The organism is Duganella sp. BJB1802 (assembly GCF_013369445.1).
Lineage (GTDB): Bacteria > Pseudomonadota > Gammaproteobacteria > Burkholderiales > Burkholderiaceae_D > Rugamonas > Rugamonas vulcania_A.
Genome location: NZ_JABWEF010000003.1, coordinates 1 through 450,811 on the forward strand (window position 1 = coordinate 1; position 450,811 = coordinate 450,811).

A 450,811-nucleotide genomic window follows, 5' to 3' on the forward strand; every position below is an offset into this window, starting at 1 on the left:
GGCGGAGAGGGCGGCCAGGTGGTGGCCGTCGACCGCGCGGATCACGTTCCAGCCGTAGGCTTCGAAACGGGCCGGGGTGTCGTCGGTGAACCAGCCTTCGACCTTGCCGTCGATCGAGATGCCGTTGTCGTCATACAGCGCGATCAGCTTGTTCAGGCCCAGCGTGCCGGCCAGCGCGCACACCTCGTGCGAGATGCCTTCCATCAGGCAGCCGTCGCCGACGAAGGCGTAGGTGTAGTGGTCGACGATGTCCAGGCCCGGCTTGTTGAACTCGGCCGCCAGCAGGTACTCGGACAGCGCCATGCCGACCGCGTTGGCGATGCCCTGGCCCAGCGGGCCGGTGGTCGTTTCCACGCCCGGCGTGACATCGACTTCCGGATGGCCCGGGGTTTTCGAGTGCATCTGGCGGAAGGACTTGATGTCGTCCATGGTCACCGCGTAGCCCGACAGGTGCAGCAGCGCGTAGTGCAGCATCGAGCCGTGGCCGTTGGACAGCAGGAAGCGGTCGCGGTTCACCCATTTCGGGTTGGCCGGGTTGTGGCTGTAATGGCCACTCCACAGCGCCACGGCGATCTCGGCCATGCCCATCGGCATGCCTGGGTGGCCGGAATTGGCCTTCTGGACGGCGTCCATTGCCAGCGCGCGGATCGCGTTAGCCATTGGGGTATGCGGGAGCGTAGAAGTCATGGTGGTGTGTCAATCACGGAGTTTGAATTCGTTTGCAGTAGGCGCGCTACTTTCTGAGCTGCGTATTTTACCAGAGCAGCGCCCGGCAAACCAAAAAGGGTGGCGCCCCTTGACGGAACGCCACCCCTTGGTCAGCAGCCGGCCGGGGCCGGCGTGTGACGCGCTTAGAACTTCTTGTTGAACTCCGCGCTGAACTTCATCGAACGTGGCGCGCTCATGTTCAGTACCGATTCGTACAGAGCGTAGCGGGCCAGGTTGGTGTTGTAACGCTCGACAACTTTCTGGACCGACTGATCGTTGAAGACGTTGAAGACGTCAACTTTCAGCGTCAGGCCAGGCAGCGCGGTCGGCTTGTACGACGCGTTCAGGTCCAGGGTTTTTTCCCATGGCAGACGACCCAGGGTGCCGCGTGGCGATGGCGTATTCAGGTCGCCGGTGGCGCCGAAGCAGTAGTGCGAAGCCGACTGGTAGTTGTAGCCGACGTCGTTCAGCGTGGTCGGGTTGGTACCCGAGCACGAGCGTGGACGACCCGAGGCGATGGTCACGAAACCGCCGACGGTCAGCTGTGGCGTCACCTCGTAGAAGCCGTAGCCCTTGATCTGGTGTTTGCGATCGTTAGGCAGCAGGCCGTCCGCGTACTTCATCAGCTGGGCGTAATCCCAGGTCTGGGTCGCCGCGACGTCGCCCTGGCCGGTCGTGGTGTCCGACAAGGTCTGGCCTTCCGTGTTGCCGGTGCTGCGGCTCAGGGTGTAGTTCAGCTTGCCGTACCAGCCGTTGCGGTATGGGTGCTCGGCAAAGAAGTCCAGCGCGGCGTACTTACGCTTGGCCTTGTCGAAGCCCAGGTCGGACTGGGTCAGGTGAACGCGGGTGTAGTTGCTCTTGGTGCCGGCATAGTCGACCAGGAAGTCGTTGGCTTCGCCCGGATTGAACGAGGCGCAGCTGAAACCTTCATAGTTCGACGTGTCGATGTTGTGGTCCTTGGCGTACTTGGTGAACACGCGGCCATCGCAGAAGTCGTCGATGGTCGATTTCAGGGTGCGGTAGGTACCTTTGACACCGAAGTTCAGGTCAGGGCTGTAAGCTTTTTCGAAGCCCAGCGTGATCTCGTCCTGGAACGACGGTTTCATGTCCAGCGCTGCAACGGTCTTCGGATCCTTGGCCTGGCCGAATTCATTGTTAGCCGACAGCACGCCGGTCACGGCGGTCAGACCGGTCGGCGCGCCGTGCGCGTCGGTGCCGGTGTAGGTGTAGTACTCGCTGGTGTTGAGCGAACCGTTGGCGCCACGCAGCGCGATCAGGGTCGGCATCTGCAGCGTGTAGCGGCCGGCGCTACCGAAGACCTTGAACGAAGAGTCGCCGTTGGCGTCCCAGACGGCCGACAGACGCGGCGCGATCTGGTTCTTCATTTCGATGTACTTGGTGCCGTCCTGGTTGGCGTTGTAGAAGCCCTCGCGACGGATGCCGCCGGTGATCAGGAGCTTCTTGGTCACTTGCCACTGGTCTTCCACGTACTGCGCGTCCTGGCCGGCGTAGGCGTTGGAGATGGTCGACGACAAGGTCTTCGACACATAGAAGCCCTGCGACGCCAGCGGGCCGCGGCCAGCCAGCACAGGAACCGTACCGCCGGCGACGGTGGTCGGCTTGTTCGGATCGGTCTTCAGGTAGGTCCACAGCGCGCCGCCCGCCAGCGCGTCACCGGCGTTGAGCGAGGACATCGAGTTGTTGTCCAGACCGGCGCGCAGCTTGTGGTCGCCCAGCTTGTATTCGAGGTCCAGGCGTTTCGAGATGACGTTGTCCTTGGAGCCGTTGAATGGCTGGTTGGTGCTGAACGGCTGGCCGCCGCTGTAGTTCAGGCCCGGGGCCTGGTTCTCAGGCGAGGCGGTGACCTGCGCCAGCGTTGGATCGTAGCCGGTCGGCGTATAGACGTGGCTGGCGCGCGATTTGCCGTACAGCGCGTTGATGGTCAGGTCGTCGGTGATGTTGCCGATGTAGCGCAGGATGTTGGCCTGGCCGCCGTTCGCGTTGAACGGACCGTATTCTTCGTGGGTCGAGGTATTGACGGTGCTGCCGATGGCACGGGTCGCGTAGTCGTACGAACGGTACTGGGTGTTGGTCTGCGGCAGATCGCCGAGGCCGGTGTACTCGAGACGGTGATTCTCGTTGATGTTCCAGTCCAACTTCATGTAGTAGCGCTTGGTGTTGGTCTGGTAGTCGCGCCAGCCGTTGGAGGCGTTGGTCAGCGCCGTGCGGCCGTTGTAGACGCCCGACACCTTGTCTTCGGTCTGCTCCAGGGCGACGAAGGCGAACAACGTGTCCTTGATCAGCGGGCCGCCGACATAGGCGGAATACTGGTTCTGTTCGCGGTCGTTGTCTTCGCGGCGGATGCGCAGCGAACCGTCGGTGCCCTTGGCAGGGGTGGTCGCGGTGGCCGGCGTGTACGGGAACTTGCCGGTATTGGCGTAGTACATGTCCTTGTAGCGGGCGCGGGTGTCTTTCGGCGAGGTCGAGACCATGCCGCCGACTTCCCAGGTGTTGGTGCCGGATTTGGTGGTGATGTTGACCACACCGCCGACCGAACGGCCGAATTCGGCGCCGTAGCCGCCGGTCAGCACCTGCGCCTGGGCGATCGCGCCGAACGGCAGTTCAAAGCCGCCCAGCTGGGTCAGCGGATTGGTGACAGGGAAACCGTTGATGTAGTACGCGTTTTCCGACGCGCCGCCGCCGCCCAGGCTGGAGCCTGCGGCATAGGTCGGGTCACCGTGGGTGGTGTTGGGCGCCAGTTGCACGATGGCGTCGACGTTGCGGGCGATCGGCAGCTTGTCCAGTTCGCGCGCGGTGAAGGTGGCGCCGTTGTTGGCGCTGGAGATGTCGATGCGGCTGCGGCGGCCGGTCACTTGCACCGACTGCACGCCGGTGCTGAACACGGCCTCGACACCCTGGCCCGCCAGCACTTCGAGGCTGGTGGTCGAACCCGCCGCACCGCCGCTCATCAGCGTAACGCTGTAGCGGCCGATCGGCATGGAGGAGACGCTGAACCCGCCGCTGGCGTCGACCGCGGTGGTACGCGTCTGGTTGGTGTCCAGATTTTTCAGCACGACAGTGGTCGCGGTGCCTGGAGCAACGCGGCCGTAGACGGTACCGCTGGCGTTCGACTGCGCCATTGCCGGCTGCATCACGGCAACGGTCATGGCCGCTGTTCCGAACGCGATCGACAGGGCGTTGACTAAAACTGTTTTCCTGAGCATGGTTTTTCCCAATTTAAATAAAAAGATTTGCCTTTGTAGGCAATGAAGCCCGTCTCTCGTGGAGACTTATTTACCAAAATCAAGGCTGTATAACTCAGCCTTCTTCTTATAAAAACATGCATATGGCAAAGCTGTCAACAACGCAACTTTCCCTTACACAAGAAAACAACGTGATCGCAAAAAATCTGTATCAAACGGTATAAATCAATATCCATTGTTCCAACAATACTTTATGATGACGACGCACATTCCCTTTTCGGATTGCAGCTCTTGAAAATTTTATATTGATAGTTGGCCTTTTTTCGATACAAAATTATCAAAATCCGCGAATGACGAAATTTTCGTCAACCGGGCAAACCGGCGGTTTTCCCGCGGTGCCAGTGTGGCGCGGTAGCGACAGCACGGCGCCGCGATCGATCCTTCCCGCGCCGCAAACCCCATCCAGAAGACTTTCAGTCGCCAACACAGCGGTAATTCCCCGTCCAGCCCGGGCAGCGATTAAAATTGCCGACGACAATCTGACCGGATCCCCGCATGCCCCGTTTCTACGCCCCCCTCCCGCTGGCCGTCGGCCAAATCCTCACCCTGCCCGACGCCGTGGCCCACCATATCCAGGTGCTGCGCCTGGCCCAGGGCGAACTCATCACGCTGTTTGACGGCGCCGGCGGCGAATACAGCGCCACCCTGAGCCAGATCGAGCGGCGCAGTGTCACGGCCGAGGTCAAGGCCCACCACGCGCGCGAGGTCGAGCTGCCGTTTGCCGTCACCCTGGCGCAGGCGCTGCCCGAGGCCAGCAAAATGGACTGGATCATCGAAAAAGCCATCGAGCTCGGCGTGTCGGGCATCCAGCCGCTGGCGACGCAGCGCTGCGTGGTGCGCCTGTCGGCCGAACGCGCGGAGAAAAAAATGGGGCACTGGCAAAGCATCGTGGTGTCGGCGTCCGAGCAGAGCGGACGCAACCGGCTGGGCCGGCTGGCGCCGCTGCAGGACTACAAACAATGGATCGGCCAGCAGGACCTGCACAAGCGCATCATCCTGACGCCGCGCGCCGAGCAGTCGCTGGCCCACTGGGCGCGCCACCAGCCGGCGCAGCCGGTGACGCTGGTGGTCGGCCCCGAGGGCGGCTTGAGCGAGGCGGAGGAACAGCTGGCGATCGCCCGCGGCGCGCTGCCGTTGGCGATGGGGCCGCGCATCCTGCGCACCGAAACCGCCGGCCTGGCCGCGCTCGCGATACTGAGCGCAAGCTGGGGCGGCATGGATTAGGCGCGGCCGCAAGCCGACACCGGCGGCTTTTTTATGCCTGGACGCATACGGTAAAATAGCGGCTCGCGGGCCTCGCCCGCCTTCCTCCCCGCTAACTACGGGGCCCGTTATTTTTCGGAACGATCTGCCATGTTGCGACTCAATGAAGTAAAACTTCCCCTCAACCACGCCGAGGCCGAACTGCCGGCCGCCATCCTGGCCCGCCTGGGCATCGCCGCCGACGCCCTGCTCGGCTTCACCGTCTTCAAGCGCAGCTACGACGCCCGCAAGAAAACCGCGATCGTGCTGATCTACTCGCTCGACGTCGACGTCAAGGACGAGGCCGAAGTGCTCAAGCGCCTGCACCACGACACCCACCTGATGCCGTCGCCGGACACCTCGTACAAGTTCGTCGCCCACGGCGAGCAGCTCGCCGGCCACGACCAGAATCCGCGCCCGGTGGTGATCGGCACCGGCCCGTGCGGCCTGTTCGCGGCGCTGATCCTGGCCCAGATGGGCCTGCGCCCCATCATCCTCGAACGCGGCAAGCAGGTGCGCGAACGCACCGTCGACACCTTCGGCTTCTGGCGCAAGCGCGAACTCAATCCCGAGTCGAACGTGCAGTTCGGCGAAGGCGGCGCCGGCACCTTCTCGGACGGCAAGCTGTACAGTCAGATCAAGGACCCCAAGCACTACGGCCGCAAGGTGCTCACCGAGTTCGTCAAGGCCGGCGCGCCGGAGGAAATCATCTACGTCAGCAAGCCGCACATCGGCACCTTCCGCCTGGTGAAGATGGTCGAGCAGATGCGCGCCAACATCGAGCAGATGGGCGGCGAATACCGCTTCGAGAGCAAGGTGGTCGACATCGACATCGAGCAGGGCCCGGACGGCGGCCAGGTGCGCGGCCTGACGCTGGAGAGCGGCGAGAAACTCGTCACCAACCACGTGGTGCTGGCGATCGGCCACAGCGCGCGCGACACCTTCGAGATGCTGCACCGGCGCGGCGTCTACATCGAGGCCAAGCCGTTCTCGATCGGCTTCCGCGTCGAGCACCCGCAGTCGCTGATCGACGCCTGCCGCTTCGGCCCCAACGCCGGCCACCCCATCCTCGGCGCGGCCGACTACAAGCTGGTGCACCACGCCTCCAACGGCCGCGCCGTGTACAGCTTCTGCATGTGCCCCGGCGGCACCGTGGTGGCGGCCGCGTCCGAGCCGGGCCGCGTGGTGACCAACGGCATGAGCCAGTACTCGCGCAACGAGCGCAACGCCAACAGCGCCATCGTGGTCAGCATTTCGCCGGAAGTCGACTACCCCGGCCACCCGCTGGCCGGCATCGAGTTCCAGCGCCGCCTGGAGGAAAAGGCCTTCGAGCTGGGCGGCGGCACCTACAACGCGCCGGGCCAGCTGATGGGCGATTTCGTCGCCGGCCGCGCCTCGACCGCGTTCGGCAGCGTGGTGCCGTCGTACAAGCCGGGCGTGCACCTGACCGACCTGGCCACCATCCTGCCGGAGTTCGCCGTGACGGCGCTGCGCGAAGCCTTCCCGGCGTTCGACAAGCAGGTCAAGGGCTACTTCAAGCACGACGCCGTCCTGACCGGGCTGGAGACGCGCACCTCGTCGCCGATCCGCATCAAGCGCCGCGACGACACGCTGCAAAGCCTGAACACGCGCGGCCTGTTCCCGGCCGGCGAAGGCGCCGGCTACGCGGGCGGCATCCTGTCGGCCGGCGTCGACGGCATCAAGGTGGCCGAGGCGGTCGCCTTGTCCATGGCCGCCGACCAGCAGCCCTGATCCCCCCCCCCTGACCGGCCGCGGCAAGGCATCGCGGCGGCCGGCCCCTCCCCAGGCCCATTATCAGGCCGACAATCAGTCATCACATACCGCAACTTTGGCCCCATGAACATGGTTGCATGTTTGACGATCTCCTAGCACCAATCGGCCATAAACGACCAAATACTTTGTATTTTTGTGTAAAAAAATCGCTTTTTTTTGATATTCCTGTGAAATGTGTTGTTTATTTCACTGTTGTTACAGAAGGTGAATTGACCGTGGTGGGCTCCGGTGGTCTCATGCACGCCTTGGATAATTTATAGATGGATTATCCATTGTGGAATCTTTAATGACAAAGTATTAAGCCGCAACCTCGCTAGGAGTTCAAAAGCAATGATGATGGAAACTGTAATTTCGCGTTCACTGCGCCTGATGTTTTCGGGCAGCGCTGCACTGATCGGTGCAGGCCTGCTGGCCCAGCCAGTATTTGCCCAGGAGACCCCTGGCATGCAACGCGTGGAAATCACCGGCTCGTCGATTAAGCGTGTAGACGCTGAAACGTCGCTGCCGGTTCAAATCGTGACCAAGGCGGACATCGCCCGCACCGGCGCGACCAGCACCGAAGAACTGCTGCAGTCGATCTCGGCGTTCTCGTCGGCCGGCGGCACCAGCAACGCCACCGGCGCCGGCACCTCGACCGGCGGCCTGTCGTCGATCTCGCTGCGCGGCCTGGGCTCGACCCGCACCCTGGTGCTGGTCAACGGCCGCCGCCTGGCCGCGTTCGCCGGCAGCGACGGCGCCTCCGTCAACGTCAACGTCATCCCGCTGGCCGCCATCGAGCGCGTCGAAGTGCTGAAGGATGGCGCGTCCGGCGTGTACGGCAGCGATGCGGTGGCCGGCGTGGTCAACTTCATCCTGTCCAAGCAGACCGACGGCGTGGAAATCACCGGCGGCTACGGCTCCCCATCGCAAAGCGGCGGCGGCCAGAACTCCAAGGCCTCGATCACCGGCGGCTACAACACCGACAAGCTGAACCTGGTTGTTTCGGGCTCCTACGAAAAAGAGAAGGCCCTGTTCGGCCGCGACCGCGACTACGCGGCCACGTCGACCAAGCTGCCTTACTACAACGGCACCGCGACCGGCCTGGGCAACATCCAGGGCTCGTTCACGCAGGGCAAAGGCAAGGACGCCGGCTTCAGCGCGGGCGGCTCCGGCTACGGCAACCCGCTGGCCATCGGCGACCAGTGCGGCACCATCAAGATGGGCACGCTGCAGAACGGCGCCAAGGGTTCGCCTTACTGCTACTACGACAGCGGCCCGGACGTCGGCCTGACGCCTGATCGCGAACTGTTCAACCTCACCGGCAACCTGACCTATCAGCTGAACGACAAGCACCAGCTGTTCGCCGACATGCTGTACTCGCAAAGCAAGGTCACCCAGACCTACCAGGCTTCGCCGGCGCGCGCCAGCTTCTTTGAAACCGACGGCGAGTTCGCCAAGCAGAAAGTGGACGCGGCACTGCTGCTCTTCCCAAGCAACCCGGCCTACCAGTCGATCGCCGCGCCCTACCTGCAAAGCCAGGGCTACACCTCGCTGATCGGCAAGCCGCTGGCGATCACCTCGCGCGTGTTCGACTTCGGTCCGCGCCAGAACGTCGACACCGCCAAGCAGGCGCGCGTGGTCGTCGGCGCCAAGGGCACCATCGGATCGGTCGACTACGAAGTGGCGCTGACCCACAACGAGTCCAAGCTCAACAGCGCTGTGACCACCGGCTACTTCTCGCAAGTGGGCTACGCCAAGATCATCAACAGCAGCAACTGGAACCCATGGGCCGCGGGCGGCGTGCAGACCGGCGCCCTGGCCGACCAGCTGAAAGGCGCGGCGTTCAGCGGCGACTTCCTGGCCGCCAAATCGAGCAGCAACTCGTTCGACGCCAAGATCAGCGGCGACTTCTGGACCATCGCCGGCATCACCCCGCAATACGCGGTCGGTGTCCAGTCGCGCAAGGAGAACTACACCACCAATCCGAGCGATGCCTACCAGTCGGGCGACATCTCCGGCCTGGGCGGTTCCGTCCGTCCGGTCGACCGCGACCGCACCGTGAACTCGGCGTTCGGCGAATTGAACATTCCTCTGACGAAGGCGCTGGAAATCAACCTCGGCGCGCGCGACGACCACTACGACGACGTCGGCAATTCGGCCAACTGGAAAGGCAGCGTGCGCTGGCAGCCAGTGAAGACCGTGGTGCTGCGCGGCTCCTACGGCACCGGCTTCCGCGCACCGTCGCTGATCGACCTGTGGCAGCCGCAGACGCTGGGCACCTCCGAACAGTTCACCGACCCGGCGACCAAGCAAACCGGCCAGCAAGTGAATTCGTGGACGGGTGGCGATCCGAAGCTGAAGCCTGAGAAGTCGAAGCAATATTCGTTCGGCGTCGTCTGGCAGCCGGTGTCGACCACCAGCATCGGTGTCGACTTCTTCAACATCAACATCCGCGACATCCTGGCCACGCCATCGGCGCAGGAAGTGGTATCGCGCTTCCGCGCAGGCGACCCGGCCTACGCCAACCTGGTGACGCTGAAGGACAACGAGGTCGAGAGCATCCACCAGATCCTGGCCAACACCGGCAACGCCAACGTGCAGGGCCTGGACCTGTCGGCCAACTGGAAGGACAACTTCAGCTTCGGTAAGCTGGAAGCCAACCTGAACGGTACCTACATGGATATCTTCGACCAGACCAGCCCGGGCGGCGTAGTGTCGCACAAGGTCGGCACCATCGTTGACAACGACGAGAACGGCACGCCGGTGATCGGCGCGCAAAACGGCGGCGTGATCCTGCGTTGGAAGCACCAGCTGGCCGGCACCTGGACCAAGGGCCCATGGTCGACCACCCTGGTGCAGAACTATCGCAGCGGCTACCAGGTTGGCCACGACCTGAACAACAACAAAGTGTTCATCTCGTCGGAAGCCATCTACGATGCCAACGTGACCTACCGCGGCATCAAGAACCTGACCCTGGCGGTGGGCGTGAAGAACCTGTTCGACAAGCAGCCTGACACGATCGGCACCGCGGTGACCAATCAGTTCCAGTCCGGCTACGACATCAACCAGTACGATCCACGCGGCCGCTTCGTCTACGTGACCGCCGGCTACAAGTTCAAGTAATCGTCAGCACGTAAAACAAAAAGCCCGCGCGATCCAGTTCGCGCGGGCTTTTTTTCGTCTGTTTTCCATCTACAACCAGCCGGCCTTCTTGAAGCGCCGGTGCAGGTACAGGCACACGCCCACCATCACCGACAGCGCGAACGGATAGCCGTACTTCCATTCCAGCTCCGGCATGACCTTGAAGTTCATCCCCCACACGCCGGCAAACGCGGTGCAGATCGCGAAGATCGCCGCCCACGCCGCCAGCCGCTTGTTCACTTCGCTCTCCTCGATCGCCACCATCGACAGGTTGACCTGGATCGCCGTGGCGATGGTGTCGCGTATCGTGTCGAGAGATGAGCTGATGCGGTGCAAATGGTCGTGCACGTCGCGGAAATATTCCTGCGTGTCCTGGCACATGGCCGGCACGCGGCCGCCGTGCAGCCGCCCGACCGCCTCCATCAGCGGCGACACCACATGGCGCACAATGGTCACCTTGCGCTTGAGCTCATACAGGCGCTGGATGTTGTCGCGCTGCTTGCCCTGGCTGAAGATCAGCTCCTCGATTTTTTCCAGCTCCGTCTCCAGCATGTCCAGCACCGGGAAGTAGCGGTCCACCACCGCGTCCATCAGCGCATACAGCACGAAGGCCGGGCCGAGGCGCAGCATGTGCGGCTCCTTTTCCGCGCGCGCGCGCACGCCGAGGAAGCCCTGCTGGCTGTGGCCGTCGCGCGAGGACAGCACGTAGCTGTCGCCGACGAACATGTCCACCTCGCCGATGGCGACGTCGCCGTCGCGGCACTCGATGGTCTTGACCACCACGAACAGCGAATCGCCGTACTCCTCGATCTTGGGCCGCTGGTGGCCGCGCCGCGCATCCTCCACGGCCAGCTCGTGCAGGCCGAACTCCTGCTGCATGATCGCCAGCTCGTCCGGCTGGGCGTCGCGCAACGCCACCCAGACAAAGGTCTCCGGTTTCTCGATGTACTCGCTGATCTCCTCGACGGGAATGTCCGCCAGCTTCTGGCCGTCCTGATAGGCCACGCAATTAATCAGCATACTGTTTCCATTAAAAAAAAGCTCCTGGCTTCGTCAGCCAAGAGCTTACCTCAAACCGGCGCGGCAGCCTGGATCAATCGTCCTTGGCGCCGTCGATGCCGAGTTCGGCGATCTTGCGGGTGATGGTGTTGCGGCCTATGCCCAGCCGCACCGCCGCGTCGTTCTTGCGGCCGTGCGTGTGCTTGAGCGCGGTGCGGATCAGCGCCGACTCGAACTGCCGGCCCAGCACCGCCATCACTTCCTGCTGCCCACCGCTGAGCATGCTGGCGGCCTGCGCCTCCAGCAATCCCAGCCAGGCGTCCGGCGCGCCGGCCGCCGGCTGCGTGCTGGCGGACTCGGCCACCGGAACCGACATCACCGTGCCGTGGTGCTGGATCGGCGCGTAGCTTTCGGACGGCGCCGCCGCATGACCCTGGCCCTGCTCCTGGGTCAGCTCCAGCGGCAGGTCCTTCACCTCCACCGTCTGGCCCGGCGCCATCACCGTGATCCAGTTGCACAGGTTTTCCAGCTGGCGCACATTGCCCGGCAAGTCCAGGCCGCTGAGGAACTGCAGCGTGGCGTCGCTCATGCGCTTGGCTTCCACGCCCAGCTGCTTGGCGCTCTGCACCAGGAAGTGGCGCACCAAAATAGGGATGTCCTCGCGCCGCTCCCTCAAACTGGGCAGGCGCAGGCGGATCACGTTCAGGCGGTGGTACAAGTCCTCGCGGAACAAGCCTTCGCGCACGCGCTGTTCAAGGTTCTGGTGCGTGGCGGTGATCACGCGCACGTTGGCCTTCAGCGGCTGGTGGCCGCCGACGCGGTAGAAGTGGCCGTCCGACAGCACGCGCAGCAGGCGCGTCTGCAAATCGAAGGGCATGTCGCCGATCTCGTCGAGGAACAGCGTGCCGTTCTCGGCCTGCTCGAAGCGGCCGCGCCGCGTGGTCTGCGCGCCGGTGAAGGCGCCGCGCTCGTGGCCGAACAGTTCGGATTCCAGCAAGTCCTTCGGGATCGCCGCCGTGTTCAACGCGATGAAGGGCTGCGATGCGCGCGGGCTGTGCTTGTGCAGCGCGCGCGCCACCAGCTCCTTGCCCGAGCCCGATTCGCCGGTGATCAGCACCGTCACGTTCGACTGCGACAGGCGGCCGATGGCGCGGAACACTTCCTGCATGGCCGGCGCCTGGCCGAGGATCTCGGGCGTTTCCGACGGACCGGATTCGACGCTGGTCTCGCGCAGGCTCTCGTCCAGCGCGCGGCGGATCAGCTCGACGGCCTTGTCGATGTCGAACGGCTTGGCCAGGTATTCGAAGGCGCCGCCCTGGAAGGCCGCGACGGCCGAGTCCAGGTCGGAGAAGGCGGTGATGATGATGACCGGCAGGCCGGGGAAGCGCGACTTCACCAGTTGCAGCAGGTCGAGGCCGGAGTCGCCCGGCATGCGGATGTCGGACACCAGCACCTGCGGCGTCTCGAACTCCAGCGCGGCGATGGCGTCGCGCGCGTTGGCAAAACTCTTGGTGGCGAGGTTTTCCCGCGCCAGCGCTTTTTCCAGTACCCAGCGGATCGATTCGTCGTCGTCTACTATCCAGATTGGCTTCATGTGTTGTATGTATCCCGCAATATGGATCGTCAATCAAGGGACTCGGCATCCGCCCCTGCTTGCCCTGGCTTATGGCAACGGCAGCAGGATACGGAAGTCCGTGTATCCAGGCCGGCTCTCGCACTCGATCACGCCCATGTGCTGCTGCACGAAGGTTTGCGCGAGGGTCAAGCCCAAGCCGCTGCCCCCTTCCCTGCCCGATACCAACGGGTAGAAAATCCGGTCGCGGATCTGGGGTGCGATACCCGGTCCATTGTCGATGATATGCAAGTCTAATGCCAGCCCGTAGCGGACCTTGGCCAGCGTGACCTGGCGGGCCACGCGCGTCTTGAAAACGATCTCCGCATCGCCCGCCTCGATGCGCGCCGCCAGCGCCTGGGCGGCGTTGTGCGCGATGTTGAGCACGGTCTGGATCAGCTGTTCCTTGTCGCCCCGGAACTCGGGGATGGAGGCGTCGTAGTCGCGCAGGATGGTCAGGCCGGACGGGAACTCGGCCAGCATCAGGCTGCGCACGCGCTCGAGCACTTCGTGGATGTTGACGTCGCCGACGATGTGCGGCCGGCGGTGCGGCGCCAGCAGGCGGTCGACCAAGGTCTGCAGCCGGTCCGCCTCCTTGATGATGACCTGGGTGTACTCGCGCAGCTGGCCCGCGTGCAGCGCCGGCAGCTCCATCTCCAGCAGCTGCGCCGCGCCGCGGATGCCGCCCAGCGGGTTCTTGATCTCGTGCGCCAGGTTGCGGATCAGCTCCTTGTTGACCTGGCTCTGGTCGAGGATGCGCTCCTCGCGGTCCAGCTTGAGGTGCTGCAGGTGCTCGCGCAGTTCGATCAGCACGTGGCCGGCCGGGTCGTCCAGCGCCGAGACGATGCTGTGCACATGCAGCGGATCGCGGCCGGCGCGCTCCAGGGTCAGGTCCTGGCGCAGGTCGGAGAACTTGTGCTCGCGCGCCTGCGTGCAGATGTTGTCGAGCTCGGTGGGATTGAGGAACTGCGCGCTCAGCGTCTGGCGCGACAGGGCCTTGAGCGAGCTCTCCAGCAGATTCTCGGCGGCCGCGTTGGCGTAGACGAAGCGGCCCTCGGGATCCAGCAGCACCACGGCCGAAGCCAGCAGCTCCAGGCCCGCCAGGGCCGCCGGCCGGTACTTGCCGGCGTTATGTAGACTCGTCATCGGATGTTCGCGATCTCACGTTTCAATGCTTCGATATTTTTTTCCGAGCGGCTGATGCTGTCGCGCATGCCGGCCACCCGGTCCAGGTATTTGGCGTAGTTGCGCTCATCGCCGCGCCGTTCCGGCTCGCCGTTGTTGAACTCCTTGCGCAGCTCGGCCAGCTTTTGCGTCTCGCTCTTCAGCTCGTCCTCCAGGATGCCGCGGCGGTCGGCGTCGCGCGCGCGCTGCTCGGCGCTGTCGACGCGGGGAAAATCGCCCGGCGTGCCGACCGGCGCCGGCACGTTGCCGCGCGCGGGCGCGGCCTGGCGGCGCGGCGGCGCCGGGATCACGGCGCCCGGCAAATCCATGGACTTGCAATGGCTGCCGCGGTTGACGTCGGTGTACTCGATGCTGCCGCTGGGCGAGACGCATTTGTAGATCTGCGCCTGGGCCGCGCCGCAGCCCAGCAGCGCCAGCGACGCCATCGACACACATCGTTTGAAGCTAGTTGTCATTCGAAATCCGTGGGTGAAACTATCCATCCCGAATATACAACATCCAAAGAAAAACGCGGGGAAAGCTCGGCTCGCCCCGCGTTTTTTGCTGCGCTACAGGCACCGGCGTGGCCGATGCGTTGCTATTACAGCGAGTAGTACATGTCGAACTCGGCAGGGTGGGTCGTCATGCGCATGCGCTGGACGTCCTGCATTTTCAGTTCGATGTAGGCGTCGATCATGGAATCGCTGAACACGCCGCCACGGGTCAGGAACTCGCGGTCTTTGTTCAGTGCGTCCAGTGCCTCTTCCAGCGACGAGCACACGGTTGGGATCAGCGCGTCTTCTTCCGGCGGCAGGTGGTACAGATCTTTCGATGCTGCCTCGCCCGGATGGATCTTGTTGGCGATACCGTCCAGGCCGGCCATCAGCAGCGCGGCGAAGCACAGGTACACGTTGGCCAGTGGATCCGGGAAGCGGGTTTCGATACGGCGGCCTTTTGGATTGGCCACGTGTGGAATACGGATCGAGGCCGAACGGTTACGGGCCGAGTACGCCAGCTTGACCGGTGCTTCGAAGCCTGGAACCAGACGCTTGTACGAGTTGGTGCCTGGGTTGGTGATCGCGTTCAGCGCCTTGGCGTGCTTGATGATGCCGCCGATGTAGAACAGCGCGGTTTCCGACAGGCCTGCATAGCCGTCGCCGGCGAACAGGTTGACGCCGTCTTTCCAGATCGACTGGTGCACGTGCATGCCGGAACCGTTGTCGCCAACGATAGGCTTAGGCATGAAGGTGGCGGTCTTGCCGTAGCTGTGGGCCACGTTCCAGACCACGTATTTCAGGTTCTGGGTCCAGTCGGCGCGCTCGACCAGGGTCGAGAACTTGGTGCCGATTTCGTTCTGGCCGGCGCCGGCCACTTCGTGGTGGTGCACTTCGACCGGGATGCCCAGCGATTCGAGGATCAGGCACATTTCCGAACGCATGTCCTGGAAGCTGTCGACCGGTGGCACTGGGAAGTAGCCGCCCTTGACGGTCGGACGATGGCCGCTGTTGCCGCCTTCGATTTCCTTGTCGGTCGACCACGAGGCTTCGTCGGAATCGATCTTGACGAAGCAGCCGGACATGTCGATCTTCCAGCGCACGCTGTCGAAGATGAAGAACTCTGGTTCTGGGCCGAAGTAGGCGGTGTCGCCCATGCCGGACGATTTCAGGTAGGCTTCAGCGCGCTTGGCGATGGAGCGTGGATCGCGGTCGTAACCCTTGCCGTCCGACGGTTCGATCACGTCGCACTGCATGAACAGGGTGGTCTCTTCCATGAACGGGTCGATGTTCGCGGTGTTTGGATCTGGCAGCAGAATCATGTCCGAAGCTTCGATGCCTTTCCAGCCGGCGATCGAGGAACCGTCGAAGGCGTGGCCCGATTCGAACTTGTCGATGTCGAAGTGCGACACAGGCACGGTGACGTGCTGTTCTTTACCACGGGTGTCGGCGAAACGGAAATCAACGAATTTGACTTCGTTTTCCTGGACCATTTTCAGAACTTCTGCGGCTGTCATTGCCATGCGTATCTCCTAAAGGAATGTGGGGCTCGTGCGCCATTGGTAAGCAGTATCCGTGCCAGCCCAAAGTTCCGGGGCTTGTGTCGATAGCGTCTTTGAACTCGCCGCCAAATGAATCTAAAATTCACGGGGGAGCCCAAGTGATGCTATTTGAGGCAGCTCAATACCGCACCAACCCGGTGCATATTCGAGATTTTGCACCGCATTTGTGCATTTCGAGGAATTTTCCAAAAATTGCACGGCTTTGGTGCGCCTGCGTGTGGTGCGTGCGCAGGAGGCCTATAATAAACTCAAACTTATTCCTGGAACATGACATGAGCAAAATAGACGAGATTCTTGCGCTGGCGCGCAGCCGCAGCAAAGACTGGCCCTATGCCGGCGCCGTGACGCCGCAGGAAGCGTATGAGCTGGTCAGCGCGGACAACGCGGTCAAGCTGGTCGATGTACGCACCCATGCGGAGCGCGACTGGGTCGGCCGGGTGGCGATACCGGAGGCCCAACATGGTGCGGTGCAGTGGAACCTGTATCCGGGCGGGATCGCCAACCATGAATTCATCGAGCAGTTGAATTCGGTGGCGCGCAAGGACCAGGTGATCCTGTTCCTGTGCCGTTCAGGCGTGCGCTCGCGCAGCGCCGCCAAGCTGGCAACCGAGCACGGCTACCAGCACTGCTACGACATCCTCGAAGGCTTCGAGGGCGAGAAGGACGAGCGCGGCCACCGCAAGAACATCAACGGCTGGTGCAAGGCCGACCTGCCCTGGATCGGCGCCTAGGTTCTACACCGCCGCGGCCTCGTCCGGTGCGGGCGCCGACTCGCCCATCAGGAACTGGATGCGCTTGCGCACGAACTGGATGTGGCTGCGCAAGCCGTACAAGCCGTCCGCGAACGATAGCGGGATCGACACCTGGTTGACCAGGTCCTCGATCTCGTTCAGGCGCACCAGCTGGCGCTCATAGACCTGCATGCGGATATCCTCCGGCGCCTCCTCCACCGCCTGCTCCACCGCGCGCAGCTGGCCGTACCAGCGGTACACGCGCGAACGGATGCGCCACACATACAGCGGCGGCACCACCTTGGACAGCGGCAGTATCAGCGCGCCCAGCGCCACCACCACCACCCACATGCGGTCGAGGAAATTGGCCAGCCAGAACGTCATGTAGCGCTGCAGCAGCGGCGGGCCGCTCTTGTAGTACTTGGCCGCCTCGGCGTCGACCGGGATCTCGGTGTACTTGGCCGACGGGAACTGGCCCTGCTGCGAGAACCATCCCGCGCCGCCGTGGATGCTGGCGGCCGCCTGCACGAACAGGTCCACCAGCGCCGGATGCAGGTCGTCGCGCGCCACCAGCGTGGCGGTCGGGGCGATCAGGTTGTAGTCCTCGGCCGGGATGTCGCGGCCCAGGTCGACGATCCCCTGCGGCAGCACCACATGCGTCAGGAACGGCAGCTTGCGCGCGTAAGCTTCCGCCTGGTTGAAATTGAACAGCTTGATGCCGGGGGTTTGCAGCAGCATCTGGATCAGCGGCGCTTCCGGCGCCGAGGTGAACACCAGGCCGTCGATGCGGCCCTCCAGCAGCTCCACGGTGGCCGGCGTGTTGGCCAGCGAGAAGCGCTCCACCTCGCCCTTCTCGACACCGTTCAGTTCCAGCACCTGACGGAACAGGCGCGGCGCGCCGGCGCCCTTGGGACCGTAGTTGATCTTCATGCCCCGCAGCTGGGTCAGCTGGGTGATGGGCGGCTTGCCCTTGGTCTCGCGCAGGAACAGCCACAGCGGCTCGACAAACAGGCTGCCCAGCGAAGTCAGTCCCTCGCGCTCGGCCGCCTCCTCGTTGGTGGAGCCGCTCTGCACGAAGGCGATATCGACCTCGCCGGCCTTGAGGCGCTTGAGGTTTTCGCCCGAGCCGGCGGACGGCACCAGCGTCACCTTGACGCCATGCTTGGCCAGCGCGGCCGCGTACTTCTTGCCGAATTCCGAGTAGGCGCTGTTTTCCTGGCCGGTGGCCAGGCGCACCGTGCGCGGCGGCTGCGGATCTACCAGCCAGTAGGCCAGCGCACAGACGGCGGCGATCAGGGCGATGGAAGGAGCGGCGGCGACGAACAAGTCCCGCAACGAAAACTGCGTGAACTTGAGGATTTTGGACATGTGGTGGCGTATCGGCTTCATGGGCTGATACATTGCCCACAAATCAACGTGGGGTCAAGTCTGACATTCGGACACGAGCTCAGCCGTAACGTCCGTTAGGGCTGAGCTCGTGTCCGAATGTCAGACTTGACCCCAATGTTTTGCCACCAATATTTAGCCGCCGCAGGCTTGCAGGGGCGGCGTTGTGGAGGCGGTGGCGTTGCCGCCGGTTTTAACGATCGCCGGCGGCACAGCCCCCGGCTTGGCGATTGGATGCGGTTCGATCAGCGGCATCAGGCTGGGCGCCAGCACCACCAGCAGCTGCACCGGCAGCGCGCTGGTGAAGTCGTAGTGCTTCGAGTCCGGCCCGTGCACGTAGGCCGTCATCGAGCCGAAGAAGCGCTCGCCGATGTTGAACACGAACGTCGCCGAGCGGTTCACGTAGCGCGATTCGATCAACCGTCCGCCGCCGCCGTACACGTCGAAGCGCTGGTCGCCGGTGCCGGTCTTGCCGCCGACCGGTATCACCTTGCCGTCCGAGCCGACGAAGGCCATGCGCGCCCGCTTGGCGGTGCCGTCCGACACCACGCCGCGTATCGCATCGGCCACCACGCGCGCCACTTCCGGCGAGATGACCTGTTCGTTGGTGGTGGCAGTGGCCTTGCTCACGATGGTCTCGTATGGCGTGCCTGCGGCGAAATGCAGCGAGCTGATGCGTTGGCTGCTCTTGCGCACGCCGCCGTTGACGATGATCCCCATCAGCTCCGCCAGCGCGGCCGGACGGTCGGCCGACGCGCCCAGCGTGGTCGCATACGACGGCACCAGCGATTCGAACGGATAGCCCATCTTCTTCCACTGCTTGTGGATCTCCATGAAGCCTTCCACCTCGATCAGCCCGGCGATGCGCTTGTCCTGCGCGTGCTTGTGATGGGTCTTGAACAGCCACTGGTAGACCTCCTGCCGCTCCTTCTCGCTGGCGGCCGTCATCTGCGACAGCGTCGCGCCAGGATGCAGGCGCATGTACGCCGCCATCCACAGCTCCAGCGGGTGCACGCTGGCCAGGTAGCCACGGTCGGCCAGCGACCATTTGTCGATCGCGTACTGGTCGTACAGCTTGGCCACGCGGTCTTCCGGCACTTCGTTCTGCGACGGCAGGTTGTCCTTCAGGAAGGCGGCGAACTGCTGCTGGCTGGCCAGCGGATACACGGTGCGGTGGATCACCGCCAGCCGCACCGGCGTGCTGCGGATGTTCGCCAGCAGGATCTTGTCCAGCTCGGACTCCGGCTTGCCCTTGTACTTCAGGTAGAAGCGCGCCAGGAATTCCTTGCCTTCCTTGTCGGCGAAACGCGCCAGGTATTGCGCGCGGCGCGGGTCGTCCGAATCGGCCAGCAGCGACGCCGACGAACCCGGCGTCTGGAACATGTAGTACTTGGCCACGTCGCGCATCAGGCGCACGAACACCAGGTTGGTGGAGTGGCGCAGCGCCTCGGTCACCGTCAGGATCTTGCCGTTGTCTTCCTTCGAGAAGTTGCCGAAGTGGTGCAGGCCGCCGCCGGTGAAGAAGCCCTCGCCCGGATTGCCGGAATACTTGCGCTCCATGGCCGCGTTCAGCATCGGCGTCAACTCGCGCCCGCCTTTATCCAGCGGCAGTGCCTTGAAATACTCCAGCGCCCATTGCGACAATTTATCCTGCGGATCGACCGTCACCTTGCCCAGCGCGGCCGCGTCCATGCCGCCGAACTTCTTGTGCAGCTGGTCGACGATGTCGAGGTAGGTCACCAGCGTGCGCAGCTTGGCGGTCGAGCCCAGGTCCAGCTTGGCGCCTTCGTTGATGTCCAGCGGCTGGTCGAAGTTGTCGGTCTGCAGGCGCAGCAGGTTGTTCTGCTCGCCCTTCTCCAGCAAGGTGAAGCTGTACACCACGTTGGCCGGATCGCCGTTGCCCAGCATGCCCTTGCCGGTCAGGCCGGCGGCCTTGGCCTTCTCGGGATCGCGCAGGTCGCGCAGCACCTGCGTGACGGCGGTCTGCGCCTGCGCGTCCAGCGTGCTGACCACGCTCAGGTCGAGGCGGTCCAGGTTGTACATGCGGTTGTCGCCCAGCAGGTTGGCCAGGTGGTTGCGGATCGCGTTCGACGCCTTGCGCGACACGAAGGTCATGGCCGGCGCCGACTCCACGCCACTGCCGGTGGCCGGATGCAGCTTCTGCTGCAAGGCCAGGTCGCGCATGGCCGGCGTGATGATGCCGTCCTGCGCCAGGATGCGCAGGTGGCTGTTGGCCAGCACCTCCAGGTCGGCAGCGCCGTTGCCCAGGTAGTAGCTGGGGCGGCGCTGCGCGATCATCAGGCTCAACGCTTCCTTGTAGGTCAGCGCGGTTTCCGCGTCGGGATTGTCGAGCTTGCCGCCGAGCAGACGGTTGAAGTCGGCGAAGCTGCGGCCGTACCATACCCACATGCCGTCGCCGATGCCGTTCACCTCGCCGTAGCCGGGCTTGGCCGACAGCGGCACCGTGTTCAGGTAGTCGATCACGATGCGGCGCCGCGCCTTGGTGGTGTCCGGCCCGTCTTGGTAGGAGCGCAGGCTGGCCGAGACCATCTGCTGCAGCTTGTCCTTCATCGAACCGGTGCGGCCCTCCGGCGAGTGGCGGTACTTTTCGATCTGCGTGGCCAGCGTGCTGCCGCCCGCCGCGCGATGGCCGCCGGCGACCGAGCTGACGCTCTTCTCGATCACGGCCTTGCCCAGCCGGTCCCATTCGACGGCAGGATTACGGGTCGGATATTTGGTGTCGAGCAGCTCGCGGTTTTCGATGAACAGCAGGCTGTTGACCAGCGCCGACGGCGCCTGCTCGAACTTGTTGTAGACCCGCTCGGGATAGCTGGCCGCGAACAGCTGCTGCGCGCGGCAGTCGTAGATCGTCAGGCCGGTCTTGGTCTTCTCGCGGTAGGTGGCGAACACGCCCATGTCGGCCAGCTCGGCCATCTTGGGCGAGATGCGCGCCTGCGCGCTGACCTGGTAGTCGCGCGCGCGCAGCTTGCCCAGGTAGTCCGGCAGGCCGGCGTAGCCGAGCCGCTCGTCGTACGGGCTGTCTTTCGGGAAGCGGATCGATTTGCTCGCGCCCGGTTCCATCTTGTACGTCATCTTGCCGACCAGGTCGGTGAAGATGCGCGCCTGCATGCTGGAGGTGCGGGTTTCCTGGATGCCCCAGTACACCGCGAACGACAAGCCGACCAGCAGCACCAGCAGGAAGGCGTTGCGCGAGCGCTTGCTCTTCGGCGGTGCGGTGGGCGGCGGCGCGTCCATCTGGGCCTGGGCCAGATGCGCTTCGGTCTGCTCGGGAGTGGGGGCTGGCACGACACGCAAGTGCCGTGGACGGCGATAGCCAAACGCTGCGGCGCCTGCGCGCAATTTGCGCACTGCGCGGACAACAAGACGGGGCCGGCGGAAACGACGATTGCTTAACATATGATTCAAACCGGTCAGCTGTTTCAGTAAAACTTACTCGGACTTGCTAGCTTCCATTGCACCACATCGGCGGCGCATCCACCGGCGCGGAGGCAGAATAATTTCACTGCGCCGTTTGTTTTTCGCAAAAAAACAACGGCGCTCTCTCCGAGGAAAGAGCGCCGTCCGGACCCATCCGATAGCAGTGTGATACTAAGTGTTGCTGAACTCTACATTAAGCTTCTTCAGCTCCGCGCACAAATGCAGAAACGCTGTGGCCGTCTGGGCCGCTTCGCCTTTGACACCCAGCTCGATATGCCGGCGCGTGTTGGCGTCGCCCACGCTCGGCAGGCTGAACACCTTCACGCGCGGGAACTGCGCCTCGATCGCCACCATCAGCGGCGTCAGCGCCGATTCGGCCGCCTCGTACACCAGCACCGACTGCTCCAGGCGCGGCTCGCGGTTGAACAGGTCGGCGTAGTGGTTGTCCAGCACCCACTCGATCATCGGCCAGGCCATCACCGGGAAGCCCGGCACGAAGTAATGCTTGTGCAGCGCGAAGCCGGCAATGTTGTTGTATGGATTAGGGATCAGCGCCGCGCCCTGCGCGAACTCGGCCATCTTCAGGCGGTGCAGGTTTTCTTCCGAGTTCAGGTCGACCTGCTGGCCGGCGTCCTTGCCCATTTGCAGGATGCGCTGCTGGATGTTGATCTTGCCCTGCTCGTGCATCACCAGCGGCAGGCCCAGCGCGTTGGCCGCGGCCAGGCGCGTGTGGTCGTCCGGCGTGGCGCCGATGCCGCCGCAGCAGAACACGATGTCGTCGCTGGCGAAGGTGCGCTTGAGCGTGGCCGTGATGCGCTCGGGATCGTCGGCCAGGATCTCGGCCCAGTTCAGCTGCAGGCCGCGCGCCGCCAGCATCTGCACGACCTTGGGGAAATGCTGGTCGACGCGCCTGCCGGACAGGATTTCGTCGCCGATGATGATGAGACCGATCGCCATGCTTGCCTGCTTTCTTTAAGGGGTGGACACCAGCGCCTCGGCGCGCAAGCGCGCCAGCGCATCGAGACAATAATACGCAAACCACAAGCCGGTGAAAATAAACACCAGCACATACAGCCAGATCGACGCCGCCGCCAGGAAGGGGAAGAACGCCACCGACAGCACCGTGCCGCCCAGCCAGATCGCGCCGGGCAAGGCGCCGGCCAGGCCGGAGATCACGCCGATCGCCAGCAGGCGCCAGCGGTGCGCGGCCAGGATATGGCGGCGTTCGTCGGCCGAGGCGTAGTCGGCCAGCGCATCGTAGACCATCACGCGGCAGGTCAGCCAGCCCCACAGCAGCGCCTGCACCACCATCGCCAGCGGCGGGAAGAAGTACAGCGGCAGCGTGACGATCCACAGGCCGATGAAGATCGCCATGCCGCCCAGCGCGGTGACGGCGCTGCCGACCAGACTGCCGCCCTTGCGCTGCTCCAGCTGCGGATAGTGGCGCAGGCCGACGTGGCGGCCGATCAGCGGCATGGCGATCACGCCGATGAAGATCAGCGCGGTCAGGATCATCAGCGGCAGGAACAGCAGCATGGCGATCAGCGGCGGCATCACGGTCTTCAGGAAGGCCAGGCCCAGCGAGGTGAGCAGGTTGCCGGCCGGCGCGAACAGGTTGTGCTCGGCGAACTGCGCGTGCACATAATCGATCAGCGGCTGCAGCCAGAAGTACAAGGCCACGGCCCACACGCCGACCGCCAGCAGGAAGGGCGCCAGGCTCATCGCCAGCATCTTGCCGTGCCATTGCGACAGGAAGGCGCGGCCCCAGGAACGGATCACATTGGTCATCAGACGACATCCTTGCGTGCGTATTCAACCATGCGCTTCAGGCCCAGCCATTGCTGCGACCAGAAGCCCTTGCCGTACTCGCGTCCCGGCGTGACCACGCCCTGGGCGTCGGTCTGCGGCAGCTGGTCGCGGATGCCGGTGGCGACAAAGGCCGGCGTGAAATTGGCGGTGCGGAAGATGATGTCCCAGATCGGCAGCAGCACGGCGAAATTGCAGCCGCCCAGCGTGCCCTTGCCGTGCGATTCGTGGCCGACGCCGATGGCGTGGTGCATGCGGTGGTAGCGCGGCGACACCAGCAGCCATTCGCCGACACGGCCGAAGTGGATACGCACGTTGGCATGCTGCAGGCTCTGCAGGATGCGCGAGACCGACACCAGCATCACGTACTGCGATGGCTCGACGCCGATGCACAGCGCGATCACGCCCATGTAGACGTCGCGCAGCAGGTCGTCGAGCAGGTGGTTGCGGTTGTCGCTCCACAGGTTCATGTTCTGCTGGCTGTGGTGCAGGCCGTGCAAGCCCCACCACCAGTTGAACTGGTGCGAGGCGCGGTGGTACCAGTAGTCGAAGAAATCCAGCACGACGAAGTACACCAGGAAGGCGCCCAGCGGACCGATGCCCGGCCACAGCGATTCCAGGTTGAACGGATGGAAGCTCTCGAAGCGCAGCATGGCGGCCAGGCTGTCCATCAGCGGATCGAGCGTGAAGAAGATCAGCACCGAGAACAGGCCGACGCGGTGCAGCACGGTGTAGATGAAGTCGTTCCAGCGCGCGCGCGGATCGGTGATCTTGTGGACCGGGATCATCGCCTCCAGCGGGCGCAGCACCAGGAACAGCAGGATCAGCTCCAGCACGCCGATCAGCAGCCATTCGGTGCCTTCGAACGCCTCCTCGACGAACTCGCCGAAGCCGAGCTGGAACACCAGCGGCTGGATCACCGTCTCGAACAACCAGCCTTGGGCGGCGCCCAGCCAGTCGGAAAATAATTGCATCATGGGTGTTTCGAACTCGGCTTGAACTGTGAAAGATAGTCGGGATGCTCGCGCAGCGTGGCGAAGCAATAACCTTTTTGCTCCAGGCCGCTGATCAGCGGCTCCAGGTTGGCCGGCGCCCACGCATCCTTGCGCGACCAGATGCCCATGTGGGCGACGAAGATGTCGCCATCCCGCAGATCGCGCAGGGACTTCTGCAACAATACCGCATTCGGGTAGGCCGTGCTGGAGAGCTCGTCGCCGGAGAAGCCGGCCGGCGCCCAGCCCACGTGGGCGTAGCCGCAGGCCTGCGCCGCCGCCAGCGAGCGCGGCGAGGTGCGGCCGGCCGGCGCGCGCCAGATCGGGTCGAGGTGCTTGCCGGTCAGTTCGACGAAGCGCTGGTCGACGCGTTTGATTTCCTCGCAATACTGCGCCGGCGTCAACGTCTGCACCTTGCCGGCGTGCGCGCCGAAGCCGGGCTTGACCTGCAGGGTGCCATCGGCGCCGTCCTTGACCAGCACGTCGTGGTCGAAGGTGTGGGAGCCGATCGCATGGCCCTCGGCCACGCGGGCCTTCCAGTAGGCCGACCAGGCCGGGTCCAGCGAGTAATCGCCGTTGATGGTTTTTTCGTTGGCCAGGAAGAAGGTGGCCTTGATCTGGTGGCGCTTGAGCGTGTCGGCGATCAGTTCGGCCTGCGACTGGCTGCCGGTGTCGAAGGTCAGGTAGATGGTGCCTTTGCAGGCGCTGTGACGCAGCAGCGCCGCCTGCGGCTTGGCGCCGGCGGCCGGTGCGGCCGTCACAGCCGCGGGCGCCGCCGCGGTGGCCTGCGCCGCGTGCATCGCGGATGCTGCCCGGGTGGCCGCTGTTGCAGGCTCTGTTGCTGCCGCGCCCATCGCGGCGGCAATGCCGGCGGCCTTGGCCTCGGCCGCGCGCCGCGCCGGGCCGTTGAGGCTGCGCGCATGGGCGTTGGCCGCGCGGGCGGCGTCGTTGAGGTCGCGCGCGTCGCTGTTGGCCGCGCTGGCCGTTTTGGCGTTATCTGCGGCCTGCGACGCCGGCGCGGCCGCCAGCGCCAGCATGGTCAGGGCGGCGGCGGCCTTCATTACATGCGCTGGGCGGAGTTGAAGAAGAACACGCCGTGCGGCGAGCGTCCCACCGGTATCAGCTTGGTGACCTTGCGGGTAGCCAGGTCGATCACGGCCACTTTCTTGATCCAGCGCAGCGTGACCCACATGGTCTTGCCGTCGGCGGTCACTTCCATGCAGTCCGGGCCGCCGGGCACATTGATCTGGCCGACGTTTTCCAGCGTCTTCTGGTCGATGATGTTGATCGAGTTCGACACCCGGTTCGACACGTACACATTGCGGCCATCGCCGGCCGAGCGGAAGTTGTGCGCGCCCTGCCCGGTCTTGATGCGCTTGACGGTCTTCTGGGTTTTCCAGTCGATCACCTCGACGTAGTCGCTGCCCATGATGCCGACCAGCAGATACTTGTCGTCCGGCGTCATGGCGATACCGGCCGGCAGCTTACCGACCGACATGGTCCACTTCAGCGTCTGCGTGGTCAGGTCGATGGCGCTGACCTGGTCGCTGCCCTGCTGGGTGATGAACACCATGTTGCTGGCGGCGTTGAAGGCCATGTGGCTGGGCAGCTTGGCCAGCGGGATGCGCTTGGCCAGCGTAAGGTTGGCGCCGTCGTACTTGTACAGGTCGACGCGGTCCAGGCGCAGCGAGTTCGACACGAACCACTTCTGGTCCGGCGAGAAGCCGATCTGGTACGGGTCGAGGATGTCCTTGATGGTGCGCTGGATCTGCCCGCTCTTCGGATCGAGGAAGATCAGTTCATTGCCCACCGAGCTGGCGACGATCAGGGACTTGTTGTCCGGGGTCGCCATCAGGTGGTGGGGTTCCTTGCCGACCGGGAAGGTGGACAGGTCTTTGTAGGTTTCCTGGTCCAGCAGCTGCACGGTGGCGTCGCGCGAGTTGAGCACAACCACCACGTTCGCCTGCGCGCTGCCGATGGCAGAGGCGGCGCAGACACAGGAAAGCACGATACGGCGGAAACTACGGAACATGTAAAAATCGCTTGAAAGACCAAAACGTTTATTTTACGTGCAAACTGCGCCGGGACGAGACAAATGCCGCAATTATTCCTTGCTGCGGACGCCCTGCTACAATTCGCGATTGTCATTAACGTCCACATAGAAGGAAAATCATGTCCACCATCACCACCGACTCCGGCCTGCAATACATCGAACTGACCGTGGGCGAAGGCGACGTCGCCAAAGCCGGCCAGAACGTCACCGTGCACTACACCGGCTGGCTGCGCAACGACGACGGCACCAAGGGCCCGAAATTCGACTCCAGCAAGGACCGCAACGATCCATTCGAATTCGCGCTGGGCGCGGGCATGGTCATCCGCGGCTGGGACGAAGGCGTGCAAGGCATGAAGATCGGCGGCGTGCGCCAGCTGATCATCCCGGCCGACCTGGGCTACGGCTCGCGCGGCGCCGGCGGCGTGATCCCGCCGAACGCCACCTTGATTTTTGATGTGGAACTGCTCGGCGTTTAATGACGCTCCGCTAACGCTGCCAGTTGCGGCGTAAAGCCTCCAACTCCGCTCGCGTGTCGAGCATGCCGCCGACGATGCGCTGGTCGATCGCCTCCAGCAGCGCCGTCGGCATCTCGCTACCGGCCATCCGGTAGCTGGCTGGCGCCGGCAGCGGCCGCGCGTTCTGCACCAGCACCGGTATCCGCCACTCATCGCTGCCACGGCAGGCGATCCCCACCAGATCCTGATTCAGTCCCACCAGCGTGAAGCTGCGGCAGTAGCCGCCCTCGTTCGACAGAAAACTCAGCCCGACCCGCACATCGCCCTCGGACGGCGCGGCGCCGCCCATCTGCTGGGTCAAGGCGCGGTCCAGCCGGCCCTGCGCGATCAGCATGCCGTTGCGGCTGAACACGGTGGTGGGCGCGGCGGCCGGTTCGCCGAACCAGCCCGGCTGCCAGCGCGCCAATCCGAACCGGCCTGCAGCCAACCCCAGCACCATGACCAGCCCCAGCGCGCCCCACTCCAGCCAGCCCCACTGGCGCTTGGCGGCCTTGCGCGCGGCCAGCTGCTGCGCCGCGCGTTGCGCGCGCACGGCGGCCAGCTGCACCACATTGGCGTGGCGCGGATGCGGCGCCTGGTCCGCGTAGCGCTCGTCGCGCGCGGCGCGCCGGCGCGCCACGCGGCGGCCGATGCTGCCGTCGCGGCGCATGGCGGATTCGACGGCGCGGCGGGTGGCGTCGTCCAGATCGCCGTCGGCATAAGCAATCAGTGTCTCGTCTGAAAAGGTCATGATTCCCGTCCTGGATCGCCCCATCATAAACCTTTTTGCAGCGCGATGCGGCGCCGCGCGCATCGCGTAGAGCCAGTAAACACGGGGGTTTTATTGCACTGCAGCGTGGCACGGCAGCTACTGCAAGGGTTACTTCGTACAGAAACCATTACATTTGACAATATTTATGCTAATCTGCGCGCTCTAATAACCAAGGAGGTAGTAATGAAAAAAGGCGAATTGATTGCAGAATTTGCGAAACGCACTGAAGTGTCCGCTGCTGCCGCCAACGGTGCAGTGAATACTCTGATCGCCATCATCACCGAGCGTCTGAAAAAAGGCGACACGGTAGGCATCACCGGCTTCGGCACCTTCTCCGTAGCGAAGCGCGCAGCCCGCAAAGGCCGCAATCCTGCAACCGGCGAAGCGATCAAGATCGCCGCGTCGAAAACCCCAAAATTCTCGGCTGGCGCGACCCTGAAGTCGGCAGTCAACCCGACGAAGAAGAAGTAAGCGCAGGCCGGCACGCGGCGTTCGCGCCGCGGTGCCAGTGCCCGCGAGGGCATCGGAAACGGCGGTACAAGCCAGGTCTTCGGACCGGCTTGTCCGCCGTTCTGTTTTTGAGGAGACCCTCTAGCGGTTTTCGCGGCGGCTGCGGGTATGATGGCGCGTACCCCACCCTACCGAGGAGAAGTGATGAGTTTAGAAGAGCAATTCGCGCAAGCCCAGCTGGATTCCAAGAACCTGCCCGAGCGCCCGGACAACATGACGCTGCTGAAGATCTACGCGCTGTTCAAGCAGGGTTCGGCGGGCGACGCCACCGGCGAGCGTCCCGGCATGACCGACTTCGTCGGCCGCGCCAAGTTCGACGCCTGGGCCGCCCTGAAAGGCACCTCGCTGGACGAGGCCAAGCAGCAGTACATCGACCTGATCGAAGGTCTGAAATAAGCAAAACCCGGCCGGAGCCGGGTTTTTTCATGCGGCGGAAAACACCCGGCGCATCTTGTCGGCCACCTTGGCCTCGATCTGCGACGAGAACGCGCTGAACAGGAAGCCCAGCGCGATATGCAGCCTGGCCTGGTCCGGCAGCAGGCTCAGCGAACCGCTGACGCCGCTGCGCTCGAAGCGCAACACATCGCCGTCCCAGGCGCATTCCAGTTCGAATTGTTCGGCCAGCTTGTCGGCCACTTGTTGGGCGGCCGCGCGGGCCTGCTCAGGCGCCAGGTGGTGCGCCTGGACGATGTTGATGTCAGCCATCCGGCATCCTCGGTCAATTAAGAAGGCGACATGATGCCAGTTGCGCCGCAGCCGCGCCAGCACCGGCCGAAACTTGTTCGACATCAAATTGCCATCCATCTCCGCCCGCCCATGCTCCCCGAACGCATTTGCTTATAGGTATTGTATATAAGCGCAGTTTGTGAGAAATAGCGAATTACCTTAAAATACAGTGCTTTGCCGAGGTTAGCCGGGCCATCCCACCGCCGCCGACGCCGCTGCACACCAACATTGATAGGACTGTTATGACCCACGTTGTCACCGAATCTTGCATCAGCTGCCGTTACACGGACTGCGTCGATGTTTGCCCGGTAGATTGTTTCCGCCAAGGCCCGAACTTCCTCGCCATCGATCCCGACGAGTGCATCGACTGCGCCGTGTGCGTGGCCGAATGCCCGGTCAACGCGATTTTCGCCGAGGAAGACGTGCCGGGCGACCAGCAGCAATTCATCAAGATCAACGTCGACCTGGCCCGCAACTGGCCGTCGATCACCAAGACCATCCCGCCCCTGCCGGAAGCGGAGCAGTTCAAGGACGTCAAGGAAAAGCTGCACCTGCTGGTACGCTAAGACCCCGCGTCTGGCCAGGCAGCCCAGGGCAGCGCCTTCCGCGGACGCTGGCGACAGCCGCCGCGCAGCCCAGTGTTGCCTAACCATTATTGAAATAACAGGAAACCACGTATGAATAGCACTGTCACTCCTCCTGGCGTCATCGAAGCCGATGCCGTCATCATCGGCGCCGGCCCGGTCGGCCTGTTCCAGGTCTTCGAACTCGGCCTGCTGGAAATCAAAGCCCACGTGATCGATTCGCTGGGCGCGGTGGGCGGACAGTGCGTGGAACTGTATCCCGACAAGCCGATCTACGACATCCCCGCCGTGCCCTCGTGCACCGGCCAGGAACTGACCGACAACCTGCTCAAGCAGATCGAGCCGTTCGAGCCGACCTTCCACCTGGGCCAGGAAGTGACCAAGGTCGCGCGCCGCGACGACGGCCGTTTCGACGTCGAGACCAGCACCGGCACCCAGTTCATCACCAAAACCATCTTCATCGCGGCCGGCGTCGGCTCGTTCCAGGCGCGCACGCTGAAGGTGGACGGCATCGAGGTGTTCGAAGGCACGCAGCTGCACTACAAGGTCAAGGACCCGGCCATCTTCGAAGGCAAGAACCTGGTCATCTGCGGCGGCGGCGACTCCGCGCTGGACTGGGCGCTGAACTTCGTCGGCAAGGCCGAATCGGTCGTCTTGCTGCACCGCCGCGAAGACTTCCGCGCCGCGCCGGCCTCGGTCGCCAAGATGAAAGCCTTGTGCGATGAATACGAGATGCAGCTGATCATCGGCCAAGCCACCGGCTACGAAGCCGGCGACGACGGCAAGCTGTCGCAGCTGAAAGTGACCGGCGCCGACGGCGTCACCCGCCGCGTGCCGTTGGACATGCTGCTGGTGTTCTTCGGCCTGTCGCCGAAGCTGGGCCCGATCGCCGAATGGGGCCTGGACATCGAGCGCCGCCAGCTGAAGGTGCAAAACACCGAGAAATTCGAGACCAACGTGCCGGGCATCTTCGCCGTGGGCGACATCAACACCTATCCGGGCAAGAAAAAGCTGATCCTGTCGGGCTTCCACGAAGCCGCGCTGGCCGCCTTCGGCGCCGCGCCGTACATCTTCCCGGACAAGAAGATCCACATGCAATACACCACCACTTCGCCGAAGCTGCACAAGGTGCTGGGCGTGGAAACGCCGGTCTTCGACTAAGCACTACTAGCGGTTGTCCTACACGAAAGCAGCGGAAACGCTGCTTTTTTTTTGATCCTGCTCTATTATTATTTGACCACGCCATCATTGTGGATACTACGTAGGCTTGCCCGGCAGTATTTTGGAATGCTTTACGTCACGAACAAAAATTCTATAATTTGGCTTATGATGTATGGTATTGGTGCATCGCACCAAGCTCTTGATCCCAGGAATACATATGCTCTACCACCTGCACGAAATGCAACGCTCGTTCCTGACGCCTCTGATGCAATGGGCCGACGCGTCCTCCAAGATGTTCACCAATCCCGTCTCGCCGCTGGCGCACACGCCGTTTTCGCAACGCATCGCCGCCGGTTACGAGTTGATGTACCGGCTGGGCAAGGATTACGAGAAGCCGGCGTTTGAAATCGACAACACCGAAGTCAAGGGCGAAACCATCGGCATCATCGAGCAGGTGGTGCTGCACAAGGCTTTCTGCCGCCTGATCCACTTCAAGAAGGACCTGGACGACAAGAAAACCAAGGCCCTGAAACAGCCGACCGTGCTGCTGGTGGCGCCGCTGTCGGGCCACCATTCGACGCTGCTGCGCGACACCGTGCGCGGCCTGTTGCACGATCACGACGTCTACATCACCGATTGGACTGACGCCCGGATGGTACCGCTATCTGAAGGCGCGTTCCACCTGGACGACTACATCTACTACGTGCAGGACTTCATCCGCATGCTGGGCCCGGACGTGCACGTGATCTCCGTCTGCCAGCCGACCGTGCCGGTGCTGGCCGCGATTTCGCTGATGGCCACCGCCAAGGATCCGAAGCTGCCGAAGACCATGACCATGATGGGCGGCCCGATCGACCCGCGCCGCTCGCCGACGCAGGTCAACAACCTGGCCACCGAAAAGAAATTCTCGTGGTTTGAAAACACCGTGATCTACTCGGTGCCGCCCAACTATCCGGGCTTCGGCCGCAAGGTGTACCCTGGCTTCCTGCAGCACGCCGGCTTCATCGCCATGAACCCGGGCCGCCACGCGCAGAGCCACCGCGAGTTCTACATGCACCTGGTCGAGGGCGACGACGAGCCGGCCGACAGCCACCGCAAGTTCTACGACGAGTACAACGCCGTGCTGGACATGCCGGCCGAATACTACCTGGACACCATCAAGACCGTGTTCCAGGACTTCGCGCTGCCCAAGGGCACGTGGATGGTGGGCGGCAAGCCGGTGCGTCCGCAGGACATCACCACGGTGGCGCTGTTCACCGTCGAGGGCGAGCTGGACGACATCTCCGGCGCCGGCCAGACCCAGGCCGCGCACGACCTGTGCAGCGGCATCCCGGCCGACATGCAGCAGGACTTCGTGGCGCCGCAGGCCGGCCACTACGGCATCTTCTCCGGCCGCCGCTGGCGCGAAGTGGTGTGCCCGAAGATCACCGAGTTCATCAAAAAACACGGCTAAGTCCGGCTCGCGGCCAAGTCCCCGCCCGCGCGGGGATTTTTTTTGTCCAGACAATTTATATCATGGCGTGATATATTTGGCGTTTTCCAATTCCGTGCCACCGTCATGCCCTCACGCCCGCCCCCGCTCGACAAGGCCGACTTCGCCGCCCTGTCCGAATTCCGCTACCAGATGCGCCGCTTCGAGCGCTTTTCCGAAGACGTGGTGCAGGCCAAGGGCATCACGCCGCTGCAGTACCTGCTGCTGCTGCACCTGAAGGGCTATCCCGGCCGCGACTGGGCCACCGTCGGCGAGCTGGCCGAGCGGCTGCAGGCCAAGCCGCACGGCGTGGTGGCGCTGGTGTCGCGCTGCGAGGCCGGCGGGCTGGTCGAACGGCGCGTCAGCGACAGCGACCGCCGCCGGGTCGAAGTCCACCTGCTCAAGGACGGCGAGGCCATGCTCGGCCAGCTGGCCGAGCTGCACCGCGCCGAACTGCTGTCGCTCGACGGCGTCTTCACCATCCCCAAACTCGACCGGGACGACCATGCCGAATAACTACGACAACCGCCGCGACTTCGACGGCAACGCCCGGCTGGTGCTGATCGCCGCCATCGCCGCCGTGGTCGGCGCGCTCAGCACGCTGACCGCCGACCTGCTGCTGCACGCCATCAGCTTCTTCACCAACCTGTTCTTCTTCCAGCGGCTCTCGACCGAGGCGGCCTCGCCGGCCGCGCACACGCTGGGCGCCTGGGTCATCGCCGTGCCGGTGCTCGGCGGCCTGGTGATCGGCCTGATCGCGCGCTACGGCTCCGAGCAGATCCGCGGCCACGGCATCCCGGAAGCGATCGAGGCGATCCTGTTCAAGAAGAGCAGCATGTCGCCCAAGGTGGCGGTGCTCAAGCCGCTCGCCTCCGGCATCGCCATCGGCAGCGGCGGCCCGTTCGGCGCCGAGGGCCCGATCATCATGACCGGCGGCGCGGTCGGCTCGCTGATCGCCCAGCACTTCCACCTCAGCGGCGCCGAGCGCAAGGCGCTGCTGGTGGCCGGCGCCGTGGCCGGCATGACCGCCATCTTCGGCACGCCCATCGCCGCGCTGCTGCTGGCGCTGGAACTGCTGCTGTTCGAACTGCGCCCGCGCAGCCTGGCGCCGGTGGCCGTGGCCTGCGCCGTGGCCGGCTTCCTGCGCCCGCTGCTGCTCGACAGCGGCCCGCTGTTCCCGCTGCGGACCGAGGCGCTGCCGCCGTCGGCCCTGCTGTCCTGCCTGGTCGCCGGCGTGCTGTGCGGCGCGCTGGCCTGGCTGCTGTCGACCGCGCTGTACCGCGTCGAGGACGGCTTCCACAAGCTGCCGCTGCACTGGATGTGGTGGCCCGCGCTGGGCGGGCTGGCGGTCGGCATCGGCGGCTATTTGCAGCCGCGCGCGCTGGGCGTGGGCTACGACGTCATCGGCGACCTGCTCAACAACCACCTGGCCGCCGGCGCCATCGCCGCGCTGTTGCTGGTCAAGGCCGTGATCTGGCTGCTGGCGCTGGGCTCGGGCACCTCCGGCGGCGTGCTGGCGCCGCTGCTGATGCTGGGCGCCGGCCTGGGCGCGCTGCTCGGCCCCTGGCTGCCCGGCCACGCCACGGCCGTGTGGCCGCTGGTGTTCATGGCCGCCACCCTGGGCGGCATGATGCGCGCGCCGGTGATGGCGGTGGTGTTCGCGTTCGAGCTCACGCACGACGTCAACGCCGTGCTGCCGGTGCTGGCCGCGTCCACCGTGGCCTACGCCTTCACCGTGATTACCATGCACCGCTCCATCCTGACCGAGAAGATCGCCCGCCGCGGCCACCACATCTACCGCGAATACGGCATCGATCCGATGGAGCGCCACAGCGTGGCCGAGGTGATGACCGCCACGCCCGACAGCATCGACGCGCAGCGGCCCATCGCCGAGGTGCTGGCCAGCCACTTCGGCACGGCGCAGCGCCACCGTGCCTTCCCGGTCACGCGCGACGGTGCGCTGCTGGGCATGCTGGACCGGGCCGCGCTCGACGGCGAGCGCGCCGCCGGCGCCGTCACCGTGGGCGAGCTGTTCGGCGTGAACGTGCCGATCTTCGCGCTGGCCAACGAAACCTGCCGCGCGCTGGCCACGCGGCTGGCGGTGCACCAGCTGGAGCGGCTGCCGGTGGTCGGCGACGCCCACACGCGCCGGCTGATCGGCATCGTCAGCCGCAGCGACTTGATCAAGCCGGCGCTGAGCCTGCACGCGGAGGAACTGGAACGGATGACCGTGCGCCGCGTGTGGCCGGCGAAAACACGCGCCGAATAGAAGGTTTTTTGGCGCCGGGCGGCGCAGATATCGGATAATGGCGTTTTAACGCAACGAGTTTCGCCGTGCAGCCCACCGCCCCCCTCACCCTCGCCGACCGCATCGAAGACGTACTGCCGCAGACGCAGTGCACCAAGTGCGGCTACGACGGCTGCCGCCCCTACGCCGAGGCGATCGCCGCCGGCGCGGCCGCCATCAACCAGTGCCCGCCCGGCGGCGCGGAAGGCATCGCCAGGCTGTCGGCGGTCACCGGCTACCCGGTCATCCCGCTCAATCCCGTCAACGGCCTGGAGCGGCCGCGCGCGGTGGCCTACATCGACGAGTCGCTGTGCATCGGCTGCACGCTGTGCATCCAGGCGTGTCCGGTGGACGCCATCGTCGGCGCGGCCAAGCTGATGCACACGGTAGTGCCGGACCTGTGCACCGGCTGCGACCTGTGCGTCAATCCCTGCCCGGTCGACTGCATCGTCATGTACCCGGTCACCGAGACCACCGGCTGGGACGCCTGGCGCCAGGCCGACGCCGACGCCGCGCGCGAACGCCACGACTTCCGCGCCATGCGGCTGCGGCGCGAGCGCGACGAGAACGACGCCCGCCTGGCCGCCAAGGCCGTCGCCAAAATGGCGGCGGTGCACGCGCTCGATCCGGCCGACGCCGCCGGCGAAGTGGAAAAGGAACGCAAGCGCGCCATCATCGCCGCCGCGATGGAACGGGCGCGCCTGAAAAAGGAACAAGACCAACAACAATGAATCAAGCCAAACGCTACGAAATGTTCGTGCGCTTCCGCGCAGCCAATCCCAAGCCGGAAACCGAACTGGAATACACAACCCCGTTCGAACTGCTGATCGCCGTGCTGCTGTCGGCGCAGGCCACCGACGTCGGCGTCAACAAGGCCACGCGCAAGTTGTACCCGGTGGCCAATACGCCGCAGGCCATCCTGGACCTGGGCGAAGAGGAACTGAAGACCTACATCCAGACCATCGGCCTGTACAAGACCAAGGCCAAGAACGTCATCGCGACGTGCAAGATGCTGGTGGAGCTGCACGACGGCGAAGTGCCGCGCGACCGCGAATCGCTGGAAGCCCTGCCGGGCGTGGGCCGCAAGACCGCCAACGTGGTGATGAACACGGCGTTCGGCGAACCGACGATGGCGGTGGACACGCACATCTTCCGCGTCTCCAACCGCACCGGCCTGGCGCCGGGCAAGAACGTCGACATCGTCGAACAAAAGCTGCTGAAGTTCGTGCCGAAGGAATTCCTGCAGGACGCCCACCACTGGCTGATCCTGCACGGCCGCTACACCTGCAAGGCGCGCAAGCCCGAATGCTGGAACTGCATGCAGCTGGACCTGTGCGACTACCGCAGCAAGACCCCGATGCCGGACAACGTCGGCGCTTAGAACTGGAAGTAGATGAAGGGATTGAAACCGCCCTCCACCACCGACAGGCAGGACAGCACGTACAACACCAGGCTGTAGGCGCCGACCAGCTTGGGGCGGCGGAAGCTCATGTTGCGCAGCCGCAGGAACCAGCGGTCCCCCACCAGGCAGATCACCGTCGACAACAGCAGCAGGAAAATCACCTTGGGATCGGCCAGCATGATGTGGGCCGGGTTCCACAGCGGCGCCGACGGTTCGCCGCCGAACATCACCCGCAACAGCGTGCCGCTCTGCTCCATGCTGTCGGCGCGGAACGGCACCCACAGCACGGTCGCCAGCAGGAACACCGGCAAGCCGCCGAGACGCCACCTGGCCGTGTTCAGCACGCCCGCGCGCTCCAGCGCGATCAACACGCCGTGGCCCAGCCCCCACACCAGGAAGGTGTAGGCCGCCCCGTGCCACAACGCGCACAAGCCGAACACCACGAACAGGTTGCGGTAGGTCTTGAAGGTGGAGCTGCGGTTGCCGCCCAGCGGAATGTAGACGTAGTCGCGGAAGAAGCGCGACAGCGTCATGTGCCAGCGCTGCCAGAATTCGGTGACGCTGGTGGCCGCGTACGGCCGGTTGAAGTTGCGCGGGAAACGGAAGCCCATCATGCGCGCCATGCCGATCGCCATGTCGGTGTAGCCGGAAAAATCGAAGTAGATCTGGAACGAATAGCACACGGCGCCCAGCCAGGCGGCATAAGTGCTCAGGACGAAATCGGACCGGTGCATGAGATCCACCACGGAGCCCAGAGGATCGGCGATCAGCAGCTTTTTCGACAGGCCGATGATGAACAGGTTCAGGCCCCAGAACACGTCGCTGCCGACCAGCGCGCGGCGCTTGATGTCGAGCTGTTCCCGGACTTCGGCAAAGCGCACCACCGGTCCGGCGATCAGGTGCGGGAACAGGAAGATGTAGATGGCAAACTTATGCAGGCTGCGTTCCGGCTGGACGCGGCGCGCGTAGACGTCGGCCTGGTAAGACAGGAAGTGGAACACGTAGAACGAAATCCCCAGCGGCAGCACCAGCCCCAGCCTGGCGACGTTCTCCAGCAGCTGCACGCCGCTCACATCGGCCAGCAGCTGCGCCAGGAAGCCCAGGTATTTGTAGGCGATCAGCGGCGCCAGGTTGAGCACCAGCGCCAAGCCCAACGCCAGCTTGGCCTGCGGCCCGCGCCGGTCGTCGCGGCGCAGCGCGCCGGTCAGGATGGCCAGGCGCCAGTTGGCCGCCAGCAGCACCAGCGCGACAACCGTCAGCGCCCCCGCACCCAGCAGATAGAACACCACGCTGGCCAACAGGATGAAGCCGTTGCGCCAGATCCTGGGCAGCATGCAGTACAAGGCGAAGAAACAGGGGAAGAACAGAAACAAAAATCCCGGCGAGGAAAATACCATGAAGAATCCAGAGTTAAGCGATTATTTGGCCAGCTCGATCCAGATGCCGGCCGAGCTGTCGAGCATCTGCACAATCAGGTATTTGCAGCGGCCACGTGTCGCCTGCGGCGTGTCGAGGATGAACATTTCGCGGTCAAGCCGCAAGAACTGCTCAAAATGATCCTGCAAACCGGCGCGCGTCATGCCGTCGCCGAAGCTGTTGCCGTACAAGCAGGTGGGCGGCAGCAGGCCGCGCCCCTTCACGCTGTCGGTGATGAATTCGAACCCGGTCTGGTGGGCGTCCATCGGCGTGGTCTGGTGGACATCCTGCCAGGTCTTGGTCAGCATCGGCTCCTGCAGCGGCTTGCTGCTGAGCAGTCCGGCAAAGCGGGATTCCGAACCCTCGAAGGCCTCATCGTGGTAGGCCAGCTCGTGGCGCCATGCGGGCGGCAAGCCTTCCAGGCCGGCGATGGTGTTGGTCGCCGCCTCGGCCACCTTCAGCGCCGACAGATCGGTCCAGTGGAAGTCCTGGCGGAAGAAGAGCGGAAACTTCCCCTGCGAGGCCGCCATGATGCCCTCGACATCGACGAAATGGAACTCGGGGGTCTGCTGGAAGCGCCGGTATAGCTGCATGAAATGCGACTGCTGCGGGAGGCGCGGCATGAAGCGCGGAATGCGGTCCTGCGTGAAGTACTGCTTGCTGATCGGCGTGAGCAGCACCAGCGTGGTTCCCTGCGCCTCCAGCCGCGCCGCCAATTGCCGCATCGCGCGGTAGACCGCTTCGGCCTTGGCCGGCGCGTCCAGCGCGTGCTCGGTGGCCGGCAGCTCGATGTCGGAGATCTTGTGTCCATAGATCTCGTCCTGTTTGCCGAAGTACACGCGGCGCGAGGAGTTGAACAGCCTGAAATCGAGCTCGTTCTTGGTGCGTACCATCAGGCTGCGCAGGCCCAGGTGGTCGGAATAACCTTTTTCGAAATTGCGGTAGTTCTTGTCGAAGTCGAACCAGCGGCCTTCCCAGTGGGTCGGCAGCGGCGCCAGCGGGCGCATCTCCAGCAGGTCGCTGGCGCTCGACGCGCCGGTCCAGATGGTGGCGATGGCGGGCACCAGGCTGATGGCGAAGATCAACAACACGAAAGCGGTACGCAGCGGACGCCGCGTCCGTGCCGGCCACGCGGCCGTCGCGGATGCGGCGGCAGCCGGCGGGATAGACGATGAAATCATGAGACCTGAAACTTTTTTATACCAGCACCAGGTTGTCGCGGTGGATCAGCTCCTGTCCCTCGACGAAGCCGAGCACGGCCTCGATCTCGCTCGATGGCTTGCGCATGATGCGGCGCGTTTCGGCGCTGGTGTAGTTCGACAGGCCGCGCGCCACCGGTGCGCCGTCCGCGCCGACGCAGGTGATCACCGCGCCGCGCCCGAACTCGCCCTTCACCTCCACCACGCCGATCGGCAGCAGCGACTTGCCTTCCTTGCTCAGCTTCTGCACCGCGCCCGCGTCCAGCACCACCTGGCCCGCAGTGTGCAGGTGATCGGCCATCCACTGCTTGCGCGCCGTCAGGTGGCCGGTCTGCGCCGCCAGCTCGGTGCCGATGGCCTCGCCGCCCGCCAGCCGCTCCAGCACGTCGTGCTCGCGGCCGTAGGCGATCACCGTGTGCGCGCCCGACTTGGCGGCGCGCTTGGCCGCCAGGATCTTGGTCAGCATGCCGCCGCGCCCCAGGCTGCTGCCGGCGCCGCCGGCCATCGCCTCCAGCGCCAGGTCGCCGGCGCGTCCCTGCTGGATCAGCACGGCCGACGGATCCTTGCGCGGATCGGCGCTGTACAGGCCCTGCTGGTCGGTCAGGATGATCAGCGCGTCGGCCTCGATCAGGTTGGCCACCAGCGCGCCCAGCGTGTCGTTGTCGCCGAACTTGATCTCGTCGGTGACGACGGTGTCGTTCTCGTTGATGATCGGCACCACGCCCAGCCGCAGCAGGGTGGTCAGCGTCGAGCGCGCGTTGAGGTAGCGTTCGCGGTCGGCCAGGTCGGCGTGGGTCAACAGCACTTGCGCCGTGCCCAGCTGGTGGGCGCGGAAGCTGGTCTCGTAGATCTGCGCCAGGCCCATCTGGCCGACGGCCGCGCAGGCCTGCAATTCGTGGATGTCGGTGGGGCGCTGCTCAAAGCCCAGCCGCAGCATGCCCTCGGCGATGGCGCCGGACGACACCAGCACCACTTCCTTGCCCAGGGTGCGCAAAGCGGCGATCTGCGCGGCCCAGCGCGCGATGGCGGCGTGGTCCAGCCCGCGTCCGTCGTTGGTGACCAGCGACGAGCCGACCTTGATGATGATGCGGGTAGCTTTTTGGATGACAGAATTCATGGCGCGACAATTCTCAAAACAAGCGGATGAAAGAGGGTTCAATGCTGTGATTTGGCGGGCGGTTCGCCCGGCTCTGCCGATAACGGTCGCGCCCCGCGATGGCGGGACGGGCGCCGAGATGGAAAGGCATAATCAGCTGATCAGTGATTATGCCGTTAATACATAGGAAACGTCGAGGATTAGTCGAGGATCTTGAAGCGCGGATCGTCCGGATCGATGGACGAGATGCCGCGCGCCTCTTCCGTCATCTGGGTTTCTTCCGCGCGCTGCTCGCTGTGGCGCTTGGCTTCCAGGTGTTTCTGGATGGCGTTGACCAGCTCCTGCGTGCCGTCGTGGCTCAGCGCGGAGATCTCGAACACCGGGCCCTTGAAGCCGAACTTCTTGACGAAGTCCTTGACGCGCTTGGCGCGCTCCTCTTCCGGCACCATGTCCAGCTTGTTGAGCACCAGCCAGCGCGGCTTGTCGACCAGCGCCTCGTCGTACTTCTTCAGCTCGTTGACCAGGGCCTTGGCTTCCTTGACCGGATCGACGTTGGTCTCGAACGGCGCCAGGTCGACGATGTGCAGCAGCAGGCCGGTGCGCTGCAGGTGGCGCAGGAACTGGTGGCCCAGGCCGGCGCCTTCGGAAGCGCCTTCGATCAAGCCGGGAATGTCGGCGATCACAAAGCTCTTCTCGTGCGACACGCGGACCACGCCCAGGTTCGGGTGCAAGGTGGTGAACGGGTAATCGGCAATTTTTGGACGCGCGTTCGACACGGCCGAAATAAAGGTCGACTTGCCGGCGTTCGGCATGCCCAGCAGGCCGACGTCGGCCAGCACCTTCAGTTCCAGGCGGATTTCGCGGCGTTCGCCTTCCTTGCCTTCGGTCTTTTGACGCGGGGCGCGGTTGGTCGAGGTCTTGAAGTGGATGTTGCCCCAGCCGCCCTCGCCGCCCTTGGCCAGCAGTTCCATCTGGCCGTGCTCGGTCAGATCGGCCAGGATTTCGCCGGAGGCGTCGTCGATGATCAGCGTGCCGACCGGCATGCGCAGGTGGATGTCGTCCGCGCCCTTGCCGTAGCAATCGGCGCCACGGCCAGGCTCGCCGTCTTTACCGCGGTGCATCTTGGAGAAGCGGAAATCGACCAAGGTGTTGATGTTACGGTCCGCTACGGCCCAGATCGAGCCACCCTTGCCGCCGTCGCCGCCGTCAGGGCCGCCGAACGGGCGGAATTTTTCACGGCAAAAGGAGGCGCAACCATTGCCGCCGTCACCACCGATTACTTCAATTTTTGCTTCGTCGATAAACTTCATGATGTACCGCCATAAAACTAAAAAGGCTCTACCGTGGGCAGAGCCTTTCGATTGAAGGCTTGCGCCTTACAAAACAGCCTGTGCGGCTAGCGCACCAGGCCGGTAGCGTTATTTACGCTGGAACGACGGTAACGAATTGCTTCGAACCTTCGCCCTTGACTACGAACTTGACCTTGCCGTCCACCAGAGCGAACAGGGTGTGGTCTTTGCCCATGCCAACACCTTCGCCGGCGCGCACTGGCGTGCCGCGTTGACGAATGATGATGCCACCAGCATTGATCGATTGACCGCCATAAACCTTAACGCCCAGGCGTTTTGATTCTGAGTCACGACCGTTTCGCGTTGTGCCGCCGCCTTTTTTGTGTGCCATTTAAGACTCCTTGGATACTAATTCTCGGGCAAACGGCGATTAGCCGTTGATCGATACGATTTGGATTTCGGTGTAATTTTGGCGATGGCCTTGATGCTTCTGGTAGTGCTTACGACGACGCATCTTGAAAATCTTCACTTTATCGTGACGACCGTGTGCCACAACAGTAACCAGTACCTTTGCACCCTCAACCAGAGGAGCACCAAATTTGATGCTCTCGCCTTCGCCAACGGCGAGGACCTGATCGATGGTGAGTTCGGAACCAATGTCTGCCGGTATCTGTTCTACTTTAAGTTTTTCGCCAGCGACAACTTTGTATTGTTTGCCACCGGTTTTTATGACCGCGTACATGATTTGAAACCTCATCAAATGTTAAGAAAATTCCGTCCGGCGCCGGCACAACCGCATGCATGGAAACCGGGGAACCGCTGATTATACATGGGATGGGATTTCGCGTCAAAAACTATTCACAAATGCCGGCGGGCGTGGTATGTCGACAATTTTGCCGCCATCCCCGCGTTACATAATTGGCAAACATGTTGCCTCGAAAGGGGGTCTATGCCCCTCTTGGCGGGGGCATGACGTATAATCTCGGCACCAATAGTCTACCGCACAGGTTCGCCTTGTCTGCCGCTACCCAAAACGCCACCCAAAACAATATCGCCCACACGATCGCCGCCGACATGGACGCGGTCAACACGGTGATCCGCCAGAAACTGCATTCCGAGGTCAGTCTCGTCAATCAGATTGCTGAATATATCATCAGCGCCGGCGGCAAACGCATCCGGCCGGTGCTGGTCCTGCTGGTGGCCAACGCCTACGCATACAAGGGCACGGCGCACCACGAGCTGGCCGCAGTGGTGGAGTTCATCCACACCGCCACCCTGCTGCACGACGACGTGGTCGACGAATCGTCGCTGCGCCGCGGCCGCGCCACCGCCAACGCCCTGTTCGGCAACGCCGCCTCGGTGCTGGTGGGCGACTTCCTGTACTCGCGCGCCTTCCAGATGATGGTTGGCCTGAACAATATGCGCGTGATGCAGATCCTGTCGGACGCCACCAACGTCATCGCCGAGGGCGAGGTGCTGCAACTGCTGAACATGCACGACCCGGACGTGAACCAGGAACGCTATCTGCAGGTGATCCGCTCCAAGACCGCCAAGTTGTTCGAGGCGGCGGCCGAGCTGGGCGCGCTGATCTCCGGCTGCAACGATACGCAGATCGAAGCGGCCGGCGAATACGGCCGCTCGCTGGGCACGGCCTTCCAGCTGATCGACGACGTGCTCGACTACGCCGGCGACGCCAACGAGATCGGCAAGAACGTCGGCGACGACCTGCGCGAAGGCAAGCCGACCTTGCCGCTGATCTACCTGATGGAGAACGGCACGCCGGAACAGCGCGAGCTGGTGCGCAGCTGCATCGAGCAGGGCGACGAGCAGCACTTCGACACCATCCTGGCCGCGATCACCACCAGCGGCGCGCTGGACTACACGCGCCAGCAGGCCGTGACGGCGGCCGAACGCGCCGCCGCCGCGATCGCCGACCTGCCCGACAGCGTCTACAAGGAATCGCTGCTGCAGCTGGCCCACTTCTCGGTCAACCGCACGCACTGAACGACAACGGCGCCTTAGGCGCCGTTTTTGTTTGTGGCCGCGCCTACTTGCCGGCCGCGATGTGGCTCACGCCGCCGGCCTGCCGGAGGATTTGCTGGACGTCCTCGCGCTTCTCGGAAATCGCCTCGTCGAGCGGCGTACGGAAATCGATCTCCTGCTCCTGGTTCACCGGAAAACCGCGCCGCAGCGCCAGCTCGATCACCGCCGGCGAGCTGCGCCGGACCAGTATGTGCAGCATCGGATGGCCGGTCTTGTAGGTGCAGCCGGGGTCGAGCCGTCCCAGCAGCGCCAGCGTGGCGGCGGTGATCTCGGCATCGTCGCCATCCCTGTAGTCGCGTCCCTGCCCCTTGTGCGTAGGCGACGGCAGGTCCAGCAACTGGTTGAGCTGGTAGCACATGGCTTCCGGCGTGCCGCCGTCGCGCAGCACGGCCGCCGCGTCCCGCAGCACCGGCGCCCGCGACGTCAGGCCGGTAAGCGGGTCGCCCGGCGACACGCCGGTCACAGGGCCGGTGGCCGGCAAATTCTTGATATCGCGTTCCAGCGTCGTCGCCCAACGGTCGATCACCTTGCTGGCGTAGCAGTGGCCGGCGCACATCATCTCCTTGAGCGGCGCCAGCAGGTCGGTCTTGAAATAACAGTAGTCCGCGCCGGACAGCCAGTATTGCCGGGTCTTGCCGTCGACGAGCAGGTTCACCACCGACCTGGCGACGTTGGAGCTGCACGCGAGAGCTTCGCGCGACGGCTCGCCCAGCGTCGGGCCGTCATGGGCGGCGTAGCGGCCGATCAGGCGGCGCGCCTCGTCGGCGTCGACCGGGCGCACGTCGAACGACGCCATATTCCGGTCCTGCATCAGATAGGCGCGCTCCGCCTGCACGAACAGGCCGTGCCGGTGCCTGTCGGCCTGCACGAACACGACCGCATCCGGGTGATCGAGCGGCACCTGCTGCAGCATCAGGCGCATCTGCCAGGCGCGCTTGTCGATCTCCCGGTAGAGCTTCCAGCCCTCGTGTATCGCCGGCTCCTCCGCCCGCTGCGCCTGGAACGTCAGGTCCCAGCCGGCCGGCACCGGCCACGCGTGCGCGAACCGCGCCGCGGCCAACGTGACGGCCAACACCAGCCATGGCAGCCAGCGCGGCGGGCGCTTCACTACAGCAGTTCCAGCACCAGCTCGGACGGACGGCACAGGCGCACGCCCTTGTCGCTCACCACGAACGGGCGGTTGATCAGGATGGGATGGGCCATCATGGCGTCGAGCAGCGCGTCGTCCGACAGCGAGGCGTCGGCCAGGCCGAGTTCTTCATACAAGTCGCCCTTGCCGCGCATCGCGGCGCGCGCGCTCAGGCCGGCCTTGGCGATCATCGCCTTCAGCGCCTCGCGCGACGGCGGGTTCTTGACGTAGTCGACGATCTCCGGCTCGACGCCGGTGGCGCGTATCGCCTCCAGCGTCTTGCGCGAGGTGCCGCAGGCGTTGTTGTGATAAATCGTGATGCTCATGATGCTGCCTTTGCGTGTCAATTCAAAGGCAGCATTATCGCTTAAAACTTCGCCGCCACGCTCACGCCTATGCTGCGCGGCGCCAGCCGGTATCCCTGCACGATGGACGCCACCTGCGGATGCTGGATCACCGTGTCGGTATCGAAGGCGTTCTTGATGAACACGCTCACGTTGTAGCGGTCGATGGACATGCCGGCGCTGAAGTCGGTGCTGTGGTAGGACGGCCGGTTGTAGTCGGTCTGGTCGGGATTGAGCGAGCCCTTGCTGGCGCCCACCCACTGCATGCCGCCCATCACGTAGGCGCTCTTGTCGCCAAAGGCCGCGAAGTTGTAGGTCGCGTTGATGGCCGCGTTATATTTCGGCACGCCCTGCACCTGCGCGCCGGCCACCGCCCCCACCACGCCGTTGCGCGAGCCCTCGTCGTTCGACAGCTCGGCCTTCACGTAGCCGGCCGAGGCGGTCAGGGTCAGGCCGGAAATCGGCTTGGCCTTGATGTCGAACTCGAAGCCCTTGCTGGTGGCGTCGCCGGCGTTGGCGTTGTAGGTGTAGGCGCAGGTCGGCAGGTACACGCCCTGCTGGATGTTCTTCCACTTCACGTAGAACACGTCGGCGTTGACCGACACGCGGTTGTTGAGGAAGCGCGACTTGCTGCCCACCTCGTAGCTCCACAGGCTGTCGGCCGAATACGAATCCGGCCCCTTGCTCAGGCCGTTCGCCTCCAGATCCTGGGCGCAGGTGGTCGGCGGCACGTAGATGTTGTTGCCGCCGAGGCGGAAGCCCTTGGCCACGCTGGTGTAGACGGTGTTGGTCGGATTGACTTCCCACGTCAGCGCGTACTTCGGCGTGAACGCCTTCGACGACGAGGCCGCGCTGCTGTTGTTGCCGGCGCCGGCCAGGTAGTTGCCGTTGCGCTGGTCGAGCGTCGAATCGGCCTTCAGGTAGCGCGCGCCCACGGTCGCGTGCACGGTCGGCGTGAAGTAGTAGTTGACCTCGCCGAAGACCGAGCTCTGCTTCTCGCGGAAGTGGAAGGCGCCGGCGAACGAGTTATCGTTCGGGAACTGGCCGGGGCGCGCGCCGGGCAGCAGGTCCGGGTCGGCGATGTCGAAGCCGAAGCTCTTGAAGGTGTCGGTCACGCCGAAGATCGGATCGTTCTCGATGATGTTGGTGTGCTGGTTCGAGAAATAGGTGCCGGCCAGCCAGGTCCACGGCGACACCGCCGCGTCGTATGGCCGCGAGGCGAGCCGGAACTCCTGCGACACCTGGCGCACCTGGTTGTTCAGGTAGACCGCCGACGGCAGGCCGGCGATGGCCGCGATCAGCTCCGGCGGCGCCTTGCCGCCGTCGTCGGTCGAGGTCAGGAAGGTCGACAGCGAATAGCTGTTGTAGGCCGAGCCGTTCTGCGTGCGGTCGAACTTGCGCTCGAAGTAGCTGGTGGCCGAGGTCAGGTCCATCGTGCCCATGTCCCAGTTGACGGTCACGCTGGGCGTGAGCAGCGTGTCCTTGGACGGCTCGCGCACCTGCTTCTGCGCCTGGTAGTAAGGGCGGTCCAGGTTGAAGGCCGCGATGTCCTTGGCGTCCACCTTCTGGTAGTAGACCGACGGCGTGACGGTCACCGAGCGGATCGGCTTCCACTTCAGCGCCACGCGCAGCTCCTGGTCGCTGAGCTTGTTGATGTCGTGGGCCAGCACATTGCCGTCGCCGTCGACTTGGTTGATGTAGCCGCCCGTGTGCTGGGCCTGCACGCCGATGCGCAGCGCCAGCTCGTCCTGGATCAGCGGGAAGTTGGCCACCATGTTGGCCGCGTAGTTGCCGCTGCCGCCCTTGGTGTTGGACAGCTCGCCGTAGGTGGTGAATTCGCGCTCCTTCAAGTCCGGCTCGTTCGGCACGAACTTGATGGTGCCGCCCATGGAGCTGGCGCCGTACAGCGTGGCCTGCGGGCCGCGCAGCACCTCGACGCGGTCGATGTCGAAGAACTTGGGCTCCACCGTGCCCATGGTGTAGACGTTGCCGACGGTGATGGAGACATCGCCCAGATAGATGCCGACGGTGGCCGCGCCGGCCGTCGAGCTGATGCCGCGGATCTCGATGTTCTCGGTGCCGGGCCCGGCGCCGCCGTTGCCGCTGGCGGCGGTGAAGGAGATGTTGGGCACCACGCGGGTCAGGTCGGTGAAGTCGTTGACGTGCTCGGCCTGGAGCTGGGTGCCGGTGACGGCGGTGATGCTCATCGCCACCTTGGCCGGATCTTCCTTGCGCTTCTGCGCCGTCACCTTGACCACTTCGATCTCGTCGGACTGCTTGGTTTGCGCCCAGGCGGAACCCGCCATCGCCGCCGCCACCGCGCCGCACATCAGTTTTTGCCGTGTTTTCATTGCCAGACCTTCCCTTGTCAGTGAGGGCGCCGCCCCAAATTAATGCGTATTGGTATATTTAACCATATTAATCATCTTGATCTTTTTGCAAAGCAAGAAACCTGCCATTCCCGGGGCAGGCGTTGGCATTTAGTCACACATTGGGAGTTCAGGCGGGGGAGCGGCAGTTGAAAAAACCGCAAAATTCTGATGTAATTAAGACGTAGTCGGGGTGTGGCTCAGCCTGGTAGAGCGCTGCGTTCGGGACGCAGAGGCCGGAGGTTCGAATCCTCTCACCCCGACCAGGCCCTTACGATTGTTCAGCGCAAAGCCAGCTGGAGACTTCCACCATGGCCAGGGCGGCCTGAGGTGCGGAAGGCGCTGACGGCCTTGCTCAGGCGAGTGGCCTCGTCCTGCATGCTCATCGCGGCGGCGGACGCCTCCTCGACCATGGCCGCGTTCATGCGGGTCGAGTTGTCCATCTCGGCAATGACCTGGTTGATGCTGCTAAGACCGGTATTCTGCTCGCGCGTGGCGGCCGTGATTTCGGTCATGATCTGCGCCACTTCCTTGATCGACTTGACGATGTCGGTCATGGTTGCGCCGGCGTCGTCGACCAGCTTGCTGCCGGTGTTGACCTTCTCGACCGAATCACTGATCAGCACGCTGATTTCCTTGGCCGCCGCCGCCGAGCGCTGGGCCAGGTTGCGTACCTCGGAAGCGACGACGGCGAAGCCCCGGCCCTGCTCGCCGGCGCGCGCCGCCTCCACCGCCGCGTTCAGCGCCAGGATGTTGGTCTGGAACGCGATGCCGTCGATGATGGCCGTGATTTCCGAAATGCGTTGCGAACCCTGCTTGATCTCGGCCATCGTCGCGACCGCTTGATTGACGACGACGCCGCCCTTGGTCGCCAACGAGGTGGCGCCCAGCGCCAGCTTGTTGGCCTGGCCGGCGTTGTCGGCGTTGTGGGCCACGGTGGCGGTCAGCTCTTCCATCGAACTGGCCGTTTCCTCGATGCTGGCGGCCTGCGATTCGGTGCGGGTGGACAGGTCGGCGTTGCCCTGGGCGATCTCGCCGGAGGCGCTGTTGATCGTGTCGGCGCTTTGTATGACTTCGGTGATGAGGCCGCGCAGCGAGGCGTTCATTTCGCTCAAGGCCTGCAGCAACTGGCCGGCCTCGTCGCGTGAATCGACGGTGACGTCGGCCGTCAGGTCCCCCTTGGCCACGCGGCGCGCCACGCTGATCGCATAGTGCAACGGACCGACGATGCTGCTCTTGAGCGCAGCGCCGCATATCACCACCAGCAGCGCCAGGAACACGGTCAGCGCCAGTTGCAGGCTGAAGCTCATGGTGGCGGCGGCGTCGATTTCTTTCGCGCTCTCATCGATCTGTTCGCGTTCGAAGGCCACCAGGTCGCGCAGGCGCCGCTGGTAGACATCCGCGGCGGGCATGAACTTGGATGTCAGCACGCCGCTGGCCGTGTCATTGTCGTTGGCGGCCTTGGCCTTGGTGACGCTGGCCTTGTACACATTGTAGGTATCGCGCGCGTCGCTGATGCCCTTGAGCAGTGCTGTCTCCTTCTCCGAGGTCAGCAACACGCCGACCTTCTTCAGCGTTTCACCCGCGTCCTTGGTGCCTTGGGCCGAATCGGCGGCGAAGAAGTCCACCAGCGCGTTGTCGCTGCTCTTGGCGATGGCCAGCGTACGGCGCGCGCCGGCAAAGATGATGCGGTACCAGTCGCTGACAAGGCGCTCCTTGGCCAGCGACATCTCCAGCAGTTCCTTGGTCGACGCGCGCATCTTGCTCAACTGCCACAGGCCGACGCCCGTCGTCAGACTGGAAACGACCAGCACGATGCCGAAGACGATGGTAATTTTCTTACCGATATTGGCGTTTTTCATGAAAACCATGTGGGTACGTCCTGAAGAAGAAGGTGGGCAATGGCCAGCCGTGCATAGCGGCAAAGCGGGAGAATACGCTCAATATTTCCTTATGGCAATACACTTTTGGTAGATATATTGTTTCAATGCTGAAACAATTTAGGTGAAAAATATGGTGTCCTCGCAGAAACTTATCCCGTAGGATATGAGTCTTTCCGAATTTCACGAATGGACGCCATACATGAGCGACACCAGCGACCAGCAACCTCGTCGTGACTTTTTGTTACGATCCCTGGCCGGCGCAGTCGGCGCCGCCGCCCTGCCTCTGCCCGCCGCTGCGGCCGATCCGGCGTCGGCCGGGGCGGCGATCGAGACGCCTCCCGGCTACCTGTGGCTGCGTCCGGACGAGCAAGCCTTTGTCGAAGCGCTGGTCAATCACATGTGCCCGGCCGATCCCCTGACGCCGAACGGCGTAGACATGGGCCTGAACATCTTTTACGACCGCGCGCTGGGCGGCAACTGGGGCCAGGGCGACCGCCTCTACCTGCAGGGACCGTTCAAGAACGGCACCGCCAACCAGGGCTATCAGCTGGGCATGACGCCTGCGCAGCTGTTCCGCGCCGGCTCCGAGGGCCTGGCCGGCTACTGCGCCGCGACCTATGGCAAACCGTTCGACCGGCTGCCTGCCGATACCAAGGAGGCCGTGCTCAAGGGTCTGCAAGGCGGCAAGATCGAGCTGCCCAACGGCGTGCCGGCGGCCACCTATTTCGCGCAACTGCTGCAAATGTTTTACGAAGCGATGTTTGCCGATCCTATTTACGGCGGCAACAAGAACAAGCTGGGCTGGAAGATGGTCGGCTATCCGGGCGTCAACACGGCGAACAAGGTCAACATCGTCAAGTTCTCCAACAAACCGTACCGGCCCGAGCCGGCCGGCATCGCCGACTTGAGCTGATAGGAACACCGATGAAGAGATACAAGGAAGTGGATGTGGTGCTGGTCGGCGGCGGCTGGACGGGCGGCATCCTGGGCAAGGAATTTTCCGAAGCCGGCATGACCGTGGTCTGCCTGGAACGCGGCGGCCCGCACACGCCGGACGATTTCAGCGTGCCGCGCATGCGCGACGAACTGGCCGTCGGCCAGCGCATGTCGATGATGGTCAACACGACCGACAATACGGAGACCGTGCGCAACAAGCGCTCGGAAACCGCGCTCCCCTATCGCCGTCTCGGCTCCTACTTGATGGGCACCGGCGTCGGCGGCGCCAGCACACACTGGAACGGCCATACCTGGCGCTGGAACGACAACGATTTCAAGATCCGCAGCAACTACGAAACCAGGTACGGCAAGAAGTACATCCCGGAAGACATGACGATCCAGGACTGGGGCGTGACCTACCAGGAGCTGGAAAAGTACTACGACAAGTTCGAGAAGGTGGCCGGGATCTCGGCCAAGGCCGGCAACATCAAGGGCCGCAAGATCGCCGGCGGCAATGTGTTCGAAGCGCCGCGCGGCAACGAGTATCCGATGCCGCCGCTGATCTACGGCCACGCGGGCGAGCTGTTCGCGGAATCGGCCACCAGGATGGGCTACCATCCGTTTCCGCGCCCCACCGCCAACGCGTCGGTGCCGTACACCAATCCGGACGGTGTCAAGTTCGGCGAATGCCAATACTGCGGTCACTGCGAACGCTTCGGCTGCGAGGCCAACGCCAAGGGCGGCGCGCAAATGACGGTGATCCCGGCGGCGCTGCGGCAAAACACCTTCGAGCTGCGCACCTATTCGTGGGTGACCAAAGTCGAGCGCGACGCATCGGGCAAGAAGGCCACCGGTGTCACCTACACCAACACCGTCACCGGCGAGGAATGCTTCCAGCCGGCCAAGCTGGTGGTGCTCTGCGCGTTCGGCTTGAACAACGTCCACCTGATGATGTTGTCGGGCATAGGCAAGATCTACGATCCCGTGTCCGGCAAGGGCCTGCTGGGCAAGAACTACTGCTACCAGACCGGCAGCGCCGCGATGCTGTTCTTCGAGGACCGCTATTTTCATCCGTACATGGCGACCGCCGGCATCGGCGCCATCATGGACGACTTCCACGGCAACTGGGACTTCGACCGTACGCCGTTCGGTTTTGTCGGCGGCTCGACCGTAGGCACGGCCATGTATGGCGGCCGTCCCATCCAGTGGCATCCGACGCCGGGCGGCGTGCCGGCCTGGGGCAGCGCATGGAAGCAGGAAACGGCCAAGTGGTACGACCGCAGCATGAACATCACCGCCACCGGCACCGTGATGCCGAACCGCGGCAATTTCCTCGACCTCGATCCGACCTACCGCAACCGCTTCGGCGCGCCGCTGATGCGCATGACCTTCGATTACCAGGACAACGAGCGCAGGATATCGGCGCACTCGGCCGACATCATCAACCGCATCGCCGCCTCGCTCAATCCGACGCACCTGACCAAGGCCACCGAACGCAAGTCGTGGAGCAGCGTGCCCTACCAGAGCACGCACAACACCGGCGGGACCATCATGGGCACCCATCCGGGCAATTCGGTGACCAATAAATACGGGCAGGTGTGGGAGGTCGACAACCTGTTCATCATGGGCGCGTCGCTGTTCCCGCACAACTCGGCCTACAACCCGACCGGTCCGGTGGCGGCCATCGCCTACATGGCGGCCGACATCATCAAGAACGTCTATGTCAAGAGCCCTGGGAAACTGATCCATGCATAAATCACTGGCCGCCGGACTGCTGTGCCTGACCGCCCTCGGCAGCGTCCATGCCGATGACCTGGGCAAGAAAGCCTTCGAACAATGCATCGCTTGTCATTCGCTGAAGGCCGGCGAGAACGGCGTCGGCCCGACCCTGCACGGCCTGCTGGGCAGCACGGCCGGCATGGTCGAGGGCTTCCGCTTCTCCGGGCCGATGAAGCGCAGCGGCATCGTCTGGGACGAGAAGAACCTGGCCGAGTTCCTGCGCAATCCGCAGGCCGTGGTGCCCAACACCCGCATGCCGTTTTCCGGCATGAGCGACGAGGCGGCACTAAAGGCGCTGGTGGGCTACCTGGCCGCGGCGACCAAATAACCCGGTCATCGCGCGCCCGCGCTCCAGGCGCTCAGCTCACCAAATGGTCGATCAACGCGCGCACCTTCTTCGGCAGGTGGCGCGTCGGCGGATAGACCGCATAGACCATCCGCTCGGCGTAGGCGCCGGTCAGCGTCCAGTCGGCGAACAGGCGCACCAGCGCGCCCGACGCCACGCCCGGCGCGGCGATAAAGTCCGGCACGATGCCGATGCCCACCCCGCCCTCCACCACGGCGAGCCGCGCCATGCTGCTGTTGACCTTGAGCGGACCGTCGATCTCCACCACCAGCTCCTCGCCACCGCGTCGCATGCCCAGCTGACTGCGCAGCGCGCCGAATCCCAGGTGGATGCAGCGGTGGGCCGCCAGCTGCTGCGGCCGGTCCGGCGTGCCGTGCTGGCGCAGATAGGCCGGCGTGGCGACGATCACGTACGCCATGGCGCACAACGGCCGCGCCACCATGCCCGGCGCCAGCGTCCCCGGCACGGCCACGCGGATCGCCAGGTCCATCCCCTCCTCCACCAGATCCACCAGCCGGTCGCTCAATTCGATTTCGATCTTCACGTCAGGCCACTGGATCAAGAACGACGACAATTGGCGCGCCAGCCAGATGTCGCCGTACACCATCGGCGCGGTGATGCGCAGGGTGCCGGTGGGATGGCTGGCGTAGCGCCCGGCCTGGGCTTCGATGTCGCGCGCCGCGTTGACGATGCGGGCGCAATCGGCATACACCTCGGCGCCCGGCTCGGTCAGCGACAGCGAGCGCGTGGTGCGGTTGAGCAGACGCACGCCCAGATGCGCCTCCAGCCGGCCGACGCAACGGCTGACCGCCGACGCGGTCATGCCCAGCTGCCGCCCGGCCGCCGCGAAGCCGCTGTGGTCGACGACTTTGGCAAACACCACCATTTCAGGAAGCAGTTTCACGGTCGATTGATGAATATTAGGAAGTAGTGCATGTCCATGGACGCCGATTGTTACCCGGCGCGAATGATTCTAACATTAACTTACTGACATCTCACAAGGATCACAACATGGTCACGATCTACCTCCGCTACGTCATCGATCCCTACAAGCTGGCCGAGTTCGAGCACTACGGCAAATTGTGGATTCCCCTGGTCAATCGCCTGGGCGGCCGGCACCACGGCTACTTCATGCCCTCCGAAGGCGCGAACAATATCGCGTTGGCCCTGTTCAGCTTCCCGACGCTGGCCGCGTATGAACAGTACCGCAGCACCAGCCAGACCGATGCCGAATGCCAGGCGGCCTTCCGCTACGCCGACGACACACGCTGCATCGTCAGCTACGAGCGCAGTTCTTTCAGGCCGGTATTCGAGGGACCGTCACAGGAGAACGCGCCGTGAAATGGATAGCCCTGATCCGCAAGATGCTCAGGCTGACGCAGGCAACGCCGGCCAGCCCGCACAAGCCCGGCACCCGCCCCAGGCTGGTCAACTTGCGCTAACGCGCTGCGACCTTCCAATACCGCCAGCTCCCGCACCTTGCCCCTCCTCCGCGCCGCAAGAACAAAGTCGTGCCAACTCCGCAATTGTGGGAAGTATCCAATTCACATAAAACTAGTTACACTAAGTTTCCATATGGAATTCTTTAAGAAAGGGAGCGGAATGTACGGAAAGAAAGCAGCATTTTCAACACTGGCCATTTTATTGTTGGCTCTTGAAGGATGCGGCGGTGGTGGCGGGGGCGGCAGCAGCGCTTCCGCGCCACCGCCGGCCAGCGCGGAAGGCGCATACTTCGGCACCATGTCGGATGGCCGGCAGCACTATAGCCTGGTGTTGGAAAACGGCCAAATTTACACGCTGTACGGGAACACCGGTAGCAACAATGTTTTTGCGGTCAGCGGCTTTTTGCAGGGTAATGGCAGCTCAAACAACGGCAGCTTCTCGGCAACGGATGTGAAAGACGCATCGGCCAGCGGCTCGGTGACCGCAGGGGCGCTCAGCGCCAGCTATGTGGCCGGCAGCAGCTTCAACGGTTCGCTGACTGAAGGCACCAGCGTGGTCTCCTTTACCGGCGCGCCGATTGGTGGCGCCATCTACAACTACAACACAGCGGCCAACCTGGCGGGAGTCACCGGCAACTGGAGCCTGAGTTCGTTGCGCGGATTCCCCACCACGCTCAACATCGCGGCCGCCGGCACATTCAGCGGGATATCGAGCGGCTGCCTGTTCAGCGGAACCATCAAGCCGCGCAGCTCCGGCAAGAACATCCTGGATGTGAGCCTTACCTACGGGGCCTCGCCGTGCATATTGGCGGGCGCGTCATTGAACGGCATCGCCATCAGCTACGCCTTGCCGAACGGCCAGCAGGAGTTGGCCATCGCGCTGATCGATCAGACGCGCACAGGCACCTCGGCGTTTGTCGGCGTTCGTTAATGCGCAGTCCACAGGAAAGGAAAATCCCTATGCAACGCCACATCAACAGCGCCGTGCTGGCCCTGGGCCTGCTCTGTTCCGGTCTGGCCGCGGCGGACGAGCACGCCCCGGTCGCGGCCCCGAAGATCTCGGTGGGCGATAGCTGGACCTACCAGCTCACCGATCTCTGGAAGAATGAGCCTGGCGATCTGAACCGGACGGAGGTCACCGCTGTCAACGACAGCGATATCCTGGCCGACATCAAGCACGCGGCCACCGGAGCGCTGGTTGCTCAAACGCGCTTCACCCGGGAAATGAATCCGTTCGACCTCGGCAAGACGCACCTCGATCAAGCCTTCGTCCGCTACGCTTTTCCACTCGAAGTGGGGAAGGAATGGAAAAGCACCGCCAGCGGGGACAACGCAGCGGCCGGCAAGCGCTGGCGTTACCAGTTCGAGGGCAAGGTCGTGGGCTGGGAAAAGGTCAAAGTACCCGCCGGCGAATTCGATGCGTTAAAAATCGCTGTGGTGGGCTATTTCCAGGGAGAGCAAGTAAGCCGTCGTGGCGGTAGCGGGCAGTTGAACGAAACCGTGTGGTATGCGCCGGCCGTCAACAACTACGTCAAGCTGGAGTACAACGACACGAACTTGCAAGGCCATCCCCACAACCGGCACCTTTGGGAACTGACGGACTACGCCAGAAAATAAGGTCCAACCGCCACTGAAATGAAATGGAGCGCCCTCCCCGTTATGGCGCGGGCGCCTTCCAATACCGGTCGATCCACTCCCCGTGCGTCGGCATCGACGCGACCGCATGCGCCAGCGTCTGGCGCATGTCCTCGACGTAGCCGGCCAGCTTATCCTCCGGCATATCGTCGACGATCGGGTGGTAGCCTCGCGGCATGATGCGCTGGCCCAGCATCACCTGCACCCAGCTCGGCAGCGCGAAGAAGTCCTCACCGTTGCGGAAGTAACGCCCGTCGCTGCGGAACAGTTCCATCGCCTCCCGCAAACTATCCGGGATGGACATGGTGCGGCAGTAGTCCCAGAACGGCGTGTCGTTGCGCTCGGTCGCGTGGTAGTGCAGGATCAGGAAATCCCGCACCCGCTCGTATTCGAACGCGGACTCGCGGTTGAACCGCTCCGCCAACAGGGGATTGAAATCCGCGCCGGGGAACAGCGCCAGCAAGCGGCTGATGCCGGACTGGACCAGGTAGATGCTGGTCGATTCCAGCGGTTCCAAAAAGCCGCTGGCCAATCCCAGCGCCACCACGTTCTTGTTCCAGAATTTCTTGCGCATGCCGGGCGTGAAGCGCAACTGGCGCGGATCGGCCAGCGGCTTGCCGTCGAGGTTGGCCAGCAGCGTGGCGGCGGCCTCGTCGTCGCCGATGTAACGGCTCGAATACACGTAGCCGTTGCCGGTGCGGTGCTGCAGCGGAATGCGCCACTGCCAGCCCGCCGCGCGCGCGGTGGCGCGCGTGTACGGCGTGAGCGGATCGACGCGCTCGCACGGCACGGCCAGCGCGCGGTCGCACGGCAGCCAATGGGTCCAGTCCTCGTAGCCGGTCTTGAGCGCCTGCTCGATCAGCAGCCCCCGGAAACCCGAGCAATCGATGAACAACTCGCCTTCGATCACTTCGCCGCTTTCCATCGTCACCGATTCGACATGGCCGTCGCCGGCGCGCAGGTTGACGCCGGCGATCTTGCCCTCGGTGCGCCGCACGCCGCGCTGCTCCGACAGCTCGCGCAGGAAGCGCGCGTACAGGCTGGCGTCGAAGTGATAGGCGTAGGCGATGTCGGCCAGCGGCGAGCCGGCCGGCGCATTGCCGTCGCCGCGCGCGAACCTGCCTTGCGGCGCCATCACGGTCTGCGGCGAGTACTCGCCGATCGGCGCGGCCCGTCCGGACTGGAACAGCTTCAACCAGAACTGATGGAACGGCAGCGGGCCCAGCGAACGGCCGATGACGCCGAAGCCGTGGATGTAGCTGTCGCCGATGCGCGACCAATCCTGGAACTGGATGCCGAGCTTGACCGTGCCTTGCGTGCGCTTGACGAACTCGGCCTCGTCGATGCCCAGCATCTGCGCGTTGAACATGCGGATGTGCGGCACGCTGGCCTCGCCCACGCCGACGATGCCGATTTCCTCCGACTCGATCAGGCGCACCGAGGCCTGCTTGCCGAGATAGGTGGCCAGCGCCGCGGCCGCCATCCAGCCGGCGCTGCCGCCGCCGACCACGACCACGCGCTTGATACGGTTGTTTGGGTTGGAATTCATAGATCGCTTCCTCAAGCAAAAAAAGTCGGCAGTCGCCAGGACTGGCAACGGCCGACATGAGGCTCTCCCTCGCACCGGCGGGCGCGAGGGAGCGGGGAGAACATCAGAACTTGTAGTTCGCGCCGAAGTACGCGATGCGACCGGTGTAACCGTTGGAGTAGAAGCGGTCCTTGGTGTCGCTGCCCAGGTGCGAGCTGGCCTCCTGCCTGGTCAGGTTCAACACCGAAGCGGTCAGGCTCAGCTGCTTGGTCACGTTGTACGCCACGTTGACGTCGACCTGGCTGTACGGATCCTGGTAGACGTTCAAGCCGTTGACCAGCCCGCCCACCACTTCGCCGCGACGGTTGTACGAGGCGCGCAGCAGGTACTGGTCGGTCTCGTAGAACACGGTGACGTTGGCCTGGTTCTTCGCGCTGCCCACCAGCTGCGACTTGCCGATCTCTGTGCCGTCGCCGAGCGTGATGGCCGCCTGGTTGGTCTTGTTGTACGTGTAGTTGACCTGGAAGCCGAGGCCGGAAGCGAGCGTGTGCTGGGCGTACATCTCGATGCCCTGCGACACGCCGTTGCGGCCGCCGGCGGAGGTCGAGTAGTTCTGCACGGTCACGCTCTTGCCGCCGATGTCCATGGTCACGTCGCGCACCACCGGCACCGCGAAGTTGCTGACGTTCTTGCGGAACAGGTCGGCGCCGAGCACCGAGCCGCGCTGGAAGTACCACTCCAGGCCGACGTCGAACTGGTTGGCCTTGTACGGTTCCAGTTGCTTGTTGCTGCCCTCGCCGAACCAGCCCTGCTTGTCGCCGCCGCCGATCAGCCGGCGGTCGTTGACGTATTCCTGGCTGTAGTACTGCAGGCCGCCCGGCGACGCGATGTCGCTGTAGCTCGGCCGCGACACCACCTTCGATGCCGCCACGCGCAGCAGCAGGTCGGGACGCAGATCGTAGGCCAGGTTCAGGCTCGGCAGCACGTCGGTGTAGCTGCGGTCGAGCGAGCTGACCACGAACGACGAGGTGCGCGCGGTGCTGTCCGGCAGCCGGGTGAAGCCGCTGGTGCAGCCGGAGCCGGCAGGCGCGCCGACCGCCGGCAGGCCGCCCGCCTGGCAAGGCGCCGGAGCGCCGTTGGGGCCGTTGAAGAAGTAGTCGTTGTAGTTGTCGACGCGGTCGGTCGAGTCGGCGTGCTGGCGGGTGCGCACCACGCGCAGGCCGACGTTGCCGCGCAGGCGGTCGGTCTTGATGTTGGCCTGCAGGTAGCTCGACGCGATCTTCTCGTTGACGTTGTAGACGAAGTTGTCCTCGTTGCGGGTCTGCATCGCGCCGTAGGTCTGATTCAGGTAGGCGATGTAGGCCGGGTAGTTAATCGCCGGGAAGGCGCTGGCGTTGATGCCCCCCGCCAGGTTGCCCAGCGATTCGCTGTACAGGAACTGCGGCTGGAACTTGTTGGCGGTGGCGTCGCAGCCGGCCTGGTAGCGCTTGTCGTAGTCGGCCGGATTGGCGCCCTTGCACACCCAGTAGTTGTTGCCGGTGCTGCGGCTGGTGCCGCCGTCGCGGTACTTGCCGCCGAACTGCAGCGAGTCCAGCCACTTGCTGTCGCTGTGCCAGGTGAAGTCGGCCTGGGCGTATTTCTGCTGGGTGCTGTTGCGGGTCCACGAGGACGAGGTCGAGCCGAGGTCGATCTCGCCGATGCCCTTCTGCAGGTTGTCCATCAGTTGCGGCGAGAACGTCATGGTGGGCTTGCCGGCCGTGCTCCAGGCGCTGGCGTAGTTGCCCAGGGTCCAGCTGCCGTCGGCGTTCTGCAGGCGCGGCTTGATCGGCATGCCGAACTGCAGCTCGGGGCCGCCGCCGGCCCAGGTGCGGCCGGCCTTGAAGGTCGCGTCCAGCGACTCGCCGTGCCATTCGGCTTCGATGTCGGCGGTCTGCGACAGCGCCTTCTCGCGGTTGTAGCTGCCGGTGATCTGCGGCGTCGGGATGGTGCAGTCGTCCGGGCCGAAGCCGCCGGTGTTGCTCAGGCCGCCGGCCTTGGCCTGGTCGCCGCTGCAATAGTAGGCCTTGCCGGCGTGCGCGCTGTACTGCGCGCCGGTGACGATGGTGCCGCTGCGGTCGAAGGTCAGGCCGTCGAGCAGGCGGCCGCCCGGCCAGTTGCCGTCGCCGTCGTAGCGCGCCAGGTTCCATTCCGGGATCTTCAGCGTGTTGGTCTGCGAGTTCTGCGACAGGTCGAAGCGGAAGTAGTTGCCGGTCAGCGTCAGGTTGCGCATCGGCTTCGCTTGCAGGGTCAGCTGGCCACCCTTGCGCTCGCGGTCCTCGCTCTTGACGTCGAAGTCGACCGAGGTCGGCATCATGAAGTTGGTGTAGTGCTTGCCGTTCTGGTCGTTGAAGCCGGACTGGCCCCACCAGTAGCTGTTCATGTCCGACGGCTTGCCGTTGACGTCGGTCGCCGGATGGGTCTTGTAGTTGTCGCCGTACCACTGCCAGTTCTCGGTGCTGGCGCCCATGGTGCGCGTGGTGCGCTTCTGCTGGGTGTAGCCGACCAGCACGCCGAAACGGTTGGCCTCGTCATGCCAGGCGTACTGGCCGGAGAACTGGCCGTCGGTCTTCTTGGTCGTGTCGGCCCAGGTGCCCTCGGCGGAAACGAAGCCGGAGCCGGACTTGACCTCCAGCGGACGGCGCGTGTGCAGGATCACGGTGCCGCCGATGCCGCCCTCGTCGATGCGCGCCTCCGGCGTCTTGAACAGCTCGGCGCTGGACAGCATGTTCGCCGGCATCAGCATGTAGTTGAACGAGCGGGTCGGGTCGCCGTTGGACTCGGCCGTGGCGATGTAGTTGCCGTTCAGCTGGGTCAGGGTCAGTTCCGACGACAGGCCGCGGACGCTGACGTTCTTGCCCTCGCCGCCGCTGCGGTCGATGATCACGCCCGGCACGCGCTGCAGCGCGTCGGCCACGTTCTTGTCGGGGAACTTGCCGATGTCCTCGGCGGTGACCACGTCGACGATGGCGTTGGCGTTGCGCTTCTGGTCGAGGCTTTTCTCGATCGCATAGCGGTAGCCGGTGACGACCACCGATTCGACCGGCTTGGCGTCGGCGTTCTTGTCGGCCGCCTTCTCGGCCGGTTTATCGGTGGATGCGGTTTGCGCATGGGCGCTGGCCAGCGCCAGCAGTCCTAGGCTCAGCGCGGTGGCGATGGGCGTCTTGCGCCAGCGGCGCTGTCGTGATGCGTGGGGGTTTTGTCGTGTCATGTGCTATCTCCAGGTCGTGCCCGATGTTGGGCTTTATTATGTGTTGGTCGCAGGGCGCCATCGCCGGTGGAACTGGAATTTCCTAAACGGCTGAATTACTGGTTGTATATCGATGGGTACCGCATTCCAACCAGAAAGATTTATACAGAAGAAGCCACGGCGGCTCTACAAACTTTCAAAGTTGGCATGATGTTTAGCGTTGTTTACGAAACGCTGGTGAGGCGGGCCGGCGGCACGCCGCCCGGTGTGTATATTCCACAACTGTTGTATTTAAGTCATTTTTCCATCGCCACGGTACGGAACCCCAGACCAAATCTTGATTTCAATATAGTATCTTGCGTTGCTGAACAAAATTACAAGTTCCAGCCGTTTGGGGGCGCCAGAAACCATGACAAAATTCCACAGCCATTACGAAAGTCTCAACGTCACGCGCGACGCTCCCCCCGAGGTGATCCGCGCGGCCTATCGTTCGCTGTCGCAGAAGCACCATCCGGACAAGAACAGCGGCAACGCTGAGGCCGCGCGGATGATGGCGCGGCTGAATGCCGCCTACAGCGTGTTGTCCGATGCGGACCAGCGCGAACTGTACGATCTGCAAATGCTGAGCGAACAGCGCTTCCGGTCGCCGGAATTCGCTTTTCAGGCGTCCGTCGACGATGACAGCGCCCCCGTCCCCTATGAGTCCTCTGCTCCGGAACAATCGGGACGGGGCACGCGCACGGCACCGGAAACGCCGGCCGGTAAAGCCCGGGAGGAAACAGGCACGCTGCGCCAGCAACTTGGCCACTTCGTCAGGGGCCGGGCGGCGCGGGTGGCCGCCCTGGTGTTCGCACTGGCGATGGTCGTGATGTTGCCGCTCCTGTGGCTGCTGTGGAAAGACAATCAGTCGATGTTGCGCATTGAGCAGGCGGCGATGTACGCCCCCGGGACGGCCGCCGGCGTGCCGGAAGAAACCACCAAAGCCAAGCCTGCCGATGACAACCTGGCCCAGAAGCCGGCAGGCAAGGATGGCGTGGCTGCGGAGGTGTCCAAGCCCGCCGCCGTCCAGAAAGCGCCGGCCGCGCCCAGCGCCCCCATCAAGGCGTCGGAGTTCGAGCGCCTGACGGCCATGTTGAAAAACATGGGCTTGGGCCTGCACAAGCTGGATCTGCCGGCCGCGCCCTCCAGCGCCAAGCAGGCGCCGCCACCGGCCAAGCCGGCCGAGACGGCAAAGGCGGGCGCCGCGCCCGCGCCGGTCGCACAGGCCGCCAAACCCGCCCCGGCGGCCGAAAACATTCGTCCAAAAGACGAGGCCGAGCGCACGGCCGCCCCCGAGCCCGCGCGCAGCGAGACCAGGGCCGTGGCCGAAGCGAGCCGGGCGAGCGCGCCGGTCGCCGCCAGCGCGGCCAGCGCCAGCCAGGCGGCGCGTCCCGCCGTGGTGATGGATACGCGCGCCTGCGCCACACCGGAATACCCGCCCAACGCCTATCGACGCGGCGAAAACGGCTCCGTGCAGCTGGCGCTGTTGGTAGGAACCGATGGCCGGGTGATCGAATCGAAGTTGCAGAAGTCGAGCGGCTCGAGCGAGCTGGACAAGGCTGCGCGCAAGTCTCTGTCGCAGTGCAAGTTCAAGACGACCAACGGCGAAGCCATCACCGAAGCCACTTGGACCAGCCTGACCTATGTCTGGACGCTGGACTGACCAGCCCGCTCCGCGCGCCGCGCCGCGATTCAGGGCGCGGCGGAAAACTCCTCGTAGGCGGCCAGCGCATTGGCCGCGTACATGGCGGACGGGCCGCCGCCCATGTAGATCGCCATGCCCAGTGTTTCCTCCAGCTCGGCCTTGGTGACGCCCAGCTTGACCAGGGCCAGCACATGAAAGCCGATGCAGGCGTCGCAGCGGGCGGCGATCCCCAGCGCCAGCGCGATGAGCTCCTTGGTTTTCTTGTCCAGCGCGCCGTCGCGGGTCGCCGCGCGGGCCAGGTCGCCGAAGCCTTTCATCACGTCCGGTATGTCCGCGCGCAAGGTCGCCAGCTGCTGCGAGATGGAATTGGTCAGCGCGCGATAGCCGTTGGTATCGATGGTCATGCGAAGTTCCCCTCTATTTCTTCAGCGAACAGGTGTTGAAGCCGAACGGCAGATACGCCGGGCAAAACCCGAACAGGCCGGTCGCCAGCGGGACCAGGCCCAGCCAGCCCCAGGCGCCGATGATGCCCGACAGTGTTGCTCCCACCAAGCCCAGGCCGCAGACGATGCGGATGGCGCGGTCGATGTTTCCTACGTTGGCACTCATGTTGTCACTCCTCGTTCGATTAACCCGTCACTCCTCCTTACGCACGTTCTGTGCCAAATGAAAGTGACAACGGGAATTGATTCAAAACAAGGACTTATGCGGAGGCGGCGGCCTGTCAGTCAGGCGTTTGACAGTGCCAGACTGCCAGTTTGGCAGTCGAAGTGGCGACGCGCGCTGGCTAGGACTGCCCTTCCTCCTTGAGCCGCCGGTACAGCGTACGTTCGCTGACGCCCAGGCGCGCGGCCAGTTCCCTGCGCGTGCCGCTGAAGCCGGGCATCACCTCGGACAATGTCGCGCCGCTGGCGTGCCGGTCGCACATGGCATCCACAGCCGGCGGCGCGGCGGGCAGATGCTCGGCGCGTATCACGCCGTCGTCGGCGAACAGGGATGCCCGCTCCAGCACATTGCGCAATTCGCGGACGTTGCCGGGCCAGGGGCGCCGCTGCAGCTGGGCCAGGGCGTCGTCGTCCACCGTCAGCCGGCGCCTGCCCGCGCCGGCGCGCCGCAAGAAGGAATGCACCAGCAGCGCGATGTCCTCCGGCCGTCCGCGCAGCGGCGGCAGGACGATGGGGAACGCACTGATGCGGTAATACAGGTCCTGACGGAATTCGCCGCGCGCCATCATCTGCTCCAGCGGCTTGTGGGTGGCGGCCACCAGCCGGAACGCCGCATGGTGGGTGTCGACGCTGCCGACCCGCCGGTAGGTGCCGGATTCGATCAGCCGCAACAATTTGACCTGCATGGCCAGCGGCACGTCGCCTATCTCGTCGAGGAACAAGGTGCCGCCCTGCGCCGTCTCCACCAGCCCCGGCTTGCGCGACGTGGCGCCGGTGAACGCTCCTTTTTCATGACCGAACAGTTCGCTTTCGAACAGCGTCTCCGTCAATCCCGAGCAGTCGACCACGACAAACGGACCGGCCGCGCGGCCGCTGGCCTCGTGCACGGCGCGCGCGAACAGTTCCTTGCCGGTGCCGGACTCGCCCAGCAGCAGCACCGGCAGCATGGACGGCGCCACCCGCCGCAGCGCCTCCAGCGCCTGCGAGAACGCGGGCGAGCAGCCGACCAGGCCCTCGTCGCTGGGCCGGGCCGCGGCGCTGCGCACCACCTCCAGCCGCTCGACGTAGGCGGTGATGACGCCGTCCTCGTCGAAGATGGGGCGCAACTCCACGGCCACGTGTTCGGGACCGCGCGGCGTGTGGTGGATGTGCAGCACGCGGTCCGGCCCGCGCAGTTCCCGCGCCCGCTTCATCGGGCAGTGCTCGCCCGCCTGGTCGCAGGGCACATCGTAGTGATGTGAAATCCGATAGCATTTTTCGCCGATGAAGGAGCGCTCGGCGCTGCCGAACTGGCGCTGGTAGGCGAGATTGGCGGCGACGATGTTGTACGCCGGATCGAGCACGATCATCGGCTGCGGCTCGTGCTCCAGGAAGGAAATCAGCGATTGCACCATCGGATGGCGCGCGGACGGCTGGCGGCTTGGGTCGGGGTGGATAGGCATCGGGGCTCCTGGGCAGGACACCATACTGTCGCAGGACCGCCATAGCGTCAAGGCGCCGGCGCCGCTTCCGTTGCGCGCCTATTCCCAGCGCTTCTCGCGCAGCGCCAGGGCCAGCGCCGCCAGATCCGGCGGCACCGGACCGCCCAGCACCTTTTTCAGGTCGAAGTAGCGATGCCCCATGATCCCGCCGCTCGACGTCTTCTCGAAATGGGTCGTTGCCATCTGCTCGAACAAATAGAACTTGTTGCCGGTTGAAAGATCCCAGCCATTCCGCTGGGACGCCGCCCGTGCCGCCCTCACTATCCTGGCCTTTTCATCGCCGGTGAGCGGAGCGCCGTCCAGGTTGAGAATCTCGACCGCATCGTGTTCCAGATCCACATTGCATTCGACGATCTTGCCGACGGTGCCGATCGCACGCACCGCCTTGTTGGCGTAGATGCCCAGATAGCGGGCCTTGCGCCGCCCCCAGGTGGCCGGGCAATAGTAAAGCTGGCACGAGATGTTCTCCTCGTACGAACGGCTGCACGGCGGCGCGAACAAGGTGAACTGGTCGGTCGAGAGCAATTTCTCGCCGCTGCAAAACGCCTCGAAGTCGGCGACCAGGGCCAGCATCTCCTCGTCATAGTCCGACAGGCATTGCTTGCCGAAGCGGATCAGGGCTTCAAAGGACGTGCACAGCAAGGTCACGTCCCTGGGAATGGCCTTCACCAGATCCGCGCGCTGCTTGTCGGACAGAGGGTTCTCCGTCGTCCCCAGCAAGAGCAGGAACTGCTGTTCCCGCCCCTCCCGGAAAATGGTCGCATGCCGCTTGAGCTGGCCCATGCTGAAGTGTTCGTGGAGCTTGGTTTCGACGGCCAGGTACAGGCCGCGCTGCGTGACGTAGCCATCCACCACGCTGGCCGACGTTCCGACCTGCTGGCTGAATTGCAGGCTGACGTCGGGCGGATCCACGTCGTTGGCCGCGCAAAGCAGGCCCAGCAACCGTTCGAACTTGAAGCGGCTGAACTCGTATAATCGACTGAGGAGCAGCAGCGAATTGTTGGTGACGAAATTTTCCGGCTGCGAGTAGCGGGGGAAGTAGTGAACGGATGTCATGTCGGGCGCGCATCTCCATGCTTGGGGGTAGATGCCACTATCGCATAGTCCGTCCGCGCCGGCCAGGGACGGCCGCCTGCGCACGCCAGCGGCCGCCGCCGAGCGACCGCAGGAAGCAACTGGCATAATGCGCCGACCAATCAACCTGTGGACGATTCATGAGATTCGGCATTTTTACGGTGACATGCGCCATTGCCGCGGCTTGGGGCAATGGCGCGGCAGCCTGCGAGCCGATACGGATAGGCTACCTGGACCAGGAGAGGCCGCCCTACTGGCTGGGCGCCGGCGTGGACGTGCCGGCCAAGCCGGGCGCCTCGGCCGAGCTGGTGCAACGCTTCGCCGCCAGCGCCGGCTGCGAGGCCAACCTGAAACGCATGCCGGTCATGCGCATCCGGCCGGCCCTGGCGGCCGGCGAACTGGACTTCGCGCCCATGGACGCCAACGCCAGCAACACAGCCGGCATCGCCTTCCCGCTCGATAAAAACCACCAGCTCGACATCGCGCGCGCCCTGCCGCTCAACATCGTCGTGTTCGTTCGAAGCGCCGATCAGATACCGCCCACGACCGCGCCGGCCAAGTACTTCCGGGACCGCCTGCTGGGCATCACGCTCGGCGCCAGCTACAAGCTGCGCATGCAGAACCTGGGTCTGAACGTCGACAGCGGCGCGGTCGACATCGCCCGCAACCTGGAAAAACTGCGGCTCCACCGCATCGACGGCTTCGCGGTCTCGGTCACCTTCCCCGGCGACATGGACGCCTACGTCGCCCGCAACTACAAGGGCGCCGTGGTCCGGCTGCCGCAGCCGATTTTCGTCGACCACGTGTGGCTGGCCGCCAGCGAGGGCTACTATGCCGCCCATCCCGCCCAGGTGGAAAAGATGTGGACCTGGCTGGCCTCGACCGGCATGCGGGAATACGCCGCGTTGCTGAAGGAATACTCGGACCTGCGCCCGCAGCCGCCCCTACCCTAGCTTGAGCCGGTTGACGAACCAGCGCCCCGCCGGGCCGGGCGGATGGTCGCGCATGTGGATGGCGTGCATCGAGAAGCCGGGCCCCAGCGGTGCGTGCGCCTCCAGCTCGATGCGCGCCAGCTTGCCGGTGCGCAGATCGTCCTCCACCATGTGCAGCGGCATGTAACCCCAGCCCAGCCCGGCGCGCAGGAAGGCGTGCTTGGCGCCGAGATCGGCCAGCCGCCAGGTCTGCGCCGCCACCACGCCGAAGTTGCGGCCGGCCGTCAGCGTCGAGCGGTCGGTCAGCACCAGTTGCACATGCTGCGCGGCCTGCGCCTGCGGCACCTGGCCTTGCGCCGCCGCCAGCGGATGGCACGGCGCCACCACGCACACTGCCGTCACGCTGAGCAAAAACTCGGACGCGCAACCGGGCGGTATCTCCGGCAGCGAGCCGATGATCGCCACCCGGCAGTTGCCCTCCACCAGCGGCTGCACCACCGCGCCCAGCGCCTCCACGTACAGCCGCAGCGGCGTGGTCGGGAAGGCCGACTTGAACGCCTGCACCGCCGTGGTCAGCGTGGCGATCGGGAACATCACATCGACCGCGACCGCCAGTTCCGGCTCCAGCCCCTCGGCCAGCGTGCGCGCCCTGGCCTTGAACGCATCCATGCCGTCAACCGCCGAGCGCGCCTGTTCCAGCAAGGCCCTGCCCGCCTCCGTCAATTGCGGATAGCGGCCGGTGCGCTCGAACAGCGCGAAGCCCACCTGCTGCTCCAGGTTGGCCAGCGTGGTGCTGACCACCGACTGCGCGCGCCGCAGCTTGCGGCCGGCGGCGGAAAAACTGCCCTCGTCCGCTGCGGCGATAAAGGTGCGCAGCTGGTCCATCGACATGGCGTCAAGCATGTATCTACTCCTTGGATACTAACCATCCAATTATATAGGCTATTCAGATGGATTAGCCCAACCTAAGATGCTCTCCATGCACCGCAATCAACAAGGAGCCAGCAAATGAAACGCAACATCGCATTCCGCAGCAAAGGCAGCACCCGCGGTCCCATCACCCGCCTGGTCAGCCCCGGCGACGTCGGCCAGCTGATCAAGCCGTTCGTGTTCCTCGACCGCTTCCGCATGGAAGCCGGCCGTGGCGGCAAGATGGGCATGCATCCGCACTCCGGCATCGCCACCACCACCGTGATTATGGACGGCGCGATGGCCTACCGCGAAACCACCGGCAGCGAAGGCGTGCTGCGGGCCGGCGGCGTCGAGTGGATGAGCGCCGGCAATGGCGTCTGGCACGACGGCGGCCCCGCCGAAGGCCAGCCGGCGCACGGCTTCCAGCTGTGGCTGGCGCTGCCGCCGGAGGATGAAAACGGACCGGCCCACAGCCAGTACCTGGCGGCGGACCAGGTGGCCAGCGCCGGCCCGGCGCGGGTGATCATCGGCCGCTACGGCGACGCCGACAGCCGCATCCAGCCGCGCGCATCGATCAATTACCTGCACGTGAAGCTGCGCGACGGCGAACGCTGGCACTACCAGCCGCCGGCCGGCCATGACGTGGCCTGGGTCGCGGTGGCAAGCGGCACGCTGCACGCCGGCGAGGCGGCGATAGGCCTCGAGGTGGCGGTGTTCGAGGAAGGCGACGGCGCCATCGACTTCGTCGCCGAGGGCGAGACGGAATTCGTGCTGGGCTCGGCGGTGAAGCATCCGCACGACCTGGTCACAGGCTACTACTCGGTACACACCAGCGATGCCGCACTGGCGCAGGGCGAAACAGAAATCGAACGCATCGGCACCCAACTGCGTTCGGCAAACTTGATGTAATCCACTTCATTGAAAGGAAAGACCATGAACACCACCAACACTTCCGTTATCCCTGCAATCGGCCGCGTGCTGATGGCCACCATCTTCGTCATGAGCGGCATCGGCAAGCTGTTCGCGCCGGCCGCGACGATGGGCTACATCGCATCGTCCGGCCTGCCGTTGGCCCCACTGGCCCTGGCGGTCGCCATCGCCGTCGAACTGGGCGGCGGCCTGCTGCTGGCGCTCGGCATCCGCACCCGCCTGGTGGCGGCGGCGCTGGCGGCGTTCTCCATCGTCACCGGCCTGGCCTTCCACCACGCGGTGGGCGACCAGAACCAGATGATCCACCTGCTGAAAAACATCGCGATGGCGGGCGGCCTGCTGCAAGTGGTGGCCTTCGGCGCCGGCGCCTACAGCTTCGACAACCGCCGCGCCGTCACCGGCGGCCGTCAGCCGGCATAACTTCCGGCGACGCGGACAAGGGCATCGTCTCGGCGAGGCCCTTGTCCGCTTTTTCGCGGTGCGCGGCAAGCGCGGCCTGGTAGACGCGGAAGGCGCGCAGCGCGGGATCTTCCGCTTCCGCCATCGCCGCAGGATTCTTGCTATCGTCAGACACCGCTTTCTCCCATCGATATAAACCGATATAAATTTTAGAGCAGTTTAACCAGTAAAATTTGAACTTGCAATAAGTCCGGGATCAGATTTGCGCGGCTTTCAGCATGCACTTGGAGAGCTTATCGAAATGCAGCAGCGCGGCCTGGGTCAATTCGATTTGCTTGCGGCGGGCGTCCTCGGTATCGGACAACATGATCCAGCCCTTTTCGCGCATCGACGTCAGGCGGGTATGCAAGGTGGCCGGCGCGCCCAGCTCCTTCTTGGCCATCATGTCGCGCACCGACAGCCGTTGCCGGTCTTGCCCGGCCTTGGCGATGATGGTCAGGATGCGCTCCTCCAGCGGATCGAGCGCCGGCAGCGACGGCAAGCCCCGCAACGCCTCGGCCAGTTGCAGAAAGCGCAGGTAGATATCGGCGGGTCTGGTGGGAGCGGTCATACGCGTTATAATCGGAAGCGGTTTTGTTCTAAATTCTAACACACACTTTATTTTGATACGCCCATGGAGAAACACCGCCTGACCGCGTTGGCTATCATCGGCTCGGCGCTGTTTTACTACCTGCTGGCGCGGGCGCAGGATCTGCTGTTCCCCAACACGGAGTTCATGCGCGGCATCGGCTGGATCTACCTGCCGGCCGGCGCCCGCCTGCTGTGCCCTCTGCTGCTTGGCTTGCCCGGTACGCTGGGCGTGGTGCTCGGCTCGTGGATCATCTGCCTGTTCTACCTCTATCCCGACGACCTGGTTCGCTCCATCGCCGGCGGCCTCAGTTCCGGCGTCGCGCCCTACCTGGTGTACGTGCTGGCGATACGCGTGTTCGGCATGCAGCCGTCGCTGGGCAACCTGACGTCGCGACGGCTGCTGCTGATGATTCCCGTGTTCGGCGTGGCCAGCCCGCTGATGCATCACCTGTGGTTCTGGCTGCACGGCGACACCGTCAACCTGGCGCAAGGCCTGCTGGTGATGGCGGTCGGCGACATGGCGGGCGCGCTGGTGGTGATCTACGCGCTGAAGTTCGCGCTCGCCATCTTCATGCCGGCTACTGGCGCGCGCCGATAAACAGCTTTTGCAGCTCGCCGTACGGCATGGCCTTTTCGATCAGCGGACCGGAGCTGCCGGTGGCCAGGAAGTCCCTGCCCATGTCGGCGGCGACCGCCCACAAGGCCTGTGGAATGCCGGAGCCCGCGCTCAGGCGGCGCACGCCCAGCTTGTGCAGGTCATCGGCGGACGGCACGCCCGGCCAGTCCATCACGTTGACAGGCAAGCCGGCGCCGGCCACCACCGCCTTGATCTCATCGACCTTGCAGATGCCCGGCACGAACAGGCTGTCCGCGCCGGCTTCCTTGTAGAGCGCCGCGCGCTTCAGCACTTCGGCCACGCGCTCGCCCTCCGCCGCCAGGCCCCTCAGGTACACGTCGGTGCGGGTGTTGATGAAGATGTCCTTGCCCGACTGCGCCGCCAGCTTCTTGATGGCGGCGATCTTCTCGGCCAGCAGCTGCGGCGTGCCGCCGCCGTCCTCCAGGTTGATGCCGGCCACGCCGACACCGATCAGGCGCAGCACGTTCTGCGCGACCGTGCTGGCATCGTCCGAATAGCCGTTTTCAAAATCCACCGACAGCGGCACCGTCAGCACGCGTGCGATGCTGGCGGCGATATTGATCGCCACATCGACCGGCATGTTGTCGCCATCGGCATAGCCGGCGGCCCAGGCCACGCCGGCGCTGGTGGTGGCGATGGCCGGCGCGCCCAGGCTTTCGAACAGCCTGGCGCTGCCGGCGTCCCAGGCGTTGGGCAGGTGTAGCAGCTTGCTTCCATCGTGTAGCTTCTTGAAATCGCTCATGCTGTCTCCTTGTTAGAAAAGGCTGGCTTGCGCCGTGGTCAAGCTGGTGAAACTGTCGTGCATCGGCAGCAGGATCGAATCGGCGATCGGCTGCAGCTGCTTGGTCAGGTAGTGTTCGTAGTCGATATTCGAGCGCGTCGCTTCAGTCGGTTCGGGGCCGCTGGTGGTCATCACGTAGCTGATCCAGCCGCCGTTCTGGTAGCGCAGCGGGCGGCGGTGCGCCTGATTGTACTCGTCCGCCAAACGCGCGGCGCGCACTTGCGGCGGCACGTTGACCTTGTATTCGTCCAGCCGGTGGCGCAGGCGCTTGCGGTACACCAGCAGCTCGTCGTAGTCGCCGGACACGGTCTTGCGCGCATAGTCGCGCACGAATTCCTGATATGGCTCGTCCTTGAAGATGCGCTTGAACAGGCCTTGCTGGAACTGCTGCGCCAGCGGCGTCCAGTCGCTGCGCGCCACCTCCAGGCCACGATAGATGACCTCTTCCTCGCCCCTGGCGTTGATGGTCAGGCCGGCGTAACGCTTCTTGCTGCCCAGTTCCGTGCCGCGTATGGTGGGCATGAAGAACTTCTGATAGTGCGTGTCGAATTCGATTTCGAGGTGGCATTCCAGGCCGTGCTTTTCCATCAGCATGGTGCGCCACCATTGATTGATCCTGGCGGCCAGGCCTTCGCCGATGGCCAGCGCCTCGCCGTTCTCGTATTCTCTTTTCAGCCAGATGAAAATGGAATCGGTATCGCCGTAGATCACGTCGTAGCCTTCCGCTTCCACCAGCTCGCGGGTCTGCTTCATCATCTGGTGGCCGCGCAGCGTGACCGAGGAGACCAGGCGTGGATTGAAGAAACGGCATTCGGTCGCACCGAGCACGCCACAGAAGGAATTCATCAACAGCTTCAGCGCCTGCGACAGCGGCTCGTTCTTCGCGCGCTTGGCGGCGTCGCGCTGCTTCCAGATTTGCGTGGTGATCTCCGGCAGGCAGTGCCGCGTGCGCGAGAACACGGTGCCGTTGACGCCCTCCACCACCGTCGTCTGGTCATCGGCGATTTCGCCTTCGACCAGGCCGACCGGATCGACCAGGAAGGTGCGGATGATCGACGGGTACAGGCTTTTATAATCGAGCACCACAACCGAGTCGTACAGACCTGGCTTGGACTCCATGACGAAGCCGCCCGGCGAGGCGCCGCCGGAAATGTCGCCGACGCTGGGCGCGACGTAGCCTTCGCGGTGCATGCGCGGAAGGTAGTGGTGGCCGAAGGCGGCGATCGATCCGCCCAGGTGGTCGGCCTGCAGGCCCGTCACGGTGGCGCGTTCGATCATGAAGGCCAGCAGGTTGGCCTTGTCGAAGATGCGCGTGACCAGCTCGCAGTCCTTCAGGTTGTAGTGGGCCAGCGCCGGCTTGTCGTGCTGGAAGCGGCGTTCGATTTCCGCCATCTTGTCGTAGACGTCGCCGATGTCCTTGCCCTCGCCCAGCATGGCCTGCGCTACGTTCTCCAGGCTGAAGGACGGGAAGGTCCACGACGCCGCCTTGAGCGCGTCGATGCCGTCGAGGACGATGCGGCCGACGACAGGCGCGAACATGTAGCCCTGCTTGCCAGGATGCTCGCGCCACTCGATGGTCTTGCCCTCGCGGCCCAGCGCCAACGGGATCTTGTGCTTGTCCGCGTTCTTCTGCAGCACGCGCAGGTCGAACTGCACCACATTCCAGCCGACCAGCACATCGGGATCGTGGCGCGCGATCCAGGCGTTGAGCTTTTCGATCAGCTGGCGCGGCGTGGCGCAGTATTCCAGGTCGAAGTCGATCTGCTGTTGCGAATCCTGCGGCTCGCCCAGCATGTAGACCTGGCGCTGGCCGCAGCCCTCCAGCGCGATCGAATACAGGTCCTCGAATGCGCTGGTCTCGATATCGAGCGACACCATCTTCAGCTTGGGGCGGTACTCGGGCGCGGGCTTGAGCTTGCAGTTGTGGATGACGGCCGCGCCTTCCGCCGCGCCACCTTCAAACTGCACGGCGGCGGTGATGAAGCGCTCCATCAGGTAGCGCTCGGGCGGGCGGATGTCGGCCTCGAACATCTTGATGCCGTGTTCGCGCAGGGTGCGCTCCAGCGCCGTCAGCTGCTTGTAGCGCGAGGCGTAGACGCCGACGACCGGCTCCTGCTGGAAGGTCTTCAGTTCCAGCTCGCGCAGCTCGATGCCGCCCTTGGCGTCCAGCAGCGCCTCGATGGCCGGGCGCTGCTTCGCCTCGGCGAAAGCCACCGAAGTCTGCGCGGTCAGGCGGATCTTCTTCGGGCCGTCGTCGGTCGCCAGCCAGAACTCGATCTCCGTCCCATTGGCCGCGTCCCGCCAGTGGCGGGTCAGGATAAAGCCATGTTGGGCGGTATGCGTCATGCCAGAATTATACTGTACGTGCATACAGCCCGCTAGCCGGGCGCGGATCGCCCTATTTGGCCGCGCGCGGCGCCTTGTAGCGCGCCAGTTCCATCTTGCCGATCTGGCTGCGATGGACCTCGTCCGGACCGTCGGCCAGCCGCAGCGAGCGCGCACCGGCATAGGCCGAGGCCAGGAAAGGATCGGCCATGCCGCCGCCACCCTGCACCTGGATCGCCCAGTCGATCACCTTGCAGGCCATCGTTGGCGCGGCCACCTTGATCATGGCGATCTCCTTGGCCGCCACCTTGTTGCCGACCGTGTCCATCATGTGGGCCGCGTTGAGCACCAGCAGGCGCGCCTGGTCGATCATGATGCGCGACTCGGCGATACGCTCCAGCGTCACGCCCTGCTCGGCCACCGGCTTGCCGAAAGCGACGCGGCTCAAACTGCGCTTGCACATCTGCTCCAGCGCGCGCTCGGCCAGGCCGATCAAACGCATGCAGTGGTGGATGCGGCCCGGCCCGAGGCGGCCCTGGGCGATCTCGAAGCCACGGCCCTCGCCCAGCAGCAGGTTGGAGGCCGGCACGCGTACGTTCTCGAACAGGATCTCGGCGTGGCCGTGCGGCGCGTCGTCGAAGCCGAACACCGGCAGGTGGCGCAGCACCGTCACGCCGGGCGTATCGCGCGGCACCAGTATCATCGACTGCTGGATGTGGCGGTTGGGATTATCGGGATCGCTCTTGCCCATGAAGATGAAGACCTTGCAGCGCGGGTCGTTGCCGCCGGAGGACCACCACTTGCGGCCATTGATCACATACTCGTCGCCGTCGCGCACGATGGAACTGGCGATGTTGGTGGCGTCCGACGAGGCCACCGCCGGCTCGGTCATCGCGAAGCAGGAGCGGATGCGGCCATCGAGCAGCGGTTCGAGCCACTCGCGCTGCTGGGCTTCGGTGCCGTAGCGGGTCAGCACCTCCATGTTGCCGGTGTCCGGCGCCGAGCAATTGAACACTTCCGGCGCCCACACGGTGCGGCCCATGATCTCGCACAGCGGTGCGTATTCAAGGTTGGTCAGGCCGGCGCCGTGCTGCGAATCGGGCAGGAACAGGTTCCACAGCCCCGCCTCGCGCGCTTTCAGCTTGAGCTCCTCCATCACTTTGGTCGGTATCCAGGCATCGCCGGCGGCGCGGTTGGCGTCCACCTCGGCGTGGAAGCGCGCTTCGTTCGGATAGATATGCTCTTCCATGAAGGCCGTCAGGCGGGCCTGGAGCTGCTTTACTTTCGGGCTGTAGTCGAAATCCATGATGCGGTCCTTATCGGTAGGTGACGGCGCCGGGTTGCCCCAGCCATTCCAGGTGCGAGTAGTTGTTGAGGTAACTGAGCGTGAACTGGCCGGGACGCTGCAGCAGCTTGGTCACCGCGCAATTGGCCAGCGTCCAGCTCAACTCCATCACCTGGTAGTCCTGTAGCCCAAGCAGGTGCTGCATCAGCGTGGCGATCACGCCGCCGGAGGTGAACACGATGGTGGCCTGCTTGCTGCTGTCGGTGTCGAGCCGCTCCAGCGCGGCCACGCAGCGGCGGCGGAATTCCGGCCAGGTCTCGGTGTACTCGTCATCGTGCCAGCCGCTCATCCAGCGCTGCATGGCGGCGCGGAACAGATGTTCCAGCGCGCGCTGCGGCTCCTCGTGCTGCGCCAGCAGCTGCTGGAAGGCGGCAGCGTCGCTGGCCTCCGGGCAGTGGCGCCGCAGCACCTCGTGGTGGTCGAATTCGGCGAAGCCGGCATCAGTGACCCATTCGGTATCGGCCAGCTGCGCCTTGGGCAGCTCGGCCAGGCAGCTGTCGGCGGTCTGGCGATGGCGCGCCATGCCGCCGACCACCACGCGCTGGAAGGACTGGCGGCTGTTGGCATACCACTGCCCCAGCAAGCGCGCCTGCTCGTAACCCAGCGTCGACAGCTGATCGTAATTGGTGCTGCCGAACGAGGCCTGCCCGTGGCGCACCAGATAAATTTGTCCCATTTGCTCGCAGCTCCAGATCAAAACAGGCACCAGCTTAACGTCCGGCCTATAATTCATCAAATGAATAGTTTTAATTTGGCCGAATAAACCTCATGCATATATCCAAGGTCGATCTCAACCTGTTCATCGTCTTCGAGGCGATTTACGCGGAAGGCAGCATCACGCGCGCCAGCCTGAAGATGAACCTGACGCAGCCGGCCATCAGCCATGCGCTGAATCGCTTGCGCGTGCTGTTTGAAGATCCGCTGTTCGAACGCCAGGGCCACGTGATGGTGCCGACGCCACTGTCGCGCTCCATCATCGACAGCGTACGGCAATCGCTGCGCGGGTTTGAAGTGACGCTGAATGGCGCCGGGCATTTCGACGCCGCCACCAGCGAGCGCACCTTCTCGCTGGCGCTGCGCGATGTGCTGGAGGCCAGCGTGCTGCCACCACTGATGGCGCGCGTGGCGCAGGACGCGCCGACGGTGGGCCTGAACACTTTACAGGTGGGCCGTCGCGAGCTGGAAAGCGAACTGGCGGCCGGCTCGCTGGACGCGGCGATCGACATCCTGCTACCGCTGTCGAACGACATCCGCCGCACACTGCTGGCCACCGACAGCACGGTGGTGCTGGTGCGGCGCGACCACCCGCTGGTGAGCGGCGCGCTGGACCTGGACGGGTATCTGAAACTTGAGCACATCCAAACCAGCTCGCGCCGGCGCGGGCCGGGGCTGGAGGATTTTGAACTGAGCCGGATGGGATTGCAGCGGCGCGTGCGTCTGCGCTGCCAGCACTACTTCGCCGCCTGCCGCGCGGTGAGCCAGACCGACCTGGCGCTGACGATGCCCGAGCGGCTGGCGCGCGTGGTCAACCAGCAGTTCGGCAACCAGATCCTGCCCTTCCCTTTGCAGATGCCGTCGCTGGACATCTACCTGTACTGGCACGCCAACATCGACCACGACCCCGCCGGCGTGTGGCTGCGCGAGCAAATCAAGCAAGCCATGCTGGCGGCGGACTAGCTCATTTGCTCCAGTCTTCGAGGATCAAACCAGAGGGCTGAAAACTGAAGGCGGCGTCGCTGGTGACAAGCGTAGCGCCGACAGCCTTGGCGTGGGCCGCGATCAGCATATCCATCGGCGCCAGAGTGACGCCGGCCGCTTCGCGCAGCACACGTAAATCCGCATATGACGACACAACATCGCTAGTCCACGGCAATACCCTTACAAGCCGTAGAAACTTATCAACGCGCGTCTTTAGGCCGGGGGCACCTCCGCGCTTGGCCACGCCATACCGCAGCTCGGCCTCGGTCATTACTGAAACGGCCACACTGCCGCGTGGAACGTTCCGCAATCGCTGAGTTACCAGAGGATGGTCATCCCGGATTGCATAGCTAGCGATATTGGTATCCAGCATATAGATACTCATACATCCACGCCCGCAAACGGATCGCGCTCCTGCACTCCTTGCTGACGGTCTGCTGCATTCATAAAGTCTGCGGGCACGACTTTCGACGCGTCTTCTGCAAAGAACTCAGCCCAGGACAACGGTGGCTTGCTCGATAAGATGACGTCGCCGGATGCGGGGTCGCGATGGACATAAACCTCGCTTCCCTCAAACTGGCAATCACGAGGCAGGCGAACCATTTGAAGGTCACCAGCCATCGACAATTGAACTTTTTCACACATATTGCCCTCCCCGCTCTCAATACGGCATCCCCTCAATATATGCCGTGGCTGAAAGAGATCAAGCAATCAAAGCCAAGCTCCTTGATCCGGGTTAAAACAAGTTCAGCAACCGGCGCTTGCGCCGGATGCCAGGGTGCGGACGGCTTTGGAGATGTCGGCGGCGATGCGGGTGACGGCGCGGCGATGGCCGGCCACTAGCGCGTCGTAGCCGCCGCCGACCGGTTCGTTGGCGACGCTGCGGCAGGTCAGCACCTTGGCGCTGCCGACCAAACGCACGCTCCACACCGCGTCGATCAGCGCGTACTGTCCAGGCGCGGATTCGAAGCGCTGCACGTTGGTGCTGATGCGGTAGACCGGCGCGCCGTCCGCAGTCGGCGTGCGGAACACGTCCACCGTCCCCAGCTCGCCGGTGATCGCCAGAGACAGAGCCTGGCCGATCTCCGACGCCGGCATCGCCGACCAGCGCTCATGCTCCAGCAGGTCCACGCGCCCCGCTTCGCTGCTGACCACCAGCTGGTAGCGCGCGACCTGCTGCGGCACGGTCACCGCCGGCAGTTCGATGTAGTAGCCGGGCGACGCGGCCGCCGGCGACGGCACGCCCATGGCGTTACTCAGGCTGTAGAAATGCTCGGGCGGCGCGGCGGCGCAGCCGGCCAGCAGCAGCCCGGCCGCCATGGCCAGCGCGGTTTGATAGCGCATCATTTCGGTTCTCCCTTGGTATCCTGCTTGCTCGTCTTCCCGCGCAACAGCGATTCGGGATGACGCTCCAGATAATCCGACAGCGCGTTCAGCGATTGCAGCGTTTGCGTCAGCTGCTGCAAGGCTTCGCGCAGGTCGGACTGCACCGGCGAATCCTTCTGCAGCAGCTGGTTGGCTTCGCCGAAGGTCTTGCGGGCCGCGCCCAGCGTGTCCTTCATCTCCGGCACCACCTGCGCATCGAGCTGCTTGAACAGCACATTGGCGCTCTTCAGCGTGTCGCGCAGGTTGTTGCCGATCTCGCCGAACGGCACCTGATCCAGCTTGCGCGCGATGCTGGCGATCTGCGTCTGCAGCTCGTCCAGGCTGTTCGGCACCGTCGGCACCTCCAGCGGATACTGCGCCACATCCAGCTTAGCCTGCGGCGCGTTCGGGAAGAAGTCCAGCGCCACGTACAGCTGGCCGGTCAACAGGTTCCCGGTCCGCAGTTGGCCGCGCAGGCCACGCGACACCAGGCGCTCCAGCACTATCGGCCCGGCGTTGCGATCCTGGTCGCTGGCGACGGACTGCTGGAAGCTGCGGCCCAGCCGCGCCGGGTACATGTCCACCGTCACCGGCATGCGGAAGCTCTTCTTCACCGGATCGAACTCCACGCCGACCGAGCGCACCTCACCCAGCACGATGCCACGGAAGTCCACCGGCGCGCCGGGCGACAGGCCGCGCAGCGACTGGTCGAAGTACAGCACCGTGGTAATCGGCACGCCGTCCGGCTCGCGCAGCGCGTTGGACTGATCGGAGGCCAGCGGGAAATCGGTGCCGGGGGCCGCCTGCTGGTCCGGTTTCTGGCCGCTCATGGTCTCGAAGGCGATGCCGCCCACCAGCAAGGCCGCCAGCGACTGCGTGTTGACCTTGAAGCCGTTCGAATCGAGCCGCACATCGACGCCGCTGGCATGCCACCAGCGCGTGTTCTTGCCGACGTACTGGTCGTACGGAGCGCTGACGAACACCGTCATCTTCACGCCGCGCCCCTTCTCGTCCAGATCGAAGCCGACCACCTGACCGACCTGGATGCGGCGGTAGAAGATCGGCGAACCGACGTCGATGGAACCGAGGCTCTCGCCATGCAGCGTGAACTTGGTGCCCTTGTCATCGCCGGCCACCTGCGGCGGCTTTTCCAGTCCGGTGAACTCTTCCTTCGTCGCCTCCGACTTGCCGGCATCGACGCCGATGTAGGCGCCCGACAGCAAGGTGCTCAGGCCGGAGACGCCGCTCGCGCCCACGCGCGGCCGCACCACCCAGAAGCGCGTGTCGGCGGCGGTGAAGCGCTTGGCCTCCTTGCTCATGTCGATCAGGACCAGCACCTTGGACAGGTCGCGCGACAACGTGATCGTTCGCACCAGGCCTATGTCCACGTCCTTGTATTTGACCTTGGTCTTGCCCGGCTCCAGTCCGTCCGCGCTGCGGAAGCTCACCGTCACCGTCGGTCCCTGGTCCATCACCGACTTGGCCACCAGCGCCAGGCCGATCAGCGCCGCCAGCAAGGGGATCAGCCACACCAGCGAAGGCAGCCAGCGATTGGCCTTCTCCACTTTCGGCTCGGGCAGCGGCGGCGCGCCGCTTTCGTTTTCAGGCATGGTTCTCTCCATTTGAATCGATCGGATCCCAGATCAGGCGCGGGTCGAACTGCATCGACGCCAGCATCGTCAGCACCACCACCGCGCAAAACGCCAGCGCGCCGGGACCGGCGGTGATGGTGGCCAGCGACTGGAAACGCACCAACGCCACCGTCAGGGTAATCACAAAGATATCGAGCATCGACCAGCGGCCGACGAATTCGACGATCCGGTACAGCATCGTGCGCTGCAAGGGGCGCCAGCGTGAGCGCCGTTGCGCCGTCAACGCCAGCAACGACAGCGCCGCCAGCTTCAGCACCGGCACCACGATGCTTGCGATGAAAATGATCGCCGCCAGCGCCGGCGAGCCGCTGGTCCAGAAGTAGACCACGCCGCTGATGATGGTGTCGTCCTCCTTGCCGAACAGCGAGTGCGTGTACATCACCGGCAGCAGGTTGGCGGGAATATAGAGGATGGTGGCCGCCAGCAGGAAGGCCCAGGTGCGGCCGACGCTGTCGGGACGCCGGCGGTGCAGCGCCGCGCCGCAGCGCGCGCAATGCTGGTGCGTGGCCGCCTGGTGCTGCGCCACCAGGCCGCAGCTGTGGCAGGCGGCAAGGCGGGCGTGCGGCGTGTAGCGGAACTCCGCCTGCGCGGGACGGCGCGGCCCCGGCAGGTGCTCGCCTATGTTCCACAACATCTGCGGATCGAAGGAGGTGACGATGGCCAGCATCAGCGTCAGCGCGCCGAAGGCGAACAGGCCAGGTTGCACCACCACCTGCGCCAGGCTGGTCATCTTGACGATGGTGATCAGGATGCCGATCATCAGCACCTCGGTCATGCCCCAGCGCCGCGCCCCCGCGACCGCGCGCAGCAGATGATCGAAGCCGTGCGGCCGCACGCCGCTGCGCAACGCCAGCGTTACGTACAGCAGCGCGCCCAGTTCCACCGCCGGCAGCACCACCGTGAACAGGCTCACGATCACCGCCACCACCTGCATCCGCTCCGTCCACAGCACGCGTATCGCGCCGGACAAGGTGGCGCTGGAAGTGTAGCCGCCCACGGCCAGTTCGACGATGGGACAGAATTGGGCGATCAGGAAGGTGAAGATGGCGCCCAGGGTGATGGCCGCCATGCGGTTGACGTCCGAATGAATGCCGCGATAGAGGATGGATCGGCAGCGCACGCAGCGCGCCTTCTCGCGCGGCAGCACCGGACGGCGGCGATGCAGCACGCCGCAGTCATGACAGCTGATCAAATCGTATCGGTGCACAGGATGGCCGTTTGGTCAATAATGGCCATATCATACGACAATCCGCCAGCGCGGCGTGGCCGTATGCGAGGCGATACGAGGCCGGGCAGCCTACTTGATGCTGGTGTTGAGTTCCTGGAAGTCCGCCGTCTTGCCCAGCGACTGCCAGGTGGCCAGCAGATTGGCCGGTGGCGCGATCAGCTTGCGGGCCGCCAGATCGAGCCAGCCGCCGGTGCTGGTCACGCGCGCGGCCAGCTTGCCGTCGGCGCGGATGATGTCGGTGCTGAGCGACCAGCGGCTGCCGTCCGCCGACAGGCCGGCCACGCCCAGCGTGACGGTGATCTCTTCGAGCAGCATCACTTCCTTGAAGTAGGCGATTTCGTCCTTCATCACCACCGGGCCGATATTCAGGCGCATGAACTCACTCATGGGGAAGCCGTTCTCCGACAGGAACAGCATACGCACGTCGCCCGCCTTGTCCAGGAAGGCCGTGTTGCGCATATGGCTGTTGAAGTCCATATCGCCCCAGCCGGCCATCATCTTCTTCTCAAACATCTCACTCTCCAAGGAAATCCAAAAGCGTGCATGCTACCACCTTGGTCGCCTTGCGCAGGTCTTCGAGCAGCAGGCGCTCGTCGGCCTTCTTGGCGTTCGACTCGGGGACGGTGCGCGGACCGGCGCCGTACAGCACCGCCGGAATGCCATGTTCACCGTACAGGCGCGCGTCCGCGTACAGCGGCGTGCCTTGCGCCGGGATCGTCTCGCCGATGAAGGTTTGCGCGTTCTGCTGAAGGCTCGCCACCAGCTTCTCCGTACCCGGCTGCTCGCGCAGCGCGTGCGACAGCAGCAGGCGTTTGATCTCGATGCGAATGCCCGGCTGGCCTTCCACCGCCTTTTCGATCAGCGCACGGACCTGGGCTTCCACCACCGCAGGATCTTCCTCCGGGATCATGCGGCGGTCCATCTTCAGCACCACTTTGCCCGGCACCACGTTGGTGTTGGTGCCTCCGTCGATGCGGCCCACCAGCATGGTCGGCGAATCGATGCCGGGGATTTTCGACTTGACCTTCTTCAGCTCCGGCAGCTGGTCGTAGATCGCGTTCAGGATGCGTGTGGCCGCCTGCAGCGCATCGTGGCCGGTCTCCGGCATCGCGCCATGGCCGGACTTGCCGTGTACCGTGATCTCCAGCTGCAGGCAGGCGTTGTGCGCGGTGACGATGTTGTAGCTGAAGCCCGCCGCGATGACGAAGTCCGGCTTGGTCAGCTTCTGCTCCAGCAGCCAGCCGGGACCCAGCAGGCCGCCGAATTCCTCGTCGTAGGTGAAGTGCAGTTCCAGCCCGCCCTTGAGCGGCACGCCCAGCGCCTCCAGCGCGCGCGTGGCGAAAATGTAGGTGGCGAAGTCGCACTTGGAGACAGCCGCCGCGCGGCCGTAGATGTAGCCATTTTCCACCACGCCGCCGTATGGCGGATAGGTCCAGTTGTCGCCCGGAGGCACCACGTCGCCGTGGGCGTTGAGCGCCACCGTCGGGCCGCCGGCTTGATAAGGGCGGCGCACGATCAGGTTGGTGATGCTCTCCATGCCGTAGTCGTGAACCACCTGCGCCGGCACGGCGTGCTTCTCGGCGGTCCAGCCGTAGGCCTTGACCAAGTCCGCCACCAGGTCCGCATGCGGCGCGTTGTTGCCGGGCGGCGTATCGGTCGGCACTCGCAGCAGCTGCTGCAGCACGCCGACTTCCTCATCGAAGTGCGCGTCGATCCATTGCGCCAGTTGTTCCTTGTTCGTCGTCATGGCTGTTCTCTCACTTTGCACCGGACTCGAACCAGGCCGCGATCTGCGCCCGTTCGGCATCCGTCATATTGGTCAGGTTCGCAAGCGGCATGGCTTTGAGCTGCACCGATTGCTTGTAGATTTTTTCCGCGTTCTGATGCACCTGCTCCGCGCTGTCGAGCATCACGCCGGCGGGCGCCGTCGCAAAGCCGGCCTGCGAAGGATGCGCGGAGTGGCAGGCCACACAGCGCTGGTCGATGACGGTCTTCACCTTGGCGAATTGCGCCGCCGGATCGGCCGCAGCCGCCACCGCCACGGGACGCGCCGGCGCGATCGCCACCGCAACGCCGATCAACAGCGCCACACCGATGGCCGGATAGCGCCATTCCACGCGGCCCTTGTGGCGCAGGTTGAAGAAGTGGCGAATGAACACGCCGGCCGCCATGATGAAGGCCAGCACCAGCCAGGCGTGGTCGTTCCGGTAGGTCATCGCGTAGTGGTTGCTGATCATGATGAACAGCACCGGCAGCGTGAAGTAGTTATTGTGGACGCTGCGCTGCTTGGCCTTCTGGCCGTGCACAGGATCCGGCAGGCGGCCGGCCGACATGGCCTCCACCATCTTGCGCTGGCCGGGAATAATCAGCATCAGCACATTGCCGACCATGATGGTGCCGATCAGCGCGCCGACGTGGATGTAGGCGGCGCGGCCGCTCAACACATGGGTGAGGCCATACGCGGCGCCGACGATCAGCGCGAACACCACCACGCCGAACCACATGTCGCGCTTGCCCAGCGGGGAGCGGCACAGCAGGTCGTACACAGTCCAGCCGACGACCAGCGTGCCGACGCCGATGCCGACCGCCTGCCAGCTGCCGATATCGGCCACCGACTTATCGATCATCATCGCCTGCGCATTGAAGTAGTAGGCGATGGTCAGCAGCGCGATGCCGGACAGCCAGGTGGTATAAGCCTCCCATTTAAACCAGTGCAGCTCCTTCGGCAGTTCGGCCGGCGCCACCAGGTATTTTTGCGGGTTGTAGAAACCGCCGCCGTGCACCGCCCACAGTTCGCCGGACACGCCCTTCTTCGCCAGGTCCGAACCTGGAGCCGGCGGGCGGATCGAGTTATCCAGCCAGACGAAGTAGAACGAGGCGCCAATCCAGGCGATGCCGGTGATGACGTGCAGCCAGCGCACGATCAGGTTCAGCCACTCAAGGCCGTACGGGATCAGATAGGCGAATAATTCCATGGGTGCTTTCAGGGTAAAGAGTGTGGCTAATTTACAGAAGATAAACGGATTTGACGCCGACCACATGAACATTAGAGTATATTAAACATATCCGATTCCGTATAACAGAAATACTCACATGGCCGCCCTGCCGCAACACCTGGATCTGCATTTGATCCGCATCCTCTACCTGCTGCTGGTTGAGAAGAACGTCTCACGCGTCGCCCTCAAACTGAATCAGCCGCAGCCCTCGATCTCCGCGTCGCTGCGCAAGCTGCGCGAGCTGACCGGCGATCCATTGCTGGTGCGCGGCGCGCGCGGCATGGTGCCGACCCAGCACGGAGAAAGCCTGCTGGTGCCGGCCAAGCGCATCCTCGACGAGACCGAGAACCTGTTCCTGAAGAAGACGCCCTTCGTGCCACAGAACGAGGCGCGCACCTTCCACATCGCCGCGCCGGACTACCTGGACAGCCAGTTCCTGCCCAACCTGGTGGCGATGCTGCGGCGCGGATCGCCCAACAGCCGCGTGAAGATCCACAGCCTGGGGCCGGGCGTGGACTACGTGCGGCTGCTGTCGGACGGCGACATGGACCTGGTCATCGCCAACTGGGACGAACCGCCCGAGCACCTGCACATGTCCAAGCTGTTCGAGGACCCGATCATCTGCGTGATGCGTTCCGACTGCCCGTACGCGCTGCGCACCGGCAGCGAGGACATGACGCTCAACGACTACCTGTCCCTGCCCCACGTGGCGCCGACGCAGATCCTGCCCGGCTACCACGGCGTCATCGACGACTTCCTGGAGCGCCAAGGCCTGCAGCGCAACGTCGCCGTGGAATCGGCCTACTTCGGCCTGATCCCCTACATGCTGACGCAGACGGACTTGGTGCTGACCACCGGCCGCCAGTTCGTGCGCTACTACGAGCGCAATATGCCGCTGAAGACGTACACGGTGCCGGTCAAGTTCCCGGCGATGCGCTTCTACCAGCTGTGGCACGAGCGCGTGCACCAGGCGCCGGAGCACAAATGGCTGCGCGAGCAGGTCTCGACGGCGGCCAAGGCACTCGGCAAATAATAAACCTTAATGGATACCGCATATAACTGCAGGGCGCAGTCGCGGTTACACTAAGCGCCATGACTACACTTTCCGAATTAAACAGCTGCGACGCCGCCACCTTCACCGACCGCCTGCGCGGCATCTACGAGCACTCGCCGTGGATACCGGAACGGGCGGCGGCGCAGCGGCCCTTCGCCAACGCCACCGCGCTCAAGCTGGCCTTGCAGGCGGTCGTCAGCGCCGCGTCGCTGGACGAGCAACTGGGCCTGATCCGCGCCCACCCGGAACTGGCCGGCAAGGCCGCTGTCGCGGGACAGCTGACGGCCGAATCGACCAACGAGCAAGCCAAGTCGGGCCTGCACCTGTGCAGCGCCGAGGAATTCGCCGTGCTGCACCAGCTGAACGCGGACTACAACGCCAAGTTCGGTTTTCCCTTCATCCTCGCCGTCAAAGGCCCGGACGGACAGGGGCTGACGCGACGCGCCATCATCGCCACCTTCACGCGCCGGCTGAAGAACCAGCGCGCCGACGAAGTCGCCGAGTGCCTGCGCCAGATTAAGCGCATCGCCGAACTGCGCCTGAACGACCTGCTGGGCGTGACGCTGGACTTCGGCCCCACCATCATGCAGTGGTGCGAGACCATAGCCGCTTGGAGCGACACCGACAACAGCGCCGACGCGGACTTCGACCTGACCTGCGCCTACATGACGCCAGCGCACCGCAGGACCGCCGCGCAGCTGCTGGACTGGATGCGCGAAGCCGGCATGGACGCGCACATCGACGCCGTCGGCAACGTCGTCGGCGTCTACCGCTCGGACGCGCCGGGCGCGAAAACGCTGATGACCGGGTCGCACTACGACACGGTGCGCAACGGCGGCAAGTACGACGGCCGCCTCGGCATCCTGCTGCCGATCGCCATCGTGCGCCACCTGCACCAGCGCGGCGAAAAGCTGCCCTTCCATTTCGAGATCGTCGGTTTTGCGGAAGAGGAAGGCGTGCGCTTCAAGAGCACCTTCCTGGGCAGTAATGCGGTCACGGGCCGTTTTGATTTGTCGCTGCTGGACCAGACCGACGCCGACGGCATCACCATGCGCGACGCGCTGCTGGCAGCCGGCCATGACGTGGCGCGCATTCCCGCCATCGCGCGCGATCCGGCGCAGTTGCTGGGCTTCGTGGAAGTCCATATCGAACAAGGCCCGGTGCTGCTGGAGCGCGACCTGCCGCTGGGCGTGGTGACGGCAATCGCCGGCAGCTCGCGCTACCTGGTCGAACTGACCGGCCTGGCCAGCCACGCCGGCACCACGCCGATGACGATGCGCAGGGATGCGGCGGCGGCGGCGGCGGAAATCGTGCTGCTGGTCGAGCGCCGCTGCGCGCAGGGCGAGTCGCTGGTCGGCACGGTCGGCCAGTTGCAGGTTCCCGGTGGTTCGGTCAACGTGATCCCCGGCGCGTGCAAGCTGTCGCTCGATATCCGTGCCGCCGACGACGCGGTGCGGCTGGCGGCGGTGAAGGATGTATTGGACGGCATCGCGGCGATCTGCGCGCGGCGCCAGGTGGAGGTGAGCTGGCAGCAGATCGTTGACGCCACCGCCGCGCCATGTGCGCCACGTTTGATGCAGCAGTTCGGCGCCGCCATCGAGCGCACTGGCTTGCCGCGCTTCGACCTGCTGTCCGGCGCCGGCCACGATGCGATGGCGATGGCCGCGATCACCGATGTGGCCATGCTGTTCACGCGCTGCGGCAACGGCGGCATCAGCCACAATCCGCTTGAGACGATGACGGCGGACGACGCCGACATCGCCGCCCAGGTGCTGCTGGACTTCGTGCGCAGCTACGCCTGATCGCTGGCCGCCGGCGTGCGCTGGCAAAGCTCGGCCAGCGCGGCGGCCACTTCGGCGATCACCGGCGCCCAGCCACCGCCCTCGGGCTGGCGGAACAGGCGCATGGACGGATACCATGGTGTGTCGCTGCGCTCCGTCATCCAGCGCCAGTCGCAGCGATAGTCGGGCAGCAGCAGCCAGCATGGCTTGCCCATGGCGCCGGCCAGATGCGCCACCGCCGTGTCCACGCTGATGACCAGGTCAAGATTGGCGATGACGGCCGCCGTGTCGGCGAAGTCGCGCAACTGCGGGCCGATGGCCTGCAGCGTCATGCCGGCGGGTGGAGCCAGCGCCTCGTCCTCGCCCGGCCCTTTTTGCAAGCTGATGAAATGCGCTCCCGGCGCGGCAGCCAGTGGCGCCAGAACCTGCAACGACGGCAGCGAACGATCCGCGTCGTTCTCAAAATCCGGATTGCCCTTCCACGCCAGGCCAACGCGCAAGCCATGCGCCGGCAGCTGCGCGGCCCAATGCCGCATCAGCTCCGGCTCCGCCGCGAGATAAGGGATTGCCGCAGCGTTGCATTGCGCGGGCAGCCGCATCGGATGCGTCCAGTAGTCCCAGCCATCGGCCGGCACCGCATCTTCCAGCGCATATACCTCGTCGACGCCGACCAGCGTGGCGAACAAACGCTTCAACCCTGCGTGGCATATCACGGCGACGCGCGCAGCGCCACGCTCCTTCAGCGATGAGGCGTAACGGCAGAACTGAATCATGTCGCCCTGCCCCGCCTCCAGCACGATCACGATGGACTTGCCCTGCAGCGGCTCCCCCTCCCAGCGTGGACAGGCGAAGGTATGCGCGAAGGAGTCGAACTGCCAGCGCGCCTCCAGCAGCGGCCAGCCTTCTTCAAACCGGCCTTGACGCAGCAGCACGTAGGCCAGGTTGAAGCGCGTCCGCGCATGATCGGGGTCCAACGCCAGCGCACGGCGGTAGCACTGCTCGGCCTCCTGCTCGCGCTTGACGCAGGCCAGCAGCACGCCCAGCTGGCTCCATGCCGCCGGCGAGTCCGGAGCCAATTCCACCGCCGCGCGTGCGGCCGCCTCGGCTTCATCGAAGCGCTTCGCCTGCAACAGTAGCACACCGAGATTCTGGTGGAGCTGCGCATGATCGGGCATCAACGCCAGCGCCAGTCGATAATGGAACTCCGCCTCCGCGAGCGCACCCTGGCGCTCCTTCAGGTATCCGAGGTTGGCGCGCGCCGCGCCGTGCATGGGCTCCAGCACCAACGCCTGCAGGTAGCAGTCCTCCGCAACGGCGAAATCGCCGGCGGCCATGTGGTGGTTTCCATCGAGGTAGGCTTGCTGCGGATCTGAATGCATCGATTTACAAGTTTGCGATCAACGCCAGCAGCTCGGGTTCGGGCAGCGGCTTGCTGAACAAATAGCCTTGATAATACTGGCATCCCTCCGCAATCACAAAGTCCAGTTGCTGCTGCGTCTCCACGCCCTCGGCCAGCACCGACATGTTCAGCGCCTTGCCCAGCGAGACGATGATGCGGACGATGGCGGCGCCGCTGTCCTCTTTTGCGGCACCCCAGATGAATGAGCGGTCTATCTTCAGCTGATCGAGCGGCAGCCGGTGCAGATACGACAGCGACGAATACCCGGTACCGAAATCGTCCAGCGCGAAGCTGACGCCGGCGGCGCGCAGGCGCTGCATCTTCTCGACCGTGCCGCCGACATCCTTGAGCAGCAGGCTTTCCGTCAATTCGAGCCGCAGCCTGTCGGCGCGGGCGCCGGTTTGCGCCAGCGTCTCCAGCACATGCTCGACGAAATCCGGCCGGTGGAACTGCGAGGCGCTGACATTGACCGCCATCTCCAGCCCGGCCGTGCGCGCATCGCCGGCCCAAGCCGCCAGCCGCTGGCAAGCCTCGCGCATCACCCAGCGCCCCAGTGGCAGGATCAGGTTCGACTCCTCCGCCACCGGTATGAACTCGGCGGGCGGCACCAGCCCTCGCTGCGGATGGGCCCAGCGCACCAGCGCCTCCACGCCGGCCATGGCGCCGTCCACGCACATCAACGGCTGGTAGTGCAGCACGAATTCGCCGTTGCCCAGCGCACGCCGCATGTCCGCCTCCAGCGCCGCCCGAGCGCTGACCCTTGCCTGCATCGCCGGATCGAAGAATGAGATGGTATTGCGTCCTGCGGCCTTGGCCTGGTACATGGCCAGGTCGGCGCGCTTGAGCACCTCGTCCACGCTGCCGCCGCTGAACACCGTGATGCCGATGCTGGGCGTGCTGTATTGGTCCATGCCGTCGATCGCAAACGGCTCGCCGAACGCATGAACGATCTTGAGCGCGATCTCCTGCGCAGCGGCGGCGGCATCGTTCTCCGTGGTGCCCAGTTCCTCCAACAGCACGATGAACTCGTCGCCGCCGAAGCGCGCCACCGTATCGCAGCCGCGCACCTCCGTGCGCAGACGGGCGGCGACCATCCGCAGCAGCATATCGCCTTTGTCGTGGCCCCGGGTGTCGTTGATGGTCTTGAAGTTATCCAGGTCGATGAACAGCAGCGCGCCCAAGTGGCCCAGCGAGAGCGCGTGACCGGCGCGGTCCAGTAGCAATTGGCGGTTCGGCAGGCCGGTGAGCTGGTCGTAGAAAGCCATGCTGTGGATCTGGGCCTCGGCGGCCTTGCGCTCGCTGATGTCGCGGAAGTAGATCGTCAGGCCGTCGTCCGACGGATAGGCGCGGATCTCGGTCCACAGGTCGAGCGGCACATAATGCTCCTCGAACGCCACTGGGCTGTTGGTCTCCACCGCCTGCAGGTAGGCGCGGTGGTACGGGCCGTCCACCGCTTCCGGGAAGACCTCCCACACGTTCCGGCCCATCACCTCCGCGCGTCGCACTTGCAGCAGGCGCTCCGCGTTGCCGTTCATGTAGCGTATGTTCCAGCTGCGGTCCAGCACCAGGACCGCATCGGAGATGCTTTCCAGTGTGACCGCAGGGCAGCCTGTCTCCAGCGCCGCCGCCTGGGATTGGGGTGGTTCTAGCATGTTGGAAGCCGGGAGAACATGACGCGTTCCGGCAGACTGGCTAGCCTGCCTGTAGTCAGTATGCTCCCCGGCCCGGCGACGGTCAAACTATACGGGCGCGCTCCAGCATCGCATGCAACAGAACGTTGCAGCCCGCCTCCAGGTGTTCGGACTTGGCATCCTCGATTTCATTGTGGCTGATGCCATCCTTGCAAGGTACGAAGATCATGCCGGCGGGCGCCAGGCGCGCCGCGTAGATCGCATCGTGGCCGGCGCCGGAAACCACGTCCATGGTCGAGTATCCCAGCTTGGCGGTGGCGTTGCGCACCGCGTCCACGCACTCAGGATGGAACGGGCATGGCGGGTAGTACGACACGCGTTCGATCGAAATCTTCAAGCCGGTTTCGCTGCGGGTCTTGTCGATAAAGGCCAGCATCTCCTCGTGCATGGTGTTGAGCAGCTCATCGTTCACGTTGCGCAGGTCGATGCTGAATTTGACCTCGCCCGGTATCACGTTGCGGCTGTTCGGGAACACCTGCACCATGCCCACCGTGCCGCGTCCATACGGCGGATAGCGGTTGGCGATGGCCACCACCTCCTGCATGATTTTGGTCGACACCTGCAGCGCATCCTTGCGCAGGCCCATGGGCGTCGGGCCGGCGTGGGCTTCCATGCCGCTCACCACGCAGTCGTACCAGGACAGGCCCATCACCGCAGGCACCACGCCAATCACCTTGTCGGCGTCTTCCAGCACCGGGCCTTGTTCGATATGGGTTTCGAAGTAGGCGCCGATCGGATGGTCGCCCGGCACCTGCGTGCCCTTGTAGCCGATGCGTTCCAGTTCCTCGCCGACGGTCTTGCCCTCGGTGTCCTTGGCGGCGTATGCCGTCTCCAGGCTGAAGGCGCCGCAGAACACGCCGGAGCCCATCATCACCGGCACGAAGCGCGAGCCTTCCTCGTTGGTCCAGAAGGCGACTTCGATCGGCGCCTCGGTCTTGATCTTCAAGTCGTTCAGCGTGCGCACGACTTCGAGGCCGGCCAGAACGCCGTAGTTGCCGTCGAATTTGCCGCCGGTCGGCTGGGTGTCGATATGGCTGCCGGTCATCACCGGCGGCAGCGCGTTGTTGGTGCCGTCGCGGCGCATGAAGACATTGCCGATCTGGTCGACCGTCACCGACATGCCGGCGGCCTTGCCCCAGCCGACCACCAGGTCGCGGCCCTGCTTGTCCAGGTCCGTCAGCGCCAGGCGCTTGACGCCACCCTTGGCGGTGGCGCCTATCTGTGCCAGTTCCATCAGCGCCGCCCACAGGCGGTCGCCATTGATGCGCATTTCGCTCATTACACTGCTCCTCTTTGTTTAGCGCGCCGACGCCGGCTTGAACGCCGGCCGGTCGATATGACGGCCCGCACCCTCCACCGCCATCAGCACGCCGCGATGGAACACCACGTTGCCAGCGGCCAGCGTGGTGCTCGGGATGCCGCGCACGGTGCGGCCTTCGAATACGTTAAAACCGCCCTTGGCAAACTGCGTCAGCGACGATATGGTGCGGCTGCCTTCAGGGTCCCAGACCACGATGTCGGCATCGGCGCCAACGGCGATCACGCCCTTGCGTGGATACATATTGAAAATCTGCGCCGCGTTGGTCGATGTCACCTTGACGAATTCCGACGGCGTCAGCAAGCCGGCGTTGACGCCCGCGTCCCACACCACGGACATGCGGTCCTCGACGCCGCCGCAGCCGTTGGGGATCTTGGTGAAATCGTCCCTGCCCGCCGCCTTCTGCTCGGCGCAGAAGGTACAGTGGTCGGTCGCGGTGGTGTGCAGGTTACCGCCCTGCAGACCATGCCACAACGCGGCCTGGTGGTGCTTGCTGCGGAACGGAGGGCTCATCACATGGCCCGCCGCGTAATCCAGGTCCTCGCTCTGGTACACGCTGTCGTCGATGACCAGGTGGCCGGCCAGCGCCTCGCCATACACGCGCTGCCCGTTGGCGCGCGCGCGGGTGATGGCGTCCAGCGATTCGGCGCAGGAGACGTGGACGATGTACACCGGCGTGTTGAGCACATTGGCGATCGCGATGGCGCGGTTGGCCGCTTCCGCCTCCACCGCCGGTGGGCGCGACAGCGGATGCGAACTCGGTCCGGTCAGGCCCTTCTTCAGCAAGTCCTGCTGCAGCTGATAAACCAGCTCGCCGTTCTCCGCATGCACGGTGGGAATCGCGCCCAGTTCCAGCGAGCGGCGGAAGCTCTTCACCAGCGTCTCGTCGTCGGCCATGATAGCGTTCTTGTACGCCATGAAGTGCTTGAAGCTGTTGACGCCATGGTCGCGCACCAGGATGCCCATGTCGCGATGCACCGTCTCATCCCACCAGGTGATCGCCACGTGGAAGGTGTAGTCGCCGGCCGCCTTCTGCGCCCAGCCGCGCCACTGGTGATAGGCCTCGATCAGGTTCTGCTTCGGCGCCGGTATCACGAAGTCCATGATGGTGGTGGTGCCGCGGGCCTGGCGGGGGGCGGTGCCGGTGTAGAAGTCGTCCTGCGTCACGGTGCCCATGAAGGGCAGGTTCATGTGGGTGTGCGTGTCTATCCCGCCCGGTATCACGTACTGGCCGCTGGCGTCGATCACCTTGGCCGAATGCGGCGCCTCCAGGTTTTCGCCGACGGCGACGATCTTATCGCCAAAGCACAGCACATCGGCACGAAAAGCGCGGTCGGCGTTGACGACGGTGCCGCCGCGGATGATAGTTGTCATAGACGTCTCCTGAATCTCTTTTAGGGATGGGCCGCCCGCACCGCGGGCACCGCTTTGCCCTTCATCATAACCCCATACACCAGCGCGGAAACAGCGATTCCCACAAACCATGCGTAGGTGTAGATGGTTTTAAAACCGGACGCCACATCCTGGAAGGACGCGGGGAACGCGGCGTTGAGGAAGCCCGGGATATTCGGCAGCACGCCGGCCACGAAGGCCACCAATGCGGCCATGTTCCAGCCGTTGCCATATGAGTACTGGCCGTCCTCGCGATACAGTTCGCCGACATTCAGCTCGGTCTTGCGCACCAGGTAGTAGTCGACGATCAGGATGCCCGCGATGGGGCCGAGCAGCGCCGAGTAGCCAATCAGCCAGGTGAAGATGTAACCCTGCGTGGATTCGAGTATCTTCCACGGCATCATCAGGATCGCGATGGCGGCGGTGATATAGCCGCCCACCTTGTACGAAATCTGCTTCGGCGCCAGCGACGAAAAATCGTAGGCCGGGCCGACCAGGTTCGCGGCCAGGTTGACGGAGACGGTGTCGATCAATAGGATCAACAGCGCGACCAGCACGGCGGCGCCGGTCATGCGGCTGGACAGGTCGACCGGATCCCAGATCGCCTTGCCGTACAAGACCACCGTGGCCGAGGTGACGATCACCGCCATCATCGCCAGCAGGCCCATAGGCACCGGCAGGCCGACCGACTGGCCCAGCACCTGGTCTCGCTGCGATTTGGCGAAGCGGGTAAAGTCGGGAATGTTCAATGCAAGCGTGGCCCAGAAACCGACCATCGCCGTCAGCGAGGGCCAGAAGGTGGACCAGAACTGGCCGGCCTTCTTGCCGCCTTCGACAAACTGCGAAGGCGCCGACAGCAGGTCGCCGAAGCCGCCGGCCTTGTTGTAGACCCATCCCAGCAGCACGAAGCAGATCAGGATCTTCAGCGGCGCGGTGTAGGTTTCCAGTTTGCGGATCGCGTCCATGCCGTGCACGATGTACCAGAACTGCACGCCCCAGAAAGCCAGGAAGCAAAGCAGCTGCGCGCCGTTGATGCCCAAGCCCGCGATCTTGGCGCCGCCGATTTCGCCGCCCATCATCACGCCGAGCAGCGTGTAGATCATCTGCCCGCCGAACCAGGTCTGGATGCCGTACCAGCCGCAGGCGACGATGGCGCGCATCAGCGCCGGCAGGCGCGCGCCGGCGGTGCCGAACGACGAACGGGCCAGCACCGCATACGGAATGCCGTACTTGGTGCCGGCATGGCCGATCAACAGCATCGGCAGCAAAACGATAGCGTTCGCAAGGAACACCGTGAGCACGGCCTGGTAGCCGGACATGCCCCCTTCAATCAAACTGGCGGACAGCGTGTAGGCCGGTATGCACATCACCATGCCGACCCACAGCGCGGCGAAGTGATACCAGCGCCAGGTACGTTGCGCCGCCGTTGTCGGGGCCAGGTCTTCGTTCCAGAGTTGCGTGCTGCCAGAGAGTTCTTTGCTCACGGGGCTTTCTCCAAAGGGTTATGTATCCTTCTATCGCTGCAAGTTCCGTACCTTATACCGTTTATACCGTTTCCGCCGCCTTGACGTTCTCCGCGCGCGGGTTGCGCGGGTCCTGCGTCCAGTTCATGTATGGCTTGCCTGTCTCCTGCGGCACCATCGTGATGCAGCCCTGCACCGGGCAGGTGATTTCGCACAGGTTGCAGCCCACGCATTCCTCCTTGATCACCTCATACGTGCGCGTGCCGGTGGCCGCGTCGATCAACTGCGCGATCGACTGGTGCGACGTATCCTCGCACGCCACGTAACAGCGGCCGCACTTGATGCAGTCGTCCTGGTTAATCTGCGCGATCACCTGATAGTTCATGTTCAGGTACTTCCAGTCCGTCGTATTCGGCACCGCCTTGCCGACGAATTCGCTGATGCTCTTGTAGCCCTTCTCGTCCATCCAGCGCGACAGGCCGTCCTTCATCTCTTCGACGATGCGGAAGCCGTGCAGCATGGCCGCGGTGCAGACCTGCACGCAGCCCGATCCCAGCGCCATGAACTCCGCCGCGTCGCGCCAGTTGCCGATGCCGCCGATGCCGGAAATCGGCAGGCCCTTGGTCTGGGGATCGCGCGCTATCTCGGCCACCATGTTCAGCGCGATGGGCTTGACCGCCGAACCGCAGTAGCCGCCGTGGGTGCTGGCGCCGCCGACGATGGGGAAGGCCACCATCTGGTCCAGGTCCAGGTGCGTGATCGAGTTGATGGTGTTGATCAGCGAGACCGCGTCCGCGCCGCCCGCCTTGGCCGCGCGCGCCGGTGCGCGCACGTCGGTGATGTTAGGCGTGAGCTTGACGATGACCGGCAGCTTGGAGTGCGTCTTGCACCAGCGCGTGACCATCTCCACGTATTCGGGAACCTGGCCCACGGCCGCGCCCATGCCGCGTTCCGGCATGCCGTGCGGGCAGCCGAAATTGAGCTCGATGCCGTCGGCGCCGGTGGCTTCCACCAACGGCAGGATGTCGGCCCACAGCTTCTCTTCGCACGGCAGCATCAGCGAAACGATGATGACGCGGTCCGGCCAGTCCTTCTTCACCTGCGTGATCTCTTGCAGGTTGATTTCCAGCGAGCGGTCGGTAATCAGCTCGATGTTGTTGAAGCCGATGACTTCGCGGTTCTTGCCATAGTGCGCGGAGTAGCGCGACGACACGTTGACTGCGGCCGGATCCTCGCCCAGCGTTTTCCACACCACGCCGCCCCAACCCGCCTCGAATGCGCGCACCACGTTGTAGGCCTTGTCGGTCGGCGGCGCGGAGGCCAGCCAGAACGGGTTGATGGACTTGATGCCGCAGAATTCTATGCTCAGGTCAGCCATTATGCAGCCTCCTTCATACCGTTGATGTCTTGGTGAATGGCGTGTGCCGCCAGTTTTCCGTGCTGTACCGCCTGCACGGTCAGGTCCTGTCCGGGCGCCACACAATCGCCGCCGGCGTAGATACGCGGCAGGACTGTGCGGAACTGATCATCGACGTGGATTTTGTCGCCGTCGCGTTTCAGCGTTTTCGCCAGTGGATCACTGATGCTCTTTTCGTCCATGCCCTGGCCGATGGCTTTGAAGATCGCGTCTGCCGCGATCTCGAAAGTCTCGCCGGTGCCGGCCAGACGGCCGTTGACGATTGCGGTTTTCTCGAAGCGCATGCCGCGCACGCGGCCCGCTTCATCCAGCAGCACTTGCTGCGGCTGGGCCCAGGTACGCATGCGGACCTGATTTTCCTTCGCAATGTGTTGTTCGTGTTCGGTGGCGCTCATCGCGTCGAAACCGCGCCGGTACACCAGCGTGACCTCTTCCGCGCCCAGGCGCTGGATCTGCACCGCCATGTCGATGGCGGTATTGCCGGCGCCGATGACGATGGCGCGCGCGGGCAGCGGCAGCTTGCTCAGGTCATCGGCCTGGCGCAGCGCGGCGATGTAGTCGACGGCGGCCAGCAGGCCGGGGGCGTCCTCGCCGGTCAGGCCGAGCTGCTTGCTGGCGCCCAGGCCCAGGCCCAGGAACACGGCGTCGTACTGCGCGTGCAGGTCCTTCAACTGCACATTGCCGCCCAGCGTCTGGCCATGCTTAATTTCGATGCCGCCGATTTGCAGCAGGAAGTCCACTTCCTTCTGCGCGAAGTTGTCGGTCAGCTTGTACTTGGCGATGCCGTATTCATTCAGGCCGCCGGATTTTTCCTTGGCTTCGTAGATCACCACGTCGTTGCCCAGCATCGCCAGGCGGTGCGCGCACGACAGGCCGGCGGGGCCCGCGCCGACCACGGCGATCTTCTTGCCGGTGGAGGCGGCGCGCTTGAACGGATGCTCGGTGATGGTCATGTTGTCGATGGCGTAGCGCTGCAGCAGGCCGATCTTCACCGGCTGGCCTTCTGCGTCGTGATTGCGCACGCAGGCGTCCTCGCACAGGATCTCGGTCGGGCAGACGCGCGAGCAGCTGCCGCCCAGGATGTTCTGCTTCAGGATGCCGACGGCCGCGCCGTCGACATTGCCCTCGTGGATATTGCGGATAAAACTGGCGACGTCGATATCGGACGGGCAGATGCGCGTGCACGGCGCATCGTAGCAATACAGGCAGCGCGAGCTTTCGATCGCGGCCTGGCGCGCATTCAGCGCGGGGGCCAGGTCGGTGAAGTGTTCCGCCAGTGCGGCATTGGCTTCCTTCGGCTGGGGCATGTATTTGAGAGATTCGATCATCATACGATTTCCTGGCTATGCATGGTGGCTGTGGTGGCGATTACTTCATCTGAGGGAATGCAAATTCTGCGCCAGCGCTTGCGGTGTTCGGCCAGCGCTGCATCACCGCCTTGTGGCGTGTGTAGAAACGCACGCCTTCAGGGCCGTAGGCGTGATGGTCGCCGAACAGGCTGCGCTTCCATCCGCCGAAACTGTTGAAGGCCATCGGCACCGGCAGCGGCACATTCACGCCCACCATGCCGACCTGGATCTGCCGCACGAACTCGCGCGCCACGCCGCCGTCGCGCGTATAGATCGCCACGCCGTTGCCGTACTCGTTACGGTTGATAAGCTCCACCGCGCTGCCCACGTCCGGCGAGCGAAGCATGCACAGCACGGGGCCGAAAATCTCTTCCTTGTAGATCGACATATCCGGCGTGACGTGGTCGAACAAAGTACCGCCGATGAAGAAGCCGTTCTCGCGTCCCGCCACGACATGGTTGCGGCCATCGACCACCAATTTGGCGCCCTGCTCCACGCCTTCGCCAATCAAGCGCTCTATGCGCTGCTTGGCCGCGCTGGAAACGACCGGTCCCATTTCCGCATCCGACGCCATACCATCGCGCACTTTCAGTGCGGCGGTGCGCTTTGCCAGTGCATCGACGATCTTGTCGCCCGCATCGCCGACCGCGACCACGACGGAGATCGCCATGCAGCGTTCACCCGCCGAGCCATACGCCGCGCCCATCAGCGCATCGACGGTCATTTCCATGTCCGCATCCGGCATGACGACCATGTGGTTCTTCGCGCCGCCCAAAGCCTGCACGCGCTTGCCCGCAGCGCAGCCGCGCGCGTAGATGTATTCGGCGATCGGCGTCGAGCCGACAAAGCTCACCGCCTGCACCACTGGATGGTCGAGCAGCGCGTCGACGGTGACCTTGTCGCCCTGGATGACGTTGAACACGCCGTCCGGCAGACCGGCTTCCTTCAGCAGCCGCGCATGCAGCAGCGACGGCGACGGATCGCGCTCGGAAGGCTTGAGGATAAAGGTGTTCCCGCATGCCAGCGCGACGGGGAACATCCACATCGGCACCATCACCGGGAAGTTGAACGGCGTGATGCCGGCCACCACGCCCAGCGCCTGGCGCATCGACCACGCGTCGATACCGCGCGAGATCTGGTCGGTGAATTCGCCCTTCAGCAGCTGCGGAATGCCGACCGCGAATTCCACCATCTCGATGCCGCGCGCCACCTCGCCCTGCGCGTCGGCGAAGGTCTTGCCGTGTTCGCGCGTCAGCATCGCCGCGAATTCGTCGGTGTGCTGCTGGCACAGCTGCAGGTATTTGAAAAGAACACGGGCACGCGTCAGCGGCGGCGTGGCGGACCACGACGGGAATGCTTTTTCCGCCGCGCGCACGGCGGCATCGACTTCCTCCGTCGTACCCAGGGCGACCCTGGCCACCGGCTCCCCCAGCGCGGGATTGAACACGTCCGCATAGCGGCCGCTTTGCGTATCGACTTTACTGCCGTTGATGTAGTGGGTGATGGTGTCCAGGTCGCTCATGATCTTCTTTCAAATTTCGGGATCAGCCCAGCAGGCTGTCCGCGTCAACATAGGTATAGCCAAGGCCGTGCGCCACCGCTTCGTAGGTGACGTGGCCGAGACAGACATTCAAACCGTTCTTCAAGTGCGGATTGGCTTTCAGCGCTTTCTGCCAGCCCTTGTCGGCCAGCGCCAGCGCGTGGCCGATGGTTGCGTTGTTCAACGCGAAGGTCGACGTGCGGGCCACCGCGCCCGGCATGTTGGCCACGCAGTAGTGGATCACGCCATCGACCACGTAGGTCGGCTTTTCGTGCGTGGTGGCGTGCGAGGTTTCGAAGCATCCGCCCTGGTCGATGGCCACGTCCACCACCACCGCGCCCGGCTTCATGCGCGCGATCATTTCCTTGGTCACCAGCTTGGGCGCCGCCGCGCCGGGCACCAGCACGCCGCCGATCACCAGGTCCGCGTCCAGCACCGCCTCTTCGATCGAATGCGCGTTCGAATACATGGTCGAGATGCGGTTGCCGTAGATGAGGTCCAGCTGGCGCAGGCGGTCGATGTTCTTGTCCAAAATCGTCACGCGCGCGCCGATGCCGACCGCCATCTGCAAGGCATTGGTGCCGACCACGCCGGCGCCGATGATGGCGATGTGGCCGGGCGCCACGCCAGGCACGCCGCCCAGCAGCAGGCCCATGCCGCCCTTGGATTTCTCCAGGTGCGCGGCGCCGGCCTGGATCGACATGCGCCCCGCCACCTCGCTCATCGGCGCCAGCAGCGGCAAGCCGCCGTTGGCGCCGGTGATGGTTTCGTAGGCGATGCACACCGCGCCCGATTCCACCAGCGCCTTGGTCTGTTCCGGGTCCGGCGCCAGGTGCAGGTAGGTGTACAGGATCTGGCCCTTGCGCAGCATCGCGCATTCTTCCGGCTGCGGCTCCTTCACTTTGACGATCATCTCGGCGCGGGCGAAGATTTCCGACGCCGCTTCGATGATGGTGGCGCCGGCGCCTTCATACATCGCATCGCTCAAGCCGATGGCGACACCGGCGTTTTTTTGTACAAGTACTTGATGGCCACGCAATACGAGTTCCTTCACGCTGGCCGGGGTAAGGCCAACGCGGGACTCCTGGTTCTTGATCTCTTTTGGGACGCCTACCAGCATGGTGTTCTCCTCGTTAGTTTAAGTTTTTAAGTACCGTCGTCAGCTTTCCAAAAAGTTCGTCGATGTGTTTTTTCTCCAGCACCAGCGGTGGCGACAGAGCGATGATGTCGCCGGTGGTGCGTATCAGGATGCCGTCGGCGAAGGCCTGCTTGAACGCGGCGAACGCGCGCGCGCCAGGCTTGCCGGCGATGGGCGCCAGCTCGATGCCGGCGATCAGGCCGATGGTGCGGATGTCGATCACGTGCGGCAGGCCCTTGAGCGAGTGCACCGCGTCGGCCCAGTATTCGGCCATGCCGGCGGCGTGTTCGAGGATCTTCTGTTCCTTGAACACTTCCAGCGTCGCCAGCGAGGCGGCACAGGCCACCGGGTGACCCGAGTAAGTGTAGCCGTGGAACAGCTCAATGCCGGCCGGCGCTTCCATGAAGGCGTCGTAGATGAACTTCTTGCTGAACACCGCGCCCATCGGAATCACGCCGTTGGTCAGACCCTTCGCGGTGGTCATCATGTCCGGTTCGACGTCGAAGTAGTCGGCGGCGAACGGCGTGGTCAAACGGCCGAAGCCCGTGATCACCTCGTCGAAGATCAGCAGGATGCCGTGCTTGGTGCACAGGTCGCGCAGGCGCTTCAGGTATCCCTTCGGCGGTATCAGCACGCCGGTGGAACCGGCCACCGGCTCGACGATCACCGCGGCGATGGTCGACGCGTCATGCAGCGCGACGATGCGTTCCAGTTCGTCGGCCAGCTCGGTGCCGTATTCCGGCTCGCCGCGCGTGTAGGCGTTCTTCTCCAGGTTGTGGGTGTGCGGCAGATGGTCGACGCCAGGCAGCATCACGCCGTACGGCTTGCGGTTGCCGGCGATGCCGCCCACCGAGATGCCGCCGAAGCCGACGCCGTGGTAGCCGCGCTCGCGGCCGATCAAACGCGTGCGGCTCGCCTCCCCGCGCGCCTTGTGGTACGCCAGCGCGATCTTCAGCGCGGTGTCCACCGCCTCGGAACCGGAGTTGGTGTAGAACACCTGGCCGAATTTGTGGTTGGTGTACTCCATCAGCTTTTCGGCCAGGTCGAAAGCGGCCGGGTGGCCCATCTGGAAGGTCGGCGCGAAATCGAGCTGGCCCACCATCTCGCGCACGGCGGCGACGATCTTCGGCTGCGCGTGGCCGCACGGCACGCACCACAGGCCGGCGGTGCCGTCCAGGATGGTGTTGCCGTCCACGTCCTTGTAGTACATGCCTTCCGCCGACACCAGCAGGCGCGGATGGGCTTTGAAATCGCGGTTGTTCGTAAAGGGCATCCAGAAGGACGCCATCGATTCAGGTCGGGACTCGTTCATGCACATCTCCTAGGAACTGACTTGCGGATTTTTTTGACGAACCGTAAAAAAATTTACCAGTTGGCAAAATGATGATGCAATAATAGACAGCGCAACAACTATGGCACAGATACACAAATATCAAAACTGTCCAACCGTACTGGCAACAAAAACACTACAGTTTTGCTTTCCGCAGCAGATGGAGTCAAGGATGGAACCAGCGATTTCTGTGATCGATCAAACCGGCTGCGCGCCCGAAGCGGCGGGCTGGCCGGCGCTCGCCATAGAGCGCAGCAAGAAAGGCAGCCTGGTCGAACAAATCGTCGCCGCCATCAGCGCGATGGTGGGCCGCAGGGAGTTGCGCATAGGAACGAAAATGCCGTCGGTGCGGCAATTTGCCAAGTGTAATGGCATCAGCACCTTTACAGTTGTCGAGTCCTACGACCGGCTGGTGACGCTGGGACTGTTGTCATCGCGCCGCGGTTCCGGCTATTTCGTGGCCCGCCAGGACGTGCCGGCCACGCTGCTGCCGTCCACGCTGCAGGCCACGCCGACCGCCATCGACGCCCTCACCCCCGACCTGTATTCCGGCACCTCCGAGGCGCTGGCCGTGGGCGCCGGCTGGCTGCCGCCCGAATGGTACGGCGAGGACACCATCCTCGACGCCGTGCGCCAGGCGATGCGCATCCCGGCCACGCGCCTGCGCGGCTACGGCCATCCGCTGGGCTTTCCGTCGCTGCGGCAGCAGCTGTCGTCCACGCTGAGCGACGAGCTGTTCCCGGTCGAGCCGGAACAGGTGCTGCTGACCCACGGCGCCACCCACGCCTTCGACCTGGTCCTGCGCACGCTGACCAAGCCGGGCGACACCGTGTTTGTCGAGGATCCCGGCTACAGCAACCTGCTGTCGCTGATACGCCACCACGGCTGCGTGCCGGTCGGCATACCGCGCGGCGAGCATGGCCTCGATTTCGACACGCTGGCCAGGCAGGCCGCGCAAACCCAGCCCAAGCTCATGTTCGTCAACACGGTGCTGCAAAACCCGCTGGGCACCTCGCTCAGCGCGGCGCAGGCGCATCGCCTGCTGGGTCTCGCCGAGCAGTTCGATTTCTGGCTGGTGGAGGACGACATCTACCGCGAGCTGGCGCCGCGCGGCGAGGCCTCGCTGGCGGCCATGGACGGCCTGCGGCGCGTGATCCGCGTCGGCAGCTTCTCCAAGACGCTGTCGCCGGTGCTGCGCGTCGGATCGATCTGCGCCTCGGCCTCGCTGATCCCCGAGCTGCTGCGGGTGAAGATGCTGGCCGGCCTGACCACCTCCGAGATCAACGAGCGCGCCGTCTACCACGCCATCACCGCGCGGCCCTACAAGCGCATGGTGGACAAGCTGGCCGCGCAGCTGGCGGCCGGCCGCGAACGCGCCATCGACAGCCTGCGCAGCGTCGGCATGGAGCCGCTGGCGCGCCCGCGCGGCGGCATGTTCGTCAGCGCCGGCTGGGACCAGGCGCCAACCGCCGAATGGAACGGCAAGATCATCGCCGACCTGGCGCTCAAGTCCGGCATCCTGCTGTCGCCGTGCGATTTCTTCATGCTGCGTGCGCCGGAATCGATCTGGTTCCGCTTCAACGTCGCCTACACCGACCACCCACAACTCCTGACCTTCCTGAGACTCACATGCCGACAGCAAAACTGAATGCCGAGCCAGCGCCGAAGATCAAACGGCGCGTTCTCAATCGCGACAAACTGGAAGCCGACATCGCCGCCGAGGCGGTGCGGGTGTTCGCCGAGTGCGGCTACGAGGGCACGTCGATCGCCACCGTGGCGGAGAACGCCGGGCTGTCGAAACAGAACCTGATGTACTACTTTCCCACCAAGCAGGCGCTGTACCAGCGCGTGCTGGACGAGGTGCTGGACGAGTGGCTGGAACGGATGGAGAACCTGGCCGCCGGCGACCAGGATCCGCGCGACGTGCTGCGCACCTACGTGCAGGCCAAGCTGAAGTTCTCGCGCGAACAGCCGTGGGCGTCGCGCGTGTATGCGATGGAGGTGATCAGCGGCGCGCAGCTATACGGCGCGCAGATCCAGAACCGCGTGGTGCCGCTGGTGCGCAAGGATATCGAGGTGTTCGAGAAGTGGATCAGCGAAGGGAAGATCGCGCCGATCAACGCGACCCACCTGCTGTTCGCCATCTGGGCGATGACGCAGTCCTACGCGGACTTTTCGGCGCAGATGGCGCTGGTGTTGAACCGCAAGCAGCTGACCAAGAAAGACTTCGACGATGCCGAGAAGGTCATCGTCGACATGGTGCTGTCGGCGATCAGCGTGCCGCCGCCTGCTTGCGACGGCGCGCCATGAAGCCCACCAGGCCCAGGCCGGCCAGCATCATCGCATAGGTTTCCGGTTCCGGCACGGCGGTGGTGTAGCCGTTCACGCTGACCGGCTTGAAGAAGTGATCGGCGTTGATCTGCACCGACGAGCTCCACGAATTGACGATCACGTTGCCATCGATCACACCGCTGCCGCCATCCACGCGGGCCAGCGGCGCCAGGATGTTGGCGGTCAGGCCGGTGTGGATGCCCAGGTCGGTCGCCTGGTAGAAATTGAACAGCACGTTGTAGTTCTCGAAGCCCTGGTAGCCGCCGTTGAAGCTGGCCTTGTCGCCGCTGACGTTGAGGATCAGCGTGGAGCCGGCGTTCAGGCCGCTGAAGTTGAAGTAGCTGACGTTCGACAGTGTCTTGGCGTCGATGTCGATCACTTCCACGCTCTTCTTGCTGCCGGCGATATTCAGGCCGCCCCACTGCTCGGTGGCGGTGCCGGTGGTCGACAGCTTGGACAGCGAGCCGGAAGTGGCCGTCAACTGGCCGGCCAGCGCGTTCATGTTGACGGGCGCGGCGCCAGTCTTGATCTTCGAATACACGTCGACACTCTGGGTCAGGCTGGCCTTGCCGCCCACGTAGGTGTCGCCGTTCTTGATCGAGCCGCTGGTGAATTTCAGGTCGCGGCCGGCGATCAGCGAATAGCCGCCGAAAGCGTCGACGTTGTTGGCATTGACGGAGTAATTGGCCAGCTGGACGTCGCGGCCGGCCAAGATGGCGCCCTGGACGTCGGAGCTGGGCGCCTTGAAGTCGGTGAACGCGAACACATTGGCGCCGTGCAGACTCAAATCCAGCACGGCAGCCTGCGCGCTTCCCAGGGAGGCGATTGCAATAACGACAGCGGAAACAGCGGATTTCGTAACGGCGACCATGAATAATTCCTTGATAGCAATTTAAATTACTTCAAGGATATCACATCTATTGCCGCACGGCACTCCTCCGCGATTATTTTTTGCGCCGCAGCATCGCCCCGACCAGACCCAGGCCAGCCAGCAGCATGGCGTAGGTTTCCGGCTCGGGCACCGGTGCGGTCGGCACCGTGCCGGTGAAGCTCTGCAGGTGGATCTCGCCGAACTGGTTCAGCGTCTTGGCGAACACGCCGCCTTCGACGTTGGCGCCGCCGACGTTGCTGAAGGTGCCGTCCGCCACCAGCACCTGGCCGCCGAAGGTGCGGCCGACGGTGACGCTGTTGTCATGGCCGGCGAAGTTCCAGATCAGCTTGCTGCCCAGGGCCTGCGCCTGGTTGAAGTTGGCGGACAGGCTCAGGTTGCTGTCGTCGGTGTTGAAGATCACCGTGCTGGCGCCGTTCAGGTTGAACGAAATGTCGGTCACCTTGCTCGAGAAGATCTTGCTGTCGTCCTTGGTCAGGTCGAACACCAGCACGCCGTTGACGGCGGTGCCGCTCAGCAGCACGTTGCTGTCGTTGTTGCTGTAGGTGACCTTGGTGCCGTCCGTCGCGTGCATCGCCGACAGCTGGCTCGACAGGCCGGTCATCACCGCGCCGAAGTTGGTCGAGGTCGACGCCGCCAGCGTGCTGTTCATCGCACCGGTCGGCGCGGCCAGCACCCTGCCCGGGTTGACGTTGATGTTGGTGTAGCTGGCCGCGTGGATGCCGCCGTTGAAGTTGCCGCCGTTGGCGGCGCCGACGATCCAGGCGTCGCCGTTGAAGCTGGAGCCGCTCGCGGAGCCGCCCACGTACGCGGAACCGTTGTTGACGTTGATGCCGTTGGCGTCGCCGCCGGTCACCAGGCCCAGGCCGTTCACGTGCACGTTGCCGCTCAGGGTGCCGCCCACGGTCAGGCCGGCGTAGGCCGAGGCTGGCGTGTCGTTCACGTGCTGCACATAGTCGCCGCCGTTGGCGTTCTGGCCCACGTAGGTCCGGCCGTCGACGTGCGAGGTCGAGGTCAGGTTGCCGCTGACGACGACGTTAAATTGTTGCAGCATCTGGTTGGCGGTCAGCGGGGCGGCGTAGGCGGTTCCCGACAGCAGGGTTGCGGCGGCAAGGGCGATGCAAGTGCGAGCGATCATGGAAAGGTCCCTGGGTAAAATATTAGAAAATTAACGACTATTGCCCGAATAATATCATTATTTCCCAAAGTTAGCATTACGAAAATCACCAACCGCCCACCGAAATCCGCTAAGCTGGAAGGCCACCAGCCCTCACAAGACGACCAGCATGCCCAGTTTCGAGCCCATCCAGCTGCACACCGACCGCCTGACGCTGCGCTTCGTCGACAGCGGCGACGCCGACGCCCTGTTCCGCCTGTTCTCCGATCCGCCCGCGCTGCGCTACTGGAGCAGCGGCCCCTGGCTGCATGCCGCCCAGGCCGTCGACAACATCGAGCAAACCCTCAAGGGCTACCAGGACGGCAGCGCGCTGCGCCTGGCGATGGTGCTGCCGGACGGCGAATTGATCGGCACCGTCACGCTGTACGCCTTCGACCGCCGCAACCACCGCTGCGACATCGGCTACATGCTGGCGCGGCCGCACTGGGGCAAACGCTACATGCAGGAAGCGCTGGCCGCGCTGATCGCCTACGGCTTCGGCCCGCTGGAGCTGCACCGCATCGAGGCCGATATCCATCCCGACAACATTGCCTCCGGCCGCATCCTGGAAGGCCTGCATTTCCAGCGCGAGGGGCTGCTGCGCGAGCGCTGGTTCGTCGGCGGCGAAATCTCGGACAGCGTCATCTACGGCCTGCTGCGCAGCGACTGGAACGCTGCAACAAGCGTTACGCGGCAGCACTGAATTACCCGCCGCTTATCCTGCGGAATAGCCGGCCATCCCGCTCAAACCGCAGTTGATCGGAATCCGCAACAGCACGCCGCCGCGCTTTGCTACAGTGATTCCATCGCAACGATTTTGATGGAGCCTCAAATGAGCAAATTCAACAGCCAGGCCGTGATGGATCTGATGGAAGAAATCTTCCGCGCCTTCGCGCAGACCGTGCGCTACGGGCTGCGGCTGGTGCGGCGCATGTCGCCGCCGGCGCTGCTGGGCGCCGCGCTGATCCTGGCCTTCATCCTCAGCATCCTGCCGCTGGCGCTGGTGCTGTTCGCCTTCTTCATGCTGCTGAAGATCGCGGTCGGCGTGTGCGTGATCGGCGGCCGCCGCCAGCGTCGCCGGGAGCACCAGCAATGAAAAAACGCGGGCTGGCCAAGGCCGGCTACGACAACGCCAAAAGCCTGCTCGACATCGTCCGCGAGATCGGCGAGACCGCCACCAGCATGTGGTGGCGCTTCTTCGACTGGCTGGCGCAGGTGGAATGGCGCAAGCTGATGATGGTGTGGCTGCTGTTGCTGCTGTTCGGCCTGACGCCGTTCGGCTTGCCCAAGCAGACCGCCGCCTTCATCGCGCTGTCGCTGGGCCTGAAGGTGCTGGCCGGCGGCAAGCGCAAGGCCGAGATCGAGGCACGCGACGCCACCAGCCACGCCGACGAGGAAGGCATGGAGCGGCGCGTGGTCGAGGCGCGCATGGCGGCGCTGCAGGCGCAGGTCGAGCCGCACTTCCTGTTCAACACGCTCGCGCTGATCGGCCAGCTGATCGAGACCGATCCGCCGCAGGCCGCGCGCATCCACCAGAACCTGATCGACTACCTGCGCGCCACGCTGCCGCAGATGCGCGCCAAGGGCGCCGGCACGCTGGGCCGGCAGATCGAGATGTCGCGCGCCTACCTGGCCATCATGCAGGCGCGCATGGGCGCGCGGCTGGCGGTGTCGATCGACGTGCAGCCGGAAATGCTGAGCGCCACCTTCCCGGTGATGATGCTGCAGATCCTGATCGAGAACGCCATCAAGCACGGGCTGGAGCCGAAGATCGAGGGCGGCCGCATCGACATCCGCGCCAGCGTCGACGGCGCCATGCTGCAGGTGGACGTGCTGGACGACGGCATCGGCTTCAACCTCCACGCCGGCGACGGCATCGGACTGGCCAATGTGCGGGAGCGCCTGCGCATCCTGTACGGCAACCGCGCGCAGCTGGTGATCGAAGCGCCGCTGACCGGCGGCACGCGCGCCAGCATCCGCATCCCGTATGCGCCGGATATTTTCGCCGGGAGCTCAACATGATGAACACCATACCGGGCGGCCAGCGCCGCGCCACCGCGCTGATCGCCGACGACGAGGAACCGATGCGCCGCCAGCTGCGCGCGCGCCTGCTGGAGGCGTGGCCGGGACTGGAGATTGTCGCCGAGGCGGCCAACGGCATCGAGGCCGTGGCGCTGGCCGGGCAGTACCAGCCCGACATCGTGTTCCTCGACATCCGCATGCCCGGCCTGTCCGGCATCGAGGCGGCGCGCATGCTGTTCAACCGCTGCCACCTGGTGTTCGTGACGGCCTACGACCAGTATGCGATCGAGGCCTTCGAACAGGGCGCGCTCGATTACCTGCTCAAGCCGGCCGGCGGCGAACGCCTGAAGACCACCTGCGCGCGGCTGCAGACACTGATCGGCCAGCAGCCGTCCAACATCGAGCGGCAACTGAGCCAGCTGTTGTCGAGCCAGAGCAAGCCGGCCGCCAGGCCGGACTACCTGCGCTGGATCCAGGCGGTGGTGGGCAGCAACCTGCGCATGATCAGCACGCGCGAGGTGCTGTTCTTCCGCGCCGACGAAAAGTACACGCGGGTGCAGACCGCGCAGGCGGAGGTGTTGATACGTAAAACGCTGAAGGAGCTGGTGGACGAACTGGACCCGGACGAATTCTGGCGCATCCATCGCTCGACGCTGGTGCGGGTCGACGCCATCGAGGAAGTCACGCGCGACTTGCGCGGACGGCAGATGGTCAAGATCCGCAACTTCAGCGAGCAGCTGGAAGTCAGCCGGGGCAACACCCATTTGTTCCAGCAAATGTAATCGCCCCCTGAGCGTTATCAATATATACTTTATCGCACCGCCGGGCCGCTCGGGCGCGGCGAACGAATGGTGTAATTGGTGATCGAATCTTTTCCAGACCACGACAGGGAGAGAACAATGTCCAGCATACCCAAGCAAACACGCTGCAACGTCATTCCATGCATGCGCTACCGCGACGCGCCGGCCGCCATCGACTGGCTGTGCACGACTTTCGGGTTCGAAGCGACGCTGGTGGTGCCGAACGAAGACGGCAGCATCGCGCACGCACAACTCGGCTTCGGCAACAGCATGATCATGCTCGGTTCGGTGTTCGACACCGAGTTCGGGCGGCTGATGAAACAGCCTTCCGAGATCGGCCAGTTCAACACGCAAAGCTCCTACCTGGTCGTCAACGACGCCGACCATGTCTACGACCGCGTGAAGCAGGCCGGCGGCGATATCCTGCTCGACATCAAAGACGAGGACTACGGCGGCCGCGGCTTCACCTGCCGCGACCCGGAGGGCCACATCTGGAGCATCGGCACTTACGATCCGGAGGATTGAGACCTGGGTTAGTAACACAAGGAAAACGAGGCTGCTGTACCGTTGTAAATGCATGTCCACCGGTTCAATAAGTCTCTTCCAATGAGGCCATCTATACCCTGACCAGCCAGGCTCACCTCGATCAAGGCGAGCGTTGAAACTCGGTAACCAGCCGAACGCTTTCCTGGAATGAAAAGCATTGCATCGCAGAGCTTGCATGCCTGAGAGATGCCCTTGGTCGATGGTGTCTGAACTTCGATCGAGCCGATAGATGGAAGCCCAAGGTGTCCAACTAAATTCGAATCAATGCACGTCCGGCTGGCGCCAGTATCAATCAGGAACTTTCCACGAACAGGGGGAGGCGCAGAAAGTCCAGCTGCAATAAGCGCCCCCTTGTACAACGCGCTGATGCCGATGATGACGGTGATGATTGGGCCATCGCGACTGATCGAAAAATTTATACTGGGCATTGGGGAAGAATATCGCGATTTATAAAAACGACCTCGTCTATTGGCAGAATCTGTTTGACCAAAAACGGCGTCAAACCGCAACGGCCATAGCCTGCCTTGGTGGCATCCTCAAAGCTGTCATAAACGCCAAGTATGGCATCGCCAGAAATAACAACATACTTGCCTTCGTCCGCCAGCAGTGTCTCCAGGTTTCGTGCAAAAACTTGAAGCTCCATTTGCAATGTGGTCATGTTCAGCTCCTCCAACGGCCGTCGATGGGATGGGATTTAGCCTAGCACTATCTCCGCACAAGGCCAAGCGCGCGCGTCAAGCTTCGATTGCCCGACGGTGTCATCGAGATCGAGCTTAAAGCGGCGGCATGAAGCCGTCGCGGCCTACCAACACGGCGTTGGCGTGGACCTTGCCGTCCGCGCCTTCCGCGCCGATCACCATGACCTTGGCGCCGACCATCAGCAGTTTGCGCTCGCCCGGCACGAACTGCCCGTAGACGGTGGCTTTGTCCAGCATCACTTGCTGGGTCCTGCCGCCAAAGCGCATTTCCAATTCGGTGCTGCTGGATTTCTTGACCACCTTGGCGACGGTGGCGTTGGTCATGGTGCCTTGTTCGATATTGTCCCAAGGGTAGTGCCCCTCGTTCATGCCGCGCGCCGCTTCCGGGAAGATCATCACACCCGTTGCCCGGATCTTGCCATCGGATGCGGGAGCTGCGGCGATGCCGAGGAAGCTGTTTTCCTGGATCGCAGCCTGGCTGCTGCGCGATACGTCCAGTACCTGCGCCTGCTCCGGCAGCTGCACCGTGGTCTTGACGCCCTTGCGGTCAATGATGGTCAACTCGCCGGCGCCGGCCGCCGTCACTTCGCCGCGCAGATGCAGTTGGCGGTCGGCGGCGAAACTGGCGCCAGCGGTGGCCAGCGTGGCGACCGCGATCAGGGTGGAGATAAATTTCATGCTGAGTCCTCGGATGTATGAAGTGGAGGCCGCACTATGCCGCGCCCGGCGCCGCGCCGTAATCGGTCGAATGTCCGATGCCGGCCGCGAGGCAAAGATGGCTATAATCGGCCGATGCATCCCGAAACCCCGGTCTCCATTACAGACACCATGCGCGCGCTGGCCTACGTCGGCGACTTGAGCATGGGCCAGCCCACCGACCATTCGCTGCGCACCGCTTGGCTGGCCGCACGCCTGGCCCACGCCTCCGGCTGCGACGCCCGCGATTGCGAAGCGGTGCAGCAGGTCGCGCTGCTGCGCTGGTCGGGCTGCACCGCCAACGCGCCGGATTTCAGCGCGCTGATTGGCGACGATGTCGGCGGCCGCGCGCTGTTGATGTCGCAGAAAACCAGCGACCCGGCCTTTGCCGCGATAGGCAGGCAAGTGATGGACGCCCGCCAGCAGCTGTCGGAGATCCACTGCGAGGTGTCCGGCGACATCGCCCGCATGCTCGGCGTTCCGGCCGATGTCGAGCTGGCGCTGCGCTCGATCTTCGCGACTGCGGACGGCACCGGGTCCAACGTACCGGCGAGCGTCTACATCGTGGCCCTGGCCAGCGACATCGAAGTCCTCAGCCGCGCGCAAGGCCTGGAGCGCATGCTGGACATCATCGGGCACAAAAGCGGCAAGGCGTATCCGGCTCCGCTGGCGGCGATCGCGCTGCGGCAGGCCGCATCCTGGCTGGAGGTGCTGGACCACGACGAGAGCTGGCAGGCATCGCTGTCATTCGGCGCGCTGGCCGATCAGGGCACCGTGTCGCTGGAACTGCTGGCCGACGTGATCGACCTGAAGCTGCCGTGGATGACAGGCTATTCGCGCCGCGTGGCGGAGGCGGCGCGTTGCGGCGCGGTCGCGATGGGGCTGGGCATGGAGACGGCGGAACGCTGCCATCGTGCGGCGCTGGTGCATGGCATCGGCCGCGCTGCGGTGCCAAATTCGGTATGGAACATCACCGGCCGGCTGTCGGCGGCGGCACGCGAGCAATTGCGGCTGGCGCCTTACTGGACCAGCCGCGCCACCACGCGCATCGGCACCCTGGCCGGCGCTGCGGACGCCGGATCCTATGCCGCCGAACGGCTGGACGGCAGCGGTGCCTTCCGCGCCTGCGCGGGAGCATCGATTCCAATCGAGGGACGGATAGTGGCCGCCGCATCGGCATGGATCGCGCTGCAGTCGCTGCGGCCCTGGCGCGCGGCGATGACGCCGGATGCGGCACGCGCGCTGCTGGAAGCGGAAGCCTACGCCGGCCGCTTCGACAGCGCCGCCGTGCGGGCGATCTGCAGCGGTTCGGCGCCCGCCGAAGACGGCGCGCAGGACAAAGTCATGTTGACGGAGCGGGAGACCGAAGTTTTCCGAGGCATCAGCCTGGGCCTGACCAACAAGGAAGTGGCGCGCTCGCTGGCGATCAGCCCGAGCACGGTGCGTACGCATGTGGAGAACGTGTTTCGCAAACTGGAATGCACGACGCGCGCCGCCGCAACCCTCAAGGCGGTAACACTGCGCCTGATCTGATACGGCGCACGTCCGCCAGCCTCGTTCGCACTTCCGTAACCTGGTTCGCATCGAGCTTGATTTTGAAGTCGGTCAGCGACCCACCGAAACTGCTGACGTGGCTCCATACCCGCTTCACATGGAGTACCGAATCACTAAGCTTCGCATCAAGAAGGCTGATCTCCAACGACCCGTCATCACGGAACGCATACCGTCCGCCAAGGTCCCGTGAGACAAAATTTTCCCAACTTTGTTTTTGCGAGGGTGAACTTGGAAACAGCTTTATCCGGAAAAAGGAATTGAGCTCTTCAACCTCCCGCCGGATATCCTCCGACAGGCTGTGGACTTGCTCCTCATAAGTGTCCCGAAGTTCCTTCGAATTCGCGGCATAGCCAAGTGCCAGCGCAGCATTGTAAAACTCGTCAACGTTCGCAGCATCCCTGAGCATATTAAAAAAACGGTTGGGTGAAATCCCGTGTAGCGCTGTGAGCAACGCCATGAGGCGGGAGAACGTATCCGTAATCATGCCAGCGCGGAAATCAGATCCTGGTCGGCCACCTGGGTGGGGCGGATGCGGATGATGTTGCGGTACAGCGGAGGCATGGCGCCGCACAGGGCGGCCAGTTCGTCCTCCGGCATGCCCGGCAGGACATACTGGAACTGCGTCGGATTTTTCAGCGGCAGCGGGCCTTCCATCGTCGAGCCGTAGGCGCCCAGGTTCATGAAGCTGATCGCACTGCTGTCCGGCCCCTTGGCGAAGACGAAAGTGCCGTCCTTCGGATGGCCGAGATACTGGCGTACCTCCTCCTGCTGCGCCGACGTGGCGCCGGCCATCAGCTTGAAGCGCAACTGCGCGTAGGCGCGCGTGGTTTCCATGAAGGCGCTGCGGATGCCCGACTGCGACATCCGGCCCGGCATGCAAAGCAGCAGATTGCCGAACGAATCCAGCAAGGCCACAGCATCCCCTGCCCCGCCGTGTTCTCGGTCGCGCGCCATCGCTTGCAGCAGGAAGGGCGCGAGGCCGGCATCTGGCTGCTGCGGCGTGCAGCGGTAGGCCAAGGCGTCCGGGTAAAGCTGGCGCAGCGCGCGCACGATGGCGTGATCGGGCGCCAACGTCAGCGGACATTTCAATTGTTGTTGCGGCAGGTCGGTATTGAACAACTCCATCACCTCGCCCGACGTGGCCTCGAACACCAATGAGCATAAGGCCTGCGTCGGTTCGGAGATGGTTTTACCGATGAAGAAGGACTTCGGCGCGGCACCCGACGCGGCGCGCGCGTAAAGCGACGACCCGAGAATGGCCGGGTAGCTGAACGTCGCCTCGGCTTGCGGCCGCAGCGCTTCCGGCAGCGCGTCGAAGGTGGCACTGGCGTCGTGGTTGACGCCCGCGCTTTTATCCGGCGCGGCCACCACCACGTTGAAGCCGCCCGCCAGGATCGCGCCGCCGCACATGCAGCACGGATCGAGCGAGGTGACGATGGTGATGTCCTGCGGCTCCGGCAAATCGCGGCCCTTGGCGCGTTCGGCGTAGTACCAGTCAATCAACTGGCGCTCGCCGTGCGCGGTCGGGTCGAAGATCAGCCCTTGCTTGATGACGTTGTTGTGCAGCGACTGCAGCACGTTGCCATGCTGGTCGAGCATCAAACCGCCGACGCCGAAGGTGCCCTGCGTTTTGGCGGCGATAGCCTCCGCCGCCGCGATCGCGACGGCTGCCTGCACATCGATTGTCTTCTTGAAGGCCAAGCTTATTTCTTCTTCAAGTCGGCGCCGCCGAAGGCGTTCGGTAGCTGTTCGGCGGCCGTGGTTTCGTAGATGTCGCCTTTGAGGTTGGTCAGCAGCACCGGCAGCTCGTTGCCGCCCAACTCCAGGATCACCTGGCGGCACGCGCCGCACGGTGCGATGGGACCATCGGTTTCGCCGATGACGACCAGCTGGTCGAAATCGCCCTGCTTGTAGCCGTGGGCGAAAGCGCTGAAGAAGGCGGTGCGTTCGGCGCAGTTACACAGGCCATAGGAAGCGTTTTCCACGTTACAGCCGTGGAAGACCTTGCCGTCGTTGGTCAACAGCGCGGCGCCGACCTTGAAGTTGGAGTACGGCGTGTAAGCCTTCAGGCGCGCGGCTGCGGCTTCGGCGATCAGTTCTTGTTTGTTCATTGCGTGCTCCGGTATCAAGGACGGATGGTGCGGTAGATGACCGGATTCGCGGCCGGTGCTGCGGCTGCGATCTGGTAGGCCGCCTGGATTTCGCGGATCGCCTGCTCGGCGGCTTCCTGCGTGCGTGCATGCACCATCGCCAGCGGCTGGCCGGCTTCGATCTTGTCGCCCAGGCCAACCAGCTCGGTCAAGCCGACAGCGAAGTCGATCGGATCGGCGGCGCGGCGGCGGCCGCCACCCAGGCTCACCACGGCCAGGCCGATGTCGCGGCAGTTGGCGGTGGCGGCGTAGCCGGAAACCAGCGCAGGCGCCGGCACGACGATGGGCGAACGCTCCAGGTACTTGTCCGGATTTGCCATCAAGTCGGCAGGACCGCCCAGCGCCACCACCATGCGCGAGAAGCGCTCGGCGGCTTCGCCGCTGTCCAGCGATGCCTGCAGCTTGGCGCGCGCTTCGGTTTCGTCGGCGGCCAGTTTGCCCAGCACCAGCATCTCGGCGCACAGCGCCATCGTCACTTCGTGCAGGCGCGCCGGACGCGATTTTCCGGTCAGGTAGTCCATCGCGCCGCGTACTTCCAGCGCATTGCCGGCGTATGGCGCCAGCGATTCGTTCATGTCGGTCAGGATGGCCGACGTCGTCATGCCGGCGCCGTTGCCGACCTTGACGATGCTGTCCGCCAGTTCAACCGATTTGTCGTAGGTCGGCATGAAGGCGCCGCTGCCCACCTTGACGTCCATCACCAGCGCGTCCAGGCCCGCCGACAGCTTCTTCGACAGGATGGAGCCGGTGATCATGGCGACCGATTCAACGGTGGCGGTCACGTCGCGCACGCCGTAGAAGATCTTGTCCGACGGCGCCAGCGACGAAGTCTGGCCGATGATGGCGACGCCGACTTCCTTGACCACTTTGCGGAACAGTTCATTGGTCGGCACGGTGCTGTAGCCGGGGATGGAATCGAACTTGTCCAGCGTGCCGCCGGTGTGGCCCAGGCCACGGCCGGAGATCATCGGCACGAAGCCGCCGCAAGCCGCGACCATGGGGCCGAGCAGCAGCGAGACCACGTCGCCCACGCCGCCGGTCGAGTGCTTGTCGACCACCGGGCCTGGCAGGTCCAACGAGCGCCAGTCCAGCACTTCGCCGGAATCGCGCATCGCCAGCGTGAAGGCGACGCGTTCGTCCATGGTCATGTCGTTGAAGTAGACCGCCATCGCCAGCGCGGCGATCTGGCCTTCGGTGACGCGGTTCGAGGTGATGCCGCCGACGAAGAACTGGATCTCTTCAGCGGTCAGGACGCCGCCGTCACGCTTCTTGCGTATGATCTCTTGAGGTAAGAACATGGAATTCTCCGCTTTGAATTATTGGGTGTTGAAAGCACAAGGGCGGGTCCGCAGACCCGCCCGTAGTACCTGATATCTAATTAAACGCCGTATGGAATCCAGACGTTCTTGACTTGCGAGGCGTGCGCCAATACCGCGCGGCCGCCGCTTTGAGCGGTACTGTACCAGTCGCGCCCTTTCGCGCCGCCGACCCAGGTGCGCTTGAGCGAAGCGGCCGACAGGCGCTCCACTTCCGCGCAGCCTTCGGCCGAACCGTCATGACGCCATACCGCGTCGATGTCCGAGTGGGTCGCCAGCGTGCGCGCCAGTTCGTCGGCGGAACCGGTGATGATGTTGACCACGCCATCCGGCAGATCCGACGTATCGAACACCTGATACAGATCGGTGGCCGACAGCGGATGCGCTTCCGAAGGCACCACCACCACGCGGTTGCCCAGCGCGATAGCCGGCGCCACCAGCGAGATGAAGCCCAGCAGCGGTGCTTCGTTCGGGCAGACGATGCCGATCACGCCGACCGGCTCATTCAGCGCCACGGTGATGCCGTGCATCGGCGGCTGGTGCGCCAGGCCGTCGTACTTGTCGGCCCATGCCGCGTAGTAGAACAGGCGCTCGATCGAAGCCTGCACTTCCTTCTCCGCGTTCTTGGAGCCGGTCATGGCGGCGATGCGGGCGGCGAATTCCTCGCCGCGCGCGGCCAGGTTTTCGGCGATGTAGTACAGCACCTGCGCGCGGTTGTGCGACGTGGCTTTCGCCCAGCCGCCGGCCTTGTGCGCCGCTTCCACCGCGTTGCGGATGTCCTTGCGATTGCCTTCGCCGACTTCGGCGATGAAGGAACCATCGGCGCCATGGATCGCGCGGCTGTAGGCGCCGTCGGGGCGGGCCTGCTTGCCGCCGATGTACAACTTGGCGGTGCGGTCGATGGCGAACGCGCCACCTGCCGCCGGCACGGCCGCCTTGGCTTTGGCCTTGGCTTCAACAACCGGCGTCGCAGGACGCGCATCTTCCGATTTGGCGGTCAGGTATTCGTACATGCCTTCGCGTCCGCCCTCGCGGCCAAAACCGGATTCGCGGTAGCCGCCGAAGCCGCAAGCGGCGTCGAACTGGTTGGCGGTGTTAATCCACACAACGCCGGCCTTGATCTGCGGCGCGACGTCCAGCGCCAGCGAGATGTTCTCGGTCCAGACGCAGGCGGCCAGGCCGTAGACGGTGTTGTTCGCCAGTTGCACGGCTTCCGGCGGAGTGCGGAAGCTCATCGCCACCAGCACCGGCCCGAAGATCTCGGCCTGCGCCACGGCGGCGGAAGTCGACGCGCCGGTGATCAGCGTAGGCGGGAACCACGAGCCGTTGGCAGGGATTTCGCACTTCGGCTGATAGACCTCGCAACCTTCCGCGCGGGCCGACTCCACCAGGCCGGCAATGCGCTGGCGCTGCACCGGATCGACCAGCGCGCCGATGTCCATCGACTTGTCCAGCGGCGAGCCGAGGGTCAGCTTGTCCATGCGGGCGCGCAGCTTGGACAGGAATTTGTCCTGCACCGATTCCTGCACCAGCAGGCGCGAACCCGCGCAGCATACCTGGCCCTGATTGAACCAGATCGAATCGACCAGGCCTTCAACGGCGGCGTCCAGGTCCGCATCATCGAAGACGATGAACGGCGATTTGCCGCCCAGTTCCAGCGACAGCTTCTTGCCGCTGCCGGCGGTGGCGATGCGGATCAGGCGGCCCACTTCGGTCGAACCGGTGAAGGCCAGCTTGTCGATGCCAGGATGGTTGACGATGGCTTCGCCCACGCGGCCATCGCCGGTGACGATGTTCACCACGCCGGCAGGCACGCCGGCCTGCACGCAGATCTCGGCGAACAGCATCGCGGTCAGCGACGTGAACTCGGCCGGTTTGAAGACGATGGTGTTACCGGCGGCCATGGCCGGTGCGATTTTCCACGACAGCATCAGCAGCGGGAAATTCCACGGCACGATCTGGCCGACCACGCCGACGGCGCGGTAGTCCGCGAATTCCTCGGCCTGCAGTTGCGCCCAGCCGGCGTGGTAGTAGAAGTGACGCGCCACCAGCGGCAGGTCGACATCGCGGGTTTCGCGGATGGTCTTGCCGTTGTCCAGCGTCTCCAGCACGGCGAACAGGCGCGCGTGCTTCTGCATCAGGCGTGCCAGCGAGTACATGATCTTTGCGCGGCCATGGCCGCCCAGTGCCTGCCAGCCCGGCTGCGCCGCGCGCGCGGCCGCCACGGCGCGATCGACGTCGCTGCCGGTGGCTTGGGTCAGGTCGGCCAGTTTGGCCGCATCGGCTGGATTGGTCGAGGCGAACAACTCGCCCGGCTCGCTCCACTGGTTGTCGATGAACAGGCCGAAGGTGCGGCCATGCTGCTCCAGCCACGCTTGCGCTTCTTTCGTGCTTTCCGGTGCTGGGCCGTATTCCATGGTATTCAGGATCTCTTTAATTGATGGCATGACGTGTCCGTATTCTTATGGTTGCGCGTGGCGGTGTGCGGCGGAGTAGTTGCCGGTCACATAGTGCTCAAGCTGGCGTTCGATGTCGGTCAGCAGGCTGGATGCGCCGATGCGGAACAGGTGCGGCTCCAGCCACTCGTTGCCCAGTTCTTCCTTCATCAGCGACAGGTACTGCAGCGCGGCCTTGGCCGTGCCCACGCCGCCCGCAGGCTTGTAGCCGATCTTGAAGCCGGTCTGCTCGTGGTAGTCGCGGATCGCGCGCACCATCGTCAGCGATACCGGGATCGTCGCATTGACCGGCTCCTTGCCGGTCGAGGTCTTGATGAAGTCCGCGCCGGCCATCATGCAGACCCACGAAGCCTTGGCCACGTTTTCCAGCGTGACCAGTTCACCGGTCGCCAGGATCGCCTTGACGTGCGCTTCGCCGCAAGCCTTGCGGTAGGCCAGCATCTCGTCGTACAGCGCTTGCCAGTTGCCCGTCAAAACGTGCTGGCGGGTGATGACGATATCGATCTCGGTCGCGCCGGCGGCCACCGACAGTTCGATCTCGCGCACCTTGGTTTCCATGCTGGTCAGGCCGGCCGGGAAGCCGGTCGACACGGCGGCGATAGGCAGGCGGCCTTGCAGCACCTGCACCGCCGGCTTGATCATCTCGTGGTACACGCAGACGGCGCCGGTGGTCAGCTTGTAGTCCTGCAGACCCATGGCCTCGACCAGGTCCGAACGCAGCGGACGCATGGCCTTCATGCACAGGCGCTCGACGCGGCCGGGCGTATCGTCGCCGGACAGCGTGGTCAGGTCGATCAGGCCGATGGCCTTGACCAGCCAGGCGGCCTGGTATTCCTTCTTCACCGTGCGGCGGTTCGCCAGGCTGGCGGCGCGGCGGTCGGCGGCGCTCTTGTTGATGTGGATGTGGTTAATCCAGCCCAGGTCCAGCGGGACCGCTTCGTTGCGCTTGAAATCCGTGACGATGCTCATAACAGGTTGCTTCCGTGGGAAAGTGGTTTGACGCCGAGATGATGGGCCAGCGTCTGGCCGATGTCGGAGAAGGTTTCGGAGATCGGCAGCTGCTGCGCCTTCACGCCCGGGCCGAAGAAGATCATCGGAATGTGCTCGCGGGTGTGGTCGGAGCCGGGCCAGGTCGGATCGCAGCCATGGTCGGCGGTGATCACCACCAGGTCGCCCTCTTTCAGCTTGGCGATGAACTCGGGCAGGCGCGCATCCATCTCGTGCAGCGCGTTCGAGTAGCCGGTGACGTCGCGGCGGTGGCCGAAGGCCTGGTCGAAGTCGACGAAGTTCACGAACGTCAGCGACTTGTCGCCGGCTTCCTCTTCCACCTTCAGCAGCGCGTCGAACAGCGCCATGTTGTCCTTGCCCTTGACCAGGCGCGATACGCCCTGGGTCGCGAAGATGTCGCTGATCTTGCCGAGGGCGATGACTTCGCCGCCATCGTTCTTCACGTGGTCCAGCAGCGTGGGCGCCGGCGGTGCGACCGCGTAGTCATGACGGTTGGTGGTACGGGTGTAGTTGCCGTTGGCGCCCACGAACGGACGCGCGATCACGCGGCCGATGTTGTATGGCTCGACCAGCTTGAAGGCGATCTCGCAGATCTCGTACAGGCGCTCCAGGCCGAACGATTCCTCGTGCGCGGCGATCTGCAGCACCGAGTCGGCGGAGGTGTAGATGATAGGCTTGCCGCTGGCGACATGCTCGTCGCCGTGCTTGTTGATGATCTCCGTGCCCGACGCGTGGCAGTCGCCCAGGAAGCCCGGCACGCCGGCCAGTTCCTGCAGCTTGGCGGTCAGCTCGGCCGGGAACGACGGCACGGTTTTCGGGAAGTAGCCCCAGTCGAATTCCACCGGCACGCCGGCGATTTCCCAGTGGCCGGACTGCGTGTCCTTGCCGGTCGAACGTTCGCGCGCGGCGCCGTAGGCGGCGGTGAAGCCTTCGCGCTGTCCGAAGCCGGCGGCCCACTGGCCGCTGGCGGTATGGGCGGCTGCGGCCAGGCCCAGTTTTTCCATGGTCGGCAGCGACATCGGCTTGCCGCTTTTGGCGGCCCACTCGGCGATGTGGCCGAAGGTGTTGGCGCCGACGTCGTTGTACTTCGCGGCATCGGGCGTGGCGCCCAAACCAAACGAATCGAGCAAGAGGATAAATGCGCGTTTCATAATTTCGAACTCCTATAAAGCAGAAGGGGCGGACATTTGCCGCCCCCTCGGGAATCTTACGCCTGCGGCGTTTTGGCCACGTTGGCCAGGAAGCCCAGGATCACTTCAATCAGCGAGGTCGCCGCCACGGCCGCGTACTTCAGCGTCTGCTCGTGCGACAGCGGGAACGGCGACAGGCCTTCGGCCAGGTTGGTGATGGCCGACACGCCGACCACTTTCAAACCGCAGTGACGGGCCGACACCACTTCCGGCACCACCGACATGCCGACCATGTCCGCACCCAGCGTCTTGAAGGCACGGATTTCGGCTGGGGTCTCGAAGTTGGGACCGGCGTAGGCGATGTACACGCCGTCGTGCAGGGTGACGTTCTTTTCCTTGGCCGAGGTGTGCAGCAGCGCGCGCAGGTCGGCGTCGTAGGCGTTGGCCATGCTGAAGAAACGCGGGCCGAAACGTTCGTCGTTCGGACCCATCATCGGGGTGCCCGGCAGGTAGTTGATATGGTCGGTCAGCGCCACCAGCGAGCCGGCGTCGACTTCGGTGCGCAGCGAACCCGCGGCGTTGGTCACGAACAGCATCTCGCAGCCCAGCAGCTTCATGGTACGCACGGCGCTGGTCATCACGCCCAGGCCGTAGCCTTCGTAGACGTGGCCGCGGCCCTTCATGCACACCACCGACACGCCCGACAGGGTGCCGATCACCAGTTCACCGGCGTGGCCGTGCACGGTGCTGATCGGGAAGCCTGGCAGTTCGTTGAAACTGATGGTGACCGCGTCGGTCATTTGTTCCGCCAGCACGCCCAGGCCGGAACCCAGAATCATGGCGATGCGTGGCTTGAAGCCCGCAGGGACACGGGCGCGAATGATGTCGGCTGCCTGGAATGGGGAATTATTAGACATGGTTATCCTCTGTTTTTCTGTTGTGGCTGGGGAAGCTGACACTATGCATCATCGTCCATATGTATGGCAAATACCATTTTTCTTCAGCATTTATACTAAAGCGATATAAATCAGCGGTATTATAAAACAAGGCAAACTTAGCCGTAGTGCGCGATTGACTTGATTTGAACAAATGTTTAACATGATGAACAAATGTTTTAGCGAGTAGCCCGTGACCGATTCCTCCAAAAAGGACCAGCTCTATGCGCTGATCCGTGCCAATCCCTTCATCTCCCAGCAGGACCTGGCGGTGGAACTGCGCCTGTCGCGCTCCGCCGTGGCCGGCCACATCGCCGGCCTGATCCGCGAACGGCGCCTGCTGGGCCGCGCCTACGTGCTGCCGGACAAGCGCCCGGTCATGTGCATCGGCGCCGCCAACCTGGACCGCAAGCTGCGCACCATCGCCAGCATGCAGCTGGGCACCTCCAATCCCGCCACCGCCGAGGAAGTGTTCGGCGGCGTGGCCCGCAACATCGCCGAGAACCTGTCGCGCCTGAACCTGCCGACCGCGCTGCTGACCGCCCTGGGCGACGACGTCGCCGGCCGCAGCCTGCAGGACCACGCCGAAAGCGCCGGCATCGACACGCGCGGCACGCTCAAGCTGCCGGACACGCAGACCGGCACCTACACCGCCATCCTCGACGACGCCGGAGAACTGGTGGTGGCGCTGGCCGACATGGCGCTGTATGACCGCATCTCGCCGGACTACCTGGCCAGCCGCCAGCCGCAGCGCTCCGCCGCCGCGATGACGGTGGTCGACCTGAACCTGCCGGCCGACAGCATCGCCCTGCTGCTCGCCAGCGCTCGCGCCGACAACGTGCCGCTGGTGATCGTGGCGGTGTCGCAGCCGAAGATGGCGCGCCTGCCGGCCGACCTGCGCGGCCTGCGCCTGCTGATACTCAATCGCGGCGAACTGGAAACCCGCGCCGGCCGCGCGCTGCCGACCGAAGCCGACGTGCGCGCCGCCTGCCGCGAAGTACAGGCCCAGGGCGCGCAGGACGTCATCGTCACCTGCGGCAGCCAGGGCGTGTTCCACACCCGCGACGGCGAGCTGGTTTGGCTGGCCGCGCACCAGGTGGAGGTGGTCGACGTGACCGGCGCCGGCGACGCCTTCTCGGCCGCCGTCTGCTGGTCGCTGTACCAGGGCAGCCAGGACCTGACGCTGGCCTGCCGCCGCGGCCTGAAGGTGGCCGCGATGACGCTCGAATCGCAGGAGACGGTGTCGCCGATGCTGGCCGCCGACGTTCTCGACGAGATCCACGACTTCGACCTGTCGGCGGAATACAACCCGCCGCTGTTCCCCAACAAGGCTTAAGGAATCACATCATGCACCAATACCTGCAGTTTTCACCCGAAGTGGCGGCCGCCCGCGCCGCCGGCAAACCTATCGTCGCGCTGGAGTCGACCATCATCTCGCACGGCATGCCGTATCCGCAGAACGTGCAGATGGCGCGTGAAGTGGAACAGATCATCCGCGACGGCGGCGCCGTGCCGGCCACCATCGCCATCATCGGCGGCAAGATCTGCATCGGCTTGTCGGAAGAGCAGCTCGAACTGCTGGGCACCTCGCCCGACGCCATGAAGGTCAGCCGCCGCGACCTGCCCTACGTGCTGGCGCAATCGAAGCTGGGCGCCACCACCGTGGCCGCGACCATGATCTGCGCCGAGCTGGCGGGCATCTCCGTGTTCGTCACCGGCGGCATCGGCGGCGTGCATCGCGGCGCCGAGACCAGCTTCGACATCTCGGCCGACCTGCAGGAGCTGGCGCGGACCTCGGTGGCGGTGGTGTGCGCCGGCGTCAAGTCCATCCTCGACATCGGCCTGACGCTGGAATACCTAGAGACGCACGGCGTGCCGGTGCTCAGCGTGGGCCAGCGCGGCTTCCCCGCGTTCTTCACGCGCGAGAGCGGCTTCAACGCCGACTTCCAGCTCGACACGGCGGCCGAGCAGGCGGCCTTCATCCACACCAAGTGGCAGCTGGGCCTCAAGGGCGGCGTGGTGGTCAGCAATCCGGTGCCGACCGATGAAGCGATGCCGAAGGCGGAGATCGACGCCATCACCACGCAAGCCTTGCAGGAAGCCGATGCGCAAGGCGTCACCGGCAAGAACGTCACGCCCTTCCTGCTCAGCCGCATCAAGCAGCTGACCGAGGGCCGCAGCCTGGCCACCAACATCGCGCTGGTGAAGAACAACGCCCGCTGCGGCGCGGCGCTGGCCGTGGCCATGCACGCTCACTGACATCGAACCACATCGCCCAAAGAACGCCATGTCCATCGATCTGAAACAACTAAGGTACTTCCTCGCCGTCGCAGAAGAAAAGAGTTTCAGCCGCGCCGCCGAGCGGCTGCATATTTCGCAGCCGCCTTTGAGCCAGCAGATCATGAAGCTGGAAAATGAACTGGGCGTGAAGCTGTTCGCCCGCACCACCCGTACTTTCGAGCTGACGGTGGCGGGCAAGGCGCTGATGAGCGAAGCATCCGACCTGCTGGGCAAGATGCGCATGACCATCGACACCATCCGCCAGATCGACCGCGGCGAAGTGGGACGGCTGCGGGTGGGCATCGTCGGCTCGGCGATGTGGGGACCGATACCGAGTTTGCTGGAAGAGTTCCAGACCAAGTTCCCGCGCGTGAGCTGGACCCTGCACGAACTGGGTCCGACGCTGCAATACGAGGCGCTGCGCGCCAAGCAGATCGACGTGGGCTTCTGGCGCGAGCCGAAGCTGGACGAGGACGATCTGAGAAACGACAACCTGCGCCAGGAGCTGTGCTTCCGCGAGGACGTGTGCGTGGCCATCAACGAGCATCACCCGCTGGCCAAGCAGGAAGCGATCGAGCTGACCGACATCGCCGAGGAGCCCATGCTGACGCTGGCGCTGGACAAGTCGTCCTTCCCGCGCTACTTGATTCAATGCTGTGTGAAGGCCGGCTTCCAGCCGACGATATTCCAGGAAGCGTCCGAGCCGCAGACGCTGCTGGCGATGGTCGGTGCGGGCCTGGGAGTGGCGCTGCTGCCCGAGACCACCAGCCGCATCGGCTGGCCGGGCGTGGTGTTCCTGCCGATCCGCACCAATCCGCCGTCGGCGAATTTGTACATCACCTACACCACGCTGGACGACGCGCCGGTGGTGCGGGCTTTCCTCAACATCCTCAACCCCGTCAAGCCAGGGGCTTAGTGCGTCACGCCGCCCGCCTCGCGCATGTCCACATCGTGGGCCAGCGTGGTGCGGATGGCGATGCGCAGGCCTTCGATCATGTCCTCCAGCTTCATGCTGGCCGAACCCGGATGCGCGGCCGCCTGCTGCGGCAGATACGGAATGTGGATAAAGCCGGCGCGCATCGTCGTGCCCCATTCGTGCGCCTGGTGCATCAAACTATAGAACACATGGTTGCACACATACGTGCCCGCCGACTGCGACACCGACGATGGCAACCCCGCCTCGCGCAGCGCATGCACGATGGCCTTGATCGGCAGCGTGGCAAAGTAGGCCGCCGGGCCGTTGGTGACGATCGGCTGGTCGACGAGCTGCCGTTTCTGGTTGTCGGCGATGGGCGCGTCGTCGATGTTGATGGCGATGCGCTCCACCGACAGATCGACCCGGCCACCGGCCTGCCCGACCGCGATCACGATGCTGGGCTGAAGCTCTTCCACCGCCTGGTGCAGCACCTTGCTGGCCTGCCCGAACACGCAGGGCAGCTGGCGCGCGTGGACCACGAAGTCGCCCTCGTGCCACTCCGCGAGAGCGCGCACCGCTTCCCACGAGGGATTGATGGTCTCCTTGTTAAACGGCTCGAACCCGGTCAACAATATTATCTTTTTCATCTACATACACTCCGATTGCCGCACTTGTTTGTGCGCTACTCTACTCCAAGTCACTTGCGTGTCACATGTTCATCAGAAAATAAAGAAGTGCTATATTAGCAAGCAATAGCGGCAATGCGGTGCCCACTTGGATCTTCACGACGGCGTTCTTGTCGGGCAGTTCCAACAGCGCGGCGGGCACGATGTTGAAGTTGGCCGCCATCGGCGTCATCAAGGTGCCGCAGTAGGCGCTGAACATGCCGATCGCCGCCATCACCGCCGGATTGGCGTGATACACGCCGACCAGCACCGGGATGCCGACACCACCCGCGATCACCGGAAACGCCGCGAAGCCATTGCCCATGATGACGGTGAACAGCGCCATGCCAATGCAGTACACCGCCACCGCCACCAGCCGCACGTCGAGATTGATGTAGGACGTGACCACGTGCGCCACCGCCTTGCCCATGCCTGCCTCGGTGAACAGCAGGCCAAGCACCGCCAGCATGTGCGGCAGCACCACCGCCCAGCCCAGATGGTCGATCAGGCGGCGCGATTCGCGCATCGCCTGCATCGGCGTGGAGCGCGTCAGCCAGCAGGCCGTGACCACGGCGAACAGCGAACCGCAACCCAGGCTGGCCAAGGTGGCGTTCTTCGGATCGAGCAGCAGCAGGCTCCCCAGGTGCACATCCTTGAGCAGGGTCGAGCCGATCACCGTGGTGGCGGGGATGATCAGCGCCGGTATCAGCAGGCGGTGGCCGAGGCGCTGCGCGCTGCTCTTGCGTTCTTCCTGCGTGCGCTCGCCGTAGCGGCCAAGCGCCACGCCGCCGAAGCCGGCGATCAGCGCCATTACCACCATCAGCACGCCCGCCGCCACCGGCGGCAGCAGGTCGCCGGCCAGATAGATCACGGCGTACAAGAACCAGAACAAAGCGCTCGACCAGCGCTTGGGATTATGCTTGTCGGTCAGCGACATCCAGGCGACCAGCAGCAGCATGGCGCCCAGCACATAAAAGAAGTATTCGAGCTTGAGTATCATGCCGGCTCCTTCACCGCCAGCATGGCGCGGGCGATCTGCGCGTCGAGCCGGTGCAGGCGCCAGGAGTGGATGATGAAGGCCGTCACCGCGGTCGGTATGCCCCACAGCGCCATGTGCAGCGGATCGACTTCCAAGCCTTCGCCGCGCAGGATGGTCTGCATCAGCAGGATGGCGCCGAAGGCCACAAACACGTCCTCGCCAAAGAACAAGCCGACGTTGTCGGTGGCGGCGGACATGGCGCGGATGCGGTGGCGCAGCTCCTCCGTCAGGGCCGGGTAGCGCACTTCGGCGGCGCCCTCCGCCATCGGCGCGATCAGCGGGCGCACCATGTTCGGGTGGCCGCCGATGCTGGTCAGGCCGAAGGCGGCGCTGATCTCGCGGATCGCCAGGTAGACGATCAGCAGCCGGCCGGTGGTGGCGGACTTGATGCGCGCGATCGAGGCCTGCGCGTGCTCCTTCAACCCGAAGCGCTCCAACAGGCCGATGGCGGCCAAGGGCAGCAGCAGGATCAATGGCAGGTTGCGGGTCTTGATGAAGGCCGTGCCCAGGGTCGCGAGCAGATGCTCGACCGGCATGGCGGCGGCGAAGCCGGTGACGGCGCAGGCCACGATCACCACCAGCACAGGATGGGCGCGCAGCGCGAAGCCCAGTATGATGACGGCCACGCCGAGCAGCGGCCACAGATTGACGACGGTATGATCCACGAATCAGGCTCCATCCATAAAAAAAATCCCCGCACATCTTACGATGCGCGGGGATTTTCAGATAGCGGTCAATTCCTTAGAAGTTGACCTTGAAGGTGCCGCCCCAGGTGCGTGGCTCGTTCAACATGCCGGTCAGGTTGTCGAAGTCGATGGCGCCGATGATCACGCGCTTGTCGGTGATGTTACGGCCGAACAGGGCCGCTTCGTATTTGCCGTTACCCCACTTGTAGCCAGCGCGCACGCCACCTTCGACCAGCGACTTGGCCTTGTATTCAGGCGCTTCGTACAGGAAGAAGTTGTAGCTGCTGCGATAGGTCCAGTCGGTGTAGGCATAGAACTCGCCATCGCCGATGTCCTTGCTGTACTTCAGGGTGAAGTTCAGCTGAGTCTTCGGCGCGCGCGGCAGTGGGTTGCCGTCGATCTTGGACGTGCCGGCAAACGGACCGGCCGCATTGGTCGGCGTGCAGCCGTAAGGATGAGGCGCGGTGTTCCCCAGGTTGCCGCAGTACTGCACGAACAGGTTCTGGTCCTTGATCTCGGTATCGTTGTAGCTGCCGCCCAGGGTCATGCTGAACTCGTCGCTCAGATTGGCCTGGAAGTCCACTTCAACGCCTTGGCCGGTCACTTTTTCAGCGTTGATCAGCTGGTTCATGTTGATCCCGCCGCTGCCTGCGGTCAGCTGCTTGTCCTTGACGCGGTACTGGAACACCGAAGCGCTCAGACGGGCGCGCTTGTCGAACAAGTCCTGCTTGATACCGGCTTCATACGACAACGCTTTTTCGGCGCCGGCGAACGATGGCTTGTCGCCCAGGCCGTTCAGGCGACCCTGCATCGATGGCGCGCGGTAGCCGGTGGCCACGCGGGCGAACAGGTTGGTGGTCTTGTCCAGTTCATAGGTGCCGCTCACATCCCAGCTCAGGTTGTGCGAGGTGTTGTCGATCTCGAACGGGCCGGACATCTTAGGCGGTTCGTAGCGCACGGCCGAGAATTCCTTCTTGTCGGTTGTGTAGCGCAGGCCGCCGCGTACCTTCAGCTTGTCGCTGACGGTGTAGTTCAGCGAGCCGAAGGCCGCCCACGACTTGGCGTGCTGGAACTGCTGCGCGTACGCGGCGTTCTGCGGATTGCCAGGGGTGAACGAGTCAAAGCTGATCGAGTCGATCTGGATGTCTTCGTTGAAGAAGAACAGGCCGCCGATCCACTGCAGCGGACCCTTGTAGTTCGACTCGGCACGGAGCTCTTGCGAGAACTGCTTGTGGTTGGGCAGCAGGTCGGCCGTTTCAACCGCGAACGGGATATAGCCAGGACCGTACGGTGGCGCGTACGACGCGCCAAAGCCGCCGTCCACGTCCGCGCGGCTGTTGAACTTCAGCGTTTCGTAGCCGGTGATCGAGTGCAGCGTGATGTCGTCCAGGTTGTACTTCAGGCGGATGTTGCCGCCCTTGGTGGTCAGCTTCTGGTAGTTGACGCCGTCGGTCGGATAAGAGCTGTAGTCGAAACCATCGACCAGGTCGTTGGTGCCCTTCTTGATGATGTTGGCGCGGAACAGCGTGGCGCTGCCGTGGTAGTCGCGCTCGTGGTAGTTGAACAGCGCGCTGAAGTCCTTGTTCGGCTTGACCAGCGCCTGCAGGCGGAAGGCGTTGTCGCCGTAGCCTTCGAAGTCCTGGGTGCCGGTGTTCTTGTTCGGGTTGGTGTTGTGCACGCGGTCGCCACGGTGCTGGCTGGTGCCGGAGAAGCGCAGCGCGACCACATCGTTGACCGGGATGTTGAACATGCCTTCAGCGGTCTTGGACGAGTAGTTGCCCACGCCCAGGGTCAGGTAGCCCTCTTGCTTGAAGACCGGCTTGGCCGAGTCGAACTTGATCACGCCGGCCGGCGAGTTACGGCCGAACAGCGTGCCCTGCGGGCCGCGCAGCACTTCGACCTGGTCCACGTCGAACACAGGGAAGCCTTTCAGCATGGCGTTTTCCTGGACGATGTCGTCCATCACCAGGCCGACCGGCTGGGAAGCGTTCAGGTCGAAGTCGGTGTTGCCCAGGCCGCGGATGTAGAAGCGCGGGAAGGTGCGGCCGTAGTCCGATTCCACGTTGACGGACGGCGAGCGGCCGGCCAGGAAACGGATGTCGGCGGCGCCCGAGGTCAGCACGTCGAGCTTGTCGCCCTTGAGCGTGGCGATCGACATCGGCACGTCCTTGATGTTCTCGGCGCGGCGTTGCGCGGTCACGATCACGGTTTCCAGTTGGCCTTTGGTGGCGGTCTCCGGGGCGTCGGCCGCCGGCTGGCCTGCTGCAACGGCGGCGGCCGCTTCGGCAGCCATCGCTGCGTGCAGCGGGAATGCGCTTGCAACTGCCAGCGCGATCAGTGTCCGCGCTGCGTAACCACTACTTTTTTTGCTCATGAGTCCTGCTCCCTATTGTGTAGGCAAGGTTGAAATATCAATCCAAAATCTCGCCTTCGCCGCGGATCGCGGCGGGCGATGTCCTTGTTTTTGTTGGTAAAAATGTATCGAAACTACGGTGTTTCGCATAAGAATATGCAAACTACCAACCATGCTAGCATGGAAAAAAATGGCAGAAACTCACTTTTTGAGCGTTTCGATTCATATCAATTTTATATAAATAGCTAAATAAAATCGAATTTGTCGTACATATCGACGCTGATGCATAGTAGTGGACGGCCTAAAAAACGGGCTGTTTAGTACGGAAAAACCACCCCGCTTGCAGCTAAACCAGCGATTTCCAAGCTCCCTCGGGATGCCCCGGCAGCCCCTGAACATGCGGAAATTGGCTTATCCAACAAGCAGGAAATTTTTCCAAACGGACAAAAAAGCAACAGCACAACAATATTAAATTCGGCCTCAACTGTTGCGGCAGTGCGACATGATTCCCGGCAATGGTCGCCGGGACACAATCTTGGACGGAAGATGTAGATGAATAACATGCTCGAACAAAGCCGGCTGCGCGCGGTCGGCGCGCTGGGACAACAAATCTGGCTCGACAACCTGAGCCGCGACCTGCTCGCCTCCGGCCGGCTGGCGCAGCTGATCGCCGCCGACGGCATCCAGGGCCTGACGTCCAATCCCGCCATCTTCCACCACGCCATCCGGCACGACGCCGCCTACCAGGCCGCGCTGCCGCAGTTGCGCACCTCGCTGGCGACGCCGGAGGCGCGCTTCGAGGCGCTGGTGCTGCCGGACGTGCAGCGCGCCTGCGACCTGTTCGCGCCGCTGTACCGCGAGTCCGACGGCAAGGCCGGCTTCGTCAGCTTCGAAGTGTCGCCGCGCCTGAGCCACGACATCGACGGCACCATCGCCGCCGCCCGGCGCCTGTGGGCCGCCATCGACCGGCCCAACGCCATGATCAAGATCCCGGCCACGCCGGCCGGCATCGCCGCGCTGGAGGAAGTGATCTACGCCGGCATCAACGTCAACATGACGCTGATCTTCACCGCCAGCCAGATCCAGGCGGTGCGCGCCGCCCACCGCCGCGGCCTGGCGCGCCGCCTGCAGGACACCTCCTCGGTGCAGCGCATCGCCAGCGTGGCCAGCGTCTTCATCAGCCGCATCGACGTCGCGGTCGACGCCCTGCTGGACAACTCGGCCGACGAGAGCGCGGTCGCGCTGCGCGGCCGCGCCGCCATGGCCGCCGCCCGCATCGCCTATCACGACTGGAGGAACGACGGCGGCTTCGCCGTGTTCGCCGCTTTCGGCGCCACGCCGCAATGGCTGCTGTGGGCCAGCACCGGCACCAAGGACCCGCAGCAGCGCGACGTGCGCTACGTCGAGGGCCTGATCGGCCCGCACACCATCAACACCGTGCCCGACGCCACGCTGGCCGCCTTCCGCGACCACGGCGAGGCGGCGGCCACGCTGCTCGACACCGACATCGACGCCGACCGCGCCGTGATGGCGCAACTGGCGCGCCACGGCATCGATCTGGAAACGGTGGGCCAGCAGTTGCTGTCGGCCGGCCTGCTGCAATTTGAACAAGCTTTTGACCAACTGCTGGCGCTGACGGCGTAAAACGGCGGCCATCCCCGAGGCAAACCTCTAAAAATCAGGGATTTGCCGCGATAAAGCGGCCTCGAATTACATGTTTCGTCCAATAAAAATATACAATATCGATCTTCCAGGAGCCTATTCATGAAACTTTCACAACTTAGTTTGACGGTTGCAGCACTGTTCATCGCTGCCAGCGCGTCCGCGGCTGACCCAAAGCTGGGCATCGTGTATGACGCAGGCGGCAAGTTCGACAAGTCGTTCAACCAGTCCGCTTTTGAAGGCGCCTCGCGCTTCAAGAAGGAAACCAACATCAATTTCATCGAGGTGCAAGCCTCCAGCGACACCCAGGCGGAGCAGGTGCTGCGCGGCCTGGCCCGCAAGAACCTGGACATGATCGCCTCGATCGGCTTCGCCCAGCAGGCCGCCGTGCAGAAGGTCGCCAAGGAATTCCCGAAAGTGCGCTTCGTGCTGATCGACGGCGTGGCGCAAGGCGCCAACATCAACTCGATCACCTTCAAGGAAGAAGAAGGCTCGTACTTGGCCGGCGTGGCTGCGGCCATGGCGTCGAAGTCGAAGAAGCTGGGCTTCATCGGCGGCGTCGACATTCCGCTGATCCGCACCTTCGCCTGCGGCTACGCCCAGGGCGCCAAGGCGGTCAACCCGAAGATCGAGATGAACTCCAACATGGTCGGCACCTCCTCCGATTCGTGGAACAACCCGGCCAAGGGCGGTGAACTGGCGCGCTCGCAGTTCGACCGCGGCGTGGACGTGGTGTTCGCCGTGGCCGGTGGTTCGGGCCTGGGCACGCTGCAGACCGCGAAGGAAAAAGGCAAGCTGGCGATCGGCGTCGATTCGAACCAGAACGGCCTCTATCCCGGCACCATCCTGACCTCGATGGTCAAGCACGTCGACGTGGCCGTGTACGACGCCTTCATGCAGATGAAGAACGGCACCTGGAAGGCCGGCGTCACCGCCAAGGGCCTGAAGGAAGGCGGCGTCGATTGGGCGCTGGACGAGAACAACCGCAAGCTGATCACGCCGGAAATCGAGAAGCGCGTCATCGGTGCCCGCAAGGACATCATCGACGGCAAGGTCAAAGTCATCGACATCCGTTCGGGCGCAGCCTGCCCGGCCTGACCCATGTTTGAACATTGAGCGCGCCGCCGGGGACACTCCCCGTGCGGCGCGTTTAACATTTCCACTTAATCCCGCACCGAAAACGATCCTATGCAGCCAGCAGTAGAATTTCGCGGCATCTCCAAGCATTTCGGAGCCGTCAAAGCGAACACGGACGTCAGCTTCACCATCGCCAAGGGTTCCATCCACGGCCTGGTGGGCGAGAACGGCGCCGGCAAATCGACCCTGATGAGCATCCTGTACGGATACTACCGCGCCGACGGCGGGGAGATCCTGCTCGATGGCCAGGCGCGCCGCATCCACAACAGCCAGGAAGCGATTGAGCTGGGCATCGGCATGGTGCACCAGCACTTCATGCTGGTCGAGAACATGACCGTGCTCGATAACGTGATGCTGGGCAGCGAGGGCGGTTTCAAGCTCCAGTCCAAGCGCGCCGCCGTCGAGGCGCAGCTGCGCGAGATCTGCACCCGCTACCGCCTCGATGTCGATCCGCTGGCCACCATCCACGATTTGTCGGTGGGCGCGCAGCAGCGCGTGGAGATCCTCAAGCAGATCTACCGCAGCGCCAACATCCTGATCCTGGACGAGCCGACCGCCGTTCTGACCGCGCAGGAGACCGAGTCGCTGTTCGAGATCCTGCGCCTGTTCAAGGAACAGGGCAAGACCATCATCCTGATCACGCACAAGCTGCAGGAGATCCTCGACATCACCGACACCGTCACCGTGATGCGCGGCGGCCGCGTGATCGGCGCCGTGCCGACCGCCGGCACCACCAAGGAAGACCTGGCCAACATGATGGTCGGCCGTCCGATTGAAAACAACCTGCCGCGCGCGCCCTACAATCCTGGCGCGCCGGTGCTGCAGGTGGAAAGCCTGCAGCTGCAGGACGAACAGCAGGTCAAGCTGCTGGCCGATATCGGCTTCACGCTGCGCGCCGGCGAGATCGTCGCGATTGCCGGCGTGTCCGGCAACGGCCAGAGCGAGTTGATGGAGATCCTGTCGGGCATGCGCCTGCCGACTTCCGGCAAGCTGGAATTCCTGGGCAAGGCGCTGCCGTTCGCCGGCCGCTCCGACGCCGACGGCTTGCCGCGCACCTTCCGCGACCTGGGCATCGCCCACATTCCGGAAGACCGTCTGCGCGACGGCGTGGTGAAGGCCTTCTCGGTCATGCACAACACCATCCTCGGCTACCAGGACAAGCTGAAAAACCGCTGGGGCCTGTTCGACTTCAAGGCCATCGCCGCGCGCTGCGCGGAGCTGATGAAGAACTTCGACGTCCGCCCCAACAACCATGACCTGCGTATCGGCCTGCTCTCCGGCGGCAACCAGCAAAAGGTGGTGATCGCCCGCGAAGTGCTGGCGCAGCCCAAGCTGATGCTGGTCGGCCAGCCGACGCGCGGCGTCGACATCGGCACCATCGAAAGCATCCACAAGCAGCTGCTCGCCCTGCGCGATTCCGGCGTGGCGATTTTGCTGGTGTCCGTGGAGCTGGAGGAAGTGCGCGCGCTGGCTGACCGTATCCTGGTCATGTGCGGCGGCCGCATCACCGGCGAACTGAAAATTGAAGAATTCGACACCACCCGTATCGGCTTGCTGATGGGGGGGATGCACAAATCATGAATAACCACGACCTGCCACGCTGGGCTACAGCGTTTGTAATGCCCGTCCTGAACCTGTTGTCGGCCCTGTTGGTGGCCGCGCTGGTGATCTACCTGCTGGGCGAAAGCCCGGTCGAATCGATGGGCATCCTGATCAACAGCGCCGTCGTCAATCCCGAGGGATTGAGCTACACGCTGTTCTACGCCTCCACCTTCATCTTCACCGGCCTGGCGGTTTCGATCGCCATGCAGGCCGGCTTGTTCAACATCGGCGCCGAAGGCCAGATGTACTTCTCAGGCCTTGGCTTGACTTGGGCCATGCTGGCCTTCGACAGCTCGCTGCCGATGTGGATACTGATCCCCGTAGGCATGTTGAGTGCGGCGCTGTTTGGCGCGCTGTGGGCCTTCCTGCCCGGCTATCTGCAAGCGAAGCGCGGCAGCCACGTGGTCGTTACTACCATCATGTTCAACTACATCGCCAGCCAGTTGATGAACACCGTGATCGTCAAGTACCTGGTGCCGGTGGGCGAACAGAATCCGGCCAGCCGCGCCTTCAGCGCCGCCGCCGAGATGCCGCGCCTGAACCAGTGGTTCCCGGTGCTGGGCGAGACGCCGCTCAACATCAGCTTCTTCCTGGCGATCATCGCGCTGGTGATCTACGGCGTGATGGTGTCGCGTTCCTCGTGGGGCTTCAAGCTGCGCGCCACGGGTTTGAACAAGCACGCCGCGCACTACGCGGGCGTCCGCATCAGCAAGATGATCATCACCGTGATGCTGATCTCCGGCGCGCTGGCCGGCCTGGGTTCGGTCAACTCCATCATGGGTTCGACCCACTACCTGTCGCTGAACTTCGTCGGCGGCGCGGGCTTCGTCGGCATCGCGATCGCGCTGATGGGGCGCCAGCATCCGGTGGGGATCTTCCTGTCGGCCGTGCTGTTCGGCGCGCTGATCCAGGGCGGTTTCGACCTGTCGCTGGAAAAGCAGAACATTCCGCCCGAGACCTTCATTTTCATCCAGGGCTTGATCATCCTGTTCTGCGGCGCGATGGAGAACTTCTACGCCCCCGCGATCGCCGCCCTGATCAAACGGAAAAAGTGAGACCGACATGACTTTTGAAGACCTCCAAATCGGCAGCATCCTAGTATCGACCGTGCGCAACGCGCCGGTGCTGATTTTCGCCGGCATGGCCGGCCTGTTCGCCGAGCGTTCGGGCGTCATCGACATCGGCCTGGAAGGCAAGATCCTGGCGTCGGCCTTCGTGTCGGCGGCCGTGGCCTTCGCCACGCAGAATCCTTGGTACGGCGTGGCCGCCGGCATGCTGGTGTCGGTGCTGCTGGCGACGCTGCAAGCCTACGTCGCGATCACGCAGAAGGGCAACCAGCTGGTGGCCGGCATCGCAATCAACATCGCCATGAGCGGCCTGACCTTCGTGGTGGCGCAGTTCTTCTTCCAGCAGGGCGGACGCACGCCGGACCTGGGACAGGCGCGCCTGTTCGACGTGGTGCTGCCCGGCAGCGCGGCGGTGGAAGGCATACCGTTCATCGGCTGGCTGTACGCGCACCTGATCGGCGGCCATTCGGTGCTGGTGTACCTGGCGTTCGGGCTGGTGCCGCTGGTGCACTGGGTGCTGTACCACACGCGCTTCGGTCTGCGCCTGCGCGCCTGCGGCGAGAACCCGCACGCGGCCGATGCGGCCGGCGTCAGCGTCGAGCGCCAGCGCTATGTGGCGATGCTGATCGCGGGCGTCCTGTGCTCGTTCTCGGGCGCCTACCTGGCGATCGTGCAGAGTGGCTTCTTCCTGCGCGACATGTCGGCCGGTGCTGGTTATCTGGCGCTGACGGCGATGGTGTTCGGTAACTGGCGTCCGGTGTACACCTTCCTCGGCTGCCTGATGTTCGGCTTCTTCGGCGCGGTACAGATCCAGATCGAAGGCGTGGACCTGCCGGTGGTGGGCCGCCTGCCAGGTTCGCTGATCCAGATGGTGCCGTACGTGGTCACCGTGATCGTGCTGGCCGGCCTGATGGCCAAGTCGGTGGCGCCGAAGGCGCTGGGTACGCCGTTCGTCAAATCACGCTAATGCAGTGAACGCAAATAGGACAGCAGGTCGGCGACCTGCTGTTCATCCTTGATCCCCCAAAAACGCATGCTGGTCCCCGGTACCACGTCGTGTGGCGCGCGCAGGAACGCGGCCAGCGTTTTCTCGTCCCACACCAGTCCCGACTTCTTCATCGCATCCGAGTACTTGTAGTCCTTGGTCGACGCCGCGCGCCGGCCGACGATGGCGTTCAGCTGCGGCCCGAAGCCGCCCTGCGCATAAGTCCCGACCTGATGGCAGGAAGCGCAGCGCTTGAACAGCGCCTCCCCCACCTTGGCATCGCCCGCCGCCGCAGCCTGACCGGCGGCCAGGAATAGCGCTAAAAAATATATTCTCATGCTGCGATGGTAGCGCTTTTCAGGAACAGCGTGGGAGGCACGCCGAACAAGCCTGCCAGTTTTTCCGCCAACGCCACATCGATCTTGCGCTGCCCGGCAAGCACCGCATCCAGCTCGCCCTGATCCAGTATCCCGCGAAAATCGTCCGCAGTCCGCTCGCCCTGTTCGATTAAAAAAGCCAGCATTTCATGAGGCTCACTTTCCGCTATCGGGTAGAGTTTTTTTCATATTCGCTAATCATTTCCGCGAGCAAGTCAAACAGACTTGACAAGGGATGGGACGGCTTTTCGTGAACAGTATTCCATATCGCATCCAGTAATTTAAGCGCATCCCGATGGTCTGCGTCAGTCCGCAGAGGCCGCAAGCTTGTAAGCCGCTCAAATGACTACCAAGCAGCCTGAAGTTCCGCAATATCAGGCCCAACAGAACCTGGATCGCTCGGATTGTTCATGATCTAATTTCTCCCTTTAGAAACCGCCGGGTCCACTGTATGACTGTAGTCCATTTGCCGATTGAGCGCACACAAAGAGTGTGGCCGGGGCCGCGGATTTTTGCGGCCCAGCTCGGCTCAGGACGCGGGTAGCAGGTGCAGCGCGGCGTATTGCAGCAGCATGATGGTCTTGCCGTCGGCGATGCGGCCGTCGGCCATCATCTGCATCGCCTGTTCCATCGTCAGCTCCAGCACTTCGATGTCCTCGCCCTCCTCCTCGATGCCGCCGCCGCTGCCGATGCGCGACGCCGGCTCGTATTCGGCCACGAAGAAGTACAGCCGCTCCGTCACCGAGCCGGGACTCATGAACGCTTCGAACACCTTGCGCACCTCGCCCACGCGGTAGCCGGTTTCCTCCTCCACCTCGGCCTTGATGCGCTCCTCCGGGCTGGCCCGGTCCAGCAGCCCGGCCGCCGCTTCGATCAGGAAGCCGTCATGGCCGTTGCCGTAGGTCGGAAAGCGGAACTGCCGCACCAGCACCACCGTGCGCCGCTCGCGGTTGTACAGCAGGATGGTGGCGCCGTGGCCACGGTCGTAGGTCTCGCGCGTCTGGCGCTGCCACGTGCCGTCGTTGCGGCGGTAGTCGAAGGTGGTCTTTTGCAGCAGGAACCAGTCGTCGGACAGGGTCTCCACTTTGTGGATGCGGATGCGGTCTTCGGGCATGTCGATCTCCTTGATCAAGATTGCGTTTTTTTACGATATCATGCAATATCGTGCAATATCAAGAAAATTCACGCATATGCTGACACGTCAACGCAAGGAACTGCTGATCGCCCGCCTGAAACAGGACGGCCAGATTGTCGCCAAATCCCTCAGCGAGGAGCTGGGACTATCGGAGGACACCATTCGCCGCGACCTGCGCGAGCTGGCGGCGGAAGGCCAGCTGCAACGGGTGCACGGCGGCGCGCTGCCGCTCGACCTGCCCGCGTCGCCGGCGATGGGCAATTTCGCCCAGCGCCAGCAGCTCTCCAGCGACGCCAAGCCCGCCATCGCGCGCGCGGCGGCGGCCATGATCGCGCCGGGACAAGTGGTGTTCATCGACGGCGGCACCACCGCCGTGCAGCTTGCGCGCGCGCTGCCGGCGGCGCTGCGCTGCACCGTCGTCACGCACAGCCCGAGCATCGCGGTGGAACTGGCCGGGCATCCGCTGATCGAGGTGATATTGATCGGCGGCCGCCTGTTCAAGCACTCCATCGTGGCGATGGGACCGTCCGCGCTGGAAGCCATCTCACAGATCCGCGCCGATATCTTCTTCATGGGCGTGTGCAGCCTGCATCCGCTGCAAGGCATCAGCACCGGCGACTACGACGAGGCGGGCATCAAGCGCGCCATCGCGGCGTCCTCGGTCAGGACGGTGGTGCTGGCGTCGCCCGAAAAACTCGACACCGCCTCGCCGTTCCAGATCGCGCCGCTGGAGCGCATCGGTGCCATCGTGGTCAATGCGGGCGTACCCGCAGCGTTGCTGAAGCCCTACCGCGAACTGGGCATCGAGGTCGTGCTGGCGTCTTGATGCCCCGATCGGCGCGCTGAAAAATTTGGTGCCATGCCGCAGGGCGTGGCACACTAGCCTTTTCATAGAGTACAAAGCAGTATGAACATGGCCTATAAATTGCGGGGAATTTGGCGCGCATTGCTGCTGGCGTCCTGCATGATTGCGGCCCCGTGCCAGGCAGCGACCCACCTCACCTACCCGCTCACCAGCGATGGCATCGACAGCCGCTACGACTACGATTGGGCGGTGCTGCGCGCCGCACTGGAAAAAACCACGCCACGCTACGGCGTGTTTGAACAGCACCAGTCCGACGTGGCGATGTCGCCGCCGCGCGTGGTGCAGGAGATGACGTCGCCTGCGGGCCGCATCAACATCTTCGTGCGCGCCACCTCGCCGGAACTGGAGCGCCAGTTCATGCCGGTGCGGCTGCCGGTCGATCGCGGCCTGCTGGGCTACCGGCTGCTGCTGATACGCGGCGCCGACCAGCAGCGCTTCTCGCGCGTCAAGACCGTCGCCGACTTGCGGCGTCTGCGCGCGGGCCTGGGCCAGGGTTGGGCCGATGTTCCCATCTTCGAGAAAGCCGGTGTGCCGGTGATTGAAGGCAGTAGCTACGACGGCCTGTTCGCGATGCTGGAAGCGGGCCGCTTCGATTTCTATTCGCGCTCGGCCGACGAGGCGCTGCGCGAGTTCCAGGAACGCCATGGCGCCCATCCTCAGATGGCGGTGGAACAGACGCTGCTGCTGCACTATCCGCTGCCACGCTACTTCTTCGTGCGGCGCGACGCCGAGGGCAAGCTGCTGGCCAAGCGCATCGAAACCGGCATGGAAATGATGATCAAGGACGGCACGCTGGATGCGCTGTTCCAGCGCTACAAGGGCGACTTGATCAAGACCACCGCCATGCACAAGCGCCGTGTCATCCAACTCGCCAATCCCAACCTGACGCCACAGACGCCGCTGGCACGCGGCGAACTGTGGTTCGATCCCCTCGCTGGCAAGTAAACGATAGTCATCCGATCACATTGCTTTTATACTAAATCCATCTTCAAGGAGAATTGGATATGAAAAGCACTTTGAAACTGGCTGCCGCCCTGTGCGCAGTGGCCGCCGCTTCCGCCTCGCATGCGGAAACCGTCATCGCCAATTCAGGAGGTCACGCCAAGGCCGCGACGCAGCAGGCCAGCATCTACCTGGCCTCCTGCCCTGGCATCGCCTACCAGCTTCGGATCGACAAGCCGGAAAAATCCGTTCGGTTCAGCGTCGACACCGGCAATGGCCCGACGGTCACCGATCTGTCGGCCACGCCGTTCGGCGTCGCCATGCGCGGCAAGGCGCTGTATGGGAATTTTGGTTTCAGCTGCGCGGCGGATGCCTTGAACATCGACTTCATCGGCTTCGAGTTGCGCCAGGGCGCGCAGCCCCAGCCCAGCGAGTACCGGCTGACGGTCGCCAAGAACGGCGCCATCGTCGCAGACAACGGCCTGGTCGAAGAGAAGCTGGCCTTCGTCAACCAGATGCTCGCCAAGCCTTGAGCCGCGCTTATTGCCAGATCGCCTTGAGCACGGCGGCCAGGTTGTAGCCGCCCTGGATCAGCTGCGTCCTGGCGGCTGCCGAACTGGGGACCGGATAATCGTCTGGCACCGTCAGCGACCAGACGTTGAACACTTCGCCGGTCTTGCTGGTCTGCTGGCCGATGGCGCCGGCCGTTACGCCGGTGTGCGCCAGCTTGGCCACGGCCAGCGACTGGTCGGCCCACGCGTATGGCCAGCTGATTGGATCGCCGGTGTTGGCCTCCACCGCCGGCTTTGACGCGATAACCAGTTGCGCAAACTCCTGCGGCGAGCGAGCGCCGACGCGGCGGAAAACGTAGTTCACCACCGTGGTGTCCCAGTACGAATGGAACGGGCGCGTGGTCTGCGGCGCGCGCGGCGGCGTGCCTGCAACTGCGGCCTGCGCGGCCGGCTTGGCCTCCACCGGTGCGGCAGGGATCAGTTGCGCGCTGATGGCGCTCATCTTGATATCATCCAGCAGCAGGTCGTTGCCGCCGCGCGCATCGTACACATGGACCGCGTCGATCTGCGCCTGCTTCTGCGGCACCACGAAGGCGCCGTTCTTGTCGACGTAGGCCGCGCCCACGTGCAGCGGCTGCACCACGTCGCCCGCCAGATGGGTGAGGATCAGCAGCGCCTGGCGCGGCGTGAAGTTGTGCGGGTTGCTGATCTTGTCGCCCTTGCCCTGCAAGGTGGCGATGCACTGCTTGAGCGTCTGCACGATATCGTCGTCGGCGGTGCCGGCATCGTGGTCGTGATAGTGCGCGTTCTGGAACGGCACATCGGTGTAGTGGTAGATGCTGTGCTGCGGATTGGCGGCGACGTAGGCCGTCATCTCTTCGCTCAGCGGGCCGCAATACGTGCCCTTGACGCAGTCGGCCCAGGTGGAGATTTTCTCCAGGCTCTCGCCCGGCAGCAGCAAGGCCTTCACGCGCTGCTCGGCATTGCTGCCCTGGATCAGTTGGTCGGCGATGGCGCCGACGGCGCGGTGGCCGTCATTGCCCCATGCGTGGGCGTTGATCGAAACGAAGGCGCCGCTCAGCGCCACAGTCAAAACAAGCTTGTTCATTCAGGGCTGCCTTTGGCGGGTTTGGCGTACTTCTTGTTGATGTCCAGCGGCTGCGCATACGGCGAGTTCCACGTCTGCTCCTGCAGCGCGGCCAGGCGCTGCGCCATCTTCTCGTTGCGCATCACCACTTCCAGGTTGCGCGACAGGTCCATGTAGCCGCCGCTCCAGTTGCTGGTGCCGACCCATGCCACCTGGTTGTCGATCACCATGGTCTTGCTGTGGATGACGCGCGCGAACGGAATGAAGCCGCTGCTGGCAACCGGCAGCGTGACCACGCGGATCTCCACGTTGGGCAGCACGGCCAGGCTTTTCAGATAGACCAGCGCCGGCTCCTCCAGGTTCCAGTTCGACACCATCAACTTGATCTTCACGCCACGGTTGGCGGCGGCGCGCACCGCGTTGTCGATCACGGCGTAGTATGGCCGCGTGCCTTTCGGGCCGTAGCTCAGCGGCGCGTAGTCCAGCAGCTGCACCCGCACCTCGCTCTTGGCTTCCGCCAGCAGCGCCGGCAGGCCCGCTTCGGAATCGCCGACGCCGGCCGGGTTGAACTGGTTGGGGCTGGACAGCAGGAAGGTCGACTGGTGGATGTCCGGCGTGACCGCCTTGATGTTCAGCGCCGGCGCCACCTGGCCCTGCGCGGTGATCGCCTGCGCGCGCCAGTCCTGGTTGAACACCGCCTGCACCTGGCCGACGATCTTCGCGTCGGTGATGCGCAGGCCGGTCTCGTGGATATGCTCGAACGAGCGCCAGTCGAAGTTCTGGCTGCCGATATAAGCGACGGCGCCGTCGACCACCATGTACTTGGCGTGCAGGATGCCGTTGCCGGTCAGCTTGTTGAAATCGATGATGCGCAGTTCCAGGTTCGATATCGCCTTCAAGCGCTCGATGGTGGCCTTGTCCGACAGGCCGACACCCTTCTGGTCCAGCAGGAAGCGGATCTTGACGCCGCGCTTGCCGGCCGCCTCCAGGTGCTCCACCACTTTGTTGAAGACGCTGCCCTCATGGCCGACCACATAGAACTGGCCTATCGCGATCTCGCTCTTGGCGCCGTCGAACAATTCGCTCCATACGGTGGCGGGGTCGCGCAGGTCGCCGCTGTGCAGAGGGGTTTCCACCGGCGCGGTCTGCACCAGTTCAAAACCGGGTATCGAAAACTCGGCGCGCGCAGGCAGGGCCGATGCCAGCAGCGCTGGCAGCAAAACGGAGAGTAAAACGCGACGCATGGTGACTCCTAAGGTTGTTGCAGGCGCTTGATGCGGCCCTGTGTTTCGCTACGGCCGGCCGGCTTGCCATATTGCTCGCGCCGGGTCAGGTAATCGGTCAGCGCGTCGATGTCGCGGATGTTGGTCATGGCGCGGTTGCTGCCCTGCGTGAAGGTGGGGAAGGCGTCGCCGCCCTCGGCCAGGAAGTTGTTGACCACCACGCGGTAGACAGTGCCGTTCTCGATCGGCACGCCGTTCAGCGTCAAGGTATCGGCCAGCACCTTGCTGCCCTCGCCGCGCCTCGGGTCCCAGGTGTATTTGAATCCGTCCGACACCTGCAGCAGGCCGCGCGTGATATCGCGGCCGCCGCTCCATTGCTGCTCCAGCAGCTCGCGGATCTGCGAGCCGCGCAGGTTCATCACCACCAGCGAATTCGTGTACGGCAGCGCCGCCAGCAGCTGGCCGACGTTGACGCGGTTGCCGGCGCTGGTGTCGAGGTCATGCCGCAACGAGCCGTTGTTGACGAAGGCGATCTGCGCGCCATACGGGCGACCGGCCGCCAGCGTGGCGTCGGTGACCAGGTCGCCCAGCGCGGATTCGCCGTCGTCCTGTTTTTCACGCGGCACGCTCGGCACGGCCAGCGCCGCCACCGGACGCGCCAGCGCGGCGGCGCTGCGGTCGCGGACTTTTTTCATGTAGGCGTCCAGCGCCGGATCGGCGGGCCACGCACCGGGGATCATCACCTCCTGCTTCGCGCTGACGTCGCGCAGCGTATTGCCGGCCGTGTCGACGGTGAGCGTGATGCGCGACAGGACGTGGCCGCCCATGTCCGACTGCGTCACCAGGCGCCCGTCCACGCGGCACAGGTAGCCGCGGTGCGAGTGGCCGCTGACGACCAGCCGGATCGCCGGATCGAGGCGCTTGACCACATCGACGATAGGGCCGCTCAAATGGCTGCAATCCTGCTGATCGAATTTGTCGGTGGTGCGGCCGCCCTGGTGGATCAGCACCACGAACACGCCCACGCCCTGCTTGCGCAGTTCCGGCAGCTGGCGGTTGATGGCGTCCGCCTCGTCGACGAAATCCAGGCCGGCGATGCCGGACGCCGGCGCCTTCTCGGTGGCCTCGCGCAGCACGGCGCCGATGAAGCCGATCTTGACGCCATGCGTCTGCTCGATCTTGTAGGCCGGCAGCAGCGGCTTCTTGGTCACCATGTCGATCACGTTGGCGGCCAGGTATTGGAACTTGGCGCCGCCGTAGGGGTTCTCGAATTTGCAGGCCTTGTCGGCGCGCGGCGAATTGCAGCCGCCCTTTTGCTGGCGCAGCAGTTCCAGGCGGCCGGCGTCGAATTCATGGTTGCCGAGCGAGCTGACGCGCAGGCCCAGCAGGTCCATCGCGCCGAGGGTCGGCTCGTCGGCCCACATCGAGGAGATCGCGGGGCTGGCGCCGATCAAGTCGCCCGCGCCAACCAGCAGCAGTTCGGGATCGGTCTTGCGCCAGGCCTGCAGCGCCGCGCCCAGCGTGTCGATGCCGCCGGCGACGATGGTGCGCTCGCCGGAGGCGTAGGCGCTGTCGAGCACGTATTTGCTCGCTTCGAGATTGCCGTGGAAATCGTTCAGCGTGACCAGTTCGACTTGGGCCGTGCCGGGTGGAAGCGCCGGCTTGTGCAAGGCGCAGGAAGACAGGAGCAGCGCCGCGCAGGCAGGCAGGGCCAACGCAGACCGCAGTGCGCGCGCCGGCAGGGAAAACTTGATCATCAAAGGTCACTCCGAATTCGGCGGCCGCCCTGGTGGCGGCGGCCATATGCGAACGTCGCGCGCGGCGCTCGCATATGGCCGGATCAACAACAACCCGGCCCGAAAACGACAACAGGCCCGAAGGCCTGCCTGTCAGATCAGGTCTGGCGCGAAGACCAGACCGGTATCTTAACTTAGAAGTCTACGCGCAACGTAGCCGACACGAAGCGTGGAGCGCCCAGGTAGTAGAACACGCCCTTCGCGGTAACGCCTGGGTAGGCGGTAGCGTTGGTCACGGACTGCGACGATGGGTTGCGGTATTCGCGGTCAAACAGATTCGACACGTTCAGGGTCAGCTTCGGATTCTTGAAGAACTGGCCGCTTGGGAATTGGTAGCCCGCGTCGAAGTCGACGGTGGTGTAGCCAGGAACCAGTTCGTCGTTGGCCAGGGTCGCCTGCTGGTTGCTGGTGACTTTGGCTTTCAGACGGGTGTACCAGTTGTTGGTCTCATACGAAGCCGACAGGCCGCCCTTCCATTTCGGGGTCAGTGGGAACTGGTTGCCCTTGGTCGGCAGGTAGATGCCTTTGCCGGCTTGCAGGTTTTCCTGGATCTCGCTGCTGCTGTAACCCAGCGAAGCGTAGAACGACCAGCCGTTGACCGGGGTATTGCCCGCTTCCAGTTCGAAGCCCTTGTTCTTCACCTTGCCGACGTTGGTCAGCGTGGAGGTCTGCGAGTTCGGATCGAAGGCGGTGGCCTGGCGGTCCTTGAAGTCGCTGAAGAAGATGGTGGCCTGGGTGGTGATGGCGCTCGTCTGGTGACGGTAGCCCATGTCCAGGTTCATCGAGGTTTCCTGGCGCACGTCGCCCAGCAGGGTCGGGATATTGTTGATCAGCGACAGGTTGCCGTTGGTGGTCGAGTACACGAAGTTAGGCGGCGCCTTCATGTTCTTGGCCAGGCTGGCGAACAGCTGGTCGTCGTTGGTGAGGCGATAACGCAGGCCCAACTGTGGCAGCACGGTCGAGTAGGTCTTGTTGTAGCTGTAGCTCACGCCCGAGTTAGGCGAGGTCTGGCTGTTGCCTTCGTTGGCGTAGTTGGTGAAGTCGCGCTTGACGTGCGGAGTACGCAGGCCCACGTTGACGGTCAACTTGTCGTCCATGAAGGTGGCGGTGTCCTGGATGAAGCCTTGGAAGGCGGTCGAGATGCTCTTCCAGTCGCGCGATTCGTACAGCGAACCGTCAGGACGGGTGACCAGGCCTTCGCGCAGCCAGATGTCGGTCGGCTCGCCGTTGGCGCCGATTTTTTCCATCGGGCCGGTTTGCTTGTGGGTGGCGCGCTCATACCAGAAGCCAGCCAGGATCTGGTGGTTGTCCCAGTTGTGGGTCACGGAAACCGACGCGCCCGGACGCTGGGTGCGGGTGATCGAACCACTGTACATCCAGACTTTGTCCAGGGTGTCGCCGTCGCCGTTCAGGTCCATGCCGACGAACTTGCCGGTGGCCGGGTTCAGGAAGGCATTTTCCTGTTGCAGTTTTTGCTGCACGCCGCCGGTGCCGTAGCCGTACCAGAAGTAAGGCAGGAACTTGATGTCGGTGTTTTCGCCGATGCGGAACTTGGCGGTGGCCGAGGCGATCACGTTCTCGAACGGGTTCAGCGCCAGTTTGTAGAAGGAGTCGGCGTTGGCCTGTGCCGGATCGCTGACTGCCTTGCCTGGACTCGCTGGTGCGTGGCCGATGAAGGTGGTGGTGTAGTCGTAGTGGTAGCCGTTCTTCGCCAGGTCAGCCAGGTTGAAGGTGCTCAGGTTGTTGTTGACGGCGCGGTTATACAGCACGGTACCGTGGATGTAGTTGAAGCGGTCCCAGTCGTAGTTGAAGCCGATGTCCATGTGCTTGCGATTGGCTTCGCCGGCGCCTTTCCACTTGTCCGCCTTGGCTTGCGAAACCGAGATGAAGACCTTGGCCTTGTCATCCCAGAAGCGGCCGGTGTCGTAGCGCAGATAGGTTTTGAACATGCTCAGCTGACCCAGGCTCTGGGCCACGCGGAAGCGCTGCTTGTCTTCCGGTTCGCAGGTGGTGATGCCGAAGTTACCGCCGGTGGCGCCAACTTGCGGGGAGTCGACGTCGGTCGAACCCTGGGTCACGAAGGTGGTGCAGGTGTTTTCCTGGTCGACGTATTCTTGTGGGAACACGGCGAAGTTACCCGAGTCGTTCACTGGAACGCCGTTAATGGTCGCACCGATCTGATCGCTGTTGAAGCCGCGCAGGGTCAGGCCGCCACCGAACAGGCCGGTAGCGTCGTAGCCGTAGGTGTTCACCGCTGGCAGCAGGGCCAGGGCGTCGTAGGCGTTGCCGGTAGGACGCTGCTTCGCCAGTTCCTCGGCGGTAACGGTCGAGCGTGCTTTTGGCACGTCTTCCTGCACCATCAGGCCCATACCGACTTTGCGGCCGGTGATGGTCACGGTTTCGGTGGCTGGCTTGGCGGCAGGGGCGGCGTCGGACTGCGCGTACGCGGCACCCATGCAGACCATCTGGCAGGCCAGAGCGACCAGGCTCAGACGCAGCGTCGGATTGTGTTTAACGGCGGATTGCATTAAGGGAACTCCCAGTTTATGTAAAAAAATTTATTGTGTTCTAAGATGCCTTGGACCAGGCGGGCTTATGGCCCGCGGTCACATTCTTGACACAAAGTGCCCATGACATCACAAAATTGTAACCAGTAAATATTTCATCAACATGACAAGCAGTCAGTTGATCAGACTGTCACTAACTTGCCTGACTGACATTTGCATGCAACACCCTCGAAACGCCAGCAAAGTTGGCAGTTTGGAAGCATCTCAAACAACTATGCATCAGCAAAAAATGCGTGACAAATACGATTTACTTTAGGGATTTATACGAAAGCGATATAAATGGGGCGCTGAACCGCGCAGGTTTCGCTCTGTAAGCGAGGCGCATCTTTAAGGGGAGCATTATAGTGGACCGGACGCCGTGTGAATAAATTTCATGCACAAAATGCACCGTTCCGGTGCGTGGCGACCTGCTTATGTCGCAATGTTGCCACACCTAAGCGGAAATATGACAAAGATGACAAGCCGCGCGGGAGGCGGCTTGCGGGAAATTAGATATCTAACACTAATCCGTCCGTCGCGGCAGCGCAACATTCGGGGCCGGCGCCGCCGTCCCCGAAGCGAACTCAGCGGCCCTTCTTGACCGGCGCGCCGGCGATGGCGGCCTCGAATTTGGCGAACTTGCCGTCCAATGCCTTCAATAACCGTTGTTTATCGGCATCAGCGAGGAAGGAGTAGCGGATGCTGTCGTAGGACAGTTTCTTGATCTCGGCATAGTCCGGCTTGTAGCGGGATGCGTACAGCACGTATTCGCCGGACAGGTTGTTGCGCGACACGCCGGCGTCGTCGGTCGACAGCACGAACGGCACGCCATACTTGCGGTACAGCGTGACCGGATGGGCCTCGCCCTTCACGCCCAGGATGAACTGGTTGCTGGTCAGGTTGACCTCCACCGGGATGTGCTGGTCGTGCATTTTTTTCATGATGGCCAGCGCATCCGTCTCGTGCGCGATGTCGATGCCGTGGCCGATGCGGCTGGCGCCGGCGACATCGATGGCGTCCTTGATGTGGAAGGTCAGGCCCTCCGGCGGCACCACGCCCAGCGCCAGTTCGCCCGCATGCAGCGCCAGTTTCACGTCCGGCTGCTTCGTTTTCAGGAATTTGAACATTCGCATCTGCAGCGCGTAGTCGCGCATCGAGACGTTGACGCTTTCCTGGCCGACGATGTTCACGCCGACGATTTTCGGGTTGGACGTGGCCAGCTTGAAGCTCGACACCATCTGCGAAAACACCTGCGACGGCGTCAGGAAGCGCAGCGCGAACGGCTGGTAGCGCAGCGTGAAGTTGGCGTCGTCGATGCCGGCGCCGGCGGTGTCCACGTTCTTCAGGTAGGCGGCGATCCAGCCCTGGAAGTCGCCGTTGGTTTCCAGCTTGGCGGCGTAGGCGGCCAGGTCGGCGTCGGTGATGGCGCCGGCGGCGGCCTTGCGGTCGAAATCCGCGTCCTGCGCCATCGGCGCGATCTCGTAGATCGTCTCGATGTAGCTCAGGTTTTCCTGGATGGCGCGCTGCTTCAGGCGCTGCAGGCCGTCGGCCGCGTTGGTCGATGCGACCGGGCCGAAGAAGCCGAAGGTGTCGAAGAACTGGCGGTCCGGCGGCGATTGCAGCGCGCCGTGGTTGTAGAAGTCCTTGTCCGCCCAGCGCTGCAGCAGGTTGGCCAGCACGGTGTTATTGTTCATCACGTCCTGACCGGACAGGCAGACGCGGTCGGCCAGCGGCTTGGCCTGTTCGGCGGTGGTGTCGGCCTTGTTGGTGTCGATCAGGTAGGTGTTCTTGTTGACGCAGTAGCCTTCCTTGTCCACCCACTCCAGATACTGCTCGGCGTAGATCGCGCCCGAATAGTGGTGGTGCAGGTCGCCGCCCTTGGGCATCATGGTCAGGAACATCGTCAGCTCGGCCGTCTTGGGCTCAGGGCCCGCGACCAGCGCCGCGAACTGGCGCTTGGTGATCTCCTCGTTGCTGGCCGCTTGCGCGCCGTGCGGCAAGGCGCAGAACAGGGCGGCGGCGATGGCTGCGGCCTTCAGGCTGGCGATATTTTTTTGCATGAGTCTTCCAATGTGGTTTAAGTCATTACGCGGGCGTGCACCTGGCGGCCGGCCGAATAGGTGGCCGCCACGGCACGGTCGTCGCCCAGCAGGGCCAGCGCGAACAGCAGTTCCTCCAGGCTCTCGCCGCGCGCGGTCCGGCGCTGCAGCAGCGGCGTCGCTTGCGGATCGAGCACGATGAAGTCCGCCTCGGCGCCGGCGGCGAAATTGCCGATCGTGCCTTCGAGCTGCATGCTGCGCGCCGCGCCCAGCGTGGCCAGGTAGAACATCCGCAGGGCCGGCAGGTAACTGCCCTTCAGTCGCGCTACTTTATAGGCTTCATTCATCGTTTGCAACATCGAGAAGGAAGTGCCGCCGCCCACATCGGTCGCCAGCGACAGCGGCACGCCCGCCTGGTCGGCGCGTTCGAAGTCGAACAGGCCGCTGCCGAGGAACAGGTTGGAGGTCGGGCAGATGGCGGCGGCCGACTGCGTTTGCGCCATGCGGATGCGGTCCTGTTCATTGAGCCAGATGCAGTGGCCGTACATGGCGCGCGGCCGCAGCATGCCGTAGCTGTCGTAGACGTCGATGTAGCTGCGCGAGTTGGGGAACAGCTCGCGCACCCACGCGCATTCGGCTTCGTTCTCGGAGACGTGGGTCTGGATGTAGGTATCGGGATAGGAGCGCGCCAGTTCGCCCGCCAGTTGCAGCTGCGCTTCGGTGGACGTGGGCGCGAAGCGCGGCGTGATCGCGTACAGGGCGCGGCCGCGCTTGTGCCAGCGCTGGATCAACGCCTCGGTGTCGCGGGCGCTGGATTCGGCGGTGTCGCGCAGGAAGTCGGGGCAGTTCCGGTCCATCATCACCTTCCCCGCCACCATGCGCAGGCCGCGCTGTTCGCTGGCGGCGAAGAACGCGTCCACCGATTGCGGATGCACGGTGCAGTAGACCATGGCGGTGGTGGTGCCGCAGCGTAGCAGCTCGTCGAGGAAGAAGTCGGCCACTCCGGCCGCGTGGGCAGGGTCTTCGAACTGGCGCTCGGTGGGGAAGGTGTAGGTCTCCAGCCAGGGCAGCAGCCCTTCCGACGGCGAGGCGATCATGTCGGTTTGCGGATAGTGGACGTGGGTGTCGATAAAGCCGGGCATCAACAGCTTGCCGCTGTAGTCGTGCAGCTCGGCGCCGGGCGGCAGTGTGGCGCGTAGCGCGGCGTAATCGCCGGCTGCCTGCACCTTGCCGTCGGCGACGATCAGCAGGCCGTCTTCATGCCATGCGTGCGACTGTGCGCTGAACGCCGGATCGGCGAGGAAGTGCAGCAAGCTGCCGCGGTAGGCTTGCAAGTTGTTAAGCATGGCGATGTCCTGAAGAGGATTGCTGATTCTAGCGCGATGCGGCCAGGCGCACCGGCGCGGCCTTGGTTTCGAGTGCGGCGGTCTGCTGCGCTTCCCACACCGTCAGCAATTGCGCGCAGACGGAGGCGGCGATCGCGGCCGGCAGTTTGTTGGTGATGCCGGCGATGCCGATCGGGCAGACCATGGCGGCGATGCGGTCTTCCGGCAGGCCGCGAGCGGCCATGCGGCGTTCGAACTGCACACGCTTGGTCTTGGAGCCGATCAGGCCGAACCAGCCGACATCGGGGCGGGCCAGGATCGCTTCGCTGAGGCGCTGGTCCAGCGCGTGGCTGTGGGTCATCACCAGATAGCTTGCGCCGGCGGGGGCACTGGCCACCAGGGCTTCCGGCGCGTCGGTGGCTTCGACGGTGACGTTGGCCGGTATCGTTGGCGGGAACATGTCTTCGCGCTCGTCGATCCAGGTGACGGTGCACGGAAGTTCGCCCAGCATGCGGACGATGGCCGCGCCGACATGGCCGGCGCCGAACAGCAGCAAGTGCGCGCGCGGAGCCAGGCAGGGATCGGCCAGCCAGCGGCGGCCGGCGGTGTCGCGCAGGATGTGGGTGCCGCGCTGGTGATCGATAGCGGGGAATGCGGGGCCGAACACCGCAGGATGGTTGGAGGGGAGCGCATCGCCGCCGCTCGCGCTTGCGCCGGCGACCACAGCGCCGTCGGCGTCGAGCAGCAGCGACACCGGCGTACCGTCGATGGCGCTGAGGCGCCAGCTGTCCTCGCGCCAGCGCTTGCGCAGGCTGGCCACCACCTCGGCCAACGATGCGTCGATCAATTCGAACGCAAGATGGACCACGCCGCCGCAGCACTGACCCAGCGTGGGACCAAGCGCGTAACGCTCCAGCCGCGCGTGCACGCCCTCGGGCAACTTGGCGGCGCTCCTCAACATGCTGCGGCCAACATCGACCGCGCACATCTCCAGATGGCCGCCGCCGATGGTATCGACCTGGCCGCCCGCCGTGACCAGCATGCGGGCGCCGGGTTCGCGCGGGCCGGAGCCCTCCACGATCGCCACCGTCACCAGCACCGCCGGTTCCGCCATCACAGTTGTCAGCCACTCGTTCATGCCGATATCCTCAAGCAGACATTTCCACGATGGACACCGCGCGCAGGATTTCCTCGCTGGTCGCCGGAGCATTCAGCGGCGGATTCACGCGATGCCCGCCGACGGCGGAAATCGCATCGCGGATCGCGAAGAACACCGAGAACGGCAGCAGCAGCGGCGGCTCGCCCACGGCCTTGGAGCGGTGGATGCTGTCCTCGACGTTGCCGTTGTCGAACAGCCGCACACGGAAGTCCTCCGGGCAGTCGGACACGCCCGGAATCTTGTACGTCGACGGCGCGTGCGTCATCAGCTTGCCGGCCGGGTTCCACCACAGCTGCTCGGTGGTGAGCCAGCCCATGCCCTGTATGAACGCGCCCTCCACCTGACCCAGGTCGATGGCCGGGTTGAGCGAACGGCCGGCGTCGTACAGCGCGTCCGCGCGCAGCAGCTTCCATTCGCCGGTCAACGTATCGACCACCACTTCGGAGACGGCGGCGCCGTAGGCGTAGTACGAGAACGGGTGGCCGTTCATCGTCTTTGGATCCCAGTGCAGGCCGGGCGTGGCGTAGAAACCGTCGGACCACAGCTGCACGCGGGCCAGGTAGGCGCGCTGCACCAGCTCCGCGAACGGCACCACATGGCCATTCACATGCACCGCGTTGTCGAAGAACTGCACCGCCACGCCGTCCTCGTCGCCATACAGCTTGACGGCGAAGGCGGCCAGGCGTTCGCGGATCTGGCGCGCGGCGTCCTGCGCGGCCTTGCCGTTCAAGTCCGCCCCGGTGGAGGCGGCCGTCGCCGAGGTGTTGGCGACCTTGCTGGTATCGGTGGCGGTGGCGCGCACGTGATCCAGGTCAAGGCCCAGTTCATGCGCCACCACCTGCATCACCTTGGTGTTGATGCCCTGCCCCATCTCCGTGCCGCCGTGGTTGACCAGCACCGAACCGTCCACGTACACATGCACCAGCGCGCCCGCCTGGTTCAGGTGCGTGACGTTGAAGGCGATGCCGAACTTCAGTGGCGTCATCGCCAGTCCCTTTTTCAGCACGGGACTGGTGGCGTTGTAGGCTTCGATGGCGGCGCGACGGGCGCGGTACTCGCTGGTTTGTTCCAACTCCGCCGTCAACGCTTCGATCACGTTGTCGACGATCTCCTGGCCGTACGGCGTGACGTTGCGCTCAGTCTTGCCGTAGAAGTTCAGGCGGCGGATGTCCAGCGCGTCGCGCCCCAGGTTGCGGGCGATTTCGTCGACAATGTACTCGATGGCGATCGCGCCCTGCGGACCACCGAAGCCGCGGAAGGCGGTATTCGACTGGGTGTTGGTCTTGCCGCAGCCGGCGCGGATGTCCACGTCCGACAGATAGTATGTGTTATCGAAGTGGCAGACCGCACGCGTGGCCACGGGGCCGGACAAATCCGCCGAGAAGCCGGCGCGCAAGGTCATGTCGACCTTGGCGGCGAGGATCTTGCCGCCGTCGTCGTAGCCGACTTCATATTCGTAGAAGAAGCAATGGCGCTTGCCGGTGACGAGCATGTCGTCGTCGCGGTCCGCACGCAGCTTGACCGGGCGGCGCAGCTTGGCCGCCGCGATGCTGGCCGAAGCCGCCCACAGCGCCGACTGCGACTCCTTGCCGCCGAAGCCTCCGCCCATGCGGCGGCATTCAACCTGCACCTTGTGCGAATGCACGCCCAGCGCATGCGCGACCACGTGCTGCATCTCGCTCGGATGCTGCGTCGAGCACTGCACCAGCATGCCGTGATCTTCCTTCGGAATCGCGTAGGCGATCTGGCCCTCCAGGTAGAACTGCTCCTGGCCGCCGACGAACAACTGGCCCTTGACCACATTGGGCGCCTGCTCGAACGCGGCCTGAAAATCGCCACGCTTAAGATGCATGGGCGGCAGCACATACGACTGCGCCGCCTTCGCTTCCTGCGGCGTGAAGATGGCCGGCAGCTCGTCGTAACCGATCACGGCGCGGCGCGCGGCGCGGCGGGCGTTGTCGTGCGTGTCGGCGATGACGATGAAGATAGGCTGGCCGACGTACATCACCTCACCGGCGCTCAGGATGGGATCGTCGTGGATGATCGGACCGCAGTCGTTGGTGCCGACGATATCCTCGGCGGTGTAGACCGCCACCACGCCGGGCGAACTGCGCACCGGCGACAGGTCCATCGCATTGATGCGCGCGTGCGCCTTGGACGACAGGCCCAGCGCCGCATGCAGCGTGCCTTGCAGCTCGGGGATATCGTCGGTGTAGGTGGCCTGGCCAAGCACGTGCAGCTCGGCCGATTCGTGCGGTCGGGCGACGCCGACCGCCTTCCACGCCTGCGCGGCAAGCAGCGAGGGAGCGACTGGTTGATTCATGATGGCTCCTTTCAAGCGCGGCAGGCGAAGGCGTTGACGGCATCGGCCGCCAGCGGCGCGTCGGCGCGGGTTTCGAACCAGAAGCGGCGCAGCAGGTTCTGCGCCGTCTGCATGCGGTAGATGCTGGAGGCGCGCATGTCCGACAGCGGCGCGAAGTCCTGCGCCAGCATGTCCATCGCCACGCGCAGATTGGCTTCGTTCCAACGCAAGCCGTTCAGCGAGGCCTCCGCGCGGGCGGCCCGGCGCGGCGTGGCGGCCATGCCGCCGAAGGCGATGCGGGCGTCGACGATCTGATCGCCATCAAGCTTGAATGCGAACGCGGCGCAGACGGCCGAGATATCCTGGTCGAAGCGCTTGGCCAGCTTGTAGGTGCGGAACTGCACGCCCTCGCGCGGCAGCGGCACGCGCACGGCGGCCACGAATTCGTCGGGCCGCATGTCCTTCTTCTGATAGTCGAGATAGAACGCTTCCAGCGGCATCACGCGCTCGCCGGCCGGGCCGCGCAGCACCACTTCGCTGCCGACGGCTATCATCCACGGCATCGAATCGCCGATCGGCGAGCCGTTGGCGACGTTGCCGCCCAGGGTGCCGGCGTTACGGATCGGCAGCGACGCGAAGCGCTGCCACATCTCGCCCAGCTGCGACGGATACAGGCGGCACAAGGCCTCGTACGCATCGTTGAGCGACACGCCGGCGCCGATCTGCAACATGCCATCCGCCTCGCCGACGGTTTGCAGCGCGGTGACATGGCCGAGATAAATGATGTCGCCAAGGTCGCGCATCTGTTTGGTGACCCACAGGCCGACGTCGGTGGACCCCGACAGCAGCGTGGCTTTCGGATGCGCGGCGCGCAGCGCCACCAGCTCGTCCAGGGTGCGCGGCGCGTGGAAGGTCTGGCCGTGCGCGCTGTAGCTGGCGCCGGCGTCGCGCTGCAGGGCGCGCAGCTGTTCGGCCAGCGCGGCGCGGTCGAAGCCGACCTTCGGCAGTTCGGTCATGCGGTGCGCGGCGTCGATGATGGGACGGTAGCCGGTGCAGCGGCACAGGTTACCGGACAGGCAGTCGTCGATTTCCTTGCGCTGGGCGGGCTGGCCGTCCTTGTCGAGGTACATGCCCCACAGGGACATGACGAAACCCGGCGTGCAGAAGCCGCACTGCGAGCCATGGCATTCCACCATCGCCTGCTGCACCGGATGCAGCGCGCCGTCCGGCTGCTGCAGGTCTTCGACGGTGAACAGCGCCTTGCCGTCCAGCGTCGGCGCGAACTGGATGCAGGAGTTCACGGCCTTCATCTCCAGTTGGCCGGCGGCGTTCAGGCTGCCCACCACCACGGTGCAGGCGCCGCAATCGCCTTCGGCGCAGCCTTCCTTGGTGCCGGTGCAATGCAGATCCTCGCGCAGGTGCTGGAGCACGGTGCGCGTGGGCGCGGCGCCGGAGATCTCCTGCACTGCGCCACGGTAGTAAAAACGAATCGGTTCGGACATCTTGGCCTCAACCTGCGAAGGGATGGGTTTTGCGCCAGTGCTCGGCGATATCGATACGGCGGGTGATCCACACGTTATCGTGCTTTTGCACGTAGTCGAGGAAGCGCGCCAGCGCCGCCGCGCGCGCCGGCCGGCCGACGATGCGGCAGTGCAGGCCGATCGACAGCATCTTCGGCTGGTTCAGGCCTGCCGGGTCGCCCTCGGCGTACAGCACATCGAAGGCATCCTTCAGGTAGTCGAAGAACTGCGTGCCGGAGTTGAAGCCCTGCGCGGCGGCGAAGCGCATGTCGTTGGTGTCGAGCGTGTACGGCACGATCAGCTGCGGCGCCACGGCGGCCTTGCCCTCCGCATCAGTGTAGTCCACCTTTTGCCAGAATGGCAGGTCGTCGCTGTAGTTGTCGGCGTCGTAGCGGAAGCCGCCGTGTTCCACCACCAGGCGCTTGGTCTGCGGCGAATCGCGGCCGGTGTACCAGCCCTGCGGCGCGCTGCCGGTCAGCTCGCGGATGATCTGCACCGCCTCCTGCATGTGGGCGCGCTCGGTGGCTTCGTCCATGTTCTGGTAGGTGATCCAGCGCAGGCCGTGGCAGGCGATTTCGTGGCCCAGCTGCTGGAACGCGGCCACCGCCTCGGGGTTGCGCTTGAGCGCCATCGAGACGCCGAAGATCGTCAGCGGCAGCTTGCGCTCCTCGAACATGCGCAGCAGGCGCCACAAGCCGGCGCGCGAGCCGTACTCGTAGATCGATTCCATGCTCATGTGGCGGTTGCCGAACGAGGCAGCGCCGATGATCTCGGACAGGAAGGTCTCGGAGCCGGCATCGCCGTGCAGCACGTTGTTCTCGCCGCCCTCTTCGTAATTGAGGACGAATTGCAGGGCCACGCGGGCCCGGTTGGGCCACTGGGCGTGCGGCGGCTTCGGGCCGTAGCCGATCAAGTCGCGCGGATAGTTGTCGTAGTTGGTCATGGCGCTGGCTAGTCTATGAGGAATATATCTGCAATCATATATGCGTAGAACGGCATCGGTATATGATTTGTCCAATAGATACTCATCACCTACCGATATAGGACTTACCATGGGCAAGCTTAGTACACACGTTCTCGATATTACCGTCGGCAAGCCGGGCGCCGGCGTCAAGGTGGCCTTGTACGCCGTCACGGCGCAGGGCCGCGAGTTGATCAAGACCGACGTCACCAACGCCGACGGCCGCTGCGCCGTGCCGCTGCTGGAGGGCCCGACCATGAAGCCGGGGAAGTATGAGCTGGTGTTCGGCGCCGGCGCCTATTTCGCCGCGCAGGGCGTGGACCTGCCCGAGCCGCGCTTCATCGACGAGGTGACGCTGGCTTTCGGCATCGCCAGCGCCGACCAGAATTACCACGTGCCGCTGGTCGTCTCGCCGTGGGCGTATTCGACCTATCGCGGCAGCTGATTACTTGGGTTTGCCGAGGTACTTGGCGAAGAAGGTCTCCATGCGCTGATAGACCTCGGTCCTGTTGGCGGTATCGTAGAAGCCGTGGCCTTCGTAGTCGACGTAGTCCCACTCGGGCGGATGTCCGGCTTTTTCCAGCGCGGCCTTCATGAGGAAGGCGTGCTCCTTCGGCGCGCGCTTGTCTTTCCCCCCGTGGATCAACAGCACCCCGGCCTTGATCGCCCCGGCCCGCTGGGTGGGCGAGAAGCGCGCCAGCTCGGCCGCATCCTCGCCGATATACCGTTTCGTCACGCTCTGGTAACGGACGTTGCCCTTGCCCGCGTCTTCCTTCAGCAGCAGCGGCAATTCATAGACGCCCGCATAGCCGACCGCGCATTTGAACAGGTCCGGTTCGCGCGCGGCCAGCATCAGCGCCGCGTAGCCGCCGAAGCTGGCGCCATACACGCACATGCGCGAGCCGTCCACCTTGCCCTGCCCCACCGCCCACTGCACGCCGTCGACCAGATCGTCCATGATCTTGCCGCCCCATTGGCGATAGCCGGCCCTTTCGAATTTGTTGCCGCGCCCTCCGGAGCCACGATAGTTCACCTGCAGCACGGCATAGCCGCGGCTGGCCAGGAACTGCGCATCGGTGTCGAAATACCAGGTGTCGAAAGGGCCGTGCGGGCCGCCATGCGGAATCAGGATCAGCGGCGGCTTTGCATCGCCCTTGGTTACCGGCATCGTCAGATAGCCGTCGATACGCAGTCCGTCGCGCGCCGTAAAGCTGATGGGCAGGCGCGGCGCCATGGCGTCCGGATCGATCGCGGCCTTATAGGTCAGCAGCAGATCGGCCTTGTTCGCCTTGCGGTCGTAGAGATAGACCATGCCGGGGTCGCGGTCGCTTTGCACCACCGCCAGCAAGGTGTTGCCGTCGTCGGTGGCGCCGGCCAGCGTGACCGTCGCGTCCGGGAACTGGGTGCTCAAGTCCCGGTGCAAGAGCGCATCCGGATGGGATGGATCGAGATACATCATGCGCGGCCGGCCGGAGCTGGTGAACACGCCTATCGGCAGCGTGCGGCTTGAACCATACATCGTCTCGCCAAGGTTGCCCTGCGCATCCTCCGCGATCACCGCACGCTGGCCGGTGGCCACGTTCTGGCGCACCAGCTTCTTCACTCCGCCGTTCTCCGAATACCGGCCCACGAATTCCTTGTCGTCGGCGCTGAACGCCTCGGGGAACAGCTGCACACCCTTGGGCTGCGTGTCGACACTCCATTTTTGCGCGACGTCGTCAAAGTGCCAGAGTTGGCTGTAGCCCTCCAGGTCCGCGGCGTGCGCGTAGGCCGGCTTTCCGTCATTTCGCACGACGAAATCCGCATTCGGGGACGGCAACTCGGCCACCAGCTTGCGGATCGCGTTGCGGCTGTCGAAATCGTACAGCGCGCTGTATTCGTGGTCCCATGGATAGCTGCCGATCAGCACATGACTATTGCGCACCGCCGGCAAATTGACAACCGTGGCATACGCCCGGTCGTTGCCGTAACGCGTGCCCTGCTTGGACAAGCTGATCATCTGGTAGCCGTGCATATAGATCTGATGCGCGCCGTCATAATCCATCGCCACGATTTCGCCGGTCCGCTCCGGGCGCTCGCGGGAACCCACTTCCTCGCCCTCCTCGACGACCAGGCGGGTATTGCTGGACCAGTAGTAGTCGACCGGCACGATGAACAACGGCATCCGCACCGTGCTTTCGAGCTGCATGGCTGGCAGGCTGTAAAACGATAGCATCGGCACCGTGCGCCCGCCGACCGGTACCTGCGTGGTCACAGCCAGATGCTTGCCGTCGGGCGAGATGCGCGGATTGTAGTACTGCTCTTCCTGCACGAAAGCCTGGATCGGTATCAGCGCGGGCGCTTCGGCCCTGGCCATCAACGGCAAGAGTGCGCAGATCGCGCCGGACAGCATTTTCTTCATTTTCACCCCCGGGTCTTTTGATTTATAAAAAATACTACCATGTCTGACAAGCTTATCAAAAAAATACAGGCGGAGAGATTTCAGCCGCGCCGGCCGCGCTTCGGCTAAGATGCGCACACCATGAACGGAACTCATTCGGCGCTGATCGCGTCCTTTCTGCAACAAGCCGTCGAACTGCACCAACAGGGACGGCTGGAACCGGCGCAGGCGCTGTACCGCCAGGTGCTGGAACTCGACCCGCGCCAGTTCGACGCGCTGCATCTGCTGGGCGTGATCGCGCGCCAGCAGGGCGATGCGCAGGCGGCCATCGCGTTGATCTCGCAAGCGATCGCGGTCGATGGCGCGCAGGCCAAGGCGCATTGCAATCTCGGCGTGGCGCTGCTCGACGCCGGCCGCGCCGACGAGGCGCTGGCCAGCCACGAGCGCGCCCTCGCCCTGCTGCCCGACTACGCCATGGCCTGGAGCAATCGCGGCAACGCATTGCGCCGGCTGGGGCGGCTCGACGAAGCGCTGCCCAGTTATCAGCGCGCGCTGGCGATCCAGCCGTCCTACGCCGAAGCGCACTGCAACCGCGCCATCGTGCTGCAGGACCAGGGCCGCTACCTCGACGCGCTGGGCGCGGCGGAAGACGCGCTCAACCTGCAAAGCCGCAACGCCGACGCCTGGTTCGCGCGCGGCAACGCGCTGCACTGCCTGCGCATGCTGCCGGAAGCGGTAGAAAGCTACGACCGCGCCATCCACCTGCGTCCGCGATGGGCCGAGGCCTACAACGGCCAGGGCGCGGCCATGCACCGGCTGGGCATCTTCGACGCGGCGCTGGACAGCTACGACCAGGCGCTGGCGCTCAAGCCGGACTACGCGCTGGCCCACTACGCGCGCGGCAACACGCTGCGTTCGATGGGGCGCAACGACGAGGCCATCGCCGCCTACCGCGCCGCGCTGGCGCACGGCGACAATCCCGAGACCATCGCCTTCGCGCTGGCGTCGGTGGGCGCGGGCGAGACGCCGGCCGCGCTGCCGGCCGACTACGTCCGCTCGCTATTCGACCAGTACGCCAACCACTTCGACCAGCACCTGGTGGAGGTGCTGGACTATCAAACGCCGTCGTATCTGGACGGGCTGATCCGCCGCACCGTCGGCCCCGGCACGTTCGACACGCTGGACCTGGGCTGCGGCACCGGCCTGTGCGGCCCCTACCTGAAAGCCTACGCGGGCAAGCTGGCGGGCGTGGACCTGTCGCGGCAGATGCTGGACAAGGCCGCCGAGCGCGGGCTGTACGACAGCCTCGCCTGCGACGACCTGAGCGCCTATCTCGACGGCCAGCGCGACGCCTGGGACCTGGCGGTGGCGGCCGATGTGTTCGTCTACATCGGCGACCTGGCGCCGGTCTTCGCGGGCGTGCACCGCGCGCTGCGCGATGGCGGCCACTTCTGCTTCACGGTGGAAGCGGGCGAAGGCGCCGACTACACGCTGCGCCCCTCGAACCGCTACGCCCACACACAAGCCTACCTGCAACGCCTGGCCGCCGAGACCGGTTTCCAGCTCAAGGCCGCCGAGCCGCTGACCGCCCGCCAGGAAAACGGCGCCCCCATCGCCGCCCTGGCTTTGATGCTGCAAAAAAATTGGGGTCAAGTCTGACATTCGGACACGAGCTCTGCCCTAGCGGCCGCTACGGCAGAGCTCGTGTCCGAATGTCAGACTTGACCCCAACTTGCATGGAAGCCAAGCTTGCCTTAGAATTCGACACTCTGTGGCCGCGTTTTGGGCCATGCCGTCTGGGCCGGTGCTGTGATCAGGCCGACCAGTTTCCCACGCAAGATTCTTTACGGTGACCCTTGGATACCGTGCCGTTTTGGGCGCAATTTCTGGCGCTCGCCCTCCTGATACTGTGCTCGGCCTTCTTCGCCATGGCCGAAACCGCCCTGATGGCGGCCAACCGCTATCGCCTGCGCCATATGGCCAAACGCGGCAGCCGCCGCGCCATCACCACGCTGTGGCTGCTCGACCGCACCGATAAGCTGCTGTCGCTGGTGCTGATCGCCAACACGCTGATCAACGCCATGGCCACCGCCCTGGTCACCGCCATCGCCATCCAGACCTTCGGCCACGACGACAACGTCATCACCATCTCCACCGGCGTGGTGGCCTTCCTGCTGATCGTGTTCGCGGAAATCTCGCCCAAGGTGATCGGCGCCACCTTCCCGGAACGCATCGCCCTGCCCACCAGCATGGTGCTCAAGCCGCTGATGGCGCTGGCCAAGCCGGTGATCTGGTTCGTCAACCTGTTCGTCTCGCTGGTGCTCAAGCTGTTCCGCATCAAGGCCGGCGCCCACGCCCACGAGGCCCGCCTGTCGCCGGAGGAGCTGCGCTCGATCGTGCTGGAGGGCGGCAATTTCATCCCGCAAAAGCACAAGAGCATCCTGCTCAACCTGTTCGACCTGGAGACCATCTCGGTCGAGGACATCATGACGCCCCGCTCGCAGATCGAGGCGCTGAACCTGGAGCTGACGGTCGACGAGATCAAGCGCGAGCTGACCACCTGCTACCACAACAAGCTGCCCGTCTACGAGGGCGAGATCAACCGCATCATCGGCATCCTGCACGTGCGCAAGGCGGTGGCGCTGCTGAACCAGGAGGACGAGCTGACCGTCGAGCATTTCCGCGCGCTGCTCAGCACGCCCTACTTCATCCCGCAGGACACCGGCGTCTTCACCCAGCTGCAGTACTTCCAGGAGAACAAGGAACGGCTGGGCATCATCGTCGACGAGTACGGCGAGGTGCAGGGCCTGGTCACCCTGGACGATATCATCGAGGAAATGATCGGTGAATTTACGACATCGATGCCGGGCGCGGCCCGCGCGGACAGCTTCGGCTGGACCGAGCAGGGCGAGTGCCTGCTGGAGGGCTCGACCGCGCTGCGCGACATCAACAAGCGCCTCGGCCTGGGCTTCCCGCTGGACGGCCCCAAGACCCTGAACGGCCTGCTGCTGGAACTGTTGCAAGAAATTCCAGACGCGCCCATCAGCATCAAGGTCGCCAACTGCATCATCGAGGTGGTGCAAGTCCACGACCAGGCGATCAAAGTCGTCAAATTGATACGCCCGGGTAGTCGCCGCACGCACTAATCCGGCTGGATATACAACATTGGGGAGTACAATCGTTTCCAAGAAACGACAAACGGCTTTACAAATATGATGCCCTAGAGCATCATTTTACGACGCCCCCCATCCAGCAGACGCATCTATGGCAGCAGTCCTACCGAACGCCGCGCCAGGCGCCCCGATGCCGGGGCTGGCACGGGCATTGATGCAAGCCGGGCGCCTGTCCGCGGCCCAGGCCGAGATGCTGCAAAAAAAATCCGTGGCCGACAAGCTGGCCTTCATCGACGTGCTGCTGGCCAGCGGCGCCATCGACGCCCGCGCGCTGGCCATGTTCTGCTCCGAGACCTTCGCCTATCCGCTGATGGATGTGCAGGCGCTCAACGTCGAGGCGCTGCCGGCCAAGATCATCGACAACAAGCTGATGCAGGCGCAGCGCGTGATCGCGCTGGCCAAGCGCGGCAACAAGATGTCGGTGGCCATTTCCGATCCCACCAACACCCAGGCGCTGGACCAGATCAAGTTCCAGACCGAGTCCACCGTCGAGCCCGTCATCGTGGCGCACGACGCGCTGCTGCAATTGCTGGCGCGCCTGAACAAGAGCAGCGAGCAGGCCATCAGCGACCTGGCCGGCGACGAGTCCGACATCCAGTTCGCCGAGGAGGAGGACGCCTCGGCCGCCGCCAACGCAGCCGCCGAGGCCGGCGCCAACGAGGTCGAGGACGCCCCGGTGGTGCGCTTCCTCAACAAGATGCTGATGGACGCGGTCAACATGGGCGCCTCGGACTTGCACTTCGAACCGTTCGAGAAGTTCTACCGCGTGCGCTTCCGCGTTGACGGCGTGCTGATGGAGCACGCCCAGCCGCCGATCTCGATCAAGGAAAAGCTGGTCTCGCGCATCAAGGTGCTGGCCAAGCTGGACATCTCGGAAAAGCGCATCCCGCAGGACGGCCGCATGCGCCTGATCGTCTCGCCCACCAAGACCATCGACCTGCGCATCTCCACCCTGCCGACGCTGTTCGGCGAGAAGACCGTGATGCGTATCCTCGACGCCACCCAGGCGCAGATGGGCATCGACGCGCTCGGCTACGACCCGGACCAGAAGGAGCTGCTGCTCGACGCCATCCAGCGTCCCTACGGCATGGTGCTGGTGACGGGGCCGACCGGCTCGGGCAAGACGGTCTCGCTGTACACCTGCCTGAACGTGATCAACAAGCCCGGCATCAACATCTCCACCGCCGAGGACCCGGCCGAGATCAACCTGCCGGGCGTGAACCAGGTCAACGTCAACGACAAGGCCGGCCTGACCTTCCCGGTGGCGCTCAAGTCCTTCCTGCGCCAGGATCCGGACATCATCATGGTCGGCGAGATCCGCGACCTGGAGACGGCCGACATCGCCATCAAGGCGGCGCAGACCGGCCACATGGTGTTCTCCACGCTGCACACCAACGACGCGCCGTCGACGCTGACGCGGCTGATGAACATGGGCGTGGCGCCGTTCAACATCGCCTCGTCGGTGATCCTGATCACGGCGCAGCGGCTGGCGCGCCGGCTGTGCACCTGCAAGCAGCCGGTGGAGATCTCGCACGAGCTGCTGCTCAAGGCCGGCTTCAAGGAGCATGAGCTGGACGGCAGCTGGAAGCCCTACGGCCCGGTCGGCTGCGAGCGCTGCAACGGCGGCGGCTACAAGGGCCGGGTCGGCATCTACCAGATCATGCCGATCTCGCCCGCCATCGAAAGCATCATCCTGGCGCACGGTAACTCCATGGAAATCGCCGCCAAGTCGGAAGAGGAAGGCGTGAAGTCGCTGCGCCAGTCCGGGCTGGTGAAGGTCAGGAACGGCTTGACCAGCCTTGAAGAAGTGCTCGGCTGTACCAACGAATAGGAAGCAACGCCATGGCGACTACCGGCAACGCGGGCAACCAGGTCAAGGAATCGATCTTCGCCTGGGAGGGCAAGGACAAGAGCGGCAAGACGGTGCGCGGCGAGCTGCGCGCCGGCGGCGAGGCCGTGGTCAACGTCACCCTGCGCCGCCAGGGCATCATGGTCACCAAGGTCAAGAAGAAGGCCTACCGCAGCGGCAAGAAGATCACCGACAAGGACATCTCGCTGTTCACGCGCCAGCTGGCCACCATGATGAAGGCCGGCGTGCCGCTGCTGCAATCGTTCGACATCGTCGGCAAGGGCCACGCCAATCCGTCGGTGTCCAAGCTGGTGATGGACCTGCGCGCCGACATCGAGACCGGCACCAGCCTCAACCAGGCGTTCCGCAAGTTCCCGCTGTACTTCGATCCGCTGTTCTGCAACCTGGTGGGCGCCGGCGAACAGGCCGGCATCCTGGAGGACCTGCTGACCCGGCTGGCGATCTACAAGGAAAAGACGCTGGCCATGAAGGCCAAGATCAAGTCGGCGCTGATGTATCCGGTGTCCATCCTGGCGGTGGCCTTCATCGTCACGGCGGTGATCATGATCTGGGTGGTGCCGGCGTTCAAGGAAGTGTTCAAGAGCTTCGGCGCCAACCTGCCGGCGCCCACGCTGTTCGTGATGGCGCTGTCGGAATTCTTCGTGGCCTGGTGGTACCTGATCTTCGGCGGCCTGTTCGCGGCGATCTACTTCTTCTTCCGCGCCTGGCAACGCTCGCTGCAGATGCAGCGCTTCATGGACCGCCTGCTGCTGCGCCTGCCCGTGTTCGGCGACGTGATCCGCAAGGCCACCATCGCCCGCTGGACCCGCACCCTGGCCACCATGTTCGCGGCCGGCGTGCCGCTGGTCGAGTCGCTCGATTCGGTGGGCGGCGCGGCCGGCAACGCGGTCTACCTGGACGCCACCCGCAAGATCCAGAACGAGGTCAGCACCGGCACCAGCCTGACGGTGGCGATGCAGAACGCCGAGGTGTTCCCCAACATGGTGACGCAGATGGTGGCCATCGGCGAGGAGTCCGGCTCGCTCGACGCCATGCTGGGCAAGGTGGCCGACTTCTACGAGGAGGAAGTGGACGAAGCCGTGGCCTCGCTGTCGAGCCTGATGGAACCGGCCATCATGGTCATCCTGGGCGTGCTGATCGGCGGCCTGGTGGTGGCCATGTACCTGCCGATCTTCAAGCTCGGTTCGGTGGTCTAGGGCCGTCGTCGGCGGGCGCGCCGCGCAGCGTCAGCATGCGGTCGCGCGCCTCGGCCAGCACCTCGTCCGCCTGGTCGAGGATGGCCTCGATGGTGGCGTGTTCGGCGCTGTCCTCCGGCAGGCGGTGGCTCACGCCCTGGAAGCGCAGGATCAGGCCCTGCAGGTTCTGCAACAGCGTATCCTGCAGGACCAGCGCGGCGCGTTCGCGCTCCGCCATCCGCGCCAGCTGCCGGCGATGGCGGCGCCTGGCGCGCCACACGCAGGCCAGCACCAGGCAGCCCAGCAGGAGCAGCAATAGGGTCTGGGCAAGGCAGGACAAGAACGGACTCCGCGGCACGGGTGGCAGGTTCTCTACCTTGCCTGAGTTCCAACTTGGTTACCATACCCCCAAGGAGGGACTCGATGCCTGAAAAACCGTCCGCAATGTTGCTGTAATGCTTTAATATGGGTCTCTGTGACCATCTACGCGGCCTGACCTCCCATGCTTGAACCGACCCTGTTGTTTGCGCCCGCCGGCCAACTCGCCGTGAGCCTGATCGCCGGCCTGTTCGGCCTGCTGTTCGGCAGCTTCCTGAACGTGGTGATCCACCGCCTGCCGAAGATGATGCAGCGCGAGTCGGACAACTATTGCGCCGTCGAGGCCGGCAAGGACGAACCGCACACCGACCGCTACAACCTGATGGTGCCGCGCTCAGCCTGCCCGCACTGCCAGCACCAGATCACCGCGCTGGAGAACATCCCGGTGCTCAGCTACCTGGTCCTGCGCGGCAAGTGCAGCAACTGCAAGGCGCCGATCTCGGCCCGCTACCCCGCCATCGAAATGTTGACGGCCGCGCTGTCGGCGGTGGTGGTGTGGCACTTCGGCAGCGGCTGGGCCGGCCTGTCCGGCCTGCTGTTCCTGTACCTGCTGATCGCCATGACCTTCATCGACTTCGACACCCAGATGCTGCCGGACGACTTGACCTATCCGCTGATCTGGGCCGGCCTGATCATGAATATCGACGGCACCTTCGTCCCGCTGCGCGACGCCGTCATCGGCGCGGCGGCCGGCTACATGGCGCTGTGGTCCGTCAATTTGCTGTATAAACTGGTGCGTCACCGCGATGGCATGGGCTATGGCGATTTCAAGCTGCTGGCCGCGCTGGGCGCGTGGATGGGCTGGGCGATGCTGCCGGCCATCGTGCTGATGTCCTCGCTGGTAGGCTCGGTGATCGGCATCGCGCTGATGGTCGCCAACCGCCGCGGCTTCGACTACCAGATCCCGTTCGGCCCCTACCTGGCGGCCGCCGGCCTGATCGTCTTCCTGTACCGCGACCCGATCATGGCCTTCACCCGCAACTTCTATCCCTACCTGTAAAGCACCGATGAGCACACTGCCCTTCTCCATCGGCCTGACCGGCGGCATCGGCAGCGGCAAGAGCACGGTGGCCGACTTGTTCGCCGCGCGCGGCGCCAGCATCGTCGACACCGACCAGATCGCCCACAGCCTGACCGCGCCCGGCGGCGCCGCGATGCCGGCCATCGTGGCCGAGTTCGGCCCCGAGTTCGCCGACGCCGCCGGCGCGCTCGACCGCGCCCGCATGCGCGCCCTGGTGTTCGCCGACGCCGGCGCCAAGGCCCGCCTGGAAGCCATCCTGCACCCGCGCATCCGCGACGCCGCGCTGGCCGCCGCCGCCGCCGCGACCGGCAGCTACGTCATCTTCGCCGTGCCGCTGCTGGTGGAATCGGGCACTTGGCGTGCGCGGGTCGCACGCGTACTCGCGGTAGACTGCCCGGAAGAAGTGCAAATCGCCCGCGTCATGGCGCGTAACAATTTGCCGGAAAGCCAGGTCCGCGCCATCATGGCGGCGCAGGCCAGCCGCCAGCAGCGACTGGACGCGGCGGACGACATTATCGAAAACGGCGACGGAATCGAGGCGCTGGCGCCCCAAATCGCCCGTCTGCACGATTTATATCTGGCATTTTCGAAAAGAACGGCAACAATACCTTCGCAACGTTTGTAATTTTGCTTGGCTTGCTTCAAAATCACGGGAATTAATCGCAAGTCCACCTACAGAGGGATGTTATTTTGATTGTCTACGAATATCCTTTCAACGAGCGCATACGCACGTTGTTGCGATTAGAGGATCTGTACGAGAAATTCAAGTTCTTTGTGCACCAAGAACATCCTATGCAGCACCACGTCGCGTTGGCGACCATCTTCGACATGCTGGAGGTGGCCGGCCGCGCCGACCTGAAATCCGATTTGCTGCAGGAACTGGAGCGCCAGCGCCAATCGCTGCTGGGCTACCGCATGAATCCCAACGTCCAGGCGGAAACGCTGGACGCCATCCTGGCCGAGCTCGACGGCGTGAGCAGCGCGCTGGTCGCGGCCCAGGGCAAGACCGGCCAGAACGTGCGCGACAACGAATGGCTGATGAGCATACGCGGCCGCACCATCATTCCCGGCGGCGCCTGCGAATTCGACCTGCCGTCCTACTACGCGTGGCAGAAGCGTCCGGCCGAGCAGCGCTTCAACGACATCGCCGCCTGGTTCGCGCCGCTGGCGCCGCTGTTCGACGCGCTGGGCCTGGTGCTGCGCCTGCTGCGCGATTCCGGCGGCCCGGTCAAGATGATCGCCGTGGCCGGCAGCTACCAGCAGATGTTGCAGGGGAAGGTCTACCAGATGCTGCGGCTGACGCTGGATGAATCGCTGGGCGCGATCCCGGAGATCTCGGCCAACAAGTACATGCTGTGGGTGCGCTTCACCTCGCAGGGCGGCGACCTGAAACCCAAGCCGCTGGAAGATGATGTACCATTCGAGCTCACCCTCTGTAACTTTTAAAGATTGATCATGGCCACCGTAGTTGACTGCCCTACCTGCTCCGCCAAAGTGGAGTGGAAGGAAGAGAATAAATATCGCCCGTTCTGCTCGGAACGCTGCAAGCAAATCGATCTCGGCGCCTGGGCCGAGGAAAAGTACGCCATCCCGGCCGCGCCGCCTAAAGACCCGCTGGAAGAAGAATAATGCCGCCGACGGCAGAACAGCGCCGAACTGCCGTGCTGCCGACGGTGTATAAGCAATTTAATCCCGGCGGCGGCGTGCAGCCACTCCCAACAGGCCAACACCAGCCAACAGCATGCCATATGTTGCGGGTTCCGGGACCGGAAGTGCGCTGACCTTGATACTGTCCACGACGAGCCCGTTATAGCCACCAATCAAGCTGGTGGGAATAGTGCCAGGGGCGGCATTGCGAATACGCAATTCATCAAAATCATTCCCTGAAAAGCCGAGCCAACTCCCGATCGGAACCAAAACACTGCCAGTTTGAACAACAGCCCCCTGATTCACCAGTTCAAAATAGATGGAGTCCGCCTGGTCGCCAAACCCGGATCCGACAATCATGGAGAGGTTTCCGAATTTCCGGCCGGACTCCATTCGCACGTCGGTATAACCCATATCGCCGCCATTTGGATACCACGACTTGCCGTTAGACATGCCGCACTCTATGCCGCATACGCTCGTGATATCAAAACCAGGATTGATCTGGGAGACCACAATCCCGTCTTCAATATGCGTAAAATTAGTGGTGAACCATGGCAAGTCCTCAAAGCCGCTGAAATGGGTCGGCGTCGAGATAAAGTCGCCCGACACGACTGTTGCTGCTTGGGTAGCACCTATCGAGCAGGCTAGCGCTAGTCCCAAAGAAAATTTCCATTTTGACATTTCCCCTCCAGTAATGATATTAAAATGAAATTTCATTATTGCACGATAATTTCATTTTAACCATTACTTGAATGGCGATGATGTTGAATTTGATCCAAGCATTGGCAGTTTCAGTTAGCGGTCCAGCTCCTGCTAACCGGGCGATACCGGCGCATTCCAGCCCGGTGCCACCAGCGCGTCATCGGTCGCCGTAGCGAACCATGTCCAGCCACTCCAGCAGCGGAATGGTGGCCGGCAGCAGCGGCTCGACGCCGACCGCGCCCTGCCATGCGAAGGCCTGGCCCTCCAGGCTTTGCGGCTCGCCGCTCCAGTCGCGGCTGATGAAGAAGTGCAGCCGCACATGCGCGTGCTCGTACACGTGCTCGACGCCGCACCACTCCTCGGCGCTGTTGATGACCAGGCCCAGCTCTTCGACGAACTCGCGCTTCAACGCTTGCAGCACGGTTTCGCCCGGATCGACTTTACCGCCTGGGAATTCCCAATAGCCTTCATACGGCTTGCCGGCCGGACGCTGGCCCAGCAGCACGTCGCCGTTGGGCTTCATCAGGATGCCGACCGCGACGTCCACAGGTCGGGCGCCGCTCATGCCTGCTTCCCGGCGAAGTCCTTGGCGAACTGCCAGGCCACGCGGCCCGAGCGCGAACCGCGCTGCAAGGCCCAGCGCAAGGCGTCGGCGCGCGAAGCCTCGATCTGCGCCTCGGTGCAGCCCAGCGACGACAGCCAGTGGCCGACGATGGCCAGGTAGTCATCCTGCTTGAACGGATAGAACGTCAGCCACAGGCCGAAGCGTTCGGACAGCGAGATCTTCTCCTCCACCGTCTCGCCCGGATGCAGGTCGCCATCCTCGTCGTGCTTGTAGCTCATGTTGTCGGACATACGCTCCGGCATCAGGTGGCGGCGGTTGGAGGTGGCGTAGATCAGCACATTGTCCGACTGCGCCGAGATGCTGCCGTCCAGCGCCACCTTCAGCGCCTTGTAGCCGCTCTCGCCCTCCTCGAACGACAGGTCGTCGCAAAAGATGATGAAGCGCTCCGGCCGCCCCGCCACGATGTCGACGATGTCGGGCAGCTCGGCCAGGTCGGCCTTGTCCACTTCGATCAGGCGCAGGCCGTCCTTGCCGAACTGGTTCAGGCAGGCCTTGATCAGCGATGACTTGCCGGTGCCGCGCGCGCCGGTCAGCAGCACGTTGTTGGCCGGCCTGCCCTGCACGAACTGGCGGGTGTTCTGCTCGATCTGTTCTTTCTGCGGGCCGATGTGCTGCAGGTCGTCCAGCGCGATCGGCGACACGTGCGCGACCGCCTGCAGGTAGCTGGCACCGCCGCCGTTGCGCTTGCGCCAGCGGAAAGCGAAGCCCAGCTTCCAGTCCGGCTCGCGCGGCGCTTGCGGCAGCACCGCCTCCACGCGCGCCAGCAAGGCTTCGGCGCGCACCAGGAATTGTTCGAGAGGGGTCGCCATCTTAGGAACGGTAGTCGGCGTTGATGCTCACATAGTCGTGCGACAGGTCGCAGGTGTAGACCGTGGCAGCAGCCGCGCCGCGCGCCAGCTTGACGCGCACCAGGATCTCGCTCTGCTTCATCACGCGCTGGCCGTCTTCTTCCTTGTAGTCCGGATTGCGGCCGCCGTTCTTGGCCACCCACACGTCGTCCAGGTACAGATTGAGCTGGCTGACATCGAGGTCGTCGACGCCCGCGTAGCCGATGGCGGCCAGGATGCGGCCCAGGTTGGGGTCGGACGCGAAGAACGCGGTCTTGACCAGCGGCGAGTGGCCGATCGAGTAGGCGATCTTGCGGCACTCTTCCACGCTGGCGCCGTCTTCCACGGTGATGGTGATGAACTTGGTCGCGCCCTCGCCGTCGCGCACGATGGCCTGCGCCAGGAACAGCGACAGCTCGGTCACGGCGGCCGCCAGTTCGGCGTATTCCGGCGAGTCCACCGAGTTGATTTCCAGCGTGCCGGCGCCGGTGGCGATCAGCATGAAGGAATCGTTGGTCGAGGTGTCGCCGTCGATGGTGATGCAGTTGAACGACTTGTCCGCCACCTGCTTGACCAGCACGTCCAGCACCGGCTGCGCGACCTTGGCGTCGAACGCCAGGTAGCCCAGCATGGTGGCCATGTTCGGCTTGATCATGCCGGCGCCCTTGCTGATGCCGCTCATGGAGACGGTGTGGCCGCCGATGGTCACGGTGCGCGAGCCGGCCTTCGGCTGCGTGTCGGTGGTCATGATGGCTTCGGCCGCGTTGTACCAGTTGTCGGCCTTCAGGCCGGCCACCGCTTGCGGCAGGCCGGCGATCACCTTGGCGGCCGGCAGCGGCTCCAGGATCACGCCGGTGGAAAACGGCAGGATCTGCGAGGCCTCGCAACCCAGCTGCGCGGCCAGCGCGGCGCAGGTCTCGTTGGCCAGCGACAGACCCAGCTCGCCGGTGCCGGCGTTGGCGTTGCCGGTGTTGATCAGCAGCGCGGCGATTGGCTTGCCGCTTTCCTTGGCGGCCGCCAGGTGGGCCTTGGCGATCTGCACCGGCGCGGCGCAGAAGCGGTTCAGCGTGAACACGCCCGACACGGTGGCGGTCGGCGCCACCTTCATCACCAGCACGTCCTTGCGGTTCGGCTTCTTGATGCCGGCTTCGGCAAAGCCGATTTCGATGCCGGCTACAGGCTTCAGTGCGGAGGCGACGGGCAGAGGGGAATTGACGGCCATATGAGTGTTCTCGTGAGTGGAAAGTGGGAGCCGCTATTGTAATACCTGACGGCCAAAATGGCGCATCGCATCATTGTGACTAACGGTCACCATTCCAACGAGCTTCTGCAAAGCATAATTTATCCTCAAATTTGCTCAAAAAGCACTAGAGAGATATCGTACAACCCCATGAATTTATTGATGAAAACGTTATCTTGATCTGAAAAACTACAACATTTTAGTACGTCCGTTCTAATTTTAAAAAAACCGTTTCATGCCGTACGGAAATTAGTTTAATGTCTAGCCCGAATGCCCCATCCCCGCATGTCTCGAGACAAACAAGGCGACATGATCGCCGAACGCAGTAAACAGCTGACAACAAATCAAAGGATACCGACCACATGAAAAAGAAACTTTTAGTAGCAGCCATTTTCGCCGCCACCGCCGCCATGCAGGCGCAGGCAGCCACCCTGGGCGACGAGAACCTGAGCATCAGCGGCTTCGGCACGCTCGGCGTCGCCAAGAGCAATACCGACCAGGCGCAATTTGCCCGCTACAACCAGGCCGAAGGCGTGGCCGACAAGGCCAAGATCGGCCTCGACACCAACCTGGGCCTGCAAGCGACCTACAAGATCAACGACTGGCTGTCCGGCACCGCGCAGATCCTGACCCGCAAGAACACCAGCCCGACCTTCACCACCGACCTGACCTGGGCCTTCCTGAAAGCCCGCGTCAACGACGAGGTGAGCGTGCGCGTCGGCCGCGTCGTGCTGCCGACCTTCCTGATCTCGGACTACCAGAACGTCGGCTACGCCAACACCATGATGCGTCCGCCGATTGAAATGTACGGCCAGGCGCCGATCGAGAACGTGGACGGCGCGGACATCAACTTCCAGCGCGCCTTCGGCGACTTCAACTTCACCACCCAGGCCTTCGTCGGCGTCAGCCGCGGCAAGCTGTTCGTGCCGACCGGTTCCGGCTCGGTGGCCACCTACCGCGCGCCGGCCGCCGGCATCAGCTTCACCGGCGAATACGGCCCGTTCCTGGTGCGCCTCGGCCACGCCCGCGCCGACCTGAAGATCAACGACCTGGCCCCGATCAACGGCCTGACCGCCCAGTTGTCGCAATTCGGCTTCAAGCAGCTGGCCAATGACATCGGCCTGACCGACGGCAAAAAGATCGCCTTCACCTCGATCGGCGCCACCATGGACTGGCACAACATCGTCGTCCAGACCGAATACGCACAGCGCCGCGCCAAGGAAGCGGTCTACATCCCCGACACCAACGCCTGGTACACCATGGTCGGCTACCGCGTCGGCAAGGTGCTGCCTTACTACGCGCACGCCTCCTACCGCGACGCCGGCAGCTCGGTGACCCCGCCCGCCTCCCTGCCGAAGAACAATCCGCTGGGCGCGGCCGTGTACGGCCTGCTGCCGTCGCCGGAACAATCGTCCGACCTGATCGGCGTGCGCTGGGACTTCGCCAAATCGGTGGCGCTGAAGGTGCAGGCCGACCGCGTCAAGCCCAAGACCAAGGCCGGTTCCCTGATCTTCGTCAAGCCTGGCTTCAGCGGCAACGTCACCGTTGTCGCCGCGGCGCTCGATTTCGTCTTCTAATCCGGAGTCCCACACATGAAAAAAATGATCATCGCCGCGCTGTTGTCGTCGCTGGCCGCGGCCGGCGCCTCGGCGGAAACCGTCGTCATCGTCAGCCAGAAGAATCCGGCGACCCGCATGTTCTCGGAACAGGCATCGCAGTTCTTCCTCGGTAAATCCAACCTGTTCACGCCGGTCGACCAGGCCGAAGGCTCGCACATCCGCGCCGACTTTTACCAGAAGGTGGCGGACAAGGACCCTGCCCAGGTCAAGGCCCTGTGGTCCAAGCTGGTCTTCACCGGCAAGGCCACGCCGCCGAAGGAGTATCCGAACAACGCCGAGGTGAAGAAAGCAGTTGCTGCCGATCCCAAGGCGATCGGTTATATTGACAAGTCGGCAGTGGACGACACCGTCAAAGTGATCCTGACCCTGCCTTAACCTCCAGGTAGCCCTGGCCCCCTGCCGTCCGCGCGACGGCAGGCGCGTGCGCTCCTGGCACCGCCACAAGGAGTGTACGTTTTGAGTCTATCGCTGCGCGCGAAATTTCTGCTGCTGAGCGCCGTCATCCAGGCGCTGGTGGTTGGCCTGCTGATCTGGAACAGCCTGCGCCTGATGAACCACGCCGTCAGCACCAACGCCGAACGCGTCGCCCAGGAATATGCGGTCACGCTCAACCTCTCCCTCAGCCCCTACGCCACGCGCGGCCGCCTGCCCGAACTGACCAACTACCTGGCCGAGATGCTGGCCGATCCCGACGACAGCTTCCTGCGCTACCTGGTCATCCTCGACGAACAGGAACGCACCATCCTCGAAGTGGGCAAGCGCAAGATGCCGCTGCCGGCGATCCTGCGGCAAGGCGAAGGCACCAGCTTCAAAGGCGTGCATACTTTGCTCGACGGCGCCATGCTGCACGCGCGCTCGCCGCTGCTGCTGCGCGACGGCCGCGTGGGCTCCATCAATTTCGGCCTCACCACCAAGGACCTGAAGCAGGCGCGCGACGAGGTGCTGCTGCAGGGCGGCGTGATCTCGCTGGCCGGATTCGCCACCGGCCTGCTGCTGTTCTACGCCTTCACCCATGGCATCGGGCGCCGCCTGAACGCGCTCACCGGCCAGTCGAAGCAGATGGCGCTGGGCGACTACAGCAAGGCGCTGCCGGTCGAGGGGCACGATGAAATCGCCGTCTTCACGCGCGCGCTCAACGCGATGAGCGCGGCGCTGCGCGAACGCATCGCACAGCTGGAGCAATCGCAGCAACGGCTGTCGGAATCGGAGGCGCGCTTCAAGACGCTGTTCGACATGGCGCCGCTGCCGCTCACCGTGTCGGACCGCGACGGCCGCATCGTCGCCGCCAACCGCGCGGTCACGCACACCTTCGGCGCCGGCGCGGCCAAGTTGATCGGCAAGCGCAGCGACGAGGTGCCGTTCTGGGCCAGCACGCTGGAGCGCGACCGCATCTGGAACATCTACAAGACCGACGGCGCGGTGCATGGCGCCATCGCCGGCGTGCTGCTGCCCGATGGCAGCGTGGGCAGCGTGGCGATCTGGTCGTCCTCGCTGACGCTGGACGGCAACGACTCCATCATCTGGGCGCTGCTGGACCTGACCGAGGAACTCAATGCCAAGCGCGAACTGAAAGACCTCAACGTCTCGCTGGAGACGCGCGTGCGCGACCGCTCGGCGGCGCTGGAACGCGCCAACGCGGACCTGAGCGCGGCGCTGGAGACCTTGCAGCACACGCAGCACGACCTGCTGGCGGCAGAGAAGATGGCGTCGCTCGGATCGCTGGTGGCGGGCATCGCGCACGAACTCAATACGCCGATCGGCAACAGCCTGCTGGCATCGACCGCGCTGCGCGACCGCGTGACGGAGTTCGACCGCCACGTGGCGGCCGGCGCGCTGCGGCGTTCGGAGCTGACAGCACATCTGGAGGAGGTGCGGCTGGCCAGCGAGCTCATTTCCGGTTCGCTGCACAAGGCGGCGGAACTGATCTCGTCGTTCAAGCAGATCGCCGTCGACCAGACCAACGACCAGCGCCGCCGCTTCGACCTGCTGTCGGCGGTGCACGACACCATGGCCACCTACATGCCGCGCCTGCGCCGCGCCGAGTGCGAGGTGGTGATGCAGATACCGGAGGGACTGACCTTCGACTCCTATCCCGGCGCCTTGTACCAGGTGCTGAACAACCTGGTCAACAACGCGCTCACGCACGCGTTCGAACAGCGCAAGGGCGGCACCATCACCGTGCGCGCGGAAGCGGTGGACGACGACATCGTGGAGCTGATGTTCAGCGACGACGGCGCCGGCATGCCGGAAGACGTGCTGCGGCGGGTGTTCGATCCCTTCTTCACCACCAAGATGGGCCAGGGCGGGACGGGGCTGGGGATGAACATCGTCTACAACATCGTGACCGGGGTGCTGGGCGGGCGCATCACCATCGATTCGGCGCCGGGCGTCGGCACGGCGGTACGCATGCTGCTGCCGTACTCCGCGCCGCAGCGCGAGGCTGCGCGCTAGGCGGCTTCCGCGTGGTGCCCGCTGACCGCGACCGTGTGACATAAAAAAACCGGAGACTGGCTCCGGTTTTTTTTTGCTTAGGCCAGCTTGCCGTGGCAAGCCTTGTACTTCTTGCCGCTGCCGCACGGGCATGGGTCGTTGCGTCCGACCTTCAGGCCCATCTCCATCAACTGCTCGCCGCTCAGGCCTTTCAGCTCCGGTGGCAGGCCGCCGAACGCCGCTGGCGCCAGCAGTTCTTCCGGTGCCGCGTTCGGATTGAAGTCGGCGTGCTGGTAGCTCACGTTCTCAACGTGCGACTGCTGCATCGCCGCTTCGGCCGCGTCGATCTCTTCGCGCGACTGGATGCGGACCGTCATGATCAGCTTGACCACTTCGTTCTTGATCATGTCCAGCATCTGGCCGAACAGCTCGAACGCTTCGCGCTTGTATTCCTGCTTCGGGTTCTTCTGCGCATAGCCGCGCAGGTGGATACCCTGGCGCAGGTGATCCAGCGCCGCCAGGTGTTCGCGCCAGTGGCTGTCCACGCTTTGCAGCATCACGTTGCGTTCGAAGCCGCCGAACGATTCCTTGCCGACGATGTCGATCTTCGACTGGTACAGTGCATCGGCTGCGGCCAGCACGCGTTCCAGGATGTCGTCGTCGTTCAGGTTCTGTTCTTTTTCCAGCATGGCGCGCAGCGGCAGGTCGATCTGCCATTCCGACGCCAGCGCCGCTTCCAGGCCCTTGATGTTCCACTGCTCTTCCACCGATTCCGCCGGCACGTATTCGCGCACCAGGTCGGTGAAGGCGCCGTGGCGCAGGGACTCGATCAGCTCCGAGATGTCGGTCGCTTCCAGCAGCTCGTTACGCTGCTGATAGATCACTTTACGCTGGTCGTTGGCGACGTCGTCGTATTCCAGCAGCTGCTTGCGGATGTCGAAGTTGCGTGCCTCGACCTTGCGCTGCGCCGACTCGATCGAGCGCGAGACGATGCCCGCTTCGATCGGTTCGCCTTCCGGCATCTTCAGGCGGTCCATGATGGCGCGCACGCGGTCGCCCGCGAAGATGCGCAGCAGCTGGTCGTCCAGCGACAGGAAGAAGCGCGACATGCCAGGGTCGCCCTGGCGTGCGGCGCGGCCGCGCAGCTGGTTGTCCACGCGGCGCGATTCATGACGCTCGGTGCCGACGATATGCAGGCCGCCGGCGGCTACCACCTGCTCGTGCAAGGCCTGCCAGCCGTCGCGCAGCGCCTTCGATTGCGCGGCCTTGTCGGCGTCGCTCAGGTCGGGGTTGGCTTCGACGAACTGGATCTGCTTCTCGACGTTGCCGCCCAGGACGATGTCGGTACCACGGCCGGCCATGTTGGTGGCGATGGTGATCGCTTTCGGGCTGCCCGCCTGGGCGATGATTTCCGCTTCACGGGCGTGCTGTTTCGCGTTCAGGACGTTGTGCGGCAGGCCGCCCTTGGTCAGGATGCCCGACAGCAGTTCCGAATTTTCGATCGAGGTGGTACCCACCAGCACCGGTTGGCCGCGGTCGTAGCATTCGCGGATTTCCAGCATCATGGCGTTGTACTTCTCGGCCGACGATTTGTAGACCTGGTCCTGGCGGTCCTTGCGCTGCGAAGGACGGTTGGGTGGGATCACCACGGTTTCAAGGCCGTAGATTTCCTGGAATTCGTAGGCTTCGGTATCGGCGGTACCGGTCATGCCGGCCAGCTTCGAATACATGCGGAAGTAGTTCTGGAAGGTGATCGAGGCCAGGGTCTGGTTCTCGTTCTGGATCTTCACGCCCTCTTTCGCTTCGACCGCCTGGTGCAGGCCGTCGGACCAGCGGCGGCCGGTCATCAGGCGGCCGGTGAATTCGTCGACGATCACCACTTCATTGTTCTGCACCACGTAGTGCTGATCCTTGAAGTACAACGCGTGCGCGCGCAGCGCCGCGTACAGGTGGTGCACCAGCGTGATGTTGGCCGAGTCGTACAGCGAGGCGCCTTCCGGCAGCAGACCCATCTTGGTCAGGATCGCCTCGGCCTTTTCGTGGCCGGCTTCGGTCAGCAGCACCTGGTGGGCTTTTTCGTCCTTGGTGTAATCGCCGGGAACCTCGACCTTGCCCTTGCCGTCCGGGGTTTCCTCGCCGATCTGCTGGGTCAGCAGGCGCGGCACTTCGTTGATCTTGTAGTACAGGTCGGTGTGGTTCTCGGCCTGGCCGGAGATGATCAGCGGGGTGCGGGCTTCGTCGATCAGGATCGAGTCGACTTCATCGACGATGCCGAAGTTCAGCACGCGCTGCACGCGGTCGCGGGCTTCGAACACCATGTTGTCGCGCAGGTAGTCGAAACCGAACTCGTTGTTGGTGCCGTAGGTGATGTCGGACGCGTAGGCCGCCTGCTTGGTGGCGTGTTCCATCTGCGACAGGTTGATGCCGGTCGACAGGCCCAGCCAGCCGTACAGCTTGGCCATGGTTTCCGCGTCGCGCTGCGCCAGGTAATCGTTGACGGTGACGATGTGCACGCCCTTGCCCGACAGCGCGTTCAGATAGGCCGGCAGGGTTGCGGTCAGGGTCTTGCCCTCGCCGGTGCCCATTTCGGCGATCTTGCCGTAGTGCAGAACCATGCCGCCGATCAGCTGCACGTCGAAGTGGCGCATCTTGAAGACGCGCTTGCTCGCTTCGCGGCAGACGGCAAACGCCTCGGGCAGGATCGCGTCCAGCGATTCGCCATTGGCGATGCGTTCCTTGAATGCAGGCGTCTTCGCTTGCAGCTCGGCGTCGGACAGTTTTTCCATCGCCGGCTCGAGCGCATTGATCTCGCGTACCGTTTTTTGGTATTGCTTGAGCAGCCGCTGGTTGCGGCTACCGAAAATCTGGGTCAGTAATGACATGCTTGAATTCTTGAAAAAACGCCGTTAAAAAAAGCTCTGTAGGTGAAAAACGCCTTACCGCACGGAGTTCGACTATGGCAAAAGACGGTGATTTTATCATGCGTCCGCGCCTACATTGGGTTATTGACCTGTTTAACAATAGCCCAAGCGTGAACAATGTCACAAAATTAAGCTATTTTAACCGGTGGTGACGTTTTTTTGCCGCTGTGATATGTTGCTGCGCATGCGATTCAACTCCTCCAACATTTCGATCAAGCGCCGCGCCCCGGTCGGGGCCACCGATTTCCTGCGCCGCGATGACAAGATGGCGGCCCTGCTGCCGGCCATCGAGCGCATGGCCGCGCTGCAAAAAGACTGCGCGGCGGCGCTGCCGTCCATGTTCAAGTACTGCGAGATCATCGCCTTCGAGGCGGGACAATTGACCTTGTCGCTGCCCAACGCCTCGCTGGCGGCCAAATTGAAGCAGCAACTGCCCAAGCTGCAGGAGACGCTGGCGCGGCGCGGCTGGAAGGTGGATGGCGTGAAACTGAAGGTGCAGATGACCAAGCCGGCCGAGATCAAGGAGCAGATGCGCTCGCTGTCGCTGACCGAGGCGGCCGTGACGGCCTTCGACGAGCTCGGTCACACGCTGGAGGATACGCCGCAAAATGCCACGCTGATCGCGGCCTTGAAGGCGATGGTGGCCAAGCGGCGCACCACCTAGCTTAAGTTAGCGCCCACTCGCGCGCCATCTGGCGCAGATACGACGGTGGCGCGACGTCATTGGTCTCGAACGAGACGATTTCATAGGCATCCGGATGCTTGAGCAGCTCCAGCAGCAGCTGGTTGTTCAACGCGTGGCCGGACTTGTGCGCCTCGTAGCTGGCCAGCAGCGGATGGCCGACCAGGTACAGGTCGCCGATGGCGTCCAGGATCTTGTGGCGCACGAACTCGTCGTCGTAGCGCAGGCCGTCCGAGTTGAGGATGCGGTACTCGTCCATCACGATGGCGTTCTCCAGCGAACCGCCGCGCGCCAGGCCTATGCCGCGCAACATCTCCACGTCCTGCATGAAGCCGAAGGTGCGGGCGCGGGCCACGTCGTGCACGTAGGAGACGTCGCCGAAATCCACGCGGGCGCGCTGCTGGGTGCCGTCCACGGCCGGATGGTTGAACTCGATGAAGAAGTCCAGCTTGAAGCCGTTGTGCGGGCTCAGGCGGGCCCATTTCTCCTTGTCGCCCGTGCCTTCGCGGATTTCCACCGGCTTGAGCACGCGGATGAACTTCTTCGCGGCCGGCTGCTCCAGCACGCCGGCCTGTTGCAATAAATACACGAACGACGAGGCCGAACCGTCCATGATGGGGATTTCCTCGGCGCTGACCTCGATGTACAGGTTGTCCAGCCCGAGGCCGGCGCAGGCCGACATCAGGTGCTCGACGGTCGACACGCGGGCGCCGTCCTTGACCAGCACCGAGGCCATGCGCGTGTCGCCCACCGCCATCGCGCTGGCGGGGAACTCCACCACCGGGTTCAGGTCGACACGGCGGAACACGATGCCGGTGTCGGGCGCGGCCGGGCGCAGGGTCAGCTCGACCTTGGTGCCGGAGTGCAGTCCGACACCTGTGGTGCGGACCAGTTCTTTGATGGTGCGTTGTTTTAACATCCGGCGATTATAGCGAAGTTGGGTCCGCCGCGCTGTCGGAGGACTTTCCAGACGTCAAGGATGTTCGGCCTCGGCGTGGACCGATTCGCGCCGCACCAGGTAGATGCCGCTGGCGATGATGATACCGGCGCCGAGCAGCGTGTAGCCGTCGGGCAGCGTGTGCCACAGCAGCCAGTCGATCGCCACGCCCCAGGCCAGGGCCGAGTATTCGAACGGCGCCACCACCGACGCCTTGCCGGAGCTGAACGCGCGCGTGATCGCCAGTTGGCCGAGGAAGCCGCTCAGCGCCAGCGCCAGCAGCACCCAGCCGTCCTCGGCGCGCACCGGCACCCAGTGGCTGACCGACATCGCCAGGCCGCCGGCCGCCATCATCAGCAGGTACCAGAACATCATGGACTCGTTGCTGTCGGTGCGGGCCAGCACGCGGCTGGCGATGGCGGCCATCGCGTAGCAGGCGGCCGAGCCGAGCAGCGCCAGCCCGCCCAGGGTCAGGAAGCCCGTGCCCTCGGGGCGCAGCACCACCAGCACGCCGAGCAGGCCCACCACGATGGCGACCCACTGGCCGGTGCCGACCTTTTCCTTGAGCACGAACACCGACAGCGCCGTGATCAGCGACGGCGCGATGAAGAAGATCGAATACGCCTCGGCCAGCGACAGCGCCTTGAGGCCGTAGGCGAACGAGGTCAGCATGGCGATGCCGAGCAGGCTGCGGAAGATGTGCATGCCCCAGCGCACGCGCAAGATGCCACGGAAGGCGCCGCGATACAGCATGTAGCCGCACAGCAGAGGCAGCGAGCTGAGCGCGCGCATGGCGGTCACTTGCGTGGCGGGATAGTGGGAGGACAGCACCTTCATGGTGGTGTCCATAAACGAGAACATGGCGACCGCGGCCAGCATCGCGTAGATGCTGCGCAGGTTTTCAGAGCGGGTGGCGGTGGACAGAAGAAGCTCCTTGCGTCAGGTCCGTGCGGACCACTGGGAACGTCATCATGGCGACGTCCGGAGCCAGGACCGGGCTGGGCGCGGTCGGGGCGATTATAGCAAAGCGGCTCAGCGTATGCCGGCGGTGGTGCCGTCCTTGAAGAGCCCGTAGGCTTCCGGCATGTAGATCGACTGCACCAGCCAGCCGGCCTTCTGGTCGTAGGTGAAGTTGTAGTCGTAGACGCGCACCGGCCACTTGAGGCGGCAAGCCTTGTCGTCGAAATCGATCCTGCCGAAGTATTCACCGCCACTGGCGTTCTTCAAGTTCTGGCGGAACTCCATGTTCGGGCCGAACAGCTCGGCGTAGTGCTCGTTGAAGGCTGCCCTGCTCACGCGCAGCGGCCGGTCGCCCTTAAAGGCGGACAGCATCTGCAAGGGAAATCGATACAGCCGCGCCGAGGCGCCCGGCTCGTCCAGCAGCGCCGCCGCGCGCACGGCGCCCCAGGCCGCGCGCAGGCTATCCGGTGTGGGTGCCTGGCAGGCCAACGTCGAAGTCGACCAAGCCGTCAGTAGTAAAGCGATAAGCGGTTTCATCATCATGAAATGTTAAGGCGCCACAGGCGCTGCGCGTTTCGGCTCCCAGAGTTCGATCTTGTTCCCTTCCGGATCGAGTATCCAGGCGAAACGGCCATTCGGGTCGTCATCGGTACGCTTCAGGATAGCGACGTCTTTCGCCTTCAGCCGCACGAGGAAGGCGTCCATGTCGTCGACCGCGTAGTTGATCATGAACTCGCTGGTCGATGGCGCGAAGTATTTGGTCGTGGCCGGGAAGGCGCTCCAGATCAGCGCAGGCGGATGCTGGGGCGCGTCGTAACGCAGCTTGGCGCCGCCCCACACTTCCAGCGGCATGCCCAGCACGTCGCGATACCAGGCCGCCAGCGCCTTCGGGTCCTTGGCCTTGAAGAACACGCCGCCGACGCCGGTGATATGTCCGGCCGGCTCGGCGGCGGCAGCGGCGCCCGGCCCGCCCATCATCAGCGCTCCCACGCACAACATCGCTATCGTTCGCATCCCTGCTCCTTGGTTGTTGGTTCCGGTGACTTTATCCGATCTGGCGGCGCTTGTCGCGCTACAGCAGCATCACCAGCTTCAGGTCGTGCCGCTTGGCCAAGTGCAGCGTCACCTGGTTGAGGTGCAGGTCGCCCTGCCGCGGGTGGCGGAAGCGGCGCAGCCCACCCTCGCGGCCGACCACGTCCTGCAAGGTCCACAGCTCGGCGAAGGTGGCACTGGCCCCGGACAGTTCGGCGATCAGGCCGGCCAGCGGCTGCTCGCCGGCGTGCCGGCCGATGTCGGCGCGGAACTCGGCCACCAGCCGCCGGGCGCGCTCCGGCCAGTCGACGATCAGTTCGCGCGCCGCCGCGTCGGCGAACATGTAGCGCAACAGGTTGGGCCGGGACTGCGGCTGCGGCGTCAGCCAGCCTGCGAACAGCCGCGCCGCCTGCGGATTCCACGCCACCGCGTCCCACTGCCGGTCGAGGATGTAGGCGGGCGCGACTATGGCCGCGACGATCGCGTCCAGCGCCTCGGCCGTGCCGCCGCCGTCGTCGTCGTGATGCGGATCGAGCCGGTCGGCCAGGCCGAACAGGTAGGCGCGCTCGGCGGCCGACAGCCGCAGCACCTCCGCCAGCCGCGCCAGCATCTTGCTGGACGCCTGCACCTCCCTGCCCTGCTCCAGCCAGGTCAGCCAGGTCGGGCTGACGTCGCACAATTGCGCCAGCTCCTCGCGCCGCAGGCCGGGCGTGCGGCGGCGCCCGCCACCGGGCAGGCCGACGCTGTCGGGCCTGGTGCGTTCGCGATGGGTGCGGATGAATTCGCCGAGTTTGGTGTGCATGGTAGTTCTTATACCAGGATAAGTACTTGTCTTGTTACAGGATAAAAACACGCCTATTCTGCCCTGACTCGTCCCTTCCTGGAGAAAAACATGAAACAGCAAGCCGTCGTCGCCCAGCAGTTCGGCAATACCGCCAGCGCCTACCTGACCAGCACCGTCCACGCGCAAGGCGCCGACCTGGCCGCGCTGCGCGAGATCGCCAGTGTGCTGGGGCCGCATCCGACCATCCTGGACCTGGGCTGCGGCGCCGGCCACGCCAGCTTCGCCGTGGCGCCGGTGGCCAAGTCGGTGACGGCGTTCGACCTGTCGGCGGAGATGCTGGCGGTGGTGGCCGGCGCCGCCCGCGAGCGCGGCCTGGACAACGTGCTCACGCGGCAGGGCAACGTGGCCAGCCTGCCGTTCGCCGACGCCTCGTTCTGCATGGTGGTCACGCGCTTCTCGGCGCACCACTGGCTGGACGTGCCGGCCGCGCTGCGCGAAGTGAAGCGGGTGTTGAAGAAGGGCGGCGTGCTGATCGTCATCGACATCACCGCGCCGGAAAGTCCGCTGCACGACACCACGCTGCAGGCGGTCGAACTGCTGCGCGACGGCTCGCACGTGCGCGACTATCGGCCGTCCGAATGGCGGACGATGCTGGAAGGCGCGGGCTTCAGTTGCGAGCGCGTCAGCGACTGGAAGCTGGAGATGAAGTTCGACGAATGGACCGCCCGCATGCGCACGCCGGCCGAGCGGGTGACGGCGATCCGCAGCCTGTTCGCCACGGCGCCGGAGGAGACGCTGCAGTACTTCGCGGTGCAGGCCGACTGCTCGTTCTCGATCGACACGACCCTGTTCAAGGCCAAGCACGATTTCGGCGACATCTACTAAGGCCGCGTCGCGGCGGAGCGGGCGCGAACCGGGATATACTTGAAGGACGTCCAGGGAGAATGCGATGCCGCGCGATGTGCCATCGGAACCGCGCAGCTGGCTGTTGGAGCGCCGCTGCACACTGACCGAACGCCAACTGGTGCTGGTGTTCGCGTCGCTGTGCGTGCCGTCGGCGCTGGTGGCGCTGGCCTTCCTGTGGCAGGGCTATTGGTATGTGCTGGCCTACGCCGCGCTGGAGCAGGCGGCGCTGGCGGCCTGCCTGCGCCACTGCGCGCGCCATCGCGGCGACTACGACCGCATCGACATTTCGCCCGCCGCCATCGTGGTGGAGCAACGCCGGGGCCGCCAATGCCGCGCGCGGCGTCTGCACCGGCTCACCACCCGCCTGCGGCCGCCACGGCGCGACAGCGATCCGATCCAGCTGGAGGATCGCGGCGAGCAGGTCGAGGTCGGCCGCTTCCTCGGCGCGGCCCAGCGGCGCCGGCTGGCCGCTGAACTGGCGCGCTGCCTGGGTTACTGATCCGCCTTCAAGGCCAGCAGGGCCGCCCGCAGCATGCCGCAGATCTGCGGATCGGCGCGCATCGCCTCCTCGCTCAGGTTGGCGCCCAGCAGCGGCAGGGTGATGGACGCGGCCTCCACCACGCGGGCGGACATCACGGTGACGGTTTCGCGCAGCGACGCGTAGGCGTGGGTGGCGCGCGGCGACGCGTTCAGCAAGGCCACCGGCTTGTCGATGAAGGATTCGTTGCCGACCATCCAATCGAGGCCGTTCTTGATCGCGCCGGTCACGCCGTGCGCGTATTCCGGGCTGGCGATCACCACCGCGTCGGCGGCCAGCAAGACGTCGCGCAGCGCGGCAACAACGGGTGGCGGCTCGGCGATGTCCGGGTTAAACAACGGCAGCTGGCCCAGGTCCTGGTACAGCCGCACCTCGATGCCCGGCGGCGCCACGTCGGCCATCACGCGCAGCAGCATCGAGTTGAGGGAGGCGGCGCGCAGGCTGCCGGAAATCGCTAGAACTCTCATCGTCCACCCGGCAATACAAAACGCGCTTCCAGTTTATAAAGCAAGTCGAACGTATTCATCCATGCGATGCCAAAGACGTCACGTACGTTTGGAATAAGGAATTTCTTAACCACGTCGGGATGATGACGTTCATGCGTAACAACTGTCGCGCCGGTCGCCATGGCTTTGGCGATCAGCCATGGATCTGCGCCAGCAAGGAAATCTTCGACTGCCCCCACCTTCATTCGATAGTCTTCAGAGACGACAAACTCCGCCACCTTGACGAAACATCCCTGCGTGCTTTCATCGTCAACCGCTTCGAATAAACCCGGGTAGTTTCGCACCCACATGGCGAGCTCATCATCGCCTTTTTTTAGTTCATCGCCTACCATTGAAATGCTTGCCACGTCATTGGAACCGTATTTCTGTAGTATCCATTCCCAGTACGCCGGGCAAACCGTCATGTTGTAATAACGATTTTTCGCTTCCACAAACGTATTGGCGTCGAGCAGATACCTCATTCGTCCGTCTTTTCAGCATAGGTACGGACTTTGGCCGGTTGGACTCCCAGCAATTTCCCCGCCTCGCGCAGCAGCAAGCGTCCACTCAACGCTTCCGATAAAACGGCGCGACTGAACCGCTTGCTATTCTTGCCCTCTGCACTTTGATAGAAATTTCCACCACCGCCCTTCTGGTCGCGATATGCCTTCAACTCAGCCAAATAAAAAGCAACGTAGGCATCGCGGGAAATGAATCCCAAATCAGATGCCCGGCGAGCTATGACAAGCTTGCTGACATGGAAGCTGGCGGCCAGTTCCGGCAACTGAACCATCCAGTCGACGGCGCTTGCCCACCGCTGTCGGAATATCTGCTCCGGAACCAGAAACTCACCCGCCACGGCGTTGCAGAAGGTCTCTATTTCCCGACTGTCCGATGGCGACGCACTGGAAATTCCACTGCTTCCTATCCAGATATGAGCGAGCTCGTGGATCAATGTAAACAACCTCGCCGCCGGAGCGTCCGCTATGTTGATGAAAACGACGGGAGCGAATTGATCGCCGATGGCAAAGCCTCGAAACTCGCCCACATCGAGCTTCCGACGGGTATTCGAGCCCACAATCCCGCTGCGCATGACGAGTATGCCGGCGGCATCCGCAGCGGCTAGCAGTTGGCGCATATATTCATCCGCGCCTTTTTTGAGCGGTACCTGAATCCCCAACACATGGCGTATGTCGGCAACGACCTGCTCGACCGCATCGGTCATCTTAAACCTGCCGACAAAAGGAAGCGGCGCACGCTCCTGCCCGGCGAGATAATCGAGATACCACTCTTGTTTGCGCAGTACATCACGAACCGTGTCGAGCAAATCGATGCTGGGCGAGCGAGGAGTATCGCCCCCAACCGTTCGCAAGTCGGGAAGAGGTAAATTTTCTTGCGGTGGAGCTTTCAAAAACAGGAAGCCAAAAGGAATGTGAGCGCGGTCGGCCCATTGTTGCGCTTGGCGGAATGTGGGCCTGCTCTCCCCCTTCTCCCAGGCCTGCACCTTTTCCTCTTTGACAGGAATGCTTTCAGCCAGTTCGGCTTGAGTTAACCCGGCCCTGCGGCGGGACCACGTCATCAAAGCTGGATTGATCAGGGCTTGAGTCATATTGTGAGATTAATACAAAAACGGCGCCGCAGCGCCGTTTTTTTTGCTGCATCCAGCCAGTCCGGCGCTTACGCCTGGGCCAGCAGGGTTTCGGCGTTCGACACTTCGAACTTGCCGCCTTGTTCGATGTTCAGCTGCGTCACGACGCCGTTCTCGACCAGCATCGAGTAGCGCTGCGAGCGGGTGCCCATGCCGAACTTGCTGAAGTCGGCGTCCAGGCCCAGGGCCTTGGAGTAGGCGGCGTTGCCGTCGGCCATCATGCGGACGGTGCCGGTGGCTTTCTGGTCGCGGCCCCACGCGCCCATGACGAAGGCGTCATTGACCGAGATGCACCAGATTTCGTCGACGCCCTTGGCTTTCAGGTCGGCGGCGTGCTTGACGTAGCCCGGCACGTGCTGCGCCGAGCAGGTCGGGGTGTAGGCGCCCGGCAGGCCGAAGATCGCGATCTTCTTGCCCTTGACCAGGTCTTGTACGTTGAACGTGTTCGGGCCCAGCGAGCAGCCTTCGGTTTCGGTTTCGATGAATTCGGACAGGGTGCCTTCCGGCAGGGTGTCGCCAATCTTGATGGTCATGGATGACTCCTTTTATAAAATGTTGAACGTAAAAAAGCCGCGCCCAGGCGCGGCTCTCACCGGCTTAGAGCCAGCAGTATGCCTTAATCCGCCTGCTTGCGCAGGAAGGCGGGAATGTCGTAGGTTTCCATGCCATTCTTTTCCATCGCGCGCACCTGCTCGGAAGCCGATTCGCGACGCCATACGGCCGGCGCCTTCATGCCGTCGAAGGCCGGCGACGCGCCGCCGCCCATGCCGCTGGTGGCGCCCATCGACACCGACGACGAAGCCGCGCCGCCCAGGGCAGCCGATGGCATCATCGGGCTGTTGTGGGTGCCGGTGCGCAGCATCTGCTGAGGAACCAGCTGCACGTGCTTCTTGGTTTTGCCCAGGCCGGTGGCGACCACGGTGACGCGGATGTCGTCGCCCATGTTGTCGTCGTAGGCGATGCCCTGGGCGATCGACGCGTCCGGCGCGGCGAAGGCGCGCACGGCGGCCATGACTTCCTTGATCTCCTTACCCTTCAGGCCACGCGACGCGGTCACGTTGACCAGCACGCCACGGGCGCCCGACAGGTCGACGCCGTCCAGCAGCGGCGAAGCCACCGCCTGCTCGGCGGCGATGCGCGCGCGGTCGATGCCGGACGCGGTCGCGGTGCCCATCATGGCCTTGCCCTGCTCGCCCATGATGGTCTTGACGTCGTTGAAGTCGACGTTGATGTGGCCCGGCACGTTGATGATCTCGGCGATACCGGCGACGGCGTTGTTGAGCACATCGTCGGCGTGCTGCAGCCATTCGATCAGCGATTCGTCTTCGTAGATCTCTTCGAGCTTCTCGTTGAGGATCACGATCAGCGAGTCGACGTTGGCCGACAGCTGTTCCAGGCCTTCGTCGGCGATGTCCATGCACTTCTGGCCTTCGTGCGAGAACGGCTTGGACACCACGGCCACGGTCAGCGCGCCCAGCGACTTGGCGACTTCCGCCACGATCGGTGCGGCGCCGGTGCCGGTGCCGCCGCCCATGCCGGCGGCGATGAACACCATGTGCGCGCCGCGCAGCGAGTCTTCAATACGCTGGCGCGATTCCTCGGCCAGCTTGCGGCCGACGTCCGGCTTCATGCCCGCGCCCAGGCCGGTCTCGCCGATCTGGATGACGTTGTGGGCCTTGGAGGTGGACAGCGCCTGCGCATCGGTATTCGCGGCGATGAACTCGACGCCGACCATACCTTTGTTGATCATGTGTTGAACTGCATTGCCACCTGCTCCGCCGACTCCGACGACCTTGATGACGGTGCCCAAAGCTGCGTTATCGACCATATCAAACTCCATGATGTGACTCCCTATCAGAATGCGGTTTTCAAGCGCCAGTCCTCATATCGTTAGAAGAACTGGGGATTGAAAACTGCGGTTTTAATATAAATAGTTTATAAAAATAAGCTTAGAAATTACCCAAGAACCATTCTTTCATGCGCTGCCATACCGCCTTCACCGAACCATCCTGCCGCGTGACGATGTGGCCACGCAGGTACTGCTTTTTCGCTTCCAACAACAGGCCAAGCACGGTCGCGTAGCGCGGGCTGCGCACCACGTCGGCCAGCTGGCCACGGTAGTCCGGCGTGCCAAGGCGCGCCGGCTTGAGGAATATGTCTTCCGCCATCTCGACCATGCCCGGCATGATCGCGGTGCCGCCGGTGAGCACGATGCCCGACGACAGCACGCCTTCGTAGCCCGATTCGCGCACCACCTGGTGCACCATGGCGAACAGCTCTTCAACGCGCGGCTCGATCACGGCGGCCAGCGCCTGGCGCGACAGGTTGCGCGGACCACGGTCGCCCAGGCCCGGCACTTCCAGCGTCTCGCCCGGATCGGCCAGCACCTGCTTGGCCACGCCGTAGCGGATCTTGATCTCTTCCGCTTCCGAGGTCGGCGTGCGCAGCGCCATCGCGATGTCGTTGGTGATCTGGTCGCCGGCGATCGGGATCACGGCGGTGTGGCGGATCGCGCCGTCCGAGAACACGGCGACGTCGGTGGTGCCGCCGCCGATGTCGATCAGCACCACGCCCAGTTCCTTCTCGTCCGGCGTGAGCACGGCATCGGCCGACGCCATCGGCTGCAAAATCAGGTCCGACACTTCCAAGCCGCAGCGGCGCACGCACTTGACGATGTTCTGCACCGCCGACACGGCGCCGGTGACGATGTGGACCTTCACTTCCAGCCGGATGCCGCTCATGCCGATCGGCTCGCGCACGTCCTCCTGGCTGTCGACGATGAACTCCTGCGGCACCGTGTGCAGCAGCTGCTGGTCTGTCGGGATGTTGACCGCCTTGGCCGTCTCGATCACGCGCGCCACGTCGGTGGCCGTCACTTCCTTGTCCTTGATGGCGACCATGCCGCTGGAATTGAAGCTGCGGATATGGCTGCCCGCGATGCCGGCGTAGACATTGCGGATTTTGCAGTCGGCCATCAGCTCCGCCTCTTCCAGCGCGCGCTGGATCGATTCGACGGTCGCTTCGATGTTCACCACCACGCCCTTCTTCAGGCCTTTCGATTCGTGCTGGCCCAACCCGATCACTTCGTGGCGTCCATCGCCCATCACCTCGGCCACCACGGCCACCACTTTCGAGGTGCCGATATCGAGGCCGACGATCAGGTTTTTCGCGTCTTTAGTCATGTCTTTTAGCCTACTCTCTCGCCTGCTGTTACTGCTTAGTGTTGTGGTTTAACGTTGTTCTTTTTAACTGCCGCTTTCGGCTTGGCTCCCTCGGCCGGAATCTTCAATCCCGCCGCGCTCAGGGCCAGCCCGTTCTGGTACCGCATATCGATGGTCTCGATGTTCTGCAAGTGCTCCACCAGCTGCGGATAAATTCCCATCAGGCGGTCCACCCTTTCCTTCAACGTGGTGCTGGTCTGCTCGCGACCCAGCGCCACGCTCATGCCGTTGTTCAGCTTCACCGTCCATGCGTAGCGTCCCGACAGCGACAGCGCCTCCGGCACCAGCTTGAGCGGCGCGAACCAGGTGCGCAGCTCGTCGTAACGCGACAGCACTTCCTTCTCGCTGCCGTCCGGTCCATCGAACTCCGGCAGCGTGTGATCCTCTTCCGCCTCGGCCAGGTTGGCGGTGAACACATCGCCCTTGGTCGACAGCAGCTTGCCGTCCTCGCCCCACGTGCCGAGCGCCTCATGCTCCTCCAGCGCCACGATCAGCTGGTCCGGCCACTCGCGGCGCACCGTTGCGCGGCGCACCCAGGGCACCGATTCAAACGCCTGGCGCACCGCATCCAGATTCGTCGTGAAGAAGTTGCCCTTGATGCGGCCCAACGCGTTGCTGCGCAGCGTCAGGTGATTCACATGCTTTAACTCGTCCCGCCCGATCGTCTCGATCCGTATCGTGCGCAGCGTGAACATCGGCCGCTGCGCCACCCACCACACGCCTGCCGCGATGCATGCCAACAGCGTCAGGACGAAAATGCCGCTGGCGGTCGCATTCAAGGCTTTAGCGTCTTGCCACATCTGTTACTCAGCCCTTCATTTTCAGGCGCGCCGTGCGCAGGATTTCCACGCACAGGTCTTCATAGCTGATGCCTTCCGCGCGCGCCGCCATCGGCACCAGCGAGTGGCCGGTCATGCCGGGCGAGGTGTTCACCTCCAGCAGGAAGGGCTTCTGATCGCTTTCGCGCAGCAGGAAGTCGACCCGTCCCCAGCCCTCGCAGCCGATGGCGCGGTAGGCCAGCACCGCCAGGCGCTGCATCTCCTGCGTCAGCGCTTCCGGCAGCACGGCCGGGCAGAAATACTTGGTGTCGTCGGTGAAGTACTTGTTCTGGTAATCGTAATTGCCTTGCGGGGCCACGATCTCCACCACCGGCAGCGGACGCGCGTTGGCGCCGGAGCCCAGCATGGCGACCGTGAACTCGCGGCCGGTGACGAATTCCTCGGCCAGCACGGAGTCGTCCAGCGCGGCGGCGATGTCGAAGGCGGCCTTGAATTCGTTGGCGGCGCTGACCTTGGTGATGCCGATGGTCGAACCTTCATGCGGCGGCTTGACGATCAGCGGCAGGCCCAGGTCGGCGCACACCGCGTCCAGGTCGGAGCTTGCATTGAGCACCGCGTAGCGCGGCGTCGGCAGGCCGGCGGCCAGCCAGACGATCTTGGTGGTGATCTTGTCCATGCCCACCGAGCTGGCCATCACGCCGCTGCCGGTGTACGGAATGCCCAGCAGTTCCAGCGCGCCCTGCAGGCTGCCGTCCTCGCCGAAGCGGCCGTGCAGCGCGATGAACACGCGGTCGAATTTTTCGGCGGCCAGTTCGGCCAGCGTACGCAAGCCGGTGTCGAACAGGTGGGCGTCGATGCCCTTGCTTTGCAATGCCGCCAGCACGCCGTTGCCGGACATGATGGACACTTCGCGCTCGGCGGAGCGGCCGCCATACAGCACGCCGACCTTGCCGAAAGCTTTTGCGTCAACAGGAGTAAGGTGATTCACTTTCAGACCTTTGGATAGTTAGTCAGTTTGGCAGGGACGCCGCTGATCGAGCCTGCGCCCATGGTCATGACGACGTCGCCGTCGCGCACCACGCCCATGATGGTTTCCGGCATATCGCCGATCGCCTCCACAAAAATCGGTTCTGTCTTGCCGCGCGCGCGCAATGCGTGCGCCAGCGAGCGGCCGTCGGCGGCCACGATGGGCGCTTCGCCGGCGGCGTAGACCTCGGCCAGCACCAGCACGTCCACGGTGCCCAGCACCTTGACGAAATCCTCGAACAGGTCGCGCGTGCGGCTGTAGCGGTGCGGCTGGAAGGCCAGCACCAGGCGGCGGCCGGGATAGGCGGCGCGCGCGGCGGCGGTGGTCACTTCCATCTCCAGCGGGTGGTGGCCGAAGTCGTCCACCAGCGTGAAGGTGCCACCGCCGGGGATGGCGACGTCGCCGTATTTGGTGAAGCGGCGGCCCACGCCCGCGAAGGCGGCCAGGCCGGCCTGGGTGTCCTTGTCCTCGATGCCGATCTCGCGTGCGATGGCGATGGCCGAGCAGGCGTTCTGCACGTTGTGCAGGCCGGGCTGGTTCAGCACCACGTCCAGGTCCGGGTAGCCTTCCTGGATCACGGTGAAGTGCATCTCGACGCCGACCGCGCGGGCGTTCACGGCGCGTACTTCGGCGTCCTCGTGGAAGCCGTAGGTGGTCACCGGCTTGGTCACCTGCGGCAGGATGGAGCGCACGTGCTGGTCGTCGATGCACAGCATGGCGCGGCCGTAGAACGGCAGGCGGTGCGTGAAGCTGACGAAGGCCTGCTTGAGCTTTTCGAAATCGTGCTCGTAGGTTTCCATGTGGTCGGCGTCGATGTTGGTGATCACTTCGATCATCGGCGTCAGGTTCAGGAACGATGCATCCGATTCGTCGGCTTCGGCCACCAGGTAGTCGCCGGTGCCCAGCTTGGCGTTGGCGCCGGCGGCGGTCAGGCGGCCGCCGATGACGAAGGTCGGATCGAGGCCGCCCTGCGCCAGCACCGACGCGACCAGGCTGGTGGTGGTGGTCTTGCCGTGCGTGCCGGCGATGGCGATGCCGCGCTTCAGGCGCATCAACTCGCCCAGCATCACGGCGCGCGGCACGATGGGGATCTTGCGGCTGCGCGCGGCCACCACTTCCGGGTTGTCCTGCTGGACGGCGGTCGAGGTGACGACGGCGTCGGCGTCGCCGATGTTGCCGGCGGCGTGGCCCTGGTAGACGGTGGCGCCCATGTCGGCCAGGCGCTGGGTGACGGCGTTGCTGCCCAGGTCCGAGCCGGACACGGTGTAGCCGAGCGTGAGCAGCACTTCGGCGATGCCGCTCATGCCGCTGCCGCCGATGCCGACGAAGTGAATATTCTGTACTTTATGTTTCATGCTAATTGTTCCAATACCTGTGCGATAGCGTCGTTCGCATCGCGTTTGCCCACATCGCGCGCCGCCATCGCCATGGTCTGGCAGGCGCCGCGAGTCAGCGTTTCCAACAGCGTCGCCACACTCTGCGCGCTCATTTCCGATTGCGGCATGTGGATCGCCGCGTTCTGCTTCGCCATCCACTGCGCGTTGTCGCGCTGGTGGCTGGTGGTCGATGCGACCAGCGGCACCAGCACGCTGGCCACGCCGGCGGCGGTCAGTTCCGACACGGTGATCGCGCCGGCGCGGCAGATCACCAAGTCGGCCTGGCTGTAGGCCGCCGCCATGTCGTCGATGAAGTCGACCACGTTCGCCTCCACACCCGCCTCGGCGTAGGCGGCGCGCAGCGCGTCGATGTTCTTCTTGCCCGATTGGTGCGTCACCTGCGGACGCTGCGCGGCCGGGATCAGCGCCAGCGCGGCCGGCAGGTTGTCGTTCAGCGCCTTGGCGCCCAAGCTGCCGCCCACCACCAGGATGCGCAGCGGGCCCTCGCGGCCGAAGAAACGCAGGTCCGGCGCGGGCAGGTCCAGGATCTCCTTGCGCACCGGGTTGCCGGTGACGACGGCCTTGCTGGCGGCCTTGCCGAAATTGGCCGGGAAGCCGAAGCACACGCGATCGGCGAACGGCACCAGCGTTTTATTCGACAGCAGCAGCGCGGCGTCGGCGTTGACCAGCACCAGCGGCACGCCGCGCAGGCGCGCCATCAGGCCGCCCGGCACGGTGACATAGCCGCCCATGCCCAGCACCACGTCCGGCTTGCGGCTGCCGATGTAGCCGAAGCAGGCGGCGAAGGCCTTGACCATCTTGAGCGCGCCGCCCAGCGTGTGCGCCAGGCCCTTGCCGCGCATGCCGGTGAAGTCGATGCTGTCCATCGCGATGCCGTGCTTGGGCACCAGGTCCTGTTCCATGCCGGCGGCGGTACCCAGCCAGGTCACTTCCCAGCCGCGCGCGCGCAGGGTCTGCGCGATCGCCAGGCCGGGGAATATGTGGCCGCCGGTGCCGGCCGCCATGATCATCAGTCGTTTCATAATCTGCCACCACGCATCAGGACCCGGTTCTCGTAGTCGATCCGGAGCAGGATCGCGAGTCCGATGCAGTTAATAACCACGCCCGTGCCGCCATAGCTCATCAGCGGCAGGGTCAAGCCCTTGGTCGGCAGCAGGCCAAGGTTGACGCCCATATTGATAAACGTCTGCACGCCGATCCAGATGCCGATGCCCTTGGCCGTGAGGCCGGCAAAGGTCTGGTCGATGGCGATGGCCTGGCGGCCGATGTCGAAGGCGCGCTTGATCAACCAGTAGAACATGGCGATCACCACCAGCACGCCGGCCAGGCCGAGTTCCTCGCCGATCACCGCCAGCAGGAAGTCGGTGTGCGCTTCCGGCAGGTAGTGCAGCTTCTCGACGCTGCCGCCCAGGCCAACGCCAAAAATCTCGCCGCGCCCGAAGGCGATCAGCGAGTGGGTCAGCTGGTAGGCCTTGTTCAAGGCGTTGTCCTCTTCCCAGGGATTGAGGTAGGCGAAGTAGCGCTCGCGGCGGAATTTCGACAACGCGATGATGGAGCCGAAGATCACCACCAGCACCGCGCCGATGCCGCCGAACCAGATGGCGTTGATCCCGCCCAGGAACAGGATGCCCATGGCGATGCAGACGATCACGCCGAAGGCGCCCAGGTCGGGTTCGAGCAGCAGCAACAGGCCGACGAAGCCGACCGCCGCCGCCATCGGCATGAAGCCCTTGGTCAGCTTGTGCATGTATTCCTGCTTGCGCACGGTGTAGTCGGCGGCGTACAGCACGGCCACCACTTTCATCAGTTCCGAGGGCTGCACGTTGAACACCTTGAGCGACAGCCAGCGGCGGCCACCGTTGACCACCACGCCCAGGCCGGGGATCAGCACCAGCACCAGCAGCACCAGGGTGCCAATGAACAGGTACGGCGCGGCCTTCTGCAGGTCGCAGATACGGATGCGGAACACGAACAGGCCGGCCAGCAGCGAGACGGCGATGAACATCGCCTGCCGTTGCAGGAAGTAGGTGTTCTGCCAGCGCACGTAGTTGGCGAACTTGGGCGAATCCGGCAGCGAGATCGAGGCCGAATACACCATCACCATCCCGAGCAGCATCAATAGCAGCGTGACCCAGACCAGCGGCTGGTCGTACTCCATCATCTTCGATTGCCGCGCGCGGCTGTCCATCGACGGTGGCGTCGATTTGTCAGCAAAGCGGAACGGCATCTGGAAGGCCATCAGAGCTCCTGTCCTGCGTCGAGGGCGATCTCGCGCACGGTGTCGATGAACACCTGGGCGCGATGCGCGTAGTTCTTGAACATGTCCATGCTGGCGCAGGCCGGCGACAGCAGCACGGCGTCGCCGGCTTGCGCCAGTTCGCCGGCGCGCTTGACGGCTTGCGGCAGGTCGGTGCCGCAGTCTTCGATTTCATAGCCCAGGTCCGCCGAGGCTTCCAGCGCAGCGCGGATCTGCGGCGCGTCGCGGCCGATCAGCAGCACGGCGCGCACGTAGCGCGACACCGGCTCGGCCAGCGGCGCGAAGTCCTGCCCTTTGCCGTCGCCGCCCATGATGACTACCAGGCGCTGGCTGGCGCCGGTGAAGGCCTTGCCCAAGCCGTTCAACGCGGCCACGGTGGCGCCGACGTTGGTGCCCTTGCTGTCGTCGTAGTATTCGACGCCGTTGATGGCGCTGACCAGTTCCACGCGGTGCGGCTGGCCGCGATACTCGCGCAGGCCGTGCAGCAGCGGCGCCAGTGGCAGGTCGATGGCGCGGCACAAGGCCAGCGCGGCCAGCGCGTTGGCGGCGTTGTGCACGCCGCGGATTTGCAGCGCGTCGGCCGGCATCAGGTTCTTGACCATGCATTCGACCGGTGGCGGCGGCGGATCGTTCTTCTTGCGCTTCTTCGGTTCGCCCTCTTCCTCGGCCGGTACGGCGGTGGCGAGCCACAGCACGCCGCGTTCGCTGTTCAGGCCAAAGTCGTCGCGCAGCGTGGGCGCGTCGATGCCGAAGGTGACGTTGTGGCCGGTGGCGCTGGCCATACGCATCACGGTCGCGTCGTCGCGGTTCAACACGCGCACGGTGTCGGCGGCGAAGATGCGGTGCTTGGCGGCGGCGTAGGACGGCATGTCGCCGTGCCAGTCCAGGTGGTCCTGGGTCACGTTCAATACGGTGGCGGCGTCGGCTTCCAGCGTGAAGGTGGTCTGCAGCTGGAAGGACGACAGTTCCAGCACCCACACCTCGGGCAGTTCGCCGGCGTCGATCACTTCGCGCAGTACGTCCAGCGCGGCGGGGCTGATGTTGCCGGCCACGCGCACGGTTTTGCCAGCGCGTTCGCACAGCTGGCCGACCAGGGTGGTGACGGTGGTCTTGCCGTTGGTGCCGGTGATGGCGATGACCTTGGGCGTGTAGCCGCGTTCCTGCTCCAGCGCTTCCAGCGCCTGCGCGAACAGTTCGATCTCGCCCCATACCGGCACGCCGGCGGCGGTGGCGGCGGGCGCGATCTCTTTCAGTTCGCGGTACGGCGCCAGGCCGGGGCTGACGGCGACGAAGTCCACGCCTTCGAGCAGCGATGCGCCGAACGGGCCGGCGACGAACTCCGCGTCCGGCACGGCCGCGCGCAGCGCGGGCAGGCGCTCGGGCGCTTCGCGGGTATCGGCCACGCGCACGCGCGCGCCGCTGCGGGCGAGCCACAGCGCCATCGCCAGACCGGATTCACCCAGTCCCAGTACCAGTGCGTTTTTGCCTTCGTAGATCATCAGCGCAGTTTCAAAGTAGAGAGTCCGACCAGCACCAGCATCATCGTGATAATCCAGAAGCGCACGACGACCTGGGTCTCTTTCCAGCCTTTTTGTTCGAAGTGGTGGTGCAAGGGCGCCATCAGGAACACGCGGCGGCCGACGCCGAAGCGCTTCTTGGTGATCTTGAACCAGCCCACCTGGATAATCACCGACACCGTCTCGGCGACGAAGATGCCGCCCATGATGAACAGGACGATTTCCTGGCGCACGATGACGGCGATGGTGCCCAGCGCGCCGCCCAGCGCCAATGCGCCGACGTCGCCCATGAACACCTGGGCCGGATGGGTGTTAAACCACAGGAAGGCCAGGCCGGCGCCGGCCAGCGCGCCGCAGAAGATAATCAGCTCGCCCGCGCCGGGAATGTGCGGGATGAACAGGTACTTCGAATACGTGGCGCTGCCGGTCAGGTAGGCGAACAGGCCAAGCGCGGAGCCGACCATAATCGTCGGCATGATCGCCAGGCCATCCAGGCCGTCGGTGAAGTTAACGGCGTTGCTGGTGCCGACGATGACACAGTAGGTCAGCGCGATGAAGCCCCACACGCCCAGCGGGTAGCTGATGGTCTTGAAGAACGGGACGATCAGGTCGGCCTTCGGCGGCAGGTCCATCGAGAAGCCGGACTGCACCCAGGCGAAGAACAGCTCGAACACCTTGCCGGCGTTGGGCGCGGACACCGAGAACGCCAGGTACAGCGCGGCGCCGATGCCGACCAGCGACTGCCAGAAGTATTTTTCCGCCGAGCGCATGCCCTCGGGATCCTGGCGCACCACCTTGCGGTAGTCGTCGACCCAGCCGACGGCGCCGAAGCCCAGCGTGACGATCAGCACCGGCCAGATCAGACGGTTGGACAGGTCGCACCACAGCAGCGTGGAGACGCCGATGGCGATCAACAGCAGCACGCCGCCCATGGTCGGGGTGCCGTGTTTTTTCAGGTGGGTCTGCGGACCGTCGGTGCGTACGGCCTGGCCGTACTTCATGGCGGTCAGCTTGCGGATCACGGCCGGACCGGCCGACAGGCCGATGAGCAGCGCCGTCGCGGTGGCGAACACCGCGCGGAAGGTGATGAAGTTGAAGACCCGGAGTGGTCCGAGGTCCTGCTGAAAATACTGAGCGAGCCAAAGCAGCATGATTAGTGACTTTCCTTGTTAGCTTGTTGCGATCCAATCAAATGCTGCACGACCCGTTCCATTTTCATGAAGCGGGAGCCCTTGATTAATACGGTTGCATCCGGCGTGACGGCTGCTTCGACAGCAGCCAGCAGATCGCCGAAGTTTTCAAAATGACGAATGGACGCGCCCTTCATGTGCGCGGCCAGTTCGCCGGTTACCAGCACCTGTTCGATGCCTTTGCTCTGCGCGTAAGCGCCGATTTCTTCGTGAAACTCGCGGCCCTGCGTGCCGACTTCGCCCATGTCGCCCAGCACCAGCACGCGCGGGGCGGCGGCCTTGGACAGCACGTCGATGGCGGCGCGCACCGAGTCCGGGTTGGCGTTGTAGCTGTCGTCGATGACGACGGCGCCGTTGGCAGCGGCCTTCTTCTGCAGGCGGCCGTTGACCGGTGCGAAGGTGTCGAGGCCCAGTTTGATCTTCTCCAGCGCGATGCCGGCGGCCCAGGTGCAGGCCACGGCGGCCAGCGCGTTGCGCACATTGTGGTCGCCCGCAGCCCGCAGGTTGACGAAGAACTGTTCCGGCTCGCCCTCGCCCTCGCGGATGGTGACGAACATCTCGTTGCCGAAATCGTTGGCGCGGAAGGTGCAGCTTACTTCCGCGTCCTTGGTCAGGCCGAAGCGCAGCACGCGGCGGCCGGCCGACAGTTCTTCCCAGATCGGTGTGAACTCGTCGCCATGCGGGAACACGGCCACGCCGTCGCCGGGCAGGCTGGCCAGCACGGCGCCGTTCTCGCGCGCCACCGCTTCCACGGTGTGCATGAATTCCTGATGCTCGCGCTGGGCGTTGTTGACCATGGCGATGGTCGGCGTGGCGATGGCGCTCAGGCGTCCGATCTCGCCGGGATGGTTCATGCCCAACTCCACCACGGCCGACTGCTGCTTCGCCTCCATGCGGAACAGCGTCAGTGGCACGCCGATTTCGTTATTCAGGTTGCCGCGCGTGGCCAGGCGGCCTTCTTCGCCGTGGGCGGCGGCCAGGATGGCGGCGATCATTTCCTTGACCGTGGTCTTACCGTTGCTGCCGGTGACGCCGATGACGGGCATGGAGAACTGGCGGCGCCAGTGGTTGGCGATCTGGCCCAGCGCCACCAGCGTGTTCGGGACAACGATGGCCGGCAGGGTCCAGCCTTCCGGCAGTTCTTCAACGACGACAGCGGCGGCGCCCTTCTCCGCGACCTGCGCGAGGAAGTCGTGGGCGTCGAAAACCTCGCCGCGCAAGGCGACGAACAGCGAACCTGCAAATACGTTGCGGCTGTCGGTGGAGACGCCGCTGAATACAACTTCACCGGAGCCGATCAATTCGGCGCCGGTCACAGAAGGCAGAATCTGTGCGAGTGCTGCACGCATCAATTCGTCCTCATCATGGTTAAGCGGGCCGACAGCGCCAGCTGCGCGTGGTCGGCGTCCGAGAATGGCAGTTTCTTGCCCTTGATTTCCTGGTACGGCTCGTGGCCTTTACCGGCCAGCAGGATCACGTCCGGCTTGCCGGCGTGCTTGATGGCCGACAGGATGGCGGCGGCGCGGTCGTCCAGCGTCTGCACGGTCGATGCCGGGTTGTTGCGGTCCATGCCGGCGACGATCTGCTCGATGATGGCGTGCGGGTCTTCGCTGCGCGGGTTGTCGCTGGTGACCAGCACATGGTCGGCCATCTGCGCGATCCTGCCCATCTGCGGGCGCTTGCCCGGATCGCGGTCGCCGCCGCAGCCGAACACGCACCACAGCTGGCCGCCGCGATCGGTGGCCACCGGGCGCAGCGCGGCCAGCGTCTTTTCCAATGCGTCCGGCGTGTGCGCGTAGTCGATGACGATCATCGGCGCGTCCTGGCCGCCGACTTGCTGCATGCGGCCAGGCGCCGGCTGCAGCGATTCGACCGCTTCGATGGCGGCGCGCAGGCCCAGGCCCTTGGCCAGCATCGCGCCCATCACGCCAAGCGCGTTGCTGATGTTGAAGTTGCCGACCAAATGCGTCTTGACCAGCGCCACGCCGAGCGCGCACTCCAGGTGGAACTCGGTGCCCAGGCTGCGGCTGGCGCGCATCTGGCTGGCGCGCAGCATCAGCACGCCCTCGATGTCCGGTTGCGCGGCGGCGTCGAGCAGCGTGTAGCCGATCAGCGGGATCTGGCCGGCCAACGGGGCCTTCGCCTTCAGGTGCGCGATCAGGCGCAGGCCCATCGGGTCGTCCAGGTTGACTACCGCCGTCTTCAGGCCGGGCCAGTCGAACAGCTTGGTCTTGGCGGCCTCGTAGGCCTCCATGGTGCCGTGGTAGTCCAGGTGGTCGCGGGTCAGGTTGGTGAACAACGCGACGTCGAAGTGCATGCCGGCCACGCGGCCTTGTTCCAGGCCGATCGACGATACTTCGATCGCCAGCGAGGCGGCGCCCTGCGTGCGCAGCTCGGCCAGCGTGCGCGCCAGCAGCACCGCGTCCGGCGTGGTGTAGCCGGTGACGTCGTATTCAACGTCGCCGCGCGCGCGGAACAGGCCCACGCCCAGCGTGCCGACGACGGCGGCCGGCTCGGCGCCGCGCGACAACGCGTGGCCCAGCCACACGGCGCTGGAGGTCTTGCCGTTGGTGCCGGTGACGCCGACGGTGAACATCGCCGCATCCGGCTGCTCATAAAACGCATGGGCGATCACACCGGCGTGCTGCTTGAGCTTTTCGACGGTGAGATAGGGCACGCCCCAGCTGTCGTCCCAGGTGAAGCCAGCCGGGTCGTACACCACCAGCGCGGCACCCTGCTCGACGGCGCCGCCGATGAAGCTGCGGCCGTCGCCGGCGTCGCCGGGGTAGGCAAAAAACACATCGCCCAGCTTGATGCGGCGCGAATCCGAAGCCAGTTGCGCGGTGGGCGCGAGCTTGCGGATGGCGGCGGCGATTGCCAGCGGGTCGAAGTCAGAAGTCGTCACATGTTCTCCTGTGATGCATTATCAGGAATGATGATATGGGTAAGGGTCGAATCGGGCGTGATGTTCTTGGCGCGCAGCGCGTTGGCGGCCAGCGCGGAGAACACGGGGCCGGCCACGTCGCCGCCGACGTGCACCGGTCCGCCCGGTTCGTCGATCATGACGGCGATGATGAAGCGCGGGTTCGACATCGGCGCCATGCCGACGAAGTTGCCGATGTATTTGGTCTGCGAGTAGTGGCCGTTGATGAACTTCTGCGCGGTGCCGGTCTTGCCGCCCACGCGGTAGCCAGGCACCTGCGCCTTGACGGCCGAGCCGCCCGGCTGCGTGACCATCTCCAGCATCTCGCGCATCTCGGCGGCGGTCTTGGCGCTGACCACCTGGGTGCCGTGCGGCGCCTCGGTGACCTTCTGGAACGACAGCGGGATGATGTCGCCGTCGCGGGCGTAGATCATGTAGGAGCGCGCCAGCTGGATCAGCGACACCGAGATGCCCTGGCCGAAGCTCATGTTGGCCTGCTCGATCGGGCGCCACGATTTGTATGGGCGCACGCGGCCTGCCACGGCGCCGGGGAAGCCCCACTTGGGCTGCTGGCCGAAGCCGACCTTGGTGAACATCTCCCACATCTCCTGCGGCGGCATGCTCAAGGCGATCTTCGAGGTGCCGATGTTGGACGACTTCTGGATGATGGTCTGCACGTCGATCATGTAGTGCGGGTGGGTGTCGTGGATCACGTGGTCGGCGATCACCATCGAACCGGCGCCAGTGTCGAACATGGTGTGCGGGGTGATGCGCTTCTCGTCCAGCGCCAGGCCGACGGTGAACGGCTTGAGCGAGGAACCCGGCTCGAAGGTGTCGGTCATCACGCGGTTGCGCAGCTGCTCGCCGGTCAGCTTGGAGCGGTCGTTGGGGTTGTAGGTCGGCCAGTTGGCCAGCGCCAGCACCTCGCCGGTGTGCACGTCCAGCACCACGGCGGCGCCGGCCTTGGCGTGGAACTTCTCCACCGATTCCTTCACCTGGGTGAAGGCGATGTACTGGATCTTGCTGTCGATCGACAGCGTCAGGTCCTTGCCGTCGTGCGGCTCGCGCACCGATTCGATGTCTTCGACGATGCGGCCCAGGCGGTCCTTGATCACGCGGCGGCTGCCCGGCTGGCCCACCAGCGTCTTTTGCTGCGCCAGCTCCATCGATTCCTGGCCCACGTCCTCGACGTTGGTGAAGCCCACCACGTGGGTCGTCACTTCGCCCTGCGGGTAGAAGCGCTTGTATTCCTTGCGGGTCTGGATGCCGTCGATCCCCAGCTTGGTGATCTGGTCGGCCACGTCCTGCTCCACCTGGCGCTTCAGGTAGACGAAGCCGCGGTCGGAGTCGAGCTTCTTCTGCAGCTCGGCGTTGCTCATGTCGAGCAGGCGCGCCAGCTCTTTTAATTTTGCCGGCGGCGCGTCCTGGACGTCGTCCGGGATCGCCCAGATGGCCTTGACCGGCACCGACGACGCCAGCACCTGGCCGTCGCGGTCGGTGATCTTGCCGCGCGTGGCCGGCAGGTCGAGCGTGCGGGCGTAGCGGATCTCGCCCTGCTTCTGCAGGAACTGAGTCGACAGGCCTTGCAGCCACAGGGCGCGCGCGGCCAGGCCGGCGAAGGCGGCGAACAACACGAACAGCACCACGCGCGAACGCCACACCGGCAGGCGCACCGCCAGTACGGGGTTCTTCGAGAACGGCACGCCCTTGGAGGCGGCCACGCGCGAGGTGTTCACGTTGCTGCCGCGGCTCATTTCGATTCCTCCGGCGTCAGGTACTGCGTGCGCGCGGCGGTCAGCGGCGTCATGTTCAGGTCGCGGCGGGCGATCTCCTCGATGCGGGCGTGCTTGCCCAGCGTCGACTGGTCCAGCTGCAGCTGCGCCCATTCGATGTCGAGCTGGCGCGCCTGCGACTGCGTGCGTTCCAGTTCGATGAACAAATGGCGCGCCTGGTACTGGGCGTTCACCAGCGACAGCCCGCAGGCCACCAGCAAGGCGGCCAGCACCAGGTTGATCTTGCCGCTCATGCCGCGCCTTTCGCGGAGGCCGCAGGAATCGGCAGGCGGCGCGCCACCCGCATCACGGCCGAGCGGGCGCGCGGATTGGCGTCCACCTCGGCGTCGGACGGCTTGATCTTGGCCAGCAGCTTGAGCTCCGGCTGCGGCAGGTCGACCGCGCGGATCGGCAGCCGGCGGTCCGGCTGCTCGACATTGGCCTTGGACGCGAAGAAGCGCTTGACCATGCGGTCTTCCAGCGAGTGGAAGCTAATGATGGCGATGATGCCGCCCGGCGCCAGGCTGCTCCAGGCTTGCGTCAGGCCGATCTCGAGGTCTTCAAGCTCTTTATTGATGAAAATCCGGATAGCCTGAAAGGTGCGGGTGGCCGGGTCCTTGCCCTTTTCCCGAGTCTTGACCGCGCCTGCCACGATGCCGGCAAGCTGTCGTGTGGTTGAAATTGGTTCGACTGCCCGGCGAGCAACAATCGCCTTTGCAATCTGAAAAGCAAACCGTTCTTCCCCATATTCTTTGATCACCTTTTCCAGTGTCTGTTCGGTTTCTGTGGCGAGCCACTCCGCCGCCGACATGCCGCGCGTGGTGTCCATGCGCATGTCGAGCGGGCCGTCGTTGCGGAAGCTGAAGCCGCGCGCAGCGTCGTCCACCTGCGGCGACGAGATGCCCAGGTCGAGCAGGATGCCGTCGGCCTGCGCCACGCCGCGCTCGGCCAGCGCCGCGTGCATGGTGGCGAAGCTGTCGTGGACGATGGTGAAGCGCGGGTCGTTGATCTGTTCGGCGGTGGCGATCGCCTGCAGGTCCTTGTCGAAGGCGATCAGGCGCGCGTTGGCGCCCAGTTTGGACAGGATCAGGCGCGAGTGCCCGCCGCGGCCGAAGGTGCCGTCCACGTAGACGCCATCGGCGCGCGCGCCGTCCAGCGCCAGCGCGTCGACCGCTTCGTCCAGCAGCACCGTCCGATGCTGAAATTCCGGCACCGATGTAGTAGTCATCACGGAGCCTTAGAAGGAGAAATTGGCGAGTACATCGGGGGTGCCGGCTTCGATCGCCTGCTGCTCTTTTTCCGCCATCTTGGCGGCATCCCAGATTTCAAAGTGCGAACCCATGCCCATCATCATGACTTCCCGCTCCAGGCCGACGGCGGTGCGCAGCTCGGGGGCGATCAGGATGCGGCCGGCCGTGTCCATTTCGACGTCGGTGGCGTAGCCGAGGAAGATGCGCTGCCAGGCGCGCGCCTGCAGCGGCCACTGGGCGATCTGCTGGCGGTGTTGCTCCCACACGGGGCGGGGGAACAGCATGACGCAGCCGTCGGGATGGCGGGTCAGCGTGAGGCGGCCTTCGCACTGGATCGAGAGCGCGTCACGGTGCTTGGCAGGGATGGACATCCTGCCTTTGGCATCGAGATTGATTGCGGACGCGCCTTGAAACACGGGATTACCTTTTGACCTCAGTAGGGTTAGCGGAGCATGATCGGCGTTTTCTGCTTTGCATCTCCCCCGCCGCTAAGTCGGGTGAAATTTCCCACAAAAAGACACTTTTTCACACAGATGCCCACTTTAGAGGAAGCAAGAATGACGGTCAAGCGCTTTCAGGCAAACGAAACAGCGATTTTAGTAATGAAATTAAGGACTTAGCGCGATTCCTTGAAGCCGGGTAGAAATAAAATAGTCAGGTAAATTAAGTACTTATGTCAAAGTGTGAATGTGCTACCTCATCTGCGCACATGTGTTTGGCCCCGCGCCGGGGCTGAAAAAGGCCGCATAAAATAATTGAATTAAATGCATAAAGTTGCAAAGCGCCAACATTGCAATAGCAAATAGTTATCGGTGGTGGACGGGCGGGAATGTGCGGGCGGAGGGGATTTCTTGCGGCAAGTCGCGCCGGCGGCGCGCTGAAGCGGAAAGCAAAACCTGGGTTCGTTGAGGGACATCACCGCGGCGCGCTCCAACTTGTATAGACAAATTAGACCACCACCGCCAGCCGGTATTATACGAAATCCGCCGGCCGAAAACAGAAACGGCAGCCGTGCGGCCGCCGTTTTAAGTGCTTCTTAATCAAGAATCAGGCAAGAATCAGTCGTAGGTCGCGTACACCGTCACGCCGCTGAACGGGGTTTTGGCGTTCAGCATGATGTAGTACCAGTGGCCGGCCACCGGATTGGGCAGGTACAGGTTTTCCGCGTTGCCGGCGGTGGCCGACACCATGTCGAACGAGGCCACGCTCGGGTAGCGGTCCAGCGCCAGGTACAGGTCGACGTCGCCGCTGCCGCCGCGGCTGTAGACTTTGACGTTCTGGGCGCCGGCCGGCACCATCAGGTAGACATACGCCTGGCCGCTCGAGGACAGGCCGGTGATGCCGCAGTTCTTGCCCAGGTAGCTGGTCGACGCGCAGCGCGGCAGCTGCGGCTCCGGCAGCGGTGGCTGGCCGGCGGTGGTGGCCTGGTTGACCCAGTCGGCGAACTCGGCGTCGTAGCCGGTGCCGATGGTGCCCATGAAGCCCTGATAGCCGCTGTAGTCGCCGACGCGGAACTTGCCCAGCACGGCGTCGACGTCGGAACGGTGGCGCTCGACCATGAAGCGGGTCGCCATGTAGCCCCAGCGATAGGCGCGGGTCACATAGTCGTTCATGCTGTAGGTGTTGCCGAAGATCTCGCTCAGGCGGTAGGTGCCGGTCTTGGCGATGTCGATCGCCACCTGGTTGTTATTCTTGAGCGACATGTACTCAGCGATGCCCTCGATCCACCACACGGTCGGCACCGAGGTGGCCTGCGCGAAGTCGCCCAGCATGTCGAAGCGGCCGTCCAGGTAGTGGACGAACTCGTGCTCCAGGTTCCACACCTGGAAGGTCGGGCGCAGCCACGAGGCCTCGTGCGCGATGAAGCGCGCCTGGTTGCCCGGCTGGTCCGGCTCGCCCTCCAGGTACATGCCGCCGTTGTTGGTGCTGATGCCGTAGATGACCGAGGCGTACTTGCTGTAGTTGGCGTAGTCGTCGAACACCACCAGCTCCAGCGAGGTGTTGTAGTCGTTGGCCACCGGCGTGCGGTTGGTCTTCAACATCTCGTGCACATAACCCTCCTCCACCGCCAGCTTGTCGCAGCTGTCCTGCAGCTGTTCCGGCGTCATGTCCTGGGCGCGGATGTGCAGCGTCGGGCTGCAGTCCTTGCTGTACTTGAGCACGGTGTTGGCCAGCTGGGTGACGTAGTCGCAGGTGCCGTATTCGCCGCAGTTGGCGTTGTCGTAGTACTTGACGGCCGAGGCGGCCGCCAGCCACAGGTCGCTGTCGGCGCCGGTCATGCTGGAACTGGCCAGCATGGCTTTCACCATCGGCTTGATGCCGTCCTTCAGCGCCGGGTACTGCATGAAGCGGAACGCCTCGTTGGTGGCGTCGTTGAGCTGATAGCCGTAGTAGTCGCCCAGCAGCGTCACCTTGTTGGACGTGACGAAGGCGTTCAGCGCGGTCGCGTACGACAGGTCGTTTTGCAGCAGCGGCACGCCGTCGGCGCGGTAGTGGGAATAGAAGAACACCGTCAACGCCGAGGTGAAGGCGCCGGCGGTGCTCGGGTTGCGCAGCGCGTCGACCGCGTGCGGGTTGGTCGAGCTGTTGGTGTAGCGCTGCACCAGCGCCTTCATGCTGGGCAGGTAGTAGGGCTCGTCATGCATATTGGTGATCAGCCGCAGCGCCTCGCCGGCGGTGCTGCTGGCCACCGTGTTGGGCGCATACAGCGCCGTGCCGTCGGCCAGCTGCTTGATCGGCGTGCGCAGCGCGGTCTTCAGCGACTGGGCCGGCTGGGCGATGGTGCCGCCCTCGGCCAGGTAGTAGCCGGCGCGCAGGTACAGCGTCAGGTTGACCAGCTTCATGTCGCTGGCGTTGTAGTTGGCGGCTTCCTGCGTGAAGCGGCTGGCGATGGCGCTCATGTTGGCGGCCGAGTAAACCGTCGCGCCCTGCTCCGGCGTCAGCGAGAACAGGCCGTAGGTGCATTCGTAGTCCGGCAGGTTGACCAGGTAGTCGGCCAGCGCGGCGCCGCTGTAGCTGGCCAGCTTGCCCATGTCCTTGCATTCCGGCGTCGCGCTCAACGGCGTCAGGCTGTTGCGCTGGGAGCGCGGCAGCAGGTCGTAGCGCGGCTTGGTGGTCGGCGCCACCTGGTACTTCTGCTGCTCGACCGACGGCGGCAGGTTCTGGCGCTGGTGCGGCATGGGCGCCTGCTTCAGGCGGCCGTGCTGGTCCGCGGCGGGATCGGTGCTTTGGTCAGCATGGGCTGCGATGCTCAGGCTGGCCACGCATAGGCCGCCCAGATACAGGATGTTCCTCGATAACGACATGTCTGCCTCTCTTCTTCAAGAATAGTTATTGGTCTTGGGCCGCCATGTTTGGGCGGCTTGGAAATACTATCTTGATGAGTTTGCAAGGCATGGCGCACACCGGACGGTGGCCGGCGGTTCGCTCTATTTAAACAGCCGGGGGTGCGGGAACGGCACAGCGTTTGCGCGGAAATACCACACTTTTGCGCGCGCGGATGGCGCTCAGGCGTTCAGCCCCTGCCACAACGATGCCGCCGGCGCCGCCGCCAGCGCGCGCGCGCCGTGGTGCTGCGCGCGGTACTGCACCGGCGTCATGCCGGTCAGCGCCTTGAACTGGCGACTGAAGGCGCTGTGGTCGGAATAGCCGCAGTCGTTGGCGATGTCGGCGATGCTGCGGGTCTGGTCGGCCTCGATCAGCGCCAGCGCGCCGTTCAGCCGCGATTGCAGCAGCAGCTGGCGCGGGCTGTAGTGGAACACGCGCTGGAACAGCCGCTCCACGCGCGCCAGCGGCAGGCCGGCTTCCTGCGCCAACTGGTTCAGGCACAGGGGTTCCTTGTAGTTGTCGCGGATGTGCTGGGCGATGCTGGCGATCTGCCGGTACACCGGGTGGTGGTCGTCGGCCAGCCCGAGGTCGTGCGAGGTGCCGACCAGGCCGACGATGGCGCCGGCGTCGTCGCGCAACGGGGTCTTGTGGGTCAGGCACCAGCCGTGGCGGCGGTTGGGATACAGGTGCAGCTCCAGGTGCTTGCTGATGGTGTGGCCGGCCTCGATGACCTCGCGGTCCTGCGCCATGTAGTTCTGCGCCAGGTGGCGCGGATGCACCTCCAGCACCGTCTTGCCGACGATTTCCTGCTTGCTGCGCAGGCCGCAGCGGCGCACCAGCGTGCGGTTGGCGGCCAGGTAGCGGCCGTCGCGGTCCTTGACGAAAAACGCGACATCGCTCAGTTCGTCGAACAGGATTTCGATCGCATTCAACTCGACATTTTGCATCGCTGCTCCAGTTGCTTAGGTGACAAGACAACCAATATTACCTTATCCTTGCGCGCACTGGAACCTTGCCGTGAGAATACACACACCGGGGGTATATGCACCATCCTTCTGGCAAACGTGCTGAAACGGGCTTCTAAAACGTTCTGAAATCTGTGGAATCTCTCTGCACTCGGCCTCGCGCGCCGCGCAGAAGAAATCCATCAATTTCAGAAGGTTTCAGAAGCCCGTTTCAGCAAGGTCCGTCGAAGGATCGTGACGACCCTCCCCCCATATACATCCTACCGGGCATCGACCCAGCCGCGCGAGCGCTCGACCGCGCGGCCCCACTGCGCCAGCAGCTCGGCGCGGCGCCCGGCCGGCATGGCCGGCTCGAAGCGGCGCTCGCACGACCACTGCGCGGCGATTTCCTCCTGCGTCTCCCAGAAGCCCACCGCCAGCCCGGCCAGATAGGCCGCGCCCAGCGCCGTGGTCTCGGTCACCGTGGGCCGCAGCACCGGCACGCCCAGCAGGTCGGCCTGGAACTGCATCAGCAGATCGTTGCGGGCCGCGCCGCCGTCCGCGCGCACCTCGGTCAATGGAATCGCATGGTGCGACGCCGCCACATCCTTCTGCATGGCCGCCATCAGCTCCGCGCTTTGATAAGCGATCGCCTCCAGCGCCGCGCGCGCGATGTGGGCGCGGTTGCTGCCCCGGCTCAGGCCGACCAGCGCGCCGCGCGCATACGGATCCCAGTGCGGCGCGCCCAGCCCGACAAAGGCCGGCACCATGAACACGCCGCCGCTATCGGGCACGCTGGCGGCCAGCGCCTCGACGTCGCTGGACCGCTCGATGATGCCCAGCCCGTCGCGCAGCCACTGCACCGTGGCGCCGCCCATGAACACGCTGCCCTCCAGCAGGTAATCGGTGGCGCCGTCGACCCGCCAGCCGACCGTGGTCAGCAAGCGGTTGTGCGACGCCACCGGATGCCGTCCCAGATGCATCAGCATGAAGCAGCCGGTGCCGTAGGTATTCTTGACCATGCCCGGCTTGAGGCAGGCCTGGCCGAACGTGGCGGCCTGCTGGTCGCCCGCGATGCCGGCCACCGGGATCTCCGCGCCGAACAGCGCGGCCTTGGTGTGGCCGACCTCCTCGCTGGACGACACCACCTGCGGCAGCATCTCCTCGGGAATGTCGAACAGCTGCAGCAGGTCGTGGTCCCAGCGCATCAGGTGTATGTTGAACAGCATGGTGCGCGAGGCGTTGCTGACGTCCGTCACATGGCGCCCGGTCAGCTTGTAGGTCAGCCAGCTGTCGATGGTGCCGAAGGCCAGCGCGCCGTGGCGCGCCCGCTCGCGCGCGCCGGGCACGTGGTCGAGCAGCCATTTGAGCTTGGTCGCGGAAAAATACGCGTCCAGCTCCAGGCCGGTGATGTCGGTGATTTTCTTGGCCTTGCCGTCGGCGCGCAAAGCCTCGCAGGTATCGGCCGTGCGGCGGTCCTGCCAGACGATGGCCGGCGCGATCGGCTCGCCGCTCTTGCGGTCCCACACCACGGTGGTCTCGCGCTGGTTGGCGATGCCGATCGCCAGGATCTGGCTGCCGTCGACGTGGTTGTCGTGCAGGACCTTGCGCGCCACGGTGAGCTGGCTGTTCCAGATTTCGTTGGGATCGTGCTCGACCCAGCCGGGCTGCGGGAAATGCTGCGGGAATTCCTGCGCCGCGCTGCCGCAGATGTGGCCCTGATGATCGAACAGGATGGCGCGCGAGCTGGTGGTGCCTTGATCCAAGGCCAGTATGTATTTTTTCATCGGCAAAGTCCCCTGGAGCGCCGCGGCGTGCGCGTCGGTCCCGCGGCAGCCGCGAACATCGTTATTAGTTGAAGCAAGCCGATAGGCCGGATTTTGTTACGGCGCAGGCGAACCCGCGCTATGACAGCCATTCCTCTAGGCGCTGGATTACTCCAGCGCTCAAGCTTCCTACCCGCACGCTCCGCGAGCAGCATCATCGCGTGCCTATTTGGAATTGCACCAGGTGGAGGTTACCGCGTTTCACCGTAACTTAATACGCTCGTCTCTGTGGCCCTATTCCTCGCCTTATACCCCCTCCAGCGTACAAGTACACTGGAGTAGGCTTTCAGCGGACGGCCGTTAACCGTCACCCCGCTCTATGGAGTCCGGACCTTCCTCCCGCCAGGCATTACGCGCTGGCCAGCGGCTGTCTGGCTTGCTTCAACCGCTATTGTAACAGCCCGCCCCTCCAAATCTGAAATTTGGTGTCGCCATTAGAAAAGCCGGTCCCTGCGCCCGGCCGTAGAATGCAGGATACCTATACCCATAAGGCCAGACATGACGCAACCATCCCGCACCGGCGGCCAGATCCTGGTCGACGCCCTGAAGATCCACGGCGTGGACACCGCCTTCGGCGTGCCCGGCGAAAGCTACCTCGACGTGCTCGACGCGCTGCACGACTCCGACATCCGCTTCATCATCAACCGCCAGGAGGGCGGCGCCGCCTTCATGGCCGACGCCTACGGCAAGATGACCGGCAAGCCGGGCATCTGCTTCGTCACGCGCGGCCCGGGCGCGACCAACGCCTCGATCGGCGTGCACACCGCCTTCCAGGACTCGACCCCGATGATCCTGTTCATCGGCCAGGTCGGCAACGACTTCGTCGACCGCGAGGCGTTCCAGGAGATCGACTACCGCCGCATGTACGGCCAGATGGCCAAGTGGGTGGCGCAGATCGACCGCGCCGACCGCGTGCCCGAGTACATCGCGCGCGCCTTCCAGATCGCCACCAGCGGCCGTCCCGGCCCGGTGGTGCTGGCGCTGCCGGAGGACATGCTGACCGCCGTCGCCAGCGTGGCCGACACCCGCCGCTACCAGCCGGTGCAGGCCTCGCCGTCTGCCGCGCAGATCGCGCAGGTGCGCGCGCTGCTGGCCGGCGCCAAAAAGCCGCTGGTGCTGCTGGGCGGCGGCGGCTGGAACGCGCAAGCCTGCGCCGACCTGCAAGCCTTCGCCGAGGCCAACCACCTGCCGGTGGCGTGCGCGTTCCGTTTCCAGGACCTGCTCGACAACGCCCACCCCAACTACATCGGCGACGTCGGCATCGGCATCAACCCCAAGCTGGCCGCGCGCGTGCGCGAGGCCGACGTGATCCTGGCGATCGGCCCGCGCCTGGGCGAGATGACCACCGGCGGCTACGCGCTGATCGCCGCGCCGCTGCCGGCCCAGCGCCTGATCCACGTGCACGCCGACGCCGAGGAACTGGGCAGCGTCTACCAGGCCGAGTTGATGATCAACAGCGGCATGCCGCAGGTGACGGCGATGCTGGCCGCGATGGCGCCGGTCGATGCAAGCGCCTGGCAGGCCACGGTGGCCGAGGCCAAGGCCGACCTGGCCGCGTGGCAGCGCCAGCCGCCGATCTTCCAGGACGGCGCCGCGCCGCTGGACCTGTGGCAGGTGGTGCAGCAGATCGACCGGATCGCGCCGCACGACACCATCATCACCAACGGCGCCGGCAACTACGCCACCTGGGCGCACCGCTTCCACAGCTACGGCGGCATGCGCACGCAGCTGGCGCCGACCAGCGGCGCCATGGGCTACAGCGTGCCGGCCGGCGTGGCCGCCAAGATCATCGACCCGGCCCGCACCGTGATCACCTTCGCCGGCGACGGCGAGTACATGATGAACGGCCAGGAGCTGGCCACCGCCGTGCAGTACCGCGCGGGCGTGGTCATCATCGTGTTCAACAACGGCATGTTCGGCACCATCCGCATGCACCAGGAGCTGCACTACCCCGGCCGCGTGTCCGGCACCCAGCTGCACAACCCGGACTTCGCCGCGCTGGCCGTGGCCTACGGCGGCCACGGCGAGGTGGTCGCCACCACGGCGGAATTCGCGCCGGCGCTGGAACGCGCGCTGGCCTACGCCAACGGCCAGCAGCTGCCGGCCGTGATCGAGCTGCGCTACGACGGCAACCTGATCACGCCGGGCGCCACGCTCGAGACCATCCGCAAGAACGCCCTGGCCGCCAAGGCCTGAGCGCCATAAAAAAACCGCCGGCTCACAGGCCGGCGGTGGTGGTCTGGCCGGCGTCGATGGACGGCGCCGGCGCTTCCTCTTCCTTCTCCCTATCCTTGTGCGGCTTGGGCGCCGGGCAGGCGCGGCAGGCGCCGGCCTTGCGGCCGACGTGCGGCCCCCGCGGCCGCCGGCACCGCCGCGTCGCCGCAGTAGCCGCCGTCCAGCACCAGCGTGTTGCCGCCGTCGGCCAGCTTGCCGCTGATGGTGCGCTCGTCCTCGTCCGGCGGCTGCACCGTGAAGTACAGCTGCCTGCCGCGCGGGTCGATGTTGACGTCGCTGGCCACCACCGGCCAGCTCAGGCCGCCGGCCGTGTATTCATACAGCACCGTGTCGACTTCCGAAAACCGTTGCAAGGTGATGCGCTGCCCGCCGAACTCGCCGCTGTCCGGATGGATGCACAGGTCGGAGTACACCACCATGCCGTAGCGCGGCAGGGCGCCGGCCGGCGCGGCCGGCTTGCGCGCCAGCCTGGGCGCGGCGATCACGGCGCAGGAGGCCAGCAGGATGGCGCCGGCCAGCGCGGCGCGTGGGGTAGTCATCATGGTAACGGCTTTCAGAAATGAACAACGGCTGCACCAGGCAGCCGTTGTGGGTACTAACTGATCAGATCAGATTAGAACGAGTGACGCATGCCGATGTTGAAGGCCTTGTCGCCCGAACCAGCTTCGGTGTTGTTACCAACGGTGTAGCTGGCGCCGTTCTTGTTCTTGATCTTAGCGTAAGCAACATAGGTGCTGGTGCGCTTCGACAGAGCGTACGAGTAGCCGACTGCCCACTGGTCTGCATCGTGGTTAGCGACTTCCTTGTCGTTCTTGCGGGTGTACGACGCCATCACGGTGCCGTTAGGACCGACAGGAGCGGTCGCGCCGATCAGGGCGACGTTGCTGTCGCGGGTGGCGCCAGGAGCAACGGCGTAGCCGAACGGGTTGCTGGTGTTAGCCAGTGGCGAGCTGTTGGTGCCCTTGTCTTTGCTGAACGCAGCGAAAGCCTTGACCACGCCGAAGTCGTAGTTGGCGGCGATCAGGCTGTTGCGGCCGATGTCGGTGCTCACCGCTGGGGTGGCGCCAACTGCCGACAGGTCGTTGTTACGTGCGTTGTAAGCGACGCGCACGTTCAGAGGACCGTTCGAGTAGCCAGCCCAGCCGCCGATTTGACGCTGTGCCGACGCGTTGCCAGCCTGCTCGCCCACCGAGTAGGAGATCTCGCCCTGGAAGCCTTCGATCGAAGGAGTCTGGTACACGATGGCGTTGCTGTTGCGGGTGTTGTTGCCAGCCACGCCGAACAGGTTCTTGGCGGTACCAGCGTAGCCCAGTGCGAACGGGTCAGCCACGTCGCGCAGGGTTTCGTAGTACGGGGTGTACTGACGGCCCAGGGTCAGCTGGCCGGCGGTGGTCGACTTCAGACCAACGTAGGACTGACGGTTGGCGATCGAACCGGCAACATCGGACTCACCGGTGTCGACTTTAACGCCCGATTCCAGCACGAAGACAGCGCTCAGACCGCCGCCCAGATCTTCCGTACCTTTGAAACCCAGACGGGAGGCCGAGCCTACGCCGCTGGTGACTTTGGTGGTGTTGGCAACGCCGCCGCGCTCGCTCACGATACCGGCATCGACGATACCGTAGATCGTGACGTTCGATTGTGCGAACGCTGCGGAGCTCATTGCGCCCAGGACGGCCATGGCGATAAGGGATTTTTTCATTATGTTTCCTTCAGTTGTGTTGCTGTAAAAAGGTAAAGCTAGTATGACGGCGTGTTCGGTTCTGTGCGTGAGGGCAAACTCCCCAGCTGCCACTGTGCGATCCCGACTGTGGGACGCGTTCACTTAAAATTGCGGCCGATTCTATCGACGCCGGCTTTATCGCAGCGCAAAATGCGCCAGAGGCGGCACTATACTGATGCTTTGCTTGTCGATCAAGTGTAAAAGCGCTCATATTGACCACCCTCACCCCTGTCCGTTTTCAAAACAACAGTATTTTACTGCATCGCAATATTTCCTGCCGAGTCAGGCAACTAGCCCGGTATTTCCGCCCGATGCATCCCTCCGGCGACCCGTTGTGCGGGGCACCCGAGTGGCCAATACAAGCGCGACTACATCGTTGTCGGACCAAGTAAAAATAGCCTCTTTGCTATTTCTGACGCCATTTTATACTGAAGTGCCCCGCCGCCCGCCCCGACGCAATGGTAATAAGCTTACAACTCCGGACTTTGTTCGGAGTTTTCTGCGGGCAAAATAGCCCTCCGACCAACTTTGCTCATAGTGTAAACGCTTTATAAGTGTAGGAAATTTTGTCGCGCGCGCCCGGTGTTGCGCTGCATCAGCAATTTGTAAGAAATTGCTACCTGTTGCGAATTAGAGACAATCCCCTCAAGAAACCTTGCAAAATCCGCCGGCATGCCGTGCGAATCACCCCCGGGCGCATGAATTTGGCGCATGCGGCGCCGCGCTTGATCCAGCGCACAAAAGGCGGCGCCGGCAGCCAAATGTTGCTGACGGCCACAGTTTTTTTGGGGCGCCGCAAATTATATTGTCCACGACAAAGCAGGGGGAAAGCCGCTAAACAGTTCATTAGTTCTGTATGTCAACTGTGTGTCGTGGACAAGGTCTTTCCCATAGGGCAAACCGGGCAAAACCCGATAGGCGGCGCCATACTTTCGGGCGCAAATCGAATGTAAAATGCAGGTCGCGTTCCCCGGCCCCGGCCGCCGACGCACTGTGCACCCGGACCCCGTGCCAACCCTCGCGACTGCCCAATAAATGGTTGCCGCTTAAGCCTGATGACTATTAAAGTTTCTACACAAACAGTTCCTAGCACGATCAGCGACGTCGAACGCGACACCGGCGTCGCCAAGGAAACCCTGCGCGTGTGGGAGCGGCGCTACGACTTCCCCCAGCCGATGCGCGACCCGAACGGCGAACGGGTGTATCCGATCGAGCAGGTGCACAAGCTGCGGCTGGTGAAGCGCCTGATCGACCTGGGCTACCGCCCGGGCAAGGTGATCCAGTACAGCACCGCCGAGCTGCAGGCGCTGACCGGCCAGGCCACCGGCAGCCTGCACGGCGCCAGCGTGACCCCGCCCGCCCTGCAAAGCTACCTCGACCTGTGCAAGAGCCACCAGATGGAGGCGCTGCGCCGCAAGCTGTCGCAGGCGCTGCTGATGATGGGCCTGAAAAGCTTCGTGATCGAGCTGGTGGCGCCGCTGACCGCGCTGATCGGCGAGGCCTGGGCCAGCGGCGCGCTGGCCACCTTCGAGGAACATCTGTATACCGAATCGCTGACGGTGGTCATGCGCAGCGCCATCTTCGCCATGCCGCAGGCCAACGCCAGCAACCTGGGCGCGCCGCGCCTCATGCTCACCACCCTGCCGCAGGAGCGCGACGGCCTGGGCCTGCTGATGGCCGAGGCCATGTGCGTGGCCGAGGGCGCGCACTGCATCTCGCTGGGCGTGCAGACGCCGCTGCTCGACATCGTCGAGGCGGCCCGCGTGCAGCGCATCGACATCATCGCGCTGTCGTTCTCGGTGGGCATGAACGCGCGCCAGGCGCTGGACGCGCTGGCCGAGCTGCACACCCGGCTGGGCGGCGGCACCGAGCTGTGGGCCGGCGGCGGCAACGCCGCGTTCAAGCGGCGCCGGCCGCCGTACGTGCGGGTCTACGCGCTGTCCGACATCAGCGCCGCCATCGCCGACTGGCGCCAGCGCCACGCCGCCGCGGCCGGCTGAAAATCTTGTCATTCCGGTAGCATGGCCGGGCGGGGGCGCCGCGCTCTGGTAAAATAGCGGCATTTTTCCCCGTGTCCGGCGCCGCCGGCCATCCGCTTGAAGCGCCCCCAACCACATGTCCATGTTTAGTTTCTTCAAGAAAAAACCCGTCGCCCCCGCAACGCCGCCGACCGCCGCCGCTACTGCCGCTACCGCTGCCGCCGCCCCCGCCATCGAACCGTCCGCCCCGCCCGCGCTGCCGGATCTGCCGGATCTGCTGCCGATCGAGGAGCCGGCGCCCAAGCTGTCGTGGATGTCGCGCCTGAAGGCCGGCCTGTCCAAGACCTCGAACAACCTGTCGATCCTGTTCGTCGGCGCCAAGATCGACGACGATCTGTACGACGAGCTGGAGGCGGCCCTGCTGATGTCCGACGCCGGCGTCGACGCCACCCAGTACCTGCTCGACGCCCTCAAGCAAAAGGTCAAGGACGACAAGCTGCTGGACGCGGCCGCCGTCAAGGCCGCCCTGAAGCAGCTGCTGATCGAGCTGCTGACCCCGCTGCAGCGCCCGTTCGAGCTGGGCCGCCACCAGCCGACCGTGATGATGATCTCCGGCGTCAACGGCGCCGGCAAGACCACCACCATCGGCAAGCTGGCCAAGCACATGCAGACCCACGGCCAGTCGGTGCTGCTGGCCGCCGGTGACACCTTCCGCGCCGCCGCCCGCGAGCAGCTGATGGTCTGGGGCCAGCGCAACAACATCACCGTGATCTCGCAAGCCTCGGGCGACCCGGCCGCCGTGTCCTTCGACGCCGTGCAGTCCGGCAAGGCCAAGGGCCTGGACGTGGTGATGATCGACACCGCCGGCCGCCTGCCGACCCAGCTGCACCTGATGGAGGAGCTCAAAAAGGTCCAGCGCGTCATCGGCAAGGGCATGGAAGGCGCGCCGCACGAGACGCTGCTGGTCATCGACGGCAACACCGGCCAGAACGCGCTGGCCCAGGTCAAGGCCTTCGACGACGCCCTCAAGCTGACCGGCCTGGTGATCACCAAGCTCGACGGCACAGCCAAGGGCGGCGTGCTGGCCGCCATCGCCCGCGTGCGCCCGGTGCCGGTGTACTTCATCGGCATCGGCGAGAAGATCGAGGACCTGCAGCCCTTCGTGGCCGCCGAGTTCGTTGAAGCCCTGCTGGGTTAAGCCAGGAATCGCGCCCGCCATGATCGAATTCCGCAACGTCTCGAAACAATACTCCCCCGACGCGACGGCGCTGCGCGACGTCTCGTTCACCGTGGCCAAGGGCGAGCTGGTGTTCCTGGCCGGCCCCTCGGGCGCCGGCAAGTCCACGCTGCTCAAGATGATCGCCGCGGTCGAGCGCCCCAGCGCCGGCCAGGTGATCGTCAACGGCCAGGACATCGCCCGCATCAAGCCGGCCGCCGTGCCGTTCTTGCGGCGCAACCTGGGCCTGATCTTCCAGCAGCAACGGCTGCTGACCGACCGCTCCATCCTGGCCAACGTCATGCTGCCGCTGCTGGTGACCGGCGCCTCGCGCGCCCAGGCCGAGCAGCGCGCCCGCGCCGCCCTCGACAAGGTCGGCCTGCTGGCGCGCGCCGACGCCCAGCCGCTGGCCCTGTCCGGCGGCGAGCAGCAACGCGTGTCGATCGCGCGCGCCATCGTCAACCGCCCGCAGGTGATCCTGGCCGACGAGCCGACCGCCAACCTGGACCGCGCCAGCGCCAACCAGGTGCTCGACGCGCTCAAGGCCTTCCACTCGGTCGGCGTGACCTGCCTGATCTCCAGCCACGACGAACAGATGCTCGACGCCGCCGCGCGCGTCATCCATCTCAAGCACGGTCAGCTGGAGGTGGCGGCATGACGCTCTGGTTCCGGCAACACCGCTACGCCCTGGCCGCGGCCCTGGTGCACCTGCGCCGCTCGCCCGGCGGCTTCTTGTTCAACATCCTGGTGGTGGCGATCGCGCTGGCGCTGCCGTTCACCGGCGTCACCCTGCTCGACAACGTGCGCCCGATGTCCGAGCAGCTCTCGGTCGATCCCGAGATCAGCATCTTCCTCAAGCAGGACACCCCGCGCGAGCAGGCCGAGGCGCTGGCCGTGTCGCTGCGCCAGGCGGTGCGCGACAAGCAGGCCAAGATCGTCTTCACCCCGCGCGAAAAGGCGCTGGAGCAATTGAAGGACAAGAGCGGCCTGGCCGACGTGCTGACCACGCTGGGCGAGAACCCGCTGCCCGACAGCTACGTGCTCAAGCTGGACGCCTTCCGCAACGCCCAGGCCGGCGGCGACGTCGACCAGCTGGCCGCGCAGATCCGCGTCCTGCCCGGCGTCGACACGGTGCAGGTCGACTCGGCCTGGGTCAAGCGCCTGGCCGCGCTGCTCAACGTGCTGCGCCTGGCGCTGCTGCTGCTGGCCGCCACGCTGGGCACGGTGGTGGTGGCGGTGATCTTCAACACCATCCGCCTGCAGGTGATGACCCAGCGCGAGGAAATCCTGGTGTCCAAGCTGATCGGCGCCACCGACAGCTTCATCCACCGCCCCTTCTACTACACCGGCGCGCTGCTGGGCCTGTGCGCGGGCGGCGTGGCGCTGGGCGCCGTGTCACTGGCGCTGCGTCCGCTCAACGTGGCGATCGCCGAATTCGCCCGGCTGTACGCCTCCGAGTTCCAGCTGGCGCCGCTGCCGCCGCTGGCCATGGCCGGCCTGCTGGCCCTGTCGGCCGGCCTCGGCCTCATCGGCGCCCTGCTGTCCGTGCAGCGCCACCTGTCCCGCCTCAACTGATCCCTGATCCCTTTCCGTGCGCCCCCGCACGGAAGGGTTGCCCCCCGCCGAATTAGCATTAAGCCCGGCCTAAGCTCCAACGCGCATGCTGCATTAATCAGATGCCATGATGCCTAAAAACGTCATAGTATTTTTACTATCAAAGCGATTAATATCCGATGATTGGCACTCAACCAAGGAGAGTGCTAATATACGTGAACTGAAGAGCAAACAATTCTCTACAGAACCAAGAATCGTTAAGAACAAGCAACATCATCGAGCGAAGGAATGAACATGACTATGTCCGCACCGACTGCATTGGTCCCCGCCACCAATCGCGCCCTGGGACTCGGGTTCACAGGCAACCTGGGCAACCTGGACGCCTACATTTCGGCCGTCAACCGCCTGCCGATGCTGACGCACGACGATGAAATCTCGCTGGCCAAGCGCCTCAAGGAAAAGAACGACCTGGGCGCCGCGCAGGAGCTGGTGCTGTCGCACCTGCGCCTGGTGGTGTCGATCGCGCGCGGCTATCTGGGCTACGGCCTGCCGCACGCCGACCTGATCCAGGAAGGCAACATCGGCCTGATGAAGGCGGTCAAGCGCTTCGACCCGGACCAGGGCGTGCGCCTGGTGTCGTACGCGATGCACTGGATTAAGGCCGAGATGCACGAGTACATCCTGAAGAACTGGCGCCTGGTCAAGGTGGCCACCACCAAGGCCCAGCGCAAGCTGTTCTTCAACCTGCGCAGCCACAAGACCGGCCTGGACGCCATGACGCCGACCCAGATCGACAGCCTGGCCAAGATGCTGGACGTCAAGCGCGAGGAAGTGATCGAGATGGAAACCCGCCTGAGCGGGCGCGACATCGCGCTGGAATCGCCCAACGACGACGAGGACGACAAGTTCGCGCCGATCGCCTACCTGTCGTCCGAGGCCAGCGAGCCGACCCGCGTGCTGGAGGCCGAACAGGTGACCCGCCTGCAATCGGAAGGCTTGGAGGAGGCGCTGGGCAAGCTGGACGCCCGCTCGCGCCGCATCGTGGAAAGCCGCTGGCTGGCCAACGACGACGGCTCCGGCGCCACCCTGCACACGCTGGCGGAGGAATTCGGCGTCTCGGCCGAGCGCATCCGCCAGATCGAAGTGGCCGCGCTGAAGAAAATGAAGGGCGCGCTGGCCGCCTACGTATAAGGCGCCGCGCCCTGAGGAAAGCCCCGTCCGGGGCTTTTTTTACGCCGCCAGCGCCTGCGCCAGCAGCTCGCCGACCAGCTGGTTCAGGTCGGTGTCGCCCTCCTTCGCCCTGGCGTGCAGCCGCTGCACCAGGTCGCCGTTGAGCTTGACCGCGAACGGCACCAGTCCGAGCGCCTGGTCGCGCTTGCGCTGTTCCCGTTTGTCGACCACCTCGGCCACCTTGCCGAAGCTGGCGGCGCCAGGGGCGGACATCTGGCCCATTAATTTTTTAGCGTCGCTTTTCGCCATGCCGGTCTTTTTCATTTTGTTCGATCAATGTGATTCAGGGCCCCCATTCTACGGCACATAGTTTGACCCAGCGCTGTAAAGCTGCGGTTCGTGCGACATCGACGTGATCTTTTTGCTAAGCTTGCCGTCTACTCTGAAGGAAGAGGATGCCAATGAAATCCACACTCACCAGGCAGTTGATCATCCTGCCGCTGCTGGCGGCCGTGCTGGCCATGCTGCACGCCTGCGGCTCCGCGTCCGCCGTCGGCCGCCCCGCCGCCGCGCCGCAGCCGTTCGCCCAGACCTATGTGCTGACGCAGGGCGCCAGCGTGGCCATCGCGCCGGCCGCCGCGCCCGGCATCAGCGGCGCCACCGCCGGCGCGCCCAGCCTCAAGCTCGAGCGCGTCAACGACAGCCGCTGCCGCGTCGGCGCGGTGTGCGTCTGGGCCGGCTACATCAGCTACAGCTTCGCGCTGACCGCCGCCGACGGCACCACCAGCAACTTCGTGCTGTCCGACAGCATGCCCAACGCCCGCCCCAGCGTCACGCAAAACGGCCTGACCTTCACGCTGACCGGCGTCGAACCGCAGGCGGTCCCCGCCAAGAATGAAGCCACGCCGGATTATCGGGTAAGCTTGAGGGTGAGCAACGCCCCCTCATCCTAACCCGGACCCCGCGCCCCCATGACCCTGTCCCGACGCCCCGCCCGCACCGTTCTCGTTTCCACCATCATCCTCACGCTGGTCCTGCCGCCGGCGGCCTGGGCCAAGACCCCGGTCGCCACCGGCAGCGGCGGCGCGGTCGCCACCATCAGCGAGCCCGCCTCCAAGGCCGCGCTGGCCATCCTCAACCAGGGCGGCAACGCGGTCGACGCCGCCGTCGCGGCGGCCGCCACCTTGGGCGTGACCGACCCGTTCAGTTGCGGCATCGGCGGCGGCGGCTTCATGGTCATCTACCTGGCCAGGGACAAGCGCGTGATCACCGTCGACCACCGCGAAACCGCGCCGGCCAGCTTCACGCCCACCGTATTCCAGCAGGACGGCAAGGAAATGGACTTCGACACCGTGGTCGCCAGCGGCATGTCGGTCGGCGTGCCGGGCACCGTGCGCGGCTGGCACGAAGCGCTGGACCGCTACGGCTCGATGTCCTTCAAGCAGGTGCTGGCGCCGGCCATCGCCGTGGCCAGCGAGGGCTTCCCGGTCAACGCCAACTTCTCGCGCCTGGTCGAGGAGAGCCAGGCCAAGTTCAGCATGTTCCCCGACACCGCCGCGCTCTACCTGCGCAACGGCAAGGCCATCCAGCCCGGCAGCACCCTGCGCAACCCCGGCATGGCCAAGGCCTACCGCGAACTGGCGGCCGGCGGCGTCAAGGTTTTCTATGAAGGCAAGATCGGCCGCGCCGTGGTCGACGCGGTCAACCAGCCCAAGGTCGCCAGCGGCGTGCAGGTGCGCGCCGGCCGGATGACGATGGCCGACCTGGCCAACTACGAGGCGCGCCTGCGCCAGCCGGTGCACAGCACCTACCGCGGCTACGACCTGTACGGCATGCCGCTGCCGAGCAGCGGCGGCATCGCCATCGCCGAGGCGCTCAACATCCTCGAAGGCTACGACCTCAAGGCCATGCCGAGGGACAAGGCCGAACACCTGTACCTGGAGGCCAGCCGCCTGGCCTTCGCCGACCGCAACGCCTACCTGGCCGATCCCGAGTTCGTCGAAGCGCCGGTGGCCGGCCTGCTGAGCAAGGACTACGCCGCCCGCCGACGCGAGCTGATCAACCCGGACCAGGCCAGCGTGCAGGCGCCGGCCGGCGATCCATATCCATTCCAGAACGACCCGAGCGTGCCGCTGCGCCCCAACGCCAACAAGCTGCTGGCCGAGGGCGCGCACACCACCCACCTGACCGTGTCGGACAAGGACGGCAACATCGTCTCCTACACCTACACCATCGAATCATGGGGCGGCAGCGGCATCGTGGTGCCGGGCTACGGCTTCCTGCTGAACAACGAGATGACCGACTTCAACTTCTCCGGCCCCGCGCCCAACGTGCCGGAAGCGGGCAAGCGGCCGCGCAGCAGCATGTCGCCGACGCTGGCGTTCAGGAACGGCAAGCCGGCGTTCTCGATCGGCAGCCCCGGCGGCGCGACCATCATCACCACCGTGCTGCAGACCATCTTCAACTACGTCGACCTGGGCATGAGCATGCCGGACGCGCTCAACGCGCCGCGCCTGTCCGAGCGCAACGGCATGGCCACCGACGTCGAGCCGGGCTTCGCCGGCACCGCGCAGGCCGGGGCGCTGGAGAAGCGGGGCCAGCACTGGAACAAGCCGGAGGAAATCGGCGCCGCCAACGCGCTGGTGTTCAACCCGGACGGCACCGTCACCGCCGTCAGCGAAGGCCGGCGCCACGGCGCCGGCAGCGCGCTGGTGCAGAAGTCGGCGCACTAGCGCGCCCCCGCAACAGCTAGCCCGGATTGCGCCGCAACTCGCTGTCGCTCAAGACGTAGTCCGGGTTGTCGGCCAGACGCTCCACCGCCAAATCCACAAACGCACGGGCGCGCGCCGGTTGTGAAGTCTTGCTGCCGAAGTAGACGAAGTAACCGGCGATGTCCGGCATGTGCTCGGCCAGGATGGGAATCAAGCGCCCCGCCCGGATGTACGGCGCCGCCGTGACGCCGGCGAGCTGGCCCAGCGCCTTGCCCGCGAGCACAGCCTGGAGCTCGAACAACTCATCGTTGCTGCACAGCGCCGGCACCACCGGCTGGTCCACCGTCTGCCCGTCCAGCTTCACATGCCACGGCACCACCTTGCCCGTGCCGGGATGGCGGAAAGCGCTGCAGCGATGCGCAGCCAGCGCCGCCAGGGTCTCCGGCACGCCATGCCGCCCGAAATAGGCCGGCGCGCCGCAGATCACCATCTGCAACGGGAACAGCCGGCGCGCAATGACGCCCTCGTGGGGCGATGCCGCCAGGCGGAATCCTACATCGACGCGGTCCTCCACCCAGTTGCCGACGCGATCCTCCAGCAGCACATCGGGCTGGATGCCAGGATGCATGTCGCAGAACTCCTCGACCAGCCGCCAGAGTACCGGCTGGAAGGTGGTCCGGGGACCGGCGATGCGCAACGGCCCGGCGAATTCGTCCTTTGCCGTCCGGGCGTTGGCCAGCGCGCGCTGCATGCCGAGCACGGCCGGCTGCACCTCCTCGAGCAGGCGCAGCCCCGCGTCGGTCAGCGACATCACCCGCGTCGTCCGATGGAACAGGCGCGCGTCCAGATGGGACTCCAGCTGGGCCAGCGCCTTGCTCGCCGCCTGCGGGCTGATGCCCAGATCCTGCGCCGCCTTGCGCAGGCTGCCCAGTTCCGCCGCCCTGATGAAGGTCGTGATAGACCGAAGCTCGTTGATCGCCATAAAGGGCATCCTCCCTCCCCGATTATCCCCAATTGAATGCGGATAAATCAACCGGTTTATCACTATTCAGATGTCGGTTGTTTGTCTAAAGTGAATCCAGACCAACCACCGAAGGCAGCGCCCCATGAAACATGTCACCCTGAACAACAATCTGCAGATGCCCCTGGTCGGCTACGGCGTGTTCCAGATCGCCGACGCCAACGAGTGCCAGCGCAGCGTCATCGACGCCATCGACACCGGCTACCGGCTGATCGACACCGCCGCCTCCTACATGAACGAGGAAGCCGTGGGCCTGGGCCTGCGGGCAAGCGGCGTCGCGCGCGAAGAGCTGTTCGTGACCAGCAAGCTGTGGGTCCAGGAGACCGGCTACGAACGCACGCAGCAAGCCATCGAGAAATCGCTGCGCCGGCTGCGGCTCGACTATCTGGACCTGTACCTGATCCACCAACCCTTCGGCGACGTCCACGGCTCGTGGCGCGCCATGGAGGACGCCTACCGCAGCGGCAAGGTGCGCGCCATCGGCGTCAGCAACTTCCAGCCCGACCGCCTGATGGACATCATCGCGTTCAACCAGATCGCGCCCGCAGTCAACCAGATCGAGGTGAATCCCTTCCAGCAGCAGCTCGAGAGCGCAGCCTTCATGAAGGAGGTCGGCGTGCAGGCGGAAGCCTGGGCGCCCTTTGCCGAAGGACGCAACGGCCTGTTCCAGAACGCCGCGCTGCTGGCCATCGCCGCGCGCCACGGCAAGACGGTGGGCCAGGTCGTGCTGCGCTGGCTGGTGCAGCGCGGCATCGTGGCCCTGGCGAAGTCGGTGCGCAAGGAACGCATGGCCGAGAACATCGCCATCTTCGACTTCGAACTCGACGACACGGACATGGCCGCCATCACCGCGCTCGACACCAACACCAGCAGCTTCTTCTCGCATCGCGATCCAGCCATCGTCAAGTGGATGTCCGAACGCAAGCTGGACATCTGAGCGCAGGCCATGCACAACACCGCCGCCCTTGCGCCGACGCGACACGCCAACATGGTGCTGGCCATCATCGTCGCCAGCTACCTGATGATCGTGGTCGACATCTCCATCGTCATCACCGGCCTGCCGCGCATCCAGGCCAGCCTGGGCTTCAGCGCCGCGCAGCTTTCGTGGGTGACCAACGCCTATACGCTGGCCTTTGGCGGCCTGCTGTTGCTGGGCGCGCGGGCGGGCGACATCCTGGGCCGGCGCCGCATGTACATCGCCGGCCTCGCGCTGTTCACCCTGGCCTCGATGGCGATAGGCATGGCGCAGTCGGCGCCGTGGCTGCTCACGGCCCGCGCCATCCAGGGCGTGGGCGCGGCGGTGCTGGCGCCGTCCACGCTGGCGTTGCTGTCCACCCATTTCGCCGAAGGGCCGGAACGCACGCGCGCCCTGTCGATGTATGCCGCGGCGGCCGGCGTGGGTGCCACGCTGGGCCTGGTGCTGGGCGGCCTGTTCGCCGACCTGGTGTCGTGGCGGGCGGGGTTCTTTGTCAACCTTCCCATCGGCCTGCTGCTGATCGCCGCCGCGCGACGGCATATCGTGGAAACGCCCATGCATCCCGGCCGCTTCGACATGGCGGGCGCGGCCTGCTCCACCGCCGGCATGAGCGCACTGGTCTACGGCCTGGTGCGCGCGGCGGAGGCCGGCTGGCATGACGCCTTGGCGCAAGCCTCGCTGCTCGCCGGCGTGGCGTCGACCATCGTCTTCGTCGTGATCGAACGCCACGTCCGGCAGCCCATCCTGCCGCTGCGCTTGCTGGCCAGCCGCGCACGCGCGGGAGCGTATCTGTCCCGCATGCTGTTCCTCGGCGGCGCGGTGGGCTTCTGGTTCTTTTCCACCCAGTTCCTGCAGGGCGTGCTGCATCTGCGGCCGATGCAGGCCGGCCTCGCCTTCCTGCCGGTCACGCTGCCCAACTTCGCCTCGGCGATGGCCGTCCCCAGGCTGGCGCGCCGCTTCGACGCCCACTGGCTCATCCTCGCCGGCTTGTCGCTGGGCGCCGCCGGCCTGTTCTGGCTGGGCCATGCCGACGCCGGCGCCGGCTACTGGACGGACGTGGCGCCTCCCATGCTGCTGATCGGACTGGGCCAGGGCTTGCTGCTGGGTCCCTTGACCGCCGCCGGCGTGGCGGGCGTTGCGCGCGACGATGCCGGCGCCGCCTCCGGCCTGGTCAACGTCGCCCATCAACTGGGCGGCGCCTTGGGGCTGGGCTTGTTGGTGCTGGTGTTCTCCAGCGCCGCTCCTGCCGCCCTCCATGACAGCCAGGCGCTCGCGCATCGGATAGCGGCGGTCATGAACGCCGCCGGCCTGCTGCTCGTGCTGGCGATGATCGTGTCCTGCGCTGTCATCGTCCTGCCCCATCGCAAAATCAAATCGCAGCGGCAGGAGGGTTGCTCGTGAAATCGATGATGCACATCGCGCTGTGCGCCATGGCGGCCCTCGCCGGCGCAAACGCCGCGGAGGCGCCGGTCCTCCCGCAAGTCCTCGCAGTGCGCCCGGCCGCAGCCCAGCCGATCGCCACAGGATCGACGGAGAACTTCACAGGCATCGTCCACATCGGCACACCGTTCCAGGCGCCGCCGCCTGGGCGCGCGGGCGGCGCCGCCGTCACTTTCGCGGCGGGTGCCCGGACCGCATGGCACACACATCCGCTGGGCCAGACATTGATCGTCACTGCCGGCCTCGGCCTGGTTCAGCAGCAGGGTCAAGCTGCTCATCTGATCCGCCCGGGCGACGTCGTCACCATCCCGGCCAATGTGCGCCACTGGCACGGCGCCGGTCCCACAGACTCGATGACGCACATCGCCATCGCCGAAAAATCGGACGGCAACTCGGTGGCCTGGCAAGGCAAGGTCGCCGACCAGGAGTACCAGGCCGCGCTGACCAGCACCGGACTCACGCCGGCTGCCGCAGCGAGGCAGATCGGCGACGTCGACAGGACCGCCCCATCGGATCGGCTGTCCGCCAGGCAGCAGGCCATTCCACTGATCGCATCCTTCGCGGCGGCCAGCGACATGCCGCGACTGCGCGCCGCCTTGAACCAGGGGCTCGATACCGGATTGACCATCAGCGAAGCCAAGGAAATCCTGGTGCAGCTCTACGCCTACGCGGGTTTTCCGAAAAGCCTGAACGCGCTTGGCGAACTGATGCAAGTTGTCGAGGCACGCAAACAACGCGGCATACACGACGCGCCTGGCCGCGAGCCAGGCAAAGCCATCGCGACCGGAAACGCGCTGGCCGCGATCGGCAAAGCGAACCAGTCCGAGATTTCCGGCGGCCCGGTAACGGGCCCCGTGTTCGACTTCGCGCCCATCATCAACCAGTACCTCCAGACGCATCTGTTCGGCGACATTTTCGAGCGCGACAACCTTGACTGGCGGAGCCGCGAACTGGCCACGCTCGGCGCGCTCGCCGCCACGCCCGGCGCCGAGGCGCAACTGCGTTCGCACATGCGGGCCGGCATGCGCGTAGGCCTGAGCGCGGCGCAGCTGCGCCAAATGATGCAAGTCCTCCTCAATCATGGCAGCCCGGAGGCCGCAAGCCGCGCGGACGACGCGCTGACGCAGGCCCTTGCCGCCGGCCCTATGCTGGTCCAGGCACAGGGGAGCTTCGCGGCGGGCGGGACGGAACTCCGGCAAGGCGCGGATGGAGCGAGCTTCCACGGAGACCACCTCTACGCCTTCTATCAGATTCCACAGCACCCCAAGGCCCTGCCCATCGTCATGCTGCACGGCGCATACCAATCGGCGCGCAGCTGGGAAAGCACGCCGGATGGACGGGAAGGCTTCCAGAACTTGTTTTTGCGCCGCGGCTTTCCGGTCTATCTCGTGGACCAGCCGCGCCGGGGACGAGCCGGCAACAGCACCGTCGCCGCATCGGTCGAACCTACGCCCAACGACCAACTGTTCTTCGACCAGTTCCGCATCGGCAAATGGCCCAACTACTACGACAACGTGCAGTTCGACCGCCAGCCACAGACGCTCGATCAGTTCTTCCGCTCGGTGACGCCCAACACCGGCCCCTACGACGCCGGCGTCGTTTCCGATGCCATGTCGGCCTTGTTCAGCAGAGTCGGGCCGGCGATCCTGTTCACGCATTCGCAGGGCGGCGGCCCGGGCTGGCTGACAGCGATCAAGAACCCCAATGTGAAAGCGATAGTCGCCTTCGAACCCGGCAGCGGCTTTGTCTTCCCGCAGGGCGAGGCGCCGCCGGCGATGCCTAGCGCCGCCGGAACACTGTCGCCCGAGGTGGTGCCGCCGTCCGATTTCCAGCAACTTACCCGCCTGCCGATCGTCATCTACTACGGCGACAACTTCCCGGAACAGCCGAGCAAGGAGCGCGGTCAGGACAACTGGCGGGTACGGTTCGCCATGGCGCGGCTATGGGTCGACGCCATCAACAAGCATGGAGGCGATGCCCGCCTGGTCCACCTCCCGGAGATCGGAATTCGCGGCAACACGCATTTCTTGATGTCCGATCTGAACAACGTCCAAATCGCGGATCAAGTGTCCCAATTCCTCGCGGAGAAAAATCTGGACGCGCTTCCCTAACCGGCCGGTGGACCAACCTCCCGTCCAAAGACAGGCACGCGGGCGTTGGGCGAGCGGCGATAGCTCCAGTTCAGCGTCCGCAGCAAATCCGGGGGCGCCTTCGTCATCAACGCCTCCATCGCACCGGTGGCGAAGGCGCAGGCCAGCGCCTGGCCCGGACAGGCATGCGCACCGTGGCCGAAGCCGAACTCTCGCCCCTCGCCGCGCGGATCGCGGTTGGCGGCGGCCAGGACCAGCAGGACCGTTTGTCCCGCCAGCAAAGGCACGCCGCCGATCTCGCAAGCGCGCGCCACGAAGCGGCGCGTGTTCTGGATCGGCGGATCGAAGCGGCTGACCGCCCGCACCAGCACGGCCGCATCCTCCGCGCCGCTGCGCTCCTCCTCCGGCTGGCGCGCCAGCGCCAGCACGCTGTTGCCGATCAGCCCAGCCGTGGCCTCGTACGTCTGCGACAGCAGGCCGACCAGATTGGCCAGCAAGCCGTGCGACTCGCTCCACCCCACCGCCTCCGCCTCGGCGATCACCTGCGACAGCAGGCTGCCCGATGCCGCACCGCGCATCAATTCCTTGAAGCCCGCCAGCAGCGACAGCGCCGCCGCATGCGCGCGCCCGATCTGCCACGCATCGCTGTACGGCGACAGGCAGGCCACGAACTGGTCCATCCACGCCGCCACCGCTGGCAGCCGGCTGTCCGCGAAGCCCAGCAGGCTGGCCATCGCCGACACCGGCACCTCGACCATCCACGATGCCAGCCCGTCGTCGCGCCACAAACGGCCGCCGATCCGCCGCGCGTGCAGCCGGGCGGCCTGCGTATCCACCCCGGCCAGCGCCCGCTGCAAAGCCAGCTTCGGTTGCGCGTGACGCTCGCCGTCGTTCATGCGCACCAGCGCACCGAACACCTGCCCGGCCGCGCCGCCCGCGATCGCCGCCGGCACCGGCTCGGTCAGCGGCCGCACGCGGCAGTCGGGATGCCGCATCACCGCCACCACATCGGCGGCGCCGGCGGCGATCCACAGGCCAAGGCCGGCGTCGAAACGCAAGCCTTGTGCCGCCGCCAAAGCGTCGTAATATGGATAGGGATCGGCATGCGTCACCGCGGCCAGCGCGTCTTGGGGATAGGTAGCATTCATGCGACAAGGATGCCACCAATTTCACCGCGATAGTTAGGCCGGCGCCGAAGCAAGGCCGCAGCTAAGCCATGTTTAAGAATCGGCCAACAAACTGAGGCACCGACACCACTCTGGGGAATGCAATGAAAAACTGGGCGCGCGCCAACAAAGGCTTCTTACTGTTCCTGATGCTGTTCGGGATTTTCCGCACCGCCGTCGCCGACTGGAACCCGATCCCCTCCGCCTCCATGCACCCCAACCTGCTGGAGGGCGACGTGGTGTTCGTCAACCGCCTGGCCTACAACGTCAAGCTGCCGCTGACCGACGTCGTCCTCGGCACCACCGGCGAGCCGCAGCGCGGCGACATCGTCACCTTCTCGTCGCCCAAGGACGGCACGCGGCTGATCAAGCGCGTGATCGCGCTGCCGGGCGACCGCGTCGAAATGCGCAACGAGCAGCTGATCATCAACGGCCAGCCGGCCGGCTACGCGGCCCAGGGCGAGTCCACCGAAACCGTCAAGGGCCTGGGCCGGCTGGATGCGCTGCGGTTGAACGAATCCATCGCCGACGCCCGCGCCCATTCGATCCAGCTGATGCCGCAGGTGCAGGCCCGCCGCGATTTCGCGCCGCTCACCGTGCCGCCGGGCGAGTACATGATGTTGGGCGATAACCGCGACAACAGCGCCGACTCGCGCTACATCGGCCTGGTGCCGCGCGCCCTGCTGATCGGCCGCGCCGAGCGCGTGCTGGCCTCCGCCGACATCACCGGCAACTGGCATCCGCGCACCGAACGCTTCGGCATGAGCCTCTACCCGGCGCAGTAAAGCCCCTCTCGCCGCCGGTTCCCGGCAATGCTATGATGAGTAGAAAATCTCATAACATTGTCGAGGCAAGCATGATCGAATTCAAGGGACTGTCCAAAGTCTACGGCGGCTTCAACGCCGTCAAACCCCTGAACCTGACCGTCGAGCGCGGCGAAGTATTCGGCTTCCTCGGCCCCAACGGCGCCGGCAAGACCACCACCATCCGCATGATGATGGGCATCCTGGTGCCAAGCGCCGGCCAGGTGCTGATCGACGGCCTCGATTGCCACAGCGAGCCGGCCGAAGTCAAACGCCGCGTGGGCTACCTGCCCGACACCCCGATCTTCTACGACTACCTGCGCGGCCGCGAGATCCTGCAGTTCGTCGGCGAGATGCACGGCTATCCGCACGCCGAAGCGGTCGAGCGCAGCGCGCGCCTGCTGCGCGAATTCGGCCTGGAGGAAGCGGGCGAGGACTATGCCGTCAACTACTCGCTGGGCATGAAGAAGCGCCTCGGCCTGGCCTGCGCGCTGATCCACGACCCGGCGGTGCTGATCCTCGATGAGCCGATCAACGGCCTCGATCCGCGCGCCTCGCGCGACGTGCAGGAACGCCTGCTGGCGGCCGCCGCGCGCGGCGTCACCATCTTCGTCTCCACCCACCTGCTGGACATGGCCGAGAAGTTGTGCGACCGCGTCGGCATCATCCACCACGGCCAGCTGGTGGCCACCGGCACGCTCGACGAAATCCGCGCCGAGGCCCCGGCCAGCGGCTCGCTGGAGGACGTGTTCCTGAAGATCACCGACGAAACCGCGGCGGAGCGCGCACAATGACGCAGCAGGCGGCCCAGCCGGTGACGCAGGCGCGCGCCATCTGGCTGATGACCAAAATGCGCCTGACCCGCCAGCGCAACATGCTGGCCAATAACCTGTTCGGCAAATTCCGCAAGAAGAAGGCGCGCGACGGCATCGCCGGCAAGAAGAGCAGCCTGTGGGTGCTGACCGCGCTGCTGGTGCTGGTCATGTCGTTCTCCTTCACTGGCCTGTCGCGCAACGTGCTGCTCAACATGAACTGCCACCTGGTAGCCAGCAGCCACTGCAACGTGGTCGACAAGGACCACGCCCCCTTTCAGAATGTCGAACTGGCCGCCGCCGAACTGCGCAAGGCGCCGTTCCAGCCGGAGCTGTTGCGCGGCCTGACGATGGTGCTCACGCTGTTGTTCGGCCTTGCCGTCCTGCTCCCGCTGGGCAGCAAGGAACTGGCGCAGCCGGACTGGGACCTGGAGTGGCTGGTGACGATGCCGGTCGAACGCCCCACGCTGCTGTGGGGACGCCTGCTGGAACGCAGCGCGGCCAACTTCAGCGGCGTGTTCGCGCTGATGCCGCCGCTGGGCATGATCGCGTGGTACTCGGGTTTGGGCTGGTTCGCGCCGCTGGCGGCGCTGGCGGCCTTGCTGGTGCTGCTGCCGCTGGCCGCCCTGCTGCACACGCTGGCCGACACCGGACTGCGTATGTGGCTGCCCGCATCGCAGCTGCGCAACCTGCAGGCCGTCACCGGCTTGTTCAGCATGCCCTTGATCTACTTCGTCATGGCGCTCGGAATGCCCAACGCCAGCGGCTTCGTGATGGACTGGGCGCGCGCCTTCCCCGCGTGGACCGGCTGGACGCCGCCGGGACTGGTGCTGCAAGCGATGCAGGCATCCAGTCTGGCACAGGCCGGACAAGCCATCGCGCTGCTGCTGGCGCAGACCGCCGCACTGTTGTGGGCCGGCGTGGCGCTGATGCGCCACCAACTGCGCAACGGCGTGGTCAACGCCGGATCGCGGGAAAGCGTGCGTCGCAAACCGCAGGCCGCGCCCACCGCCGGCCGCAGGCTTTCCGAAGCGTTCACGCCGATCAAGCGCCGCGAACTGCGGCTGTTGAGCCGCGACCGCAACTTCCTGGTCCAGACCTTGCTGCTGCCGGTGATTATCGTGGTCAGCCAGTTGGTCTTCAACGGCAAGCTGAATAGCTTCGCGGAGCTGGGCGTAAATCACGTCACCGCCGCCACCATCGCCTTCGGCATCGGCGTCTACATGCTGATGCTGTCGGCCTTCCAGACACTGAACAACGAAGGCCAGGTGCTTTGGCTGCTGTACACCGTGCCGCGCTCCATCGAAAGCGTATTGAAGGAAAAGGCGCAGCTGTGGGGCATGCTGACGTTGATCTACCCGCTGATCATCGTCGGCATCAGCGCTTGGTACACAACGCACTTCGAATGGAGCATGCTGGCACTGCTGCTGATCGTCTTCGCCGGCATCCCGATCTACTCGCTGATCGCCGTCTCGCTCGGCGTGTTCGCCTGCGATCCGCTGGCGGTCGACGCGCGCGCCCGCGTGCGGCCGACCTATATTTACCTGTACATGCTGCTGGCCAGCTTCTACACCTGGTCGATCTACAGCGATGTGTGGTCGCAAAAACTGGTGGTGATGGTGCTGGTCGCGTCGATGGCGCTGGCGCTGTGGCAGAAGGCGCGCGACGCCCTGCCCTATCTGCTGGATCCTGCCGCCGCGCCGCCGCCGCGCGTGTCCACTTCCGATGGCCTGATCGCCGCCACCGCGTTCTTCATCATGCAGGGATTGATCGCGTTGTTCATGATGCGCGCCATGGAGATGCCCGCACAGCCAGCGGTGACGATCGCCTTCGCCGCAGCCGGCCTGCTGGTCTACCTGCTGATACGCTTCATCTACTGGCGCAGCAAGACCGCCGGCGTGCCGGCCGTCCTGCGCGGCGGCGACATGAAGCTGACACTGGGCTACAGCGCGATGGCCGCCTTCGTCGCATCCGCCGTGGGACTGGCCTACCTGACCGGCCTGCAGCATTCGGCGCTGTGGGCGGACATCGCCAAACAGTCGGCGGCATCGGCATCGACATTCTCGCGCGGATGGCTGCTGGCCTTGGCCGTGCTGGCCGCGCCGTTGTGCGAGGAGTTCATCTTCCGGGGCCTGATCTACGGCGGCTTGCGCCGCTCGATGTCCGCCATGCCCGCCATGGCGATGAGCGCCGCCATCTTCGCCGTGGTCCATCCGCCGACGTCGATGCTGCCGGTCTTCGTGCTCGGCCTGTGCGCCGCGTGGACCTATGAGCGCAGCAAAACCCTGCTCGGCCCCATGTTGGTTCACGCGGTGTACAACGCCGTGGTGCTGTCCTGGCAGTTCTGGATGTAGGCGCCGCCGAAAACTAGGCCTTGTACTGCGGTCCGGACATCAGGAAGCCGCCGCCCTGGTAGATCGTCGCCACATCGTCCTTGGGTGGATACACGCCGGTGTCGGGGAAGCTGGCGGCGAAGCGCGTCGAGCTGTCCTTCGGCTTGAAGCCCAGGTGCGAGGCCTTGCTGTTGTCCCACCAGCTGCCCGGATTGGCCGACGCGCCGAACAAAATCGTATGCCCCACGCGCGGCGTGAACAACGAGCAGCGCAGCGACTCCACCAGGTCGTCGTAGCTGAACCACGTCACCATCATGCGCAGATTGACCGGCTCCGGGAACGAGGAACCGATGCGCAGGCAGACCGTCTCGATGCCGGTGCGGTCGTAGTAATAGCGCGACAGCGACTCGCCGAAGCACTTGCTCACGCCGTACAGGCTGTCCGGCCGCATCGGGCTGTCGGCGTCGATGTAGTCGGTGGTCTTGTAGTAGCCGATGGTGTGGTTGGAGCTGGCGAACACCACGCGCTTGACGCCGTGCTTGTGCGCCGCCTCGTACAGGTTGTAGGTGCCGGCGATATTGGCCGCCATGATGTTTTCGAACGTGTTCTCGGTCGAGATGCCGCCGAAGTGCAGCACCGCGTCCACGCCCTCCAACAGCTTGAACACGGCGGCCTTGTCGGCCAGGTCGCACTGGACGACCTCCTCGCCCTCGCGCGCCGCGCCCATGTCGCCGATGTCGGACAGGCGCACCACATCGGCCCAAGGCTTGATGCGGTCGCGCAGGATTTTACCCAGGCCGCCGGCGGCGCCGGTCAGCAGCAATCGTTTGAATGGCTTGGTCATGTCTCAGTCTCTGTTTCTGGTTTTATCAGGTCACCGGGGCCGGGTTGAACAGCACCAGTGCGTTATGCAGCTTCCATTTTTCCGCCCACGTGCGGCGTCCGCTGGCGACATCGAGCAGCAGCTGGAACATCTCCCAGCCGACATCGGCGATGCTCGCCTCGCCGCTGGCGATGCGGCCGGCGTTGATGTCCATCAGGTCGTGCCAGCGCGCGGCCAGCTCATTGCGCGTGGCGACTTTAATGACCGGCACTTCGGCCAGGCCATACGGCGTGCCTCGGCCGGTGGTGAAGACGTGCAGGTTCATGCCCGCCGCCACCTGCAGCGTGCCGCAAATGAAATCGCTGGCCGGCGTGGCGGCGTAGATCAAGCCTTTCTGCGTCAGCTTCTCGCCCGGCGACAGCACGCCGGAAATCGGGCTGCTGCCGGATTTGACGATGGAGCCCATCGCCTTCTCGACGATGTTCGACAACCCGCCCTTCTTGTTACCCGGCGTGGTGTTGGCGCTGCGATCCACGCCGCCGCGCTTGAGATAACTGTCGTACCACTCCATCTCGCGTATCATCGCCTGCGCCACTTCCGGCGTGGACGCGCGCGAGGTCAGTTGATCAATCCCGTCGCGCACCTCGGTCACCTCGGAGAACATCACCGTGGCGCCGGCGCGCACCAGCAGGTCGGTGGCAAAGCCCACCGCCGGATTGGCGGTCACGCCGGAGAAGGCGTCGCTGCCGCCGCACTGCACGCCGACCACCAGCTCGGAAGCGGGCACGGTTTCGCGGCGGCGCTTATCCAGCGCGGCCAGGTTGATCTCGGCCTGCTTCATGATCGACTCGATCATCGACATGAAGCCCACGTGGCCGGCGTCCTGCAAACAGACCAGCGCCGGCTCGGCGCCGCCGCCGTTCTGGATCGGAATCGAGCCTTTCGGGAACAGGCGCGCCGGCTGCAGCTTCTCGCAACCGAGGCTCACCACCATGGCCTGCCCGCCGAAGTTCGGATTGAGGCTGATATTGCGCAGCGTACGGATGGGCACCATCGCGCCCGGCGCATCGATCGCCACGCCGCAGCCGTAGGTGTGCTCCAGTCCCACCACATCGTCGACGTTGGGATACTTCGGCAGCAGCTCGTCCTTGATGCGCTTGACCGCGAACTCCACCACGCCCGCCACGCACTGCACGGTGGTGGTGATGGCCAGGATGTTGCGCGTGCCGACACTGCCGTCCGGATTGCGGAAGCCTTCGAACGTATAGCCTTCCAGCGGCTCGGCCGGCGGCGGCAGGTTGGTCGATATCGGCAGGTTGACCAGCTCGCGCGCCGGCGGCATCTCCACCTGCGGCTCGGCGACCCAGCTGCCGGCGGCGATATCGCACGCGGCGTAGCCGATAGTGACGTTGTAGCGCCGCACCGGATCACCCTTGGCGATCACGCACAACGCCACCTTGTGCCCCTGCGGCACGGCCTCCAGCAGCGCCAGGCCGTTGGCGAATACCGCGCCCGCCGGCAGGCCGCCGTCGTTGACGACAATGGCGACGTTATCGTTGTCGTGCATGAGGATGTAGCGCGGCGTGCCCGCGCTGGTCGGTGTCGTCATTTGTCTTCCTTTTCCGGGCGCTGCGTCCCGGCGAACGTTGTTTTTTCGCGGTGTTTGGTGTGCTGCAAAGTGGTCAGGCCAGTTTCGGAATGGCCGGCCAGGCGCCGTTTGTGGCCTGCGTGCCACAGGCGGAAATGGCTTGTTTGCGGGGCTACAGCCCTGTAAACTCCGTCTTCCCGCGGCTGCATGACGATTTTAGTATGACAGCTAAAAATTAATTTGGCTAGTCCACATTGCATATTTGGTCTGACCACCTTAGAATGGCCTGACCAGATGGCGATATCAAAGAAGCCACACCACGAAGACGAGACACAGATGCTGAAAAAGACTTCCGTCCCTGCCGACAGCAATGCCCACGAACCGCGCCTGTACCGCGTGGTGGCGGACCGCATCCAGCAATTGATCCGCGACGAGCACATCGCCGGCGGCGAGCGGCTGCCGTCCGAGCGCGACCTGGCCACCAAGTTGAGCGTCAGCCGCGCCTCGCTGCGCGAAGCGCTGATCGCGCTGGAACTGGGCGGCGTGATCGAAGTGCGCGGCGGCTCCGGCGTCTACGTCAGCGAAGTGCCGGAACCATCGGCGGCCGACCTGCCCGAGGCGGGCCCCGGCCCGTTCGAAGTGCTGTCCGCGCGCCGCCTGATCGAATCCGAGATCGCCGCCATCGCCGCCCGCGTCGCCACCGACGGCGCCATCGACGCCATCCTCAAGGCCGTCGTCGAGATGGAACAGAACCACGCCAATTATTCGAGCAACGAGCAGGCCGACCGCAACTTCCACCTGGCCATCGCGCGCGCCACCGGCAACAGCGCGCTGGTTGGATCGCTGAACTACCTGTGGGACCAGCGCGGCCGCCTGTGGCACAAGCTCAAGGAACACTTCCAGACCGAGGAACTGCGGCAGGAAACGCTGAAGGACCACCGCCGCATCCTGGAGGCGATCGCCGCCCACGATCCGGCGGCGGCGCGCAAGGCCATGCGCGCCCACCTCGAACGCGTGACCCGCACCTTCTCGCGCGGATAACAAAGAAGTAGCAGCAACGTAGTAGCGCAGGACCGGCCTCGATGCCGGTCCGCGAATAAAGCAATAAGTTATCGACCGTCTCGACCTCGGCCCGTGCTTGCCAAAGCGGCCCTCGTCACAGCGGCACGGAGCACGCGAGGTGCTCCACTCACGTCCAGTGCTTTTCCAGCACGGCGCATAACTTTATTCAAAAAGACGAAGGAGACTAGCATGAACACGTCCGATCACTCGGTCCAAAACCGTTACGCCCAACCCCGCCTGCTGCTGTCGGCGATCACCATCGCCGTGCTGACGCTGGCCAACCAGGCGTCCGCACAACAGAGCGGAGAACCGGCGATGACCCGCGTCGAAGTGACCGGCTCCAGCATCAAGCGCCTGGCCACCGAGGCATCGCTGCCGGTCAGCACCGTCAAGGCCGAGGACTTCATCAAGCAGGGCATCACCACGCTGGCCGACGTCATGATGTCGCTGCCGCAGTCCGCGTCGCTGGCGCCATCGAACGCCGGTTCCGGCACCAACATCAACCTGCGCGGCCTGGGCGTGAACCGCACCCTGGTGCTGCTCAACGGCCGCCGCATGGCCAACGAAGCGATCGCCGACGGCTACGCCAACCTGGACGTGATTCCGATGAGCGCCCTGTCGCGCGTCGAGATCCTGCGCGACGGCGCCTCCTCGATCTACGGCTCCGACGCCATCGGCGGCGTGGTCAACTTCATCACCAAGACTTCGTTCGAAGGCCTGTCGCTGACCGGCCAGGAAGTCCAGCCGGAGAAGCACGGCGGCGGCGACGAGCAGCGCGCCAGCATCACCTGGGGCAAGGGCAACCTGGAACGCGACGGCTGGAGCATCTACGGCACCATCGACGCCCACCAGCGCACCCGCCTGGCCGCGCGCGACCGCGCCGACCTGAGCTCCGCCGACCTGCTGACCTCCATCGGCCGCGCGCCGACGCTGGGCACCGGCGGCAACGCCACGCCGGCCAACTTCAGCACCGCCACCAACAAGACCGCGCAGAACCCGTACGCCGCGAGCGGCTGCCTGGCGCCCTACTCGATCGTCGGCCAAAAGGGCACCTGCGTACTCGACGCCAACGAATACGGCACCGCGCTGTATGCCAACCAGCAGGTCACGTTCTACGCCCGCGCCGCCAAGAAGCTGAGCGAAGACCACGTCATCTCCGTCGATTACTCGCGCGGCGAGGAATTCATCCTCGGCACCAAGAACCCGACCAATGCGCTGGCGGTCAACGGCGTCAACGCCACGCTGCCTTCGACCAGCAAATGGTATCCGGGTAAAAGCGGCGGCGTGCCCGCCGTCGCGGGCCTGAACAACGCGCCGCTGACCGTCACCTGGGCCGTGGCCGACCTGGGCCTGGCCACCACCAAGGACGTGCAGCTGAACCAGCGCCTGTCCGTCATGGACGAAGGCACGCTGGCGGGCTGGGACTACAAGGCCGGCCTGGTGGTCGGCATTTCGCAGCGCGACAACTACTACCAGTCCGGCTACGCGCGCGGCCAGGGCCTGCTGGATGGTTTGAAAAGCGGCGTGCTCAATCCCTTCGGCCTGCAGGACGCGGCCGGCCAGGCCTACCTCGACACCATCAAGGTCGACGGCGCCAAGAACCGCACCTCCAAGTCGACCTTCACCGGCGTCGACCTGACCGCCAGCCGTGCGCTGATGGAGCTGGAAGGCGGCTCGCTGGCGCTGGCGCTGGGCGCGGACTTCCATCGCGACACCACCGAAGACACCAAGCTGCCGCTCAGCGCCGACGTCACCTACGCCAATGCGTCGCCGTCGCACGGCGAAGGTTCGCGCAACGTGGCCGCGCTGTTCGCCGAGCTGAATGTACCGATCACCAAGACGCTGGAGCTAAACGCCGCCGTGCGCGACGACCATTTCAGCGACTTCGGCAACACCATCAATCCAAAGATCAGCTTCCGCTACGAGCCAACCAAGCAGCTGATGTTCCGCGGCTCGGCCAACACCGGCTTCCGCGCACCGACGCTGTTCGACCGTTACGGCTACCGCCTGCCCGGCGCCACCGGCCTGACCGCCGCCAAGTGGGACGATCCGGTCCTCTGCCCCGGCGGCACGCCAGGCGTGGCCGGCACCGGCAAGCCGCTGCCGGGCTATGTCGCTTCGACCGTCTGCAACACCACGCTGCCAAAACAGACCGGCTCCAATCCGGACCTGGTGCCGGAAAAGTCCAAGGGCTTCACGCTGGGCACCGTGTTCGAGCCGACCAAGTCGTCGATGGTGTCGATCGACTACTGGAACATCAAGATGACCAATATGCTGGCGAACTTGCCGGAGCAGGTCTACTTCCTCGATCCGGTCAAGTACGCGTCGTACTTCGTGCGTAACGCCGACCGCACCATCAGCTACATCAAGAACACCACGATGAACCTGGGCGGCCAGAAAGCGGCCGGCATCGACGTCTCGGGATCGTATGCCTTCCCGCATACCTCGTACGGCGACTTCAAGGTGGCGATCGACGGCACCTACCTGACGCAGTTCGACAACCAGCTCGATAACGGCAGCCCTTACGTGTCGAACATCGGCCAGTTCGGCCTGGCCAGCAACGGCACCACCAGCAGCCTGCCCATCATCACCTTCCGCTGGAAGCACACGCTGAAGCTGAACTGGGCCGCCGGTAACTGGAACACCCAGCTGACCCAGAACTACAACTCCAAGTACACCGACCAGAACCTGGTGGCGCAGCAGTACTGGCGCAACATCAACTCGTACAAGGTATGGAACTGGACCACGACCTACAACGGCTTCAAGAACATCCAGGTCACGGCCGGCATCACCAACCTGTTCAACGTGAATCCGCCGGTGACCAACAGCAGCCTGTATAGCTTCGGTTACCTGAGCAGCGCCGCCAGCCCGATCGGCCGCGCCTACAACGTCCGCGCCACCTACACCTTCTGATGAGAGCACAGATGCATAAAGACGAACAGCAAGGCGGAGGCCTCGGCCGCCGCCGCTTTCTGCAGGCCTTGTCGGCGGCCGGCCTGACCGGCGCCGCCGGCCCGGCCGCGCTGGCGGCCGGCGCCAAGGCGGCCGATCCGTGGAAGGAGGCGCAGGCCATCATCGACCGCTTCAAGCAGCCGTTGAAGTTTCGCGACGAGGACTTCGTGGTGACCGCCTTCGGCGCCGCCACCTGCGAAGTGAAGCCGGTGACGGCGTGGACCTCGTTCACCGAATCGGCCACGCTGCAAACCCCGGTGGCCGGCTCGCCCGACTGCTACCCGGCGATCGCCAAGGCCATCGAGGCCTGCCACAAGGCCGGCGGCGGCCGCGTGGTGATCCCGGCCGGGAACTGGCTGTGCGCCGGCCCTATCGTGCTGCTGTCGAACGTGAACGTGCACCTGAAGGCCGGCGCCCACGTCTACTTCAGCAACAACCCGGCCGACTACGCCAAGTACGGCGCCTACGATTGCGGCAAGAACGGCAAGCTGTCGATCACGCGCTGGGAAGGCAACGACCTGCTGAACTACTCGTCGATGGTGTACGCGCACGGCCAGGACAACATCGCCCTGACCGGCGAGGACTGGACCAGCATCCTGGACGGCCAGGCCGGCGTGGCCTTCGACGGCGACCCGGATTGCTGGTGGTCTTGGAAGGGCCGCGAGAAACCGAATTGGGCCGGCGACATCGCCGCCGGCGCGGGCAACTACGTCAAGCACACCAAGGGCAAGACCGAAGTGCACGTCAATCCGGCCAACCCGGTCTCGCTGCGCGAAGTCGCGCCGCACCTGAGCGAGGCGGAAGCCGCGTTCATCCAGGGACCGAACGACAAGTGGCGCACCGACTCCTACTATCTGCGCTCGCTGGCGGAAGCCCGCGTGCCGGTGGAGAAGCGCATCTTCGGCATCGGCCACTACCTGCGGCCCCACATGGTGCAGTTCATCAGCTGCACCAACGTGCTGTTCGAGGGCTACCAGACCACCAACACGCCGTTCTGGCAGCACAATCCGGTCAACTGCCACAATATGCATGTGAAGAAGGTCTACGCCAACAGCATGGGACCGAACAGCGACGGCTTCGATCCCGAGTCGTGCACCAAGGTGTTGATCGAGGACTGCCACTTCAACACCGGCGACGACTGCATCGCCATCGATTCGGGCAAGGGACCGGACATCCAGTTCGGCCCCGCCAAGGACATCGTGATCCAGAACTGCAAAATGCAGAGCGGCCATGGCGCGCTCACGCTGGGCAGCATCATGTCCGGCGGGATCGAGAACATCTACGCGCAGAACCTGGTGTTCGAGAACAGCAACTGGAAAACCGATCCGCTGAACATCGCGATCCGCCTCAAGACCAATATGAGCCGTGGGGGCTACCTGCGCAATATGCATGTGCGTAACGTGCATATCCCGAACGGCATCCGCACCACGCCGGCGTTCTATTCTTCGCTGCCAGGTTCGCTGATCCCGACCAAATCGGTGGCCACATCGGCGGGCGGCATCATCACCATCGACTGTGGCTACGATCCGGTCAACGACAACGTGCGTATCCGTCCGCCGAGCGTCAGCCATGTGCGGATCTCGAACGTCACCTGCGCCAACGTCGAGACCAAGGTAGGCAGCTACTCCTGCTACCAGGCCATCGTGATCCTGGGGCCGGTCGCGTCGGACTACAACGGCCCGGGCAAGCCGAAGGTGCTGCCGGTGTCCGACATCGAAATCAGCGACTGCGACCTGGGTACGCCGGTCAACGCCGACAAGCCGATGTACCTGTACAACGTCAAGGGATTGAAACTGAAGAACGTCAAGATCGGCGACAAGGCTGTCAACCAAAGCTTCTCCGCCTGAGTCCAGGCGCGGGACCGCGACGCGGCCGGCGCCTTTGTCCCGGATACCGAACATGAACCTCCACAGTCTCACCATCGCCACTGTCCTGATGCTGGCCGGCGCCAGCCACGCCGCCGAAGCGCCGGCCAAGCCTGTCCGCGTGATCCTGGTCGGCGATTCGACGATGGCCAACAGCAGCGGCTACGGCGACGCCTTCTGCGCGCGCATCAACCGCGCCAACACCTGCCTCAATCTGGCCAAGGGCGGCCGCAGTTCCAGCAGCTTCCGCGCCGAAGGCCGCTGGGACGAGGTGGAAGGCCTGCTGCGCGGCTCCGCGGCCTATCGCGCCACCTATGTGCTGATCCAGTTCGGCCACAACGACCAGCCGGGCAAGCCTGGCCGCTCGACCGACCTGAAAACCGAATTCCCCGTCAACATGACCCGCTACGTGCTGGAGGTCAAGGCGCTGGGCGGCATCCCGGTGCTGGTCACGCCGCTGACGCGCCGCAGCTTCACCAACAAGGTCCTGGAAAACAACCTGCAGCCCTGGGCCGACGCGGTGCGCGCCACCGCCGCCGCGCAGCACGTCGCGCTGCTCGACCTGAACGCCGACAGCTACGCCGCCGTGCAGGCGATGGGCGAGGACGAAGCGGACACGCTCGCCGTGGCGCCGCGTCCCGAAAAAATCCCCGAGGCCGCGCTGGCGGCCGGCAAAGTGGAAGTGGCCGGCGCGGCGAAATCCGCGTTCGACCGCACGCACGTCGGCGCCAAGGGAGCGGCCTATTTCTCACGCATGGTGATGGAGGAGATGAAGCGCGCCTTGCCGGAGACGGCCGGCCAATTCAAGCCGGAGAGCGAGCAATGACGAGACAGTTGTCGTCGGCGGGCATCGCCTTCCTGCTGGCCGCTTCCGGCGTCAGCACCGTGTACGCGCAGGATGCGCGCAAGGTCGTGGAGCCCGTCGCGCCCCCGGCTTGCGCCATCCTGACGGCCACCGGGGATGGCGCCGCCGCCGGCAACGACGATACCGCCCGCATCCAGAACGCCATCGACAAATGCGCGGCCGGGCAGGCGGTGCGCCTGTCCTCGCAAAACGAGAAGCGCGGATTCGTCGCCGGCCCGCTCGTGCTGCGCAACGGCGTCAGCCTGCTGATCGATGCCGCGACCACGCTGTACGCCAGCACCAACCCCAAACTGTTCGACCGTGGCGCCGGCACTTGCGGTACGGTGGACAAGCTGGGTAGAGGCTGCAAGCCCTTCATCACCGCCGACAAGACCAAGGGCAGCGGCATCTTCGGCGAAGGAACCGTTGACGGCCAAGGCGGCCACGTGGTCGACGGCATCAGCGAATCGTGGTGGCAGCTGGCCCGCCGCGCTCAGAAGGAGGACGCGCGCCAGAACGTGCCGCGCCTGATCGAAGTCACCGGTTCGCAGGACTTCACGCTGCACAAGATCACCTTGCGCAATTCGCCCAATTTCCACGTCACGCTGAACAATGTGGACGGCTTCACCGCATGGGGCATGCGTATCGATACGCCGGCCACCGCGCGCAATACGGACGGCATCGATCCCATCTCGTCGCGCAACATCACCATCGCCTACAGCCATATCCGCACCGGCGACGACAATGTCGCCATCAAGGCCGGCGGCAATGGGCCGACGGAAAACATCTCCATTTTGCACAACCACTTCTACAGCGGCCATGGCATGTCCATCGGCAGCGAGACCAACGGCGGCGTGCGTCGCGTTCTGGTGGAGGACCTGAGCATGGACGGCACCACGTCCGGCCTGCGCATCAAGAGCGACGTTTCACGCGGCGGCGTGGTGGACCAGGTCAGCTACCGGAACGTCTGCCTGCGCGACGTCAAGACGCCGATCGACATCAGCACGCACTACAATCCAAACGCCGAGGGCTCGCAGATTCCGGTCTACACCAATATCGCCTTCGACGGCGTGCATAGCGTGACGCCGGGCCGCGTGATCATGCAAGGCTACGACGCGCAACATCCGCTGCAGGCCACGCTGCGCGACGTCGACATCGCCGGCAAGACCGACAGGCGGATCGAATTCGCGGAGCTCAGGGGCGACATCATCTCCGCGCCTGCTGCCGCTTGCACCGACCGTTTTGCCGCCTTCCCTGCCGTCGCAACGATCACCACGCGGCCGCAACTCAGCATCGAACAATCCAGGCAGTATGCGTACGCCGAAGTGCTGAAATATGTCGGCGCCGCCGGCAATGAAACCATCGACCCGTGGGATCCGCTGGCGGACCCGCTGGCGAAAGGCGCGGTCTTCACTCCCGACTACATCGTCGACAAGGCCGCCAAGGCGGACGGCGTCAAACTGTTCCACACCGTGCAGGAAGCCGTCAGCCGCGCGGTCGCCGACAGCAGGGACCATCCCGCAAAGCGGCTTTACATGCTGCTCAAGCCGGGGACCTATCAGGAGCTGGTCTACATTCCCGCCTCCGCCGCACCGATCACCATGTACGGCGAAGGCAAGGACGCCAGCGCCACGAAGATCACCGCCAAACTGGACGCATCCAACACCGGCGCCGACTACGCCCGGCAGTACGACGCGCAATTCGCCAAGGCCGCGCCGGCGGTGCAAGCCATGTACGCATCCATCAAGGACCGCGCGCAGATCGGCACCTTCGGCACCGCCACCGTCTGGGTTCAGGACAAAGGCTTCCAGGCCCGCAACCTGACATTCGAAAACGGCTACAACAAGGACACCGGCAACGCCCGCGCCGAGGCGCTCCCCAACATCAACAACATCCACCACCAGGCGCTGGCGCTGCAAGTGGACGGCGCCGACAAGGCGCAATTCGAAAACATCCGCCTGATCGGCTTCCAGGACACGCTGTACCTCAAGTCCCCACAGATCGCGACCACCTCGCGCAGCTTCTTCAACAAGTCCTACATCGAAGGCGACGTCGATTTCATCTTCGGCGACAGCACCGCCTACTTCCACCAGACCGAAATCAAATCGCTGGGCGACCGTGGCCTGTCCTACGCCGCCGCGCCGGACACCCACGTCAAAACCCGCTACGGCTTCGTCTTCGACAACTGCCGCTTCACGCGCGATGCCTCGCCCAATGCCGACAACGGCGCGTTCTATCTGCTGCGCCAATGGTTCCACAACTCGCGCTGCACGCCCTACGACAAAGTGCCCGTCGACGGCTACGCCTGCACCTTCGGCCCCACCAACGGCTACCAGGCGCCGAAGGGCACCATCGCCAGGAACTCGCTGGAAGCCGTCGGCAAAATGGTGGTCATGAATTCGCGCATCGGCGCGCACATCAACCGCACGTCGCCGTGGTCGGACTGGAACAAGAAGGGAACGCTGGCCTACCGCCCGGTCCAATACAACTCCGACGACCATTGGAACAACCTGGTCAAAGCCGGCATCGATCCCGTCACGGATCTCGGCTACACCGCAAAACCATCGCCGGCGGAAGTCTTCCTCGGTGAGTTCAACAATTCGGACGAATAGGAATCACCGCATGACGATCAATACCCAGCGCCGCAACCTGATGAAGGCCCTGCCCGCAGCCGCCGGCCTGTCGCTCGGCGTACCGGCGCGCGCCGCCACCGCGCCCGATCCCTGGCTGCAGGCGCAGGCTATCATCGACCGCGTCTCCAAACCGCTCACCTTCCGCAAGCAGGACTTCACCATCACTGCCTATGGCGCGCGCACCTGCAAGATGGCCAAGGTCAAAGCCTGGATCTCTTTCGAGGAGCAGGACACCGTCGACACCCCGGCCGCCGGATCGCACGACTGCTACGCCGCCTTCAAGGCCGCCATCGCCGCATGCCATAACGCGGGCGGCGGGCGCGTGCTGGTCCCCGCCGGGAACTGGTACTGCGCCGGCCCGATCGTGCTGCGATCGAACGTCAACCTGCACCTGAGCGCGGGCGCGCACATCTACTTCAGCAACAACCCTGCGGACTACGCCAAGTATGGCGACATCGATTGCGGCAAGCAGGGCAAGCTGACGATCTCGCGCTGGCAGAGCAACGACTGCCTGAACTTCTCGTCGATGATCTACGCCTACGGCCAGGACAACATCGCCCTGACCGGCGACGACTGGACCAGCACCCTGAACGGCCAGGGCGGCGTGCCGTTCAACGATCAAGGCGACTGCTGGTGGACCTGGAAAGGCAAACTCAAAACGCTGAACGCGGTCGCGCAAGGCTCGACGCCCAATTTCACCAAAGGGAAAATGTCGGAGAACACCGAGAATCTGATGAACGCCGAATCGCTGTCCACCATCGCGCCGCAGCTTACCGAAGCGGAACGCCTGCTGATACAAGGCGAAGGCGCCCGCTGGCGCGCGGACGCGCAGTACCTGCCGGCGCTGTCGGAAGCGGGCGTGCCGCTGTCGCGCCGCGTGTTCGGCCTGGGGCACTATCTGCGGCCGCCGATGATACAACTGATCGGCTGCACCAACGTGCTGCTGCAGGGTTACCACGTCACGCACACGCCGTTCTGGCAGCACCACCCTGTCCACTGCCGCAACATCGTCATCCGCAAGGTGCACTGCGAGAGCCTGGGCCCCAACAGCGACGGCTTCGACCCCGAGGCCTGCGACCATGTGCTGATCGACGGCTGCACCTTCGACACCGGCGACGACTGCATCGCCATCAAGGCCGGCAAGGATCTCGATACGCAGTATGGGCCGTCGCAGAACATCGTGATCCAGAACTGCACCATGCAGAGCGGCCATGGCGCCGTCACGCTGGGCAGCGAGATGGCGGGCGGCATCCAGAACGTGTATGCGCAAAAGCTGGTTTTCCAGAACATTAACTGGGCCACCAATCCGCTCAACACGGCCATCCGTTTGAAGACCAACCTCAATCGCGGCGGCTACCTACGCAATTTCTATGTGCGCGACATCTCGATACCGAACGGCGTGCAGACCAGCCCCTCGTTCTACGCATCGCTGCCAGGGTCGCCGATTCAATCGAAGACCGTCGCCACGGCGGCCGGCGCCATCGTCACCTTCGATTGCGATTACACGCCGATCAGCGACAACGTCCGCACACGGCCGCCGGTGGTCAGCAACGTCCACATCTCCAACGTCAAGGTCGGCGATGTGAAGACCAAGGACGGCAAGATGGTCTCGTGCTACCAGGCGATCGTGATACTGGGCCCGGTGGCCTCGGACTACAACGGCCCGCTGCCGATGCCCGCCGTGGTTCCGGTCACCGGCGTCACCATCGCCGACTGCGACTTCGGCACGCCGGCCAACCTGGAACAACCCTGGTACCTCTACAACGTGCAGGGCCTGAAGCTGGACAATGTCACCATCGGCGGCAAGGTCCATAACACCACGCTGTCCGCCTGATGTTCAACGGTGTCATTACGAGTTGGTAATTAATTATTGATTGACGGTTTCGATATCAAAAAATTAAACTATCCGGGATAAGTGCGACACCGTCGCGCTTCAACTGGAGGGTATGGTCATGTCGCAAACAGGGCAATTCGAAATCAACGTGCGGCCGGTGGTACGCGGCGGCGGTTTCTCCACCTGGCGATGCTGCCTGGCGGCGGGCGTGCTGCTGGCCTTTTCATCCGCAAGCTACGGCAACGACGCCAACGTCAAACAACTGCCGCAGGGATGGACGACGCTCGCACCCGACGCGGGTCTGACGGTGTCAGGCACATTCCAGCAGCCTGGCCATACCGATACCGCTGTCGTCGTGCAGAACGGCCAGGCAGGCGCCTACGGCCTGCCGTTCTGCCGGGCGCTGCGGGCGATGGCGCCGCCAGCATCGTCAAGACCTTCAAGGACATCAAGGCCAATCCGCCGCATCTGTCGCTGGTTAAGCCGGGCAGTTACCAGCCCGTGTGCCATGGCGGCGAAAGTTGCGCGCCGCTCGCCATCGCCAACGAGTCGATCGGCTTGTGCTTCGGCGAGGCCAGCTGCGAGATCATCTACTACGCAGAAGGCGCGTATCACGAGATCTACATAACGGACTGAGCCCACCCGTGGGGTGAGTGGGATTCGTCTATACTGGCGGGACATTCACGTCCGGGGATCGGCCATGCGTTCACTGCTCTTGCTGCTGTTGTTGCCCGCCGCCGCGCAGGCGGCTCCCGTCGAGGCGCTCAAGCCGATGGGCTTTCTGGCTGGGCATTGCTGGAAGGGCGACTTCCCGGAGGGGAAGCAAAGCGACGAGCATTGCTTCCAGTGGCAATACGAAGGCAACGTGCTGCGCGATGTGCATACGGTGCGCGCGCCGGGCAAGCCGGACTACGTCGGCGAGACGATCTACTACTACGATTCGGCGGCCAAGCAGGTGGCTTTCCTGTACGTGGAAAACGGCGGCGGCTACAGCCGCGGCACGATGACGCCCACCGCCACCGGCCTGGAATTCCCCGCCACGCAATATGTTGCCGACGGACAGTCGCTCACCTACCGCGTCCGCTGGACGCCCTCCGGCCCCGATGCCTACGAAGCCTTCAGCGAAATGTACATCAAGGAAAAGTGGGTGACGCAGTTCAAGCTGGTGCTAAAAAAACAGTAAGTGGTTACGCTCACTTCTTGGAGCCGTTGGTGAAGTAAAACGAGATGACGAGTGTGACCAAGGGAAACGCTCCTATCTTCACCAGCTCAAACACCTGTACCAGCGCCCGGTTCTCCGGGTAGTAGGCATAACCAGCCATGGCGCTGGTACACAGCAGCGCCAGTCCCAGCAGTATCTGCTTGGCGAACTTCAGCCGTTCACTTTCGCTGATGTTAACGGCTGTAGGCGTCTGATATGTCGCCCCAGCCACGTCATACTGACGCTCACTCGGATGTCCATTCATATCCCCGTCACCACGCCCAAGGCTTCAAGCGTGTTATCGGGTCGTCGACGAACAAAACCAAGTGAAGAGCCGTCACATTTCTGTCGTTCTTCGTAGGCGACTTTCAGTAAAGCAAAGGCGCGCCTCATCGCCTCGCCTTTACTGATCCCTCTCGCGCAAGCAATCATGGTCAGGGTATCGTCGATCTCCGGGGACATTTCCACAGTCATGCTTCTCATGATGCACCTCCGTCGCAGCACACGTAGTGAAAATTATACTGCGCCTTTTTCGGTCGCTTTGTTTGAGAAAAACCAAACGGACGGACTAGGGTGTGACGTGGAAATAGTCGATGTCGACGTGGCCGCCACCCATGGCGAACAGGCCCATTTGCGCGCCTACCCAACGGCCCATGCGGGCGGTGAAGGGCTTGCCGATGACGGTGTAGTTATGCTCATCGCGGCTGTACGAGAAGGTCGTTACGCCGCCCGGCCGCACCTGCATGCGCAGCCATAACTGCGGCCCCGCCAGCTCGGCGCTGGCCTCCTCGCGCTCGACGCACGCGGCTTCGGTTTTGTAGCAGCTGACCAGCGCCAGCCTGGTCTTCCCACCTTCGCGATGCGCGCCCAGCCAGGCGTAATCGGCACCGTACATGATCAGGCCCGCCTTGCCGCCGTCACCCAACGCGCCCACGTCCATCCGCGTCGTGACGGTGAACGATTCGGCCGGCAACTTTTGCAGCAGCAGCGACGGCGCATCCCACAGATTACGCCCATCCTCCTCCGGTTGACCATGCAAGCGCAGATACCCCGCGCGCGCGGACAGCGAATACCACTCCGGCTTCCAGTTCGCGTTCCACTGCCATTGCAGACCGAGCGACGCGCCGTCGAATTCGTCACTGGTGGCCGGTGCCGCAGCGGCATGACCCGCCACCGGCTTGCGATACCGCGACACCGGCTGGCCTGCGCCGCTGCTATCGACATCCTCGCCGATCACCGGCCAGCCGTCGCGCCAGCGCATCGGCTGCAGATGCACCACGCGGCCATACGCACGCTTGTCCTGGAAGTGGAGGAACCAATCGTCTCCCGCCTGCGTACGCACCCACGCGCCCTGATGTGGACCATTGACCGGCGTGCGCCCTTGCGCCATGACGATCCTGTCCTCATACGGGCCATCGATTCGGCGCGAGCGGAACACCGACTGCCAGCCGAATTCCACACCGCCCGCCGGCGCGAACACGTAGTAGTAGCCGTCATGCTTGTACAGCTTCGGCCCTTCCAGCGTGGTGTAGTTGGACAGGCGGTTGCCGTCGATGACGGTCTTGCCCGCGTCGTCCAGCATGCGGCTGGCGTCGGGCGCCATGCGGCGCAAGGTCAGCTGATTGGCGATGCCGGCGCGGCTCTTGGCCCACGCGTGCAGCAGATAGGCTTGGCCGTCGTCGTCCCACAGCGGCGTGGGATCGATGATGCCTTTGCCCGCCAGCAGAAGGCGCGGCGCGGTCCAAGGTCCGGCGAATTCCGTCGCCGTCATCACGTACACGCCGAAATCGGGATCTGGATAGAAGATCCAGAACTTGCCGTCGTGGTAGCGCAGGCATGGCGCCCACACGCCCTTGCCATGCTGCGGCGAGGCGAAGACATCCAACGGCACCTGCTGCGGCAAGGCGTGGCCGACCAGCGTCCAATTGACCATGTCCGGAGATTGCAGCAGCGGCAGGCCCGGTGCGTTGTTGAAGCTGGAGGAAGTCAGGTAGTACATGTCGCCGACGCGTATCGCATCGGGATCGGAATAGTCGGCGTGCAGCACCGGGTTTTGATAGCGGCCGTCGCCCAGGTCGGGCATCCACGCCTGCTGCGCCGGTCGCACTGAAGGCGCTGAGCCGCAGGCAGCAAGCAAGGCCGCAAACAACAAGGGCAGTAGCCTGTTCAGCGCCTGCCCCTTCATCACAATCCGAACGGCGTTTCCGCCACGCCCTGCACGCCAGGCCGCAGCAGCAGCACCGCGCCGCCCCACTCCGCATCCTCCGGCTTGCCGGAGACGATGGAGGTGACCATCAGCGTATCCAGATCCTTGCCGCCGAACGCGCACATGGCCGGCTTGAGCATCGGCACGTCGATGCGGCGATCCAGCTTGCCCTCCGGCGTGAAGCGCAGCACGTAGCCGCCGTCGTTCCCGCAGATCCAGTAGCAGCCATCGCTGTCGATGGCGGCGCCGTCGGGACGGCCCGCATATGCAGCCATGTCGGCGAACACGCGGCGGCCGGATGGCACACCGTCGTCGACGTCGTAGTCGAAGGCCCACACCATGCGCCGCGCCGGATGCGAATCCGACAGGTACATGGTGCGCCCGTCCGGCGAAAACGCCAGGCCGTTCTGCGTGATCAGCTCCGACACCATCGGCGCCGAAATGCCGCGCGCGGCGTCATAGCGATACAGCTCGCCGACCGCGCGCGCGGCCGACATGTCCATGAACATGGTGCCGCTCCAGAAGCGCCCCTGACGGTCGCAGCGGCCGTCGTTGAAGCGCATGCCTTCACCCAGGCCGGCGGCGGGCGCCGCCAGCTTGACCTGCGCGGCGGCTTCCGCCTCGCCGAGTTCAAGGCTGTAGATGCCCGTCTCCATGCCCGCGATCAGCCCACCGCCCGCCTTGGCCGCCACGCAGGCGGCCATTTCGGTGGTGGTCCAGAAACGCACCGCGCCGCTGGCGCCATCAAGGCGCCAGACACGCTTGGCGGGAATATCGACCCAGTACCAGGCCGATTCCGCTCTGCTCCACGTTGGGCTTTCGCCCACCGTGCAGCGGATGTCGCTTACCCGTTCCATGCCAGGTCGCCGTTGACGACGCGCGGGATGTTTTGCGGGTTGGCGTCGGCCAGCGATTCAGGCAGCAGGTAGGACGGCACGTCCTGGTAGCACACAGGGCGCAGGAAGCGGTCGATGGCCGAGGCGCCGACGGACGTCGTGCGGCTGTCCGAAGTCGAAGGGAACGGGCCGCCGTGCACCATCGCGTGCGACACTTCCACGCCGGTGCCAAAGCCGTTGAACAGGATGCGGCCCACTTTGCGTTCCAGCACAGGCATCAGGCGCGCGGCCAGTTCGCGGTCGTCGGCGGTGGCGTGGACGGCGGCGGTCAGCTGGCCTTCCACGTGTTCGGCCACGGCCAGCATCTGCGCTTCATCGTCGCAGACGACCAGCAGCGAGGTCGGTCCGAAGATCTCGCCTTCCAGCGCGGTGTTGGTCAGGAAGGACTTCGCATCCACCTGGTACAGGAAGGCTTGCGCCGCGCATGGCGCGTCGGTGCCCTGGCCTGCGGCCACCTGCTGCACGCCGTCGACGGCGGCCAGGCCGCTGACGCCGGTGACGTAGGCCTTGTGGATGCCAGGGGTCAGCATGGTGGTCGCGCTCTTCGCGCCCAGCGTGCCGGCGGTGGCGGCGACGAAGGCTTGCAGCTTGTCGCTCTTCAGGCCAACCAGCAGGCCAGGGTTGGTGCAGAACTGGCCCGAGCCCAGCGTCAGCGAATCGGCGAACGATTGCGGCAGCTTGGCGTTGTCCAACGCGCCCGGCAGCAGGAACACCGGATTGATCGAGCTCATTTCGGCGTAGACAGGGATCGGTTCCTTGCGCGCGGCGGCGGTACGCATCAGGGCCAGGCCGCCGGAACGCGAACCGGTGAAGCCCACGGCCTTGATCGCGGGATGGCTGACCAGGTTCTGGCCGATGGTCTGGCCGGAGCCGATCAGCATCGAGAACACACCTTCCGGCATGCCGCATTCCTCGGCGGCCTTGGCGACAGCCTTGCCGACCAGTTCAGAGGTACCCAGGTGGGCCGAGTGGGCCTTGACCACGACCGGGCAGCCGGCCGCCAGTGCCGACGCGGTATCGCCGCCGGCCACCGAGAACGCCAGCGGGAAGTTCGAGGCGCCGAACACGGCGACCGGACCCAGGCCGATCTTGCGCAGGCGCAGATCGCTGCGCGGCGGCGTGCGTTCCGGCAGCGCGCTGTCCAGCGTCGCCGATTGGAAGCGGCCATCGCGCACCACTTTCGCGAACAGGCGCAGTTGATTGCAGGTGCGTCCGCGCTCGCCTTCGAGGCGCGCTTGCGGCAGGCCGCTTTCCTGCATCGCGCGTTCGATCAGCGCAGGGCCGATGTCCATGATGCGGTCGGCGATCGTTTCGAGGAACTTGGCGCGCGCTTCCAGGCCGGTGGCGCGGTAGACGTCGAACGCCTGGTCGGCCAGTTCGCAGGCGCGCTGCAGGTCGGCGGCGCTTGCCAGACCGAAGGCCGGCTCGATTTCCACGTTGCGCGACGGATCGATCGCCTTCATCGTGCCTTCTTTGCCCAGGACCGCGCTGCGGCCGATAACCATTTCACCAGCAACTTGCATAATGACTCCTCAAAGTGTGAAAAGCGCGGACGAGCCGCGCTTGTTTTATATTTGTCGCCGCCGCAGGGATTACTGAGCGCCTTGTTTGCGGATCAGTTTATCCAGCATGTCGCATTCTTCCGCGGTCAGATCGGTCAGCGGCGCGCGCACTGGGCCCGCGTCGTGGCCCACCAGGCGTGCGCCCGCCTTCACGATACTCACTGCGTAGCCGGCCTTGCGGTTGCGGATCTCCAGGTATGGCAGGAAGAACTCGTCCAGCATGCGGTTTTGTTCGGCGTGGTTGTCCGACGCGACGGCACGGTAAAAGTCCATCGCCAGTTTCGGCATGAAGTTGAATACCGCCGACGAGTATACCGGAGTACCCAAAGCCTTGTACGCGGCCGCGTAAACTTCGGCGGTCGGCAGGCCGCCCAGGTAGCTGAAACGGTCGCCCATCTTGCGCCAGATCGAGACCATCAGCTCGATGTCGCCGACGCCGTCCTTGAAGCCGATCAGGTTCGGGCAGCGGTCGGCCAGCTTGGCCAGCGAGTCCGGGGTCAGGCGGCAGTTGGCGCGGTTGTAGACCACCACGCCCAGGTTGGTGGCCTTGCAGACTTCAGCCACGTGTTCGATCAGGCCGTCCTGGCTCGCTTCGGTCAGGTAGTGCGGCAGCAGCAGCAGGCCTTGCGCGCCAACGCGCTCGGCTTCCTTGGCGTAGGCGGCGGCCACGCGGGTCGGGCCGCCGACGCCTGCCAGGATCGGCACTTGGCCGGCGCAGGTGTCGACCGCGGTCTTGATGATGTCGGTGTATTCGTTGGCCGTCAGCGAGAAGAACTCGCCGGTGCCGCCGGCGGCGAACAGCGCGCTGGCGCCGTAGGGAGCCAGCCATTCCAGGCGCTCGATGTAGGTCGACTTGCGGAAGTTGCCTTCAGCGTCGAAGTCGGTGACCGGGAACGACAGCAGGCCGGAGGAAAGAATTTTTTTAAGGTCATTCGGTTGCATAAGGTCTCCAATAATCGACAGCTCAGGACGGGGGTTCGACAGCTTTGCGCCATCTGTTGTATGACATCGTACAACTATAAGCGCTTGTGAGCAAGCGATTTAGCGAAATCCGCCGAATCGCCCTGCTGTCGTGGTTTTTATGCCGGCTGGTCGGCGGCGAAGTTTTCTTGCGCGCGGCGCAGGCGCTCGCGGCTGTTGCTCAGGTGGGTACGCATGGCGGCGCGGGCCGCCTCGGCATCCTTGCGCAGGATGGCGTTGTAGATGTCGTCGTGCTCGCGGTTCAGGCGCTCCACGTACACGGCCGGATCGTCGTGCGCCAGCTGCGCCGAGTTGACGCGCGCGCGCGGGATGATGGCGTTGCCCAGGTCGCTGAGGATGTCGACGAAATAGCGGTTGCCGGTGGCCTGGGCGATCAGCAGGTGGAAGGCCACGTCCGACTCGACCGAGCCGGGACGGCCCTGCGCGGTTTGAATGCGCTTGAGCACGGCGCCCATCTGCTGCACCTGTTCCTCGGTGCGGCGGGTGGCCGCCAGCCAGGCCGCCTCGGTTTCCAGGCTGATGCGCAGCTCCAGGATGGCCAGCACGTCGCCGATGGTACGGATGGTGTCGGCCGAGATGCGCAGGTTGGCCGGCTGCGGCTCCAGCACAAAGGTGCCGATGCCGTGGCGGGTCTGCACCAGCCCGGCCGCCTGCAGGTGCGAGATGGCCTCGCGCACCACCGTGCGGCTCACGCCGTGCATCTCCATGATGACCGACTCGGTCGGCAGCTTCTCGCCCGGCTTGATCGTGCCGGCCTGGATGCTGCCGGTGAAGGCTTCGACCACGCCCTGGGCAAGGTTGCGGTGCTTCTTCTTCGGCACGAGGACGGTGGGAGCGGTCATGGTGGCAGCGGCGGTATGGTTCATGTTCTCTGATTGTTGTATGACGACTGTTAGCATACACGCTTCCGGCGTGTCGCACGATCCGCATATTGCCAGACTTTCGGCAATAATTGTGCCTTAGACATTATTTTTGGCGCGATTAGTGCCCGGAGCCTAGCTTGGAAACAACTCCAAACAACACTCAGGCCAGCAGCGCGGCGCTCATGGAGGCGGCCTCGTCGGAGGAATCGAACAGGATCTGGTCCAGCGCGGCGTTGTCGTCCACGAAGCCGGCCAGGCTGGCGTGCTCGCGCTGCGGGGCCAGCGGCGACGGCACGGGGGCCAGGTGCTTGGCGATCAGCAGCGTATCGCGCAGGCCCAGCGGGGGCGGCGTCAGCGTGGCGCCGCGCAGCGAGACGATGGCCTGGCTGACCGGCTCCGGGATCGCCATCTTCTTCATGATTTCGCGGGTGATGATTTCCTGCGCCGCGCCCATCCAGTCTTCCGGGTCGTCGAGCAGGCCGGGAATGTCGTCGGCGCGGGCCAGCAGGTAGAAGCCGCCGGCCTCGTGGACGATGCCGGCGAACAGCGCGGTATCGGCGTCGGTGCGGGTCAGCTTGCGGGCGATCACGTGGGCCAGCGCGGCCACGTGGGCCGAGTGGCGCCACAGTTGTTCGGCCTGGGCGCGCAGGGCGGCGTCACGGATGCGGCTGCCGAACTGGCGCACCACCATCGCCGCCGCCATCGTGTACAGGTTGCGGAAGCCGACCCGCTGCACCGCCGCACGCACGCTGGTGACGGGCGCGCCGCCGCGGTTGAACACCACCGCGTTGGCCAGCGCCACGGTGCGCGCGGCCAGCAGCGGCTCGCCCAGCACCTTGCGGATCACATCCTCGGTATCGCAATCGGGATCGGCCAGCGCCAGTTGCAGGCGCAGCGCGGCATTGACGCTCGTAGGAAAAACCAGCTCCCCTTTCGAAGCTTGAGCAACAATCTCGGCATAGTCTCGCAGTTTTTCCATGGAAACATTATACCGCGTTGGGGTCAGATACCGTCTTGAATGGCAAGCCCTTTCGATAAGTAATTAGGATCGAAAGGCTTGTCATTGTGTATCACCCCATAGATCAAGTGAGCCAGTTTGTGCATGACTGCACCGATCACGGCTTTCTGTGCCATGCCAGTCGCGGCAAGCCGCTCAGCGAATTGGCGCAGGATGGGGTTATGACGGCGCGCCACCAGGCTAGGCATATACAGCGCAGCGCGCAATGATGTATTGCCTGTTCGACTGATGGCCGTTCGTCCCCTCACTGAGCTTCCGGAGCTGCGTTGCTTGGGCGTTAGCCAAGGAAGGCGGCGAAGGCTTTCGCACTGCCAAAGCGGCGGATATCGCCCAAACTCCCCAATACTTTGGCCGCCGTGGTCATCCCTACGCCGGGGATTGTGTGAGCAACCCGCATCGTGCTTCAGGCCAGGATGGCGATCGATATGATCGTCGATGTCGCTTTCAAGCTTCTCAATTTCTTGCGCTGAGCCAGGTGATAGTGCTGCCGCACGCTGCACCACCTCGTCCATTCCACCGATGGCTAACGCCTCCAGCCGGTTCTCTTCCTGCTGGCGGATATCCTTCAAGGCTTGAACGCGCTGTGGTCCATGCCTGCAACTGGCGCTGTTCCAGCGGCGGCGGACTCCAGGGCGCAGGGCCGCATTGCTGCGCAGTAACGAGCGATCAGGCCGGCATCGATGGCATCGTTCTTGCTGCGAATATTCTCGCTGTGGCCAAAGCCTTTGATGCAGGCCGGACTCCACGCTCACCATCAGGCCGGCCTGGTGCAACGCAAGCGCCACCGGCTCGGAATACACCCCGGTCGCCTCCATGCAAACGTGCAAGGCCGATAACGGCACCTTGATTTGCCCAGCCAATCGAGCAGCGCTCGGTGACCTTCGATGGAGTTTCCAGCACCTTGGTCTTGGTTTTTCCGTTGACCAGCAGTGCAATATCTAATTTTCTCTACTGACATCAATACCTACTGCTGCGTATATCGCATCCATTTTTTGACCTTCCTCGTATGCAGGCTTACGCATTGACGCGATGGCCCAAGATACCGTTCGACTTATCAAATGAAACAGGCAGAGGCACCTATCTGACCCACGTGCTCCATGGCACTAAGTCTGATCAGCGTCACCCGCCCGGCCGCACTTACTTCGTTATTATCCGATGGAGATGCGGTACGCTCAATATGAAGCCTGATCTTGACGGCCGGCTCTTCCGTAGCGGCCGCTACGGAAGAGCCCGTGTCCGAATGTCAGACTTGACCCCAAATTGCTGGTGTTACAAGTGGGCGGCGATTTGCGGCAGCAGTTCGTCGAAGGTGCGGCCTTTGCCGTTTTCGCCGATGGCGTGCATCTTCCATTCGCCGTTGTGGCGGTACAGCTTGGCCATGATCTGCGCCGAGTGCGGTCCCTGCACCGACAGGTTGAAGCGCGCCACTTCCTGGCCGCCGCTGGCGTCCAGCAGGCGGCAGTAGGCGTTCTCCACCTGCGCGAAGGTCTGGCCGGTGAAGCTGTTCACCGTGAACACCAGGCTCTTGACCGTGGCCGGCACCGCGTTCAGGTCGACGTTGATCTGCTCGTCGTCACCGTCGCCGGCGCCGGTGCGGTTGTCGCCGGTGTGCTGGATGCTGCCATCCCTGCTCTTCAACTGGCGGAACCAGATCACGTCCACCGGCGCGCCGGATTCGTTGAACATCACGCACGAGGCGTCCAGGTCGACCGCTTCGGTCTTCGAGCCGAAGCCGAGGAAGCCCTTGCTCTTGATCGCGTCCCAACCCAGGCCCATGGTCACGCGGCCCAATGCGCCGCCCGATTCCTTGGCCAGCGAAATTTTCTGGCCCTTGCTTAAACTGACTGTCATCTTGAATCTCCTGTGAAGTTACTGCGCAACGCCGCGCTGCGCCCAGGCCTGGAACGCCGCGCCGTTGCGCGAGCAGATCAGGATCTTGCCCTGGCCGGAAAAACGCAGCACCATGCCTTCGCCGCTGGTCTGGCTGTTGACCAGATTGCTCAGAAAGCCGCTGTTGCCGCCGGTGGTGACCGAGATTTCGTAGCGCAGCGCGCTGTCCCATGCCACCACATGCGAGTTATCGATAATCACGTCGCGACCCGGCACGACGTCCAGCTGCGAGATTGAGCCGAAGCCCGATACCGCCACCTGGCCGACGCCCGCAGTCTCGGTGATGAAAAAGCCGCCGCTCTGCGCGAACAGCGCATTGCCCAGGCTTTGGGTACGCACCTTCAGCTCGACGCTGGAGGTGGCGGCGACGAAGGCGCCGTCGCTCAGCATGTACTGCCGCTGGCCGACATCAAGCACCTGCATCGCTCCGGGCAGGCGCGGTGCCAGCAGGCAATCGCCCTCGCCGCGCACCGCCTCGATGTGCTGCTGGAAGAAGGACTCGCCGTTGGCGAAGCGCCGCATCAGCGCCGCGCCGATGCCGCCGGTGACCTTGCCCTTCAAATCGAGCGCCGCTTCCATCATCACCATCGCATCCGACTCGCAGTAGATTTTTTCACCGTGAGCCAGCGAGACATGCAGGAAGGGATCGATGTCGCCGGTGATCGAAAATTTAGGCATGATTGAGTCCTCTCTTATTCCGTCAAATTAAACGCGCACGCCGAACGACGATGCCAACGGACCCAGGCCGCCCTTGAAGCCCTGGCCCACGGCCTTGAACTTCCAATCGGCGCCGTTGCGATACACCTCGCCGAAGATCATCGCCGATTCGGTCGAGCCGTCTTCGGACAAGTCGTAGCGGGCGATCTCGCCGTTGCCGGCGCCGTTGACGCAGCGGATGAAGGCCTTCTGCACCATGCCGAAGTTCTGGCGGCGCTCGTCGCCTTCGTGGATCGTCGCGCAGATGGCGATGCGTTCCACGTCGGCCGGCACCTTGGTCAGGTCGATGGTGACCGTTTCGTCGTCGCCATCGCCGGCGCCGGTGCGGTTGTCGCCGGAGTGGGTCACCGACTGGTCGGACGATTTCAGGTTGTTGTAGAAGATGAAGTCGTTGTCGGCGCGGACCTTGCCGTCCACCTTCAACAGGAAGGCCGAGCCGTCCAGGTCGAAGTCCTTGCCGTCGGTGTTGCGCACGTCCCAACCCAGGCCGACCACGATTTTCGACAGGCCTGGAGCTTCCTTGCTCAGATTAACGTTGCCGCCTTTTTGCAGACTGATTGCCATGATGTGATGCTCCTAAAAAGAGAACCGGACTTTGGGTGCTACAGGCGGCGGGCCGTGTCCGTAATTAACGGCCCGCCGAATTCTTGAATACGTTTACGCCGCGATGGCGATGGTGGCTTCCTGCTTGCGGCGGTGGCGCACCGAGGACCACAGCGAGGCGCCGATGAAGGCCACGCCTATCAGGCCGGTGAACAGTTCCGGGATATGGAACTTCATACTCGCCAACATGATCGCGGCCAGGATGCCGATCGCATAGTGCGCGCCGTGCTCCAGGAAGACGAATTCGTCGAGCGTGCCTTTCTTCACCAGGTACACCGTCAGCGAGCGGACGAACATCGCGCCTATCGCCAGGCCCAGCATGATGATCACGACGTCGGTGGTGATGGCGAACGCGCCGATCACGCCGTCGAAGCTGAACGAAGCATCGAGCACTTCCAGGTACAGGAAACCACCGATACCGCCCTTCTTGACCAGGTCACCGACATTGCTGCCTTCTTCTTCCTTCTCCAGCAGGTTGCTGACCGCGTCGACGCCGACGTAGATCAGGATGCCCCACAGGCCGGACACCAGCACCACCAGCTTCTGCGCTTCGCCTACCAGGCCCATGGAGCCCAGTAGGACAGCCAGCGCAATCATTACCGAGATCGAGGACACCTTGCCCAGCGAGCCGAGTTTCTTCTCGACGTTGCCCAGCCAGTGGACTTCTTTCTCGTCATCGAACAGGAAGTTCAGGAACACCAGCAGCAGGAACATGCCGCCGAATGCCGCCACTTCCGCGTGGTGATTCGTCAGGTGCATCGAGTACGTTTTCGGGTCGTTCAGCGCCAGGTGCCACACATCCATGATGCCGATGTCCGCAGCCACCGCCACGATCACCAGCGGGAACAGCAAGCGCATGCCGAACACCGCGATGATGATGCCGACGCCGAGGAACAGCTTCTGCCAGTAAGCGTCCCAGGTCTTGAGCACCGAGGCGTTGACCACCGCGTTATCGAACGACAGCGACACTTCCATCGCGGCCAGGATCGCGGCGATACCCACGGCGGACAAGGCGCCGCTCCATCCGGTCAGTTCGTAGCCCCACCAGCCCGCAGCCGCAAGGCAGAGGAACGTGACGAGGAAAGACACTTTGAAGTGCTTCATGTTTTTCTCTCTTGGTTGTAAATCGATGGGATGCAGTGTAGAGAACAAACGGTTTTTAAAAAATAGAAGATAATTGAAGTATTACTTCGTAAAAATAGAAGATCATGAAAACCAGCGGACTCAATTTCCGGCATCTTTACTTCTTCTGGATGGTGGCCAAGGAAGGCGGCGTCACGCGCGCGGCCGAGCGCCTCGGGCTCGCCGTGCAGACCATCAGCATGCAACTGGCATCGCTGGAACAATCGATCGGCAAGCAGCTGCTGGAGCCTCAGGGCCGGCGCCTGGTACCGACCGAGGCGGGCAAGCTGGCGCTCAGTTATTGCGACCAGATCTTCCTGCTGGGCGACCAGTTGCAGGACGCGCTGGACGAAGCGGAGGCGGACAAGATGCGCCTGACGGTCGGCATCTCGGACTCGCTGCCCAAGTTGATCGCCTACCGCCTGCTGCAGGCGACGCAGCAGCTGGAGCAGCGCGTGCGGCTGGTGTGCATGGAGAATGAGTTTGAATCGCTGCTGGCCGATCTGGCGCTGGGCAAGCTGGATGTGGTGCTGACCGACCGCGCGGTGCGCGCCGGCGGCAGCCTGAAGGTGTTCAGCCACTTGCTGGGCGAAAGCGACATGAAGCTGTACGGCGTGCACAAGCTGGCGCGCAAGTACCGGCGCAACTTCCCGGCCAGCCTGCACGGCGCGCCGCTGCTGCTACCGACCCGCAACAACGCGCTGCGCGGCCGCATCGACGCCTGGTTCGTGCAGCACCAGGTGCGGCCGGACATCGTCGGCGAGTTCGAGGACAACGCCATGCTGAACACCTTCGGCCGCAACGGCCTGGGGCTGTTCTTCGCGCCGTCGGCGCTGGCGCACGACATCGAGGAGCAGTTCGGCGCCGTGCTGGTGGGCGACGCGCCCGAGCTGCGCGAACAGTTCTACGCCATCTCCAACGCCCGCAAGATCACCCACCCGGCCATCGAGGCCATCCTGTCGGCAGTCCATAGCGGGCCCTTCGCCATCGCCGAATAGTTTAAGATAGCCGTTTTCACTACCTGGGCCGATGCCCGGACCCTATGCAAAACCTTCTGCTTGTCGTGCTCGCCGTTTTCCTGGTCGCGCTCAATGGATTCTTCGTGGCGGCCGAATTCGGCATCGTCACGCTGCGCAAGACGCGCGTGCGCGCCATCGCCAAGACGCAGGGGCTCAAGGGCCGCATCCTCGGCAAGGTGCACGGCGAACTGGACGCCTACCTGTCCGCCTGCCAGCTCGGCATCACGCTGGCCTCGCTGGGCCTGGGCTGGGTCGGCGAGCCGGCCTTCGCCGGCCTGCTGGAGCCGCTGCTGCACGCGGTCGGCGTCAGCTCGCCGGAAATCGTCCATGGCGTCGCCTTCGTGTTCGCCTTCTGCGTGATCTCCTTCCTGCACATCGTGGTCGGCGAGCTGGCGCCGAAGTCGCTGGCGATCCGCATGCCGGAAGCGATCGGCCTGTGGAGCGCGCTGCCGCTGTACGGCTTCTACTGGGCCATGTATCCCTTCATCTGGGTGCTCAACGCCAGCGCCAGCATGGTGCTGGGCCTGGCCGGCCTGGCCGGCAAGGGCGGCCACGACAGCCACTACTCGGTCGACGAGCTCAAGCTGATCCTGCGCACCAGCCAGCCGGGCGGCAAGTTCAACGAGGACGAGCGCAACATCCTGGCCCATTCGCTCGATTTCAGCAACCTGGCGGTGTCCGACCTGATGCGCCCGATTAACGAGGTGATCGGCCTGTACGCCAACCGTCCGCTCAACGACAACCTGCAGACCATGCTGCGCAACCGCTTCAGCCGCTATCCCTACTACGACAAGGATGGCGAGACGGTGCTGGGCGTGGTGCACCTGAAGGACCTGTTCTTCGCCCAGCAGTCCGGCAAACCGGTGACCGACCTGGTGCCCTTCCTGCGCCCGGTGGAGACGATTTCCGCCCGCACGCCGGCGCTGGAGCAGTTCCGCCGCTTCCGCGACGGCGCGCCGCACTTCGCGCTGATCGGCGAGAAGGGCAAGCGGCCGCTGGGCTTCATCACGCTCGACAACCTGCTGGGCGCGATGGTCGGCGAGATCCACGACGAGTTCCGCCTCAACGAGAACGACTGGCTCAAGCAGCCCGACGGCACGCTGGTCGGCAAGGCCAGCTTGCCTATCTTCTCGCTGGAGCGCACACTGGGTATCGATATCGAAAATGAAGAGCTGGGCCTGGAAGAGGTAGAATCCGTGGGCGGCCTGATCATGCTGAAGCTGGGCGACATCCCCAAGCAGGGACAACGCATCAGCTTCCGCAATTTCGACATCGTCGCGAAAAAAATGAACGGCCCGCGCATCCTGCTGGTCAAGGTCATCCCCAAGGATGACACCGAGGACAACGCGGACCAGGACTAACCTGCCAGGAGGCGCCGTGTTCGGCCGTCTGATCCTTTGCTGTGCCCTGCTCTGCCCCGCCGCCCCAGGCGTGGCGGCGCCGCGCGGCGGTTGCGACCACCTGCGCGTGGCCTTCTACGAGGACGGCGCGCTGTTCTACCGCACCGCCGGCGGCGGCTGGACCGGCATCGACAAGGATGTGGTCGACGAGCTGGCCCGCCGGCTCGATTGCAAGCTCGATGTCAGCGTCGACTCCAGGGTGCGCATCTGGGCCGGGCTGGCCAACGGCAACGTTGACATATCGGTATCCGCCATTCCGCTGCCGGAACGCGAAAAAATCGGCCGCTTCGTGCCCTACATGATGGACCGTAATTTCGTCCTGCTGCACAAGGGGCTCGGCGCGCGCCTGAACGGCATGGACAGTTTTCTGGCCGATCCCCAATACAAAATCGCCGTGGTCAAGAGCTATAAGCACGGCCGCGCCTATGAGGCGTGGCTGGCCAAGCTGCGGGAACAGGGCCGCGTGTACGAGACACCCGACCACGTGTCGATGATGCGGCTGTTCAAACTGGGCCGCGTGGACGCCGTCATGGTCACGCCCACCAGCTGGTATCCGCTGGTCAAGCAGGAGCAGCTGGCCGGCACCTACAGCGTGATGGATTGGGCGCCGCGCGAGAACATGGTGTCGGGGCTGGTGCTGTCGCGCCGCAGCGTCGACGAGGTCACCGTGGAGCGCTTCCGCCAGGCCGTGCGGGCGATGCGCGAGGACGGCACGCTGCGCCGCATCTTCGAGCGCCACACGGACGCCGAGCGCGCCGCGCAGATGATCAACTTCTAGGCGGCTTCGCCGGTCCAGTTGCGCAGCAGGCCCAGGCCCACGGCCAGCAGGGTCGGGCCGATGAACAGGCCGACGAAGCCGAACGCCAGCACGCCGCCCATCACGCCCAGCAGCACCAGGATGAACGGCAGGCTGCTGCCCCGGCTGATCAGCATGGGCTTGACCACGTTGTCGACGCCGCTGATCACGAAGAAGCCCCACACCAGCATGAACACGCCCCAGCCGGTACTGCCCTCGCTGAACAGCCAGGCCGCCGCGCCGCCCCAGATCAGCGGCGGGCCGACCGGGATCAGCGACAGCAGGAAGGTGGCCACCGACAACAGCGCCACGGCCGGCACGCCGGCGATCAGGAAGCCGACGGCGGCCACGCCGGCCTGCGCCAGCGCCGTGCCCAGCAGGCCGTACATGACGCCGCGCACGGTGCGGCTGACGGTGTCGGCCACGGCCGCGCCCTGCTCGCCGATCAGCTTGTCCAGGCCGGTGGCCAGCGCCGCCAGCAAGGTTTCGCCGTCGCGGTACAGGAAGAAGCTGACGAACACGGCCAGGCTGACCTGCGCCACGCCGCTGCCCAGCACCATGCCGCCGCCCAGCAGGAAGCGGCGCGCCGGCTCCAGCAGGTTCCTGGCGACGTTGAGCAATTCCTCGCGGCTGCCCAGCAGCTTGCGCAGGTAGGTGTCGGCCGCCTCGCCCACCAGCGGGAATTCCTTCAGCCAGGCCGGCGGCACCAGCGTGCCGCTGCCCAGGCTGGCCTTGATCTGTTCATAGAATTCGGTGGCATTGTCGGCAATGTTCCAGGTGACCAGCGCCAGCGGCACGATGATCAGCACGGTCAGGCCGGCGCTCATGGTGGCGGCGGCCAGCCAGCGGCGCTGCTTGCAGCGCGCCAGCAGCCGCAGGTACAGCGGCCAGCTGGAGATGGTGATGGCTGCGGCGAACAGGATGGCGGCCAGGAAGGGCCGCAGCACGGTCAGGCAGCCGATCACCAGCAGGACGATGGCGGCGAGCCGGGTGTAGGGCTGGAAGCGCGGATGCATGCGCGCGCCGTCAGGGCTGGGCCAGCAGCAGCTTCAGGTCGTGCACGATGGGCGCCGGGCCCTGGCCGGCGCGCACCAGCAGGCGGATCTTGCCCTGCTTGTCGAACACGTAGCTGGCGGCGGTGTGGTCCATCGAGTAGCTGCCCGGCGTCTTGCCCGGCACCTTGGCGTAGTACACCTTGAACTCCTTGCCGACGGCGGCGGTCTGCTCGGCCGTGCCGTACAGGCCCAGGAAGCGCTTGTCGAAGGCCGGCACGTATTCGGCCAGCAGCTGCTGCGTGTCGCGCTCGGGGTCGACGGTGACGAACAGCACCTGCACCTGCTCGGCCTGCGGGCCCAGCTCCTTCATCGCGGCCGACATCTCGGCCATCGTGGTCGGGCACACGTCCGGACACTGGGTATAGCCGAAGAACATCAGCACGACCTTGCCCTTGAAGTCGGCCAGCGTGCGCGGCTTGCCGTTGTGGTCGGTCAGCGCGAAGTCCTTGGCGTACGGCAGGCCGGTCAGGTCGGTGTTGGTGAATTCCAGGCGCGGCGCGGCGGGCCTGCGCTCGCAGGCGGCCAACAGAACGGACAAGGCCATCAGGCCGACAGCGAGCAGTTTTTTCATCAGAATTTATAGTAATGGTCCACCAGCAGCGCCACGAACAGCAGCGACAGGTAGATGATCGACCAGGTGAAGGCCTTGCGGGCGATCAGGTCGGTGTAGTGGCGGTAGATTTTCCAGGCGTGGTGCAGGAACACGGCGTTCAGGACGACGGCGCTGGCCAGGTAGATCAGGCCGCTCATGTGCACGGCGTACGGCAGCAAGGTGGTGGCGGCCAGCGCGATCGAGTACAGCCAGACGTGGAACTGCGTGAACTGCATGCCGTGCGTGACCGGCAGCATCGGCAGGCCGGATTTGGCGTAGTCGTCGCGGCGGTACATGGCCAGCGCCCAGAAGTGCGGCGGCGTCCAGACGAAGATGATCAGCACCAGCAGCCAGGCCTGCATCGGCACGTCGTTGGCGACCGCGGCCCAGCCCAGCGCGGGCGGCATCGCGCCCGACAGGCCGCCGATGACGATGTTCTGCGGCGTGGCCGGCTTCAGGATCATGGTGTAGATGATGGCGTAGCCGACGAAGGTGACGAAGGTCAGCCACATCGTCAGCGGGTTCACCAGCGCGTACAGTATCCACATGCCGGCGCCGCCGATGACGGTGGCGAACACCACGGTCTGCATGACGCTGATGTCGCCCATGGCCATCGGGCGGCGGGCGGTGCGCGCCATGCGGGCGTCGATCTCGCGCTCGGCCAGGCAGTTGACGGCGAAGGCCGCGCCGGCCAGCAGCCAGATGCCGACCGTGGCGGCCACCAGCAGGCGCCAGTCCGGCATGCCGTCGCTGGCGAGGAACATGCCGATCACGGCGCAAAAGACGGCCAGCTGGGTGACGCGGGGCTTGGTCAGCGCCCAGTATTGCGAGGCGCGGCTGACGGATTTGGTGGTGGCGGTGTGTGTGGTCATTAGCGATGCGTAGTGTGCAGGGATGCTGCGCCAGAGACTGCCTTTTTGGCAAGATCGTACTGGTACTTAGCCTTGTAGTTTAACATGGTCAGCAAAAGCACCAGCAGCGCCGCACCGGCGTTGTGCAGCACCGCGATCGCCAGCGGGAAGCTGAGGTAGATGGTGGCGACGCCGGTGGCGATCTGCGCGCCCAAGGTCATCGCCAGGTAGCGGGCGGTCTTGTGCAGCGCCGAGTGCTCCCACGCGCGCCAGGCCGTGTAGCCGGCCACCAGCGCCACCAGCAGGCCGAAGTTGCGATGCACCCAGTGAATGGCCGTCAGCGCGGAGAACGGCAGGTAGTGGCCGGCCGCTGTCTTGCCCAGCTCGCGCCACAGGGTGAAGCCGTGTTCGAAGTCCATGTCCGGCACCAGCTTGCCGCCGCACAGCGGGAAGTCGGTGCAGGCCAGCGTGGCGTAGTTGGTGCTGGTCCAGCCGCCCAGCGCCAGTTGCGCCAGCAGCAGCACGGCCGAGGCGGCGGCCAGCAGGCGGATGTTGCGCATCGCCGGCGGCGAGGCCGTCACCGTGCGCGTCGGCGCGATCAGCTGGTTCTGGCGGCCGCCGAACCAGGCCAGCAAGGCCAGCAGGCTCATGCCCAGCAGCAGGTGGATGGTGACGATCACCGGTTGCAGCTTGAGCGTAACGGTCCATGCGCCGAACGCGCCCTGCACGCACACGCACAGGAAGGCAGCGGTCGGCAGCGCCGGCGCGTACTCGGTGCGCCGGGTCTTGAGCCAGCGGTACCAGGCCTGCGCCATCAGGGCCATGGTCAGCAGGCCGATGGTCATCGCCAGGTAGCGGTGGATCATCTCGATCCACGCCTTGAGCACGGTCACCGGACCGGTCGGTAGCAGCGTCTCGGCCGCCGTGATCTGCTCGTGCGCCAGGAAGGGATTGGCGGCGCCGTAGCAGCCCGGCCAGTCCGGGCAGCCGAGGCCGGAGTCGGTCAGGCGCGTGAAGGCGCCGAACACGATCAGGTCGAAGGTGATGAAGACGCACACCCAGACCAGCTTGCGGTATTTGTTGGCGTCGGACGAGGTCCACACCAGCGACAGCGGCAACAGCGCGATCAGCACGGCCGTCACGGCCATTTGGGCGAGAGTGAGGTGCATGATGTCAGCCTATCGCGGAAGCCTTCAGCAGCTTGCTGATGTCCTTGTGGACTTTCTTCACCTTCTCGGTGTCGCTGGAGACCGCGCCTTTCGGGAAGCGCATCATCAGGTTGCCCAGCGGGTCGATCAGGTAGACGTGGTCGGCGGCGCGGTCGCCGGCGCCCTGCTCCAGCGGCAGCCATTGCTCGACCATGGCGGCCGGCGCGCGCAGCATGCGGGTGCCGTCGTTGACGCGCATGAGCAGCGTGTCGAGCGGCTGGTCGTCGGTGATCAGCCACACGCGCTCGATGCGCTCCATCTCCTTGCCCTGCATGGTGCGCAGCTGGCGCATGGCGAACAGCTGGTCCTGGCAATCCTGCTTGCAGTCGGACGGGCCGACCTTGAGCATGATCCACTTGCCCTTGTAGTTCTCCAGCGTGGCCGGCTTGCCGTCCAGCGTGGTGCTGGCCATGGCCGGGATCGGATGGTCGCGCGGATCGATCAGCGCGCCGTAGTTGGTCACGCCGCCCTTGGGCTTGATGACGTAATACGTGAGATAGGAACCCACCAGCGGCGCGGCGCACACGGCCAGCACCAGCAACAATTTCCAGCGTCCACGACCTTGATTACTTTTGTTTTCCACGTCTGAATCCGTTCACCACAAAGAAGATAACAGCCATCGCCGACAGTGCGTACCACTGGAAGGCGTAGCCCTGATGTTTTTCCACGCCCAGCGCCGGCGCCGGCCAGTCGCGCACCATGCGCGTATCGTCGCCGGACGGCTTGGCCGGGCCGGCCTGTTCGATCACGAAGGGCTGCATGGTCAGGCCGCTGTCCCTGGCCACCTGCAGCGGATCGGCGTTCTGCACGATGATGCCGGGCGTCAGCGGCGGCGCCTTGCCCAGCTCCATCACATGGCCGGCGTCGATGCGCGCCATGCCCTCCAGCGTGACCGGGCCGGACGGCGTGGCGTAGGCCGGCAGCTTGGCGCGGTCGGCCGGGTCGCGCGGCAGCCAGCCGCGCGCCACCAGCACGTGCATGCCCGATCCCGCGATTTTAAACGGCATCAGCAAATAAAACCCGGAGCGGCCGGCCGACGGGCGGTTGTCCAGGTACAGCGGCCAGTTGGCGACGAATTCGCCGGTGACGGCCACGCGGCGGAATTCCACCGCCTCGGCCGCCAGCGGCGCGCCGTCCAGCACCACGGGCGCGCTGGCGTTGCCCTGGGCCAGCTTGGCCTGGAGCACCAGCTTTTGCGCCGCGCGGCGCTCCTGCCAGTTGCCCAGCTGGATGCCCAGCGTGACCACCAGCACGGTCGCCACGAAAGGGATCAGTTTAAAACGGAACGCAATACCCATTACAATGGAACCTTCATCAATTCACTCCCCCTGCCACGCCATGAAAATTGCTGTCGCCATCGCGTTCATCCTGATCATCGGCAGCCTGGCTTCCGCGTTCTTCTTCCTGATGCGCGACAAGGGCAAGAGCAACAACACCGTGCGCGCGCTGGCGGTGCGGGTCGGCCTGTCGATCGCGCTGTTCATCGCGCTGCTGGTCGCGTACAAGCTGGGCTACATCCAGCCCACCGGCATACGCAGCTAACAAAGCAGCTAATAAAAAAGCCGCATCCGGTGTCGACCCGATGCGGCTTTTTCTTCAGCGCCGCAGCGGCATCGCTGCGGCATTATAGCCCCGTTACAGCCAGTACACGACCACGTACAGGCCCAGCCAGACCACGTCCACAAAGTGCCAGTACCAGGCCGCGCCTTCGAAGGCGAAGTGGTGGTCGGGCGTGAAGTGGCCGCGCAGCACGCGGTACAGCACCACCGACAGCATGATCGCGCCCATCGTCACGTGGAAGCCGTGGAATCCGGTCAGCATGAAGAAGGTCGAGCCGTAGATGCCCGAGGTCAGCTTCAGGTTCAGTTCGGTGTACGCGTGGTGGTATTCGAAGGCCTGGAAGCCCATGAAGATCGCGCCCAGGGCGATGGTGGCGAACAGCCAGAACGCGGTCTGCGCACGGTGGCCGGCGCGCAGCGCATGGTGCGAGATGGTCAAGGTCAGGCCCGAGGTCAGCAGCAGCGCGGTGTTGATGGTCGGAATCGGGAACGGACCCATGGTCTTGAATTCCTGCACCGTGCCGGCGGGACCGGTGTTGCCCCAGTGCGCGGCGAAGTCCGGCCAGATGAATTTGTGGTCCAGGTCGCCCAGCCACGGCATCGAGATCGAACGGGCGTAGAACAGCGCGCCGAAGAAGGCGCCGAAGAACATCACCTCCGAGAAGATGAACCAGGCCATCGACCAGCGGTAGGAATGGTCGACGCGCTGGCCGTACTGGCCCGCCTCGGATTCCTTGATGGCGTCGCCGAACCAGAAATACAGCACCGAAATGATGGCGGCCAGACCCACGAAGTTCACGATCGGACCCCACGACAAGTCATTGACCCAGGCCGAAGCGCCGATCATGGTGGTCAGCAGGGACATGCCTGCCAGCAGCGGCCATTTGGATGGACCAGGCACGAAGTAGTACGGTGCCGCGGCGTTTTGTGAACTCATCTTCATCTCCCTAAATTTATTTTGAAACTACAACCTTAACGATAGTGATCAGCAGTCCAATAAAACACGCCACGCCGATCAAGGCCGCGATGATGATGTGCACCGGATTCAGCTTGGCCGAATCGGTATCGAAATCGCTCTTGCGGCGCAGGCCGAAGAACGACCAGAACACCGCTTTCATCGAATACATGAACGACGCTTGCTTCTTGTTCTCTTCCATGGCGCCCCCTTACCTGGCCGCGGTCTTGGGCTTGTCCAGACCGCCCACCTCGAAGAAGGTGTACGACAGCGTGATGGTCTTCACGTCCTTCGGCAACGCCGGGTCGATGAAGAACACCACCGGCATCTGCCGCGCCTCGTTCGGCTTCATGGTCTGCTGCTTGAAGCAGAAACACTCGACCTTCTTGAAATGCGGCATCGCGCTTTGCGGCGCGTAGCTCGGGATGGCCTGCGCGCTGACCTCGCGGTTCTGGGTGTTGACCACCTCGTACATAACCGTCGCCAGCTCGCCCGGATGCACGCTCATGCTGTGCGTCACGGGGCGGAAACGCCACGGGCCCTGGGCGTTGCCATCGAACTCGATGGTCACGCTGCGCGTCTTGTCGATCTGCGTGTTGGCGTCGACGCTGACCGTGCCGTCCTTCTGGGTCAGCACGTTGATGCCCAGCGCCTCGCAGATCTGGCGGTAGAACGGGTTGAGCGCGTACGCGAACCCGAACATCAGCACCGCCACCACGATCAGCTTGCCCAGCAAGGTGCGGTTCAAGCCGCCTGTTTCCCGGTCGTCGCTCACGTCAGCTCAGCCACATCCGCTTGACAAACACGGACAGGAAAAAGAACAGGGCCACGCCGGCCAACAGCAGGCCGGTCCTTGCGTTATTCGGCTTCTTCTGTTCGCCCATGATCATTTGAACTGCGGTGGCGTTTCGAAGGTGTGGAACGGCGCCGGCGACGGCACGGTCCACTCCAGACCCTCTGCGCCATCCCATGGCTTGGCTTCGGCTTTCTTGCCGCCACGGATGGTCGGCAGGATCACGAAGAACAGGAAGAACACCTGCGACAGGCCGAAACCGAAGGCGCCGATGGACGCGATCATGTTGAAGTCCGTGAACTGCGCCGAGTAGTCGGCGTAGCGGCGCGGCATGCCGGCCAGGCCCAGGAAGTGCATCGGGAAGAAGGTGATGTTGAAGGTGATCAGCGACAGCCAGAAGTGGGTCTTGCCCATCGCTTCGTTGTACATGTGGCCGGTCCATTTCGGCGACCAGTAGTAGAAGCCTGCGAACAGCGCGAACAGCGAACCCGCCACCAGCACGTAGTGGAAGTGCGCCACCACGTAGTAGGTGTCCTGCAGCTGGATGTCGATCGGGGTCACGGCCAGGATCAGGCCGGTGAAGCCGCCGATGGTGAACACGAAGATGAAGCCCACGGCGAACAGCATCGGGGTTTCAAAGGTCATCGAACCCTTCCACATGGTGGCGATCCAGTTGAACACCTTGACGCCGGTCGGCACGGCGATCAGCATGGTCGCGTACATGAAGAACAGCTGCGAGGTCACCGGCATGCCGGTGGTGAACATGTGGTGGGCCCAGACGATGAACGACAGGATGGCGATCGACGCGGTGGCGTACACCATCGAGGCGTAGCCGAACAGCTGCTTGCGGGCGAAGGCCGGCAGGATCTGCGAGACGATGCCGAAGGCCGGCAGGATCATGATGTAGACCTCGGGGTGGCCGAAGAACCAGAAGATGTGCTGGTACATGACCGGGTCGCCGCCGCCGGCGGCGTTGAAGAACGAGGTGCCGAAGTGGCGGTCGGTCAGCGTCATGGTGATGGCGCCGGCCAGCACAGGCATCACGGCGATCAGCAGGTAGGCGGTGATCAGCCAGGTCCAGCAGAACATCGGCATCTTCATCAAGGTCATGCCGGGAGCGCGCATGTTGAGGATGGTGACGATGATGTTGATCGAGCCCATGATCGACGAGGCGCCCATCAGGTGCATCGCGAAGATCGCCATGTCCATGCCGGGGCCCATCTGGGTCGACAGCGGCGCGTACAGCGTCCAGCCGGCCGCGGTGGCGCCGCCGGGAACCAGGAACGAGGTCGCCAGCAGGATGGCCGCCGGTGGCAGCAGCCAGAACGAGAAGTTGTTCATGCGGGCGAAGGCCATGTCGGACGCGCCGATCTGCAGCGGGATCATCCAGTTGGCGAAACCGACGAAGGCCGGCATGATGGCGCCGAACACCATCACCAGGCCGTGCATGGTGGTGAGCTGGTTGAAGAACTCGGGCTGGAAGAACTGCAGGCCCGGCTTGAACAGCTCGGTGCGGATCATCAGCGCCAGCACGCCGCCGGACAGCAGCATGATGAAGGAGAACCACAGGTACAGCGTACCGATGTCTTTGTGATTGGTGGCGAACAACCAGCGCGACAGACCATGGGGATGGTCGTGAGCGTGATCGTGATCGTGTGCGTGATCCAAGGTGCTTGTGCTCATTTGTAACGCTCCTGATTACTTACGTGCAGCCACAACTTCGGCTGGTTGAACGATGTTTTCGGCGGCCTTGTTCGACCAGCTGTTACGGGTGTAGGTGATGACAGCCGCAATATCCGTATCCGACAGTTGCTTCCACGACGGCATTTCCGAAGCGCCGTACTTGCCGGTCTTCTTGCCATGCAGCAGAACGTTGATCTGTTCCGCCTTGGGACCATTGACCACTTCCGAACCGTCCAGCGGTGCGAACGCGCCTGGCACGCCCTTGCCGTTGGCCTGGTGGCAGGCCACGCAGTTGGTCGAGTAGACTTTCTCGCCCTTGGTTTTCAGCTCGTCGATGGTCCAGCTCTTGGTCGGATCGTCGGCCAGCGCGGCCATTTCTTTTTTCTTGCCGTCGACCCAGGTCTTGTACTCGTCGTCATTGACCACGCGCACCACGATCGGCATGAAGGCGTGTTCCTTGCCGCACAGTTCGGAGCAGTAGCCGCGATAGGTGCCGGTGTGCTCGGCCTTGAACCAGGTGTCGCGCACGAAGCCGGGAATCGCGTCCTGCTTGACGCCGAAGGCCGGGATCGACCACGAGTGGATCACGTCGTTGGCGGTGGTGACCAGACGGATTTTTTTATTGACAGGAACGACGACTTCATTGTCGACTTCCATCAGGTAGTTGTCGCCGCGTTTCTCGGTCGGCTCGAAGCCGGGCGAGCCCACTTGCGCGCGCGGGGTCGACAGGTTGGACAGGAAGGAAATGCCCTCGCCGTCGCCCTTCAGGTAGTCGTAGCCCCACTTCCACTGCATGCCGGTGACCTTGATGGTGATGTCGGCGTTGGAGGTGTCCTTCATGCCGACCACGGTGCGGGTGGCGGGCAGCGCCATGCCGATGACGATCAGGAAGGGCACGACGGTCCAGGCGATTTCAACCGCGGTGGATTCGTGGAAGGTGGCCGGCTTGTGGCCCAGCGACTTGCGGTGCTTGAAGATGGAGTAGAACATCACGCCGAACACGCCGACGAAGATGACCAGGCAGACCAGCATCATCCAGGTGTGCAGGCTGTAGATTTCGGATGCGATCTGGGTCGCCGGAGGTTGCAGATTGAGCTCGCCGGCGACGGGGCCGCCGGTGCCGCCGGTCGCCGCAGTGTAGGTACCTGCCGCGGATGCCGCCTTGTCAGCCGCCCACGCTGGGATACTTGCCGCCGTTACCGACAGCCCGAGCATCAACGATTGAAGTCGCTTCGCATGTTTCATGTTTTCCCCAACCACCCAAGAAATTAAAATATTTTTTTAACGACTCCGGATTTCGGTGAACTGAACCGGCGCCGCGCTCCTTAAACAACTTCAGGCCCCATGCCAGCCTCGTCCGAAAAATTCTTCGCGACGCGACCCCGGCGGGACCTTGAGGCTTGCCGCTTCATCCCCAGATACTGCCCAGGGACAACGCGAAAGCCTGATTCTGCTTAATTCAACTGCTCGTTCGTGCTCGTCCTTGCCTGCCTGTCGCTCCGTTTGCTGATTTATAGCTGGCGGCGTGATCTGCTGGCAAAATTAGTGAATGATTATATATAACAAAAACGATCCACATCAAGAAATAATCCAAATCACAACTATGGCGTAGCCCGGGGCGCCACAGTGCGCCCGCAAACCCGCTACTGGCGCGGCTTTCGTGGTAAATCGAAACGGATGATGGCCTCGCCCTTGGAGGTCGTTTTGGGCGCCGGACGGAAGGCGTGGCCGTAAATCACCTCGAAAGTCAGGCCCAGCTTGCCGTCCGCGCGGCGGTTTTTCTCCAGCGTGTCGAGCATGCGGCGCCACGCCAGCTTGCCCATCAGGCCGCGCCGCAGCGTGCCCAGCGGGTTGCCGCCCAGCGCGCGCACGTCGGCCAGCAGCGCCTGCGGCGTGTCGTAGGTGACGGTGATGACCTCCATGTCCAGCACCGGCGTCGAAAAGCCCGCCTCCACCAGCTGGTCGCCGAAATCGTGCATGTCGACGAAGGGCAGCGCGTGCGGGGCCAGGTCGGCCTCGGCGAAGGCGGCGCGCAGCTCGCGGAAGGTGTCCGGACCGAAGCAGGAGAACATCAGCAGGCTGTTCACGCGCAGCACGCGGCGCCACTCGGCGAACACGCGGTCCGGCTGCGGATGCCAGTGCAGCGCCAGGTTGGACCAGACCAGGTCCACCGAATGCGGGCCCAGCGGCAGTTCGGCGAAATCGCCGCACAGCGTGTCGATGCCGGTCTTGGCCGGCAGCAGCTTGCTCAGCAGCTGGTTCAGCGACGATGACTTGGCGGCGGGACCCTGGGCGGCGCGCGCCATGGCCTCGGCCGCGTCGATGCCGACGATGTGGGCGGCGGGATAGGATTTTTGCAATAGTGCGAGATCGGCACCGGCGCCGCAGCCGGCGTCCAGCACGCGCTGGGGCGCGAGCTTGATCAGCTCCAGGCGGTCGAACATGCGCGAGGCGATTTCGCGGCGCAGGAAATCGGACGGCGCGACGCGCTCGGGGCGGCAGAACAGCGCGCGCACGCGCACCTGGTCGATCGGGGCGCTCAGTTTAGGGGGTTTTGCAGGGACTTCCATGATGTCGTTCGGTGTAGTGCGATAATGTCGGCAGTGTACATGGTTGAACGCAAACGCGTCCTGGAGCGTCGATGCTGGCTACCCCGACAATCGGCACAATGCGCGCCCTGCTCCATCGCGGCGGCGCGGCCTTGTTGCGCGGCGTGTTGCCGGCCTCGTGCGCGTTGTGCGCGGCCGGGGGCGACGAATTGCTGTGCCAGGACTGCGCCGCGCAGTTCTTCGGCGTTGCCGCCGTGCGCTGTCCGCGCTGCGCCAATCCCTTGCCGGACTCGGCGCGGGGCCAGCTGTGCGGCGCTTGCCGCGCCGAGCCGCCAGCCTTCGACGTCACGCTGGTCGCGGCCGACTACGCCATGCCGCTGGACCAGTTGGTGCTGCAATTGAAATTCGGCCACCGCCTCGCATTGGCGACATTGTTCGCCCGCCTGCTGCGCGACGCCGTCCTGCAGCAGCCCGGCTTCACCTTGCCCGCCCTGCTCTGTCCGGTGCCGCTGGGGCCGCGCCGGCTGGCCGAACGCGGCTACAATCAGGCCCTGGAGATCGCGCGGCCATTGGCGCGCAGCCTGGGCGTGGCGTTGCATCCTCGGCTGGCCTGCCGGGTGCAGGAGACGGCGGCGCAAAGCAGCGTCACGCCGGAGCGGCGGCGGCACAACATCGCCGGCGCGTTCGCGATCCCGGACATGGCGCTGGTGCAGGGGCGCCACATCGGCGTGGTCGACGACGTGATGACCAGCGGCGCCACCCTGAACGAACTGGCGGCAACACTGAAGCGCCACGGCGCGGCGCAGGTGAGCAACCTGGTGTTCGCGCGCACGCCGCCGCATTGAATTTGATAGAGGAGAATTGTTTTGTTTCACGTCGTACTAGTCCAACCTGAAATTCCACCGAACACCGGCAACGTGATCCGGCTGTGCGCCAACACCGGCGCGCAGCTGCACCTGATCGAGCCGCTGGGCTTCCCGCTGGAAGACTCCAAGCTCAAGCGCGCCGGCCTGGACTATCACGAATACGCGAAGATGAAAGTCCACCCGGACTGGCAAGCCTTCCTGGCCGAAGTGCAGCCGGATCCGTCCCGCATGTTCGCCATGACCACGCACGGCTCCTCGCCGTTCGCCGACGCCGCCTTCAAGCCGGGCGACGTGTTCGTGTTCGGCTCGGAGACGCGCGGCCTCGATCCAGCCTTCCGCGAAACGTTCCCGCCGGCCCAGCGCATCCGTTTGCCGATGCGTCCCAACAACCGCAGCCTGAACCTGTCGAACACGGTGGCGGTGGTGGTGTTCGAAGCGTGGCGCCAAAACGGCTACGCTGGCGGCGCATAATTTTTAGCGGAAATACAGCAGGCGGGTGAAGAAGGTGTGGTCCGATTCCAGCCACATCAGCCAGGCCAGCACCAGCAGGCACGCCGGCGGCGCCAGCACCACGTAGATCAGCGCCGCCCGCTCCCAGCGCAGGTGCATGAACACGGCCACGATCAGCCCGGCCTTGGCCACCATCAGCAGCAGGATCAACATCCAGCGCAGATACCCCTCGACGTGGAAGAAGTCCACCAGGTAGGAGAACGTGCTGAGCACGAACAGCAGCAGCCAGACCTTCAGGTACAGGCCGATCAGATGGGTGGCGGCTTGCATGGCGGCTCCTACCAGAGATAAAACAGGGCGAAGATGAACACCCACACGAGGTCGACGAAGTGCCAGTACAGGCCGGCGATCTCGACGATGTCGTAGTTGCCGCCGTGCTCGTAGTGCCCGCGCAGCACGCGCCGCGCGACAATGCCCAGGTAGATCACGCCGGCCGTCACGTGCAGGCCGTGGAAGCCGGTGATCATGAAGAAGCAGGCGCCGAACTGCGCCGCGCCGTCGGGATTGGTCCATGGCCGCACGCCTTCCGCGATCAGCTTGCTCCACTCGAAGGCCTGCATGCACACGAAGGTCGCGCCCAGCGCGGCGGTCAGCAGCATCAGCGCGGCGCAACGGGCGCGCTCGCGCCGGTAGGCGTAGTTGACCGCCATCGCCATCGTGCCGCTGCTGGTGATCAGGACGAAGGTCATGATGGCGATCAGGATCAGCGGCAGCCTGGCGCCGCCGATGGTCAGCGCGAACACTTCGCTGGGGTTGGGCCAGACGGCCGTGGTGGCGACGCGCACCGACATGTAGCCGGTCAGGAAGCTGCCGAAGATGAAGGTGTCGCTGAGCAGGAAGATCCACATCATCGCCTTGCCCCACGGGACGCGGAAGGCGGCGCGGTCGCCCGACCAGTCCGCCACCATGCCCTGCCAGCCGGCCGTCGCTTCAGGTTTGTTCATGGTCCGCCTCCACAGATCTGGTCGACCAGCGCCGGCGTCACGCCGAACAGCAGGCCGAACATGGCCAGCCACAAGGCCAGCAAGAAATGCCAGTAGCGCGCGCACAACTGCACGGTCACGCCGTCGCGCCCGAGGTCGCGGTATGCCCAGCCGGCGGCCGCCAGCCCTCCGACAACGTGCAGGCCGTGCAGGCCGGTGATCAGGTAAAAGAAGCTGTTGGCGGGATTGGCGTCCAGCGTGAGCCTGGCGACGTCCATGGCCCGCCAGGCCCACAGCTGCGACGCCAGGAAGGCCAGCGAAAAGGCGCAGGCCACGACACAGGCCGCACGCACCGCCCTCGCCCCACGGACCCGCGCGGCGCGCTGCCAGGCCCCGCTGGCGGCGACCAGCAGCCCGGTGCTCAGCCAAAGCTGCGCCGGAACGAAAGGCAGCGGGCGCCAGTCGGACGCCGACATGCGTATCACGTAGGCGCTGCCGAACAGGAAGAACAGCATGCCGACCACGCCCATGAACACCCACAGGCCGGTGCGCCGCCGCAGCGTGTCGGCATGATCGCCCACGAGGTGGAGGCCGGGATTCATGGCGCCTCTCCGCGTGCCGGCTCGGCCGGGCGGACCTGGTCAGGTGGCTGGTCTTGCGGCAGATAGTCGCTGTCGCCTTCCTGCAGGCCGTACTCGTAGGCGCCGCGATACACCACCGGCGTGCGCTCGCCCCAGTTGCCGTGCACCGGCGGCGTCTGCGGCGTGTGCCACTCCAGGCTGGCCGCGCGCCACGGGTTGCCGCCCGCCTCGCGCCCACGCACCGCACTCCACCACAGGTTCAGCACGAACATCAGTTGCGTCGCGCCCACCACCAGCGCGACGATGGTGATGAACGCGTTCAGCGCCTGCGCCGAATCGGGGATGAAGGCGTAATGGTCGTAGGCGTAGTAGCGCCTCGGCATGCCGAGCAAACCCAGATAGTGCATCGGGAAGAAGATCAGGTAGGTGCCGACAAAAGTGATCCAGAAATGCACCCGCCCCAGCATCACGTCGTACATGCGCCCTGTCACCTTGGGGAACCAGTGATACAGGCCGCCAAACACCGCCAGCACCGGCGACACGCCCATCACCATGTGGAAGTGCGCCACCACGAAATAGGTGTTCGACAGCGAAATGTCGACGCTGACGTTCCCCAGGAACAGCCCGGTCAGCCCGCCGATCAGGAAGGTGCTGATGAAGCCGACGGCGAACAGCATCGGCACGGTCAGGTGTATGTCGCCGCGCCACAAGGTCAGCGTCCAGTTGTAGACCTTGAGCGCGGTCGGCACGGCGATCACCAGCGTGGTGGTGGCGAAGAAAAAGCCGAAGTACGGATGCATGCCGCTCACGTACATGTGGTGCGCCCAGACCACGAAGCTCAACGCGCCGATCACGACGATGGCCCACACCATCATCTTGTAGCCGAAGATCCGCTTGCGCGCGTGCACGCTGATCAGGTCGGAGATGATGCCGAACGCCGGCAGCGCCACGATGTACACCTCGGGATGGCCGAAGAACCAGAACAGGTGCTGGAACAGCAGCGGGCTGCCGCCCTGGTGCGGCAGGTGCTGCCCCATCGACACCACCGCCGGCACGAAGAAGCTGGTGCCCAGCGCCTTGTCGAACAACATCATCACGCCGCTGACAAACAGCGCCGGGAACGCGAACAGCGCCAGGATGGTCGCGGTGAAGATGCCCCACACCGTCAACGGCATGCACATCAAGGTCATGCCCTCGGTGCGCGCCTGCAGCACGGTGGTGACGTAGTTCAGCCCGCCCATCGTGGCGGCCGCGATGAACACCAGCAGCGACACCAGCATCACGACGATGCCCCACTCCGTGCCCGGCGTGCCGGGCAGGATGGCCTGCGGCGGATACAGCGTCCAGCCGCCGCCGGTCGGCCCGCCGGGGACGAAGAAGCTGGCCGCCAGGATCAGCACCGCCAGCAGGTAGAACCAGTAGCTGAGCATGTTCAGGAAGGGAAACACCATGTCGCGCGCGCCCAGCATCAGCGGGATCAGGTAGTTGCCGAAGCCGCCCAGGAACAGCGCCGTCAGCAGGTAGACGATCATGATCATGCCGTGCATGGTCATGAACTGGTAGTAGCGGCCGGCGTCGATGAAGGCGAAGCGGCCGGGAAAGCCCAGCTGCAGGCGCATCAGGTCCGACAGCACCATGCCCACCAGCCCGATCGCCAGCGCCGTGATGGTGTACTGGATCGCGATCACTTTGTGGTCCTGGCTCCACACGTAGCGGGTCCAGAAACTGTGAGGATGCTCGCCGCCGTAGCCCATGCCGGCCTCCCTATTTGATGGTCTTGATATAGTCGACCAGCTGCGCCACCTCGGCCGCGCTCAGCTGCTGCGCCGGCATGATGGGCTGGTAGCCCCTGACGATGCGCTCCGAGGGCGTGACGATGGACTCGCGCAGATAGGCGTCGTCCACGCGCACGGTGGCGCCGTCGTTCATCGTCTCGCTCTTGCCGAACAAGCCCTTCCAGCTCGGCCCGACGCCGGCGCTGCCGTCGACGCTGTGGCAGGCCACGCAGCCGCGCGCCTGCGCCAGCAGGCGTCCCTGCTTGCCGGGTTCATCGCCGGCGGTGGCCGCCAGCCCGGCAAAGGTCGGCTGCGCCGCCAGCCAGCTCCGGTACGCCGGCTCGTCGTCGACCACCACATGGCTGCGCATGTTGAAGTGGCCGATGCCGCACAACTGCGCGCACATCACCTCGAACCGCCCGAGCCGCGACGGCGTGAACCAGAACGAGGTCACCATGCCCGGCACCATGTTCATCCGCGTGCGGAATTCCGGCACGTAGAAATCGTGCAGCACGTCCTGCGCGCGCAGCAGCACGCGCACCGGCCGGCCAAGGGGAATGTGCACCTCCTGCCCTTCTACCAGCACGTCGTCCTGGCCGCCGGGGTCGGCGGGATCGAGGCCGTAGGGATTGGTGTTGCTGATGAAGCGCACATCGGTGCCGCCCAGCTTGCCGTCCTTGCCCGGCAGGCGGTAGTGCCATTGCCATTGCTGGCCCAGCACTTCGAACACCGTCGCATCGGGCGGCGGATCGATCAGCTTGGCGTACACGGCCAGCCCCGGCGCCAGGAGCGCGACGATGCCCACCGTGGTCGCGCCGACCAGCCACCATTCCAGCCGCGCGCTGGTGTGCGTGGGCGCCGCGCGCACGCCGTCCTGGTGCTTGAAGGTGACCACCGCGTACGCCACGAACAGGTTGATGACGACGAAGGCCACGCCGGTGATGGCGAAGGTCAGCAGCAAGGCATCGTCCATCTGCTGCCAGTTGGAGGCGATGGGCGTGAGCCACCATGGACTCAGGTAATGAAATTCCAGGGCGCCAACCACGATCAGGATCAGTATCAAAGCCAACGCCATGGTGCCTTCCGAGAGCTATCGGGGCCTGTCCGGCCTTTCCAGCTTGAGGTAAATGAAGGCTGCGGCCATGCCGAAGATCACATGAGCGATGGCTGTCGGCCAGCCCCGCAGCGCCACGAACCATGTATAGACCCCGGCCATGCCGTAAAAGTTCAGCACATACAGCAGCAGGCCGAACGCCGCGCCGGCCGCCAGCGCCATCGGCGTGCTGGAATCGAGCCGGAACGGCGCCATGATGGCGGCCAGCATGATGCCGAACACCACGCCCAGCACGTAGTGGACCAGCAGCGCGGCCACCGTGACGCCCAGGCTGTAGCCGCTGGTTTGCAGCACGTCCCAGCTCATCACCAGCGCGGCGATCAGGTGCGTGGCCAGCCAGGGATCGGTGGCGCCGGTCAGCGACGACCAGCTGAGCTCCAGCAGCATCAGCACGCCGCCCGCGCCGAAGCCCGCGACCGCTGCGGCGGCCCAGTCCGGCCGGCGGGCTTGCCAGTGATGCGATTGCAGATGCAGTTCCATGATGTCCTCCGTAGACGCCAATGCGGCAATCAGTCTAGGAGTTTTTTCAGGCCCTGTCAGCCCGCGCGCGATTGGAACGGAAGGAGAAACCCAACAGCAAAGCCAGCCCCGCCGCGCCGGCCGCGCTGACGCAGACCGTGCTGGCGACGGCCAGCGCGGCCGGATTGCGCAGGCCGAGCAAATCGGCCGCGAAGGCCAGCGAGACCGTGGCGATCAGCTGGGCCGGATACAGGAAGCGCAGTTGGCGGAAGGCGCGCGCGTCGCCGCGCCGCCAGTAGCGCAGCGCGACCGCGAACGCGGGCCCCCACAGCACGCCAAGGAACACCAGCGCCGCGAAGGCGGCGATCAGGAGACGCATATCACGGACGCTGGGCGCGCACCTTGGTCAGCAACTTGGTGGTCGAGCGGTCGTGCTCGAAATCGATGGCAATGGCCTGGCCGCCGTAGGCCAGCACGGCCTGGCCTTCGGGGATGGCGTCCATCTGGTAGTCGCCGCCCTTGGCGTAGATTTCCGGCCGCGCCTGTTGCACCACCTCCAGCGCGGTGTCCTCGTCGAAGTCCACCACCAGGCTCACCGATTCCAGCGCGGCCAGCACCGCCATGCGGTCGGCGCAGTTGTTGAGCGGACGGTCGTCGCCCTTGCCCAGCCGCTTGACGGAGGCGTCGGTGTTGGCGGCCACCACCAGCGAGGCGCCCAGCGCGCGCGCCTGCGCCAGGTAGGTGACATGGCCGCGGTGCAGGATATCGAACACGCCGTTGGTCAGCACCACCGGCTTGGGCAGGGCGGCCACGCGCGCGGCCAGTTGTTCACGGGTGCAGATCTTGGATTCAAATTGAGGCATGGGGTTCTTCGGTTATTTGGTTTCTTCGTCTTCCGGCTCGTCGTCGATCTGCATGCTGAGCGTATCGGCGGTGGCCGGACTGTTGTCGCCGGGTTCCTTGCGGTCGCCGCGCAGCTTGATCTGCAGCCGCAGGCCGTTGGCCGAGTCGGCGTTGCGGATCGCCTCTTCGTAGGCGATATAGCCCTTATTATAAAGTTCGTACAGCGCCTGGTCGAACGTACACATGCCGAGCTCGCGCGACTTGTGCATGATTTCCTTGATCGCCTGGAAGTTCCCCTTGAAGATCATCTCGGCGATGGTCGGCGTGTTGAGCAGGATTTCAATCGCCGCCTTGCGGCCCTTGCCATCCTCGGTACGCACCAGCCGCTGCGAAACGATGGCGCGCAGATTGGACGACAAATCCATCAACAGCTGGTTGCGCCGCTCCTCCGGGAAGAAGTTGATGATGCGGTCCATGGTCTGGTTGGAATTGTTCGCGTGCAGCGTGCCCAGGCACAGGTGGCCGGTCTCGGCGAACGCGATCGCGTGCTCCATGGTCTCGGTGTCGCGGATCTCGCCGATCAGGATCACGTCCGGCGCCTGGCGCAGCGTGTTCTTGAGCGCGTTGTGCCACGACAGCGTGTCCACGCCCACCTCGCGGTGCGTGATCAGGCAGCCCTTGTTCTTGTGGACGTACTCGACCGGATCCTCCACCGTGATGATGTGGCCGGCCGAGTTGGCGTTGCGGTAGTCGATCATCGCCGCCAGCGTGGTCGACTTGCCGGAGCCGGTGCCGCCCACCACCAGCACCAGCCCGCGCTTGGTCATGATGACCTCCTTGAGCACCTCGGGCAGGTCAAGCTTTTCGAAGTTCGGGATTTCCGAGGCGATGGTGCGGATCACCATCGCCACGTTCTGCTGCTGCACGAAGACGTTGACGCGGAAGCGGCACACCTCCGGCAGCGAGATGGCGAAGTTGCACTCCAGCTCGGCCTCGAACTCGCGCTTCTGCTTCTCGTTCATGATCGACAGCGCCAGCGCGCGGGTCACGCTGCCGGTCAGCTTCTGCTGGCTCAGGGGCTTCATCGCGCCCTGCGACTTCATGCTCGGCGGGAAATCGGCGGAAATGAACAAATCCGAACCGCCGGTATGGTGCATCACCTTCAGCAGCTTGTGCAGATAGGCTTGCGCTTCTTCTGGACCAAATGTGGAGGACATGCTTGCCTTTCGATGGATGACACCAACATACGCTGCATTATATCGACACCATTCGCTACAATATGGGTTAATTATTGCATCCCAGCATTGCCTGTGTTCAAATACATTCATGACACTGACCGAACTGAAATATATCGTCGCCGTTGCTAGAGCGAAACACTTCGGACATGCGGCCGAAGCTTGTTACGTCGCGCAGCCGACGCTTTCGGTCGCCATCAAGAAACTGGAAGACGAGCTGGGCGTGGTGCTGTTCGAACGGGGCGGCGCCGAGATTTCCGTCACCCCGCTGGGCGCGCAGATCGTGGCCCAGGCCGAGCGCGTGCTGGAACAGACCGCCGCCATCAAGGAACTCGCCAAGCAGAACAAGGACCCGCTGGCAGGCCCTCTGCGCCTGGGCGTGATCTACACCATCGGCCCCTACCTGCTGCCGCCGCTGGTCAAGGGCATGATAGACAAAGTCCCGCAGATGCCGCTGATCCTGCAGGAAAACTTCACCGTGCGCCTGATCGAGATGCTGCGCCAGGGCGAGCTGGATGCCGCCATCATGGCGCTGCCGCTGCCCGAGCACGGCATGGCCATGCAGGCGCTGTACGACGAGCCCTTCGTGGTGGCGATGCCGTCCCAGCATGCCTGGACCAAGCGCCGCACCATCCCTGCCGACGACCTGAAGACTGAAAACATGCTGTTGCTGGGTAACGGACACTGTTTCCGCGACCAGGTGCTGGAAGTGTGTCCTGAAATGGCGCGTTTTTCGGCGCCGGGCAACGGCATGCAACGCACCTTCGAAGGCTCGTCGCTGGAGACCATCCGCCACATGGTGGCCAGCGGCATCGGCCTGACCGTGCTGCCGCGCGCCTCGGTACCGGACATGGACACCAAGGAGGGCATGCTGCAATTCCGCCCGTTCGACGCGCCGGCGCCGTCTCGCCGGGTGGTCATCGTGTGGCGTAAAAGCTTCACCCGCAAGGCCGCCATCGACGCCGTGTGCGAAGTGGTGGCCGCCTGCAACCTGCCCGGCGTCACCCCCCTCTGCGCCGGCGATTAATGTGGCCACCGCGCTGGCCGCGCCAGGATTTGCGATAATCCTGATCTTTCCCTTCAAGCGGCACTATCCATGAACAAGCTGGAGTTGTATTTTCGCCTGGTCAGGCTGGACAAACCCATCGGCACGTTGCTGTTGCTGTGGCCGACCCTATGCGCGCTGTGGCTGGCGTCCAACGGCAAGCCCAGCCTGACGCTGGTGCTGATCTTCTCACTCGGCACGCTGTTGATGCGCTCGGCCGGCTGCGCGATGAACGACTACGCCGACCAGGACATCGACAAATTCGTCAAGCGCACGGCGCAGCGGCCCATCACCAGCGGGCGCATCAGCGGCAAGGAAGCGCTGGCGATCGCCGGCACGCTGGCGCTGCTGTCGTTCTGCCTGATCCTGCCGCTGAACGCGCTGACCAAGCAGCTGTCGGTGGCGGCCGTCATCATCGCCGGCACCTACCCCTACTTCAAGCGCTTCTTCGCGATTCCGCAAGCCTACCTGGGCATCGCCTTCGGCTTCGGCATTCCGATGGCGTTCGCCGCCATCCAGGACACGGTGCCGATGGTGGCCTGGGTGCTCCTGCTCGGCAACGTGTTCTGGGCCGTGGCCTACGACACCGAATACGCCATGGTCGACCGCGACGACGACCTCAAGATCGGCATCAAGACCTCGGCCATCACCTTCGGCCGCTACGACGTGGCGGCGGTGATGCTGTGCTACGCCGTGCATCTGGGCCTGCTGCTGGCCTGCGGCTGGCAGCTGGGCATGGGCCTGTGGTTCGCCGGCGGCGTGGCGGTGGCGGCGGGCATCGCCTGCTACCACTACACGCTGATCCGCGGGCGCGAGCGCGATCCCTGCTTCTACGCCTTCCGCCACAACAACTGGCTGGGCGCGGCGGTGTTCGCGGGCGTGGCGCTGGACTACGCGTTGAGGTGACACGATTGAGGCAGCGCAAAGCGCCGGCGCGGGTGCTGCCTACAATGGCTATCCCCTTCCAACCGACATCCGATGAGGTCACCATGGATCAGATTCAACAGAATGGCAAAGACGTCGCCGACAACCAGGCCGCCAGCACCGCCGCGCGCGACAGGCTGATGAACGAACTGAAGCACGCCATCGGCGAGGCCGAGGATTGGCTCAAGGACGCCGCCAAGGACCCGACGCCCGCCTCGGAAAACCGCGCCCGTTTCGACGACACGCTGCGCACCGCCAAGACCGACCTGCGCAAGCTGGAGGACAGCCTGATCGCCCGCAGCCGCGGCGCGGCCGAATCGGCCAACGTCTATGTGCGCGACAATCCGTGGAAATCGGTGGGGCTGGGTGCGGCGCTTGGTGTCGTCGTCGGGCTACTGATCGCCCGCAAGTAATTTCGAGGCATCTCTTCGTGCATGCAGCACGGCGAAAACAAGCAGACGAGATGGCTCCAAGCGGAAATATACAAAATAAGGAAAACGCTTCAATGGAATTCTTCGTGCATCCTTGTGCACACAAGGATATTGAAGCGGATGTCGAGCAGCAAGCGAAACGCGTTGCTTAAGCTCAGCCAAAAATTCGGTGCCCAAACCCTGGGGCTTCTGCTCGTACCACCTTGCTGCCTCGGCGACTTGCCCGCTCGCCGCCTGAGAGAACGTAACAGGGAGCGTCATTGGCGCATGCGTGCAATGGCTGCGGCTTCAACCTCATCCCACGTTAACACATCATTCGGGCTTGCATCATGCTCAGCTAAAAGCTGATCCAGCTCGGCTTTTAGCGCCGCAGTTGGCTGAGGTGCGTCGCCATTACGGACGATTCCGTCCCAGATGGCCTCGACCAGGGCAAGCTGATCTTCCACGGTCAGCTCGCTTACTTGCTGCAGCAAATGGCTATTCATGATGTACTCCCCAAGGGATACCAGTCTACCACCACGGCGCAACCGGAACGCGAACGGGGTTAAACGTCTACGTCAGCCGAACGAGGTACACCAGCCGCCGGCCGCCACCAGCTTGCCGGGGAAGATGGCGCAGCCGCCCATGTTGTTCGGGCCGTCCTCGTAGATCTGGCACTTGCTGCATTGGTCGCCCGCCTTGAAGTCGGGGAATTTGTGCCCGTCCACCTTGGCCGCGTCAATCACATAGTTGAACTCCTTGGCCAGCGGCTCGTCTTCCTTGAGCGGCACGCGGTCCTCGGCCCAGGCCATGCAGCCCAGCGTGGCGGCGGCCAGCCCGGCGCAGGAGTTCAAAATAAATACCCGGCGATTCGTCATCTTTTTTCCTTTCCGTCGCTGTCGCGCCACATGGTACGAACCCGGCAATGATACGCGGTTACGGCCCAAAACATGCTGCTATACTCAATGTTGCCAAGCACTCTACATCTAATAATTAGCATGAGGGGACGACATGTACAAGGCCATACGCGCAGTTGCTCTTTGCGGTACGATCAGCGCCCTGCTGGGTGCTTGCGGCAAGACCGAGGCGCCCGTCTCGGCGGAACAAGCCAGCGCCGACGCGGCGTTCCAGAAGAAGCTGCAGGAGCAGCTGCTCGACGCCAAACCCGGCAGCGTGGTCGAGATCCCGGCCGGCACCTATCATCTCACTAGCGGCCTGACCCTGCGCGGCAACGGCGTCACGGTGCGCGGCGCCGGCATGGACAAGACCATCCTCTCGTTCAAGGGCCAGGTCACCGGACCCGAGGGCATGCTGGTCTACGCCAGCAACTTCACCATCGAGGGCCTGACCATCGAAGACTCCAAGGGTGACGGCCTGAAGATCAACGACGGCGACAACATCACCATCCGCAAGGTCAAGGTGCAGTGGACCGGCGGCTCCAAGGTCACCAACGGCGCCTACGGCATCTACCCGGTCAAGACGCGCAACGTGCTGATCGAGGACAGCGTGGCCATCGCCGCGTCCGACGCCGGCATCTACGTCGGCCAGTCCAACGGCGTCGTGGTGCGCCGCTGCCGCGCCGAGCAGAACGTGGCCGGCATCGAGATCGAGAACACCATCAACGCCGACGTCTACGACAACGTCGCCACCAACAACACCGGCGGCATCCTGGTGTTCAACATGCCCAACCTGTCGCAGCCGGGGCACAGCACCCGCGTGTACAAGAACAAGGTCGACAAGAACAACCTCGGCAACTTCGCCGCGCGCGGCACGGCCGTGGCCAGCGTGCCGGCCGGCTCCGGCATCGTCATCAACTCCAATTCGAAAGTGGAGATCTTCGACAACGACGTCACCGACAACCAGACCGCCAACGTCATCATCTCCAGCTACCACTCCACCGGCTACTACACCGAGAAAGGAGTGGCCGCCGGCTACGACCCGTATCCAAAGGCGATCTACGTGTACGGCAACCGCTTCAAGGGCGGCGGCGATTCGCCCGACGGCCTCGATCTGAAGGCGCTGAAGATCGCCATGTACGGCATCAGCGGGCACCTGCCCGACGTGCTGTGGGACGGCTACGTCGACACCAAATTGCTGGTCAAGGGCGTGCTGCCGGCCGAGCAGCGCATCTGCATCCAGGACGGCGTGGACGTGCTGAACGCCGACGGTCCGAACAAATACAAGAACCCCAGCAAGGACACGGCGCCGTTCCGCTGCGAGCTGGCCAAGCTGCCACCGGTGACGATCACCCAACTCGCCGCGCAGTCATGATGGCGAGACTGAGCGCAGCAGCGTGCGCGCTGATGCTCGCGGCGTGCACGCAGACCCAGGCCCCGGTGAGCTTCATCACCGAAGGCAATCCGGCCAGGTTGAGCGACTGGCACCTGATGGCCGTCTCCGGCGGCCGCCTGAACCTGAACACCGGCGTGGTGCCCTATGACCTGAACACGCCGCTGTTCACCGACTACGCGCAGAAGCTGCGCACCGTGTGGATGCCGAAGGGCCAAAGCGCGGTCTACAACGCCGACACCAGCTTCGAGTTCCCCGTCGGGACCATCATCAGCAAGACCTTCTACTATCCGAAGGCGGACGGTCCCGCCAAGGCGGTGCTGGCCACCTACGACACCAGCAAAACCGGCGGCGACAAGCTCGACCTGGCCAACGTGCGCCTGGTCGAAACCCGGCTGCTGGTGCGCCGCGCCGATGGCTGGATCGCCCTGCCCTACGTCTGGAACGCCGAGCAGACCGAGGCCGTGCTCGCGCGCACCGGCGACCAGGTGCCGCTGGAGGTGGTGCACGAGGACCGCAGCCGCAAGCCCCTGACCTATGTGGTGCCCAACGTGAACCAGTGCGCGTCCTGCCACGTGGCCGATGTGAAGTCGCGCCAGTTCCAGCCGATCGGTCCCAAGGCGCGGCATATGAACCGCAGCTACAGCTACGACGGCGTGAGCGTCAACCAGCTCGATTACCTGGCGCGCATCGGCTACTTGACTGGCGTGCCGGCCAACGCGGCGACGGCCGCGCCGCACAACGCCAACTGGCGCGACCAGGGCCAGACGCTGGACGCGCGCGCCCGCGCCTACCTCGACATCAACTGCGCCCACTGCCACAACGACAAGGGCGCGGCCAACACCACGGCGCTGCACCTGAACATCGGCGCGCCGGCGGACCTGCATCTGGGCTTGTGCAAGCCGCCGGTGGCGGCGGGCGCGGGCACCGGCGGCCATGGCTACGGCATCGCGCCGGGCAAGCCGGATGAGTCGATCATGGTCTACCGGCTAAGCTCCGACCAGACCGGCATCATGATGCCGGAACTGGGACGCGGCTCGGTGCACAAGGAAGGCGTGGAACTGATACGCGCGTGGATCGCGGCGATGAAGCAAGGCTGCGACGGCGCCTAGCTTATGGCGCGACACGCTTGTCCTTGAAGAAGGTCCAGGTTTCGTCGGCGTATTCGATGTCGCCGTTTTGCTTGCCGAGTATCGACAGCATCAGCGGCGGCAGGCGGTGCGCGGCGCTGGGCTGCACGTGGCCGGCGTTTTCCATCTTCAGGAATTCGACCTGCACACTCTTGGGATCAGCGCCCCATACATAACGCACCAGCGACGTCTTATCGTCCGCATCGCGATGCGGCACCTGCGTGACGGCCGGCGCGGGCGGCAGCTGCGCCAGCTCGCGCCAATACTTCACCGACTCCTCTGCGCTCATGTTGGAGCCGCGCCCCGTCAATAGCGAGTGGCCGACTTCGCCGCCGGCGTAAGGCACGATCTTGTCCTCGGTCCCATGCGCCACCAGCATAGGCAAGGCGCGCTTGGGAGCCGGGCACAAATTCTTCACCGGCATGAGCATGTTCGACACCGCCACCGCCGCCAAGCGCGGCCCCAGCTCGATCGCCGCCCGGTACACCATGCCGCCGCCATTGGACATGCCGGACAAGTACACGCGCGACGGATCGGCGTTGTGCTGTGCCACCGCCTGGTCGATCAGCGCGGCGATGAAGCCGACATCGTCGGTCTTGGGATTGGAAGGAGCGTCGGCGCGGCAGTCGTTCCAGCCGCGCTGTCCGTCGCTGCCCCTGGCGCCGTCGGGCGCGATGAGCAGCAAGCCTTCGCGGTCGGCCACGTCCAGCCAGGCGGCGGCCGGATCGTCTATCCGGCCCTTGCCGAGGGTGAGATTGGCGGAACCCATGTGGCCATGCAGCAGAATCACCAGCGGCAGCTTGCCCGCCGCCGGCGACGCCGGCTGCGCCAGCAAATAGGTGCGCGGTCCTTCCGGCCGCTGCATCGTCTCGGCGACGATGGTCGCGGCGCCCGCCTGCAAAACGGTGAAGGCTGCAATCAAGGGGAGATATCGAACTACCGTCATCATGCAGCCTTTCGTCTTAGTTGGAGGAACCCAGCTCGTCGCCCATCTCCTTGCCGCGCTGCTGGGCCGCCTTCATCGCCTGGATAATCGCGCCCTTCACGCCACCGGCCTCCATGCTGGTCAGCGCCGCGTAGGTGGTGCCGCCCTTCGACGTCACGCGCTCGCGCAGCAGCGACACCGGCTCGGTCGACTGCACCGCCAGTTGCGAGGCGCCGGCGAAGGTGGCCAGCGCCAGTTGCCTGCCCTGCTCCGCGCTCAGGCCCATGTCCTGCGCGGCCTGCTGCATCGCCTCGATGAAGTAGAACACATAGGCCGGGCCGCTGCCCGAGACCGCCGTCACCGCGTCGATCTGCGACTCGTCGTCCAGCCACACCGTCGGGCCGACGGCGCGCAGGATATCGTCCGCCGCCTGCTTCTGTTGCGCGCTCACGCCGAGGGTGCAGGCCATGCCGGTGATGCCCATGCCGATCAGCGCCGGCGTGTTGGGCATGCAGCGCACGATGGCGCTGTAGCCGCCCAGCCAGCGCGACAGGTCCACGATGCGGATGCCGGCCGCGATCGAGACGATCAACGGCTGTTTGGATTTGTCGATCAGCGGCAGCAACTGCGCCGCCACTTCGCGCATGCTTTGCGGTTTGACCGCCAGCACGATCACGTCCGCCGCCGACACCGCGGCATCGGCGCCGCCGGCCGTGGTCACGCCGAACTGCTGGTGCAGGCGGGCCAGCGCTTCCGCGTTCGGATCGGCCACGTGGATGTTGGCGCCGGCGGTCAGTTTGTTGGCCAGTCCCGCGATCAGGGCGGAGGCCATGTTGCCGCCGCCGATAAATGCTATTTTCATCATCAAGCCTTGTTGTAGTTTCGTGAACCAAAAATGGCGCTGCCGATGCGCACGATGGTCGCGCCTTCGGCGATGGCGGCGCGCAGGTCGGCCGACATGCCCATCGACAGCGTGTCGAGCGCCAGGCCATCGGCGCGCAACTGCTCGTACAGCACGCGCAGCTGGGCGAAAGCCGCCCGCTGCTGCGCAAAGTCTTCGGCCGGCTCGGGGATCGCCATCAGGCCGCGCAAGGTGAGATTGGGCAGCGCCGCGACCTTGTGGGCCAGCGCCGCCAGTTCCGCCGGGGCCACGCCGCTCTTGCTGGCTTCCCCGCTGATATTCACCTGCAAACAAATCTGCAGCGGCGCCATGCCCTCAGGCCGCTGCTCGGACAGCCGCTGCGCGATCTTCTCGCGCTCGACCGTGTGCACCCAATCGAAGTGCTCGGCGATGGGGCGCGTCTTGTTGCTCTGGATCGGGCCGATGAAATGCCACTCGATCGCGGGCGCGCCGGCCGCCTTCAGCGCCGCGATCTTGTCCAGCGACTCCTGCAGGTAATTCTCGCCGAAGGCGCGCTGGCCGGCCTGCACCGCCTCCAGCACCGCCTCCGGCCCGAAGGTCTTGGAGACGGCCAGCAACTGCACCGATTGCGGCGCACGGCCAACATCTTGGGCTGCGGCAACGATTGTCGAGGTGATTGCTTGCAAGTTCTGGGGGATCAGGGACATAATCATCGAGTAAAAATCGTTAAAAACAAGGGCAGGCGCCGCAGCGGGCACCGCACCAACGTCAGGCACAGGGATTATAAATGGACATCTCCGAACTTCTCGCATTCTCCGTCAAGAACAAGGCCTCGGACCTGCACCTGTCGGCCGGGCTGCCGCCCATGATACGGGTACACGGCGACGTGCGGCGCATCAACCTGCCGCCGCTGGAGCACAAGGATGTGCACGGCATGATCTATGACATCATGAACGACGGCCAGCGCAAGGCCTACGAGGAGATGCTCGAATGCGACTTCTCGTTCGCCATTCCGGGCCTGGCGCGTTTCCGCGTCAACGCCTACAACCAGGAGCGCGGGGCGTCGGCGGTGTTGCGGACGATTCCATCCAAGATCCTCAGCCTGGAGGACCTGAACGCGCCCAAGATTTTTGCCGAGTTCGCGCTCAAGCCGCGCGGGCTGGTGCTGGTGACGGGGCCGACCGGCTCCGGCAAGTCGACCACGCTGGCGGCGATGGTCAACCACCTCAACGAAAACGAGTACGGCCACATCCTGACGATCGAGGATCCGATCGAGTTCGTGCACGAATCGAAGAAATGCCTGATCAACCAGCGCGAGGTGGGGCCGCACACGCTGTCGTTCAACAACGCGCTGCGTTCGGCGCTGCGCGAGGATCCGGACGCCATCCTGGTCGGCGAGCTGCGCGACTTGGAGACCATCCGGCTGGCCTTGTCGGCGGCCGAGACCGGGCACCTGGTGTTCGGCACGCTGCACACCTCGTCGGCGGCCAAGACCATCGACCGCATCGTCGACGTGTTCCCGGCCGATGAGAAGGAGATGGTGCGGGCGATGCTGTCGGAGTCGCTGCAGGCGGTGATCTCGCAGACGCTGCTCAAGACCAAGGACGGCAACGGCCGCGTGGCGGCGCACGAGATCATGGTGGCGACGCCGGCGATCCGCAACCTGATCCGCGAAGCCAAGATCGCGCAGATGTACTCGGCGATCCAGACCGGCAGCAACGTCGGCATGCAGACGCTGGACCAGAACCTGACGGACCTGGTGCGGCGCAACGTCATCAGCGCCGCCACCGCCCGCAACGCCGCCAAGACCCCGGACAACTTCCCCGGCTAAAAAATGGGGTCAAGTCTGACATTCGGACACGAACTCAACCCTAAAAATGGGGTCAAGTCTGGCATTCGGACACGAGCTCAGCCCTAGGCAGCGCCTACGGTTGAGCTCGTGTCCGAATGCCAGACTTGACCCCAAGCCCACGGCAGAGGTCGTGTCCGAATGTCAGACTTGACCCCAAAGTTGTTAACGAAAAAGGACACATCATGGAACGCGACCAGGCATCCAAATTCATGTTCGACCTGCTGCGGTTGATGACCAGCAAGAAGGGCTCGGACCTGTTCATCACCGCCGGATTTCCGCCCGCGATCAAGATCGATGGCAAGATGACGCCGGTGTCGTCGCAGGTGCTGACCTCGGCCCACACCATGGACCTGGCCCGCTCCATCATGAACGACAAGCAAACCGCGTCCTTCGAACTGACCAAGGAAGCCAACTTCGCCATCAGCCCCGGCGACCTGGGCCGCTTCCGGGTGTCGGCGTTTGTGCAGATGAGCTCGGTTGGGATGGTGCTGCGGACCATCACCAGCGAGATCCCCAAGCTCGAAGACCTCGGCCTGCCCGAGGTGCTCAAGGACGTGGTCATGTCCAAGCGCGGCCTGGTGATCATGGTCGGCGCCACCGGCTCGGGCAAGTCGACCACGCTGGCCGCCATGGTCGGCTACCGCAACGAGAACAGCTACGGCCACATCATCACCATCGAGGATCCGGTCGAGTACGTCCACCCGCACAAGAATTGCATCGTCACCCAGCGCGAGGTCGGGGTCGACACCGACGACTGGGCGGTGGCGCTGAAGAACACGCTGCGCCAGGCGCCGGACGTGATCCAGATCGGCGAGATCCGCGACCGCGAAACCATGGACCACGCGATCGCTTTCGCCGAGACCGGCCACCTGTGCCTGGCCACGCTGCACGCCAACAGCGCCAACCAGGCGCTCGACCGCATCATCAACTTCTTCCCCGAGGAACGCCGCCAGCAGCTGCTGATGGACCTGTCGCTCAACCTGAAGGGCATGATCTCCCAGCGCCTGATCCCGCGCAAGGAATCCAAGGGCCGCGCGGTGGCCATCGAGATCATGCTCAACTCGCCGCTGATCTCCGACCTGATCTTCAAGGGCGAAGTGCACGAGATCAAGGAACTGATGAAGAAGTCGCGCGAGCTGGGCATGCAGACCTTCGACCAGTCGCTGTTCGACCTGCACGAGGCCGACATCATCAGCTACGAGGACGCGCTGCGCAACGCCGACTCCGTCAACGACCTGCGCCTGGCCATCAAGCTCGAAGGCAAGGCCGCCAAGAACCGCGACCTCTCGGCCGGCACCGAACACCTCGGCCTCATCTAAAACCAAAGGAACATTTTGAACACACTCTACGACATCACCGCCGACAGCCTGTCCGGCGCCCCCATCAAGCTGGACCAGTACAAGGGCCAGGTCCTGCTGATCGTCAACACCGCCAGCAAGTGCGGCTTCACGCCGCAATACCAGGGCCTGGAGGCGATCTACCAGCAGTTCAAGGACCAGGGCGCGGTGGTGTTGGGCTTCCCCTGCAACCAGTTCGGCGCGCAGGAGCCGGGCCAGGCCGACGAGATCGGCGCCTTCTGCCAAAAGAACTACGGCGTCACCTTCCCGCTGTTCGCCAAGATCGACGTCAACGGCAGCAACGCTCATCCGTTGTTCATCAAGCTGAAAAAGGACGCCCCCGGCATCCTCGGCACCGAGGCCATCAAATGGAACTTCACCAAGTTCCTGATCCGCAAGGACGGCAGCGTCTACAAGCGCTACGCCCCCGCCACCAAGCCCGAGGAGCTGGCCGCCGACATCGCTAAACTGCTGGCGGAATAAGACAGTCCCGGCGGCAGGACATAAAAAATTGTAAAAAGAGTGAAAACGTTTTCCAAAAAACGTGCTTTCGGTTAACTTTTCGGTAATAATGGCCGTTGGTCATTTCCAAGAATCGAATCCGTCGCCTATGTCGTTGTTTGGAAAACTACTGTCGCGCTGGATGCGGATGGGGACTTACTCCCGCTTGTTCGTCCCTATCTTCCTCATCATCGCCGTCGTGGTGGGCTTGCGATATACCTTGTTGTTCCAGTCCGAAACCGCCTACGCCAACGCCCGCTACCAGAAGGACGCCGGCGAACTGGGCGTCTACCTGCACAAGGCGCTGCTGCCGGCCCTGGCCACGCCGGACCGCGCCGCCCTCGACAACACCCTGGCCGGCGCCCTGCTGCTGGAGGCCGACCTGGTGGCGGCGCGGCTGGACTACGCCGGCGGCCATCTCGAAGCGTTGCGCAGCGCGGCGCCGCCGCCCGACTACCCGGACTGGTTCCGCAACCTCGACGGCCTGCAGCCGATCAACCGCACCGTCTACATCGGCAACGCCAGCCTGGTGCTGGCCTTCGAACCGACGCTGCCGCTGGCCCAGGTGTGGCGCACGCTGCACCAGCAGGCCATCATCTCGCTGATCAACATCTCCATCATCTACACACTGCTGGGCATCATCATCTTCGTCAACCAGCGCATGCTGCAGCGCGTGACCGAGACCACCACCCGCTTCCAGAACGGCGACCACGGCGTGCGCCTGCCGGTGCGCGGCACGCCCGAGGCGCGCATGCTGGCCGTCACCTTCAACAACATGGCGCAGCGCGTGCAGGCGCTGGTGCACAAGCTGCAGCAAAGCCAGCACAAACTGAGCGAGCAGCTGGCGCAAACGCTGGAGGCGCAGGCGCTGCTGCAGGTGGAGAAGGAACGCATCGAGGTCACGCTGGCGTCGATCGGCGACGCCGTCATCACCACCGATTTGAACGGCAAGATCGCCACCGTCAACGACGTCGCCGAGCAGCTCACCGGCTGGTCCGAGGCATGCGCGCGCGGCATGGAGCTGCACCAGGTGTTCGTGTTGGCGAATAACTTCGGCCAGCACTCGCTGCTCAAGGCGATGGCGCAGATCTACGCCGGCGGCGACGTGATCAAGGTCGGCAACCAGAGCCTGCGCAACCGCCTCGGCGAAATCGTCACCGTCGAATACACCGCCAACGCGATCCGCTCCGCGCACAACGAGGTGCAGGGCTCTGTGCTGGTGTTCCGCGACGTGACCGAGCGCCGCCAGCTGATGCAGCAGATCTCCTGGCAGAGCAACCACGACATCCTGACCGGCCTGCCCAACCGCGCGGCGCTGGCCAGCCGCTTCGAGCAGGAGGTGGCGCGCGCCCGCGAAGAGGGCTACCTGCTGGCCGTGTGCCTGTTCGACCTCGATCATTTCCAGCACGTGAACCAGACCATGGGCCAGCACGTCGGCGACGAGATCCTCAAGCAGGCCGCCAGCCGCCTGCACGATTTCGCCGGCCAGCGCCATTACGCGGCGCGCCTGGGCGGCGACGAATTCGTGCTGCTGCTGCCGGAGATGAACGGCCGCGCCGCCGTCGAGCAGGCGCTGGACCGCCTGATGACGGCGCTGTCGCGCGACTACGTGTGCGCGGGCAAGGCGGTCGGCATGTCGGCCAGCGCCGGCGTGGCGGTCTACACCGGCAACGAGATCAGCGCCGACAGCCTGCTGCGCCACGCCGACCAGGCGCTGTACCAGGCCAAGATCATGGGCCGCCACCGCTATCACTTCTTCGACGCCGACCTGGACGAACAGGTGCGCACCCACCACAACCGCCGCACCGAGGTGCGCGCCGCGCTGCGCGCCGGCGAGCTGCGGCTCTACTACCAGCCCAAGCTGGACATGCGCAAGGGCCGCATCGTCGGCATGGAGGCGCTGCTGCGCTGGGCGCATCCGCTGCGCGGCGTGGTCGGACCGATGGACTTCCTGCCCATCGTCGAACACAGCGACGTGATCGTCGACATCGGCGAGTGGGTGCTGCGCGAGGCCTTGCGCCAGCTGCAGTTCTGGCGCGCGTTCGACGCGCGCTGGGTCATCAGCGTGAACATCGCGGCGCGCCATTTCCAGCGCGCCGATTTCGTCGCCCGCCTGAAGGGCATCCTGGCCGAGTTCCCGGACGTGCCCCCGCACATGCTGGAGCTGGAGATCCTGGAGTCGTCCGCGCTGAGCGACATCGCCCATGTGCGCAGCATCATGCTCGATTGCCAGGCGCTGGGCATCAGCTTCGCGCTGGACGATTTCGGCACCGGCTATTCGTCGATGTCCTATCTGAAGCGGCTGCCGGCGGACATGCTGAAGATCGACCAGAGCTTCGTGCGCAACATGCTGGTCGACCGCGACGACCTGCACCTGGTGAGCGCCGTCATCGGCCTGGCCAAGTCCTTCGGCCTGGGCGTGATCGCCGAGGGCGTGGAGACCATCGAGCATGGCGCCATGCTGATGCGCCTGGGCTGCGATCTGGTGCAGGGCTACGGCATCGCCCGGCCGATGCCGGCGGACGACGTGCTGCCGTGGGTCGCCAGCTTCAACACCGCGGGCGTGTGGCAGGCGGCCGCGCAGCTGCCGCCCATCCTCAGCCTGCACGGCGAGCCGGCCGGCGGCACGGCGCAGATGCCGCTATTTATTCAGGGCTGAGTCGAGCAGTTCGATCCAGTGGCTGACCGGCGTGTCCGTGCCCGATTGCAGGTGCGCGGTGCAGCCCACGTTGGCCGAGACGATGGCGGTGGCGCCGGTGTCGGCCAGGTTGGCCAGCTTGCGGTCGCGCAGCTGCAGCGACAATTCCGGCTGCAGCAGCGAGTACGTGCCCGCCGAACCGCAGCACAGATGGCTGTCCGCGCACAGCACCACGTCCACGCCGACCGCGCGCAGCACGCCCTCCACCTTGCCGCGTATCTGCTGGCCGTGCTGCAGCGTGCAGGGCGGATGATAGGCCACGCGCTCCCTGATGCTCACGCGGCGCGTCAGCTCCTCCTCGAATTGCGGCATCACCTCGCTCAGGTCGCGCGTCAGCTCGGAGATGCGCTGCGCCCTGCCGGCGTAGGCGCTGTCGTGCGCCAGCAGGTGTCCGTATTCCTTGACCGTGACGCCGCAGCCGGATGCCGTCATCACGATGGCTTCCACCGCGCCGTCCTGCACGTACGGCCACCAGGCGTCGACGTTGCGGCGCATGTCGTCCAGCGCCGCCTCCTGGTCGTTGAGGTGGTGGCGCAGCGCGCCGCAGCAGCCGGCCTTGGGCGCGACGACCAGCTGCACGCCCAGCGCGTCGAGCACGCGCGCGGTGGCGGCGTTGATGTTGGGCGCCATCGCCGGCTGCGTGCAGCCTTCCAGCACCAGCATCTTGCGCGCGTGCTGGCGCGACGGCCACACGCCGGCGCCTTGCATCGCCGGGATCTTGTCCTGCATCGCCGGCGAGAGCAGCGGCCGGAACACCTGCCCGGCACGCAGCGCCGCCTTGAACAGCGCCTTGCGCGGCAAGCCTTCCTTCAATACCAGCCGCTTCATGCGTTCGGCGAACGGGCGCTGCACGCGCTCCTCCACCACCTTGCGGCCGATGTCGATCAGGCGGCCGTATTTGACGCCGGACGGACAGGTGGTCTCGCAGTTGCGGCAGGTCAGGCAGCGGTCCAGGTGGGTCTGGGTCTTGGCCGTGACCGGCGCGCCTTCCAGCACCTGCTTGATCAGGTAGATGCGGCCGCGCGGGCCATCCAGCTCGTCGCCCAGCAGCTGGTAGGTGGGACAGGTGGCGGTGCAGAAGCCGCAGTGGACGCAGGCGCGCAGGATGGCGTCGGCCTCTTCGCCTTCGCGGGTGTGCTTGATGAAATCGGCGAGATTGGTTTGCATGGGGTTCGCTAGTACATGCGGCCGGGATTGAAGATCCCCGCCGGATCGAAAGAGTGCTTGAGCCGCTCGTGGATCTTCGCCACGGCCGGCGCCAATGGATGGAACACGCCGACGCTCTTGTCGCCGCCGCGGAACAGCGTGGCGTGGCCGCCGGCCGCCGCCACGGCGCGGCGTATGCCGGCGGCTTGTTCGGCGTCGGCGGATTCCACCTTGAGCCAGCGCTGCGCCCCGCCCCACTCGATCAGCTGTTCACCGCGCAGGATGATGGCGCTGGCCGCCGGCGGCACCGACAGCCGCCACAAGGCGCCGCCGTCGAAATGGCCGTGGGTCTGGTCGCGCAATGAGGTCCAGAACGCCGCGTCGTCCGGCAGCGGCGCGCCGCCCAGCTTGCGCTGCGCCGCTTCAACCGCCGCCTCGGCGCCGGACAGGCGCAGCGTCAGCACGCCCTGATGCCAGCAACTGGCCGATATCGGCAGCGGCTGGCCGGCCCATTCGTTCAGATGGCGCAGCGCCTCGATCTCGCTCATCTCGAAGCCCAGGCTGGCCTCGCGCAGCGGCACCGGCAGCACCTTGAGCGACACCTCCAGTACCAATCCCAACGTGCCGAGCGAACCGGCCAGCAGGCGCGAGACATCGTAGCCCGCCACGTTCTTCATCACCTGGCCGCCGAAGCGCAGCGCCTCGCCATGGCCGTCCATCAGCACCGCGCCGAGCACGAAGTCGCGCACCGCGCCGGCGCTGGCCCTGCGCGGACCGGACAAGGCGCTGGCCACCACGCCGCCGATGGTCGACGCGTCACCGTGGCGCGGCGGCTCGAACGCCAGCATCTGATGGTGCTGGGCCAGCAGCGCTTCGATCTCCGCCAGCGGCGTGCCGCAGCGGGCGGTGATCACCAATTCGGTCGGCTCGTAGGAAACCACGCCGGCGTAGGCGCGCGTGTCGAACACCTCGCCGTCCAGCGATTGGCCGTACCAGTCCTTGGTGCCGCCGCCGCGCAGGCGCAGCGGCGTGCCGGCGTCCTTGGCGACGCGTATGCGTTCGCTGAACTGCTCGGCGATGTGGGAATACGATTCGGTCGTCATGTCGCTCCGTTCAAAAACGCGGCAGATGGGAGAACGGCAGCATGCCGCCGCTGACGCGCATCTTGCCGAATTCGGCGCAGCGGTTCAGCGTGGGGATGGCCTTGTCGGGATTGAGCAGGCCGGCCGGATCGAAGGCGCGCTTGACCGAAAAGAAGGCGTCCAGCTCCGCCGGTGCGAACTGCGCGCACATCGAATTGATCTTCTCGATGCCGACGCCATGCTCGCCGGTGATGGTGCCGCCCACTTCCACGCACAGCGCCAGGATCTCGGCGCCGAAGGCCTCGGCGCGCTCGAATTCGTCGGGGATGTTGGCGTTGAACAGGATCAGCGGATGCAGGTTGCCGTCGCCGGCGTGGAACACGTTGGCGCAGCGCAGGCCATACTTGGTCTCCATCTGCGCGATCCCCTCCAGCACTTGGCCCAGGCGCTTGCGCGGGATGGTGCCGTCCATGCAGTAGTAGTCGGGCGAGATGCGGCCCGCCGCCGGGAAGGCGTTCTTGCGGCCGGACCAGAACTTGAGCCGCTCCGCCTCCGACTGCGACACCGCGATGGCGCTGGCGCCGGCCGTGTTCAGCACCGCCGACATGCGGGCGATTTCCTCCTCCACTTCCTCGACGGTGCCGTCGGCCTCGCACAGCAGGATGGCGGCGGCCTCGGTGTCGTAGCCCGCCTTGACGAACGGTTCGACCATGCGCGACGAGGTCTGGTCCATCATCTCCAGCCCGGCCGGGATGATGCCGGCCGCGATCAGCGCCGCCACCGCGTGGCAGCCCGCCGTCACCTCGTCGAACGAGGCCATGATCACGCGCGCGGTGGCCGGCTTGGGCACCAGCTTGACCGTCACCTCGGTGACGATGCCCAGCATGCCCTCGGAGCCGATGAACACCGACAGCAGGTCCAGCCCCGGCGCGTCGAGCGACTCACCGCCCAACTCCACCACGTCGCCGTCCATCGTCACCATGCGTACGCGCAGCACGTTGTGCACCGTCAGGCCGTATTTGAGGCAGTGCACGCCGCCGGAGTTCTCGGCCACGTTGCCGCCGATGGTGCAGGCGATCTGCGACGACGGATCGGGCGCGTAGTACAGGCCATGCTGCGCCGCCGCCTCCGAGATCGCCAGGTTGCGCACGCCCGGCTGCACCACGGCGGTCCGCGAGTAGGCGTCCAGGCGCACGATGCGGTTCAGGCGCGCGGTCGACAGCACCACGCCGTCGGCGATCGGCATGGCGCCGCCGGACAGGCCGGTGCCGGCGCCGCGCGGCACGATGGGTACATTCATCTCGCGGCACACCCGCAGCACGGCGGCGACCTGCGCCTCGCTGTCGGGCAGCACGACGATCATCGGCAGCTGGCGGTAGGCGGCCAGGCCGTCGCATTCGTAGGGCCGGGTGTCTTCCGGCGCGGACAGGATGGCGCGGGCGGGCAGCGCTTGCTGCAAGGCCGCGGCGACCTGCGCGCGGCGGGCGGCGATATCGGCCGGAGCGGATGTGGCAATGTTCATGGAGCGGGCACCTGGAAGCACATGGTTATGCATCGATTGTAAGCACAAACGTCCCGCAAGGCGAAATACCCGATTAAACTGTTGTATTCTTCCGGGCGCGACTCATCCACTTTTAGGAATCCATATGGGCAATCGACTCTCCAAAATCGCCACCCGCACCGGCGACGGCGGCACCACCGGCCTCGGTGACGGCAGCCGCACCGACAAGGACAGCGTGCGTATCCACTCGATCGGCGAAGTCGACGAGCTGAACTCGCACATCGGCCTGCTGCTGTGCGAAGACATGCCGGCCGAGCTGCGCGAAGAGCTGGTCACTATCCAGCACGACCTGTTCGACCTGGGCGGCGAGTTGTGCATCCCCGGCTACCAGATGATCACCGAGGCGCACGTCGAGCGGCTCGACGCGCTGCTGGCCAAGTACAACGCCACCCTGCCGGCGCTGACGGAGTTCATCCTGCCGGCCGGCTCGCGCGCGGCCTCGCAGGCGCACGTGTGCCGCACCGTGTGCCGCCGCGCCGAACGCGCCATCGTCACGCTGGGCAAGGCCGAGACCATCCACGAGCATCCGCGCCAGTATGTGAACCGCTTGTCGGACTTGATGTTTGTGCTGTCGCGGGTGTTGAACCGCTACGCCGGCGGCAGCGACGTGCTGTGGCAGCACGAGCGCAAGCGCGGCTAAGGATCAGCGGTCCGACTGGAACAGCAGCGCCATGCCCTTGGCCATGCTGAGGCGCGAGGCGCTGGCCGGATAGGCGCTGGACACCAGCGCCATCTGGTCGCCGTCGGACAGCTTGCGGTAAAAGCCGACCATGTCGGCGGCCGGCCAGCCCGCGCGGTGCGCCAGCACCATGCCCAATTGGTCCGCCTCGGACTCCTGCATGCTCGATAGCTTGGATAGCCGGATCTGCACCGACAGGTCGCTCTCCAGGCGCTCCATCACCACCTCCAGCGGCACCACCGGATAGCGGTTCAGGAATAGCGCCTCCGACAAGGTTTCGCGGTGATGCTCGGCCACCGCGTGGGCGATTTCGTGGCCCAGCAAGGTGGCCAGTTCACCATCGCTCAACGCCAGCTGGCGCACGAAGGCGCTGCCCACCAGGATTTTGCCGCCGGCCATGCAGATGGCGTCGACTTCGGCATCGCTGGTGGTATGGAACTCCCACTCCCATCCGGCCACTTCCGGCTTCAGCGCCACGGCGGCGCGGACCAGGCCCGCGCCGATCGATTGCAGCCGCGCCAGCAGTACGCGGTCGTCATCGAGCCGCCCGTCAGCCGCCAGGCCCACCACGCGGTCGATATAGCGGTCCTCGACCGTGCTGGCCACTTCCTCGGCGCTGTAGCGCATTTCCTGCGCCCGGCCCGATTCCGGCACCTGCGCGCCCGCCATACCGCAGGCGAACAACAAACCAGAAAAAAAGCAGGCAGCATGCATGGCGATATAAACCAAATAAACTGTTTATACCAAGATAGGATGCGCCGTCACGATAGGCAAGAAAAAAGCCGCCCGAAGGCGGCTTTGAGCATAACAGCAACGGTCTTTAGCCGTTGTTGACCACCAGGCGCGGCTCGGCGGCGGCGTGGCGTTGCTTGATCGAGGCGGTGATGCCGGCGCCGTCCAGTCCCACGCTGGCGAGCAGCTTGGCCGGGTCGCCGTGGTCGATGAATTTGTCCGGCAGGCCGAGCATTTGCAGCGGCTTGACGATGCCTTCGGCGGCCAGCGCCTCGGCCACGGCGGCGCCCGCGCCACCCATGATGCAACCCTCTTCCACCGTCACCAGGTAATCGTGTTCGGCGGCCATCCGCTTGACCAGTTCGACGTCGAGCGGTTTGACGAAGCGCATGTTGACGACCGTGGCGTCCAGGGTTTCGCCGGCGGCCAGCGCCGGCGCCACCATCGAGCCGAAGGCCAGGATGGCGATCTTCTGGCCCCGGCGCCGGATCTCGCCCTTGCCGATTTCGATCGTGGTCAGCTCCGGCTTGATCGCCACGCCGGCGCCTGCGCCGCGTGGATAGCGGATCGCCGCAGGTCCCTGGTACTGGTAGCCGGTGGTGAGCATCTGGCGGCATTCATTCTCGTCCGAGGCGGCCATGACCACCATGTTCGGGATGCAGCGCAGGTAGGCCATGTCGTAGTTGCCGGCGTGGGTGGCGCCGTCCGCGCCCACCAGGCCCGCGCGGTCCAGCGCGAACGTCACATCCAGGTTTTGCAGCGCCACGTCGTGGATCAACTGGTCGTAGCCGCGCTGCAGGAAGGTGGAGTAGATCGCCACCACCGGCTTCAGGCCTTCGCAGGCCAGGCCGGCGCCGAAGGTCACGGCGTGCTGCTCGGCGATGCCGACGTCGAAGTAACGATCCGGGAACTTCTGCTCGAAGCCGACCATGCCCGAGCCTTCGCGCATGGCGGGCGTGATGCCGACCAGGCGCTTGTCGGCGGCGGCCATGTCGCACAGCCAGTTGCCGAATACTTCGGTGTAGGAGACCTTGCCCGACGCCACGGCCGGCTTGAAGCCTTCGGCCGGGTTGAACTTGCCCGGACCGTGGTACAGCACCGGGTCGGCCTCGGCCAGCTTGTAGCCCTGGCCCTTCTTGGTCACCACGTGCAGGAACTGCGGCCCCTTGAGGTGCTTGATGTTCTGCAGCGTCGGGATCAGCGATTCCAGATCGTGGCCGTCGATCGGGCCGATGTAGTTGAAGCCGAATTCCTCGAACATGGTGGCCGGAACCACCATGCCCTTGGCGTGTTCCTCCAGCCGCTTGGCCAGCTCCAGCACGGGGCCGGGCAGCACGGACTTGCCGACGTTCTTGGCGGCGGCGTAGAACTGGCCCGACATCAAACGCGCCAGGTAGCGGTTCAGCGCCCCCACCGGCGGCGAGATCGACATGTCGTTGTCGTTCAGGATCACCAGCAGATTGACGTCTTCCTGCACGCCGGCGTTGTTGAGCGCCTCGAAGGCCATGCCGGCCGTCATCGAGCCGTCGCCGATGACGGCGATGGCGTGGCGGTGCTCGCCCTTGATCTTGGCCGCCTGCGCCATGCCCAGCGCCGCCGAGATCGAGGTCGACGAGTGCGCGGTGCCGAAGGTGTCGTACTCGCTTTCGTCGCGCTTGGGGAAGCCGGAGATGCCGCCCAGCTGGCGCAGCGTGTTCATGCGCTCGCGGCGGCCGGTGAGGATCTTGTGCGAATAGGTCTGGTGGCCCACGTCCCAGACGATGCGGTCGTGCGGCGTGTTGAACACGTAGTGCAGCGCCACGGTCAGCTCGACCGTGCCGAGGTTGGACGACAAATGGCCGCCGGTCTTCGAGACCGAATCGAGCAGGTAGCTGCGCAGTTCATGCGCGAGCGGCGTCAGTTGGGTGCGCGACAGCTTGCGCACGTCCGCCGGGGAATCTATGTTTTCGAGCAATTTCATTTATGCCTTCCGCTGCACGATCAAATCCGCGAGTTCGCGTAACCGCAGAGCTTTTTCTCCAAACGGCGCGAGCGCTGCGTGCGCGTCGAGCCGCAATGTTTCCGCCAGCGCGCGCGATGGCTCCAGACCCAGGATGGACACATAGGTCGGCTTGTTGTCGGCGGCGTCCTTGCCGGCCGTCTTGCCCAGCGTGGCCGAATCGGCCGTGGCGTCGAGCACGTCGTCCACCACCTGGAAGGCCAGGCCGATGGCGCGCGCGTAGGTGTCCAGCGCTTGCAGCTCGGCCGCGTCCAGATCCTTGCCGGCCAGCGCGCCCAGCACCACGGCGGCGCGCAGCAGCGCGCCGGTTTTGAGCTGGTGCATCTGCTCCAGCTGTTCCAGCGTCAGGCTCAGGCCCACGCTGTCGAGATCGATCGCCTGGCCGCCGCACATGCCGGCCGAGCCGGACGCGTGCGCCAGCAGGCGCAGCATCGCCACCTGGCGCGGCGCGGGGATGGTGTCGGCCTCGGCCAGCACCAGGAAGGCCTGCGATTGCAGCGCGTCGCCCACCAACAGCGCGGTCGCCTCGTCGTAGGCCACGTGCACCGTCGGCTTGCCGCGGCGCAGTTCGTCGTCGTCCATGCACGGCATGTCGTCGTGCACCAGCGAGTAGGCGTGGATCATTTCCACGGCGGCGGCGGCGCGGCTCAGGATGGCCGCGTCGGCGCCGAACAGCGCGCCGGCCGCGTACACCAGCAGCGGGCGCACACGCTTGCCGCCGCCCAGCAGCGCGTAGCGCATCGCCGCGTGCAGCTTGTCTGGAGCCGCAGCGGCGGCGGGCAGCGAAGTGGGCAAATAAGCGGATAAATCGTTTTCCGATGCCGCCTGCACGGTCTTCATCCAGTCGTCGAAGGCGCCGTTCATAGTTCGGCCTCGCCGGCTTCCGCGAACGGCTTGAGCATGTCGCCTTCCAGCACCTTGACCTGGGATTCCACCTTCTCCAGCTGGACGGCGCAGAATTTCACCAGCTCCGAGCCGCGCGCGTAGGCGGCCACCGAGGCTTCCAGCGGCAGTTGGCCTGCCTCCATTTGTGCAACCAGCTGCGCCAGTTCCGCCATCGCTTCTTCGAACGAGGCGGGGGCGGTGGTCGCGTCGGCAGTTAATTTCTTAGACATAGTCACTCAGGTAAAAACACGTGCCAGCGCAGTGTAGCCCGTTATTTTAGAACAAACCACCTTATCCGGTGGAACTATAGCGGCACTGCCGACGGCGGAAACTATGGATTTTATCGCAATCGTCACCATATCCCGCACAATCATGTAATTTTCACCATGTTTTGCGCGAAAAACGAGCACATCCGGTCGTCTGACCGGGGCGAAACACGGTATAATCGCCGGTTCTGTCCGAAATACCATTTTCAACAACTTTGAATTCAGGTCTTTACGGATTCTGTCTCTCTTTGGTTTGATGTACATATTAAGGGGGGTTGGGATGTCCGATCTGGCTACCCACGCCAAGCTGGCGCGTTCAAACGCGCAACTTCCGGTTGACGTCTATTTTGACGAAGCGCTGTTGCAGCGCGAAATGCAGCAATTATTCCAGGCCGGCCCGCGCTACATCGGGCACGAGCTGATGGTGCCGAACGTCGGCGACTTCGCGACCCTCGTCTCTGAAGACGAAGGGCGTATGCTGGTGCGCAACGCCAATGGCCTGGAGGTGCTCTCCAACGTCTGCCGCCACCGCCAGGCGCTGATGTTCAATGGGCGCGGCAACGCCAACAACATTGTCTGTCCGCTGCACCGCTGGACCTACGACCTCAAGGGCGAGTTGATCGGTGCGCCGCACTTCCCGGAGACGCCCTGCCTGAACCTGCCCAAGACCCGGCTGCAAAGCTGGAACGGCCTGCTGTTCGAGCAGAACGGCTACGACGTCATGGACAAGCTCAAGGAGCTGTCGGTGACCAAGGACCTGGATTTCTCCGGCTATATGTTCGACCACGTCGAGGTCCACAACTGCGACTACAACTGGAAGACTTTCATTGAAGTCTACCTGGAGGACTACCACGTCGAGCCTTTCCATCCGGGCCTGGGCGGCTTCGTCAGCTGCGACGACCTGCGCTGGGAATTCGGCCGCGACTACAGCGTGCAGACCGTCGGCGTCAACAAGGGCTTGCGCAAGTCCGGCTCCGAGATCTACAAGCGCTGGCAGGAGCAGGTGCTCAAGTTCCGCGGCGGCGAACCGCCACCGTACGGCGCGATCTGGCTGACGCTGTATCCGAACATCATGGTCGAGTGGTATCCGCATGTGCTGATCGTCTCGACCCTGTGGCCGGACGGCCCGCAGCGCACCAAGAACGTGGTGGAGTTCTACTACCCCGAGGAGATCGTGCTGTTCGAGCGCGAGTTCATCGAGGCCGAGCGCGCCGCCTACATGGAAACCTGCGTCGAGGACGACGAGATCGGCCAGCGCATGGACGCCGGCCGCAAGGCCCTGATGAAGCGCGGCACCACCGACGCCGGCCCCTACCAGTCGCCGATGGAAGACGGCATGCAGCACTTCCACGAGTGGTACCGGGCCAATATCGATCTCTAGGAAGCAGATGCAGTCACTTTGGATGTTGTTCGCCAGTTTCATGTTCGCCGCGATGGGGGTGTGCGTGAAGCTGGCCTCGGAGCAGTTCTCCACATCCGAAATCGTCATGTATCGCGGCGTGGTCGGCGTGGTCGTGCTGTTCATCGCCATCAAGCTGCAAGGCGGAAAATTCACCACCAGCATGCCTGGCGCCCACCTGTGGCGCGGGCTGGTCGGCGTGGTGTCGCTGTGGCTATGGTTCTACGCCATCGCCAAGCTGCCGCTGGCCACCGCCATGACCCTCAACTACATGGCGCCGATCTGGATCGCCGTGTGGCTGTTCGCGATCGGCTGGTGGCATGCCAAAAACCAGGTCAGGTGGCCGCTGCTGGCGGCGGTCGGCATGAGCTTTGTCGGCGTCACGCTGCTGCTGCAGCCGGCCTTCCATTCCAATCAACTGACGCCGGCGCTGATCGCGCTCACCTCCAGCGTGCTGTCGGCCATGGCCTACCTGCAGGTGCGCAAGCTGGGACTGGCGGGCGAGCCCGAGAACCGCGTGGTGTTCTACTTCGCGATCATGAACCTGGTGGCCGGCATCGCAGGCAATTACGCGCAGGGCGGCGGCCAGGGCGCCGTGTGGCATCCGATCACCAGCGTGCACGGCGGCCTGCTGTTGCTGGGCATCGGCATCTGCGCCACCAGCGCGCAGATCGCCATGACGCGCGCCTATCGCCTCGGGCAGACGCTGGTGGTGGCCAATCTGCAGTACACCGGCATTGTGTTTTCCAGCGTGTGGGGCGTGCTGGTGTTCGGCGACGTGTTCAGCTGGCACAGCTGGGCGGGCATCGTCGTGATCCTGGTGTCCGGCGTGGCCACAACGTTTTACAATACGCGTAACACCGAGCGCGGTAAGGCCATCGCCGTTACCGACCCCATAGCCAGCGAAGTCTAAGGAAACCCGGAACATGCACACCACTCTGATCAGCGCCACCGACCTTTCCCAGCATTTGACCGACGACAATTGGGTGATACTCGATTGCCGTCACGACCTGATGAATCCGAACGCGGGCCGCGACGGTTTCGCCATCGGCCATATCCAGAACGCGCAGTTCGCCAACATCGATACGGATCTGTCGGGCGCCAAGGTGGGCGCGGACGGCAAGTTCCACGGCCGCCATCCGCTGCCGGAGCGCGCGGCGCTGATCGAGACCTTGCGCGGCTGGGGCATCAACGACGACACGCAGGTGGTGGCGTATGACGCGCACGGCGGCATGTTCGCGGCGCGCCTGTGGTGGCTGCTGCGCTGGGTGGGGCATCCGGCGGTGGCGGTGCTGGACGGCGGCCTGGCCGCCTGGCAGGCGCAGGGCTTGCCGATGGTGACGCCGGTCGTTGCGCGCGCACGCGGCGCCATCGCCGAGCGGGCGTCGCTGGTGCCGACGGTGTCGGTGGAGGACGTGGTGGCCAATCTGGCCACGCAGGCGCGCACCGTGGTCGACGCGCGCGCGGCCGACCGCTATCGCGGCGAGAACGAGACCATCGATCCGGTCGGCGGCCATATTCCGGGCGCGAAGAACCGCTTCTTCAAGGACAACCTGAACGCCGACGGCCGCTTCAAGGGCGCCGCGCAGCTGAGGGAGGAATGGGCGCCGCTGTTCGCCAGCGCGCCGCAGGCGATCATGCAATGCGGCTCGGGCGTGACGGCCTGCCACAACCTGCTGGCACTGGAAGTGGCCGGCCTGTCCGGCGCCGCGCTCTACCCCGGCTCCTGGAGCGAATGGTGCGCCGACCCGGCCCGGCCGGTGGCGACTGGCGCTTAACCCTTGCGCCTTTGGCGCGCCCACCGCGTGACCACGATCTCGCCTCGATGGACACGATAGTCGACCGTATGACCAGTCTTCGGGATCGGAAATCGGCGCGTATCGCGCCTGTCGGTAGGCGTGCCAATGCCTGGCTGAGCCACGATCACATCCAAGGCATTCTGCAATCGCTGCAGGACAAGTTCGCCCGCCGAAACATCTTGAGCCTTAATGTGTGCGATGGCTTCATCGAGCGATTTGCGTGCCGTCGATGACCAGCGTATTTCCGGCTTAGCCGGTTTTACGCTTGGGTTTGACATGGGCTTCCAAGATACGTCGAGCCTGCGCCATAACCTCGTCGTGCGGGATGGTTCGGCCGGCCGCAATGTCCGCATCCGCGTCCAGGTCAGCCTGTATGCTCTCCTCTACATCGTCGAATCCATATTGCCAAACTTCTGGCCAAAGATTTTCTGCGGTCACTTGAGCCAGGGCGGCCAAGCGTTCCAGGCGCGCGCGGTCGGCGGCGGACAGCGCCGCCAATGCTTCAGCTTGCTTTTTTTGTCTGGAGTTCATCCCGCTATGATACTCCCGGCGCCGCCTGGTGCACGGGGCGCCGGGTTGAGCGGCGTCAGTGGCCTTGGGTCAGGACCAGCACGATGGCGACGCCCAGCGCGATCAACAGAACTTGGGGAATGGTTTCCCGCAGCGTGGCGCGGCGCTGCATCTGCGGCATCAGGTCGCTGACGGCGATGTAGATGAAGCCCGACGACGCGAACACCAGCACATACGGGATCAGGCTGCTGGCGCGGTCCAGCGTGTAGTAGCCCAGCAGGCCGCCGGCGATGGCCAACAGGCTGCACAGCAGGTTGTAGACATAGGCCCGCGTGCGCGAGAAGCCGGCGTTGAGCAGCACGATGAAGTCGCCGATCTCCTGCGGTATCTCGTGCGCGATGATAGCCAGCCCCGTCACCAGCCCCAGCTCGGGATTGGCCAGGAAGGCCGCCGCGATCAGGATGCCGTCGGTGAAGTTGTGCATGCCGTCGCCGACCAGGATCATCCAGCCGGCCTTGCCCGCCTCGCGCTTGTCGTGGCCGTGGTGGTGGTGGTGGCCGTCGCCCTCGTGGTGGTGCGAATGGCGCAGGATCGCCATCTTCTCCAGCAGGAAGAAGGCCAGCAGCCCGCCCAGCAGCGTGCCGAACAGGCTGCGCGCGCTGGCCTGCGATTCGAACGCTTCGGGCAGGGCGTGCAGCAGCGAGGTCGACAGCATGATGCCCACCGACAGGCTAACCATGCGCTCCACCACCTTCGACAGCAGCGTAAACGAGAACACCGCGGCAGCGGTGATGCTGACGACGCCGGCAACCGTGGTGGCCAGTAGGATGGAGATGAGTACGGGATCGATGTTATAGCCTCTTGTAGCAGGGACCGTGCCGCTGCACGCGGGCCGGGGCGTTATTTTACCGCCCAGCCCGGTTTCGTGCTCATCTTTGGCCAAATGGCCGGTAAATCAGGGTCAGGACACGCCGTTCTGCTTGAACCACGCCAGCGCGCGGCCCCAGCCATCCTTGGCGTCCGCCTCGACGTAGCTGGGGCGGTAGTCGGCGTTGAAGGCGTGGCCGGAGTTCGGGTAGACCACGAAGGTCGACTTGTTCGCCCCCTTGGCCAGCGCCGCCTTCATGGCCGCGATCGAGTCCTGGGTGATGCCCGTGTCCTTCAGGCCGTACAGGCCGAGCACCGGCACCGTCAGAGATCCAGCGATATCAATTGGATGCCTGGGAGTCACCGGATTGCTCTCGCCCACCAGGCGGCCATACCAGGCCACGCCGGCCTTGATGCTGGGATTGTGCGCGGCGTACAGCCAGGTGATGCGGCCGCCCCAGCAGAAGCCGGTGATGCCGATCTTGTCGCCGTTGCCGCCGTTGGCTTTGGCCCAAGCCACGGTCGCGTCCAGGTCGGCCATCACTTGCGCGTCCGGCGTCTTGGAGATGATGTCGCGTTGCAGTTCGGCGATCGAGGCGGCCTTTTGCGGGTCGCCTTGGCGCACGAACAGGTCGGGCGCCAGCGCCAGGTAGCCCTGCTTGGCGAAGCGGCGGGCGACGTCGGCGATGTGCTCGTGCACGCCGAAGATCTCCGACACCACCAGAACCACCGGCAGGTTGGCCTTGCCTTCGGGCTGGGCGCGGTACACCGGCACCTGCACGCCGTCCACCGTCAGGGTGATGGTGCCGGCGGTCAGGCCGGCGGTGTCGGTCTTGATGACGTTCTGCGCCACCACCGGCATGGCGGCGGCCGCGAAGCCGGTACCCAGCGCCACCTTCAGGAAGTCGCGGCGGTCGACGCCGTCCGACAGACTGGTCTTGGTCAGCAAACTCTCTGCATCCTGCCTCAAATCATCCATGCGATTCCTCCGATAGTAGTTAGCGGAAGCACATTCTCAATGTGCTTCCTCCCAGTTCTTGCCCACGCCGACTTCGGCGGTCAGCGGAACCTTCAGCTCCGCCACGCCGGCCATCAGCTTCGGCAGCATTTCCTTGACCAGCGACAGTTCCGCGTCCGGCACTTCCAGCACCAGTTCGTCGTGCACCTGCATGATCATCTTGGTCTGCAGCTTATCCTTTTCCAACCAATCCTGCACCGCCACCATGGCCAGCTTGATCAAATCGGCCGCCGTGCCCTGCATCGGCGCGTTGATCGCGGCGCGCTCGGCGCCCTGGCGGCGCGGGCCGTTCGGCGAATTGATCTCGGGCAGCCACAGGCGGCGGCCGAACACGGTCTCCACGTAGCCGCGCGCCTTGGCCTGCAGGCGCGTGTCGTCCATGTACTGCTTGACGCCCGAGAAGCGCGCGAAGTAGCGGTCGATATAGCTCTGCGCCGCGCCGCGCTCGATGCCCAGGTTGCCGGCCAGGCCGAAGGCGCTCATGCCGTAGATCAGGCCGAAGTTGATCACCTTGGCGTAGCGGCGCTGTTCGCTGCTGACCTCCTCCGGCGGCACGCCGAAGATCTCGGCGGCGGTGGCGCGGTGGATGTCCACGCCGTCGGCGAAGGCGCGCAGCATGTTCTCGTCCTCCGAGATGTGGGCCATGATGCGCAGCTCGATCTGCGAATAGTCGGCCGAGACGATGTGGCTGCCCGGCGGCGCGATGAAGGCTTCGCGGATGCGGCGGCCTTCCTTGGTGCGGATCGGGATGTTCTGCAGGTTGGGGTCGTTGGAGGCCAGGCGTCCCGTTACCGCCACCGCCTGCGCGTAGTTGGTGTGGACGCGGCCGGTGTCCTGGTTGATCCCCTTGGGCAGCTTGTCGGTGTAGGTCGACTTCAGCTTGGACAGGCTGCGGTATTCCAGCAGCACTTTCGGCAGCGGATAGTCCTCGGCCAGCTTCTGCAGCACCTCCTCGTCGGTGGACGGGGCGCCGCTCGGGGTCTTCTTCACCACCGGCAGCTTGAGCTTCTCGAAGAAGATCTCGCCAATCTGCTTGGGCGAACCGAGGTTGAAGGGCTGCTCGGCCAGCTCGTGCGCCTTGGCCTCCAGCTCGGCGATGCGCGCGCCCAGCTCGGCCGACTGGATGTTGAGCAGCTCGGCGTCGATGTGCACGCCGTTGCGCTCGATCTTTTGCAGCACCACGGCGGTCGGCAGCTCGATGTTGCGGTAGATGAAGTTGAGCTTGGCGTCGTTCTCCACCTCGCCGATCATCGCCTGGTGCAGGCGCAGCGTGATGTCGGCGTCCTCCGCCGCGTATTCGGTGGCGCGGCCGATCTCCACCTTGTCGAAGGTGATCATGCTGGCGCCCTTGCCGCACACGTCCACGAACGGGATGGTGGTGTGGTTCAGGTGGCGCAGCGCCAGACTGTCCATGTCGTGCGTGCGGTGCGATTCGAACACGTACGATTCGAGCAGCGTGTCGTGCTGGATGCCTTGCAGCTTCACGCCGTGGTTGGCGAAGATGTGGCTGTCGTACTTCAGGTTCTGGCCGACCTTGAGCTTGGTGGCGTCCTCCAGCCATGGCTTCAGTTTGGCCAGCACGTGCTCGCGCGACAGTTGCTCGGGCACGCCCTGGTAGCTGTGTGCAACCGGGATGTAGCAGGCCACGCCCGGCTCCACCGACAGCGAGATGCCGACCATCTGCGCCGTCATCGGCTCCAGCGAGGTGGTTTCGGTGTCGACCGCGGTCAGCTTGGCGGCGTCGATCAGGGCGATCCACTTGTCCAGCTGTTCATCGGTCAGCACGGTTTCGTAGTTGGTGCTGAGCTTGGGCGCTTCGCCGAACATGTCCATGTTGGCGGAGACGGCGCCGCCGGCGGCCGGTTCGGCGGCTGCGGCCTTGCCAGGTGCGCCGACCGGCGCCGATGGCGTGCCCAGCTCGCGCAGCAGCGTCTTGAAGCCGTACTTGCCGAAGAAGGCCAGCAAGGTTTCCTTGTCCTCGCCGCGCGCCACCAGCGATTCGCTGATCGTCGCCATGTGTTCGGACAGGTCGCAGTCCAGCTTCACGGTGATCAGCTCGCGGCCCTTCGGCAGCCATTCCAGCGCGCTGCGCAGGTTCTCGCCGACCGCGCCGGTGATCTTTTCCGCGTTGGCGATCACGCCGTCCAGCGAGTCGTAGGCTGACAGCCACTTGAGCGCGGTCTTCGGGCCGCACTTGGACACGCCCGGCACGTTGTCGACCGTGTCGCCGATCAAGGTCAGGTAGTCGATGATGCGGTTGGGCGGCACGCCGAACTTGGCCAGCACGCCCGCCTCGTCCATTTTCTCGTTGGTCATGGTGTTGATCAGCATGACCTTGTCGTTGACCAGCTGGGCCAGGTCCTTGTCGCCGGTGGACACCACCACGTTCATGCCGGCCTGCGCCGCCTGCACCGACAGCGTGCCGATGACGTCGTCCGCCTCCACGCCCTCGACCATCAGGATCGGCCAGCCCATGGCCTTGACCGCCTCGTGGATGGGTTCGATCTGCAGGCGCAGGTCGTCCGGCATCGAGGCGCGCGTGGCCTTGTACTCGGGATACATGTCGTCGCGGAAAGTCTTGCCCTTGGCGTCGAACACGCAGGCGATATAGGCGGCCGGATAGTCGGCGCGCAAACGGCGCAACATGTTGACCATGCCGTGCATGGCGCCGGTCGGATAGCCATCCGGGCTGCGCAGGTCGGGCAGCGCGTGGAAGGCGCGGTAGAGGTAACTGGAACCGTCAACTAACAGCAGGGTATTTTGCATAGACACTAGATATGGGTGGGGGCGGCGCGCAACAATGTCGGCCAGGCCATGGATGGCGCATTATCGCAGGTTTTGGCCGGGTTTCGCCCGCCCGCCACGGTCTTTTCAAATTAACAATACAGGGAAAACGGCTTTTAAAAACAGCGAAGCGTGTCTGTTTGTTACAATGGATCATACATAAAATTTTGACGGTTTTTCACCGCCGTTTTTCACCTCTAAGGCGATTCATCATGACGCGCACCTCTACCCTCTGGCCTGCCCTCCTCCTGACGCTCAGCGCCCACACGGCGTTTGCCCAGTCGACTCCGAGCCAGGCGCCGCCAAAACTGGAAAAAATAGAGGAAGTGGCGGACGATCCGATCACGGTGACGGCCAAGCCGGCGCCGGAACACAAGATCACCGAAAAACGCGACAACAGCGGCCAAGTGGTGGAAGCGACCGTCAAAAGCGGTCCAAGCACCTACACGCTGAAGCCGAACCGCCCGGCCGGCACCGCCCTACCCGGCGATGCGATGGGGGGCGCCAACCGCGGCCCGCAATGGACCGTGATGGAATTCGACATCGGCAAGAAAAAGAAAAAGACCACGGAAGAAGACGGCTCGACGGACACCACCGCGCCGCCCGCCGTGAAATAACGCGCGCCCGCCCTGCGCGGGCGTCCCCCGGCGCCCGCCCCGACGGCGGCGCCGCTCACCGAACCTCATCAAGTTTTCTCATGGCAGTGTTTACCCCGGTCAGCCTGGATGACCTTACCCCGTGGATCAAGCAGTTTCCCCTCGGCCAGCCATTGGCGCTCAAAGGCATCGCCAGCGGCATTGAAAACAGCAACTTCTTCCTGACGACGGAGCGCGGCGAGTTCGTGCTGACGATCTTCGAGATTCTGTCCTTCGAACAGTTGCCGTTCTACCTCAAGTTGATGCACCACCTGGCCGACCGCGGCGTGCTGGTGCCGGCGCCCATCGGCAACGACCAGGGCGAGCTGATCGTCGCCCTGCATGGCAAGCCGGCGTCCATCGTCACCAAGCTCGAAGGCAAGTCGCAGATGGATCCGCAGCCGGTGCATTGCGCCGCCGTCGGCGCCATGCTGGCGCGCATGCACCTGGCGGCGGTCGACTATCCGCTGGCGCAGCCCAATCTGCGCGGCCTGGACTGGTGGAACGAGACCACGCCGCACGTGCTGCCCTTCCTGGACGACAGCTGCGCCCACCTGCTGCGCGCCGAGATGCACTTCCAGGAAGCGTTCGCGGCCTGCGACACCTACCGCCTGCTGCAGCGCGGCCCGGTGCATGCCGACCTGTTCCGCAACAACGTCATGTTCGACGGCGAGCGCCTGACCGGCTTCTTCGACTTCTACTTCGCCGGCTGCGACACCTGGCTGTTCGACGTGGCGGTCACGGTCAACGACTGGTGCATCGATCTCGACACCGGCGTGCTGGACACGGCCCGCGTGCGCGCCATGCTCGACGCCTACCACGCCGTGCGCCCGTTCACCGACGCCGAGCAGACCGCCTGGCAGCCGATGCTGCGGGCGGCGGCGCTGCGCTTCTGGCTGTCGCGCCTGTACGACTTCCACCAGCCGCGCGAGGCGGAGATGCTGACGCCGCACGATCCGACCCACTTCGAGCGCATCCTGCGCGAGCGCATCGCCACGCCGGCGCCGGGACTGCGCGGATGAGCCGACTTCCCGCACGCACCGGCTGGCACTGGGTCAAGCAGGCCATGCAGCTGTTCCGCAAGCAGCCGGGTGCGCTGATGGCGCTGTTCTTCTGCTGCATGTTCCTGTCGCTGTTCTCGCTGGTGGTGCCCTTCCTCGGCTCGGTGGCGCCGACCTTGCTGGCGCCGATGTTCACCATTGCCCTGCTGCAAGCCTGCGCCGACGTCGACCACGACAAGCGCGCGCTGCCGAACCTGGTGTTCAGCGGCTTCCGCAAGCCGGTGCGCAAGCCGCTGCTGGGGCTGGGCGTGCTGTACCTGCTGGTGATGCTGCTCGCGCTGGCGGTGCTGACCTTGCTGGACGACGGCGTGCTGATCAAGATGGCCACGCGCCAGATCCCGATGGACAAGGACTTGCTGGAGAATTCGCGCGGCGCGCTGTTCGTCTCGTCGGGGATCTACATGCTGGGCTGGATGCTCAGCAGCCTGGCCGCGCCGCTGATCTACTGGCAGAAGATGACCTTGGCCAAGGCGCTGTTCTTCAGCGTGGTGACGGTGTGCCGCGAGTTCAAGGCTTTTTTGATGGCGGCCGTGGTGCTGTTCCTGATGTTCCAGGTCGGCGCGGCGGTGCCGGTGCTGCTGCTGGACTCGGCGCAGCTGCAGGTGATGGTGATCTTCACCATCTTCCTGATGATGGTGGTGCTGATGCATTGCACGCTGTACGCCAGCTATCGCCAGTTCTTCGGCATGCCGGAGGCCAGCGCGCCGCCGGCGCCCGTACCGGGGGCATAAAGAAAGGCGGCCATGGCCGCCTTTCTTATCGACCGTCTCAGCGGCCCAGCCGCTCCAGCTTGGCGATGCTCAGGTCCAGCACCTTCATGCCGTGGCTGCCGAAGTTGATCTGCGCGCGGGCGTTGTTGCCGCTGCCCTCGATGTTGACGATCACCCCCTCGCCGAACTTGCCGTGCGCGACAGACTCGCCGATGCGCCAGCCGCTGCCCGGCGACTTCTGCGCGATCTTCTGCGCGATCGCGTTGTCCGAGCCGACCAGCGGCGCCTCGTCCCAGGCCGACTTCTTGTTGGCGAACCAGTGCGACTGCACCTTGGGCGAGAGCCACTTCAGCGACTCCTCCGGCAGCTCGTCGAAGAAGCGCGACTTCATGTTGTAGCGGGTCTGGCCGTGCAGCATGCGCGTCTGCGCGAAGCACATGTAGAGGCGCTGGCGCGCGCGCGTGATCGCCACGTACATCAGGCGGCGCTCCTCCTCCACCCCGTCGTGCTCGCGCGAGCTACTCTCGTGCGGGAACAAGCCCTCCTCCAGTCCGGTGATGAAGACGTTGTTGAACTCCAGCCCCTTGGCCGAATGCACCGTCATCATCTGCACGGCTTCCTGGCCGGCGGTGGCCTGGTTGTCGCCGGCCTCCAGCGAGGCGTGCGACAGGAAGGCCGACAGCGGCGACATCACGGTCGGCAGCGCGGCGTCGGCGTCGAGGATCTCGAAGCCGTCCTCGTTGACGATGGGCGCGCCGGCCTGAGCCTGCGCCTGCGGGCCCAGGTGGGCGGGCGCGCCCTGGCCGAAACCTTCCTCGGACACGAACTGCGTGGCCGCGCTGACCATCTGCTCCAAGTTCTCGATGCGGTCGGCGCCTTCTTTTTCGGTCTGGTAGTGGGTCAGCAGGCCGGAGGTCTCCAGCACCACCCGCACCAGTTCGGGCAGGGCCATCTGCTGCGTTTCAAAGCGCGCGCCCTCGATCAGCTTGACGAAGCCGCCCAGCGACGAGCCGGCCTTGCCCGCCACGTAGGGCACGGCGGCGTACAGCGAAATATGGTGCTGGTCGGCGGCCGCCTGCAGCGCCTCGATCGAACGCAGGCCGATGCCGCGTGTCGGGAAGTTCACCACGCGCAGGAAGGCCGAATCGTTGTGCGGATTGTCCATCAGCTGCAGGTAGGCGATCGCGTGCTTGACCTCGGCGCGCTGGAAGTAGCGCAGGCCGCCGTACACGTGGTATGGAATGCCGGCCGAGAACAGCGCATGCTCGATCACGCGCGACTGCGCATTGGAGCGGTACAGCACGGCGATCTCGCTGCGGGCGGCGCCGTCGGCGATCAGGTTCTTGGTTTCCTCGATGATCCACTGCGCCTCGGCCAAGTCGGAGCTGGCCTCGTACACGCGCACCTGTTCGCCGTGGCCGGCGTCGGTGCGCAGGTTCTTGCCCAGGCGCTTGCTGTTGTTGGCGATCAGCACGTTGGCGGCGTCCAGGATGTGGCCGTGGGAGCGGTAGTTCTGCTCCAGCTTGATCAGGTTCTGCACCTTGAACTCGCGCTCGAAGGCGCTCATGTTGCCGACGTTGGCGCCGCGGAAGGCGTAGATGCTCTGGTCGTCGTCGCCGACGGCGAACAGCGCGCTGCCGCCGTCGCGCTCGCCGTGGCCGGCCAGCAGCTTGAGCCACTTGTATTGCAGGTCGTTGGTGTCCTGGAACTCGTCGACCAGGATGTGCTTGAAGCGCTGCTGGTAGTGCTCGCGCAGCGGCTGGTTACGGCTGAGCAGCTCGTAGGTGCGCAGCAGCAGCTCGGCGAAGTCGACCACGCCTTCGCGCTGGCACTGGTCGTCGTACAGCTGGTAGAGCTCGCACTTCTTGCGCTCGTCAGCGTTGTAGGGTTCGATCTTGTCGGCGCGCAGGCCCTGGTCCTTGGCGCCGTTGATGAAGTACATCACCTCCTTCGGCGGGAACTTCTCGTCGTCGATATTGTTGGCCTTGATCAGGCGCTTGATGGCCGACAGCTGGTCCTGGCTATCGAGGATCTGGAAAGTCTGCGGCAGCGCGGCGTCGCGGTGATGGGTGCGCAGCAGGCGGTTGCACAGGCCGTGGAAGGTGCCGATCCACATGCCGCGCGTATTAATCGGCAACATCGCCGACAAACGCGTCATCATTTCCTTGGCGGCCTTGTTGGTGAAGGTCACGGCCAGGATGCCGGACGGCGAGACTTGCCCCGTCTGGATCAGCCAGGCGATGCGGGTGGTCAGGACGCGGGTTTTGCCGGAGCCGGCGCCCGCCAGGATCAGGGCGCTTTGTGCCGGCAGGGTCACGGCGGCGAGTTGTTCGTCGTTGAGGTTGTGAAGAAGATTGTGCATCCCGTGATTATACCGGCCTTGGCGGCCAACAGCGGTGGGGTCAGATACCGTCTTGAATGGCAAGCCCTTTCGATAAGTAATTAGGATCGAAAGGCTTGTCATTGTGTATCACCCCATAAATCAAGTGAGCCAGTTTGTGCATGACGGCACCGATCACGGCTTTCTGTGCCATGCCAGTCGCGGCAAGCCGCTCGGCGAATTGGCGCAGGATGGGGTTATGACGGCGCGCCACCAGGCTAGGCATATACAGCGCAGCGCGCAATGATGTATTGCCTGTTCGACTGATGGTCGTTCGTCCCCTCACTGAGCTTCCGGAGCTGCGTTGCTTGGGCGTTACGCCAAGGAAGGCGGCGAAGGCTTTCGCACTGCCAAAGCGGCGGATATCGCCCAAACTCCCCAATACTTTGGCCGCCGTGGTCATCCCTACGCCGGGGATTGTGGTGAGCAACTCCGCATCGTGCTTCAGGCCAGGATGGCGATCGATGTGATCGTCGATGTCGCTTTCAAGCTTCTCAATTTCTGCGCTGAGCCAGGTGATATGCTGCCGCACGTGCTGCACCACCTCGTCCATTCCACCGATGGCTAACGCCTCCAGCCGGTTCTCTTCCTGCTGGCGGATATCCTTCAAGGCTTGAACGCGCTGTGTCCATGCCCGCAACTGGCGCTGTTCCAGCGGCGGCGGACTCCAGGGCGCAGGCCGCATTGCTGCGCAGTAGCGAGCGATCAGGCCGGCGTCGATGGCATCGTTCTTGTTGCGAATATTCTCGCTGTGGCCAAAGCCTTTGATGCAGGCCGGATTCTCCACGCTCACCATCAGGCCGGCCTGGTGCAACGCAAGCGCCACCGGCTCGGAATACACCCCGGTCGCCTCCATGCAAACGTGCAAGGCCGATAACGGCACCTTGGATTTGCCCAGCCAATCGAGCAGCGCTCGGTGACCTTCGATGGAGTTTTCCAGCACCTTGGTCTTGGTTTTTCCGTTGACCAGCAGTGCAATATCTAATTTTCTCTTACTGACATCAATACCTACTGCTGCGTATATCGCATCCATTTTTTGACCTTCCTCGTATGCAGGCTTACGCATTGACGCGATGGCCCAAGATACCGTTCGGACTTATCAAATGAAACAGGCAGAGGCACCTATCTGACCCACGTGCTCCATGGCACTAAGTCTGATCAGCGTCACTCCGCCCGGCCGCACTTACTTCGTTATTATCCGATGGAGATGCGGTACGCTCAATATACGAAGTCTGACATTCGGACACGAGCTCTTCCGTAGCAGCCGCTACGGAAGAGCTCGTGTCCGAATGTCAGACTTGACCCCAATTTTATGCGGACGGGGCTGGCACCGCTTTGCCGGCCTTGACGGCGTCCTTGATCAGCTCTTTCATGGTGCGCTCGGCTTCGCGGCTGGCCTTGGCTTGCTCGCGGCCCAGCTCGCCCATGGCCTGGCCTAATTCAGCCATCGGCTTGCCGGCCTCCGACATCTGCTTGCTCAGCGCGCTCATCGGCTCTTGCATGGCCTGGATCTTCGCCAGTTGCGGCGCCATGTCGCGCTGGGCTTTCTCGATCTGGCTTTGCAATGGCGCCATCTCCGCCTGCAGCGCGGCCTGGCGTTCGTGGAAGCGGCGCAGCTTTTCCGAGGTCGGGTCGTCGCCCAGTTCGCGCGCGGCCTGCTCGATCCGGCGGCCGATCGCTTCCTGTTGGCGGGCGACGCGTTCAATCAGCCGCTGCTGCCGGTCCGTGTCCAGCTGGGCCTTGCCTTCGGCATCACGGCCCAGCTTTTCCATCTGTCGGCCCAGCGCGTCCATGACCTTGCCTTGGGCATCCATTTTCTTGCCCTGCGCGTCCATCTTCTCGCCGATGCGATTGACGGCGGCCCAGGCTTCGTCGGCCTTGGCGATCGCGGCCGGATCCTGGATCAGGTAGGCCTTGTCGCCGTCGCGGAACCAGATGAAGTCGCCCTTGACGTTGCGCCGCGCTGCTTCGATCTTCGACAGGTCCAGGTAGGCGGCCGAGACGGTGATGTTTTCCTTGTTGGCGTGCACCAGCGCGTAGCCCGAACGCTGGCCGTCACGACTTAGGGTAATGTTGTGTTCAAAGTGGCGGCTTTGCGCTCCGGCCGGCGCCGCCGGAATCGGTGGAATAGCCGGCACTGCTGGAATTGCTGGAATCGCTGGCACGGCTGGAATTGCTGGAATCGCCGGCACAGCTGGAATTGCTGGAATCGCCGGCACGGCAGGAATTGCCGGGATTGGCGGCACTGGCAGGATTGCAGGCGCTGCCGGGGCGGCCGGCATTGCTGGCATCGCGGCAGCAGCCATCGCGAGTGCGGGCTTGGCCGGTGCAGCTGGCACCGCAAGTTCGGCGACTGCGACTGCGGCTGGTGCGGCTGGCGCGGCTGCTGCCGCTGGCGCCGCCGGTGCCGCTGGTTCGGCCTCGGCAGCCGGCGCTGCGGGCGGTTGCACCGGCTCGACTTGGGCGACGTCGGCCATCTGGCTGACCTGTTCGACCGTCGCGACGGCGGCGACGTCCGGCGCCGGCGGCGCGGCGTGGGCGTAGAACACCGCGCCGGCGGCAAACAGCCCCATCAGGGGCAAGGCCATTTTCCAGCTGACCGGTTCAACATCGGGACGCAGCAGGCGTTTGATACGTGACATGAGATTTCCTCCGTGAGCCGCGTGGGCTAGTTGTGTGGTGTCGAACTGAAACCGATCCAGTTCCGACAGGGCCTGCGCCAGCCTCTGGGGCTGGCCGAGCATGTCCACCGCGAGGTCGTCGGCGATTTGTTCCCGCTCGATCCGTATCCTGCGTGACAAGGCCCAAACACTAGGGTGATAGAACAGCACGATCTCGATCGCGCTTTGAATCAGGTTGACCAGGTAGTCATGTCGTTTGATGTGCGCCAGTTCGTGCGCCAGCAGGGCTTCCAGCAGGTCGGGTGGCATGCCGCTCACCAGCGCGGTCGGCACCAGCACGATGGGACGCCAGCAGCCGGCCGTGATCGGGCTATCGAGCAGATCGGCCACGCCCAGCCGCACATGACGTTCGATGTCGAAGCGGCGCGCCAGTTCGGACAGGCGCCGCTGCCAGTAGTGGTTGACGGTGTAGGCGCCGGCGCGGGTGCGCTCGGCCACCCATTGCAGTCCCAGCGCCAGGCGCAGCGACATCAGCGCCGCGCCGGCCAGCCACAGGCCAACCACCCACGGCAGTTGGCGGCGCAAGACGGTTTCAAAGGTGGAGAGCGTGCCCTCGCCGAACAGGGCCGGCACGACGGCGGCAACGGCGCCCTGGTCCGCAGCAGCGGCACCCTGGCCGGCCACATCGGCAGCGCCGGCGCCCTGCCCCGCCAGCACGCGCAGGATCTGCGGCGTACCCGCGCCGGCTCCGGTGTCCGACAGTTGCATCAGGATGCTGGCCAGCGGCAGCGCCGCGCACAGCAGCATGCCGGCGCAGGCCACCGCGTAGCGGGTCTGCGGGCGGGCGCCGCGCAGCGCGGACATCGCCAGCGCCACGGCCCAGCCGATCAGCAGGCCTTGCCAAATGAAGTGCAACAGCGCCCAGCCGACGGCGGGCACCAGGGCGGCCAGGACGCCGTTCATGCGCGCCCCGCCTGCCGTGAATTCGTATGACTGCGTATTGCTTCCATGCCGCACTCCCCAGTTGATGGATGTAGAATAAATTATCTAGATCTCGATGTCTAGAACTTTTTTTCTACATGCATCGCACCGGGATCAGTGGGCGCGCTTGGCGCTGATGGTGACGACTGGCATCTTGACGCCGTCCACCACCGCCATCTTGACCGAGCCGGCGTCGATGGCCGGGGTGGCGCGCCCTTCGGCGCTGGCGTAGCCGGTGGCGCACAGGACGACTGCGCTGGCGACGAAGATCAGTTCCATGTTTTTCAGTACGTTCATGATGTTTCTCCTTCAGTGGTGGGCCTTGCTTCCATGACTCCACTGTAGTCAAACACCTCGCCGAACGCCTGCGGATTGCGACGGAATGCAGCTTTGGCGGAGCCAGCCGCAATCCGTCGCGACGGACGTCAGTAGATCACCACCGAGCGGATCGATTCGCCGCTCTTCATCAGGTCGAAGCCTTCATTGATGCGCTCCAGCGGCAGGCGGTGGGTGATCAGGTCGTCGATATTGAGCTTGCCTTCCATGTACCAGTCGACGATCTTCGGCACGTCGGTGCGGCCGCGCGCGCCGCCGAACGCGGAACCCTTCCACACCCGCCCCGTGACCAGCTGGAACGGCCGGGTGGAGATCTCCTGCCCCGCCGCCGCCACGCCGATGATGATGGACTGGCCCCAGCCCTTGTGGCAGCACTCCAATGCCTGGCGCATGGTGGTGGTGTTGCCGATGCACTCGAAGCTGTAGTCGGCGCCGCCGTCGGTCAGCTGGACGATGGCGTCGACCACGTTCTCCACCTCCTTCGGATTGACGAAGTGGGTCATGCCGAACTTGCGCGCCATCTCCTGGCGGGCCGGGTTGATGTCGACGCCGATGATCTTGTCGGCGCCCACCATTTTGGCCGCCTGGATCACGTTCAGGCCGATGCCGCCCAGGCCGAACACCACCACGTTGGCGCCCGCCTCGACCTTGGCCGTGAACAGCACCGCGCCCACGCCGGTGGTCACGCCGCAGCCGATGTAGCAGACCTTGTCGAACGGCGCGTCCTCGCGGATCTTGGCCAGCGCGATCTCCGGCACCACGATGTAGTTGGAGAAGGTCGACGTGCCCATGTAGTGGTAGATCGGTTTGCCGTCGATGGAGAAGCGGCTGGTGGCGTCCGGCATCAGGCCGCGGCCCTGGGTCGAGCGGATCGACTGGCACAGGTTGGTCTTTTGCGACAGGCAGAATTTGCACTGGCGGCATTCCGGCGTGTACAGCGGGATGACGTGGTCGTCCTTCCTGAGCGACTTGACGCCGGGGCCGACGTCGACCACCACGCCGGCGCCCTCATGGCCGAGGATGGCCGGGAAGATGCCTTCCGGATCGGCGCCGGACAGGGTGTAGTAGTCGGTGTGGCAGATGCCGGTGGCCTTGATCTCGACCAGCACCTCGCCTTCGCGCGGGCCGCCCAGTTCCACTTCCTCGATCGTCAGCGGTTTGCCCGCCTGCCATGCGATGGCTGCTTTGGTTTTCATTGTTCGTCCTGTGGCTGCGTTGTTCGGGAGACCGGAACGGAGGGCCGTTCCGGTGGTTCGCCATGATAGCAAGCCGCGGACGATCTGTGGCGCGGACGATTACTGCGGTTCGGCCGGCATCGACGCGCCGATGCCCAGCAGCTCGGACACCGTGCGCCACAGCTGGCGCGGCGAGGTCCACGGCTTGGGCAGGAAGGCGCCGCCGGCGTTGTGGCGCTCGGGATGACGCGCCGAGTACGTCAGCACGCGCACATGGGGATGGCGCTGCTGCAGCTGCATCACCAGGCTGGTGCCGTCGCCGTCGGGCAGATCGGGATCGATCACCACCAGCGCGAAGCGGCGCTCCAGCAGCATCAGCTCGGCCGCGGCCAGCGAGCCGACGTGGGTGACGTGGGTCTCCGGCACCAGCAGCATCGACAGCACCAGCGCGGTGTCCAGGTCGGCGTCCACGTGCAGCACGCGCGGCGCCTCGGCAAACACCGAAAAGCCGATCGCGGCGCCGACATCCTGCTCGCTGAAGGGACGGTAGGTATCCTGGGAAAAATCGGTCGTCATAAGTGTCTCCGCACACAAAACTGAGAGGAATGCGGTGCCGGCAGCACGGGGCGGTCATGGCAACGCGGAAGTCGGCGGAGTTGGGCCGAAGGAACGATGACGGTCGCAGGGGACAGGCGGCCGAAGAGGCGGCAGGCGCAGGTTGGAGGCCCCGCCGCACTAGCACAAAGCGGGCAGGACCGGCCTGCCGCTATAGACACAGTCTACATGAAAGGTGATGCAAAGCAATAAAATGCCGATAAAAATACCGCCGGCGTTTACTTTTTCAGACGCTGATTGAAGGCGGCGTGCAAGCTGTTCAACATTTCCTCGGCGGCCAGCAACTGGTCTGCCACCTCGTTGACCTTGCGGCGGTTGGAGCGGGCGTGGTCGCGCAGCACCTCGAAGGCGGTGTTGCGGTCGGTCTGGAATTTGCACATCAGCAGGCCAACGGCCAGGCTGGTCTCGCGGCCGGCGGCCAGCGCGGCGTTCAGATTGAGCTCGGTGCGGCGCAGCTGGCGGATCTCGTCGGCGCGCGCCAGGCCGGCGGCGAAGGCCGGCATCAGGTGCTTCTCGTCGACCGGCTTGACCAGGAAGCCTACCGCGCCGTAGGACGCGGCCTGCTTGCCGGCGTCGGCGTCGCCGCGGCCGGACAGGAACATGAACGGTACCGAGCTGGTCGCGTGCAGCTGCTTGGCCAGTTCCAGGCCGTTCATGCCGGGCATGTGGATGTCGAGCAGGGCCAGGTCCGGTTCGCGCTGGGCGATATGCTGCAGGGCCTGCTCGGCCGACGAGGCCTTGAGGATGTCGTAGCCGGCGTGGCCCAGCACCTCGCCCAGGAAATCGAGCAGCAATGGGTCGTCGTCGACGATCAGGATCAGACGCTTCTGGCTGGAAGGGACATTCATGTGGCGGCCACCTTAGGCTTAAGCTAACGCCCCAATTATAAGGCGGAAATCCCCCCAAGCCGCTAGCGTTTTATGCGGCCGTCCGATCGCCGGCGTACAGCGCGAGAAACGCGGCCACGGCGGCGCCCGGATCGTCCGCCTGGTAGACGCTGCTGATGGCCGCCACCATGGACGCCCCGCGCGCGGCCAGCGGCGCGGCGTTTTCCGGCGTCATGCCGCCGATCACCACGGTCGGCACATGGATCACCGCGCGCGCCTGGTCGAGGATCTCCATCTTGGTAGTCACCGCGTATTGCTTCACGCGCGACGGGTAGAAACCGCCGAAGGCCACGTAGCTGGCGCCGGCCGCCTGCGCCTGCAGCGCGCGCGGCAGGTCGCCGTAGCAGGAGGCGCCGATGATCTTGTCCGGGCCCAGCCGGGCGCGCACCTGCGCCACCTCGGCGTCGGTGCCGCCCAGGTGGACGCCGTCGGCGCCGGTCTGCTCGCACAGGTCGACGTGATCGTTGACGATGAAGGGCACGCCGTAGCGCCGGCACAACGCCAGCAGCGCGCCGGCTTGATCCAGGCGTTGCTGCGGGCCGGCCTCCTTGTGGCGGTACTGCAGCAGCGCCACGCCGGGCTGGGCCTGCCGGGCGGCGGCCAGCGCGCGCTCGGTCAGCTCCAGCAGCCGGCCGGTGTCGTCCCAGTTGGGCGTAACCAAATAAAGTCCTTGCATGATGTGCTCTCAAATGAGGGGTAGGCGGTGCGGGATGCGCTGGCCGGCGGCCACCGTGTAGGCGCCGCGCAGCGCGCGATAGCAGTACTGTTGCGCCAGTTCCAGCGCGCGTTCCATCGACATGCCGAGCGCCAGCTGTCCGGCGATGGCCGACGCCAGCGTGCAGCCGCTGCCGTGGAACTCGCCGCCCAGGCGCGGCCAGCGCCAGTCGCGGGAATCGTCCTGCGGGGCGGGATCGGACAGGCGCTGCGGCGGCGCCGAGCCGGGGCCGACCCAGCGGTTGACCACTTCCTCGCCGCTGCCGTGGCCGCCGGTGCTCAGCACGTGGCGGCAGCCGCGCGCGCGCAAGGCCTGCGCCTGCGCGGACGGCTCGTCGACGCCGGTCAGCGCCAGCGCCTCCGGGCCGTTGGGCGTGAGCAGCGTGACCAGCGGCAGCAGCGGCGCCAGCGCCTGCACCGCGTCGCCGCGCGAGAGCAGGTCGCCGTGGCCGCTGGCCAGCACCGGGTCCAGCACCACCGGCAGCTCCGGCTGGCGCTGGCGCAGGCGGCTGATGATCTCGGCGATGGCCAGCGCGTTGGACGCGCTGCCGGGGATGCCGATCTTCACCGCGCGCACCGTCATCTTGTCGACCAGCGCCTGCGCCTGGCGCAGCACCATGGCGCCGTCGACCGGCTGCACGCCGTAGACGCGGTCGTTGTCCTGCACCGTCAACGCGGTGGCCACGGTGAGCGCGTGCGCGCCCTGCCCGGCCACCGCCTGCAGGTCGGCGGCGATGCCGGCGCCGCCGGACGGATCGAGTCCGGCGAACACCAGCACGCAAGGTCGCGCCACCAGTTGCGCCATCAGCTGCGCCGCCACTTGCGAAGACAAGCGCTCGCTCATGCCAGCCGGCCCGCCATCGGCGAGGACGGCGAGGCGGCGAACTTGCGGGCGATGCGGCCGGCCAGGAAGGCCTCGCGGCCGGCCTGCACGCCCAGCTTCATGGCGCGCGCCATGCGCACCGGATCGCGCGCGCCGGCGATGGCCGTGTTCATCAGCACGCCGTCGCAGCCCAGCTCCATGGCGATGGCCGCGTCCGAAGCCGTGCCGACGCCGGCGTCGACCAGCACCGGCACCTTGGCCTGTTCGATGATCAGCGACAGGTTCCACGGATTGAGGATGCCCATGCCCGAGCCGATCAGCGAGGCCAGCGGCATCACCGCGACGCAGCCGATGTCCTCCAGCAGCTTGGCCTGGATCGGATCGTCGCTGCAGTAGACCATGACGTCGAAGCCGTCCTTGACCAGGGCCTCGGCGGCGAGCAGGGTTTCCGGCATGTGGGGGAACAGGGTCTTCTCGTCGCCCAGCACCTCCAGCTTGACCAGCTTGTGGCCGTTGAGCAGCTCGCGCGCCATCTGCAGCGTGTAGACCGCGTCCTTGGCGGTGTAGCAGCCGGCCGTGTTGGGCAGGATGGTGTACTGCGACGGCGGCAGCACATCCAGCAGGCTCGGCGCCTTCGGATCCTGGCCGATGTTAACGCGGCGAATCGCCACGGTGATGATTTCCGCCTCGGCGGCATCGGTCGCCTCGCGGGTTTGTTGAAGGTCCTTGTACTTGCCGCTGCCCACCAGCAGGCGCGACTTATAACTCTTGCCCGCGATGGTCAGCAGGTCCTGGGATGATGCGTTCATGTTGCTCTCCTTGTGGGGTCAAGTCTGACATTCGGACACGAGCTCTGCCGTAAGCGGCCGCTTACGGCAGGCTCGTGACATGTCGACTAGCCCCTATTTAGCCGCCGCCGATGGCGCGGACGATGTCGACCTGGTCCTGCGGCTGCAGCTCGCGCTGCGGCCACTGCTGGCGCGGCACCACCGCGCGGTTGACCGCCAGCGCCAACGCCTGGCCGGTCAGCGACAAGGCGTCGATCAACTGGTCCAGCGTCTGCCGCGGCGGCACCCGGTACGGGGCGCCGTTCAATTCGATGTCGATCATGCCGGCCTCACAGCTTGCGGTACAGCTCGGCGCCGTTCTTGATGAACTCCACCGCCTTGACCTGCATGCCCTGCTCCAGCGCCGCGCCGTCCGACATGCCGTTGGCCGCCGCGAACTCGCGCACTTCCTGCGTGATCTTCATCGAGCAGAAATGCGGGCCGCACATCGAGCAGAAATGCGCCACCTTGGCCGAGTCCTTGGGCAAGGTCTCGTCGTGGAACTCGCGCGCCTTGTCCGGATCGAGGCCGATGTTGAACTGGTCGTCCCAGCGGAACTCGAAGCGCGCCTTGGACAGCGCGTTGTCGCGGATCTGCGCGCCCGGATGGCCCTTGGCCAGGTCGGCCGCGTGCGCGGCGATCTTGTAGGTGATGATGCCGTCCTTGACGTCGTTCTTGTCCGGCAGGCCCAGGTGCTCCTTCGGCGTGACGTAGCACAGCATGGCCGTGCCGTACCAGCCGATCTGCGCGGCGCCGATGCCGGAGGTGATGTGGTCGTAGCCGGGCGCGATGTCGGTGGTCAACGGCCCCAGCGTGTAGAACGGCGCCTCGTGGCACTGCTCCAGCTGCAGGTCCATGTTTTCCTTGATCAGCTGCATCGGCACGTGGCCGGGGCCTTCGATCATCACCTGCACGTCGTGCTTCCAGGCGATCTGGGTCAGTTCGCCCAGGGTCTTCAGCTCGCCCAATTGCGCCTCGTCGTTGGCGTCGTAGATCGAGCCGGGGCGCAGGCCGTCGCCCAAGGAGAACGAGACGTCGTACGCCTTCATGATCTGGCAGATCTCTTCGAAGTGCGTGTACAGGAACGATTCCTTGTGGTGCGCCAGGCACCACTTGGCCATGATCGAGCCGCCGCGCGAGACGATGCCGGTCAGGCGCTTGGCCGTCATCGGCACGTAGCGCAGCAGCACGCCGGCGTGGATGGTGAAGTAGTCGACGCCCTGCTCGGCCTGCTCGATCAGGGTGTCGCGGAAGATTTCCCACGTCAGGTCCTCGGCCTTGCCGTTGACCTTCTCCAGCGCCTGGTAGATCGGCACCGTGCCGATCGGCACCGGGCTGTTGCGGATGATCCATTCGCGCGTTTCGTGGATGTGCTTGCCGGTCGACAGGTCCATGACGTTGTCGCCGCCCCAGCGGATGGCCCAGGTCATCTTCTCGACTTCCTCGCCGATCGACGAGGTGACGGCGGAGTTGCCGATATTGGCGTTGATCTTCACGAGGAAGTTGCGGCCGATGATCATCGGCTCGATTTCCGGGTGGTTGATGTTGGCCGGGATGATGGCGCGGCCACGGGCGATCTCCTCGCGCACGAATTCCGGCGTGATCTCGGCCGGGATGCTGGCGCCGAACGATTGCCCCGGATGCTGACGACCCATCAGGTCGGCCAGGCGCTGGCCCATCGGGCCGGAGTTCTTCAGGTTTTCCAGGTATTCCTGGCGGCGCAGGTTTTCGCGGATGGCGACGAATTCCATCTCGGGCGTGATGATGCCCTGGCGCGCGTAGTGCATCTGAGTGACGTTCTTCCCTTCGCGCGCGCGGCGCGGCTTGCGGTGCAGGTTGAAACGCAGCTCGGCCAGCGCCGGATCGGCAAGGCGCGCCTGGCCGTATTCGGAGGTCGGGCCGTCCAGCTCCTCGGTGTCGTCGCGCTCCAGTATCCACGGCAGGCGCGGGGTCGCGGCCAGGCCGGAGCGGATGTCGATCACCGCTTCCGGATCGGTGTACGGCCCGGAAGTGTCGTAGACGTAGATCGGTGGATTGGCTTCGAAGCCGAACGAGGCCGGCGTGTCGGCCTGGGTGATTTCGCGCATCGGCACGCGGATGTCGGGACGGCTGCCTTCGACGTAGACCTTGCGCGAGTTCGGTAATGGCTTGATGGCTGCCTCGTCCACCGTGGCGGTGGCGGAGAGGAATTTGGGATTGGCGTTCATTTGGCTCCTTCGTTAGCTACAGGAGCCAGCAAAGGAGGTTGGACGGCGCCGGCCATCGGAGGTGGCGGCAAAATCCTAAGCTTCCCTTCGCTGGCATTATCCAGATCAGGTTCGGAGGGTATTTCTCACCCGCGCATCGCAATGCGCAGGACCCCTAGCGTGTGCCACCTTGCGGCAGCGGGGCCGATTATACGCCCGGCCGCGCCGCGCGGACAATGTCGGCGTGAAAAAAACCACAATACCCGGTATAACGAGCCGATGTGTAACAGATGTAAAAGCCGCGCGCTATGTGCGGCATCACACATAATAGTTTCTGAAAGGAACTCACAATATCTCCACAGCGACATCCTCGGTCGCCACAACAAGCGCCACACGCGCGATTATCGGGAGATTCATCATGAAGCCAGCACACCCAACCCTTTACTTGGCCGCCGTGGCGGCCCTTACCGCAGCCGGCCTGAGCGCCTGCGGCGGCGGTGGCGGAGGCGGCGGCGACAGCACGCCGGCCAGCACCCTGGGCACGCTGTCCGTGTCGCTGACGGACGCGCCATCGTGCGGCTTCGACGCCGTCAACGTCACCGTCAACAAGGTGCGCGTCAACCAGAGCAGCACGGCCAGCGACACCGACGCCGGCTGGACCGACATCACGCTCAGCCCGGCCCGCAAGATCAACCTGCTGAACCTGACCAACGGCGCGCTGGAAGCGCTGGGCCAGACCTCGCTGAGCGCGGGCCACTACAACCAGCTGCGGCTGGTGCTCGATCCCAACACCGGCACCGGCCTGGCCAACTCCGTGGTGGTCAGCGGCAGCACCGCCGAGGTATCGCTCGACACGCCGAGCGCGGTGCAGAGCGGCATCAAGCTGGTCAACTCCTTCGACGTGGCGGCCGGCCAGCGGGTCGACCTGGTGCTGGACTTCGACGCCTGCAAATCCATCGTCACCAAGGGCAACGGCAAATACGCGCTCAAGCCCGTGGTGAAGGTGATCCCGACCACGCTCAACGGCATCGGCGGCTTCGTCTCGACCGCGCTGCTGAGCCGCCACGTGATGGTGTCGGCGCAGCAGAACGGTGTCATCGTCAGCGCCACCGCGCCCAACGCCACCACCGGCGAGTTCGCGCTGAGCCGCCTGCCGCTGGGGAACTACGACGTGGTGGTCACGGCCGACGACAGCGCCGCCGCCGTGGTTGGCGCGGTGCCGGTGACCAGCACCTCGGCCACGGTGGCCATCAGCACGGCCGCCGCGCCGATCGCGCTGCCGGCCAGCGTCACCGGCAGCATCGGCGGCACCGTCACGCTGACGCCGGCCAGCAGCACCGCCACCGCCTATGTCGCGGCCAAGCAGAGCTTCATGGCCGGACCGACCGTCACCATCAAGTACCGCGGCGCCGACCTGGCCAGCGGCAGCTACACGCTCAGCGGCCTGCCGGTCGGCGCCCCGCAGTACGCGGTGTACAGCGCCACATTGCCGCTGCAATTCGCCAGCGCCGCCACGGTGCTGCCAGGAGCTGGCAAATACATCGCCGAGGCGTCCGCCGAGGGCTACACCACGGCCAGCCTGCCGCTGGTCGACATCTCGCTGGCCAACCAAAGCAACGTCAACTTCAGCCTGAAACCGTAAACGCGCCGCGCGGCTTGCCCTGCTACTTGAAGGGCAAGCCAGCGACTCGCCCCGCTGACGGTCGCCGGGATCACGCGGCGGCCGTTGCGGGCGCAATCTAAGACTCTCTGCGCGGCAGCAAAACATCCAGTCGAAAAATCAGCTCTGATGGGCGTTAGGCTTACATGAGAGCGATGCAACGAACACTGCGGAAAAAATGTATGCCGCCATGCGCGCAAACCCACAAGACTGGCATCTGCGTGATCTCCAAACGGTCGCAAAACGGCGTAATATGACTTGGCATATGGCAGGAAGCCATTGCGTGTGTTTGCCGAGGGAATCTGAACATGGACATCCTTGACGAGTACCCTTACGAGATCCGCCCGCTGACTCAGGACGAGGGAGGCGGATTCCTGATTACCTACACCGATTTCTGGGGATGTTTTTCGGATGGCGAGACCATCGACAAGGCCATCATCAACGGTCGCGACGCGCTGGCTGCCACCCTTGAAGTCATGAGGGCCGAGAACCTGCCGGTACCTGCCCCTCACAGCCGAAGAAGCAGAAAGACGGGATAAGGCGCACCACTCCCCCTGAACGCCGGCGGCGCCTGCTCATGCCAGCCAGCACCACCGGCCCGACTACCTGAAGGGCAAGCCAAGCAGCCGCAACCATTTGCGGTCGCCGGGATATTGCGCGCGGTCGTCGACGCCGAGCTGGCGCGGCGCGGCGGCCGGCAGGCGGAAGGTGCCGAACAACTGGTCCCAGATCGAGACGGTGGCGCCGTAGTTTCCGGCCTCGTCCCGGTTGGCGCTGTGGTGGAAGCGGTGCAGCTCGGTGCCGGTCAGCAGGCGGTTGAACCATCCCGCCCTGGCGTCGACATTGAAGTGCGACACCAGTCCCTGGAAGCCGTTGAACACCGACGCCGCGAACACCGCCTCCGGCGAAAAGCCGAACAGGATGGCCGGCAGCATCAACAGCACGCGCACGTAGGCGCTGTTGATCGGATGTCCCACCACGTGCATGAACACGTAGACCTCGCCGGGCAAATGATGGATCGCGTGCGTCTTCCACAACCAGCGCGCCAGCGGGCCGCGTCCCTCGTGGCTGTAGCGGTGCAGCCAGTACCACAGGAAATCCGACAGCAGCACCGCGCAGACCGCTTCGCCCTGCCAGGGCAAGCTGCTGCGCAGCACCGGCAGCCCGCGGTGATGGGTGGCCAGCCAGGTGACGGCCCAGGTGGCCGCGGCGATGGTCGCGCCGTTGACGACCAGCATCGGCAGGTCGCGCGTGAAAAACGAGGCCTTGGTCATGTTCCACTCGCGGCGCATCGGCATGAGGCGTTCGAGCGTCACCATCGTCGCGATCATGGCCGCCAGGTAGGCCGGATACGCCTTGCCCAGCGGACCGAGAAGGCCGCCGACCGAGGCGTGGATGAAGGCCAGCGTGGCGGCCAGCGCGAGCGGATAGAACAGGTAGCGCGGCCAGCGCGCGGCAGCATGGGAAGAGGACATGGATTACACTCCTGAAGTGGACAGGTGTCCATGATCGCCCCCCGCCCGCCGTCCGCGACAGCGCGCAGGCCGGGCCGATGTCCGATAGCAGACAATCCGCCGCTCAATGTCCAGGAACGCCATGACCGACCGCCCACCCGAACCGGACCGCCGCGTCCTCAAGACCAAGGCCGCGCTGCGCGACGCGATGCTGGACCTGATGGCGCTGCGCGGCTGGGACCAGATGACCATCCAGGAGATCTGCGACCGCGCGAACGTGGGCCGCTCAACCTTCTACGTGCACTACCAGAGCAAGGACGAGCTGCTGTCCGAGGGGCTGAACGATCTGCGCGACATGATCGCGGCGCAGACCGCGGAGGCGGGGCACGCGAACGTCCACTTCCTGGCCGGCCTGCTGGAGCACATGGCGCAGCAGCGCGACGTCTTCCGCGCCGCCATCGGCCGGCGCGGCGGACAGGGCGTCGCACGCCGCTTCAGGCACATGGTGTGCCAACTGGTGGAGATCGAACTGAAACGGCGGCCCCACCCGGCGGCGGCCCATCCATGGGTGGCCCGCTTCGTGGCCGGTGGCGTGGTCGAGGCGATGACCTGGTGGGTGGACGCGCCCGAACCGCCGCCGATCGCCACCATGCAGCGCGAGCTCGACGCGCTGGCCCAGGCCGCGCTGGGCGGCAGCGCCGCCGGCGCGGCGATTGGACGCTAGTCCCTGAACGCCGGCGGGCGCTTGCTCATGCCGGACATCATCGCCTCCTGCAGGTCGGCCGACATCAGCATGGCGGCGTTCCATGTGGCGTTGTAGTTGAGGCCGTCGGCCACCGAGTGGTCGCGCGCGTAGCTGATCATTTCCTTCACGCCGCGGATCGCCAGCGGCGCCTTGGCCGCGATGTCGGCCGCGATCGCGCGCACGCCCGCACGCAATGCCTCGGGCGATTCGAACACGCGGTTGACCAAGCGGATTTCCTTCGCCTCGGCGGCGTCGACCTTGCGCGCCGTGTAGGCCAGCTCGCGCGCCATGCCCTCGCCGATCAGGCGCGGCAGGCGTTGCAGGGTGCCCACGTCGGCGGTCATGCCGATGTCGATTTCCTTGATGCTGAACCAGGCGTCGTCCGCGCAGTAGCGCATGTCGGCGCAGCAGATCAGGTCGATGCCGCCGCCCACGCAGGCGCCATGCACGGCGGCCAGCACCGGCTTGCGGCAGCGCTCCAGGCTGGTCAAGGTGTCCTGCAGGTCGAGGATGATGCGGCGCAGGTTCTCGCGCGTGCGGCCGTCGCATTCGTCGCGGATCTGCGCGCCCAGGCCCATCATCATCTGCAGGTCGATGCCGGCGGTGAAGGCCTTGCCCTCGCCCTCCAGGATCGCCACGCGGATCTCCGGCGTGGCGTCGATGTGCTGGAAGGCGCTGCGGATGTCGTTCCACATCGCCAGGTTCATGGCGTTGAGTTTTTCCGGGCGGTTCAGGCGCACGGTGGCGATATGGTCGGCAACGTCGAGGGTGACGGTTTCAAAGCTGGGCATCGGGGTCTCCTGTTGGGTATCGCTCAAGAATAACCCAGATGGGGCGGCCGCAACAAGCCGGCCGCCCCGCCGTCCTCACTGCTGCGGATAGGTGACGGTCAGCGTGTAGCTCGATGCAGCGTAGCCGTTCAGCAGCACGTAGGCGTTGCCGTTGGCCGCGTAGGACACGGTGCAGCTCTCGGTGCTGGTCGGGCCGTCGGACTTGCAGTCGTAGCTGGTGGTGCTGGCCGCGCCGGCCTTGCGCACGTACAGGTCGGTGTCGCCGCTGCCGCTGAGCGCGGCCTTGAAGCTGCCGCCGGCCGCCACCGCGAACGGACCGTAGGCGCGGGTCTGGCCCCTGGTCAAGGTGCCGGTGTAGGTCTCGGTGTGGTCGGCCGGCGGCGCCACGCCGGGGCCGTCGCTGCCCAGCTCGACCGCGTAGGCCAGCGCCATGCGCGCGAACTTGAGCGCATGGTCGGCCTGGTTGCCGCTGTTGGCGTAGGTGTCGTTGGCGGTGTGGATGTAGGGGTCGTCCTCGCCCATGGCGGTCTCGAACGGCATCGACGTCCAGTAGCCGGCCGCGTTCCACGAGGCGTGGTCGGAGCAGGCGTAGCCGCACTGGTCGTGGCCGATCTTCAGGGTCGGCAGGTAGGTCGTGATCAGGTTGCCGACGAAGGTGTTCTGGGCGCTGTCGGTGTAGTCGGTGAACAGGTAGATGTCGTCGGCCGAGCCCTTGTAGTTGGTCATGTCGAGCTGCATCACGCCGACCACGTTGACGTTGTTGGCCTTGTGGTTCTGCGCGATGTCCTGCGAGCCGCGCAGGCCCACCTCCTCGGCCGCGTAGCCGATCAGCTTGATCGTGCGGCGCGGCTTGTAGCCGCTGGCGATCATCACCCGCAGCACCTCGGTCAGGCTGGCGATGCCGGAGGCGTCGTCGTCGGCGCCGGGCGCCTTGGTGGTCTCGCTGGTGCCGGCCTGGTTGATCGAATCAAGGTGACCGCCCAGCACCACCACTTCGTTCGGGTTGTCGGTGCCGGTGATGGTCAGGATCACCGACTTTTGCGGCCAGGACGCGTGCGTGTACTGGGTGACGGCGATGTCGCTGCGGCCGGCGGCCATCGTGGCCCAGCGCTGCATCAGCCAGTTCGACGCGTTCACGCCGTTGTTGGTGGTGTAGTAGCGGTTGGCGTAGGCCGACATGTCGACGATGGTCTGGCCGATGTTACTGGCCTGCATCTGCGTCAGCATGGGATTGACCACGCTTTGCTGGTCGATCACGTACGACGGCCGCGCCACGGCCAGTTGCGCGACGCCGGCCTTGGACGGCGTCAGCGCGGCGATGCCGGCCGCTTCGCTGGCGTGGAACATGAAGCCGCCGCAACGGCGCAGCTTGCGGTGCACGGCGGCCGACAGCGCCAGCATCTGCTGCTCGTCGACCTCGACCAGGTGGACCCGCTCGTGGCCGGGCCGGACGGCGAAGCTGGCGCGGCTCTCGCGCGCCAGCGCCTGCGGCGCCACTTTCTGCAATTGGGCATAGGCGGCGTCGCCGACGCTGATCCAGATCTTGTCGGACTGGGCCAGCGCGGAAGCCGATGCGCCGGCCAGTAAGCCAGCGACCAGCACAGCAATGAGTCGAGTTGTCATTTCCGTCTCCATGTCAAAAAAACATTGTTGGGACGGGCAACGGTATGCTCTTCGGCGGGGCGAGTCAAAAAACTTGCGGAATTCGACATCCGGGCGGGAAATGTCCAGAGTTTAACAAGCGGCGATGTGCGCTTGGCCTGCCGCGTCATCTATAATGGTTGTTTCTCCAAATTTAATCAGCCAAATCATGGAATTAGCCAAGTCTTTCGAGCCTGCCGACATTGAACAATTCTGGCGTACCGAGTGGGAACAGCGCGGTTACTACACCGCCACCCTCGACGCCGGCAAACCTTCGTTCAGCATCCAGCTGCCGCCGCCGAACGTGACCGGCACCCTGCACATGGGCCATGCCTTCAACCAGACCATCATGGACGGCCTGACCCGCTACCATCGCATGCTGGGCCACAACACCGCCTGGATCCCCGGCACCGACCACGCCGGCATCGCCACGCAGATCGTGGTGGAGCGCCAGCTGGACGCGCAGAAAATCTCGCGCCACGACCTGGGCCGCGAAGAGTTCGTCAAGAAGGTGTGGGAGTGGAAAGAGAAATCCGGCTCCACCATCACCGGCCAGATGCGCCGCCTGGGCGCCTCGCCGGACTGGCAGCGCGAATACTTCACGATGGACGAGCCGCGCTCCAAGGTCGTCACCGACGTCTTCGTGCGTTTGCACGAACAGGGCCTGATCTACCGCGGCAAGCGCCTGGTCAACTGGGACCCGGTGCTGGGCACCGCCGTCTCGGACCTGGAAGTGGTGTCGGAAGAGGAAGACGGCTCGATGTGGTACATCAAGTACCCGCTGGCCGACGGCAGCGGCATGCTGACCGTGGCCACCACCCGTCCTGAAACCATGCTGGGCGACGTCGCCGTGGCGGTCGACCCGACCGACGAGCGCTACCTGCCGCTGGTCGGCAAGATGCTCAAGCTGCCGCTGACCGACCGCGAAATCCCGATCATCGCCGACGAATACGTCGACAAGGAATTCGGCACCGGCTGCGTGAAGATCACGCCCGCGCACGACCTGAACGACTACGCCGTCGGCCAGCGCCACAAGCTGCCGCTGTTGACCATCATGACCTTGGAAGCGAAGATCAACGACGAGGCGCCGGTCGCCTACCGCGGCATGGACCGCTTCGTTGCGCGCAAGCAGATCGTCGCCGACCTGGACGCGCTGGGCCTGCTGGAGCAGGTCAAGCCGCACAAGCTGATGGTGCCGCGCGGCGACCGTACCGGCGTCATCATCGAACCGATGCTGACCGACCAGTGGTTCGTCGCCATGAGCAAGCCGGCGCCGGAAGGCACTTTCTTCCCGGGCAAATCGATCGCCGAGACCGCGCTGGACAAGGTCGCCAACGGCGAAATCAAGTTCGTGCCGGAAAACTGGAGCACCACCTACAACCAGTGGCTCAACAACATCCAGGACTGGTGCATCTCGCGCCAGCTGTGGTGGGGCCACCAGATCCCGGCGTGGTACGACGACGCCGGCAACATCTTCGTCGCCAAGACCGAAGCCGAAGCCATCGCGCAGGCCGCCGCCAAGGGCAGCACCGGCCCGCTGCGCCGCGACAACGACGTGCTCGACACGTGGTTCTCGTCCGCGCTGGTGCCGTTCTCCACGCTCGGCTGGCCTGAGGAAACGCCCGACATCAAGGCCTTCCTGCCATCGTCGGTGCTGGTGACCGGCTTCGACATCATCTTCTTCTGGGTGGCGCGCATGGTCATGATGACCGCGCACTTCACGGGCAAGGTGCCGTTCGAGACCGTGTACGTGCACGGCCTGGTGCGCGACTCGACCGGCCAGAAGATGTCCAAGTCCAAGGGCAACACGCTGGACCCGATCGACCTGATCGACGGCATCGGCGTCGAAGCACTGGTGGAGAAGCGCACCACCGGCCTGATGAACCCGAAAGCGGCCGAGAAGATCGCCAAGGCCACGCGCAAGGAGTTCCCTGAAGGGATCGCCGCCTACGGCACCGACGCGGTGCGCTTCACGATGGCCTCGTACGCCTCGCTGGGCCGCAACATCAACTTCGACCTGGGCCGCGCCGAAGGCTACCGCAACTTCTGCAACAAACTGTGGAACGCCACCCGCTTCGTGCTGATGAACACCGAGGGCAAGGATTGCAGCGCCAGCGTGGCCGACCTGTCGAACGCCGACAAGTGGATCATCTCGCTGCTGCAAAAGGCCGAGCTGGACGTGGCCAAGGGCTTCGAAGACTACCGCTTCGACAACATCGCCTCGACCATCTACAAGTTCGTGTGGGACGAGTACTGCGACTGGTATCTGGAAGTGGCCAAGGTGCAGGTGCAGAGCGGCACCGAAGGCCAGCAACGCGCCACCCGCCACACGCTGCTGCGCGTGCTGGAAGTGGTGCTGCGCCTGGCGCATCCGGTCATCCCGTTCGTCACCGAAGCGCTGTGGCAGGCTGTTGCGCCGCTGGCCGGCAAGACGGGCGACTCGATCATGATGCAGCCCTACCCGATCGCCAACACCGCCGCCATCGACGAATCGGCCGAGGCGTGGATGCAGCAACTGAAGGCGCTGACCGACGCGACCCGCAACCTGCGCGGCGAAATGCAGCTGGCGCCATCGCTGCGCGTGCCGCTGATCGTCGAGCCGACCAACGCGGCCGACAAGGCGGCGATGGAAGTGTTCGCACCATACATTCAGTCGCTGGGCAAATTGTCCGAGGTGCAAATCGTCGACGCGCTGCCGGAATCGCCGGCCGCCGTATCGATCGTCGGCACGACCAAGCTGATGCTGAAGGTGGAGATCGATGTGAAGGCCGAGCGTGAGCGCCTGTCGAAAGAGATCGCCCGCGTAGAAGGCGAGATCAACAAGGCCAACGGCAAGCTGTCAAACGAAAGTTTCGTCGCCCGCGCGCCGGCCGAGGTGGTGGCGCAAGAGAAGGAACGCGTCGCCAACTTCTCCGCCACGCTGGACAAGATGCGCGAGCAATTCGCCAAGCTGCCAGCCGCCTGATAGGTTCAGCTAGCAAGCAAAAGCCGCCCGGTGCAAGCCGCGCGGCTTTTTTTTACTCCGAACAACTGGGGTCAAGTCTGGCATTCGGACACGAGCTCGGCGCATAACACGGGGGGTCAAGTCTGACATTCGGACACGAGCTCTGCCGTAACCGCCCGCTTGGCCGGCTCGTGTCCAGATGACCCACGGCAGAGGCCGTGTCCGAATGCCAGACTTGACCCCACTTTAGCGATCGATGCGGGTCGTCATCAGGATCGAGGTGGTGGTGCGCTCCACGCCGTCGAGCGCGCCGATGCGGTCCACCACGGCATCGAGCCCCTCCACCGAGCCGGCTTCGACGCCGGCAATGAAGTCGTAGATCCCGTTCACCGAATGCAACGTCCGCACGGCGGCGAACTTGCGCAAGGCGCTTTCGATGCCGGGCGTGAGCTTGGGCGTGGCCGTGATCATCACCAGCGCCCGCACCAGCCCGGCACGATGATCCGCGCTGGTGCGCACCGTGTAGCCGATCACGACGCCGGATCGCTCCAGCCGCTCAATCCGGCTTTGTACCGTCGTGCGCGACAGCCCGAGCTTGCGCGCCAGCTCGCTCGTGGTGGCCCGCGCGTTTTCGCGCAACAGGGCAAGCAACTGCTGATCGATATCGTCCATGATTTCCTTTTGCCGAAATATTCGTCATTTTGCTCAGTATATTCCCGCAATTCGTCGGCCTGCGCAATGCAATTTGCCGACGCCGTCCGCACAATGATGCTTCTGAATCCAAGGAGATTATCGATGCGCGACGTGATCATTATCGGCGGCGGCCACAACGGCCTGGTGTGTGCCCACTATCTGGCCAGGGCCGGTCTGAAGGTCACGGTGCTGGAGCAGCGCAACGTGGTCGGCGGCGCGGCCGTGACCGAGGAATTCCATCCCGGCTTCCGCAATTCGGTGGCCGCGTACACCGTGTCGCTGCTCAACCCCAAGGTGATCAACGATCTGGAGCTCAAAAAACACGGCCTGCACATCGTCGAGCGCCCGCTGTCGAACTTCCTGCCGCTGGACGACGGCCGCTACCTGAAGATAGGCGCCGGCCAGACCGAGGCCGAGGTGGCGAAGTTCTCGCCGCGCGACGCCAGCCGCCTGCAAGCCTACGCCCAGCATCTGGAGACCGCCGCCGGACTGCTGCGCGACACCGTGCTGCAGACGCCGCCCAACCTGGTCCAGGGCGGCTGGCTCAGCGCCCTGCCCGAGCTGATCAAGGCCGGCGGCCTGGGCAACCGCATGCGCAAGCTTCCACTAACCACCCAGCGCGAGCTGCTCGACCTGTTCACCAAGTCGGCCGGCGATTATCTGGACGGCTGGTTCGACAGCGCGCCGATCAAGGCCGCCTACGGCTTCGACAGCATCGTCGGCAACTACGCCAGCCCCTACACGCCCGGCTCCGCCTACGTGCTGCTGCACCACGTCTTCGGCGAGGTCAACGGCAAGAAAGGCGCGTGGGGCCACGCCATCGGCGGCATGGGCGCGATCACGCAGGCGATGGCCCGCTCGGCCGAGGCGCGCGGCGTCGAGATCCGCACCGGCTGCGGCGTGCGCGAAGTGCTGCTGGATAAGGGCCGCGCGGTCGGCGTGGTCACCGCCAAGGGCGAGCGGCTCGATGCGCGGGTGGTGGTGTCCAACCTCAACCCGCGCCTGCTGTACACGTCGCTGGTCGACGCGTCCGCCCTGCCCGCCGACTTCCTGCGCCGCATGGAAGGCTGGCGCTGCGGCTCGGGCACCTTCCGCATGAACGTGGCGCTGTCGGAACTGCCGGACTTCAGCTGCCTGCCCGGCAAGACGATGGCCGAGCATCACGGCAGCGGCATCATCATCGCGCCCAGCCTGGACTACATGGAGCGCGCCTACCACGACGCCCGCGCGCTGGGCTGGGCGCGCAAGCCCATCGTGGAGGTGCTGATCCCCTCGACGCTGGACACTAGCCTGGCGCCGCCCGGCCAGCACGTCGCCAGCCTGTTCTGCCAGCACGTCGCACCGCAGCTGCCCGACGGCGCCAGCTGGGACCAGCACCGCGACACCGTGGCCGACCTGATGATAGACACCGTGAACACCTACGCGCCCAACTTCAAGCAGTCCGTGCTGGGCCGGCAGATCATGAGCCCGCTCGACCTGGAACGCACCTTCGGCCTGGTCGGCGGCGACATCTTCCACGGCGCGCTGGGATTGGACCAGCTGTTCTCGGCGCGGCCGATGCTGGGCCACGCCGACTATCGCGGCCCGATCGCCGGCCTGTACACCTGCGGCGCGGGCACCCACCCCGGCGGCGGCGTGACCGGCGCACCGGGCCACAACGCGGCGCACGAGGTGCTGCGCGATTTCAAGCAGAAAAAATATGCCTGATCAATGGCGCAGCAGCTCGGCGTAGCGGTCGATGTCGACATTGCCGCCGCTGATGATCACGCCGACGCGCTTGCCCTGCAGCTGATCCTTCATCGCCCGCGCGGCGGCGAAGCCCAGGCAGCCGGTCGGCTCCACCACCATCTTCATGCGGCCGGCGAAGAAGCGCATCTCGTGGCGCAGCTGCTCGTCGCTGACGGTCAGGATGTCGTCCACGTCGCGCCGGATGATGGGGAAAGTCAGATTGCCCAGGTGCTGCGTCTGCGCGCCGTCGGCGATGGTCTTCGGCGTCTCGATGTGCACGATGCTGCCGCTGCGGAACGATTGCTGGCCGTCGTTGCCCGCCTCCGGCTCCACGCCGTAGATGCGGGTCGACGGCGAGATCGCGCGCGCCGCCAGCGCCGAGCCGCTCAGCAAACCGCCGCCGCCCAGGCAGACGAACAGCGCATCCAGGTGTCCCACCGTCTCCAGCAATTCCTTGGCCGCCGTGCCCTGGCCCGCGATCACGTCGGCGTGATCGTACGGCGGGATCAGGGTCAGCCCGTGCTTCTGCGCCAGATCGCGGCCGATCTGCTCGCGGTCCTCGGTGTAGCGGTCGTAGGTGACCACTTGCGCGCCATAGCCGCGCGTGGCGGCCACCTTCGAGGCCGGTGCGTCGAGCGGCATGATGATGGTGGCCGGAATACCCAGCAGCTTGGCCGCCAGCGCGATCGCCTGCGCGTGATTCCCCGACGAGAACGCCACCACGCCGGCGCGGCGCTGTTCGGGCGTGAAGCGCGCCAGCGCGTTGTAGCCGCCGCGGAATTTGAAGGCGCCCATGCGCTGCATGTTCTCGCACTTGAAGAACACCTCGGCGCCCAGCTCCTCGTTGGCGGTGCGCGAGGTGGCCACCGGCGTGTGATGCGCGTGGCCGGCGATGCGTTCCGATGCGGCGACCACGTCGGCGTAGGTTGGGAGAGTCAAATCGTTCATCATAGTCCTTGTCATTGCCATGGCCAGGCCACACTGGTGCCTGTGCCGGTTGCCACGGCGCGCTGCTGCAGCATGCGCGCCACCAAAAGATCCTGCAGGGCGATGCCCGTCATGTCGAAGATGGTGACGGCGCCGGCCGCGACGCCCTGGCGCGCGGGACCGCCGGCCGCCAGCAGGTCGCCGAACTCCTTGCCCGGCGTCTGCGGCGCCCACTGCAGTTCGCCGATGGCGAGCGCCTGCGTCAGGTCGTCGACCCAGACGCTGGCCCGCGCCAGCAGGCCGGCCGGCAGTTCGCGCTTGCCGCGCGTGTCGCTGCCGACGCAGTTCAGGTGGGTGCCGGGACGCACCGCCTGCGGCGAGAACAGCGGGCCGCGTCCGGTGGTGGCGGTGATGACGATGTCGCTGTCGGCCACCATCGCGTCGGCGCCACCGCCGGGCGCGATGTCGCAGCGCTGCGCGAAGCGCGCCTCGAACTTCGCGTCGCGGCGGCCGTCGGAGGTGCGGTAGCGCACCGTCCGCAGGCCGGGCAGCGCGCGCAGCGCATAGTCCAGCTGCGCGCCGCCCTGCACGCCGGTGCCGAACACGCACAGCGCGGCGCTGTCCGGGCGCGCCAGCGCCAGCAGGCCCAGCGCGCCGGCCGCAGCCGTGCGCTCGGTGGTGACGGCGACGCCGTCGATCAGGCACTGCGGCCGTCCGCTGGCCGGATCGAACAGCATGATCGTGGCCTGGTGGCCGTCCGCGCCGTAGCGGCGGTTGCCGGGCCAGAAACCGGCCGCCTTCATGCCCAGCAGCTCCATGCGCGCCACGCCGCCGGACTTGATGCCGAACACACCCTGCGGCAGCGCTTCGCGCACCAGCGGGAAGTTGCGGCCCTCGCCGACCGCGTGCAGCAGGAAGGCCGCGCGCACGGACGCCAGCACCTCGTCCGGGCGCAGCAGCGCGGCGGCCTGGTAGCGGTCCAGCAGCAACAGTTGGGCGGCGTTATTGGCCATCGCGCACATCGTTGTAGACCGTGGCGCGCGAGACGTTCAGGTAGTTGGCGACGATGTCCATGGCGCGGCGCACGTCGCTCAGGCCGGACTCCTTCAGTTCACGCATCAGCGCCTTGCGCTCGTCGGCCTTGAGCGCGCGCGGCGTGGTGGCCAGGCGCGCGGCGAACTGGTCGATGCGGGCCCGGAGGGCGTCGGCGCCGGCCGGCTCCAGCGTCTCGCGCACGGCCGAGTCGTTGTCGACCGCGCTGAACTGGGTCAGCACGGTGTTCAGGCTGCGGAACACCGTCAGGTCGACGTTCATGCACAGCGCGGCCACGTACTGGCCGCTGCTGTCCTTGATGCCGATCGAGGTGCTCTTGGCGCGGCGGCCGTCGGCGAAGATGTTCGGGTAGTTGGCGATGACCTGGGCGACGTCGGGGTCGGCGGCGCGCGCCAGGCCCAGCTCGGTTGCCGGCGCGCCGACCTCGCGCCCGGACAGGTTGTTGTGGATCGCCAGGATGGCGTGCTCGGGATTGGTCAGATCGTGCAGCACCACCTCGCAGAACGGCGCCAGGGTCTTGCCCAGGCCGTCGGCGATCTGCTTCAACTGCTCGATCAAATTTTGCTGTTCGGATGTCTTTTTCATTTGCACATATTATCTTGTTTTAGATAATTTGTGTAAACGCGATGAAAATAGTACGACCGGTCATTTTTTTGCTACACTCGATGGATACAACAACCTTGGAGACCCCACATGAAATTCCTCGCTTTGCTCATCACCGCCGCGCTGTCCATCGCCCCGGCCTTCGCCGACGACAGCTCCCCGGTCGGCCTGTGGAAAAACATCGACGACGTCAGCGGCAAGCCGAAAGCGCTGATACGCATCACCGACACCAACGGCGTCTTGCAAGGCAAGATCGAGCAACTGTTCCGTGCGCCGTCCGAAGACCAGAATCCCAAATGCGAGAAGTGCGAAGACGCTCGCAAGAACCAGCCTGTCATCGGCCTGGTGATCATGACCGGCCTGAAAAAGGACGGCGACGAATACAACGGCGGCGAGATCCTCGATCCGGACAACGGCAAGGTCTACCGCAGCAAGATGCACCTGACCGACGGCGGCAAGAAGCTCAGCGTGCGCGGCTACATCGGCGTGCCGATGCTGGGCCGCTCGCAGGTGTGGGTGCGCCAGGAATAAGCACCACCGCGCGAACCAAACCGAACCCCGCAAGTTGCACGTCAACTTGCGGGGTTTTTTCATGGGCGTGGCGGCTTCCACAATATTCCGGCGCAAGGCCCGTCTGCATCAGCATGGACGCGCCCTCCACTCAACCCGAATATTTCACGGAGCCTGAACAATGAACGACATCCTCCCGCCCCCTCTGCAGCGGCGCCCCGGCCGGCTTGAAGCGGCGGTACTGAAACTGTTTACGCGCAACGCGCAGGTGCTGCACGTCGAGGATATCGGCCCCGCCTTCCGCCTCATCACGCTCGGCGGCGAGGCGCTGCGCAACGTCGCATGGACGCCGGGCGACAAGCTCCAGATCCAGCTGGGCGGGTGGGTGCAGCGCACCTACACGCCGATGGATTGGGACGCTGAAAGCGGACGCACGCGCATCCTGGTCTATCTGCACGCCGACGGCCCCGGCACGCACTGGGCGCGCCTGGTGCGCAAGGGCGACGCCTGCACCGTCTTCGGTCCGCGCAGATCGCTCCGGCTGGAGCAGCCGCGCGGGCGCGCCATTCTGTTCGGGGATGAAACGTCGCTGGGCCTGGCGGTGGCCTTGTCCAGCCAGGCGTCGCCGCTGCGGATGGTGTTCGAGGTGGGCGCCCTGGCCGAGGCGACGCCCGTCATCCGGCAGCTCCGGCTGGATGACGCCCACCTCTGCGTCCGCCTTGAGGGCGGCGAGCACTTCAACGAGCTGGACGCGCACATGTCGGCGCAGCTGCAAGCACACCCGGCGGCGGAGATCGTGCTGACCGGGCAGGCCGGCTCGATCCAGCACATGAGCCGGCTGCTGCGCCAGCAAGGTGCGGCGGCAGGGCGGCGTCAAAGCAAGGCGTACTGGGCGCCCGGCAAGGCCGGCATGGATTGACGCCGCCCGGCGCGGACTCAGGCGATATCGCCAGCCGCGGCCGTGCCCTGCCCCTGACGGCGGCGCGCGACCACGCCCAGCAGGCCCAGGCCGGCGAACAGCATCGCGTAGGTTTCCGGCTCCGGCACGGCGGTCACCGAAATATCCAGGCGGCCGATGGATTGCTGGCTATTGAAATTCAGCGCGGTCCAGTCGAAGTTGGCCGGCACGTAGTGGCCGTCGTCGACAAAGCTCGGGTAGGGATTGCCGGTAACGACATGCACCACGCCGTGCTCGTCGATGCCCTGGTTGGGGCCGCTCTGGCCGCCGCCGATGCCATAGGCGCCGTTGGCCAGCGAGTAGGCGAAGTTGTTCTGCTCGGTGCCGGCGTCGTACACATGACCGGCGCCGCCCAGCGCCAGCGACAGCTTGCCGCCACCAGCCAGCGACGACAGGTCGATGGCCTTGGCGTTGTCGTTCCCGATGAAGAAATCGTTGCTGAGCACGACCATCGCGGCGTAGCTCAGGTAGCGGTTGGCGCCGTTCAGGTCGACGTTGTGCAGCGTGAAGGTGCTGCTGGCGCCGGGGAAGCGCGGGCCGCCCGGCAGCGTGGTCTGCAGACCGCCGGCGACCTGGCTGGCGAAGTTCGACGTGAGCACGCCGGCGTTGCCGTCCTCGGCGGCGCGCTCGATCGCCACCGAGGCCGCGCTGCCGGCGTCGAAGCTGTCGAAGCCGCCGTTGTGCAGGCCCAGCCACAGCGGCGCGACGCCGACCCCGCCGGCCGGCGCGGTGTTGGTGAAGGTGAAGGTGACGTCGGCCGCCTGGGCGGCGCAGGCGGACAGGCCGACGCATGCGGCCAGCACAGCCTTGGCGAGAGTGTAAGGTTTCATCTGATTGTCTTCCCTGGTGAGTGAACGAGGCCGCGCCGATGCGCGGTCCATGTTGGTCACACGACATCGCCCCGCCCTTACAAAGATTTCATTTTTATATTTTTTGTATCCGTTGTAAGGATGTAGCAGCGAACTCGACTAAGAGCGCCAGCGCACATACCCGCCCTGCCGTGCATGACATCGTGGACCACTTGCCTTGCGCACACCGCGCAGGCCACCAGTCGGTCCACTGTTTCAGCACAAAGGAAGCATCATGAAATTCCTGCCCAGATCCACCAAGGCGCTCTTCTATTCCATCGGCCTGCTGGCCGCCGCCCTGCTCGCAGGCTGCGGCGGCGGCGACCAGGGGCGCGATCCCATCCTCGGCCTGCCGGCCGCCACGCTGGTGTCGCTGGCGGTGACGCCGCCGGCGCCCTCCGTCGCGCTCGGCGCGACCCAGCAGTTCAGCGCCAGCGCGACCTATAGCGACGGCTCGACGCAGGCGGTCACCGCCGCCTGGAGCTCGGCCACGCCGGCCGTCGCCGGCGTCGGCGCCACGACCGGCCTGGCCACCGGCGCCAGCGTCGGCAGCTCGGTGATCAACGCCGCCTTCAACGGCAAGACCGCCTCGGCCACGCTGACCGTCACCCCGGCCGTGCTGCTGTCGATCGCCGTCGCGCCGCAAGCGCCGACCGTGCAGATCGCCGCCACGCGCCAGCTGGCCGTGGTCGGCACCTATTCGGACGCCACCACCCACGACCTGACCACCAGCTCGACCTTTGTGTCGGCCACGCCGGCCAGCGCCGGCGTCAACGCCGCCGGCCTGGTCACCGGTGTCGCGCCCGGCACCTCGGTGGTCACCGCCACCAGCAACGGCAAGAGCGCCACCACCACCGTCACGGTGCCTGCCGTCACGCTCACCAACATCGCGGTCACGCCGGCCAACCCCACCGTGTTGATCGGCGGCCAGCAGCAGTTCGTCGCCACCGCCACCTACTCGGATAACAGCACCGCCTTCGTCACCGGCAACGCCGTCTGGAGTTCAAGCAGCCCGGCCATCGCCACCACCGCCGCCACCGGCCTGTCCACCGGCGTCGCCGTCGGCACCACCACCGTGACCGCCACCGTCGGCGCCAAATCGGGCAGCACCGCGCTGACCGTGACTTCCGGCGTGCTGCCACCGGTGCCGCCGGTCGCCCAAGCGGTTCCGCTGGGCAGCGCCGCCAGCTTCGCCGTGCTGGCCGGCACCTCGCTGACCAACAACGCCGGCGGCACCACGCTGATCACCGGCGACGTCGGTTCGCCGTCGCAAACCACCGATCCGACCCTGGCGGCCGGCTACACCAACTACAAGTCCGGCGCCATCCTGTCCGGCGCCCTGGCCGACCTGCAGGTTGCGATCAGCAACGCCAACGGCCGCGGCTGCGACGTCAGCTTCGCCGGCGGCGTCGACCTCGGCGGCCTGACCCTGGCACCGGGCGTCTACTGCTACGCCGGCGCCATCAACATCACCGGCACCCTGACGCTGAGCGGCCCCGGCGTGTACATCTTCCGCACCGCGCTCACGCTCAACTCGAGCGCCAATTCGATCGTCGCCCTGAGCAACGGCGCCACCGCGGCCGACGTCAGCTGGCTGCCGGTCGGCCCGACCACGCTGGCCGCCAACAGCGTCTTCAAGGGCTCGATCCTGGGCCAGTCCGCCGCGATCACGGTGGGCGACAACACCACGCTGCTCACCGGCCGCGTGCTGACCGCCGCCGCCGTCACGCTGCGCAACAACCAGATCGCCAAATAAACGCTCACCTCTCAGGACACCATCATGACCATCGCAAAAAAAATCGGCACACTGGGCACGCTTGCCTGCGCCATGCTCGCCATGCAGGCCGCGCAGGCCGAGGAACCCTTCGTCAACCCGGACTGGGCCAACAGCGCCTGGTACCTGGGCGCCGGCGTGGGCCGTTCGCGCGCCAACATCGACCAGCAGCGCCTGACCGCCAGCCTGCAGGCCAACGGCGCCAGCGTCACCGCCTTCAACACGGATGAACGCGACACCGGCTACAAACTGTTTGTCGGCCGGCAGCTGAACCGCTACCTGGCGCTGGAGCTGGGCTACTTCGACCTGGGCAAGTTCGGCTTCAACGCCACCACGTCGGGCAACGGCGTGCTCAACGGCGAGGCCGGCTTCCGTGGCGCCAACCTGGACCTGCTGGCGCAGCTACCGCTGTCCGAGCGGCTATCGCTGCTGGGCCGGGTCGGCGCGAACTACGCCAAGACCAGCACGCATTTCAACGGCAACCGCCTGGCGGCGGTGACCGGCCCCGACCAGAGCGAGCGCAAGTTCAACCCCAAGGCCGGCCTGGGCCTCGAATACAAATTCAACGAAGCCCTGGCGCTGCGCGGCGAGGTGGAGCGCTACCGCGTCAACGATGCCGTCGGCAACCGCGGCAATGTCGACCTGCTGTCGGTCAGCCTGGTCTACAAGCTGGGCCGGCCTGCGCACAGCGCGCCGGTCTACACGCCGCCACCGGCGGCCGAGCCGGCCCCGGCGCCGGCGCCCGCGGTGACGCCGCTGCCGCCACCACCGCCGCCTAAGGCGCCGCAGCCGACCTCGGAGAAGGTCTCGTTCGCCGCCGAGGCGCTGTTTGACTTCGACAAGTCGGCCGTCAAGCCGCAGGGCAAGGCCGCGCTGGACGACCTGCTGGCCAAGCTGCAAGGCATGGACACCGAGGTGATGGTCACCGTCGGCCACACCGACTCGGTCGGCGCGGCCGGCTACAACCAGAAACTGTCGCTGCGCCGCGCCGAGGCGGTCAAGGCCTACCTGGTGAGCAAGGGCGTGGACGCGTCGCGCGTCTACACCGAGGGCAAGGGTGAAACCCAGCCGCTGGCCGACAACCACACCGCCGAAGGCCGCGCCAGGAACCGCCGCGTGACGGTCGAAGTGGTCGGCACCCGAGGCGCCGGCAAGTAAGCTAGGGCGCGGCGCCCTTGCCGGTGGCGGTCCAGTAGAGGCCGCCCATCAGGTGCGCCAGGTATTGCGGGTCGCGGTACATCTCGCCGCTGTGGCCCAGCGCCGTGACGAACACGCGGCCCTTTTCAACATGGTGGTACCACGCCACCGGGTGATCCTTGCCCATCCCCGTCGCCACCTGACCCGGCCATATCTTGGCCGGGTCGTAGGTGCTCTCGTCCACGTTCAGCACCGGCTTGACGCTGATGTTGTACGGGTTGGTGGACACATACCATTCGTCGCTCCACAGCCAGCGCTGCGGCAGGCCGTAGGCGGCCGGGAAGTCTTTGTCGACCACGTCCACCACGCCGGTCTGCAGCATCGGATGGACGCCGATCGCGCGCCCGACCAGTTTCTCGAACCAGGGCCAGGTGTTGGGCGGAATGATCAGCGCCCGGTGCACCAGCATGGCGTTGCCGCCGGCCTTCATGTACTCCTCGAATTTCCTGCGGCGCGGCGCGCTCAGCTCCTCGCCCGGCGTGTTCAGGAAGACCACGGCCGCGTACTGGCCCAGGTCGCCGTCGAATGCCGCCGGCTCGCTGGTGTAGGTCAGCTCGAAGGCGTGCAGCCTGGCCAGCCGTTCGAAACTGTCGCGGGCGATTGGAATGTACTCGTAATGGTATTTGCCGGGCATGGCCAGCACCAGCACCTTGTACTGGTTGTCGGCATGCGCGGCGGCGGCCAGCAGCAACCCGGCGCACAGCGCCGTCAAGATTTTCCTCATGAATCCTTCCAATCAAAGATAGCGCTAACATCCCACGCTGCGGCGCCGCTGTAAAGCACTATCCATGCTGCGCAACAGCATGGATAATGGGGCTCCAGCCCATACGCCTGCTTGAATGAAAATCTTCCTGATCCTGGTCGGCTGCCTGGCTGTCGCGCTGGGCGTGCTCGGCATCTTCCTGCCGCTGCTGCCGACCACTCCCTTCCTGCTGCTGGCGTCGGCCTGCTTCGCGCGCGGCTCGACCCGCCTGCACCACTGGCTGCTGACCAACCAAATGTTCGGCAAATACCTGCGCGACTACGAGGACGGCAAGGGCATCCCCTTGCGCGGCAAGGTCTGGACGCTGGTCTTCATGTGGACGTCGCTGGGCTATTCGATGTGGCGCGTGAACAAGCCTTGGCTACAGATCATGCTGCCGCTGATCGGCACCTGCGTGACCATCTACCTGACCCGCTTCGTGCCGACCCTGCGCCTGCCCGCGAAGTGATCAAGCCTGGCGCCGCATCTTGCTGATGTGGCGGTCCAGGCTGTTGGCGAAGTTCTGGCGGTCGCTTTGGTTGAAGGCGGCCGGGCCGCCGGTGTCGACGCCGCTGCCGCGCAGCTCGTCCATGAAGGCACGCATGGTCAGCATCTGCGCGATGTTGTCGTTGGTGTAGAACTCGCCGCGCGGATTGAGCGCGTAGCCGCCCTTCTTCAGCACGTCCGAGGCCAGCGGGATGTCGCCGGTGACCACCAGGTCGCCGGGTTCCAGCAGGCGCACGATTTCCTGGTCCGCCACGTCGGCGCCGGACGGCACTTGCACCGAGCGGATGTGGCGCGACGGCGGCACCCGCAGCAACTGGTTCGCCACCAGCGTGACCTGCAGCGGCACGCGGTCGGCCACGCGGTACAGGATGTCCTTGATGACCGCCGGACAGGCGTCTGCGTCGACCCAGATCTGCATCACAGGTCCCACAGTTCGCCGTTGGGGTTGGTGCGCGGCGGCGTGACGCCGAAGTGCTGGTAGGCGGCCGGCGTGGCCACGCGGCCGCGCGGCGTGCGCTGCAGGAAGCCTTGCTGGATCAGGTAGGGTTCGAGCACGTCCTCGATGGTGTCGGCCGCCTCGCCGATGGCCGCCGCCAGGTTGCCGATGCCGACCGGGCCGCCGCCGAACTTGTACAGCACCGCCTCCAGCAGCTTGCGGTCCATGACGTCGAAGCCGACGGTGTCGACGTCGAGCATGACCAGCGCGGCGTCGGCGGTGGCCTTGGTGATGTCGCCGTTGCTTTTGACCTCGGCGTAGTCGCGCACGCGGCGCAGCAGGCGGTTGGCGATGCGCGGCGTGCCGCGCGCGCGGCGGGCGATCTCGACCGCGCCGTCCGGGGCGATGTTGGCCTTCAACAGCGCGGCGCTGCGGGTGACGATCTTGGTCAGCTCCTCGGTGTTGTAGAACTCGAGGCGGGCGACGATGCCGAAGCGGTCGCGCAGCGGATTGGTCAGCATGCCGGCGCGGGTGGTGGCGCCGACCAGCGTGAACGGCTGCAGGTCCAGCTTGACGGAGCGCGCGGCCGGGCCTTCGCCGATCATGATGTCGATCTGGTAGTCCTCCAGCGCCGGGTACAGGATCTCCTCGACCACCGGCGACAGGCGGTGGATCTCGTCGATGAACAGGACGTCGTTGGCTTCCAGGTTGGTGAGGATGGCGGCCAGGTCGCCGGGGCGCTCCAGCACCGGGCCGGAGGTCTGGCGCAGGTTCACGCCCATCTCGCGCGCGATGATGTTGGCCAGCGTGGTCTTGCCCAGGCCGGGCGGGCCGAACAGCAGCGTGTGGTCCAGCGCCTCCTTGCGGTTGCGGGCGGCGGCGATGAAGATTTCCAGCTGGTCGCGGATCTTGGACTGGCCGACATATTCATCGAGATGCTTGGGCCGCAAGGCGCGCTCGATCGCCTCCTCGTTCGGCGACGACGGCGCCGCGTCGATGATGCGTTGTTCGGTGAAGCTGTCGGTCTGGATGCTCATGCAGGTGCTGGTTGCCTATTAAAATTTCGGTGTTTGTAGCATGCGGTTGTAATAATTGTGCAACCGTCTTTTGCTTATTCGGAGTTGTCGCTGTTCGCACTCGGTCAACATGCGGTATGGAATGCCCTCTAGCTCCGGAGGAGATTCTATCTTCACCACCAGTGATTCTACCTTGCCTTCAGCGATCAACTGCTTCCAGGCCCTCAATGATTCTTTCAGCTGAGCGAGTTCGGCTAAGATATCGGGCTTCCGACGCGGTGAGGGATTCGAATCCGAAGCCGAACCGCTGTCTCCACCAATATTCGATGTGTCCATGCTGCCTCCGTAATTCAGATGGTTTTGCCTCTGTAAGTGCCAACTCCGCTGAGTAATCCTTACCGCTGAGAACCGTGGCGCCGATGACATATCCTTGCTGCGCAAGTATGTGACCTCTAAGGTTGGCGAGAGTTCCTCCCTGACCTACAAAATCGTCCACCAAGAGGTAGTTTAGCCCGATCAAAATGCGCCCGGCAAAAGTCACTTGGCGTTGCCAGCGCTCATAACCGCTTGCGCCGGTGTGGCTCACTTTGTTCGTTTGAATGATTCTGCGCTCCCGCGGCCATTTAAGAAAAGCAGAAATAGCGCGCGCCATCGCATCAGGTACGGCATTGACACCTGAAACTTCCTCCGCATGCGCGTTCACCAGGATGGGTGCGTGGCTGTCAAAGCGTCGCCAGAGCTGCTCCAGTATGTACGGGGACATCGTATCGGCAACGAGCTCCATTGCAGCCAAGCCATCGCCGGCCTTGGCGGCGATATAAGCATGGTGCGTCCGTACAAAGCTCTCCGACGCGTGGATGTAGACAGGTGGGAAGTGGTCCCACGGAAAACGTGTCGGCTGGTCCATGATCGGCGGCTCCGCTTGGCTCGATGGTCGAGCATAGGCGGGGCCGCCTGCGATTCGATTGAGGCGGATCAGCCTTTGGACAGCGCCTTCAGCGCCTGCTTGATGCCGTCCGAGACGCCGCTGCCGGCCGGCACGGTCTTCAATGCCAGCAAGGCTTCCTTGTCGGAATAACCCAGCGCCAGCAGCGCGTTCAGGATGTCCGACTGCGAGTCCGGCACCGCGTGCGCGCCGCCGGCGCCGATGTCCGCGCCCAGCTTGCCCTTCAGTTCCAGCAGCAATCGCTCGGCGGTCTTCTTGCCGATGCCCGGCACCTTGATCAGGCGGCCCGACTCCTGCAACGTCACCGCCTGCGCCAGGTCGGCGATCGACATGCCCGACAAAATCGACAGCGCGGTGCGCGCGCCCACGCCGGTGATCTTGATCAGCTGGCGGAACACCGCGCGCTCCTCGGCGTTGCCGAAGCCAAACAGCAGATGCGCATCCTCGCGGATCGCCTGGTGCGTGAACAACACCACTTTCTCGCCCACGCCGGGCAGGTTGTAGAAGGTAGACATCGGCACATCGACCTCGTAGCCGACACCGCCGCAGTCGACCAGCAGTTGCGGCGGATTTTTTTCAAGCAGAATACCGGAGAGACGACCGATCATCGTGTTGTAGCCTTTAAAGAGGAAGGTTTAGCCGACCAGGCGGCCGTTTTTCATGCGCAAGCCGGCCAGCGGGCCGCGCGCGGCCGTGGTCGTGCCCTGGCCGGCGCCGGCGATCAGGGTCAGCGTCTCGCGGCTGTGGGCGTGGCAGATGGCGACGCCCAATGCATCGGCGGCGTCGGTGCCGGGCAGGCCGGGCAGCGACAGCAACCGCGCCACCATGTCCTGCACCTGCGCCTTGACCGCGCGTCCGGTTCCCACCACCGCCTGCTTGACCTGCGTGGGCGAATACTCGGCCACGCTCAGCTCGGCCGACACGAGCGCGCAGATGGCCGCGCCGCGCGCCTGGCCCAGCAGCAGGGTCGATTGTGGATTGACGTTGACGAAGACTTGCTCGATGGCCGCGCATTCGGGCTGGTACAGGCGCGCCACCTCGACTACGCCGTCCAGGATCACCTTCAGCCGCGCCGGCAGGCTGCCCTCGCCGCTCTTGATGGTGCCGGAAGCGATGTAGCGCAGCTTGGCGCCCTGCTTGTGGATGACGCCAAAGCCGGTCGTGCGCAAGCCGGGGTCGATGCCGAGAATAATCATTCCCGGATTGTAACCGGGAACATTGAATGCTGTATATAAAAACAGTGCGGCGGATCCGCAGATCCGCCGCACTGTGCAAACTTGAGGGCCTTCTAATGCTAAATGAGGTTGCTGAAACGTGGTCGCAGCGAGGCGCGGCGCCGAAGACAGTGCGCTAGCACGGCAAGGGGCCGCAACGAAGCTGCGGCCGCGTTTCAGCGACCGATTAGTGGCGGAAGTGGCGGGTGCCGGTGTACAGCATGACCACGCCGCGCTCGTCGGCGGCATCGATCACTTCCTGGTCGCGCATCGAGCCGCCCGGATGGATCACGCAGGTCGCGCCCGCATCGACCACCACGTCCAGGCCGTCGCGGAACGGGAAGAAGGCGTCCGACGCCACCACCGAACCGGCCAGCGACAGGCCGGCGTTCTGCGCCTTGATCGAGGCGATGCGGGCCGAGTCGATACGGCTCATCTGGCCGGCGCCCACGCCCAGCGTCATGTTGTTACCGCAGAAGACAATCGCGTTGGACTTGACGTACTTGGCCACGCGCCACGCGAACATCAGGTCCTGCAGCTGCTGCGGCGTAGGCTGCAGCTTGCTGACCACCTTCAGGTCGCCGATCAGCACGTTCTTCGAGTCGGCCGACTGCACCAGCAGGCCGCCGCCGACGCGCTTGAAGTCCATGGCGTTGACGCCGTTACCCAGCGGGATCTCCAGCAGGCGCACGTTCTGTTTGGCCGACAGGATCTGCTTGGCTTCAGCCGTGAACACCGGCGCGATCAGCACCTCGACGAACAGCTTGGCCAGCTCGGTCGCGGCAGCCGCGTCCACTTCGACGTTGAAGGCGATGATGCCGCCGAAAGCCGAGGTCGGATCGGTCTGCAGCGCGCGCTTGTAGGCGTCGGCCGCGTTGGCGCCCAGCGCCACGCCGCACGGATTGGCGTGCTTGACGATCACGCAGGCCGCGCTCTGGTCGAAGCTGCCCATGCTCTTCACGCATTCCCACGCGGCGTCCGCATCGGCGATGTTGTTGAACGACAGTTCCTTGCCCTGCAGCTGGCGGTAGTTGGCCAGCGCGCCCTCGGTCTTGACGATGTCGCGGTAGAACGCCGCCGACTGGTGCGGGTTTTCGCCGTAGCGCATGTCCTGCACTTTTTCAAACGCCACGTTCAGCGTCTTCGGATAGGCGTTGCGGCTGGCGTGGGCGCGGGTCGCGTCCAGGCTGGTCAGGTAGTTGGCGATGGCGCCGTCGTACTGGGCGGTGTGCGCGTAGACCTTGGTGGCCAGCGTGAAGCGGGTGTCGTAGCTGACGTAGCCGGGGGCGTTGTCGGTGGCCTTCATTTCAGCCAGCACCACGCCGTAGTCCGACGGATCGCAGATCACCACCACGTCCTTGTGGTTCTTGGCAGCCGAACGCAGCATGGCCGGGCCGCCGATGTCGATGTTCTCGATCGCGTCTTCCAGCGTGCAGGTGTCCTTGGCGACCGTGGCCTGGAACGGGTACAGGTTGACCACCACCATGTCGATGGTCGGGATGTTGTGTTCTTCCAGCTTGGCCACGTGCTCCGGGAAGTCGCGGCGCGCCAGGATGCCGCCGTGGACTTTCGGGTGCAGCGTCTTGACCCGGCCATCGAGCATCTCCGGGAAGCCGGTGTAGTCGGCCACCTCGGTCACGGCCACGCCGTTGTCGGCCAGCAGTTTGGCGGTGCCGCCGGTCGACAGGATGTTGACGCCCATGGCGGACAGCGCGCGGGCGAAGTCCAGCACACCGGTTTTGTCGGAGACGGAGATGAGAGCTTGTTTAATCATGGCTTGAGAGGGCTAGTGGTTGAATAGAGGTACGACGTATTCGGTATTGCGGGTGCGGCAACGGCGGCCGTCCCCAGCCACTCATGCCGGAAAAATGCGCGCTGTTACAACAGGCCGTGTTCTTGCAGTTTCTTGCGCAAGGTGTTGCGGTTGATGCCCAGCATCTGCGCGGCGTGCGACTGGTTGCCGTCGGCGCGCGTCATGACCACTTCCAGGATCGGTTTTTCCACGGTCAGCACGACCATGTCGTAGATGTTCGAAGCCTGCTGCTCGCCCAGGTCGTTGAAGTAATCTTCGAGGCTCTTCTGGACTACTTCCTGGATACTTTCTTTGCTCATTTTATATCGTTCGCTTTTAATCTGTTGACGCTGGTAAATCGCCGCGCGGGCTTGTGGCCCCGGCGCTTACCCTTCTGATCCGACTTTTTTAGGCTCTCTACGCCGTCTTACGCTGCTTCCAATTCTTCCGGGAGGCGGTATTGTAACCGCTCGCCGTGTCTCCACTGCGATTCGAAAAATTGATCGACGGCAATCAGTTGTTCTTCAGTGGACTCCAGCAGGTTCATTTTCTGGCGGAACTCCTCGCCGCCCTGCAGGTCGCGCACATACCAGCCGATGTGCTTGCGGGCCGTCCGCACGCCCAGGTAGTCGCCATAGAAAGCATAGTGCGCGCGCAGGTGTTCATCCATCAGGGCGCGCACTTCGTCCACATACGGCGCCGGCAGATGGGTGCCGGTGCGCAGGTAATGGTCGATCTCGCGGAAGATCCACGGACGGCCCTGGGCGGCGCGGCCGACCATGACGGCGTCGGCGCCGGTGTAGTCGAGCACGAACCGGGCCTTTTCCGGCGAGGTGATGTCGCCATTGGCCACCACCGGTATGCCGACCGAGCGCTTGACCGCCGCGATGGTGTCGTACTCGGCGTCGCCGGTGTAGCCGTCGGCGCGGGTGCGGCCATGCAGGGTCAGCATGGCGATGCCGGCGTCCTCGGCGATGCGCGCGATGTTCAGCGCGTTTTTATGGGCGCGGTCCCAACCGGTGCGGAACTTCAGTGTGACGGGCACGTCAACCGCGCCCACCACCGCCTCGACGATCTGCCGGACCAGCACCTCGTCCTGCAACAGGGCCGAACCGCACCAGGCGTTGCAGACCTTCTTGACCGGGCAACCCATGTTGATGTCGATGATCTGGGCGCCGCGCTCGACGTTGAAGCGGGCGCAGTCGGCCAGGTCCTGCGGATCGGCGCCGGCGATCTGCACCGCCTTGGGCTCCATCTCGCCGGTGTGGTCGGTGCGGCGCGAGCTTTTTTCGGTCGCCCACAAGCGCGGATTCGAGGCCGCCATCTCGGACACCGCATAGCCGGCTCCGAGCTGTTTGCACAGCTGGCGGAAGGGGCGATCGGTGACGCCGGCCATGGGGGCGACGAAAACGTTGTTGCGCAGTAAATGAGGGCCGATTTGCACTGGCGATACCTGAACGTGAAGAAGGAACCCTCTATTTTAACCGAAGGGGTGCTCAATTAATAAGCACTATTTTTTATGTGGACGACACCTGTGCAGTCTTGACATTAGATGATGTCGTCCATCGCGGCCAGACTCAGGTGGTCCACCTCGCCCCAGCTGGTGAGCGCCAACTTACCGTCCGACCACGTGAAACGGTTGATGCTGGCATTCTTGACCTGGAAGTCGCGCGGGCTGTCGAGCGACATGCCCACCGCCTCGCGGTAGGCGCATTCCAGCACGCCGCCGTGGGCGACGATGGCGATGGTGCGGCCCGGGTGGCGCCGCGCCCAATCGGCGATGCCGTCGGTGGCACGCTGGTAGAACTGGCGGAAGCTTTCCGCCTCCCGCTCGCCGGACGGCATCACGGCATCGATATCGCGCGCCTGCCACAGCGCGTACTCGGCCGGGTACTGGCGCTCGATCTCGGCGTACAGCATGCCTTCGAACACGCCGTAGCAGCGCTCGCGCAGCTGCTCGTCGGTTTGCACCCGCAGGCCGTCGTACTGGTCGGCCACGGCTTGCGCGGTCTGCATCGCGCGTTGCAGATCGCTGGAGACCAGCACGTCCACCCGCTCGGCGGCCAGCGCCTGCGCCAGCGCGGCGGCCTGGCGGGCGCCCTCGTCGTTGAGCGGGATATCGGTGTGGCCCTGCAGGCGGCGCACGGCGTTCCAGGCGGTCTCGCCGTGGCGTATCAACAAAATGGTGCTGTTCTTCATGCAGTCTTTTTTCTGGACCGGCGCGCCTGGGCGGCCTGGGCCGGGTTCAGCGTGTAGGTGCCGATCAATTGGGCTTCGTCGATGATGTGGCCGTGGATGGCGTTGAGCACGTCGGCGCAGGTGAAGCGCCCCTCCAGTTCCAGGCGGGGCGTGTCCAGCGCGTAGATGCGGAACATGTAATGGTGGACACACTCGTCGTTAAACGGCGGACAGGGGCCATCATACCCGTAATAGTCGCCGGCCATGGCGGGGTCGGCCGCGAACCAGCCGCTGTAGTCGTTCACGCCCTGGCGCACAGTCAGGCCGTCCAGCACGGCGGCCGGGCCGGGCTTGCCGCACGCGGTCACGCCTTCGGACAGCGCGCCCTCCGCGATCGCCTGCACGCCGACCGGGATGTCGATCAGGCTCCAGTGGAAGAAATCGCCGCGCGGCAGGTTGGCCGGCAGGACGCGGTCGGTGCGGTTGACGTCGCTGGCGTCCTGCGGGGCGTCGCCGTCGATGCACAGCAGCACCAGCGATTCGGTGCCGGCCGGCACGTCGCGCCATGCCAGATGGGGATTGCGGTTGGCCGACAGGCTCACCTGCCCGTCCTTCCCCAGCGCGGCAAAGGCGTTTTCCGCCGGAATCATGCCGCCGTTGCGAAAGCTGTCGCTAGAAAGTTTCATGCTCGTCTCCAACCGCCGGTGTCATTTTGCGTTTGTCTGTAGCCAGAACGTCACCGGACCATCGTTGGTCAGCGACACTTTCATGTCCGCGCCGAATTGGCCGGTTTGCACCACTTTATGCTTCTGGCGCGCCTGTTCGACAAAATAATTGAACAGGCGCAGACCGTCGGCGGGCGCGGCGGCCGGCGTGAACGAGGGCCGCGTGCCGGACTTGGTGTCGGCCGCCAGCGTGAACTGCGGCACCAGCAGCAGGCCGCCCTCCACGTCGGTGACGCTGCGGTTCATCTTGCCGGCGTCGTCCGCGAACACACGGTAGCCCAGCAATTTGGCCAACAGCGCGTCGGCCTCCCTCTCCGTGTCGCCGCGCTCGGCGCACACCAGCACCATCAGGCCGGCGTCGATGGCGCCGACGGTGGCGCCGTCCACCACCACGCTGGCGCCGCTGACGCGTTGCAGCAGGCCGATCATGCCGTCAGCGTGACGCGCGCGAACTTGCGCTTGCCCACTTGCAGCACGAAGGTGCCGGCCTCGATCTTCACGGCCTTGTCGCTGACCACGGTGCCGTCGATGCGCACGCCGCCCTGGTCGATCATGCGGCCGGCCTCCGACACCGACGCGCACAGGCCCGCCGATTTCAGCAGTTGCTGGATGCCGGCCGGCGCGCCCGGCAGCGTGATTTCCGCCACGTCGTCGGGAATGCCGCCCTTGGAGCGGTTGACGAAGTCGTTCAGCGCCTCTTCGGCCGCGGCCTGCGAATGGAAGCGGGCCACGATTTCCTGCGCCAGCGCCACCTTGGCATCGCGCGGGTTGGCGCCGCCGTCGACGGTGGCCTTGAGCGCGGCCAGGTCGGCCAGTGAGCGGAACGACAACAGCTCGTAATATTTCCACATCATCACGTCGGAAATGCTCATGATCTTGGCGAACATGGTGTTGGCCGGTTCGGTGATGCCGATGTAGTTGTTCTTGGACTTGGACATCTTGTCGACGCCGTCCAGGCCTTCGAGCAGCGGCATGGTCAGGATGCACTGCGGTTCCTGGTCGTAGTCCTTCTGCAGCTCCCGGCCAACAAGCAAGTTAAATTTCTGGTCTGTTCCACCTAGCTCAAGGTCTGCCTTCAAAGCGACCGAATCGTAGCCCTGCATCAAGGGATACAGGAACTCATGGACCGCGATCGGAGTCCCACTCTTGAAGCGTTTGCTGAAATCGTCGCGCTCCATCATGCGGGCGACCGTGTAGTGCGAGGCCAGCTTGATCAGGCCGCGCGCGCCCAGCGGGTCGCACCATTCGGAGTTGTAGCGGATTTCGGTCTTGGCCGGGTCCAGCACCAGCGAGGCCTGCTTGAAGTAGGTCATGGCGTTCTGCTCGACCTGCTCGCGCGTGAGCGGCGGACGGGTGGCGTTGCGGCCGGACGGATCACCAATCATGGAGGTGAAATCGCCGATCAGGAAGATCACCTGGTGGCCCAGGTCCTGCAGCTGGCGCATCTTGTTGAGCACAACAGTGTGGCCAAGGTGCAGGTCAGGTGCGGTAGGATCCAGTCCGAGCTTGATACGCAGCGGTACGCCGCTTTGTTCCGAGCGCGCCAGCTTTTGCGCGAACTCGCTTTCGATCAGCAGCTCGTCGACACCGCGTTTGGTGATGGCGAGCGCCTCCAGAACGCTGTCGGTCAACGGCAGTACTTTCGAGGGAGCCGGCGGTGTCGAAGAAGAGGTAGTCATAATTTTTTGCGGTATTTTTCAGAAAAAGGTAGGCGGCTTCAGGAGTTTGATATAATCCTCGATCCATCAATCTTGCCGTACGAAAACGAACTTTAATAACAATTAGAAGAAATAAAACGTTCCTGAATAGTTCAAGCGGCAAATTTTAACTGATTGCATGAACCAAATACATAAATTCACAAGCTCACGCTTGTTCAGTCTGCTAGGTTCCACGCGCAAGGCGCGCATCATCAGCGCGTCTGCATTGTTTCTTGCAGTGTGTGCTTTTGGTGCAGCCGGCGTGGCGCCGCTCGCCCCGGACGCCTCCGACCTGCCGGTCAAATCGGTGCAGGAAACGGTCGCACTGCCGGACCTCAGCTCGCAGATCTCCGCGCTGGAACAGCAATCCTCCAACGAACACTTCGTCCACGAAGAAAAAATCCGCGCCGGCGACACGCTGGCCGCGCTGCTGACACGTCTCGGCGTGGACGACGAGGCGGCCGAGAACTTTATCAAAAAAGATAAAGTGGCGAAAGGCGTGATGCAGCTCAAGACCGGCAAGCGGGTCCAGGCGCAGACCGACGACGAAGGCAACCTGCAATGGCTGCGCGCGGTCGTGGTGGACGGCAAGGACATTCCGGTCAAGAACATCAAGGTCACCCGCAAGGGCGAAGGCTTTGTCGCGGAAGAAGAAGCGGCCAAGCTGGAGCGCCGCGTGGAAATGCACGCGCGCACCATCAGCTCGACGCTGTACGCGGCCACCGATTCCAGCGAAGACGGCGCCAAGCTGCCGGATACCATCGTCAAGCAGATCGTCGAGATGTTCTCGACCAGCATCGACTTCCGCGGCGACCTGAAGCGCGGCGACCATTTCAACGTGGTCTACGAGACGTTCTGGCAGGATGGCGAGTTTGTGCGAGCGGGCCGCATCCTGGCCGGCGAGTTCACCAACAAGGGCACGACGTATCAGTCGGTCTGGTTCGAAGATCCACAAAGCAAACAGGGCGGCGGCTACTACAGCTTCGACGGCAAAGCCCTCAAGAAAGCCTTCCTCAAATCCCCGGTTGAATTCTCCCGTATCTCCTCTGGCTTCGCGATGCGCGTGCATCCGATTTCCGGCCAGTGGAAAGCCCACAAAGGCATCGACTTCCCAGCGCCGACCGGTACGCCTATCCGCGCCTCGGGCGACGGCGTGATCGATTTCGCCGGCACCCAGAACGGCTATGGCAACTTCGTCATGATCAAGCACTGGGCCAACTACACCACCGCCTACGCCCACATGAGCCGCTTTGCGCCTGGCATCAAGAAGGGCACCAAGGTCAGCCAGGGTGACGTGATCGGCTACGTCGGCACCACCGGCTGGTCGACCGGCGCGCACTTACACTACGAATTCCGCGTCGGCGGCGAAGCCAAGGATCCAAGCACGATGAACGTGCAAGCCCAGGCGCCGCTGACGGCCGCCGAGATGTCGCGCTTCAAGGCCTACGCCGCCGACATGTCGCACCGCTTCGCGCTGCTGCAGCCGGGCGGCTCCGGCGGCACCCGCGTCGCGGCGAAGTAAGCCACATCAAGACAGGCCGCAACAGCGGCCTGTTTTTTTATCCGCGTGCGACAGCGCTGGCCGGCTCAGGCAAAATACGGTTTTCAGTTTCGGGGGCGGCTATGTCTTTGTATATCGGTTTGATGTCCGGCACCAGCCTGGACGGCGTGGACGGCGCGCTGGCGCGCTTCAGCGGCGACGCCATCGACACGCTGGCGGCCGCCTATGTACCCTTCCCGCCCGCGCTGCGCGCCGAGCTGATGGCCCTGCAGGCCGCCGGCCACAACGAGATCGAACGCGAGGCGCTGGCCGCCAACCAGCTGGCGCGGCACTACGCCGACTGCGTGCAGGCGCTGCTGGACGACGCCTCGCTGCAGGCGCAGGACATCCGCGCGGTGGCCGTGCACGGCCAGACCGTCCGCCACCGTCCCGAGCTGGGCTTTACGCGCCAGACCAATAACCCGGCCCTGCTGGCCGAGCTGTGCGGCATCGATGTGATCGCCGACTTCCGCAGCCGCGACATCGCCGCCGGCGGCCAGGGCGCGCCGCTGGTGCCGGCCTTCCACCAGGCCTTGTTCGGCAAGCCCGGGCAGACGCGGGTCGTGGCCAATATCGGCGGCATCTCCAACATCAGCGTGCTGGCCGACGGCAAGGTGGCCGGCTTCGACACCGGGCCGGGCAATGTGCTGATGGATGCGTGGATCGCCCGCCACCAGGGCAAGGACTTCGACCAGGACGGCGCCTGGGCGGCCAGCGGCAAGGAAATCCCCGGCCTGCTGGCCAATATGCTGGCCGAGCCCTATTTCGCGCTGCCGGCACCCAAGAGCACCGGCCGCGACCTGTTCCACATCAATTGGCTGGACCAGCACCTGGCGGCCTTCCCCGGCGCCGCGCCGGCAGACGTGCAACGCACGCTGACCCGGCTGACGGCGCTCACGCTGGCGCAGGCGATACAGACCCACGGCGCGGGCGCGGACGCGGTCTACGTGTGCGGAGGCGGCGCCTGCAACGGCGTGCTGATGGACGAGCTGGGCGCGGCCTTGGGGGCGCGGGTGGTGGTGGCGTCGACCCAGGCGCTGGGCGTGGCGCCGAACCGGGTCGAGGCGATGGCCTTCGCCTGGCTGGGCTACCGCTTCACCGAGCGGCTGGCGGGCAACCTGCCGAGCGTGACGGGTGCGGCGGGCGACCGCGTGCTGGGCGCGCTCTACCCGCGATAAAACAAAAACGGCGGCACAACCGGAGTTGTCCGCCGTTGATCGCAGCCGGCCGGGGCCGGACTACAGCAACTTACACCGAGAACGACGAGCCGCAGCCGCAGGTCGACGAGGCGGTCGGGTTCTTGATGACGAATTGCGCGCCTTCCAGGTCGTCCTTGTAGTCGATTTCCGCGCCGACCAGGTACTGGTAGCTCATCGAATCGATCAACAGCTGGACGCCGTTTTTGATCATTGTGGTGTCGTCTTCGTTGACGATTTCGTCAAACGTGAAGCCGTACTGGAAGCCGGAACAGCCGCCACCCTGCACGAACACGCGCAATTTCAGATCTGGATTGCCTTCTTCCTCGATCAGCTGGGCGACCTTTTGCGCCGCGCTGTCGGTAAAGATGATGGGCGACGGAATTACTTCTTGCGATTCGGCGACAGCATTCATTTCAGACTCCTACGTGAAAACATTTGATCCATTATAGACCGTTGGCGTAATTCATGCTCCAGAGACCGCCAAAAGCGGCTCCACGCCGGAGCTGTCGCGATGGGTCAATGTGCCCAACACCTGTGCGCCGCCGTGCATTTCCAGCACTTTATAACTGACATCCCCAATGATACGGGCGCTGGGCTGGATTTCAAGCAAATCCCCACTGAAAACACAACCTTTCACCTCGCCATTGACCACCAGATGATCGCAATGTATCTCGCCTTCCACACGGGCGTGCTCGGCGACGACGAGATAGCTCGGATATCCTGCCTCCGCGACAATATTGCCGACGACCTCGCCGTCGATGCGCAGCCCGCCGCGAAACAGCAAGTTGCCTTGCACGCGGGTGGTGGCGCCGATCAGGCTGTCCATGGCGATCATGTGCGGCTTTCTGCTGGCAGGGTGGGCGGGAATTCCTAATCTACTATCCCCGCCCCGCCGCACTTTGATTTACGGCAGCAGCGCGATCTGCGTCAGGCCGGTGGTTTCCTCCAGGCCGAACATCAGGTTCATGCACTGCACGGCCTGGCCGGACGCGCCCTTGACCAGGTTGTCCTGCACCACCAGCACGATCACGGTGTTGCCGTTGTCCGGGCGATGCAGCGCCAGGCGCAGCATGTTGGAGCCGCGCGTGGAACGGGTCTCGGGATGCGAACCGAACGGCATCACGTCGACGAACGGCGAGTCCTTGTACTGTTCTTCGAACAGCGCCTGCAGCTGTTCGTTGCTGACGTCCTTGGTCAGGCGGCCGTACAGGGTCGAGTGCATGCCGCGGATCATCGGCACCAGGTGCGGCGTGAACACCAGGCCGACCTTGTCGGCGGTGAACTTCTGCAGCTGCGCCGAGGTTTCCGGCGTGTGGCGGTGGCCGGCCACGCCGTAGGCCTTGAAGTTGTCGCTCGATTCCGAGAACAGCGTGCCGATCTCGGCTTTGCGGCCGGCGCCGGAGACGCCGGACTTGCAGTCGGCGATCAGCGCGCCGGCGTCGATCAGGCCGGCCTTCAGCAACGGGTAGTAGCCCAGCTGCATGGTGGTCGGGTAGCAGCCCGGATTGGCGACCAGGCGCGCGCCCTTGATGGCGTCGCGGTTCAGTTCAGCCAGGCCGTAGGCGGCTTCTTCCAGCAGCTCCGGGCAGGTGTGGTCGATCTTGTACCATTTTTCAAAGACGGCCTTGTCCTTGATGCGGAAATCCGCCGCCAGGTCGATCACCTTGACGCCGGCCGCCAGCAGCGCCGGCGCCTGCGCCATGGCCACGCCGTGCGGGGTGGCGAAGAACACCACGTCGCATTGGCTCAGGTCGGCCTTGTCCGGCGACGAGAAGGCGATGTTCACGCGGCCGCGCAGCGAAGGGAACATATCGGCAACCGGCAGGCCATCTTCCTTGCGCGACGTGATAGCCGTCAGCTGCACATCAGGGTGGACTGCCAACAGTCGCAGCAATTCCACTCCGGTGTATCCGGTGCCGCCGACGATGCCAACTTTGATCATGTTCTTTCCTTGAATGAGGTAATGCGTGGAGGGGACTGCCATTTTATCAGGCATATGCGACAGGCGTATTACTGCTGCCAGATAGCAAAAAAGCCGCCCGGCACGAGGCCGGCGGCTTTTTTGAGGGCGCGCCGCAAGCAGCGCACCACAGCGTAAAAATTAACGCTTCGAGAATTGTTTTGCGCGACGTGCTTTGCGCAGACCAACTTTTTTACGTTCAACTTCACGTGCATCGCGGGTAACGAAGCCGGCGCGTGCCAGATCGCCCTTCAGCGCTGCATCGTAGTCGATCAGGGCGCGGGTGATGCCGTGACGCACAGCACCTGCCTGGCCGGACTCGCCGCCGCCGTGAACGTTGACTTTGATGTCGAAACGCTCAACGTTGCCGGTCAGTTCCAGTGGTTGACGAATAACCATCAGGCCGGTTTCGCGGGAGAAGTACTCAGCCGCTGGCTTGCCGTTAACGATGATTTGGCCAGTGCCAACTTTGATAAACACACGAGCTACTGCACTCTTGCGACGGCCGGTGCCGTAATTGTAGTTACCGATCATGTCAGTTCCTTAGATTTCGAGTGCTTTAGGTTGCTGAGCAGCGTGCGGGTGCGAACCTTCAGCGTACACTTTCAGCTTCTTGATCATTGCGTAGCCCAGTGGGCCCTTCGGCAGCATACCTTTGACGGCTTTTTCCAGAGCACGGCCTGGGAAACGCTGTTGCATTTTCAGGAAGTTGGTCTCATAGATGCCACCTGGGTAGCCCGAGTGACGGTAGTAGGTCTTCTCGGTTGCTTTGGTGCCGGTCACGCGCAGTTTGCCTGCGTTGACGATGACGATGAAATCGCCGGTGTCGACGTGAGGAGTAAATTCTGGCTTGTGTTTGCCGCGCAGTCGGAGTGCCACTTCGCTGGCAACACGTCCGAGGACTTTGTCCGTCGCGTCAATCACGAACCAATCGCGCTGGACTTCATGGCCCTTAGCGGAAAAAGTTTTCATGTTGACTTCCTAAATAATAAAACACGCTCAAATGGTGGTTCCGCCACGGCTTCAGCGGACTCGGCCTTCTTATTTACTTTCCTGAGCGAACGGAAAGCCGATAAGTATAAGCTGGAACCGCCCGCTGAGTCAAGCCGCAATTCCGATGGAATCAGGCGCGGCGGCCTGGTAGCTGAAAACATTGACCACATTAAAAGTCGTGTCGGGCACGTACAGGCGGCCACGGTCGGCGTAGATGAAGTACGGCATCCAGACGCCGCCGGCGTCCGGGTACTTCTTGAACACGGAAATGCCGGCCTCGTAATGCAGCGTGTCGTCGCCGATGCGGAACATCTTCAGCGCGCGGTTGACCAGGTCGTTGACGATCAGGCGGTCGCCGTCGATGCAGACGCTGGCCGGCAGCATGAAGTTTTCGTAGTCAACGTCGACATCGTCGCAATAGCCGAGGTGGCCGTAGCTCCACAGGCTGTTGCCCTCGCGGTCGAACACGCGCAGGCAGTTGTTGAACTGGTCGCAGACGAACAAGCGGTCCCGGGCGTCGATCGCGATGTCGCAGGGCGTGAAGCCGTCGTCGTCGCGCCAACGGAAGTTTTTGCGGAACTCCACGTAGCCGGTCGGCTGGATCTGCCACATCGAGATGCGGTTGTTGAGCGAGTCGGCGATGTAGATCTCGCCCTGGCTGTTGATCGCGATGCCCTGCGGCGCCTTCAGCGTGCCCTCGCCGCCCACGCCCGCGCGCCCGAACGGCACGCCGTAGTTGATCAGGTAGCCGGCCGGGTTGAACTGGTACATGGTCACCGTGCACAGGTTGAAGTTGGTGACGAACACGATGGGCGTGCCCGGACAGATCTGCCCCAGCGGCGGCGTATGCGGGTAGTAGACGTCCATCGCCAGGTCGCCCGGCACGAAGAAGCCGCGCATCATGTCCTGCAGCTGGCGGTAGGGATCGCTCTCGGTGCTGAAGGTCTTCATGCACCAGTTGCCGGAGTCGATGTTGAGCGAGGCGTTCTCCATGCGCGCCAGCGGATCGAAGCCCAGCTGCGTGCGGAACTGGTCGTACCAGTACTTGTAGACGCTGGTGGTGGCCCTGGCCCAGTAGTCGATCCAGTTGCCGCCCACGGCGGCGTCGCGCGGCAGCAGGCGGCGCTCGCGCTTGAAGCCGATCACCGATGTCATGCAGTTGAATTGCGAGGTCGAGCGCAGCCGGTTCTGGTCATCGCGCCGGTGGCCGACCGATTCGATCAGCAGCGCGTCCTCCTCGCCCCGCGCGCGCGGGATGCGCACCTTGATCACGCTGGACGCGAACGGCTCGCTGATGAAGTACACGTCCGGCTCATCCTCCGCCGCGCAGACCTGGTACGGGCCGACAAACACCACGTCCTCCAGCGCGCCGTAGACGAGGTCCGACAGCGAATGCACCGGCTCCAGCGTATGGTTCCACAAGGGCAGCAGCCCGTTGACCACGCCGACCTGTTCACCGGCCAGGTCGTAGATCGTGATGGCGTTCTCGATATGCCCCGGCACGAACACACGGTCGCCGATCACGCACACCGAGCGCATCACGTTGAACTTGCCGATGCCGCCGGGCTTGCCGTGCTGGTGCAGCATCACCGTGTCGTGCGGCGCCTGCACGCATTCGTCGACGATGGGCCACTCGGTGCTGATCTTCAGCACTTCGTAGTGGCCGGTGTTGGCGAGGTAGAGATTGCCGTTCGCATCGCTGGCCAGGCCCTGCGGCCACAGCAGCTCATGGCGGACGCCCGGCCCGGCCACGTGGCGGAACTGCGCGACGAACTCGCCCTCCAGCGTGAACTTCACGCAGCGGCTGGCCAGGTCATCGGCGGTGTGGAAGAACTCGTCGCAGACATACAGGTAGTCCACGCTGTCGCGCTCGCGCACCACCGTGATGCCGTTGGGATCGGACAGCGGCAGGTAACGGCTGTCGCCCTGGCCGAAGGCATGGCTGAACCACACCTCGTCCTCGTCGTAGGCGTAGGCCACCACGCGGCCGTGGCCCATGTCGGTGCAGTACATCAGCTGGTGCGTGGGATGGGGGCAGACATGGAAAGGCATCAGCAGGCGCGGCGCCTCGGGCGTGTCGTCGCCGGGGCCTTCGATCACGTGCAGCAGCGCGGACAGGTCGGCGGCGAACACCAGCACGCGGCTGTTGCCGGTGTCGCACACCCACAGCCGTCCGTAACTATCGGCATGCACGCCGACCGGCGAATTGAGCGTGAAGTCATCGGCCAGCGGCCCCGTCGGCGTGGTGCCAGGCGCCGTCAGTTCGCCGTAGGAACAAAGGTACTCGATAGCATGACTCATCGCGGACTCCTTGATCTGGATCATAAAGTATGCGTTCCCGGCGCGCCCACGGCAAGGAAAAAATCCTCATGCAAGCCAGTCCGGCCGGACTCCTTTACAATACGCGCAACGATTTTTAACGGAGAAGACGATGGAATGCAAAGTCAGCTGGAATGGCCCGTCGGGCATGAGTTTCTTGGCCCAGACCGGCTCCGGCCACATGGTCAACATGGATGGCGCGCCCGAGGGCGGCGGCCACAACCTGGCGCCGCGTCCGATGGAAATGGTGTTGCTGGGCACCGGCGGCTGCACGGCCTATGACGTGGTGCTGATCCTGAAGAAGGGCCGCGCCGACATCCGCGGCTGCGAGTGCACCTTGACCGCCGAGCGCGCGGACACCGAGCCGAAGGTGTTCACCAAGATTAACTTCCACTTCACCGTGACCGGCAAGGACTTGAAGCCGGAGGCGGTGGAACGGGCGATCACGCTGTCGCACGACAAGTACTGCTCGGCGTCCATCATGCTCGGCAAGACCGCCGAGATCACGCACTCGTTCGAGATTGTCGAGGCTTAAATGTAGTACGCGGTGCTGGTCATGATCTTGCCCATCACCGCCATCACCGCCTGCACCGGAGCCGGCGTCTGCGAGGCGCCCAGCGCCTGCGCGGCGGCGCCGTGTTCGATTTCATCGATCCGCATCTGCTCGACGATGGCGCGCGACTTGGCGTCCTGCGGCGGCAGCTTGTCCAGGTGGCTGGCCAGATGCGCCTCCACCTGCCGCTCCGTCTCCACCACAAAGCCCAGGCTGCGCGCATCGCCCAGCACCGCCGCCACCGTGCCCAGCGCATACGCACCCGCATAGAACAACGGATTGAGCACGCTGATGTGCGAATTCAATTCGCCCAGCCGCTGCGCGGTCCAGGCCAGATGGTCTTCCTCTTCCCTGCCCGCCTGCTCGAACTGCGCGCGCATCTGCTCGGTCTTGGCGAAGCGGCCCTGCGAGTTGTACAGCGCCTGCGCGCACACCTCGCCCACATGATTCACGCGCATCAGACCGGCGCTGTGGCGGGTCTCCGCCTCGCTCATCTGGGCATCGGCCGCGTGCAGCGCCGGCGTCGGGCGCGAAGCCGAGGCGACGCCGGTGATCACGCGCAACGCCTTGTCGGCGCCGGCGATCAATCGGTCCAGCGGGGTATGGTGGTAGGCGGCCATGGGCAAACTCGCATTCAAAACGAAAGCAATATTATAAAGGCCGCCGCCTCAACTTGCCTCGGCCGCCTCGCGCAACTGGCGCTGGCGTTCGATGTAGTCGGCCACCGGGCCGCGCACGTCGATCTTGGAAATATCCTTCGCCACGCTCAGATTCAGCCCCAGCAGGAAGGGGATGTTCTCGATCGGCACCTCCGGGCAGTGCTCGGCGAACGCGCGCAGGAAACGCTTGGATTCCACCACCGGCACCACCTTCTCCCCGCTCATGTATTGCAGGATGCTGGTGATGCTGTGGCCCTTGCCGATGCTGTGGTAGATGAAGCGGTTGAAGTCACGGTCCAGCTTGTCGAAGTCCAGGGTTTCCTTGGTCATCAGGCCGGACAGGTAAAACAGCCCCAGCGCCACGCGGAAGAATCCGGTGGACTCGCGCCGGTCCACACCACAGTGGGTCACGGCCAAGATCTTTTCCTGCAGTTGAGGATGCATTTTCTGTTCTTCTCCCATATCCGACTATAGCAAGACATTTGTACAACCAGTAGCTTGCGCGTAAGATTTTTTACATGCTACTCTTGAAATTTTCTCAACAAGGACAGAACAATGATCGAGGTCAGGGGTCTCGCCAAGCGCTTCCGCATGGCCTCGCGCGGCGGCAAACCGCCCCAGGCGCGCGATCCACGCGAGCACGACGGCTGGTTCCACGCGGTGCGCGACGTCGGCTTCCGCTGCGCGCCGGGCGAGGTGCTGGGCCTGCTCGGTCCCAACGGCGCCGGCAAGACCACCACGCTGCGCCTGCTGTCGACCGCGCTGAAGCCGGACGCGGGCAGCATCCACGCCAACGGCATCGACCTGCTCAGCGATCCGCTGGCCGCACGCCAGCATATCGGCTTCCTGTCCGGCACCACCGGCCTGTACGGCCGCCTGACCGCGCGCGAGAACGTCGAATACTTCGGCCGCCTGCACGGCATGAGCCCGCCTTACCTGAAGCGCCGCTGCGACGAGCTGTTCGAGCTGCTGCAGATGACCGAATACGGCAACAAGCGCGCCGACCAGCTGTCCACCGGCATGAAGCAGAAATGCTCGATCGCCCGCACCGTGGTGCACGAGCCGCAGATCGTCATCCTCGACGAGCCGACCACCGGCCTGGACGTGATGTCGGCCAAGATCCTGCTGGACTTCATCGCCAGCTACAAGGCGCTGCGCGTGCCGCTGATCTTCTCCACCCACCACCTGCACGAGGTGGAGAAACTGTGCGACCGCGTGTGCGTCATCAACCACGGCAAGACCGCCTTCCATGGCACGGTCGACGAGCTGCGCCACCTGGGCGGCAGCGCCGACCTGTACGACGCCTTCGTCGGCGTCATCAACCGGGAGCCCTGAGCCATGTGGATCATCTACATCAAGGAATTGCTGGAGCTGGCGCGCGACCGCCGCACTTTTTTCTTCACCGTGTTCATTCCCGTGTTCGCGATGCCGCTGATCCTGACCGGCTTCGGCTACGTCTCGTCGACCATGTTCAAGCAGGCCAGCCAGGCCGAAATGGCCTACTCGATCTTCGGCAAGGACCAGGCGCCCCACCTGGCCGAACGCTTCGCCAAAGAAAAAGGCTTCCGCGAGGTGGTGCTGGCCAGCCCAGCCGACATCAAGGCCGCCATCGGCGACGACCGCATCAAGTTCGCGCTGGTGATCCCGGCCGGCTTCGAGGCCAGCCTGGCCCGCCAGCAGCAAGGCGTGATCGCGCTGCACTACAACAGCGCCGCGACCGTGGACCTGACGCGCAAGCGCGTGATGTCGGTGATCGGCGGCCAGAACCGCCTGCTGCGCGAGCAGGCGCTGTCCGCGCTCAAGCTCAACCAGGAGCAGCTGCGCTTCGCGCTGGACCCGATCACGCTGGAGGACCATTCCACCGCCGACAAGCGCGAGCAGATGGGCGCGGTGGTGGGCGGCATGCTGCCCTACATCCTGCTGATGGTGTGCCTGCTGGCGGCGATGTACCCGGCGATCGACACCGGCGCCGGCGAGAAGGAGCGCGGCACGCTGGAGACCCTGCTGCTGGCGCCGGTCTCGCGCAGCGCCCTGGTGATGGCCAAGTTCCTGATGCTGTTCACCGTCGGCCTGACCTCGGCGCTGCTGATGATCGCCAGCATGGGCGTGCTGCTGACCTTCTTCGGCCCGGTGATCGGCAGCGACCTGGCGCAGATGGTGCGCGCCATCGGCCCGCTGGACCTGGCCATGGTGGCGCTGATGCTGGTGCCGACCGCCGCCATCTTTGCCGCCATCCTGCTGTCGATCTCGGTCTACGCCAAGAGCTACAAGGAGGCGGCCGGCCTGATCTCGCCGCTGATCCTGGTCACCGTCATGCCGACCCTGGTGGCGCTGCTGCCCGGCGTCGAGCTGAACTGGAAATGGGCGATGGTGCCGCTGACCAATGTCTCCCTGGCAATGAAAGAGCTGGTCAAGGGCACGATGGACTACAGCATGTTCTGGGTCATCCTGCTGTCGACCACGCTGACCGCCGGCGCCCTGCTGGCGGTGTGCCGCTGGTGGTTCAACCGCGAGCAGGTTTTGTTTAGAAATTGAATAAGTTGTCTATTCAACCAGCCTGAATTGCGCCGCCGTCTGGTACGCTGTTTTTGCACTCTGGCGCGCGGTTTCCGCCGCCCATCGCAATGGCGCCCCATGTCCTGGGCAAATTCAATACAATGCCATCATGTGAAAAGTGTATGGCCGTACAGAAACGCGGAGCAGGCACCGGCAGAATCATTCAGGAGTTAGCATGGAATTACGCATCAGCAACTTGTCCAAGACCTACGGCAACGGCGTCGTGGCGCTGGACAATATCTCGCTCACCATCCCGGCCGGGATGTTCGGCTTGCTCGGGCCCAACGGCGCCGGCAAGTCGACGCTGATGCGTACGCTGGCGACCCTGCAGGAATGCGATTCCGGTTCCGTCTTCCTGGACGACATCGATGTGCTGGACGAAAAGGACGAGGTGCGCCGCCTGCTGGGCTACCTGCCGCAGGACTTCGGCGTGTATCCCAAGGTGACCGCCTACGAGCTGCTCGACCACTTCGCCGTGCTCAAGGGCCTGTCCAACCGCGCGCGCCGGCGCGAGGTGGTGGACGGCCTGCTGCAGCAGACCAATCTGTTCGAGGTGCGCAACCAGCGCCTGGGCGGCTTTTCCGGCGGCATGCGCCAGCGCTTCGGCATCGCCCAGGCGCTGCTGGGCGACCCCAAGCTGATCATCGTCGACGAGCCGACCGCCGGCCTCGACCCGCAGGAACGGGTGCGCTTCCACAACCTGCTGTCCGACATCGGCGACGACAAGACCGTGATCCTGTCGACCCACATCGTCAGCGACGTGGCCGACCTGTGCGCCAACATGGCCATCATCAACAAGGGCCACCTGCTGCTGTGCGGCCCGACCCAGGAACTGATCCACGAGGTCAGCGACAAGATCTGGGCCCGCTTCATCGACAAGCGCGACCTGCCCTCGTTCCAGCTGCGCCACCCGGTCATCTCGTCGCGCCTGCTGTCCGGCCGCACCCTCATCCACGTCTACAGCGAGACCGATCCCGGCGACGGCTTCGAGGAAGCCATCGGCGACCTGGAGGATGTCTACTTCGCCACCATCGCCGGCCGCCACAACGCCGCGGCCACCTGCGACTGAGGCGGCCGCATGTTCTCCATCGCCTACTTTGAAGCGCGCCAGCGCCTCAAGCTGCTGTCCACCTGGGTCTATTTCCTCGGCTTCCTGGCGCTGTCGATGCTGTGGATGGCCGCCGCCGGCGGCGTCTTCAAGGGCACCGCGGTGGCCTTCGGCAGCCAGCTGATCGATTCGCCGCGCTCGCTGATGTTCACCACCAGCGTGCTGGCCTCGCTGGGCGTGGTGGTCATGGCCGCCATGATGGGTCGCTCGGTGCAGCAGGACTTCGAATACGACATGCAGCACTTCTTTTTCTCGGCGCCGATCAGGAAGCACCAGTACATGTTCGGCCGCTTCCTCGGCGCCTATTTCACGCTGGCGATCATCTTCACCAGCATCGTGCTGGGCGTCTGGCTGGGCAGCTACATCCCCGGCATCGATCCCGAGCGCCTGGGCCAGCCGGGCCTGCCGGGCTACCTGATCCCCTACCTGATCGTCATCCTGCCCGACCTGTTCATCTTCGGCGCCGTGTTCTTCATCCTGGCCGCGCTGACGCGGCGCATGCTGCCGGTCTACATCTCCAGCGTGGTCATGCTGATCGGCTACATCGTCGCGCCCGGCCTGGCGCGCGACCTCGACTACAAGACGCTGGCCGCGCTGATCGATCCGTTCGGCACCACCGCCGTGATCCGTCTGACCGAGTACTGGCCCATCTTCGAGCGCAACACCCGCATGTTCTGGCCGGAAGGCGTGTACCTGCTCAACCGCGTGCTGTGGTGCTCGTTCGCGCTGGCCGGCCTGCTGCTGGGCTACTGGCGCTTCCACTTCATCGCCACCATCGACAGCGGCTCCGGCAGCACCAGCCGCGGCGAGGGCGAGACGCCGCTGCACCTGTCGGCCCAGTCCACCAGCACGCAGGAAAAACCCGACTTCGCCTCGCGCAGCCTGGCCTCGCTGCTGTTCAAGATGAGCTGGCTGAATCTGCGCGAGACCACCAAGAACATCTACTTCCTGGTCATCGTGCTGGCCGGCGTGCTGATGATGCTCGCCAGCGCGCTAGACATGGGTTCCATCTTCGGCACCATCACCTATCCGGTCACCTACCTGGTGCTGGAGTCGGTGTCGGAAACCTTCGCGCTGTTCATGTTCGTCATCACCACCTTCTACGCCGGCGAGCTGGTGTGGCGCGAGCGCGAGGCCCGCATGGGCCAGATGCTGGACGCGCTGCCCATCCCGAGCTGGCTGCCGATGCTGTCCAAGCTGACCGCGCTGATCGGCCTGCAGGCCATGCTGATGCTGGTCGTGATGTTGTGCGGCATGGCGATCCAGATCGGCAAGGGCTATTTCATCCTCGAGCCCGGCCTATACCTGCACCATCTGTTCCTGATCCAGCTGCCGGCCTATGCGCTGTCGGCCGTGCTGGCGATCGCGCTGCAGGTGCTGATCAACCAGAAATACCTGGCCTACTTCGCGATGATCGTCTACTACCTGGCCAGCATCACGCTGGGCACGGTGGGCGTCGACGACCCCATGCTCATCTACGGCACCATGCCGAGCTTCATCTATTCCGCCATGAACGGCTACGGCCACTACCTGGCGCGCGAGCGCTGGTTCGAGCTGTACTGGGCCGGCGCGGCCCTGCTGCTGGTGGTGCTGTCGCTGCTGTTCTGGGCGCGCGGCACCAACGACGGCTGGCGCCAGCGCCTGCAGCTGGCGCGCCACGCGCTGACGGTGCCGGTGCTGAGCACGGTGGCGGCCGGCCTGCTGATCTTTGTCGGCGCCGGCAGCGTGGTGTTCTACAACACCCACATCGCCCACTGCTTCAAGTCGGCCTACCGCAAGGACGCCGAGCACGCCGACTACGAACGCAAGTACAAGAAATTCGCCGTGGTGCCGCAGCCGCGCATCACCGACGTCAAGCTCGACGTCGCCATCGTGCCGAACCAGCGCAGCCTGGTGGTCAAGGGCCGCTACCTGCTGGAGAACAAGACCGCGCAGCCGATCGGCGACGTGCTGGTCTACCAGGACAACACCGCCACGCAATTCAAGGTGCGCTTCAGCCAGGACGCGCGGCCGGGCATCCAGGACGACGAGCTCGGCTTCTACAGCTACAAGCTGGCCAAGCCGCTGGCGCCGGGCGCGCAGCTGACGATGGAGTTCGACGTCGCCTTCGTCCCCGAGGGCATCCTGGGCATGGGCCAGGACACGCCGGTGATCGGCAACGGCACCTTCTTCGACAACGCCGTGCTGCCGCACATCGGCTACCAGCAGTCGATGGAACTGAACGACCCGCGCGACCGCCGCAAGCACAAGCTGCCGGCGCGCGAGCGCATGCTGCCGCGCGACGACCCGGGCGGACTGGCCAACAACGCCGTCAGCAACGACGCCGACTGGATCAATCTCGACGCCACCATCAGCACCAGCGCCGACCAGATCGCCATCGCGCCGGGCACGCTGGTCAAGGAATGGAGCAAGCAGGGACGGCACTACTATCACTACAAGATGGATCAGCCGATCCTGAACTATTACGCCATCCAGTCGGCGCGCTACCTGGTCAAGCGCGACTGGTGGCAGGACGTGGGCATCGAGCTCTACTACCATCCCGGCCACGAGTACAACCTCGACCGCATGGACAAGGGCATCAAGGAATCGCTGGACTACTACACGCGCAACTTCGGACCGTACCAGCACAAGCTGGTACGCATCGTCGAGTTCCCACGCTACGCGACGTTCGCGCAATCGTTCCCGACGACGATACCGTATTCGGAAGCGTTCGGCTTCATCGCCAAGGTCAACGACCGCAACCCCAAGGACATCGACTACCCGTTCTACGTCACCGCACACGAGGTGGCGCACCAGTGGTGGGGCCACCAGCTGGTGGGCGGCAACACGCGCGGCAGCACGGTGCTGAGCGAGACGCTGGCCGAATACTCGGCGCTGATGGTGATGAAGAAGAATTACGGCGCGGACAAGATGCGGCGCTTCCTGCACTACGACCTCGACCAGTACCTGCTGGGCCGCGCGCTGGAGCGCAAGAAGGAACTGCCGCTGGCCGAGAACGAGAACCAGGGCTACATCCAGTACCGCAAGGGCAGCCTGGCGATGTACCAGTTGCAGGACATCCTGGGCGAGGCCAGGGTCAACGGCGCGCTCAAGGACGTGCTGGCGCAGTTCGGCCACGCGAACGGGCCGTATCCTAGCGTGACGGTGCTGATCGACGCGCTGCGCAAGATCACGCCGCCCGAGCAGGCCTACCTGATCGACGACCTGTTCAACAGCATCGTCCTGTACGAGAACCATGCGATCTCGGCCACCGCGCGCAAGCTGGCGGACGGCAAGTACGAAGTCACGTTCGCGGTCAGCGCGGCCAAGGTGCGGGCCACCGACCAGGGCGCGGAAAAAGACACGGCGTTGAAGGACTGGATCGACATCGGCATCGACGACAAGGACGGCAACAGCCTGTACCGCGAGCGCAAGCTCATCGAGCGCAAGGACAATCTGTACACGGTGATCATCAACGGCCGTCCGGGCAAGGCCGGCATCGATCCCGACAACAAGCTCATCGACCGCAAGCCGGACGACAACATGGTCAACGTGGAGCTGCAAACCCAGTAAACCGGTGGGGTCAAGTCTGACATTCGGACACGAGCTCTGCCGTAGACGCGCGTCTACGGCAGAGCTCGTGTCAATGACCATTTAATTTTATTAGGCGGTGACTTGCAGGGAGCTGACCAGGCCGGCGTTGAAAGAATCGGCGATGACAGTGCCGGCCAGGTTGGGATTGGCCTTGAGCAGCTCCGCCCAGTTGGCCGAGGCCTGCTCCGACAGCCCGCCAACCGTTCCGGCGCCGGTGTAGATGCCCGACGCCGACGGCGCCGAAGCCAAAGAGGAAAGAATGGCCTGATCCTGCGCCTGCTGCGCCGTGGCGGAGGTGTCGACATTGCTGCCTTCAGCGGGAACGGTCACCGGTTCGGTCGCGGTGCCGGCCTGCTGCAAGGTGTCCAGCAAGCCGGACGGCGTGTAGACCGCGGCGCCGGTCGATCCGCCCAGCGACGCCACCACGGCCGATTCCGCCGACAGGCTGACGGCCGCCGACGACAAGCTCCCCGCCGCCGTACTGGAAACGACGGGCACATACGGCTGGTAGGCCGGACTTGCGCTAACGGAGTTGAGGGCGACGGTCATGATAAGTTCAATATAGTTCCTCGCCTCAAGTGGCGCAAGCGCAAAAAAAGCCGGGCGGTTTGGAGGCGTCCGGCTTTCTTGAAATTTCAGCAATCAAATTTTGGCTGCATCATGGTCGCGCTTGACCTTGTCGGCATGACGCTCCAGCTTCTCGTCGCGGCGCGCCAGTTGCTCCTGGTGCTTGTCGGCGCTGCGACGGGCGATCACTTTCTCGTCATGCTTGATAGCCTGCTTTTCCACCTTGATGTTCTGCTGCTCGGCGCGACGCGCCTGGTCCAGCTGCTGGGCGCCGGCCAGGTCGCCCTTCTTCACATCGGTGTGCTCGGCGCGGGCCAGCGCGTTGCGTTCGCCGCGTTCCGCCTTCAGTTGCTGCTCACCTGCCGCCACCTGGCTTTGCTTGACTGCGATCACCGCGTTGTCGCGCTTGATCTCGCGGGTGTCCTGGTGGATTTCTTTGACGTCCTGGCGTATCTGAGCGTTGTCGCGATGGACTTGTGCCACTGGATTGGTCTGCGCGAAGGCTGCGGCGCTGATCATGGAAAGCACGCCGGCGATCATCAGGGATTTGGTTTTCATGATTGTGTTTCCTTTTCTAGTGGTGGGCAGATCGCTGTTCATCAGCGTCTTGAGCAATTAACGCGACCGCCCCGGCGGCAGACGACCGCATTTCCGTAAGAAAAGTTACGAGTTGTATCCCGCAAGCGAGGCCGCCAGTTCACGCTGCCAGGCGCTGGCCTTGGCGCCATTCCACACCAGCGCCACCTGCTCCACACATTCGAAGGCGCAGTCCGTCACGTGGACGCGGCGCAGCTCGGGGTCGGCCAGCGCGAAGTCCGGCAGGTAGGCCAGCGCCTCGCCGGATTTGACCAGCGCCAGCAACAGTTGCAGATCGTCGGTCCAGTAGCGGATCTTGCGCGGCAGCTGGTCGTCGCGCCAGCCGTCGGAACGCGCGCCGCGCTGCACGCCGCAGAACAGCGAACGCGACGGGCAGGCGAAATCGTAGGCCAGCACCTGCGCCGTGTCCGCCTCCAGCAGCGGCGCCGGCGGCAGCGACGCCACCAGCGGATGATGCTGCCCCGCCACCAGATGCAGGGTCACGCTGCCCAACGGTGTGACCTGCCATTCGTCCGACCAGTGCTCGCCGCGTCCCTCGATGACGTCGCCGGTGACGATGGCGGCGTTGATGTCGCCGCGCAGCAGCGCCGCCAGCGCCTCATCCTCGAACATCGCCTGCATGCGCAGGCTCGCCTCCGGGTAGGCGCGCAGCGCCTGCGACAACATCCGGCCGTGCCGCCACAGCAGGATGGCCGGGCCGGCGACGCGGCAATCGACGGCGGCGCGTTCGCCCATCAGGTCGGCCTTGGCCTGATCGGCCAGCGCCAGCAGCGTCTGCGCGCGCGCCAGCAGCAGCTGGCCGCTGTCGTTCAGCACCAACTGCTTGGCGCTGCGGTCGAACAGCGACTTGCCCAGGCTATCCTCCAGGCGCTTGAGCGCCTTGGACACGGCCGATGGCGTCAGATGCAGCTCCAGCGCGGCCGCGCCCAGCGAGGGACGGCGGGCGGCGCTGACAAAAACCCGCAGGTCGGAAAGATTCATGATGTCCAAACAGGATACGAAAGGTGAATTTAAGTTGCTTTACTGGATACGAAGAGCATCTTACCATCTGGAGCATGACTACCCTCACCCAAAAACAATGGATCTACCGCCGGCAGCCCGCCGGCCAGATCACGGCCGAGCACTACGAGCTCGTGGAACAACAACTGTCGACCGCGCTGGGCGACGGCGAAGTGCTGATCGAAGCGCGCTGGTTCAGCGTCGATCCGTACATGCGTATTGGCCAGTCCAGCAAGCCGACCTACGACACCGAACCGCATCCGCTCGACACCGTGCAGCAGGGCGGCGTGGTGGCGCAGGTGCTGGCGTCGAACGCGCCCGGCTTCGCCGCCGGCGACTGGGTGCAGAGCTACACCGGCTGGCAGACGCACGCGCGCGTCCACGCCAGCGGCCTCAAGCGCATCGATCCCGAACTGGCGCCCGTGACCACCGCGCTCGGCGTGCTCGGCATGCCGGGCCGCACCGCGTGGTTCGGCCTGACCGAATCGGGCAAGCCGCATGCGGGCGAGGTGGTGGTGGTGTCCGGCGCGGCGGGCGCGGTGGGATCGCTGGTGGTGCAGTTCGCCAAGCGCCACGGCGCGCGCGTACTAGGCATCGCCGGCGGCCAAGCCAAGTGCGACTGGCTGCGCGACGAGCTCGGCGCCGACTGGGCCATCGACTACAAGGCCTACGTGGATGCCGATGCGCTGGGCGCTGAAATCAAGCGGCTGACCGGCGGCGTGGACGTGTATTTCGACAACGTCGGCGGCATGGTGACCGACGCCATCATCCCGCTGATCAACCGCCGCGCGCGCATCGTCATCTGCGGCCAGATCAGCCAGTACAGCGGCGGCCTGGAGACGCCGGAACTGGGCCCGCGCCTGCTGCATCACATGCTGTACCAGCGCGCCACGATCCAGGGCATGCTGGCGCGCGACTACCTGCACCGCATGGACGAGATGATACGCATCGTCGCGCCGTGGGTGAAGGCGGGCGAGATCGTGTTCGAGGAAACGGTGATCGACGGCTTCGAGCAACTGCCGTCCGCGCTGAACTCGCTGTTCACCGGCGAGCATCGCGGCAAGCTGCTGGTGAAGGCATGAGGCGCGCGCTGCTTGCATTGTCCCTGATCGCAGGCAGCGCAAGCGCGGCGGACGCCACTTATGGCGAGCACGGCATGGCGCTGTTCGGCGGCAAGGAAGGCTTGTATGCATCGCACCTGCCGATGTTCCATGCGCCGCACGACTATCAAGTGATTCTGCAAGTGCACGTGGACGACGCCGCCACCGACGCGGCGCTGCGCAGTCGGCTCGACGGCAAGACCGCGCTATGGACCATCGCACCGGAGAAGTTCGAACTGTCGCGCCTGTCGCCGACGAGCGCCGCGCCGCTCAAGCAGTTCAAGGCCGACCTGGTGCTGGGCCATTTCGAGCAAGGTGGCAAGACGCAGTTCCCCGCCTCCACCATCGTGGTGGACAAGGTGCTGATGTACCGCCAACTGTCGCCGGCGCAGAAGACCAATGCCGGCGCCGGCTACATGCAGATCGGCAGCGGCCGTCAGCGCTACCTGGTCAAGCGGATCGACAGCCGGCCGGATTTCGACCACATCGTTTCCTACGCGGCGGCGAACGGCGCATCGACCGCTGACATCACACTAAACAAGCAGGCCCTGCAACAGCCAACCGCGCAATCGCTGGCCGACGCGCTGCATGTGCCCGCCAGCGCGATTCGTGGTACGGTGTATTTTTACACCGACGACTTGAAGTGACATGGTTCCAGCAGAATACGTAGGCTTGTGGCGCCGCCGAGGCATCTGGCGCAGCAACGGCAGCAGCGACTTGACCACGCAGGTGTGGTGGTTCCAGGCCGAGCGCTATCACATCGACCTGCGCATTCCGCTCGACCGCGTCGGCATCAACGGCTTCGCCGGCGAGACCGTGGTGGAAGGCGAGCGCTGCACCTGGCATCCCACCATCGCCTACCCCTCCGTCAGCGGCGAGCTCGACGCGGGCTGGATGCGCTTCGACGATGCCGACCACATCCACGAAACCGGCCTCGACAACAGCTACGAAGAAGACTGGTACCGCGAACCATCCGGCGCCATGCATGGCCTGCGGCTGCAAGCTCCACACAGCGATGAGCTGGCCTATCTGCTGATCAGCGACAGCTGGATGGCCTGGGCCTGCGGCAGCCCAAGCGGCGCCTGCGAGATCACCATCTACCGACGCGAACAGCAGCAATGGATCGCCATCGCCTCCAACCTGGCCACGACCATGCCAGCGACCGCACTCAACAAGAAAGACGCGCTGCAATGGCAGCCGGGCCAACTGGTCGAAGTACCCATGAAGCCGCGTGCGACCTGGCGCGTTTAGCTCCGGCTACCAGCACGGTACATCACCAATCCGGCGGCATGATCGATGCGCAGCAGCTCTGGGCGTAGCGGCAAGTCGGCTGGCAACGTAAGATCCCAGGCCAGGCCTGCGCGGCGCATGACGCATAGCACCCACCAGCCGGGGTCCCACTCGCCGGCATGCAAGCCCAAACGCGCAGACCCTGGAAACGCATGATGGTTGTTATGCCAGCACTCCCCCATCGTCAATAGCGAAGTCAGGCGGATGTTGTGGCCTTGCACGGCCGCGCCTTGCACTTCGTAATGCATCTGCCCGTGGTTGTGGGCGAAGTAGCCGATCAACCAGTGGCCAAATACGCCGGCGCTGACTCGCGCGCAGGTGCCGAAGAACACGAACGACCAGCCGCCCCAGAAAAATAGCAGCACCGCCACCGGCAGTTGCTGAAGCATCCAGGTCCGCTCCAGAAATCGATAGAAACGGTCATCGGCGATGCGCGCTTCGATGCGGACGTTCGGCTCGTCCACCAAGCGCAGTTCGCAATTCAGTTGCCACCATGCGTCCACCCATGCCGAGCGGCCATGACGCAGATAGTCGTGGCAGTCCGGCAAGCGCTGCGCGTAGTCGCGCAGTTCGTGCTGGCGCAGCAAACCCAGCGGCCCGGCCAGCCCGACCTGCACACCAAGATAGACCAGCAGATATTCCAGCCATTTCGGGCACTGATAACTATCGTGTATCAACTTGCGATGGCTGCCCAGGGAGTGGCCGAAAAGCAGCACGATGGCGGTAGACACCAGAAACAGGAAGAGGCCAGCCATCGAAAAGGTCACGTACCCGCCGATCAGCGCAGCGGCAGCCATGCCCAGAAACCACAACGACTTCAACGGCGCATAGTGCACCTCTCCAGCCACTACGCTGCTGGCGGCGGCGGCACGTACACGATGTTGCTCGATGCTGGAAAACGGATGGGACATGCTGCAACTCCTTTCGGCAATACGCGGATCAGGTAGCTTTCTTCTTGCCCAGCGCACGCGATTCGCGCTTCAATTTGCTGCCCACAGGGCAGACTTCCAACGCATAACCAGTCAGGGTATTCACCAGGCTGTCGGCATTCAGCTTGTAGAGCACAAACTGTCCCTTGCGCTCGCTGGTGACGAGGCCGGCATTCTCGAGTATCGACAGATGACGCGAAATCGCCGGCGCGCTCATCTCAAAGCGCGTTGCCAGTTCAGAGGTCGACAGCTCAAGCTCCGACAGATACGCCAGGATTTGCCGCCGTGGTTTGGAGGCCAACGCCTCGAATACGCGATCCAGTTCCATTGATTAACCAATTAACGAATAAGTTAATATTTAAATCCATTTCGGGCGGCATGTCCACTACTTTTGGCAAGATCAAGGATCGCGTCCACGTCCTATACTAAAATCACACAAAGACATCAGATTGTGGAGCCGCCCATGTCACCAGCCAAACAACGCGTCATCCTTCGCGTAGTGGTTCCTGAATCGAATAAACAGTAGACGCCGCGCCCGCGATCACACGCTTCCTGGCGATCAATAAAAAACGGGACCATCAAGGTCCCGTCTTTGTTGGTGCCGCTGAAGATTACTCGCTGATGGCGACAGGTTTTTAGGCCTGCTTGGCGGCGCGGCGGCGGGCCACGCAGGCCAGGAGCGCCAAACCGCCCAGCAGCATTGCGCCGGTGGTCGGCTCCGGCACTGGCGACTTGATTTCAGCGTAGTCGATCGTCAGCGCGGTGTCGTAGATGCTTGCCGCCGCCTGCGATGTCGGCCCCCATTTGCCGTCCGCGCTCTGAACAACGTAGGCCCAGACCCAGCCATTCAGCGCGAGGTCGAACGAGTTGCCATAATTGATCGCACCGAACTGCGAGCGGAAGGTGTAACCGCCATCGAGGGATTTGTCGCTCAGCAGGACGCGGTTGCCGCCTTCCGCGCCGGTGACGTTCCAGCGCAGGTCCAGGCTGTTGTCGGCAAAGCCCGGTTGCTCGCCCGGCTGCCAATACGAGTGGTGCATCCCATTCGCCACGCCGGAGAACGTCAGGTTGCTGATCCGGTAGCCGTCGTGGACATCGATGTGGAAGACGCTGTAATGGTAGGCGTTGGCCTCGTTCTCCAGCGTGCCGTTCGGCCCGGCGTACGCGTTGCTGAGTTGTCGGTTCAGGGTGTTCATGGCGAACGTGGCCGAGCCGGCCGTCGTGTCCATCAAGCCGATATTCCACTGCGAGGGTTTGGAACCGTCCACATACGAAATGCTAAACGCCGGCGTGTCGATGAAGGTGCTGGCCTGGGCGAAAGAAGCGACCGCCATCAAGGCGCTCAAAGTCAGTTTTGGAATGATGTTCTGCATATTGTTCTCCTTACGAACTCCGGCCGCAAGGCGAATGCAGCAGCGTAACCGGAAGCTCAACCGGAAATCGTAGCGCTTGCCGATGGAATGAACAATATGGTCAACCCGTCACTTTTCCGCGCCATCGGCGTGCTGTGACCAAAAACGGGGCAATACCCCCTGCGCATTAACATAGCGTCGCGCGAATTGATATGCGCAGTTTGGACTGTGGCGCAAATGCCATCGTTGCGGTCGAAAAGTCTGCCGCGAAAACAAAAACGGGACCATCCAGGTCCCGTTTTTGTTGTGCCGCAGAAGATTACTCGGCGGTGGCGGCAGCTTTTTTAGGCGCCGCTTTCTTCGCCGGCGCCTTCTTGGCCGCCGGCTTTTTAACTGCGGCGGCTTTGGCCGGAGCCTTCGCCGCTGCAGCCTTCTTGGCCGGCGCTTTCTTCGCTGGCGCCGCGCCTTCGGCCGCACCGTCCGCGCCTTCGTCCGCTACCACGGCCGCTTTGCCCTTGGCGGGTGCTTTGGCCTTGCGCTCTTCGAACTCGAAGCTGATCTTGCCATCCTTGCCCTTGGTCAGGAAGGCCTTGAACGGACGACGGGTGCGCTGCGAAACAAAGCCCGGCAACAGATCGGTCTTGCCTTCGTTGAGCAGCTTGGCCATCTGCTCCGGCAAAATCTCCTGCTGCAGGATGATGCGGCCGCTGCGGAAGTCGCACGTCTTCGGCTTGGCGACGCTGTTTTCGCAAACATACGCCAGACCCATCTCGTACACGCCACCGGTGCACTTCGGGCAAGGGCCCAGGGCGGTCTGGCCGGTGAAGTCGACCGGTTCCGCATCTTCCGAATCGTCGTTCTGGCCGAAGTCGAACTCCAGCTTGAAGTTCTTGATCTCCTCGTCGCGCACGATGCGCAGGATGGCCGCGAACGGACGCCCCATCTTCGAGCGGAAGCCTTGCAGCGGGCCGATGGTCCGGTCCTTCAGCAACTGCTCCACTTCCTCGATTTCAAACTGGCGGCTGCCCGGCGTTTTGCTCATCGAGAAATCGCACTTGGTGCAGGCGAAGCGGCGATAGTTTTCCTTGACCACACTGCCGCAATTCGGGCACGGCGTGTGCAGCGTATGATAATCGCCCGGGATCGTATCGTTGTCGTATTCCTTGGCGCGCTTGACGATAACCTGCGTCATCTGGGCGATCTCACGCATGAACTCTTCACGCGAGATCTTGCCCTTCTCCATCTGCGACAGCTTGTATTCCCACTCGCCGGTCAACTCCGGCGCGGTCAGTTCGTTCACGCCCAGGCCGCGCAGCAGCGTCATCAGCTGGAACGCTTTCGCGGTCGGCATCAGCTCGCGGCCTTCGCGCAGCAGGTAGCGCTCGGTCAGCAGACCCTCAATGGTGGCGGCGCGCGTTGCCGGCGTGCCCAGGCCCTTGCCGGCCATCGCGTCGCGCAGCTCGTCGTCCTCGACCAGCTTGCCCGCGCCTTCCATGGCCGACAGCAGCGTCGCTTCCGTGTAGCGTGCGGGCGGCTTGGTGACCAGGCCGTTGGCGTTGACGCCGTCGGTGAGCACCTTCTCGCCCTTGGCGACCGGCACCAGGTTGCCGTTGGCGTTGCCTTCCTTGTCGTCGTCGGTCGACGCTTCCTTGCCGTAGATCGCCAGCCAGCCCGGATTGGTCATGACCTTGCCCTCGGTCTTGAACTGATGGCCGGCCACTTCGGTGTAGCGGGTGGTGACCTGGAACTCGGCGGGCGGGAAGAACACCGCCATGAAGCGGCGCGTGACCAGGTCGTACAGCTTCTGTTCCGGCTCGGACAGGTTCTTCGGCGCGATGGTGGTCGGAATGATCGCGAAGTGATCCGAGATCTTGGTGTTGTCGAAGATGCGCTTGTTCGGCTTGACCCACTTCTTGTCCAGGATCTGCTTGGCGAACTGGTGATAGTTCGGATTTTCCTTGACCACTTCCAGCGCCTGCATCACGGTCGGCATGTAGTCTTCCGGCAGGTGGCGCGAATCGGTACGCGGGTAGGTCAGCACCTTGTGCTTCTCGTACAGCGCCTGCGCCAGGCCCAGCGTGTTCTTGGCCGAGAAGCCGAAGCGCGAGTTGGCCTCGCGCTGCAGGCTGGTCAGGTCGAACAGCGCGGGCGCCATCGACGTGGTCGGCTTGGCTTCCTCGGTGACGTTGCCCTGCTTGCCGCGCACGGCCAGCGCGATGGAGTCGGCCGCGGCCTTGCTCCACAGGCGCTCGGCGCGCTTCTCGGGGTCGGTCTCGTCCTTCTTGAACTTGGTGTCCAGCCAGCGGCCTTCGTAGACGCCGGCAGCGCAGACGAACTCGGCGCGCACTTCCCAGAAGTCGCGCGCCACGAATTTCTTGATCTTTTCCTCGCGCTCGACCACGATCGACAGCGTCGGCGTCTGCACGCGGCCGACGGTGGTCAGGTAGAAGCCGCCCTCTTTCGAGTTGAACGCGGTCATCGCGCGGGTGCCGTTGATGCCGATCAGCCAGTCCGCCTCGGAGCGGCAGCGGGCCGCGTCGGCCAGCGGCATCATGTCCTCGTCGCTGCGCAGGTGGGTGAAGCCTTCGCGGATCGCGCCCGGCGTCATCGATTGCAGCCACAGCCGCTTGACCGGCTGCTTGGCCTTGGCGTTCTGCGCGATCAAACGGAAAATCAGCTCGCCTTCGCGGCCCGCGTCACATGCGTTGATCAGGGTGGTGACGTCTTTGCGCTTGATGAGCTTGTTGAGCACCTTGAGGCGGGCCTCGGTCTTGGCGATCGGGTTCAGCGCGAAGTACGGCGGAATCATCGGCAGGTGGGCAAAGCTCCACTTGCCGCGCTTGACGTCGTGCTCTTCCGGCACGGCGATCTCCAGCAAGTGACCGACGGCGGAGGACAGCACGTACTCGTCGGATTCAAAGTACTCATCGTGCTTGGTGAAGCCGCCAAGCGTCTTCGCGATGTCGTTCGCGACAGAAGGCTTCTCGGCGATGATGAGGGTTTTGGTCATATTTTGTATCTCGTTTTTTAACACTTTGGGTGGGTGCAGCATGCGCATCATACATGGATCGCGTCGCAGTCTGCACTTTTGCGGCGCCGAAGGCAAGGCCGGCACGTGACAGTCTTGTCAAAGCGCAAATGATAAGCGCCTTGCCGGCCACACCGCAAGCAAACAGCGCAATACGGCCGCAATACGGCGTATCGCACGACCGATTGTTGCGTAAATAGTTACTTTGGAGGAAGTGCAGCCCTGCGGCCGCATATATATTAGTGCAACAGGCGGGGCGCCTGGTCTTCATCGGAACCGAACAGGTCATCGAACATCAGCGCGTCCGGCTCCTTGCCTTGGCTCCAGAGCAACATCAGCACGATGACCTTGAGCTTGCCCAGCGACACCGGCGCCTCTTCCAGCGCCAGCGCCCGCTCGATGACGATTTCGCGCTGCAGCGGCGTGAGCACCTTGGCCGACTCCAGGAACTGGATGAAGCCGATGGCGGCCGAACCGAGCACGTCCTGCTCCTCGTCCACGTAGAAACGGGTGCCGGTGGAGGCGGCGGTCAGCGTGTGTTCCACGCCGGCCATCGCGGTCAGGTCGTTGAGCCAGACCAGCGCCTCGGAAATCTCGACATCGTCAAAACCGACCGCCGACAGTTTCTTGGCCAGTGCCGCCGGTTCAGGGCAGGCATCGGGACGGTAGTAGGTCTCGTAGAGATAAACAAGGATGTCGAACATGGCTCTACTCTATCAGCTAAAACAGATCGCGCACAAGTGCCGCACAGATCGCCTTTTTTTCAGGCAATCATCCTCGCAAACGCTGGAACATGCCGCCCGGCAAACGCTCGACCAGGCCGGCCAGTTCCAGCGCCAGCAACTGCCCCTGCAGCTCGGCGGCGGACTGGTTCAGGCGCAGCGCCAGCAGGTCGGGCGCGGCCGGATGCTCGCCCAGCGCGGCCAGCACGCGGTCGACGAAGGTGTCGTCCAGCAATGGCCGGCAGCCGGGCGCGCCGGGCGTCAGCCGGCCCAGGTCGGTCAGGATGTCGGCCGCCGATTCGACCAGCTTGGCGCCATCCTCGCGGATCAGCTTATGGCAACCCTTGGCCAGCGTGGCGTGGATGGAACCGGGTATGGCGAACAACTCCTTGCCCTGCTCTCCCGCCAGTTTCGCCGTGATCAGCGAGCCGGACTTGGCTGCCGCCTCGACCACCAGCACGCCGCTCGCCAGCCCGCTGATCACGCGGTTGCGGCGCGGGAAGTTGTCGCGCAGCGGCGGCGTGCCGAGCGCGTATTCGCTGACGATGCAGCCCTCCTCGGCGATGCGGCGCGCCAGCGCCTTGTTGCGGGCCGGATAGATGCGGTCGGCCCCGGTGCCGATGACGGCGATGGTGCTGCCCGGCCCGTTCAAGCCGCCGGTGTGGGCCGCCGCGTCGATGCCCAGCGCCAAGCCGGAGACGATGGTCAGCCCCGCCTCGGACAGCGCCTGCGCCATGCGCTCGGCGTTCAGCGCGCCCTGCGCGCTGGCATTGCGCGCGCCCACCACGGCCAGCGACGGCCGCGCCAGCAACTCGGCCCGGCCCTTGATGTACAACAACAGCGGAGCTGCGGCGATGTGGCGCAGCGTTTCGGGATAATCGGGATGATCGTAGCTCAGCAAGAGATTGCCCGGCTGCTGCTGCCAAGCCAGCGTGGCGTCCACCAGCGCCGCAAGCTCAGCGGACGGCGCCTGCAGCAGCGCGTCGGCCTGCGCGGGCTTGACCTCTCCCAGCAAGGCCTCGCGCCCGGCGCTGAACACCGCTTCCGGCGTGGCGAAGCGCTCCAGCAGCCGGTGCGCGCTGACCAGGCCGACGCCGTCCGTCATCTGCAAGCGCAGCCAGCCGGCCAGCGCGGCGGCGCTGACTGGCTGGGACGGGGTGTTGGGGGTATCCGTGGCTTGCACGGCGCGGCTCACTCCGGCGACTTGGCGACGTCGCCCACTTCCACCGGCGCCGACACCTGCATGATCAAGCCGTAGGAAATATGCTTAAACACGCGGAAGATAAACAAGCTGCCCACTTCCTCGTCCGGCAGCTTGACCTGCTGTTCGCGCATGCCCAGCCAGCTCTTGGCGGCCGTGGTGTCGCTGACAGTCTTCCCCGCATGGTACAACTGCAGCACGGAGCCGATGTCGAGTCCATCAAGCTTTCCGCGATTAATGCTGACCACCTGGTTCTGGCCGGCGTGCGTGACGCCGCCGTAAATGGCCACCACCCGCGCGCCCACCTTCTGCTCGGGCGGATGCGGCACGTAGTTCTGCATCGGCATCGGCGGAATCGCGCGCAGCTGGTCGCCCTTGCCCATCTCCTCCTTGGCGCTGGCGACCACGAAGGTGTGGACGTCGCTGCCGCTGCCGGGCTGGGCCTCGGCCTGCAATTTCAATGTGCCAAGATAAAACGCCTCGTAGCCGATCACGGCCTTGGTGACCGGATCCTTCAGCGGGCTGCCGGGACGGAACACCTGGAACGAGCTGCCGCCCTTGAGGTCGCCTCGCACATAGGCCTTGTCGTCCTTGCCCAGGAACACGTGCCCGTCCTGCGTGGCCACCACGCGCGGCGCACCGGCCAGCTCGTCGTTTTCGATGATCAGCGGCTGGGTCAGGAAGGGTTCGATCACGCCGGCCGGGATGGACGTCACGGCGTCCTTGCCCAGGCCCTCGGTGCGCAGCTGCGGCTTCAGGCGCAGGTTGGAGGCGCTGTTGCCGCCGTCGCCGGCGTCGATCCGGTTGCCCAGGCGCAGACGGCCGGCGGCGCGGTCGAACCAGATGATCTGTCCCGGATAGATCCAGTGCGGATTGGCGATTTCCTCGCGGTTCATGCCCCAGACAGTGGGCCAGCACCACGGGCGTTCCAGGAAGCGGCCGGAAATATCCCACAGCGTATCGCCCTTGACCACCTGGTGCTGGTCCGGCGCGTCGGCGCGGAATTCACATTTAAGCGGCTCGGCGGAGGCCGCCGTCCAGCCCGAAAAAAGCGCCGCCAATACTAAGCGGGTGCCGACTGTGCTAAAATTTTTCATTAGTAGATCCAGTAAATGCGCAAACGGCTGCGCAGGCACACCCTAGCAAGAAGCGCCCTATCGACGGAAAAGGCTTGCTAAATTGAATCAAATTCTGCCCATAAAACCCTGAACTAGCAAGAGAAACCGCGCAACGGTAGCCGGCGCGGTTGTTGCGTTTTTGATCGGGAAAATGACGGCGGCGACGCCCACGGCGCGGCGCGCGTTATCAAGGCATACACTTAGTTTTCACATAGTTATCAACACAGTCACAGCATATGGCCATCTTAAATATTTTGCGTTACCCCGATCCGCGCCTGCATAAAGTCGCCAAGCCAGTCACCGTCTTCGACGCCAAGCTGGAGCAGCTGGTGGCCGACATGGCCGAGACCATGTACGAGGCGCCCGGCATCGGCCTGGCCGCGTCGCAGGTCGACGTGCACGAGCAGCTGGTCGTGATTGACATCTCCGAGACCAAGGACGCGCTGGTCGCCTACATCAATCCGGAAATCATCTGGGCCAGCGAAGAGAAGCAGGTCTACGACGAAGGCTGTCTGTCGGTGCCGGGCATCTACGACGGCGTCGAACGCCACGCCCAGATCAAGGTGCGCGCGCTGGACGTCAAGGGCCAGCCGTTCGAAGTGGAAGCGGACGGCCTGCTGGCGGTCTGCATCCAGCACGAGATGGATCATCTGCTGGGCAAGGTCTTCGTCGAATACCTGTCGCCGTTGAAGCGCAACCGCATCAAGGCCAAGCTGGTCAAGGAAGAGCGCGGCATGGCGCGCGAAGCACAGCTGCGCGCCGCCGGCCGCCGCTTCTAAGCCAGACAGGGAAACCGCATGAAAGTCATCTTCGCCGGCACGCCGGAATTTGCCGCAGTCGCGCTGCAGGCCCTGCACGAGGCAGGCTTTGAGATTCCGCTGGTGCTGACCCAGCCGGACCGCCCGGCCGGACGCGGCATGCACCTGCAACCGTCGGCCGTCAAGCAGTACGCGCTGGCGCAGGGCATCGAGGTGCTGCAGCCGCTGTCGCTGCGCACCGACAGCAAAGACCCGGTGCGCGCCGAGCAGGCGAAGGAAGCGCATGCGCGCCTGCTGTCCACGCCGTACGACGTGATGGTGGTGGCGGCCTATGGCCTGATCCTGCCGCGCTCCACGCTGGACATCAAGCCCTGCCTGAACATCCACGGTTCGCTGCTGCCGCGCTGGCGCGGCGCCGCGCCGATCCACCGCGCCATCGAGGCAGGCGACAGCGAAACCGGCATCACCATCATGGAGATGGAAGAAGGCCTGGACACCGGCCCGATGCTGCTGATCGAACGCATCGCCATCGGCGCGCAGGACACCACCGGCATCGTGCACGACAAGCTGGCCGCCCTGGGCGGCAAGATGATCGTCGAAGCGCTGCGCAGGATGCAGCACGGCCAGCTGGAAGCCGTGCCGCAGCCGGAAGCGGGCGTCTGCTACGCCGCCAAGATCAGCAAGGAAGAAGCGGCGCTGGACTTCACGCAATCGGCGGTGGAGATCGGCCGCAAGATCCGCGCCTTCAATCCCTTCCCCGGCGCGCATGGCACGGTCAACGGCGTCAACGTCAAGCTGTGGGGCGCCGAAGTGCTGGAAGCCGACAGCAAGGCGCCTGCCGGCCAGGTGCTGGCCGCCGATGCGCAGCATGGCATCGTGATCTCGTGCGGCAGCGGTTCGCTGCGCCTGACCGAGCTGCAGAAGCCGGGCGGCAAACGCCTGCCGGCGGCGGAATTCATCAAAGGCTTCCCGCTCGAAGGCTTGAGCTTCGCCTGATCAATCAGCCCACGCTGCGAGGTAAGCGATGAAAATGGAATTCTGGTTCGACTTCGCCAGCAACTACAGCTACCTGAGCGTGATGCGTATCCGCGAGCTGGCGCCGGACGGCGTGGTGTGGCGCCCCTTCCTGCTCGGCCCCATCTTCAAGGACGCCGGCTGGAACAACTCGCCCTTCGTTCTGCAAAAGGACAAAGGCGCCTACGTGTGGCAGGACATGCCGCGCCAGTGCGCCAAGTACGGCCTGCCGTGGCGGCAACCGTCCACCTTCCCACGCAACTCGCTGCTGGCCGCGCGCATCGGCATCCTGTGCGAAGCGCAGCCGTGGATGACCGACTTCTGCGAACGCACCATGCTGGCCAACTTCGCCGAGAACCGCGACATCGGCAGCGAACCATGCATGACTGAGATATTGGCCGCGCTGGGCCAGGACGCCGCAGCCATCCTGCGCGCCGCGCAATCGGACGAGAACAAGGCCAGGCTGCGCGAACGCACCGAACAGGCCAAGGCCCGCCACATCTTCGGCGCGCCCACCTTCCTGGTCGGCGACGCCATGTTCTGGGGGAACGACCGGCTGGACGACGCGCTGGCGATGTCGCTCAGTTCACCGCAAAGTTCTTCCGGCATGGCGCGCTGACGCTGTCGTCCTCCAGCAGCACGCGCAGCGCCAGCAAGTCGCTGTGCTGCTGCGCCAGCGTGGCCTGCTGCTCCTCGATCTCGCGCAGGCGGATCTCCGTCAGCGCCAGCGTCTTCGTTTTCGAACACTGCCCGCTTTCCGTGAACATGCCACGGATGATATCGAGCGAGAATCCCAGCCGCTTCGACGCCTGGATCATATACAGCCTCTCGGTGGCACTGCTGGCGTACTCGCGATAACCGCCGGCGGTGCGCGAGATCGGCGACAGCAAGCCCTGCTCCTCATAAAACCGGATTGTGGACGTTGTCAGGCCGGTTTTCCGGGCCAGTTCACCTATTTTCATTTTTGTCTTGACTCTCAAGTTAGCTTGAAACTTATTATAGATCGGTACTCCAGAGCTTGCTGGCTGGGGGCGCATTCACGATTTAACACTTGGAGTCCCACATGACCGAAGTAATTGACAAACTGAACTGGCGCTACGCCACCAAGAAGTTCGACCCCGCCAAGAAGGTGACCGACGAAAAGCTGGAACGCATCCTGGAAGCGATCCGCCTGGCGCCGACCTCCAGCGGCCTGCAGCCGTTCGAAGTCTTCGTCATCACCAACCCGGAGATCCGCGCCAAGATCCAGGCGGTGGGCTGGAACCAGTCGCAGATCAGCGAGAGCTCGCACCTGCTGGTGTTCGCGGCATGGGACAACATCACCGCCGACCGCGTCAACATGATGTTCGACCTGACCAACGAGCAGCGCGGCTTCATCAACGAAGGCTGGGAGGCCTATCGCAAGCAGCTGCTGGGCATCGTGGCCGCGCGCACCGAGCAGGCCAACTTCGACGCCGCCGCGCGCCAGGCGTACATCGCGCTGGGCGTGGCGATGGTGGCCGCCGCGTTTGAAGGCGTGGACGCCACTCCGATGGAAGGCTTCGATCCGGCCGCCGTCGACGAGATCCTGTCGCTGAAAGAGCGCAACCTGCGCAGCGTGGTGCTGCTGCCGATCGGCTACCGCCAGGCGGAAGGCGATTGGCTGGTCAACCTGAAGAAGGTGCGCCGTTCGCGCCCGAATCTGATCACCGAAATCGCTTAATCTCGCAGCGATATCACCTGGTCGCCCTCGCCCGGCTTGCAGCCTGCGGCGACGGGCGTCCAGCCGCGATGGATGACGATCCGCTCATCGTCGTGGCATAGCTCGACGCGCGTGCTGGCCGGATAGCGCTGATGCACAAACGCCTCCACCGTCGAGGGCAGGCTGACGCGCAGCTGCATGGCCGAGCGGTCCTCGTCCGGATGATCGTCCAGATGCAGCAGCGGCACGAAGTGCGACGCCAGCATCAAAAAGCGCGAGCCCACCTGCACCGGTTGCGGCGTGTAGCGCTCATCGCGCAGCCAGGCCTGGGCGCGTTCGCGCAGGTCGTCGCCGTCGGGCAGATCGCCCCAGCCGGCGGCCAGCATCTCCATCACCCACTGATTGCAATTCTGGTAGCGCACGCTGAACGCGTAGGCGCTGGCGCTGTATTTGGCCGCCAGCAGATGCTGCACGCGCGGGCCGTCGAGCAGCGCTGGCCGCAGCGGCGCGATCGCCTCGGCCGGCAATCGCACGATGGAGACATAGCCCAGCGCCGGATCGTCGGTGCCGAGCGCGAATCCGGCCAAGCCCTGGTCGAAGATGCGGGGACGGCTTTCATCGCAGGCATAGTACAGCTGGCGCGCGGACCAGGCGCCGGTGTCCGAACGCCACGCCAGCGCGGCATGCGAATAGCGGATATCGAAGCGCGACAAGTCCAGGCCGGAGCGGCTGACCAGCGCCACGCCGTCGCCGACGTCCGCCAGTTCCTCGCGCAGCACGGCGGCAAAGCGCAGCAGCCGGTCTTGCTCGGCGGCGGTCAGCGGCTGGCCGCGGTCGCAGAAGCGCGAAGCGCCCGACGAACCACCAGCCTGCGCCGCCCCCGCCGCGCACAGCGCCGCGCAGGTCAGCGCGACCAGCGCCAGCGCGCGGGCTGGCTTCAAAGAGAGACCGGACGCGATGCCAGCTCGCCGTACCACTCGTCGGCCAGCACCAGGTAGAACGGCTGGTGCGTATCGCCGCGACCGAACTCGATGCCGTAGGCGCGGTTCTGCGCATACATCGCGTCGCCGACGGCCAGGCGCTGCTTGTCGAAGGTGACCTGCGGCAGGTCCAGCACCACGCGCTGCTGCGGATCGTTGGCCTGCATTGTCACGCGGGTGCGGTCGGCGCGGTCCGGCGTGGCGGCGATCTGGATGATGCGGTATTCGCCGTCGGCGACCTTGCGCTTGTCGCCGCCAGAGCTGTTGCTCGAACCGTTCAGCGAATCGGAAATGCTGCCGCTGGACGCGGAACCGGCGCTCGACGCCGAGGAGACGAAACTGTCGGCGTTAGCCTGCAGGGCCAGGCCCAGCGCGCCGACGGCGGCGATCAGGCGGAGTGGGAGGGAAATGCGCATTGGATGTCCTCAATTTTTCAAACGGCAAGTATAGATGTTTTCAATTGAACGCGGCGAGCAGCTCGTCCGCGCCGTTCCGTATGCCGGCCTTGGACGCGTCCATCGTGCCCAGGCTGGCCGAGATGTTCATCGGACTCGGATACTGCTTGGCGATGTAGGCGCTCACCAGCAGGTTGGTGCTGGCGTCGTACAGCTCCACCGCGTAGCTCACCGATCCCGTGAACGCGCCCTCCTTGCCCCGGATGCTCTGGACGATGTTGTACGGGCCGCCGACCAGGTCGAAGCGCGAGACGGTGCTGAGGAAGCGCGTGCTGGATTTGGCGCCGGTCAGCGTCAGCTTCAGGCGCAGCGTTTTCCAGCCCGCGTCCCTGCTGATGCGCAGGCGGTTGCGCAGCCGCGATTCGAACTCGCCCTGCATGTAAGCGGCCAGCATGGCCTTCTCGTCGTCCGTCACCTCTTCGAACTGGCTGTCCTGGCCGCGATAGACCTGCACCGGATCGATGATGATGCTTGAATAATCGCGCAGCGTGACGGCCGTCGAATAGCTGTAGGGAACGCGCCCGGTCTTGTCGCCGGCGTTGGGACGCAGCTGCTCGGCGGACGCCAGTCCTCCATATGGCACCGGCTGGGTGGTGGCACAACCGGCGATGGCGCCGCACAGGACGAGGACGAGCGGAAGCTGCATTTTGAGCGATGAGTGCATGGCGAGACCTTATTTGAGGGGGAAGAAGGCGGGCGTCCAAGATTTTCATAACTGAACACATGAGTACAGTATTGAATGATCAGCCACTACTGTCAAGCGTGTTTTGCGCATAAAATGTACGACGGAGTTCAGATATGGAGCATGAATGAAGGTACGTACCGAGGCGCGTCGCCAGGCCATCGTCGAGGCAGCCGATGCGCTGTTTCAGGAGGCAGGCTACGAAGGCGCGACGATGAGCGAGGTGGCGAAGCGTTGGGGAGGATCGAAGGTCACGCTGTACGGCTACTTCCCGTCCAAGGAGGCGCTGTTCATGGCGGTGGTGGAGTCCTGCGCCACCGGCCACCTTGCCGACGCGACACGGGAACTGTCGACCGCGCCGATGAGTCTGGCCGGGCTGGAGGCGGCGCTGGAGCATTTCGGCGTGCGGATGCTGGGCGTGCTGGCCAACGACAAGAGCGCGCTGGCGGTGTACCGCATGGTGGTGGCCGAAGCGGGCCGCTCCGACGTCGGGCAACTGTTCTACAACGCCGGCCCCAGGACTTCGGTGGAAACGCTGGCCGCGGTGCTGTCGGGCGCCATGGAACGGGGCGACATCCGCCGGGCCGATCCGCAGGTGACCGCGCAGCAGTTCCTGGCGCTGCTGACGGCGGAAGCCGACGTGCGCCTATACCAGCGCAACCCGCCGCCGCTGTCGCCGCAAGAAATCCGCGCGATGGTCAAGCGCGCCACCGAAATGTTCTTCGCCGGCGCGACGCCGAGACCTACGCCGGCAGGTTGAAAAGCGACTCGTCGCAAATCCGCGACTCGCGCGGCAGCACCAGGCGGCTTTGACGCACTTGCCGGTTCCAGTCGTGGTTGGCGCGCTCCAGGTCGGCGCAGTAGTAGCTGCGGCCATGGTCCAGGTGCAGGCTGACCAGCGTATGCCGCGCACGCACGCCGCGCACGCCGATGTGGTTCAACCGCAGTCCCATGTTCAGGTCGCCGCCTCCGTAAGCCATCCGCTCGTCGAAACCGCCCACCGCCAGCACATCGTCGCGCCAGGCGCAGCTGTTGGAGCCGCTGAAGGCGTCGCGCTGCGTGAGCAGGTCCAGCGCGCGCGCCAGCCAGCGGTTGCGGATCAGCCGGTTCGCGCTCTTGCTGAAACCCGGTATCGCGCGCAGGTGACGGTAATCGAACAGGCTCTGGTCGCGCACCGCCTCCAGCAGGTCGTGCCGCAGGTGGTAGGCTTCCGGGATGCTGACATGGCTGCCGCCCGACAGGAATATCCCCCGCCGTATCAGCCGCACAAAGTTGGCCACGTAGTCGTCGCGCGGGATACAGTCGCCGTCGGTGAACAGCAGCAGGTCGCCGCTGGCGGCCAGCACCGCGCGGTTGAGGGCCCGGTACTTGCCGAAGCCGCGCTGCTCCTGGTTCTGGTACAGCAGCGGGATGGTCCAGCCTCGCCGCCGCACCGCCTCCAGCGCGGCGCCAATCGCGGGATCGCGCCCGTCCTGCGCGATGATGATCTGATCGGGCCTGCGGCTTTGCATGGCGTAGCCGGTCAGCACGCATTCGAGCTCGCGGCCTTTGCGGTGCGCCGAGATTATGACGGTGATTTTCATCGTGGCGCGCGGTGAATGGAGGGGAGTCCATTCTCGCGGCCCCATGTTGCAGGCGGATTGCGCACTGTAGCGCCCCGGTATCGCTGTGTGTCGCAATGCTGCGCGATGTAAAAACAAGCAAATTTGGCAGATTGTTGCTGCGCTGAGGCGGTCCGCTGAAGCAAGTTCCGCGATGCCGTATAATTTTAGGCCGCCAGCCATCCCCGGCGCGCTCGCCCATGATCTCAGAAAGTAACAAATGAACAACAACGTGTCCCGCCCCGTCATGTCCAAGACCGATGCCCAGCTGCGCGAGATCCTCGCGCGCCGCATCATGATCCTCGACGGCGCGATGGGCACCATCATCCAACAGTACAAGCTCGATGAAACCGCGTATCGCGGCGGCCCCAACGGCCGGTTCATCGATTTCGCCGCCCCCGTCGATTCCGGCGCGCGCGAGCTGTTCGTCAAGGGGAACAACGAGCTGCTGACGCTGACCCAGCCGCAAGTGATCCAGGAAATCCACGAGCGCTACCTGGCCGGCGGCGCCGACCTGATCGAGACCAACACCTTCGGCGCCACCACCATCGCGCAGGACGACTATCACATGGGCCACCTGGCCTACGAGATGAACGTGCAAGCGGCCAAGCTGGCGCGCGCCGCCTGCGACAAGTACAGCAGCGCCGACAAGCCGCGCTTCGTCGCCGGCGCGCTCGGACCGACGCCAAAAACCGCGTCGATCTCGCCGGACGTGAACGACCCGGCCGCCCGCAACATCACCTTCGACCAGCTGGTCGAGGCCTACCACCAGCAGACCAAGGGTCTGATCGAAGGCGGCGTCGACGTGCTGCTGGTCGAGACCATCTTCGACACGCTGAACTGCAAGGCCGCGCTGTTCGCCATCGACAAATTCTACGAAGAGAACCCCGGCATGCCGCGCCTGCCGCTGATGATCTCCGGCACCGTGACCGACGCCTCCGGCCGCATCCTGTCCGGCCAGACCGTGCCGGCGTTCTGGAACTCGGTGCGCCACGCCAAGCCGCTGACCATCGGCCTCAATTGCGCGCTGGGCGCGGCGCTGATGCGCCCCTACGCCGAAGAGCTGTCGCAGATCGCCGACACCTTCGTCTGCATCTACCCCAACGCCGGCCTGCCCAACCCGATGAGCGACACCGGCTTCGACGAGCTGCCGGCCGACACCTCCGCGCTGCTGAAGGAGTTCGCCGAGGCGGGCTTCATCAACGTCGCCGGCGGCTGCTGCGGCACCACGCCGGACCACATCAAGGCCATCGGCGAGATCCTCGCCACGGTCAAGCCGCGCACCGTGCCGCACGTGCCGGTGGCGCAGCGTCTGTCCGGCCTGGAGCCGTTCACCATCGACGACGACTCGCTGTTCGTCAACGTCGGCGAGCGCACCAACGTCACCGGCTCCAAGGCCTTCGCGCGCATGATCCTCAACGAGCAGTACGACGAGGCGCTCAGCGTGGCGCGCCAGCAGGTGGAAAACGGCGCCCAGGTCATCGACATCAACATGGACGAGGCGATGCTCGACTCGCAGGCGGCCATGACGCGCTTCCTGAACCTGATCGCCTCCGAACCGGACATCTCGCGCGTGCCCATCATGATCGACTCGTCCAAATGGTCGGTGATCGAGGCGGGCCTGAAGTGCGTGCAGGGCAAGTCCATCGTCAACTCGATCTCGATGAAGGAAGGCGAGGCTGAGTTCATCCGCCAGGCCAAGCTGTGCCTGAGCTACGGTGCCGCCGTCATCGTCATGGCCTTCGACGAAAAAGGCCAGGCCGACACCTTCGAACGCAAGATCGAAATCTGCGAGCGCGCCTATAAGCTGCTGGTGAACACGGTCGGCTTCCCGCCGGAGGACATCATCTTCGACCCGAACATCTTCGCCATCGCCACCGGCATCGAAGAGCACAACAACTACGCGGTGGACTTCATCAACGCCACCCGCTGGATCAAGGACAACCTGCCGCACGCGAAGATCTCGGGCGGCGTGTCGAACGTGTCGTTCTCCTTCCGCGGCAACGACCCGGCGCGCGAAGCGATCCACACCGTGTTCCTGTACCACGCCATCAAGGCCGGCATGACCATGGGTATCGTCAACGCCGGCATGGTGGGCGTGTACGACGACCTGCCGGCCGAGCTGCGCGAGCGCGTCGAGGACGTGGTGCTGAACCGCCGCGACGACGCCACCGAACGCATGATCGACATCGCCGGCACGCTGAAGGCCGGCGCCGGCAAGCAGGACGCGCAGAACCTCGAATGGCGCAACGCCCCGGTCGAGAAGCGCCTGGCGCACGCGCTGGTGCACGGCATCACCCAGTTCATCACCGACGACACGGAAGAGATGCGCCAGCAGGTGCTGGCCGCCAACGGCCGCCCGATCCACGTGATCGAAGGCCCGCTGATGGACGGCATGAACATCGTCGGCGACCTGTTCGGACAGGGCAAGATGTTCCTGCCGCAGGTGGTCAAGTCGGCGCGCGTGATGAAGCAGGCCGTGGCCCACCTGATCCCCTACATCGAGGAAGAGAAGAAGGCCGAGGAGGCGCGCACCGGCATCGTCGCCAAGCCGAAGGGCAAGATCGTCATCGCCACCGTCAAGGGCGACGTGCACGACATCGGCAAGAACATCGTCTCGGTGGTCCTGCAGTGCAATAACTTCGAAGTTGTGAACATGGGCGTGATGGTGCCCTGCTCCGAGATCCTGGCGCGCGCCAAGCTGGAAAACGCCGACATCATCGGCCTTTCCGGCCTGATCACGCCGTCGCTGGAAGAGATGGCCCACGTGGCCAAGGAGATGCAGCGCGACGAGCATTTCCGCATGATGAAGATTCCGCTGCTGATCGGCGGCGCCACCACCAGCCGCGCCCACACCGCCGTCAAGATCGCCCACAACTACGAGGGCCCGGTGGTGTACGTGCCGGACGCGTCGCGTTCGGTGTCGGTGGCGCAGTCGCTGCTCACGCCCGAGAGCCGCCAGCAGTACATCGACGAGATCGAGCAGGACTATGTACGCATCCGCGAGCAGCACGCCAACAAGAAGGCGCTGCCGATGCTGTCGCTGAAGGACGCGCGCGCCAACAAGATGAAGCTGTCGTTCGCGCCGGTCAAGCCGAAGTTCATCGGCCGCCGCGAGTTCAAGAACGTCGACCTGGCCACCATCGCCAAGTACATCGACTGGGGCCCGTTCTTCCAGACCTGGGACTTGGCAGGCCCCTTCCCCGCCATCCTGACCGACGAAGTGGTCGGCGAGGCGGCGACCAAGGTGTACGCCGAAGGCCAGGCGCTGCTGAAAAAGCTGATCGACGGCCGCTGGCTGACCGCCAACGGCGTGGTCTCCCTGCTGCCGGCCAACAGCGTCAACGACGACGACATCGAGATCTACACCGACGACACCCGCAGCACGGTCGACTTCACCTACTACGGCCTGCGCCAGCAGGGCGTCAAGCCGGTGGTGGACGGCGTGCAGCGGCCCAACCAGTGCCTGGCCGACTTCATCGCGCCGAAAGAGTCGGGCATCAAGGACTACATCGGCATGTTCGCCGTGACGGCGGGCCTGGGCATCGAGAAGTACGAGCAGCGCTTCGAGGACGCGCACGACGACTACTCGTCGATCATGCTCAAGTCCCTGGCCGACCGCCTGGCCGAAGCCTTCGCCGAATACCTGCACGAGCGCGTACGCACCGACCTGTGGGGCTATGCCGCCGGCGAGGCGCTGAGCAACGACGACATGATCGCCGAGAAGTATGTCGGCATCCGTCCGGCGCCGGGCTACCCGGCCTGCCCGGAGCATACCGTCAAGCGCGAGATGTTCAACACCATGCAGGCCGAGGAGATCGGCATGGTGTTGACCGAGTCGTACGCGATGTATCCCGGCGCGGCGGTGTCGGGCTTCTACTTCGCGCACCCGGAGTCGAAGTACTTCGTGGTGGGGAAAATCGGCGAGGATCAGCTCAACGACATGGCCGCCCGCCGCAAGGTGGACAAGGCCGAGATGGAGCGCTGGCTGGCGCCCAACCTGTCCTGATTCAGAGTTCGGCCACCGCCATGGTGGCCATCGCGCTGGCTGGCTTCGCCAGCAGCGTGGACTGCGGCGGCAGGCTGGCCTGGAACAATCTCAGGGCCTCCGCCGTCAGCGCCACAAAGGCGTTCTGATGCGCCAGCAACTGCTGCGTCATCCACTGCCAGCCCTCGTCGGTTTCATGCAGCCATACGGTGCCGTCGGGGAAGGCCAATGGAACGGCGTCGGGCGGCGCCTGCACCACGATGCTGCTGCGCGGCCCCCACAGGAAATCCGGCGGCAGTTCGCGCTGCCAGCCGTAGCCGTTCTTGACCGCGTAGACGTGGTTGTGACGGAACGTCAAATCAATCACTTCGCATTCGGCGATCAGGTCGTCGGCCGATTCGATCCAGCAGTGATAGGAGCCGCCGGCCGGATTGGCGAAGGCGTCGTTGTCCATCATGCGCATCAACTGGCCGCCGCCGCAATCGACCGCGGCCAGCCCCGCCACCGGCCGGTACACCCTGCCCAGCACGATGCTGGCCAGGTTCGAGCCGATGACGGCGTAAACGTGGCACAACGAACAATATTGCTCAGGGTAGTACTGACGGATCACCTGGTTCACGCAATGCGCGATCAGCGCTCTGACGGATAACGGCATTAAAAACTCACGAAACGATTTGTATCCTTATGTATCGGATTGTTTCGTGGAAACTTTAATCCAGAGCACTACTTATGATCGCTGAGGAACTTCCAACCGGCGATGCCGCCAAACACGGCCGCGAAGCCCAGTTGCACGGCGATCGGCATCAGCGCGCCTTCCAGGCCCAGGCCGCGCCAGGTGACGGCGTCGAAGCCGTCGATCGCCCAGCGCGTCGGCACCAGCAGCGTCGCCTGCTGCACCCATTCCGGGAAGACGAACGATGGCACCCAGGCGCCGCCCAGCATCACCATGATCAGCGTGACGAAGACGGCGATGCCGCGCGCCGCTTCCGGCGTCTTGCCGAAGGCGGCGATCAGCAGGCCGAACGCCGCCGTCATCAGCGAGAAGCTGGCCGCGATGCCGAGGAAGCCCCCCAGGCTGCCGATCTCGACCTTGAAGATCAGCATGGCGCAGGCGAACATCGCGCACATCAGGCCCATCGCGATGAGGGCGCCGGAAATGGCGCGGCCCCACAGCACCGTGGTCAGCGACACCGGCGCCGCCAGCAGGCGGTTCCAGACGCCGGTGCGGCGCGCCAGCAAAATGCCCACGCCCATGTCGATGCCCATGAACAGGATGAACTGCACGCCCATGCCGGCGAACGAATGCGCGTAGCCGTTGTACTTGGGACCGCTGCTGAGCGCCTGGTCCTGCGTGGTGTAGGGCATGGTCATGCCGACCGGTTCGGCGGCCGGCGCCGGCTTGCCGCTGGCCTTGGCGGCGGCCTCCTTCTCGGCCTCGGCGGCGGCGCGCTGGTCCTGGAACTTCTTCAGGCTGGTGAGGAAATCGCCCAGCTGCGCGTTGTCGGGATTGTTGGCGGTGCTGGCGCGCAGCGCGTCGAGCTGCTTCTCGATGGTCTTGCTGCCCTTGGGGCTCATGACGGCGGCGCTGGTCACCTGCATCACCTGCTGCGTCAGCAGGCCCTTGACCATGGCCAGCACGGTCGATTGCGACGGGTCGTAGTAGACCGGCAGCTGCGGCTTGTTCTTGCCGCCGAATAGCGCGTCGGACGCCTGTTCGCCGAAGCCGTCGGGGATCACCACCGCCACCGGCAGCTTGCCGGCGCGGACCCTGGCCTTGGCGTCGTCGGCGCTCAGCTCGACGATATTGAGCGCGCTGTCGGCTTTCAGGCCGGCCGCGATTTTCTTGCCGCTGTCGGACTGGTCCAGCTGCACCAGGCCGACGTCGATCTTGCTGGTCTTGGCTTCCGAGCCGCCGCCGAACAGCGAACCGAAGAACGCCGCCAGGATGACCGGCATCAGCAGGTGCAGCATCAGCGCGCGCTTGTCGTTGATGTAGAGGATCAGGTCCTTGCGGACCAGGGCGATCAATGCAGTCATGGAGATTCCTATCAGTCGCGCAGGCTGCGGCCGGTCAGGTTGAGGAAGATGTTTTCCAGCGAGGTCTTGGCGGTGGCGAAGTGCAGCAGCGTGACGCCCTGCTCCACCAGCCAGGCCAGCGTGGCGGGCGCGTGCGCGGCGTCGGCCAGGCCGATGTCGAGCGCGTTGCCCTCGCCCTGCACACCGGTCACGCCGGGCAGCGCCCGCACGCCCGACAGCAGCGCGGCCGACGGCGCGGTGGACAACTCGGCGCGCAAGGCGGCCTGCGCCGGCAAGCGGCGGTACAGCGCGGCCGGGGTTTCGTCGGCCAGCACCTTGCCGTGGTCGATGATGACGATGTGGTCGGCCAGCCGTTCCACCTCCTCCATGTAGTGGCTGGTGTAGATCAGCGAGCGGCCCTGCGCCTTCAGCGTTTCCAGCGTGTCGAAGATGGCGTTGCGGCTTTGCGGATCGACGCCGACGGTGGGCTCGTCCAGGATCAGCAGTTGCGGATCGTGCAGCAGCGCGGCGGCGATGTTCAGGCGCCGCTTCATGCCGCCGGAATAGGTGGACGGCTTGTCGTGGGCGCGGTCGGCCAGGTTGACCAACGCCAGCGCCTGCTCGCAGCGCTGCTTCAACAGCGCGCCCTTGAGCCCGTACAGCGCGCCGAACAGCTTGAGGTTTTCCAGCGACGACAGGTCCTCGTACAGCGCCAGGTCCTGCGGCACGAAGCCGATCTTGCGCTTGGCCTCGCTGGGCCCCTGGCCGATGGCCTCGCCGTCCATGACGATGCCGCCGCTGTCGCTGCGCAGCAGGCCGCAGATCATGCCGACCGTGGTGGACTTGCCGGCGCCGTTGGGGCCGATCAGGCCGACCGTCTGGCCCTGCAGCACCTGGAACGACACGCCGTCGACCGCCTTGCGCGCGCCATACGATTTTGAGACTTGATTCACGCTGAGTAAAACCGATGCCATACGCCATCCCGTCGTGTATTTTCGATAAGCGGCAAGCATAGCGGTACGATACTTTTATGGCAAGCCCATCGAAGCGGGAGAGTGAACTTTTACGTTTGCGGGCGGCCTAAGAATGAACGTCGCCAGCCGGCGGCATTTTGACTTGTGAGCAAGGAGGCGCATATGGCAACCAATCCAACCGTCAAACGCTGGCAGGATCAGCTGATCCTGCTGCTAGGGCTGTGGTTCTTTATTTCACCGTGGGTGTTTGCATATCCGATACCGTCGATCCAGGCGTGGACCGCGTTCATTTCCGGCGCGGTGGTGGCACTGCTGGCGGCCTTCGATCTGTACAAGACCTACTTCTGGGCTGTGGTGCTGAATTTGCTGGTGGGGATATGGATCGCGGTGTCCCCGTGGGTGCTGCGGATCGCCGACAACCGCGAGCTGATGTGGAACTCGGTGGTGGTGGGCATCGCCGTGGTGGTGCTGGCGCTGTGGGAGATGCAGACCGATCCCGAGCTGCACAAGCACTGGCCGGGCGCGGGCCACGCAACGTGACCCGCCCGCAGGTGGTGAGCTGATGCGGTGGTGCGTTACAGCGCGTAGCGCACCACGTTGTCGCTCCATTCGAAGGCCGACATCTCCAGCTCCACCAGTTCATCGGTGGAGATGGCGAGGTCGTTCAGCGCCGGCATGATCTGGTCGTCCATGTCCTCGATGCGTTCGATGCATTCGGCCAGCTTGAGCAGGTCGCCAAAGAAGCCAGCGCGGTGCAGCAAGGCTTGCGACACCTCGTCGTTGACCGGGATCTGCGCCAGGATCTCGGCCATCGGCATGCCGAACAGCGTGTCCATCAGCGACATGATGCCGACCGTGAAGGCGATATCGGCCACATGGCGGTGGCTGGGGCGCAGCTTGCCGGCCAACAGTTCCAGCAGGCGGCCGCGCGTGGTGGCCAGCATCAGCAGCGGCGTCATGCTGTGGCCGCGCTTGCTCGGTTCGGCGTACAGCATGATCTGCAGCCAGCGCTGCAGCTGGCGGCGGCCCAGTATCGTCACCGCTTGGCTCAGCGAATCGATGCGCTGGCGCGCGCCGACCGCCGGCGTGTTCACCAGGCGCAGCAGGTTCAGCGCCAGCGACACGTCGCGCTTGATGGCGCGCTCGATTTCCTGGTTGTCCGCGTCCGAGGTGACCAGGGTCATCAGCTCCATCACCGCCAGCTGCGACGGCGACAGCTTCTTGCCGCTCATGATGACCGGCTTGGAGAAGTAATAGCCCTGGAAGTAGTCGAAGCCCAGGTCCAGGCAGGTCTTGAATTCGTCGCGGGTCTCGACCTTTTCCGCCACCAGCTTCTTCTGGTCCTGCTGGAAGCGCGGGGCCAGCCTGGCCAGCGTGGACGGCGGCAGCGCGCGCATGTCCATCTTCACATATTCGGTCAGCGGCAGCAGCGCGGCCATGTTGGCGCCGTCGCCGCTGAAGTCGTCCAGCGCGAAGCGGAAGCCGTGGCCGGCCAGGTCCGTCATGCGCGCCAGCACCTGCGGCGTCAGCGGCATGCTCTCGGCCACTTCCAGCACCACTTTTTCGCGCGGCAGGAAGGAAAAGATGTCGGTCATCAGCACGTCAGCATCCACATTGACGAAGCCGAGCGCGTCGCCGATGGTCTTTTCCATGCCCAGCTGCGAGGCGTGCGCAATCACCGCGGCCGTGGCCGACAATTCATTGGTGATGTGCGCCGGGCCGACCGGGGCGTTGCGGAAAAGCAACTCATAGCCGAACACGGTCTGATTGCGGTCCAGGATGGGCTGGCGCCCCAGATAGAACTCGCGCACGCGCAGGCTCCGGGGGCCGGTATCGTGTAGGGTAAGATCGATCATCGCTTCTGTCAGTACAAAACATGGGGCTGATATTTCGCCGTACTAATATTCTGACAGCAATATCTAGCCCTGTCTTGGATAATTTGGCTCAGCTTTCGGCCTGCGGAACGCCGTCGATGAACAGTTTCAGCTCGCCGGCGGCGAAGGCCGTCCACCGCTCGTTGGTGGTCAGGGGCTGGGTGACGATGATGGCCACGCGGTCGTTGGGCGTGGTCACCTGCGAGAAATCGACGCTGACATCCTCGTCCGACAGCCTGGCCGTGTCGAACGGATATTGGCGCACCAGGTAGTACAAATTGGTCGAGCAGTGGGCGAACAGTTCGCCGCCGGACGACAGCAGCATGTTGAAGGTGCCGTAGCCGGCGATCTCGCGCGTCATGTCGGCCAGCGCGGCGCGCAGCTCGGCCAGCGGCGGGCGTTGCTCGCCGAAGCGGGCGCGCAGATGCTGCAAAATGTAGCAGAAGGCCAGCTCGCTGTCGGTGCTGCCGACCGGGCGGTAAGCGCCGTTGAGCACGGGCGCGAACTCCTTCAGGTCGCCGTTGTGGGCGAACACCCAGTACTGGCCCCACAGCTCGCGCACGAAGGGATGGCAGTTCTCCAGCGCCACCTGGCCCTGGGTGGCCTTGCGGATGTGGGCGATGACGTTGGTGGACTTGATCGGATAGCGCTTGATCAGCTCGGCGATGGGCGAGGCGATCGCGGCCTGGTGGTCGACGAAGTGGCGCACGCCGGCGCCCTCGAAAAAGGCGATGCCCCAGCCGTCGTGGTGGGTATCGGTCTGGCCGCCGCGCATGGCGAAGCCGGTAAAGCTGAACACAATGTCGGTCGGGACATTGCAGTTCATTCCTAGAAGTTGGCACATGGTCGGGTTCTCTGTTGTTACAGCAGAACCATACCATGCGCCGTCCGCTTTGCTTAGTGCAGCAGCACCGGCTGGCTCATGAGCTCATCGTAACTGCCCAGGAATTCATCGATTTCCGCCATGGTCGGCTCGCCCGCGATCAACTCGTTGACGTCGCGGCGGAAATGCTGCGCCAGGATGCCGTTGATGAAGATCTCGCGCTTGCCGCCTTTGTCGACTATCTCGTAGCCGCCGAAACGCAGCGCGTCCAGCGTACGGTCCGCGCCGAATTCGACAACACTATATTGCTCGCTGTTATAGATGAGGTTCATGTTGCTTCCTTTCACAAGGGGGCGTAACACTACTCGGTTGCGCCTTCAGTACCGAAATGGGGCTGAAAGCGGACGATTCAAGGCCAAATCAAGGCCGATCAGCGGGCGGGGCTTAGGCCGCGATGTCGGATTGCAAATCCAGCAAGTCACCGTAGGGCGCCTCGGACAACCAGGAACGCAGCAGTTCGAGGTGCTCGGCGGATGCCAGGCTGATGTAGAGCCGCGCGGGTGGATGGCGCAGCACACGATTCAATGTTACTCGCAAAATGAGATTGCCGCTGCAATGAAGGCAGCCGGGGGCGATACGCAACACTTGCGGCGCGGGATCGTAGGGAATGGGATCGTCGAAGGCCAGCGCCGAACCGCCGTCGGCCAGACCTTCCAGGATGGCGACGCAGGACACGCCCGTTTCCAGGCGCGCCGCGATGGCCGCTTCGCGCTCGGTGGCGCGGGAGCCCGTCACCAGCCAGGTCGGCACCGGCGCCCGCTTGACTGGGGCTGCGCCGGTGGACATGGGTCCGGTCACGGGCTCAGGCGCCCTTTTTTGCGAGTTTGCCCGGCTCCACGCCCAATTGCTTGAGCTTGCGATACAGGTGGGTGCGTTCCAGGCCGGTCTTCTCGGCCACGCGCGTCATGCTGCCGCCCTCGCGGCCCAGGTGATGCTCGAAGTACATGCGTTCGAAGGCGTCGCGCGCCTCGCGCAGCGGCAGGTCGAACGACAGGTTGAACATGTGGTTGTCGGCGCCGGCCACGGTGGCGCCGCCGCGCACGGAGATCGCCGCCGCCGGGTTGGGCTGGTTGAAGCCCTGCGCCTCCTCGGGCTGGGCCGCCGCCACCGGGCGCGGCGCCAAGGCCGGCGCGCGCACGGTTTCCTGCGCGCGGGTCAGGCCCTGCTGGACCGCCTTGAGCAGCTTTTGCAGCGCGATCGGCTTCTCCAGGAAATTGAGCGCGCCGATGCGGGTCGCCTCGACTGCCGTATCGATAGTCGCATGGCCCGACATCATGATCACCGGCATGGTCAGCAAGCCGTCGCGCTGCCATTCCTTGAGCAAGGTGACGCCGTCGGTATCCGGCATCCAGATATCGAGCAGCACCAGGTCGGGCGCGCCGCCGGCCCGCGCCTCGCGCGCCTGCTGGGCGTTTTCCGCCAGTTGTATCGCATGTCCCTCGTCGCTCAAGATTTCCGAGAGCAACTCGCGGATACCCATTTCATCGTCCACTACCAGAATATTTGCCATCTTCCCTTGCCTTCCTCATTTCGCCGGCTCATGGCCGGCAATGATTTTTTTAATCAGTGCTACTCAGATATTGTGCGGCGTCGGTGCTAACTTTAACAGCAAAATCAATACCGATGCGCCACTTCTATCGACATGGTTCTGGATATCGATCCGTCCCCCGTGTTCATCGATAATTTTCTTCACCATCGCCAGCCCCAGGCCGGTGCCCTTGGCCTTGGAGGTGATGTACGGCTCGAACGCCCGCGCCAGGATCTTGGGCGCGAAGCCCGGGCCGTTGTCGGAGATCGCCAGCCGCACCGCCGTGCGCGTGGTGCCGTCCGCGCCCTGATAATGAATGGCTTCGCTGATCACGTCAATGCGCGCTTGCGGCGAACCGGCCGGCAGCTCGGCCATCGCGTCCTGGGCGTTCTGCAGCAGGTTGTGGATCACCTGGCGCAGCTGGGTGGCGTCGCCCATCACCAGCGGCAGGCCGGGCGTCAGCTGCGGATGGATCATGTCGTCGCCCTCGCCGCGCAGGTACAGGTGCAGGATCTCCTCGACCAGCGCGTTCAGGTCCAGCGGCTCCAGCACCGCCGGCGGGGTGCGCGCGTAGTCGCGGAAATCGTCGACCATGCGCTTCATCGCCGCCACCTGGTTGACGATGGTGGCCGTGCCCTTGTTGAGCAATTCATTGTCGGCGGCCGACAGCTTGCCGTCCAACTTCATCTGCAAACGCTCGGCCGACAGCTGGATCGGCGTCAGCGGATTCTTGATCTCGTGCGCTAATCGGCGCGCCACCTCGCCCCAGGCGATCGAGCGCTGCGCCGAGATCACGTCCGAGATATCGTCGAACACCACCAGGTAGCCGCTGCCGCCGCCCTCGACCGGCAGGCGCGAGCCGCGCGTGAGCAGGGTCAGGTCGTTGTCGTCCAGGCTGGCCGAGCGGCGCGGCACCTCGATCTGGCGCTGCCAGTGCATGCGCTGCAGGTTGCGTCCGGCCGCCGACTGCGCGCTCTGCGCCGCGAACCCCGCCACGATGGCGCCGCCGAATTCCTGCAGGCCCTCGATCTCGTCGAGCTTCTGGCCGATCATCGTCACGCCGGCCTGCTGCAGGATGCGCTCGACCGAGTCGTTGCAGCTGATCAGGTGGAACTCGTGGTCCAGCACCATCACGCCGGCCGACATATTGGCCAGCACCGATTCCAGGTGGGCCTTGGCCTGCTGCAGCGCGGCGCGGTTGCGCTCGACCGCGCTGCGGGCGTCCGACAGCTGGCGCGTCATGGTGTTGAACGATTGCGTCAGCGTGCCCAGCTCGTCCGAGGTGGCCACGATGGGGCGCGGCGACAGGTCGCCCTCGGCCACCGCGCGCGTGCCCTCGGCCAGCAGCAGCAGCGGCTGCGCCAGGTCGCTGGCGATCAGGAAGGCGCTGGCGATGGCGCCGAACACCGCCAGCAGCAGGGTCAAGGTCAAGGTCACGATGTACATCTTGCGCAGGCCCACGCGCGCCACGAAGCGTTCCTTGTAGTCCGAATAGGCGCTGCGGATGGTCTCGCCGTCGGCGGCCAGCTGGGCCGGCGCCAGCTGGATCAGTTGCAGGTAGCGCGGCGCCAGGTGCGTGCCGTTGGCCTGCACCCGGTCCGGGATGGCCATCACCACCCGCAGCCGCAGCTGGGTGGCGTTGTCCTGCGGACTGGCCGGCGCGTTGATCAGGTTGCTGCGCAGCTCGCTGCCGCCCTCGGGCGCGCCGTAGCCGTCGCCGTCCTTGGCCTTGGCCATCATCTCGCGGGTCGGCAGGTCGGCGCTGAGGTTGCCGCTGCGGCTGGCGCGGGCGCTGATGATCAGGCCGCCGTCGCCGTCGACGATGATGGCGTTCTGCATGCCGCCGTGCTCCTTGACCAGGCCGGCCAGGGCGGCGCGCTCGGTGCCGTAGGGCTGCTCGGACAGCTGCTGCACGGTCTGGCTGGCGGTGGCCGTGAGCTCCTTGAGCGCCGCGTCCAGGCCCGCGCGGCTGAGGTTGATGCCGGACTCCAGCGCCTCCTCGACCGGCACGTTGAACCACGAATCGATCGAATGCGAGACGAACTGCACCGAGACCAGGAAGATCACCAGCCCCGGCAGCACGCCGATGGCGGCGAACAGCAGCACCAGCCGCGTCATCAGCTTGGAGCCGAACTTGCCGCTCTTATAGCGGCCGTAAAGCCGGAACAGCGACACCACCACCAGCAGCAGCAGCGCGCCGGCCACCGCCGCGTTCAGGCCCAGCAGCCAGGCGTAGTAGCGGTCGAAGAAGCCGGAGTTGTCGGAGGCCGAAGCGAGCAGGAACAGCAGGATACTGACGATGGCGCCGCCGACGACGGAAAAGTACCGCAAGGCAGTGCTCACTTACTCCGCCTTGTACTGGAAGATTTTCTTGTCGGACGCCAGGCGCCATTCACTGCTGTTGAGCGCCGTGACCTTGAGCGGCTTGGACACATAGTTCGGGTCCAGGCCCATGCTCAGCTTGACGTTGTAGGTCTTGCCCACCTCCAGCTGGCCGCGCTGCGCCACCAGCCAGCGGTTGGGGCTGCGGATCAGGAACAGCGCGTCGTCCAGCGACGAGAAGGTCTGGCGCACGTTGCCGTCCACCGTCACGTGGTACTGGCGGGTCAGCACGTTGTACGACAGGCTGATGGTCTGGCGCTTGACGATGGCTTGCGCGTCGAACCAGTACCAGCGCGGCCGCGTGAACTCGATCTCGGTGGTGAAGTACAAGGTCACGCCGTACTGCAGCGTGTCCTCCATGTCGTGGGTCAGCTCGAAACCATAGCGGCCGTTGAGGCGGTAGCCGTCGTCGCTGGCCTCGATCTGCCAGCGGCGGATTTCCACGCCTTCCGCGGCCGCCGTCTGCGGCAGCAGGCAGGCCATCATCAGCAGCAGGGGTCCGATCAGGAGGCGGAAAAATCGTGATGTCACGTGGGGGCCGGTGCTCAAAAGGTCCGTCGGTAGCAAAGAGGCGCCTAAGTCGGCAACTAAACAGGCAAAACGGTTACGCATTTTTCTGGAACAGCGCGTAGAACAAGCCATCGTGATCCTGCCCTGTGCCACCGGCGGGGAGCAACTGGCCCGGCGCGTCGAGCCGCACAGCCTGGTTGCGTACTGCGAACGCGGCTGCCTGCGCCTCGGATTCCTGCGGCCACAAGGAACATGTCACGAATAGCAATTTACCACCCGGTGCCAGCATCTGCCAAAGGTTGTCGAGGATTTTGGACGAAAGTGTTGCAAGTTGGAGCGTGTCGCCCTTGCGGCGCAGCCAGCGGATATCCGGGTGGCGGCGCACGATGCCGGACGCGGTGCACGGCACGTCGGCCAGGATGCGGTCGAAGGGAACGCCGTCCCACCAGCCGGCGCTCTGGGCGTCGGCGGTGCGCAGCGTGGCCTGCTGGCCGAGGCGCTCGAGGTTCTCGCCGACCCGCGCCAGGCGCTTGGGATCGGCGTCCAGCGCGGTCACGCGGGCGTCGGCCAGCTCCAGGATGTGGCAGGTCTTGCCGCCGGGCGCGGCGCAGGCGTCCAGCACCCGCATGCCGTCCTGGACATCGAGCAGCGGCGCGGCCAGCTGGGCGCCGGCGTCCTGCACCGACACCACGCCGTCGGCGAAGCCGGGGATCAAGGTCACGCCGACCGGCTTGGCCAGACGCACCGCGTACGGGCCGATCCGGGTGGCCGCCATGCCGGCCGCGTCCAGCGTGGCCAGGTATTGTTCCATCGTGGTCTTGCGGGCGTTGATGCGCAAAGTGAGTGGCGGCGCGCTGTTGCCGGTCGCCAGCACACCCTGCCAGTCCTGCGGCCAGGCCGCCTTGGCCGCGTCGATCCACCACTGCGGGTAGTTCCACTTGGCCACCGGCTGCAGCAGCGCGGACTCCAGCAGCGCCTTGCGCTCGCGCAGGAAGCGGCGCAGCACGGCGTTGACCATGCCCTTGGCGCGCGCCGTGTCCGGGTGGGCGTCGGCCGCCGTCACGGTCTGGTCGACCACGGTGAATTCCTCGTAGGGCTGGACCTCGTCCGGCGCCGTCATCAGCGCCAGCGCGCAGGCCAGCAGGGCCGCCACCAGCGGCTCGGGCGCCTTGGGCGCCATCAGGCCGATCAGCGCCTCGCTCTGGCCCAGCTGGCGCATGCAGCGGTAGGCGATGTCCTGCATCGCGCCGCGCGCCTGCGGGCTGGCGTCGCCCTTGGCCCAGACCTGGGCCAGCGCCTGTGGCAGGTTGGTGCCGGTGCGGACCTGGGCCACGGCCTGGGCCGCGCCGATCAGGCTATAGGCCAGCGAATCGGGCTTGAGGCCGGTCTGGAAGCTGGTTTGCAGCGCCGGTTTCAGGTCGCGCGCATGGCTGGCGCGCAGCTTGGGCGCTGCCGCCTTGGCGGGGGACTTCAAAGAGAGCGTCGGGCGCTTGTTCATATGCTAATTCCAGGTCTGGCGTGCGGGCGTGATCGCGCAGTATACAGCAGTGCATATGACAAGGGGATGAAGCTGATTGTAACGCTTGTAACGATCGCGTCCCGCTGCGGTGACCCGGCTGCGGCAAACCAGTATAATTACCGCTGTTTGGCCGGTGCCAGCGCGCCGGCCGTTTTCGCTTTCGGATGTTTTTACACACGCGGTTCAGCCGCCACTTTGCTCATGCTCGCCCAACAAAAACAAGATATCACCGCCCTGTTCCAGGCCGCCCTCGCACCCATCCTGGCCGGCACCGAAGTCGCCGCCAACGTCGTGCTGGAGCGCCCGCGCGACCCGTCGCATGGTGACGTGGCCTGCAACATCGCCATGCAACTGGCCAAGCAGCTGAAAATGAACCCGCGCGAACTGGCCGCCAAGGTGGTCGACGCGCTGCTGGCCAATCCGGCCGGCAAGGGCCTGGTGGAATCGGCGGACATCGCCGGCCCGGGCTTCATCAACCTGCGCGTGAGCGCCGCCGCCAAGCAGGCCGTGGTCAAGACCGTGCTGGAGCAAGGCGCCGCCTTCGGCACCGCCGATGCCGGCAAGGGCAAGAGCGTCATCATCGAATTCGTCTCCGCCAACCCGACCGGCCCGCTGCACGTGGGCCACGGCCGCCAGGCGGCGCTGGGCGACGCGCTGTCGTCGCTGTTCGGCTCCCAGGGCTACGCGGTCACCCGCGAGTTCTACTACAACGACGCCGGCGTGCAGATCCAGACCCTGGCCAACTCGGTGCAGGCGCGCCTGCGCGGCTACAAGCCGGGCGACGCCCAATGGCCCGAATCGGCCTACAACGGCGACTACATCGCCGACATCGCCGAAGACTTCAAGCTCAAGAAAACCGTGTCGGCCTCGGACGGCTCGCCGGCCACCGCCTCGGGCGACGTCGAAGACATCGAATCGATCCGCCACTTCGCCGTGACCTACCTGCGCAACGAGCAGGACATCGACCTGCAGGCCTTCGGCGTCAAGTTCGACAACTACTATCTCGAATCGTCGCTGTACGCCGATGGCAAGGTCGACGCGGCCGTCGACATGCTCAACAAGTCCGGCAAAACCTACGAGGAAGAAGGCGCGCTGTGGCTGCGCACCGAGGACTACGGCGACGACAAGAACCGCGTGATGCGCAAGAAGGACGGCACCTACACCTACTTCGTGCCGGACGTGGCCTACCACATCGTCAAGTTCCAGCGCGGTTTCACCCAGGCGATCAACGTCCAGGGTTCGGACCACCACGGCACCATCGCCCGCGTGCGCGCCGGCCTGCAGGCGGTCAACGTCGGCATCCCGCAGGGCTACCCCGACTACGTGCTGCACAAGATGGTCACCGTGATGAAGGGCGGCGAAGAGGTCAAGATCTCCAAGCGCGCCGGCTCCTACGTGACCGTGCGCGACCTGATCGAATGGTCGGGCGGCGGCGACATCGAAAAAGGCCGCGACGCCGTGCGCTTCTTCCTCATCTCGCGCAAGGCCGACACCGAATTCGTGTTCGACGTCGACGTCGCGCTGAAAACCTCGGACGAGAATCCGGTGTATTACGTGCAGTACGCCCACGCGCGCATCTGCCGCATGCTGGAGCAGTGGACCGGCGACGAAGCCTCGCTGGCCAACGTCGACCTGTCGCCGCTGACCGCGCCGACCGAGGCGACGCTGCTGGCCACCCTGGCCGCCTACCCTGAAACGCTGGCGCGCGCGCAGGCGGAACTGGGCCCGCACCAGATCGCGTTCTACCTGCGCGACCTGGCCGCCAACCTGCACAGCTTCTACTTCGCCGAGCGCGTGCTGGTGGACGACGAGGCGCTGAAGGCGGCCCGTATCGCGCTGATGGTCGCCACCCGCCAGGTGCTGCGCAACGGCCTGGCGCTGATCGGCGTCTCCGCTCCCAACAAAATGTAATTGCGAAGGACATCCCGCACAATGAATTTCCGCTCCCGCCTTACCCCACGTTCGCGCCAGCACGGCAACACCATCATCGGCATCGTCATCGGCCTGATCATCGGCCTGGCGATCGCCGTCGTCGTCGCCCTGGTGATCAACAAGGGCGCGACGCCTTTCACCGACAAGGGGCGTAGCAGCAAGGCGGTGGAACCGACCGCGGGACAGGCCGCCGATCCGAACAAGCCTATGTACGGCAACAAGGACGCGGTGCGCGAAGCGGCCAAGGACTTTGCCAAGGACACGCCGAAGGAGCCGCCTAAAGCGCCGCCTCCGGCCGATCCGCTGCAGGCGGTGGTCGACAAGATCCAGGGCACGCCCGCGCCGGCCGCTCCGGCTCCGGCCGAGAAGCCGAAGGCCGCCGCCGTCACCCCAGGCGCGACCAACGTGGCGCCGACGCCGGCCAAGCCGGCGACCGCCGCCGCGGCCGACAACGGCGACGACAAATTCATCTACTACCTGCAGGCCGGCGCCTTCCGCGAGATCGCCGACGCCGAGAGCGCCCGCGCCAAGCTGGCCTTGCTGGGCTTCGAGGCCAACGTCTCCGACCGCGCCACCGACACCGGCGTGCTGCATCGCGTGCGCCTCGGCCCCTTCAACCAGGTCGAAACGATGAACAAGGTTCGTAGCAAGTTGTCCGAAAACGGCGTCGACGTCGCAGTCGTGCGCAATCAAAAATAAGCCAGGAGTATCCAGATGCGATTCATGAAATTCGTTGTTGGTGCATTGATGTTGAGCGTAGCTGCCCTGTCGTCGGCCTCCCCGGCCGCACCGAAGAACGGCGTCGAATTCAAGACGCTGGCCACGCCGCAGCCGGTCGACAGCGGCAAGAAGGTCGAAGTGATCGAGTTCTTCGACTACGCCTGCCCGCACTGCTTCGCCTTCGATCCGACGCTGTCGGCGTGGGTCAAGAAACAGGGCGACAACATCGTCTTCAAGCGCGTGCACATCTCGCGCAGCGGCGCCGACCTGCCGCAGGAGAAAATGTTCTTCACGCTCAGCGCCATGGGTCTGCTGAACGACGCCATGAACACCAAGATCTTCACCGAGATGCACGTCAACCACAACCGCATGAACCGCGATGAGATGGCGTTCGACTTCGCGGCCAAGCAGGGCGTGGACCGCCAGAAGTTCATCGAGACCTATCGCGGCCTGGGCGTGGGTGGCAGCGTGCGCCGCTCGGCATCGATGATGGATGCCTACGGCATCGATTCGTGGCCGATGATCGCCATCGACGGCAAGTACGTCACCTCGCCGACCATGGCCAATGAAGGCTCCAAGTCCGCCACCAACGAGGCCGAGCTGCACGCGCAGGCCGTGCAGGTGATGGACTTCCTGGTCGCCAAGGCGAAAGCGGAAAAGAAATAAACATGAACAAGCAAGGCGCCGGGCCGGAGCGGGTCTTCATCACCGGCGCCTCAAGCGGCCTGGGTGCGGCCCTCGCCGCCGAATATGCCGCGCAAGGCGCCACACTGGGCCTGCTGGCCCGCCGCAGCGAGATGCTGGACCAGCTCATCGCCACCCTCCCCAACCCTGAACGCCACCGCGCCTACGCGGTCGATGTGCGCGACCACGCCGCCATCGCCGCCGCCGCGCAAGCCTTCATGGCGCACGCCGGCGGCATCGACGTGGTGATCGCCAACGCCGGCATCTCGGTCGGCACGCTCACCGAGTTCGCCGAAGACATCCCCGTGTTCGAAGCCGTCATCGCCACCAATGTGGTGGCCACCGCCGCCACCTTCGCGCCCTTCATCCCGGCCATGAAAACACAAGGCACGCCGGCACGCCTGGTCGGCATCGGCAGCGTGGCAGGCATACGCGGCCTGCCCGGCGCCGAAGCGTACAGCGCCTCCAAGGCGGCGGTGATCAGCTACTGCGAATCGCTGCGGCTGGAGCTCAAGCCCCACGGCATCCGCGTCGTCACCATCTGCCCCGGCTACATCGACACGCCGATGACGCAGGTGAATCCCTACCCGATGCCCTTCCTGATGGCGCCCGACAAATTCGCCGCCAAGGCCGCGCGCACCATCGCCGCCGGCAGCAGCTACAAGGTGATCCCGTGGCAGATGGGCATCGTCGCCAAGGTGCTGCGCATGCTGCCGAATCCACTGTACGACCTGGCCTTCGCCAAGGCGCCGCACAAGCCACGCAAGGCCGCGCCATGAGCCTCGACGCCGCCGCCATCCACGGCCACTGCGCCACCAGCGCCACGCACGTGGCGATAGAAACCGTCGCCGAAACCGGCTCCACCAACGCCGACCTGCTGGCCCGCGTCGACACGCTGGCCGGCCCCGTGCTGCGCATCGCCGACAACCAGACGGCGGGCCGTGGCCGCGCGGGCCGCAGTTGGCTGTCCGCGCCCGGCGCCGCGCTGATGTTCTCGCTGGCCTGGCGCTTCAAGGGACCGCTACACCGGATGTCCGGCCTGCCGATGGCGGTCGGCGTCGCGCTGGCCGAGACCATCGCCTCGCTGGGCGTGCCGGTGCGGATCAAATGGCCCAACGACCTGCTGCGCGACGGTAAAAAACTGGCCGGCATCCTGGTCGAGACCCAAACCTCGCGCCACGACGGCGCCATCTGGGCCGTGATCGGCGTCGGCATCAACCTGGTCATGCCGGACGAGCTGGAGGCGCAGATCGGCCGCGAAGTGGCCGCCGCGCCATGGCTGGCCAAGATGGACCGCAACCAGCTGATGGCCGCGCTGCTCAGCCGCCTGGCCGCCGTGCTGGCCGAATTCGACGACACCGGCTTCGCCCCCTTCGCCGAGCGCTGGAACGCGCTGGACGCGTGGAGCGGCCAGGACGTGGTCATCCTCGACAACGGCAAAGTGCTGCAGCAGGGCCGCGCCGCCGGCGTCGACGCCATCGGCCGCCTGATGCTCGACACCGAGCAAGGCCGCGCCGAAGTGCTGTCCGGCGACGTCTCGCTGCGCTTATCCTCTACTATCGGACTATCATGATTCTACTGATCGACGCCGGCAACACCCGCGTCAAATGGGCGCTGGCCGAATTGGGCACGGCGCCCGGCACATGGATCGCCCACGGCGCCGTCATGCACGCCGACCTGCAGCAGCTGGAACTGCACCTGAGCGAAGCGGTGGCCGACCGAGGCGTCGACCGAATCGTCATCGCCAACGTGGCCGGCGGCGCCCTGCGCGTGCAGCTGGAGTACGTGCTGCAGCGGACCTTCCCCGCCATGATCCTGCCGGAGCACGCCATCGAATGGTTTGCCTCCTTGCCGGCGCTGGCCGGCGTGACCAACGGCTACCGCAATCCCGCGCAGCTGGGGTGCGACCGCTTCGCCGCCGCCATCGCCGGCCACACGCTGGCGGCCGGGCGCGAAGTCATCGTCGCCAACTGCGGCACCGCCACCACCATCGACGCCATCACGGCCGACGGCATGTTCCTGGGCGGGATGATCCTGCCGGGACTGGGCCTGATGGCCAGTTCGCTGGCGCGCAACACGGCGCAGTTGCCGCAAATTGCGCAAGACGGTAAGCTGCCGGACGGATTCGCCGACAATACCGACGACGCCATCCTGAGCGGCTGCCTGGCCGCGCAGAGCGGCGCCATCGAGCATGCGTACGCACGGCATGGCGCGAGCGAGTGCATCATCTCCGGCGGCGCGGCGCCGTATATCGCGCCGATGCTGAAGGTGCCTTACCGTATCGTCGAGAACATCGTGTTAATCGGTTTGCATGCTGCCGCCGGCAGCGCCGAATAAGCTCGCAAGGGAAGCTCCGTGCTGAAATTTATTTTCTGGTCGCTGGTCGCCATCAATGCCGCGCTGTTCGCGTACGGCAAAGGTTATCTCGGCCATTTCAGCGGCAACGAGCGCGAGCCGGAGCGCATGCTCAACCAACTCAACGCCGGCAAGCTGGCCATCATCTCCGCCGAAAAAGCCAACGACGCCTCGGCCGCGACGGCCGCCGCGGCCAGCGCCGCCGCCAGCGCCAAGCCGGCGCCCGAGGTGCTGGCCTGCGTGGAAATCGGCAGCTTCGTGCTGGCCGACGCGCGCCGTTTCGAAACCCAGCTCGCGCCGCTGAACCTGGGCGACCGCCAGTCGCGCCACAACCTGCCGGGCAGCGAGGTATCGAGCTATATCGTTTATATGCCGCCGCAGGGCAGCAAGGAAGGCGCCGACAAGAAGGCCGCCGAGCTGCGCGCGCTGGGCGTGACCAACTACTTCATCATGAACGACAACTCGCCGCTGCGCTGGGGGATTTCGCTGGGCGTGTTCAAGACCGAGGGCGCGGCGCAGAACCAGCTGGCGGCGCTGATGAAGCAAGGCGTACGCACCGCGCGCGTGGCGCCGCGCATGAGCGGCAGCAAGCTGCTGGCCTTCCAGTTCCGCGACGTGGACACGGAACTGAAGACCAAGCTGGAACAACTGCGCTCCGGCTACCCGAACGCGCAAAGCCACGCCTGCAAATAAGGTCAGCGGCGCAGCATGGCGACGACGTTCTGGCCTTTGGCGTTGTAGGCGTCCCGGCGCCGCTTGAGAAAATCGGGTAGCTCAGCGTCGGCCGCCAGCTCAAAACCGGCGGCGGCATAAAATTTCACCAAGTGCGCGTAGGGCAGGCAGAACGCCTGCCGCCGGTCCAGAAAAGGCAGGCAAGCCGCCAGCAATCGTGCGCCGATGCCCTGCCTTTGAAACGCGCTTCGGATCTGCATTCCGCGCAGGACCGTGACTCCCTCTTCGGTGCACAGGCGCACCGCGCCGACAAGTTCCCCGTGAACTTTCGCCATGATGACGGTATCGGCAGGATCGATGGCGGCGCCATACCCCGCGTCTGCGTACAGGTTCGCGACATCCCCGAGGTCCAACTGGGCGGCTTCAAAAATCTCTATCAAAATTCACCTTCAATAATCTGCGTGTGCGCCTGGCGTTAGTGGAATTCCAGTCTGGCCAGCGGACTTAGGGGACTATTGATGCTGCACTTGGTCCCCCAAGACCGCCTACAGCGGCCGGCCCAGTAACTTCTCCACCTGGGCGCGTTCCCATTGGCCGTTGAAGTATTTATCGAAGACGAAAACTGTCAGCGTATGGGCCAGAAGGCCGAGTCCCCAGAACAAAGTCAATCCGATGAACCAGATTTTTCCGGGGGTCGTTAAAAGGTTAACCGCGATGCACCCGAGATTCACCACCAGATACATCAGCAGGTGCAAATAATAGTCGCGGATACGCCTTGCCCTTTTAAAGGCGATGCGTTCCTGGGTGGTTTGGGCGTTGATGCCGTCGTCTGTCATGATTACGTCCTTGGTAAGGGTTGAGAAATCAACTTCAAAGACCGCAGCGATAGACTTTAGCGACTCCACACTGCCAGGATGACCAGACTCGATCCGTTGAACGGTACGAGAGCTTAAACCGCTGGCATCCGCCAGCTGTTGTTGCGACCAACCTCGTTTGAGGCGCATTTTTTGAATCGACATAAATATCTCCTTCTGCGGAGCCGCCAGTATGATCATTGGATTTCAACCTGCAACGACAGGAGCACGACAACGGCACGACACCGCCATGACAGCGCCTTTCGCCGACTTCCCCATTTGCTCGTACACCGCGTCGAGGTGTTCCGCCATGCCATCCGTATCCTTAACCAGTCGGGGGTGATTAAATGCCGCGGCGGGAAGCTTAGCATTTCGTCCCGGCGAAAAGTACACGGATTATCACCACCTGGCGCTTTGCCGGAGGCCGATACGATCAGGACGCACCATCGGATAATCTGGCAAACTATCGGCTATTGCCTTCACGTTTATACATATGGAACAATTCATCGTCCTGATCTTCCCCGTGTTTTTCCTGCTGATCGTGGCGGAATTCGCGTATGGGTGGGCGAAACGGCGCAACACGTATCGCCTCAACGATGCGCTGAGCAGCCTCAGTCAAGGCTTGATCAGCCAACTCGTCGCGGTGCTCACGCAGCTGTTTCAGATCGGCCTCTATGCCTGGGTGTTCGACAAGGTCCGTCTGGTGTCGCTCACGGAATTTTGGCCGGCGTGGTACGGCTGGATCGCCGCCGTCGTGCTGTTCGACTTCTGCGACTACTGGCTGCACCGCATGGGCCACGAGTGCGCCGTCATGTGGGCCGCGCACCAGGTCCACCATCAAAGCCAGGACTTCAATTTCTCCACCGCGCTGCGGCAGGAAAGCTCGGTGATCTTCATCGGCTGGGCGTTCTACCTGCCGATGGCGCTGCTGGGCGTGCCGCCGGAGCAGTTCGCGGTGGCCGGCCTGATCGTGCTGCTGTATCAGTTCTGGATACACACCGAACATATCGGAAAACTCGGCTGGTTCGACCGCGTGTTTTCCTCGCCGTCCAACCATCGCGTGCATCACGCGGTGAACGACCAATACCTCGACAAGAATTATGGCGGCATGCTGGTCATCTGGGACCGCATGTTCGGCACCTTCGCCGAGGAGCGGGAGCCGTGCGTGTACGGCACCCGCAGTCCGTTGAACAGCTGGGATCCCGCCTGGGCCATCGTGTCGGAATACTGGGTCTTGCTGAACCTGTCCCGGCAGGCGGAGCGTTGGTCCGACAAAGTGAAGATCTGGTTGAAGCATCCGGGCTGGCGTCCGGCGAACCTCGCACTGCCAGCCAAGCCGTTCGACCTGGAAGCCGCCAGGCAAAGCTACGACCCGCCGCTGACGGCGCGAAAGCGCTGCGTAGCGGCGGCGCAGTTCGGCCTGTGCGTGACGGCCGCCGCCGCGTGCCTGTGGCATTCGGCGGCGCTGTCCTACGCGCGTTCCGCGCTGGCGATTACGGCGGCGATGGGAGGCTTCTGGGCGCTGGGCGCGTACATGCAAGGACGCTTGTCGGCCGCCTACATGCTGGCCGTCGATCTGGTCGAGGTGGCGACAACGGCCGCCGTATTGTGGCCGGTCCTGTGATTAGCTCAGCGCTGGACGACGATGGGCTTGAGGTGCAACGCTGACGGCAGGCCTTGCGCCGCCTGGAGCGCTTCCTGGCGGGTCGCGAACGGGCCGGTGAATAGGCGGTACACGGCGCCACCCTGCATCACTTCCAGTCCATTCAATCCCTTGCCGGACAATTTTCCGCGCACCGCTTCCGCGTTCTCGGCGCGCGAGTAGGCGCCCAGTTGCAGGTAGAAGCCACCCTTGGCGGCGCTGGAGGCCAGCGTTTCGGCATCGGCCGGAGCGCGGTCGGTCAGCATCAGCGCCGCCGCATCGGAGGATGCCGCTGCCGGCATGGCCTTCGGCGCCAGCACCAGCGGCTCGCCGCTCAAGGTTGTCGATGGCGTCAGCAACAGCGGGCCGCCACCCAGGCCACCCGACGACGCCGGCCGCGACGACGATTGCGACTGCAGGCGCGGCGACACCGTGCCCGAAACGCCGGCGCGCGTGGCCAGCATGCGGTCCACCTCATCCGGCAGGATGCGTTCGATCTGGAGTTCGTGGCTGCCCTTGCCCAGCAAGCCCAGTTTGAGCGCCGCCGTGTACGACACGTCGATGGCGCGGTTGGCATGGAACGGCCCGCGGTCGTTGATGCGAACGACAACCACCGCACCGCTCACCAGGTTCGTCAACCGCGCGTAGGAAGGAATTGGCAGTGTCGGATGCGCGGCCGTCATCTTGTACATGTCGTAGATTTCGCCGGACGAGGTGCGCTGGCCGTGGAACTTCTTGCCGTACCAGCTGCCGATGCCGATCTGCGTGAACGGCTGGTTGCCGGTGATCGGCGTATAGGTCTTGCCGAAGACGACGTAGGGGCGGTTTGAGTACGGCAGCAGCGGATCGTTGCGCACATCGGCGTCCGGCACATCGGCCAGGTTGGCTGGCGGGGCGTCGCCGGGACCGTCGTCCTGGTAGTAGCCGCCACGTCCCGAATTCGCTGGCGGCAGCGCCGGCAGTCCGCTATCGGGCTTGGCGTTGGAGGGCGCCTTGATCACCGGCTTGGATGTACGGGGCGTCTTGGACAGCGTGCCGGTATCGGTGACCGTCGGCGCAGTGCCGCAGCCGACCAGCGCCAGCATGGCCAGCGTGGTGCAGACATTCAAAATACGGCTACGGGTCATACGCATCACTTCATCCTTACGGTTTTTTACGCGCCGGCGGCACTGGCTGCACGGTCGGCGGTGCGGCTGCCGGAGCAGGCGCGGTTGGTGCCGCTGGTGCAGGCGGTGTCGCTGGCGCCGCCGGCGCGCGCCGTTCGAATTCGGCGGCCGCGGCCTGCTCTTCCAGCGTCTGCCCTTCGACCGGCAGCACCGTCTCGGCGTCTTCCTTCGGCACCTTGGTGGTGTCTTTTTCAGCAGGGCGCTTGCCCAGCAGGTAGTAGTCCAGCGCCTTGCGGGCGATCGGCGCCGCTTCCGCGCCGCCCTTGCCGGCGTTTTCCACCACCAGCGCCAGCACGATGCGCGGCTTGTCCGCCGGAGCGAACGCCGTGAACAGCGCGTTGTCGCGCAGGCGCTCGGCCAGCCTGGCGGCGTTGTACTTCTCGCCCGAGCGGATCGTGATCACCTGCGCGGTGCCGGTCTTGCCGCCCACCGTGTAGCCTGCGCCGGCGAAGGCGCGCACGCCGGTGCCCCCCGCTTCCGTGGTCACGCCGACCATGGCATTCTTGACAAAATCAATATTCTCCTGCTTCAGCGGAATCCGATAGCTTTCCTTTGGCACCGTCAGCTTGCGGCTGCGCGTCGTGCTGTCTTCCACAATCTTGACCAGATGCGGCTTCATCACCACGCCGTTATTGGCCAGGTTGGCCACCGCGTGCGCGATCTGCAAAGGCGTGTAGGCGTTGTAGCCGGAACCGTTGCTGACCGAGATGGTATCACCACCCACCCACTTCCCTGCCGCACCCTTGAACCGCTTGCGCTTCCACTCCTGCGACGGCAGCACCCCGGTCTTTTCGTTTTCCAGGTCGATGCCGGTCTGCTGGCCGAAGCCAAAGGGCTTCATGAAATCGCTGATGGCGTCGATGCCCATGTCGTGGCCCAGCGCGTAGTAGTAGGTATTGCAGGAGACGACGATGGACTTGTGCATGTCGACCGCGCCGTGGCCGCCGACCACGTCGTCGCGGAACTGGTGGCCGCCGAGGTTATAGAAACCCGGATCGTAGGTCACCTGGCTCGGCGTGCGCTTGCCCAGTTCCAGCGCGGCCAGCGCCATGAAGGGCTTGAAGGTGGAACCCGGCGCGTAGGTGCCGGACAGCGGACGGTTCACCATCGGCCGGTCCAGCGAGGTATTGAGGTCGTTCCAGCTTTGCGCGTCGATGCCGTCGACGAACAGGTTCGGATCGTAGCCGGGCCGCGACACGTAGGCCAGGATGTCGCCGGTGGACGGCTCGATCGCCACCAGCGCGCCGCGCCGCTCGCCGAAGGCTTCCTCCACCACTTTCTGCAGCTCGATGTCGATCGACAGGATCAGGTTACTGCCCGCCACCGCCGCCGTGCGCGACAAGGTGCGGATGGCGCGGCCGCCCGCAGATACCTCCACTTCCTCGTAGCCGGTGGTGCCGTGCAGCTGCTTCTCGTAGCTCTTCTCCAGGCCTTCCTTGCCGATATGGTCGGTGCCCTTGTAGTTGGCGGCATCGTCGGCGTCCGCGATGGCCTCGGCCTCTGCGCGGCTGACGCGGCCGATAAAGCCGATCACGTGGGACGCCGTCTCGCCCAGCGGGTACTGGCGGAACAGGCGCGCCTGCACCTCCACGCCGGGGAAGCGGAAGCGCTGCGCCGAAAAGCGCGCCACTTCCTCGTCGGTCAGGCGGGTGCGCAGCGGCACACCCTCGAAGCCCTTGGATTCCTCCAGCAGCTTCTTGAAGCGCTTGCGGTCCTTGACCTCGATCTCGACCAGCTTGGACAGCTCGTCGATGGTCTCGTCCAGCGTCGCCGTCAGCTTGGACGGAGTGATCTCCAGTGTGAAGGCCGAGTAGTTGCGCGCCAGGACCACGCCGTTGCGGTCCAAAATCAATCCGCGATTGGGCACGATGGGCACGAGAGCGATGCGGTTCTCCTCCGCCTTGACGGCGAAGTCGTCGTGCTTGACCACCTGCAGCCAGATGAAGCGCGCCAGCAGCAGGCCGAAACACAGGAACACCATCGCCCCCAGCACCGTGATGCGGGCGCGGAACTGCTGGAGCTCGCGCTCCGTATCCTTAATCTCCGTCATGCCGCCGCTCCCCAGGCCTGCGGCGCGAGCCGCCCGTCCTGCACGCGCATCAGGTCTGCACCAATTTGCGGTGGCGCTGGATGCTCATCAGGATGCCCGCGCCCAGGCCCAGCGTCAGCAGCGCGGTGCCGCCGTAGCTCATGAACGGCAGCGGCACGCCGACCACCGGCACGATGCCGCTGACCATGCCCATGTTGACGAAGGCGTAGGTAAAGTAAATCATCGTGATGGAGCCGGCCAGCAGGCGGGTAAACAAGTTGGGCGCGTTCCCGGCGATCATCAGGCCACGGCCGATCAGCAGCAGGTACAAGAACATCAGCACCAGGTTGCCGGTCAGGCCGAACTCCTCGGAGAACACGGCGAAGATAAAGTCGGTGGTGCGTTCGGGGATGAATTCAAGGTGGGCCTGCGTGCCGTGGGTCCAGCCCTTGCCGGACACGCCGCCCGAGCCGATGGCGATCATCGACTGGATAATGTGGAAGCCCTTGCCCAGCGGTTCGAGATACGGATCGATCAGCGTCAGCACGCGGTCGCGCTGGTAGTCGTGCATCCCCACGGTCCAGATCACCGGCAGGCTGGCGAGGGCTGTGGCGAACAGCGCGATCAAAGCCCGCCACGCCAGGCCGGCCAGGAAGATCGCGCAGAAGCCGGCGGCCACCACCAGCAAAGCGGTGCCCAGGTCCGGCTGCTTGACGATCAGTGCCACCGGGATCGCCAGCAGCACAGCGGCGATGGCGTAATCCTGCCAGCGCAAATGGCCGGCGCGCTGCTGGAAGAACCACGCCAGCATCAGCGGCATGGCGATCTTCATGAATTCGGACGGCTGGATGTCCACGCCCACGTGCAGCCAGCGCCGCGCGCCCAGCTTGACGGTGCCGAACAGCGCCACGGCCACCAGCAACGCCACCGCGACCACATAGGCCGGCACGGCGATCCGCATCATCATCTGCGGCGTGATATTGGCCACGAACCACATCACCATGAAGGCCAGGAAGATGTTGCGCATCTGGTCCTCCACCTTGCCGGGAATGCCCAAGCCGGCCGAGTACAGCGTCACCAGGCCGACCGACAGCAGCGCGCAGATGATCAGCATCAGCGGCAGGTCGAACACGGTGAAGTACGGGCGAAGGCGGCGCCCCAGGGAGCGCCTTTCGTTGATACGCATGCTGGTCCTTTATTCCTTGTTGCCGGGGGTTTCGGCGCCCGGCTTGTTGTCGTCGCTGACGCCCTGTTCGGCCTGGACGTCCTGGACGGAGCGCAGCTCGGCGTCCTCCTTCGGCACGCGGGTGGTTTCTTTTTCGTTCGGGCGCTTGCCCAGCAGGTAGTAGTCCAGCGCCTTGCGCACAATGGGCGCGGCCACGCCGGCGCCGAAGCCGCCGTTCTCCACCACCACCGCGATGGCGATGCGCGGCTTGTCGGCAGGGGCGAAGGCGGTGTAGAGCGCGTTGTCGCGCAGGCGTTCGGCGATCAGGTTGGCGTTGTACTTCTCGTTCTTCTTGATCGCCACCAGCTGCGCGGTACCGGTCTTGCCGCCCGAGGTGTAGCCGGCGCCGACGAACGCGCGCGCCGCGGTGCCGCCGGTGGTCACGCCCACCATGGCGTTCTTGATGATGTCGATGTGCTCCTGCTTGAGCGGGATGCGGTAGCTTTCCTTGGGCACCGTCAGCTTGCGCGCGCGGGTGACGCTGTCCTCGATGATCTTCACCAGGTGCGGCTTCATCACGATGCCATTGTTGGCCAGGTTGGAGACCGCGTGCGCCATCTGCAAAGGCGTGTAGCTGTTAAAGCCGTTGCCGATGGCGATGGAGATGGTGTCGCCGCCGACCCACTTCTGCGCGGCCGGATTCTTCTTGAAACGGTTGCGCTTCCATTCCTTGGACGGCAGCACGCCCTGCTTCTCGTGTTCCAGGTCGATGCCGGTCAGCTGGCCGAAGCCGAACGGTTTCATGAAGTCGGTGATGGCGTCGATGCCCATGTCGTTGCCGAGCATGTAGTAGTAGGTGTCGCAGGATTCGACGATGGACTTGTACATGTCGACCGTGCCGTGGCCGCCCGGTTTATCGTCGCGGAACTTGTGGCCGCCCAGCGTGAACGAGCCCGGATCGAAGATGGTCTGGCCCGGCGTGCGCTTGCCCAGCTCCAGCGCGGCCAGCGCCATGAAGGGCTTGAAGGTGGACCCCGGCGGATAGGTGCCCGACAGCGGACGGTTCACCATCGGCTTGTCCAGCGAGGTATTGAGGTCGTTCCAGCTTTGTGTATCGATGCCGTCGACGAACAGGTTGGGATCGTAGCCGGGCCGCGACACGTAGGCCAGGATGTCGCCCGTTTCCGGTTCGATGGCGACCAGCGCCCCGCGCCATTCGCCGAAGGCTTCCTCGATCACCTTCTGCAGCTCGATGTCGATCGACAGTATCAGGTTGCTGCCCGGCTTGGCGGGCGTGCGCGACAAGGTGCGGACGGCGCGCCCGCCCGCCGACTTCTCCACTTCCTCGTAGCCGCTGACGCCGTGCAGCTGCTTCTCGTAGCTCTTCTCCAGGCCTTCCTTGCCGATATGGTCGGTGCCGTTGTAGTTGGCGGCGTCCTCGCCGTCGGCGATGGCCTTGGCCTCCGAGGTGTTGATGCGGCCGATGTAGCCGATCACGTGCGAGGCGATCTCGCCCAGCGGGTACTGGCGGAACAGGCGCGCCTGCACCTCCACGCCGGGGAAGCGGAAACGCTGCGCCGAGAAGCGCGCCACTTCCTCGTCGGTCAGGCGGGTGCGCAGCGGCACGCTCTCGAAGCCCTTGGATTCCTCCAGCAGCTTTTTGAAGCGCTTGCGGTCCTTGGGCTCCACCGTGATCAGCTTGGACAGCTCGTCGATGGTTTCGTCCAGCGTGGCGCTCAGCTTGGACGGCGTGATCTCCAGCGTGAAGGCCGAGTAGTTGCGCGCCAGGACCACGCCGTTGCGGTCCAAAATCAGCCCGCGATTGGGCTCGATGGGGACGAGGGCGATGCGGTTCCCTTCGGCCTGGGCGACGTAGTCGCTATGCTTGTAGACCTGCAGCCAGACGAAGCGCACCAGCAGCGCGGCGAAGCAGAAGAACACCAGCGCGCCCAGCACCGTCAGGCGCAGGCGAAACTGGTGCAGCTCGCGTTGGTTGTCCTTGAGTTCAGTCATGGTGCTTGGTCGCTGCCCGGCCGGGGCGTCAGATCGGGCGGGTGTGGTCGCGGTCGACCGCGCGGCGCTGGGGAGCCAGCAGCAGCCAGGTCGCCAGCGGCCACAGGGCCACGGCGATCACGCTTTCGACAAAGTAGAACCAGCCGGGGAATTTGCCGGACACGAAGAAGCGCACGATCAGCTGCACCGATTGCGCCATCAGCAGCAGCGGGAACACGTGCATGGCCTGCGTCAGCAGCGGGAACCACAGCACCCGGCGGTGCAGCATGATCGCGAAGTAGGACAGCAGCGTGTAGGCCAGCGCGTTCTCGCCCAGCAGCGTGGAGTCATGCACGTCCATCAGCAGGCCAAGGAAGAAGGCGGTGCCGATGCCGACCTTGCGCGGCTGGTGCACACCCCAGAACACCAGCACCAGCGCCACGAAGTCCGGCACGCCGATGAAGTTCCCCCAGGGGAGCAGGTTCAGTAGAAACGCGCAGAACAGGCTGAAGGCGATGAACAGCGGGCTGACCGGCAGCAGGATATAGTGGGGACGATTCATCGTGCCGGTTCCTTCGGTTTGGTGGCTGCAGGCGCGCCTGCGGCTGGCGCGGCGGCGGCGGGCGGCGCGCCGGCGGGCGGCGCGGCGGCCGGTGCGGCACCCCGCGCGGCCGGCGTTGCGACGGCTGGCGTACCGGTACCGGGCGTCGCGGGGGCCGCAGTGGTGGCGGCGGCGGGCGCAGGTTTCGGCGCGGGCGGCGGCATCACCGGCATCAGGCCGGGCGGGCCGGCCGGCGCGGCTGCGGGCGCGGTGCCGGCGGGCGCCGGATCGACGCCCTCTTTCGGCGCCTCCTTGATCGGCGCCATCTTGTTGTTGTGCTTCTTGAGCGTGCGCGCCTCCTCGTCCGGCGGACGCGGAGGCATCTCCGGCGTCGACATCAAAATCAGCAACTGCGTATGGTTGGAGATGCCGGCCAGCGGCTGGCACACCACGCCGCCGAACGATCCGGCCGCGCTGTTCTCCACCTGGCTCACGCGCGCCACCGCCAGGCCGGCCGGATAGACGCCGTCCAGGCCCGAGGTGACGACGATGTCGCCCACCTGGATGTCCGCGTTCGGCGCCGTGAAGCGCAACTCCAGCGCGCCGGACTTGCCGCGGCCATAGGCCACGCTGCGCAAGCCGTTGCGCAGCAGCTGCACGGGAATGGCCTGCTCCTTATCGGTCAGCAGCGTCACTTCGGAGGTAAAGGGGAACACGCGCGTGACCTGGCCGACCACGCCCTGGTTGTCGATCACCGGCAGCCCGAGGGCCACGCCCTGCTGCGTGCCACGGTCGAGGATCACCTTGCGGCTGTTGACGTCGCGCGCGTCGTACAGGATCTCGGCCAGCATGGATTTGACCGGCAGATGCTCGCGCGCGTCCATCAGGCGGCGCAGCTGGTTGTTCTCGGCCGTCTGGAGCTGGGCCTGTTGCAGCACCAGCGCGCCGGCGATCTGCTGGCGTTTCAGCTCGCGCACCTGCTTTTCCAGCGACGACAAAGAGGAGAAATAATCGCCGACGCCGTAGATGGCGTCGCGTGGCAGCAGGGCCGCCATTTGCAGCGGATACAGCACGGTACCCGCAACCTTGCGCACCGTTGCCAGCGTGTGCATGCGTGAATCGACCAGCAGCAGTGCAATCGAAATGCACGCAAAAACCGTCATCTTGACGCGGGCGGAGGCGCCTTGCTTGAAAAGTGGCGGAGGACTATATTCCATGACTTCCAATAATCCGGCGCTAGCGCGCCAACGAGACTGTCAACCCATCCCAATGCATCGGGGCCGCTGTTTCGCGGCCCCGTCTTGTCAGATCATTCGTAGGAGAAGATCGAGCCCAGTTGGTCCATCCGCTCCAGCGCCATGCCGGAGCCGCGCACCACGCAAGTCAGCGGATCTTCCGCCACCAGCACCGGCAAGCCGGTTTCCTCCATCAGCAGGCGATCCAGGTCGCGCAGCAGCGCGCCGCCGCCGGTCAGCATCATGCCTTTTTCCGCGATGTCGGCGCCCAGTTCGGGCGGCGTCTGTTCCAGCGCGTTCTTCACGGCCGAGACGATGTTGTTCAGCGGGTCGGTCAGCGCTTCGAGGATCTCGTTGGACGAAATCGTGAACGAGCGCGGAATGCCTTCGGACAGGTTGCGGCCCTTGACTTCCATTTCCTTCACTTCCGAACCAGGGAAGGCGGAACCGATGGCCTTCTTGATCGCTTCCGCAGTCTGTTCGCCGATCAGCATGCCGTAGTTGCGGCGGATGTAGTTGACGATGGCTTCGTCGAACTTGTCGCCGCCCACGCGCACGGAACCCTTGTACACCATGCCGCCCAGCGAGATGATGCCCACCTCGGTGGTGCCGCCGCCGATGTCGACCACCATCGAGCCGGTGGCATCCGACACCGGCAGGCCGGCGCCGATCGCCGCCGCCATCGGCTCTTCGATCAGGTAGACCTGCGAGGCGCCGGCGCCCAGCGCCGATTCGCGGATCGCGCGGCGCTCGACCTGGGTCGAGCCGCACGGCACGCAGATGATGATACGCGGCGAAGGACGGAAGAATTTGGAGTCGTGCACCATGCGGATGAACTGCTTGAGCATTTGCTCGGTGACGGTGAAGTCGGCGATCACGCCGTCTTTCATCGGGCGGATCGCCTCGATGTTGCCCGGGACCTTGCCCAGCATCTGTTTTGCTTCTTTACCGACCGCCTGGATCGTCTTCTTGCCGTTGGGGCCGCCTTCCTGGCGGATCGCGACTACCGAAGGTTCATCGAGGACGATGCCTTGGCCGCGAACGTAGATCAAAGTGTTGGCCGTGCCCAAGTCGATGGCCAGATCGGTGGAAATATACCTGCGTAAAAAACCAAACATGTGTGTCCTGTGGCGCTACTGGTGTGCGCGTAAGCCGTTAGAAAGAAATCCTGTGGTGAGGCGGCGGCTGCAATGATTCAGCGCCGGCAACGCATCAACCCGCCATTCTACCTTATAATTTGAATGCGATTTGCCGAAAATCCCGCCAAAAGTGTATCGGTTGAGTCCGCGAATTAAGCGGTAATCCTTTGCTTTTGCCAGCGAATAGGCAGAATTTCCAGTTTTTTATCAATATTACAATTAAACCTTGCGCGGCCCGTCCGCGCCATTCGCCATGTCCCTGACCCTATCCGACGTAACCCGCATTGCCAAACTGGCACAACTTGAGATGAGCGAGCAGCAGACCGCCACGGCGCTGGATCAATTGAATGGCATCTTCGCGCTGGCCGAACAGATGCAGGCGGTCGATACCGAAGGCGTCGCCCCGCTGAGCCATCCGCTGGCCGCGCACATGAACAACATCGCCCTGCGCCTGCGCGAAGACGTGGCCACCGAGGCCAATCGCCGCGAGGACTACCAGGCCGTCGCGCCCAAGACCCAGGACGGCCTGTACCTGGTGCCGAAAGTGATCGAATAAGAACGCCGCCGACGTCCCGACGCCTTCCCGATCACCGAATCTGAATTGAAACGCCATGCACACCAAAACCATTAAAGAGCTGTCCGCTCTGCTGCAAAGCAAAGCCATCACCGCCACCGAACTGGCGACGCACTTCCTCGACCGCATCGAAAAGAGCGACTTGAACGCCTTCCTGCACGTGGACCGCGCGCTGACCCTGGCGCAGGCCGCCGAGGCGGACGCCCGCATCGCCGCCGGCACCGCCACCCCGCTGACCGGCGTGCCGATCGCGCACAAGGACATCTTCGTCACCCGCGACTGGCGCTCGACCGCCGGCTCCAAAATGCTGGCCAACTACGTCAGCCCGTTCGACGCCACCGTGGTGGAGAAGTTCCGCGCGGCCGGCATGGTCACGCTGGGCAAATTGAACTGCGACGAATTCGCCATGGGCTCGGCCAACGAGAACTCGGCCTTCGGCGCGGTGAAGAACCCGTGGGACAAGAACGCCGTGCCTGGCGGTTCGTCGGGCGGTTCCGCCGCCGCCGTGGCCGCGCGCCTGGCGCCGGCCGTCACCGGCACCGACACCGGCGGTTCGATCCGCCAGCCGGCCGCGTTCTGCGGCATCACCGGCATCAAGCCGACCTACGGCCGCGTATCGCGCTTCGGCATGATCGCCTTCGCCTCGTCGCTGGACCAGGGCGGCCCGATGGCGCAAACCGCCGAGGACTGCGCGCTGCTGCTCAACGCCATGGCCGGTTTCGACGAACGAGACTCGACCTCGCTCACGCCTGAAATGGGCGGCATCGACGAGGACTACACCCGTGAACTGGGCCAGCCGCTGGCGGGCCTGCGCATCGGCGTGCCGAAGGAATACTTCGGCGAAGGCCTGGCCAAGGACGTGGAGGACGCCGTGCGCGCCGCGCTGGCCAAGTACGTCGAGATGGGCGCGACCTTGGTGGACATCTCGCTGCCGAACACCGCGCTGTCGATCCCTGCCTATTACATGATCGCGCCGGCCGAAGCATCGTCCAACCTGTCGCGCTTCGACGGTGTGCGCTACGGCCACCGCGCCGCCGAGTACAAGGACCTGTCGGACATGTACCGCAAGACCCGCGCCGAAGGCTTCGGCGCTGAGGTCAAGCGCCGCATCATGGTCGGCACCTATGTGCTGTGCCACGGCTACTACGACGCCTACTACCTCAAGGCGCAGAAGATCCGCCGCCTGATCGCGCAGGATTTCGAAGCGGTGCTGAACGGCCCGAACGCCGTCTGCGACGTCATCATGGGACCGGTCGCGCCGACCGTGGCCTGGGACCTGGGCGACAAGTCCGACGACCCGGTGGCCGCCTACCTGGCCGACATCTACACGCTGTCCACCAGCCTGGCCGGCCTGCCCGGCATGTCGATCCCGGTCGGCTTCGGCGCCAAGAACCGTCCCGTGGGCCTGCAGATCATCGGCAAGCATTTCGGCGAAGCGAAACTGCTGAACGTCGCCCACCAGTACCAGCTGGCGACCGACTGGCACACCCGCGCACCTGCCGGCATCTAACACACCAAATACAGCGAGAACAATATGGAATGGGAAGTCGTCATCGGTCTTGAGAACCACGTGCAGCTCACGACCGAATCTAAAATTTTCAGCGGATCGCCGATCAAGTTCGGCGCTGAACCCAACACCCAGGCCAGCCCCGTGGACCTGGCGCTGCCAGGCGTGCTGCCGGTGATGAACAAGCAGGCGGTGGACCGCGCGATCCGCTTCGGCCTGGCCGTGGGCGCGAAGATCGCGCCGGCGTCCATCTTCGCCCGCAAGAACTACTTCTATCCCGACCTGCCGAAGGGCTACCAGATCAGCCAATTCGAAGACCCTGTGGTCATCGGCGGCGCGCTGACCTTCGGCTACGAGAAGGACGGCGAATTCGTCACCAAGACCGTCAACCTGACGCGCGCCCACCTGGAAGAAGACGCCGGCAAATCGCTGCACGAAGACTACGCCGGCATGAGCGGCATCGATTTGAACCGCGCCGGCACGCCGCTGCTGGAAATCGTCTCCGAGCCTGAGATCCGCAGCGCGGCCGAAGCCGTGGCCTACGCCAAGGCGCTGCACTCGCTGGTGATGTGGCTGGGCGTCTGCGACGGCAACATGCAGGAAGGCTCGTTCCGCTGCGACGTCAACGTCTCCGTGCGTCCGAAAGGCCAGAAGGAATTCGGTACCCGCTGCGAAATCAAGAACCTGAACTCGTTCCGCTTCATCGAGGAAGCCGTGCACGTCGAAGTGCGCCGCCAGATCGAATTGATCGAAGACGGCGGCAAGGTGGTGCAAGCCACGCGCCTGTACGATCCGGACCGCAAAGAAACGCGCGAAATGCGCAGCAAGGAAGACGCGCAGGACTACCGCTACTTCCCGGACCCGGACCTGCCGCCGCTGGTCATCTCCGAAGAGTGGATCGCCAAGGTGAAGGCCTCGATGCCGGAACTGCCGGCCGCAATGCGCGAACGCTTCGTCAGCGAATACGCCCTGCCGGAATATGACTCGCTGGTGCTGACCGCGTCGAAAGCGATGGCGACCTACTTCGTCGCCGTGGTGGAAAAAGCCGGCAAGGAAAACGCCAAGGCCGCCGCCAACTGGCTGATGGGCGACGTCTCGTCGACGCTGAACCGCGAAGGCGTGGACATCGCCGACGCGCCGGTCTCGCCGGCGCAACTGGCGCTGATGTTGAAGCGCATCGCCGACGGCACCATCAACAACAAGACCGCCAAAGAACTGTTCGGCGACATGTGGGCGGCCAAGTCGTCCGACGACAACTTGGTCGATGTGCTGATCGACACCAAGGGCCTGAAGCAGATCTCCGACACCGGCGCGCTGGAAGCGATCGTCAACGACGTCATCGCCGCCAACGAAAAGTCGGTGGAGCAGTACCGCGCCGGCAAGGAAGCGGCGATCAACTCGCTGATCGGCCAGGCGATGAAAGCCTCGCGCGGCAAGGCCAATCCGGCGCAGCTGACCGAGCTGCTGAAGGCCAAACTGGCCGGCTGACAGCCTCCCTTCTGAAAAAACCGTCCGCCTGAACGCGTACAAGATCGCGTTCGGTGCCGACGGTTTTTTTTCGCCCCCCGCACGTCCGTGAGAATGCGCGAGTATTCACGGATCGCAAACTGCTATCCTGTTCAACCTTAAGACTACAGATCAAATTCAATGACCGATACGAGAATACGCCTGGCGGTTCCCGAAGACGCGGCAGCCATCGCCGCGATGGCCGTGGCGCTGACCGAGGAAATATCCCAGCGCCTGGGCGCGAAGACTTTCAACCTTGAGCTGCAAAAAACCGCGAGCTTGTGCCACGCCCTGCTGCGCGAGGAAAAATACCTGGCGCTGATCGCCATCGCGGAAGGCGAGGCGATCGGCTTCGTCGGCATCTCCGAAGGCCGCGCGCTGTACGCGGAGGGCGCGCTGGCGACCATGCAGGAATTCTTCGTCTCCCCGCCCTTCCGCGCGAACGGCGTCGGCGGGCTGCTGCTCAACGCCGCCGCCGAACTGGCGCGCAAGCGGCGCTGGAACCGCCTGGAAGTGTGCACGCCGCCGCTGCCGGAATTCGACCGCAGCCTGGCGTTCTATGAGCGCCATGGCTTCGAAGTCACCGGCGGCCGCAAGATGAAGCGCCTGTTCACGGAAGCCCAATGAAAAAACTGATCGCACTGCTGGCGTTGACCCTGTCCGCGCTGGCCCATGCCGATGTCGTCGATTGGCCGCTGAGCTATGACGGCCAGTCCACCAATACCTTCATCTGGGACAAGCGCGCCAAGCCGCTGATCCAGACGCGCGTGCCGTCCAAGTTGTCCAGGGACGTCATCGCTGGATTGGGCGGTCCGCCGGATCCGGTGTTCGTGGTGGACAAGCGCTACGTCAGCGCATCGGCATGCGAGGCGCACGCCTGCCCGGAAAAGGGCTTCTTCTGGATCGACACCCAGACCGGCCAAGGCCTGGGCGCGGTCATCTACGATGGCGAGCTGCGGCTGGGTTCCAACAGCCTGGGCGCGGCGCAGATACCGGCTGCCGCGCGGCGAGCGCTGATCGACTGGACGAGCGCCAACGACATCACGGTGACCAGTGTCGAATTCATCGACCGCACCGGCGCCAGCGCCAGCATCGACGCCGCGCAATTCAAGCCGGCGCCGCACTTCGAGCCTGCGGCCGGAGGTCCATCCTACGACTGCAAGGCCGCCGCCACGCGCGTGGAAAAAACCATCTGCGCCGATCCGGCACTGGCCAGCCAGGACCTGGCGATGGCCAAGCATGTCAAGGAACTGCGCCAAGGGTACGCCACCATCGCCGACCGCACCCTGCTGCGCGACTTCCAGCGCAAATGGCTGAAAGAGCGCGACGCCACCTGCGCCACGGCCGCCGACATCAACGCCTGCCTCGCCAGGCAGTACCAAGTGCAGGATGAGCGGTTGCGGAACTGGATTCCCGGTCGCTGAGCGATATTTAGTCTGAACCAGGGATCTTATGATCGGCAATTGGGAAAACACGCCAATGGCCTCCTTACTCAACGCTTTGCTTTTTCTGCTTCTGATTGTCGGGTCGCGCCTCGCGTGCGCTTCGGCGCCCCTGCTCACCGAGTACACCCATACCGCATGGACCGAGCTGAATGGCGCGCCGACGAGCGTGACCAAGTTCGCCCAGGGCGCCGACGGCTGGCTGTGGATCGCCACGCCTACCGGCCTGTTTCGCTTTGACGGCGTGCGTTTCGAACGCGCCGATAAGGTCTACGGTCATCCGCTCGATTCCAGCAACATCATGGCGCTGACCACCGCGCCCGATGGCGCGCTGTGGGTCGGCTACCGCATCGGCGGCGTGTCCGTGTTCAGGAGCGACGGCGCGCACACCTATGCGGAACGCGACGGATTGCAGCCGGTCGGCGTCATGCATATCGAGGCCGCCCCGGATGGCGCGATCTGGGCGGCGATGCGCGACGGCGTGGCTGTATTGGCGCCGGGCGCCAGCCGTTTCCGCTACCTGGGCCCCGAGGCGGGACTGCCAACCCTGGGCGTGTTCCAGATTATGTTCGCCCGCGATGGCACGACATGGATCGGAACGAATTCGGGCGCCTACTATCGCAAGCCGGGTGAGACCCGCTTCACGCAGGCGTGGCCGCATGTGGCGCTGGTATGGCTCTGCGAAGCGCCGGATGGCACCATATGGGGCAACGACTTCAAGGACGGCTACTACAAGGTTCGCACTTTGGCGCCCGCCGCCAGTGAATCGCCCAAACCGGAACTCGATGGCTACGGCATGATCTTCGACCGCCAGGGAACGATGTGGATGCTGCATACCGATAACCTGGAGCGCAAGGTGGCGCCGGCCGAATCCAGTCCGCCGGAGCAGCGCCTGTCGAAGGAAAATGGACTCAGCGGCCCGATGCTCAGCACGAAGTTCCTGGACCGCGAAGGCAATCTGTGGATCGGCACCTCGCGCGGAATAGACCGGCTGCGGCCGAACCGCTTGCGGACCATGCCCGTCGTCAAACAGCTGGAATACCCCGCGCTGGTGGCCGGCCCTTCAGGCGATGTCTGGGTGGGAGACTATGCCGCCGACCTTTGGCGCTACAACCTCGAAGGACGCGTCAGCCGCGAGGTCGCAGGTCCGCTGACGGCCAGTTACACGACGCCGGACGGCGTCCTGTGGGTGGGCGGAACGGAGTCCCTGCAACGGCGCGATCGCGATGGCACACTGACCTCGATTCCCTATCCGCCCGAACTGAAAGGCCTGCGCGTCCACGCCCTGCAGCAGGACCGCGATGGTGCCTTGTGGGCCTCGTTCGCATCGGGCAAAGGCGTGTACAAACTCATTGCGGGCCAATGGACCAAGTCGGGCGGCTTGCAGGACATCTCCGATCTGCTGGCGACGTCCATGGCCCGCGATGGCCAGGGCAGCTTGTGGATGGGCCATCTGCGCAACCTGGTCACGGTCATCGACGGCACCAAGTTGCGCACACTGGGCCCTGCGGACGGCCTGCAACTCGGGACGATCATGGACCTGTACTTCGACGGCAGCGCCATGTGGGTGGGCGGAGAACAGGGCGTCGCGCTCTATCGCGATGGCCGCTTCGCCGCCCTGCACGGCGAGCGCGGTGAAGATTTTCGCGGCGTCTCCGGCATCGTGCGGCTACCCGGCGGCGACCTGTGGCTGCACGGCGCCGACGGCCTGTATCGCATCGCCGCCGCCGATATCGCCGCATGGTTGAAGAACAGCCATACCGCCGTGGCTTTCGAACGCTTCGACGCGCAGGACGGCATGCAGGGCCACGCGCCGCAACTGCGGCCGGTGCCCTCGCTGATGCGCTCACGCGACGGCATGCTGTGGTACGCGACGACGGCTTCGATCGGCACCATCGACCCGGCCCATATCCTGCGCAATACGCTGCCGCCGCCGGTGGAGATAACCAGCGTGGTTGCCGACAACGCGCGCTACGCCATCCCGCAGACCCGCGCACTCGCCCTGCCGGCGGGCACGCAGAATCTGCAGGTCGACTTCACGGCCCTGAGCCTGTCGATACCCGAGCGGGTGCGGCTGCGCTACAGGCTGTCCGGCCTCGATTCCGCCTGGCAGGAGCCGGTGGGCCGCAGGCAGGCGTACTACACCAATCTGGCGCCGGGCAAATACCGGTTTGAGGTCATCGCGTCGAACGAGGACAATCTCTGGAATGCCAAGGGTGCCGCGTTGGAGATAGAGATCCCGCCGACATTTGTGCAAAGCGGCTGGTTCAAACTACTGCTGGTGGCGCTTGGCCTGCTGCTGCTGTGCTCCGCCTACGCGTTGCGGATCCGCTTCCTGACGCAGCGGATGCAGGAGCGCTTGCAGGAACGCCTGGCGGAACGCACGCGCATCGCGCGCGCCCTGCACGACACGCTGCTGCAAAGCATACAGGCGCTGCTCATGTCCTTCGATACGCACAGCCGCCACCTGAAGGAAGGCACGCAGGAGCGCACGCGCCTGGACCAGACGCTCAATCTCGCGGAACAGCTGCTGGTAGAGGGACGGGACCAGATCATGGACCTGAGGGCATCGGCCTCGCCGGATGCGCTGGAGCTGACGCTTGAACACTTCGGCAAAGGATTGGCCGAACATCGCTCGCATGCCTTCGACATGACGATCGGCGGTACGCCGAGGCCATTGCGTCCCAAGGTACATGAAGAGATCTACGCCATCGGCCGCGAGGCCCTGTTCAACGCCTCGCGCTACGCGGGCGCCGGCCGTATCGAACTCGCGCTGGAATACGGGGCCGGCGCCTTCGTCATGCGCGTGCGCGACAACGGCTGCGGGTTAGACGAATCGGTCGCCACAACCGGCCACCGGCCCGGCCATTGGGGCCTGACGGGAATGCGTGAGCGCGCACATGCCATCGGCGCCAGCCTGGATATCGACAGCAAGCCAGGCGCCGGCACGCAAATCACGGTGACGGTTCCCGGTAAGACGGCTTACTGAGCTCCCGATGACCATGAGCCTCCCACCCTCCTCGCTGACGCAACGCCTGATCGACATGGTCCGCTCCTCGGCGGAGCTGATGGCCGCGCTGTCGGCCGCCCGCAGCCTCGGGCTGGAAAGCTGGTGCATCGGCGCGGGCGCCGTCCGCACGCTGGTGTGGGATGCGCTGCACGGCCACGCTAGTCCCACGCCGCTGGCCGACGTCGACCTGGTCTACTTCGCCCCGCATGCGCCGCCGCGGCACGACGCCGAACTGGAAGCGCGGCTGCGCCAGCTGATGCCGGCGCTGGAATGGGAGGTGACCAACCAGGCGCACGTCCACGCATGGTTCATGCGCGAATTCGGCCGCGAGGTCGCACCGCTGCTATCGCTGGCGGATGGCGTGGCGACCTGGCCGGAGTACGCAACCTGCGTCGGCGTGATGCTGGCTGCGGACGATACCATCCTCGTGATCGCTCCACACGGCCTGGAAGATCTGTTCGAACTGCGCGTGCGGCACAACCCGGCCCGCGCCGATGCCGACACCTACCGGCACCGCATCGCATCCAAGCGCTTTGCGCAGCGCTGGCCGCTGCTGGCGATCGAATCACTCAAGTAAAGCCGCAATCGCCAGCGGCGTGCTGCTGGTGACGATCTGCCCCGCCTCCGGCAGCGCGGCGAAGCGATAGACGAACACCCTGAACGTGGCGACGACATCGCCACTGAAAGCCGGCCCCTCTTTCGCCGCCAGCATGGTGACGGCGCCACCGACCGCATGGAACTGCACCTGCGACGCGTCATTCTTCGGATACGAAAACTGCACGCCGGCGCAGCTCTTCCCGGCGGCCTCGCCGGAGTAGCGCAGATAGGCCAGCAACTGGTCGCAGGCGGTGCGCAGGTCGGCGGCCGCGTAGACGCCGTCCGGCCGCGTCACGATGGACACCCAGGCGCCGGACTTGAGCTGCCCCGCCTTGCGGTTCACGGTCAGTTCCGCGTTGTCGTCATAGGCCGCCTTGGAGAACGGGAACACCGCGCGGCCCAGCGCATCAAGCGGCAGCGCCAGGTGCGTGGCCTTGCTGTTGAGCGTCATCCGCAGGCCGTCCATCGCCACGCTCTTGTCGCGCGGGCGTATGCGGAAGTGATTCTGCAAAAACTGCTTGGGCTTGCCGTACTTTTCAAACCAGATCATCTGGCGATAGGCGTCGCGATACTCGATCCAGTCGGAGTCCTCCTGCGCGCCGGCGAACGCCGGCAGCAAGGCAAGACAGAGTAGGAGGAGTTTGAACATGCCGCTTAAAACCGGTAAGCCAGTCCGCTGGACCACGTGATGAAGTTGCGGCGGTCGACGAAGGGCGCTTCGGCCGGGCCGTTGCCCAGCCGCGCGCCGGTCACCGTGCTGTTGATCAGCCACTTGCTGCTCAAGGCCCAGTTCCAGTTGACGCCCACGCTCACCGACATCACGCCGGCGGAAGGATGGTAATCGCGCACGCCACCGGTGGCGGTGCGGACTTCATACAACTCGCGCATCACCGGATCGCTGGCCAGCGAAACGCCGGCCGACAGCGTCACCGTATGATGCGGCGCCGGCGACGGCAGGGTTTTCTGCACGCCGACCTGGCCACGGAAACCGCGGGCGCTGGTGTCGTACACGAGGTTCGACGTCACCCGCGCCTCGTCGCCAAGGTAGTGGTTATAAAATCCGCCGACATCGGCCGAGCCGCGAACAGGATGCGTGCCGCGCAGGCGCCGGCTGTCACCGGGATTGCGCGTATCGCTGGCGAGTATCAGCGGCCCATATTCCACGCCAGCCGTTTCGGACAGGTGCATCCCGAGCACGCCGTTGGCCGAGACAAAGATCCCGTTGCTCCACTGGACCTGGAACAACGGCCGCAGGATCACTGGGCGCGTCTCGCCCTCCGCCGCCGCCGTCCTGGTGGTGAAGGCCAGCCCCGCGTACATGTCCTTGCTCCCATCGGGCATCATCAACCCGGTGGTGTTTTCGGCCAGCGCCGGAGCGCACGCGGCCAACAGCAAAAGTAGCGGGGATAGCTTATTCATGTATTCCTTAAAAATCGAAACGCACGCCCAGCGCGAAACGATCTGTCTTGGCGGTGAAGCCGTCATGTTCGAGTTTATTGGTGTGTTCCAGTTCCAGCTGCAGCGCCACATCCCTGGTGACCAGGTAGGAGGCGCCCGCGCTCAGGTACAAGCCGGTCTTGTTAACCGACTCGCCAGCCGGAGCGTTCTTACCGCTGATATCCATCTTCAGCCGCCCCTGTCCGACGCCTGCCTTGCCGAACAGGGACCAGTCCTCGCTCAGCTTCCACGTCCCTCGCGCCGCCAGATAAGCGGTGCTGACGCGCGTCTTGAGCCGGTAACCGGGGCTGAGATCGAAGCTGGTCGAGCCGCCGTCGGTGCGGTAGCCGGCTTCCAGCGCCCACACCGGCGACAGGTCATATCCCGCAAACAGACCGATTGGGGTCGCCCTCTTGGCGGCACTGTGCTCGGTCGTCACACCGTTCTCGGTGTATTTGATATTGCCATCGGTCCGGGAGCTGACATTGGCGCCCACATACATCCCTTCGGCATGCGCCAGCGAGCTTGCGGCCAGAGCGACGAAAGCGGTGCAGATGATTTTTTTCATGTTCGGAATCCAGGTTGAAGTAGGAGCCTCCAATGTTAGGCACCCATCGCCACGGAATCCGCCTCGGTCTGTCGTTGAATTGTCCTCAATTTGTAGGCGCCATTTGTATAGAAAGTGTACGAATGTGTACCCGATTGTCGAAAATGCCACATGAGCACTGAGCTCCACTACAATACCCACGAAAACGGAGGCGCGATGCAGCGTGTAATGCTGGTGGAAGACGATGCGCGGCTGGCCGCGCTGGTCAAGGAATACCTGGACGAATACGATTACGCCGTCGACGTGGTGACACGCGGCGACCGTGCGCTCGACCATTTCCGCGATACCCAGCCGGACCTGGTGATACTCGACCTGACGCTGCCCGGCGTCGACGGCCTGGTGGTGTGCCGCCAGCTGCGCCAGCTCAGCGCCGTGCCTATCCTGATCCTGACCGCGCGCGAGGACAGCTTCGACGAAGTCTCCGGCCTCGAACAGGGCGCGGACGACTACGTCAACAAGCCGGTGCAGCCGCGCGTGCTGCTGGCCCGCCTGCGCGCATTGCAGCGGCGCGGCAGCGGCGTCGCCGGCAGCGACATCGTCATCGGCCAATTGCGCATCTCGCGCGAGAACCGCACGGTCCACTGGCGCGGCGGTGAGGTGGCGATGAACAGCACCGAGTTCAAACTGTTCGCGATCCTGGCCGGCGCCTCCGGCAAGGTCCTGTCGCGCAACGACATCCTGGTCAAGATGCGCGGCATCGAATTCGACGGCCTTGATCGCAGCATCGACAACTGCATCTCCCGCCTGCGCCGCAAGTTCGGCGACGGCGGTTCGGAGCGCATCAAGACCGTCTGGGGCGAAGGCTATCTGTTCAGCCCCTCGGCCTGGGAATGAACCGGCTTTTTTGGCGCTTCGCATTGCTGGTGGTGCTGGCCATCACGCTGGCAACCTGCGCGATCTACTTCACCTTCAGCCGCCTGTTCGGCGACCCGCTGGAGGAGATCGCGCGCCGCCAAGCCGCCGGCCAGATCTTCCTGCTGGAGCAGTACATCGACAAGGCGCCCGCCGACGAATGGCTGCCGCGCCTGAACAAGGTGCGCGAAGTATCCGAGGCCACGCTTGAACTGCAGCCGCTGAAGGACGCGCTGGCGGCGCTGCCCTCCTCCAAACGCGGCCAGCTGCTGCAAGGAGCGGTGGTGATCGACGTCGGCGGCAAGGGCTTCTACCGGCGCGTCGACACGACCGGCGCGCGCTACATCGGCAGCGACGACGACGTGATCCACGCGCAGCGCCTGCCCATCGACATCGGCCGGGCGCTGGGCATGGAGGCCATCCGCTTCGGCGTGATCGCGCTGTTCCTGCTGGTGCCGATAGGCTGGTGGTCGCGCCGGCACTGGCGCGGTCTGCTGGCGCTGTCGAAGGTGGCCGACGATTTCGGCCAGGGCGACCTGGCGGCGCGGGCCGAGGTGCGGCCCGCGTCCAGCATCGCGCCGCTGGCCGGCCGCATCAACGACATGGCCGAGCGTATTGGCTTGCTGATGGAAGCGCGCAAGAACCTGCTGCATTCGGTGTCGCACGAGCTGCGCACGCCGATCGCGCGGCTGGAGTTCGGCCTGGAGCTGCTGCGCGAGCGCCACGCGGACGACGATCCGGCGCTGCAAAAGCGCATCGCGGCCATGGAGACCGATGTCGAGGAATTGAAAACGCTGGTCAACGAGCTGCTTAGCCTGACGCAGCTCGACCAGGCGCAATCCATGCCGCGTCAGACGTTCGGGCTGGCGCCGTTGCTGCGGGAGTGCACACCGCCCGCCCACCTGCGCCAGCGGTTCAGCGCCAGCATCGCCGGCGACCTGGGCGAGTTGCAGGGCGACGCCCGCCTGCTGGCGCGCGCCGTCAACAACCTGCTGGGGAACGCCGCCAAGTACGCGGTGGGTCGCATCGTGCTGTCCGCCGCGCGCGACGGCGGCGCCCTGCGCATCGCCGTGGAGGACGACGGCCCCGGCATCCCATCCGAAGCGCGCGAGCGCGTGTTCGAGCCGTTCTACCGCCTGGAGCGCGAACAGGACTACGCCGCCAGCGGCTACGGCCTGGGCCTGGCCATCACCGCCAAAGCCGTCCAGCTGCACGGCGGCGCCATCGCCGTCGACGATTCCCCGCTGGGCGGCGCGCGCTTCACCATCACTTTATAGACAAACCTGTCTACACAAAGCAACACGTCGCAGCGGCGCTGAAAACTAAAGTATACATTTTTGTCTAGACATACTAATCTACAAATACTTTAGCAAGCCGACAAGAGACACCCATGAGCATACCCAAACCAACCGCCGCCGAACTCGATCTGCTGCAGGCCCTGTGGCCGCTCGGCTCGGCCACCGCCAAGCAGGTACACGAAGCCATGCTGGAAGAGAAACCGGACCTGGCCTACGGCACCGTGCTGCGGCTGATGCAGATCATGCACACCAAGGGCATCCTGATCCGCGACGAGAGCCAACGCTCGCACGTCTACGCGCCGGCACAGGCGCAGGACGCGCTGCAAACCAATCTGCTGAAGGACTTGATGCAGAAGGCCTTCGCCGGCTCGGCCAAGGCGCTGGTGCTGGCGGCGCTACGCTCCGGCATATCGAAGAAGGAGCGCGAAGAGATCGAGAAAATCCTCAAGGATGAGAAAAAATGAGCCCTTTCGTTTTCGCCCTCGGCCTGACGCTGATGCACTTCCTGTGGCAAGGCCTGCTGCTGGGCTGCGCTACCGCCATCGCCCTCACGCTGCTGCGCAACAGCCGCGCCGAATACCGCTACCTGGTGGCCTGCTCGGCGCTGATGGCCTGCCTGTGCTGGCCGGCGGTCGAGCTGTATCAGCGCCTGTACTGCGCCACGGACGGCGCAACCGTCATCGGCGCCGGCTTGCTGCGTCAAGCCGCGCAGAGCATGGTCGGCGGCGGCGAACCATTCGACTTGCGCGACTCGATGCGCGGCATCGTCAGCCTGTGGGCCTTGTGCGCCGTGCTGCTGTCACTGCGCATGATCCTCGGCCTGCTGTGGATAGACCGCGCCGCCAAACAATGCGACTGCGCCCACCGCCAGGACCAGTTGCGCTGGGAAGCGCAGCTGCAACGGCTGGCGGCGCGCTTCGGCGTGGACCGCGCGGTGCGGCTGCGCATCGTCGACTCCATCGCCAGTCCAATCACGGCTGGCTGGTGGCGGCCGGTGGTGCTGCTGCCGGCCGCGCTGGTGGCGGGCATGCCGCCCGATCTGCTGGAGGCGCTGCTGGCGCACGAAATGGCGCACATCCAGCGCCACGATTACCTGGTCAACCTGCTGCAGAACGTGATCGAAACGCTGCTGTTCTACCACCCTGCCGTCTGGTGGATTTCGAACCGCATCCGCGTCGAGCGCGAACTGATCGCGGATGATTTCGCAGCAAGGCAGCTCGGCGAACCGCGGCGCCTGGCCCTTGCACTTTCGGAGCTGGAGCGTCTCCAGTTCTCAACTCACCACCTGGCCTAAGCGGCCAATGGAGGAAATTTGATGGATCGTATTCAACGTTTGTGCCGCCCTGCACCGCAGGCCTTGAACTGGAAAGCCGCCGTGCCGATGCTGGGACTGGCGCTGGCCTGCATGTCGATCTACGCGGAGGCCGTGGCCGCCGACAAGGTCGCCGAGCAGACGGTGCACGCCCTGGCCGACTTCAGCACGTGCGACAAGCCGAAATGGCCGGAAGGCGCGATGGCCCGCAAGGAAAGCGGCACCGTTACGCTGAAGTTCCTGGTCGGCGCCGACGGCAAGTTCAAGAAATCGCAGGTGCAGAAATCCAGCGGCCACCAGGACCTGGACGAAGCGGCCCGCGCCGGCATCGAGAAGTGCGGCTTCAAGCCCGCCCTCAAGGCCGGCAAGCCGGTGGAGTCCTGGATGCAGTTGCAGTACGTCTGGGTGCTGGAGTGAGCCTCAGTGGGCAGGGCTTAACGCCATCCAGTCCAGGATGTCGGCGAAGACCTGCTCGCGATTGAGTTCGTTGAAGTTCTCGTGATAGTTCTGCGGATGCCGCTGGTAGGTCAACAGCGCCGGCGGCACCGATTTCAGCATGCGCTCCGCCGCGTCGGCGTCGGCAAGCTTGTCGTCGCCGGCCACCACCGCGAACAGGCGGTGCGACCATGCGGGCATGCGCGTCGCCAGTCCCTGCTGCGCATTGGTCAGCGCGTTGGCGAAACGGACCGTGATCTCGGTGGCGCGGATGCCGTCGCGCTCATCGTCGTGATGGCGGGCGGTGATGGCGCTATCGTGGGTCAGCAGATCGGTCAGCGGCGCCAGCGGCACCTTCATGCGCGGCGCCAGCGCGCCCAGCACGCCGGCCATCGCCTGCAGCACCGGCGACACCTTGATCGCGTTCACGTAGTACGGCGACGACAGGATGAAGCCTTTGATGGCGGGATCGCCGGCGAAGTGGCCCAGGCCCAGGTGGGTGGCGATCAGCGCACCCATCGAATGGCCCATCACGTAGACCGGCACGCCCGGATACTGCTGCTTGACCCACTGCAGGAATACCACGCTGTCGTCCAGGAAGACATGGAAGCCGGGGATGTCGACGCGGCGCGCGTCCTGGTGTCCGCACAGGTCGTAGGCCACGGTGGCGATGCCGTGCTGGCGGAAGTACAGCGCCGGCGTGACGTAGTCACCCGCGTGCGCCATGCCGCCGTGGATGGCCAGTATCACCGCGCGCGGCGCAACGCCGGCCGGCTCCCAGATGTGGACGCGGCGCTCGGCCTGCGGGCCGGCGCGGAAGCTGGCCAGGCGGTCTTCGGCAAACCGCATCAGGCGGTGATGCTCAGATTGATGCCCATTTCGACCAGCAGCTTCAGGTCGGCCAGCGAGAAGTCCAGGCTGGGGGTGGCTTCGCCGCGTTCGGTGGTGAAGGAGATGCGCAGCTCGGCGTCCACGTCGGAACGCTCGAAGTGGATGCCGCGTGCCTGGCACTCGGCCAGGTAGTGGCGGATCTGCTTGAGCAGCGCGTCCGGGTTCATGTCGGTACCGACCGCGACGTAGAAGCCGGAATCGATGCGTACCCGGCCGTCGGGCTTGACGTCGCCCTTTTGCCAGTCGCTGTCCGGCTCGGTCGGCAGGCCGTCGCGGACGTCGATCAAACCTTCGTCGTCGCCATGCACCTTCAGGGTTGCGATGTTCATGAATTAGCCTTTATCATCTCCGGAATACCGAATTAGGTTACACCAAAGAAATTTCAAAGTCTAGCAATATGGCTTGTTAGACAATACCGTAACGGGTGCGGTAGGCGGCCACCGCATCCTTGTATTGCAACAGCTGCGGATCGGCGCCGGCGCCGTTCAGGTAGCTGAACAGGTCGTCCAGGTTGCCGATCGAAATCACCGGGATGTTGTAGGTCTTGGCCACTTCCTGCACCGCCGAGTTGGGCGACAGCTGGCCGTCCTTGCCCGAGCGCTCCATGCGGTCCAGCGCGATCAGCACGGCGCATGGTTCGGCGCCGGCGGCGCGTATCATGTCCACCGACTCGCGCACCGAGGTGCCGGCCGAGATCACGTCGTCGATGATGACGACCTTGCCCTGCAGCTTGGCGCCGACGATGGTGCCGCCCTCGCCGTGGTCCTTGGCTTCCTTGCGGTTGAAGGCGAACGAGGTGTTGCGGCCCTTGCCGGCCAGCGCCACCGCGGTGGCCGAGGCCAGCGTGATGCCCTTGTAGGCGGGGCCGAACAGCATATCGAACTCGACGCCGGAATCGAGCAGCGTCTGGGCGTAGAACTGGGCCAGCTGGGCCAGCGTGGCGCCGTCATGGAACAGGCCGGCGTTGAAGAAGTACGGCGACTGGCGCCCGGCCTTGGTGGTGAACTCACCGAAGCGCAACACACCGGTCTTGACCGAAAATTCGATAAATTGCTGACGTAAGCTGTCCATACTGCCTCATTTCTGTAAAGTGCCTGTATTTTACCGCTACACTAGCGCATTCCAAAATTTACGCATTGAATCGACCATGCCAAAAATCATCTCCGCCAATCTGAACGGCATCCGTTCCGCCTCGAGCAAGGGCTTCTTCAAATGGATGGCCACGCAGGACGCCGATTTCGTCTGTGTGCAGGAATTGAAGGCCCAGGCGCCGGACATGACGCCGGAATTCCTCAACCCGGGCGGCTACCACGGCCACTTCCACTATGCAGAGAAGAAGGGCTATTCCGGCACCGGCGTCTACAGCAAGATCGAGCCGGACCGCGTGGTGATCGGCTTCGGCTCGCCGGAGTTCGATGCCGAGGGGCGCTACGTGCGTTGCGATTTCGGCAACCTGACGGTGATTTCGGTGTACTGCCCGTCGGGTTCGTCGGGGCCGGAGCGCCAGGAGGCCAAGTTCCGCTTCATGGACCTGTTCCTGCCGCACCTGCAGTCGCTGCACGCCGAGGGGCGCGAAGTGGTGATCTGCGGCGACTGGAACATCGCCCACAAGGAGATCGACCTGAAGAACTGGAAGGGCAACAAGAAGAATTCCGGCTTCCTGCCGGAGGAGCGCGAATGGATGACGCGCATCTTCGACGAGGTGGGCTTTGTGGACGTGCACCGCGGGCTCGATCCGCGCGAAGAGCAATACACCTGGTGGAGCAACCGCGGCCAGGCCTACGCCAAGAACGTCGGCTGGCGCATCGACTACCACGTCGCCACGCCTGGCATCGCCGCCAAGGCCACCACGGTAGCGATCTACAAGGAAGAAAAGTTCTCCGACCACGCGCCGTTGACCATCGAGTACGCTGGCATTTAAGCCTGCCCCTCTTCTCATCAATGATTGATCAAGGCCCGGCAATCTGGTAACTTCGGATGAGGGGAGACGCCACAAAATGGACATCATCGGGACAGGTTGTTATCCATTGAGCCAAGCCGCACGGCTGGTTGGCGCGGAGCCGCGCGCGCTGCGCCGATGGCTACTCGGCTACTCGCGAAAATACCAAGGCAAGCAGGTCCGTTCGGAGCCGCTCTGGACCACGCAACTTAAAGACGAAGAGCTACCCGAAGACATCATCGGTTTCCGGGACTTGCTTGAAGCGCGCATGGTGACCGCATTTGTCCGCCATGGTGTCGACCTCAAAGTTATTCGCGCAACGATAGCATCGGCGGCGCAGCATTTCGGGATTGCCTATCCATTGACGCAACAGCAGTTCCTCACGGACGGGAAGCGCATATTTTTGGAAGCCGTCGAGCAGGCCACGGGTGAGCCCAAAATGATAGACGTGGTGCGAAAACAGTTCGTTTTTTCCGACATCATCAAGCCTTCCTTATATGCCGGCATCGAATATGGCGACGAGGGTGCGGTGCGCTGGTTCCCACTCGGAAAGCGGAAGACGATCGTCTTGGACCCCTCATTGCAATTCGGTACGCCGATCGTCACCCAAGCAGCCATTCCGACAGACACCATTTATGCATCCTACCTGGCCGAAGGACGCGACAAGGGAATGGTTGCCCGCGTATTCGACATCACGCCCAGGATGGTAAGCGACGCTGTGGAATTTGAAGAAAGACTTGCGGCTTGAAGTTCTTCTTCGATAATAATTTATCCCGTTATCTCGCTCATGGCATCCGGGAGCTATCTGGCGTCACACCAGAGGTGGAAGAGGTTCTTCATTTAAGTGACCGCTTTGCACGCGACGCGCCCGACCTTACATGGATAGGCGAGCTTTCCAATGATGGTCCGTGGTACATCGTCTCCATCGACCGCTTTAAAAAGCAGCATGGCGCCGAACGCGAAGCCATCCGCAGAGCTGGTCATACAGTTTTCATCCTGGACGCGCAATGGTCCCGACAAGGATTTTGGCAGCAGTCAGAACGCCTGGTCAGATGGTGGCCACAGATAGTCGCCTATTCCGCGCTAGTGAGTGGCGGCGCATACCGCGTACCTTGGCAGCACTCCCCCGCGACCAAGCTCCAGGCGATCACCTTCTAAACCTATGGTTTACAAGCTGCGGTGGCTGCGGAATTCGCGGCGTTCGCCGCTCAGCGGGTCGGTGAAGGCGATGCGGCGGGCCAGCAGCTTCAATGGCTGCGAGACGTCGTCCGCCTTGCACGGCAATGCCACCGGGTAGAACGCGTCGTTGATGATGGGGATGCCCAGCGATGACAGATGCAACCGCAACTGATGCTTGCGCCCGGTGTGCGGATGCAGCCGGTACAGCGTGCAGTCGGCCCGGTGCTCGATGACGTCGATCAGCGTTTCCGAATTCGGTTCGCCCGCCTCTTCCTTCATGATGAAGAACTTGTCGCCGTCGACCATACGGCTGCGGTAGGTAAAGGGAAACTCGCGGCCATGCAGGCGCGGTGCCAGCGCTTCGTACTCTTTCTCGATCACGCGCTTCTGGAACATCGACTGGTAGGCGCCACGGCTGTCCTGCCGGCGCGAGAAGATCACCACGCCGGCCGTCTCGCGGTCCAGCCGGTGAATCGGCGTCAAATCCTGCTCGCCCAGCTTTTTCTTCAGGCGCACCAGCAGCGTCTCGTGCAGGAAGCGCCCGGTCGGTATCATCGGCAGGAAGTGCGGCTTGTCCACTATCACCAGATGCTCGTCCATGAACAGCACCTCCTCCTCGAACGGAATCGGCGTCTCGGCATCCAGCTCACGGTAGTAGAAGATCCGCATGCCGCGCCGGTAGGCGCTGTGCGGCGTGAGCGCGTTGCCGTCGCTGTCCACCACCTCGCGCCGCGCCATGCGGTCGCGCCACGACGCTTCCGTCACGTCCGGATAGCGCGCCACCAGGAAGGTCAGCATGTCCGGCCACTGCCCTTCCGGCAGCCACAGATAGCTCGGCGCGACACCGTCGCGCATCGGCAGTGGTGCGCCCGGCATTACGAGCGTGGCAGCGCCAGCGAGTGGTACGGAGGCAGCGCGTCCGGGTCCAGGCCCTTGGCGCGCGCGTACACCGGCAGCACCAGGTACATATTCTTCTCCATGTCCTCGATGCGCTTGCTGCCGCTCGGGTGCGTGGACAGGAAGGGCAGCGGCTGGCTCTTGTTCACCGCGCTCATTTTCTGCCACAGCGCGATGCCGGCGCGCGGATCGAAGCCGGCCCGCGCGGCCAGGTCCAGGCCGACCAGGTCGGCCTCGCTCTCGTCGCCGCGCGAGAAGCTCAGCGCCGCGCCCTGCGCCACCATGCCGGCCGCCGCATCCCCCAGGCGCGGATCGACGCCGAAGTAGGCCGAACCCAGCGCGCCGGCGATGCGCGCGCCGACCGAGGTGATGGTGTTCTTGCCGGCCTGCTCGCGCGCGTGCTCGCGCAGCGCGTGGGCGATCTCGTGGCCCATGACCATCGCCACCTCATCGTCGGTCAGGTTCAGCTTGACCAGGATGCCATTGTAGAAGGCGATGCGCCCGCCCGGCATGCAGAAGGCGTTCACCGTCGGCGAATTGAGCAGGTTGACTTCCCACTTCCAGTTGGCCGCGTCCGGGTTCCAGCGCGAGGTGAACGGGATCAGCCGCTTGGCGATGGCGCGCAGCCGTATCAGCTGCGGATTGCGGTCGGTGGCGACGGCGTCCTTCTGGTGGGCCTGGGCCAGCATCTGGTCGTACTGCAGCTTGGATTGCTGGTCGAATTGGCGGGCGTCGCCGCCGATGCCGCGCAGGCGCGACATGCTGGTCACGGGGATGCCGTCATCCTGCGCGTGGACGGCTACGGGCGCAACGGCGCCGGCGCAGCAGACCAGCGCCAGCAAGGCGGCGTTGAATTTAAGCTTTTTCATTCCTGGTATTCCATGGTGCGATTTTCGGTAGCATCATCATGGCAGGAAACGCCAGGATGAAGCACACAATAAAGAACCCGAACCAGCCGGTTTCCGCCACTATATACCCGACCGAGGAGTTGATGAACGTGCGCGGTACGGCGGCCAGACTGGAAAACAATGCGTACTGGGTGGCAGTGTAACGCGGATCGGTGGCGCGCGACATGAACGCCACCAGCGCCGCCGCGCCCAGCCCCGGGCTGGCGAAGGCTTCGAAGCCGAAGACGGCGCTCAGCAGCAGCGGATCGGGCCCGGTGCGCGCCAGCCAGGCGAAGCCCAGGATGGCCAGCGCCTGCATCACGCCGAACACCCACAAGGCGCGGTTGATGCCCAGCTTGATCATCCAGATGCCGGCGACGGCGCCGCCGGCCAGCGCCGCCCACCAGCCGGTGGCGTTGGCCGCCAGGCCGATCTGCTTGGTGGTGAAGCCGATATCGAGGAAGAACTTGGTCGACAGCGCGGTGGCCATGCTGTCGCCGATTTTATACAGCAGCACGAAGGCGATGATCAGCAAGGCCTGCTTCCAGCCGTCGCGCTGCACGAATTCGCGGAACGGCAGTACCACGGCCTCCTGCAGGTTCTTCGGCGGCGCGCCATACACGGCGGGCTCCTTGGCCAGCAGCGTGCAGACGAAGCCGGGCAGCATGAAGGCGGCGACGATCCAGAACACCGCCTGCCACGACATGCTGTCGGCCAGCACCAGCCCCAGCGCGCTCGGTATCAGGCTGGCGGCCTTGTAGGCGTTGACGATGATGGCCGCGCCCAGCCCCTGCTCGTTCTCGGCCAGGATCTCGCGGCGATACGCGTCGATCACCACGTCCTGGCTGGCCGACAGGAAGGCGATCAGGAACACCCAGCCGGCGATCAGCGTCAGCTCCTGTTTCGGGTCCAGCATGCCCAGGCCGCCGATCACCAGGAACAGCGCCAGCTGCGTGAGCGCCATCCAGCCGCGCCTCCGCCCCAGCGAGCCGATGGCGTAGCGGTCCATGAACGGCGCCCACAGGAATTTGAAGGTGTACGGGAAGGTCACCAGCGCGAACAGGCCCAGCGCCTTCACGTTCAGCCCGGACTTGGCCAGCCACGCCTGCATCAGGTAGATCAGCGTGTACAGCGGCAGCCCGGAGCTGAAGCCCAGGAACAGGATGGAAACGGTGCGGCCGTTCAGGTAGTTGCGCAAGCCGGTTGGCTGTTCCTGGATCGTCATCAGTGGCTGGCCTTTTTACGCAGGCGGAACACGGCAAGGTCGCCGCGCAGGTTGGGCAGGAACGAGACGCGGTGCCCTTCGGCCAGCGCCACGCACTCGATCACTTCCAGCCCGCACTCCTCCGCCAGGTCGCGGAAGTCGGTGATGGTGGCGCAGCGCACGTTGGGCGTGTCGTACCACTCATACGGCAGCGATTCCGACACCGGCATGCGGCCCTTGAGCAAGGCCACGCGGTGCGGCCAGTAGGCGAAGTTGGGGAAGGAGACGATGGCCTCCTTACCGACGCGGACGATGTCGCGCAGCAGCGGCTCCACGTGCTTCATCATCTGCAGCGACGACAGGCACAACACCGTGTCGAAGCTGTCGTCGCCGAACAGGGCCAGGCCTTTTTCCATGTCCTGCTGGATCACGCGCACGCCGCGCTTGGTGCTGTCCAGGACCTTGTCGTCGGCGATCTCGATGCCGTAGCCGCTGCACTGCTTGTCGCTCTGCAGATAGTCCATCATCACGCCGTCGCCGCAGCCCACGTCGAGCACGTGGGCGTTCTTGGGTACCCAGTGGGCGATGAAGGCCAGGTCCGGCCGGGCGCTGCTTAAATCGTTGAAGTTCATGCTGCCGCTTTCTCGTTAATGTCGTTCCACACCTGGTCGTAGTAGGCGCGCACCAGCTTCATGTAGCGCGGGTCTTCCAGCAGGAAGGCGTCGTGGCCGTGCGGCGCGTCGATCTCCGCGTAGGTGACCTGGCGGCGGTTGCAGATCAGCGCCTGCACGATCTCCTGGCTGCGCTCCGGCGAGAAGCGCCAGTCGGTGGTGAACGAGGCCAGGAAGAACCTGGCCTTGGTGCCGGCCAGCGTCTTCGCCAGGTCGCCGCCGTGCGCGCGCGCCGGGTCGAAGTAGTCGAGCGCCTTGGTGATCAGCAGGTAGGTGTTGGCGTCGAAGTACTCGCTGAATTTGTCGCCCTGGTAGCGCAGGTAGGATTCGATTTCAAAGTCGACGCCGAAGCCGAACTTGTAGTCGCCCGCCTCGGCGGCGTCCCTGAGCTTGCGGCCGAACTTCTCGGCCATGTCGTCGTCGGACAGATAGGTGATGTGGCCGACCATGCGCGCCACGCGCAGGCCGTTCTTCGGCACCACGCCGTATTCGTAGAAATCGCCGCCGTGGTAGTCGGGGTCCGACAGGATGGCCTGGCGGGCGACGTCGTTGAAGGCGATGTTCTGCGCCGACAGCTTGGCGGTGGAGGCGATCACCACGCAGTGGCGCAGGCGGTCCGGGTACATGATGGACCAGGCCAGCGCCTGCATGCCGCCGAGCGAACCGCCCATGACGGCGGCGAACTGCGTGATGCCCAGTTCATCGGCCAGGCGCGCCTGGGCGTTGACCCAGTCCTCCACCGTGACCACCGGGAAGGCCGCGCCATAGGGCTTGCCGGTGGCGGGATTGACGTGCATAGGCCCGGTCGAGCCGAAGCACGAACCGAGGTTGTTGATGCCGATGACGAAGAACTTGTCGGTGTCGAGCGATTTGCCCGGGCCGACCATGTTGTCCCACCAGCCCTGGCTTTTCGGCTGGCCTTCATATTCGCCGGCCACGTGGTGCGAGGCGTTGAGCGCGTGGCAGACCAGCACCGCGTTCGATTTGTCGGCGTTGAGGGTGCCGTAGGTTTCATACATCAGCATGTAGTCGCGCAGCGAGGCGCCGCTCTGCAGCGCCAGCGGCTGCGCAAAATGCATGGTTTGCGGAGTAACGTATCCTAAGGATGGCATGTGGTTTAGTTTTTATAGGGGTCGGCCCCGCGGGCCATCTATCAAGGTGGGACCGCGAGGATGGGTCCCACCACTTGCTACATCAACTGTAATTGTTCGACCGCGTCTGCAATTACACTTGGTTCCATCGAGCGCATGATCTTGCGCGTTTGCGGCGTGATGAGCGCAAGGTCGCTGTTCAGGATTTCCTGCTTGACCGACAGCAGCTGCGCGGGATGCATCGAGAATTCGCGCAAGCCCATGCCCAGCAACAGGCGCGTGAGCTTGACATCGCCCGCCATCTCGCCGCACACGGCCACGTCGATCCCGGCTTTATGCCCGGCCGCAATCGTCATCGAGATCAATTGCAGCACAGCCGGATGCAGCGGATTGTAAAGGTGCGCGACCTCATAATCAACCCGGTCGATCGCCAGCGTGTACTGGATCAGGTCATTGGTGCCGATGGACAGGAAGTCCATGCGCTTGACGAACATCGGCAGCGCCAGCGCGGCGGCCGGGATCTCGATCATGGCGCCGACGTCGACGTCGTCGTCGAACTTGACGTTCTGCTCGCGCAGCTCGGCCTTGGCCTGGGCGATCATCGCCAGCGACTGGTCGATCTCGAACGCGTGCGCCAGCATCGGGATCAGGATGCGTACCTTGCCGAACGCCGACGCGCGCAGGATGGCGCGCAGTTGCGTCAGGAAGATCTGCGGCTCGGCCAGGCAGTAGCGGATCGCC

General features: G+C 64.7%; 427 protein-coding genes, 1 tRNA gene, 1 other RNA gene, 2 pseudogenes and 1 riboswitch (1 of these 432 cut by a window edge). Of the genes and pseudogenes, 160 read left to right on the forward strand and 271 right to left on the reverse strand.

From position 1 onward, the window contains the following. A partial coding sequence (locus tag HUX88_RS05390; protein WP_301549461.1) for a 1-deoxy-D-xylulose-5-phosphate synthase N-terminal domain-containing protein occupies positions 1-687 on the reverse strand: 687 nt, incomplete at its 3' end. A gap of 164 nt (positions 688-851) precedes the next feature. Beyond that, complete coding sequence (locus tag HUX88_RS05395) at positions 852-3,932, reverse strand: TonB-dependent receptor plug domain-containing protein (protein WP_176361101.1); 3,081 nt, start codon at positions 3,930-3,932, stop codon at positions 852-854. Between the two features lie 534 nt (positions 3,933-4,466). Between HUX88_RS05395 and HUX88_RS05400 the strand changes: the two genes are divergently transcribed. The 4 genes from HUX88_RS05400 (at position 4,467) to HUX88_RS05415 (ending at position 10,109) form a co-directional block, all read left to right on the forward strand. After that, positions 4,467-5,195 carry a 16S rRNA (uracil(1498)-N(3))-methyltransferase gene (locus HUX88_RS05400; RefSeq protein ID WP_117013186.1) on the forward strand — a complete coding sequence of 243 codons (729 nt, stop codon included), beginning with the start codon at positions 4,467-4,469 and terminating at the stop codon, positions 5,193-5,195. 129 nt (positions 5,196-5,324) lie between these two features. Continuing rightward, positions 5,325-6,965: an NAD(P)/FAD-dependent oxidoreductase gene (locus HUX88_RS05405; protein ID WP_117013185.1), complete on the forward strand. Its 1,641-nt coding sequence runs from the start codon at positions 5,325-5,327 to the stop codon at positions 6,963-6,965. 119 nt (positions 6,966-7,084) lie between these two features. Further along, positions 7,085-7,267 (forward strand): hypothetical protein, encoded by a 183-nt coding sequence (locus HUX88_RS05410; protein ID WP_147330384.1) that lies wholly within the window; start codon positions 7,085-7,087, stop codon positions 7,265-7,267. 184 nt (positions 7,268-7,451) lie between these two features. After that, a complete protein-coding gene (locus HUX88_RS05415; protein WP_229219220.1) occupies positions 7,452-10,109 on the forward strand; it encodes a TonB-dependent receptor in 2,658 nt (885 codons plus the stop codon). 69 nt (positions 10,110-10,178) lie between these two features. Here HUX88_RS05415 and corA read toward each other — a convergent pair whose 3' ends face one another. From corA to glnA, 5 genes are all read right to left on the reverse strand, one after another. Further along, positions 10,179-11,147, reverse strand: a complete 969-nt coding sequence (corA, locus tag HUX88_RS05420) for a magnesium/cobalt transporter CorA (protein ID WP_117013183.1) — start codon at positions 11,145-11,147, stop codon at positions 10,179-10,181. Positions 11,148-11,220: 73 nt separating this feature from the next. Further along, on the reverse strand, positions 11,221-12,720 hold the full coding sequence (ntrC, locus tag HUX88_RS05425) for a nitrogen regulation protein NR(I) (protein ID WP_117013182.1): 1,500 nt from the start codon (positions 12,718-12,720) through the stop codon (positions 11,221-11,223). Between the two features lie 69 nt (positions 12,721-12,789). Further along, a complete protein-coding gene (gene glnL, locus HUX88_RS05430; protein WP_176361103.1) occupies positions 12,790-13,884 on the reverse strand; it encodes a nitrogen regulation protein NR(II) in 1,095 nt (364 codons plus the stop codon). Further along, positions 13,881-14,378, reverse strand: coding sequence for a DUF4124 domain-containing protein (locus tag HUX88_RS05435; RefSeq protein WP_229219221.1), 498 nt, complete (start codon positions 14,376-14,378; stop codon positions 13,881-13,883). Before HUX88_RS05435 ends, glnL begins: the two co-directional genes overlap by 4 nt. Positions 14,379-14,503: 125 nt before the next feature. After that, positions 14,504-15,919 carry a type I glutamate--ammonia ligase gene (glnA, locus tag HUX88_RS05440; RefSeq protein ID WP_117013179.1) on the reverse strand — a complete coding sequence of 472 codons (1,416 nt, stop codon included), beginning with the start codon at positions 15,917-15,919 and terminating at the stop codon, positions 14,504-14,506. A 311-nt stretch (positions 15,920-16,230) separates the two neighbouring features. Between glnA and HUX88_RS05445 the strand changes: the two genes are divergently transcribed. Further along, positions 16,231-16,689: a rhodanese-like domain-containing protein gene (locus HUX88_RS05445; protein ID WP_176361104.1), complete on the forward strand. Its 459-nt coding sequence runs from the start codon at positions 16,231-16,233 to the stop codon at positions 16,687-16,689. Positions 16,690-16,692: 3 nt separating this feature from the next. Here the strand turns inward: HUX88_RS05445 and HUX88_RS05450 are convergent, their stop codons facing one another. The 7 genes from HUX88_RS05450 to HUX88_RS05480 form a co-directional block, all read right to left on the reverse strand. Next, the gene (locus HUX88_RS05450) at positions 16,693-18,057 is read right to left on the reverse strand and encodes a TAXI family TRAP transporter solute-binding subunit (protein WP_176361105.1); all 1,365 of its coding nucleotides are present in this window, start codon (positions 18,055-18,057) and stop codon (positions 16,693-16,695) included. 153 nt (positions 18,058-18,210) lie between these two features. Continuing rightward, complete coding sequence (locus HUX88_RS05455; protein ID WP_176361360.1) at positions 18,211-21,330, reverse strand: transglycosylase domain-containing protein; 3,120 nt, start codon at positions 21,328-21,330, stop codon at positions 18,211-18,213. A 354-nt stretch (positions 21,331-21,684) separates the two neighbouring features. Next, on the reverse strand, positions 21,685-22,470 hold the full coding sequence (locus HUX88_RS05460; protein ID WP_117013175.1) for a molybdopterin-binding protein: 786 nt from the start codon (positions 22,468-22,470) through the stop codon (positions 21,685-21,687). A 15-nt stretch (positions 22,471-22,485) separates the two neighbouring features. After that, on the reverse strand, positions 22,486-23,301 hold the full coding sequence (locus HUX88_RS05465; RefSeq protein ID WP_117013174.1) for an EI24 domain-containing protein: 816 nt from the start codon (positions 23,299-23,301) through the stop codon (positions 22,486-22,488). Then, positions 23,301-24,296: a sterol desaturase family protein gene (locus tag HUX88_RS05470; RefSeq protein WP_176361106.1), complete on the reverse strand. Its 996-nt coding sequence runs from the start codon at positions 24,294-24,296 to the stop codon at positions 23,301-23,303. Before HUX88_RS05470 ends, HUX88_RS05465 begins: the two co-directional genes overlap by 1 nt. Next, a complete protein-coding gene (locus tag HUX88_RS05475; RefSeq protein WP_229213157.1) occupies positions 24,293-25,111 on the reverse strand; it encodes a polysaccharide deacetylase family protein in 819 nt (272 codons plus the stop codon). The genes HUX88_RS05470 and HUX88_RS05475 overlap by 4 nt, the downstream gene beginning before the upstream one ends. A gap of 260 nt (positions 25,112-25,371) precedes the next feature. Then, on the reverse strand, positions 25,372-26,343 hold the full coding sequence (locus tag HUX88_RS05480) for a cytochrome D1 domain-containing protein (protein WP_176361108.1): 972 nt from the start codon (positions 26,341-26,343) through the stop codon (positions 25,372-25,374). 140 nt (positions 26,344-26,483) lie between these two features. Here HUX88_RS05480 and HUX88_RS05485 point away from each other — a divergent pair, with 140 nt between their 5' ends. Further along, positions 26,484-26,840 carry an FKBP-type peptidyl-prolyl cis-trans isomerase gene (locus HUX88_RS05485; protein WP_117013170.1) on the forward strand — a complete coding sequence of 119 codons (357 nt, stop codon included), beginning with the start codon at positions 26,484-26,486 and terminating at the stop codon, positions 26,838-26,840. Between the two features lie 10 nt (positions 26,841-26,850). Here HUX88_RS05485 and HUX88_RS05490 read toward each other — a convergent pair whose 3' ends face one another. Continuing rightward, positions 26,851-27,609, reverse strand: coding sequence for a hypothetical protein (locus HUX88_RS05490; protein WP_176361109.1), 759 nt, complete (start codon positions 27,607-27,609; stop codon positions 26,851-26,853). Between the two features lie 204 nt (positions 27,610-27,813). Here HUX88_RS05490 and HUX88_RS05495 point away from each other — a divergent pair, with 204 nt between their 5' ends. Both HUX88_RS05495 and HUX88_RS05500 read left to right on the forward strand, forming a co-directional pair. Next, complete coding sequence (locus HUX88_RS05495; protein ID WP_008445676.1) at positions 27,814-28,101, forward strand: HU family DNA-binding protein; 288 nt, start codon at positions 27,814-27,816, stop codon at positions 28,099-28,101. Positions 28,102-28,284: 183 nt separating this feature from the next. After that, positions 28,285-28,536, forward strand: a complete 252-nt coding sequence (locus HUX88_RS05500; RefSeq protein ID WP_161092568.1) for an acyl-CoA-binding protein — start codon at positions 28,285-28,287, stop codon at positions 28,534-28,536. A 27-nt stretch (positions 28,537-28,563) separates the two neighbouring features. On the opposite strand, the gene HUX88_RS05505 is transcribed toward HUX88_RS05500, so the two are convergent. After that, positions 28,564-28,845 (reverse strand): polyhydroxyalkanoic acid system family protein, encoded by a 282-nt coding sequence (locus HUX88_RS05505; RefSeq protein ID WP_117013167.1) that lies wholly within the window; start codon positions 28,843-28,845, stop codon positions 28,564-28,566. A 263-nt stretch (positions 28,846-29,108) separates the two neighbouring features. Between HUX88_RS05505 and fdxA the strand changes: the two genes are divergently transcribed. The 7 genes from fdxA to nth all read left to right on the forward strand — a co-directional run bounded on the left by fdxA (position 29,109) and on the right by nth (position 35,750). Next, the gene (gene fdxA / locus HUX88_RS05510; RefSeq protein ID WP_117013166.1) at positions 29,109-29,432 is read left to right on the forward strand and encodes a ferredoxin FdxA; all 324 of its coding nucleotides are present in this window, start codon (positions 29,109-29,111) and stop codon (positions 29,430-29,432) included. A 111-nt stretch (positions 29,433-29,543) separates the two neighbouring features. Next, on the forward strand, positions 29,544-30,611 hold the full coding sequence (locus HUX88_RS05515) for an NAD(P)/FAD-dependent oxidoreductase (RefSeq protein WP_176361110.1): 1,068 nt from the start codon (positions 29,544-29,546) through the stop codon (positions 30,609-30,611). A gap of 217 nt (positions 30,612-30,828) precedes the next feature. Beyond that, positions 30,829-32,064 (forward strand): polyhydroxyalkanoate depolymerase, encoded by a 1,236-nt coding sequence (locus tag HUX88_RS05520; protein ID WP_117013164.1) that lies wholly within the window; start codon positions 30,829-30,831, stop codon positions 32,062-32,064. Between the two features lie 105 nt (positions 32,065-32,169). After that, positions 32,170-32,598 (forward strand): MarR family transcriptional regulator, encoded by a 429-nt coding sequence (locus tag HUX88_RS05525; RefSeq protein WP_117013163.1) that lies wholly within the window; start codon positions 32,170-32,172, stop codon positions 32,596-32,598. Continuing rightward, a complete protein-coding gene (locus tag HUX88_RS05530) occupies positions 32,588-34,351 on the forward strand; it encodes a chloride channel protein (protein WP_176361111.1) in 1,764 nt (587 codons plus the stop codon). The genes HUX88_RS05525 and HUX88_RS05530 overlap by 11 nt, the downstream gene beginning before the upstream one ends. A 65-nt stretch (positions 34,352-34,416) precedes the next feature. Next, the gene (gene rsxB, locus HUX88_RS05535; RefSeq protein WP_176361112.1) at positions 34,417-35,100 is read left to right on the forward strand and encodes an electron transport complex subunit RsxB; all 684 of its coding nucleotides are present in this window, start codon (positions 34,417-34,419) and stop codon (positions 35,098-35,100) included. Then, entirely contained in the window at positions 35,097-35,750 is a 654-nt protein-coding gene (gene nth, locus HUX88_RS05540; RefSeq protein WP_176361113.1) for an endonuclease III, read from the forward strand. Before rsxB ends, nth begins: the two co-directional genes overlap by 4 nt. Here the strand turns inward: nth and HUX88_RS05545 are convergent. The 6 genes from HUX88_RS05545 to rplU all read right to left on the reverse strand — a co-directional run bounded on the left by HUX88_RS05545 (position 35,747) and on the right by rplU (position 41,513). Continuing rightward, the gene (locus HUX88_RS05545; protein WP_176361114.1) at positions 35,747-37,168 is read right to left on the reverse strand and encodes an MBOAT family protein; all 1,422 of its coding nucleotides are present in this window, start codon (positions 37,166-37,168) and stop codon (positions 35,747-35,749) included. The genes nth and HUX88_RS05545 overlap by 4 nt on opposite strands. Before the next feature lie 21 nt (positions 37,169-37,189). Then, positions 37,190-38,368 carry a hypothetical protein gene (locus HUX88_RS05550; RefSeq protein WP_176361115.1) on the reverse strand — a complete coding sequence of 393 codons (1,179 nt, stop codon included), beginning with the start codon at positions 38,366-38,368 and terminating at the stop codon, positions 37,190-37,192. Between the two features lie 16 nt (positions 38,369-38,384). Continuing rightward, positions 38,385-39,503, reverse strand: a complete 1,119-nt coding sequence (gene proB / locus HUX88_RS05555; protein WP_117013157.1) for a glutamate 5-kinase — start codon at positions 39,501-39,503, stop codon at positions 38,385-38,387. A gap of 179 nt (positions 39,504-39,682) precedes the next feature. Further along, on the reverse strand, positions 39,683-40,792 hold the full coding sequence (gene obgE / locus HUX88_RS05560) for a GTPase ObgE (RefSeq protein ID WP_161097895.1): 1,110 nt from the start codon (positions 40,790-40,792) through the stop codon (positions 39,683-39,685). A gap of 112 nt (positions 40,793-40,904) precedes the next feature. Then, on the reverse strand, positions 40,905-41,162 hold the full coding sequence (gene rpmA, locus HUX88_RS05565; protein WP_008445659.1) for a 50S ribosomal protein L27: 258 nt from the start codon (positions 41,160-41,162) through the stop codon (positions 40,905-40,907). 39 nt (positions 41,163-41,201) lie between these two features. Beyond that, the gene (gene rplU / locus HUX88_RS05570; RefSeq protein WP_008445658.1) at positions 41,202-41,513 is read right to left on the reverse strand and encodes a 50S ribosomal protein L21; all 312 of its coding nucleotides are present in this window, start codon (positions 41,511-41,513) and stop codon (positions 41,202-41,204) included. A 272-nt stretch (positions 41,514-41,785) separates the two neighbouring features. Here rplU and ispB point away from each other — a divergent pair, with 272 nt between their 5' ends. Further along, entirely contained in the window at positions 41,786-42,775 is a 990-nt protein-coding gene (ispB, locus tag HUX88_RS05575; RefSeq protein WP_161092579.1) for an octaprenyl diphosphate synthase, read from the forward strand. Positions 42,776-42,818: 43 nt separating this feature from the next. On the opposite strand, the gene HUX88_RS05580 is transcribed toward ispB, so the two are convergent. The 3 genes from HUX88_RS05580 to HUX88_RS05590 are packed head-to-tail and all read right to left on the reverse strand — an operon-like array spanning position 42,819 to position 46,638. Then, positions 42,819-43,922 (reverse strand): hypothetical protein, encoded by a 1,104-nt coding sequence (locus HUX88_RS05580; protein ID WP_176361116.1) that lies wholly within the window; start codon positions 43,920-43,922, stop codon positions 42,819-42,821. Beyond that, entirely contained in the window at positions 43,922-44,269 is a 348-nt protein-coding gene (gene arsC / locus HUX88_RS05585) for an arsenate reductase (glutaredoxin) (protein WP_176361117.1), read from the reverse strand. The genes HUX88_RS05580 and arsC overlap by 1 nt, the downstream gene beginning before the upstream one ends. A gap of 41 nt (positions 44,270-44,310) precedes the next feature. Further along, positions 44,311-46,638: a TonB-dependent receptor gene (locus HUX88_RS05590; RefSeq protein ID WP_176361118.1), complete on the reverse strand. Its 2,328-nt coding sequence runs from the start codon at positions 46,636-46,638 to the stop codon at positions 44,311-44,313. A gap of 207 nt (positions 46,639-46,845) precedes the next feature. Between HUX88_RS05590 and HUX88_RS05595 the strand changes: the two genes are divergently transcribed. Beyond that, positions 46,846-46,922: transfer RNA gene (locus tag HUX88_RS05595), tRNA-Pro, on the forward strand. A 15-nt stretch (positions 46,923-46,937) separates the two neighbouring features. Here HUX88_RS05595 and HUX88_RS05600 read toward each other — a convergent pair. Next, complete coding sequence (locus HUX88_RS05600; RefSeq protein WP_176361119.1) at positions 46,938-48,527, reverse strand: methyl-accepting chemotaxis protein; 1,590 nt, start codon at positions 48,525-48,527, stop codon at positions 46,938-46,940. Between the two features lie 211 nt (positions 48,528-48,738). Here HUX88_RS05600 and HUX88_RS05605 point away from each other — a divergent pair, with 211 nt between their 5' ends. The 3 genes from HUX88_RS05605 to HUX88_RS05615 are packed head-to-tail and all read left to right on the forward strand — an operon-like array spanning position 48,739 to position 51,582. Further along, the gene (locus HUX88_RS05605) at positions 48,739-49,452 is read left to right on the forward strand and encodes a gluconate 2-dehydrogenase subunit 3 family protein (RefSeq protein WP_176361120.1); all 714 of its coding nucleotides are present in this window, start codon (positions 48,739-48,741) and stop codon (positions 49,450-49,452) included. Positions 49,453-49,463: 11 nt separating this feature from the next. Beyond that, positions 49,464-51,230 (forward strand): GMC family oxidoreductase, encoded by a 1,767-nt coding sequence (locus HUX88_RS05610; protein WP_176361121.1) that lies wholly within the window; start codon positions 49,464-49,466, stop codon positions 51,228-51,230. Continuing rightward, a complete protein-coding gene (locus HUX88_RS05615; RefSeq protein WP_176361122.1) occupies positions 51,223-51,582 on the forward strand; it encodes a cytochrome c family protein in 360 nt (119 codons plus the stop codon). The genes HUX88_RS05610 and HUX88_RS05615 overlap by 8 nt, the downstream gene beginning before the upstream one ends. Positions 51,583-51,613: 31 nt before the next feature. On the opposite strand, the gene HUX88_RS05620 is transcribed toward HUX88_RS05615, so the two are convergent. Further along, a complete protein-coding gene (locus HUX88_RS05620; protein ID WP_373886753.1) occupies positions 51,614-52,504 on the reverse strand; it encodes a LysR family transcriptional regulator in 891 nt (296 codons plus the stop codon). Positions 52,505-52,611: 107 nt separating this feature from the next. Between HUX88_RS05620 and HUX88_RS05625 the strand changes: the two genes are divergently transcribed. The 3 genes from HUX88_RS05625 to HUX88_RS05635 all read left to right on the forward strand — a co-directional run bounded on the left by HUX88_RS05625 (position 52,612) and on the right by HUX88_RS05635 (position 54,659). Further along, the gene (locus HUX88_RS05625; RefSeq protein WP_176361123.1) at positions 52,612-52,941 is read left to right on the forward strand and encodes an NIPSNAP family protein; all 330 of its coding nucleotides are present in this window, start codon (positions 52,612-52,614) and stop codon (positions 52,939-52,941) included. Positions 52,942-53,175: 234 nt separating this feature from the next. Further along, positions 53,176-53,973, forward strand: a complete 798-nt coding sequence (locus HUX88_RS05630; RefSeq protein WP_176361124.1) for a hypothetical protein — start codon at positions 53,176-53,178, stop codon at positions 53,971-53,973. A 29-nt stretch (positions 53,974-54,002) separates the two neighbouring features. Then, positions 54,003-54,659: a hypothetical protein gene (locus tag HUX88_RS05635; protein ID WP_176361125.1), complete on the forward strand. Its 657-nt coding sequence runs from the start codon at positions 54,003-54,005 to the stop codon at positions 54,657-54,659. A 40-nt stretch (positions 54,660-54,699) separates the two neighbouring features. On the opposite strand, the gene HUX88_RS05640 is transcribed toward HUX88_RS05635, so the two are convergent. After that, the gene (locus HUX88_RS05640; RefSeq protein WP_176361126.1) at positions 54,700-56,226 is read right to left on the reverse strand and encodes a tryptophan halogenase family protein; all 1,527 of its coding nucleotides are present in this window, start codon (positions 56,224-56,226) and stop codon (positions 54,700-54,702) included. A 103-nt stretch (positions 56,227-56,329) separates the two neighbouring features. Further along, on the reverse strand, positions 56,330-59,452 hold the full coding sequence (locus HUX88_RS05645) for a TonB-dependent receptor (RefSeq protein WP_176361127.1): 3,123 nt from the start codon (positions 59,450-59,452) through the stop codon (positions 56,330-56,332). 388 nt (positions 59,453-59,840) lie between these two features. Here HUX88_RS05645 and HUX88_RS05650 point away from each other — a divergent pair, with 388 nt between their 5' ends. Continuing rightward, the gene (locus tag HUX88_RS05650) at positions 59,841-61,133 is read left to right on the forward strand and encodes a TonB family protein (protein ID WP_176361128.1); all 1,293 of its coding nucleotides are present in this window, start codon (positions 59,841-59,843) and stop codon (positions 61,131-61,133) included. 29 nt (positions 61,134-61,162) lie between these two features. Here the strand turns inward: HUX88_RS05650 and HUX88_RS05655 are convergent, their stop codons facing one another. The 4 genes from HUX88_RS05655 to HUX88_RS05670 form a co-directional block, all read right to left on the reverse strand. Then, on the reverse strand, positions 61,163-61,519 hold the full coding sequence (locus tag HUX88_RS05655) for a carboxymuconolactone decarboxylase family protein (RefSeq protein ID WP_117013140.1): 357 nt from the start codon (positions 61,517-61,519) through the stop codon (positions 61,163-61,165). Between the two features lie 13 nt (positions 61,520-61,532). Beyond that, positions 61,533-61,724, reverse strand: a complete 192-nt coding sequence (locus HUX88_RS05660) for a DUF2892 domain-containing protein (protein WP_117013139.1) — start codon at positions 61,722-61,724, stop codon at positions 61,533-61,535. A 178-nt stretch (positions 61,725-61,902) separates the two neighbouring features. Beyond that, positions 61,903-63,174, reverse strand: a complete 1,272-nt coding sequence (locus HUX88_RS05665; protein WP_373886760.1) for a sigma-54 interaction domain-containing protein — start codon at positions 63,172-63,174, stop codon at positions 61,903-61,905. A 126-nt stretch (positions 63,175-63,300) separates the two neighbouring features. Further along, the gene (locus tag HUX88_RS05670; RefSeq protein WP_176361130.1) at positions 63,301-64,317 is read right to left on the reverse strand and encodes a hypothetical protein; all 1,017 of its coding nucleotides are present in this window, start codon (positions 64,315-64,317) and stop codon (positions 63,301-63,303) included. Positions 64,318-64,475: 158 nt separating this feature from the next. Between HUX88_RS05670 and HUX88_RS05675 the strand changes: the two genes are divergently transcribed. After that, a complete protein-coding gene (locus HUX88_RS05675) occupies positions 64,476-65,288 on the forward strand; it encodes a hypothetical protein (RefSeq protein WP_176361131.1) in 813 nt (270 codons plus the stop codon). Here HUX88_RS05675 and HUX88_RS05680 read toward each other — a convergent pair. Next, positions 65,280-66,170 carry a LysR family transcriptional regulator gene (locus HUX88_RS05680; protein ID WP_176361132.1) on the reverse strand — a complete coding sequence of 297 codons (891 nt, stop codon included), beginning with the start codon at positions 66,168-66,170 and terminating at the stop codon, positions 65,280-65,282. The two genes, HUX88_RS05675 and HUX88_RS05680, sit on opposite strands and share 9 nt — an antisense overlap. Before the next feature lie 105 nt (positions 66,171-66,275). On the opposite strand from HUX88_RS05680, the gene HUX88_RS05685 reads away from it, so the two are divergent. Both HUX88_RS05685 and HUX88_RS05690 read left to right on the forward strand, forming a co-directional pair. Beyond that, positions 66,276-67,088, forward strand: coding sequence for a pirin family protein (locus HUX88_RS05685; protein ID WP_176361133.1), 813 nt, complete (start codon positions 66,276-66,278; stop codon positions 67,086-67,088). A gap of 24 nt (positions 67,089-67,112) precedes the next feature. Then, entirely contained in the window at positions 67,113-67,529 is a 417-nt protein-coding gene (locus tag HUX88_RS05690) for a DoxX family protein (protein ID WP_117013134.1), read from the forward strand. On the opposite strand, the gene HUX88_RS05695 is transcribed toward HUX88_RS05690, so the two are convergent. Further along, positions 67,504-67,683 carry a hypothetical protein gene (locus HUX88_RS05695; RefSeq protein WP_147330382.1) on the reverse strand — a complete coding sequence of 60 codons (180 nt, stop codon included), beginning with the start codon at positions 67,681-67,683 and terminating at the stop codon, positions 67,504-67,506. The two genes, HUX88_RS05690 and HUX88_RS05695, sit on opposite strands and share 26 nt — an antisense overlap. 81 nt (positions 67,684-67,764) lie before the next feature. Then, on the reverse strand, positions 67,765-68,118 hold the full coding sequence (locus HUX88_RS05700) for a winged helix-turn-helix domain-containing protein (protein WP_117013133.1): 354 nt from the start codon (positions 68,116-68,118) through the stop codon (positions 67,765-67,767). 63 nt (positions 68,119-68,181) lie between these two features. Between HUX88_RS05700 and HUX88_RS05705 the strand changes: the two genes are divergently transcribed. After that, a complete protein-coding gene (locus tag HUX88_RS05705; RefSeq protein ID WP_229213130.1) occupies positions 68,182-68,736 on the forward strand; it encodes a hypothetical protein in 555 nt (184 codons plus the stop codon). Here the strand turns inward: HUX88_RS05705 and HUX88_RS05710 are convergent. Genes HUX88_RS05710 through HUX88_RS05725 form a run of 4 tightly spaced genes read right to left on the reverse strand, consistent with a single transcriptional unit; the run spans position 68,717 to position 73,902 of the window. Then, complete coding sequence (locus tag HUX88_RS05710) at positions 68,717-69,517, reverse strand: isocitrate lyase/phosphoenolpyruvate mutase family protein (protein WP_117013132.1); 801 nt, start codon at positions 69,515-69,517, stop codon at positions 68,717-68,719. The two genes, HUX88_RS05705 and HUX88_RS05710, sit on opposite strands and share 20 nt — an antisense overlap. A gap of 12 nt (positions 69,518-69,529) precedes the next feature. Beyond that, a complete protein-coding gene (locus HUX88_RS05715; RefSeq protein WP_176361134.1) occupies positions 69,530-71,902 on the reverse strand; it encodes a DNA polymerase II in 2,373 nt (790 codons plus the stop codon). A gap of 52 nt (positions 71,903-71,954) precedes the next feature. Further along, complete coding sequence (locus HUX88_RS05720; protein ID WP_176361135.1) at positions 71,955-73,187, reverse strand: acyl-CoA dehydrogenase family protein; 1,233 nt, start codon at positions 73,185-73,187, stop codon at positions 71,955-71,957. A gap of 10 nt (positions 73,188-73,197) precedes the next feature. Beyond that, a complete protein-coding gene (locus tag HUX88_RS05725; protein WP_117013337.1) occupies positions 73,198-73,902 on the reverse strand; it encodes a histidine phosphatase family protein in 705 nt (234 codons plus the stop codon). Between the two features lie 92 nt (positions 73,903-73,994). Here HUX88_RS05725 and HUX88_RS05730 point away from each other — a divergent pair, with 92 nt between their 5' ends. After that, positions 73,995-74,903, forward strand: a complete 909-nt coding sequence (locus HUX88_RS05730) for a LysR family transcriptional regulator (protein ID WP_117013129.1) — start codon at positions 73,995-73,997, stop codon at positions 74,901-74,903. Position 74,904: 1 nt separating this feature from the next. On the opposite strand, the gene HUX88_RS05735 is transcribed toward HUX88_RS05730, so the two are convergent. The 8 genes from HUX88_RS05735 to HUX88_RS05770 form a co-directional block, all read right to left on the reverse strand. Further along, positions 74,905-75,309 (reverse strand): type II toxin-antitoxin system VapC family toxin, encoded by a 405-nt coding sequence (locus HUX88_RS05735; protein WP_161088940.1) that lies wholly within the window; start codon positions 75,307-75,309, stop codon positions 74,905-74,907. Then, positions 75,306-75,569 carry an antitoxin gene (locus tag HUX88_RS05740; protein ID WP_117013127.1) on the reverse strand — a complete coding sequence of 88 codons (264 nt, stop codon included), beginning with the start codon at positions 75,567-75,569 and terminating at the stop codon, positions 75,306-75,308. Before HUX88_RS05740 ends, HUX88_RS05735 begins: the two co-directional genes overlap by 4 nt. Before the next feature lie 102 nt (positions 75,570-75,671). Then, positions 75,672-76,271 (reverse strand): membrane integrity-associated transporter subunit PqiC, encoded by a 600-nt coding sequence (locus HUX88_RS05745; RefSeq protein ID WP_176361136.1) that lies wholly within the window; start codon positions 76,269-76,271, stop codon positions 75,672-75,674. After that, positions 76,268-77,899, reverse strand: coding sequence for an intermembrane transport protein PqiB (locus tag HUX88_RS05750; RefSeq protein WP_176361137.1), 1,632 nt, complete (start codon positions 77,897-77,899; stop codon positions 76,268-76,270). Before HUX88_RS05750 ends, HUX88_RS05745 begins: the two co-directional genes overlap by 4 nt. After that, positions 77,892-79,148 carry a paraquat-inducible protein A gene (locus HUX88_RS05755; protein WP_176361138.1) on the reverse strand — a complete coding sequence of 419 codons (1,257 nt, stop codon included), beginning with the start codon at positions 79,146-79,148 and terminating at the stop codon, positions 77,892-77,894. The genes HUX88_RS05750 and HUX88_RS05755 overlap by 8 nt, the downstream gene beginning before the upstream one ends. 90 nt (positions 79,149-79,238) lie before the next feature. Continuing rightward, a complete protein-coding gene (locus HUX88_RS05760) occupies positions 79,239-79,682 on the reverse strand; it encodes a thioesterase family protein (RefSeq protein WP_161095504.1) in 444 nt (147 codons plus the stop codon). Position 79,683: 1 nt separating this feature from the next. Continuing rightward, the gene (locus HUX88_RS05765) at positions 79,684-80,916 is read right to left on the reverse strand and encodes a M20/M25/M40 family metallo-hydrolase (protein WP_176361139.1); all 1,233 of its coding nucleotides are present in this window, start codon (positions 80,914-80,916) and stop codon (positions 79,684-79,686) included. Between the two features lie 10 nt (positions 80,917-80,926). Beyond that, the gene (locus HUX88_RS05770) at positions 80,927-82,144 is read right to left on the reverse strand and encodes a urate hydroxylase PuuD (protein WP_176361140.1); all 1,218 of its coding nucleotides are present in this window, start codon (positions 82,142-82,144) and stop codon (positions 80,927-80,929) included. A gap of 118 nt (positions 82,145-82,262) precedes the next feature. Here HUX88_RS05770 and HUX88_RS05775 point away from each other — a divergent pair, with 118 nt between their 5' ends. Next, entirely contained in the window at positions 82,263-83,198 is a 936-nt protein-coding gene (locus HUX88_RS05775; protein ID WP_161083796.1) for a LysR substrate-binding domain-containing protein, read from the forward strand. 59 nt (positions 83,199-83,257) lie between these two features. Continuing rightward, positions 83,258-85,021, forward strand: a complete 1,764-nt coding sequence (locus HUX88_RS05780) for an allantoate amidohydrolase (protein ID WP_176361141.1) — start codon at positions 83,258-83,260, stop codon at positions 85,019-85,021. On the opposite strand, the gene HUX88_RS05785 is transcribed toward HUX88_RS05780, so the two are convergent. The 10 genes from HUX88_RS05785 to HUX88_RS05830 all read right to left on the reverse strand — a co-directional run bounded on the left by HUX88_RS05785 (position 85,012) and on the right by HUX88_RS05830 (position 99,019). Beyond that, complete coding sequence (locus HUX88_RS05785) at positions 85,012-86,379, reverse strand: tetratricopeptide repeat protein (protein WP_176361142.1); 1,368 nt, start codon at positions 86,377-86,379, stop codon at positions 85,012-85,014. The two genes, HUX88_RS05780 and HUX88_RS05785, sit on opposite strands and share 10 nt — an antisense overlap. 4 nt (positions 86,380-86,383) lie before the next feature. Then, entirely contained in the window at positions 86,384-88,051 is a 1,668-nt protein-coding gene (locus HUX88_RS05790; RefSeq protein WP_176361143.1) for a bifunctional diguanylate cyclase/phosphodiesterase, read from the reverse strand. A gap of 82 nt (positions 88,052-88,133) precedes the next feature. Beyond that, positions 88,134-89,369 (reverse strand): Zn-dependent hydrolase, encoded by a 1,236-nt coding sequence (locus HUX88_RS05795; protein WP_176361144.1) that lies wholly within the window; start codon positions 89,367-89,369, stop codon positions 88,134-88,136. A gap of 18 nt (positions 89,370-89,387) precedes the next feature. Further along, positions 89,388-90,782 carry a dihydropyrimidinase gene (hydA, locus tag HUX88_RS05800; RefSeq protein ID WP_176361145.1) on the reverse strand — a complete coding sequence of 465 codons (1,395 nt, stop codon included), beginning with the start codon at positions 90,780-90,782 and terminating at the stop codon, positions 89,388-89,390. 20 nt (positions 90,783-90,802) lie between these two features. Next, complete coding sequence (locus HUX88_RS05805; protein ID WP_176361146.1) at positions 90,803-92,284, reverse strand: NCS1 family nucleobase:cation symporter-1; 1,482 nt, start codon at positions 92,282-92,284, stop codon at positions 90,803-90,805. Positions 92,285-92,345: 61 nt separating this feature from the next. Continuing rightward, entirely contained in the window at positions 92,346-93,641 is a 1,296-nt protein-coding gene (gene preA / locus HUX88_RS05810; RefSeq protein WP_161095515.1) for an NAD-dependent dihydropyrimidine dehydrogenase subunit PreA, read from the reverse strand. Then, a complete protein-coding gene (locus HUX88_RS05815; protein WP_217916241.1) occupies positions 93,641-95,011 on the reverse strand; it encodes an NAD(P)-dependent oxidoreductase in 1,371 nt (456 codons plus the stop codon). Before HUX88_RS05815 ends, preA begins: the two co-directional genes overlap by 1 nt. Positions 95,012-95,048: 37 nt before the next feature. After that, entirely contained in the window at positions 95,049-96,551 is a 1,503-nt protein-coding gene (locus tag HUX88_RS05820; RefSeq protein ID WP_117013111.1) for a CoA-acylating methylmalonate-semialdehyde dehydrogenase, read from the reverse strand. Positions 96,552-96,573: 22 nt separating this feature from the next. Then, on the reverse strand, positions 96,574-97,689 hold the full coding sequence (gene ald, locus HUX88_RS05825) for an alanine dehydrogenase (RefSeq protein ID WP_176361147.1): 1,116 nt from the start codon (positions 97,687-97,689) through the stop codon (positions 96,574-96,576). Between the two features lie 13 nt (positions 97,690-97,702). Then, positions 97,703-99,019: an aspartate aminotransferase family protein gene (locus HUX88_RS05830; RefSeq protein ID WP_117013109.1), complete on the reverse strand. Its 1,317-nt coding sequence runs from the start codon at positions 99,017-99,019 to the stop codon at positions 97,703-97,705. Positions 99,020-99,209: 190 nt separating this feature from the next. On the opposite strand from HUX88_RS05830, the gene HUX88_RS05835 reads away from it, so the two are divergent. Next, positions 99,210-100,685: a PLP-dependent aminotransferase family protein gene (locus HUX88_RS05835; protein WP_176361148.1), complete on the forward strand. Its 1,476-nt coding sequence runs from the start codon at positions 99,210-99,212 to the stop codon at positions 100,683-100,685. Continuing rightward, complete coding sequence (locus HUX88_RS05840; RefSeq protein WP_117013107.1) at positions 100,667-101,347, forward strand: TetR/AcrR family transcriptional regulator; 681 nt, start codon at positions 100,667-100,669, stop codon at positions 101,345-101,347. Before HUX88_RS05835 ends, HUX88_RS05840 begins: the two co-directional genes overlap by 19 nt. On the opposite strand, the gene HUX88_RS05845 is transcribed toward HUX88_RS05840, so the two are convergent. Further along, positions 101,310-102,164 carry a choice-of-anchor A family protein gene (locus HUX88_RS05845; RefSeq protein ID WP_373886754.1) on the reverse strand — a complete coding sequence of 285 codons (855 nt, stop codon included), beginning with the start codon at positions 102,162-102,164 and terminating at the stop codon, positions 101,310-101,312. The genes HUX88_RS05840 and HUX88_RS05845 overlap by 38 nt on opposite strands. Before the next feature lie 148 nt (positions 102,165-102,312). After that, a complete protein-coding gene (locus tag HUX88_RS05850; RefSeq protein ID WP_229213128.1) occupies positions 102,313-103,395 on the reverse strand; it encodes a collagen-binding domain-containing protein in 1,083 nt (360 codons plus the stop codon). A 148-nt stretch (positions 103,396-103,543) separates the two neighbouring features. Between HUX88_RS05850 and HUX88_RS05855 the strand changes: the two genes are divergently transcribed. The 5 genes from HUX88_RS05855 to HUX88_RS05875 all read left to right on the forward strand — a co-directional run bounded on the left by HUX88_RS05855 (position 103,544) and on the right by HUX88_RS05875 (position 106,760). Continuing rightward, positions 103,544-104,116, forward strand: coding sequence for a GNAT family N-acetyltransferase (locus tag HUX88_RS05855; RefSeq protein WP_176361150.1), 573 nt, complete (start codon positions 103,544-103,546; stop codon positions 104,114-104,116). Positions 104,117-104,245: 129 nt separating this feature from the next. Continuing rightward, positions 104,246-104,509 carry a hypothetical protein gene (locus HUX88_RS05860; RefSeq protein ID WP_117013104.1) on the forward strand — a complete coding sequence of 88 codons (264 nt, stop codon included), beginning with the start codon at positions 104,246-104,248 and terminating at the stop codon, positions 104,507-104,509. Beyond that, positions 104,506-105,435 carry a sensor histidine kinase gene (locus tag HUX88_RS05865; RefSeq protein ID WP_117013103.1) on the forward strand — a complete coding sequence of 310 codons (930 nt, stop codon included), beginning with the start codon at positions 104,506-104,508 and terminating at the stop codon, positions 105,433-105,435. Before HUX88_RS05860 ends, HUX88_RS05865 begins: the two co-directional genes overlap by 4 nt. Beyond that, positions 105,435-106,217: a LytTR family DNA-binding domain-containing protein gene (locus tag HUX88_RS05870; RefSeq protein ID WP_117013102.1), complete on the forward strand. Its 783-nt coding sequence runs from the start codon at positions 105,435-105,437 to the stop codon at positions 106,215-106,217. Before HUX88_RS05865 ends, HUX88_RS05870 begins: the two co-directional genes overlap by 1 nt. 117 nt (positions 106,218-106,334) lie before the next feature. Then, positions 106,335-106,760 carry a VOC family protein gene (locus HUX88_RS05875; RefSeq protein ID WP_176361151.1) on the forward strand — a complete coding sequence of 142 codons (426 nt, stop codon included), beginning with the start codon at positions 106,335-106,337 and terminating at the stop codon, positions 106,758-106,760. 8 nt (positions 106,761-106,768) lie between these two features. Here the strand turns inward: HUX88_RS05875 and HUX88_RS05880 are convergent, their stop codons facing one another. The 3 genes from HUX88_RS05880 to HUX88_RS05890 form a co-directional block, all read right to left on the reverse strand. Further along, positions 106,769-107,209, reverse strand: coding sequence for an aspartyl protease family protein (locus HUX88_RS05880; protein WP_117013100.1), 441 nt, complete (start codon positions 107,207-107,209; stop codon positions 106,769-106,771). Beyond that, positions 107,197-107,439 carry a hypothetical protein gene (locus HUX88_RS05885; RefSeq protein ID WP_147330381.1) on the reverse strand — a complete coding sequence of 81 codons (243 nt, stop codon included), beginning with the start codon at positions 107,437-107,439 and terminating at the stop codon, positions 107,197-107,199. The genes HUX88_RS05880 and HUX88_RS05885 overlap by 13 nt, the downstream gene beginning before the upstream one ends. Positions 107,440-107,554: 115 nt before the next feature. Further along, entirely contained in the window at positions 107,555-108,157 is a 603-nt protein-coding gene (locus HUX88_RS05890; protein ID WP_117013098.1) for a hypothetical protein, read from the reverse strand. 114 nt (positions 108,158-108,271) lie between these two features. Here HUX88_RS05890 and HUX88_RS05895 point away from each other — a divergent pair, with 114 nt between their 5' ends. Further along, on the forward strand, positions 108,272-109,708 hold the full coding sequence (locus HUX88_RS05895) for an HD domain-containing phosphohydrolase (RefSeq protein ID WP_176361152.1): 1,437 nt from the start codon (positions 108,272-108,274) through the stop codon (positions 109,706-109,708). Here HUX88_RS05895 and HUX88_RS05900 read toward each other — a convergent pair. The 8 genes from HUX88_RS05900 to xapA all read right to left on the reverse strand — a co-directional run bounded on the left by HUX88_RS05900 (position 109,680) and on the right by xapA (position 118,706). Continuing rightward, positions 109,680-110,213 (reverse strand): hypothetical protein, encoded by a 534-nt coding sequence (locus HUX88_RS05900; RefSeq protein WP_176361153.1) that lies wholly within the window; start codon positions 110,211-110,213, stop codon positions 109,680-109,682. The genes HUX88_RS05895 and HUX88_RS05900 overlap by 29 nt on opposite strands. Then, positions 110,210-111,430 carry a nucleoside deaminase gene (locus HUX88_RS05905; RefSeq protein WP_117013095.1) on the reverse strand — a complete coding sequence of 407 codons (1,221 nt, stop codon included), beginning with the start codon at positions 111,428-111,430 and terminating at the stop codon, positions 110,210-110,212. The genes HUX88_RS05900 and HUX88_RS05905 overlap by 4 nt, the downstream gene beginning before the upstream one ends. A gap of 2 nt (positions 111,431-111,432) precedes the next feature. Next, the gene (locus HUX88_RS05910) at positions 111,433-111,840 is read right to left on the reverse strand and encodes a cytidine deaminase (protein ID WP_008445538.1); all 408 of its coding nucleotides are present in this window, start codon (positions 111,838-111,840) and stop codon (positions 111,433-111,435) included. A 14-nt stretch (positions 111,841-111,854) separates the two neighbouring features. After that, a complete protein-coding gene (deoA, locus tag HUX88_RS05915) occupies positions 111,855-113,177 on the reverse strand; it encodes a thymidine phosphorylase (RefSeq protein WP_176361154.1) in 1,323 nt (440 codons plus the stop codon). An 80-nt stretch (positions 113,178-113,257) separates the two neighbouring features. Then, a complete protein-coding gene (locus tag HUX88_RS05920; protein WP_373886755.1) occupies positions 113,258-115,642 on the reverse strand; it encodes an aldehyde dehydrogenase family protein in 2,385 nt (794 codons plus the stop codon). A gap of 15 nt (positions 115,643-115,657) precedes the next feature. After that, on the reverse strand, positions 115,658-116,620 hold the full coding sequence (gene deoC, locus HUX88_RS05925; protein ID WP_161095536.1) for a deoxyribose-phosphate aldolase: 963 nt from the start codon (positions 116,618-116,620) through the stop codon (positions 115,658-115,660). Further along, the gene (locus HUX88_RS05930) at positions 116,617-117,810 is read right to left on the reverse strand and encodes a phosphopentomutase (RefSeq protein ID WP_176361155.1); all 1,194 of its coding nucleotides are present in this window, start codon (positions 117,808-117,810) and stop codon (positions 116,617-116,619) included. The genes deoC and HUX88_RS05930 overlap by 4 nt, the downstream gene beginning before the upstream one ends. A 56-nt stretch (positions 117,811-117,866) precedes the next feature. Next, positions 117,867-118,706, reverse strand: coding sequence for a xanthosine phosphorylase (xapA, locus tag HUX88_RS05935; RefSeq protein WP_026335059.1), 840 nt, complete (start codon positions 118,704-118,706; stop codon positions 117,867-117,869). Between the two features lie 211 nt (positions 118,707-118,917). Here xapA and HUX88_RS05940 point away from each other — a divergent pair, with 211 nt between their 5' ends. The 3 genes from HUX88_RS05940 to HUX88_RS05950 are packed head-to-tail and all read left to right on the forward strand — an operon-like array spanning position 118,918 to position 121,920. Beyond that, positions 118,918-120,060 carry a PfkB family carbohydrate kinase gene (locus HUX88_RS05940; RefSeq protein ID WP_176361156.1) on the forward strand — a complete coding sequence of 381 codons (1,143 nt, stop codon included), beginning with the start codon at positions 118,918-118,920 and terminating at the stop codon, positions 120,058-120,060. Between the two features lie 11 nt (positions 120,061-120,071). Beyond that, the gene (locus HUX88_RS05945; protein WP_176361157.1) at positions 120,072-120,983 is read left to right on the forward strand and encodes a pseudouridine-5'-phosphate glycosidase; all 912 of its coding nucleotides are present in this window, start codon (positions 120,072-120,074) and stop codon (positions 120,981-120,983) included. Between the two features lie 28 nt (positions 120,984-121,011). Beyond that, positions 121,012-121,920: a LysR family transcriptional regulator gene (locus HUX88_RS05950; RefSeq protein WP_176361158.1), complete on the forward strand. Its 909-nt coding sequence runs from the start codon at positions 121,012-121,014 to the stop codon at positions 121,918-121,920. Here the strand turns inward: HUX88_RS05950 and pcp are convergent. The 4 genes from pcp to HUX88_RS05970 form a co-directional block, all read right to left on the reverse strand. Then, entirely contained in the window at positions 121,917-122,567 is a 651-nt protein-coding gene (gene pcp, locus HUX88_RS05955) for a pyroglutamyl-peptidase I (protein WP_117013087.1), read from the reverse strand. The two genes, HUX88_RS05950 and pcp, sit on opposite strands and share 4 nt — an antisense overlap. A gap of 61 nt (positions 122,568-122,628) precedes the next feature. Beyond that, positions 122,629-123,585, reverse strand: a complete 957-nt coding sequence (locus HUX88_RS05960; protein WP_176361159.1) for a DUF979 domain-containing protein — start codon at positions 123,583-123,585, stop codon at positions 122,629-122,631. Continuing rightward, complete coding sequence (locus HUX88_RS05965) at positions 123,582-124,289, reverse strand: DUF969 domain-containing protein (protein WP_117013085.1); 708 nt, start codon at positions 124,287-124,289, stop codon at positions 123,582-123,584. Before HUX88_RS05965 ends, HUX88_RS05960 begins: the two co-directional genes overlap by 4 nt. A gap of 76 nt (positions 124,290-124,365) precedes the next feature. Continuing rightward, positions 124,366-126,684, reverse strand: coding sequence for a TonB-dependent receptor (locus tag HUX88_RS05970; RefSeq protein WP_176361160.1), 2,319 nt, complete (start codon positions 126,682-126,684; stop codon positions 124,366-124,368). A 531-nt stretch (positions 126,685-127,215) separates the two neighbouring features. On the opposite strand from HUX88_RS05970, the gene tal reads away from it, so the two are divergent. The 5 genes from tal (at position 127,216) to HUX88_RS05995 (ending at position 133,098) form a co-directional block, all read left to right on the forward strand. After that, complete coding sequence (gene tal / locus HUX88_RS05975; protein ID WP_176361161.1) at positions 127,216-128,307, forward strand: transaldolase; 1,092 nt, start codon at positions 127,216-127,218, stop codon at positions 128,305-128,307. A gap of 120 nt (positions 128,308-128,427) precedes the next feature. Continuing rightward, positions 128,428-129,423 (forward strand): BMP family protein, encoded by a 996-nt coding sequence (locus HUX88_RS05980; RefSeq protein WP_117013082.1) that lies wholly within the window; start codon positions 128,428-128,430, stop codon positions 129,421-129,423. A 90-nt stretch (positions 129,424-129,513) separates the two neighbouring features. Then, complete coding sequence (locus HUX88_RS05985) at positions 129,514-131,043, forward strand: ABC transporter ATP-binding protein (RefSeq protein ID WP_176361162.1); 1,530 nt, start codon at positions 129,514-129,516, stop codon at positions 131,041-131,043. Further along, complete coding sequence (locus tag HUX88_RS05990) at positions 131,040-132,119, forward strand: ABC transporter permease (RefSeq protein ID WP_176361163.1); 1,080 nt, start codon at positions 131,040-131,042, stop codon at positions 132,117-132,119. The genes HUX88_RS05985 and HUX88_RS05990 overlap by 4 nt, the downstream gene beginning before the upstream one ends. Positions 132,120-132,126: 7 nt before the next feature. Further along, complete coding sequence (locus HUX88_RS05995) at positions 132,127-133,098, forward strand: ABC transporter permease (protein WP_117013079.1); 972 nt, start codon at positions 132,127-132,129, stop codon at positions 133,096-133,098. On the opposite strand, the gene HUX88_RS06000 is transcribed toward HUX88_RS05995, so the two are convergent. The 3 genes from HUX88_RS06000 to HUX88_RS06010 form a co-directional block, all read right to left on the reverse strand. Further along, complete coding sequence (locus tag HUX88_RS06000; protein ID WP_176361164.1) at positions 133,095-133,454, reverse strand: cytochrome c family protein; 360 nt, start codon at positions 133,452-133,454, stop codon at positions 133,095-133,097. The genes HUX88_RS05995 and HUX88_RS06000 overlap by 4 nt on opposite strands. Continuing rightward, positions 133,451-133,639 carry a hypothetical protein gene (locus HUX88_RS06005; protein ID WP_176361165.1) on the reverse strand — a complete coding sequence of 63 codons (189 nt, stop codon included), beginning with the start codon at positions 133,637-133,639 and terminating at the stop codon, positions 133,451-133,453. Before HUX88_RS06005 ends, HUX88_RS06000 begins: the two co-directional genes overlap by 4 nt. Positions 133,640-134,022: 383 nt before the next feature. Beyond that, the gene (locus HUX88_RS06010; protein ID WP_176361166.1) at positions 134,023-134,607 is read right to left on the reverse strand and encodes an NUDIX domain-containing protein; all 585 of its coding nucleotides are present in this window, start codon (positions 134,605-134,607) and stop codon (positions 134,023-134,025) included. A 76-nt stretch (positions 134,608-134,683) separates the two neighbouring features. On the opposite strand from HUX88_RS06010, the gene HUX88_RS06015 reads away from it, so the two are divergent. The 3 genes from HUX88_RS06015 to HUX88_RS06025 all read left to right on the forward strand — a co-directional run bounded on the left by HUX88_RS06015 (position 134,684) and on the right by HUX88_RS06025 (position 136,968). Continuing rightward, positions 134,684-135,454: a DeoR/GlpR family DNA-binding transcription regulator gene (locus HUX88_RS06015; RefSeq protein WP_176361167.1), complete on the forward strand. Its 771-nt coding sequence runs from the start codon at positions 134,684-134,686 to the stop codon at positions 135,452-135,454. A gap of 138 nt (positions 135,455-135,592) precedes the next feature. Further along, a complete protein-coding gene (locus HUX88_RS06020) occupies positions 135,593-136,438 on the forward strand; it encodes an ABC transporter substrate-binding protein (protein WP_229219222.1) in 846 nt (281 codons plus the stop codon). Between the two features lie 59 nt (positions 136,439-136,497). Next, positions 136,498-136,968, forward strand: coding sequence for a hypothetical protein (locus HUX88_RS06025; protein WP_176361169.1), 471 nt, complete (start codon positions 136,498-136,500; stop codon positions 136,966-136,968). 7 nt (positions 136,969-136,975) lie between these two features. On the opposite strand, the gene HUX88_RS06030 is transcribed toward HUX88_RS06025, so the two are convergent. From HUX88_RS06030 to puuE, 10 genes are all read right to left on the reverse strand, one after another. Continuing rightward, positions 136,976-138,055, reverse strand: a complete 1,080-nt coding sequence (locus HUX88_RS06030) for a S1/P1 nuclease (protein WP_176361170.1) — start codon at positions 138,053-138,055, stop codon at positions 136,976-136,978. Continuing rightward, complete coding sequence (locus HUX88_RS06035; RefSeq protein WP_176361171.1) at positions 138,052-139,278, reverse strand: phospholipase D-like domain-containing protein; 1,227 nt, start codon at positions 139,276-139,278, stop codon at positions 138,052-138,054. Before HUX88_RS06035 ends, HUX88_RS06030 begins: the two co-directional genes overlap by 4 nt. Positions 139,279-139,286: 8 nt before the next feature. After that, entirely contained in the window at positions 139,287-141,014 is a 1,728-nt protein-coding gene (locus HUX88_RS06040; protein WP_176361172.1) for a bifunctional UDP-sugar hydrolase/5'-nucleotidase, read from the reverse strand. Positions 141,015-141,187: 173 nt separating this feature from the next. Beyond that, entirely contained in the window at positions 141,188-143,581 is a 2,394-nt protein-coding gene (locus HUX88_RS06045) for a TonB-dependent receptor (protein WP_117013072.1), read from the reverse strand. A gap of 602 nt (positions 143,582-144,183) precedes the next feature. Continuing rightward, on the reverse strand, positions 144,184-145,659 hold the full coding sequence (locus HUX88_RS06050; RefSeq protein WP_176361173.1) for an adenosine deaminase: 1,476 nt from the start codon (positions 145,657-145,659) through the stop codon (positions 144,184-144,186). A gap of 17 nt (positions 145,660-145,676) precedes the next feature. Continuing rightward, positions 145,677-146,984: a guanine deaminase gene (gene guaD / locus HUX88_RS06055; protein WP_176361174.1), complete on the reverse strand. Its 1,308-nt coding sequence runs from the start codon at positions 146,982-146,984 to the stop codon at positions 145,677-145,679. Positions 146,985-147,012: 28 nt separating this feature from the next. Then, positions 147,013-148,101 carry a xanthine dehydrogenase accessory protein XdhC gene (xdhC, locus tag HUX88_RS06060; RefSeq protein WP_176361175.1) on the reverse strand — a complete coding sequence of 363 codons (1,089 nt, stop codon included), beginning with the start codon at positions 148,099-148,101 and terminating at the stop codon, positions 147,013-147,015. Positions 148,102-148,111: 10 nt separating this feature from the next. Beyond that, positions 148,112-150,445, reverse strand: a complete 2,334-nt coding sequence (xdhB, locus tag HUX88_RS06065) for a xanthine dehydrogenase molybdopterin binding subunit (RefSeq protein ID WP_176361176.1) — start codon at positions 150,443-150,445, stop codon at positions 148,112-148,114. Positions 150,446-150,456: 11 nt separating this feature from the next. Continuing rightward, a complete protein-coding gene (gene xdhA, locus HUX88_RS06070; RefSeq protein ID WP_176361177.1) occupies positions 150,457-151,926 on the reverse strand; it encodes a xanthine dehydrogenase small subunit in 1,470 nt (489 codons plus the stop codon). 7 nt (positions 151,927-151,933) lie between these two features. Further along, positions 151,934-152,887: an allantoinase PuuE gene (gene puuE / locus HUX88_RS06075; RefSeq protein ID WP_117013066.1), complete on the reverse strand. Its 954-nt coding sequence runs from the start codon at positions 152,885-152,887 to the stop codon at positions 151,934-151,936. 109 nt (positions 152,888-152,996) lie between these two features. Here puuE and uraH point away from each other — a divergent pair, with 109 nt between their 5' ends. Beyond that, complete coding sequence (gene uraH / locus HUX88_RS06080) at positions 152,997-153,350, forward strand: hydroxyisourate hydrolase (RefSeq protein ID WP_117013065.1); 354 nt, start codon at positions 152,997-152,999, stop codon at positions 153,348-153,350. Here uraH and HUX88_RS06085 read toward each other — a convergent pair whose 3' ends face one another. After that, on the reverse strand, positions 153,351-155,306 hold the full coding sequence (locus HUX88_RS06085; RefSeq protein ID WP_158568771.1) for a S9 family peptidase: 1,956 nt from the start codon (positions 155,304-155,306) through the stop codon (positions 153,351-153,353). A gap of 120 nt (positions 155,307-155,426) precedes the next feature. Here HUX88_RS06085 and HUX88_RS06090 point away from each other — a divergent pair, with 120 nt between their 5' ends. The 4 genes from HUX88_RS06090 (at position 155,427) to HUX88_RS06105 (ending at position 161,524) form a co-directional block, all read left to right on the forward strand. Further along, positions 155,427-156,944, forward strand: coding sequence for a tetratricopeptide repeat protein (locus tag HUX88_RS06090; RefSeq protein ID WP_176361178.1), 1,518 nt, complete (start codon positions 155,427-155,429; stop codon positions 156,942-156,944). 197 nt (positions 156,945-157,141) lie between these two features. Beyond that, entirely contained in the window at positions 157,142-158,431 is a 1,290-nt protein-coding gene (locus HUX88_RS06095; RefSeq protein WP_117013062.1) for an HlyC/CorC family transporter, read from the forward strand. 118 nt (positions 158,432-158,549) lie between these two features. Continuing rightward, positions 158,550-160,289: a type IV-A pilus assembly ATPase PilB gene (pilB, locus tag HUX88_RS06100; protein WP_176361179.1), complete on the forward strand. Its 1,740-nt coding sequence runs from the start codon at positions 158,550-158,552 to the stop codon at positions 160,287-160,289. 11 nt (positions 160,290-160,300) lie between these two features. After that, positions 160,301-161,524: a type II secretion system F family protein gene (locus tag HUX88_RS06105; protein WP_117013060.1), complete on the forward strand. Its 1,224-nt coding sequence runs from the start codon at positions 160,301-160,303 to the stop codon at positions 161,522-161,524. On the opposite strand, the gene HUX88_RS06110 is transcribed toward HUX88_RS06105, so the two are convergent. Then, on the reverse strand, positions 161,502-161,843 hold the full coding sequence (locus HUX88_RS06110; RefSeq protein WP_147330378.1) for a hypothetical protein: 342 nt from the start codon (positions 161,841-161,843) through the stop codon (positions 161,502-161,504). The genes HUX88_RS06105 and HUX88_RS06110 overlap by 23 nt on opposite strands. Positions 161,844-162,005: 162 nt before the next feature. Between HUX88_RS06110 and HUX88_RS06115 the strand changes: the two genes are divergently transcribed. The 4 genes from HUX88_RS06115 (at position 162,006) to yacG (ending at position 164,531) form a co-directional block, all read left to right on the forward strand. After that, positions 162,006-162,881: an A24 family peptidase gene (locus HUX88_RS06115; RefSeq protein WP_117013058.1), complete on the forward strand. Its 876-nt coding sequence runs from the start codon at positions 162,006-162,008 to the stop codon at positions 162,879-162,881. Positions 162,882-162,888: 7 nt separating this feature from the next. Then, positions 162,889-163,527 (forward strand): dephospho-CoA kinase, encoded by a 639-nt coding sequence (gene coaE, locus HUX88_RS06120; RefSeq protein ID WP_117013057.1) that lies wholly within the window; start codon positions 162,889-162,891, stop codon positions 163,525-163,527. Positions 163,528-163,592: 65 nt separating this feature from the next. Next, positions 163,593-164,348: a cell division protein ZapD gene (gene zapD, locus HUX88_RS06125; RefSeq protein ID WP_117013056.1), complete on the forward strand. Its 756-nt coding sequence runs from the start codon at positions 163,593-163,595 to the stop codon at positions 164,346-164,348. A 9-nt stretch (positions 164,349-164,357) separates the two neighbouring features. Continuing rightward, the gene (gene yacG, locus HUX88_RS06130; RefSeq protein WP_090316479.1) at positions 164,358-164,531 is read left to right on the forward strand and encodes a DNA gyrase inhibitor YacG; all 174 of its coding nucleotides are present in this window, start codon (positions 164,358-164,360) and stop codon (positions 164,529-164,531) included. Positions 164,532-164,588: 57 nt separating this feature from the next. On the opposite strand, the gene HUX88_RS32120 is transcribed toward yacG, so the two are convergent. The 4 genes from HUX88_RS32120 to argJ all read right to left on the reverse strand — a co-directional run bounded on the left by HUX88_RS32120 (position 164,589) and on the right by argJ (position 167,925). Next, positions 164,589-165,266 (reverse strand): PEP-CTERM sorting domain-containing protein, encoded by a 678-nt coding sequence (locus HUX88_RS32120; protein WP_229213531.1) that lies wholly within the window; start codon positions 165,264-165,266, stop codon positions 164,589-164,591. A gap of 142 nt (positions 165,267-165,408) precedes the next feature. After that, entirely contained in the window at positions 165,409-165,816 is a 408-nt protein-coding gene (locus tag HUX88_RS06140; RefSeq protein ID WP_117013055.1) for an NUDIX domain-containing protein, read from the reverse strand. Next, positions 165,813-166,685: an ATP-binding protein gene (locus HUX88_RS06145; protein WP_176361180.1), complete on the reverse strand. Its 873-nt coding sequence runs from the start codon at positions 166,683-166,685 to the stop codon at positions 165,813-165,815. The genes HUX88_RS06140 and HUX88_RS06145 overlap by 4 nt, the downstream gene beginning before the upstream one ends. A gap of 1 nt (position 166,686) precedes the next feature. Then, positions 166,687-167,925, reverse strand: a complete 1,239-nt coding sequence (gene argJ / locus HUX88_RS06150) for a bifunctional glutamate N-acetyltransferase/amino-acid acetyltransferase ArgJ (protein WP_117013053.1) — start codon at positions 167,923-167,925, stop codon at positions 166,687-166,689. A gap of 380 nt (positions 167,926-168,305) precedes the next feature. Between argJ and HUX88_RS06155 the strand changes: the two genes are divergently transcribed. The 3 genes from HUX88_RS06155 to HUX88_RS06165 all read left to right on the forward strand — a co-directional run bounded on the left by HUX88_RS06155 (position 168,306) and on the right by HUX88_RS06165 (position 172,013). Beyond that, positions 168,306-169,520 (forward strand): porin, encoded by a 1,215-nt coding sequence (locus HUX88_RS06155; protein ID WP_117013052.1) that lies wholly within the window; start codon positions 168,306-168,308, stop codon positions 169,518-169,520. A gap of 15 nt (positions 169,521-169,535) precedes the next feature. Next, positions 169,536-169,937 carry a hypothetical protein gene (locus HUX88_RS06160; RefSeq protein ID WP_117013051.1) on the forward strand — a complete coding sequence of 134 codons (402 nt, stop codon included), beginning with the start codon at positions 169,536-169,538 and terminating at the stop codon, positions 169,935-169,937. A gap of 72 nt (positions 169,938-170,009) precedes the next feature. After that, positions 170,010-172,013, forward strand: a complete 2,004-nt coding sequence (locus HUX88_RS06165) for an ATP-binding protein (RefSeq protein WP_229213125.1) — start codon at positions 170,010-170,012, stop codon at positions 172,011-172,013. Between the two features lie 77 nt (positions 172,014-172,090). Here the strand turns inward: HUX88_RS06165 and secA are convergent, their stop codons facing one another. Beyond that, positions 172,091-174,874, reverse strand: a complete 2,784-nt coding sequence (gene secA / locus HUX88_RS06170; protein WP_176361181.1) for a preprotein translocase subunit SecA — start codon at positions 174,872-174,874, stop codon at positions 172,091-172,093. Between the two features lie 223 nt (positions 174,875-175,097). Here secA and HUX88_RS06175 point away from each other — a divergent pair, with 223 nt between their 5' ends. Beyond that, the gene (locus HUX88_RS06175) at positions 175,098-175,577 is read left to right on the forward strand and encodes a hypothetical protein (protein WP_229213124.1); all 480 of its coding nucleotides are present in this window, start codon (positions 175,098-175,100) and stop codon (positions 175,575-175,577) included. 1 nt (position 175,578) lies between these two features. Here HUX88_RS06175 and lpxC read toward each other — a convergent pair whose 3' ends face one another. From lpxC to HUX88_RS06200, 5 genes are all read right to left on the reverse strand, one after another. Then, a complete protein-coding gene (gene lpxC / locus HUX88_RS06180) occupies positions 175,579-176,514 on the reverse strand; it encodes a UDP-3-O-acyl-N-acetylglucosamine deacetylase (RefSeq protein ID WP_117013047.1) in 936 nt (311 codons plus the stop codon). Positions 176,515-176,568: 54 nt separating this feature from the next. Beyond that, a complete protein-coding gene (locus tag HUX88_RS06185; protein ID WP_176361182.1) occupies positions 176,569-177,411 on the reverse strand; it encodes a DMT family transporter in 843 nt (280 codons plus the stop codon). 153 nt (positions 177,412-177,564) lie between these two features. After that, positions 177,565-178,029, reverse strand: coding sequence for a hypothetical protein (locus tag HUX88_RS06190; protein ID WP_217916242.1), 465 nt, complete (start codon positions 178,027-178,029; stop codon positions 177,565-177,567). 12 nt (positions 178,030-178,041) lie between these two features. Next, positions 178,042-178,506, reverse strand: coding sequence for a VOC family protein (locus HUX88_RS06195; RefSeq protein WP_229219223.1), 465 nt, complete (start codon positions 178,504-178,506; stop codon positions 178,042-178,044). Between the two features lie 58 nt (positions 178,507-178,564). Continuing rightward, positions 178,565-179,326, reverse strand: a complete 762-nt coding sequence (locus HUX88_RS06200) for a helix-turn-helix transcriptional regulator (protein ID WP_176361183.1) — start codon at positions 179,324-179,326, stop codon at positions 178,565-178,567. 90 nt (positions 179,327-179,416) lie between these two features. Between HUX88_RS06200 and HUX88_RS06205 the strand changes: the two genes are divergently transcribed. Further along, on the forward strand, positions 179,417-180,193 hold the full coding sequence (locus HUX88_RS06205) for a class I SAM-dependent methyltransferase (protein WP_176361184.1): 777 nt from the start codon (positions 179,417-179,419) through the stop codon (positions 180,191-180,193). 64 nt (positions 180,194-180,257) lie between these two features. Then, positions 180,258-180,713: a DUF2244 domain-containing protein gene (locus tag HUX88_RS06210; protein ID WP_176361185.1), complete on the forward strand. Its 456-nt coding sequence runs from the start codon at positions 180,258-180,260 to the stop codon at positions 180,711-180,713. On the opposite strand, the gene HUX88_RS06215 is transcribed toward HUX88_RS06210, so the two are convergent. The 23 genes from HUX88_RS06215 to rnpB all read right to left on the reverse strand — a co-directional run bounded on the left by HUX88_RS06215 (position 180,707) and on the right by rnpB (position 206,698). Continuing rightward, complete coding sequence (locus HUX88_RS06215) at positions 180,707-181,219, reverse strand: NADPH-dependent FMN reductase (RefSeq protein WP_176361186.1); 513 nt, start codon at positions 181,217-181,219, stop codon at positions 180,707-180,709. The genes HUX88_RS06210 and HUX88_RS06215 overlap by 7 nt on opposite strands. Next, positions 181,216-181,719 (reverse strand): DUF4411 family protein, encoded by a 504-nt coding sequence (locus HUX88_RS06220; protein WP_176361187.1) that lies wholly within the window; start codon positions 181,717-181,719, stop codon positions 181,216-181,218. Before HUX88_RS06220 ends, HUX88_RS06215 begins: the two co-directional genes overlap by 4 nt. Then, positions 181,716-182,846: an XRE family transcriptional regulator gene (locus HUX88_RS06225; RefSeq protein ID WP_117013039.1), complete on the reverse strand. Its 1,131-nt coding sequence runs from the start codon at positions 182,844-182,846 to the stop codon at positions 181,716-181,718. Before HUX88_RS06225 ends, HUX88_RS06220 begins: the two co-directional genes overlap by 4 nt. A gap of 68 nt (positions 182,847-182,914) precedes the next feature. Then, complete coding sequence (locus HUX88_RS06230) at positions 182,915-183,418, reverse strand: peroxiredoxin (protein ID WP_117013038.1); 504 nt, start codon at positions 183,416-183,418, stop codon at positions 182,915-182,917. A gap of 83 nt (positions 183,419-183,501) precedes the next feature. Then, positions 183,502-184,725, reverse strand: a complete 1,224-nt coding sequence (gene ftsZ, locus HUX88_RS06235; RefSeq protein WP_117013037.1) for a cell division protein FtsZ — start codon at positions 184,723-184,725, stop codon at positions 183,502-183,504. Between the two features lie 109 nt (positions 184,726-184,834). After that, positions 184,835-186,067 (reverse strand): cell division protein FtsA, encoded by a 1,233-nt coding sequence (ftsA, locus tag HUX88_RS06240; RefSeq protein ID WP_008445439.1) that lies wholly within the window; start codon positions 186,065-186,067, stop codon positions 184,835-184,837. Positions 186,068-186,102: 35 nt separating this feature from the next. Next, positions 186,103-186,906, reverse strand: coding sequence for a cell division protein FtsQ/DivIB (locus HUX88_RS06245; RefSeq protein ID WP_176361188.1), 804 nt, complete (start codon positions 186,904-186,906; stop codon positions 186,103-186,105). Positions 186,907-186,913: 7 nt separating this feature from the next. Next, positions 186,914-187,873, reverse strand: a complete 960-nt coding sequence (locus HUX88_RS06250) for a D-alanine--D-alanine ligase (protein ID WP_161082606.1) — start codon at positions 187,871-187,873, stop codon at positions 186,914-186,916. Between the two features lie 2 nt (positions 187,874-187,875). Beyond that, a complete protein-coding gene (gene murC, locus HUX88_RS06255) occupies positions 187,876-189,267 on the reverse strand; it encodes a UDP-N-acetylmuramate--L-alanine ligase (RefSeq protein ID WP_117013034.1) in 1,392 nt (463 codons plus the stop codon). Beyond that, positions 189,264-190,331 (reverse strand): undecaprenyldiphospho-muramoylpentapeptide beta-N-acetylglucosaminyltransferase, encoded by a 1,068-nt coding sequence (murG, locus tag HUX88_RS06260; RefSeq protein WP_229213122.1) that lies wholly within the window; start codon positions 190,329-190,331, stop codon positions 189,264-189,266. The genes murC and murG overlap by 4 nt, the downstream gene beginning before the upstream one ends. Then, entirely contained in the window at positions 190,328-191,548 is a 1,221-nt protein-coding gene (ftsW, locus tag HUX88_RS06265) for a putative lipid II flippase FtsW (RefSeq protein WP_117013032.1), read from the reverse strand. Before ftsW ends, murG begins: the two co-directional genes overlap by 4 nt. Then, a complete protein-coding gene (murD, locus tag HUX88_RS06270; RefSeq protein WP_176361189.1) occupies positions 191,548-193,065 on the reverse strand; it encodes a UDP-N-acetylmuramoyl-L-alanine--D-glutamate ligase in 1,518 nt (505 codons plus the stop codon). Before murD ends, ftsW begins: the two co-directional genes overlap by 1 nt. Continuing rightward, positions 193,065-194,234: a phospho-N-acetylmuramoyl-pentapeptide-transferase gene (gene mraY / locus HUX88_RS06275; RefSeq protein ID WP_070267200.1), complete on the reverse strand. Its 1,170-nt coding sequence runs from the start codon at positions 194,232-194,234 to the stop codon at positions 193,065-193,067. Before mraY ends, murD begins: the two co-directional genes overlap by 1 nt. 2 nt (positions 194,235-194,236) lie before the next feature. Next, the gene (murF, locus tag HUX88_RS06280; RefSeq protein WP_176361190.1) at positions 194,237-195,622 is read right to left on the reverse strand and encodes a UDP-N-acetylmuramoyl-tripeptide--D-alanyl-D-alanine ligase; all 1,386 of its coding nucleotides are present in this window, start codon (positions 195,620-195,622) and stop codon (positions 194,237-194,239) included. After that, positions 195,622-197,178, reverse strand: a complete 1,557-nt coding sequence (locus tag HUX88_RS06285) for a UDP-N-acetylmuramoyl-L-alanyl-D-glutamate--2,6-diaminopimelate ligase (RefSeq protein ID WP_117013028.1) — start codon at positions 197,176-197,178, stop codon at positions 195,622-195,624. Before HUX88_RS06285 ends, murF begins: the two co-directional genes overlap by 1 nt. Then, positions 197,175-198,950, reverse strand: a complete 1,776-nt coding sequence (locus HUX88_RS06290; protein WP_117013027.1) for a penicillin-binding protein 2 — start codon at positions 198,948-198,950, stop codon at positions 197,175-197,177. Before HUX88_RS06290 ends, HUX88_RS06285 begins: the two co-directional genes overlap by 4 nt. Beyond that, complete coding sequence (gene ftsL / locus HUX88_RS06295; RefSeq protein WP_176361191.1) at positions 198,947-199,222, reverse strand: cell division protein FtsL; 276 nt, start codon at positions 199,220-199,222, stop codon at positions 198,947-198,949. The genes HUX88_RS06290 and ftsL overlap by 4 nt, the downstream gene beginning before the upstream one ends. Continuing rightward, positions 199,219-200,196 (reverse strand): 16S rRNA (cytosine(1402)-N(4))-methyltransferase RsmH, encoded by a 978-nt coding sequence (gene rsmH, locus HUX88_RS06300; RefSeq protein ID WP_176361192.1) that lies wholly within the window; start codon positions 200,194-200,196, stop codon positions 199,219-199,221. The genes ftsL and rsmH overlap by 4 nt, the downstream gene beginning before the upstream one ends. A gap of 9 nt (positions 200,197-200,205) precedes the next feature. Further along, positions 200,206-200,634, reverse strand: a complete 429-nt coding sequence (gene mraZ, locus HUX88_RS06305) for a division/cell wall cluster transcriptional repressor MraZ (protein ID WP_117013024.1) — start codon at positions 200,632-200,634, stop codon at positions 200,206-200,208. 642 nt (positions 200,635-201,276) lie between these two features. Next, the gene (locus tag HUX88_RS06310) at positions 201,277-203,523 is read right to left on the reverse strand and encodes a M9 family metallopeptidase (RefSeq protein WP_176361193.1); all 2,247 of its coding nucleotides are present in this window, start codon (positions 203,521-203,523) and stop codon (positions 201,277-201,279) included. A 201-nt stretch (positions 203,524-203,724) separates the two neighbouring features. Further along, a complete protein-coding gene (locus tag HUX88_RS06315) occupies positions 203,725-204,492 on the reverse strand; it encodes an AraC family transcriptional regulator (RefSeq protein WP_176361194.1) in 768 nt (255 codons plus the stop codon). Positions 204,493-204,770: 278 nt separating this feature from the next. Continuing rightward, positions 204,771-206,276 carry a glycerol kinase GlpK gene (glpK, locus tag HUX88_RS06320; RefSeq protein WP_161096971.1) on the reverse strand — a complete coding sequence of 502 codons (1,506 nt, stop codon included), beginning with the start codon at positions 206,274-206,276 and terminating at the stop codon, positions 204,771-204,773. 66 nt (positions 206,277-206,342) lie between these two features. Beyond that, an RNA gene (gene rnpB, locus HUX88_RS06325) (RNase P RNA component class A) lies at positions 206,343-206,698 on the reverse strand. A gap of 115 nt (positions 206,699-206,813) precedes the next feature. Here rnpB and HUX88_RS06330 point away from each other — a divergent pair. Next, on the forward strand, positions 206,814-208,511 hold the full coding sequence (locus HUX88_RS06330; protein ID WP_176361195.1) for a thiamine pyrophosphate-binding protein: 1,698 nt from the start codon (positions 206,814-206,816) through the stop codon (positions 208,509-208,511). Between the two features lie 89 nt (positions 208,512-208,600). Here the strand turns inward: HUX88_RS06330 and HUX88_RS06335 are convergent, their stop codons facing one another. Together HUX88_RS06335 and HUX88_RS06340 are read right to left on the reverse strand one after the other, a co-directional pair. Next, entirely contained in the window at positions 208,601-209,092 is a 492-nt protein-coding gene (locus HUX88_RS06335) for a hypothetical protein (RefSeq protein WP_229219225.1), read from the reverse strand. Between the two features lie 71 nt (positions 209,093-209,163). After that, the gene (locus HUX88_RS06340; RefSeq protein ID WP_117013018.1) at positions 209,164-210,252 is read right to left on the reverse strand and encodes a porin; all 1,089 of its coding nucleotides are present in this window, start codon (positions 210,250-210,252) and stop codon (positions 209,164-209,166) included. A gap of 1,076 nt (positions 210,253-211,328) precedes the next feature. Here HUX88_RS06340 and HUX88_RS06345 point away from each other — a divergent pair. From HUX88_RS06345 to rpoH, 5 genes are all read left to right on the forward strand, one after another. Then, positions 211,329-212,273 carry a MerR family transcriptional regulator gene (locus HUX88_RS06345; RefSeq protein WP_176361196.1) on the forward strand — a complete coding sequence of 315 codons (945 nt, stop codon included), beginning with the start codon at positions 211,329-211,331 and terminating at the stop codon, positions 212,271-212,273. 121 nt (positions 212,274-212,394) lie between these two features. Further along, complete coding sequence (ftsY, locus tag HUX88_RS06350) at positions 212,395-213,450, forward strand: signal recognition particle-docking protein FtsY (RefSeq protein ID WP_176361369.1); 1,056 nt, start codon at positions 212,395-212,397, stop codon at positions 213,448-213,450. A gap of 19 nt (positions 213,451-213,469) precedes the next feature. Next, entirely contained in the window at positions 213,470-214,126 is a 657-nt protein-coding gene (locus HUX88_RS06355; RefSeq protein WP_117013016.1) for a cell division ATP-binding protein FtsE, read from the forward strand. Then, positions 214,123-215,043, forward strand: a complete 921-nt coding sequence (gene ftsX / locus HUX88_RS06360) for a permease-like cell division protein FtsX (protein WP_176361197.1) — start codon at positions 214,123-214,125, stop codon at positions 215,041-215,043. The genes HUX88_RS06355 and ftsX overlap by 4 nt, the downstream gene beginning before the upstream one ends. 279 nt (positions 215,044-215,322) lie before the next feature. Beyond that, positions 215,323-216,213: an RNA polymerase sigma factor RpoH gene (rpoH, locus tag HUX88_RS06365; RefSeq protein ID WP_175001010.1), complete on the forward strand. Its 891-nt coding sequence runs from the start codon at positions 215,323-215,325 to the stop codon at positions 216,211-216,213. Between the two features lie 39 nt (positions 216,214-216,252). On the opposite strand, the gene HUX88_RS06370 is transcribed toward rpoH, so the two are convergent. Then, the gene (locus tag HUX88_RS06370) at positions 216,253-216,516 is read right to left on the reverse strand and encodes a hypothetical protein (RefSeq protein ID WP_176361198.1); all 264 of its coding nucleotides are present in this window, start codon (positions 216,514-216,516) and stop codon (positions 216,253-216,255) included. A 137-nt stretch (positions 216,517-216,653) separates the two neighbouring features. Between HUX88_RS06370 and HUX88_RS06375 the strand changes: the two genes are divergently transcribed. Then, positions 216,654-217,145 (forward strand): hypothetical protein, encoded by a 492-nt coding sequence (locus tag HUX88_RS06375; RefSeq protein ID WP_117013013.1) that lies wholly within the window; start codon positions 216,654-216,656, stop codon positions 217,143-217,145. 18 nt (positions 217,146-217,163) lie between these two features. Beyond that, complete coding sequence (gene ggt, locus HUX88_RS06380; protein ID WP_176361199.1) at positions 217,164-218,924, forward strand: gamma-glutamyltransferase; 1,761 nt, start codon at positions 217,164-217,166, stop codon at positions 218,922-218,924. A gap of 16 nt (positions 218,925-218,940) precedes the next feature. On the opposite strand, the gene HUX88_RS06385 is transcribed toward ggt, so the two are convergent. Next, the gene (locus HUX88_RS06385; RefSeq protein ID WP_176361200.1) at positions 218,941-219,885 is read right to left on the reverse strand and encodes a LysR family transcriptional regulator; all 945 of its coding nucleotides are present in this window, start codon (positions 219,883-219,885) and stop codon (positions 218,941-218,943) included. Positions 219,886-220,009: 124 nt separating this feature from the next. Here HUX88_RS06385 and HUX88_RS06390 point away from each other — a divergent pair, with 124 nt between their 5' ends. The 4 genes and pseudogenes from HUX88_RS06390 to HUX88_RS32130 all read left to right on the forward strand — a co-directional run bounded on the left by HUX88_RS06390 (position 220,010) and on the right by HUX88_RS32130 (position 224,451). Beyond that, positions 220,010-220,861: an aldo/keto reductase gene (locus tag HUX88_RS06390; protein ID WP_176361201.1), complete on the forward strand. Its 852-nt coding sequence runs from the start codon at positions 220,010-220,012 to the stop codon at positions 220,859-220,861. A gap of 9 nt (positions 220,862-220,870) precedes the next feature. Further along, positions 220,871-222,301 carry an MFS transporter gene (locus HUX88_RS06395; protein ID WP_176361202.1) on the forward strand — a complete coding sequence of 477 codons (1,431 nt, stop codon included), beginning with the start codon at positions 220,871-220,873 and terminating at the stop codon, positions 222,299-222,301. 29 nt (positions 222,302-222,330) lie between these two features. After that, a pseudogene (locus HUX88_RS32125) lies at positions 222,331-223,422 on the forward strand (carboxymuconolactone decarboxylase family protein); the annotation flags it as partial. Then, positions 223,399-224,451, forward strand: coding sequence for an alpha/beta fold hydrolase (locus HUX88_RS32130; protein ID WP_373886761.1), 1,053 nt, complete (start codon positions 223,399-223,401; stop codon positions 224,449-224,451). The pseudogene HUX88_RS32125 and the gene HUX88_RS32130, both read left to right, overlap by 24 nt. On the opposite strand, the gene HUX88_RS06405 is transcribed toward HUX88_RS32130, so the two are convergent. Continuing rightward, positions 224,448-225,578: a cytochrome P450 gene (locus HUX88_RS06405; RefSeq protein WP_176361203.1), complete on the reverse strand. Its 1,131-nt coding sequence runs from the start codon at positions 225,576-225,578 to the stop codon at positions 224,448-224,450. The genes HUX88_RS32130 and HUX88_RS06405 overlap by 4 nt on opposite strands. A 122-nt stretch (positions 225,579-225,700) precedes the next feature. Between HUX88_RS06405 and lepB the strand changes: the two genes are divergently transcribed. The 3 genes from lepB (at position 225,701) to HUX88_RS06420 (ending at position 229,565) form a co-directional block, all read left to right on the forward strand. Beyond that, positions 225,701-226,381: a signal peptidase I gene (lepB, locus tag HUX88_RS06410; protein ID WP_176361204.1), complete on the forward strand. Its 681-nt coding sequence runs from the start codon at positions 225,701-225,703 to the stop codon at positions 226,379-226,381. A 71-nt stretch (positions 226,382-226,452) separates the two neighbouring features. Further along, positions 226,453-227,193, forward strand: coding sequence for an ABC transporter ATP-binding protein (locus HUX88_RS06415; RefSeq protein ID WP_176361205.1), 741 nt, complete (start codon positions 226,453-226,455; stop codon positions 227,191-227,193). After that, positions 227,190-229,565, forward strand: a complete 2,376-nt coding sequence (locus tag HUX88_RS06420) for a CPBP family intramembrane glutamic endopeptidase (protein ID WP_176361206.1) — start codon at positions 227,190-227,192, stop codon at positions 229,563-229,565. Before HUX88_RS06415 ends, HUX88_RS06420 begins: the two co-directional genes overlap by 4 nt. Before the next feature lie 13 nt (positions 229,566-229,578). Here the strand turns inward: HUX88_RS06420 and HUX88_RS06425 are convergent, their stop codons facing one another. Both HUX88_RS06425 and garD read right to left on the reverse strand, forming a co-directional pair. After that, positions 229,579-230,388, reverse strand: coding sequence for an NAD(P)-dependent oxidoreductase (locus HUX88_RS06425; protein ID WP_176361207.1), 810 nt, complete (start codon positions 230,386-230,388; stop codon positions 229,579-229,581). 25 nt (positions 230,389-230,413) lie between these two features. Next, positions 230,414-231,976 carry a galactarate dehydratase gene (gene garD / locus HUX88_RS06430; protein WP_176361208.1) on the reverse strand — a complete coding sequence of 521 codons (1,563 nt, stop codon included), beginning with the start codon at positions 231,974-231,976 and terminating at the stop codon, positions 230,414-230,416. A 273-nt stretch (positions 231,977-232,249) separates the two neighbouring features. Between garD and HUX88_RS06435 the strand changes: the two genes are divergently transcribed. The 8 genes from HUX88_RS06435 (at position 232,250) to HUX88_RS06470 (ending at position 244,328) form a co-directional block, all read left to right on the forward strand. Further along, positions 232,250-232,996 carry a FadR/GntR family transcriptional regulator gene (locus HUX88_RS06435; RefSeq protein WP_117013002.1) on the forward strand — a complete coding sequence of 249 codons (747 nt, stop codon included), beginning with the start codon at positions 232,250-232,252 and terminating at the stop codon, positions 232,994-232,996. Positions 232,997-233,206: 210 nt separating this feature from the next. Further along, entirely contained in the window at positions 233,207-235,930 is a 2,724-nt protein-coding gene (locus tag HUX88_RS06440) for a TonB-dependent siderophore receptor (protein ID WP_176361209.1), read from the forward strand. Between the two features lie 11 nt (positions 235,931-235,941). Then, positions 235,942-237,816 (forward strand): glycoside hydrolase family 28 protein, encoded by a 1,875-nt coding sequence (locus HUX88_RS06445; protein WP_176361210.1) that lies wholly within the window; start codon positions 235,942-235,944, stop codon positions 237,814-237,816. Positions 237,817-237,868: 52 nt separating this feature from the next. After that, positions 237,869-238,660, forward strand: a complete 792-nt coding sequence (locus HUX88_RS06450; protein WP_176361211.1) for a rhamnogalacturonan acetylesterase — start codon at positions 237,869-237,871, stop codon at positions 238,658-238,660. Further along, entirely contained in the window at positions 238,657-241,290 is a 2,634-nt protein-coding gene (locus tag HUX88_RS06455) for a pectinesterase family protein (RefSeq protein WP_176361212.1), read from the forward strand. Before HUX88_RS06450 ends, HUX88_RS06455 begins: the two co-directional genes overlap by 4 nt. A gap of 10 nt (positions 241,291-241,300) precedes the next feature. Beyond that, positions 241,301-243,145, forward strand: coding sequence for a glycoside hydrolase family 28 protein (locus HUX88_RS06460; RefSeq protein ID WP_176361213.1), 1,845 nt, complete (start codon positions 241,301-241,303; stop codon positions 243,143-243,145). Between the two features lie 273 nt (positions 243,146-243,418). After that, entirely contained in the window at positions 243,419-243,781 is a 363-nt protein-coding gene (locus HUX88_RS06465; RefSeq protein ID WP_176361214.1) for a hypothetical protein, read from the forward strand. Between the two features lie 64 nt (positions 243,782-243,845). Then, on the forward strand, positions 243,846-244,328 hold the full coding sequence (locus HUX88_RS06470; protein ID WP_176361215.1) for a hypothetical protein: 483 nt from the start codon (positions 243,846-243,848) through the stop codon (positions 244,326-244,328). Between the two features lie 10 nt (positions 244,329-244,338). Here the strand turns inward: HUX88_RS06470 and HUX88_RS06475 are convergent, their stop codons facing one another. The 13 genes and pseudogenes from HUX88_RS06475 to HUX88_RS06535 form a co-directional block, all read right to left on the reverse strand. Continuing rightward, positions 244,339-244,611, reverse strand: coding sequence for a hypothetical protein (locus HUX88_RS06475; protein ID WP_117012994.1), 273 nt, complete (start codon positions 244,609-244,611; stop codon positions 244,339-244,341). Next, positions 244,608-244,829, reverse strand: a complete 222-nt coding sequence (locus HUX88_RS06480; protein WP_117012993.1) for a ribbon-helix-helix protein, CopG family — start codon at positions 244,827-244,829, stop codon at positions 244,608-244,610. Before HUX88_RS06480 ends, HUX88_RS06475 begins: the two co-directional genes overlap by 4 nt. 85 nt (positions 244,830-244,914) lie before the next feature. Then, entirely contained in the window at positions 244,915-246,429 is a 1,515-nt protein-coding gene (locus tag HUX88_RS06485; protein ID WP_229219226.1) for a glycoside hydrolase 43 family protein, read from the reverse strand. A gap of 101 nt (positions 246,430-246,530) precedes the next feature. Next, positions 246,531-247,409, reverse strand: a complete 879-nt coding sequence (locus HUX88_RS06490) for an SMP-30/gluconolactonase/LRE family protein (protein ID WP_176361217.1) — start codon at positions 247,407-247,409, stop codon at positions 246,531-246,533. Continuing rightward, positions 247,397-248,971 (reverse strand): aldehyde dehydrogenase (NADP(+)), encoded by a 1,575-nt coding sequence (locus HUX88_RS06495; protein WP_117012990.1) that lies wholly within the window; start codon positions 248,969-248,971, stop codon positions 247,397-247,399. The genes HUX88_RS06490 and HUX88_RS06495 overlap by 13 nt, the downstream gene beginning before the upstream one ends. Positions 248,972-249,040: 69 nt before the next feature. Then, positions 249,041-249,952 (reverse strand): 5-dehydro-4-deoxyglucarate dehydratase, encoded by a 912-nt coding sequence (gene kdgD / locus HUX88_RS06500; protein ID WP_176361218.1) that lies wholly within the window; start codon positions 249,950-249,952, stop codon positions 249,041-249,043. Between the two features lie 137 nt (positions 249,953-250,089). Next, on the reverse strand, positions 250,090-250,857 hold the full coding sequence (locus tag HUX88_RS06505) for a FadR/GntR family transcriptional regulator (protein WP_117012988.1): 768 nt from the start codon (positions 250,855-250,857) through the stop codon (positions 250,090-250,092). Positions 250,858-251,014: 157 nt separating this feature from the next. Beyond that, positions 251,015-251,833, reverse strand: a complete 819-nt coding sequence (locus HUX88_RS06510) for an HDOD domain-containing protein (protein ID WP_117012987.1) — start codon at positions 251,831-251,833, stop codon at positions 251,015-251,017. 23 nt (positions 251,834-251,856) lie between these two features. Beyond that, positions 251,857-252,269, reverse strand: a pseudogene (locus HUX88_RS32135) (transposase). Positions 252,270-253,141: 872 nt separating this feature from the next. Beyond that, a complete protein-coding gene (locus tag HUX88_RS06520) occupies positions 253,142-253,723 on the reverse strand; it encodes a TerD family protein (RefSeq protein WP_117012986.1) in 582 nt (193 codons plus the stop codon). An 18-nt stretch (positions 253,724-253,741) separates the two neighbouring features. Then, the gene (locus HUX88_RS06525; protein WP_117012985.1) at positions 253,742-254,440 is read right to left on the reverse strand and encodes a TIGR00266 family protein; all 699 of its coding nucleotides are present in this window, start codon (positions 254,438-254,440) and stop codon (positions 253,742-253,744) included. A 27-nt stretch (positions 254,441-254,467) separates the two neighbouring features. Further along, positions 254,468-255,043: a TerD family protein gene (locus HUX88_RS06530; RefSeq protein WP_117012984.1), complete on the reverse strand. Its 576-nt coding sequence runs from the start codon at positions 255,041-255,043 to the stop codon at positions 254,468-254,470. 93 nt (positions 255,044-255,136) lie between these two features. Next, complete coding sequence (locus HUX88_RS06535) at positions 255,137-256,186, reverse strand: DUF475 domain-containing protein (protein WP_117012983.1); 1,050 nt, start codon at positions 256,184-256,186, stop codon at positions 255,137-255,139. Positions 256,187-256,290: 104 nt separating this feature from the next. Here HUX88_RS06535 and nhaR point away from each other — a divergent pair, with 104 nt between their 5' ends. The 3 genes from nhaR to HUX88_RS06550 are packed head-to-tail and all read left to right on the forward strand — an operon-like array spanning position 256,291 to position 259,401. Next, positions 256,291-257,202, forward strand: coding sequence for a transcriptional activator NhaR (gene nhaR, locus HUX88_RS06540; protein WP_176361219.1), 912 nt, complete (start codon positions 256,291-256,293; stop codon positions 257,200-257,202). Between the two features lie 44 nt (positions 257,203-257,246). Then, a complete protein-coding gene (locus tag HUX88_RS06545; protein ID WP_176361220.1) occupies positions 257,247-258,584 on the forward strand; it encodes a hemolysin family protein in 1,338 nt (445 codons plus the stop codon). A gap of 16 nt (positions 258,585-258,600) precedes the next feature. Further along, on the forward strand, positions 258,601-259,401 hold the full coding sequence (locus HUX88_RS06550) for a transporter substrate-binding domain-containing protein (RefSeq protein WP_176361221.1): 801 nt from the start codon (positions 258,601-258,603) through the stop codon (positions 259,399-259,401). On the opposite strand, the gene HUX88_RS06555 is transcribed toward HUX88_RS06550, so the two are convergent. The 6 genes from HUX88_RS06555 to HUX88_RS06580 are packed head-to-tail and all read right to left on the reverse strand — an operon-like array spanning position 259,398 to position 264,423. Beyond that, positions 259,398-260,435 (reverse strand): AI-2E family transporter, encoded by a 1,038-nt coding sequence (locus HUX88_RS06555; RefSeq protein ID WP_176361222.1) that lies wholly within the window; start codon positions 260,433-260,435, stop codon positions 259,398-259,400. The two genes, HUX88_RS06550 and HUX88_RS06555, sit on opposite strands and share 4 nt — an antisense overlap. Positions 260,436-260,445: 10 nt before the next feature. Next, complete coding sequence (locus HUX88_RS06560; RefSeq protein WP_117012978.1) at positions 260,446-261,045, reverse strand: SCO family protein; 600 nt, start codon at positions 261,043-261,045, stop codon at positions 260,446-260,448. After that, complete coding sequence (cyoE, locus tag HUX88_RS06565; protein WP_117012977.1) at positions 261,045-261,938, reverse strand: heme o synthase; 894 nt, start codon at positions 261,936-261,938, stop codon at positions 261,045-261,047. Before cyoE ends, HUX88_RS06560 begins: the two co-directional genes overlap by 1 nt. Then, a complete protein-coding gene (locus HUX88_RS06570; protein WP_176361223.1) occupies positions 261,938-263,086 on the reverse strand; it encodes a heme A synthase in 1,149 nt (382 codons plus the stop codon). The genes cyoE and HUX88_RS06570 overlap by 1 nt, the downstream gene beginning before the upstream one ends. Positions 263,087-263,090: 4 nt before the next feature. Continuing rightward, positions 263,091-263,708: a redoxin domain-containing protein gene (locus HUX88_RS06575; protein WP_176361224.1), complete on the reverse strand. Its 618-nt coding sequence runs from the start codon at positions 263,706-263,708 to the stop codon at positions 263,091-263,093. Beyond that, positions 263,692-264,423 carry an SURF1 family protein gene (locus HUX88_RS06580; protein ID WP_176361225.1) on the reverse strand — a complete coding sequence of 244 codons (732 nt, stop codon included), beginning with the start codon at positions 264,421-264,423 and terminating at the stop codon, positions 263,692-263,694. Before HUX88_RS06580 ends, HUX88_RS06575 begins: the two co-directional genes overlap by 17 nt. 40 nt (positions 264,424-264,463) lie before the next feature. On the opposite strand from HUX88_RS06580, the gene HUX88_RS06585 reads away from it, so the two are divergent. After that, positions 264,464-264,667, forward strand: a complete 204-nt coding sequence (locus tag HUX88_RS06585; RefSeq protein ID WP_117012973.1) for a twin transmembrane helix small protein — start codon at positions 264,464-264,466, stop codon at positions 264,665-264,667. Between the two features lie 93 nt (positions 264,668-264,760). On the opposite strand, the gene HUX88_RS06590 is transcribed toward HUX88_RS06585, so the two are convergent. From HUX88_RS06590 to HUX88_RS06615, 7 genes are all read right to left on the reverse strand, one after another. Then, positions 264,761-265,621 carry a cytochrome c oxidase subunit 3 gene (locus tag HUX88_RS06590; protein WP_117013328.1) on the reverse strand — a complete coding sequence of 287 codons (861 nt, stop codon included), beginning with the start codon at positions 265,619-265,621 and terminating at the stop codon, positions 264,761-264,763. 16 nt (positions 265,622-265,637) lie between these two features. Further along, on the reverse strand, positions 265,638-265,841 hold the full coding sequence (locus tag HUX88_RS06595) for a DUF2970 domain-containing protein (protein WP_117012972.1): 204 nt from the start codon (positions 265,839-265,841) through the stop codon (positions 265,638-265,640). 9 nt (positions 265,842-265,850) lie between these two features. Further along, positions 265,851-266,414, reverse strand: a complete 564-nt coding sequence (locus tag HUX88_RS06600) for a cytochrome c oxidase assembly protein (RefSeq protein WP_176361226.1) — start codon at positions 266,412-266,414, stop codon at positions 265,851-265,853. A gap of 1 nt (position 266,415) precedes the next feature. After that, complete coding sequence (locus HUX88_RS31810) at positions 266,416-266,523, reverse strand: cytochrome oxidase small assembly protein (protein WP_217430623.1); 108 nt, start codon at positions 266,521-266,523, stop codon at positions 266,416-266,418. A gap of 2 nt (positions 266,524-266,525) precedes the next feature. Beyond that, a complete protein-coding gene (gene ctaD, locus HUX88_RS06605) occupies positions 266,526-268,115 on the reverse strand; it encodes a cytochrome c oxidase subunit I (protein WP_117012970.1) in 1,590 nt (529 codons plus the stop codon). Positions 268,116-268,130: 15 nt separating this feature from the next. Then, entirely contained in the window at positions 268,131-269,360 is a 1,230-nt protein-coding gene (coxB, locus tag HUX88_RS06610; protein ID WP_176361227.1) for a cytochrome c oxidase subunit II, read from the reverse strand. A 398-nt stretch (positions 269,361-269,758) separates the two neighbouring features. Next, positions 269,759-270,685 carry a methyltransferase domain-containing protein gene (locus HUX88_RS06615; RefSeq protein ID WP_176361228.1) on the reverse strand — a complete coding sequence of 309 codons (927 nt, stop codon included), beginning with the start codon at positions 270,683-270,685 and terminating at the stop codon, positions 269,759-269,761. Between the two features lie 98 nt (positions 270,686-270,783). On the opposite strand from HUX88_RS06615, the gene HUX88_RS06620 reads away from it, so the two are divergent. Together HUX88_RS06620 and trmL are read left to right on the forward strand one after the other, a co-directional pair. Further along, entirely contained in the window at positions 270,784-271,509 is a 726-nt protein-coding gene (locus HUX88_RS06620; RefSeq protein ID WP_229219227.1) for a ComF family protein, read from the forward strand. A 21-nt stretch (positions 271,510-271,530) separates the two neighbouring features. Further along, entirely contained in the window at positions 271,531-272,001 is a 471-nt protein-coding gene (gene trmL, locus HUX88_RS06625; RefSeq protein ID WP_176361230.1) for a tRNA (uridine(34)/cytosine(34)/5-carboxymethylaminomethyluridine(34)-2'-O)-methyltransferase TrmL, read from the forward strand. Between the two features lie 3 nt (positions 272,002-272,004). On the opposite strand, the gene HUX88_RS06630 is transcribed toward trmL, so the two are convergent. Genes HUX88_RS06630 through HUX88_RS06670 form a run of 9 tightly spaced genes read right to left on the reverse strand, consistent with a single transcriptional unit; the run spans position 272,005 to position 278,952 of the window. Further along, positions 272,005-272,310, reverse strand: a complete 306-nt coding sequence (locus HUX88_RS06630; RefSeq protein ID WP_176361231.1) for a cytochrome C oxidase subunit IV family protein — start codon at positions 272,308-272,310, stop codon at positions 272,005-272,007. An 8-nt stretch (positions 272,311-272,318) separates the two neighbouring features. Next, positions 272,319-272,984 carry a heme-copper oxidase subunit III family protein gene (locus HUX88_RS06635; RefSeq protein WP_176361232.1) on the reverse strand — a complete coding sequence of 222 codons (666 nt, stop codon included), beginning with the start codon at positions 272,982-272,984 and terminating at the stop codon, positions 272,319-272,321. Continuing rightward, entirely contained in the window at positions 272,981-273,565 is a 585-nt protein-coding gene (locus HUX88_RS06640) for a cytochrome c oxidase subunit 3 (RefSeq protein ID WP_176361233.1), read from the reverse strand. Before HUX88_RS06640 ends, HUX88_RS06635 begins: the two co-directional genes overlap by 4 nt. Further along, complete coding sequence (gene ctaD, locus HUX88_RS06645; protein WP_176361234.1) at positions 273,562-275,298, reverse strand: cytochrome c oxidase subunit I; 1,737 nt, start codon at positions 275,296-275,298, stop codon at positions 273,562-273,564. The genes HUX88_RS06640 and ctaD (HUX88_RS06645) overlap by 4 nt, the downstream gene beginning before the upstream one ends. A gap of 10 nt (positions 275,299-275,308) precedes the next feature. Next, positions 275,309-276,394, reverse strand: coding sequence for a cytochrome c oxidase subunit II (locus tag HUX88_RS06650; protein ID WP_176361235.1), 1,086 nt, complete (start codon positions 276,392-276,394; stop codon positions 275,309-275,311). 15 nt (positions 276,395-276,409) lie between these two features. After that, complete coding sequence (locus tag HUX88_RS06655; protein ID WP_176361236.1) at positions 276,410-276,913, reverse strand: hypothetical protein; 504 nt, start codon at positions 276,911-276,913, stop codon at positions 276,410-276,412. Between the two features lie 46 nt (positions 276,914-276,959). After that, entirely contained in the window at positions 276,960-277,271 is a 312-nt protein-coding gene (locus HUX88_RS06660) for a hypothetical protein (RefSeq protein WP_176361237.1), read from the reverse strand. 1 nt (position 277,272) lies between these two features. Further along, entirely contained in the window at positions 277,273-277,755 is a 483-nt protein-coding gene (gene rfaE2, locus HUX88_RS06665) for a D-glycero-beta-D-manno-heptose 1-phosphate adenylyltransferase (protein WP_176361238.1), read from the reverse strand. A gap of 12 nt (positions 277,756-277,767) precedes the next feature. Then, on the reverse strand, positions 277,768-278,952 hold the full coding sequence (locus tag HUX88_RS06670; protein WP_176361239.1) for a PilT/PilU family type 4a pilus ATPase: 1,185 nt from the start codon (positions 278,950-278,952) through the stop codon (positions 277,768-277,770). A gap of 109 nt (positions 278,953-279,061) precedes the next feature. Between HUX88_RS06670 and HUX88_RS06675 the strand changes: the two genes are divergently transcribed. The 3 genes from HUX88_RS06675 to HUX88_RS06685 all read left to right on the forward strand — a co-directional run bounded on the left by HUX88_RS06675 (position 279,062) and on the right by HUX88_RS06685 (position 281,352). Then, positions 279,062-279,997, forward strand: a complete 936-nt coding sequence (locus HUX88_RS06675; protein WP_176361240.1) for a hydrogen peroxide-inducible genes activator — start codon at positions 279,062-279,064, stop codon at positions 279,995-279,997. Between the two features lie 69 nt (positions 279,998-280,066). Continuing rightward, the gene (gene ubiA / locus HUX88_RS06680; RefSeq protein ID WP_176361241.1) at positions 280,067-280,921 is read left to right on the forward strand and encodes a 4-hydroxybenzoate octaprenyltransferase; all 855 of its coding nucleotides are present in this window, start codon (positions 280,067-280,069) and stop codon (positions 280,919-280,921) included. An 83-nt stretch (positions 280,922-281,004) separates the two neighbouring features. Then, positions 281,005-281,352, forward strand: a complete 348-nt coding sequence (locus HUX88_RS06685) for a YqjD family protein (protein ID WP_117012955.1) — start codon at positions 281,005-281,007, stop codon at positions 281,350-281,352. On the opposite strand, the gene HUX88_RS33240 is transcribed toward HUX88_RS06685, so the two are convergent. The 3 genes from HUX88_RS33240 to HUX88_RS06700 form a co-directional block, all read right to left on the reverse strand. Further along, positions 281,332-281,631, reverse strand: a complete 300-nt coding sequence (locus tag HUX88_RS33240) for a type II toxin-antitoxin system RelE/ParE family toxin (protein WP_117012954.1) — start codon at positions 281,629-281,631, stop codon at positions 281,332-281,334. The two genes, HUX88_RS06685 and HUX88_RS33240, sit on opposite strands and share 21 nt — an antisense overlap. After that, positions 281,628-281,855 (reverse strand): addiction module protein, encoded by a 228-nt coding sequence (locus HUX88_RS06695; RefSeq protein ID WP_117012953.1) that lies wholly within the window; start codon positions 281,853-281,855, stop codon positions 281,628-281,630. The genes HUX88_RS33240 and HUX88_RS06695 overlap by 4 nt, the downstream gene beginning before the upstream one ends. Positions 281,856-281,927: 72 nt before the next feature. After that, positions 281,928-282,227 carry a high-potential iron-sulfur protein gene (locus HUX88_RS06700; protein WP_117012952.1) on the reverse strand — a complete coding sequence of 100 codons (300 nt, stop codon included), beginning with the start codon at positions 282,225-282,227 and terminating at the stop codon, positions 281,928-281,930. Between the two features lie 133 nt (positions 282,228-282,360). Here HUX88_RS06700 and HUX88_RS06705 point away from each other — a divergent pair, with 133 nt between their 5' ends. Then, positions 282,361-283,620 (forward strand): parallel beta-helix domain-containing protein, encoded by a 1,260-nt coding sequence (locus HUX88_RS06705; RefSeq protein WP_176361242.1) that lies wholly within the window; start codon positions 282,361-282,363, stop codon positions 283,618-283,620. Beyond that, entirely contained in the window at positions 283,620-284,750 is a 1,131-nt protein-coding gene (locus tag HUX88_RS06710; RefSeq protein ID WP_229219228.1) for an SO2930 family diheme c-type cytochrome, read from the forward strand. The genes HUX88_RS06705 and HUX88_RS06710 overlap by 1 nt, the downstream gene beginning before the upstream one ends. A 1-nt stretch (position 284,751) precedes the next feature. Here the strand turns inward: HUX88_RS06710 and HUX88_RS06715 are convergent, their stop codons facing one another. The 3 genes from HUX88_RS06715 to HUX88_RS06725 are packed head-to-tail and all read right to left on the reverse strand — an operon-like array spanning position 284,752 to position 287,262. Next, positions 284,752-285,690 carry a PHB depolymerase family esterase gene (locus HUX88_RS06715; protein ID WP_229219229.1) on the reverse strand — a complete coding sequence of 313 codons (939 nt, stop codon included), beginning with the start codon at positions 285,688-285,690 and terminating at the stop codon, positions 284,752-284,754. Positions 285,691-285,730: 40 nt separating this feature from the next. After that, complete coding sequence (proC, locus tag HUX88_RS06720) at positions 285,731-286,555, reverse strand: pyrroline-5-carboxylate reductase (RefSeq protein WP_176361370.1); 825 nt, start codon at positions 286,553-286,555, stop codon at positions 285,731-285,733. 2 nt (positions 286,556-286,557) lie between these two features. Beyond that, a complete protein-coding gene (locus tag HUX88_RS06725) occupies positions 286,558-287,262 on the reverse strand; it encodes a YggS family pyridoxal phosphate-dependent enzyme (protein WP_176361245.1) in 705 nt (234 codons plus the stop codon). Positions 287,263-287,342: 80 nt separating this feature from the next. Between HUX88_RS06725 and HUX88_RS06730 the strand changes: the two genes are divergently transcribed. The 4 genes from HUX88_RS06730 to HUX88_RS06745 all read left to right on the forward strand — a co-directional run bounded on the left by HUX88_RS06730 (position 287,343) and on the right by HUX88_RS06745 (position 292,904). After that, entirely contained in the window at positions 287,343-288,386 is a 1,044-nt protein-coding gene (locus HUX88_RS06730; RefSeq protein WP_117012947.1) for a type IV pilus twitching motility protein PilT, read from the forward strand. Between the two features lie 203 nt (positions 288,387-288,589). After that, complete coding sequence (locus HUX88_RS06735; RefSeq protein ID WP_117012946.1) at positions 288,590-289,726, forward strand: PilT/PilU family type 4a pilus ATPase; 1,137 nt, start codon at positions 288,590-288,592, stop codon at positions 289,724-289,726. A gap of 15 nt (positions 289,727-289,741) precedes the next feature. Continuing rightward, entirely contained in the window at positions 289,742-290,227 is a 486-nt protein-coding gene (locus HUX88_RS06740; RefSeq protein ID WP_176361246.1) for a glutathione peroxidase, read from the forward strand. Positions 290,228-290,393: 166 nt separating this feature from the next. Next, on the forward strand, positions 290,394-292,904 hold the full coding sequence (locus HUX88_RS06745) for an EAL domain-containing protein (protein ID WP_176361247.1): 2,511 nt from the start codon (positions 290,394-290,396) through the stop codon (positions 292,902-292,904). On the opposite strand, the gene glcF is transcribed toward HUX88_RS06745, so the two are convergent. From glcF to HUX88_RS06760, 3 genes are read right to left on the reverse strand one after another with little or no spacing between them, the layout of a single operon-like run. Continuing rightward, positions 292,887-294,110 carry a glycolate oxidase subunit GlcF gene (glcF, locus tag HUX88_RS06750; RefSeq protein ID WP_176361248.1) on the reverse strand — a complete coding sequence of 408 codons (1,224 nt, stop codon included), beginning with the start codon at positions 294,108-294,110 and terminating at the stop codon, positions 292,887-292,889. The genes HUX88_RS06745 and glcF overlap by 18 nt on opposite strands. A gap of 8 nt (positions 294,111-294,118) precedes the next feature. Then, complete coding sequence (glcE, locus tag HUX88_RS06755; protein ID WP_176361249.1) at positions 294,119-295,192, reverse strand: glycolate oxidase subunit GlcE; 1,074 nt, start codon at positions 295,190-295,192, stop codon at positions 294,119-294,121. 10 nt (positions 295,193-295,202) lie between these two features. Beyond that, complete coding sequence (locus tag HUX88_RS06760; RefSeq protein WP_176361250.1) at positions 295,203-296,693, reverse strand: FAD-linked oxidase C-terminal domain-containing protein; 1,491 nt, start codon at positions 296,691-296,693, stop codon at positions 295,203-295,205. 124 nt (positions 296,694-296,817) lie between these two features. Here HUX88_RS06760 and HUX88_RS06765 point away from each other — a divergent pair, with 124 nt between their 5' ends. Further along, on the forward strand, positions 296,818-297,372 hold the full coding sequence (locus HUX88_RS06765; RefSeq protein WP_117012940.1) for a cob(I)yrinic acid a,c-diamide adenosyltransferase: 555 nt from the start codon (positions 296,818-296,820) through the stop codon (positions 297,370-297,372). 3 nt (positions 297,373-297,375) lie between these two features. On the opposite strand, the gene HUX88_RS06770 is transcribed toward HUX88_RS06765, so the two are convergent. The 4 genes from HUX88_RS06770 to HUX88_RS06785 form a co-directional block, all read right to left on the reverse strand. After that, positions 297,376-298,098 carry a M48 family metalloprotease gene (locus HUX88_RS06770; RefSeq protein WP_229213533.1) on the reverse strand — a complete coding sequence of 241 codons (723 nt, stop codon included), beginning with the start codon at positions 298,096-298,098 and terminating at the stop codon, positions 297,376-297,378. A 133-nt stretch (positions 298,099-298,231) separates the two neighbouring features. Then, positions 298,232-300,103, reverse strand: coding sequence for a 1-deoxy-D-xylulose-5-phosphate synthase (gene dxs, locus HUX88_RS06775; RefSeq protein ID WP_176361252.1), 1,872 nt, complete (start codon positions 300,101-300,103; stop codon positions 298,232-298,234). Continuing rightward, positions 300,104-301,006, reverse strand: a complete 903-nt coding sequence (locus HUX88_RS06780; RefSeq protein WP_176361253.1) for a polyprenyl synthetase family protein — start codon at positions 301,004-301,006, stop codon at positions 300,104-300,106. It lies immediately after the preceding gene. Further along, positions 301,003-301,257: an exodeoxyribonuclease VII small subunit gene (locus HUX88_RS06785; protein ID WP_117012936.1), complete on the reverse strand. Its 255-nt coding sequence runs from the start codon at positions 301,255-301,257 to the stop codon at positions 301,003-301,005. Before HUX88_RS06785 ends, HUX88_RS06780 begins: the two co-directional genes overlap by 4 nt. A gap of 316 nt (positions 301,258-301,573) precedes the next feature. On the opposite strand from HUX88_RS06785, the gene HUX88_RS06790 reads away from it, so the two are divergent. Genes HUX88_RS06790 through HUX88_RS06800 form a run of 3 tightly spaced genes read left to right on the forward strand, consistent with a single transcriptional unit; the run spans position 301,574 to position 304,470 of the window. Next, positions 301,574-302,674: an aromatic ring-hydroxylating dioxygenase subunit alpha gene (locus tag HUX88_RS06790; protein ID WP_161088150.1), complete on the forward strand. Its 1,101-nt coding sequence runs from the start codon at positions 301,574-301,576 to the stop codon at positions 302,672-302,674. A gap of 7 nt (positions 302,675-302,681) precedes the next feature. Next, positions 302,682-303,605 (forward strand): DMT family transporter, encoded by a 924-nt coding sequence (locus HUX88_RS06795; protein WP_176361254.1) that lies wholly within the window; start codon positions 302,682-302,684, stop codon positions 303,603-303,605. A gap of 13 nt (positions 303,606-303,618) precedes the next feature. Beyond that, on the forward strand, positions 303,619-304,470 hold the full coding sequence (locus HUX88_RS06800) for a sulfurtransferase (RefSeq protein WP_176361255.1): 852 nt from the start codon (positions 303,619-303,621) through the stop codon (positions 304,468-304,470). Here the strand turns inward: HUX88_RS06800 and HUX88_RS06805 are convergent. From HUX88_RS06805 to polA, 5 genes are all read right to left on the reverse strand, one after another. Beyond that, positions 304,467-304,769, reverse strand: coding sequence for a type II toxin-antitoxin system RelE/ParE family toxin (locus HUX88_RS06805; protein ID WP_176361256.1), 303 nt, complete (start codon positions 304,767-304,769; stop codon positions 304,467-304,469). The two genes, HUX88_RS06800 and HUX88_RS06805, sit on opposite strands and share 4 nt — an antisense overlap. Continuing rightward, positions 304,741-305,022 (reverse strand): hypothetical protein, encoded by a 282-nt coding sequence (locus HUX88_RS06810; protein WP_176361257.1) that lies wholly within the window; start codon positions 305,020-305,022, stop codon positions 304,741-304,743. The genes HUX88_RS06805 and HUX88_RS06810 overlap by 29 nt, the downstream gene beginning before the upstream one ends. Positions 305,023-305,077: 55 nt before the next feature. Next, entirely contained in the window at positions 305,078-305,830 is a 753-nt protein-coding gene (locus HUX88_RS06815; RefSeq protein ID WP_176361372.1) for a ZIP family metal transporter, read from the reverse strand. A 132-nt stretch (positions 305,831-305,962) separates the two neighbouring features. Continuing rightward, positions 305,963-306,847 (reverse strand): dienelactone hydrolase family protein, encoded by an 885-nt coding sequence (locus HUX88_RS06820; protein WP_176361258.1) that lies wholly within the window; start codon positions 306,845-306,847, stop codon positions 305,963-305,965. Between the two features lie 36 nt (positions 306,848-306,883). Further along, the gene (gene polA / locus HUX88_RS06825; RefSeq protein ID WP_176361259.1) at positions 306,884-309,652 is read right to left on the reverse strand and encodes a DNA polymerase I; all 2,769 of its coding nucleotides are present in this window, start codon (positions 309,650-309,652) and stop codon (positions 306,884-306,886) included. A 230-nt stretch (positions 309,653-309,882) separates the two neighbouring features. Here polA and HUX88_RS06830 point away from each other — a divergent pair, with 230 nt between their 5' ends. From HUX88_RS06830 to HUX88_RS06840, 3 genes are all read left to right on the forward strand, one after another. Continuing rightward, positions 309,883-310,287 (forward strand): hypothetical protein, encoded by a 405-nt coding sequence (locus HUX88_RS06830; protein WP_117012929.1) that lies wholly within the window; start codon positions 309,883-309,885, stop codon positions 310,285-310,287. 80 nt (positions 310,288-310,367) lie between these two features. Beyond that, a complete protein-coding gene (locus HUX88_RS06835) occupies positions 310,368-311,327 on the forward strand; it encodes a homoserine kinase (RefSeq protein ID WP_176361260.1) in 960 nt (319 codons plus the stop codon). Then, positions 311,324-312,097, forward strand: coding sequence for a BPSS1780 family membrane protein (locus tag HUX88_RS06840; protein WP_176361261.1), 774 nt, complete (start codon positions 311,324-311,326; stop codon positions 312,095-312,097). Before HUX88_RS06835 ends, HUX88_RS06840 begins: the two co-directional genes overlap by 4 nt. Before the next feature lie 37 nt (positions 312,098-312,134). On the opposite strand, the gene HUX88_RS06845 is transcribed toward HUX88_RS06840, so the two are convergent. From HUX88_RS06845 to thiC, 12 genes are all read right to left on the reverse strand, one after another. Further along, positions 312,135-314,438 carry a UvrD-helicase domain-containing protein gene (locus HUX88_RS06845; RefSeq protein ID WP_176361262.1) on the reverse strand — a complete coding sequence of 768 codons (2,304 nt, stop codon included), beginning with the start codon at positions 314,436-314,438 and terminating at the stop codon, positions 312,135-312,137. 40 nt (positions 314,439-314,478) lie between these two features. Then, the gene (locus HUX88_RS06850) at positions 314,479-315,522 is read right to left on the reverse strand and encodes an IS110 family transposase (RefSeq protein WP_229219230.1); all 1,044 of its coding nucleotides are present in this window, start codon (positions 315,520-315,522) and stop codon (positions 314,479-314,481) included. Between the two features lie 244 nt (positions 315,523-315,766). Further along, the gene (locus HUX88_RS06855; protein WP_176361264.1) at positions 315,767-318,040 is read right to left on the reverse strand and encodes a M56 family metallopeptidase; all 2,274 of its coding nucleotides are present in this window, start codon (positions 318,038-318,040) and stop codon (positions 315,767-315,769) included. Positions 318,041-318,172: 132 nt separating this feature from the next. Further along, positions 318,173-318,355 carry a hypothetical protein gene (locus HUX88_RS06860; RefSeq protein ID WP_117012924.1) on the reverse strand — a complete coding sequence of 61 codons (183 nt, stop codon included), beginning with the start codon at positions 318,353-318,355 and terminating at the stop codon, positions 318,173-318,175. A gap of 128 nt (positions 318,356-318,483) precedes the next feature. Further along, the gene (locus HUX88_RS06865) at positions 318,484-319,590 is read right to left on the reverse strand and encodes an S-(hydroxymethyl)glutathione dehydrogenase/class III alcohol dehydrogenase (RefSeq protein ID WP_176361265.1); all 1,107 of its coding nucleotides are present in this window, start codon (positions 319,588-319,590) and stop codon (positions 318,484-318,486) included. A gap of 99 nt (positions 319,591-319,689) precedes the next feature. Continuing rightward, positions 319,690-320,145 (reverse strand): response regulator, encoded by a 456-nt coding sequence (locus HUX88_RS06870; protein WP_176361266.1) that lies wholly within the window; start codon positions 320,143-320,145, stop codon positions 319,690-319,692. Between the two features lie 257 nt (positions 320,146-320,402). Beyond that, complete coding sequence (locus HUX88_RS06875; protein WP_117012921.1) at positions 320,403-321,032, reverse strand: ANTAR domain-containing response regulator; 630 nt, start codon at positions 321,030-321,032, stop codon at positions 320,403-320,405. Positions 321,033-321,102: 70 nt separating this feature from the next. Beyond that, on the reverse strand, positions 321,103-321,747 hold the full coding sequence (gene thiE / locus HUX88_RS06880; RefSeq protein ID WP_176361267.1) for a thiamine phosphate synthase: 645 nt from the start codon (positions 321,745-321,747) through the stop codon (positions 321,103-321,105). Positions 321,748-321,756: 9 nt separating this feature from the next. Further along, positions 321,757-322,629 carry a hydroxymethylpyrimidine/phosphomethylpyrimidine kinase gene (locus tag HUX88_RS06885; protein ID WP_176361268.1) on the reverse strand — a complete coding sequence of 291 codons (873 nt, stop codon included), beginning with the start codon at positions 322,627-322,629 and terminating at the stop codon, positions 321,757-321,759. Further along, positions 322,626-323,417: a thiazole synthase gene (locus HUX88_RS06890; RefSeq protein WP_117012918.1), complete on the reverse strand. Its 792-nt coding sequence runs from the start codon at positions 323,415-323,417 to the stop codon at positions 322,626-322,628. The genes HUX88_RS06885 and HUX88_RS06890 overlap by 4 nt, the downstream gene beginning before the upstream one ends. A gap of 97 nt (positions 323,418-323,514) precedes the next feature. Beyond that, positions 323,515-323,718 (reverse strand): sulfur carrier protein ThiS, encoded by a 204-nt coding sequence (gene thiS / locus HUX88_RS06895; RefSeq protein WP_161099879.1) that lies wholly within the window; start codon positions 323,716-323,718, stop codon positions 323,515-323,517. Between the two features lie 7 nt (positions 323,719-323,725). Next, positions 323,726-325,642: a phosphomethylpyrimidine synthase ThiC gene (thiC, locus tag HUX88_RS06900; RefSeq protein ID WP_176361269.1), complete on the reverse strand. Its 1,917-nt coding sequence runs from the start codon at positions 325,640-325,642 to the stop codon at positions 323,726-323,728. A gap of 65 nt (positions 325,643-325,707) precedes the next feature. Then, positions 325,708-325,808: riboswitch (TPP riboswitch) on the reverse strand. Positions 325,809-326,039: 231 nt separating this feature from the next. On the opposite strand from thiC, the gene HUX88_RS06905 reads away from it, so the two are divergent. Continuing rightward, on the forward strand, positions 326,040-327,263 hold the full coding sequence (locus HUX88_RS06905) for a DUF4382 domain-containing protein (protein ID WP_117012915.1): 1,224 nt from the start codon (positions 326,040-326,042) through the stop codon (positions 327,261-327,263). A 326-nt stretch (positions 327,264-327,589) separates the two neighbouring features. Beyond that, positions 327,590-327,820, forward strand: a complete 231-nt coding sequence (locus HUX88_RS06910; RefSeq protein ID WP_176361270.1) for a type II toxin-antitoxin system HicB family antitoxin — start codon at positions 327,590-327,592, stop codon at positions 327,818-327,820. A gap of 63 nt (positions 327,821-327,883) precedes the next feature. On the opposite strand, the gene HUX88_RS06915 is transcribed toward HUX88_RS06910, so the two are convergent. After that, positions 327,884-328,756 (reverse strand): sterol desaturase family protein, encoded by an 873-nt coding sequence (locus HUX88_RS06915; protein ID WP_176361271.1) that lies wholly within the window; start codon positions 328,754-328,756, stop codon positions 327,884-327,886. A 121-nt stretch (positions 328,757-328,877) separates the two neighbouring features. Here HUX88_RS06915 and HUX88_RS06920 point away from each other — a divergent pair, with 121 nt between their 5' ends. Next, entirely contained in the window at positions 328,878-329,459 is a 582-nt protein-coding gene (locus HUX88_RS06920; protein ID WP_176361272.1) for a TetR/AcrR family transcriptional regulator, read from the forward strand. Here the strand turns inward: HUX88_RS06920 and HUX88_RS06925 are convergent. Next, positions 329,456-330,271 carry a crotonase/enoyl-CoA hydratase family protein gene (locus HUX88_RS06925; RefSeq protein ID WP_117012911.1) on the reverse strand — a complete coding sequence of 272 codons (816 nt, stop codon included), beginning with the start codon at positions 330,269-330,271 and terminating at the stop codon, positions 329,456-329,458. The two genes, HUX88_RS06920 and HUX88_RS06925, sit on opposite strands and share 4 nt — an antisense overlap. A gap of 75 nt (positions 330,272-330,346) precedes the next feature. Further along, positions 330,347-331,894: a M20/M25/M40 family metallo-hydrolase gene (locus HUX88_RS06930; protein WP_176361273.1), complete on the reverse strand. Its 1,548-nt coding sequence runs from the start codon at positions 331,892-331,894 to the stop codon at positions 330,347-330,349. 187 nt (positions 331,895-332,081) lie between these two features. Here HUX88_RS06930 and HUX88_RS06935 point away from each other — a divergent pair, with 187 nt between their 5' ends. Next, positions 332,082-334,877 (forward strand): valine--tRNA ligase, encoded by a 2,796-nt coding sequence (locus HUX88_RS06935; protein WP_117012909.1) that lies wholly within the window; start codon positions 332,082-332,084, stop codon positions 334,875-334,877. Between the two features lie 225 nt (positions 334,878-335,102). Here HUX88_RS06935 and HUX88_RS06940 read toward each other — a convergent pair whose 3' ends face one another. Beyond that, positions 335,103-335,528: an Lrp/AsnC family transcriptional regulator gene (locus tag HUX88_RS06940; RefSeq protein WP_176361274.1), complete on the reverse strand. Its 426-nt coding sequence runs from the start codon at positions 335,526-335,528 to the stop codon at positions 335,103-335,105. A gap of 123 nt (positions 335,529-335,651) precedes the next feature. Between HUX88_RS06940 and HUX88_RS06945 the strand changes: the two genes are divergently transcribed. Continuing rightward, positions 335,652-337,256 (forward strand): NAD(P)/FAD-dependent oxidoreductase, encoded by a 1,605-nt coding sequence (locus tag HUX88_RS06945; protein WP_176361275.1) that lies wholly within the window; start codon positions 335,652-335,654, stop codon positions 337,254-337,256. Here HUX88_RS06945 and HUX88_RS06950 read toward each other — a convergent pair whose 3' ends face one another. Genes HUX88_RS06950 through HUX88_RS06960 form a run of 3 tightly spaced genes read right to left on the reverse strand, consistent with a single transcriptional unit; the run spans position 337,257 to position 339,842 of the window. Continuing rightward, complete coding sequence (locus HUX88_RS06950; RefSeq protein ID WP_176361373.1) at positions 337,257-338,225, reverse strand: threo-3-hydroxy-L-aspartate ammonia-lyase; 969 nt, start codon at positions 338,223-338,225, stop codon at positions 337,257-337,259. Positions 338,226-338,236: 11 nt separating this feature from the next. Further along, positions 338,237-339,226 carry an ornithine cyclodeaminase family protein gene (locus tag HUX88_RS06955; RefSeq protein ID WP_373886625.1) on the reverse strand — a complete coding sequence of 330 codons (990 nt, stop codon included), beginning with the start codon at positions 339,224-339,226 and terminating at the stop codon, positions 338,237-338,239. Then, complete coding sequence (locus HUX88_RS06960) at positions 339,207-339,842, reverse strand: transcriptional regulator (protein WP_117012905.1); 636 nt, start codon at positions 339,840-339,842, stop codon at positions 339,207-339,209. Before HUX88_RS06960 ends, HUX88_RS06955 begins: the two co-directional genes overlap by 20 nt. Before the next feature lie 108 nt (positions 339,843-339,950). Here HUX88_RS06960 and HUX88_RS06965 point away from each other — a divergent pair, with 108 nt between their 5' ends. Together HUX88_RS06965 and HUX88_RS06970 are read left to right on the forward strand one after the other, a co-directional pair. Further along, positions 339,951-340,391 (forward strand): DUF2147 domain-containing protein, encoded by a 441-nt coding sequence (locus HUX88_RS06965; protein ID WP_117012904.1) that lies wholly within the window; start codon positions 339,951-339,953, stop codon positions 340,389-340,391. A 160-nt stretch (positions 340,392-340,551) separates the two neighbouring features. Further along, positions 340,552-341,289, forward strand: coding sequence for a siderophore-interacting protein (locus HUX88_RS06970; protein WP_176361276.1), 738 nt, complete (start codon positions 340,552-340,554; stop codon positions 341,287-341,289). A 17-nt stretch (positions 341,290-341,306) separates the two neighbouring features. Here the strand turns inward: HUX88_RS06970 and HUX88_RS06975 are convergent, their stop codons facing one another. Then, positions 341,307-342,158: a spondin domain-containing protein gene (locus HUX88_RS06975; protein ID WP_176361277.1), complete on the reverse strand. Its 852-nt coding sequence runs from the start codon at positions 342,156-342,158 to the stop codon at positions 341,307-341,309. A 253-nt stretch (positions 342,159-342,411) separates the two neighbouring features. Here HUX88_RS06975 and HUX88_RS06980 point away from each other — a divergent pair, with 253 nt between their 5' ends. Both HUX88_RS06980 and HUX88_RS06985 read left to right on the forward strand, forming a co-directional pair. After that, positions 342,412-343,932 (forward strand): Ig-like domain-containing protein, encoded by a 1,521-nt coding sequence (locus HUX88_RS06980; RefSeq protein ID WP_176361278.1) that lies wholly within the window; start codon positions 342,412-342,414, stop codon positions 343,930-343,932. 24 nt (positions 343,933-343,956) lie between these two features. Then, positions 343,957-345,108 (forward strand): OmpA family protein, encoded by a 1,152-nt coding sequence (locus HUX88_RS06985; protein ID WP_176361279.1) that lies wholly within the window; start codon positions 343,957-343,959, stop codon positions 345,106-345,108. Position 345,109: 1 nt separating this feature from the next. Here HUX88_RS06985 and HUX88_RS06990 read toward each other — a convergent pair whose 3' ends face one another. Next, positions 345,110-345,871, reverse strand: coding sequence for a ThuA domain-containing protein (locus HUX88_RS06990; protein WP_176361280.1), 762 nt, complete (start codon positions 345,869-345,871; stop codon positions 345,110-345,112). A gap of 115 nt (positions 345,872-345,986) precedes the next feature. Here HUX88_RS06990 and HUX88_RS06995 point away from each other — a divergent pair, with 115 nt between their 5' ends. Next, positions 345,987-346,358 (forward strand): YbaN family protein, encoded by a 372-nt coding sequence (locus tag HUX88_RS06995; protein WP_176361281.1) that lies wholly within the window; start codon positions 345,987-345,989, stop codon positions 346,356-346,358. On the opposite strand, the gene HUX88_RS07000 is transcribed toward HUX88_RS06995, so the two are convergent. The 12 genes from HUX88_RS07000 to tyrS all read right to left on the reverse strand — a co-directional run bounded on the left by HUX88_RS07000 (position 346,359) and on the right by tyrS (position 356,382). Then, positions 346,359-346,814, reverse strand: coding sequence for a YaiI/YqxD family protein (locus HUX88_RS07000; protein WP_176361282.1), 456 nt, complete (start codon positions 346,812-346,814; stop codon positions 346,359-346,361). After that, entirely contained in the window at positions 346,814-347,869 is a 1,056-nt protein-coding gene (ruvB, locus tag HUX88_RS07005) for a Holliday junction branch migration DNA helicase RuvB (protein WP_176361283.1), read from the reverse strand. Before ruvB ends, HUX88_RS07000 begins: the two co-directional genes overlap by 1 nt. A gap of 178 nt (positions 347,870-348,047) precedes the next feature. Next, entirely contained in the window at positions 348,048-348,755 is a 708-nt protein-coding gene (locus HUX88_RS07010; protein WP_176361284.1) for a hypothetical protein, read from the reverse strand. A gap of 68 nt (positions 348,756-348,823) precedes the next feature. Then, positions 348,824-349,402, reverse strand: coding sequence for a Holliday junction branch migration protein RuvA (ruvA, locus tag HUX88_RS07015; RefSeq protein ID WP_020704911.1), 579 nt, complete (start codon positions 349,400-349,402; stop codon positions 348,824-348,826). Positions 349,403-349,429: 27 nt separating this feature from the next. Beyond that, the gene (ruvC, locus tag HUX88_RS07020) at positions 349,430-349,990 is read right to left on the reverse strand and encodes a crossover junction endodeoxyribonuclease RuvC (RefSeq protein ID WP_176361285.1); all 561 of its coding nucleotides are present in this window, start codon (positions 349,988-349,990) and stop codon (positions 349,430-349,432) included. A gap of 205 nt (positions 349,991-350,195) precedes the next feature. Then, positions 350,196-351,782: a bifunctional phosphoribosylaminoimidazolecarboxamide formyltransferase/IMP cyclohydrolase gene (gene purH, locus HUX88_RS07025; RefSeq protein ID WP_117012893.1), complete on the reverse strand. Its 1,587-nt coding sequence runs from the start codon at positions 351,780-351,782 to the stop codon at positions 350,196-350,198. 104 nt (positions 351,783-351,886) lie between these two features. Further along, positions 351,887-352,120 (reverse strand): helix-turn-helix domain-containing protein, encoded by a 234-nt coding sequence (locus HUX88_RS07030; RefSeq protein WP_008445162.1) that lies wholly within the window; start codon positions 352,118-352,120, stop codon positions 351,887-351,889. A 107-nt stretch (positions 352,121-352,227) separates the two neighbouring features. Continuing rightward, positions 352,228-353,244, reverse strand: a complete 1,017-nt coding sequence (gene dusB / locus HUX88_RS07035) for a tRNA dihydrouridine synthase DusB (protein ID WP_176361286.1) — start codon at positions 353,242-353,244, stop codon at positions 352,228-352,230. Between the two features lie 104 nt (positions 353,245-353,348). Then, the gene (locus HUX88_RS07040; RefSeq protein ID WP_117012891.1) at positions 353,349-353,999 is read right to left on the reverse strand and encodes a histidine phosphatase family protein; all 651 of its coding nucleotides are present in this window, start codon (positions 353,997-353,999) and stop codon (positions 353,349-353,351) included. After that, positions 353,996-354,664, reverse strand: coding sequence for a YbhB/YbcL family Raf kinase inhibitor-like protein (locus HUX88_RS07045; RefSeq protein WP_176361287.1), 669 nt, complete (start codon positions 354,662-354,664; stop codon positions 353,996-353,998). Before HUX88_RS07045 ends, HUX88_RS07040 begins: the two co-directional genes overlap by 4 nt. A gap of 21 nt (positions 354,665-354,685) precedes the next feature. Next, positions 354,686-355,132 (reverse strand): D-aminoacyl-tRNA deacylase, encoded by a 447-nt coding sequence (gene dtd / locus HUX88_RS07050; protein WP_176361288.1) that lies wholly within the window; start codon positions 355,130-355,132, stop codon positions 354,686-354,688. After that, the gene (gene tyrS, locus HUX88_RS07055) at positions 355,129-356,382 is read right to left on the reverse strand and encodes a tyrosine--tRNA ligase (RefSeq protein ID WP_117012888.1); all 1,254 of its coding nucleotides are present in this window, start codon (positions 356,380-356,382) and stop codon (positions 355,129-355,131) included. Before tyrS ends, dtd begins: the two co-directional genes overlap by 4 nt. Before the next feature lie 157 nt (positions 356,383-356,539). Between tyrS and HUX88_RS07060 the strand changes: the two genes are divergently transcribed. After that, a complete protein-coding gene (locus tag HUX88_RS07060; RefSeq protein WP_117012887.1) occupies positions 356,540-357,922 on the forward strand; it encodes a peptidoglycan DD-metalloendopeptidase family protein in 1,383 nt (460 codons plus the stop codon). A gap of 101 nt (positions 357,923-358,023) precedes the next feature. Continuing rightward, entirely contained in the window at positions 358,024-359,118 is a 1,095-nt protein-coding gene (locus HUX88_RS07065; protein ID WP_176361289.1) for an anhydro-N-acetylmuramic acid kinase, read from the forward strand. A gap of 70 nt (positions 359,119-359,188) precedes the next feature. Here HUX88_RS07065 and erpA read toward each other — a convergent pair whose 3' ends face one another. From erpA to HUX88_RS07095, 6 genes are all read right to left on the reverse strand, one after another. Beyond that, on the reverse strand, positions 359,189-359,551 hold the full coding sequence (gene erpA / locus HUX88_RS07070) for an iron-sulfur cluster insertion protein ErpA (protein WP_117012885.1): 363 nt from the start codon (positions 359,549-359,551) through the stop codon (positions 359,189-359,191). Between the two features lie 51 nt (positions 359,552-359,602). Continuing rightward, positions 359,603-359,974 carry a polymer-forming cytoskeletal protein gene (locus HUX88_RS07075; RefSeq protein WP_117012884.1) on the reverse strand — a complete coding sequence of 124 codons (372 nt, stop codon included), beginning with the start codon at positions 359,972-359,974 and terminating at the stop codon, positions 359,603-359,605. A gap of 69 nt (positions 359,975-360,043) precedes the next feature. Further along, positions 360,044-361,081 (reverse strand): N-acetyl-gamma-glutamyl-phosphate reductase, encoded by a 1,038-nt coding sequence (argC, locus tag HUX88_RS07080; RefSeq protein ID WP_117012883.1) that lies wholly within the window; start codon positions 361,079-361,081, stop codon positions 360,044-360,046. Positions 361,082-361,240: 159 nt separating this feature from the next. Beyond that, the gene (rpsI, locus tag HUX88_RS07085) at positions 361,241-361,633 is read right to left on the reverse strand and encodes a 30S ribosomal protein S9 (RefSeq protein ID WP_008445137.1); all 393 of its coding nucleotides are present in this window, start codon (positions 361,631-361,633) and stop codon (positions 361,241-361,243) included. Positions 361,634-361,642: 9 nt separating this feature from the next. Continuing rightward, entirely contained in the window at positions 361,643-362,071 is a 429-nt protein-coding gene (gene rplM, locus HUX88_RS07090) for a 50S ribosomal protein L13 (protein ID WP_008445136.1), read from the reverse strand. 129 nt (positions 362,072-362,200) lie between these two features. Further along, positions 362,201-364,393, reverse strand: a complete 2,193-nt coding sequence (locus HUX88_RS07095; RefSeq protein ID WP_176361290.1) for an NHL repeat-containing protein — start codon at positions 364,391-364,393, stop codon at positions 362,201-362,203. Between the two features lie 130 nt (positions 364,394-364,523). Between HUX88_RS07095 and HUX88_RS07100 the strand changes: the two genes are divergently transcribed. Beyond that, entirely contained in the window at positions 364,524-364,946 is a 423-nt protein-coding gene (locus HUX88_RS07100) for an OsmC family protein (protein WP_176361291.1), read from the forward strand. Here HUX88_RS07100 and coq7 read toward each other — a convergent pair. Together coq7 and HUX88_RS07110 are read right to left on the reverse strand one after the other, a co-directional pair. Continuing rightward, complete coding sequence (gene coq7, locus HUX88_RS07105; protein ID WP_117012880.1) at positions 364,943-365,584, reverse strand: 2-polyprenyl-3-methyl-6-methoxy-1,4-benzoquinone monooxygenase; 642 nt, start codon at positions 365,582-365,584, stop codon at positions 364,943-364,945. The two genes, HUX88_RS07100 and coq7, sit on opposite strands and share 4 nt — an antisense overlap. A 48-nt stretch (positions 365,585-365,632) precedes the next feature. After that, complete coding sequence (locus HUX88_RS07110) at positions 365,633-366,067, reverse strand: hypothetical protein (protein WP_117012879.1); 435 nt, start codon at positions 366,065-366,067, stop codon at positions 365,633-365,635. Between the two features lie 111 nt (positions 366,068-366,178). Here HUX88_RS07110 and HUX88_RS07115 point away from each other — a divergent pair, with 111 nt between their 5' ends. The 4 genes from HUX88_RS07115 (at position 366,179) to HUX88_RS07130 (ending at position 372,839) form a co-directional block, all read left to right on the forward strand. After that, positions 366,179-366,958, forward strand: coding sequence for an ATP-binding cassette domain-containing protein (locus HUX88_RS07115; RefSeq protein ID WP_176361292.1), 780 nt, complete (start codon positions 366,179-366,181; stop codon positions 366,956-366,958). A gap of 3 nt (positions 366,959-366,961) precedes the next feature. Next, positions 366,962-368,158 (forward strand): ABC transporter permease, encoded by a 1,197-nt coding sequence (locus HUX88_RS07120; RefSeq protein ID WP_176361293.1) that lies wholly within the window; start codon positions 366,962-366,964, stop codon positions 368,156-368,158. A gap of 196 nt (positions 368,159-368,354) precedes the next feature. Further along, a complete protein-coding gene (locus tag HUX88_RS07125) occupies positions 368,355-369,248 on the forward strand; it encodes an ABC transporter ATP-binding protein (protein WP_117012876.1) in 894 nt (297 codons plus the stop codon). A 9-nt stretch (positions 369,249-369,257) separates the two neighbouring features. Further along, entirely contained in the window at positions 369,258-372,839 is a 3,582-nt protein-coding gene (locus tag HUX88_RS07130) for a M1 family aminopeptidase (RefSeq protein WP_176361294.1), read from the forward strand. A gap of 90 nt (positions 372,840-372,929) precedes the next feature. On the opposite strand, the gene HUX88_RS07135 is transcribed toward HUX88_RS07130, so the two are convergent. The 3 genes from HUX88_RS07135 to HUX88_RS07145 all read right to left on the reverse strand — a co-directional run bounded on the left by HUX88_RS07135 (position 372,930) and on the right by HUX88_RS07145 (position 375,005). Beyond that, on the reverse strand, positions 372,930-373,409 hold the full coding sequence (locus tag HUX88_RS07135; protein WP_176361295.1) for a hypothetical protein: 480 nt from the start codon (positions 373,407-373,409) through the stop codon (positions 372,930-372,932). 93 nt (positions 373,410-373,502) lie between these two features. Then, the gene (locus tag HUX88_RS07140; protein ID WP_176361296.1) at positions 373,503-373,985 is read right to left on the reverse strand and encodes a hypothetical protein; all 483 of its coding nucleotides are present in this window, start codon (positions 373,983-373,985) and stop codon (positions 373,503-373,505) included. 105 nt (positions 373,986-374,090) lie between these two features. Next, a complete protein-coding gene (locus HUX88_RS07145; protein WP_176361297.1) occupies positions 374,091-375,005 on the reverse strand; it encodes a LysR family transcriptional regulator in 915 nt (304 codons plus the stop codon). A gap of 74 nt (positions 375,006-375,079) precedes the next feature. On the opposite strand from HUX88_RS07145, the gene HUX88_RS07150 reads away from it, so the two are divergent. From HUX88_RS07150 to HUX88_RS07160, 3 genes are read left to right on the forward strand one after another with little or no spacing between them, the layout of a single operon-like run. Further along, positions 375,080-376,105: an NADP-dependent oxidoreductase gene (locus HUX88_RS07150; protein ID WP_117012872.1), complete on the forward strand. Its 1,026-nt coding sequence runs from the start codon at positions 375,080-375,082 to the stop codon at positions 376,103-376,105. Beyond that, a complete protein-coding gene (locus HUX88_RS07155) occupies positions 376,102-376,770 on the forward strand; it encodes a hypothetical protein (RefSeq protein ID WP_176361298.1) in 669 nt (222 codons plus the stop codon). Before HUX88_RS07150 ends, HUX88_RS07155 begins: the two co-directional genes overlap by 4 nt. Position 376,771: 1 nt before the next feature. Then, positions 376,772-377,374, forward strand: a complete 603-nt coding sequence (locus HUX88_RS07160) for a hypothetical protein (protein WP_176361299.1) — start codon at positions 376,772-376,774, stop codon at positions 377,372-377,374. On the opposite strand, the gene HUX88_RS07165 is transcribed toward HUX88_RS07160, so the two are convergent. The 7 genes from HUX88_RS07165 to HUX88_RS07195 all read right to left on the reverse strand — a co-directional run bounded on the left by HUX88_RS07165 (position 377,371) and on the right by HUX88_RS07195 (position 385,742). Further along, complete coding sequence (locus HUX88_RS07165) at positions 377,371-378,324, reverse strand: acyl-CoA desaturase (RefSeq protein WP_176361300.1); 954 nt, start codon at positions 378,322-378,324, stop codon at positions 377,371-377,373. The two genes, HUX88_RS07160 and HUX88_RS07165, sit on opposite strands and share 4 nt — an antisense overlap. A 28-nt stretch (positions 378,325-378,352) precedes the next feature. Next, the gene (locus HUX88_RS07170) at positions 378,353-378,670 is read right to left on the reverse strand and encodes a metalloregulator ArsR/SmtB family transcription factor (protein WP_117012868.1); all 318 of its coding nucleotides are present in this window, start codon (positions 378,668-378,670) and stop codon (positions 378,353-378,355) included. A 307-nt stretch (positions 378,671-378,977) separates the two neighbouring features. Continuing rightward, the gene (locus tag HUX88_RS07175; RefSeq protein ID WP_176361301.1) at positions 378,978-379,715 is read right to left on the reverse strand and encodes a PEP-CTERM sorting domain-containing protein; all 738 of its coding nucleotides are present in this window, start codon (positions 379,713-379,715) and stop codon (positions 378,978-378,980) included. Positions 379,716-380,013: 298 nt separating this feature from the next. Beyond that, positions 380,014-382,704 (reverse strand): DNA topoisomerase III, encoded by a 2,691-nt coding sequence (locus HUX88_RS07180; RefSeq protein WP_117012866.1) that lies wholly within the window; start codon positions 382,702-382,704, stop codon positions 380,014-380,016. 257 nt (positions 382,705-382,961) lie between these two features. After that, the gene (locus tag HUX88_RS07185) at positions 382,962-383,426 is read right to left on the reverse strand and encodes a DUF494 family protein (RefSeq protein WP_117012865.1); all 465 of its coding nucleotides are present in this window, start codon (positions 383,424-383,426) and stop codon (positions 382,962-382,964) included. A gap of 67 nt (positions 383,427-383,493) precedes the next feature. After that, entirely contained in the window at positions 383,494-384,627 is a 1,134-nt protein-coding gene (gene dprA / locus HUX88_RS07190) for a DNA-processing protein DprA (RefSeq protein WP_373886756.1), read from the reverse strand. Between the two features lie 8 nt (positions 384,628-384,635). Then, entirely contained in the window at positions 384,636-385,742 is a 1,107-nt protein-coding gene (locus HUX88_RS07195) for a LysM peptidoglycan-binding domain-containing protein (protein ID WP_117012863.1), read from the reverse strand. Positions 385,743-385,999: 257 nt separating this feature from the next. On the opposite strand from HUX88_RS07195, the gene def reads away from it, so the two are divergent. From def to HUX88_RS07210, 3 genes are read left to right on the forward strand one after another with little or no spacing between them, the layout of a single operon-like run. Beyond that, positions 386,000-386,542 (forward strand): peptide deformylase, encoded by a 543-nt coding sequence (gene def, locus HUX88_RS07200; protein WP_117012862.1) that lies wholly within the window; start codon positions 386,000-386,002, stop codon positions 386,540-386,542. A gap of 18 nt (positions 386,543-386,560) precedes the next feature. Next, on the forward strand, positions 386,561-387,517 hold the full coding sequence (gene fmt / locus HUX88_RS07205) for a methionyl-tRNA formyltransferase (protein ID WP_176361303.1): 957 nt from the start codon (positions 386,561-386,563) through the stop codon (positions 387,515-387,517). Between the two features lie 28 nt (positions 387,518-387,545). Further along, on the forward strand, positions 387,546-388,154 hold the full coding sequence (locus HUX88_RS07210; RefSeq protein ID WP_176361304.1) for a 2-hydroxychromene-2-carboxylate isomerase: 609 nt from the start codon (positions 387,546-387,548) through the stop codon (positions 388,152-388,154). Here the strand turns inward: HUX88_RS07210 and HUX88_RS07215 are convergent. Then, positions 388,117-388,497 carry a MerR family transcriptional regulator gene (locus HUX88_RS07215; RefSeq protein WP_176361305.1) on the reverse strand — a complete coding sequence of 127 codons (381 nt, stop codon included), beginning with the start codon at positions 388,495-388,497 and terminating at the stop codon, positions 388,117-388,119. The two genes, HUX88_RS07210 and HUX88_RS07215, sit on opposite strands and share 38 nt — an antisense overlap. Positions 388,498-388,598: 101 nt before the next feature. Here HUX88_RS07215 and HUX88_RS07220 point away from each other — a divergent pair, with 101 nt between their 5' ends. After that, a complete protein-coding gene (locus HUX88_RS07220) occupies positions 388,599-389,237 on the forward strand; it encodes an NAD(P)H-dependent oxidoreductase (RefSeq protein ID WP_176361306.1) in 639 nt (212 codons plus the stop codon). Here HUX88_RS07220 and HUX88_RS07225 read toward each other — a convergent pair. Genes HUX88_RS07225 through HUX88_RS07235 form a run of 3 tightly spaced genes read right to left on the reverse strand, consistent with a single transcriptional unit; the run spans position 389,234 to position 391,315 of the window. Continuing rightward, positions 389,234-390,157: a DUF2145 domain-containing protein gene (locus tag HUX88_RS07225; protein ID WP_176361307.1), complete on the reverse strand. Its 924-nt coding sequence runs from the start codon at positions 390,155-390,157 to the stop codon at positions 389,234-389,236. The two genes, HUX88_RS07220 and HUX88_RS07225, sit on opposite strands and share 4 nt — an antisense overlap. Further along, a complete protein-coding gene (locus HUX88_RS07230) occupies positions 390,154-390,612 on the reverse strand; it encodes a hypothetical protein (protein ID WP_176361308.1) in 459 nt (152 codons plus the stop codon). The genes HUX88_RS07225 and HUX88_RS07230 overlap by 4 nt, the downstream gene beginning before the upstream one ends. Positions 390,613-390,652: 40 nt before the next feature. Continuing rightward, entirely contained in the window at positions 390,653-391,315 is a 663-nt protein-coding gene (locus HUX88_RS07235; RefSeq protein WP_176361309.1) for a DUF3313 domain-containing protein, read from the reverse strand. 145 nt (positions 391,316-391,460) lie between these two features. Here HUX88_RS07235 and HUX88_RS07240 point away from each other — a divergent pair, with 145 nt between their 5' ends. Beyond that, positions 391,461-392,093, forward strand: coding sequence for a TetR/AcrR family transcriptional regulator (locus HUX88_RS07240; RefSeq protein WP_176361310.1), 633 nt, complete (start codon positions 391,461-391,463; stop codon positions 392,091-392,093). Here the strand turns inward: HUX88_RS07240 and HUX88_RS07245 are convergent. Further along, positions 392,077-392,916: a glycosyltransferase gene (locus HUX88_RS07245; protein ID WP_176361311.1), complete on the reverse strand. Its 840-nt coding sequence runs from the start codon at positions 392,914-392,916 to the stop codon at positions 392,077-392,079. The genes HUX88_RS07240 and HUX88_RS07245 overlap by 17 nt on opposite strands. A gap of 265 nt (positions 392,917-393,181) precedes the next feature. Here HUX88_RS07245 and metH point away from each other — a divergent pair, with 265 nt between their 5' ends. Then, entirely contained in the window at positions 393,182-396,943 is a 3,762-nt protein-coding gene (gene metH, locus HUX88_RS07250; RefSeq protein WP_176361374.1) for a methionine synthase, read from the forward strand. Between the two features lies 1 nt (position 396,944). Here the strand turns inward: metH and HUX88_RS07255 are convergent, their stop codons facing one another. The 3 genes from HUX88_RS07255 to HUX88_RS07265 form a co-directional block, all read right to left on the reverse strand. Beyond that, complete coding sequence (locus tag HUX88_RS07255; RefSeq protein ID WP_147330376.1) at positions 396,945-397,577, reverse strand: hypothetical protein; 633 nt, start codon at positions 397,575-397,577, stop codon at positions 396,945-396,947. Between the two features lie 68 nt (positions 397,578-397,645). Beyond that, positions 397,646-398,959, reverse strand: a complete 1,314-nt coding sequence (locus HUX88_RS07260; RefSeq protein ID WP_176361312.1) for an ABC transporter permease — start codon at positions 398,957-398,959, stop codon at positions 397,646-397,648. Between the two features lie 11 nt (positions 398,960-398,970). Then, positions 398,971-399,912 carry an ABC transporter ATP-binding protein gene (locus HUX88_RS07265; protein WP_176361313.1) on the reverse strand — a complete coding sequence of 314 codons (942 nt, stop codon included), beginning with the start codon at positions 399,910-399,912 and terminating at the stop codon, positions 398,971-398,973. 162 nt (positions 399,913-400,074) lie between these two features. On the opposite strand from HUX88_RS07265, the gene HUX88_RS07270 reads away from it, so the two are divergent. After that, a complete protein-coding gene (locus HUX88_RS07270; RefSeq protein WP_117013319.1) occupies positions 400,075-400,452 on the forward strand; it encodes an SPW repeat protein in 378 nt (125 codons plus the stop codon). Between the two features lie 35 nt (positions 400,453-400,487). Here HUX88_RS07270 and HUX88_RS07275 read toward each other — a convergent pair whose 3' ends face one another. The 8 genes from HUX88_RS07275 to rsmB all read right to left on the reverse strand — a co-directional run bounded on the left by HUX88_RS07275 (position 400,488) and on the right by rsmB (position 408,587). Beyond that, positions 400,488-401,768, reverse strand: coding sequence for an EAL and HDOD domain-containing protein (locus tag HUX88_RS07275; protein WP_117012849.1), 1,281 nt, complete (start codon positions 401,766-401,768; stop codon positions 400,488-400,490). 88 nt (positions 401,769-401,856) lie between these two features. Then, positions 401,857-402,630 carry a class II glutamine amidotransferase gene (locus HUX88_RS07280; RefSeq protein WP_117012848.1) on the reverse strand — a complete coding sequence of 258 codons (774 nt, stop codon included), beginning with the start codon at positions 402,628-402,630 and terminating at the stop codon, positions 401,857-401,859. A gap of 53 nt (positions 402,631-402,683) precedes the next feature. Continuing rightward, positions 402,684-402,941, reverse strand: a complete 258-nt coding sequence (locus HUX88_RS07285; RefSeq protein WP_117012847.1) for a DUF3567 domain-containing protein — start codon at positions 402,939-402,941, stop codon at positions 402,684-402,686. 112 nt (positions 402,942-403,053) lie between these two features. Next, positions 403,054-403,467: a GTPase gene (locus HUX88_RS07290; protein WP_117012846.1), complete on the reverse strand. Its 414-nt coding sequence runs from the start codon at positions 403,465-403,467 to the stop codon at positions 403,054-403,056. A gap of 4 nt (positions 403,468-403,471) precedes the next feature. Continuing rightward, entirely contained in the window at positions 403,472-404,179 is a 708-nt protein-coding gene (locus HUX88_RS07295; RefSeq protein ID WP_117012845.1) for a response regulator, read from the reverse strand. Positions 404,180-404,242: 63 nt separating this feature from the next. Next, the gene (locus tag HUX88_RS07300) at positions 404,243-406,540 is read right to left on the reverse strand and encodes an ATP-binding protein (RefSeq protein WP_176361314.1); all 2,298 of its coding nucleotides are present in this window, start codon (positions 406,538-406,540) and stop codon (positions 404,243-404,245) included. Continuing rightward, a complete protein-coding gene (locus tag HUX88_RS07305) occupies positions 406,541-407,191 on the reverse strand; it encodes a DUF4390 domain-containing protein (protein ID WP_176361315.1) in 651 nt (216 codons plus the stop codon). Next, positions 407,184-408,587 (reverse strand): 16S rRNA (cytosine(967)-C(5))-methyltransferase RsmB, encoded by a 1,404-nt coding sequence (rsmB, locus tag HUX88_RS07310; protein ID WP_176361316.1) that lies wholly within the window; start codon positions 408,585-408,587, stop codon positions 407,184-407,186. The genes HUX88_RS07305 and rsmB overlap by 8 nt, the downstream gene beginning before the upstream one ends. Before the next feature lie 222 nt (positions 408,588-408,809). On the opposite strand from rsmB, the gene argS reads away from it, so the two are divergent. Genes argS through HUX88_RS07345 form a run of 7 tightly spaced genes read left to right on the forward strand, consistent with a single transcriptional unit; the run spans position 408,810 to position 414,992 of the window. Beyond that, positions 408,810-410,519: an arginine--tRNA ligase gene (argS, locus tag HUX88_RS07315; protein ID WP_176361317.1), complete on the forward strand. Its 1,710-nt coding sequence runs from the start codon at positions 408,810-408,812 to the stop codon at positions 410,517-410,519. A gap of 21 nt (positions 410,520-410,540) precedes the next feature. After that, entirely contained in the window at positions 410,541-411,239 is a 699-nt protein-coding gene (locus HUX88_RS07320; RefSeq protein ID WP_117012840.1) for an SPOR domain-containing protein, read from the forward strand. A gap of 15 nt (positions 411,240-411,254) precedes the next feature. Next, the gene (locus tag HUX88_RS07325) at positions 411,255-411,926 is read left to right on the forward strand and encodes a thiol:disulfide interchange protein DsbA/DsbL (protein ID WP_176361318.1); all 672 of its coding nucleotides are present in this window, start codon (positions 411,255-411,257) and stop codon (positions 411,924-411,926) included. A 2-nt stretch (positions 411,927-411,928) separates the two neighbouring features. Further along, positions 411,929-412,723 (forward strand): SDR family oxidoreductase, encoded by a 795-nt coding sequence (locus tag HUX88_RS07330; protein ID WP_176361319.1) that lies wholly within the window; start codon positions 411,929-411,931, stop codon positions 412,721-412,723. Next, the gene (locus HUX88_RS07335; protein ID WP_176361320.1) at positions 412,720-413,517 is read left to right on the forward strand and encodes a biotin--[acetyl-CoA-carboxylase] ligase; all 798 of its coding nucleotides are present in this window, start codon (positions 412,720-412,722) and stop codon (positions 413,515-413,517) included. Before HUX88_RS07330 ends, HUX88_RS07335 begins: the two co-directional genes overlap by 4 nt. Beyond that, positions 413,514-414,281: a type III pantothenate kinase gene (locus tag HUX88_RS07340; protein WP_117012836.1), complete on the forward strand. Its 768-nt coding sequence runs from the start codon at positions 413,514-413,516 to the stop codon at positions 414,279-414,281. The genes HUX88_RS07335 and HUX88_RS07340 overlap by 4 nt, the downstream gene beginning before the upstream one ends. Before the next feature lie 18 nt (positions 414,282-414,299). After that, positions 414,300-414,992: an SPOR domain-containing protein gene (locus HUX88_RS07345; RefSeq protein WP_176361321.1), complete on the forward strand. Its 693-nt coding sequence runs from the start codon at positions 414,300-414,302 to the stop codon at positions 414,990-414,992. 2 nt (positions 414,993-414,994) lie between these two features. Here the strand turns inward: HUX88_RS07345 and HUX88_RS07350 are convergent, their stop codons facing one another. Further along, positions 414,995-415,411 (reverse strand): GNAT family N-acetyltransferase, encoded by a 417-nt coding sequence (locus tag HUX88_RS07350; protein WP_176361322.1) that lies wholly within the window; start codon positions 415,409-415,411, stop codon positions 414,995-414,997. 105 nt (positions 415,412-415,516) lie between these two features. Continuing rightward, positions 415,517-415,990 carry a helix-turn-helix domain-containing protein gene (locus HUX88_RS07355; RefSeq protein ID WP_117013318.1) on the reverse strand — a complete coding sequence of 158 codons (474 nt, stop codon included), beginning with the start codon at positions 415,988-415,990 and terminating at the stop codon, positions 415,517-415,519. A gap of 328 nt (positions 415,991-416,318) precedes the next feature. Here HUX88_RS07355 and HUX88_RS07360 point away from each other — a divergent pair, with 328 nt between their 5' ends. Further along, on the forward strand, positions 416,319-417,449 hold the full coding sequence (locus tag HUX88_RS07360; RefSeq protein WP_176361323.1) for a sterol desaturase family protein: 1,131 nt from the start codon (positions 416,319-416,321) through the stop codon (positions 417,447-417,449). 5 nt (positions 417,450-417,454) lie between these two features. Here HUX88_RS07360 and HUX88_RS07365 read toward each other — a convergent pair whose 3' ends face one another. The 7 genes from HUX88_RS07365 to HUX88_RS07395 all read right to left on the reverse strand — a co-directional run bounded on the left by HUX88_RS07365 (position 417,455) and on the right by HUX88_RS07395 (position 426,713). Then, positions 417,455-418,600 (reverse strand): septal ring lytic transglycosylase RlpA family protein, encoded by a 1,146-nt coding sequence (locus tag HUX88_RS07365; protein ID WP_176361324.1) that lies wholly within the window; start codon positions 418,598-418,600, stop codon positions 417,455-417,457. 10 nt (positions 418,601-418,610) lie between these two features. Continuing rightward, entirely contained in the window at positions 418,611-420,683 is a 2,073-nt protein-coding gene (mrdA, locus tag HUX88_RS07370) for a penicillin-binding protein 2 (RefSeq protein ID WP_176361325.1), read from the reverse strand. 49 nt (positions 420,684-420,732) lie between these two features. Next, entirely contained in the window at positions 420,733-421,848 is a 1,116-nt protein-coding gene (gene rodA / locus HUX88_RS07375; RefSeq protein ID WP_117012830.1) for a rod shape-determining protein RodA, read from the reverse strand. Between the two features lie 9 nt (positions 421,849-421,857). Further along, the gene (mrdA, locus tag HUX88_RS07380) at positions 421,858-423,840 is read right to left on the reverse strand and encodes a penicillin-binding protein 2 (RefSeq protein ID WP_176361326.1); all 1,983 of its coding nucleotides are present in this window, start codon (positions 423,838-423,840) and stop codon (positions 421,858-421,860) included. 28 nt (positions 423,841-423,868) lie between these two features. Next, positions 423,869-424,381, reverse strand: a complete 513-nt coding sequence (mreD, locus tag HUX88_RS07385) for a rod shape-determining protein MreD (protein ID WP_008445012.1) — start codon at positions 424,379-424,381, stop codon at positions 423,869-423,871. After that, positions 424,378-425,577: a rod shape-determining protein MreC gene (gene mreC, locus HUX88_RS07390; RefSeq protein WP_176361327.1), complete on the reverse strand. Its 1,200-nt coding sequence runs from the start codon at positions 425,575-425,577 to the stop codon at positions 424,378-424,380. Before mreC ends, mreD begins: the two co-directional genes overlap by 4 nt. A 92-nt stretch (positions 425,578-425,669) precedes the next feature. Then, a complete protein-coding gene (locus HUX88_RS07395) occupies positions 425,670-426,713 on the reverse strand; it encodes a rod shape-determining protein (RefSeq protein ID WP_008445008.1) in 1,044 nt (347 codons plus the stop codon). Positions 426,714-426,987: 274 nt separating this feature from the next. Between HUX88_RS07395 and gatC the strand changes: the two genes are divergently transcribed. The 7 genes from gatC to HUX88_RS07430 all read left to right on the forward strand — a co-directional run bounded on the left by gatC (position 426,988) and on the right by HUX88_RS07430 (position 435,350). Then, entirely contained in the window at positions 426,988-427,290 is a 303-nt protein-coding gene (gene gatC / locus HUX88_RS07400) for an Asp-tRNA(Asn)/Glu-tRNA(Gln) amidotransferase subunit GatC (RefSeq protein WP_117013317.1), read from the forward strand. A 55-nt stretch (positions 427,291-427,345) separates the two neighbouring features. Next, on the forward strand, positions 427,346-428,818 hold the full coding sequence (gatA, locus tag HUX88_RS07405) for an Asp-tRNA(Asn)/Glu-tRNA(Gln) amidotransferase subunit GatA (protein ID WP_117012827.1): 1,473 nt from the start codon (positions 427,346-427,348) through the stop codon (positions 428,816-428,818). A gap of 24 nt (positions 428,819-428,842) precedes the next feature. After that, on the forward strand, positions 428,843-430,303 hold the full coding sequence (gene gatB, locus HUX88_RS07410; protein ID WP_161088044.1) for an Asp-tRNA(Asn)/Glu-tRNA(Gln) amidotransferase subunit GatB: 1,461 nt from the start codon (positions 428,843-428,845) through the stop codon (positions 430,301-430,303). Positions 430,304-430,462: 159 nt separating this feature from the next. Continuing rightward, positions 430,463-430,948, forward strand: a complete 486-nt coding sequence (locus tag HUX88_RS07415) for a GNAT family N-acetyltransferase (protein WP_161088043.1) — start codon at positions 430,463-430,465, stop codon at positions 430,946-430,948. After that, complete coding sequence (locus HUX88_RS07420) at positions 430,945-431,745, forward strand: lysozyme inhibitor LprI family protein (RefSeq protein ID WP_176361328.1); 801 nt, start codon at positions 430,945-430,947, stop codon at positions 431,743-431,745. Before HUX88_RS07415 ends, HUX88_RS07420 begins: the two co-directional genes overlap by 4 nt. Positions 431,746-431,932: 187 nt before the next feature. Then, a complete protein-coding gene (locus tag HUX88_RS07425; RefSeq protein WP_373886757.1) occupies positions 431,933-434,752 on the forward strand; it encodes a triple tyrosine motif-containing protein in 2,820 nt (939 codons plus the stop codon). A 7-nt stretch (positions 434,753-434,759) separates the two neighbouring features. Then, the gene (locus HUX88_RS07430; RefSeq protein WP_373886758.1) at positions 434,760-435,350 is read left to right on the forward strand and encodes a nucleotidyltransferase family protein; all 591 of its coding nucleotides are present in this window, start codon (positions 434,760-434,762) and stop codon (positions 435,348-435,350) included. Here the strand turns inward: HUX88_RS07430 and HUX88_RS07435 are convergent. Genes HUX88_RS07435 through HUX88_RS07445 form a run of 3 tightly spaced genes read right to left on the reverse strand, consistent with a single transcriptional unit; the run spans position 435,339 to position 437,375 of the window. Beyond that, a complete protein-coding gene (locus HUX88_RS07435) occupies positions 435,339-436,019 on the reverse strand; it encodes a hypothetical protein (protein ID WP_176361330.1) in 681 nt (226 codons plus the stop codon). The genes HUX88_RS07430 and HUX88_RS07435 overlap by 12 nt on opposite strands. 5 nt (positions 436,020-436,024) lie before the next feature. Further along, positions 436,025-436,789 (reverse strand): MipA/OmpV family protein, encoded by a 765-nt coding sequence (locus HUX88_RS07440; protein WP_176361331.1) that lies wholly within the window; start codon positions 436,787-436,789, stop codon positions 436,025-436,027. 7 nt (positions 436,790-436,796) lie between these two features. After that, a complete protein-coding gene (locus HUX88_RS07445; RefSeq protein WP_117012820.1) occupies positions 436,797-437,375 on the reverse strand; it encodes a porin family protein in 579 nt (192 codons plus the stop codon). Between the two features lie 195 nt (positions 437,376-437,570). On the opposite strand from HUX88_RS07445, the gene HUX88_RS07450 reads away from it, so the two are divergent. From HUX88_RS07450 to HUX88_RS32140, 5 genes are all read left to right on the forward strand, one after another. After that, a complete protein-coding gene (locus tag HUX88_RS07450) occupies positions 437,571-438,248 on the forward strand; it encodes a response regulator transcription factor (protein WP_176361377.1) in 678 nt (225 codons plus the stop codon). Then, the gene (locus HUX88_RS07455; RefSeq protein WP_176361333.1) at positions 438,245-439,543 is read left to right on the forward strand and encodes an ATP-binding protein; all 1,299 of its coding nucleotides are present in this window, start codon (positions 438,245-438,247) and stop codon (positions 439,541-439,543) included. Before HUX88_RS07450 ends, HUX88_RS07455 begins: the two co-directional genes overlap by 4 nt. A 113-nt stretch (positions 439,544-439,656) precedes the next feature. Continuing rightward, positions 439,657-440,028: a BlaI/MecI/CopY family transcriptional regulator gene (locus HUX88_RS07460; protein ID WP_117012818.1), complete on the forward strand. Its 372-nt coding sequence runs from the start codon at positions 439,657-439,659 to the stop codon at positions 440,026-440,028. Further along, entirely contained in the window at positions 440,025-440,858 is an 834-nt protein-coding gene (locus HUX88_RS07465; protein ID WP_229219232.1) for a M56 family metallopeptidase, read from the forward strand. Before HUX88_RS07460 ends, HUX88_RS07465 begins: the two co-directional genes overlap by 4 nt. A gap of 21 nt (positions 440,859-440,879) precedes the next feature. Next, on the forward strand, positions 440,880-441,293 hold the full coding sequence (locus tag HUX88_RS32140; protein ID WP_229219233.1) for an energy transducer TonB: 414 nt from the start codon (positions 440,880-440,882) through the stop codon (positions 441,291-441,293). 3 nt (positions 441,294-441,296) lie between these two features. Here HUX88_RS32140 and HUX88_RS07470 read toward each other — a convergent pair whose 3' ends face one another. The 3 genes from HUX88_RS07470 to pyrE form a co-directional block, all read right to left on the reverse strand. Then, positions 441,297-442,160 carry an alpha/beta fold hydrolase gene (locus HUX88_RS07470; RefSeq protein WP_176361334.1) on the reverse strand — a complete coding sequence of 288 codons (864 nt, stop codon included), beginning with the start codon at positions 442,158-442,160 and terminating at the stop codon, positions 441,297-441,299. Further along, on the reverse strand, positions 442,160-442,531 hold the full coding sequence (locus HUX88_RS07475) for a hypothetical protein (protein WP_117012815.1): 372 nt from the start codon (positions 442,529-442,531) through the stop codon (positions 442,160-442,162). Before HUX88_RS07475 ends, HUX88_RS07470 begins: the two co-directional genes overlap by 1 nt. Before the next feature lie 76 nt (positions 442,532-442,607). Next, positions 442,608-443,273: an orotate phosphoribosyltransferase gene (pyrE, locus tag HUX88_RS07480; protein WP_117012814.1), complete on the reverse strand. Its 666-nt coding sequence runs from the start codon at positions 443,271-443,273 to the stop codon at positions 442,608-442,610. A gap of 76 nt (positions 443,274-443,349) precedes the next feature. Between pyrE and HUX88_RS07485 the strand changes: the two genes are divergently transcribed. The 3 genes from HUX88_RS07485 (at position 443,350) to HUX88_RS07495 (ending at position 445,299) form a co-directional block, all read left to right on the forward strand. Further along, entirely contained in the window at positions 443,350-444,123 is a 774-nt protein-coding gene (locus HUX88_RS07485; RefSeq protein WP_176361335.1) for an exodeoxyribonuclease III, read from the forward strand. Between the two features lie 76 nt (positions 444,124-444,199). Beyond that, positions 444,200-444,889 carry a DUF433 domain-containing protein gene (locus HUX88_RS07490; RefSeq protein ID WP_176361336.1) on the forward strand — a complete coding sequence of 230 codons (690 nt, stop codon included), beginning with the start codon at positions 444,200-444,202 and terminating at the stop codon, positions 444,887-444,889. Then, positions 444,886-445,299 (forward strand): hypothetical protein, encoded by a 414-nt coding sequence (locus HUX88_RS07495; protein ID WP_176361337.1) that lies wholly within the window; start codon positions 444,886-444,888, stop codon positions 445,297-445,299. Before HUX88_RS07490 ends, HUX88_RS07495 begins: the two co-directional genes overlap by 4 nt. Positions 445,300-445,308: 9 nt before the next feature. On the opposite strand, the gene HUX88_RS07500 is transcribed toward HUX88_RS07495, so the two are convergent. From HUX88_RS07500 to ptsP, 6 genes are all read right to left on the reverse strand, one after another. Next, entirely contained in the window at positions 445,309-446,196 is an 888-nt protein-coding gene (locus HUX88_RS07500; protein WP_176361339.1) for a pseudouridine synthase, read from the reverse strand. Beyond that, positions 446,196-447,086, reverse strand: a complete 891-nt coding sequence (locus HUX88_RS07505; RefSeq protein WP_117012811.1) for a M48 family metallopeptidase — start codon at positions 447,084-447,086, stop codon at positions 446,196-446,198. The genes HUX88_RS07500 and HUX88_RS07505 overlap by 1 nt, the downstream gene beginning before the upstream one ends. Continuing rightward, positions 447,073-448,329 (reverse strand): AmpG family muropeptide MFS transporter, encoded by a 1,257-nt coding sequence (locus tag HUX88_RS07510; RefSeq protein ID WP_176361341.1) that lies wholly within the window; start codon positions 448,327-448,329, stop codon positions 447,073-447,075. Before HUX88_RS07510 ends, HUX88_RS07505 begins: the two co-directional genes overlap by 14 nt. Further along, positions 448,329-448,940 (reverse strand): methionine biosynthesis protein MetW, encoded by a 612-nt coding sequence (metW, locus tag HUX88_RS07515; RefSeq protein WP_161088030.1) that lies wholly within the window; start codon positions 448,938-448,940, stop codon positions 448,329-448,331. Before metW ends, HUX88_RS07510 begins: the two co-directional genes overlap by 1 nt. Next, positions 448,937-450,091: a homoserine O-acetyltransferase gene (locus tag HUX88_RS07520; protein WP_117012808.1), complete on the reverse strand. Its 1,155-nt coding sequence runs from the start codon at positions 450,089-450,091 to the stop codon at positions 448,937-448,939. The genes metW and HUX88_RS07520 overlap by 4 nt, the downstream gene beginning before the upstream one ends. Positions 450,092-450,168: 77 nt before the next feature. After that, positions 450,169-450,811, reverse strand: partial view of a phosphoenolpyruvate--protein phosphotransferase gene (gene ptsP / locus HUX88_RS07525; protein WP_161088028.1) — the final stretch only. It continues 1,100 nt past the right edge of the window; 643 of the gene's 1,743 nt are visible here — the last part of the coding sequence; its start codon lies beyond the right edge, outside the window — the gene reads right to left on this strand; the stop codon is at positions 450,169-450,171.

Coding starts and splice junctions, on each gene's coding strand:
- HUX88_RS05615 (WP_176361122.1), top strand. CDS start 51,223: ATGCATAAATCACTGGCCGCCGGACTGCTGTGCCTGACCGCCCTCGGC.
- HUX88_RS05835 (WP_176361148.1), top strand. CDS start 99,210: ATGGAACCAGCGATTTCTGTGATCGATCAAACCGGCTGCGCGCCCGAA.
- HUX88_RS05885 (WP_147330381.1), bottom strand. CDS start 107,439: ATGACCACATTGCAAATGGAGCTTCAAGTTTTTGCACGAAACCTGGAG.
- HUX88_RS05395 (WP_176361101.1), bottom strand. CDS start 3,932: ATGCTCAGGAAAACAGTTTTAGTCAACGCCCTGTCGATCGCGTTCGGA.
- HUX88_RS06950 (WP_176361373.1), bottom strand. CDS start 338,225: ATGAACGATTTGACTCTCCCAACCTACGCCGACGTGGTCGCCGCATCG.
- HUX88_RS05820 (WP_117013111.1), bottom strand. CDS start 96,551: ATGAGCGACCTGGACACCATCACCCACTACATCAACGGCAGTAAAGTC.
- HUX88_RS06845 (WP_176361262.1), bottom strand. CDS start 314,438: ATGCACAATCTTCTTCACAACCTCAACGACGAACAACTCGCCGCCGTG.
- pilB (WP_176361179.1), top strand. CDS start 158,550: ATGGCAGCAGTCCTACCGAACGCCGCGCCAGGCGCCCCGATGCCGGGG.
- HUX88_RS06975 (WP_176361277.1), bottom strand. CDS start 342,158: ATGAAACCTTACACTCTCGCCAAGGCTGTGCTGGCCGCATGCGTCGGC.
- HUX88_RS05600 (WP_176361119.1), bottom strand. CDS start 48,527: ATGGTTTTCATGAAAAACGCCAATATCGGTAAGAAAATTACCATCGTC.
- glnA (WP_117013179.1), bottom strand. CDS start 15,919: ATGGCAATGACAGCCGCAGAAGTTCTGAAAATGGTCCAGGAAAACGAA.
- HUX88_RS07210 (WP_176361304.1), top strand. CDS start 387,546: ATGAAAATGGAATTCTGGTTCGACTTCGCCAGCAACTACAGCTACCTG.
- HUX88_RS05990 (WP_176361163.1), top strand. CDS start 131,040: ATGAATAACCACGACCTGCCACGCTGGGCTACAGCGTTTGTAATGCCC.
- HUX88_RS06800 (WP_176361255.1), top strand. CDS start 303,619: ATGCACACCACTCTGATCAGCGCCACCGACCTTTCCCAGCATTTGACC.
- HUX88_RS06735 (WP_117012946.1), top strand. CDS start 288,590: ATGGAACGCGACCAGGCATCCAAATTCATGTTCGACCTGCTGCGGTTG.
- HUX88_RS06315 (WP_176361194.1), bottom strand. CDS start 204,492: ATGCAAAATGTCGAGTTGAATGCGATCGAAATCCTGTTCGACGAACTG.
- HUX88_RS07160 (WP_176361299.1), top strand. CDS start 376,772: ATGGTTCCAGCAGAATACGTAGGCTTGTGGCGCCGCCGAGGCATCTGG.
- HUX88_RS05645 (WP_176361127.1), bottom strand. CDS start 59,452: ATGACACGACAAAACCCCCACGCATCACGACAGCGCCGCTGGCGCAAG.
- HUX88_RS06335 (WP_229219225.1), bottom strand. CDS start 209,092: ATGATGACTACCCCACGCGCCGCGCTGGCCGGCGCCATCCTGCTGGCC.
- HUX88_RS07130 (WP_176361294.1), top strand. CDS start 369,258: ATGTTCTCCATCGCCTACTTTGAAGCGCGCCAGCGCCTCAAGCTGCTG.
- HUX88_RS05450 (WP_176361105.1), bottom strand. CDS start 18,057: ATGTCCAAAATCCTCAAGTTCACGCAGTTTTCGTTGCGGGACTTGTTC.
- HUX88_RS06010 (WP_176361166.1), bottom strand. CDS start 134,607: ATGCCCGAAGACCGCATCCGCATCCACAAAGTGGAGACCCTGTCCGAC.
- HUX88_RS05720 (WP_176361135.1), bottom strand. CDS start 73,187: ATGGATTTCGACTACAGCCCGAAAGTAAAGCAGCTCCAGGCCCGCCTG.
- HUX88_RS06580 (WP_176361225.1), bottom strand. CDS start 264,423: ATGGGTATTGCGTTCCGTTTTAAACTGATCCCTTTCGTGGCGACCGTG.
- HUX88_RS06840 (WP_176361261.1), top strand. CDS start 311,324: ATGAGCCGACTTCCCGCACGCACCGGCTGGCACTGGGTCAAGCAGGCC.
- tal (WP_176361161.1), top strand. CDS start 127,216: ATGAATAACATGCTCGAACAAAGCCGGCTGCGCGCGGTCGGCGCGCTG.
- HUX88_RS06705 (WP_176361242.1), top strand. CDS start 282,361: ATGTACAAGGCCATACGCGCAGTTGCTCTTTGCGGTACGATCAGCGCC.
- HUX88_RS05970 (WP_176361160.1), bottom strand. CDS start 126,684: ATGAGCAAAAAAAGTAGTGGTTACGCAGCGCGGACACTGATCGCGCTG.
- HUX88_RS05640 (WP_176361126.1), bottom strand. CDS start 56,226: ATGAATTCCAACCCAAACAACCGTATCAAGCGCGTGGTCGTGGTCGGC.
- deoC (WP_161095536.1), bottom strand. CDS start 116,620: ATGAGCATCGTCACGGATTTCAAGCGCAACGAAGCGGTCCCGCTGGAC.
- ntrC (WP_117013182.1), bottom strand. CDS start 12,720: ATGAAGCCAATCTGGATAGTAGACGACGACGAATCGATCCGCTGGGTA.
- HUX88_RS06220 (WP_176361187.1), bottom strand. CDS start 181,719: ATGAGGTATCTGCTCGACGCCAATACGTTTGTGGAAGCGAAAAATCGT.
- fdxA (WP_117013166.1), top strand. CDS start 29,109: ATGACCCACGTTGTCACCGAATCTTGCATCAGCTGCCGTTACACGGAC.
- HUX88_RS07180 (WP_117012866.1), bottom strand. CDS start 382,704: ATGACCAAAACCCTCATCATCGCCGAGAAGCCTTCTGTCGCGAACGAC.
- HUX88_RS06995 (WP_176361281.1), top strand. CDS start 345,987: ATGAAAATCTTCCTGATCCTGGTCGGCTGCCTGGCTGTCGCGCTGGGC.
- HUX88_RS06915 (WP_176361271.1), bottom strand. CDS start 328,756: ATGTCCTCTTCCCATGCTGCCGCGCGCTGGCCGCGCTACCTGTTCTAT.
- HUX88_RS05685 (WP_176361133.1), top strand. CDS start 66,276: ATGAAACGCAACATCGCATTCCGCAGCAAAGGCAGCACCCGCGGTCCC.
- HUX88_RS05735 (WP_161088940.1), bottom strand. CDS start 75,309: ATGAGTATCTATATGCTGGATACCAATATCGCTAGCTATGCAATCCGG.
- puuE (WP_117013066.1), bottom strand. CDS start 152,887: ATGACCAACTACGACAACTATCCGCGCGACTTGATCGGCTACGGCCCG.
- HUX88_RS07510 (WP_176361341.1), bottom strand. CDS start 448,329: ATGACGATCCAGGAACAGCCAACCGGCTTGCGCAACTACCTGAACGGC.
- HUX88_RS07170 (WP_117012868.1), bottom strand. CDS start 378,670: ATGGAACTGGATCGCGTATTCGAGGCGTTGGCCTCCAAACCACGGCGG.
- nhaR (WP_176361219.1), top strand. CDS start 256,291: ATGAAAACCAGCGGACTCAATTTCCGGCATCTTTACTTCTTCTGGATG.
- HUX88_RS06925 (WP_117012911.1), bottom strand. CDS start 330,271: ATGCCCAGCTTTGAAACCGTCACCCTCGACGTTGCCGACCATATCGCC.
- HUX88_RS05730 (WP_117013129.1), top strand. CDS start 73,995: ATGCATATATCCAAGGTCGATCTCAACCTGTTCATCGTCTTCGAGGCG.
- HUX88_RS07240 (WP_176361310.1), top strand. CDS start 391,461: ATGAAGGTACGTACCGAGGCGCGTCGCCAGGCCATCGTCGAGGCAGCC.
- fmt (WP_176361303.1), top strand. CDS start 386,561: ATGAAAGTCATCTTCGCCGGCACGCCGGAATTTGCCGCAGTCGCGCTG.
- HUX88_RS06185 (WP_176361182.1), bottom strand. CDS start 177,411: ATGCTGGCCGCGGTCGCCATGTTCTCGTTTATGGACACCACCATGAAG.
- HUX88_RS06200 (WP_176361183.1), bottom strand. CDS start 179,326: ATGCACACCAAACTCGGCGAATTCATCCGCACCCATCGCGAACGCACC.
- HUX88_RS05875 (WP_176361151.1), top strand. CDS start 106,335: ATGTCCAGCATACCCAAGCAAACACGCTGCAACGTCATTCCATGCATG.
- HUX88_RS07265 (WP_176361313.1), bottom strand. CDS start 399,912: ATGGCATCGGTTTTACTCAGCGTGAATCAAGTCTCAAAATCGTATGGC.
- HUX88_RS07045 (WP_176361287.1), bottom strand. CDS start 354,664: ATGAAACTTTCTAGCGACAGCTTTCGCAACGGCGGCATGATTCCGGCG.
- HUX88_RS06385 (WP_176361200.1), bottom strand. CDS start 219,885: ATGGCGATCAACGAGCTTCGGTCTATCACGACCTTCATCAGGGCGGCG.
- metW (WP_161088030.1), bottom strand. CDS start 448,940: ATGAACTTCAACGATTTAAGCAGCGCCCGGCCGGACCTGGCCTTCATC.
- HUX88_RS05960 (WP_176361159.1), bottom strand. CDS start 123,585: ATGATACTCAAGCTCGAATACTTCTTTTATGTGCTGGGCGCCATGCTG.
- HUX88_RS06965 (WP_117012904.1), top strand. CDS start 339,951: ATGAAATTCCTCGCTTTGCTCATCACCGCCGCGCTGTCCATCGCCCCG.
- HUX88_RS06485 (WP_229219226.1), bottom strand. CDS start 246,429: ATGCCCGACCTGGGCGACGGCCGCTATCAAAACCCGGTGCTGCACGCC.
- HUX88_RS06850 (WP_229219230.1), bottom strand. CDS start 315,522: ATGCGTAAGCCTGCATACGAGGAAGGTCAAAAAATGGATGCGATATAC.
- HUX88_RS06105 (WP_117013060.1), top strand. CDS start 160,301: ATGGCGACTACCGGCAACGCGGGCAACCAGGTCAAGGAATCGATCTTC.
- HUX88_RS05840 (WP_117013107.1), top strand. CDS start 100,667: ATGCCGACAGCAAAACTGAATGCCGAGCCAGCGCCGAAGATCAAACGG.
- HUX88_RS06640 (WP_176361233.1), bottom strand. CDS start 273,565: ATGAATCCCGGCCTCCACCTCGTGGGCGATCATGCCGACACGCTGCGG.
- HUX88_RS05660 (WP_117013139.1), bottom strand. CDS start 61,724: ATGAGTGCCAACGTAGGAAACATCGACCGCGCCATCCGCATCGTCTGC.
- HUX88_RS05460 (WP_117013175.1), bottom strand. CDS start 22,470: ATGGCGATCGGTCTCATCATCATCGGCGACGAAATCCTGTCCGGCAGG.
- HUX88_RS06230 (WP_117013038.1), bottom strand. CDS start 183,418: ATGACCATCAAGATTGGCGACACCCTGCCGGAAGGCACCCTGTCCGAA.
- HUX88_RS05455 (WP_176361360.1), bottom strand. CDS start 21,330: ATGGACGCGCCGCCGCCCACCGCACCGCCGAAGAGCAAGCGCTCGCGC.
- HUX88_RS06210 (WP_176361185.1), top strand. CDS start 180,258: ATGCCGCGCGATGTGCCATCGGAACCGCGCAGCTGGCTGTTGGAGCGC.
- HUX88_RS06930 (WP_176361273.1), bottom strand. CDS start 331,894: ATGACAACTCGACTCATTGCTGTGCTGGTCGCTGGCTTACTGGCCGGC.
- HUX88_RS05795 (WP_176361144.1), bottom strand. CDS start 89,369: ATGAGCGAAATGCGCATCAATGGCGACCGCCTGTGGGCGGCGCTGATG.
- corA (WP_117013183.1), bottom strand. CDS start 11,147: ATGCTGATTAATTGCGTGGCCTATCAGGACGGCCAGAAGCTGGCGGAC.
- HUX88_RS07220 (WP_176361306.1), top strand. CDS start 388,599: ATGACCGAAGTAATTGACAAACTGAACTGGCGCTACGCCACCAAGAAG.
- HUX88_RS07340 (WP_117012836.1), top strand. CDS start 413,514: ATGATTCTACTGATCGACGCCGGCAACACCCGCGTCAAATGGGCGCTG.
- rsmH (WP_176361192.1), bottom strand. CDS start 200,196: ATGACTACTACATCGGTGCCGGAATTTCAGCATCGGACGGTGCTGCTG.
- HUX88_RS06865 (WP_176361265.1), bottom strand. CDS start 319,590: ATGAAAACCAAAGCAGCCATCGCATGGCAGGCGGGCAAACCGCTGACG.
- HUX88_RS06905 (WP_117012915.1), top strand. CDS start 326,040: ATGAAGCCAGCACACCCAACCCTTTACTTGGCCGCCGTGGCGGCCCTT.
- HUX88_RS06215 (WP_176361186.1), bottom strand. CDS start 181,219: ATGAGAGTTCTAGCGATTTCCGGCAGCCTGCGCGCCGCCTCCCTCAAC.
- rpsI (WP_008445137.1), bottom strand. CDS start 361,633: ATGATCGGTAACTACAATTACGGCACCGGCCGTCGCAAGAGTGCAGTA.
- HUX88_RS07395 (WP_008445008.1), bottom strand. CDS start 426,713: ATGTTTGGTTTTTTACGCAGGTATATTTCCACCGATCTGGCCATCGAC.
- thiC (WP_176361269.1), bottom strand. CDS start 325,642: ATGAACGCCAATCCCAAATTCCTCTCCGCCACCGCCACGGTGGACGAG.
- HUX88_RS05690 (WP_117013134.1), top strand. CDS start 67,113: ATGAACACCACCAACACTTCCGTTATCCCTGCAATCGGCCGCGTGCTG.
- HUX88_RS31810 (WP_217430623.1), bottom strand. CDS start 266,523: ATGGGCGAACAGAAGAAGCCGAATAACGCAAGGACCGGCCTGCTGTTG.
- HUX88_RS06330 (WP_176361195.1), top strand. CDS start 206,814: ATGACGCAACCATCCCGCACCGGCGGCCAGATCCTGGTCGACGCCCTG.
- HUX88_RS06450 (WP_176361211.1), top strand. CDS start 237,869: ATGAACCTCCACAGTCTCACCATCGCCACTGTCCTGATGCTGGCCGGC.
- HUX88_RS06635 (WP_176361232.1), bottom strand. CDS start 272,984: ATGAACAAACCTGAAGCGACGGCCGGCTGGCAGGGCATGGTGGCGGAC.
- HUX88_RS05850 (WP_229213128.1), bottom strand. CDS start 103,395: ATGATCGCTCGCACTTGCATCGCCCTTGCCGCCGCAACCCTGCTGTCG.
- HUX88_RS06810 (WP_176361257.1), bottom strand. CDS start 305,022: ATGAACTCCAGACAAAAAAAGCAAGCTGAAGCATTGGCGGCGCTGTCC.
- HUX88_RS06480 (WP_117012993.1), bottom strand. CDS start 244,829: ATGAGAAGCATGACTGTGGAAATGTCCCCGGAGATCGACGATACCCTG.
- HUX88_RS05655 (WP_117013140.1), bottom strand. CDS start 61,519: ATGACCATCGATACCAACGGCTATCGCGCGCTGACCAATTCCATCTCG.
- HUX88_RS05475 (WP_229213157.1), bottom strand. CDS start 25,111: ATGCACGCGGCGCAGGCCACCGCGGCGGCGCCCGCGGCTGTGACGGCC.
- HUX88_RS07420 (WP_176361328.1), top strand. CDS start 430,945: ATGAAAAAACTGATCGCACTGCTGGCGTTGACCCTGTCCGCGCTGGCC.
- HUX88_RS06885 (WP_176361268.1), bottom strand. CDS start 322,629: ATGAGCGAGCGCTTGTCTTCGCAAGTGGCGGCGCAGCTGATGGCGCAA.
- kdgD (WP_176361218.1), bottom strand. CDS start 249,952: ATGCAACCGAATGACCTTAAAAAAATTCTTTCCTCCGGCCTGCTGTCG.
- coaE (WP_117013057.1), top strand. CDS start 162,889: ATGAGCACACTGCCCTTCTCCATCGGCCTGACCGGCGGCATCGGCAGC.
- HUX88_RS06310 (WP_176361193.1), bottom strand. CDS start 203,523: ATGTCGTTATCGAGGAACATCCTGTATCTGGGCGGCCTATGCGTGGCC.
- HUX88_RS06780 (WP_176361253.1), bottom strand. CDS start 301,006: ATGAACGGCGCCTTCGACGACTGGATGAAGACCGTGCAGGCGGCATCG.
- HUX88_RS07245 (WP_176361311.1), bottom strand. CDS start 392,916: ATGAAAATCACCGTCATAATCTCGGCGCACCGCAAAGGCCGCGAGCTC.
- HUX88_RS05860 (WP_117013104.1), top strand. CDS start 104,246: ATGAGCAAATTCAACAGCCAGGCCGTGATGGATCTGATGGAAGAAATC.
- mrdA (WP_176361326.1), bottom strand. CDS start 423,840: ATGACTGAACTCAAGGACAACCAACGCGAGCTGCACCAGTTTCGCCTG.
- lepB (WP_176361204.1), top strand. CDS start 225,701: ATGAAAAACTGGGCGCGCGCCAACAAAGGCTTCTTACTGTTCCTGATG.
- murD (WP_176361189.1), bottom strand. CDS start 193,065: ATGATCTACGAAGGCAAAAACGCACTGGTACTGGGACTGGGTGAATCC.
- ruvA (WP_020704911.1), bottom strand. CDS start 349,402: ATGATCGGTCGTCTCTCCGGTATTCTGCTTGAAAAAAATCCGCCGCAA.
- HUX88_RS07470 (WP_176361334.1), bottom strand. CDS start 442,160: ATGCGGTTTGCCGAAGACCGCCTGGCCAGCTTCCGCGCCGGCCCGCAG.
- erpA (WP_117012885.1), bottom strand. CDS start 359,551: ATGAATGCTGTCGCCGAATCGCAAGAAGTAATTCCGTCGCCCATCATC.
- ftsA (WP_008445439.1), bottom strand. CDS start 186,067: ATGACTAAAGACGCGAAAAACCTGATCGTCGGCCTCGATATCGGCACC.
- glpK (WP_161096971.1), bottom strand. CDS start 206,276: ATGAAAAAATACATACTGGCCTTGGATCAAGGCACCACCAGCTCGCGC.
- HUX88_RS05495 (WP_008445676.1), top strand. CDS start 27,814: ATGAAAAAAGGCGAATTGATTGCAGAATTTGCGAAACGCACTGAAGTG.
- HUX88_RS06455 (WP_176361212.1), top strand. CDS start 238,657: ATGACGAGACAGTTGTCGTCGGCGGGCATCGCCTTCCTGCTGGCCGCT.
- HUX88_RS05700 (WP_117013133.1), bottom strand. CDS start 68,118: ATGACCGCTCCCACCAGACCCGCCGATATCTACCTGCGCTTTCTGCAA.
- HUX88_RS07275 (WP_117012849.1), bottom strand. CDS start 401,768: ATGATCGATCTTACCCTACACGATACCGGCCCCCGGAGCCTGCGCGTG.
- HUX88_RS06470 (WP_176361215.1), top strand. CDS start 243,846: ATGCGTTCACTGCTCTTGCTGCTGTTGTTGCCCGCCGCCGCGCAGGCG.
- HUX88_RS07195 (WP_117012863.1), bottom strand. CDS start 385,742: ATGAAAAATTTTAGCACAGTCGGCACCCGCTTAGTATTGGCGGCGCTT.
- HUX88_RS05715 (WP_176361134.1), bottom strand. CDS start 71,902: ATGACGCATACCGCCCAACATGGCTTTATCCTGACCCGCCACTGGCGG.
- HUX88_RS05765 (WP_176361139.1), bottom strand. CDS start 80,916: ATGACGACGAACAAGGAACAACTGGCGCAATGGATCGACGCGCACTTC.
- HUX88_RS07460 (WP_117012818.1), top strand. CDS start 439,657: ATGAGCATACCCAAACCAACCGCCGCCGAACTCGATCTGCTGCAGGCC.
- HUX88_RS06415 (WP_176361205.1), top strand. CDS start 226,453: ATGATCGAATTCAAGGGACTGTCCAAAGTCTACGGCGGCTTCAACGCC.
- HUX88_RS06440 (WP_176361209.1), top strand. CDS start 233,207: ATGAACACGTCCGATCACTCGGTCCAAAACCGTTACGCCCAACCCCGC.
- HUX88_RS06620 (WP_229219227.1), top strand. CDS start 270,784: ATGCGCGCCCTGCTCCATCGCGGCGGCGCGGCCTTGTTGCGCGGCGTG.
- HUX88_RS06020 (WP_229219222.1), top strand. CDS start 135,593: ATGATTGCGGCCCCGTGCCAGGCAGCGACCCACCTCACCTACCCGCTC.
- HUX88_RS05670 (WP_176361130.1), bottom strand. CDS start 64,317: ATGACATCCGTTCACTACTTCCCCCGCTACTCGCAGCCGGAAAATTTC.
- HUX88_RS06760 (WP_176361250.1), bottom strand. CDS start 296,693: ATGAACATTGCCACATCCGCTCCGGCCGATATCGCCGCCCGCCGCGCG.
- HUX88_RS07415 (WP_161088043.1), top strand. CDS start 430,463: ATGACCGATACGAGAATACGCCTGGCGGTTCCCGAAGACGCGGCAGCC.
- HUX88_RS06890 (WP_117012918.1), bottom strand. CDS start 323,417: ATGAACGCATCATCCCAGGACCTGCTGACCATCGCGGGCAAGAGTTAT.
- HUX88_RS07475 (WP_117012815.1), bottom strand. CDS start 442,531: ATGAACATCGCAACCCTGAAGGTGCATGGCGACGACGAAGGTTTGATC.
- HUX88_RS07235 (WP_176361309.1), bottom strand. CDS start 391,315: ATGCACTCATCGCTCAAAATGCAGCTTCCGCTCGTCCTCGTCCTGTGC.
- HUX88_RS05745 (WP_176361136.1), bottom strand. CDS start 76,271: ATGATGCGCTATCAAACCGCGCTGGCCATGGCGGCCGGGCTGCTGCTG.
- ftsZ (WP_117013037.1), bottom strand. CDS start 184,725: ATGGAGTTTGATATGGTCGATAACGCAGCTTTGGGCACCGTCATCAAG.
- HUX88_RS07325 (WP_176361318.1), top strand. CDS start 411,255: ATGCGATTCATGAAATTCGTTGTTGGTGCATTGATGTTGAGCGTAGCT.
- rodA (WP_117012830.1), bottom strand. CDS start 421,848: ATGCGTATCAACGAAAGGCGCTCCCTGGGGCGCCGCCTTCGCCCGTAC.
- HUX88_RS05400 (WP_117013186.1), top strand. CDS start 4,467: ATGCCCCGTTTCTACGCCCCCCTCCCGCTGGCCGTCGGCCAAATCCTC.
- HUX88_RS06700 (WP_117012952.1), bottom strand. CDS start 282,227: ATGACGAATCGCCGGGTATTTATTTTGAACTCCTGCGCCGGGCTGGCC.
- HUX88_RS07305 (WP_176361315.1), bottom strand. CDS start 407,191: ATGCGTAACCGTTTTGCCTGTTTAGTTGCCGACTTAGGCGCCTCTTTG.
- ald (WP_176361147.1), bottom strand. CDS start 97,689: ATGCTGGTAGGCGTCCCAAAAGAGATCAAGAACCAGGAGTCCCGCGTT.
- HUX88_RS05725 (WP_117013337.1), bottom strand. CDS start 73,902: ATGGGACAAATTTATCTGGTGCGCCACGGGCAGGCCTCGTTCGGCAGC.
- HUX88_RS05880 (WP_117013100.1), bottom strand. CDS start 107,209: ATGCCCAGTATAAATTTTTCGATCAGTCGCGATGGCCCAATCATCACC.
- HUX88_RS06960 (WP_117012905.1), bottom strand. CDS start 339,842: ATGAAAAAGACATCCGAACAGCAAAATTTGATCGAGCAGTTGAAGCAG.
- HUX88_RS06970 (WP_176361276.1), top strand. CDS start 340,552: ATGAACGACATCCTCCCGCCCCCTCTGCAGCGGCGCCCCGGCCGGCTT.
- HUX88_RS06920 (WP_176361272.1), top strand. CDS start 328,878: ATGACCGACCGCCCACCCGAACCGGACCGCCGCGTCCTCAAGACCAAG.
- HUX88_RS06595 (WP_117012972.1), bottom strand. CDS start 265,841: ATGGAAGAGAACAAGAAGCAAGCGTCGTTCATGTATTCGATGAAAGCG.
- HUX88_RS05675 (WP_176361131.1), top strand. CDS start 64,476: ATGAGATTCGGCATTTTTACGGTGACATGCGCCATTGCCGCGGCTTGG.
- HUX88_RS05465 (WP_117013174.1), bottom strand. CDS start 23,301: ATGACCAATGTGATCCGTTCCTGGGGCCGCGCCTTCCTGTCGCAATGG.
- HUX88_RS05985 (WP_176361162.1), top strand. CDS start 129,514: ATGCAGCCAGCAGTAGAATTTCGCGGCATCTCCAAGCATTTCGGAGCC.
- HUX88_RS06115 (WP_117013058.1), top strand. CDS start 162,006: ATGCTTGAACCGACCCTGTTGTTTGCGCCCGCCGGCCAACTCGCCGTG.
- HUX88_RS06695 (WP_117012953.1), bottom strand. CDS start 281,855: ATGAATAGCCATTTGCTGCAGCAAGTAAGCGAGCTGACCGTGGAAGAT.
- HUX88_RS07430 (WP_373886758.1), top strand. CDS start 434,760: ATGACCATGAGCCTCCCACCCTCCTCGCTGACGCAACGCCTGATCGAC.
- def (WP_117012862.1), top strand. CDS start 386,000: ATGGCCATCTTAAATATTTTGCGTTACCCCGATCCGCGCCTGCATAAA.
- HUX88_RS07260 (WP_176361312.1), bottom strand. CDS start 398,959: ATGACTGCATTGATCGCCCTGGTCCGCAAGGACCTGATCCTCTACATC.
- HUX88_RS06045 (WP_117013072.1), bottom strand. CDS start 143,581: ATGCAATCCGCCGTTAAACACAATCCGACGCTGCGTCTGAGCCTGGTC.
- HUX88_RS07185 (WP_117012865.1), bottom strand. CDS start 383,426: ATGTTCGACATCCTTGTTTATCTCTACGAGACCTACTACCGTCCCGAT.
- HUX88_RS06030 (WP_176361170.1), bottom strand. CDS start 138,055: ATGAACAAGCTTGTTTTGACTGTGGCGCTGAGCGGCGCCTTCGTTTCG.
- HUX88_RS06685 (WP_117012955.1), top strand. CDS start 281,005: ATGGATCAGATTCAACAGAATGGCAAAGACGTCGCCGACAACCAGGCC.
- HUX88_RS07155 (WP_176361298.1), top strand. CDS start 376,102: ATGAGGCGCGCGCTGCTTGCATTGTCCCTGATCGCAGGCAGCGCAAGC.
- HUX88_RS06795 (WP_176361254.1), top strand. CDS start 302,682: ATGCAGTCACTTTGGATGTTGTTCGCCAGTTTCATGTTCGCCGCGATG.
- murG (WP_229213122.1), bottom strand. CDS start 190,331: ATGAAACGACTGATGATCATGGCGGCCGGCACCGGCGGCCACATATTC.
- murC (WP_117013034.1), bottom strand. CDS start 189,267: ATGAAACATAAAGTACAGAATATTCACTTCGTCGGCATCGGCGGCAGC.
- HUX88_RS05635 (WP_176361125.1), top strand. CDS start 54,003: ATGCAACGCCACATCAACAGCGCCGTGCTGGCCCTGGGCCTGCTCTGT.
- HUX88_RS06290 (WP_117013027.1), bottom strand. CDS start 198,950: ATGAGCCGCGGCAGCAACGTGAACACCTCGCGCGTGGCCGCCTCCAAG.
- glcF (WP_176361248.1), bottom strand. CDS start 294,110: ATGCAAACCAATCTCGCCGATTTCATCAAGCACACCCGCGAAGGCGAA.
- HUX88_RS06005 (WP_176361165.1), bottom strand. CDS start 133,639: ATGCTGGCTTTTTTAATCGAACAGGGCGAGCGGACTGCGGACGATTTT.
- xdhB (WP_176361176.1), bottom strand. CDS start 150,445: ATGAATCAACCAGTCGCTCCCTCGCTGCTTGCCGCGCAGGCGTGGAAG.
- HUX88_RS06140 (WP_117013055.1), bottom strand. CDS start 165,816: ATGAGCGGCGCCCGACCTGTGGACGTCGCGGTCGGCATCCTGATGAAG.
- HUX88_RS06195 (WP_229219223.1), bottom strand. CDS start 178,506: ATGCGAACGATAGCGATGTTGTGCGTGGGAGCGCTGATGATGGGCGGG.
- HUX88_RS07100 (WP_176361291.1), top strand. CDS start 364,524: ATGGAATGCAAAGTCAGCTGGAATGGCCCGTCGGGCATGAGTTTCTTG.
- HUX88_RS05405 (WP_117013185.1), top strand. CDS start 5,325: ATGTTGCGACTCAATGAAGTAAAACTTCCCCTCAACCACGCCGAGGCC.
- yacG (WP_090316479.1), top strand. CDS start 164,358: ATGGCCACCGTAGTTGACTGCCCTACCTGCTCCGCCAAAGTGGAGTGG.
- glcE (WP_176361249.1), bottom strand. CDS start 295,192: ATGACGACCGAATCGTATTCCCACATCGCCGAGCAGTTCAGCGAACGC.
- HUX88_RS05415 (WP_229219220.1), top strand. CDS start 7,452: ATGCAACGCGTGGAAATCACCGGCTCGTCGATTAAGCGTGTAGACGCT.
- HUX88_RS05750 (WP_176361137.1), bottom strand. CDS start 77,899: ATGCCTGAAAACGAAAGCGGCGCGCCGCCGCTGCCCGAGCCGAAAGTG.
- gatC (WP_117013317.1), top strand. CDS start 426,988: ATGTCCCTGACCCTATCCGACGTAACCCGCATTGCCAAACTGGCACAA.
- HUX88_RS05760 (WP_161095504.1), bottom strand. CDS start 79,682: ATGTTTGAGAAGAAGATGATGGCCGGCTGGGGCGATATGGACTTCAAC.
- cyoE (WP_117012977.1), bottom strand. CDS start 261,938: ATGACCACACACACCGCCACCACCAAATCCGTCAGCCGCGCCTCGCAA.
- HUX88_RS06245 (WP_176361188.1), bottom strand. CDS start 186,906: ATGTGGCAAGACGCTAAAGCCTTGAATGCGACCGCCAGCGGCATTTTC.
- HUX88_RS07165 (WP_176361300.1), bottom strand. CDS start 378,324: ATGTCCCATCCGTTTTCCAGCATCGAGCAACATCGTGTACGTGCCGCC.
- HUX88_RS06820 (WP_176361258.1), bottom strand. CDS start 306,847: ATGGATGATTTGAGGCAGGATGCAGAGAGTTTGCTGACCAAGACCAGT.
- HUX88_RS06730 (WP_117012947.1), top strand. CDS start 287,343: ATGGACATCTCCGAACTTCTCGCATTCTCCGTCAAGAACAAGGCCTCG.
- HUX88_RS05920 (WP_373886755.1), bottom strand. CDS start 115,642: ATGCCATCAATTAAAGAGATCCTGAATACCATGGAATACGGCCCAGCA.
- HUX88_RS05605 (WP_176361120.1), top strand. CDS start 48,739: ATGAGCGACACCAGCGACCAGCAACCTCGTCGTGACTTTTTGTTACGA.
- HUX88_RS33240 (WP_117012954.1), bottom strand. CDS start 281,631: ATGACGCTCCCTGTTACGTTCTCTCAGGCGGCGAGCGGGCAAGTCGCC.
- HUX88_RS06530 (WP_117012984.1), bottom strand. CDS start 255,043: ATGGCAATCAGTCTGCAAAAAGGCGGCAACGTTAATCTGAGCAAGGAA.
- HUX88_RS06630 (WP_176361231.1), bottom strand. CDS start 272,310: ATGCAAGCCGCCACCCATCTGATCGGCCTGTACCTGAAGGTCTGGCTG.
- pyrE (WP_117012814.1), bottom strand. CDS start 443,273: ATGGACAGCTTACGTCAGCAATTTATCGAATTTTCGGTCAAGACCGGT.
- HUX88_RS07295 (WP_117012845.1), bottom strand. CDS start 404,179: ATGGCAAATATTCTGGTAGTGGACGATGAAATGGGTATCCGCGAGTTG.
- glnL (WP_176361103.1), bottom strand. CDS start 13,884: ATGACGAGTCTACATAACGCCGGCAAGTACCGGCCGGCGGCCCTGGCG.
- HUX88_RS07335 (WP_176361320.1), top strand. CDS start 412,720: ATGAGCCTCGACGCCGCCGCCATCCACGGCCACTGCGCCACCAGCGCC.
- xdhA (WP_176361177.1), bottom strand. CDS start 151,926: ATGTCCGAACCGATTCGTTTTTACTACCGTGGCGCAGTGCAGGAGATC.
- HUX88_RS07125 (WP_117012876.1), top strand. CDS start 368,355: ATGGAATTACGCATCAGCAACTTGTCCAAGACCTACGGCAACGGCGTC.
- gatB (WP_161088044.1), top strand. CDS start 428,843: ATGGAATGGGAAGTCGTCATCGGTCTTGAGAACCACGTGCAGCTCACG.
- obgE (WP_161097895.1), bottom strand. CDS start 40,792: ATGAAGTTTATCGACGAAGCAAAAATTGAAGTAATCGGTGGTGACGGC.
- HUX88_RS05435 (WP_229219221.1), bottom strand. CDS start 14,378: ATGACAACTAGCTTCAAACGATGTGTGTCGATGGCGTCGCTGGCGCTG.
- HUX88_RS06395 (WP_176361202.1), top strand. CDS start 220,871: ATGCACAACACCGCCGCCCTTGCGCCGACGCGACACGCCAACATGGTG.
- HUX88_RS05445 (WP_176361104.1), top strand. CDS start 16,231: ATGAGCAAAATAGACGAGATTCTTGCGCTGGCGCGCAGCCGCAGCAAA.
- HUX88_RS06535 (WP_117012983.1), bottom strand. CDS start 256,186: ATGAAGCACTTCAAAGTGTCTTTCCTCGTCACGTTCCTCTGCCTTGCG.
- HUX88_RS06650 (WP_176361235.1), bottom strand. CDS start 276,394: ATGGCGTTGGCTTTGATACTGATCCTGATCGTGGTTGGCGCCCTGGAA.
- HUX88_RS06435 (WP_117013002.1), top strand. CDS start 232,250: ATGGCGATATCAAAGAAGCCACACCACGAAGACGAGACACAGATGCTG.
- HUX88_RS07140 (WP_176361296.1), bottom strand. CDS start 373,985: ATGAAAACCAAATCCCTGATGATCGCCGGCGTGCTTTCCATGATCAGC.
- HUX88_RS07075 (WP_117012884.1), bottom strand. CDS start 359,974: ATGATCGCCATGGACAGCCTGATCGGCGCCACCACCCGCGTGCAAGGC.
- argC (WP_117012883.1), bottom strand. CDS start 361,081: ATGATCAAAGTTGGCATCGTCGGCGGCACCGGATACACCGGAGTGGAA.
- HUX88_RS06355 (WP_117013016.1), top strand. CDS start 213,470: ATGATCGAATTCCGCAACGTCTCGAAACAATACTCCCCCGACGCGACG.
- HUX88_RS07065 (WP_176361289.1), top strand. CDS start 358,024: ATGTCTTTGTATATCGGTTTGATGTCCGGCACCAGCCTGGACGGCGTG.
- ftsX (WP_176361197.1), top strand. CDS start 214,123: ATGACGCTCTGGTTCCGGCAACACCGCTACGCCCTGGCCGCGGCCCTG.
- HUX88_RS05910 (WP_008445538.1), bottom strand. CDS start 111,840: ATGAACAAACAAGAACTGATCGCCGAAGCCGCAGCCGCGCGCCTGAAG.
- HUX88_RS06945 (WP_176361275.1), top strand. CDS start 335,652: ATGCGCGACGTGATCATTATCGGCGGCGGCCACAACGGCCTGGTGTGT.
- HUX88_RS05890 (WP_117013098.1), bottom strand. CDS start 108,157: ATGAAATTTATCTCCACCCTGATCGCGGTCGCCACGCTGGCCACCGCT.
- HUX88_RS05780 (WP_176361141.1), top strand. CDS start 83,258: ATGACTACACTTTCCGAATTAAACAGCTGCGACGCCGCCACCTTCACC.
- argJ (WP_117013053.1), bottom strand. CDS start 167,925: ATGGCCGTCAATTCCCCTCTGCCCGTCGCCTCCGCACTGAAGCCTGTA.
- HUX88_RS07485 (WP_176361335.1), top strand. CDS start 443,350: ATGCCAAAAATCATCTCCGCCAATCTGAACGGCATCCGTTCCGCCTCG.
- ftsL (WP_176361191.1), bottom strand. CDS start 199,222: ATGAGCGGCAAGATCAACCTGGTGCTGGCCGCCTTGCTGGTGGCCTGC.
- HUX88_RS06190 (WP_217916242.1), bottom strand. CDS start 178,029: ATGAAACCGCTTATCGCTTTACTACTGACGGCTTGGTCGACTTCGACG.
- HUX88_RS07040 (WP_117012891.1), bottom strand. CDS start 353,999: ATGAAGAACAGCACCATTTTGTTGATACGCCACGGCGAGACCGCCTGG.
- metH (WP_176361374.1), top strand. CDS start 393,182: ATGTCCAAGACCGATGCCCAGCTGCGCGAGATCCTCGCGCGCCGCATC.
- garD (WP_176361208.1), bottom strand. CDS start 231,976: ATGACGACACCGACCAGCGCGGGCACGCCGCGCTACATCCTCATGCAC.
- HUX88_RS06205 (WP_176361184.1), top strand. CDS start 179,417: ATGAAACAGCAAGCCGTCGTCGCCCAGCAGTTCGGCAATACCGCCAGC.
- HUX88_RS32120 (WP_229213531.1), bottom strand. CDS start 165,266: ATGAAATTTCATTTTAATATCATTACTGGAGGGGAAATGTCAAAATGG.
- HUX88_RS05625 (WP_176361123.1), top strand. CDS start 52,612: ATGGTCACGATCTACCTCCGCTACGTCATCGATCCCTACAAGCTGGCC.
- HUX88_RS06390 (WP_176361201.1), top strand. CDS start 220,010: ATGAAACATGTCACCCTGAACAACAATCTGCAGATGCCCCTGGTCGGC.
- HUX88_RS32130 (WP_373886761.1), top strand. CDS start 223,399: ATGATGCAAGTCCTCCTCAATCATGGCAGCCCGGAGGCCGCAAGCCGC.
- HUX88_RS06490 (WP_176361217.1), bottom strand. CDS start 247,409: ATGGAACGGGTAAGCGACATCCGCTGCACGGTGGGCGAAAGCCCAACG.
- HUX88_RS06655 (WP_176361236.1), bottom strand. CDS start 276,913: ATGGAACTGCATCTGCAATCGCATCACTGGCAAGCCCGCCGGCCGGAC.
- HUX88_RS05770 (WP_176361140.1), bottom strand. CDS start 82,144: ATGGAATTATTCGCCTATCTGATCCCGTACGGCCTTGAGTGGCTGAAC.
- HUX88_RS07355 (WP_117013318.1), bottom strand. CDS start 415,990: ATGTCGATTCAAAAAATGCGCCTCAAACGAGGTTGGTCGCAACAACAG.
- HUX88_RS06560 (WP_117012978.1), bottom strand. CDS start 261,045: ATGAAAAAACTGCTCGCTGTCGGCCTGATGGCCTTGTCCGTTCTGTTG.
- mraY (WP_070267200.1), bottom strand. CDS start 194,234: ATGCTGCTTTGGCTCGCTCAGTATTTTCAGCAGGACCTCGGACCACTC.
- HUX88_RS06545 (WP_176361220.1), top strand. CDS start 257,247: ATGCAAAACCTTCTGCTTGTCGTGCTCGCCGTTTTCCTGGTCGCGCTC.
- HUX88_RS06090 (WP_176361178.1), top strand. CDS start 155,427: ATGAACGGAACTCATTCGGCGCTGATCGCGTCCTTTCTGCAACAAGCC.
- nth (WP_176361113.1), top strand. CDS start 35,097: ATGAATCAAGCCAAACGCTACGAAATGTTCGTGCGCTTCCGCGCAGCC.
- HUX88_RS05630 (WP_176361124.1), top strand. CDS start 53,176: ATGGAATTCTTTAAGAAAGGGAGCGGAATGTACGGAAAGAAAGCAGCA.
- HUX88_RS06460 (WP_176361213.1), top strand. CDS start 241,301: ATGACGATCAATACCCAGCGCCGCAACCTGATGAAGGCCCTGCCCGCA.
- HUX88_RS07320 (WP_117012840.1), top strand. CDS start 410,541: ATGAATTTCCGCTCCCGCCTTACCCCACGTTCGCGCCAGCACGGCAAC.
- HUX88_RS06040 (WP_176361172.1), bottom strand. CDS start 141,014: ATGATCAAGTTTTCCCTGCCGGCGCGCGCACTGCGGTCTGCGTTGGCC.
- HUX88_RS06345 (WP_176361196.1), top strand. CDS start 211,329: ATGACTATTAAAGTTTCTACACAAACAGTTCCTAGCACGATCAGCGAC.
- mreC (WP_176361327.1), bottom strand. CDS start 425,577: ATGGAATATAGTCCTCCGCCACTTTTCAAGCAAGGCGCCTCCGCCCGC.
- HUX88_RS07095 (WP_176361290.1), bottom strand. CDS start 364,393: ATGAGTCATGCTATCGAGTACCTTTGTTCCTACGGCGAACTGACGGCG.
- HUX88_RS07030 (WP_008445162.1), bottom strand. CDS start 352,120: ATGAGCAAAGAAAGTATCCAGGAAGTAGTCCAGAAGAGCCTCGAAGAT.
- HUX88_RS06175 (WP_229213124.1), top strand. CDS start 175,098: ATGCGATTCAACTCCTCCAACATTTCGATCAAGCGCCGCGCCCCGGTC.
- thiS (WP_161099879.1), bottom strand. CDS start 323,718: ATGATCGACATCGAATTGAACGGCGCCCCGTACCGGGTGCCGCCGCGG.
- HUX88_RS06375 (WP_117013013.1), top strand. CDS start 216,654: ATGAAATCCACACTCACCAGGCAGTTGATCATCCTGCCGCTGCTGGCG.
- HUX88_RS05950 (WP_176361158.1), top strand. CDS start 121,012: ATGTCCATCGATCTGAAACAACTAAGGTACTTCCTCGCCGTCGCAGAA.
- HUX88_RS05865 (WP_117013103.1), top strand. CDS start 104,506: ATGAAAAAACGCGGGCTGGCCAAGGCCGGCTACGACAACGCCAAAAGC.
- tyrS (WP_117012888.1), bottom strand. CDS start 356,382: ATGACTACCTCTTCTTCGACACCGCCGGCTCCCTCGAAAGTACTGCCG.
- HUX88_RS07110 (WP_117012879.1), bottom strand. CDS start 366,067: ATGCATCCTCAACTGCAGGAAAAGATCTTGGCCGTGACCCACTGTGGT.
- HUX88_RS07465 (WP_229219232.1), top strand. CDS start 440,025: ATGAGCCCTTTCGTTTTCGCCCTCGGCCTGACGCTGATGCACTTCCTG.
- HUX88_RS05680 (WP_176361132.1), bottom strand. CDS start 66,170: ATGCTTGACGCCATGTCGATGGACCAGCTGCGCACCTTTATCGCCGCA.
- HUX88_RS07360 (WP_176361323.1), top strand. CDS start 416,319: ATGGAACAATTCATCGTCCTGATCTTCCCCGTGTTTTTCCTGCTGATC.
- HUX88_RS05855 (WP_176361150.1), top strand. CDS start 103,544: ATGCCCAGTTTCGAGCCCATCCAGCTGCACACCGACCGCCTGACGCTG.
- HUX88_RS06475 (WP_117012994.1), bottom strand. CDS start 244,611: ATGAATGGACATCCGAGTGAGCGTCAGTATGACGTGGCTGGGGCGACA.
- xdhC (WP_176361175.1), bottom strand. CDS start 148,101: ATGAACGAGTGGCTGACAACTGTGATGGCGGAACCGGCGGTGCTGGTG.
- HUX88_RS05545 (WP_176361114.1), bottom strand. CDS start 37,168: ATGGTATTTTCCTCGCCGGGATTTTTGTTTCTGTTCTTCCCCTGTTTC.
- HUX88_RS06875 (WP_117012921.1), bottom strand. CDS start 321,032: ATGAATGTCCCTTCCAGCCAGAAGCGTCTGATCCTGATCGTCGACGAC.
- arsC (WP_176361117.1), bottom strand. CDS start 44,269: ATGAGCATCACGATTTATCACAACAACGCCTGCGGCACCTCGCGCAAG.
- HUX88_RS06790 (WP_161088150.1), top strand. CDS start 301,574: ATGTCCGATCTGGCTACCCACGCCAAGCTGGCGCGTTCAAACGCGCAA.
- HUX88_RS06145 (WP_176361180.1), bottom strand. CDS start 166,685: ATGGCGACCCCTCTCGAACAATTCCTGGTGCGCGCCGAAGCCTTGCTG.
- HUX88_RS06765 (WP_117012940.1), top strand. CDS start 296,818: ATGGGCAATCGACTCTCCAAAATCGCCACCCGCACCGGCGACGGCGGC.
- preA (WP_161095515.1), bottom strand. CDS start 93,641: ATGGCTGACCTGAGCATAGAATTCTGCGGCATCAAGTCCATCAACCCG.
- HUX88_RS06050 (WP_176361173.1), bottom strand. CDS start 145,659: ATGCAAAAAAATATCGCCAGCCTGAAGGCCGCAGCCATCGCCGCCGCC.
- HUX88_RS06585 (WP_117012973.1), top strand. CDS start 264,464: ATGAAAATTGCTGTCGCCATCGCGTTCATCCTGATCATCGGCAGCCTG.
- pcp (WP_117013087.1), bottom strand. CDS start 122,567: ATGAAAAAGATAATATTGTTGACCGGGTTCGAGCCGTTTAACAAGGAG.
- HUX88_RS06225 (WP_117013039.1), bottom strand. CDS start 182,846: ATGACTCAAGCCCTGATCAATCCAGCTTTGATGACGTGGTCCCGCCGC.
- HUX88_RS06935 (WP_117012909.1), top strand. CDS start 332,082: ATGGAATTAGCCAAGTCTTTCGAGCCTGCCGACATTGAACAATTCTGG.
- HUX88_RS06085 (WP_158568771.1), bottom strand. CDS start 155,306: ATGAAGAAAATGCTGTCCGGCGCGATCTGCGCACTCTTGCCGTTGATG.
- HUX88_RS05945 (WP_176361157.1), top strand. CDS start 120,072: ATGCACCAATACCTGCAGTTTTCACCCGAAGTGGCGGCCGCCCGCGCC.
- HUX88_RS05895 (WP_176361152.1), top strand. CDS start 108,272: ATGCATCCCGAAACCCCGGTCTCCATTACAGACACCATGCGCGCGCTG.
- HUX88_RS06405 (WP_176361203.1), bottom strand. CDS start 225,578: ATGAATGCTACCTATCCCCAAGACGCGCTGGCCGCGGTGACGCATGCC.
- HUX88_RS07230 (WP_176361308.1), bottom strand. CDS start 390,612: ATGCGCATTTCCCTCCCACTCCGCCTGATCGCCGCCGTCGGCGCGCTG.
- HUX88_RS07455 (WP_176361333.1), top strand. CDS start 438,245: ATGAACCGGCTTTTTTGGCGCTTCGCATTGCTGGTGGTGCTGGCCATC.
- HUX88_RS07490 (WP_176361336.1), top strand. CDS start 444,200: ATGGACATCATCGGGACAGGTTGTTATCCATTGAGCCAAGCCGCACGG.
- HUX88_RS05740 (WP_117013127.1), bottom strand. CDS start 75,569: ATGTGTGAAAAAGTTCAATTGTCGATGGCTGGTGACCTTCAAATGGTT.
- HUX88_RS07255 (WP_147330376.1), bottom strand. CDS start 397,577: ATGCCGTTATCCGTCAGAGCGCTGATCGCGCATTGCGTGAACCAGGTG.
- HUX88_RS07280 (WP_117012848.1), bottom strand. CDS start 402,630: ATGTGCCAACTTCTAGGAATGAACTGCAATGTCCCGACCGACATTGTG.
- HUX88_RS05785 (WP_176361142.1), bottom strand. CDS start 86,379: ATGCATTCAGATCCGCAGCAAGCCTACCTCGATGGAAACCACCACATG.
- thiE (WP_176361267.1), bottom strand. CDS start 321,747: ATGCAAGGACTTTATTTGGTTACGCCCAACTGGGACGACACCGGCCGG.
- HUX88_RS07440 (WP_176361331.1), bottom strand. CDS start 436,789: ATGAATAAGCTATCCCCGCTACTTTTGCTGTTGGCCGCGTGCGCTCCG.
- dxs (WP_176361252.1), bottom strand. CDS start 300,103: ATGAAATTGCTCGAAAACATAGATTCCCCGGCGGACGTGCGCAAGCTG.
- mrdA (WP_176361325.1), bottom strand. CDS start 420,683: ATGACGGAGATTAAGGATACGGAGCGCGAGCTCCAGCAGTTCCGCGCC.
- HUX88_RS06035 (WP_176361171.1), bottom strand. CDS start 139,278: ATGCGTCGCGTTTTACTCTCCGTTTTGCTGCCAGCGCTGCTGGCATCG.
- argS (WP_176361317.1), top strand. CDS start 408,810: ATGCTCGCCCAACAAAAACAAGATATCACCGCCCTGTTCCAGGCCGCC.
- HUX88_RS05705 (WP_229213130.1), top strand. CDS start 68,182: ATGGAGAAACACCGCCTGACCGCGTTGGCTATCATCGGCTCGGCGCTG.
- rplU (WP_008445658.1), bottom strand. CDS start 41,513: ATGTACGCGGTCATAAAAACCGGTGGCAAACAATACAAAGTTGTCGCT.
- HUX88_RS06420 (WP_176361206.1), top strand. CDS start 227,190: ATGACGCAGCAGGCGGCCCAGCCGGTGACGCAGGCGCGCGCCATCTGG.
- HUX88_RS05505 (WP_117013167.1), bottom strand. CDS start 28,845: ATGGCTGACATCAACATCGTCCAGGCGCACCACCTGGCGCCTGAGCAG.
- rpoH (WP_175001010.1), top strand. CDS start 215,323: ATGTCCGCACCGACTGCATTGGTCCCCGCCACCAATCGCGCCCTGGGA.
- HUX88_RS05710 (WP_117013132.1), bottom strand. CDS start 69,517: ATGAGCGATTTCAAGAAGCTACACGATGGAAGCAAGCTGCTACACCTG.
- ruvC (WP_176361285.1), bottom strand. CDS start 349,990: ATGATTATTCTCGGCATCGACCCCGGCTTGCGCACGACCGGCTTTGGC.
- HUX88_RS07270 (WP_117013319.1), top strand. CDS start 400,075: ATGGCAACCAATCCAACCGTCAAACGCTGGCAGGATCAGCTGATCCTG.
- HUX88_RS07285 (WP_117012847.1), bottom strand. CDS start 402,941: ATGAACCTCATCTATAACAGCGAGCAATATAGTGTTGTCGAATTCGGC.
- HUX88_RS06955 (WP_373886625.1), bottom strand. CDS start 339,226: ATGTGCGCGATGGCCAATAACGCCGCCCAACTGTTGCTGCTGGACCGC.
- HUX88_RS06855 (WP_176361264.1), bottom strand. CDS start 318,040: ATGAACGGCGTCCTGGCCGCCCTGGTGCCCGCCGTCGGCTGGGCGCTG.
- HUX88_RS05520 (WP_117013164.1), top strand. CDS start 30,829: ATGCTCTACCACCTGCACGAAATGCAACGCTCGTTCCTGACGCCTCTG.
- HUX88_RS06805 (WP_176361256.1), bottom strand. CDS start 304,769: ATGTCAAACCCAAGCGTAAAACCGGCTAAGCCGGAAATACGCTGGTCA.
- deoA (WP_176361154.1), bottom strand. CDS start 113,177: ATGTTCTTACCTCAAGAGATCATACGCAAGAAGCGTGACGGCGGCGTC.
- HUX88_RS07010 (WP_176361284.1), bottom strand. CDS start 348,755: ATGGACCAGCCGACACGTTTTCCGTGGGACCACTTCCCACCTGTCTAC.
- HUX88_RS06870 (WP_176361266.1), bottom strand. CDS start 320,145: ATGACGACCGATTTTTCCCAGGATACCTACCGTCCCTTCAGCGAGCAG.
- HUX88_RS06615 (WP_176361228.1), bottom strand. CDS start 270,685: ATGGAAGTCCCTGCAAAACCCCCTAAACTGAGCGCCCCGATCGACCAG.
- HUX88_RS07435 (WP_176361330.1), bottom strand. CDS start 436,019: ATGTTCAAACTCCTCCTACTCTGTCTTGCCTTGCTGCCGGCGTTCGCC.
- ubiA (WP_176361241.1), top strand. CDS start 280,067: ATGAACAAGCTGGAGTTGTATTTTCGCCTGGTCAGGCTGGACAAACCC.
- HUX88_RS07175 (WP_176361301.1), bottom strand. CDS start 379,715: ATGCAGAACATCATTCCAAAACTGACTTTGAGCGCCTTGATGGCGGTC.
- HUX88_RS06660 (WP_176361237.1), bottom strand. CDS start 277,271: ATGCGTCTCCTGATCGCCGCCTTCGCGGCGCTGGTGTTCCTTGGCGTG.
- HUX88_RS07330 (WP_176361319.1), top strand. CDS start 411,929: ATGAACAAGCAAGGCGCCGGGCCGGAGCGGGTCTTCATCACCGGCGCC.
- HUX88_RS06000 (WP_176361164.1), bottom strand. CDS start 133,454: ATGAGAATATATTTTTTAGCGCTATTCCTGGCCGCCGGTCAGGCTGCG.
- HUX88_RS07115 (WP_176361292.1), top strand. CDS start 366,179: ATGATCGAGGTCAGGGGTCTCGCCAAGCGCTTCCGCATGGCCTCGCGC.
- HUX88_RS06340 (WP_117013018.1), bottom strand. CDS start 210,252: ATGAAAAAATCCCTTATCGCCATGGCCGTCCTGGGCGCAATGAGCTCC.
- HUX88_RS07120 (WP_176361293.1), top strand. CDS start 366,962: ATGTGGATCATCTACATCAAGGAATTGCTGGAGCTGGCGCGCGACCGC.
- HUX88_RS05590 (WP_176361118.1), bottom strand. CDS start 46,638: ATGAAAACACGGCAAAAACTGATGTGCGGCGCGGTGGCGGCGGCGATG.
- HUX88_RS06990 (WP_176361280.1), bottom strand. CDS start 345,871: ATGAGGAAAATCTTGACGGCGCTGTGCGCCGGGTTGCTGCTGGCCGCC.
- gatA (WP_117012827.1), top strand. CDS start 427,346: ATGCACACCAAAACCATTAAAGAGCTGTCCGCTCTGCTGCAAAGCAAA.
- HUX88_RS06370 (WP_176361198.1), bottom strand. CDS start 216,516: ATGAAAAAGACCGGCATGGCGAAAAGCGACGCTAAAAAATTAATGGGC.
- HUX88_RS05530 (WP_176361111.1), top strand. CDS start 32,588: ATGCCGAATAACTACGACAACCGCCGCGACTTCGACGGCAACGCCCGG.
- HUX88_RS06445 (WP_176361210.1), top strand. CDS start 235,942: ATGCATAAAGACGAACAGCAAGGCGGAGGCCTCGGCCGCCGCCGCTTT.
- HUX88_RS06505 (WP_117012988.1), bottom strand. CDS start 250,857: ATGAACCATACCGCCGCTGCCACCATGACCGCTCCCACCGTCCTCGTG.
- HUX88_RS07150 (WP_117012872.1), top strand. CDS start 375,080: ATGACTACCCTCACCCAAAAACAATGGATCTACCGCCGGCAGCCCGCC.
- HUX88_RS05550 (WP_176361115.1), bottom strand. CDS start 38,368: ATGATTTCATCGTCTATCCCGCCGGCTGCCGCCGCATCCGCGACGGCC.
- coq7 (WP_117012880.1), bottom strand. CDS start 365,584: ATGGCCGCCTACCACCATACCCCGCTGGACCGATTGATCGCCGGCGCC.
- HUX88_RS06465 (WP_176361214.1), top strand. CDS start 243,419: ATGGACGACGCTCGCACCCGACGCGGGTCTGACGGTGTCAGGCACATT.
- ctaD (WP_176361234.1), bottom strand. CDS start 275,298: ATGGGCTACGGCGGCGAGCATCCTCACAGTTTCTGGACCCGCTACGTG.
- HUX88_RS06155 (WP_117013052.1), top strand. CDS start 168,306: ATGAAAAAGAAACTTTTAGTAGCAGCCATTTTCGCCGCCACCGCCGCC.
- HUX88_RS05665 (WP_373886760.1), bottom strand. CDS start 63,174: ATGGTGCAATCGCTGATTTCCTTCCTGGAGCACGAGCCGCAGCCGATG.
- rsmB (WP_176361316.1), bottom strand. CDS start 408,587: ATGAACAAGCGCCCGACGCTCTCTTTGAAGTCCCCCGCCAAGGCGGCA.
- rpmA (WP_008445659.1), bottom strand. CDS start 41,162: ATGGCACACAAAAAAGGCGGCGGCACAACGCGAAACGGTCGTGACTCA.
- HUX88_RS05650 (WP_176361128.1), top strand. CDS start 59,841: ATGACAAAATTCCACAGCCATTACGAAAGTCTCAACGTCACGCGCGAC.
- HUX88_RS05830 (WP_117013109.1), bottom strand. CDS start 99,019: ATGAACGAGTCCCGACCTGAATCGATGGCGTCCTTCTGGATGCCCTTT.
- HUX88_RS06015 (WP_176361167.1), top strand. CDS start 134,684: ATGCTGACACGTCAACGCAAGGAACTGCTGATCGCCCGCCTGAAACAG.
- dtd (WP_176361288.1), bottom strand. CDS start 355,132: ATGATCGGCCTGCTGCAACGCGTCAGCGGCGCCAGCGTGGTGGTGGAC.
- HUX88_RS06745 (WP_176361247.1), top strand. CDS start 290,394: ATGGGGACTTACTCCCGCTTGTTCGTCCCTATCTTCCTCATCATCGCC.
- HUX88_RS06725 (WP_176361245.1), bottom strand. CDS start 287,262: ATGTCCCTGATCCCCCAGAACTTGCAAGCAATCACCTCGACAATCGTT.
- HUX88_RS07450 (WP_176361377.1), top strand. CDS start 437,571: ATGCAGCGTGTAATGCTGGTGGAAGACGATGCGCGGCTGGCCGCGCTG.
- HUX88_RS05775 (WP_161083796.1), top strand. CDS start 82,263: ATGGCCGCCCTGCCGCAACACCTGGATCTGCATTTGATCCGCATCCTC.
- ggt (WP_176361199.1), top strand. CDS start 217,164: ATGACCCTGTCCCGACGCCCCGCCCGCACCGTTCTCGTTTCCACCATC.
- HUX88_RS32140 (WP_229219233.1), top strand. CDS start 440,880: ATGGATCGTATTCAACGTTTGTGCCGCCCTGCACCGCAGGCCTTGAAC.
- HUX88_RS05900 (WP_176361153.1), bottom strand. CDS start 110,213: ATGATTACGGATACGTTCTCCCGCCTCATGGCGTTGCTCACAGCGCTA.
- purH (WP_117012893.1), bottom strand. CDS start 351,782: ATGATTAAACAAGCTCTCATCTCCGTCTCCGACAAAACCGGTGTGCTG.
- HUX88_RS07505 (WP_117012811.1), bottom strand. CDS start 447,086: ATGAAAAAGCTTAAATTCAACGCCGCCTTGCTGGCGCTGGTCTGCTGC.
- ftsY (WP_176361369.1), top strand. CDS start 212,395: ATGTTTAGTTTCTTCAAGAAAAAACCCGTCGCCCCCGCAACGCCGCCG.
- secA (WP_176361181.1), bottom strand. CDS start 174,874: ATGTCATTACTGACCCAGATTTTCGGTAGCCGCAACCAGCGGCTGCTC.
- ruvB (WP_176361283.1), bottom strand. CDS start 347,869: ATGAGCATCCAGACCGACAGCTTCACCGAACAACGCATCATCGACGCG.
- murF (WP_176361190.1), bottom strand. CDS start 195,622: ATGCGTGCAGCACTCGCACAGATTCTGCCTTCTGTGACCGGCGCCGAA.
- ctaD (WP_117012970.1), bottom strand. CDS start 268,115: ATGAGCACAAGCACCTTGGATCACGCACACGATCACGATCACGCTCAC.
- HUX88_RS06910 (WP_176361270.1), top strand. CDS start 327,590: ATGGACATCCTTGACGAGTACCCTTACGAGATCCGCCCGCTGACTCAG.
- coxB (WP_176361227.1), bottom strand. CDS start 269,360: ATGAAACATGCGAAGCGACTTCAATCGTTGATGCTCGGGCTGTCGGTA.
- HUX88_RS05980 (WP_117013082.1), top strand. CDS start 128,428: ATGAAACTTTCACAACTTAGTTTGACGGTTGCAGCACTGTTCATCGCT.
- HUX88_RS05500 (WP_161092568.1), top strand. CDS start 28,285: ATGAGTTTAGAAGAGCAATTCGCGCAAGCCCAGCTGGATTCCAAGAAC.
- HUX88_RS06425 (WP_176361207.1), bottom strand. CDS start 230,388: ATGACCAAGCCATTCAAACGATTGCTGCTGACCGGCGCCGCCGGCGGC.
- HUX88_RS07445 (WP_117012820.1), bottom strand. CDS start 437,375: ATGAAAAAAATCATCTGCACCGCTTTCGTCGCTCTGGCCGCAAGCTCG.
- HUX88_RS06570 (WP_176361223.1), bottom strand. CDS start 263,086: ATGCACCTCACTCTCGCCCAAATGGCCGTGACGGCCGTGCTGATCGCG.
- proB (WP_117013157.1), bottom strand. CDS start 39,503: ATGAATTCTGTCATCCAAAAAGCTACCCGCATCATCATCAAGGTCGGC.
- HUX88_RS07135 (WP_176361295.1), bottom strand. CDS start 373,409: ATGACCGTCGCCCTCAACTCCGTTAGCGCAAGTCCGGCCTACCAGCCG.
- HUX88_RS06940 (WP_176361274.1), bottom strand. CDS start 335,528: ATGGACGATATCGATCAGCAGTTGCTTGCCCTGTTGCGCGAAAACGCG.
- polA (WP_176361259.1), bottom strand. CDS start 309,652: ATGCAAAATACCCTGCTGTTAGTTGACGGTTCCAGTTACCTCTACCGC.
- HUX88_RS06510 (WP_117012987.1), bottom strand. CDS start 251,833: ATGGAAAAACTGCGAGACTATGCCGAGATTGTTGCTCAAGCTTCGAAA.
- ftsW (WP_117013032.1), bottom strand. CDS start 191,548: ATGGCCTTCCAGATGCCGTTCCGCTTTGCTGACAAATCGACGCCACCG.
- HUX88_RS06710 (WP_229219228.1), top strand. CDS start 283,620: ATGGCGAGACTGAGCGCAGCAGCGTGCGCGCTGATGCTCGCGGCGTGC.
- HUX88_RS05485 (WP_117013170.1), top strand. CDS start 26,484: ATGTCCACCATCACCACCGACTCCGGCCTGCAATACATCGAACTGACC.
- rfaE2 (WP_176361238.1), bottom strand. CDS start 277,755: ATGCCTCAATTTGAATCCAAGATCTGCACCCGTGAACAACTGGCCGCG.
- HUX88_RS05490 (WP_176361109.1), bottom strand. CDS start 27,609: ATGACCTTTTCAGACGAGACACTGATTGCTTATGCCGACGGCGATCTG.
- proC (WP_176361370.1), bottom strand. CDS start 286,555: ATGAAAATAGCATTTATCGGCGGCGGCAACATGGCCTCCGCCCTGATC.
- HUX88_RS06520 (WP_117012986.1), bottom strand. CDS start 253,723: ATGACAGTCAGTTTAAGCAAGGGCCAGAAAATTTCGCTGGCCAAGGAA.
- HUX88_RS06980 (WP_176361278.1), top strand. CDS start 342,412: ATGAAATTCCTGCCCAGATCCACCAAGGCGCTCTTCTATTCCATCGGC.
- rplM (WP_008445136.1), bottom strand. CDS start 362,071: ATGAAAACTTTTTCCGCTAAGGGCCATGAAGTCCAGCGCGATTGGTTC.
- HUX88_RS06835 (WP_176361260.1), top strand. CDS start 310,368: ATGGCAGTGTTTACCCCGGTCAGCCTGGATGACCTTACCCCGTGGATC.
- HUX88_RS07215 (WP_176361305.1), bottom strand. CDS start 388,497: ATGAAAATAGGTGAACTGGCCCGGAAAACCGGCCTGACAACGTCCACA.
- uraH (WP_117013065.1), top strand. CDS start 152,997: ATGGGCAAGCTTAGTACACACGTTCTCGATATTACCGTCGGCAAGCCG.
- guaD (WP_176361174.1), bottom strand. CDS start 146,984: ATGCTTAACAACTTGCAAGCCTACCGCGGCAGCTTGCTGCACTTCCTC.
- HUX88_RS06860 (WP_117012924.1), bottom strand. CDS start 318,355: ATGAACGTACTGAAAAACATGGAACTGATCTTCGTCGCCAGCGCAGTC.
- HUX88_RS06675 (WP_176361240.1), top strand. CDS start 279,062: ATGACACTGACCGAACTGAAATATATCGTCGCCGTTGCTAGAGCGAAA.
- HUX88_RS06830 (WP_117012929.1), top strand. CDS start 309,883: ATGACGCGCACCTCTACCCTCTGGCCTGCCCTCCTCCTGACGCTCAGC.
- HUX88_RS05525 (WP_117013163.1), top strand. CDS start 32,170: ATGCCCTCACGCCCGCCCCCGCTCGACAAGGCCGACTTCGCCGCCCTG.
- hydA (WP_176361145.1), bottom strand. CDS start 90,782: ATGACAACTATCATCCGCGGCGGCACCGTCGTCAACGCCGACCGCGCT.
- HUX88_RS06525 (WP_117012985.1), bottom strand. CDS start 254,440: ATGCCTAAATTTTCGATCACCGGCGACATCGATCCCTTCCTGCATGTC.
- HUX88_RS05815 (WP_217916241.1), bottom strand. CDS start 95,011: ATGATGATCGAATCTCTCAAATACATGCCCCAGCCGAAGGAAGCCAAT.
- HUX88_RS05790 (WP_176361143.1), bottom strand. CDS start 88,051: ATGCTAGAACCACCCCAATCCCAGGCGGCGGCGCTGGAGACAGGCTGC.
- HUX88_RS07365 (WP_176361324.1), bottom strand. CDS start 418,600: ATGCGTATGACCCGTAGCCGTATTTTGAATGTCTGCACCACGCTGGCC.
- HUX88_RS07500 (WP_176361339.1), bottom strand. CDS start 446,196: ATGCCGGGCGCACCACTGCCGATGCGCGACGGTGTCGCGCCGAGCTAT.
- HUX88_RS06670 (WP_176361239.1), bottom strand. CDS start 278,952: ATGTCCTCCACATTTGGTCCAGAAGAAGCGCAAGCCTATCTGCACAAG.
- xapA (WP_026335059.1), bottom strand. CDS start 118,706: ATGTCTAATAATTCCCCATTCCAGGCAGCCGACATCATTCGCGCCCGT.
- HUX88_RS06495 (WP_117012990.1), bottom strand. CDS start 248,971: ATGCAAGTTGCTGGTGAAATGGTTATCGGCCGCAGCGCGGTCCTGGGC.
- HUX88_RS06590 (WP_117013328.1), bottom strand. CDS start 265,621: ATGAGTTCACAAAACGCCGCGGCACCGTACTACTTCGTGCCTGGTCCA.
- HUX88_RS06160 (WP_117013051.1), top strand. CDS start 169,536: ATGAAAAAAATGATCATCGCCGCGCTGTTGTCGTCGCTGGCCGCGGCC.
- HUX88_RS06985 (WP_176361279.1), top strand. CDS start 343,957: ATGACCATCGCAAAAAAAATCGGCACACTGGGCACGCTTGCCTGCGCC.
- HUX88_RS06025 (WP_176361169.1), top strand. CDS start 136,498: ATGAAAAGCACTTTGAAACTGGCTGCCGCCCTGTGCGCAGTGGCCGCC.
- HUX88_RS06555 (WP_176361222.1), bottom strand. CDS start 260,435: ATGCATCCGCGCTTCCAGCCCTACACCCGGCTCGCCGCCATCGTCCTG.
- HUX88_RS05480 (WP_176361108.1), bottom strand. CDS start 26,343: ATGTTCCGTAGTTTCCGCCGTATCGTGCTTTCCTGTGTCTGCGCCGCC.
- HUX88_RS07145 (WP_176361297.1), bottom strand. CDS start 375,005: ATGAATCTTTCCGACCTGCGGGTTTTTGTCAGCGCCGCCCGCCGTCCC.
- HUX88_RS05470 (WP_176361106.1), bottom strand. CDS start 24,296: ATGATGCAATTATTTTCCGACTGGCTGGGCGCCGCCCAAGGCTGGTTG.
- HUX88_RS05930 (WP_176361155.1), bottom strand. CDS start 117,810: ATGAAACGCGCATTTATCCTCTTGCTCGATTCGTTTGGTTTGGGCGCC.
- HUX88_RS07060 (WP_117012887.1), top strand. CDS start 356,540: ATGAACCAAATACATAAATTCACAAGCTCACGCTTGTTCAGTCTGCTA.
- HUX88_RS06785 (WP_117012936.1), bottom strand. CDS start 301,257: ATGTCTAAGAAATTAACTGCCGACGCGACCACCGCCCCCGCCTCGTTC.
- HUX88_RS05410 (WP_147330384.1), top strand. CDS start 7,085: ATGTTTGACGATCTCCTAGCACCAATCGGCCATAAACGACCAAATACT.
- HUX88_RS05515 (WP_176361110.1), top strand. CDS start 29,544: ATGAATAGCACTGTCACTCCTCCTGGCGTCATCGAAGCCGATGCCGTC.
- HUX88_RS05870 (WP_117013102.1), top strand. CDS start 105,435: ATGAACACCATACCGGGCGGCCAGCGCCGCGCCACCGCGCTGATCGCC.
- HUX88_RS07520 (WP_117012808.1), bottom strand. CDS start 450,091: ATGCCATCCTTAGGATACGTTACTCCGCAAACCATGCATTTTGCGCAG.
- HUX88_RS05995 (WP_117013079.1), top strand. CDS start 132,127: ATGACTTTTGAAGACCTCCAAATCGGCAGCATCCTAGTATCGACCGTG.
- HUX88_RS05610 (WP_176361121.1), top strand. CDS start 49,464: ATGAAGAGATACAAGGAAGTGGATGTGGTGCTGGTCGGCGGCGGCTGG.
- lpxC (WP_117013047.1), bottom strand. CDS start 176,514: ATGTTAAAACAACGCACCATCAAAGAACTGGTCCGCACCACAGGTGTC.
- HUX88_RS07000 (WP_176361282.1), bottom strand. CDS start 346,814: ATGCAGATCTGGGTCGACGCAGACGCCTGTCCGGCGGTCATCAAGGAC.
- mreD (WP_008445012.1), bottom strand. CDS start 424,381: ATGAATCGTCCCCACTATATCCTGCTGCCGGTCAGCCCGCTGTTCATC.